This window comes from Synechocystis sp. LKSZ1 (assembly GCF_040436315.1).
Taxonomy (GTDB): domain Bacteria; phylum Cyanobacteriota; class Cyanobacteriia; order Cyanobacteriales; family Microcystaceae; genus Synechocystis.
Genome location: NZ_AP031572.1, coordinates 743,599 through 1,204,971 on the forward strand (window position 1 = coordinate 743,599; position 461,373 = coordinate 1,204,971).

Sequence of the window (461,373 nt, forward strand, 5' to 3'; positions counted from 1 at the left end):
CTCCCCGAATGGGACCGGAGACTCTTGGGTCTGAGCCGTTTGCCGATCCAGACCATCATTGATATTGGGGCCAATGAAGGGCAATTTGCCAAAAAGATCAAGAAGCATTTTCCCCAGGCCATGATTTATGCTTTTGAACCCCTACCCGTTCCCTTTCAACAATTGTCTCGCTGGGCCCAATCCTATCCTGATCAGGTGATCCCCTTTAATTTGGCCCTGGGAGAAACCACAACAACCATTGAAATGAAAAGTCATTTGTACTTTAATCCCTCGTCATCGGTGCTGGCAACGACGGCCCTGTGTGAAACCATCTATCCCATGGTTAAAAAACAGGAAAAAATCCGCCTGGCCCAATCGACTCTCGACCAGGTGATGCAGGGCCATGATCTAAGGCCAGATATTTTAATTAAACTCGATGTCCAGGGCTACGAAGACCGGGTTCTACGGGGTGGGATGGCGACGCTCCAGCGGGCCAAGGCCTGTATTATTGAAGTCTCCCTCGATCCCCTCTACGAAGCGCAAGCTCAATTTCGGGATATTTTTGTCCTCCTGGATGGCCTGGGCTACGTCTATGCCGGTAATCTAGACCAGATGCTGGCCAGGGATGGTCATGTTCGTTATTTTAATGCTGTCTTTATTAATTCCCGTCTCTAGGCCCGTTTATGCGTGTTGAAGCTTGCTGTCAGTCCCTCCTGACCCATTTTCTCCCCCTGGTAGACCCCCAACGTCAGGGCCTCTGTCTTGATGTCGGGGTGGGAACCTTTGCCTTTTACTGCGAACAGTTTGCGCGTCTTGGTTTTCCCACGGTGGCGGTGGAACCCCTGCCTGTTCCCCAGTTAAAGCGCCTGGCCAAAGCCCTATCCTTTCAGCTGATTGAGGCCTGTTTATCCGACACCAATGGCCAGCAGACCTTGTATCAGGGACGATTTGCAGGGTTTTTCAATAGCAACTTTAGTTCCCTCTCGCCGGACTGGTTTGGGGCCTCCCCCCGAGCCACCTTGGTGCCGACCCAGACCCTGCCTACCCTCATCCAGGCCCTACAACCGGGCCAGATCACCTGTTTAAAACTCGACATTGAAGGCTGGGAGTTTAATGTGCTAAAGCAACTGCCCCTCCTGCCAGCGGCCCTCCGCCCTAAGGTGATCCTGTTTGAATACGGCGGCGGGGCCAGTAAGCATCGGGACGAAAAAGGCTGGAGTCAACACTTTTTTGAGGGTACCCTCAACTGCCTGCGCGTCCTCCAGGCCTGTGGCTACCAGGACAGCCTATTAATTGATTTTGCTCCCCAGACCCAGGAAACCCGTTTTCACCTACCGACAATAGAAACAACAACGGACGAGTCTCTCCTAAATCTGTTTCCCGATCACTGCATTTACGGCAACATCATCAGTTTTTTAGACTATCCGCTGAATGCAGAATGGGTAGCTCAGCTCTGTCGTCCTTACTATCGCGTCAATCCCCTAGAGCGCTTGGTGAGCCAGCTTGTCTCCCGCTAGGCCTTAATCCGGGGCGTAGGTTTTGAGCAATTCGTTCATCTGCTCAAGTAAATCCTTGCGCACTGGTAAGTCGAGGGGGTTGCGGTCGGGCAGTTGGGGCCGATCCAGGAAGCGCTTAATGCCTTCTTGACTTTGTTTGTGAATGAGGGCATGGAGTTCATTTTGGGCCCGTTCTCGCTGGTAATGGGCCCCTTCCTCTGAGGTAGCGTAGAGGGGGGGAAGTCGATTTAAGGCGTAGGCCGCCACATCGGCAATGTCCAGGGCCTTACTCTGTTCGTCATCCAGCTCCGACACCTGGGTAATCACTTCCGTAACCACCAGTTCTTCCATCACGTTGATAAATTGTTTGTGGGGCATGGCCACCACCTGGCCCGCCAGTAGGGCCGCCATCAGTTGGTCGAGGGCCGTATATTCTTCCAAGGAAAGTTCCGAGGCACTTTCACAGATCCGCCCGACCTCTGCTTCCATGGTGGGGGTTAAATAGCCATCTTGCAGGGCCTGGTGAACGATCATTTGAATACTCATGGCAGAAATCATCCGAAAAGTAGAGAGATACGCGATGTGCAACTAAAAACGACAAAATCAGGGTTCCAGGCGATAATCTAACCTTCCTGATTTCTGAAAGCCTTGTAAATCAAGGCCTAAAAAATAGTTGCACACGGGGTGAGAGATAGTCCGTAATTTCTGGGCTTCACCAGTCTAGGGGCGGGGTTGAATATAGACAACAGCCTGCCACCAGACGAGGGTGGGTTCCTCGGCTTGGCTGTGTAGACAGAGGCAGTGGTCGTCCTGCCAACGAATTTTACCGACTAAGATATCATTCGTCGTTAGTTTGATTTCCACCGTCTGCTGGCCTTTGATCAGGGATTGGATTTGACGAACGCTGGGGAGGCCCGTATTAAACTCGGTCATGGCGAACAATTTAGGGGTTGACTCGTTTTCATTATTCCAGAGGGATGATGATTTCTTCGGTTTTCTGAGCGTAAATCTTCAGTCCACAGGGTAAAAATAACCCCTAGAAGTTTTCAGTCGTCAAAAACCAGCAGGGAAGTGGATATTTGTTATGATTTAACTAAAAGTTGTGAAGTTTTGTAAAGCTTGAGGACAAGCCCTTGAAGACCTCTGTTTCCGTTCCTCCTGCCACTGCTTGGTATCGAGTTCAACCCCTCTGGCAGGGAGATCAACAGATTGTGCAACAAGGCCTGCCTCATCCGCAGTTGGCCCCCGCTTGGCAGATGCTCATCCTCGGAGATGGTTCTCCCACCCGTCACCTCCAGTTACTCACTGGGGAAAAAACCGAGGTGGATGTTATTGATATGTCTTTAATTGGCCCGTCTCCGACCGAGGCCCCACCCCAAATTCATGTCATCCCCCAACCCTGGCTACAACGTCAAGTTTGGCTCCGCACCCGTTCCGGTAAACGCCTAGCCTACGCCGTTTCCTGGTGGGACGGCAATCAAGTGGACGATTATTTAGAAAACCGTAATCTACCCATTTGGGACAGTTTATCCCGTCTCCATACTGAGTTGTACCGAGAAGTGCTGGGAATTTTTCATGGCCCGTCTCCGGCCCTCGCGGCGGCGTTCCAAGAAACCGGGCCATTTTGGGGTCGCTACTACCTCTTTTGGCACCATGGCCAACCCCTCACCCTCATCTACGAAGTGTTTTCTCCCTATCTTCAGCGTTATCTAGGCCCGACGGCCCTCGTCAATGACAGCCTTTAGCCAAGGCCAAAAGGTGCCTCGTAGCCATTCTCCCAATTTTTGCACTGCGGCCTCCAACCCAAAGACCAGTTGATCGAGTCCTGCCAGAAGATACTCCAAAAAATGACGCTGATAACCAACGGGCCGGGCTTCCGTTTCAATCCAATCGAAGGCGGTTTCTAGTTCTGTTTGCCAAGGATTATGCCAGGCCAAAACGGCGGGGGCGGCCGGTAATTCTGGAGCCGCAGGAACCGCTTCGGCCCATAGATCTGGTAATTCCCAGGCTCGGGAGAGCTGGGGCGGATTGGCCATCGGTTTTTTGGGGTTGGCGCTAGGGGATGGGGCCAAGTCGCTTGGAGATGAGGGAGTCTGGGTTAACGAACCGCTGGTTTCTAGCAGAGGGACTGGGGGGGAAGATTCGACAAACAGATCGTCCCAGGCCAGCCAAGGTTCTGTAGATGCCGAGGATTCCGGGGTCAGGGCCGTGGGCCGTTGACCAGAACCAAAGAAGTAGTCGATAGCGGCCTGGAGAATCACGCGAATTTGAAACGGATCGACCTCGGTGGGAGTTAGGGCCGGGGAGGAAACCATCAGCCACTGCTGGGTTTGCTTGGCCAGGCCCTGCCATTGGCTTTGCAACTGCTGGGCCAGGGCCGGGGGATGGGGCCAGGCCATCGACAGGTTAGTCTGCACGGGCCGAACCAAGGGGGCCGACGAAATTGAGAACTTAGGGATAGGGGCAAGGGCGCTAGAACTGCTACTCAGACTTAAGGCCTGGCCCTGCCACCAACGAAGGCCCTGCCACAACCAATCCAGGGGAGGCAGGGGGGCCGTTCCCTGGGCAAAGGTGAGGGGAATGAGCCCAACACTTTTTTGGGCCAAGGCCCACTGGACACGACGTTGGTAGTAAAAATTAGCGAGTCTCTGGCGGATAGCAGTACTGAGGGCCTGTTGTTGGCTCGGGGAGAGGACATCCAGCACCTCATTATCGGTCGTGACCAAGACAAGCTGACGACTACGGTATTGACAGGCCAGGCCATGAATAACAATGCTTTCCGCCTGGCCCTGGCTCAAGGATTGTTTAAGGTGATTGCCCAGTCTGGCTAAGGGGCTAGCTGGCAGAGCCAAGGGAGGAGGAACTTCTCCTCGCTCCTCTGGGGTCAAGCTCGTATCGGCTAACTGTTGGCGGATATTTTCAAAAAAGTGACCCGGCAGAACAATTTGCGGTAATGGCAGGGCGTCGGGTTCGGTCGTAGACGGGGTTAGACCTAGCCAGGGTTCGATGGTGGTGAGGATTTCTTGCAGGGGTTGGTCTACCGGGGGCTCACTCAGATAGGGCAGAGCCACGGACGTTGTCGGCGGGCCAAGTTGGGGATCTAGCCATTCCTGGGGATGCATGAGCCAATAGAGGGGGGCCACCAGGGCCTGGACGCTCCATTCTGCGGCAATTTTCAACTGGCGAAAGGTAACCCCCAGTCGGTCACGCCATTTGAGGGACTGACGATTGATGAAGTTGAAGAGACGGCTTTGGTAGGGTTGGGAGGGGTTGGCCATGAAAACTCTCCAGCAGATCTAACAAACATTACGCTGTCTGGGTTTTGAGGGAATGGCTCGTCCTATTTATCCCAGTTGACCCAAACCAGCTACGCCAATGAAGGTAACTATCAGCCTATCATCAACGGGAAGAAGGGCGGTTTCTGGCCCCGAGGCCTGACGCAAAAAGAATCTCCAAAATTGCTACTCTAGATGAACCCAAATTGCTCGCGCCTATGACCCGTTCTCCTAGTTCCCAACCCCTCAGCCAAATGGTCACCCAAGCGGTACAAAAACTTGTTGGGCTAGAAAAGCGGATGATAGCCTTCAAGCCGGGCTCTCGGGTGGCCAAGATTGAAGTGCGGGAAAGCCCAGGAGAGCCGCCCCAAACCTATCCTCTACTGGGAGAGCGCCACATCCTGGGGCGGAGTTCGCGGCTGAGCGATATTCAGATTCAAAATCCCATCGTTAGCCAGGCCCATTGCTCCATCCACCGGGAGCCCAAGCATCCCCAGCAGTTTATTCTCCAGGATGAAGGTTCTACTAATGGCATCTATCGGGGCCGCCAGAAGTTAAAGACCTATCCCCTCTGCCACGGGGATGTGATTAGCCTCGGGCCGCCAGAACTCGAAGATGCGCCCCAATTTACTTTTTTGAATCCCCCGCCTCCTTGGGTCAAGGCCCTGCGCTATGGCATTTATGGTTGCGGTGCTCTGGGCCTACTGGGGATGGCTTGGCTCACTTGGGAGTGGGCCCAGTTGTCGGTTCGACCCTGGCCCAGCGGTGTGTCAGCCCCAGTGGTCATCTATGCCGGCGATGGCAAAACTCAGTTAAACCCAATTCGACGTGATATTCATCGAGAATTAGTGAGGATACAGGATTTTTCCCCCTACTTGCCCAAGGCTGTAATGGCCTCGGAGGATAGTCGTTTCTATTGGCATTTTGGGGTTGACCCCTACGGCATTGCTCGGGCTGTTGTGATTAACCTCGGCAAAGGCGGCCTACGCCAGGGAGCCAGTACCCTCACGCAACAAGTTGCCCGCAGTCTCTTTCCAGAGGTGGGCCGGGAAAATACTGCCCGTCGCAAAGTGCGGGAAATGCTGGTGGCCCTGAAGTTGGAAATGGTTTATAGCAAAGATGAAATCCTAAAAACCTATCTCAATCGCGTTTATCTTGGGGCTGGCAACTATGGTTTTGAAGATGCGGCGCGTTTTTATTTTGATAAATCCGCAAAAAACCTCAATATTAGTGAAGCGGCAACGCTGGTGGCCATGCTACCGGCTCCCAACCTCTACAATCCTATCCAGGACTACGACACCACCGTTTCCCTGCGTAATCGGGTAATTAAGCGCATGGCCAACCTGGGCATGATTAGTGCCACGGAAGCTCAACAGGCCCGACGCTCCCCGATCACCGTCAGTCCCAAGGCCCGCCAATCCCTCTCCAAGCTCCAGGCCCCCTATTTCTACAGCTATATTTTTACGGAATTGCAAAATTTGTTAGGAGAAGAGGTGGCCAAGGAAGGGAATTTCATTGTGGAGAGTACGGTGAATCTGGAGGCACAACGCCAGGCCGAAACTCAAGTAAAGCAATACATCGCCAACGAAGGACAACAATTTCGGTTTTCCCAAGGGGCCCTGGTGACCTTGGATAGCCACAATGGGGAAATTTTGGCCCTGGTGGGGGGAGCAGACTACAAAAGCACTCAGTTTAATCGTGCCACCCAGGCCCTACGTCAACCGGGTTCCACTTTTAAAATTTTTGCCTATGCCGCTGCCCTGGAAGCGGGTATTTCTGCTTATCAAACTTATTCCTGTGCTGGTATTCGTTGGCAGGGCCAGGCCTTTCGGCCCTGTGAACGCAGTAGTGGAAACATTACCCTAGCCCATGCCCTAGCTCAATCAGAAAACGCTGTGGCCCTGCGGGTGGCCCAGCAAGTTGGCCTAGACAGAATTGCGACCCTAGCAGAAGACCTGGGAATTCGTTCCCCACTCCACAAAAATCCTGGTTTAGTGCTGGGCCAGAGCGAGGTTCGGCTCTTAGAACTCACGGGGGCCTACGGCGTCATTGCCGACCAAGGCCAGTGGCATCTCCCCCATGCCATCCGTCGTATCCGAGACGGTAATGATTGCCAGGATAGTCGCCGTCACCAAACCTGTCGGGAAATTTATAGTGCCACCCAAATGGGCCAGGCCTCGGTGCCAGTTCTGAAAGCTAGCACGGCTTCGACCCTTGTTACGCTCCTCCAGAATGCAGTTAATGGCGGCACGGGCCAGGCCGCTAGCATTGGCTACGGGGCCGCTGGGAAGACGGGAACCACTAATCGGGGCGTTGATCTCCTTTTCGTGGGCTTTCTACCGCAACAGCACTTTGTCACGGGGATTTGGCTCGGCAACGACGATAATTCTCCCACCCGAGGCAGTAGTGCCCAGGCCGCACGTCTTTGGGGCCGTTACATGAAAACCCTGGTGCAGTAAACAAAATAATGGCTTTTCGGGCCTGGATAAACTACCCTTAATTTTGGCCCGCTAGGTTGGGCGGAGTTGCTAGATTTCCTTTGCTTGTCAGGTTTTTAAGTCATGAGTTGGCGACGCTTTGTTCTTTTTCTTGGCCTCGGTATTCTGTTAACCCTCGGTTTGGCCTGGGGATGCCAATCCCGTCCGGCCGCGCTGCCCACCGGCCAGAGTTCTTCTAACGAGACCCCTTCCTCCGCCATTAAACTGGACAGGATAATTTCTCTAAACGGATTTCACACAGAATCGACTGCCACCTTGCCATCCTTGCCCCCCCAAACCCAGGCCATTTTGGCCAGTGGCCCGCAGGGGCAGGTGTTTTCTCCCCCTCGACAAGCTATTCGCCTGGCTGTCATTAGTGATCTCAATAGTGCCTACGGCTCCACTACCTACGAACCCGAGGTCCGTAAAGCGATCCAACTCATGCCGTTTTGGCAACCAGATCTAGTTCTTTGCAGTGGTGACATGGTCGCGGGCCAGAGTCCGAGTCTTTCTAAACAGCAAATTGAAGCGATGTGGGCCGCCTTCGATCAACAGGTGGCAAAGCCCCTGCGGGATGCGAAATTACCCTACGGCTTTACCCTCGGCAATCATGATGCCTCCAGCGCCCTCGGTGCGAAGAAAACTTATTTGTTTCAGCAAGAGCGGGATCTAGCTGCCGCCTACTGGAATGACCCGGCCCACGATCCTGGGGTAGACTTCATTGACCGCCAGGACTTTCCCTTTTACTACTCCTTCAAATACAAAGATATTTTTTTCTTGGTCTGGGATGGCTCCTCCAATCACATTCCGCCGGAAAAATTGGCCTGGGTTGAAAAAACGCTGGCTAGTCCTGAGGCCCAAGGGGCCAAGATGCGTATTTTATTAGGCCATCTCCCTCTCTACGCTGTGGCCGTTAAGCGGAACAAACCGGGAGAAGTCATGGAAAATGCGGATCAACTCCGAGCCTTGCTCGAAAAATATCGTGTCCATACCTACATCAGTGGACACCAGCATGCCTACTACCCTGCCCATCGAGGTCAACTCCAACTCCTGCATACGGGACTTTTGGGGTCTGGCCCCCGTCAACTTCTAGACAGCCAATTGCCGCCCCGGAAAACGTTAACAATTCTCGATGTTAACTTCCAAAATCCCGATTTAACGACCTATACCACCTACGACATGAAAACCCTGGGCCTAATCGACTACGGGCAGTTACCCCGCTTTATCGTTGGTCATAACGGTATTGTCCTACGACGAGACATTGAGCCTGAAGAGCTAACTCCGCCAGAACGGGCTCGGTGCGAAACTCGCCTCGGCCAACGGCCCTGTCCTGTTTAGAGGCCTGGATTTGCCGTCGTCGCCCAGGAGAGAACTTGTTCTACTCTTCCCGTTATGGTTTGGCCCCACCACGGGGTATTGCGAGCCTGCGTTTTAAGGGTTTGGCTATTTACCGGCCAGGATTGCTGGGGATTAAAGAGAAGCCAATCAGAAAATACCGGGTTCAAGCCCAGACAACGGAGCGGATTAAGGCTGAGGGCCCGCCAGAGTTCCAGGGCCGTTAGGTGACCTGTCTCCACTAGACCCTGCCAGAGACAGGGTAGGGCAAATTCTAAACCAATGGCCCCCGCTGGGGATTCGGCAAAGGCTAGGGTTTTTTCTTCGTAGGTATAGGCTTGATGATCGACAGCAATAGCTGCAATGGTGCCGTCCTTTAGTCCCTGTATTAAGGCCAGACGATCTTCTGGGTTGCCGAGGGGTGGATCTAAATGAAGGTTGGGATCATAGCGATAGAGAGCCTGACTATCCAACAGGATATGCATCCAGGCGACACTGGCGGTGAGGGGAAGGCCCCGAGCCTGGGCCTGGGCAATAAGGGCCACGCCTCGCTGAGTTGAAACCCGCATCAAGTGGACAGGCGTTGGTAAATCCGCCATTATCTCAATTAGGGCCGAGATCGCTGTCGTTTCTGCCATAGCCGGTTCTCCAGGTAGGCCCAAAGCCAAGGAAATGGCCCCCTCTCGGGCAACGCCATTTCCCCGCAGGGCCAGATTCACTGGTACCAGGGCCAGCGTTTTTTTATAGGGGGCAAGATATTCCAAGGCCCGACGGATTAAGCTGGAATTCATTAACGCTTGGCCATCGCTAAAGCCCACTACACCGGCTTCCACCAAATCCGCCAATTCTGCTAACTGTTCTCCCCGCGCGTCCTGGGTTAAGCTCCCCCAAAAGTGGACATGGGGCAAAGACTGCGGAGCTAAGGCTAGGAGCTTTTGACGCCGTAGGCTCAAGACGGCGGGATTATCGGAGACGGGCTGGCCCTGGGGTAGAAGTACCAGTTGAGTAAAGCCCCCGGTGATGGCCGCTGCCGCTAATTGGGACAGAGTTTCCCGGTCTTCATGGCCTGGTTCGCCGCTGGTGCTGTAGAGATCCACTAGGCCGGGGGCCAAGATTAAATGTTCTCCATTGAGGGGAGCTAGATGGGCAGGAATGAGGGCTGGATCCGGATTAAGGGCCTGAATTTGTCCATCCTGGAGCCAGAGATCAATCTGGCAGTCTTGATCCTGCTGAGGCTCTAGCCAGCGAACCCCTCGCAAATACTGTGACTCCATCGGTGTGCTCCTAGCTTGGCCCATCGTCTATTTCCCAAATTGCCCTACAAATCCTAGCAGGAAACAGCCAAGGGTCTACAGCTTGAGGGTGGGATTTCTCCTCAACGGCCAATACTCCCAAAGGGACTTAATCTTCTCTTAAATTTTTTAACAATTACTTTACAACGGACAAAGGCTATCAGGGTAAGGCTTTGCAGAATTCTTGAAAAATGTAATCAAAAATACAGCACCACCCTATAATTTTCTTCCGCCAGGTTAGACTATATTGGACATTAAGCTTTGTTACTCGCTTAGGTATATTTTATGAGTACCAGTACTCTAACTCCCGTTTCGTCTACGACCTACTCCTTGAGTATGCTTCAAGATGAAGTCCGCCAACTGGTGGAAAAAGGGACGATTAGTCGTCATCAGCCCATCTACGTCCTGTGTAAATACATTCCAGCGCGGGAATGGGTTTGTGTGGAGTGTGAATTAGAGCGGAGTGATTTTCTTCTGCGGGATCAGATCGGGGATCTCATCGCCGCAGAGCGTTGGGATAACGACTAAGATAATGACCCTGAATCAGCGGTTGCCGGGGCCGCTGTCATCAAATTAGCGGATTGGCTGGCAATCATGGCCAATAAAAACCACCAAAGAGTACTAACTGGTGGCCGGTACCAGACTGTATCGACTAGGCCATGCACCAACAACCCCACCATGGCAGCCAAGGCCGCTATGGCCCAAAAACCCTGGGGATCGCTCTGGTGACGAAAGGCCTGAATCTGCCTTAGCCCCTGACTAAAAACAACTAAAAGTAACCAGAGCATGGTCGAAAAGCCCACTAGTCCCGTCTCTACCATGATCTCTAGGTAAATGGAATAGGCACTCAAGGCACTAAATTTGGGACGCATATAGAGGGGATAGATGTGATTAAAAGCACTATTTCCTGGGCCAATGCCTAACCACGGGCGGTCACGGATCATACTTTTAACTCCTTCCCAAACATTAATCCGAAAATTATTACTGCTATCGCCTCGGCCCGCAAAAATACTCAACACCCTTACCTGGAGAGGTTCCACTAGGAGTAGAGCCAGACCCAGACCCAAACCCCCCAATCCAATTACTAGGGGTAGTAGCCAGGTTTGCCAAAAAGGAGAGAGGAAGGGCCGCCACCAGAGGTAACTGAGGAAGATAAAAGCCCCTAGTACAGCTAGTCCTCCGAGCCATCCCCCTCGACTTTGGGTAAAGAAAAGACAGCCCAGATCAATGGCTAGTGTCATCATCGCCAGCAGTTTGGGCAAAATTCCCCGCCAGGTAAAAATAGCCCCGCAACTCAGGGCAATCATGGGCAGTAGGTAGGCTGCCAATAAATTCGGGTTACCTAGGTAGCTATAAACCCGAGTAGCCCCCGCAAGGTCGGAAGTCGGATCATTCCAGGTGGCCAACTGTTCAACGCCGTCTAGCTGCTGTTTGATGCCGTAGGCTCCGACCGTTAACCCCACGAGAATAATCACCGTTACTACCCGATTAAACCAAGGCCGGGAACGAAGAATACGAGCGGCTAAGAGAAACAAACATAAGTTAGCTGTAAGCTTTAAAAATCCACCCAGAGCAGCCATTTTCACGGGTGAAAAGCTGACAGCCAAGGCCGAAATCAGCCAGTAAAGAAAAACTAAAAGATGAATCGGGGTGAGTCCTGGTGATTGCTCATCCGCGAGGGTCAACACCAGCCAATACAGCCCACAAATCGTCAGCAAACCCCCCAGCATTGTGGTGGAGGTAAAGGGGGCCAGGCTAAAGATCAGGGCTATCAACAACGCCCCGATGGCGTCCCGAAAGGGCCAAAGATAACTAGAGGTGCTCCAGCCTTGGAAAAGCCCCACCAGACGATGGAGGTAACTGCCCTGCCGCCATTGGTAGGGGGAAAATCGAGACCAGGTAAGTTGTTGCCAAAAAAAGGCCATGGTGAAATCTCCACGGATTGCCGCGCCCTATTATACCGACTTTGCGGAGAGACCCCCTAGGATTGCAGAAGGATAAAGGCCAGACTGGCCAGGCCCCAGCCCAAGCAGAGTAAGTTTTTTAGCATCCCTGGCCTTGAATCTAGAGATATCATTGAGGGACGGAAACAGGGCAAGAGTAGAAATAACCAGTAGAGGTCTAGAAAGACTCGTGAATAGTTTAAATAATAGTTAAGAATATAAAAACTAGCGACGGCCCCTAGGCCCGCGTAGCTCCAAAAGGTTAGGGTCAGGGCATTAATCTGGGGGCGTGGGCAGAGGCTGTTACGCAGGCCCCAGGCCAGGGTTAACCCTAAGATTGAAAAGGAATAGGCCTCATAAAGATTGCCCAGTGTTAGCCCGTTTTGGAGTAGGGCTTCTCCCTTGGCCAATAGGCCCCCTACTGGCCAGGTAAAATTCCCCGTCCCACTAGCCCCCGGTAATGACAGATAGATAATCCAAGCATTCCAGAGCAGAAAGGGGAGCAGGGCCAGGCCGAGGGGCAAAAAGTGCTCTCGTCGTTGGGAACGCACACTAGCAATGACCAGAGCCAACCAGACCAGCAGTAAGGTCTCACGGGTCAACAGGCCCAAGGCCAAGGCCCATCCCATGCCCCAGGGACGACGGGACTGGAAAGACAGCAAGGCCGCCAGGGCCAAGACACTGGCCCAGAGATCCGCAGTAGAAAGAGATAGCACCATCCACACCCCAGGAATGGCCAGGCCCCATAGTCCATTCTCCGGCGACTGGTCTTGAATTTGCAGGGATCGGGTGAGTAAAAAGATAAAAGCAGTAATAGCCAAGATGTTTAGTCCAACCAACCCATAGGGAATCCAGCAGGGATTGCCCAGGCCCAGGAAATACCCCAGTAGAGGATAGAGAATACGGCGATAGCGGTAACTAGGCTGATCCAGGGCCGCTATTGTCCCCGGTTGCGTGAGGAAGGGGTCAAGACTAATGCTCAAAAATTGTTGGCCATCGTAGCCCAACTCGTCGGGCCAGATACGGGTGGTTTCCGGCTGGAGTAGGGGAGATAGGGGGAGGACAGAACCAATGCGGAAAAATCCCGTGATATTGCCCTCAAATTTACCGAAGTATAAAAAAAGACAGACCAGGCTCGCCAACAAAAAAGCAAGAACTGCGTTGGCCAAGGCCGCCTGTCTGCTCTTCCGGTAGTCATCCATAAAACGCATCAATGGCACCCCATACAATCAATATGACCTCTCAGTAAACAATTGATTGGCTCTAGTGAGTACTCTCCAGACTGGTCAGGGCCAACGGAGTACTGGTATGATGACTCAGTGTTTTTCTTCCCTCTGCTATGAGCCACGCCGATTGGCAAGTTGCCAAGGTTTACGAAGATATTCTGTACCACAAATGGGACGGTATCGCCAAAATTACCATCAATCGTCCCCATAAACGTAACGCCTTCCGCCCAAAAACCATTGTTGAATTGTACGATGCCTTTTGTAATGCGCGGGAAGATGGCCGCATCGGTGTAGTTTTGCTTACCGGAGCCGGCCCCCACAGTGATGGTAAATATGCCTTTTGCGCTGGGGGAGACCAATCGGTGCGGGGAGAAGGGGGCTACCTGGATGACCAAGGCGTTCCCCGTCTTAATGTTCTTGATCTCCAGCGCTTGATTCGCTCTATGCCCAAAGTGGTGATTGCCCTCGTGGCGGGTTATGCCATTGGCGGGGGCCAGGTTCTACACTTGGTCTGCGACCTGACATTGGCGGCGGATAATGCTATGTTTGGGCAAACAGGCCCGAAGGTGGGGAGTTTTGATGGTGGTTTTGGGGCCAGTTATTTGGCCCGTGTCGTGGGCCAAAAGAAAGCCCGAGAAATCTGGTTTCTCTGTCGTCAGTATTCTGCTCAGCAGGCCCTAGACATGGGATTAGTGAATGCAGTGGTGCCCGTCGATGATTTAGAAGGGGAAGGAATTCAATGGGCTAAGGAAATCTTGGCTAAAAGCCCCCTCGCGATTCGTTGTCTCAAGGCGGCCTTTAATGCGGACTGCGATGGTCAAGCGGGGCTTCAGGAACTGGCAGGAAACGCAACCCTTTTGTACTACATGACCGCAGAAGGCAATGAAGGAAAACAGGCCTTTCTAGAAAAACGACCACCGGATTTTCGTCAATACCCCTGGTTACCTTAGGGGTTTCATCGTATTGCTCGTGACAAGTTCTTTACCCGTGGGAAGCGCGGCTCCCGGTTTCCATGGTCAAACCACCAGCAGAAGCTGAAGTTGTTTCAGAACAGTCTAGCGCTAGGGAATTTTCCAGTCGCATGACATCTTCAATAGCATCCCAAGGGGTCGAGAAGGGATGAGAGGCAAGGACACAAGCCTTCCATTCGCCTTGGACGGGAACACCCAGTTGATCACACATTCCTCCCCGTCGTCCTTCGGACTGATAGTACCGGCAGTAGCGGCACGATGAAGTCATATAATTAGCAGTTTTCATCGGGGGCTCTCAAAAGATATTAAAAAAATGCTTGGTTAAGCAGGTTATTTATATATTTTGCCCTAGGCTCTATTGGCTAAAAATAAGTTCAAGCCAGGATTCCATAAGGATTCCAGTGATCCCCGCCAGACTGATCCCTTTAGTTTGTCTTAATAATCATTTTACAAATCGACATATTCTTTGAGCCTTCGACTCTTGTCTTAGATCGAGTTTGCACACAAAGAAGCAAGTCCTTAGCTGAAATCATTATGGGGATCAGGGCAAAAAGGCCTTCCATTGAGAGGATAGGGAACTTTCCGAACAGGATAGAGGCTTAAGCAGCAACAAAATTCAATCTAAAAAGCCAAGAATATTTCTCAAAAAATCTATTTTCTTTTTTCGTAAAAGTATCAAGGACTACAGAGGATTTTGGTCATTATTATCGTAACGGTGGGTTGATCCAGACCCGCCTCCATTATTCTAGTTAACGCTTGGACAGGGGATTAGGGGGGATCCCCTACCGAAGGAAGTACTTTCGCGGGGTAAAACCACTACAATGGGTTAAAGCTTAAAATTTCGTAACCCTTTCCCCTTGCTGGCCACCTATGACCGACGTTCCCGTTTCTCGGATTCGTAACTTTTCCATCATTGCCCACATCGACCACGGTAAATCGACGTTAGCCGACCGACTGTTGCAGGTGACCGGAACCGTCGAACAACGGCAGATGAAGGAGCAATTTCTCGACAACATGGATTTGGAGCGGGAACGGGGCATTACCATTAAACTCCAGGCAGCTCGTATGAATTATCGGGGCAAGGATGGCCAGGACTATGTTCTCAATTTGATCGATACCCCCGGCCACGTTGATTTTTCCTACGAAGTTTCGCGCTCTCTGGCCGCCTGTGAAGGGGCCTTGCTGGTGGTGGATGCCTCCCAGGGAGTAGAGGCTCAGACTCTAGCTAACGTCTATCTGGCCCTGGAAAATAACCTGGAAATTATTCCTGTGCTCAATAAAATTGACCTGCCCAGTGCTGAACCAGAACGGGTAGCCCGGGAAATTGAAGAGGTGGTGGGCCTCGATTGCAGTCAGGTGATTCAGGCTTCCGCCAAGGCTGGCCTGGGGATCGAGGATATTTTAGAATCCATTGTCCATTTGGTGCCCCCCCCCCAAGATACGGTGGCAGACCCATTACGGGCCTTGATTTTTGACAGCTATTACGATGCCTATCGCGGCGTAGTTGTTTATTTTCGGGTGATGGATGGCCGGGTTAAACGGGGGGATAAAGTCCGTTTGATGGCCTCAGGCAAGGAATATGTCATTGATGAACTGGGGGTCCTATCACCGACCCAAGTCCAGGTGGATGAACTGCATGCCGGGGAAGTTGGCTATTTTGCCGCCGCCATTAAAGCCGTAGGGGATGCGCGGGTCGGCGATACGATTACCTTAGCAATGACCCCCGCCCAGACGCCTCTGCCCGGCTATACCGAGGCCAATCCCATGGTTTTTTGTGGCCTCTTTCCCATTGATGCCGACCAATATCCCGATCTGCGGGATGCCCTAGAAAAACTCAAGCTTAACGATGCGGCCCTGTCCTACGAACCTGAAACCTCTAGTGCCATGGGCTTTGGTTTCCGCTGTGGCTTTTTAGGCCTGTTACACATGGAAATTGTCCAGGAGCGGTTAGAGCGGGAATATAATCTGGACTTAATCACGACGGCCCCCTCAGTTATCTATCGCGTGACCACCATGGACGGCGAAATCCTAGAGGTGGATAATCCCAGTCAACTCCCTGATGCCCAACACCGGAGCAAGATCGAAGAACCCTATATCAAGGTGGAAATGATCACCCCGGAAAACTATGTCGGGACGCTAATGGAACTGTGCCAGAGCCGGCGGGGAGTCTTTATTGACATGAAATATTTCACCCAAACCCGCACGGCCCTGATCTACGAGTTACCGTTGGCCGAAGTGGTAACGGACTTTTTTGATCAACTGAAATCTCGCACCAAGGGCTACGCCAGCATGGAGTATCAACTGATTGGCTATCGGGAAAATGCCCTGGTGAAATTAGACATTTTAGTCAATGGGGACGGGGTCGATGCCCTGGCCATGATCGTCCATCGGGATAAGGCTTACTATGTGGGCCGGGCCTTGGTCGAAAAACTGAAGGAATTGATCCCACGCCACCAGTTCAAAGTTCCCATTCAAGCGGCCATCGGCGCGAAGGTGATTGCCAGTGAGCATATTCCGGCCCTGCGCAAGGACGTATTAGCTAAGTGCTACGGTGGTGATATTTCCCGGAAGAAAAAGCTTTTACAGAAACAGGCCAAGGGTAAAAAACGAATGAAGGCCATTGGAACCGTTGATGTGCCCCAGGAAGCTTTTATGGCGGTACTTAAGTTAGACCAACAGGGTTAATCTAGTCCGAGAGCTTTGTACTAAATCACTAAAGTTTGACCCCACAACAGACCCCCAGTCCATAAAAAGCAGGGGTCTAAAATCCCGAAACCTCTTTATTAAAAGAGGGCTTGACTTGGGATAACTTGGCCACAATCTTGGGCTTTAGTTTTTCAAACTCTTGCTTGAGGAGTTGTTTGGATATCTGAGATTTACCCGCGGGAACATTCTGACTATTGCTGGCCCATTCCTGTAAAAGTTTGCTTTGATTGGGGGCAATGGTTGCCGTTAGCACTTGCTGGCATTGTTCTGGACGCTCTAGGGCAAAGAAGAGAATGGAATAGTTGCCTCTCTGTCCCAACAACATAGCGATGCGTTGACCGGCTGGGGTCTTCAGATCGATGTAACAGGGAAGCCAACGAGGGCCATACTGACGGTGAAAGAGTACCGTAATCCACAACACCATGGGATGGGGAGAATTGGTCATCAGGAATTGGTTGTAGCGGATACTCGTCATTCGAGCAGTAATATCTTCCTGCTCCAACATCACCCACAAGCTAGCCAGAGTCCCCTCCTCCGCCCGAATAATTTGGGGAAACACAATTTTCTGGACGGGTTTATCCTTTGGCCAGGTCATCTGCCGACAGGCCTCTGCCGCTGGTAGTAGCCGACTGGTCGCCATGGAGGTCGGCCGCGGGCCACGGGGTTTCATAACGACGGTCGGCTGGGAATCCTCCGGGTCAGGAATCGAGGGACGGTTAGCGACCTTGGGACGGGAAATTTCGATTTCAATGGCTTCCAGGGATTTAATCACTTCCTCTACCACCTGGGGCCGATTTTTAGGCGATTTGGCCATGCAGTCCATCACCAGGGCCTCTAGGGAAGGAGGAATCCGATAGCTGGGGTTCATTGGTTTAGGCTTGGTGTGATGGTGGGCCTCATACCAGCCCCCAAAGGAAGAGTTTTCCGGGAAAATTGGCATATCTCCAGTCAGCATTTCGTACATCATAATGCCCAAACTGTAGATGTCTGAGCGATTATCCAACTCCTTACCCTCCATTTGTTCTGGGGAGCAGTAGGCAAGAGTTCCCATAAAGGCCTGGGTCTGGGATTCCTCCGCTTGTACCAGCTTGGCAATACCAAAATCTAAGATTTTAACCAGTTCCCCCAGAGCCTGGTCTTGTACCAATAAAATATTGCTGGGTTTAATATCCCGATGGACAATGGGACAAATTTCCCCCTGATACAAAATGCCTCTGTGGGCACATTCCAAACCAAAACAAATTTGCCGGGTAATGCGCAAAAACCGATCAACAGGCAAGGGGCGGTACTTGATCAGGTCACTAATGCTTTCGCCCTGGAGAAATTCCATAACGTAAAAGGGAATTTCTTTCTCATCCAACCCGTAGTCCCGGACCCGGACAATGTGAATACTTTTTTCTCCCAGGAGGGCCGAAATGGTGGCTTCCCGCTCAAAGCGTTCCTTCATGCGTTGATTGAGCAGGGCCTGGGACAAGAATTTAACGGCGACAGTCACCCCCCCTAGGAGTTTATCTTCAGCCCGATAGACCTGACCCATGGCCCCACTCCCCACCAGTTCGACGAGTTGGTAGCGATTGGCGAGTAAGCGGCGATGGCGAGAATCTGGGGTCATAGAGAACAGGGCCTGGCGATAGCCACGGGAGAGGTTAAGGGGCAGAAAAATACGAATCCCAATTCCGTCTAGGGTTGGTGCTCAAAGGTTGCTTCGAGGGTACTGGTTAGATAGTGCCCAGCGAGGATGCCGCTCGCTAAATGATAGCGGTGCTCACTCAAACGGTGAAACGTTTCAAACCCACTGCGGCGTTGTCGGTCTCCCAGTACCCAGTAGCGTTGGATGATGGATTTCTCTAACACCCAGCCTTCTCCTTCCACCCGACCAAGTTGGCTATGTTGCAATACATAGGTATATTGCCGCTCTTCTTCGTTAAGGCGCCCCCGGTACTGAAAGGAGATTTCTTCGCGGTCACTATCTGGAAAAACCAACTTAGTCACCATAGTAAACCAATCTTCCTGTTGCCAGGCAATGATGGAGCGACCTTTGAGGGGTTGGGGAAGCTGATTCCGTTCAAACCAGTAACCTTCAATGTGCCAACGTCCAGCTTCTAAGAGAAATGTATGGGTCAAGTTACCCCTCCTTTATCCGGGCAGAGAACTTTACTTGTCCAATATCTAACATTTTGGCTAAAAATAGTCTGCAATCGCCCTCACTTTTCTACCCTATTTTAGGATGAATCTCCCCGAGCAAACAGGGCTGTTGAGCGCCAGTCACCTGGGGTAAATTACCGGGAAATGAATTATAGAATCGCCAGTAAGCCAGAATAGCGAAGGCGATGGCTTCTTTGTAGTCGCTGGCCAGGCCGTTCTCTGTTGTTGTGGCTAGGCGGGTTTGAGGCCCGAGGTGTTGGGCTAGCCGTTGCTGGAGGTACAGATTATGGCTACCGCCACCGCAGAGGAGGAGGGTATCGGGAAGACAGGGTAAAAAGGCCCGATAGTTTTCCACAATGGAGCGAGCGGTTAATTCTGTCAGAGTCGCTAAAAAGTCGGCTTCCCCGAGAGTATAGGCCTGGGCATCTTGCCAGCATTGTTGGAGATAATCCGGCCCAAATAATTCCCGGCCGGTGGACTTAGGCGGCGGTTGCTGGAAAAAATCCTGACGAAGCCACTGGTCAACGAGGGGTTGATAGGGTTGGCCCTGGGCTGCCCACTGGCCTTGATGATCGTAGGTTTGTTGTCCTTGGCTGAACCTTTGTACCGCCAGATCGATTAAGACATTGCCGGGCCCCGTATCCCAGCCTCGGATTTTGTCTTCCCAGTCAGGGGTCTGACGAGGGGGAAGATACGTGACATTGCCAATGCCACCAATATTCTGAATACAGCGGTGTTCTGTGTCATGGCCCAGCAGGCAGGCATCAATCTTGGAGACCAGAGGCGCACCCTGGCCTCCGGCAGCCAAGTCGGCCTGGCGAAAATGGCTGACCGTTGGGATAGCCGTAAGCTGGGCAATTACTTCTCCTCGTCCCAGTTGGCAACTATAGCCCAAGCGTTGACCCTGGGGCGGGCGGTGGAAAACTGTCTGGCCATGGGAACCAATCAGGTCAGCATGGGGATAGCCGGTTTGGATATTTTGGGCGGCCTGGGCAAAGGCGATGGCAATGGCCTCATCCAGATCGGCCCATTCGGCCATGGTCAAGGTCTGGCCAGCGCAGACCGCTAAAATTTGTCGTCGTAGGGCCGGAGAATAGGGATAGGTCGCCCCTTGGAGGAGTTCTACTCGGAGGTCTAGACGGGAACCGGAGATTTCCACTAAAGCTGCATCGATACCATCCACCGATGTCCCGCTCATCAAGCCAATACAATATGCCATCACATATTAATGAAGGTAGGAGGCCATGGTTAAAATGCCCTGCTGGCCGATCAAGATTTCCCGCAAGAAGGTACAAATCCCTACCCAAAGCACGGGGGTAATATCAACCCCTCCCAAGGGAGGAATCAGTTGTCGCAGGGGGACGAGTAACGGCTCTGTCGGCAGAGCTACCAAACGCCAAGGCATTCTAGCCATCTCGACTTGGGGATACCAGGTTAGAATAATCCGAAAAATAAAAAGAACCGTCATCAAGGCCAGAATAATGCCTAGGGCCTGACTCATTAGATTAACAAAGGTCATAGCAACATTAATAACACAGGGAACGATGAATATTGTAGCGAAGCTTTCACTCCGGCTTAGGCTGTTGCACTAATAACACTGAGCACCGGGCGTGGTGAACGACATAGTTGCTGACACTACCTAAAAATATTTCTGCTAGGCCTTGGAGGCCCCGTCGCCCCAGCACAATCAGGTCGGCCTCCCAGGTTTTGGCTAGATCACAGATATGACGACTCGGTTCCCCGATTTTCCAATCCCATTCTGTGCGGATGCCCTGCTGTTCAGCCCTAGACCCGTAATCAGCTAGCCATTGCTGAGTTTCCTCTGTCTGCTGTTGCAGGCGCTCGTGAATGACCCGAGAAAAATTGGCCATTTCTTCACTGTAGATGCTGGGATAGGGCGTCAAAACGGTCTGTTCTAGAGGAATACAGTGAAAGAGCATTAATTGGCCCTGATTGAGTTTTGCCATAGCCAAGGCCTGTTCAAACACATCACCCCTCAGGGCAGACTGGTCAAGGGCAGCAAGAATTTTTGAGTAAACCATAACGGTGTTGGATAGAGGAACCGGAGTCTAGAAGGGGGCGAGAATCGCAAGCGGTGGCCAAGGAAAGAGGCTAGCTGGCCCGCTTGTAGGCTTCATCAAGAATTTCTGACAGGGTTGGATGGGCATGGATATTGAAGGCCAGTTCCCGGACGGAACGGCGTTCTCCGATGGCATTGGCTGCTTCTTGGATTAGATCCGAAGCATGAATCCCAATGATATGAACCCCCAACAGTTCTCCAGTATCCTGACGATAGATAATTTTGGCTAGGCCTTCGGTTTCCTTTTCTGCCAGGGCCTTGGAATTGCCTTTGTAGTAGGTTTTGGCCGTGGCAATGGTGAAGCCTTCTGTTTCACCCAGGGCCTGGGCTTGAGCCTCCGTTAGACCCACATAGCTAATTTCCGGGTGGGTAAAGGCAGCAGCGGGAATGGCCCGGTAATCGATGGTTTTGGCCCGGCCACAGATATTTTCAACCGCGACCACTCCCTGCCCAGAGGCTGCGTGAGCCAGCATCATTTTGCCCGTGGCATCGCCAACAGCCCACAGATGGGGCACCGGTTCTCCGTCCTTGAGGACGGCCATCTGGTCATTGACCGCAATAAAACCCCGACGATCCACTTCGACGCCCACAGATTCTAGTCCCAGGTTTTTAGTGGCAGGAATTCGGCCCGTTGCGACAAGACAGGCATCCACTTCTAGGGTTTCTACTACTTCTTTAGTTTTGGCATCGGCCAACTCAATCACGACGGGATGACCCGGCTTCACGCTTTTCGCCAAGGTTCCTACATAGGTTTCAATATTGCGGGGTTTGATCAGTACCCGTTCCGCAATCTTGGCAATATCAGGGTCAAAACCGGGCATCAAGGTATCCAGGGCCTCAATCATAGTGACTTCACAGCCCAGGGCGGTGTAGACATCGGAAAATTCCAGCCCAATGTAGCCACTGCCAATGATGGCAATCCAGGGAGGAAGCTGTTCGAGTTGAATGGCCTCATCACTGGTGAAGACCGTTTTATGATCGATTTCAATCCCGGGAGGAACAAAGGGCACTGACCCCGGACAGAGCAAAATATCTCGAGTGGTGTAGGTCTTTTCACCGCTGTCTCCGATCACACTGACTTTTTGGGGCCCGACTACCTTGCCCCAACCCCGCAGGGTGTCTACTTTGAGGCGAGTCAAGCTATTGGTGAGGTCTTCTCGAATTTTGTGGACTAGATCCGTCGCATGGGCAGCAATGGCCTCCCGCTGGAACGCCACGCCTCCTACCTGAATTCCCAAGTGTTGTAGATGCTCGCTATCTTGCAGTTCTCTCACTCGGCCCGAGGCCGCCAGCAGGGCCTTGGAGGGAATGCAACCCCGGTTAACACAGGTTCCCCCCATCTCCTTGGCTTCGATGATGGCTGTTTTTAGGCCGCATTTGACAGCATGGAGCGCCGCACCATGGCCCCCAACACCCGCGCCAATAATGATCAAATCGTAATCAAAATCCTGACTCATGTTAACGATTGCGCCTCTGTTTCATCCGCTTCTTAGTGTACGAGCAAAGGGGTACCCAGGAAACCAGTCCTTACAGAAGCTCCGGTGGTACTCAATCTCACTCAGGCTTGGGGTCAGTCGGCAAGGCATGGGCGGAGGATTTTTGGGAAAAAAGAATCAAGATCCCGGAGATTAAGGTGATGGCCACAGCTTTCCAGAGTAGGGCCAGGGCGTCCTGATCTTCGGCCAGATCGCCAAAGAAGATCACAACCATATTTAACAGGATAACATTACCCAGGTTAGACTTTAGTTCATGAAAACTATGAACCCGGAGGGGACTAGCAATTTTCAAGGGCTGGATAAACAATTCGTAAAGGCCCATAGCCAAAATCAGGAGAGTAATGGCAGTTAAAAATCGCTCAATGACTTCAACAAACTGAAATTCAATCTTCTCAACAAACCAATTGTGGGTCAGGAGTTCCCACAGCAAATGGCCTGCGAGGACAGAGGCATAGATAAAAGCCGCAAAGGAGGTCAGTAAAATGAAGAAAACCGATAACAAAATAAGATATTTACTCTGACACAACAGCGATTTTATCAACAACATAAAAACAAAAAGTATAAGAATATTATTTGTCTTCCTGGGGGAACAAGTGCTTCCTCAGGAAGTCTTAGGGGTTAGTTATCCTAGTATCAACGTTTCTCAAAGCACTAGGAGGCCTCTAGCGCTGCAAAATAGGCTTTGGCCTTAATGGGGTCTGGAGTCATGGTTTGCTCTCCCTCCTGCCAGCCAACGGGACACACTTCATTGGGATGGGACTGGACGTGCTGAATAGCCTTCAGGGTTCTCAGAGTTTCGTCCACACTGCGGCCAAAGGAAAGATTATTGATGGTGGCATGCTGGATAATGCCGTCCCGGTCAATAATGAACAGGCCCCTTAGGGCAATACCAGCCTCTGGGTCAAGGACATTATAAGCCGTACTGATTTCTTTTTTGAGGTCGGCTACGAGTGGATAGGCAATATCCCCCAGACCCCCTTGCTTGCGCTCGGTTTGAATCCAGGCCAAATGGGAAAATTCGCTGTCCACAGAAACCCCTAAAATTTCAGTGTCCAGGGCCTTAAATTGATCATGCCGATTACTAAAAGCAATAATTTCCGTGGGACAAACAAACGTAAAATCGAGGGGATAGAAAAACAAAATAACGTATCTACCCCGATAGTCCGACAACTTCAGGGTTTGGAATTGTTGGTCAATAACCGCCGTTGCTGTAAAGTCCGGGGCAAGCATACCCACGCGCAAACACTCTGTCATAACTAGAGACACTCCAAAATTTAAGTAAACTGCTCCACTGCAGACTGATACTGACAATCCCGGTCAAACACGAAAAACTTGTTAAAACACTATCACAGTCGCCTTAATTTTGACTAACGGCCGCCGCCATGAAAGTTCCTTCCCTCCCCCGGCTCCCTAAGCGGTTTTCCCCCCTGACCGCCTCCCCCAAATCCAAAGCTCGACAAGTCAAAACCCTCCGCACTGCTATCCAGAGAAGTCAGCGCCCAGGACTCCAGTTCATCGTCCACCTAGATCTCTACCATTGGCTATTTGCCCTGTCCTGGCGTCATTTTTTACTTCTAGTGACGGCCTTTTATTTTGGGCTTAATCTGCTGTTCGCCATCGTTTTTTGGTACTTGGGGGGCGGCATTGGCAATGCCGAGGCCGGTTCCTTTAAGGATGCCTTTTTCTTTAGTATTCAAACCTTCTCTACCGTGGGCTACGGATCTATGTATCCCCAAAGTTTGGCAGTGCACATTCTGGTTACCATTGAAATCTTTGTGGGCCTGCTTTGTCTGGCGGTGTTGACCGGCCTGATGTTTGCCCGTTTTTCTCGGCCCACTGCCAAGATCCTATTTAGCCAAGTCGCTGTTATTTGTCCCTTTGAAGGGATTCCTACCTTGATGTTTCGGGCAGCCAACCAGCGGAATAATCGCATTCTAGAGGCTCAGGTGCGGGTCAGCCTGACGCGAGATGAGATGACACAGGAAGGTTATCTCCTCCGACGTTTCTACGACCTAGACTTGGTGCGTTCCCAGACGCCGATTTTCGGGTTAAGTTGGTTAATCATGCACCCAATTACCCCGACCAGTCCGTTGTACGGACAAACTATAGAAACCCTAACAGAGGTCGGTGTTGAATTATGGGTGAGTTTAACTGGCCTCGATGAAACCTTTTCCCAGACAATTCACAGTCGTTATGCCTACGCTATACCAGAACTACGCTGGCACCATCGCTTTGTCGATATTTTTTATCAAACTCCCGACGGCCGGTGGTGCTTAGAGCTGGGACGCTTTCACGATACCGTTTCATTGCGGGTTCCCCCGCCTCCTACAGCAGGGGAAACGCTATTAATGGTGGATTAACCTGGTGTAATACGGCCCTGAGCAATGCCCCGATTTTGATGCCGGAAAAGATGACTGGGGTTTTGCATCATTTTGACGGGTTTGTGTTCAGTAGCGGGATAGGTCAATTTGGGCTGTTTGGTGTTCATCGCTTAGACCCCACAACGAGAGACTACACCTTGATCCTGGCACAATTCCTATGGATCGACCATGACAAGCTGAGGGGCGATTTCGCCGGGGCAACATTATAAAATCAATAGCCTCTAACGAACGGTTTCTAGGGTTTCTAATTTCTTGGTAAATAGCTCCGTAAAGAGACTAATAACTGTCCGTTTTTCCCGTACCTTGATATTGGCAGTAATTGACATCCCTGACTGGAGGGGAATTGTTCGGCCCTGGGATTTCAATTGCTGGGATTCCATCTTGATTCGAACCGGAAAACGATAGTACTGATGAGCCTGATCTGGCGGGAGAGCGTCGGAACCAATGGAGCTTACTTCTCCCTTAATGTCCCCAAATTCACTGTAGGGAAAGGAATCAATCCGAACTTCGGACTTCATTCCTGTACGAACAAAACCAATGTCTTTATTGGTAACATTGACCTCCGCTACTAAATTATCCCTGGGCACAATTTTGAGGAGGGGTTCTGTCTGGTTGGGGGGAGTAACATAGCCCGGAGTGGCCTTTAAGTCAAAGACGGTGCCATTCACAGGAGATTTAATTTCTTGATATTTCAAGGTAACTTTGGATCGGCTAATTTGGCCATTAAGCTCATTAATTCGCTTGTTATTTTCAACAATAACTTTGGTGAATTGGCTATCAATTTCAGCAAGACGCTTATCATTATCGGCAATGCGGTCGGTAATATCTTTTTCTGTGATAGCGCTCGTGTTGGTCAAGCGAGCACTGGCTTGGTCAATGAGATTCTGGAGTCGTCTTTCTTCCTGCTGTAGGCGATCGATCTCCGCTAGACGGCTCCGTACCTGTTGTTTTTGCTTATCTAACTCGACACTGCCATTGACTCGCTGTTCAATGATTTGTTTGTAGCGGTCATTGACGGCCTGCTGTTGTTTTTCAACTTGCAGTTTAGCCAAGGCTCCTTCCTCTAGCAGGGGGGTGACATTGCCTAGAATCCGTTCTTCAATTTCTAAGCTTTTCTCTGCTTCTGAGATGGCTTTGCGATTACGACTTTCCAAATCCACCAGGATTTTTTGATCTTCCCGGAGTTGAGATTGGGCCGAAGCGAGCTGAACCTGGGCCTGATTCAGTTGTTTTTCCAGTTGTTGGATTTCCAAGCGAGCCGCCATCATCCGCGTTTCCAGTTCGTACTGTGTCCGTCGCAGTCGGGATTCCTGATCTGGGCTCAGACTGGTATTACCATTACCCAAGCCGAGGAGGGTCTGGTAAAGCGCATTCTCTTGTACCAGAGCCGCTCGGTTCTTAGCCAAAGAAACCACTTCCCAGGGCAAATTTAAACGACTCACTGCCGCATCAAATGCTGCCCCCGTTAAATTCTTTTCTAAAAGCGTCTGATAAAATTCATTTTCTTGCAGGAGAGATTGTTTAATTTTTTGGGCCGCCTTGAGATCCGATTCCGTGGCAGTTGAATCCATAATCACGAGAGTCTGGCCAGCCTTGACAGATTCATTGTCCTTAACGAGGACTTTTTGAACAACCCCATTGATCGGGGCCTGAACATCCTTAACGGTATCCTGGGGCTTTAACTGGCCGGTAGCGGGAATTACCTGCTCAATGGTAGCAATGGAAGCCCAAGTAATGGTAGCCACGGTGACGCCCATAATCCCCAGAGCAATGCCCCGTAACCATATAGGTGACTGACGCAAGATCAAGGATTGTTCTGGTTGAAAAAGAGAAGGTTGAGTTTGTACTTCGATGGTTTTTGCCGGACTCTCAGCCTGGGGTTCCGAGGCCAGGGTGCCGTTATCCATCGCGGCAGTTACTTTACCATTACCGTTACTGTTGGCCTGGCCGTTACGGGAAGATTCCTGGGTTAAAGGATTCATGATCGCTCCTATGGGGTCTATCAAGGAAGAAAAGTATGGGTTAATTCAGGTCTACAAACAGGACACTAGCCTAGAAACTGCCGCTCCCCTGTTGTTGGTAGAGGTAGTAATAACGGCCCTTTAATGCCATTAATTCTTCATGGCTCCCTTGTTCGACCACTGCTCCTCCGTCCATCATAACGATTACGTTTGCACTGCGAACGGAGCTTAAACGGTGAGTAATAAAAAAGACAGTATGCTCCCGAAAAGCCTCGCCTAAATTGATACATACTTGTTGCTCTGTAATGTAATCCAGAGCACTAGTAGCCTCATCTAATACTAAAATTCGGGGACGCTGGAGTACCGAGCGCGCAATAGCAATTCGTTGACGCTGGCCCCCAGAAAGGGAGGAACCTCGTTCTCCGACGCGGGTGTTGTAACCGTTGGGCAGGCTCATGATGAATTCATGGGCTGCGGCAACCTTCGCGGCATAGATAATTTGTTCTGTGCTCGCATCAGGGTTAGTGAGGGCAATATTGTCCTGTACCGTACCATCAAAGAGTAATGTCTCTTGAGGAACAACACCAATTTGACGTCGTAGAGAATAGAGTTCTACTTTGCCAATGTCGTAGCCATCGACAAGAATACGACCGCTCTCAGGTTCGTAGAGACGAGACAGTAATTTGGTGAGAGTACTTTTGCCGGCTCCACTCTGACCGACCAGGCCCACAAAGGTACCTTCAGGGAAGGACAAGCTAACATTGTTGAGTTGCAGAGGGCCATGGGGCTTAAAGCGAAAGCAAACATTCTCATACTTCACCGAGCCCTTGATTTCGGGCATGGGGATATTAAAGCGGTCTTGCTCCGATTCCTGGGGCGTATCCACAATATCCGCTAAACGTTCCAGGGACAGGGCCGTTTCTTGGAAATTCTGCCAAAGCTGAGTTAGGCGTAGAATGGGGGAGGTTACATAGCCACTAATGATCCGGAAAGCAATCAACTGCCCCAGAGTTAGTTCTCCTTTTAACACCAAGTAGGCTCCGACCCAGAGCACCAACAGACCGGAAAGCTGGTTAAGGAAGTGGCTAGTGGAACTGGCTAGGGTTGAAGTAATCACCGTATTGAAGCCGGCAGTCACGTAATTGGAGTATTTATCCTGCCATTGCCAGCGGGAACGTAATTCAATATTTTGGGCCTTGACCGTTTGAATACCGGACATGACCTCCACCAAGTAGGATTGGGTTTCCGCATTGCGCTCAGCCTTGGTACGGAGTTGTTTGCGAATCAAGGGGGAAAACACCAGGGTCATGACCACAAAAATCGGCACAATCCCCAGGGCCACCGCCGTCAAAATCGGGCTGTAAATAATCATGACGATGATGTAGACCACGGAAAACACCGAATCTAGCACCACCGTCAGGGCCGTCCCTGTCAGGAATTGCCGGATATTTTCTAGCTCATTGACGCGGGTGGAAATTTCTCCAACAGGTCGTTTTTCAAAATAGCGGAGAGGTAAGCGCAGCAGGTGGTCAATAATTTCTGACCCCAGCCTCATGTCAATCCGGTTAGTGGTATCCACAAACAGATAGGTGCGCAGGGTACTGAGAATGGCCTCAAAGAAGGCAATCCCCAGGAGGGCAATGCCCAAAACCTGGAGGGTATCTTGGCTATTTTGGACAATCACCTTATCGATGATGATTTGGATCATCAAGGGATTGGCCAGGCCAAATAGTTGGACAAAGAAGGAGGCCGCAAAGACCACCAGCAAAACGCCTTTATACTTATTGACTGCCGGTATAAACCAACTCAAACCAAAGCGTTCCTGGGGCGTTTCCTTGGATTTTTGCAGGAGGAGCACTTCCCCTTGGCCGCCCCAACTACTAAGAAATTCCTTCGGCTGACGACGGACTAGGCCGAGTTCAGGGACGGCCACAGTGATCTGACGGTCGTTGACCTCGTAGACCACCGCCATACTATCCTGCCAGCGGATAATGCAAGGAACAGGCAACTGAGTAAAGGAAGTACTGGGAATCCGAGCCAACTGACTGGTGAGGCCCATTAACTCCGTGATGGCGCCGGCTACGGGGAGAGAAATGGTTTGATTGCGGCGAATTTCCTCATCCACAATGCGTTGAATGACATCCCGGCGAAAAGGCATCCCAAAATACTGGCTTACCATGTGAAAACAGGCGACCGCACATTCCGCCGGCGTTTTGCCCCGCACCACAGGGAAATTAGTGCGGTCGCTAGTTACCTTGGGAGTAACGGATTTGCCAAGAAGATCAGCCTGGGCGTAGGGAACATCTGCAAAGGGAGATTCTTCGGGGGGAAGTACCGAGACATCGGCTAGGGGAATCGGAGCCGGGGCCTCAATACATTTCGTTGAACGGGGAATCCCGATCAGACGAACGTTCTCTGTTCCTGTTACCTCAACGATGGAGGAATTTTGCGTATCGAGCAAGTCCCCCACTTGAGTTTCCGGCACTTCACCGCTACTGACTAGCCAAAGGGTATGCTCCTCCTGGAGGGGGGGATGACTCGCCAAGCTATGGCGACCGGGAGGCAGGTGATAGACTTGAGTTTGGCCAATGGTATCAAGAGTAAGTTGCCGTAGATCGGCCTCTCCCTGGGCCTGTTTTTGCAGGTAAGTGCCCAGGAGTTCAAACAATTCCACCAGGGAGCAGTGCTCCCGAAAGGCCGAGCTTAATATGGGATATTTTTCTAGCAGGGCCAGAAAGGCCTCAAGGGGTAGACCGACACACACCGATTCCGTAGAGGCAATGGCGGTTTCACAGGGAAGGCCGCGAATTGGATTAATCCAGCCCAATACATCTCCCGGCTGGAGCAGTCTTAGGGTAACGGGCAAATTTGTGCGGGGGTCATAACCCAATAGTCGAGCCTGGCCACTCACAAGAAAATAAACTTGATTAGGGAGCTTGCCTCGCATCAGAATCACTTGTCCCATGCGATAACGCCAGGATTGGAGCTGGTTAGCAATATCGGCGATCGCTTCGGGGGGTAATTGACTGAAAGGGGGAATTTCCTGTAAGAGCGTTTGGTAATCGGTAAGGGTCAGACTCATGGTAATTGGTGTAGCACATCCCCATCCCAGGAGATGAAATTAATCAAGTTTCTTATCTTGGCGGTCAGAGTTTAAGCAAAATTTAAGGGATTAGGCTTCAGCCCCGACGACGACGTTAGGAGCCAATGGTTCCAAATCCCGACTCTGGGGAGGGAAAAATTTCACTTGCTGTTGAATTTGAGCCGCCAACCATTTTTGAAAGAGATCATTGCGTAGCCGTTGCCGTAGGGCATTGTCCAACTGACTGGCCAAATATTTTTCGAGACGGATCAAGACCCACCATTCGCCAATTTGCAGGGGAGGTGCCACTTGGCCGGCCGGTGTGGTTTTGAGAACCTGAACAATCTGGGGGTGGGGAGTATTCAGCTCCACGGGCCCAATCACCCCACCGGTTTGGGCTTCGCCGCCTTCAGAAAATTGTCGGGCCAGATCGGCGAAATCTCCTTCACCTTCCTGAATGCGGAAATAAAGCTCTTGGGCAATCCCTGCTTCCTTCGTCCGAATTAAAGAGTAAATCACGCGGTCTAGTTGGTCTTTACAAGCCAGAAAATGGCCTTCTAACTGGTCATCCCAGGTCTGTTGCTTGTATTTCTCTAACTTCAATTCCCGAATAATCGACTGCTCCAACTGGACTTGGGTCATACCGGCTTGAGTCAACCAAGCCTGGAACTGCTCATCCGTTTTAATTTGAGCCTGTTGACAAAAGGCTTCCAAGGCCTGTTTGTGCTCCTCGGCGGAGCAATCCACCGTGGCGATCGCCTGGTCAATCAGGAGTTCCCTCGCCAGACGAGGCAACAGCTGATATTGCGCTAGTAGGGGATACAGTTCATCCTCGGCAATGAGTTGGTCACCAACTTGCAATACCACTGGCATACGTCAAAACGCTCCTAGCCTAAACATCAGGATTGATAAATAATCGGTCATTGGTTTCCTTGCTCGCAGGAGATGGGTAACCAAATTCACCTATTGTACAGGCTTCTGGAAATTCCCCCACAAGAACGGCCTAATGACCTGGCTTACAGACATTGTAGTCTTCGTGGGAAATGACTTCTTCGGGGGTAACTTGATGGCCTTGATCCCGACAAAGTAAACGATAGTGACGAGTCACTGGGATACTGATAATAAAGCGATCGTGGCGCAGACGTTTACCATGGAACGTCCGATAATCTTGGTGATTGGCCAAGCCAGCGAGAATTTGTCGTGCTTTAAGGACGACATTTTTGGGGAGGTGGCGCAGATCGATGGGATCGGCGGTGAAGGTCAATTGCCAATCTTCCTTTTCTTGCTTGCGTTGTTCCTGCTGTTGCTCTTTTTGAGCACAAAGGTGGCACCTCTGCCCATAGCCTTTATGGCCACAGGGAAAAAGTTTTTTTCGTCTGGACATAGCTCGATAGATAGAAGGTGTGGGAGAAGTTATTTATCAGCAAAGGAGGGTAACCTGAATCCAGACCATTGCTCCTCTCAGGACGCAGGCCACTGACGCCTACCCGTTTCTAGATAAGTTTAAGGTTAGGATACTCTACTAGTAGATCATCTCGGCTAAGGGTATCTCTTTCCGCTTGAGGCGTCCAGAGGACTTCGACCGCCAGTAGTTGCTCTCCTCCAATTCCCCCCAACTTTTGCAAGGCCTGGCGTAGATCACTGGCATCATTGACCGTTGGGAGAGATAGCTTGCCCAGGGTAGCTACAAGAATCGTGACTAGGATGTAGTCGTCATTGACCAGGGGAAGGCCGTCTTCAATTCCATTTCCCGGTAATCGGCTCTGCTCTACCCGACGCAATTGGCTATTGACATTACTGAGGGTTTCCGCCGTAAATTTACTCCGCTCCCGCAAGCTCAATTGGTTAAACTGGGCCTCTGCTAGGGACAAGGGAGCATTTTCGACCTGAGTTGCGCTATAAACCCAGTACTCTGGATGCCTCAACAGGGCCAAACTTGCCTCTTGTAAAAGAGCGATTCTACCAGCAGGAGTACCTGTATCTGCGGTGACTCCCAACTGATCCAGATCCGTTTTTAAGACCTTGGCACTAGCCAGTAGGCCTACCTGCAGTTGAGCAATACTCACCAAGGGATTATCTTCTTCGATGAAATTCCCGTCGGCCCGGTTACTACCACCCCGCATCACATTAATAAATAGATTGGCAATAGCAATCACCACAAGAAGTCCGAGCAGACTGCCAAAGCCACCAAAACCGAAAAAGGGAAGTAGAAAGGGAAAGCCAATGCCCCCGCCGTAACTGCCTCCCGAGCGATAACTCCGACTAGGAGTACTGTAGCTTCGGCTCGGAGCCCGAAAGGAGCCCCCACCAATTCGTCCGCCACTCCTTGCGGCCCAAGCCTCTGCACTATGACCAAAGAGCAAAAATAAGCTTAAGCCTAGGGCTAAAGCTGGCTTCAACAGCGATCTAAAGCGAGGAATAGGAGAGTGGAGCATAACGAAACCTCAAAACCAAAGGCACAGGCGTTGGATTATTTCTAGGTTAACGGATCTTTCCTAGCGTGCCCTAGACAATTTCCGAGTGCTGGTGGCCACAGACTTAGAGCATCTGGTTACAAAAAAACATTGACTTTCGGGGAAGGAATGATATGATTGATAATCGTGAAACAAATGGGTCGATGCCCGAGTGGTTAATGGGGGCGGACTGTAAATCCGCTGGCTATGCCTACGCTGGTTCAAATCCAGCTCGGCCCACCACAATTGCCCTTGTAGCTCAGTGGTAGAGCACACCCTTGGTAAGGGTGAGGTCACGAGTTCAATCCTCGTCAAGGGCTTTATTGATATGCAGTTATTATTTATCGCCTGGAGAAGCACTATTTACAATGTGTAGTGTCGCCAGGCTAACCCGACTTAGTTGTAGCTGCAAAAAATGCAGAGAACCCAGGGACGTCCTGGGCCTGACTACGGGAAAACGAACCAACGGCCTAGCTGCTAGCTGCTCTTAAGCGTAACGAATTCCCGCCGTTTCTAGGCGTTGTAGGGCCTCGCCCAGACGGTCACACTCCGCAATCAAGCTAATGCGGACATAGCCTTCCCCCGCTTCTCCAAAGGCACTACCAGGTGTAAAGACGACCCCGGTATTTTCCAGCACTTGCAGAGCAAAGTCTGCGGAGGTTAGGCCAGGGGGACAGGGAACCCAAAGATACATGGTGGCCTGGGAGGGTTTAATCGGCCATCCCAACTTAGCCAGGCCCGATACCATAAAATCTCGACGTTGTTGGTAGCGCTGTTGGGCCTCCTGGATATAGCTTTCGGGTAGGCCCAGGGCCGTTTCCGCCGCCTTTTGGACGACTTGAAAGATACCGTAGTCAAAATTTGTTTTTAAGGTACGCAGGCCCTGAATAATATCGGAGTTGCCTACGACAAAGCCAACTCGCCACCCCGCCATGGTATAGGTCTTAGATAGAGTATGAAATTCAACTCCCAATTCCTTAGCTCGGGGGATTTCCAACAAACTAGTGGGTTGGTAGCCATCGAAAGCTAGTTCCGCGTAACACAGGTCATGAACTAGCAAAACTTGGTAGTGGTGGGCCCAATTCACAATTTCTTCAAAAAAGGCCCGGGGGGCCGTAGCGGTGGTGGGATTGTTGGGATAGTTAAAGTAAAGAATTTTGGCCCGCTGGGCAACATCCTCTGGAATCCGGCTTAGGTCAATGAGCCAATTTTGTTCAGCGGATAGCAGAAGAGGATAGATCTGGCCCCCAGCGATGGCAGGGCCACGAAAATGAACGGGATAGGAAGGACTGGGCACCAAAACCACATCCCCTGGATTGATGTAGGCTAGGGCCAAATGACCCAGGCCCTCTTTGGAGCCAATGAGGGGCAGGGCCTCACTGTTAGGGTCAAGCTCGACCCCGTAGCGCCGTTGATACCACTGGGTAATACTGTGGCGGAAGCTGGCTGTCCCTTCAAAGGGGGGATAGCCATGGGTTTGGGGAGCCGAAAAGGCCGCCATAGCCGCCTCAATTACCGGGAGGGGGGCCGAACCGTCTGGATTGCCCATCCCCAAATCGATGAGATCTAATCCTTGTTCCCGAGCCTTAGCTTTTAATTCATCGAGGCGAGCAAACACATAGGGAGGCAAAGACTTTAATCGATCCGCAGGGCTTATCCAGGTCAGACTCATCGCAAGTGCAATATCAATAGGTGCAATCGACTATTGTCGCATTTCTCTGGCCTCTCCGAAATAATCACCGAAAATGGGATGCAAAGGTTTTCTGTCGGCTCAGTTGCCACGGGATAGCTTAGATCAATTACTGAGGGAGTATTGGGGACTCTAGTAACCAGCCCCTTGGGGTTTGCGTCAGGCCCACGACGGTGGCAAAGGGAAAGGAGCCTATGGGCGGCTGGCCGAGCAGGGCCGTCAGTGCCCCCTGGAGGGTGATGCTATGGCCCACCCAAAGATGATTACCAGGAAAGTCAGCGAGCAATTGCTGACTGATAGTCGCAACACGGGCTAGGACAGCCGCTAGGGATTCGGGATAGGTAGGAATAAGCCGGGCTTGATAGCGGGTATCTATCTGGGGGTATTGGTGATAGAGGCTTTCCCAGGGTTCCAACTGGGGGGTCGCGGTCATCCAGTCAGGATTTAACCATTCTCCTAAACCTGCTTCGACCTTGAGCTGGAGGCCGAGTCCTTCTCCCAGGGGGGCCGCCGTCTGAATAGCCCGGAGGAAGGGAGAGCAGAAAAGATGATCGATGGGCTGGAGGGCCAGGTTTTGCGCTAGGGACTGGGCCTGGGATTGGCCCTGGATAGACAGGGGCGGATCGTAGCGCCGGGGGGCCGTATTAAACCATTCGGGCTGGGCAAAATCTAAGCGATGACCGTGGCGTACCAACCAGAGGCGGCGCTCCATAGTCAGGGAGTACGAGAAGAAAAGAAGGGGAGGGCACTCACCACTTCAACTTGCTGTTGCATCCGTTGGCCGATGCGGTTACAAACTAGTTCGCAGATGTAGAAAATAGAGGGATCGGCAATGGCGTAATAGGCGCTCACCCCTTGAGTTTGACGAGAGAGAATCCCAGCCTGGGTCAAGACTTTAAGGTGCTTAGAGAGATTGGCCTGACCTAATCCGGTGGCCTCTGTCAGTTCCGTGACATTTTTGGGGCCAGCCCGTAAACTACTCAAAATTTGCAAACGACTCACCTCGGACAAAACCTTGAAATACTCCGCTACCAAGGGAAGAATTTCGGGGACTGATTTCGTCGAGGAAATCTCAGGCATAGGGGGGAAATCACGCAAATAATCGTTCTCATCTTACCATGGCCCGAACTTGTCAGGTCTGAAGCCGAGGGGAGTCAACAGAAGGGTTGCAGGGGCTTCGAAAACAGAGAACCCCTCGCGCGGTAGGGTAAAATTCAAAAAACTTTATGGCGCAAAATAAATGCTCACCGATTGGATTCCCTTTGCAATCCCCATTAGCACGGTCATGATTGCGGGTAGTTGTCTTTGGTCGTTGGGGCTATATTTGGCCCTGGTATCCTGGAAAAATTGGCTCATTGCACAGTTACAACGATGGTTCAATTTTGCGGAGCGTTCCCTCTACACTTCAGAAGCTGAGTTTGAGCGGACGCGCCCGGCTCGGGAAGCCCAAAATCTTTTCTACGCTTCTTTGGTGAGCATTCTTCCCTTTTTGGTCTTCGGCAGTCTGTGCAATTGGGCCGTGGAATGGGGCCTGGGCAGTAGTTGGTCGATCAGCACCGGCCTCTTGGCTAGCATGATTGGGGCGGTCTATGCCCTGGGCCGTCAAAACTCCCATCAGCAAAACTAACATTCAGCAATTAACCATGGTTTGGCTTAGAAAAATTGGCTGTTGGTGGGCCCTTAGCTGTCTGCTCCTTATCACCAGTGCTTGCACCCCAACCCCGGTAACGGATCAAGCCGTTTTTTCGGTGTTGAGTGACCCCAAAACCTTCAATGCAGTGTTATCTGCGGAATCTCCCAATATTTTTGGTCTAACCTACGAGGGGCTGATTACGGAGAATCCCCTAACGGGACAAAAGGAACCGGCCCTGGCTAAGGCCTGGCAAATTTCCGCCGACAATAAAACCATTACCTTTCAACTGCGGGAAGGATTGCAGTGGTCTGATGGTCAGCCCCTGACAGTGGAGGATGTGCTCTTTAGCTACAATGACCTCTACCTCAATCCCAAAATCCCTAACAATTATCGCGATAGTCTCCGCATTGGTCAAAAAGGAGATTTTCCTCTAATTTCTTCCCCCCGACCAGGGGAAATTGAATTTCGCATTAGTGAACCCTTTGCTCCCTTCCTCGACAGTGCAGAAGTGCCAATTTTACCGGCCCATATTCTCCGCCAGACAGTGGAAAGCGTTGATGAGCAAGGCAATCTTAAGTTTTTAACTACCTGGGGAACTGATACGCCGCCCCAGGACATTGTGGTCAATGGCCCTTACCGGGTTAAGGAATACATCACTAGTCAACGCATTGTTTTTGAACGAAATCCCTATTTTTGGAAACGTAATGCCCAGGGCCAGCGTTTGCCTGCCATCTCCCGTGTGATCTGGGCCATTGTGGAATCAACGGATACGGCCCTCCTGCAATTTCGGTCGGGTAGCTTAGATGCGATTAGTGTCACCCCTGAATATTTTTCCTTGCTCAAAAAGGAAGAAGAACGGGGCAATTTTACCCTTTATAATGGCGGCCCTGCCTACGGCAGTACCTTTCTCTTTTTCAATTTGAATCAGGGCCAACGGAACGGCCAACCCCTCGTCGATCCGATCAAATCACGTTGGTTTAACGACGAGAACTTCCGCCAGGCTATCGCCTACGGCATCGACCGCCAACGGATGATTAACAATATTTTCCGGGGTCTAGGAGCCGCCCAAAATGCTTTAATTTCCATGCAATCGCCCTACTATAATCGTTCTCTCGCGGGCTATAACTATGACCCCCAACGGGCCAGGGCCTTACTACAAGCGGCTGGCTTTACCTACGATGCCCAGGGCCAGTTACTCGATGCGGATAATCATCCGGTTCGTTTTGTCCTTCATACCAATGCCGGCAATAAAATCCGGGAGGCCATGGGGGCCCAAATTCAAGAAGACCTGGGCAAATTGGGAATCCAGGTGGATTTTAGCCCCATGAGTTTTAGTGTTTTGGTAGATAAGTTAAGCAATAGCCTCACCTGGGATGCGGTTTTGTTAGGGCTGACTGGCGGCAATGATCCCCATATCCCCAACGTTTGGTACACTGACGGCAATTTGCACATGTTTAACCAAAAACCCCAACCTGGTAGTGCCCCCATTGACGGCTGGGTGATTGCCCCCTGGGAACAAAAACTGGCGGATCTGGCCCTTAAAGGTTCCCAGGTACTCGATTTCGACCAGCGCCGGGCTATTTACGCTGAGCAACAACAAGTGGCCCTGACCTATTTACCTTTTATTTATTTGGTTAATCCCTATTCTCTGGCCGCGGTGCGTAATCGCTTCTGTAGCATTCAATATTCGGCCCTGGGAGGGGCTTTCTGGAATTTAGACGAGATTACCCTTTGTCCGGCCCTCGGAGAAATATCCCGCAGAAATTATCACTAGTTTAATGGGGTCTTGACATCAAAATTTTCGTATTGAGATCAGTTTATTGGTTTGTATGAGTAAAAAAATTGACTATATCCTAGAAGTTCTCAAAGTCATTCGAGATGAATATTTATCTAACGATATGCAATCTATTGAGAATATAAGAATTAATGCAACGACAATCGTTGCACAAAAATATGGGCTTTGGCGTACAACGATTCTTGACAAGTATCAGCGTGGGTTAAGACCAGAGACATACGGAACAGAATCATTCGATAATTTAGTCAAAGACTGGCTTATTGATAGAACCCCGCTGTTGCAAGAAATTTTACTTAAGCATTCTACAGATGAAGCAGATAAACGTAAAGTTGCCAGATTTTTTCACGAACCAAATCTCACATCTTTCGATAAAGTAGATGATACTAATAATAGAAGTCTGTATGAAAAAATACGGGATCTTATAGAACTTATTGAAAACACAGAAGATAATGAAAATAATAGCTTTGATCCATCGAGCATAAAAGATGAGCGCACAAAAACAGCAGTAATGCTAGTCCAAAGACGAGGCCAGAAAAAATTCAGAGAAGAATTAATTAGTTTATATGATGGAAAGTGCGCAATTAGTGGAACAAATACAATTGAGGTATTGGAAGCATCTCATATAGTACCATACTTTGGCGATGAAACAAATCATCCTACGAATGGTATCTTATTAAGATCAGATATTCATAATTTGTTCGACTTTGGTTTAATTGCTATTAATGAGACTACATATTCAATAATGATTAGCGAAATGCTTCGTGGATCATATTATCAACAGTATGATGGTCGGCAGTTGTACCTTCCAAAAACTGCAGGTTTTAGACCAAGCCGAAAGGCTTTACAGCGTCATCGTGAAACCTCGCAATTTATTCTCGACAATCGCTATCATGCCTAACTATAGAGCTGTGATTGGAGAATCTTTAGACTTATCTTAAGTAAATTATAGAAATGATCACGCTTCTGTTTTTCTGTAGGTCTTTACGTTACTCAATGCTAGCGGGGGGATTAAAATAACGACCTCCGAGTTTGCGATGCAATTACCGCCTAACTCACTCGGTAATGTATCATCACTTAGGCTATTGAAACCCCCCTGACTTTTTCCAAGACTGGGGGATTGATTAAGCTGAGCATTTTTAGCTAATCCCGGCCCAGTAGAACCAGGCCAGGATAGTGAAGATTACTTCAGTTGAATCATTTTGGGCTGGTCAAGTAGGTGAACGGTATCCACAAAGCGGGCCGTTTTCGACTGGGTAGAAATGACCAAGCTTTGGGTACGGGCGCCACCGTGGAAGAAACGAACGCCTTCCATTAGGGTGCCGGGAGTAATACCACAGGCGGCAAAGAGAACCGTTTCGCCACTGGCCAATTCGTGGGTGTCGTAGACGCGGTCACCATCGGTGATGCCCATGGAACGGAGTCTTTCCAGGTTGCCTTCGCGGCTTTCTCCAATCAGGCCGGTTTTAACTACTTCGGGATCGTAGATGAGCTGTCCTTGGAAGTGGCCCCCTAGACAACGCATCGCTGCTGCCGAGATAACCCCTTCAGGGGCGGCCCCAATGCCCATTAAGGCATGGATGTTGGTTCCAGAAAAAGCACAGGAAATTGCGGCAGAGACGTCCCCATCGCTAATCAAGCGGACACGGGCTCCCGCTTGACGAATTTCTTGAATTAGTTCCTTGTGGCGGGGCCGGTCCATCACCACCACCACTAATTCCTCCACACTGCGATTGAGACAATCGGAAAGAATTTTTAGGTTTTCCGTTGCCGACTTATTGATATCCACATGGCCCTTAGCAACCGGGGGGGCCGCTAATTTTTTCATGTAGAAGTCGGGGGCCGCAAATAGGCCACCCTTCTCAGAAATGGCTAGAACGGCCATGGAGCCATTTTGGCCATAGGCTACGAGGTTAGTGCCTTCGCACGGGTCAACGGCGATATCAATTTCCACTAGCTCGTCGGGATTGCAGTACGCCTTAGCATCTTCTCGGGTGCAGATACCAACTTCTTCTCCGATGTAGAGCATGGGAGCTTCGTCCCGTTCCCCTTCCCCAATCACAATGCGACCCCGCATGTGAATTTTATTCATCCGCTCCCGCATCGCTTCTACAGCGACTTGGTCAGCGGTATTTTTTTCACCTTTCCCCATCCACTTGGCCGAGGCGATCGCCGCTTGCTCGACGACTTCAATGATTTCTAAACCGAGGGTACTTTCCACGCGATGATTCCTCCCAACTGCTAATAAATCTAAGTTGCCTTAGCGTAGTCTGATTTTGTTATCAGTCAAAGTCTATCAGAGTGGGGGATCACCGTAAAATCAGTCAGCAATGAAAAATCGTCGGTTAATGGGAACCAGGGATTGGGGTCTTGGGTTTACGGGGGCCGTCCTGGGGATAGCAGGCCTCTCCTGCATCAAACAATGCCTGGAGCTTTTCAACGTTATCGGGAGGAACAAAAACGTGGCCCTGCGCACGTAGTAGTATTTGATGCCCATAAAACGTCCGGTAATATTATGGGGAAAACCTCAGAGAGAAGGCTGGAGCAAAATAACCTTATCTTCATGGCTCCTTGTAACACATACTTTTTTACTTATTCTAAAATAGTACTCCAAGAAAAGGAAATCCCCCACCGTTTAGGCAGGGGATCTTGAGTCATCACTTATCTAGCAAGAGCCGGTGTTAGCCGAACTTACCAGCCGTCGAAGCAATGAGGAAGGCCGCGTAGGTCAGGATATAGCCAACAGTGAAGTGGGCCAAACCAACCAAACGAGCTTGAACAATGGAGAGAGCAACGGGTTTATCTTTCCAACGAACGAGGTTCGCCAGAGGAGTCCGTTCGTGGGCCCAAACGATGGTTTCGATCAGCTCTTGCCAGTAACCCCGCCAAGAGATGAGGAACATGAAGCCAGTCGCCCAGACCAGGTGTCCAAAGAGGAACATCCAGGCCCAAACTGAGAGGTTGTTCACACCGTAGGGATTGTAGCCGTTGATTAGCTGAGCGGAGTTGGCCCAGAGATAATCCCGGAACCAGCCCATCAGGTAGGTTGAGTTTTCGTTGAACTGAGCCACGTTCCCAGACCAAACACCGAGGTGTTTCCAGTGCCAGTAGAAGGTTAACCAGCCCAGGGTGTTCAGCATCCAGAACATAGCTAGGTAGAAGGCATCCCAAGCTGAGATGTCGCAAGTACCGCCACGGCCGGGTCCATCACAGGGGAAGGAATAACCAAAGTCTTTTTTGTCGGGCATCAGTTTAGAGCCACGAGCGTCCAAGGCCCCTTTGACCAGGATTAACACGGTAGTGTGTAAACCAAGGGCGATGGCATGGTGAACCAAGAAATCGCCAGGGCCAATGGGCAGGAAGAGGGAATTGGTACCGCTGTTGATAGCATCTAACCAACCAGGCAACCAAGCGGCGCCAGTGGTTGAAGCAATGCTGTCAGGATTGGAAAGCAGAACATCAAAGCCGTAGAGGGCCTTGCCTGAAGTTGCTTGAATCCATTGAGCGAAGACCGGTTCAATCAGGATTTGTTTCTCGGGGGTTCCAAAAGCAACGACAACATCGTTATGAACATAGAGGCCGAGGGTGTGGAAACCGAGGAAGAGGGAAACCCAACTGAGGTGGGAAATCAGAGCTTCTTTGTGCTCTAACATCCGTGCCAGCACATTATTTTTGTTGGCGACGGGGTCGTAGTCACGAACAAAGAAGATGGCACCGTGGGCGAAGGCTCCAACCATCAGGAAGCCAGCGATGTACTGGTGATGGGTATAAAGAGCTGCTTGGGTGGTGTAGTCCTTCGCGATAAACACGTAGGACGGCATGGAATACATGTGTTGGGCGACCAGAGAGGTCACAACTCCTAAGCAAGCCAAGGCCAAGCCGAGTTGGAAGTGTAGGGAGTTGTTAACGGTGTCGTAAAGGTTTTTGTGTCCTTCACCGGTTAAAGGGCCTTTGTGGGCATTGAGGATTTCCTTGATACTGTGACCAATCCCCCAATTGGTACGATACATGTGACCTGCAATGATGAAGATCACAGCAATCGCCAAGTGGTGGTGGGCAATATCCGTCAACCAAAGAGACTCGGTTTGGGGATGGAAGCCACCCAGGAAGGTCAGAATCGCAGACCCAGCGCCTTGAGCCGTGCCAAAGACATGGCCAGCGGTGTCAGGATCCGCCGCATATACGCCCCAGTTCCCCGTAAAGAAGGGCAGAAGCCCTGCGGGGTGGGGAGGCGTGGACAAGAAGTTATCCCAACCGACGTGTTGACCACGGGATTCAGGGATAGCAACGTGTACCAAGTGACCAGCCCAAGCCAAGGAGCTAACCCCAAATAAACCGGCCAGGTGGTGATTCAAACGGGATTCCGCATTTTTGAACCAAGCGAGGCTAGGACGGAACTTGGGTTGTAGGTGTAACCAACCAGCGAAGAGGAAAATAGAAGCCAGTAAAAGTAAAAATACTGCGCCTTGGTATAGCTCTTGGTTAGTGGTCATACCAATGGTATAAAACCAATGGTAAACACCGGAATAGGCGATGTTAACTGGGTTAGAAGCCCCCGCTTGGGTAAACGCATTGAGAGCGCCTTCCCCAAAGTGGGGATCCCAGATCGCATGGGCAATGGGACGAGTGTTTAAGGGATCTTTAATCCACTGTTCAAAATTACCTTGCCACGCAACGTGGAAAAGGGTGCCAGAAGTCCACAGGAAAATGATGGCGATATGACCAAAGTGGGAGGCAAAAATCTTTTGATAAAGATTTTCCTCAGTCATCCCATCGTGGGTTTCAAAGTCGTGGGCCGTTGCGATCCCATACCAAATACGCCGCGTAGTGGGGTCTTGGGCGAGATCCTGGCTAAACTTGGGAAATTTAGTTGCCATAGCTTTTTCGGAAATTCTCCTCGTTAAGCAAGCAAAATGAGGCGGATGCAGAAAGCACTGCTCATTTCCGGATTTGTTAAACCAGTCCTAGAATGACTGGGAGAGTACAAGCGCCTTTAAAGTCGCTGGAGGGTTTCCCAGGTTTGGTAACGAGGCAAAGACCCCTAATAACCAAACCTGAGGGCCAGTCTAACCAATGGATAGACTACGGGCGAGGAAGAACGCCCAGGTGGTGACAATACCACCCAAGAGGTAGTGGGCTACGCCAACCGCACGGCCTTGAATAATACTTAGGGCACGGGGTTGAATCGCCGGAGCTACCCGGAGTTTATTGTGAGCCCAAACGATAGACTCAATTAACTCTTGCCAGTAACCCCGTCCACTGAAGAGGAACATCAAGCTAAAGGCAAAGACAAAGTGACCCGCCAGGAACATGATGCCGTAGGCAGAGAGGGCAGAACCGTAGGAGTTAATCACGTTAGCGGCTTGAGCCCAGAGGAAGTCCCGGAGCCAACCATTAATGGTGATAGCACTTTGGGCAAAATTCCCTAGGGTGACATGGGTGACACTACCATCAGGAGCAACGGTTCCCCAGACATCCGACTGCATTTTCCAACTGAAGTGGAAGATGACAATGGACAGGGAGTTGTACATCCAGAACAGTCCAAGGAAAACGTGATCCCAACCAGAGACTTGGCAGGTACCACCACGACCGGGGCCATCGCAGGGGAAGCGGAAACCGAGGTTCGCTTTATCAGGAATCAAACGGGAGCTACGAGCGTAGAGTACCCCTTTGAGGAGAATCAGCACAGTAACGTGGATGGTGAAGGCATGGATGTGGTGAACCATGAAATCCGCCGTACCGAGGGGAATTGCCGAGATGGCAACTTTACCGGCCACTGCAACGGTTGCGCCGTCAAAGACGTTGCTAGCAGTTGCTAAGGCATGGGGAGCTGTATTACCAGGCGCCAGGGCATGGATGTGCTGTACCCATTGGGCAAAGATGGGCTGGAGTTGAATCGCCGTATCCGAGAACATGTCTTGGGGACGACCCAGGGCCCGCATCGTATCGTTATGGATGTAGAGACCAAAGCTATGAAAGCCGAGGAAAATACAAACCCAATTGAGATGGGAAATGATAGCGTCACGGTGGCGCAGCATCCGATCCAGCAAGTTATTAACGTTTTTCGCGGGATCATAATCACGCACCATGAAAATGGCCCCGTGGGCACCCGCACCGACGATCAAGAAACCGCCAATCCAAGTATGGTGAGTGAAAAGGGACAACTGCGTGGCGTAGTCGATGGCCTGGTAGGGATAGGGTGGCATGGAATACATGTGGTGAGCCACAATGATGCTCAAAGACCCTAACAGAGCCAGGTTGATCGCTAGCTGGGCATGCCAAGAGGTGGTCAGAATCTCGTAGAGACCTTTATGGCCTTCCCCGGTGAAGGGGCCTTTATGGGCTTCGAGAATCTCTTTCATGCTGTGACCGATGCCCCAGTTCGTGCGGTACATATGACCAGCAATAATGAACAGGACGGCAATCGCCACATGGTGGTGGGCCACATCACTGAGCCAGAGACTACCCGTAACTGGATTCAAACCGCCTTTAAAGGTGAGGAAATCAGAATAGACTCCCCAGTTAAGCGTAAAGAATGGTGTTAAACCTTGGGCGAAGCTGGGGAAGAACTCGGCCATCTTTGCCGCATCCAGAACGTATTCCTGGGGCAAGGGGATGTCCTTCGGCGCGACACCAGCATCTAGTAGTTTATTAACGGGTAAAGAAACGTGGATCAAGTGACCAGCCCAGGCCAGGGAGCCGAGGCCCAGTAAACCAGCCAAATGGTGGTTCATCATGGACTCTACATTCTGGAACCATTCCAGCTTGGGAGCCTTGACGTGGTAGTGGAACCAGCCGGCAAACAGCATTAGGGCAGCCATTACCAAACCGCCAATCGCGGTGCAATAGAGCTGATAGCTGTCGGTAAAGCCAGCGGCCCGCCAGAGATAAAACAAACCGGAGGTAATTTGAATACCATGGAAACCACCGCCCACATCGCCATTCAAAATGCCTTGACCCACGATGGGCCAAACCACTTGAGCACTAGGCTTAATGTGAGTGGGGTCTGCTAACCAGGCTTCGTAGTTAGAGAACTTCGCGCCGTGGAAGTACATTCCACTTAACCAAACAAAGACAACAGCGAGGTGACCAAAGTGGGCACTGAAGATTTTGCGCGAAACATCTTCGAGGTCGCTGGTCTGACTATCAAAATCGTGGGCATTGGCGTGGAGGTTCCAAATCCAAGTAGTGGTTTTGGGGCCTCTAGCCAGAGTCCGATCAAAATGGCCAGGCTTGCCCCATTTCTCGAAGGAGGTCGGGACAGGATTGGTATCAACCGTGACTTTGGCTTTCGCCTCTCTTTCGGGAGGACTAATTGTCATGAGGGTACTCCTCTCTCGACAATGAACTTTAAGGGTTTCCTATTGTGAATAGTGTAATAGAGGAGGGTCAAAAGCGAAATAATTTTGCCATCCTAGATGCGGTGTTGAATTTGCCAATTTATTAGCTTTCGGGTAGCACGCATCAATAGAAGATAATAAGTCTTCCCCTCTACCTATGCCTGGAGACTTAACAATAATTAAAAAATAGCTAAATTCTTATCGGGCAAGCCCTACACCATGACAACCCCCTTAAAAAGTCAAGCTAGACCTTGTTTTCTTTACAAAAAGTAACATCCTGGAGAGCTAAGATTTTGTACCCAGATTTAATTACAGACAAGGCATAGAAAAGAATCAATGATGTTGTCCTTGTGCGTCTAGATCCTGGGATCTTAAGAAATATTACAGATTTTCTTCAATTACTCATTATCTATCACGCTAGTTTCTCTCGGTAGAATACAGAGAAGCGTTGCCGATTGAGCTATATTGCTTTCTAGAGAATCTACGTGGAGGGCCTCCCTTGCTGAAATATCTAGCCCAAATGTTGTCTCCGTGGGGGAAACCCCTTAGCTGGGGGCTTCTCCTACTCGTTCTTTTTGTGAATACTGCCTGTCAGTCTCCTCCTCAGGCCTCCTCCCCACCGGCCCTCGTGCCGTCAGGGGTTCCCATTGTCAGTGGCCATTTGGCAGAAGTCGCCCCCCCCTCAGCGATCCAGGGCCTAGCCCCGATTTTTGACCAATATCAGCCCCAGGTTAAAATTCTTCACCCGACCCCGGATCAGGTGCTAACGGATACCACGGTGCCGGTGGAAATCGAAGTCCGGGATCTGCCTCTATTCCAAGATCCGGCCCTGGAAGTGGGGCCCCATTTACACGTAATTGTGGATAACGAACCCTATCGGGCCGTTTACAACGTCGATCAACCCGTCCTGTTAAAAGACCTAACGCCAGGTACCCACACCATCCGTGTTTTCCCCGTTCGCCCCTGGCACGAAAGCTTCAAAAACGACGGAGCCTTTGCCCAGGTTACGTTCCATGTGCTGACTAAAACCGATGATAATGTTCCAGATCCGCAGCAACCCCTTTTGACCTACAGTCGTCCCAAGGGAAGTTATGGTGCAGAGCCAATTCTACTAGACTTTTATCTCAGTCAGGCTCCCCTTTCTCTAGCCAGCTCCGATGCCGAGAATAATAGCTGGCGGATTCGGGTCACAATTAATGGGGAAAGCTTTTTGCTAGATCGATGGCAGTCACCTTACCTGACCGGCTTCACTGAAGGTAAAAATTGGATCAAGCTAGAGTTTATCGATGCTCAGGGTAATCTCGTTACCAATCACTTTAATAGCACGGTGCGGGTCATTGACTACCAACCCCAGGGCCAAGATACACTGTCGCGCCTGATACGCGGAGAACTGAAACCCGCAGAGCTCCAGGCAATTAGTCAGCCGCAGACACTCCTTTCTTCTCCGGATAAAGACTCGCTCTCTTCTCCATTAACTCTCCAGACTCCTGAATTAGACGTCCAGGAACTCCCGCCAGACAAGCCGTCCGTTGAGGCCGGCAGTATAGTTCCAGACGCTACACCTGAAGTGCCTTCCCCAAGTAATCTTGAACCAGATCCCGCAGTGGAAAAACCTACAGAGGACACGGCTGCCAATTCACCAGATCTTGATGCTACTGTTGCACCGCCACAGGAGAAGGGAGAAAGCCCAGGGGAATTTGCTCTTCCTCTAGAAGAATCTGTTGCTGTTCCAGATAATGAACCTGACGAGGGAGGGGCTGATTCCGTGCTTTCTAGCACAAAATTGTCGGGAAATTAACGAATCCTAAAGTTACTCAAGCGAATCTTTACCGAAACCTGGGAACCATACTATACTCTTGATCGTCAGCCAAACAATTTTAATAACTCACAAGCGAGGTTATCGTGTTAATTAAGTCTGCTTCCTCCATTGCTACGGCTATTCTAACGCTGTCTGTGGTCGGCATGACAGCGCTGTCAGCCCAAGCCAATCCCTTGCCCACGAAAGGAGAGACTCTCCTCAGCCAACTTCCCGGTCATGATGTGTACAAAAAAGAAGACCAGATGCAATTTAGTGACTATGGTATTGGTCGTGTCCGGGGTAAAGTTGGCAACATTGTTATGGTAGAACTCCTGAAATATGGTGCTTTCCCTGGCTATATTAGCCTTGATAATGGCCAAAGAATAACCCACGTAGATGTAGAAGCCGCCGCTGAACCCGGTGATGATGTTTTGATCGACCTTAAAACCCTTAGCGTCATGCAAGCCCACCCCGTCTGGTTGACGCGCCTTAAACTGAAAGAAGTCGCTGCAGTAGAACGTTCTGCCATTAACTTTGAATCTTCTGCTCCGGTCTCTTTGCCCCCAGTTCAGCCTTCTGCCCCCGTCGCTCCTGCTCCTGTTGCCCCCACTCCCGTCCGGGGTCTTTGGTAGGCAAGGGCACTCACCAGTCGTCTAAATCAAATATCTTTACATCTTTCAGCGTTACCAGGGCTTATAACCGCCAAGGAACGCTTTTTTTATCAAAACCTATAGACGAGACCTTAGTACAAATTCATAATCGCCCCCAGCCTCTAGTTGATAGTCATTGTGTTCTAAGAAGCGCCCCAGGGATTCATAAATCAAGGCCCGCCCAAGGGAAGGGGTAACCTGGAGAGAATCTTGACGAAAGAACCAGTAGAAAGACCACTGGTAGCCTGCAGCCTGAACCTCTCCACCCAGCACTCCCTCTTGCCAGGAGAGGGTGGTAATCCGGAGATAAGCAATCGTTTTGGGGAGATGGCGGCCGGTCACACAACGTTCCTAAACAATCGGCTAAATGTTAGTTTTGATCCCCATGGCTGCCAGAAACTCAGCTCCTGGGAAAATACAATTAAGATTACTTGCTGGATAGCTGACTGTTTCCTCCGCTTTGGGCAACCTGTTGGCGAAGAATTTCAAAGGCCTTAGCGTATTGGGGGTCAGCCATCGTACCAATTTTATCGCGGTTTTTTTGTAGCTCTTTCCGTTGTTGATCTGTTAATTCCACAACAACATCCGGTTGAATTCCGTGCTTATTAATATCCCGTCCATTGGGGGTTAAGTATTTAGCGATAGTCACCGCTAGGCCAGAACCATTGCCTACTTCTCGAACTGACTGAACAAGACCCTTACCAAAGGTTTTTGTTCCAACCAGAACAGCTCGTTTGTGGTCTTGAAGCGCCCCCGAGAGGATTTCGCTTGCACTAGCCGAGCCACCATCTACAAGAATTACCAGAGGTTTATTCGAGAGTTGCTGATTATTTGCACTTTGTTGCTCTACTTCACCTTGGCGGTCAACGGTGGAAACGATCTTCCCTTCTTTCAACCAGAAGCGAGCAATGTCAATACTGCTGTAGAGGAGGCCTCCAGGATTAGAACGTAAATCTAATATATAGCCCTTGACCTGCTGTTGCTCTAGACGCTCGATAGCCACCTTCATTTCTTCGCCAGCATGGGCGCTGAATTGATTGAGGCGAATATAACCGACTTTGCCAATAGGGGAGTTTTCAGCTTGCGCTCTGACGGGATGAATTTCGATGCGGGCACGAACCAGGGGATAGTTAAGTTCTTGACCCCCACGCTTAACAGTGAGAGTGACTCTTGTACCGGGTTTACCACGGATTAGCTTCACCGCATCATCAACCTCCATTCCCTGGGTCGATTTACCATCAATTTTAATAATTTCATCTTTAGCCAGGATACCGGCTTTGTAAGCCGGTGTATCTTCGATGGGAGAGATGACGACGAGTTTTTTCGTTTCTTGATCTTGAGCTAATTGAATACCCACCCCCGTCAACTCCCCAGAGGTGTCAATCCGCATCGACTGAAATTCTTCGGGATCCATAAAACGGGTATAGGGATCATTGAGCTTTCCCAGCATTTCCCGGATGGCTTTGTAGGCCTCTTCTGGCGTACTGTAACTTTTACTCAAATAATTTTTGCGAATGGCCCGCCAGTCTTCGCCATTAAAGGTTCCATCCACGTAGGTACGGTTGACGATCTGCCAAACCTCATCTACCAACTCCTTGGGATTATCTTGGAAAAACGCTTGGGAGCGAGCCAGACGGAGTCCCACCCCTGTTACGGCGACAGTTGCGAGTACGAGGGCTGTTGTTCCGAGAATTAGACTGCGTTTTTGCTTGACCATAGATATTTCATCATCACAATGATGAGGAGTGGGGATGATGGACATGAAATTGTATAGTGCTGTCCAGTTTAGTTATAACATTTCAGGATAAAGGGGATAGTTCTTCTATGACGGAAATGATTGTGTCCGATTCTCTCAAAAATCGACGTCGAACCCTTCACACTCAGCGCCGCTTAAAGGCCCTGCGTTCATTATGGCGCTTTTCCATACTCAGTGGCTTAGTTGGGGCTCTCATCTGGATTATGAGTTGGCCAGAATGGACAATTCGTGACCAATCTCAAATTGTCCTTCAGGGGAATCAACTGTTATCCGATCAACAAATTTACCAACTATTTCCGCTCAAGTTCCCCCAATCCATCTGGCAGATTTCTACGCGGCAAATTAGCCAGTCAATGGGTCAGAGTCCGGCTTTATCGCAGGTCGCTGTCTCACGGCAACTTTTTCCCGCCCAATTAGTCATCGCCGTAGTAGAACGCCAGCCCATTGCTGTGGCAACTACCGCCCAAGGGGCAGGATATCTCGACTTGAATGGCACTTTTATTCCGTCCAAGCTTTACCAGGGCGGAAAGACCCCTCGAGCCTTACCTACAACGCTGGCCTTTTTGGGCTATGGCCCTCAATATCAAAGCTTTTGGCAGAAGAACTATGCTTATTTGCGTTCGGCCCCTGTCACCGTCCACACCATCAATGGGACGAATCCCAGTAATATGATGCTATCGACCGATCTAGGACTAGTTTATTTGGGCGCCAATCTATCCCAATTTCCTCAGCAACTAGAAACTCTAGGGAAAATGAAGCGATTACCCGGTCGCGTTCCCCTCCAACGCATTAATTACATTGATTTAACCAATCCAGCTCAACCCCTACTTCAATTGAAACCGCCAGCCCCCAAGTCATCCCAGGATCCTAAAGTCAAGAAATCCTGACAGAGACTGGGTTCGTTCACGGAGATCCTGACCTTGTTGAGAGATGGCTATTGACAAACTCCGGCATTGTTTCTAGTCTAGGGACGGAAATGCTGTTTCTAGCTATATTTAGGGAAAAATTACGCAGGCCATCAGCGACAGATTGCCTATCTGATGGTAGCTTAGACTAACCACGACCCTCCTTGGGAGTGTTTTGGCTATTTTTAAGTCTCTAAAAACTTATACAAATACAGTTACGTTCGGGCCTCCCATAACAATGACTCTTGATAATGATTGGTTATTAGATGATCCTGGTCTCAATGGTGCGGAAAGCGATGATGCAACCGATAGCCTAGAAGACCTCTTTGCGGCCTCGGGAGAATCTGTAGGGCTTGGTTTCCCGGATGTACCACCAGCCCCATTGGATAACAAAAGTATTGAGATTCGGAATACTCAGTTTGATGTCAGGAGTACCCAGATTGTGCCCAGTAGTGTCGCAAAAATTAAGGTTATTGGTGTTGGTGGCGGTGGCTGTAATGCCGTCAATCGTATGATCGCCAGTGGGGTGACCGGCATTGAATTTTGGTCTATTAATACTGATTCCCAGTCCCTTGTCCAAGCGGCTGCCCCCCAGCGTTTGCAGATTGGACAAAAACTGACCCGAGGACTGGGGGCCGGCGGCAATCCGGCCATTGGTCAAAAAGCCGCTGAAGAATCCCGCGATGAAATTGCTCGGGCTTTGGAAAATACCGATTTGGTTTTTATTACTGCTGGCATGGGGGGAGGTACGGGTACTGGAGCGGCGCCGATTGTCGCAGAGGTAGCCAAGGAAATGGGGTGTTTAACAGTGGGAATTGTTACGCGCCCCTTTACCTTCGAAGGGCGTCGCCGGGCAAACCAAGCGGAGGAGGGGATCAATGCCCTTCAATCCCGAGTTGATACGCTCATTGTTATTCCTAATAATCAATTATTGTCCGTGATTCCGGCCGAAACGCCGCTCCAAGAAGCTTTTCGGGTTGCTGATGATATTCTGCGCCAGGGGGTACAGGGCATTTCTGACATTATCACGATCCCTGGTTTAGTCAATGTTGACTTTGCTGATGTCCGAGCTATTATGGCTGATGCTGGTTCTGCTCTGATGGGGATCGGCGTTGGATCTGGAAAATCCCGGGCCAAGGAAGCCGCCACAGCGGCAATTTCTTCCCCCTTGCTGGAATCCTCCATTGAGGGAGCGAAAGGGGTCGTCTTTAATGTAACTGGAGGCCACGACCTGACCCTCCATGAGGTCAATGTTGCCGCTGAAACCATCTACGATGTGGTTGATCCTAATGCCAATATTATTTTTGGAGCCGTCATTGATGAACGGATGCAGGGAGAAATGCGACTGACGGTTATTGCGACAGGGTTTAGTCAGGAAACCCGCTCCAGCAAAACCAATCCTGAGACCGCTGTTGCCCATCCGCCTACTTCAGTTTTCGAGACGACTCAAGACTCCCTAGAGCCGGCTAAACCGAGTCCAGCTAGTCTTGATATTCCCGAGTTTCTACAAAAACGTCGCTTGCCTAAACGCTAAGACCATGGTAAAGATTGTGGGCCATCGCTCTCTAGGACTGCGGCCAGTTTACGACCTAGGTCTAGGTCAAGATCATAATTTTATGGTGGCGCCGGGACTCATCGCCGCCAACTGTTTCAATAAATCTCACTCCACTGCCTACGCCTACGTTACCTACCAGACAGCCTACCTCAAGGCGAATTATCCGGTGGAATACATGGCGGCCCTCCTAACCGCTAGTAGTGATAGTCAAGATAAGGTTGAAAAATACCGAGAAAACTGTCAGAAGCTGGGAATTGAGGTTGAGCCACCGGATATTAATCGCTCCCAACGAGACTTTACCCCCCTAGGCCAGAGCATTCTTTTTGGCCTGTCAGCGGTGCGTAACTTAGGGGAAGGGGCTATTGATATGATCCTGGCTGCCCGAGAAGAAGCCGGAGGGCACTTTCAATCCTTGGCGGATTTTTGCTCCCAGGTTGATCTGCGGGTGGTTAACCGACGAGCTATTGAAACCCTAATCCTTGCCGGTGCCTTTGACCATCTCCAATCCAATCGCAATCAACTCCTCCAGGATCTGGAACTGGTCATGGCCTGGGTTCAAAAGCGGACAAAGGAAAAAGAAACCGGGCAAATGAACTTATTTGACCTGATGGAAGCCCCTAGTCCTCAGGCTGATAGCCAGGCTAACGAGTTTGAGCAGGCCCCCTCCGCTCCGCCAGTGCCAGATTTTTCCCTTCAGGAAAAATTAAAACTCGAAAAGGAACATCTTGGTTTTTATGTATCCGAGCATCCCCTCAAAGCTGTGCAGAAAGCAGCTAAATTACTATCGCCTATTAGTCTGGGGGAAATTGAAAACTATCGGGCCCGGCAACGGGTCAGTGCGGTAGCCATTATGGTGGCGGTGAAAAAAATTATCACAAGAAAGGGAACTCCCATGGCCTTTGTCACTCTAGAAGATGTGTCAGGGCAGGCAGAGGGGGTGGTTTTTCCTGACAACTACGAACGTCTCCTGCCGGCTTTAATTGAAGATCAACAGGTGATGATTTGGGGCAAAATTGACAAACGGGAGGAGCGCATTCAACTGATGATCGAAGATATCGAGGCCATTGAGGCAGTCAGAATGGTCATGATCAACCTCACACCCCAGCAAATTTTTAACAATAGCGCCCAGCAAACACTCAAGAATATCTTGCGCTCCTCTACAACGGATAACAAGGCGAAGGGCAAAGTCCCCGTCCTGGCAACGGTGACAGAAGGCATTCAAAAACACATTATCCGCTTTGGTGAGAACTATTGGGTTGAAGACCCCCATCAAGCCTTGGATTCTTTGCAACGGGCCGGTTTCCAGGCCAGTGCTAGGCCCTTGGTGGCTTCATCATAGTTTCTACCTGGCCTTTCATTTCCCAATTTTAGAAGTCAACCCTGTTTTAGGATAGATCTCCCTCTACAAACTGGAGGATTGTACCATCAGGATCGGGAAAACACACAAAGGTAAAATCCTTGGTACCCGGTAAAGTTATTGGTTCAGATAAGAATTGAACCCCTTGGCTCTTGAGGTTTTCATATAATTCTCTCAAATTATCTACTCTAATCGAGACTCGATTAATACCAGTGTGATAAAGATGAGGGTAAGGTTTTCCCTCCGTTACTGGATCTTGGAATTCAACCAGATCAATACGGGTTTTACCGGGATCACCATCCGCACTGAGATGTACCCCCCTCAACACAGCATGAGATAATCCCAACGCTTGAGCTAGTAGTGGACTACTCATCCCGTCTCTAAAATCAATGATGACCTTAAAGCCAATCATTTCGTAAAAAGGCAAGGAAACATCAAGGTTGGTGACATTTATATTGCAGTGAAAAAGACTTTTTAGCTGGCTCATCATTGTCCTTTAAAATTATTCACTAATCATGCTAACTGTCATTTGAGACGGTTCGCAAAAAATTCATTGAGGGCACCAAAACAAGCAGCGGATTTATTGAAGCCGGCATAGACACACATGAAAAGTAATAGCTCTTCAATTTCCTCGCGGGTGGCTCCTTGTTTTAGGGCCATATCAACATGGGCCCCAAAGGGATTCCCCGGCCCTGATTGATCTTGATTCACGACATCAACAGCAATCGTAATTAAAGCCTTGGTTTTTTGATCAATTAGAGGTAATCCCCAAGCTTCTCCGGCGACACGAGTAACAAAATCTCCAAACTTAGGATTGATGCCGGCTAGGCCAGCTTGAAGATCATGATCATCAAGAACAGCATTTTTATAGGTCATTTTTCTGACTACTCCTATGAGTAAAAATCTTGTTTAGAGTGTACCCAAAATTGATGCTTATTCGCGACAGGCTCCTTATCTTGGTCGCTGATTGAGATGCAAAATACTGCCACTCACCATGTAAGCTTCATCGGAAGCTAGCCAGGCCGTAAATTCACCAATTTCTGCGGGGGTAATCCATTCCGGACCACTATGCGCTTCCATTACCCGAGTTCTCACCATACCCTGAACGATGACCTCATTAATTCTGACCCCAGTCCCCTTGGTTTCTTCGATCAGGATGCGGACCATCATCAATTGCCCGGCGGCCGTAATTCCCACCGGACTCACTCTGGGGAGAGGGACTTCTGCGGCGGTTCCGCCAAGGAGAGTATAGGTTCCATTTTTTTGATTCGTTAGAACTGGCACAAAGGTGCGGGCCAACAAAAAATGAGATGTCAAGTTGCTATCTAAATATTGATTCCAGGTTTCTAGGGACACCTCAGTTAAGGGCTTATTTCCTGTCCACCAGCCTCCCAAGGAAGCTAGCACACCATCAAGACGACCAAAACGTTGAAGAATTTCATCTCGAACTTTTTCAACACCTTCAAGTTGGCCAATGTTGCCAATAATTCCAACAAAGCGTTCAGAGTTTAAAGTGCCTAGAAATTCTCGTAAGTTATCTAGGGCTTCCGCGCGACGAGAGGGCACAATAACAGTCGCTCCTTCTTTAAGAAAAGTGGCGACGAGGCCTTCTCCTACATTACCTGCGCCTCCAGCTATCAATAAAATTTTTCCGTCTAATTTACCCATAACAATTACCAAGATTTACTATAGAACGAAATATCAAAATATAAATAAGCATTTATCTATATTTTATTTAGATCGTAATCTTGATTGCTTGAGAAGTCAATAGTCTTCTGGCAAAAGAATTAAATTTAAATATTAAAAAATATAACTTTCTGAGAGTCTACTTATGAAGTTCCTGATAACCCTTATGAGAATCAATGCCAGCCCAAACGATGAGGATAACTAAAGCTTTACGTAATTTGAGTTTTGTAGACCTTGTCAATTGTAGAGGCCGACAACCTTTTGAAAAAAGGTGTTGCTTAACATACTTGTAAATTAATTACTTCCTAGATATTTAAGTTTTTCTTAAATCTTTTAATACTAGTGGCTAACTATGCTTCTCCCCCCAGTTGGGGGCTAGGGGGAAATCGGGTTAACCCTAGCCTTATCTGAAAGCGACCAGGTGTTTAAGCAAAAACAAAACTAGCGCTTGTGAGGGTATTTGTCTGGATTCCAGTTAGGGTTGCGAAGGTCACACCATTAAGGGAAATATTGTTCCCCGAGAAGGTAAGGTCGTCGAAGCCAACTAAATCCCCCTGGGCTGCAATCCCAATCACATCCGTACCAGGCGTGAAATCAGTAATCGTGTTGGCAGAGGTCAATAGAGTGGGACTATCCGTCAGCATCCAGAATTGGTCGGCCCCTGCTCCACCAGCGAGGACGTTCCCGCCTCCTGTTTGCACCCAGAACTGATCATTGCCGTCGCCACCGATGGCCCGACCGTTGCTTCCCAGGAAAAATTGATCATCGCCCGCACCCCCCGATAGACGATAACCAGAAGCATCCGTCGCATCTAGAATGTCATTCCCCGAATCACCAAACAGACGATCGCCATTGCTGGCATAGGCCACATCCTTACCACTACCGAGACTAATACGATTGTCGCGACGAGAAGCACCCCCACTAGGGACATCTACCTCATCGTCACCTGCCCCAGTAAAGACGGTGTCTTTGACACCGACAAAATCGAGCTTAGCAATCAAATCATCCGCACCTGGGGTGCCCACGACAAGCTCCCCGTCAGAAGTGGTGTTGAAACGAATCCCCCCTGGATTGTTTAATCCACCTACGCCACTCGCAATAAAGACTCCTCCGTTTATGGGTTCTCCTTGAGAATCATAGTGAACAATTTGACTGCCAGCAAAATCACTGACATACAAATTGCCTTGAGTATCGAATATCATGCGAGAAGCAGAATTCAATCCACCATTGTTAGAAGGCTCAACAAAGAAATCCAACGGTGCTCCAGTTTGTCCATTGTATTGGCTGATTCCAATCGGACTACCATCTACACTTACAAACGTGGCATTCAAGAATAAACTAGCGTCGGGAGTAAAGACTGAACCAGAAGGGATTGCTGGTGCAAACTCAGGTGAGATAAATTGCTCAAGCGAATCTGTATCAAGATCATAGCGAATAATGCTATTGTCATTGAGTACACTACTGATGTATAGATTGCCATCGGGTCCAAAATTCAATCCGGCGGCAATTAGATCTTTTCCGGTAAAAGGGTTTATCGTCGCAATTGTCTTGATATAGGCTCCGGTAGTGCCATTGAATATCTGAACTCCACCACCCCCTAATCCACTGATATAAAGATTGCCATCAGGGCCAAAAAGCAAGTCCTCGGGAAAATTTAGACCGTGGGCTGTTAACGATGTCCCGGAGATAAATTCCCCTAAAAAGTCTCCGGTTGCGGCATCAAATTTGAGAATACGTCCATAAAGACTATCGGCAGGGTTACTAACCCCTTGAGTGACTTGGTATCCTTGGTCGTTAGCATAAAGAATACCATCTTTAAAGGTGATGCCTGAGGAAAGGAATATCCCATCTTGATTTGCGTTTCCTTTTGGCACAAAATCATCGATAAACTCTCCGGTCAAGCCATCATACTCAAGGATGCTAGAGTAATAAACTCCTGGCTCAAAGTTGGGAGCCACAGAAGCAATATCACCATTAGCATCCAACGTAATGTTGACCACAGGGCCAGTGGCAAAAGTATTGTTAACACTACTGACGTACAGAGAGAAGTCAGTGAGAATAGAGCCAATATCAACAGTTACGATCTCAGAAGCCAGGTTGGTATCATTGTGTTCACCCAAAACGACCCCACTGGGAATCTTCAAGGAAACATCATTGTTGCCGTTGGGAGTTACCTTGACCCGGTAGGTATTACCGTCAATAGCAAACAAATCGCTAACGGTGCCATTCGTGACCACGATGTCATCCAAGGTAAAACCTGTCACATTTTCTGCAAATTCAATAGCGACGCTAAAGAATGAGTCGGGACTACTCACTTCCGGTGCTCCCTTTATTTCGACAGAAAAACCTTGATCAATAAAGACCAAACTACCAGGAAAAACTAATCCTCCTCCTTCTGAGACTGAATCACTAATAAAAGTCCCCACTAAACTTCCAGGACTGCTTCCTTCTGGCCCCTGGTATTCAAGGATTTTATTGTTAATAAAATCAGACACAAACAGGGAATCTACCCCATTCTTGTCGGGGTCTAAAATGTTAACGCGAGAACTAATCCCTAATTCTCCGCCCGCGTTGCTAACGTAGGTATTGGTAATTAAATTACCAGCGGTATCATATTGAGCGACGGTACTGGGGGGTAAACCCGGAAATGGGATATTCTGGCCGGAAAAGGTTCCGTTATAGAGATTGCCAGCCTCATCAAAAGCAATTCCCGAAGGAATGGGTTGGGCTGAACTTTGGGAAATAAACTCCTTGACCTGATTTGTGGCAGGATCATATTCCAGGATAGAGTTATCGCTGAAAACCGCTCCAATGTAGAGTTTCCCGTTAGGAGAAAAGTGTAGAACCGCCGCCGATAAAGGCACCGTACCATCGGGATTGCTCACCGCTACAGGGTTACTCGGTGTCAAGGCCTTCTGAATATGAAATAATTCTTCTCCTGTTGCCAAATCATAACGTTTCACTCCGTCGCCCGTTAAGCTAGTAATGTAAATGCTATATTTTCCATTGCCATCATAACCAATAGCAATTTCTTCGGGAACATCCACGCTTTGCCCTGGCTCCAGGAAGTAGCCCTTAAAATTGCCATTTAAATCAAACTTTTTGATGCTGTTATTACCAATGTCACCGATGTAGAGTAAGTTATCTGGGCCTAGCGCCATTCCCCCACCAACACTTAGATTGGACTCTCCTACTCCAGCAGAAATTAAAACCTTATCAAAAGTACCATCAGCTTTATATTCCAATACCCGACTGACTCCCAATTGATGAATCCGCTTAAATCCTAGCTCATCGTAACCATTGGTTCCTGCTTGAGTGGGTTGGTAATCGACAATAGGTGTACCTATACTCATAACCAAAAAAGTAGGACTTTCTTTGACAGGATTAGGAGGATTGGCAACCAACAAGCCATCATTTCTAAAAAAGCCAAAATCAGGACTTGGAGGAATCAGTAGTTCCTCAATTTCACCTGTTGATATATTAATTTCAACAACGTTAGCAGTATTGTAGCCCGTTACTAAAAAAGAAGTCTGGTCAGGTGTAATTTCGATTCCTGTAGGGCCATCAAATATTGAAGACTGGTTAGTATAATCTCCAAAAACCCCTAAATACTGACCGCCGGATCCATAGCGTAATATTTTGTTATTATCAAGGCTGGTGACATACCAGCTTCCATCCGGGCCCTCAATTAAATCTCCTGGTCCATCTAGACCGGTATTTAATGTTGCAAAGGGAGTAATAGTTTCTGACTGTAATTGGTAACGATAAACAGTGTCATGGAGCCTAGTAGCAATATACAGATTGCCATCAGAACCAAAGGCTAGTCCAATTGGCAGAGCTGCTTTTGTCGCCGTTCCTTGATAAGGCAGACCTTCTTGATTTCGCTTGGCAATAAAATCGGGAATAGTTCCTTCAAAATTAACATTACTAGCACCATCATAAGGAATTAAAATGGTTTTGATCAATGCTCCTGTTAAACCATCAAAAACCAAAATACTATCTTGGATGTCAAAATTAATAATAGGTTGTCCTAGTTGACTAATGCCTATCTTTGATTCGAAATTGCTGACATACAAATTCCCGTCTGGCCCCAAAACCATGCCAGTAGCTGTCCCCAGATCTACCCCAAAATCATTACTAGCTGCATCATAGAAAACTTTTTGAGAAACAAGTTCTCCTAAATATTCACCCGTAACAGGATTGAATTTTAAGATATTAGCTCCTACGACTGTGGCAACATAGAGATTGCCATCGTTACCAATTACTAAACCATCGGGGCCAGGAATGCCACCCTCTGGCCCGTTGACAGTACTCAACAACTTGCCATCAGACGAAACAATTTTAATTGAACTATCCGAAGGGCTACTAAGGTAGATATTGTAGGGTTCACTAGTCATGGTAAATTAATCCTGTTCGATGTGAATTAAGATAGTATAGCTAATACAAAATAAACTAAAGACTAGGCCTGGAGGAGGCGGGGAGCGAATTCCTCCCCAAAAAACTTCCGAGGATGCCTGAAAAGGGTCTGATGGAACGAGAGAATAGGGTTTTCATGCACTGTTCCTCTGCGCAGAATAAATACCTTAAAAATATATTTTGATCGATGGCTAGGGGGAAATCGGGTTAACCCTAGCCTTATCTGAAAGCGACCAGGTGTTTAAGCAAAAACAAAACTAGCGCTTGTGAGGGTATTTGTCTGGATTCCAGTTAGGGTTGCGAAGGTCACACCATTAAGGGAAATATTGTTCCCCGAGAAGGTAAGGTCGTCGAAGCCAACTAAATCCCCCTGGGCTGCAATCCCAATCACATCCGTACCAGGCGTGAAATCAGTAATCGTGTTGGCAGAGGTCAATAGAGTGGGACTATCCGTCAGCATCCAGAATTGGTCGGCCCCTGCTCCACCAGCGAGGACGTTCCCGCCTCCTGTTTGCACCCAGAACTGATCATTGCCGTCGCCACCGATGGCCCGACCGTTGCTTCCCAGGAAAAATTGATCATCGCCCGCACCCCCCGATAGACGATAACCAGAAGCATCCGTCGCATCTAGAATGTCATTCCCCGAATCACCAAACAGACGATCGCCATTGCTGGCATAGGCCACATCCTTACCACTACCGAGACTAATACGATTGTCGCGACGAGAAGCACCCCCACTAGGGACATCTACCTCATCGTCACCTGCCCCAGTAAAGACGGTGTCTTTGACACCGACAAAATCGAGCTTAGCAATCAAATCATCCGCACCTGGGGTGCCCACGACAAGCTCCCCGTCAGAAGTGGTGTTGAAACGAATCCCCCCTGGATTGTTTAATCCACCTACGCCACTCGCAATAAAGACTCCTCCGTTTATGGGTTCTCCTTGAGAATCATAGTGAACAATTTGACTGCCAGCAAAATCACTGACATACAAATTGCCTTGAGTATCGAATATCATGCGAGAAGCAGAATTCAATCCACCATTGTTAGAAGGCTCAACAAAGAAATCCAACGGTGCTCCAGTTTGTCCATTGTATTGGCTGATTCCAATCGGACTACCATCTACACTTACAAACGTGGCATTCAAGAATAAACTAGCGTCGGGAGTAAAGACTGAACCAGAAGGAATTGCTGGTGCAAACTCAGGTGAGATAAATTGCTCAAGCGAATCTGTATCAAGATCATAGCGAATAATGCTATTGTCATTGAGTACACTACTGATGTATAGATTGCCATCGGGTCCAAAATTCAATCCGGCAGCAATTAGATCTTTTCCGGTAAAAGGGTTTTCCGTCGCGATTGTCTTGATATAGGCTCCAGTAGTGCCATTGAAGATTTGGACTCCACCGCCCCCTAATCCACTGATATAAAGATTGCCATCGGGGCCAAAAAGCAAGTCCTCGGGAAAATTCAGACCGTGGGCTGTTAACGATGTCCCGGAGATAAATTCCCCTAAAAAGTCTCCGGTTGCGGCATCAAATTTGAGAATACGTCCATAAAGACTATCGGCAGGGTTACTAACCCCTTGAGTGACTTGGTATCCTTGGTCGTTAGCATAAAGAATACCATCTTTAAAGGTGATGCCTGAGGAAAGGAATATCCCATCTTGATTTGCGTTTCCTTTTGGCACAAAATCATCGATAAACTCTCCGGTCAAGCCATCATACTCAAGGATGCTAGAGTAATAAACTCCTGGCTCAAAGTTGGGAGCCACAGAAGCAATATCACCATTAGCATCCAACGTAATGTTGACCACAGGGCCAGTGGCAAAAGTATTGTTAACACTACTGACGTACAGAGAGAAGTCAGTGAGAATAGAACCAATATCAACAGTCACGCTCTCAGATGTCATTTTTACTCCTAAACCTTAAATAAGCCTAGCTAGTGCAAAAAGTTAATCCTAACTTAAAGTTATTATTACTGCAATAGCTTGTTTACATTTGTTGATTTTTTTCAGTAAGTCAATAATGGTGTTTGTTGCAAATATTGGGGGTGTTCTGCTTGATTAAGGATAAAATGAGCCACATCCGCTCTTGATATATTGCCGACCTTAATTCCTGTTAAATCAGTTAAAACTCGATATTTTCCTGTAACAAGACCATTGGTTAAAAATCCTGGTCGGACGATAATCCAATTAACATCACTTTTTTTAATTATCTCCTCGGAACGGTCTTTATCTTCATAGATGGTTTTGAGTAGCAACGGTTGAAGTAACTTATCGTACAAAAAACCACCATGACCTTTACTATCTCCTGCCCCAATACCAGTTACAGAGATAAAGAGATTGATTCCTGTTTTTTTCATAGCAGTTAAAATATTTTTTGTTCCTTCAGAAAAAATAGTGACGGGTTTTCTCGTGGGACCAATTCCAATACAAGAACAAACGACATCTTGTCCTTCCATTGCAGTATTTAAAGAGTTTTGATCTCGAATATCTCCCTTGACTATTTTTAGTCGCTCATTGGTTAATGATATTTGCTCTGGATTTCTGGCCAAAGCCGTTACTATGTGGCCTTGTTGAATAGCTGCCTCGAGCAATTTTAAGCCAATTCCCCTTGAAGCACCGATAATAAGAATTTTCATTTTTCCCTCTAGTGTTAATTACAAAGCTTAGCAATATTTTTGAGGTTGGCTAATAAATATTTTAGCTACTGTACCCTTTCTCCGACTCCGAGATGATAGTGGGACAGTTGACGAAGAAAATGAAAGCAGGGACAGCCTAGGAAAATCCAGGAAATTTTTCAAGAAGGAAACTTCAGAAAGTCTATTAATATAATCTAGACGGACTATCTACTCTAAGCATCGCAACATCTACCAAATTCACTAAAAAGCACATTCTACCTGTGCTCCTTTATGGACGACGACAAAGTTCAACTTTCTTTACATGTCGTCAACCAATTGATTAATTCGTTAATCGATTGTCTTTGGGCTAATTATCTTTTCTTAATTGTTTTGATGAGAATAATGATTTATCATCTATTGCCCCCTAATTGTTTTTTTGTTAGACAAGCCTAAGTGAGTTGTCAGACGGTCATGTCATCGGTTGTCTTACAGGCCAGAGGTGTGCAATATTTTGATAAATCTCTTATAATTTCGGACAAGTTTTAAGATAGTAGGAGCCCGTCAATGAGTTCAGAAAATGCACCGATAGAAACCCTGACCAATATCCAAGTGGTTCAGCAACTGTATGCCGCCCTGGGTAAAGGAGATATTCCTACGGTCTTGAGCCTGTTAGCCGAGGACGTGGTATGGGAAATGCCTCATCCCCGTGAGTTGGTTCCTTTTGGGGGCATCTGGAAAGGCGTAGAAGAAGTCAAGCAATTTTTTATTACCACCCACAATTCCGCCCAGTTTAAGCAAACGCAACTCCAAGACTATATTGCTCAAGCGGATAAGGTCGTCGTTGTTGGTCATAATAAGGTTGTGGCTAAGCCCACGGGCAAAGAGTACGAAAATGATTTCGTCGCGGTGTGGACCGTCCAAGATGGAAAAATTAAGGAAATGCGTGACTTTATGGATACAGTCCAGGCAGTGGCGGCTTTTCAACCAAATGCCTAGCGCCTTGTCCATTGACTTTTCTATTTCTTCAAAAAGTTAAGAGTTATGTCTGAACTGCCTTCTTTGACCGTTGCGGGTGATCTATCTCGGATTCATCAGGTAATTACAAGGGCTTTGCAAGTGGCAATCCAACAATGTCAGTTCTTCGAGACCAAGACATTAACTACGGATGGCGGTGGCCTGCAATGCTACATCACTGCGTTGTTGCAGTTGCTAGATTCTCACCACCAGATAGAGGATGATCTGATCTTTCCCTACTTTCAGCAAAAAATACCCACTTTACCTGTAGCAGAAATGGAGAGACAGCATCAAGCCCTTGTTCCCCTTTTGGAAAGGTTAGCGGGTCTTCTTCCTACGTTTGACCAGTCCCCTACTGCAACGATACCTTGGACTACTATTGCTGAAACCTTAATAGAGATTGAAGCACTATGGGAACCTCACTATCAATTAGAAGAAGCCCATTTGAATGAGGGCAATATCAGTCAAGTGATTGACTCCGCTGAACAGGAAAGACTTTGTCATCTATATGCGGAAGCCAGTAAGCATCACATTACTGCAGATTATCTAGTGTTGCCTTTTATACTCTACAATTTGCCTCTTCCGGAGCGACAAGTCATGGCCCAGGCTTTTCCTCCCCAGGTTACAGAGAAGCTTATTCCGGGAGAATGGTACTCGCAATGGCAAGTCATGTCTCCTTATCTATTAACTTAACCCATTAAGAGGTTTTCTATGCTCCTCATTTCAGAGGATTTCAATACCCATGAAGCAAGTCTCCGCCGTCTGGTTTCCCAGTTTGCTGATGCCGTCAATCGTCGCGATGCCGACTTATTCAAAACCCTCTGGCTAGAGGAGGGGGTTTGGGAAATTAAGCCCCCCATTGCTGTGATGGTGACTGGCCAGAACAATATTGTCGACATCTTTAGTAATCTATTGGCTCGATGGGATTTTTTTGTACAAATGATTCACAGTGGAGTAGTTAGCATCGCGGGAGAACAGGCTCAGGCCCGCTGGTGCATGGAAGAAATTGGCAGAAGTCATGATGGCCAGGGCTTTCACAACTATGGCTACTACGAAGATCAATTCGTACTTCGAGAGGGACGTTGGTATTTTGCCCGTCGTACCTATCATTTTTACTATCTAGAAGAACCCCAGCTGACGGGAACTACCTTTTCCCTAGCGGCCTCTAAGGCCCTAACCGAACTTACTTAAGCAACGTGATGGGGGAAAGTATGACAAGCTTTAAAAGTCCTTTTTTGTACTACCAGCTGTCACTTTCTCCCATCAAAATGACCTGGATATGGACGGAGCCTTTCCGACTCCCGTGCCGAGCCATGGGTCTCGGTGGACTCCTGTTGGTAATGGTGGTCACTCCAGTCTTCGGCGAGGCCTCTCTACTCCCTCTACAGGAGCAGGAGCCAACTATTCCTGTTGTATTGTCTTCTGACTCTTCTGAACTACCTAGGGAGACTTCTCCTGAAGTGATGCCATCTAATGTGATGGCGCAGGTCAATAATGTGTTTGAGTTGCGGGAAGTGACGCCTCAGGATTGGGCCTTTGAAGCCCTAAATGTGTTGGCACATAAATATCAATGCCTTCCCAGGGGCCTAGAGGCATTCTCCTCAGGGAATCATTCCCTCTCCCGCACCGAATTTGCCCTCAGCCTCCGGACATGTCTCCATTATTTAGAGCAGAGGTTTAGTCAAAATAGTCAGGAATCCCCATTATTGAGCTCGGAATTGTTAGCCCTGCAGCGTTTACAGGCAGATTTCAAGTCAGAATTACAGGCCTTGGAACAGAATCGTGAGCAGACGATAGCGAGCGTCGGGGAATTAGCCCAGCGAATTCAGCACCTGGAGGAGCAATCCTTTAGTCCGACTACAAAATTGTTTGGTCTGGTGCGTTTTTCTAATCAATTCTTTCTGTCAGGACAGGGAGAAACCGAGGCAACTATGCAACAGTCAACCTATTTAGCTCTCACAACTAGCTTTACGGGCCAGGATTTACTAACGACTTCTTTTTCCGCAACTAATACTAAAATTCCTGAGCTAGATTCGTTTAACAACGGTAATTTTGTTGGTTCCACTCGGGAAGGTTCACTCCTCACCGCCGGGGCTGGCAATACTAATAACTCCCTACTACTGACTGGATTGACCTATCAATTTCCAGTTACGAATAATTTATTTGTGACCTTAAAGGGATTTTCGTTTTTTAATTTTTCCGAAGTACTTATTCCGAATTTTTTACCTTATTATAATGTCGGAGATGGCCCTGTTTCCACCTTTGCCCAAGCCCCTCCTATCTTTCGTATTGGTTCTGGCTCTGGTATCACATTAAGCTATAGTTTCAATGATAGTCTTTCCCTAGATTTAACTTACCATGCTACTTACGGTGGCGATCCTAGTCTTCAGAAAGGATTATTTAATGGGGACTATATTACAGCTGCTCAACTAGTTTATAATCCTGAACAAAGTTTATTTATAGAATTTGTTTATGCTAATAGCTATTTTAACGCTGGTAATTTTGGCTTTGATAATGGCTTAGCAGATTTTAATTTTAATGGTTTTGTCGGTACAGCCTTAGCTAATCGCTTTGATCAAGCTGGGGTTTTATTTGATGAATCCTCTGCTGTTTCCAGTAATGCCTATATGCTTCTAGCTTATTATGCATTGTCTCCTAAATTATTAATTGGAGGCACAATTAATAAATTTGATAATCGTTTAATTGGCAAGGGTGATGCCGATCTCTGGACTTACTGGTTTGCGGTTACTATGCCCGATCTTTTTAAAGAAGGAAATATGGGAGGCTTAGTCATTGGTATGGAGCCTACCTTGACTATGTTGAATAGCACAATTCCCTTCCAAGCTTTTCGACGAGATACATCCTTGCATTTAGAAGTCTATTATCGCATTCAGATCAATGACAACTTATCCATCACGCCTGCTTTGATTTGGATTACAGCCCCTAACCAAGATAACAGTAATCCTGATATCATTACCGGCGCTATTCGCACAAGTTTTAAGTTTTAATGCCAGGATATCATTCATGTCTACAAGCCTAATACCTAATTTAACGGCTATTTATCCTCGAGAGGTAGCTTACTTACCAAGAAGACTGTTGTTCGTGTGAATAACATCGCTTTCTCCCTAGGGAAGTCTGTTAAATAGTATTATAAAAAGCAAGGCTTACCTTGATTTTAGGTATTCACGCTAACACTTGTTAGCTTTTTCCAAGTATGGCTGATTTGCTTGGTTCTGAGATAGTCACGGACGGACTAAGCCTTGCCAATCAAGGATCTCAGTCAAGTAAGCTGTATCATCCTCAACCTAAACAGCTATAACTATATTTCTAAGGAGTTAGCCGGTGATTCTGTGTGAGAGCCATCTTAGCAAATCTTGACAATTCTTTAGCTTTTTTAATCACCAATTCTTGGGAATCGGACTAATATGGGGGCAACTATGTAGAGATTACTGATCTCAGGTATAGTCAATCAACTAAACAGGTAATTTTGTCTACCAGAGAAGCCTTTATGTCAGAAGAAAAATCGCCTCAACGTCAGACTTGTGAGACCTTATTTGGTTCTATGCTCAAACAGGATTGGGCAACCTTTGAGACCTGCTTGGATGATGATATTTTTTATCGAGTGGGTTCCGGATCGCCGGTGCAAGGGAAGCAATCGGTTATGGATTTCCTAAAGTCTCTGTATACGCAAGTAACCATGCAACCCCCAGATGTCCGTCAGGTTTTAGATATGCCAGAGAAAGATCAAGTCATTTTTGAATTTGAGGCCCACTACCTTCGTTTGTCGGATAACAAAATTGTTAATTTTGCTTGTACCGATGTCTTACGAATGAATGGGGATAAAATCAAAGAATGGCGTGTTTATGTTGACATGTCTCCTCTCTATCAAGACTAAATAAGTCTTGTTGATTTTAAGAGGGATAATTTAGTAATTCTAGATTCTCCTTGTGATTGCTTTTTACCCTCTTTTTTGATTTTTTGAGTATCTGCGAGACTAAATCTATTTAGGTTTCTCGCAATTATAAATGCTACATCATTCTGTCAGTTTAACTAGATGACAACATGAAGAAACGCAGTAATTACTATAGGGAGTTATCAGCTGACTATTCGCGGCCTGGCTTGGTTGACCCTGAGAAAGCAAAACTGCTGATTCAAGAAGCAGAGAGAATCATTAGCTTAAAAGAGCCTGTTCTACCGACTCTAGATACCAGCTATACCTTACAGCAGATCGAGCAAGAAAATAAGGAGTGGTGGCCAACTCATTGCGAAGCTCTACGTCAAGGTCGGGGAGATATTTTGACTGGAGAATATAGAGATGACTTGATCTATCTCTGCCAAGATGGTCCTTACTTTGGTTTAAATGAACAAAGAGAACGAGAAAAACATTGGTGGGCATTAATAGCTCAGCCGGGTGTTACCATGTGCTGGCCGATTGTCATGTTTTCTGGGGAACACACCTTTTTTGAATGGAAGTGTATTGACACAGAAACAAATGAAACATTAGCGAAAGGTAATGTTACTTGGGTTCGTCGAGGTCATCGTGGAGCTTGTTATCTCAAGACAGAGCAGTTAACTTTCTATCGTGATGTTTTTGCACCACAAGAACTTCTCGGCTTGATTACTGTTTGCTAGACCCTCGCAGTATAGGATATTCACTTATTGATTTGATAGACGGTCTAGAGTCGGATTCTTATTAATGTGTTTGGATTACTCACCTCTCAACTTACTCACATCTTTACCTATGGAGAATGGTGATGACGACAGTTAACTACGCAACGCGTGACCGTTTAGGGGAAGTTGCATTTTACGTCTTACTTTGGAAAAAGAAAGGCATTGATTTGGCCCTTTTTGATGATTACTGGAAAGATGTACATGGTCCTGTCTGTGCCCGCTTACCAGGTCAATATCAATACTGGCAGTACCATGTAGCTCACAACGATGGTGGAATTTGGCCTCTACCAGGGGATGTTCTTAATGCGGCTTCAGATCTAGAACAATTTGACGGCATTGCCGAATTAACATTCCAGTCTGTAGCAGAACGCCAAGCCTGGTTTCAGTCCGCAGGGATTTTGATGGCTGACGAATACAACATCTTCAGTAAAGCCATCGGGTACAATACGAGCCCTGGTAACTCCATTACTTACGTTGATCAGGTTCTTGACGGCGCCCCCAATGGCCCCTCGGGACTCCAGAAATATCACTGTCTACTCCGTAAGGTAGATGGCGTTAGTGTCCAAGAGTTTCGTCACTTCGTACGGAATCGATTGGTGCCTGTGTTAACCCGTTCCCCCCAAGTATTGAAGTGTCGTCTTCACCTTTTCGATCAAGTTGATAACTCACGGCCAGACGCGGGGCCCGTTGCTCATTTAGAATTGCCTGAGCAACAGTACCATGGGGCTATTGAATTGGCTTTTGCCAATACCCTGCAATTAGCGTTACTCCTGGACTCTCCAGAGTATCAGGTTATTGCCCAGGATTTACCCCGGTACATCAAAAACTTTCGTCCTTTTCCTGAGCGTTCTGCCTACACTTTTGTCTATGAAGGACAACTGACCCTAGCCGGTCAACGCAGTGCTACAGTCGCCGACTTGATTACTCGAATTGGTGCAGCCAATCAACTTAAACCTGATGTCACTACCCTGATGTTGGGGCAACAGGCCTTGGCATCATCCCGCTCCTTGGGAGAAAAACTACCCGGTACCAATGCGGATGCGGTTAAACGTCTTTTTGCTCGTGGAGAGGCCTTTGACTCCCAGGGCTTTATTGACTTTTTTACCGATCACCCCGTTTATCAATTTGGTAATTTCCCCGTCTGTTTTGATAAGGCGGCGATTAAGGCCTCTGTGACGGCCTTTTTTGGAGCTGTATCGGCACTCTACCACGATATTAAAATGCTCTGGGAAGTGGGGGAGGTCGTTTTTGTAGAAATGGATGTCACCTACTGGCGCTTAGATGGTTCTGAAGTAACCCTGCCCTGCGCCGATATTTTCCGGTTCGAGGGGGATAAGGTTTCAGAGTTGCGGATTTTCATGGATGCGAATCCTGTGGGAGATGCCACTATTCCAGTCTCCCCAACGGCCTCAGTGATGACCCTGAGTGATCAGCGTCGTTATCAACCGGTGGACGTGATGCGACAGTTCTTTAGCGATCATCCTGATGGGAAACAACGAGTCACTAATGGCTTTATTCCCAAATGGGCCATTGCGGGTCCCCGCTGGCCGGTTAACTTTGAAACCTTGGCTAGTGCAAACTCAGCAGGCCGTAATGGGGCTATTCTGACTAACGAGAAATTACCGGGGGCCAACGCTGACCAAGTGAAACGGCTTTTTGCTCGGGGCGAGGCCTTTGACTCTCAGGGTTTTATAGACTTTTTTACTGATCATCCTGTTTATCAATTCGGTAATTTCCCCGTCTGTTTTGATAAAGGAGCGATCAAGGCCTCTGTAACGGCTTTTTTCGGCAGTGTCAATGCTCTCTATCATGATATTAAAACCCTCTGGGAATACGGAGAGGTCGTATTCGTAGAAATGGATGTCACCTACTGGCGCAAAGATGGCTCCCAAGTGACCCTCCCTTGCTTCGATATTTGCCGCTTTGAAGGAGATAAACTTGCCGAGTTACGGATCTTTATGGATGCAAATCCGGTAGGGAATGCGTCTATTTCTGTTGCCGATACAGCTTCGGTCATGGTGTTGCGCGATCAACAAAAGTTTCCATCCACTGACCTGATGCGAGTCTTTTTCCGTGAACACCCCGATGGCAAAGAGCGGGTAGCTACCGGCTTTTTACCTAAATGGGCTATTGCTGGCCCTCAATGGTCGATCAGCTCAGATGCCATCAGCCCCAGCAGTGGCTCAGACCTAGCAGTACAAGACAAATGGGAACAACTGAAAGGCTATCTCAAAACCTTGAGAGTTGATCAATTAGCGAGCTTATTGGTTACCGATAATGCCCGTTTAACCCCATTTCAATAATGGCCCTAGCGGCCCTAATCTCTAGGGTCGCCCGCCAACGGACTCTAACTGTACATGATGACTATTCTTTTTAACCAAGACAATGAAACTAAAAGATCAAGTTGCCATTATTACCGGTGCCTCTAAGGGAATCGGAAAGGGGGTTGCCGCCGTTTTTGCCCAAGAAGGGGCTAAGGTTGTCCTAGCGGCCAATGGCCTCAAGGACGGAGAGCAGGCAGCCGCAGACATTCGGGCAGCCGGTGGAGAAGCGCTCTTTGTCCAATGCGATGTTGCCAATGAAGAGCAGGTTAAGGCTTTAGTTCAGACAACAGTAGAAGCCTTTGGTCGGCTGGATATTCTGGTGAACAATGCGGGCATCGGTACTTACAAATCCATTCTTGACGTCACTAGTGAAGAATGGGATCGTTGTTTGGCGGTTAATTTAAAGGGGGTTTTTCTTTGTTCTAAATATTCAATTCCCCATATGCAGGCAATAGGGAAAGGTTCCATCATTAACATGTCCTCAGTTCATGCCCACGCGACAGCTAATGGTGTTGCTCCCTATTGTGCCTCCAAGGGAGCAATCACGGCCCTTACTCGTAACATGGCTATTGATTATGGGCCTGTGATTCGGGTTAATTCTATTGCTCCGGGCTGGATCTGGACCCCGCTTATCGAAGACCTTTTCAATGGTTACGATGATCCCGTAGCCGTTCGCAAACAAGTGGAAGATCGTCAAGTCATGAAGCGTATAGGCACCCCCGAGGATGTGGGTTATGCCTGTGCCTTTTTAGCCAGCGAAGAAGCCTCCTTTATTACAGGAACCCAGCTCTTCGTTGACGGTGGCCTAACTGCTGTACTGGAAGAATGGTAACCAAGGGTAGAAAGTATGTATACCTATGGGCGTAAACAGGGCTGTCGTCTGAGTTTAGATTACACCTACAAAGGAATGCGGGTGGCTTTCCTCGAAAATGAGCTAATTCGCGTGGGGGTTCTGCTGGATAAAGGAGCCGATATTTTTGAGTTCACCTATAAGCCTCAGGATCTTGATTTTCTCTGGCAATCGCCCATTCCGATGCGTTCGCCCTTCGTGGCGACAAGCGCTTTAGCAGAGGGGAACTTCCACGATTATTATTACGGAGGATGGCAGGAGGTTTTACCCTCGGCCGGCTGGGCTTCCGAGGCCTATAAAAGCTCTCACCAAGGGCTCCACGGCGAAGTCGCTCTACTCCCCTTTGAAGCCTACATTGTTGAGGATAGTCCAGAGCAAATCGTACTCAAAACTCACGTACGCCTATATCGTTCTCCTCTACGGTTGGAACGGTATATGACCCTCAAACGAGGCCAATCAGCCTTATTTTTACGGGAACGCCTAGAAAATGATGCTCCAGTGGATTTTGCAATTATGTGGGGCCATCATCCCGCCCTAGGAGAACCATTTCTAGATGATAGTTGCTGGGTACAAACCCCTGCTAGCAAAATCGAGGTAATGGATTTCCACACTAATGGACTTTGGGAAACGGGCCTTGAATTTGACTACCCCTTGGCCCAAAATCGGCGTACCGGCCAACTGGAAAACATTGCCCAGGTTCGTTCTCCAGCGATTAAATCCGTTGATGTAGTTTTTCTCAAGGAATTGAGTGAAGGCTGGTATGGTATTACCAATCAACGGCAAAAAGTTGGGTTTGGCATGGCCTGGGATCACCAACTCTTTAAGTATCTCTGGATGTGGCAAAACTACGGGGGCAATGATGATTATCCCTGGTACGGTCGAGCTTACACCTGTGCATTAGAACCCTTTACCAGTTATCCGCCGGCAGGAGTCACAACGGCCATTAAAAATGGTTCAGCCCTGCTCATGCAACCTGGTCAAGTCATTGAGACTGATTTGGTTGCAGTCGCCTATGGTGGCGAAGGAGTCAAGCGAATTGGACGTGATGGTCACGTGGAGCAATAGTTCACCGTGAGCGGCTGGCGCTAAATTCTAAGACTTTAGACAGTAAGTTTAATTTTTAAGGAGACCATTCATGACAATAACGAGCAAAGGCAAGATTGGTGTTCTCATTGAAGAGCACTTCGATGGTACCGAATTCCGCCGTTTTAATGAATATTTCCCCCAACAGGGATATGAAGTCGAATATCTCTCCCACCTTTGGGGAAATCCAGAACTGCGTTTTGGCTCGAATCCCGAAAACGATCAGATTGAGTATCACGTCACCGTCAAGACTGAAGTCAATAACGTTACACCGGGTGACTATAAAGGAATTATTTGTATCGGGGCCTATGCAATGGATCGCCTACGTTACCAAGTCAATGTCAGTAAAGGCCAGAAAAACCAGGCCCCTGCTGTTGTGTTTCTCCGAAATGCGATGGCCACTGAAGGGGTTAAATTAGGAACAATTTGCCATAGCTTATGGCTATTTTGTGCTGACCCCGATCTGCTCAAAAATCGAAAAGTGACCTGCGCCCACAATATTATCTGTGATGTGGAAAATGCCGGTGCAGAGATTGTTTATGAAGGAGAGGCAACGGCCGATTTGGTAGTTGATGGAAATTTAATCACCGGAAAACATCCTGGCATGGTCGATCAATTTATGGAAGTTTTTGTCAGGGAAATTGAACAGACTTAACGATATGAGTCTGGTGTATCTTCTACAATTTTTCATAATTTCCCCTACGCTTTCGTTCACTTACCCAATAGATAGGTTCTCCTATGGCAACATCTGTGAATTTCTCCTTTTCTGATTTACTCGCTGGTTATGTGACGGCCTTTGATACAGCGAGCGACACCTTTGGGTTAAAAACCTCCGATGGTAGAGAGTTTAAAGTTAAGCTCTCCCCCATGGCCTACGCCAAGCTGATCCAAAACTTCGACGAAGGCTATCCTGATGCTACGGGCAGTATGCGTTCGATGCTGTTGCCTGGCCGCTATCTTTTTGCCTATGGTGTTTTTTATCCTGATAGCGACCTGTTTGATGCGAAGCAGATCGTCTTTGCTGGGCGCAAACAAAATGAATACGTTTTTGAAAAACAGGACTGGTGGGTTAAACAAGTCAATGCTCTTGGTAAATTCTATATCAAGGCCCAATTTGGCGAAGGGGACTATGACTACCGTCGTTACCGCACCACCTTAAATCTTTCCGGCCTGCAATCCACTACTAACTACCGGCAGGAAACTGATACAATTTCCCGCTTAGTTTACGGATTTGCCACAGCGTTTATGATGACCGGCAATGATAGTTTCCTGAAGGCCGCTGAACGCGGCACGGAGTACCTACGGGAACATATGCGCTTTGTGGATTTAGATGAAGGCATTGTTTATTGGTATCACGGCATTGATGTTCAAGGAGAGCGGGAGACCAAAATCTTTGCATCAGAATTTGGGGATGACTACTATGCCATTCCGGCCTATGAGCAAATTTATGCTCTAGCAGGCCCCATTCAAACCTATCGCTGTACTGGTGATCCCCGCATTATGGAGGACACCGAAAAAACGATCAAACTCTTTAATGATTTCTTCCTCGACAAAAGCGAGTACGGGGGCTATTTTTCCCATCTCGATCCCCTAAGTCTTGATCCTCGCAGTGATGCTCTGGGGGCCAACAAGGCCAAGAAGAACTGGAACTCTGTGGGAGACCACGCCCCTGCCTATCTGATTAACCTCTGGTTAGCCACGGGTAAACAGGAATATGCGGATATGTTGGAATATACCTTCGATACCATCGAAAAGTATTTCCCCGACTATGACCATAGCCCCTTTGTACAGGAACGCTTCTATGAAGATTGGTCCCACGATACCACCTGGGGTTGGCAGCAGAACCGGGCCGTTGTGGGTCATAACCTAAAAATTTCCTGGAACCTGATGCGGATGCAGAGTCTGAAGGCAAAAGATAAGTACGTGGCCTTGGCCCAGAAAATTGCAGACCTTATGCCCGGTGTGGGTAGTGACCAACAGCGGGGTGGTTGGTACGATGTCGTGGAGCGTCTTTTAGCCGAAGGAGAGCAACAGTATCGCTTTGTCTGGCATGATCGCAAGGCTTGGTGGCAACAAGAGCAGTCCATTTTGGCTTACTTAATCCTGACGGGACTACTGAATAATTCAGAATATCACCGCCTGGCCCGAGAAGCGGCGGCCTTCTACAATGCCTGGTTCCTTGATTTAGAGGATGGCGGCATCTACTTCAACGTTTTAGCCAACGGCATCCCCTACCTGGCAGGGGGGAACGAACGGGGCAAGGGCAGTCACTCCATGAGTGGTTATCACTCCTTTGAGTTGTGCTACCTCGCGGCAGTTTACACCAATTTGTTAATTACCAAACAGCCGATGGACTTCTACTTTAAGCCCATTCCGGGTGGCTTCCCCGATAATATTTTGCGGGTTTCTCCCGATATTCTGCCGCCGGGGAGTGTCAAGATCGGCAGTTGTGAAATCGATGGGGAACCCTACAGCAATTTCGATGCCCAGGCCTTGACCGTTACGTTGCCCAAAACCCACGAACGCTTAAAGGTCAAAGTGCAGATTGTGCCAGCCTAGTTTTGCTGACTCCAATCAATCCCAGGGGGCCTTTGGCACCGGTTCCCTTTTTATCCCCCTATCCAGAGTAATCATGGAGATTAACCTCAAAACTGTTGAAGATGTTAAGATAGCTGTTTTGGTTGGTGACGTCGATGCCAGTACAGCCCCCACGGTCACCGAACAGATTCTTCCTTTAGTGGAGTCCCACGGCAAAATTTTGCTCGATATGACGGGAGTGGCCTATATGTCGAGTGCGGGACTGCGGATGCTGCTCTCGCTCTACCGTCAAGCCGCCGCCCAAGAGAGCCAACTGGTCTTAATCGGCCTCTCCGAAGATGTCAAAGATACGATGTCTGTGACGGGTTTTCTTGATTTTTTTCAAATTAGTGACACCGTGGAAGCCGGCCTAGCCTCGTTGACTTAGTCTGCAAATCCTTTGACTCGTAGGCAATGACTATGACAATGCAACGCATTGATATCCATCCCACTCACACCTACAACCAGTTTAAATTACGTTGTGGGAAACCCTTTCCCTTCGGAGCTACCCTGGTTCCAGGAGGAGTTAATTTCTCAATTTTTTCGAGCTATGCCACTGCTTGTACTCTGGTGTTATTTGAGAAGCACGCCAAGGCCCCCCTCGTTGAGATCCCTTTTCCGGACGAATTTCGGATTGGTAACGTCTACTGCATGACAGTTTTTGATCTTGACTATGAAAGTTTGGAATACGGCTACCGTATGGATGGCCCGAATAATTTTCAAGAGGGTCAATGGTTTGATTCTAGTAAAATCTTAATGGATCCCTATGCCAAGAATATTGGAGGACGGGACGTCTGGGGTGTTCATCCCGACTGGAATGATATTTACCATCACCGGGCCCGCATTGCCTTTGATGATTTTGACTGGGAGGATGACCGACCGCTGGAAATTCCACCGGAAGATCAGATCATCTACGAAATGCATGTACGGAGTTTCACCCAAGATCCTTCCTCTGGGGTTAAGGAAAAATACCGTGGCACCTTCGCAGGGATCCGTGAAAAAATTCCCTACCTGAAGGCCCTGGGGGTTAATGCCATTGAGTTAATGCCCATCTACGAATTTGATGAGTTTGAGAATAGTCGTCCGAATCCAGAAACGGGGGAATTATTACTCAACTACTGGGGCTATAGTACCGTTGGCTTTTTTGCGCCGAAGGCCGGTTACGCGGCTACCGGGAAATTCGGTATGCAGGTCGATGAGTTTAAAGCCTTAGTTAAGGAACTTCATAAAAATGGCATTGAAGTGATTCTGGATGTGGTCTTTAACCACACCGCCGAAGGCAATGAGCATGGCCCCACCATTTCCTTCCGGGGAATCGACAATAAAACCTACTATATGCTCACCCCTGAGGGCTATTACTTTAACTTTAGTGGCACCGGAAATACCCTCAATTGCAATAATCCAATTGTGCGGGGGATGGTACTGGATTGCTTACGCTACTGGGCGGCAGAATACCACATTGATGGGTTTCGGTTTGACTTGGCAGCGATTTTGGGCCGAGATCCCTCGGGCGCTCCCCTCGCCAATCCTCCCCTTCTGGAAAGCTTGGCCTTTGATCCGATTCTGGCAAAATGTAAACTGATCGCCGAGGCCTGGGATGCAGGCGGCCTCTATCAAGTGGGGTCATTCCCCGCCTACGGTCGTTGGGCTGAATGGAATGGGAAGTATCGGGATAGCCTGCGCAAATTCCTGAAAGGAGACGGTAATGTGGGGGACGTGGCCCAACGTCTCCAAGGTTCACCAGACCTCTACGCCCCTACCGGCCGGGCCCCGGCTACCTCCATCAACTTCATTACCTGTCACGATGGTTTCACCCTGATGGACTTGGTGTCCTACAACCATAAACACAATGAGGCTAACGGGGAAAATAACAACGACGGCAGTAATGACAATGACAGTTGGAATTGTGGCTGGGAAGGGTCGACGGATGACCCGGGGATTAACCGTCTTCGTCAGCGGCAAATTAAAAATGCCCTGGCCCTGCTGATGGTTAGTCAAGGTGTTCCCATGCTGTTGATGGGCGATGAAATGGGTCGCACTAAGTTAGGCAATAATAATACCTACTGTCACGATAATGCACTGAACTGGTTAGACTGGACGCTGGTAGAACGCCAGGCAAGTTTACTCCAGTTTTGTCAGCACTTGATTGCTTTTCGTCAGGCCCATCCGGTGTTACGCAATCCTGCCCATTTTCAGAATCGTGACTATGTTGGCAGTGGTTATCCTGATATTAGTTGGCATGGAACGAAGGCCTGGTATGTGGATTGGTCCTCTGCTCATATTTTGGCCTTTATGCTCTGTGGAAAACATGCTAAACAGGGACAAGTTACCGATGACTATCTCTACATTGGCATGAATCTCCACTGGCAGGCCCACGGCTTTGAGCTACCCCAGCTTCCGTCAGGAATGCAATGGCATGTTTTTGCCAACACCGGTGTTGAGCCGCCGGCCGACAGTTGTCATCCAGGCCAAGAGACCGTTCTAGAAGACCAAGCATCGATTTTACTGGGAGAACGCTCGGTCGTAATTCTTGTCGGCAGATAAATTCCCTCTTCATTTTGTTTACCCAAAGAGAAAACTACTATGGCTTTTGATGCAACCTTAACGATTACCAACGACCTTGGCACCATCACTCTAGTTGGTGAATTGGATGCGAGTACGGCTCCGCTTTTCCAAGAAAAAGTGAAGGAAGCTGCTACCTACGACCTCAAAAAACTCGTGTTACGGATGGAGGAGCTTGACTACATGGCCAGTGCCGGTCTGCGGGTTTTGATCTTCTCCAAGCAGCAAATGGGCACAGGCGTCACGATTTTTGTGGTTGGCCCCCAGGAAATGGTCAAAGATACTCTAGAGAAAACCGGCTTTCACCATAGTGTGGTCATGCTAGAGCAGTACGATTCGGAACAAATCGCTAACTACTGAGGTTGAAGTAATTACTGGAGTACAGGGTTTTGAGGAAGATTGAATGAATGAACCCGGGCCTTCCCATGAAGCGTTATTGGCGGAAATCTCTCAGCTAAAGCAGGAGGTTGCTGACCTTCGCCAAGAGAATGCCTTCATCAGAACTCAAAAACAACTGGTCGAGAATATTGTTTTCATGACCCGTGCTTCTTTGGAGGACGAGACTCGCCCGGACCATTCCAAGACGCACCACTTAATTGAGAATCTGATTAGAGCCGTCTATCAATCCTCTGAAGAAAGTGGTGTCCAGTCTTCCTTACAAAATGTACTCCATGCGACGGTAGAGCTAGCCAACGCCGATAAGGGGAGCTTATTCTTGTTGGATAATCAGGGCCAGGTCATTCATAGCATTCTCACTCGTGATGAATCGCGTCAATCGACGAGTTCTGAAGAACGCCGGCAACTGGTTCAGAGTATTTTTGATCAAGGTCTAGCTGGCTGGGTATATCAACATCAGCAAGTCGGTCTTATCCTTGACACCGAACAGGATAGCCGCTGGCTGACCCTACCGGATCAGCCTTACACAGTGCGCTCGGCCCTGGCAGTTCCGATTCTTCGAGGACAGAAAATCCTGGCGATTATTACCCTCCTGCATTCTCAACCCAGGCATTTTAATGAAGCGGTTGCCAATCTCCTGGAAATTATGGCCAATCAAATTGCCCTGAGCTTAGAAATGTTTGCCCTCAAGCGAGCCTTTCAACGGGAGCAGTCCGCCTCGGCCATGCAACGACAACTCTTAGAAAACCTGGTAGAACGGGGACAATGTTCCCGCGAAACTGAAATTCTAAAAACGACTCTGCAAAAAACAGTTGATCTTTCTGCGGAACTCACTGACGCAGAAACCAGCAGTCTTTTTTTATTAGACGGCAATGGCAAAGTGGTGGATGCCATTTTGTCCCGTCGAGAGGTTACCGCCCAACAACGGGCCAGTCTGATCGGAACTGTTTTGGATCGAGGCTTAGCGGGTTGGGTGATTCGTCATCAACAAATTGGTCTGATTACCGATACCGAGCAGGACGAACGCTGGCTCACCTTACCCGACCAACCCTACGCCGTCCGTTCGGCCTTCGCCATTCCCATCTTGCATGCCAATCAGCTTTTAGGCATTCTCACTCTGCTCCATTCCCAGCCGCGTCACTTTAGCTCGGAAGTGGTGGATCAGATGAAAATGACTGCAGATCAGATTGCCCTTGTCCTTGAAAATGCTCGGCTTTACTCCAAGTTAGATCAATATTCCAAGGCCCTGGATGCAGAACTCAAAAAAGGGCGACAAATTCAGATTGATTTTTTACCCTATCAACTCTGTAGCCCTCCCAACTGGGATATTGCCGCTTGTTTTTATCCAGCGAAACAGGTGGCTGGAGACTTTTATGATTGTTTTTACCTCGATGACGGAGAACATATTGGTCTAGTGATTGCCGATGTCTGTGATAAAGGCGTCGGAGCGGCCCTATTTATGGCCCTGTTTCGTAGTTTAATTCGTATTTTTTCCAGCCAATCTAACCTACGAGGGGATGTATCCCGTCTGATAGAGGAAGAAACGCCCTCCCAGGGCTGGTTGGGCAGTCCGAAGGCGAACCATGTCCATTGGAATGCCCTCCAAGCCGTCAAACTTACGAATGATTACGTGGCATTGATTCATCCTAATTTATGCATGTTTGCCACCCTCTTTTTCGGAATCCTGGATCCCCAGAGCGGCTTGTTGACTTACATCAATGGTGGCCATGAACCCTTATTTATTCTGGATCGAGACGGCATCAAGGCCACCTTGCAACCCACGAGTCCGGCGGTAGGCATGATGCCCAATACTCAATTTTCTCTAGAGCAAGTCATTTTAGAACCGGGTGATATCTTGCTGGGCTATACCGATGGTGTCCCTGAGGGAAAAAATGAAGCGGGGGAGCAGTTTAGAATGCAACGATTATTGCCTCTCTTGACGCCCGCTCCGGAGTCTGCAGCAGAACTGCTAGACCGTATAAAAAATGAGCTTTTTCATTACATGGGTCAAGCCCCCCAATTTGATGACATCACAATGTTGGCGGTACGCCGCTATCTCACTTAGTTTATTAAGGTCACTTCTCTATGGAACGATTAACTGTACCAGGAACCCTCACTTCCCTTCGTGAGATCGCCAACTATGTCATGACAGCAGCTAGCCAAGCTGGCCTGGATAAGAAAGCCGCCTATAAACTCCGCCTCGCCGTGGATGAAGTTGCAACCAATATTATTTTGCATGGTTATCAAGAAGCCGGCTTGGAAGGTGATTTAAGCATAGAAGCTGGTTTAGACCCCAAAAAACTAACGCTGGTGATTGAAGATCAGGCCCTGCCCTACGACCCCACTCAACATCAACTTCCTAGCGAACAGGATCTTACTCAATCCTTAAATGAACGGACTGAAGGTGGTCTGGGAATTTATTTAGTACTGGAGGGGGTAGATAAGTTTTTATACGAAAGATCAGGAAATTTGAATCGCAATATTTTTATCATGAATATACCAGTGGCTTAAGTTTTTTTGCACTAAATCACTTGACATATAGGACACTATTCCATGAATATCGCTTCTTCTCCCCCAGCTCAGGTAATGACCATCTCTAGTGAATCGGAATTTGAGTTCTTATTTACACGGTCTATTGAATTTCGTCAAGAGACGATTTATTTTATAATTGTTGATCGTTTTAATGATGGAGATCCCCGAAACAATCCAGGTGCTAATCCAAATCTTTTTGATTCCACAAGACAAAAATGGGGTAAATACTGGGGAGGAGATCTCCAGGGAATTATTGATAAATTGGATTATTTAAAAGGAATGGGAGTGACTGCCCTCTGGCTTTCTCCCCTATTTGAGCAAGTAGAGGAAATGCAGTTTGAAAGTGCGGCCATGCATGGTTACTGGACAAAAGATTTTAAACGAATCAACCCTCGTTTTCTGGATCCTGATGAAGAGAATTCTCTGTTAAAAAGTACGGTCTTTAACCAATTGATTGAAGAAATGCATCGGCGGGGCATGAAATTAATCTTGGATATTGTTTGTAACCATAGTAGTCCTGATGTCAACGGACATAAGGGAGAACTCTACGATGATGGTGTCTTAATTGCTGATTTTTATAATGATAGGAACCATTGGTATCATCATAATCCTGAAATTACTGATTGGGAAGATGAGTGGCAATTACTTTATGGAGAAATGGCTGGTCTGGCAACTTTTAATGAAAGTAATATTGATTACCGCAACTATATTAAATCCGCCATTAAGCTCTGGCTAGACCGTGGCGTCGATGCCTTAAGGATTGATACGGTCAAGCATATGCCTATCTGGTTTTGGCAGGAATTTATGACCGACATTCAAACTCATAAGCCTTCGGTTTTTGCCTTTGGAGAATGGGGGTTTAGTAAGCCATGGGATAAAGGTTCAGTCAATTTTGCTAATTATTCTGGAATGTCAATCCTAGACTTTGGTCTTTGTGAAGCCGTTCGAGGGGCCTTGGCCAAGGGAGATCCCCAAGGGTTTCAATTAGTCCAAAATATCTTCGACTTAGATCATTTATATAATCGAGCGACAGAGTTGATTACCTTTGTCGATAACCATGATATGCCTCGTTTTCAAAGCCTAAATTCCGATCCGGATTTATTGCGTTTGGCGGTGGGGCTGATCATGACCTCTCGGGGCATTCCCTGTATTTATTACGGTACGGAACAATATCTCCATAACGATACCAATGGTGGTAACGATCCCTATAACCGCCCCATGATGGAGCGTTGGGATACAAATTCTCCTCTTTATCAAGCTTTGCAACTCTTTTCTAAACTACGACGCGTTAATCCTGCCGTCTCTCTGGGGAGTCAATTACAAAAATATGTCTCTCCAGATGTCTATTGTTATACGCGGTGCTATCGAGATTATCGTTGTTTTGTAGCAATGAATCGAGGTTCCTACACCACCATTGATCTTCTGCATACAGATTTAGAGGATGGTGAGTATTCTTGTATGTTGACCCGTCGTCAATTTCAAGTTAACAATGGCCAATTGCACGGTCTTACCCTACATCCGAAGGAAATGATTGTCTTAAGTTATTTAGGCGATCGAGTGAAGGGTCAAACCATTGTCCGAGTGGAATTAAATGGCCTGACAACCCAGCTAGGGGAAACAGTAGTGGTAACGGGAGACTGCCCTGAATTAGGTAATTGGGATATTAGCCGTGCCTATGCACTGGAATACATTAGTGGCAACCTCTGGTTTGGCGAAATCCCCTTTAATGAAAGTGCCGGCAAGGCCATTGCTTACAAGTATGCTTTAGTCCGCTCTGGGGGCCAGTTGTCCCCGGCCTATGACCATTATCCCCGCTACGAAAGCACGGTATGCCGCCGCTGGATTCTAGCGAAGCAGGGAACTGTGAAGTGGAATGATCGCTGGTTCTCCCTTTAGGCCATGCTCGGATTTTGGATAGACGGTTGATCGGTCTAGGCAACATTAGAGTTTGTTAGGATCGTAGCGGCCTAGATCTCTGAAATTAACCCATGACCGTGCTTGCTCTCGATCCCTTCCAGCCCCCCCAATTCTGGTACTGGCAGGGCCATGCCATTGCCTACCAAGCCTGCGGTGACAGCGGGCCAGCGGTTGTTTTGGTTCATGGTTTTGGGGCCTCCTGGGGCCATTGGCGCAAAAATTTACCCATCCTTGGCCAGACCTGTCGTTGCTATGCCTTAGATTTAATTGGCTTTGGGGACTCGGCCAAACCATTACCGAAAAGCGAAATCGATTACACCTTTGAAACCTGGGCCACTTTAGTAGCGGATTTTTGCCGAGAAGTTGTTCAGGGCCCGGCTTTTTTAGTCGGCAATTCCATTGGTTGCGTGGTGGTGATGCAGTGCGCAGTGGATTTTCCAGAGCAGGTGTTAGGAATTGCTGCCCTCAATTGTTCCCTGCGTCTCCTCCATGAACGCAAGCGCAGTGCCCTTCCTTGGTATCGTCGAGTTGGCGCTCGTTTACTCCAGGCCTTGTTACAAAATCCCGCTGTTGGCCAGTTCTTTTTCCGTCAGGTGGCCCAGGCCAAGACCGTCCGCCAGGCTCTGCATCAGGCCTATGCTCGGCCGGAAGCCGTTACCGAGGAATTAGTGGAAATGCTCCTAAAGCCAGCCCGAGACCCCGGCGCCGCGGCGGTGTTTTTGGCTTTTACCAACTATTCCCAAGGCCCTTTACCGGAGGATCTGCTACCCCAACTTACCTGTCCCACGTTGATCCTGTGGGGAGCTGAAGACCCCTGGGAACCCCTGAGCTTGGGCCAGGCCCTGGCCGACTATCCGGCGGTCGAACAATTTATTCCCCTGCCGGGCTTAGGCCATTGTCCCCAGGATGAAGGGCCAGAAATCGTCAACCCCATTTTGCAAGCCTGGATTCAGGAAAAAGCCTCCCAGTCTAGTCCTCCGTCTCCTCTAGGGGCCCATCTACCTGTTGATTAAAACCGTAGATAACTCGCTGGCCCCCGAAGGCCACCAAGGGCACCTCTTTTTCGTCCCCCGGTTCAAAGCGAATGGCGGTGCCAGCCGGAATATCTAAGCGCATCCCCTTACTGGCCGCTCGCTCAAAAACCAGAGCACTGTTGACCTCATAGAAATGAAAATGGGAACCCACCTGAATAGGACGATCACCACTATTGGCCACGGTGAGTCGTCGGGTCGGCCGGCCGCTATTGAGTTTGATTACCCCCTGGGGCGTTCTGATTTCACCGGGAATCATAGTTTATTGCTTCCTAACGAATGGGTTGGTGGACGGTAACAAGTTTGGTGCCATCGAGGAAAGTCGCTTCGACTTGGACTTCATCAATCATTTCGGGCACTCCCTCCATCACATCGTCTCGTGTCAGGATTTGCTGGCCATCTCGCATCAGTTCCGCCACTGTCTTTCCTTCCCGGGCCCCTTCCAAAATCTGGGCTGTGAGGTAGGCGACAGCTTCAGGGTAGTTAAGCTTGAGGCCCTTAGCCCGACGACGTTCTGCCAAGAGAGCGGCGGTAAAAATCAGGAGTTTATCTTTTTCTTGGGGAGAGAGTTGCATAGGAGTTGCCTAGAGTTGCCAGATGCGAGGCGTGAGGGGGGAACGTCCGAGGTATTGGACGCGCAAAAAAGACCAAACCGCGATAAACCAGGCCTTAAGCTCTGCCATAGACGCACCTCGATAGCGACAGAGGAGTCCCTGGGGCAGTTGCGTGACCCCCGCTTCGCCTTGGCCCTGTTGAGCCTCCCATAGCTGGCGGATTTGGGTCATAACGGCTGGAGTTGCTACTTTTCCCACCCAGCATAGCGTGGCCGCTATAGGCTGTCCAGCTAGGCCATTGGCATGGTCACAGGCCCCCAGATCGGCTGGCAACCATTGGTGTTCAATCCAGAGGGGAGTCGGCCCCCGCCAAATTTCCGTACTGGCTTTCCAGTCGCCCTGCTGAAAGCGTTCTCCCCTGGCCGTGCGGCCAAAGCGCATCATTTCCCAACCGAGATAATGGGCATTTTCCGCCAATTCAATGCGAGTGTTTTGCCGGTACCGGGCCTGGTTATAGAGAATGGTTTCCTGGGGTAAGTATTCGAGACAGGCATTTTCCCCTAACCGAATGACCGTTGTTTGCTCTGATGCCTGTGAATGCCCATAAACCTTAGTCGCGGCGGGCGTGGTAATCAGACTCTGGCAATGGGCTTCCAAGTCGATCGTTTGCTGTAGGAAATCTCCCCCGACGAGGCCCCCCGCTGTATGCAGTACTACGGAATGACAAATCTCTGGCCCTTCAGGATAAAAGGCCCGTTGTAGTCGCAGAGGTGCCTGGGTATAGGCCGAGGCCACTTGGGTTGTTTGCTGGTGACGCTGGTAGGCCAAATCGAGACGGCCCTGCCAACGAGAAGATGGAAGGTTGGTCACGATGATGTTAGATAAGCTTCGATGAAATCTTTGACCTGGCCCAGGCCCTCTTGGGTTTTCAGGTTGGTAAAGACGAAGGGTTTCTGGGGACGCATGGTTTGACTATCACGGGCCATCACCTCCAGACTCGCCCCGACCTGGGGGGCCAGATCAATTTTGTTAATCACCAGTAGATCGGATTTGGTAATCCCCGGCCCGCCCTTGCGGGGAATTTTGTCGCCAGCGGCCACATCAATCACATAGATGGTTAAATCCACTAATTCCGGGCTAAAGGTCGCGGCCAAATTGTCGCCCCCACTCTCTACAAAAATCAACTGGAGGTCAGGAAAGCGGTTTTCCAGGTCTTCAATAGCCACTAAGTTAATCGATGCATCCTCCCGAATGGCGGTGTGGGGACAGCCGCCGGTTTCGACGCCAATAATCCGTTCCGGGGCCAGGGCCTGGGAGCGCACCAGGAATTGGGCATCCTCTTGGGTGTAGATGTCGTTGGTTACGACCCCAATCTGCCATTGTTCTCGCATCTGCTTGCAGAGGGCATCCACTAACGCCGTTTTCCCAGACCCCACGGGCCCGGCTACCCCGACCCTTAATGCCGTTATCGCCACTTCGTATCCTCCTTCAGGCCCTAACTCCGAAACAAGCGGCTGTATTGTTGTTCGTGCTTCATACTAGCTAATCCCAGCCCCAGGCTACAACTGTAGAGTTGGTCATCGGCCAGGGCCAGGATTGAAGGATAGACCGCTTGGATAACCGCATTCATCGCCAAGAGGATTCGTTGACCCGCTGTTTGGCCTAGGGGAATTAACTTCACCCCCGCGGTGATCTGATTACTGACCCAACTCTGGAGAAAGGCTTGCAAGGCAGATTCTGGGGGAATTTGCCAATGGGCGGCCCCCAGGCCAAAAGCCAGAGCGTAGTGACAGGGTTCGTTCAAAGCTGCTTGAAGATCGATGAAGTGGGGATGGGGAGCCAGATTAGTTAGCAAATTTAATAAACTTTTTCCCATCTGCCAACTTTGGGCCCGCAGTTCCTGGGTTTCTTTGTGGGCCGTTAACCAGGTATTCCAGACCAGGAATTGCTCTCGATCTTGATGATGACGATAGCCCCGCAACATCAAGGCCGCCTCAATGCGGATGGCCCCGTAGGTGAGTTCCTGGGTGAGCCATTGTTCTAACGCCTCGGCAGTTTGAATATCCTGCTGGGTTAAATATTCCAGACCCTCGGAATAGCAGTAGGCCCCCAGGGGAAGACTGGGACTAGCCAGTTGCAACAGGGCCAGTAGGGCCGAGTTAGTGGGCATGGGAGTTGCCATAGGCCCCGCTTTCGGGATAAAACGGACAAACTTCGGCCTTAACCTGGACTCCCAACTGCTCAAGCATCTTGGCTAAAACCGGGTCGGGGCTGAAGCGGAGATAGTGGGGGGCAATTTCCAGAGCAATGTGGCGATTACCCAAATGATAGGCGGCCCGCAGTAAATCTAAGGCATGGCTAGCGGTTACGGTCATCACGGGTTCTGGTTGAGCCGTGATTTTGACGACAACTTGCCCGTCTTCACTTTGGAGAATCTGACCTTCCTTTAGTACAGTTCCCCTAGGAAGCTGGAGGTCTAGCAGGGGTTGGCCTTGTACCTCAAGACGTTGGCGTGAACGGGTTCTTTCCTCAGCGGTCAGGGGCACAATCCAAGGAATAGGTCGGTTTGTATCGTCTGAACAGAACCGATTAAGAATTACCATATACTGAGCGAGTAACTGCGAAAAATTATAGAGGAACGGTAATGAGCTATCCCATGGATCGTCGGGCCTACGCAGAAACCTACGGCCCTACTGTTGGTGATCGCCTGCGCTTGGCTGATACAGAATTATGGATTGAAGTTGAGGCAGATTATACCACCTACGGCGAGGAAGTAAAGTTTGGCGGTGGCAAGGTGATTCGGGATGGCATGGGCCAGTCGCCAATTACGCGAGCTGATGGGGCCGTAGATCTCGTAATTACCAATGCCTTGATCCTCGATTGGTGGGGTATTGTCAAAGCCGATATTGGCATTAAAGACGGCAAAATTGCAGGCATCGGCAAGGCTGGTAATCCCTACGTGCAAGACAACGTCACCATCATTATTGGCCCAGGCACGGAGGCCATTGCTGGCGAAGGCCTGATCGTCACGGCGGGCGGCATTGATAGCCACATCCACTTCATCTGTCCCCAACAAATTGAAACCGCCATTGCGTCGGGCGTAACCACCATGATTGGCGGTGGTACGGGGCCAGCAACTGGGACAAATGCCACCACCTGTACCCCCGGAGCCTGGAATATTTTCCGGATGCTGGAAGCAGCAGAAGCTTTTCCCATGAATCTAGGTTTTTTGGGCAAGGGCAATAGCAGTCAGACCCCCGGCCTAGTGGAACAAATTCAAGCCGGCGCCATGGGTCTGAAGCTCCATGAGGATTGGGGCACGACCCCGGCCACCATTGATATTTGTCTCCAGGTAGCGGATGAGTATGATGTGCAGGTGGCCATCCACACCGATACCCTCAATGAAGCCGGTTTTGTGGAAACCACCATCGGGGCCTTTAAAAATCGAGTGATTCATACTTACCATACCGAAGGGGCCGGCGGCGGCCATGCCCCGGATATTATCAAGGTCTGTGGTCTGAGCAATGTCCTCCCTTCTTCGACCAATCCTACCCGGCCCTACACCCTCAATACCCTAGACGAACACCTAGATATGCTGATGCATTGTCATCACCTCGACCCCCATATTGCCGAGGATGTCGCCTTTGCTGAATCGCGCATTCGCCGGGAGACCATTGCCGCCGAGGATATTTTGCACGACCTCGGGGCCTTTAGTATGATCTCCTCCGATTCCCAGGCTATGGGCCGGGTCGGTGAGGTGATTATTCGTACTTGGCAGACGGCCCATAAAATGAAAGTGCAACGGGGACCTTTAGCCGAGGATTCAGCAGAAAAAGATAATTTTCGGGCCAAGCGCTACGTCGCCAAATACACTATTAATCCGGCCCTGACCCACGGCATTGCCGAGTATGTTGGTTCTATCGAAGTCGGAAAATTAGCGGATCTGTGTCTCTGGAAACCGGCGATGTTCGGCGTCAAACCAGACATGGTACTCAAGGGCGGCCTGATTGCCTGGGCCCAGATGGGGGATGCCAATGCCAGTATTCCCAGTCCCCAGCCCGTTTATATGCGGCCCATGTTTGGCAGTTTTGGCCTGGCCACAACCACGACGTCCCTAACCTTTATGTCCCAGGCTGGCCTGGAAGCGGAGGTCCCCCAACGCCTCGGTCTCCGCAAAGCCATCGTGCCTACCCGTAATAATCGTCGTCTGAGCAAGGCTGATTTAAAGCTCAATGATGCCCTACCCCGTATTGAGGTCAACCCCGAAACCTACGAAGTGCGAGCGGATGGCGAACTACTCACCTGTGAACCCGCTACTGTACTGCCCATGGCCCAACGTTATTTTTTATTCTGAGGCGAGTAGGGGTCAATTTTTTTGAGCGTGCGTTCATCAAAGGCATCAAATTTAGTTTCTTCTTTAACCTTTTCAAACACATTTTTCTTGTTGCTCTTAGGTTTTTCAACCAATCCAAGTAAAGTCTGGTTGATTTGTTCCCGAGTCTGGTAACTGTAGGCATTAAGGGGAGCGGGCAGAAAGCGGTCGCCAAAACCAATGAAAACACCCCCACTAATTAACGCTAAGGGTAGGAAAGTTTTAAAGAAACGCATTGTAGTCGCGACGGTGAAAAACGTTTATGCCGAAGACCTCCTGAGTCCAAGCTAGCATAGGGCTGTTCTGCCTGCAGAGACCAACCGAGAAGGGTAGAATAGGGGGCGGACAATACGCAACAAGGTCAGAGCAATGCAGATTTGTGGGACAGACCACTCCGTTCTAACTTGGTCAGGGGATGCCTTGGCCTTGGGTTTTTTTGAAAATGCCGTAGAACTGACGGAAGATTTACAACAACTGGATCACCGCTTAGAGGGAACCCTCCAGGAACTGATCACGGAAGCCGAGTTTAAGGGCAAAGCCGACCAAAAAGCCATTACACGGGTCGGTTCTAGAGGCCCTGTCCGCAAATTAATCCTTGTGGGCCTAGGCAAGATCGAAGCCTTTGGCCGGGATACCCTGGCGATGGCGGCAGCCAGCATTGCTCGTTTGGCAAAACAGGAAAAGGTGAAAACCCTAGGCATTAATCTCCCCCAAGTGGAACACCAGGCCAGTGAAACGGCGGCGGCTATTAGTGAAGGCCTGATCTTGGCCCTGCACCAAGACCACCGTTTTAAATCCGAGAAAGAAGAGAAGGAACTCAAGCTCACGACCATTGATCTACTGGGCCTTGGAGAGCAAACGGCCGCCATTACTCGCAGTGAACAGGTCTGCTCTGGGGTGATCCTGGCTCGGGAACTGGTGGCGGCCCCCGCTAATGCCGTCACTCCCATCACCTTTGCTGAAGTGGCCACGGAACTAGCCCAAACCTACGGCCTAGAGTTAACCATTCTGGAACAAGCGGACTGTGAAGCCCTGGGGATGGGGTCTTTCCTGGGGGTGGCCAAGGCCTCAGAACTACCACCAAAATTTATCCACCTCACCTACCGGCCGGCTAATCCCATCAAAAAAGTGGCCATTGTTGGTAAAAGCCTGACCTTTGATTCCGGCGGCTTAAACATTAAGGGGGCCGGCAGTGGCATCGAAACCATGAAAATGGATATGGGCGGCGGCGGGGCCACCCTGGGAGCAGCCAAGGCCATTGCTCAACTGAAACCGCCGGTAGAAGTGCATTTCATCTGTGCTGCAACGGAAAATATGATCAGCGGTAAGGCCATGCACCCCGGTGATATTCTGACGGCTTCCAACGGCAAAACCATTGAAGTGAATAACACCGATGCTGAGGGCCGCTTGACCCTGGCCGATGCCCTAGTCTTTGCAGAAAAATTAGGGGTGGATGCCATTGTGGACTTAGCAACCCTAACCGGGGCCTGTATTGTAGCCCTAGGAGACGACATTGCAGGCCTATGGGGTACTGATGACGGGCTGACTGAGCAACTACTGAAAGCCGCTAAGAGCGTCGGTGAAAAATTCTGGCCCATGCCCCTAGAGGACAAATATTTTGAAGGTCTGAAATCCAACATTGCCGACATGAAAAATACTGGCCCCCGCTCTGGTGGTTCAATTACAGCAGCCCTGTTCCTCAAACAGTTCGTTGAAAAAACCCCCTGGGTTCATTTGGATGTTGCGGGCCCTGTCTGGACAGAAAAAACCGCTGGGGTCAATAATGCTGGCGCCACGGGCTTTCCGGTACGGACCCTCGTCCAATGGGTTCTCCAGCAGGCTCAGTAGGCTCATATTCCCAGCGAGAAAAATGGCGAAACTGCGCGAACTGATCGTTCCCCCTCCCTTAAAAGACCGTCTAGCCCAGGGCCATCCCTGGCTCTATCGGGATAAGTTGCCTAAGGACAGTCACTTTGCCACGGGGGAATGGCTGAAACTTCGTTGTAGCAATTGGTCGGGCTTTGGCCTCTGGGAGAATAAAGGGCCCATTGCTGTCCGCATTTTTTCCCGACGTCAGTTGCCCGATCCTGTATGGTTCAAGGCCCAAGTTCGCCAGGCCTGGGAACTCCGGGGCCCCCTCCGCCAGCAGAATTGCACCGCCTATCGTTGGCTATTTGGAGAAGGAGATGGCCTACCGGGCCTAACGGTGGATCTTTATGGCCAATACGCTGTGGTTCAAACCTATATGGAAGGGGCTCAACGACTTCTGGATTGGCTTGTCCCGGCCCTGCGGGAGATTGCACCTCTGCAGGGAATTCTCTGGCGTACCAAACACCTGGAAAACCCCGACGACCGCCAGGCCCTAGACCAGAAAACGCAACGCCTCTGGGGCCAAGAACCGCCCCACGAGATCACCGTTAAAGAGCATGGCCTGGCCTTTCAAGTCAATTTACACACCGGGCAAAAAACCGGCCTTTTCCTGGATCATCGGGAAAATCGCCGCTTTATCGGCCCCCTTTGCCAGCAGAAAACCGTTCTCAATTGCTTTGCCTACACAGGGGCCTTTTCCCTCTATGCCCTGCGGGGAGGGGCCCGCCGAGTCACTAGCGTTGATATTGGTAAAAACCTGGCCGCCGTGGCCGAAGCGAATATTCATCTCAATCAGCTAGACCCCAGCCGCCATGATTTTGTGACAGCCGATTGCTTTGACTTGCTCCAGCGCTATCACCAAACCCAGCAAACCTTTGAAGTCGTGATTCTCGACCCCCCCAGTTTTGCCAAAAGTAAGCAAAATCGCTTTGCGGCCCTGCGAGCCTATACCAAACTCAATGCCTTGGCCCTCCAGTGCGTGGCCCCCAACGGTTTACTGGTTTCCGCGAGTTGCACCAGTCAGGTTGGCCCTGAAGCCTTCAAGGAAATGTTAGCCAGTGCAGCGGCCCAGAGCCAGCGGCGTCTGCAAATTCTCCACGAAGCCGGCCAACCATTGGATCATCCCGTTCCCGCTGGTTTTCCCGAAGGACGCTACCTCAAATTTATAGTCTGTAAAGTCAGCGACCTGGTTTAGGCTCCTGTTTTCCGTCAGACTCCGGTCAGCATCCACGATGCCGATATAGTTAAAATTGGCCGCTTCACTATTACTAATGCTATGACTGTTATTCCTCCCTCCACCCTCAGCACCAGTCTTCATCCCCTGATTAATGCCCTTGCCAGCGTGATTGTTGAGCATTGGCAAACCTTGAGCTTGGCCCCCTTTAGTTTGCCGGAGGATCTCGGCTACGTCGAGGGCCGTTTGGAGGGAGAACGCTTGGTCATCGAAAATCGTTGTTTTCAAACGCCTCAATTTCGTAAATTACACCTGGAATTAGCCAAAGTAGGCAAAAATCTGGATATTCTCCACTGTGTCATGTTTCCCCGGCCAGAATACGGCTTACCGCTCTTTGGTTGTGACATTGTCGCTGGCCCTGGGGGGGTGAGTGCAGCCATTGCCGATCTATCCCCTACGAGGGCTAATCGAAAACTCCCCAGTGCCTACGTTGCGGCCTTGACCGTTCTACCTTCCCTGATTTTTGGCGATAATCGGGCCTTACCCCCCTGGGGCCATATTTTTTCCGACTACTGCCTCTTTGTCCGGCCCCAAACTGAAACGGAAGAACAGCAGTTTGTGGCCCGTGTCGGGGATTTTCTTCAGATCCACTGCCACCAGGCCAACCAAGCCCAGGCCCTAGGGCCCGAAGAAGCCGCAGAACACCGAATGGGCCAGCAAACCTATTGCCGACAACAACAACAGAATGATAAAACCCGCCGAGTTCTGGAAAAGGCCTTTGGTGAAGCCTGGGCTGAACGCTATATGACCCAAGTCTTGTTTGACATTATTGATTAGAGCCGAGAAGAGAGATACTGGGGGCTCCCAAAATCGCCAATTAGCGAGGGACTGCAACAAAAAGTTACAATCAAAGTAACTTTTCCGTGATTCTGTTCTATGGGTAAACCTTCAGACCCTTCCAGTTCTCCCCTTCCGGCTACTAGTCTGCGTTGGATTATTGGCACGTTAGCGATTGGCTTACTGGTGACAGCGGGAACGATTGTCTATGCCCTACGCCCCCAGCGACCCGCCGCAGAAACGAACCCATCAACCCCGGTGCTCTCGGCCAAGGCCCAGGAATCACAAGCAATCTCAGCCCTAGGCCGTATTGCTCCCCTCGGAGAAATTTTTAAAGTTACCTCTTCCCCAACCCTCGGAGGGGCAAAGGTAGAACGGATCCTGGTCACGGAGGGAGCACGGGTCAAAACGGGGCAAGTCCTAGCGGTTTTAGATAACTACGACCAAAAAATGGCTGCCGTCCAAACAGCCCAAGAAAACGTGAAGGTCGCTCAGGCGAATCTCCAAATCGTCATGGCCGGAGCCAAAAAGGGAGAAATTCAAGCCCAGCAGGCCACGATTCAGCGAACCCAAGCTGAATTTCGTCAGGGCCTGGCCGTCAACAAGGCGGCTCTCGATAGCTTGATCAAACAGCTAGAGGGGGAAAAATTAGAACAACAGGCTAGTATTGACCGCCTCCAAGCCGAACTCCAACAGGCCGAACAGGATTATCGACGCTATCGACAATTGGCAGAGGATGGCGCGATTCCCTTGGCGGATCTAGAACAACGGGGCCTGGCTATGGTAGCAGCTAAAAAACGATTGACGGAATCCCAGGCCCGTCTCCTCAAAACCGAGGCCACTCTAGAAGAAAAAATTCGTGAACAGCGTTCCCAACTGGAGAAAGACGCTGAAACCGAACAACTCCAGGCCAAGGAAGCCCAGGCTACCCTGGCAAAAATTGCCGAAGTTCGTCCAGTGGAAATGGTCAAGGCAAAGGCGGAATTAGACCTGGCCCTAGCCCGCTTTAAAGAAGCTCAGGCTGACCTCAAAACAACTGTGATCCAGGCCCCCACCGATGCTCAGGTGCTCAAAATCTATACCCGACCGGGGGAAAAAATTAGTGAAACTAATGGACTGGCAGACCTGGGAAAAACAGACCAGATGTTTGTTATTGCTGAGGTTTATGAAACTGATGTCCGTAGAGTGCGTCCGGGCCAACTGGCCACCATCAAAAGTGAAAATAATAGTTTTCCGGGCGAACTAGGGGGCCAGGTACAATTTGTGGGCTTGAAGGTGGGCAAAAATGACATCCTAGGGACAGACCCCGCGGCCGACGTCGATGCCCGAGTGGTGGAAGTCAAAATCAAACTCAGTCCCGAGGCCAGTAAAACCGTCGCTGGACTTAGCAATGCTAATGTTCTTGTGAAAATTATCCCCTAAACCATGAGAATTCCCCTCGCCTGGCATCAATTAATCTACGGCAAGACGCGCTTACTCGTGGCCCTGGCGGGTATTGCCTTCGCCGATGTCTTAATGTTTATGCAGTTAGGCTTTAAAAATGCCCTGCTGGACAGCGCTGTACGTTTACCCAAGGGCCTAAAGGGAGATATTTTTCTGCTATCGAGCAAGACTGACACCCTGATTTTGCCCAAGAGCTTTTCCTCCCGCCGCCTCTACGAAGTGATGGGAGTCGAGGGGGTAGCCCAGGCCAGGCCGCTCTATCTTTTCATGAACGTCTGGAAAAATCCTGAAACCAAACAGACTCGACAAATTTTTGTGTTGGGCTTTAATCCCAGCGTTAACCTGCTTACCCTAGATGGGGTGGCGGAGAATCTAGAGCGGGTCAAACAACCGGATACTTTTCTGTTTGATACGAAATCCCGCAAGGAATTTGGCCCCATCAAGGAACAGGTCTTAGCCGGCAAGACCGTCAGCACGGAAGTCGGTAACCGCCGCATCACCATCGATGGCCTCTACACCATGGGGTCTTCCTTCGGGGCCGATGGCAGTCTGATTACCAGTGATGTCAACTTTTTCCGTCTGTTTTCGAGTCGCACGAAAGGCGCCATCGATATTGGCGTGATCCAGTTAGAACCGGGGGCTAATCGAGACCTTATCTACCAAAAAATCAAAAATCAATTGAATCAAGGGGATGTTCGGGTACTGACCAAGGAGGAATTGATTAATTTTGAGCGGAATTATTGGAGTAATCGCACAACCATTGGCTTTATCTTTGGCTTTGGAACCGTTATCGGCTTTATCGTCGGGATTGTGGTGGTCTATCAAATCCTTTACACCGATGTCACTGACCACCTACCGGAATACGCGACCCTTAAGGCCATGGGCTATGCCGACCGCTATTTTCTGGCCGTCGTTTTCCAAGAGGCCCTGATCCTAGCTATTATCGGCTTTATCCCCAGTTTTGGGCTGGGCCTGTTCCTCTACAGCAATACGGCCAGAGCCACGGGGCTTCCCATTTTAATGACCACTGCCCGAGCCACCACAGTTCTCCTGTTAACGGTCTTGATGTGTATTATTTCCGGGGCCATTGCCGTGGGGAAACTTCGAGCCGCCGATCCAGCGGATATTTTTTAACGGTTGTACCGAGGATATTACATGCAAACCCTGCCCTCCCCTAACCTAACCCCAACAAACACTCCGGCCGCAGCGGTGGTGATTAATCGGCTGAATCACTTCTACGGAACGGGTAATCTCCGCAAGCAAATTTTGTTTGACATTACCCTCACACTCCAAGCTGGGGAAGTGGTGATTCTCAAGGGCCCGTCGGGATCGGGGAAAACGACGCTCTTGACCCTGATGGGGGGCCTGCGGTCGGCTCAATCTGGCAGTCTCCAGGTCTTTGGCCAAGAATTGGTGGGGGCCAAAAAACGACAACTGATCCAGGTTCGTCGCCAAACCGGCTATATTTTCCAGGCCCACAACCTACTGGAATGCTTAACGGCCCGCCAAAATGTGCAAATGTCCGTTGAACTCCATGACCATATTTCTCCCGCCAATGCTAAACAACAGGCCCTCGCCATGCTCGAAGCCGTAGGCCTGGGCAGTCATATTGATTACTATCCCCACAACCTCTCCGGGGGCCAAAAACAGCGGGTGGCCATTGCCCGGGCCTTAGTCAGCCGCCCCAAAATGATCTTGGCTGATGAACCCACAGCAGCCCTAGATAGTAAATCAGGCCACGACGTGGTGGAATTGATGCAAAAACTGGCTCGGGAGCAGGGCTCAACTATTTTAATCGTGACCCACGATAACCGAATTTTGGACGTGGCGGATCGAATTATCGAACTAGAGGACGGCCGACTACTTTAAGGAAGCCCCTATTGATTGCCGTTTGTTGACAGTTGCCGAGGAAGTTAGAGCGACTTTTCCAAGTCTTTGTTAAGGTAGTGGACAGAGGATTTCCTCGAAGCTATTACCCCGTTTCAATTCAAACAAAAAAGTCCGCCATTTTTTTGTCATCGGGGCTACAATCGATAAGGTCTTTTTTTCTTGACGGCAGATGTGCTACTTGATTCAGTCAGCGTTTTGATAGAATCTTGAGCTGCAAGTCTTGGGTGTTTTGCATTTTCAAGTCTTGAGCGCGAATACTACGCCAGGGAAAAAGGCCCGTGGAACGACCCTCATCGGGACTAGTGAACCACAACATTGTTTATCCATATAAAGACTATCCAGTTTTGCAAGAAAGGAGCGAGAGGAAAACGGCATGACCCAAGCGTATGAGTTGATGGCACCGACTGAGCCCTCTATTGATGACCTCGTATTAATCAGCGAGGTAGATGAGATAGAGGAGGTGGATTTCGAGGAAGAAGACCTTGAAAAACTGTTAGGAGAAACAGAAGATAAAAAACTCCATTAGCACCGCCCTCGCCTTAAATTCCCTGTCAGAAAGAAGTTTTATACTGAGGATTCTGTCAGTCTTTATCTCCAGGAAATTGGTCGGATTCGCCTCCTGCGGGCTGAAGAAGAAATTGAGCTGGCCCGTCAAATTGCTGACTTGTTCCAGCTAGAAAGCATCCGGGAAAACCTCTGCAAACTCCTCAAGCGTGACCCCAACGATCCCCGCTGGGAAGTACGGCCTTGGAAAGTGGAATGGGCAAAACAAGTCTGGAAAGTTGAGCAAGCTAAACAAATTTTGGTTAAAAAAGGCAAAAAAGAGCCGAAAAAAGCTGACTTAGCCGCCTATCTATCCGATCCTGAGCATCAGGTGACGCTAGAAGAAGAATGGCAGGCTCAGCCCGAAAAGAACTTTAGAACCTTTAACCGTCGCCTTTTCCTCTGTCGTCGGGCCAAGGACAAAATGGTAGTGTCTAATCTGCGCTTAGTCGTTTCCGTTGCTAAAGGATACCAAGGTAGAGGACTTGATTTTCAGGATCTCATCCAAGAAGGAAACTGGGGGTTGATTCGAGCCGCTGAAAAATTTGACTACAAAAAGGGATTTAAGTTTTCCACCTACGCGACTTGGTGGATTCGCCAGGCTATTACTCGAGCGATCGCCGATCAATCTCGGACGATTCGCCTACCCGTTCACCTCTACGAAACGATTACTCGCATTAAAAAGACGACCCAAACCTTATCTCAGGAAATGCAGTGCAAACCTAACGAAGAAGAAATTGCTGATCGAATGGAAATGACTATTGAAAAACTACGTTTCATTGCCAAATCAACTCAACTGCCCATTTCCCTGGAAACCCCGATTGATGAAGATTCCTGTTTGGGGGATTTAATTGAGGCTGACAATATGAATCCTGAAGATATTGTCGAACTAGACCTCTTACGGGAAGATCTAGAAAATGTTTTAGATACCCTCAGTCCGCGAGAACGAGATGTTCTGCGTCTGCGCTACGGTTTAGATGACGGCCGGATGAAAATCCTCGAAGAAATTGGCCAAGTTTTTAACCTCACCCGCGAACGGATCCGACAAATCGAGTCTAAGGCTTTGCGAAAACTTCGTCATCCTAATCGTAGTAGTATCCTCAAAGAATATATCCGCTAGCCATGGCCAAAATCCTCCTCCTGGGAGCCGCTGGGCAGGTCGGTCAAGCCTTGCAATCTAGCCTTGCTTCCCTAGGAGAGGTACAGGGCCTGACTCGCCAAGACCTAGATCTAATCGATCTATCGGCCCTACGCCAACGGATTAACCAGATACAACCCACCGTCATCGTTAATGCCGCGGCCTACACTGCTGTCGATCAAGCGGAGGCGGAACCGGCCCTGGCTCACCGACTGAATGCTCAACTGCCTGGGGTTTTAGCCGAGCAGGCCCTGGCCCTGGGGGCCTACCTCGTCCATCTATCGACGGACTACGTTTTTGATGGCCGTAAAAATACCCCCTACCTCGAAAGGGATGTCACCCATCCCTTGGGGGTCTATGGCCAGAGCAAGTTAGCAGGGGAACGGCAGATTGAGGCTCTGGGGGGAGACTATCTAATCCTGAGGACAGCCTGGGTCTATGGGGCTGCTGGTAAAGGCAATTTTGTCAAAACGATGCTTCGTCTGGCTCAGGAACAAGACACCTTAAAAATCGTGGTGGATCAGGTAGGCAGTCCGACCTGGACTCAAGACCTAGCCCAGGCCCTAGCCATCCTCCTTCCTCAGCGGCCCCAGGGCATTTATCACTGTACAGATAGCGGTGTAGCCAGTTGGTACGACTTTGCGGTGGCTATTGTTGAAGAAGCTCAGACCCTGGGAATCCTGGCCCAGACGCCTCAAATCATTCCCATTACCACAGCGGAATATCCTACCCTAGCCCGTCGCCCTGCCTATTCTGTCCTATCGGGACAAAAAATAACGGCGGCCTTAAACTATTCCCTACCCCATTGGCGACAATCCCTACGGGCTATGCTCCGTAGTCTGATTTGACAAGGGCGGGTTAGCACTGGTGCCTTGAAGCTTTCTAGTGTATGAGCCTTCAGGCCTCAAGGGTCTCAAGCCTGCAATTCTTGCTGAACTTCACAACCTATCGTGGCTGATCATCCTTTCCTACGTCTCTTAAACTACGCTCAGGCCTATCGTTCCCAGATTAGCCAGGCGGTATTCTGCTCAATTCTCAACAAAGTCTTTGACTTGGCTCCCCCGGCCCTGATCGGCCTGGCGGTGAATGTAGTGGTTCAGCCCCAACATTCCCTACTGGCCCGTTGGGGTTTCGGCTCGGCCCAGACTCAACTACTGGCTTTAACACTCCTGTCGGCGGTGATTTGGGGCCTAGAATCAGTGTTTGAATACGCCTACGAACGCCTATGGCGCAATCTAGCCCAAAATATTCAGCATGACCTCCGCCTAGCGGCCTACGCCCATCTCCAATCCCTAGAGCTAGCCTATTTTGAAGAACGCAGTACCGGCGGGCTGCTCTCTATCCTGAATGATGATGTCAACCAATTGGAGCGATTTTTAGATGTCGGGGCCAACGAAATTCTACAGGTCTTGACGACGGTGGTCTTGATTGGTGGCGCGTTTTTTGTCCTGACTCCGTCTATTGCCTGGATGGCCATGCTGCCTATCCCCTTTATCCTTATGGGATCTGTGAGCTTCCAGTCTTTTCTGGCCCCGCGCTATAGCCGCGTCCGCGAGAAAGTTAGTCTTCTCAACAGTCGTCTGGCTAATAACCTTAGCGGCATCATGACGATTAAAAGCTTTGCTACGGAGGTGGAGGAAATCGAACGTCTGCGGCTCGATAGTAATGCTTATCGAGATAGCAATCAGCAGGCCATCAGCCTAAGTGCTGCTTTTGTACCTCTAATTCGGATCATTATTTTGGCTGGATTTACGGCCATTCTTTTCTTTGGGGGCCTGGATGTGGTGGCGGGTAAGCTGGACGTGGGTAGTTACAGTATGCTCGTCTTTCTGACCCAGCGTCTCCTTTGGCCCTTGACGGGGTTGGGAAAAACGCTTGATTTATATCAACGGGCCATGGCCTCAACACAGCGAGTGATGGGCCTGTTGGATACTCCCGTCTCGATCCCCAGTGGTCAAGTGGCCCTACCGTCCCAGGCCATTCGCGGCCAACTCGTGTTGGAGGATGTTAGCTTTGCCTACGAAAAGGATTACCCCGTACTTCAACATTTATCTTTGGTCATTCCCGCCGGCCAAACTACCGCCATTGTCGGTGCCACGGGATCCGGTAAGAGTACCCTTGTCAAACTCCTACTGAGGCTATACGACCTGACCAATGGCAAAATTTATCTCGATGGCATTGACCTAGAAACCATTCATTTGGGGAATCTACGCCGGGGCATTGGTTTAGTCAGCCAAGATGTTTTTCTTTTCCATGGAACCGTGCGGGACAATATTGCCTACGGTAGTCCCGATGCGACCCTAGCAGAAATTATCGAAGCCGCTAAAATTGCCGAGGCCCATGAATTTATTGAGCATCTTCCCTACGGTTACGACACCATTGTGGGGGAACGGGGCCAAAAATTATCCGGCGGCCAACGACAACGACTGGCCATTGCTCGAGTGATTCTAAAAAATCCCCCAGTTTTAATTCTGGATGAGGCCACGTCCGCCGTGGATAACGAAACCGAAGCGGCCATTGTCCGTTCCCTCGAACGCATTACCCAAAATCGGACGACCATTGCCATTGCCCATCGCCTTTCTACCATTCGCCATGCCCATCAGATCTGTGTAATTGAAAAGGGCCGACTGGTAGAGCAGGGTACCCACGAAGAACTCCTTCGCTTAGGAGGAATCTATACTGGCCTATGGCAAGTTCAGACTGGCGCTAAATCCCCATTGTCGTCAGAGAGCGTTTTCGAGCAACGATTAAGCTCAGGACGCCTGGGCCCTACAGACCGGTCAACGAGACTATAGAAAGGCTGTGAGGCACCATATTCAATACTTTTTGCAAGACGGCTGTTATGGATAGGAAGCCGTTTCCTATTGCTGTTGGGCCTGGTAGGTATAAAACTCTTTCATTACCCCTAGGGTTTGAAACTGGTAGGTTGGCGCTGGGGAAGGCAACGTCAGGGTTGTCTCGTAGATGCTAAACACCAAAAAGTTTTGTCGAGTGGTTGTATCGGCAATGATGTGCTTGATTTGGAGACGTCCGGTATCTACTAGGGTCTTACAGTAGCTCTGGAGGAATGGCCCTAAATTAGCAGGTGCTTTCGGACAAACTTCCTCTTTGAGGTATACCACTAAGCTTTCCGTCGCATAATGCTCGTAGTCCTTTGGCCCTGGATTATTACAAACCATTAAAATTCCACTCCCCACCAGCAGAATGCCCCCTGTCGTTGTGATTCCCTGCAATATGTTCATGGCCCTCCTCATCACTGCTCTAGCAAAATCATAGTCAATGTTGACCCTCAATCACAGTTGTTTTAGTCAGCGCCTTTATGTTATGCTAGGATACGCTTATGGCGAGCGTAGCCAAGGGGTTAAGGCAGAGGATTGTGGTTCCTCCATTCGTGGGTTCGAATCCCATCGTTCGCCCTTACAAAGTATGGTTTGTGAATGCATACCTAACATGGGATATATGCAAAAAGATTTAGGCATCTCTGAATCTGAAAACGTCTAGCTGCGATTTTTACACAACTTAATTACTATAGGTTCAATCAGTCTTGTAATTATTGAGCCTTGTTGACATAGTAGAAGATTTATATCGCTTTTATGCCTAGCCTAGGAGGGCCAGCCTAGCATGGGTATAGAATATTTTGACGAAGGTGATGGTCATGAACACTCCTCACATTGACCTAACAATCGTATGGGAACGCCTTGCTCACTTTGCGACCCTAGAGGATTTCTGGCAACGGTTTGAGACCATTTACGGAAAAGAATATAACGCAGATTTAGCAGCGTCCTTACGCGCCCAATGGGCCAGGGGGGATTTTAGCCAGTTACCGGCTATCCAAATGATTAATTCAGATATTCTCGGCCTGGCCTCAGGAGCCTACGCCAAGAATCTGAATACGATTTATTTGTCGGCTAGTTTTTGGGAGTCAGCGACCCCTAAGCAGAAAACGGCCGTGATGTTGGAAGAAATTGGCCATTTTGTCGATGGTCTGGTGAACGTTACCGATACAGCCGGAGATGAAGGGGCCATCTTTGCGGCCCTGGTGCTGGGTCAACCTCTATCGGATGCAACGCTACAGGCCTGGCAACAGGAAGATGATACTAAAACCATTGTCATTGGTGGCGAATTAGTCAGTATTGAACAGGCCCTGATTCCGGGCGGCACTCCTGGCAATGATGTCATTAATCTGGGCAACGGCAATAACGTTGATAATGGCGATACGGTTGATGGTGGAGCTGGTAATGATACCCTCATTGTCGATTTTACGAATGCGGATTTCTATGGTCTTGGCTTTAGTTCTTTAGGAATTTTTAACCATGGTGAAGGCATCAATAAATCCTACTATCCCGGCGAGCGTCTGCTAACTATTAGTAATATTGAAAATCTTAATATTACTGGCACTCGCTACCGAGATAATCTCCAGGGCTTTGCTGGAACAGATATTTTAAGCGGTGGAGCTGAGAATGACATTATTAGCGGCAGCGTTAATGACCAATTAGATGGAGGAGCGGACTATGACCTCCTCAATCTAGATCTGAGTAGTGCTACGACCCCAGTCACTATTAACTTCCTGCAAGTGAATAATCAGGTTAGCTATCAAGATACTCTGGTTAAAAACTTTGAGAATATCGGCACCTTAACCACCGGCAGTGGTAATGACGTGATTAATTTGGGTAACACCGATGTCTTGGTCAAGGGCGCTGTCATTAATGCCAATACGGGTAATGATACCGTTATTGCTGATTTTAGTAGTGTTGGCTTTTATGGTCTTAGTTTTGGTAATGGCTTAGGCATTTTTAACCATGGCGAAGGAATCAATAAATCCTACTATCCTGGAGAGCGCCTAATTACCCTCAATAATTTTGAAACTTTCAATCTAACCGGAACTCCCTACAACGATAACCTACAAGGCTTTGCTGGTAATGATACCCTCAGGGGCGGTGAAGGCCAGGATACGTTGAATGGTGGTGGCGGCAGTAACCTGCTTCTTGGTGGCCCTGGTAATGACGTGGTGAGTGGCCATGCGACAGATACGTTGGATGGCGGCGAAGGGTCTGATGTCCTAAATTTAGACCTCTCTGATGCAACGACAACGGTCACGCTTGATTTAACTAATATTGCTAATCAACTCAGTTACACCAATACTCAAGTTAAGAACTTCGAGGCTATCGGTACGATTAAAACAGGTAGTGGAAACGATGGAATTAACATCGGTAGTTCAATTACTGTGGATGATGGCGGTACTGTTGATACTGGGACAGGCATTGATACCCTCATTGTTAATTTTACTAATGCAGATTTCTATGGTCTTAGCTTTGGTTCTTTAGGCATTTTCAATCATGAGGAAGGGGTTAATAAATCCTACTATCCTGGCGAGCGTCTGCTTACCATCAGTAATGTCGAGAATCTAAATATTACGGGTACTCCTTACAAAGACAATCTCCAGGGATTTGCTGGAACAGATATTTTAAACGGTGGAGCTGAGAATGACATTATTAGCGGCAGCGTTAATGACCAATTAGATGGAGGAGCGGACTATGACCTCCTCAATCTAGATCTGAGTAGTGCTACGATCCCAGTCACTGTTAACTTCCTGCAAGTTAATAATCAGGTTAGCTATCAAGATACTCTGGTTAAAAACTTTGAGAATATCGGCACCTTAACCACCGGCAGTGGTAATGACGTGATTAATTTGGGTAACACCGATGTCTTGGTCAAGGGTGCTGTCATTAATGCCAATACGGGTAATGATACCGTTATTGCTGATTTTAGTAGTATCGGCTTTTATGGTCTTGGTTTTGGTAATGGCTTAGGCATTTTCAATCATGAGGAAGGGATCAATAAATCCTACTATCCTGGAGAGCGTTTAATTACCCTTAATAATTTTGAGTATCTGAATATAACGGGGACTTCCTACAACGATAATCTACAAGGCTTTGCGGGTAATGATACCCTCAGCGGTGGTGAAGGCCAGGATACCTTAAATGGTGGTGATGGTAGTAACCTGCTTCTTGGTGGCCCTGGTAATGACGTGGTGAGTGGCCATGCGACAGATACGTTGGATGGCGGCGAAGGGTCTGATGTCCTAAATTTAGACCTCTCTGATGCAACGACAACGGTCACGCTTGATTTAACTAATATTGCTAATCAACTCAGTTATACCAATACTCAAGCTAAGAACTTTGAGGCGATCGGCACCATTCAAACAGGGAGTGGCAATGATCAGATTAACTTAGGTAATTCAAAAACAGTTGATGATGGCGGTAGTGTTGATACTGGGATAGGCGTTGATACTCTCATTGTTGATTTTACGAATGCAGATTTCTATGGCCTTAGCTTTAGTGGTTTAGGTATTTTTAACCATGAGAAAGGGGTGAATAAATCCTACTATGTTGGTGAGCGTCTGCTAACTATCAGTAATGTCGAGAATTTAAATATTACGGCTACTCCCTACCGAGATACCCTCCAGGGCTTTGCCGGCAATGACACCTTAAATGGTGGTTTAGGTGATGATATTATTCATGGTGGCATGGGCAATGATCGTCTCTTGGGTGGTGGTGGAAAAGACTCACTGTATGGACAGGATGGTGATGACACTTATACCATTAATTCCAACAATACAGTAGGAACAATCATCCAGGATTCCTCGGGAAGTGACACCTTAATCATAGAAAATGGTCAACTCACGTTGGCTAAAGCCCAGGCTGGAAAAATGGGTTTTGGCCGTGCCAGTTTCAGCACAACCTTAATGATTGACCTAGATCAAAATGGTATTCTAGATCTAAGTAAAGATTTAAGTATTCTTGACTTTTACAACACGACTTCTTCCAATGCTGCTGGGAGTGGCTTTATCGAAAATATAGGTAGCTTTTCTGGAGCTGATATTCTGGCGTTGGAATTACCGAGTGGTTACCTAGGAACCCTGAACAAAGAATTAATTATTAATGATTCCGTCAGTACCGAAGATTGGTATGCATTTAAGTTAGACACGGAAACAAATTTAGATTTCTCTCTCACTAACTTAACGGGTAGTATTGGAGATGCTCGGATTTTTGATGCGTCTCGGACACCATTCCAACACCTCGGCACAGATTATAATCTCAATCTTGTTCCTGGGGTGTATTATATTGCCATCAATGGTGCTAGTAATTATACGCTTACCTTAGATCCCATTCCTCTGCTAGATTCTGCCGGTAATTCCATGGCGACAGCTCGAGATCTTGGCTTCTTAAATGGGAGTCAAACAGTGAGCGATTTTGTAGGCAATATTGATTCTGTTGATTTTTACCGTTTCTATCTCAGTAAAGCCGGCAGTTTTAATGTTACAGGCCAGCAAAATCTCACACTTTCCTTGCTCAATAGTCAAGGTAATATCGTTAATATTTCTAGTTGGAATAACTTAACGGCTGGTACTTACTATCTAAAAGTTCAGCCCCAAGGCAATACAGTTCCCTACAACCTAACCCTCACGGCTAATCTTTCCCAGACCGCTGTTCCCCTCGATGTTCTCCGTATTACTCCTCCGGCTGGTAGTAATTTAGGCACAATCACCATTGCCGTCACCGGAACCCAATTTAGCCCTGATAGTCGTCTGAGCTTGGTGGCCCCCAATGGCACTCCCTATCCAGCTCAAAACGTCACTTGGTATGATGCCAGCACCTTGGCCGGAACCTTTAACCTCCAGGGCCTGGGCACGGGCCTATACGATGTCCGTGTAGAATCCGGGGGCCTGACCGATAGCCTCAACGATGTCTTTACGGTTAACAATCAAGCAGTTAACAGCAATATTCTCTTCAATAACGACAACCTAGAAGTTTCCCTCGCGGCTCCCGATGGGGTGCGGCCCTGGTGGACAGGGGAAGTAGTGATTACCTACCGCAACAAAGGCCAAAGCGATATGGTGGCCCCACTCCTCAGCCTCAAGGCAGATAAGGCCCAACTCCGGTTTGATGGCCAGGATGAATTTACCGCCAATCCCTTGCAATTTTTGGCCGGTGGCTCTGATCCCGTTATGGGTATCCTCTCACCGGGAGAAAGCGGCTCGATCACGGCCCTGTTTCTCCCTAATCCCTCCCAGGTCAATACCCAGGTGAATTTCTCGGTGGATGTGGCCAAACTCTATACCGGTTCCAGTAGTGCCCCTGTTGCCACGACAATGGAATGGGCCACGATCAAACCGAATTTGAAACCCATCGATATCACTGACGAGGCCTGGAATCTGATCTGGAGTAATTTTACGCAGGAGGTCGGGGCCAACGTGGCCCAATATCAAGCTGTACTCGCTGAAAATGCGACCTATCTGAGCCAACTGGGTGAAAAAACCAATGAAGTCGGCCGACTCTTGGCCTTTGAACTTGCTCAGGCTAGCGCCTTTGGGGCCATTCCCCAACGCTTTGAAAAAGATGTCTTTGGCTACGGTTTCCGCTTTGCCTTCCGCTATGGCCTCAGTGTAGATGGGGATGGTAATGTCCGAATTAAATTACCAGACCGGACTCAATCTGGCCTGTTTATCAAACAACCCGATGGTATCAGTTACCTCACCCCGGATAATTGGGCGGCCGCGCTTGTTAAAGATGGCACCAATTACCGCTTAACCCAAAAAGACGGCTCGAAGCTCCTCTTCACCAGCACTGGCCAGGCCAGTTACCTAGAAGATAACAACGGCAATCGTCTCAGCTTTACCTACAGCGGCGACCGTCTCACCAAGGCCAGCTATGCCAACGGCGACAGTTTAACCTTTGAGTACAACGGTCAGGGCCGCGTCACCAAAGTCACCGACCAGGCCGGTCGGAGCACCACCTATGGCTACGATGGTACGGGGAATTATCTACTCAATGTCACGACGCCCGACGGCACTACCAGCTATGCCTACGTCACCAGTGGGGCCGCTAAAAATGCCTTGAGTTCCATTACTTACGCTGACGGTAGTCAAAATCTATTTACCTACGATGGCCAGGGCCGTCTGAGTGGCCAAACCAGCAACGGTGGGGCCCAGGCCGTCACTTACCGCTACGACAGCACCGGGGGCGTCACCATTACTGAGGCCAACGGGGCCGTTACCAAACAATTCCTCAATGACCGGGGTGACATGGGCCGCTTGGTGGATCCCCTCAACCGCTCGGTTCTCTATCGCTACGATGATCAAGGTAATTTAACGCAATTGATTGGCCCGGAACAAACCGTCAACAGCTTTAGCTACGACGCCCAGGATAATTTGCTCAGTGCCGTTAATCCTCTAGGCCAACGCTTAGAATTTACCTACGGAACCGCCTTTGATCGGTTAACGAAGGTACAAGATCCGAAGGGCAATCCTCTGCTCTACAACTACGATGCCAAGGGGAATCTGACGGCTATTACTTACACCGATGGCACCTTGGAAAGTTTTGGCTACGATGACAAGGGCAATCTCACCCTGTCGACCAACCGCAGTGGCCAGGCCATTAAATATACCTACGACGCCAAATTCCAACTCTTAAACAAAGAATACGCCGATGGTCCCAAGGCCACCTTTACCTACGACGCTCGGGGCAATCTCCTCACCGCCGTCGATAGCGACAGTAACCTCAGCTTCACCTACGATAGTGCTGACCGTTTAACCAAAGTCACCGATGGCGAGGGCCGTTTTGTGGCCTATACCTACGACACGGCGGGCCGGCGGACTCAGATCAGTGACCAGCTTGGCCATGTCACTAAATATAATTACGATACCCTCGGCCGTTTGGCCAGCGTCAAAGATGGCAGTAATGCTTTAATCGCTGCCTATGCCTACGATACGGTCGGCCGTCTGAGCCGCAGTGACAATGGCAATGGCACCTACACCACCTACAGTTACGATGCCGCAGGCCAACTGCTGAGCTTGGTCAACTACAAAGCCGATGCCAGTGTTAACTCCCGCTTTGGCTATGGTTATGATGCCCTCGGCCGTCGGGCCAGTATGACCACCCTAGAGGGCGTGACCAACTATAGCTACGACGCAGCTGGTCAATTGATCGCTGTCAGTCTTCCCAGTGGCCGCTTGATTCAATACCAATACGACGCGGCCGGCAACCGCACCAAAGTGATTGATAGTGGCGTGACTACCAACTACAGCAGTAATGCTCTCAATCAATACACTACCGTCGGGGCCGCCACCTATAGCTACGATGCCAATGGTAATTTGATCAGCAAAACCCAGGCCGGTAATAGCAGTAGCTACAGCTACGACAGCGAAAACCGTCTCATCAGCGTTACCACCGTCGATGGCAACTGGATTTACGAATACGATGCCCTCGGCAATCGCATTGCCAGTGTCCACAATGGCCAACGGACTGAATTCTTGCTCGATCCCACGGGCCTGGTGAATGTGATGGGGGAATATGACAGCAATGGCAACCTGGTGGCCAACTACACCTACGGCTTTGGACTGGAAAGCATGGCCCGGAATGGCAGTCAGAATTACTATGACTTTGATGCCATTGGTTCCGTAGCCGGCTTAACCAATAGCGCTGGGAGCTACATCAATCAATACCGCTACCTACCCTTTGGTGAAAATCTCGTCACCACCGAAGGCCTAGTCAATCCCTTTGAGTTCGTTGGCCAATGGGGCGTGATGGACGAAGGCAATGGCCTAGACTTTATGCGGGCCCGCTATTACAGCCCTGGCCTGGGATCTTTCTTAAGCCCTGATCCCTTAGGGATAGATAGCGGTGATGCCAATTTGTATCGCTATGTAGGAAACAATGCAACTAATCAGATAGATCCTCTTGGTCTAGATGCTTTCTTGACTTTTCTTATATACACCTATGGTGCAGCGGCGGTTGCATTGGTTGGTTATTCCCTTAAACCCAAAATAGAGTCGCTTTATAATTGGTTAGCGGCTGGCAAACCGGCTGAAGACGTGATAGAAAACTCTACGGCAATTAGAGCGATAGTGGTTCTAGCGGTCTTACAAGCAGCTGCATCAGTCGATCTAGGTCTTCCCCTAGTAGGTGTTTCCACGGCATTGGCGCCTTCATTGATCCCGGCGGCGCTTGTTGCTTTGTTTGCATGGGCAGGTGTTAAAGCGGTTAGGTATGTCGATGCAAAGATTGATTCTGCTTACCCAAATTCGATTCCAAATCTAATCAACTCGATCCTTGGCGAAGATATTTGGCTACCTGGAGGGCTTTTGGGCCCAGGCCCTAGTCAAACGATTGCCACCGACTCAACCGGTGTTGTTGTTTCCCGTGATCCCAACGATGTGGTTGGGCCAAAAGGATTTGGTGACCAGGGTTGGCTAATTCCAGACCAAGTTCTGCCCTACATGATCCGTTTTGAAAACGATAAAAAGGCAATCGCCCCGGCCGTCTTTGTCACCGTTACTCACCAAATCGACTCAGATCTCGATTGGACAAGCTTTGAATTGGGCGCCTTTGGCTTTGGTAATTTCCGCATTGATGTTCCCGAGGGCTTCCAAAACTACGAGGCACGGGTCGATGCCACGGCTACTATGCCCTACTACGTTGACTACAAAGCCACTTTCAATCCTAGCACAGGCCAAGTCACTTGGACGTTGACCACCATTGATCCCAAAACCGGGCAACTTCCCACCGGCCTATTGGATGGTTTCTTACCTCCCAATGACCCCGAAACCCACTCCGGCGAAGGCTTTGTGAGCTACAAAGTAGAAGCCAAACCCAACTTGGCCACGGGCACCCAACTCGATGCCAAGGCCCGGATTGTCTTCGATACCAACGACCCTATTGATACCCCGCTCCATCGCAATACCGTGGATATCAATGGCCCGAGTAGTAGCGTCCAGGCCCTGCCAGCCAATAGCCCCACAAGCTTTACCGTTACTTGGGGCGGCACTGACGCCCCCGGTAGTGGTATCGCCTCCTACGATATTTACGTTTCGACCGATAGTGGCCCCTTTGTCCTCTGGCAAGATGACATCACCGCTACCTCTGCCAGCCATACCGGCCAAATTGGCCATACCTATGCGTTTTATAGCGTGGCTACGGATCATGTCGGTCATACTGAGGCCCCACCGGCCCTGGCCGATACCTCGACCACTGTTACCAGTCAGGCCAATATCACTCTAAGTATAAGTGACCGCTCTCAACTGGAAGGGGATAGTAATAACTCAATGGTCTTTACCGTTGATCTCTCTGAACCTAGTACCCAAACTGTTATCGTTCAATACGCCACGGCCGATCACAACAATACAGCTAAGGCCGGTTCTGACTACATCGCCACCAGTGGCACCTTGACCATTCCAGCCGGCCAACTCAGCGGACAAATTCCCGTCACTATCATTGGTGATACTCTGGACGAAAATAGCGAAACCTTCGTAGTTAACCTGAGCAATCCTGTAGGGGCGACTTTACTTGATGGCCAGGCCATTGGCACCATTGAACAGGATGATCCTTCCACGGCCCCCTTGGTGCTGAAAGGTGGAACCATCCAGATCGCCTACGTGGCCTACTACGGCCGGCCTGGTGACCCTGGTGGCCTCGCCTTCTGGAACCAAAAATTTGAAGAGAGCAAAGTCGTCTTTGGCGGTGGCGATCCCCTCACCGGCGATGAAGAAAGTCTTTATAATTCCCTTGCCGCAGCTTTTGGAGAAAGTGCCGAAGCGAATCGACTCTTTGGTGGTAAAAGCAGTGCTCAGAAAGTGAATGAGGTTTATCGAATGGCCTTTAACCGGGATGCAGAACCCGCTGGTCGGGATTTCTGGGCCGGTCATTTAGATGCTGGCAACATCACCTTGGCTAATTTTGCTCTCTACGTGGCCCTTGGGGCAGCCAACGAGGATATTAGTACCCTCCGTAATAAGCTGGCCAGTGCTGATTTAATGAGCAAGGCCATTGACACTGAGCTAGAACGCCGAGCCACTTCTACTCCTGCTAATGAGGCCTTTGGTCGCAATTGGTTAGATCCCTTTGGAGATACCAGTGCGTCTCTCTATGCCGCTGAAACGGCCCTGGCTGGTTTTGTAGCAGATTCTGGCTTAGGCTAGATGACAACTTCCAATGCCGAATAATCAAGTTATAGCTGATTTGATTTATTATAGGACAATCACAGATGGACAAAGCCTTGCTAATCAAGAATCTCAGTCAAGTAATTTGTATCATTCTCAATCTAAACAGCTGTAACACTCGTTTTTCTGACGAGTCTTTTTCAGACACGACATTAGCCCTTGACCAGCTTTTTTCCGTCGCAAAATCAGTCAGAATATCAAGGTCAAAAAAGTCGGCGCTGATTTGAGTTCCTAGAACAATCTGACTGGCCCTGCAATCTCACTTCTAGGCCCGGTCGACACGCATAAAAAAACGACTTGGATTTTATTCTTCCGCAACTTGACCGTGAAAATAGCGCTGAAAAAAAAGAAGCCATTCAATCGTCAAAATTCAATAAAGTGAATCACTTTGACTTCCAAAGATAAGGACTCTCCCTGATACTGCTGTGCTTGATGGTTTATTTTGTCTAATTGGTTCAAAGCCAGACTACAAGGCATTCCATACTTTGCCTTCACCCGATCGCTGGCGATCATCAACGCGATGCGAGATCGGGTGACAAATTCATCCAGCGAATAGGATTGATTGGGCGTGAAGTAGTCCTTGACAACAAGAGAAGGAGAATAGCAGATTTCTTGAGTCCCATCAGGCCATTGAATCTGAAAGCGGATTTCTGGCATGGATGAATTGCTGATAGTGATCTAGATGCATTGTAGCGGATGCCTTCCAGGAATAGGTTTCAATCACTGAATGACTTTTTTGAATACAGGCCTGAGCCAAATCAGGTTGAACACTTTTCAGCATCGCCTGGGCAATGGCATCCGCATCGGAAGGATCCACCCAAAACGTTTGCTCAGACGCCAGAAATTCAGTGAAAGGAGCCTGATGCGAAAGAATTGTCGGTAAACCACTGGCGATCGCCTCAAGCACAACCAATCCCCAACCTTCTTTAACCGAGGGAAACACAAAACTATCAGCACAGCGATACAGGGCAGGCAGATCCTCATCTGCAATCACCCCAGGAAGGACGATCGCCGGCTCCACCCCCAGTTCCTTCACCTGTTGAAAAAACTGCTCCCGATAGGCCTGATAGTCAAACAGAGTCGCCCCCCCTGCAATCACAAGTTGCGCGTGAGGCAGGGCATAGCGTACCTGAGCAAACGCTTTGACTAATTGCAAAGTATTTTTTCGAGGTTCAATGCCACCAACCGTGAAAAACACCGGATTGCCTGTAATCCCTAATTGTTGTTTGAGAGAGGAGTCACGGTGAGAAGGTGTAGCAGTAAAGCGATCGGGATCAACGCCGTTGATTACTCTGGGGGCCTGAATTTGATACTGGTGAGCCAACTGCTGCTGCCAGTAGTCACTCACACAAAGGCAGAGATCCGGTTCATGGATCGATCGCTCCTGACATTGCTGGAGATACACACTCTGATACTCTTCAATGTGGTGAACCGTGCGGATAAAGTAAGGAATCTTTTCTCGTTGACGAAGAATTGCCAGAGCATTAGCACTAATGCAATCTTGTGCATGGAAAACCTCATGGCAAACGGTTTGCAAATGCTGATCTAAAAAATTGACAAATTCATTGATGCGCTGTTGAATCAGTTGATCAATACTCTGAGGAGCTACACTGGCAGGAACAAGTTGATAGGAGCAGTCCAGCGATCGTCCAAATCCCTGTCCATCTTTGTCTAAGGCATAAATGCAAACCGAGTGACCTGCATGATGCAATGCATTTGCTAGTTCTAGAGTATGGATAACGCTCCCTCTAGGCTTGGTGGAGTAGGTCAACAGAGCAATGCGCATAAAACCTACGTCGTTCCTTCAGGGTGAAATCCAGTCAGGGGACGGTGGTTAAAATCCCAAAAACTGATCGATTCCTGCTGAAGTTGCAACACCAATTCACTGCCAGAGTTGATTTCGCCAATCACCTCGCAGGTCAACTGACGATCGCGAAACAGCTTTTGTACCAGCGTTACCTGGGCCGTATCAACACTCAGCAGGAAACCGTAACTGGGAAAAACGGTCAGCCAGGTTTCTAACGGTGTGCTGGCTGGTCGAGGAATCGACTCCAGGTTCAAAACCGCACCCCTGCCAGAGGTTTCCAGCAACATGAGCGTCGTACCGATGATCCCTCCCATGCTGATATCTTTACCCGCCTTACAAAGCCCTATTTCTGCAAGATGAGGTAACAGCGCCAGGTTGGTTTGTAACCGGGTAGGTTCTGCTTTTGTTGCTGCATTCCAAAAGGGAAACGTGGGATGCATTGCGCCGTTGAGATCAACCACCATCAGCAATTGTTGACCGGGTTGGGCGTCAAAGCTGGTGATCAATCGCGTCGCTCGTCCCAGAATAGAGACTGACAGAGCATTGTAGGGACTATGGCAGTTGGTATGCCCACCGACGATCGGTAGGTTATAGGCCTGGGCAGCGGCCTGCATTCCAGCCCAAAGGGGTTGAGCCTGCTCAAGAGACTGGCTCCAAATTGTATCCACGACAGCGATCGCCCGTCCACCCATAGCACAGATATCACTGACATTCACCATCACCGCAGACCAGCCTGCAAACCAGGGATCTTGTTCTACGAAGAACGGCATCATCCCTTCACTGGCCAGCAACAAATACCCGTCGCCATCGGGAATAGCTGCACAGTCATCCCCGGGGCGTATATCCGCCAAAATCTGGAGCATTTCTGGCTTGAGGATACTCAGCGCCGTCTGGATGTCTTGTTTATGCAAAATTCCAATGGAGTTCTGCAACTGGGCAATCAGAGCAGCTAGCATCAGGAAGCTTCCCTGACTTGAAACGGTAAGGCAGGACGAACTTCGTTAGTAGCCGGGTAATAGTTTAAATCGGCCTGCATTAGGTGATGGGGGCGATCGCAAATGGTCATCTCATCCACGGATTGCCAGTGTAACCGTTGAAAGAAGCGGACATTTTGCAGTTGAACGGTAGCCAAAAATTGTTCACATCCCCAGGTATTAGCGGTTGTGACGGCTTTGTAGATTAAGCCTTTACCAATTTGCCAGCCCTTGCGGTAGTCTGGATGGGTGCCTAATCGTCCACCATACCAGAAGCCGGGCTTGGTTTCATAAATTCGTACAACCCCTACAATCTCATCTTTTGGCTTGCCAAAATTCGAGTGAATCATGTTTCTGGGGTGAACTGCAATGATGGGATAGGCAATGTTATCGATTTCATCCACATCACTGCCCTGAAAAAGCTGCTGTTCCTGTACAAAAATGGTTTTACGCAGAGCAAAGTACGTAGTGATTTCTTCCGGGGTGGTGGCTAGTTTGAATTGATAGTGAGTCATTGTTCTGGAAGTGTAATGAATACCTAAGCTGCTTCAAAACTTGAAAGAGCAGAACAGGCTCCGCACTTGGCACATCCAGCTTTCATATCGGTCGATCTCAGTCCGGATTGCTTCAGCATCGCCCCTACCCGCTCATAAATGGCCTGCATAAACTCACTGCTGGGTGCTGGGTGCTGAGCTAGAGGCGTACCACTGATCGGAACAAAGGGAACTACAAAGGGATAAACTCCCAGTTGAATCAGGCGATCGCACAGCTCCGTCAGCGTTTCTAGACTATCCCCTAGACCGGCTAAGAGGTAGGTGCTGACCTGTCCCCAACCAAATACCTTGACAGAAGCTTGAAACGCATCAAAGTAATGAGCTAACGGCACAGAGGCCTTTCCTGGCATAATTCTTGCCCTAACCGCTGGGTCGGCGGCTTCCAGATGCATCCCCAAATTCTCAATGCCTGCCGCTTTCATGCGCTCAAACCAGACAAAATCCTCTGGTGGTTCACATTGAGCCTGGATCGGCAAATCGACTCTGGCTTTGATAGCTCTGGCACATTCGGTTAAGTACGCAGCACCTCGATCATTAGTATTGGGTGTTCCAGTGGTCATCACCAGTTGCCGCACTCCATCCAACCGAACCGCAGCTGCAGCCACTTCCGCCAATTGGGCGGGCGTTTTGCGGGCAATCGTGCGCCCTGCCTCTAGCGACTGGCCAATGGCGCAAAACTGGCAAGAGGTGGCTTTGTCGTTGTAGCGCATACAGGTTTGCAGCACCGTTGTTGCCAACACATCACGGCTGTGCAGTAGGGCAATTTTCCAGTAGGGAATGCCGTCGGCGGTGCTGAGGTCATAAAACCGAGGCCGCTGGGGAAAGGAAATCTGGGCGATGTCTTGATCCTGAAACCGCAACTTGGCCTGACCGGGGGTGGAGTCGAGCATAGCGGCATAGGGCGATCGCGTCGCCGACTCCGTAAAGATCGGCACCATCACCGTGGTGTCATCAATGGTGATGGCTTTGTGATCCGACGGGCCCGCGCCCCCCTTGCGACCCATCACGGTCGATGTGGGTTCAATCCACTGCAAGCCATAGGTTTGCAGTTGGGCAATGAGTTCTTGCTTCGTCAAGTGTAGCTGACTGATCGATGGCTGATTCCGTTGCTGAGTCATGTGGGTTGCCGCTCCCAACGAAATTTGCGATCGGATTCTTGAATTGGGATATCGTTGATGCTGGCGAATCGGCGCATCATCAGCCCATTGTCAGCAAATTCCCAGTTCTCATTGCCGTAGGAGCGATACCAGAAACCGGAATCATCGTGCCATTCGTACTCAAACCGCACGGCAATGCGATTCTCCATAAAGCACCACAGTTCCTTTTTCAAGCGATAGTCCAACTCTTTCGCCCATTTTCGCTTTAGGAACTCGACAATCTGGGCGCGTCCAGCCAAAAACTCAGCCCGATTGCGCCATTCGGAATCTTCGGTATAGGCGAGGGCGACACGTTCTGGGTCACGGGTATTCCAGGCATCTTCAGCCGCTTGGACTTTGGCTTTGGCGGTTTCGAGGGTAAACGGGGGTAGGGGAGGTTTCATGGTGATTCATTCAGGGTGAACGCAGGTGAAACGGCATTCGCGTCTGGAACGGGCAAATCCAGTTGGGCTAAGTCTGAGACAGGGGTGGGGGCGATCAGGGGTTGAGCGGTCAGGTTGGTATGCAGTTGCAGTAAGTCGGGGCGGGAGTAATGACCAACGGAGTCCATCATCCTTTTGCGCTTGGTGATCAGGGAGAAGTCGAGGTCGGCGATCGCCATTCCTTCCCCGTCGATCACAGGCGGGCAGAGGTGATTGCCTTCTGGGCCAATAATGGCTGTGTTGCAGCCGCCGCTGAGGACTCGTTGCAGCTTTTCATCGGGGGTAATTTGCCCCACCTGTTCCGGTGACAGCCACGCGGTGGCATTGATCACAAAACAACCCGATTCCAGGGCGTGATGGCGAATGGTGACTTCGATTTGATCGGCAAAAATCTGCCCGACCATGGAACCGGGAAACTGGGCACAGTGGATTTGTTCGTGCTGCGTCATCAGGGCAAACCGAGCTAGGGGATTGTAATGTTCCCAACAGGCCAATGCTCCCAGCCGTCCCACTGTGGTGTCCACCGTTCGCAGTCCGGCTCCGTCGCCCTGCCCCCAGACCATGCGCTCATGGTAGGTCGGGGTGATCTTGCGCCGTTTCAGCAACAGGGTGCCATCGGCATCAAAGATCAGTTGGGTGTTGTAGAGGGAGCCATGATCGCGCTCATTGACTCCCAAGACAACGACAATATTGTAGGAACGGGCAGCTCGACTGACGGCATCGGTGGTTGGCCCTGGAATAGTCACCGCTTCTTCGTACAGCCGCATGTGTTCTTTGCCCATCAGCACAGGTGGTTGCACAAAGGAGAAGTAGGGATAGTAGGGCACAACGGTTTCGGGAAAAACTACCAGTTGCGCCCCTTCCCCTGCGGCTTTGGCAATTGCCTGCAAGACTTTCTCAGTGGTGCCCTCGCGACTAAACAGCACTGGACTGATTTGAACTGCCGCTGCACGAACAATGCGTGAATAATCCATAGGTGATTGGAAGGGTAAAAATCCTAGAGTGTCCAGGTATCGAGAATGAAGGCTCCATCCTTGCGATGCAGCAAGACCAAATCCAGCACATCCAGCGGATTAATCGGGCGAATGCCGGGAATCAACGAGGGTTCGCCGTGACCATACAGGGCTTGCAGCGCGAAGCGACAGGCATAGACTTTGCCACCTTCCGCCATAAACTTGGTCAATTGTTCATTGAAGTTTTGGTGTCCTGGAAAAGCGGCATCACCGAGTTTCGGAAATCCCCGTTGCACACCCAAGGTTACGCCGGGGCCATACAACAGCACTGAAGTTTCAAACCCCTTGCGCTGTAGTCGGGTGGCTTGCAGTAAATTGACAAAGCCGATCGAGCCTTCAAAGGCAACAGTGTGGAACGTCACCAGGGCTTTTTCGCCCGGTTCGGCTTTGACATCGGGAAAAACCTTTTCTTCGTAATCAACAAAGAAATCACCAGTTTGATGCGCTGGGGCAGTCACTTCAGCCATAATTGCTTCCTTTTGTTTTGCTGGATTTCCAGCCACATTACTGGGTTGCCAGGACGAGGATTTGTATCTCCAGTTACAGAGTCCAGAAGACTACCCATAGGGTCAGGTTAGCGATCGCCAATGGGCTGAGGCCGGGGCGATCGGCCTGTCATACCTGTTTAAATCGATAGGTGGTCGTGACTACGATCCCAGCAAAAATTCATTCACTACACTCCAGGCATTGTTGGTTGAAATCCGTCGCCGAGCCGCAAGATAATCGGCCAGATAGACTGCATCCCGCGCAATGCCGGAAAATCGCCCCGAACCCCAGGTATACAGCCAGGGCAACCCCAGGAAGTACAGCCCCCAGATAGGAGTTACGCCACGCTCATGGCTGGGATAGCCTTTGCCGTTAAACACAGGCACATCCATCCAGCTAAAGTCTGTTTGATACCCCGTACACCAAATCACGGTCTGGATGTTGGCGGCCCCAATATCGATCACAGGTTGCTCCTCGGTGGGTTGCCAAACGGGATGGTAAGGTGGTTCAGTGGGGGCATTCAGGTGGTTTTTGGCAATGAAAGCGTCGATGGTCTGTTTAATGCTTTCGGAGACGGCATCGGCCTGGTCTAAATTTTGCTTCAGGTCGGGATTGAACTGAAGTTCTGTCCCATGAATCCGCTGTAACCGTCCGTGCAGTTGCATCCCTTCCTTGGCAAACTGCCGCAGGTCAATCTCCCGCCCGCCATCGCGTCCAGTTAAGTAATGGTTGGCCTTGGCGCGGACTTTATCTTTTTGGGGATGCTCGTCAATCGGCAAGTCGTAGTATCCCATCTGATCCAACCAGTCCACTACATCTTTGCCCCGGTAACGACGGGGCGATCGCGGCGCACTGCCCATACTTAAATGCACGGTACGACCGGCCAGATGCAAATCTTCGGCGATCTGGCAGCCCGATTGGCCAGTGCCAACCACCAGCACGGCTCCCGGTGGTAATGCATCTGGATTTTTATACTCCGACGCATGGATTTGCTGGACTGTGGCGGGGAGTCGCTCCGCCATGCGAGGAATTTTGGGCTGGTGATAGCCGCCTGTCGCAATTACCACCTGATCTGCCGTGTAGGTGCCGATTGAGGTCTGGAGTTCGAACCGATTGTGCGTTTCGTCTTTCCACAACCGCAAGACTTCTACACCTTCTCGAATCGGTGGCTCAAAGGAGGCCGCAAAGGCTTGGATATACTGGACAATTTCATCTTTCACCATGAATCCCTGGGGGTCACTCCCCGGATAGGGAAATCCCGGTAACTGACATTGCCAGTTGGGTGTGACCAGACAGAAGCTATCCCAGCGCTTTTCTCGCCAGGCATACCCAATTTGATTTTTTTCAAAAATAAGATGGTCAATGCCGCGTTCTTTCAGGCAATAGCTTATGGAAAGCCCAGCCTGCCCGCCGCCAACGATAACCACCGAATAGTGATTTCTCATAGGGTGTAGATCAGTTGTTTGTTGTGGATAATGTTATGAATCAACTGACAGTCAGCCTAAAGTTGACCTTTGAAAGCCTTTGTATTTATAGATACGGAAATCCCAAGTCTAGCGATAGTGATAGGTTGTCGCTAAATCCACCCCTGTTGGATAGCCTGGTAAATTGCCTGGTAACGGGTGCGAGCTTTCAGCTTAGAGAGAACGTTGTTGAGATGAAATTTGACCGTGCTTTCACTAATGAGCAACGCTTCTGCAATGTTGCGATCTCGATGTCCTTGAGTCAGCAATGTGAGAATTTCCAATTCGCGCTCTGTCAACTCATTGGCTCGAACTCCCCAGGGATATCCCTGGGTCACCGCTTCAACCACCTGTCTCAGTTGAGCTGGCTGAATCGACAGGTCAATCCTGGATTGAATTCCCTGAGGGCAGGGGTAAGAGGTCGTTACCCAGATCACGTTGCGATCGCCCGCCACTGCGTTGGGATTGTCAGTCAATAAGGGAACTTCTGCATCTGTGCATAGGGTGAGACCTGCCCTGACGGCGACTTGAGTCAACGCCAATTGCAATACAGGAGAGACGCAGGTAATTTCTACCTTTAATTCGGATAGTTCCCAGACGTAGGGCAAATCTACTCTGATTTGTAAAGCGCGCTGATGGGAGATCGGCTGGGTTGTGAGTTGCCCCCCCAGAACTGACGCCAACAGTTTAATCTCTCCAAGCCTTGCCTGGATCTGAACAGTAGAATCTGTCGCCAAAGTCGAAATTGTAGCTTCCAGGGAAACAGACTCTTCCCGATAAACCAGTTGGGCATAGGAAGCACAATTTAAGGTTTCAGCCATTTTCAAGAGCAGAAAACTAATCGCCAGGGAGAGCGATTGTTCTGTACCAAGCATGGTTAGCCGAGCACTACTGAGAATCTTCGCAATTTGATCGGAGAGGGCCAATTGACTGGGGCTATTGTTTGCTGAAAGTTGCCAGTTTTGCTTTTCTTGCTGGTATTGAATGGCAGTATCCAAGGCAACGGTGGCGATCGTGCTGAGGGTTTGCAGCACTTCCAGAAACTCCGATTCCAGGGGCTGACAGCTAAACATGGCCAACACCCCAATAACTCGATGACCAATGGCAAGCGGATATCCCGCAAAGCCGCGAATTTGATTGGCGATCGCCCATTCTCGATTGCCCACCCAGGATTCTTCAGGCAGGTTGTTACTCAGAAAAGAAACGCGATTTTGGGCAATTTTGCCGACCTTATAGGCACCCATGGGCACCCGTCCAAAAAAGCCATCGGTGCGGGTATACATCCCCGATGAAGCGACCAAACGCAACATTGATTGATTTGGTTCTAGTAACCAGATCCGTACAAAGGCACAACGAAAGCGCTCTACCAATCCTTCTGTCACCGATCGAGCAATTAAATCCGGTTCCAGACACCCTGCAAACGACTGAGCAATTTCGTTAGCTTGCTGCAAATCAAAGAGGAGTTGGGCTGAGTTAAGCAGTCTACCCGGTAGGGCTGACATTGTTTACATAAGGACAACTTTCTTTCCATTGAGCCTTAGTTCCAGGGCTAGCTTTGTAGTTAAAGCTACGAACTTATCTTCATACTCGATTTGTTTGCTTACATTGAGGACACCTGGCTCACCTGCACATCTTGAGTTCAAACTGGCGAAGCGGTCATTGACGACTGACAGGGCTAAAATTTTGGTTACCGTACCGGAAAGTTCCGAGTAGCGAAAACCAATGCTCGAGAGAATGATGCTTGCTAACATCCTGGGATGTCCTTAGCCAGGATCCCTGAGGCGATCGCCAAACGGTTTGGTTGGGACATCATTCATCTTTGTCCGGGAGAATTCAATAGTGTTGCGCGATTTCTGCAGTGCCAGATGCTTTTCAGGAAGTCTATTCGGTATCTCATAGACTCAAGGCTATGAGTTTGGCAGAGTATCCTCTTCCATTAGATTAGGAAAGCCGACTTGAGTGAGAACCTCGAAAACCCCTGATTGCAAGCCTTTCAGATACAATTTCGAATCAATAATTAGATTGGTTCCTGTTGGTTTATAAAATGCCCTAAACGCTTATCCGGCAAGCTTTTCAATAGACTGAAAGCCTCCGAGAGTGACGCAAGAGGGATAAGCTCACAAAAGGGGAAAATCATAGGCCAAGGTATATCCGCAAGACATTCTACCGCTACGGATTTCGCTCTTGAATGACAGCGAAATCCAATCAAAAACCGAACAATGATTCAGTCCACATCTACTTGTAGGTTCGGCTGAATCGGAATTTGCTTCACTGTTTGAATCGCTCTGCGCCGGATCTCAAGAATTTGACCAATCTCACGGGCAAAGCTCGGTTGACGTTCAATCATCTGGTTCACAACGTTGGAAGAAATCATCATCACTTCCAGATCGTTAGCGGCCACCACCGACACAGGACTGGGTTCACCAGAAAAGAGCGCCATTTCGCCAAAGAACTCGCCCACCTTCAGGGGAAGCACTTCGTGTTCCCGGTTGAGATCATCTGCCACTGAGAGAATTGCCTGTCCCGAAACGATGATATACAGGGCATTTCCCGGATCTCCCTGGCACACGACTGTTTCACCAACACCAAAATGCTGAAGCACAATTCCCTGAGACAAGCTCTGCCCATTTTCCTGTTCTTTGTCTAAGGGAACAAAAGCTGGAATCGATTGCAAGCTCTCGGCAACTTTCTTGGAAAGTCCTTTCGCTTGGGACGAGGGACCATGAAAATGGTAAAGGGTTCGAATCGGAAAGGGAATTGACAGATTATTCCGTTGGGCCGCGTACCAAACGCGAGTCATGAAGCGATCACGAATTTCCTCCACATCCCCATAGTCCTGGATAAAAAATTTCACCTCATAGGTCACGGCAAAATCATCATAGGACAGGGTAAAAATTTGCGGCTCTGGATTGGTTAAGATTCCCTGGGTCGCCAGTGCTGTGCTTTTCAACACTTGTTTTGCCAGATTGGGCGGATCATTGTAGGAAAACCCAATCTGGATGCGTTCGGCATGGAGGCGTTGTGGTTGGCTGAAATTGCGGATCGTTTCGCCACCAATCACTTTGTGGGGAATGACCACCATTTCCCGTTCCAGGGTTTGCAGGCGAACTGCCCGCCAGTTGATATCTGTGACCTGACCTACGGTATCGCCAATGCGTAACCAATCCCCCACCGAGAAGGGACGCTCAAACAGCAGGGCAATACCGGATGTAACGCTACCCAGCGTATCCTGAAGTGCCAAACCAATTACGATCGAACTTACGCCCAAAGCCGTTGCCAGACCCGCAAGATCCGCATTCCAAACTGTTGCTAGCACGATCGCCGTTCCCAGCAGAATTAGAAACAGTCGAGCCAAGTCGATCAAGAGTTTTGGCACTCTGGAACGCCAAGTATCCGCTTCTGCTTGCTCAAACAAAATGACGTTGAGAAGGGAGAGTGCCGCATGAATTATACAGACCCAAAGTAAGGTTTCAATACTCTTCATCCATCTGCCATCGGTGTCCAGTTTGAGGACATGCTGTATGAACAGCAGAAAAACTAGAACGGGCAGAATCAGGTTCCGCACAAGCCGCAGCGTAGTTGCGAGGGGTTTGCCGCGCCGCTGTAAGCGATGAATCACCTCTCCCAGCACAATCACCAGCAGCGGAAAACCGATCACCAAGGCGATTGCCCAGCCCAGTAAGTTGTTTTGGAGTGTGATGCTATTCATGCAATTCCTAACCCCTCCGACTGCACCGACAACTGGGTAGTTTTCAGCCGCCACGCATTCAGCTTGGTCTTGCCGTTTGCCACCAGTTCTCCCATTGCCTCAAACTCGTAGAGATCATGCAGACGATGGTGAACCCCCTGTGCCACTAGGATGGAACCAGGCGGACAGACGGCTCTCAGGGCATTAGCAAGGTTAATAGTATCGCCCCAAACGTCATAAATGAATTTGTTTCTACCCACAATTCCGGCAACCACATCACCCGAATTAATACCAATCCGAATATTTAGTTGAAAATCTCGTTCGTGGTTGAAACGGCGAATGATGGCAAGCATTTCCAGGGCAAAGTCGATCGCTCGTTTGTCATGATCCAGATAGGGCACCGAAAGCCCACAAACTGCCAGATAGCTATCCCCAATTGTTTTAATTTTTTCCATCCCATAGCGTTCTGCTGCTTCATCAAAGGCGGTCACCAGATCATTTAAAATTGCAACGATTTCATAAGCCGTTAGTGAAGCGGATAACTTAGAAAATCCAGTTAGTTCTGAAAACAGAACCGCCACATTGGATACATCTTCGGCAATATCTTTTTCGCCGCGTTTGAGTCGTTTGGCAATCGCGGCTGGAAACACGCTCAATAATAATTGTTCGTTTTCCTGATTTTTCTGCTCGACCAAGTTCGTCTGAGTCCGCAAACTGCGAACCATGGCATTAAACGATTTTGCCAGTTCTCCAAATTCATCCTCGGTTTCCAGCGGGGCGATCGCGGTGAGTTCTCCGGCAGCAACTTTGCGAGCACTCTCAATCAGTCTATTAATTGGTTTGACAAACAGGTACGCCATTGCCATTGCAATCAGCGTGACTAGCAACATCAGCAAAGTAGCATAGACCAGGATCTGGTGCTGGAAAGAGTAAATCGGGTCATAGGCTTCCGAGAGATCCATTTCCGACAGAATCACCCAATCCAATCCATCAATCCGCAAGGGTGCGTAGGAGCTAAGAACGGGAATGCCCCGATAATCGTCAATAATTTGCGTTCCTTGTTTTCCCGCTAGGGACTCTTCCGCTGCTTCTGTGCGCACGGTTTGTTGTAGAATTGAGGTGTTGTACTGCTGGATGCGGTTGATGTCTGGTTCTTTAACACCCAGCGAGCGCAACGCCTGAGTGTAACCTTTTGGATCTTGCACTAGAAAACGAGACACCGATCGCATTAAAAAATCACGTCCAACCAGATAACTTTCTCCCGTTTTTCCCAGACCATCCCTTTCCCAATTGCGGTTGCCCGTCATGACATTGTTAATCTCATCCACTGGCAACTGAAACGCCAGAATGCCAATCAGTTCAGATTGATTGAAGATGGGGGCGGCAATGAAGGCAGCGGGTGCGCCATAGGACGGAGCATAGGCGGCAAAATCAACGATTTTTGAGAAATCCCTTTCCTTCGATTCCCGTACGATCGCACTCAGTTTTGCTAAGTTACTGTCTTTATAAGAACCAATCTCAAAGTTGCTGACAAAGTCGGTCTCTTTAAAGACGGTGTAAACAACTGTGCCCTGGGGATCAATCAAAAACATATCGTAGTAGCCAAACTTCTCAATGATTTTGCGGAAAATTGGGTGATAGCGGGCGTGGAGGCGACTGTATTGGCTGCCATCGTTGGCAGCGTTCAAGAGATGTTTTTTGCCAACAGGATTGGGATTTGCAGCAATGTAGTAATATTGCAGATAACGCGACGCTGTTGCTTTTGGCGTATAGGATTGGAGAATCGGTGAGCCCTCCTCTACCTTGGCTAAGCGGGGCAAAAATTCGTTGCGATAGTAAGTGGCAATCTTATTGTCAAATAAGTCAGGTACATTAGCAGATTGAAGCTGCCGATAAGCGACATCAAACTCTTGCATAGCAGCAACAATTGACGGATCTTCGCTTAAGGTTTGGGTGTGATTTTGAATATTTTTGAAGTAGGCTTCGATTTGATAGGCCTTAGAAGCTCGGACGCTGGTTAGCTGGTTAAAAACGCGACTAGTCAAGTTTGTTTTCCCACTGCGATAACCCAGATATGCCGTCACCAAAATAGAGCAACTACTGACTGCCAGAAGCATCATAATGAGCTTTGATTTAATGCTGAGATTGTTGAGCGATCGCATAAAAACATCGCTGCTAACCTTTAACAGCCACCTGAAAATACCCATGGAGATTTTAAATCTTGGTGGCCCATGATACTGTATCTATTCAGGCAGATTAAAATTTGGTCAGTTAATTGGGTTCAAAATCGACATTAGCTTGGTTTCAGTCCCTAGCTCGCTTCTCGCAAAGTATCTACTCAGTAATTTTTTCACCTAGAACAATTGACGAGCGCGATCGCTGATGTAGCCCTCGACAGGGCACCGTGAAGATATTGCATTGAAGTTATCTAACGTAGTCCCTGAGACCGACGGAGTCAATAGGGAGTATTGAAACCCTTTTAGTGATTTAGTTTCAGCCCGTTTCTAGCCAAGCGAAATGGCTCTGATGCGGAGCCTGCCAGTGAATCTGAAGTCTCTCTATCAAAATCCAGCTTGGGTTGGAGGGTGACGCAGTCAAGCCAATAGCCGATCCAGTCCGCTAACGCTCTTCTATGAGTCCTGGATTTTTGTTGAGTCTAGAAGAGGCTAGGATATTTGTATGGAAAGATGAATGGGAGTAAATACCTAATAGTTACTATTGACTTAGTGGTTTGAGCTATTTAAACAACAAAAATCCATAGCTAGACTGAGTTAGAGAGAATTGTCCTTAAAGAGAACTATACCTTCTCTGATAGAATAGCCAAACTTGGCGTGGCGGTGTTTAAACAGGTAGCCCCCTAATAAGCGGTGAGATGGGGGTTAGACTTTGTCATTTCAAAGCCGGGCAAAGCCAGGCGACACTTGAAGGCGATCGGCCGTAGGCGGGACGCAACGACTACCACTGAGCGAAGTGGAACCCGCCAAATCCCAGGCCGGAGCAACAGGAACCGAAGCGGCCCAGCCCTCAGGAACCCGACGAGCTGCAACAAACGGCAGACCCGGAACAACGAACCGAGAAGCAGAAATTATAACCGTATAATAGCATGGGTGACTATTTATTATGGTGATAATTAATATAAAGAGGGATAAATTAGGTGAAAAATCTGGTAGAGGAATAAACTAGAAATAGGAAGAACAGAGGAGTTATTCGGGGTCTTAAAGAGAAAAAACTGCGCTTGAGACAAGGAGATAGAGGATATGTCAGCACTAGCCTTATTGCCATTCAGTTTACTGCGTCATCGTGGTGAAGAATCATATCCAGGGATAGGAGAAGAAAAGGAATTCACAGAGCAGGCGTGGCAAGAAAAACGACAGGAAATGGTAGAAGAGCAAATAGTAGCGCGAGGAATAAAAGAGCCACTAGTACTAAAGGCGTTAGAGAAAGTGCCCCGTCATCAGTTTGTGCCACCAAGAGAGCGTTACCTGGCCTATATCGATTCAGCACTCTCCATCGGCTATCAGCAGACGATATCCCAGCCCTACATCGTTGCGTATATGACGGAAAAAGCTGAAATTAAAGCAGAAGATAAGGTGCTAGAAGTGGGGACGGGCTGTGGCTATCAGGCTGCAATTCTGGGAGAAATAGCGAAGGAAGTGTATAGCATAGAGATCATCCATCCGCTAGCAGAAGAAGCCCAAAAAATCCTGAGAAAGTTAGGTTATCAGAATATTCATATAAAAGTGGGAGATGGTTATCAAGGATGGTCAGAAAAAGGGCCCTACGATGCCATTATAGTAACAGCGGCACCAGACCATATCCCCCCGGCTCTAATAGAGCAATTAGCTGTAGGAGGGAAAATGATTATACCTGTGGGTGAGGAATATCAAGAAATAGTGATTGTAACGAAGAAAGTAGAGGGAATTAAGCAGCAAAGAACAATTCCAGTCAGGTTTGTACCCTTAACCCGGAAAATATCTTAGAATAAACTAGAAAAAAGGCAATTTTCTGGGGTTTCAACGCTCTTGTAACCATTGGAAAGAAACGACGTTTAGTAAGAATCCAACGATGAGTAGCATGACCATGAGCGTAATTTGATACCAGAGAATAGGATGGACATTGAGATCTGCTAAAAGATGGGAAAAGTTAAGCAAGCTATAGAGAATAGTGAGACTAAAGTGAAACCATCTAAAGAATTTAGCTTGGGTAAAAAGGATAGTAATTAATGCCAGTATAGGGAAAGAGAAAAAAGCTAGCATTAGCCACAGAATAGGAGTAATCTCATTTATATCCTTAGCTTTAAATTCAGCCACACTAAGATTATGAAAGAGTGGCATTAATCCTAGGTCTGTGTGAAATAGGAGCATTAACAAAAAGACTATCCAGAGGATGATAATTTGAGTTCTGGGATTCATAGTATGAGGCAAGGGATAAAATACTGAAATTCTCAATAATGGTAAAAAAATAGCATAAAAAAAGATCTCAACAGTAATCCGTCGAGGTGAGGATAGGAATTTATGTAGCCGCTTTAAAGCATTTGGCGTGGCTGGACTTACTCGGTTCAAGGGCCAGGGGTTCATCAAGGAGACCGAGGCATTGGGCTTCGTTATCCACCAGGCAGAATGACCCCCGGCACAAGGCGAGGAACAGGACGACGGAGAAGGCAAGAAACAAAACAGAACCAAACCTAAGGGAGACAAGGGCGAGCAGTCTGATAATCAAGGCCCCCACCATAGCCCCGCAGGGCCAAGAACAATGGTGGCAACGAAAGGTGAGTTGATGCCGGAGGCACCCTTGACCCCGTAGGTAGAATGGCCAAACTTGGCGTGGCGGTGCAGTGCTTTTACAATGGCGAAGCCATGGCCCTTGTTGGCGTCCGCTTGACTGCCCAGTTAGGCGATGGATTTTGGGCTTTGATGTTGCGCTTCATTGTTGAGTTCAAAATGCTTGAATCTAGGCTGGGGCGCGAAGAGGAATGCCCTTGCTTAAGTCTTGGCCCTGGAGCTGGAATTTTCACGACGAATTATCTTTCTGCAAGGATACGTTCAAGTACGTTTGCAGATCCTCCGCAGCGCATTCGGCTTGCCCACGAACATAGTCATGGGCATCGGTGAGCGCCCGAGAAATGACTGGGAGTGCTACTGGGAGGTTCAATGCTCGGCAAGTTCGAGCAATGTGACCTAAACCAAGTACAGCGTTTCCTCGAACATTGAAGTCTGGATGACTGGCTAGGCGGTAGCAGATTTCTTCTGCCCACTCGCGGTCACAGTCTGGCGCATTCATGCCAATGACTATTGGCACATAGAGAAGGTCTTCTGGCTTACCCTCAGCCAAGACCGCCTCCACATCAGCTTCCATCCACCCTTGCTTAAATGGTTCCATGTGATGGCCTAACGGTAAAATTGAGCGACAGCGAGTAGACCAGAACGTAGCGAGAAGACCCCCTACTGTCCGCTCCACTGCCTTGTTAGACTGCGTTGTTGAGCGATTGCCTATGAACAGGGCGAACTTAGCTTTCAATCAGTCTTGTGTTCTCCATGTAAGCACAAAGCCTCACCCAACCTAAATGAGTGAGATGCTTTAACTTATTTGGATAATATCATTTTGAGCGAGATCGCCATCAATAACCCGCCAAACACTTTCTCTAGCCAGAAGTTAGAAATTCCGGTCGCCAGTTTTGCCCCCAACAGTCCACCGATTAAGAACCCTATACAAATTAGTGCTGCAACCTGTAAGTTGACGTAGCCTTGCTTGTAGTAAGTCCAGGCAGCCAGCAACCCCACAGGAGGAACGAGTAGAGCTAAAGTTGTGCCCTGTGCCTCGTGTTGGGCAAACCCGAACCCAAAAACTAGTGCAGGAACAATAAATACACCACCACCAATGCCAATTAAGCCACTGAGAAAGCCAGCACCTACACCCAAAAGTAGATATAACAATCCAGGAATCATGTGTAAATACCCCTACGAGAATTAATGAAGGCAAATCCGCTAACAGGTGCTTTCATCGCCCAACCTTTATTGCGACAGAAAATTTTACCCTCTCTGATACTTCATCATAAGGAGCATGATTGATAGCCACAAACATTCTTTTCGCTACTATCAATCGGTAAAATCGATTAATTGGCTTCAACAATTCGCCTATGGCAAGGATGACACTGGATCAACTACGAATTTTCTTGGTAGTGGCAGAGCAACTGCATTTTACTCGCGCTGCAGAAATTCTATATATGACTCAATCCTCCGTCAGTGCAGCGGTTCAAAATCTAGAAGAGTCTTATGGAATTAAGCTTTTTAGTCGTGTAGGTCGCCGCATCGAAATCACTGAAGCTGGACGACTGCTATATCATGAGGCTCAAAAGATTTTAGAACAAGTTGATTTAACAGAACGGGGATTGCAAGAACTCAATAATCTGCAACGTGGTGAACTGAAGTTAGGCAGCAGCCTTACAATCGGTAATTACTGGTTGCCTCAAAAAATTAGTTTATTTAAGCAACGCTATCCAAGGATTGATATTTCTTGCACACTCGCGAACACAGCAGAGATTATCGCTGGAACAGCGCATGGCTTGTTTGACATGAGCTTTATTGAAGGGGAAGTAGATGAGAAATCTAAGAACTGTTTACAGCAGGAGGTTGTTGGAGGGGATCACCTACGGCTGTTAGTTGGACAACCCCATCCCTGGTTTGTAGTTGATTCAGTTCCCGTCTCGGCACTGTTAACAACCTCCTGGGTCATGCGGGAACAGGGTTCAGGCACTCGTGCAATCTTTGAACGCACCCTAAAAGCATGGGGTATTAATCCTGATGAACTCAACATTATTCTGGAAATGAACAGTGGTGAAATGGTCAAAGCAGTCGTTGAAAGTGGTGTTGGCGCTACCGTTCTCTCCGAACTGATGGTCAAAAAAGAGTTGCAAGTTCAAAGTTTGGCAGCGATCGCTATTCACAATTCAGCCACCGAGTCGCTTTCTATTTGTCGTTCGTTTAAGTTGCTCAGATCTCTTTGTCGTTTTCAAACTAAGGCAAGTCAGGTGTTTAGACTAATGTTAGTCGAATCAAGCGGGTTACTCGAACAGTGAACAAAGTGTCTTAAGACTATTAACAAAAAACATCTTTAGCGGTCTAACAGTCGCGACACCGGACACAGACTACTCCAGCTATCAATCAGCATACTCCAAAGTTCCGGTGCATCGCGGTTGTTAGCATTCTGTTCACCAGACATACATGCTCGACTTTTTATTCAGGATTGTGAGATTCAACTGTTCTGAAGTGGGACATTGAGCCACCCCATAACAGACATGCAGCGGTAAAAGATGCTCTTCTCTAGGATGGCAATATCTTGTACCCTGAGCTGCACTCCAATCAACTAGCATCTGGCTTCTTTTCTCCTCCGTATACTCATGGTTTGAACAAACGTCCATTAACCACTGCTCAAAAGAGTGATTGAGTTGACGAGACTCAGCGGTATCGGGTGAAAAAAATGCCTTTAAATTATGAAATGAAAACCCTGAGCCAATTACTAAGATATTTTGTTGGCTCAGTCCCTCAAGAGCACGCCCAATTCTGATGTGATGAAATGGATCTAGCGTATTTACGAGAGACATTTGAACGCATGGAATATTTGCCTCTGGATACATAATCTTGAGTGGTACAAAAACACCGTGATCAAACCCTCTGGTTGGATCTAGTTTTGCATCAATCCCTGAATTGCTTAGCATCCTCTGGATTTCACCCGCTAAAGACGGCTCACCAAGGCAGGGATATTGAATTTCGTAGGATTCGGCGGGAAACCCATAGTAGTCGTAGATCAAGGAGGGATTCTGTCCACTAGTGATAGTAGGAGTTAGTTCTTCCCAATGAGCACTGACTACTATAAGCGCGTCGGGTTGGGGGATAATTGCAGCGAGGCTTTGCAGACATGAAACCATTTCCTGATGATTTGGATCTCCTAGCAACGGTAGAGGCCCACCGCCGTGCGAGATAAATAGAGCTTTAGGTATATATTTCATCATAAATTTCATGCGAATGCTAACTAGAGATTAGGCAGGGTAAGCAAAAGAATCAATCAGGACTTACGCAAGAGTCATAGGAATATCGGGATGCTGAAGTTGTTGGCCCACCAATTAGAGAGGTGTTCAGAGTAGAGACGTTCGGCTCCCTCTGCATTGCGCTCCTTGAGGAAATTAATGAGTTGGGTATAGGACGGCAAAGACGTTGCCATTCAGCTTGGTCTTCGGGGGAGAGTGATTGTAAGGCTCTGTCAACGAGTCTGGGTCTGGATTTTTTCATGGTGTACTTGAGATTGCCGTTTCGATTAAGGTAAAAGCGGCCCAATCCACCGGCTGAGGGTAAGTTTTTCGCACGGTCAATATGGCCTGTCGCAGGGCCTCTGCTTTATCCATTTTTTGGCTGAGATTTCGATAAAATTCCGTCATCAGCGGTGTCGTTGGGACATCAGGGACAGCCCAGAGCGTTACTACCACACTAGCGGCGCCTGCGGAGAGAAAGGAACGAGAAAGGCCAATGACGCCATCCCCCGTAATACGGCCCTGGCCGGTTTCACAGGCACTGAGAACGACGAGTTGGGCCTTGAGTTGCAGGTTAAAAATTTCTGCTGCCGTCAAGAGGCCATCATTGGCTTGGCCGGTTCCCGTCGGGGCCAGGGCAATCCAACTCTGTAACCCTTGTTGGTCATCGGTCTTGCCGTGGGTGGCCAAGTGAATGATTGATGCTTGCTTCATCCGGGAGAGAACTAAATCTTTACTTGCTTGGTTGCCGATTAGGGGTGTCGTCTTCAATAAAGCGGCAATGGCCCTGGCCTCCTGTTCTGCACCAGGCAAGCTGGATAGGGATAGAGGCGACTGGCCGGGCCAGAGAGACACCTGAGGCATGGTAGGATTACCCACTACCAGCGGCTCCTGCTTCGGGTTAGGGCCTTGCGGCGGAGATGGCCGGCTAAGACTTAGGGCCTGAATAGAAGGGGCTGTCAATAGAGGGTACTGTTCAATCAGATATTGTCCTTGGGAATTCTGCAGGGCCCCAAAGGGAACTAGAAACAAACTGCCTTGGGGAATGATGATGACCTTGGTATTAGCTGGCAGGGCCGAGCGGATAGGCTGGATCAGTAATTGATAGAGTTGTTGCAGATGGGCATTGAAACGAGTGTTGGAGTTGGTTGATGGCCGACCAGGATTAAGAGCAGGATTAAAGGCTACCGTAACGCCTCGGGAAGCCAGGGATTTTTCGACGATGCCCCGCTCACAGGCAAAACTACCAAAACAACGGGCCTGGGCAATGACTTTACCGAGGGAAACTGAGGTTGGCCCTTGGGGTAAAGGAACGGCGTGAAATAATACTTCTCCCGTGGGTTTAACCACCCAGATTAATAGCTTTTCTTGGCGCAGAAGGGAGTATTCCACCAGCGTTGCTTTTCGGCTTTGGGCCACTTGCTGAATTTTGGTCAGGGAAAGGGGGGGGACTCGATGCGACTGAGCGTAGTTCGTTTCTCCACCACTGGCGAGTAATTCGACAAAGGCCCTGGCCCTCCCCCGTTCGGCAATTTCAAGGGCCTGAGCAATTTTAGCGGCACTGCCCTGCTCAATCAGAACTTCTTGCAAATTTTCATAGACGGATTGTTGGGTCTCAAAAATAGAAATCTTGTGGCGGTCAGCCAGATTCACCCGCAAGGACTCTAAAATTTCGATGGAGGAGCGGAGCTGGCTTTCTGCAAGCTCCAGTTGCCCTGTTTGTCGGAGGGAATACCCCAGTTGGTTACGGGCCAGAGCTTCTCCTCGACGATTGCCCAATTGTTGCCAGAGTTGTAAGGCCTGTTCAAAGCGCTTAATGGCTTCCTCAGCTTGACCCTGGCGGAGCAGAATCATCCCCAATTGAAACAGTGCTTCAGCTTGGCCATCTCGGTCATTGATGTGGGTCAGGATTTGATAGGCTTTTTGCTGGGCGTCGAGGGCCTCCACCAGTTTATTCTCTGCCAAATAGCACTGACTGAGGTGTAACAGGATCAGACTGCGGGTTCCTTGGTCTTCGTAGAAACGCTGATAAGCCTCCCACAAACGGCCCTGAGCCAGGGTATAATCCCCCTGGAGATAATCCACTTCTGCCAATTCAATTATGGCCCGGCTATAACCGTGGGCCAGTGCCCACTGTAGGTTTTCCTGGGCAAGGTCATACTGGCCCAGGGCCTGATAGATACGTCCTAAGAAATAACGGGCCCCTGGTAATTGGTTGGGGTTACTTTGCGCTTGTTGTTCGAGGCTGAGGGCCAAATCGAGGGCCTGTTGGTATTGAGCACTATCCAGCAGACTACTGAGACGTTGATAGGGATCGGCGGCCTGGGGATTCGGCAGTTTCCGCACCACAATGTCATCCAACCAGGCCGTGCCAGTATTCACGGACAGAATGCGGAAGTCTATGTAATCGTTATGCCCAATATTGATGGTGGTTTTAAACGGTTGCCAATCATAACTTCCCGGCGGTAGGGGCGGTAAACGCTTCGTCCAGGCAGCATCAATGGCAAAACCGACGGCTCCTCCACTCAGGTTGTCAGCTTTGGCATAGTAGGAAATTTCGTATAAACCATTGGGTTCCAGGCCGGAAATCCGTTGGGAAAGGGTAGTAAAGACATGGGGCGCACTCGGGGAGTAGTTAGTTACACGTAGAGAACTTTGCCCACTATGGAATTGAGCCCGGTCGCGTTTCATAAAGGCGCGGGCATTCAGACTATTCCACCAGGTTCCAAAGGCAAAGGGGCCTTCCTGGCGTTCGTAGTGGCCAGTGCCCCAGGGGAGAATCAACCCCTGCTCAAAACCACCGTTCTGGAGGAGGTTATGGGGGTCGGCAACCAGGGCTGGCCTCGGCGGCAACAAACTCTGTTCTTGATGTGCAGTCTGGAAATAGGTTTGGAATTGGGCTGGATTTCCTTGGGCCAAGGCCACAGCCGCTAGATTATTTAAGACTTCTACTCGTAGGGCCGAGGGAGTATTCTGAGCCCTGAGTTGCTGATAGGCCTGTTGATAGTATTGCTGGGCCTGCTCATAGTTTCCCTGGTCAAAGGCCTGGTCTCCCTGGTGCAAAAGGTCTTCAAGAGAAGAGGCGCGTTGGGGCCCCGCGAGGGCCGTTCCCGTCCATCCCAAGCAACTGAGTAGTACTAACCATGGCCAAAGAGTGTAGCCTTTCAACTCGCCAGGCCTCCCCTAGTTTGGGCGCTATCTCCACTTTAGCGCGAGGCCAGCATTCAGCGTTCTAATTCAGATAGCGACTGAAACTATTAAGACCAGACCTATGGAGCCGTCTTGCTGAACACTTTGAATTGAATCGGGATGACAGGATTTGAACCTGCGGCATCTTGCTCCCAAAGCAAGCGCGCTACCAAGCTGCGCTACATCCCGTAGTCATGCCTTCCCATTCTAGGCGAAAGGTTGGCGGATTGTCACCCCAAGGCTAGTCGGGGTACCAAAACATCCCCTTAATCCCCTCCGGATCAAGGACAAAGCCTAGGCGTCGATAGAAATCGACCACATGGGGGTCAGCAAAGAGGGTGATGTTACTAATATCGGCGGAGCGGAGTTTACGGATCGTATATTCCATCAAGGCTTTCCCCAGGCCTTTACTTTGCTGATTGGGATGGACAACCACATCCCACACCGTTGCATTGAAGGCATGGTCAGAGGTGGCCCGAGCAAAGCCTACAAGACGACGTCGTTTACCCCGTACTTCCCACAGGGTAACCACTAAGAAACTGCACTCAATGGCCTTTTTGACCTTCCGGATTGGCCGCCGAGCCCAACCCACCGCATCGCAGAGTTCTTCCAGCTCGTAGAGGTCAAGATCGCGCTCTGTACTAAAAAAGAGACGGGCCTCGCCACTGCCATTGCTGAAAAGTTCCACGGCTTCCCCGCCAAATTGCGGGTCCTGGGGGGGAGCAACGGGATCTGCGGTAAACAAACGTTTCCAAAAAACCATGCCGATGGGTTTTACTGAGCAGTAAAGAGGGAAAATTGGCTAACGATCCCTAGTATAGAAGCAATTAGAGCGTTAGGGATTGAGCATCCTTCTCAATCAAAGCGGCCAGATCCTGGAGAAAAGACGCCGCATGGGAACCATAAATTGTGCGGTGATCAGCGGTGAGATTGACACTCATTTGTCGTTGGACACCGATCAGGCCCTGGTCATTGGCCACCACCTGGGGTCGAGAGGCCCCTACGGCTAAAATTCCGCCCTGGCCCGGAGGCAAGATAGCATCAAACCGATCGACGCCAAACATCCCCAGGTTAGAGATCGTAAAGGTTCCAGTGCTGTACTCCTCTGGCTGTAATTGCTTGGCCCGGGCCCGTTCCACCAACTCTTTCCAGCGACGGGAGAGGGAGTAGATATCCCACTGGTCGGCATTTTGAAGAACCGGGGTAATTAAGCCCCCATCGGGCATGGCCACGGCTAGAGCAATGTTAATGGCCTTGTGGTAAACAATGCCCTGCTCGGTATAGCTGGAATTCAGAATCGGATGCTTCTTCAAAGTAGCCGCAACGGCCTTCGCCAGCAGGGCCGTCATGGTGACGCCTTTGGATTTAATTTGTTTGTAGAGATGGTCTAGACCATCGGTGGCGATCGTATAGCCGACCCGGAATACCGGCGCTTGCATAGCCGCCACCATATTTTGGACAACGGCTTTCTGGAAGGTTGTCAGGGGGACGGTTTCACCGCCAACCACAACGGGAACCGGGGCAGCCGGGGCAGGGCTTGGGGCCGAGACGGGAGCAATGACGGGAGGTGCGACCACGGGAGTTGTCACTTTTCCGACGGCCCGCTCAACATCTTCCGCCACAATACGACCGTAGGGGCCTGTGCCCTGGAGGGTTTGGATATCAACTTTTAACGCCTTCGCCAGTTTCTTGGCCCGAGGAGAGGCAATAATGCGATTAGAGCTATGTCCATTACTGCTCGGAGCTGGCGTACTCGCTAGGACAGGCTCAGGGGCGGCTGGGGCCACGGGCGTTGCGACGGGAGCACTACTGGGTGTCGGGGCCCCACCACGACTTTGGGCTTCGGCAATTTCTGCTTCTGTTTCGGCAATGAGGGCAATGGCAGCCCCCACTGGTGCCTCCTGGCCCGCTTCCACCAAAATAGTGGCCAGATAGCCTTCGTAGAACGATTCCACATCCATGTCGGCCTTGTCCGATTCCACGACAACCACCGTTTCCCCCTTCTCGACCTTGTCCCCTGGGGATTTCACCCAGGAAACGATCTTGCCCTCGGTCATGGTGGAACTCAGCGCCGGCATGAAAATATCGTGAATCATGGTGGAATTGTCTCGACAGTGCAAAGAAACAGGCCAGATTGAATTTTATCAGAATTTTAGGAGGGCCATCCCCTCAAACCACTGACCGTAGCCAGGATGAGGGGGCCAGGCGCATTCTTCCCCAGACTAGATCAGTTTGACGGCACGTAGACCATAGAGTAGGCCTAGGGTCAATCCCGTAAAGCCAACGATATAACCGATAAATAGAGCAACACCAGCGGCGGACATGGCAGTAAACCTCTTGTTAAATCAAAACGATTTGCAATTTTTTGTTATTCTACTTCTCAACGCCCCCCTGTGAATGCTTGAGTTATGCCCTCCGTTCTGTCTGTTCCTTTGCCCGATAACCCCTATACCGTGGTCAATGCACCGGGAGCTTTAACGGAGTTAGGCCAACAACTCCTGTCTCTGGGCCTGGGCCAAAAAATATTAGTGGTTTCCAATCCCGAAATCTTTGCTCACTATGGGCGTTTGGTGATAAACAGCTTAACCCAGGCCGGCTTTAGCGTCACGAGTCATTTGATCCCGGCCGGCGAAAATCACAAAACCCTGGATTCCATCACCGACCTCTACGATACCGCCTTTAAACACCGACTAGAGCGTTCCTCCACCCTGCTGGCCCTGGGGGGCGGCGTGATTGGAGATATGACGGGCTTTGCGGCGGCCACCTGGCTCCGGGGTATTAATTTTGTGCAGGTTCCCACCAGTCTCCTGGCCATGGTGGATGCTTCCATTGGGGGCAAAACGGGGGTCAACCATCCCCATGGCAAAAATTTGATTGGGGCCTTTTATCAACCCCGTCTAGTGTTTATTGATCCCTTCGTGTTGAAAACCTTGCCAGAGCGCGAATTCCGAGCCGGGATGGCGGAGGTGATTAAGTACGGCATTATTTGGGACAGGGAACTGTTTGAGCAACTAGAAGCGGCTCCCCGACTGGATAGTTTAGAGGGCCTATCTCCAGAACTACTGGAAACGATCATTACCCGTTCCTGTCAGGCCAAGGTAGCGGTAGTGAGTCAGGATGAAAAAGAAGCGGGTCTGCGGGCCATTTTGAACTATGGCCATACCGTTGGCCATGGCATTGAAAGTTTAACGGGCTATAGTTCCATCAATCACGGGGAAGCGGTGGCCCTGGGCATGGTAGTGGCGGGCCGTCTAGCGGTTAACCTAGGTCTCTGGTCAGCGGCAGAGGCCGAGCGCCAAGATGCCGTGATTCGCAAAGCCGGCCTACCAACTATCCTCCCTTCCCAGTTAACCGTGGAAGCGCTCTGGGACAGTCTCCAGATGGATAAAAAAGTCAAATCGGGCCAAGTGCGCTTTATTTTACCCACAGCGATTGGCCAGGTAGAAATGACCCAAGCCGTCACCCAGGCCATTCTGGCAGAGGCCCTAGCGGACATTCCATGAAAACCATACTTGCCCGTAGGTGGCCGGGCCTAATTCCCTATCTATTCCTCTTGCCGGCCTTGTTGATTTTAGGCCTAGCCGTTTTTTATCCGGCCATCCAGGCCTTTTCCCTCAGTTTTACCCAGTACGACCTGGATTTAAGCCAAGCCCCCCGTTGGGTTGGGCTAAAAAATTTCCAAAAATTGGCCGGGGATGCTGTCTTTTGGCAGGCCCTGCGTAATACCTTTTTCTATTGGTTGGGGGTTGTGCCCGTGCTAGTACTCGCGCCCCTCGGCCTAGCTATTTTGGTTAATCAAAAGCTGCGGGGTATGGCTTGGTTCCGCATGGCCTACTACACCCCGGTGATTATCTCCATGGTGGTGGCAGGTATTGCCTGGAAGGCCCTGTACACTTCCGACGGCATTTTTAACCAAATTTTGCGCTGGATTGGCCTGTCCCAAGGAATTCCTTGGCTGACAAGTCCCGACCTGGCCCTCTGGAGTGTGATGCTGGTGACTATCTGGAAGGGCCTGGGGTACTACATGGTTATCTACCTGGCCGGCCTCCAGGGCATTCCGGCAGACTTATATGAAGCAGCCGCCATTGACGGCTCCGACGGTTGGCAAAAACATTGGGATATTACCCTGCCCCTGATGCGGCCTTACTTGTTGTTGGTGGCGGTAATTTCCTCTATCTCGGCCATGAAGGTCTTTGAAGAAATCTACATCATGACCCAGGGGGGCCCTCTCAATCATTCCAAAACTGTTGTGTACTATGTCTATGAGCGGGCCTTTCGGGATTTGGAAATGAATTATGCATCAGCGATTGGCCTGGTGCTGTTTCTTTTCATTTTTGTTTTTTCTCTGCTCAATTTGTATCTATCCCGCCAAACGAATAGTTTGCCCTAAGCCAAGTCTGGCAGATAATTCTGAATTAACGATCCGTCTTAGAGATGCTTTTTTACAAAAAAGAAGATCATCAGCACCAATTCATGTCTTGGTTCAGCAACACTTTATTTTGCCTGGCTCGTTTGGCCTCGTACATGCGTTGGTCGGCAGTTTCCATTAGTGTTTCCGGTAGACTACCATCAGCTGGATAAGTGGCAGCTCCAACACTGGCGCCAATGTTGAGGGCCTTTCCTTCAAACCAAAAGGATTTTTGACACCGCTGGATGATTCGTGTGGCGACTTGCTGGGCACTACTAGAATCCTGGACTTTAGGGAGAATAACCGCAAATTCGTCACCACCTAATCGAGCAGCCGTATCCGATTCTCGAGCTTCTAGGGCGATACATTGGGCCATCTCTCGAATAGCGGCATCTCCAGCACTGTGACCATAGGTATCGTTAATGAACTTTAGACCGTCCATATCGATCATTAGAACCGTTAAACCACGACCTTCTCGCCGACATTCCGCCAATCCACAGCGCAAATGATCGAGAAAGAGGGCACGATTGGCCAAGCCCGTGAGATAATCGGTCGTCGCCTGGCGAAATAACTCGTCTCCACCGTACTTTGTGGCATAAAACATTGCCGCGGCAGTTAACTCAGACATGAGTCCCAAAAGGTAAACATCGGTCTGGCTAAAGGCAAAGGGCTCGGAGGCACAAACCTTGAGAACCCCCACAGCTTCTCCTTCGTGGAGTAGGGGAACCACCACCATGGAACGGAGACCCACGCGACGACAGGCCTCTCGATCCACTCGGTCATCTGTTTCACTGTCTTCACAACAGAGGGCCTTACCTGAGGCAATACAAAGCCCCGATAGACTAGTTTTGCGATCTAAACGAAAACCCAGCATCGGTGATAGGCTACCGGCTGTGGCCCTGTACACCATCTCTTCGCCTTCTACTAATTCAATAACGGCCCCCATACCTGGCGTAATGACTAGAGAACGCTCTGAGACCAAGGCCATAACTCGGTCAAGATAGAGGCCTAGTTTGACAATATCCGTTTGCGTTCGTATTATTGCTAAGAATTGAGCTGGCGTTGGTACAGGACAGGATTGGAATTTAGCCATTATTTAGCCATTCATTATTTAACTATTTAACTATCTCTCATGGCTTGGCGTCACAATTTACAAGTCGTGACTAATTATCAGCTTACTAGATTTTAAAACCTCGTAAAACTACAATCAAAGTTTAACAATGAAGAGTTAAAAGAAAGTGTCTACCAGTTCTCTTGCACAACATCTTAGAGGTTTCTGTGAAAGCAATTGTCATGACAACAACAGGAGGGCCAGACGTCTTGCATTGGCAAGAAATCCCTGCGCCGATCCTCACTCAGGCTACTCACGTTAAAGTTAAGCTCCAGGCCGCGGGCCTGAATCCCATTGATACCAAGCTCCGTCAGCGGGGAACGTTCTATCCAGAGCAGATGCCTGCTATCTTGGGTTGTGATGGGGCCGGCATTGTGACCGAAGTAGGGGCCGAGGTCACGCACCTTCAACCAGGCGATGAGGTATTTTTCTGTGCCGGGGGCCTGGGAGAGCGCCATACCGGCAATTATGCGGAATATGCTGTCGTCGATGCCAGCCTTGTTGTCCCCAAACCACCGTCCCTGTCCTTTATCGAAGCGGCGGCCGCCCCCTTAGTATTGATTACAGCCTGGGAGGCCCTCTACGACCGGGGACGCCTTGAAGCCGGGCAAACGGTGTTAATCCACGCTGGAGCTGGCGGCGTGGGCCATGTCGCGATTCAGTTGGCCAAGCGCCGGGGGGCCCGAGTTTTAACAACCGTGGGTACACCGGATAAGGCCCGTCTGGTCAGACAATTGGGGGCCGATGAGCCCATTCTCTACCGTCAAGTTAATCTTCGGGATACCGTACTGAGTTTGACCCAGGGCCAGGGCGTTGATCTGGCCTTGGATACCGTGGGAGGGTTAACCTTCTTTGAAACCATTCCCCTGGTCAAGGTGTATGGTGACTTGGTCACTATCCTAGAACCCAATTACGAGCTAGGTACGCTAAAGGAGGCCCGCAGCCGCAATCTCCGTCTGGGTTTTACGTTGATGCTTACTCCAGCTTTGTTAGGGCTACCGGTGGCCTTGGCCCAGCAACGGCAAATTCTAGAGCATTGTGCCGACTGGCTAGAACAGGGCCAGTTAAGCATTCATGTGGGCCAAACCTTTCCCCTTGCAGAAGCGGCGGCGGCCCATCGTGCCCTAGAAGCTGGCCACAGCACTGGCAAGATAGTGCTAGAAATCCCCGGCGAATCAGTCAGCTCTAGCTCAAGCTGAGGTCAGAAAATACGTCATCGAGCCATAATAGCAGAGCCTCTTTGCCTTTCTTCCTATGCTCAAAACAGCGCTCCTGCTAACGGTTTCCAATATTTTTATGACCTTTGCCTGGTACGGCCATCTCAAGGATCTCAAGACCGCTCCTCTCTGGATAGCGATTATCCTCAGTTGGCTGATTGCTCTACTGGAATATTGCTTTCAAGTGCCGGCGAATCGGCTGGGGATTCAGTATTTTAACCTTCCTCAACTGAAAGTTTTGCAGGAAGTCATCACCATGCTAGTTTTTGCCGGTTTTAGTACTCTATACATGAAAGTTCCTGTGACTCGCAACTATTTCCTGGCAGCAATGCTGTTAGCCGGCGCTGCCTACCTGATTTTCAGCGACCGCCGCTAATCTCACGAGCGGCCCTTGGACGATAGGCTCTCACAAAGTAAAATGATAATCATTATCTTTTTGGGTAAAAGCCTATGTTAATCCGTCATGGCTGGATGCTAGCTATTGTTCTGGTAAGTTGTCTGGCGGGAGCCGGGTGCCAAGGTTCTCGTCCTGCTCCAGAGACCTCCCGCCTGGATATAACGGTTAGTATTCCGCCCCAGCGTTACTTTGTTGAGAAAATCGGGGGAGACCGCGTCAAGGTGAATGTGATGGTGGAAGGGGCGAGGGATCCCCATACCTACGAACCCAAGCCCCAGCAACTTCAGGCCTTAAGTGAAGCAGAGGCCTACGTCAAAGTCGGCATTGGCCTAGAAGATGCCTGGCTCAATAAATTTAAAGCGGTGAATCCAGCTCTAAAGTTTATAGATTCCTCCACTGGTATTACGCCTTTGCAAACCGAGGCCCACGACCACAGCCATGATGACCACGGAACAAAAGCCGCTCTTGTCGCCGATCCTCATATTTGGTTATCGCCTAAATTAGCCAAAATTCAAGCCCAAAATATCTACCAGGGCCTGGCTCAGATTGATCCATCCCAGGCTGAGCAGTACAAAGCCAATCTCAATCAATTTTTGAAGGAGATTGACCAGCTCGATCAAAATATTCGTCAGACCTTAGCGCCAATTCAACAACGGCAGTTTATTGTTTTCCATCCCGCCTGGGCCTACTTTGCACGGGACTATAATCTGGAGCAAATTCCCATTGAAGTCGAGGGCCAAGAACCCAGTGCCCAGGAACTAGCCGCTGTCATTAAAACCGCCCAAAAAGAAGGCATTCAAGTCATTTTTGCCCAGCCCCAACTCAGTCCCAAAAGTGCAGAAACCATTGCCAAAGAAATTAATGGCCGGGTTGTCTTAATTGATGATTTGGCCCCTAACTGGTCAGAAAATCTACGTCAGGTGTCCGCAACCTTTGCCCAGGCCCTCAAAACGACTTCACGGTAGGGCCTTGCGCAGGCCTTCGCCGATGTAGTTAATACTTAATACTGTCAGAATAATCGCCAAGGCGGGGGTAAGAACTAGATGGGGAGCCGTCATCAGGTAATCCTTGGCGGTAAATAGCATCTGGCCCCAGGTGGGAATATCTGGAGGGAAACCCAACCCCAAAAAACTGAGGGTAGATTCTGTGACAATGGCATTGCCCACCGCTAGGGTCGCGGCCACAATAATCAGACTGGCGACGTTGGGAAGGAGATGACGCCAAATTAAGTCCCTCGGACGGGCCCCCAGGGCCGCTGCCGCCGTCATAAACTCCATTTCCCGTAATTTCAAGATATTGGCCCGCACCAAACGGGCCACTGTCATCCAATTTAATCCCCCAATCAACACCACCACCAGGCCAAAAATCCCTAGCTCCGGCGATAACCAGCGGGTGACGGCATCCCGAAACAGATAGACCACCAGCAATACCAGGGGCAGTTGGGGCAGGGCCAGAAAGAGTTCTGTCCAGCGCATTAAAATCAGATCCAACCAACCACCGTAGAAACCGGCTAAGGCCCCAACGACTGTTCCCAGGCCAATGGACAGGGCCATCGCCGTTACCCCCACCGCGAGGGAAATACGTCCTCCTACCAGTAGGCGGGCCAACTGGTCTTGGCCTAAATCATTAGTACCCAAAGGATGGCGCCAACTAGGCGGGGCTGTGGTCTGACTAAAATCAATCTGAGTCAGGCTTTGGCGATAGAAGACTGGGCCGAAGAGAACACTCAGCACCAGAATAAGCAGAAGACCAAGGCCCAGTAGGGCCAGGCGGTCTTGCCGAAAGCGTTGCCAGGCCGAAACCGGAGTCAGCCAGTCGGGAGAGGTATCAGCCGGTGGGAGGGAATTGGGGTTCAACAATCGCAAAACGTCGCCAGAAAGAAATCGGTTCTTGAATAAAATCCTTGCCAGAAAAGCATTCTAGCCCATATCTTTTTCTTTAACTGGCTATTAATGGCCCTGACTGCTCATTACGTCCCAGGAATGATTGCCCGATGCCAATGCCCACTATGCAAAACGTTTAATGATGACCCGATGGCTAGGCTTAGACCCCGGTTTGGCCCGGATCGGTTGGGCGGTACTGGAAGGAGAATCGGGCCAGGCCCCTCAACTGCTTGACTACGGCGTGATCGAAACCGAGAAAAACCTGACCACGCCGGCCCGATTGCTGGAAATTGAGCAAGACCTCAGCTATCTGTTGGCGGAATTTAAACCCGATGACATTGCTATTGAAATGCCGTTTTTTAATCGTCAAATCAAGGCAGCGGGTGGTGTGCTCCAGGCCCTGGGGGTAATTAATTTAGTCATCTATCGTGACCTGGGTAAAGTGCCTATTTTTCTACATCAAGCCAGTTGGAAATGCCACCTGGGCCATGGTCGAGCCAGTAAACAGGAAGTCGCGGCGATGCTACAGCAATTTTTTGTACTGGATACAGCTGCCATTGACGATAGTGTGGATGCCATTGGGATTGCCCTGGCGGGCTTTCAGGGCCTGCGCAATGACATTACTTAGCCCAACGTCGCCACAGGGGCAAGGAACCCGCGGCCAACCCCAACCAAGCAAGCCAGGCCAGGCAACTCACCCAATTCGCCCAAACCAGACCGACAAATTGAATCCGGATTTGATGGGGCCCCGGTGGTAACCGCAGGCCCACTAGACTAAAGTTACGGTGATAGACCGGCAGGGCCGGTGCTAACTGCCCATCTACCCAGACCTCCTGCATTTTGGGATAGTACAAAACCGGCAATTGGACAATTCCGGCCCTTGCGTCCAGGGTGACTTCACATTGAGTCACCGGGCCCTGTTGACGACAACCCCTCTGGGTTTCGAACACTGGTACAATGGCACTTTCTGTCCCCAGGCCCTCAAAATGAAAGGACTGGAGGCGGAGATAGGGCGGCCGGCCATCCAGGGTATGGCCGTCAAAATCAAAGCGCAGTTCAAACTGGCGTTTCTCAGGATCAATCCACTCTGGTTGTAGGGCCAAGCTTTGGTTTAAAACTGGTGTGTTGAGCGGCCAGCGGGCCACGGTTTTTTGATTCACCTGCACGATTAAATGGGCCTGGCCCTGGAGGGTTTCCGGGGGAACCGTGGCCTTGAGCTTCAGAATGGGGGCCGAGCCATTCGGCCAAGCCGGGTAGGGAATGTTAGCATCCTCTTGGATATCAAGTACTAGGGGATGATTAATAAAAATATCCCAACTGCCATAGCCGGGAATCCAATTGGGCTTGAGGGTGGGCAACTCTGCCCGGTTGTATAACTCGGTGATCGGGGCCGTATAGAGATAATCGAGGGCACCGGAATAACGAAACAGGGGTTCCTTTAAAAGTTCTTCAACGGTGACGGTTCCCCTGGGCACGGGCAGCCAAGGACGGCTGACCATAACGATCAGTAAAATTCCGACAATTAAATGGCGACGGTCTAAGCGTTCCCGGAAAATAAAAATGATGGCAAAGCCGGTGAGCAGGGCCCCACTCCACATGACATGGGTTAAAAAGCGAAAGGTGAACTGAGTCACCCAGAGTTGTTTAGGAACGATATTCCAGATGTCCACCGGACTCCAGGTCATCAAAAAAGCTAAAACAAAGACCCAGAGCAGGGCCACCATGGCGGAACGCCTAGGCTGGAGACGGGACGGTAAGGATTGGTCGCTAAAGAGGAAATAGGCGACACTCAATCCGGCCCCCAGCAAAATCCATCCCACGGCCGGATGCAGGCCATAGGTGGGGGAGAGGCCCAATTCCGTTGGGGCTGGTGGCAAAGAGGCAGGAGAAATGAGATTGGCCAGGGGCGTTAGCCAGCGAGTACTAAAGGGATTAACCACTTCAATTTGTCGCCGAATGGCTAGGATTTTGGACTCCAACACCACCGGGGCTAGGAAATAACAACCCAGGAGCCAGGCCCAGAGATAGGCTCCGGCCACCGCACCGTACTGAAGACGAGTCGGCTTAAAATGAGCATCATTAAGGATATAAATGGCTCCAAATAAGCCAATAAATAAAGTACCAAAAACAAAAGTGATAATGTGGGTTATTGCTAGAGCAAACCAGGCTAGACTACTGCCTAAAAACAGGGACTTCCCCGGCTGATGAAAGAGTTGAAAGGCATAAAAAAGAGCAATAGGTAAAAGCCCCTGAGCAATAGCTTCAGTAAAAGCACCACGGGCATGAATATTATTTAAGAAATAAGGGGCTGAAAGATAAGCAACTCCTGCCAAAATCGAGGCCACTGGAGAACGGGTTAGCCGGAGACTGAGGCGATAAATAAACAGGCCCCCTAACCACAGGGCCAGCCAGAGCAGAATCTTGTAGGCATCGTAGGGATTTAAGGGGGTTAGAAACTTATAAATCAAGGCCCCTAAAGTATAGGGAAATTGACTATAAAATTGGAAGCCTGGATAACGAAAACCAAAGTCCTCTAGGGGCGCAACTCGTAGGGGAAACTGACCTTCTTCTAGGGCCAAACGGGCCTGGACAATATAACCAATGTGGGATGTATGGTCATTGATGGAAAAAATTACTTGGGATGCAGCCATGGGGGCCATCAAGGCCACAGCGATCAGCATGAATAGAAAAGCAACGCCGTAGAGTGTCCGCTGGACTTGCCATTGTTGGCATAGCCATCGCCAAACTATTTTAATCGCGGGTAGTTGACTCCAATCCTGTCTTTTTTGAGCTAACTCTTGCCGAAAAATCCACCCGAATAAACCGAGACTAATCAAGCCTAAGTCAATCCGAAAAACTTGAACGGTTCCTCCGTCTAAAAGCTGGAGATAGCCCACTAATCCTAGCCCTAAACTAAGGCTTAGGCAAAGCACAGCTAACAAAAAGGGAATTTCTTGCCGATGGCGATTCAGCCAGCTTTGTTTTTTATAGAAAGGGATGCCCAATAAAAGTAAACCTAGATTTAAAAGCAAAACAAGAGCAAGAATAAAACCAACAAAGGGGAAAAACATTTATCACAATTAATGTATTTTAAGGCGAACTATCTCAGCGTATAGAGAAACATAATATCATTATGAGTATAGATTGGTCGATGCTCCTCTAGGAATTTTAGGTTACCAGTAATAGTTGCCATCTCTATACCTACTGGAGGATTAGCCTTGGCCGATTCCAGGGCCTGTAAAACGGTACTATCTACCAGCAGGTAATCATACTCTAAATTTTCAATCTTTTGTTCTAGCGGATTGAAACGAGGTTGATCATAGTAAGACTGCAAATCTAACCCTAAGGAATTATTTTTGTTTAAAATTTCAACATATTGATTGATGTTAATAGCTGCATTAAAGGTGCTATAAATTAAGGCTTTTTGGTTCCGTTTAGGTAAAAGGGAATTGTGATATAAATAGTTGACAACTTGCTGATTCTCTTGTCCCCAGTTAAGGGTAGAATCATTAGCCAGTAACCACTTTGGCATCGGCCATAGTGGACTTACATAACTTAAGCCTTGGGGTAGGCCCAGCAGGCCAAAAACCACGTACAGTGTCAGAGCACCGTAGAAAAAAAGAGAAGGATATAGCGGCCGCCAGCGTACTAGCACAACAGCAATCAGAAAATATAAAAAGAAAATGACAGGATAAAAATAGCGGTAGCCAATGACAAAACGACTCCCCTGGGCAAGATAAGTATAAGCCAAGGGATAGAGTGCAATAAAAATAGCTATTGAAATTAAATATAATCTAGAATGATTCAAATGTCCGAATTTCAGCCCTTGCTTAATCCATAACAGAAATGGGTTTGGGGTTTGAGAAAAGATGGTTTTGAGTTGAAGCAACAACACCCAGATAATCATAGCCAGCAATAATCCTAGACCAGGATTTTCCTTGAAAACAAGAATTTTGGTTAGGTATTGACCATAGGTAACAGGACGAAATTGGCCCCAGAGAAAAGGAACTTGTTCCCCCTTGGCGGTCACGAGGGTCATCTGCAATCCTTGCCAGTAATAACGCCCTAAATCAATTAAATGATTCTCTCCCATAGCTCGAAAAGCAAAACGATACATTGCCAGGGTGAGCAGGGGTTGTATGAGCAAGCAGAGACTACTACCAACAATCAATTGAAGGGCGGATCGACGGCAAATATAGTGCCATAGATAAAGGGCAGTGCTCCCTAGACCTATAAAAAGAATGGGGAGTAGGAGTAAGTTACTGAATTTTGTATTTAGGGCTAATCCCAAACTTAAGGTTAATATAGTAAACTGTATAAAAACTAACTTATGTTTCTTTTGCAGATAGCTGTAAATTAAAATAGTGGCACTTAAAATAGTGGTTAATGCGCTCCAGGAGACCGTCACATCAAAAGTGACTAAAGCACTATGACTCATTAAGCTTGGAGAAAATAACCAGAGCCCCCCCATGATCAAAGCAATAGCTGGGTCTAGTAGCCTTAAAACCACACTGTAGCCGTATAACCAAACTAAAAATAGTCCATTAATTGCCAGGTAAAGAAGCCGAGACCCCTGAATCACTGCCTCAAAGGCATCGGGATAATACATCAAAACTTGATAGCCGGCATCAAAGGCCGCTAAGCGAATTTGAACCGGATCTAAACGATTCAAATCCGGTAGAGAAACCTGAATCTGAGGAAATAAGCAACTAAATAGAAAACTATTAAGGATTTTTAAGAGCAGGGGATGTTCTGGATTGAGTCCAACACCTTGACTATAGGCATAGGCCGCGCCGATATAGGCTGTTTCATCCGCCGTCAGGCCATTGACTTGAATAAGATAGATGCCGACACCCGCATAAGCTAAGAGCAGGAGGGCAAAACCAACGGAATAGACGAAGGGACGACGAACTTCCATGGGACAATATTAACGCTCTGGCTCATTCCCTGTCCGTCCAACCTTCTATGTCCAGTATTTTAAAGCAGATTCGTCGCAAACTCTTTGGCCTAGATGAACAGGAAGCCGCCCTGCATCGGGCCATTGCCGATACCAATGAATTGATCGCAAATTTGCAAAAATCCTTTGATCATCTCCACCTCAACTACAGCCGTACCTTGGTGGAGGTCGTCAGCCAGAGTCATCCCCAGACTCAACTGAGTTGCCTGATTAACGAACTTCCTCTCCGGATGCCTGTCTCGGTGTTGCGAGCCTATGCGCACTGCTTGGAAACATCACAAAAAGATAGTTTTAACTACCGAGTCGAGAGTCATTGTGTGGATTGGTTGCGTCAGTATCTCCAACCCGGCGATGTTTTTGTGGATGTGGGGGCCGCCTACGGCGTGATTAGTCTGCCTTTAGCCGATTACCTGGGGCCCAACGGTCGGGTCTATGCCTTTGAACCGGCCCGCCAAACGCGTCAATTACTAGAACAGATTATCACCCAAAACAATATTGGTAATGTCACGCTGTTGCCCCAGGCCATTTCAGATAGCATCGGTAGCGCAGAGTTCATTGAATACTCCAGTGATAACCCCTTTGCTTGGGCCTCGGATACCTCGACCCTCGCAGCTAATGTCCAGCCGAGTCAACAGCACTACCAAACCTATATCGTTGAGATTACGACCCTCGACCACATCCTAGAACAACAATCCATTTGCCCCCAGGCCATCAAAATTGACATTGAGGGGTTTGAACTCTACGCCCTCCAAGGGGGACAAAAAACCCTGGACCAGTACCGTCCGGCCCTCTGTATTGATATCCACGAAGATGTGAGAACAAAAACCTCGGCCCTGCTAGGTGTCCGGCCTTTTCTGGAGTCCCTGGGCTATCGTTTACAACTCCAAGAGCATACTCTGTTTGCAGCTCCCTAATTCTGTCAGAATTTTTGAGCTAAAGACTTGCGATTCAATAAAATTATTGCTATCGTAGTTAAGCACTTACAAAAGCCGGGATAGCTCAGTTGGTAGAGCAGAGGACTGAAAATCCTCGTGTCGGCGGTTCAAGTCCGCCTCCTGGCATCTCTAAACACTAGACGTAGTAACGGTTACAGCATGTCTGCCCACTGATAGGCATACATGAAAAACTGACCTAGACCTAAATTGACCTAAAACTGACCTAAAATTTTCTAGGGTCATCCTCAAAATCGGCGCGTTTTTGCTGGTATTGATAGGCCGTTCCGGCCGCTGATGTCAACCCAGCGGCAAACCCCAGTCCGGCTTGGTTGCCCATTAAAATCGAAGGGACAGCAATGGCCACCGCGGCCAGCATCGCCAGTGTAGGGAAGTCGATCCACCGACTCACAGTCTTCTCCTCCAGGCCTTGGCCAATTCAGAAATCTCTTCTGCCTTGTCCAGTCCATTGATACAGCGTCGGGCCTGGTAAAAATCAGCCTTGTCCCCATTGATGTACTCGGTGATTTTCCGGCCAGTGAACGTACCGACCTTGAAGCCGTGGACCAAAGTAAAAAGCGCGATGTTCGGATCTAGCGCCTTGTCAGGGTTCCCCACCAAGTCAAAACCTAAAATTTCCCCGTACTTCTGGTAATTCCGCCGCCAAGTCAATTGAACGAAGCCGCGTCCGTAGTAAGGAAAATAGCGGAGATTCCGCCGGCGCCAATCCTCGCTATTCCAATAAGCCTCTTTGACTGGCTTAAAGGTTTTGTTCGTCTCATGTTCCGTCGTGGCAAGAACGTAGGCAATCTGATTAGCTGACCCAATCTTCTGTTGACGGCATTCGTAAATAATGGCCTCTACCGTACCGTCCTTGGTGGAAAAGTCATGGGTCTTTCCTGGGGTGGTCAGGGCCAAAACTTCCTCTTGAAGCAAGGCCCAAGAGTCTGGCCCAATCCATTCAGGCTCCGAGCGGTGGTTATCGGCTTTGAACTCGGCCCAGGCCGACCGGGTGCGAGGGCCAAACATCCCGTCAATGGGCCCAACCGGATAGCCCAGGGCCTTTAAGCCAGTTTGAACCTGCTTGAGGGTATCGAGGGGCAGGTCACTTAGTAGCGTCGCCGTTTGAATAGCGTTCATTGTTGTTATTTCTGGTCTGGGTTTGGCGGTACTCGTTGAGGTCTTCTCTCAAGGATTTGACCGTTTCTTCCAAGCGGATAAATCTCGCTTCCTGGGTAACGGCCGCATCGGTTAGGGTTTTGTTAACGCTGATTACGCCAACTCCGATGCTGAGCATCACGCCGATCATGGTGACGCTGATCCAAATGTCATTGGCCCTGGTGGGGTGAGGGGGAATCTCATTCATGGCGGGAAGACTAAGTAGTTGCAACACGGATTTCTAGGGTGGGGTTGAATTAGGAGCTTTCTGTCCAGACCTGGACGGTAACAAACCAAGAAAAGCCCAGTCGTGAATAGCGGTAATTAATCCCTTTCAGGGCCAGGGCCCGGTCATTGGCCCAGATAGGAGGAGCCACAAGCTGAATCACCTGTGGCTCTGGGGTTGGGTATAAACGCTGGACATCAAAAAGATTAGGCTTTTGCGTCAATGTCCGGCCCGCTTGGCCGATGTATCCCCAAAAACGAGAAGGAGGCAATATTCCAGCAGGAAGTTGAGCATGAACCCGAAACCACTCCCCCGCCGTTGGCACAGAAAATAACCAATCGTTGGTGAGGTTGGCCCCAAATAGGTTAGTCCAGGTCAAGCTCAAACTCCATTTCAATCATCTGCTCGTCGTAGGCTCCCCCCTCCAGATATTCGTTTAATTCCGCCATGGTTACAGGCCTGGGCAATAATTCACCTGGCATAACCACAAAGGCGTAGTTATCACCGTCCTTGGCCGCTACTTCCCCCCAGTCAGGACGGGGAGTTAATAGCGTTTCATCAAACAGCGGATCGCCGGGGAGGATCAAGGGGGAGTCACTCATTAGGGGTTAGGAATTAGGTCGTAGTCAACGCCAGAAATGGTAAATCCAGCCGCCGCCGCCGCATCCAGTACAGAAGCCTGAGGCTTGGCAAAGGTGGACTGAGTGCCCGCCGCCGTCTTGCGAGAAGCACGGGGGGGCTTAGGATCTTGAACCCCCCAAACGAGATCCGCCGCGTCAGCCCCTGATGCCTGAACGATTCCCAAAGTGCCGATGATATCTAATTCGCTAGTAGGCAGGTTCCAAGCGTATTTCCAGCCCCCCGGCATATCAACGTAAACCGTCCGGGTACGGCCAGAGGTTTTAACCCCCCGGCGGCCCGTTTTGTCGTTCACAGTCCAGCCTGCCGTTTTTTTAAGGGCGCTCACTTTGTTAGTAGAGCAAAAGCTGGAAAAGGTGTTTTCCGAGCCGTCGTAAGTCGCACGGGGGGGCTTGGGGGAGTTACAACCAAAGAAGACCCCAGCGGCTCCAGCATAAGCCGTGTGACCAAGGGCTGCCTTGTGTGTATTATGCCCTTCTTGCTGAGTTAAAAAACCGTACTTTTTGTCATTCAGCGTAACGTAAACTTTGACTCTCTCGCCTCGATTACGTGCCATAAATAGACTCCTTTAGGCTAATGCCTAGGTAAGGTTGACTTAAGCGTTAGTGCCGACCGTTTGGTCGAAGTTAACCGGCGCGACGTAACGCATTTGTTGGCTGAAAACAATCCCGCCTTGATCCGGGTTGTAGCCAGCATTGGTAGGAGTAAAGAAGCTGGTAAGCTCACTATCCTCAGGGGCTAGAGCGGCATTGGCGGCTTCCTGGGCAGTGTAACAAGCCGTCAGTAACTTGGACATTACTTCAACAACACCTTCATTGGTTAGGGCGGTATAAGTGTCGCCAGTAAGAGCAGATAAGGAAACAGTAATATCCCCAGCAGCATACTCAAGAACATCACCGCCAAGCGCGGTATCCAATTCTTGAAAGGTCAAATTTTTAAGAACAGCCATAAAAGCTCCTTTAGATATCAACAGTTTTGTTATAGCCCAAGATTTTGCTAAAAACATCAGCGATGACCAGGGCAGTGTACTGCTCACTAGCCCGAATTCTACTTTTTATTTGTGGTTCCAGATTGCCCCGACGACCCTTAGGGTGCTCGAAAATCCTGGGTAATCCAACACAGTCTTAGATAGGGGTGAGTACAAAATAACAATAAAGTTTTGTAAAGTATTTGACGGCATAAAAAAGTACCGCCTAAAAGTCCCCATTATTGATGGAAGCCGTTTTTGGCTGGGGCAATGGTCAGTGGGAATTTATTGGTGTAGAGGGGACTGAGAGCAGACTAACTGATCAGTGGGCTTTCAAAGTCACTTTCTTTCTCGGTATCAACGTAGATTTTGAAGCGCTTCTTGGCCCACTCTTTGTTCTTGGTGTGTAGATAGCTGGGGTCTGTGATGCCATTGGTAGAGCGCACAATGGTATAGGTTCCAAAGGCGGGATACATCAGGACACTGCGTTTTTTCTCTGCGGGGGGCAGAAGCGAGTCGTCTATTTCTGTATGGGCAGGAAATCCTACCATCTTGGCGTTAGATAAAGTTAGTAGTGACTTAATGAAAGACAATCCCTCGGTGGGAGTAGAAGCCCAGACCTGCATCTGTCGCCCATTGTCTAGACGAACTGTCGTCAAGACAGGGCCATAGGTGAAGCGAACGGCGGCTTGCTTGATTTTTTGCCAGGTAAGAGGCTTGGGGTCAGGAATGTTGAGAACGCTTCTTCTAATGCCTTCTACTTCAAAGGGGGGTTTCTCTTTGGAGTAATAACGAAGTTGAAGGTTAGCCCTTTTAGGGGTGGCTCGTTGCCATTCTTCGTAGGGGACAGCCAGAAATTCTCCAACATCACGAGGGCCTAAAATGCCCTGTTGGAGTAGGGCTGATTCTGCCTGCTGGATTACCTCTTCCTGGTCACCTTCTAGGTAAATAAAGGGGTCATCAGCACTGGGGACAGGTGGAGCCCCGTCGTCTCCCAGTTTGTTGCTGGGGTTCAGGTAAAGCCTAATGGCCCGTTCGGTGTCGGGTGGGGGCTGGTCGGCGTATTTGTTGTTTTGGAAAAAGTCATCTAACGAATAGGCCATGACATAGCCCATGTCGATAATTGAGTCTTCCACTGCATCCAAGAAAGCCCGCCAGTAGGCTCTGTCTTCAGGGTCTTTGATGGACTCAATTTTTTTGTCAATAGCATCGGCAATTGTCCAGGGTTTTTTGTTGTCTGAACTGTAGATCGACTTCTGCCCAAATAATTCATAACGTCTTGCCGATAACAAGGCTTTAATCCAGCCTTTGCTAACAGTAGATCTAAACCACGTCTGGAAAAACGCGCCTATTTTGGCGGCAATTTCACTGCTTCCCTCTTCTGCCACTTCCAAGGCCATATCAGCGGCAATAACTGGCCACTTAAACGCAACCCCAGCGGCTACAGCTGCGCCCACAGTCCACACAACACTTGTTCCTGCCAAAGACCCTTTGGCCGCTGCTATACCAATGTCCAGTTGCTTAATAGCTTCTTCTAGTTGCGCGTCGGTTTGATTCCAGTCAAAATTTTTAATCTCGAAGTAGCTTTCTACACAAAAATCCCAGATTCCAGAAATAGAAAAATCTGGAATCATCCAGCCAATGGTCTTTTCCCAGATAGCGCCCAAAAACTTAAGCGCCCCGCCGATAAAATTCAGGCTCCCCCCCAAGGCTCCAAAAATATCTTGAACAAGTTTTCCTAATCCTCCCAAGGGATGCTCTTTCTTCTGCTTGGCGAAAAAGTCAAAAACACGGGGGCCGAGGGTATTCCTAACTTTCTCACTGGTCAAAACATCAGGGATTTCGTAGCCAAAAAAGTTTTTGGCCGCCGTGCCGATTGCTTTAAACGAATTCCCCGATAGTGCAGGCATTAGATCGTTGTTCCTGTGATTTCATTAACATTAAGTGGAACCACGCCAGTTACAGAGCGGGTACTTTGGGCCGTTGGGCCACTATTGCTGAGACTCACTGACGAGAACGTACTAAAAAAGCTGTTTAATCGACTGCCGGTCGCCACTCCCGTATTGGCCGTGGTTTGGGCCGCCTCAGCCGCGCCGAGCAATTTAATGCAGAATTCAACGACACCACTGGCCGACAAGGCATCTATGGTGTCTCCGGTGAGCAGGGAAGCGGAAATTACGACATCATCACCACTCAGAGAAATGGCCCCGGCGGGGGCCGCGTTGGCCAATTGTTGAAAGGTTAGATCACTAGGCATCGTCTTGGTTATCTGAAACTGGGATGTTATCTATGATAGGTCGTGGCTTCTGGTCTAGTTTCTCGTAGCCCGTGGGGAGGTTATTTTCCTTGATCCATTTGTCCCATTGTTCGTCAGCTAATTTTTTAGCTTCTTCTCGTTTCTGTTTGATTTTTTCACCGGGTAAAGGTTCACCGGGTTTATACTTGCGCCAAACCGCGCTGGCCGCCTTGGCCGCATTCAGACCAACAGTAATTAGGTCTTCCTTCATGACGGCCTTATCTACATTTTTCCAGCGCAAAACGTTGTGTTTGCTAGGCTGTTGAAACTCCATTAAATCGTCGGCTTTGGGGTTAAAGGGAAGGGGAACTTCCTCAGAGTCAGTTTCGCCGTTATAGCCCAAGAATTTAGAGATGGCGACAACGTGATCATGGGTCAGCAAGTCTTGGTTAAACAGCTTGATTAACTCAGATAAGGCCTTGATTTGCATCTGGGTTTGATGTTCTGAGAGGAGGTTGATATTGAAAACCAAGTTGAACAACTCACCGATTGCTTCTGCCATATTGGGGAGATGAATTTCCTCCTCTTTTTTGCCATCGGGTGATTTAACCTTGATAGTCGTAGCCCATTCCCCAAAAAGGGCATCTAATTGGCGGTTCTGCCAGTCTTGAATTTCCAGCATATCGCCCAGCTTGATTAGTTTTGGCGGTGGCGGAGTTCCTCCTTTCTTGCCAGTAGTCAGGCCTGCTTTGTCTTTGACTAAATGCTCAGGATATTCCTGGGGTAAACGATGGTATCCGGCCCGGAAAAAGGCGGCGGCGGACATTAAAGCCATTAGGCGGGGGAGGGATTTAATTTGTAGTTTGTTGCCGTCTGTGGTTCCAGAGATGCCTTCAATAAACTGCTTGACGTTGCCACTTTCTAACGCCGCCTTTACTTGTTTACTGAATTCCTCGCTCTCACCATTTTTGGCAAATTGTAGTAGCCCGTATCCTTTCAGAATGTCTTCCGGGGAAGCGGTCAAGGCCCAGCTAAAATCATCCACTCCCAGGACTTTACGAATTTCGCCGTCTGTTGAAATTTGCAGTTTCTGATCGCCGAGGGTTGTAGGGGTACTGTCTGCAATGGGCTTATTGCCGACCGTCAGCTTAAGCGGTACATAGCCCGTGACCTCTTGGTAAGCATTGGCGCGGGACACATTGTAGGCACTGGCTAGCACGGCTAGGGGTTTCATTCCGTAGAGCAAACCGATTTCACCGGATAAACCAGGAATCGAAGCCGGGGCTACTAAGGCAAAGCTGTCCCAAAGGGTTAAGTCCTTGGCCAGCTCGTCATATTCCTTTTTCTCCTCCTGGTTTGCTGGCTGGGCCTGTTGTAAGGTCATCCAGTTCGCAAACTTTCTAACGGAGTCTTCTTTTGCCGCCGTTAACTGCTCTTTAAACTTACTGAGTTGCAGGTTATAGCGCTTGATCGGCTTGGTAGAAACTGGATGGGTGAGCAGGCCACCGTAGGGCTTTTCCGTCAGTTGTTGCTTAATGCTGATACTGCGTTTCTTGGGGGTCTTAGTGTCAGTTTGTCCGTCGGCTTCCTTAGGTAAACGCCGGTTAGGGACTTCGGGAGGATCCTTGATTTCAATGCTGACTTCTGGCCTGGCCCCATTCCCCGTTGGCACATAAACCACGCTGGGCGGCGGCGTTAGGCTAGGGGGATTGAAGTTGTAGGTGTTGTAATTGTTGACGTTGTGGGTATTGGTATTAGAAAAATCGAAGTTGTTATTAATATCCGGGGGGTCTGGCTCCTGGGGTTGCTGGGGGTCTTGAGATAAAGGCGGGTTGAGATATTCAATAATGGCCGCGGCGGCCACACTGGAAATAATTGCAACACCAAGGGCGGCGGCTGACATAAATCCTCCTAAAGTTTTTCGGTTTCGTCTTGTTTATAAGCCAACTGGGCCGAGACCACCGGGGCTAGGTTAGACAGTATCCAGAACATGAAATCCACCAGGCTGGGGGAGTCTGACGACAGGCCTGGATAGGGAATCTGAACGCTTTGACCCGCGACGGTCGCCGGCATCGTTTTCAATTCAACAGGTAGGCCCTGGCTAGCTAGCAGTTCTTGCAGGATGGCCACAGATTTCATGTTCAGAACCTCAGACCGGCTGATGTTGCCGCTCAAAGAACTGAGCATATAGGCAATCTCAATCAGCAGACTGTGCATTCCCTCATAGGCGATGTAGCCCGTCTTGTCGGCCCTGGGGATGACGTTGGCCCCGAGGTCTTGCAGGCCAAAAGCGCGGTCGTCGTCGTCATATTTGACTTCCAGCAGTTGGATTAGACTGTTCACCAAAACCCAGCCCCCCTCCTCAATGCTGGTATTGGCCCCGGTGAATTTATCCGTGCCAAAGCCATTGCTTCTGACTTCATAGGCATAGCCCACGCCATTGACTGCCACCTTCTGACCGTTAAATTTCTTGGCAATCCAATTGTTTTTTCCCCACTGGCCAATTTGCCACTGTTCTGGGATGACCTCGCCGTCCTTCTTATGCTCGGTGTCTCTGACCTTGAGCATTTCCCCATCGCTGGCAAAATGCAGGCCCAGAACGTTGGACATCTTGTCAATGAGCCAGCCCAGGTTGGCCACCCTGGCCTTTTGGGTGTCGAAGTCGTCGTTGGCGTACTTGTCAGCTTGAAGCGCGGCATGAATTTCTTTAACTCGAAGCGAATCGGGCATAATGTCACCTATCCATTCAGTGTTATTAGGGTTATTTGGCTGGGGGTCAATATTGCAGTTTTGGAGGGGGTCGGGGTCAGGGTCACAAATGAAAAAGCCTGGCTTTGGCTCAATCAGCTTTAGAAATTGGGCTTCCGTGGGAAATAAGGTCTGACTCCCCTGTTCAATGACGTAGAGGGGCTTGGTGAGGGGCTGAACTCGTAAAGTACGGGTTGCGCGTTGAGTAGAGCCAATTGTGCCGGTTAGCTGGCCCTCCGGCCTAAAAATTTCGTAATAGCCTTGGGGTAAAGGGCCAGAATCAGAAAACTTTAATTGACTGCCATTGCTCCCTGGCAAAGCAGTAATCGTTAGCGTATCGGTATTAAAACTGCTGGGGAAATTGATATTAATAGACAGTTGATTGACAACCTCATAAAAGGAGTATTCCTCTCTGCTAGTGCTTCCCCCGCCATAAGATTCGCCCCAAGTATCAGGCGCAGCCCCATAATTTCCATCCCCTTGCAATCTAGTGCGACGACGAAGTGTGTATTCTAAATCATGCCGAAACAGTAGGTTAGCGGTTCCACTACTAAATAATTCCACATGAGCAATAGATAAACAGTTTAAGTTAACAAATCTGGGACTAAAAGCATACTTAAAATATTCTTCATCAAGTTTTATTTCTCCTTTATTCAATTCTTCATTGTCTTTGCCAGAGTAAAAATAACCATTAAGCTGGGTTAATTCGCAACAATTTGTATAGTAAATGCTATATGGAAACGGACGGGTTTGTGCTTCATTAGGCTGATCGCCTTTAGGGGTTCCCTCTGGTACGTCTAATTCAAAGAAAAAAGTATTGCCCCGTTTCGCTCCAGAATTAGAGGCGGCAATACTAGCGCTATTGTCGGCGGCGGCGTACTGCCCAATGGGGAAACTAGCGGTATGTTCGGCTCGATACCACCATTTATTAGCTCCAGTATGGGGGATGACATCAAGCCCATTTAACAAGCTTTCGTCAGGTTCATTGTTTAAATACCGATAAAAACAGTCTGTTTCATAAACCCAAACTGAATTGTAACTAGCTTTGGTTGGTAACTCGGCAATCGTATCAACAACAGGACGATCACTAACAACGGTTAGCCTAGGCATCGCCAGGCTTGGATTGTGATTGCCGGTAAAGGTGCTTAAACTGCCATTGATGTCCGTATTGTTATTGGCTAAAGGGACAGTCAAAACAGGACTATGTGACCCGTTGGCTATATCCAAGCCCCACGGAACCTGAACGGCATTTTCCGGCAATAAGTTGTCAAGTTTTGACCAAGTTAACGACACAGAAAAAACGTAGGGAGGCTGGTCTGCCCCAGGATTTTCTGCAACGTTGGCGATGACGGTAACAGGCTTCCCTAAACTAGCCCTTTGGGATTTCTCAGCATAAATCAGGGCCGCGTAATAATACTGCGAGGGGAGCGCTTGAAATAGTGGACTACTGTAATTCAATGTGTGGGAAAGCCCGCCGGGGAAAGCATAGGAAGTGCTATAGGTGCTAATCAGGGTCACATCAAAAGCGGTTAACGCCTTGGGTTCGCTAATCCTAAATTGGCTGTAACAGTCTTCTAAAACATCATCTAGGTCAGCGTAACGAAATAGCCGTTTTTGCGCGTCGCTAAGGCCCTCCAGACTGGCATTTTGCACCACCACCGAGTTATGAAGCCAGAGCCGACAATCTAGCTCAGTTTCCAGGTCTTCTACAAAAGCGGTGATGACCTTGTGGCGGCGTGTCCATACCTGAATATCGTTGTTTACCTGGGGGCAATACTGTCCGGCATGGCATTCACTATGCGCCCGTTCCAGCCAGGAAATTAGGCCGGTCTGGCCTTTGGTTACTTTGACCTTGACTTTCTCTGGCCAGGCCGCTCCTAGGTTGAGCGATGAGGGCAAATTGGCCTGATATTCCGGCTCAAAACCATAGGCAGAACCATTGATTTCACCATCGGTGAGCAGATGAGTACGGCTCAGGGGCTTGAGAAATTCGTAATAGGTCGTCGTCCATTCACTGGCCCAGGGGATGCTGTCACCTCCAGGAATATAGCGGTCAACCAGCACCACCGGGAGACTAGAGGCATCAAGAGGCCCATGGTTTTGGAAAGAATTTGATAAGAGCGTGGCGATATTGCCGTCAATTCGCTCGGCCCAGAGGAGGTCATGGGTTTGGTCAGGGTCGAAAAGGTAAAGAGGAGGGGGGATGGTCATTAGGTTTCATCCAAGGGAACAATTTTGATATTTTTCCCCTTATTCGGTCGATTCATCGTAAATCATGATTTTTATTGAATGTAATTAACTTGAATCCAAAGGTCAGATACCCCTGTAACGCTAGCAATATCTAAATAAATATTGAATGCTTTAGGGTAATCAATACTAAAAGCCATACCATCAAACCACGTTATTGTGTCATTTCCGGTAAACGTGATTGATTGGTAGTCAGCAACATTAGAGCCGTTAGCCCATGGAGCACAGTTAATAGTCCCTTCTTTAGCTGTTATTGCCACTGACCTTAAAGTGCAACGTCTGTCTGGTATGGACAATAAATAACGACCTAAGGCAGGCGTTGGAATAAAGATGGTGTGAGATAGTATTGGTATTGTGTAGCGATAATTTATTTCGCCTTCCCAATTAGATAATTGAATGCCTTGCGTGAAATTAAAAAAATCTACAGGCGAAAAAAGTTTACAGTCTGGAGAGCCAGCTAAATCTAAAGTTATTTCTGTACTTCGACTATGAAAATAATCATAGGGGGCAAGAATAGAAACGCTTTTAAAGCATTCAATCCTCATTCCTGGGCCGCTAGTCCAGTTTATAGGATTATCCATACTTAAAATACAATCATCTAAGAAAAAAGTAATTGATTGATTGTTGGTTGTCTTAACCTCAATTGTTTTAAACCTTACCTCTGCACAATAACCAAAAAATACTTTTGCGCTATACAAACCCATTGCGTTAAAAGTGCAATACTGCAAACTTAGGTTTACTTTAGTAATTTCTAAAGTTCCTGCAATTTCAAAATCACAATACTTAACACTTACAGTTAAGCCAGTGTAATTACTGCATTTCCAAGTAGGCGTATAAATATAGCTATCATCCCCACTACCCCAAGCTGGAGTTAAATATTTCCAAGAAGTATCTCCAGGCCAAACAGTTAAGGTTAAAAGACCAGATACACCTTTACCGCAAATCCAAGACTGAATTTCAGTAAAATCCAATATGCCGGTTATCTCACCTTTTATATAGATGTAAACATAACCGCAATCATCAAGACATTTTCCAGAAAAATACCCTAAAGCTTTTTGCAAAGTTTTATAGGGAGTAGTATCTGTAAGACCGTCATTAGTATCTAAACCATCAACTGTATCAACATAAAGAGAAAATTCAGTCAAACACTCTTCAGCATAGTTAGTCTTGCTAATAAGTTTATTTATTCTGGCAACAATGGCGCTACCGTTACAACCAGCTAATTCAGTAGCTTCAACAGGTAAATCATTGATGCCAGGGAAAATTTGAATGGGGGTAATATTTGACATTATTTTGCTTAATTTACAAGATGGATTGAATTATTGAAAAGGAAATCATTTCCAACAAATGTTGGTATTTCAGGTTCATTTCCTGAAATTTGAGGAAGCACTGCTTTTAACAGATTTTGAGTTTGGAGATACGTTAAATAATCAAAAGGGATAGCGTATTCCAAAACTAAATTATTGGCTAGATAATTTGTGAACTTAACCAAGTTCAGTGTTGGACTGGTGAAATTTTGTTGCCAGAACAATGACAGCCAGACTAGATACTGCTCTAGCGTCTCTATTTCTGGCGGATCTTCAGGGATAGGGTAATAATTCCCTTCTGTAAGGGAAACTCCCAAGACGCTAACCTCTAAATCTGACAGCGGAAGCACTGACCCAGAAACTGAGCCGGCTGCCTGTAGATACAAGTTTTTGTCAAACGGAAGAACCACCTTTGCCGCCAGGGTGGCCCTATAGACCCCATCCACAATGGACACTGTATTAACAAGAGAAATGGCCTCTTTGTTGGGGTTGGTGTCAGGGAGGGCCAAGGTTGCCTGTTTGAGGGCCAGCAGAGCAAACACTATCCCCCTCTCTACAGAATCAATCCCAAGAGCAAGGCGAGACAGCCTGGCAGGTAACACAGTCATAGTCAAACCCTGACGAAACTGTCTTGATTATCCCCAATTTTCAATGGTTTTTCCACACAATTTCCACAAGTTTTCCACAAAGCAGAATGCCTAAAATTAGGGCAGTTTCGGAGATTGGCTTATGGGTTTTTGGATTCCGTCACCTCGGGCCTGGCTAAATGCGGTTATTGCTTTTGTCTTACTAATCCCCGTTTTGATTCTTCTACGAATGTTTGGGGAATCAATATACAATCTGTTGGAATTGCACCAGCCCGAACGCTGGAAAGTCATCACCTTTATTGTTCTGGTGGGAGTTATCTTTCCAGCCTGGCTTTGGGCCCATGTCCATCAGTTCCTCTGGGGTGAGCCCTCCCCGCGTTGGTCTAGATGGATTCCCAGCCGGGCCAGTTGGTTAGAGGGGGTTGTGTCTTGGGGGATTGTGTTGGCAGCCGTTGGCATTGGAGTGCTGGCCCTGCATGTCAAAGTTGAGATTGATCCGCCCAATGAGTTTAGCCAAAGCCAGAAAAAGGAATATGCCCAGGTGCTGGCTATTGCCTTCTTTATTGGGGCCGCCTATCTTTATCACTTCAAGATACTGACGGCCCGCTGGTGGCAGAATAATCGGCGGAAATGGTTCCGCTGGCCCAAAAAGAAAACCCCTAACCACTAGGGGCCAAGTAATAACTACATCTGGGAGGTGCTAAGACATTTCCCGGTGTACGCTTCTAGTCTAGGCTCTGGGGAAGAAGCCAAACCGGATGACGGCACTGACGACGGCGGTGAAGATGATGCCGATCAAGGCCCAGATTTGGGCAGAAGTACGCCCTTTTAAATCCCTGACATCTTCTTTAATGGTGCTCATCTCAACTTTGATGGTAGCCACGTCTATTTTGATAGTGGTCAGGTCTGTCTCAATGCGGTCTAGGCGTTGCTCCAGACGGTCAAAGCGCTGGTCAAACTTAGCCAGAATATCCTTAAGGTCGGTTTCGATGATGTTGCTCATGGTTATTTGGTAGAGGTCTAGGCTTTGGGGAAGAAGCTAAACCTAATCGTTGCAGTAATCAAGGCCCCGAGAATGGCCAGGATTAGGGCCCAAATTTGTTTGTTCTGATTGCCCTCTAAATTTCGGACTCGATCATCTAGGGAGTCTAGTTTCTCTTCCATCCTGGCCTGAGATATTTTGATGTCCGTCAGGTCTGTCTCAATACGCTCTAGGCGGCTATCAATCTTAGCTAGCACGTCCTTTAGCTCTGTCTCAACGATGGTGCTCATTAGGATTCCTTCACTTTTGAATAATCTTCAGGGTCTGGGAGAGACAGAAGTAAATCGTCAAAAGACAACTGTGCTTTTTGCAAGAGCCGATTCAACGTGACCGCCTTCATCAGCCAATCCGGAATTTTCTGCCCACGCTCCAGCCTACTGATGTCAGTCTGATCACTGCCAAGCAAGGAGCCAAGCTCAGCTTGGGACAAACCAAGTTCTTTTCTTAATTCTTTAATCACTTCGGCTTTCAGATGTTGACGGACGACTCTTTCCATTTTAGGATATTTATGGTCTGTGACCATGAATTCTCTTTTCTTAGACGGGGGATTCATTAGAGAGAACCTAGGCAGGGTAAGGGTTCCAATCTTCTCCCTGCCCAAGACTCTCTATCACAAAAGTGACGCTTATTTCTAAGCTCTGACAACTACATTTTAAAGCTTGACAACAAATAAGCGAAAGGGGCGAGTCACGCCGCCGATTAACTCCTAACTTGCAATTCTCGCCCCCCCTTAGCCGGGGGGTTTACTGCTTACTATGTCCAAGCTCGAACAATCGATAGAAGCGTTGGCGGCGGCGGCCCAAGCTTTTGATGAGGCGCTGACGGAAGAATACAAGGCCATGAAGCGCCATAACCGCCCGACAGCGCCAGGGGCCTCCCCTGAAGTCAGACTTTACGACCGGATAGAAAGCCTTTTGGGAGGCTCGGTTTATAGCAAAGTGCAATGGCGGGCCATCCATGGGGCCAGGGCCGGCTGGCATCCCCCACAGGTTCGCCCGGTGCAATCTCTACCCCTTACTGGTCGGTCTGGAGGTGTGGCGTGAGCGATATGCAATGGAAAATACCGGCCTCGCTTTTAAATACGCCAATGCTCACCAAGCGGGAATATTTTGCGGCCCTGGCCCATCAAGGTCTTTTGTCCAGGGGCTGTCATGGTCGGCTGGCCGCAGTGGAGGCAGTTAAAGCCGCTGACCTTCTGATTGAGGCCTTGAATCAGCAAGAGGAGGGCCAGCCGTGAATGAACACAATGACGCGCTTTTTCGCAGGAATTTGGCTAAGCGATTAGACAGGATGGACGCTGAGATGAAAGACCTCCGCGCTCGAATAGAGAGTCTAAATCAAATGGTCTTGCACTGCGTTGACACTCTAGAAACCGAATTTGGGGGCATTGACCATGAACAGTCGCTGTGAACGTTGCCGCTGTCTCCTAGACCGTTGCTATCCCGACGACGCGCCGGCAAAGCTCTGCCCTGAATGTACCCGTATTGGCTACTCAGGAATTGACCCCAAGGAAATTCTGAGCAGACGGGAATTAGTAAAGCGGAGTTTTAGCAAACTAGACCCCTATCGGTACTAACAAAAAAAAGAGGGAGAACCTTAGCTTCTCTCTCTTCTCTCCTCGACTAGGTTATTAGCTTTTGTCTCCACAAAATCCACTAAAAGAATTACAGAACAGAACCTGCAAAACTAGGTTAATTGTAGCATGAAAATAGACTTAAACCAACACGAAAAACAGCTTGATTTACTCGGTTATAGCAGAACAGAGCCGATTTTTTATCGTCAAATTCCCGGCAATGGATATAAGGGAACCACTACAAAACGTAAGCTCTCCAGATATAGGTTAAAACCCCTGGAAAACATACAGGGTGATATGGTTCGCGGTCTGTATTTCGTTGTCAATGGCGGCGGCGATACAGACGAGGAAGTAACAACTTGCCGCGCCTTTTTTTGCGAGTGGGACGACCGCCCCTTAGAGGAACAGGAAATACTTTGGAAAACCAAAGACTTTTTAGAGCCAACTTTCCAGGTTAAAACCCGTAAATCTATTCACTGCTACTGGGTATTAGCAGAACCAATGCCCTCTGAAGATTGGCGTATTTTGCAGGCCAATTTACTGAACGCCTTGGACGCTGACCGCACTCTTAAAAACCCCAGCAGAGTGCTACGAGTAGCAGGGTCATGGCACGTTAAAGCCAACGCCGACCCGGTACAGTGCGAGTTAATCAATGTCAGTGAAAAGAAATACAGTCAGGCGGAGATTGAAGAGGCCCTACAAAAGGCACAACCACCTAAACCGGAACAACCTAAACCAGATACCAGCAAGCCAGTCACCAATGGCCATATCCTGCCGATTCCCTTAGAGCGCTGTCTTCCCCACAAACAGCGTGATCTGATCACCAATGGGGCCAGAACTGGGGGGCGTAATGTCCAGGGCTTCGGCTTGGCAAAGGATTTGTTAGCTACTGAGGAATGGCTTCAGCGGAACAGCATCCCCTATCTAGATTCCGCTGAGAATTTGTTTTTGGCTTATTGTAGTCGGTGCGACTCGACGGACTGGACAGAGCGAGAATGGCAGTCTATTTGGCAACATGCGCTAAGAGACCCACGCATTGAGCCACCGCTTCCCCCTGAAGCTATTGAAAACTGTCGCAAGAAATGGGCAAGGGAGAACGGGGTTAAGTATCAGGTAGAAACCAGCCGACCATTAAGCCAGCCCCAAGCCGAGACTTCCCGAGTCTATGGCGGTCACAAAGACCTTAAGCTTCCTGAGCTAGTTGAGTTTGTCCAGAACGAAATAGCCGACGATCTGGAATTTGACGAGCTGCGGTCGGAATTGCTCCTAGAAGGGAAACGCCTCGCCCTGGGGTCAGATTGCAAAGTGTGGTTCTATCGTCGGTTCAAGGAGACCGCGCCGACAGAAGACATCTATAACACGCTGATCAACTTTGCCAAGGAGAAATCCTTTAACCCGGTGGAGCGCTACTTAGAGGGCGTAGCCGAAAAACCAGAGCGGGTCAGAATTGACAACTTGGCAGAGCGCTACTTCGGCCGGTCGGAGCCAATCTATAACCGTCTCGTTGAAATGTGGTTAATTTCCGCCGTGGCCAGGGCCTTAAACAAGGGAACGCCCGACAACCCAGGGACGCAAGTAGATCACACGCTGATTCTCCAGTCATCCCAGGGAAAATACAAATCAACATGGTTCAAGGTACTGGGGGGCGCGTGGTTCTCCGATAGCGTCAAGGACATCGAATCCAAGGACAGCCTAATGATCGTCCATAGCAACTGGATTATTGAGCTGTCAGAGTTAGACCGCATCACCTCCAAGAAAGCGGCCGGCATCCTGAAGCACTGGCTGACCCAGAAAACCGATTCTTTCCGCCGGCCCTATGCCAGGGAGATTGAACCTAACTTGCCCAGGCCTTGCGTGTTCTGTGGGACGGTCAACCCCAGCCGGTTTCTGGTTGATGACGAGAACCGTCGTTTCTGGATTATTCCCGTAGCTGAGCATCTCGCAGAAATTGACATTCCCATGGTGACTAGGGAGCGGGATGGTATTTGGGCCGCCGCTTACGATGCCTACCAGTCTGGGGCCAAGTGGTGGCCCAATGATGAAGAAAAGGCCGCCATCGCCTTGATTAATAGCGACTTCCGGGAGGTCGATGCTTGGCAGGATGAAATTGAGGCCTTCATTCAGGGGAAAGAGTGTATTTCCAGCTACCAGATCCTGACAGAGCTATTCAAAATCGAGCCGGGGCAAATCAAGCGGGCCGAGGACATGAGGGTCATGAAAATTTTGTCTAACCTGGGATGGACAAAAGACAGCAAGCGGCTAGTCCCAACAGAATTTGGGGAAACAAAACGCCGCAACGTAAGACTTAACCCTCTCTATAGCAAACTAGATGGACAGGTTGGGATGGTTGGGACAGAGTATACAGCACAAGGGTTTTATGCGTCCCAACCTAGTCCCGACCTCCTAGAAAATGGGGTTAAGGTTGGGACTCTACAGAATGGGCATCGTCCCAACGTCCCGACAGTCCCGACCACAAATCCCGACCTCGAAAACTCTGAAAGTCTTGCCCAGCAAGGAACGTCCCAACGTCCCGACCAATCCCGGCACTTTTCTAATAGCACTCCGAAAAACGGAAACGGCAAGCAAAATTTATTGCTGTATGAAGACAGCAAGGAAGCCGAAAAGAAACGGGCTGAAATGGTACTGTTTGAGCGTGACGCGCTTGAGTGGTCAGCGGAACGCTTGCGGGATTACTGTCGGGCTGAATTTGGCGCGGCAAGCTGGGAGGATTTAACCCCCGGCCAGCAATTGGACTTGGTTTACAAGCTCCGGGCCGTGTACGCAGAATTGCCCAATGGGGGGGATACAATGGCCAGCATGAATTGAATCGACTGGTAACTTAACCACACTGCAAAACGACAAACAAGCACCATGGTCACGAAACATCAGATTCAGGAAGTTCTAGAAAAATATCCAAGCCTCAATTATTTTGGCTTTGGAATCCCTATCAAGCCCTCTCGTTACCGAGAAGCTATTAAGTCTGGCGAGTTTGCAAGGGAGCTAAAGGAAAAACAGGAAGACCTCTTCAAAAATATTGGACAAATCGAGCGGGTCATTGATTGGCTAAAGGATGTTGAAAAAATCAAAACCTTTAACCGCAACCATTCAAGCTACGGGCTAAAGCACTGGGTAGAAGACACTCCACCCCGTTGCTACATTGCTAATGGCTCCTTCATCGTCGGGGCAGTCTTGGCGGGGTTTGACGTAAAAGTAGCTGAGTTTGGGTCGCCAAATGCGTACTTTAATATGTCCGAAAAATCATTAAAGGCTCTCAAGGATGGCAACGGGAAAAAGGTTAAGCAATTGCGCTAACGACAAGGCCATTCCCTCCACTATAACCGGGATTTTAAGCCCGTTTTCCCCCCAAGTATCGGCGGTAGATTGTCACTAACTGATTCCCGCAGTATTTAGCCACGTCGCTAGGGTTCTGCCCCACTAGAATCTGCTCTGTGATAAAGCTGTGCCTGGTCTGTTTGGGGTTGCGGTACTCAATCTCTGGGGCAAATCCCCCTCTCTCGGTATGAACTGCTGATGCTGGTCAAAGCTGGCCACCTCAAGCACGGCGTTCATTACCTGGACAAGCGCCGACCAGAGGCCCGTCGTGCTACCTATCTTTGGAATCCAGAGACAATAATGACTTGGTTATCCAATAATCCTGAAAACGTTACAAATAATTTGACCTAGTGGTCTTTTTCCGGTACATTTTTGGCAGTAGCAGATTGAGTATGAGCTTCTATGCTGTTTATCCTTACAAGTTAAGTAATAAATATGCATCAAAAGTTCCTATTGCAGTTTAATTACTGGTTAGATGTCTGATATCTCGATAGGAGAGCTAGTGCCTAAAGATAAGAAAACGCCAGAGATGGATGCTTTACTCTTTGTAGATACGAATATTCTTCTCGATTTTTATCGCATCCGAAAATCAGATATAAGCATGAAATATCTTGAGCGGCTAGAGGCGTGCAAAGAGCGTTTAATAATTGGCTCTCAAATTGAGATGGAGTATAAAAAGAATAGACAAAAAGTCATTATTGAGTCGCTGAAACAATTTTCAACTCCTGATTGGGGTAAGCTATCTACACCCGCTTTAGTTGCTGAACTTCAGGCATCAAAAATGATTGACAAAAAGCGCAAGGAGATAACAGAACAATCAAAGAAAGTTGATGCAAAAATCCAGAAAATTCTGACTAACCCATCACAAAATGATCCGGTATATCAATCCCTTCAGAGATTGTTCAAAGTTAGTTCTCAATACAATCTAAATCGTGAATCTAAAAGGCGATTCACAATTCGCCGTTTAGCTCGAAAGAGGTTTTGTTTAGGATATCCCCCTCGGAAATCCAATGATAATTCTATAGGAGATGCTATTAATTGGGAGTGGATTGTTCAATGTGCTATTGATAGTAATAAGGATATTGTGATTGTCAGTAGAGACAATGACTATGGGGTTATTTATGATGATCAGTCATACCTCAACGATTGGTTGAAACAGGAATTTAAACAAAGAGTAAGCGAGCGCCGAAAAATTCTTCTTACACATAAGTTGTCAGTTGGTTTGAAAATCGTTCATGCAGCAGTCACAGAGGAGATGGAGAAAGCAGAGCAACAGCTAATTCAGCGTCAAGGCGTCTCAGATGATTTTGTTCAAGATGATGGAGATTTTATAGAGTGAGTTCACATCTAACACTCGAAATGCACTGGAACCTTGAGATATTCCGTTTGTGGCATAGTTTGTTTGCGTCCGGTGATTGCGAACGTTCGGCAGATTTAAGTAAATAGGTAAAAAGAGATTTAATCAATGCTAGAAAACCTAATCTACTACCCTGGCTTTGAAGTGAACAGTGAAAATTGGTTAAAGTTTGCTCTTCTATATTTAGATAAATTAGTTCCGATAATTCCTAGTTCAGGTGACCAGCATCTCAATGAGATATATCATAAGCTTATGAACGAGACAGATTTAATTAATCCTCATCGACCTGAAAAGAATGAGGGACACTATGCTACTTTAGATGCGCTTGATAATGTTGAGCGCATACTTCAACATCCTGACCGTTATAAGCTTACCTTTGGGAAGAAGGATTTCGTAGATAATTGGAAGCAGAAAGACACTCAAAACTATACTCTTTTTCAAGAAAAATATACTGATTGCTGGGAAAACTTTTGCTTGCAAAATAAGTTAGGGCATAGGGATAACCATGGTATAGTTGTTCATCGTGATCTAGCACTTATTTATATGACGATTTTATCTCAAGCAATTTCTGACAAAAGAGGGATTTCTCCCATAACTGATCACGATTCAATGGATCGATTTTCCATTTTTACACGCTTTCAATCTCCTCATGAAGCTGAAATCATTCAAACTGCTCAAGGGGTAATTGAATTGGCACTCCCAGTTGATCTAAGTGAGATTAGCTTTCAAGCAATTATTCAACACCGCAATGGTGAGGATTTTCGCAAAATGCAGAAAGCATTTCATCAAGAACTAGAGGCATTTATTAAAAGTTCAGAAAATAAAGCAGAGTCAAATTTTCGCCCTTCTCTTGGAAATATTTGGGTCGATTTTAGAGATGAAATTCTTAAGCTTGGTGCTGGATCCGTATACTTTGGATTAGGTGTTTGGCTGCTGCTCGATTCGCAAAATGCTACAGTTTTACAAGATATAAGGCAGAGTGCAGCAGGTCTTACTCTTGCTGTTGGCTCTACAATAGCTATTAAAAGTACTTGGAAAAACATAAAAAGTAAGCGGTTTACAAGAAAGTTTTTATCTAATCTAAAAAAGCTTCAACCATTTAACCCACATGAGTAAATGCTGTATTCAAGTCATGCCTAACAACGCCCATGCACACAGGCCGTCAAGAGTCGCTCAGTGTTGTGCAGAGGTTATCTGCGGCGGGTGATGGGCAACCTTAGGCGGCCTGCTATCAATCGCATAGAGTGTATTTCTTGGATCTAATATTTACGTTGATCAAACTTGCTGTATGTACACCGATGGAGAATGTTTTTGTGATGGTGAGAATTGGTCTATTTGTACGATTCACCCTCTTTCTGAGATGTTTCGTAAGGCGGCACAAGACTCGGAAAACTTGGTGTGGGTGCATCCCAGTTAAGGTAGTACACACAGGCTAGGGGGAGAAAGAAGGTTGAAGTAGGCGCATCGAAAGCGTCAGACTAGGCTGAGTAGATATGCACTATGCCAAGTGGGATGCACCCCTTGGTGTGGCATTTTATGGAACGTTCGGCAGCTGGATGCACAGTAAGATATAAGCAGTGAGCGTAGGCTTAGTGGAGTATTACAGAATCTAGTGATAATTGAGTAACTATAAATAATTTGAAAATATAATGAACCGGTTATTCAGCAATCCTAAAAAACGTTAAGGGCGATCATCATGCAAGAATTAAGCAATTTCGATTCCTGGTTTCAGCTTATGAAGGAAAACTCCCATACCCCAAGCGGTCTAGTAGATACTGCGGTGTTTGTCAACGATACGCTTAGCCTGGCAAAACGAATCTATGACGACTTAGAGCTTACAATCGAATACCATAGTGGACACGACTTATTAGCTATAGCCTTTCTATTTATTGTGAATATTGATACAGCTTATGACGGGAAACTCCTTTTTCGATGAACAAAAAGAGCAGTCTTTGATCAAAGCCAGGATTGTTGAGAAGTATTTCTGGGCTTGGGCAAAAGTCATTATTTCAACCCTAAAGAAAAAACCTGTTTCAGAGCAAAGAATTGCGTATATTGACTTTTTTGCTGGGCCAGGACGATATAAAGATGGCTCACAATCAACACCAATAAAAGTTCTGGAAGCCGCTATCTCAGATCCAGATATGCCAAATATGTTGGTATCAATTTTTAACGATGCCGATGCTGAAAATGTTAATTCTCTTCAACAAGCTATAGATTCAATTCGAGGCATAGAAACACTAAAGTATCCTCCTCAAATACTCAATCATGAAATTGGAAATAACATAGTTCAAACCTTCCAGGAGCGCAAATTAGTTCCTACCTTATTTTTTGTTGACCCCTGGGGATACAAAGGATTATCACTTCAACTTATTAATTCAGTCGTTAAAGATTGGGGCTGTGATTGTATCTTTTTCTTCAATTACAACCGTATTAATATGGGCTTGAGCAATGATGCTGTTAAAGAGCATATGAACGCACTGTTTGGGCAAATACGAGCAGATCAAGTCCGCGAACAGTTGAAAGCACTTAGCCCACAAGAGCGTGAGTTAACCGTTGTAGAAGCTATTTGCGAAGCCCTAAAAGCAATGGGTGGTCAGTACGTTCTACCATTCCGATTTAGACATGAAATTGGAAATCGCACTAGTCATCACCTCATCTTCGTTAGCAAGCATGTCAAAGGATATGAAATCATGAAAGAAATAATGGCTAAAGAGAGTTCTGAGCAGACGCAGGGTGTGCCGTCTTTTGAGTATAACCCTGCAACTCTTCAACAACCGCTACTCTTCGAGCTTACTCGTCCTCTTGATGAACTGGAGGCTATGTTGCTGGATACGTTTTCAGGTAGAACTATGACAATGAAGGAGATTTATGACCAGCATCATGTTGGAAAACCGTACATTAGCAAAAATTACAAAACTGCTCTTGGTAATCTTGAAGCTCAAGGAAGAATTGCAGTGCATTTACCTGCTGGTAAAAAACGGCGGAAAGGAACGTTCGCAGATGATTTAAGGGTTACGTTTCCAGTTAAGCAGTAAGTTCTAATTTTCCTGAACGTCTCGCCGATTTAAGTGGGACAGTTCCCCATTTTTGAATATGCTGATTCCATGCATCGGGCATCTCATCCCAAATTTCATTATCAAGTAACCTACCTCCCGCTTTTGGTGTTCTTCCTCCAACTTGTTTAAAGAAAAATGCCACTCCTGCATTTTGGCACTGATCGCGGATGTCTTCTGCCCACTTAAGTTGCATTGATCGATGTTTTTGACCAGATTCCCCACCTACAATAACCCAATCAATACCAGTTAAATTTAGCTCTAGTGCTCCTAAAAGTGGTTCGCATGAGATAAAGCGCACTGAAACAGGAACCCTACGAAGATATTCAAGACGTTCAACATAGTTCTGATTCTCAACTGATACACCAAGCCACACATTCTGTGGAAACTCCAACTTAGATTTCAACTCATCTAAACGCTCATGCCGCTTTGTGAGAATTTGATATATGTGCCAAGGTGTTCGATCGATGACAGAAAAAACTTGTCTAATAAATTCCAGGGGAACATCTTTGTGAAAAAGATCGCTCATTGAGTTAACAAAAATGCGACTAGGAGTGCGCCAACGTAATGGTTCTTTCAATCTCTCTGGATGCAACGTCAAAGTAAACCCATTAGGAAAGTTCTTAGGAAAACGCTGGGTAAGAGCTTCCGCATAACAATGAAGACAACCTGGGCTAACCTTGTCACAGCCAGTTGTCGGGTTCCAAGTCTTATCAGTCCACTCAATACCAGTATGTGTGCTGGACATATTCAACTCCGCAAGCTACATCTATGGCAGATGCTACCTGCCTGGAATTTAAGATTTTTTCTATAAAATAGCATTTTTGTGCGTATACTTGTCGCGGAATCTCATCTTGCATATTACACGACGGCAAGTAAAGTGTATTTCTTATAAGATAATACGATTCTCAACAAAATCAGCAGTTGCTTACAGCATCTCAGTTGCTACTTATCAAAATAAGTGGCAATCGCCCCACAAACGATCTCTAACAGAATCTCACGCTCTCAAAATAGAAGGCTAACCAAGAGGCCAGCGGCCGTCTAACCCCCCTAACCTGTTCGCCTAGTGAGCCTAACTGGGCCTGAACTCCCGGTTTCCCCCCAGGTATCGGCGGTAGATTGTCACTGACCGATTCCCGCAGTATTTAGCCACGTCGCTAGGGTTTTGCCCCGCTAGAATCTGCTCTGTGATAAAGCTGTGCCTCGTCTGCTTCGGATTCCTGTATTCAATCTCTGGCAGGCTTTCCAACACGGCCCGCCAGGCCCGATTGGCGAAATTGTGCCAGTCAATGCGGCCCCCTTCCGGGGCCAGGAAAATAATCTCTGACTGCCTGGGCAAGCCTTCTAGGACTGCCTGGGCTTTCTCGCTAAGAGTGATCGTCCGTTGCTTCTGGTTTTTTAGTCCTGCCTTCATTGTTCCCTCCGCATAGGAACGCCTAAAAGTGAGCTTCCCCCCGCGAACATCCCGCCACTCCAGCCCTAGGGCCTCCGAGGGCCGGCATCCCGTGAAAAACAGGAACGCCACCAGGGGCGCGTAGTGGCGATAATACCGATTCGCTTCAAAGGCGCTGATGATCCGGTCACGTTCCTGCGTTGTGAAGGGGTTTATCTCCGCATCATCATCGGTCACGGTCTTAATCCGTCGCACGGCCCCAGCAAAGGGGTTTAGCTCAATCATTCCCGACTCTACGGCCCAGTCACAGCACGCGCTCAACTGGGTCAAAATCTTTTTGGCCTGATGCGGTGGTTTATTGGCCACGATCCAATCTCTGATGGCCACGGCCTCCGCTAATTTGGTCGTCGGCAATGACCCCAGGAAATTCATCCGCCGTCCAAAGTCAATCATTAAAGTTGTCGGGGCCAACTGGGGGCGCTTAAATTCTCGGTACTTATCCCAAAGCTCTCGGATATCTTGCTGGCTTTGCTTGGCCCTTAGTTCCTTGAGCCGCTCCTGGCTGGCATCTAGCCCGCTCTGAATCACCTTCAAATTCCCCCCATATTTCGCCAACGTCGGGTCAAAGTTCCCCGTCCTTACATCCCCCATGATGGTCAGGGCCACGGCCTGGGCCGCCTTGAAGTCGTCGGGGTCATCGTAGCGGCCGCCGGGAACCGGGTTAAACGAGTAGCGCTGGCCCTTGACCGAGAAGCGAAGCCTAAGTAGTCCATTGTTATTGATTGGAGTGATTTCGCGCATGGTTTAGGTCGTTGTGTCCACTGCTCTATGCTAGGGGAAAACTGACCTAAAACTGACCTAAAAATAACCCTCAAATTCTGGCCTACGCGCAAAGCCTTATAAATCAAGCCTTTTATAAAAGTAGGCACGAGTCCTGAAAATCCTCGTGTCGGCGGTTCAAGTCCGCCTCCTGGCATACTCAAACACTAGACGTAGTAAGGCTTTCGGCATCCATACTTATGGTGGTCACAGACAAAGTGGTTTAGTGGTCTAAAAGTGGCTTAAACTTGACATCCTTATGATTTAGATGATAAAGGGATTGCTCTAAATTTCCTGTGCCCTTAATCTGGGTCGTCCCTTTCCCAATACGGTTAGATCGAGCATTCCAAGTGTCGTAGTCCCTTTAACTTCCTCGTCAATTTAGCCTCAGGTCTGATTGTCTACACCTAACACCTTGACAAGCCCTCGTTAGGCATTACAGACTATGAACTTCCAGCCTTGCCATAAGCTACTTTTTAGCTGTCGAACTCAGGTCTGGTTAAGCCCCATAATGACGAAGATTCAGGCTAGGGTTTTCGTCAACGGCTTACTACTCCCCCCGAGCGCAAAACTGCTATAGTTAAGCTGACAAAAATCAAGCTAACCGCTAACGATCAAGGTTCTGAACGATGCGCATCCTAGCACTTGTCCCTGGGGGAATTGGCGAGCAACTCCTCTTCTTTCCCACTCTCGCCAGTCTAAAGGCCCAGTACCCTCATGCAGCCATTGATGTCATTGTTGAACCCCGTGCCAAGTCTGCCTATCGAGTCTGTGCCCACGTGAATGAAGTTCTGGTCTTTGATTTCAAGGATCGTAATGGTTTAGCTGATTATCTCAATTTACTCGGCATTATTCGAGACCGCGAGTATGAAGTGGCCCTGAACCTAAGTCGGCAGTGGCAACTCAATCTTTTACTCTGGCTCAATGGCATTCCCTTGCGGGTTGGCTATCAAGGTGAAGGGGCCTTGTTTTTGTCCCAGGCTATTCCTCTCCAAACTGACCAATACGCCGCCGTTACTTACCATGACTTGATTCAGGGGTTTGGCATCCAGTCCTCCTGTCCTCCCCTAACGATTAATGTGCCGAAGGAAGACATCCAGTGGGCTGAGGCGGAACAAAAACGTCTAGGTCTCTCAGAAAGTGGTTATGTTTTAATCCATGGTGGAGCGAGTCGTCTGGCCCGGTTAATGGGGGCCGATAACCTGTATCCCGTGGCCCAATGGCATACGGTCATTGACGATATTCAACGTAAACAACCCAACCTATCCCTCGTCCTGCTACAAGGGCCTGAGGATGAAGACTGGATTGCGGCCATGCGCCGAAATCATCCCCAATTAAGGACGACCCAGCCCAGTGACATCGGTAAATTAGCGGCGATGATAGCCGGGGCCAATTTAATGTTGTGTCCCGATAGTGCGCCCCTCCATCTCTCCGTCGCCGTTGGCACCTATACCATCGCCCTGTTTGGCCCGACCCAAGCGGCTCAACTCATTCCCCCTCATCAAGAACGTTGTCTCGGTCTGCAATCCAAAACCAACAAAATTGCCGACATCCTACCGGCGGAAATCCTGGCTAAGGTCTGGCGCGGTTAACGTTCAGGGGACGTTGACCAAAGTTGCTGGAGGGTTTGGGCAATTCTGTCTGCCGCACCGGGAGGCCCTAAGCGTCGAGGGCCATTGTGGGCGATGCGTTCTAGCTTGGCTGTATCTTTCAGTAATTGGGCCAGGGTCAGGGCAACCTGTGGCGGTTCCTCCACCAGGGTGACGGATTCTCCCAGTAGTCGAGTCTGGCGCAGGGCAAACTGACGGTTAAATTGTGGTCCAGTCCCCACAATACTCACCACGGGCTTGCCAAGACCAACGAATTGTTCCGTTGCCGTGCCGGCCATGGCGAGGGCAACTTGGGCCTGGTGGAGATAGGCCGCATAATCGTTTTGACTTAAATGTAAAAAAGCCTGATGGCGCTGAAAAATTTGGGGTTTAATTTCTTGCCACTGATGGACAATCAAGGCCTGGAGAAAAGAAGCGGGATCAAGGGCCGGTGCCAGAGCAGCCAAAACCTGGATGGGTTGGCCAACGAACAGGGTGAAAATTCCTTCCAGAGCCTGGAGCAGACATTGCCAATTGCGTTCTGCTTCTGGGGAGCGAGAACCGGGGAGTAGCAAGATACATAACCCTGGCCCTGGTGATGCAGCTAGCCCATCTGTGTTTACCGCTAGGCCATCCATCATCGGATTACCCAGGTCATAGCTCCTCACCCCTCTAGCTTGAAGGCACTGATGAGTAAGGCTATCCCGAGGAAAAACGGCCCGACAGCGGGGGGATTTCATCAACCCAATTTCCCAGGGATAATAGTCGGCGCCCAGCCAACACTCCCAGAATTTTGTACTGGGCAACCAGCCTTGTCCATCCTGCAGATAATATTCCGACTTAGCTGTGCCAATAAAAGCGTAATCGACTCCACTCAGCCAAGCCAACAACAAAGGGATCAGATCACCCACTGCTAGGATCTGGCCCCCCGACCGTCGCCATTGACGAATGGTGTGCCACTGAGCCAGGGTTAAGGGAATTAAACCAGCCTGTAGGTCTCGCCACAGTTGCCAACTATCCATATAGATAAAACCACCGGAGGGCAGCGTTTGAGCCGGCCCGATTAAGGAAATGTCCTTGGACTGGTAAGTATGGCCGGTTCCTACCAGCGGTAAGGCCTGAATCAAGCTATGGGGACTCAGGGATTGCAAGGCCTCGATGACTTTAACGGCGATGACATCTTCACCATGGCCATTGCTTAGTACCAGTAGTTTAGCCATACCTAGGCCCTAGTCGTGAATAGGGGGAGCTGTATCTTCCTGGGAATCCCCTAGAGGTTGAAGTGGATTAACATCTTGAGCAACGGAAGGAGGAATACCTTTGATGGCGATCAGTGATTCCATCACTTTTTTAACCACCGGCGCGGCTACCGTTCCCCCAAACGTATTTGGGCCTTTCGGTTCATCAAAAACAGCTACCACCACATAGCGAGGATTCTCCACCGGCAAAATAGAGACAAAACTGGTGATTTTAGCGTTAGGAAGATAACCACCCCGGGGAGCAGCCTTCTGGGCCGTACCAGTTTTGCCCCCAATGCGATAGCCCGGAATATAAGCCGCCTTACCGGTTCCGCCATCTACCACCGCTTCCATCATTTTGACAACGGCCTGGGTACTCTCGGGGCGGAAGACGGTTTTCATGGGATAATCGGGTTGCCAATGTAGCGTGTAGCGGGCATCTACTAGGCCCTTAACAACATGGGGAGTGACGAGTTTACCACCATTCGCCACGGCTGCCTGGAGTTGGACAAGTTTAATGGGAGTAATGGAAAGGCCTTGGCCAAAGGCAGCTGTAGCAGGTTCAATAGCCTGACTCACAAATTCGTCCTGAGTTTTTAGATAGCTGGGAACCTCCCCTGGTAGATCAATTCCTGTTTTCTGGTCTAATCCCACCGATTGCAGCAAATGGTAGTAACGTTCTGGCCTAAGCCGCCGCATAATGGCCACCATACCGACGTTACTGGAGGAACGGATCACTTCCGTAATGCTGATCAGGCCCCCGCCGGATTTACTGGCATTAAAAATAGTCCAGGGGCCAACTTTAACGGAGCCAGGATCAGACACATGGTCATCGGGGGAGATCACCTTTTCATCAAGGGCAAGGGCTATATTCACGGGCTTGAAGGTAGAGCCTGGCTCGTAGAGGTCACTCACCGTCCAATTTTTAAAATATTCAACTTTTGACTTGTAGTACTGATTCGGATTAAAGGTCGGTTCATTGACCATGGCCAAAATACCGCCATCCTGAGCATCCATAACTAGTACTGTAGCTCGCTTGGCCTTATATTTTTTAACTTGCTCACGTAGAATTTCCCGAGCGGCCCGCTGGAGTCGGAGGTCGAGGGTGAGTTGGAGTTGCCAATCATTGGACTGTAATAAATCCTGGGGCAGGGAAGCCGGCAGGATCGTTCCATTGCCCGCTCGACGAATGGAAAAACTGAGGGCATTGCGCTCTAGGATCGGCTTTTGACTTAGCTCTACCCCCGCTTGGCCTCGGTGATCCCCATCCACGTAGCCCACCACATCTGCCGCCATCTCATCCTGGGGATAAAAGCGGGCATACTGTTTTTCTAGCTCTAGTCCATCTAGACCCAGGGTCTGAATTTTGCTAGCTTGGGACTCGCTCAAACGGGTAGCCAATTTAATGCCGCTCTCTTGCTGTTGAAAGCGGGAGACCAAGGCCTGGGGAGTTGTATCCCCTAGGATCAAGGCTAACTGCTCCGCAATGTATTGTTTAGGGTCGGGGATCGTTGCACTAGCCTTAAAGAGTTTGGGATGAACGTAGAGAACATACATCAAACGATCTGTCGCCAACACATTACCCAGACTATCGATTACGGATCGACGGGGAATATAGGGTTGTAGGCTTGTTGTTTGTTGAGCCCTGGCCTGACGCTGCAACTTGTCTGCTTGAATGACCTGGAGCTGATAAAGTCGATAGGCTAGACCCAGCATCCCCAGTAACAGGATGCCCCAGACCAACAGTAGACGATAGGTCGGTAGTCCTACGGTCTTCAGTTTTGCAGATGTTCGGGGGGACTTTAGCGGTTTCTGGGGAGGGCGCTTCTTAGCTAAGGGCCTAGGCCCACGGCGAGGGACAGAAGTAGACTTGACACGGGAAGGAGTCATAGGGCAGGCCGAGGGAGAACGGAGAGGAGAAGACAAGGAAAGGCTCAGGCCAATTTTATGATTTTTGGCCCCCAAAATCACCCAGCCCAGGGACGGTGGTCTCGTCTCCTGAAGGGGTAAGGGGCCCAGGAAGGTAATACGTCAATAGGCAAGGGGTTTGTGGTTCAAGACCAAAGGGAGGGTGCTCACCGTGGCTACAGTGGTGCTCTCTCGAGTCAAAGGCTGGCTGGGAAGCGCACTAGTAGGGAGAAAAATATTCTGCTGAGGTGAGACTTTCACAAGGCCAGAATTGGGTTGTTCGGCCTGTTGGGCCAATTGGTTCTTGATTGATTCTGTATTAGCCAAAAGTTGTCGTTCTGTTTGCTGGAGGGTTTTGAGCCTGGCGTACTCTCGACTCCACTGCATTGGTGTATAGACCGTCGAGCCATAAATCCCTAGGGCCAGTGTCACCAGGCCCAGAGTCAGCACGGTGGTTGCCCGTTGAAAGTGGGATAACACTAGCAGAGCCGTCGGTAATTCCTGAACTTGTAGGGTTACGGGAGATGGCGGCCCCATTTCAGGCTTCTGTTCTGGTACCGCATGCACTGCATGGATTCGGGGTATTCGTTCTTGGCGACGACGACTCCTCGGTTGGGACTCAGCAGTGGTAGTGGGCAAAAAATCTTTGGGGAGTGCAGTCATAGCAGGCTCAATGGACAAGAAAAAAGTATTGCTGGTAACAAAATGAGAAAGTTTTCTCCTAGAGTCCCCCTTCTCTTAGGGTTAATGTCGATTTGAGCGAGGGACTTTGTTCCTTTTGAGAACTTTTTATTTTTACTGCCCTGCCCTACATGGTTGAGAAGGCGGCCTAGAAGGTTTCCCGATTGTAGATCAATTTGTAGGAATAATTAATTCCAGCAAGGGATATTTTTCCTAAAAAACCAAGGTGATCGTCACCAAAACTCTGGGGATCATGCTTCTGCTAGAATGACCAATAATGCAAAATAGCTGCGATTACCTGGTGGGTCACGGGAAGACTGTCAATGACCATCGCCAAGCATAACAGCATAAGGTAAAAAATGGAGAATTTAAATAGCCCCCGAGCCGCATCTTTGCTGGTGGGAGACTGTTTGAGGTGCCAGGTTTTTGCCAGGAATTTGATCCCCAAAAGGATGGCGGCTAGACCATAAAAATAACCCGCTTGATGGAGAGGATAAACCAAAAGAAAGCTAAAGGGAACGACCAGCCAGGTATAGATCCAAATTTGATGCACGGTAGCCTCAGTACCGGCCACAACGGGAAGCATCGGAACCTTAACCTGGGCATAGTCCTCCTGAATCATCAGGGCCAAGGCCCAGAAATGGGGAGGAGTCCACAGGAAGATTAGACCAAATAATACCCAAGGCGTCCAAGCTAGCTGATCGGTAACCGCAGCCCAGCCCACTAAGGGAGGAATGGCTCCGGCCGCTCCACCAATGACAATATTTTGGCTACTGTGGCGCTTAAGCCAGTGAGTATATACCAGCATGTAGAAAGCGATCCCGGCCAGGGCCAGACAACCGCTGAGCCAATTAATAAAAATAGCAAAGAGGGCAAAGGAAAGGAAACCCAGAATCATACCAAAGACCAGGGCATGGCGGGGTTGAACCCGGCCCGAGGGAATAGGGCGCTGGCGAGTCCGGAGCATCTCGTAGTCAATATCCTGGTCGTAGATGCAGTTGAAGGTTTGGGCAGAAGCTGCGGCTAAGGTTCCCCCCAGTAAGGTAATTAAGAGTTGACGCCAATCGACCTGTCCTTTGGCCGCAATCCACATGGAAGCAGCGGTCGTAATTAATAGGAGAGGGATGATACGGGGTTTGGTCAGTTGGTAGTAGCTTTTAACAACAGCAAGTAGGTTATCGTGGCGGCGGTCAAGCTGAGTGGTGGTAATCATTAGGCACTGATGAATGGAAGAATAAGGAGGCCGTTAGCGTTGAGCGGGAGTAGAGACTCCTGGGATTACATCCCGGATAGTCAGAATGGTAAAAACCACGAGTATTCCGAATAAACTGGCCCCAATACTGTGGTGGGTAATGGTGAGGAGTTCAATCTGCAGGTGTAGACGGAGAGTCGCGGTACCCACCAGAATTTGCAAGCCTAGTAGACCCAGGGCCATCCAGGCCAATTGCCGTAGACGAGGATTTAAAGCTGGAGTGCGGAGAGCCCAGACCATAGTAATGACAACCCCTAAGCTGGCCGGAATGACTCCCAGGAGATGACTATTCAAAATTCGACAGAGGGGAGTACCGGCAACGGCCAAGCATTGATGGGCGGCCCAACGGGAACCCACGAGCCCCCCCAGAAGGCATTGACCGTAGAGACAAAGGCTGGCTAAACCGCTACTCCAGCGTAGAGGGCCGGCGGTATGGTAGCTGGTGTAGGGCATGAGGAGGCTAGCCATCACCAACAGACTGGCCAAAAATAGCAGAGCGGTAGCCAGGTGGGCCGTCACAATATCAAAGCGTAGAAGTTGGGTCACGGTCAGGCCCCCCAGTAGGCCCTGGACTAAAATCAGTCCCAAGGCCCCCACCGTAGCCCAGGGGAGCCAGCGGGGTAAAATCGTCCGGAACCAGAAACTAAGGCCCACTAATAGGAGGGTGCTGACACCGATGAGGGCCGCATCAAAACGATGGAACCACTCCAGAAAAACCTGGAGATTCATCTGTTGTGTGGGTAGCCATTGACCATAGCAGAGGGGCCAATCTGGACAGGCTAGGCCCGCATTCATTACCCGCGTCGCACTGCCAACGGCCATGAGCAGGAGGGTTGCTAGGGCCAGCTTCCAAATCAGCCGTCGTATCCAAGTCTGAATTAGACTAGGGTTAAATTGTTCATCTCGTGCCAGGGTCGAATCTATCATTACCGTTGGGAAATAGTTGATATAAAAATTTATGACAAGTTGTCGGAGTAAACACTTGCGTCAGATTTTAACGAAGACTGGTAAAAGGCCGGTAGTTTAATCTGAACAACTCCAGGGATTCTTTAGATTTAATTCAGGATCACTCCCCCGCCGAATCCCCGTTACACTGAAAAAAATTTTGTTCCTTACAACCCCGTGTCTCTAACCTCTTCCCTGGCCCGTACTCCCCTCTATCCATTAATCACCGCCGCTGGCGCCAAAATGACTGCCTTTGCTGGCTGGGACATGCCGGTTCAATTCTCTGGACTGAAGCAAGAACATTTAGCCGTCCGTCAGCAGGTGGGCCTCTTTGATATTTCCCACATGGGTAAATTTCGTCTAGTTGGGCCAAAGGTTCTGTCCTTTCTCCAGGGCCTGGTGCCTTCTAACCTACATCGTCTGGCCACCAGTCGAGCCCAATACACGGTTCTCCTCAATGCCCAGGCGGGGATCATCGACGACATCATTATTTATAATCACGGTGGCCCCGCAGATAGAGAAGAAGTCACCCTGATTGTGAATGCGGCCACGACAGAGAAAGACAAGCAATGGCTTTTACCCCACTGTCAGCAAGCCGGAGTGGAATTGCAGGATCTTTCCCAGGAATTGGTTTTGCTGGCCCTGCAAGGCCCCCAGGCCCTGAGCACCCTGCAACGACTGTTCCCGCAGGATTTCAGTGAGCTACCGACCTTTGCCCATCAATCCATAAAGTTTAATGGGGAATCTATTTTTCTAGCTCGTACTGGTTACACCGGCGAAGATGGTTTTGAAATCATGGCCTCGGCAGAAACAGGTCAAAAACTATGGCAGACTTGGCTGGACTGGGGGGTGACGCCCTGCGGTTTGGGGGCCAGGGATACCCTCCGCCTTGAGGCTGGTTTAGGCCTCTACGGCCAGGATATGGATGAGCAAACCACGCCCCTAGAGGCGGGTCTGGGCTGGTTGGTGCACAGGGATAAGCCCGACCCTTTTATCGGTCAGGCCATTTTAGAACGGCAAAGACAGAACGGACTGGCCAAAAAACTAGTGGCCCTGGTGATGGAAGACCGTCACATTGCTCGTCCCGGCTATGCCATTGTCTGCGAAGGCCAACCCGTCGGCCGCGTCACCAGCGGTACGTTGTCCCCGTTTCTTGATCAAGCCATCGCCCTGGCCTACGTTCCTCCGGCCTGGAGCCAGCCAGGCCAAAGTCTGGGGGTCGAAATTCGGGGAAAAATCTATGCCGCTCGTGTTGTTAAACGGCCTTTCTATCGTCGTCCTTAGCGAGTCCCTGAATAGGGATAGGGGCCTTTTTTCCAAGGGAATCGGCTTTAAAGCAGACGGCTTTTTGATATTATGTAGGGTGTTCTAGGTCAATCAGACTCCGCCTGATATTGACCTGTGGCCCCAAAATCGCCCTGACAGCATACTGGTATTAAAAATAACGATAGGAGAACTACAAAATGTCCATTATCTTTCAAATCGCCCTAGCCGCCCTGGTTTTATTTTCCTTTGTCATGGTAGTTGGGGTTCCCGTTGCCTACGCTTCCCCCCAAAACTGGGATCAATCTAAACCGCTTCTCTATTTAGGCTCCGGTATCTGGGCCATTTTGGTCGTCGTCGTTGCTATTTTGAATTTCTTTGTTATCTAAACGGAATCCCTAGGGACGGTGATCCGCCGAGTCCACCCCATTTCGGTGTTTGATCACCGATATTTTTTAGAGTCACCATTTATGACCGTTTTTGAAGGAACGTTTGCTCCGGTTTCACCGCCCTATCGCTTTGCCATCGTCATTGCCCGTTTTAACGATTTGGTCACTGATAAGTTGGTCTCGGCTTGCCAAGATTGCCTAAAGCGCCACGGCATTGATACGGAACCTGACCATGACCAAGTAGATTACGTATGGGTTCCTGGCAGTTTTGAGGTTCCCTTGGTGGCCAGAAAGCTGGCCCTATCCGGTCGCTATGATGCCATTATTTGTCTGGGGGCCGTGATTCGGGGCCAGACTCCCCATTTTGACTTTGTGGCCTCAGAGGCGGCGAAGGGAATTGCCTCCATTGCGCTACAGACAGGAGTACCTGTTATTTTTGGGATCTTAACCACGGACACGATGGAACAGGCCCTAGAGCGGGCCGGCATTAAGAGTAATCACGGTTGGCACTACGCTCTTAATGCCTTGGAAATGGCCAGTCTAATGCGACAAATGCCATCGTCTTTTGCCTCGGGGCAAATCGTTTAGTCTCCGTATGGTGCCTGGAAATTCCCGAGGACGGGGAGTGGTGGTGCTGGGTTAATGTCCTGATTGTGTCACAATCAAGGAAAACCCGATTGGATCACCCTACTCTTCCATGATTCCTACCGTTATCGAAACCTCTGGGCGTGGGGAACGCGCCTTTGATATTTACTCCCGTCTACTCCGGGAACGCATCGTTTTCCTCGGTCAAGAAGTCCGGGACGAAAGCGCCAATCTTGTGGTGGCCCAACTTCTTTTTCTCGAAGCCGAAGACCCCGAAAAGGACATCTATCTCTACATCAACTCTCCAGGTGGGTCGGTTTCCGCCGGTCTGGGTATTTTTGATACCATGAACCAAATCCGCCCCGATGTTTGTACTATTTGCATAGGTTTGGCCGCGAGTATGGGGGCCTTTTTGCTGAGTGCAGGGGCCAAGGGCAAACGCATGAGTCTCCCCAATTCCCGTATTATGATCCACCAACCTCTAGGAGGCGCCCAGGGCCAGGCGACGGATATTGAAATCCAGGCCAAGGAAATTTTGTATCTCAAAGGGTTGCTCAATCAACACCTGGCTAATCACACCAGCCAACCCCTTGAGCGCATCGTCGAGGACACGGAGCGGGATTTCTTCATGTCTGCGGAAGATGCGAAGGAATACGGCTTGATTGACCAAGTGATTAATCGTCGGCCTTCTGCCGTCAATCCCCTCTAGAGCGCCACCTACCCGGCCCTTTCGTTTCTGGGTCGGGAGCGCAGAATATCGATCACGATCTGACCGCCAAAATCAGGAATGGGGGGGGCTTCTTTAGTGAGTCGCACCCGGACTTGGGTAACGCCGGTCAGCGTTAAAATGGCTTCGGCAATTGCCTCACTCAATCGTTCTACCAGGGCAAAGCGAGCCGAGCGTACCAACTGCTGAACTTTTTCAATGGCCTGGCGATAGTCAACCGTATCCTCTAAGCAGTCGCTCTGGCCCGCCTGTGACAGATCCACCCACAACGTCAAATCCACCTCAAACCATTGGCCCAATACCTGTTCCTCGGGTAGGAAACCGGTATAGCCATAGCAACGGATGTTTTGAACATGGATCGTATCACTCATGACAGGCCAGGCAAGTTCACTGAGACAAAATTAACCAAAAACCGTCATCGGCTGTTGTTGGGCCAGAAAACGGTCATAGATCATACTGCGGAAGGTCTGGAGGTCGGACTGCCAGGCCCCGAGGTACTGTTCTAGCACGGGAATCCGGTCAGCGGGGGTTTGGGCCTCTAGACGATAAGTAAAATTACCGCTGAAGAGCAGGGCCTGGAGAGTGGGTTGGTCAGGGATTTGCAGAAGAGCCTGATTGATATTGAGGGTCAATTGGCATCCCTCAAACTGATAGAGAAAGTTAACCCCGGCCTGGACGGGCGCTTTACCAAAATCCTGCCAAGGCCCTGGATTCAAAAGAGTTTGGGTGATATATTTACGGGCCCCATCGGCCTGGTCTGGAAAAGGAATCAAACATTTGGGACTAATGGTCAGACCCAGGTATTCTGCATTGGGGAGTTTTTGCACAAATTGCCGAGTTGTTGCCGCCACAGCCAGATCGTCTACGGCTTTATTCGTCATGGTTTCCATGAAATTGATAACTCGGGGCTGGGCCACAATTCCCAGGCCATTTTTGAACATCAATTGGGAACCATTGGGGCCGACCACGGCGGGACGAGCCAATTCCCACTCATTGGGAATGATGCCACTGAATTTTAAAAATTGCTCACTTAAAAGAGCCGGATCTAGTTCTTTGACCGCCAGCGTCAGGGTAATTTCTTGAATTTCCTTAGGCAGACTGCTGGCCTCGGTGCTAGGGGAAGAAGGCACTGTCGTCATAAAAATACTGAAAAAGTAAGCACAGTTTACACTTAACTCTATTAGGCTAGCATTGACTGTGCTTACCTCGATCGGTGGAATCCCTAGGAAACAAAAGCAGTAGAACGCTTACGTCGATAGGTTTTAGTAATGGCAGGGCTAGAAGACGGGATATCTTCTCGTCCTGGAACGGGCATGTTTCCGTTGCCTGTGGCGGCCTTGAGTACCGGCATAGCAACCGTCGAGGTAACTCGTCCACTAGGCGCCACACTATCCGTTTGCAGTAGGAGAAGCACAACGGGACTACTTTGCAGCTCTCGTTTGATCAAACGCTGGAGCACCGCTTCCAATTCCTGGCGCAGGGCCTCCCAACGCATCTGGGCCTTGCCATTACTTGTTTCGACAAATTCCTGCCATCGTTCTACTAAAAAGCGCTCTAAATTCCGCACAATTAACTGCTGAAAGAGGGGTCGTTCCACAATCATCACCACTCCTCGCAGATGGATTTCCGGTTGGGCCAGGAGCTTCCCGTTGCGATCCACAGCAGCCGCAATGGTAATCACCCCATCTTCGGCCAACTGCTGACGCTCAATCATGGTGTGTTCATGGACAATACCGGCCTGATCCACCAGTTCAATTCCCGACGGCACTTGCCCCCCAATGGCAATGCGCTCTGGCGAGACCTCGATGATGTCGCCATTATTCACAATCACCGTATTTTCTGCCGGGATCCCCATGGCCTGAGCCATTTGGGCATGTTTGACCAGCATTCGGTATTCCCCGTGAACCGGCACAAAGAATTTAGGCTTGGCCAGGGCCAGCAACATTTTGTGTTCTTCCTGGGAAGCGTGACCAGAGACATGGATGCCTTTATCTTTGCCGTAGATGACCTGGGCTCCCTGCATCATCAAACGATCAATGGTATTAACCACGGCAATGGTGTTACCGGGAATGGGATTGGCCGAGAAAATTACCGTATCGCCGGGGCGAATTTTGATTTGGGGATGTTCTCCCTTAGAAATACGGGTCATAGCCGCCAAAGGTTCTCCCTGGGAGCCAGTAGTCAGAATCAGAATTTGATTGTCGTTTAAATTACGGGCGGCCTTGAGGGGAATAAACAGGTCATCGGGGCACTTGATGTAGCCCAGTTTGCGGGCGTGGGCAATGACATTCAGCATAGAACGGCCCACCACCGCTACTTTACGGCGGTGGCGCAGGGCCAGACTGAGAATAATATTGACGCGATGGACGGAGGAGGCAAAGGTCGTCACCATCAAGCGGCCCGCTGCTTTAGCAAACTCCCGGTCTAGGTTAGGAACCACAAACTGTTCCGAGGGGGTAATGCCGGGGACTTCAGCATTGGTGGAATCACTCAGCAGGCAGAGAACGCCTTTTTCACCGTACTCAGCAATGCGATGTAAATCAAAGTGCTCGCCGTCCACGGGGGTATGGTCGATTTTGAAATCACCGCTGTGGATCACCACTCCCAAAGGGGTATGAATAGCCACACTAAAACTATCGGCAATGGAGTGGGTGTTACGAATAAATTCCACCACAAAGGATTTGCCGAGGCGGACAATTTCCCGAGGAAGGACACTCTGGAGTTTGGTTCGCTCTAGCAAACCGGCTTCTTCCAACTTATCCCGCAGGAGGGCCATAGCCAGACGGGGACCGTAGATGATGGGAATATTCAGTTGCTTGAGATGATAGGAAATGCCACCAATGTGGTCTTCGTGACCGTGGGTAACGATCATCCCCTTAATTTTGTCTCGATTTTCCCGCAGATAGGTCATATCCGGTAAAACAATATTAATGCCGTGCATTTCATCCGTGGGAAAGGCAATACCGGCATCTAACAAGATGATTTCGTTATCGTACTCAAAAACGCAGGTGTTTTTGCCAATTTCGTGGAGACCACCGAGGGGAATAATTTTCAGTTTGGGTTGGTTATTCAATGTAGCCATTGTCCTCCAGAGAGATAGGTAGAAAGGTAAGGATTTGAGGGAAAGGGAAAAAACTGGGAAGAGGCGAGGGGACCGGGAAATACCTGGAAAGCAATTGGGATCACGGCCCCATAAGTTAACGGGTTTTAATGCAAATCTTCAATGATGTAAAGGTTAGCTCTTGTACCAAAGACATCAGGGAATAAATTAACAATTCACCAAGGTATTTCAAGCTGATAGTCAATGTTTGTTGCGGGATACTTCTGAACGTGCTTCATGGTTTTTCTTTCGTATAAGCTTAACATAGGCCCTGAAAATTTTCTAAAGAAAAATTGCGAGGGACAGGATTTTAAAAAGCAGTAAATGGAGGGTAAACTCCCGCCTACTGAAGGGTCATCGCCTAACTTTGCGGGGACAGCAAATTAAAATCTTGGAGTACTTGGATTAAACCCCCTTGAAGAGAGTCTGGTAGTTCGCAGAGGGGGGGACGGAGCCCTCCGACGGGCCAGCCTTGGAGTCGCAGGGCCGCTTTGATGGGAATAGGATTTGTCGTACAAAATAGCACTTTGAATAGCGGGAGTAAGGTGAGGTGAATATCGATGGCTTGGGTAATTTGTCCCTGGAGAAAGGCCTGGATCATGGTTTGAATTTGTGGGCCGACCAAATGGCTAGCAACACTGACCACCCCAACCCCACCAGTACTCAGCAGGGGCAAAGTCAAGACGTCATCACCGGCATAGAGACTAAATTCCTTGGGGGTCAAGGCCCGAATCTGAGCGGCCTGCTCGAGACTACCTGTCGCATCTTTAATGGCAATAATGTTATCAATTTGAGCCAGCTTGGCAATGGTTTCTGGTTGGAGGGATTGTCCCGTCCGGCCAGGGATATTGTAAAGCATGATCGGCAGGTCTGGCGCACTGGCGGCAATAGCCTGGAAATGGGCGTAGAGGCCCTCCTGAGGAGGTTTATTGTAGTAGGGAACGACCTGCAAAGACCCATCTACTCCTAGCCGGGCAGCGGTTTGGGTAGCTTCAATCGCCTCTGCGGTGGCATTCGATCCAGTGCCGGCTAAGACCTTGACCCCCGCCCCGACGGCTCCCTTGATCACCTGAAATAGACGATGTTCTTCTTCCCAGGTCAGTGTTGGGGATTCTCCCGTCGTGCCACAAACCACAAGCCCATCACTACCGTGGTCAGCCAGGTGGATCGCCAACTTTTCTGCCGTCGCGTAGTCCACTTCACCAGCGGAGTTAAAGGGCGTCACCATGGCAGTCAAGACATGGCCAAAGAAGGGAGAAGGCATAGGCTAACGGTCAATCAGTAAAAGTAAGGATTAAGTTTAAGGGGAGGTGGATTAGGGCCTGAGCCAATCCTTCTCCAGAAGGAGTTCGGCAATTTGCACCGCATTCAGGGCCGCTCCCTTGCGAATTTGGTCGCCGCACAGCCACAATTCCAGTCCACAAGCATGGGAAATATCTTGGCGAATCCGACCCACCAGAACCTCATCCTGGCCTGTCGCATCCAAGGGCATCGGGAAATAGTTAGCCTGCCAATCTTCCACCAGTTTTACCCCAGGGGCCTGGGCCAGAATCTCCCGCGCCGTTTCTACAGCAAAGGGCTGGTCAAACTCCAGGTTAACGGCTTCTGAGTGGGCCCGCAAGACGGGAACCCGTACACAGGTGGCCGTCAGGCGCAGGTCAGAATCACCAAAAATTTTACGGGTTTCATGGACCATTTTCATCTCTTCCTCACAGTAGTGATTCTCCGTGATCGGGGAGTTGTGAGGAAACAGATTAAAGGCCAAGGGATAGGGCAAGACTTCGGCCGTCGGGGTCTGGCCAGCGAGGATGACCTGGCTTTGTTGTTTAACTTCAGCTATGGCCCGGGCCCCAGCTCCACTTGCGGACTGATAGGTCGAGACGACCAAACGACGTATGGGCTGGCGTTGATGTAAGGGATAAACCGCAACCCCAAGTAAAATTGTCGTGCAGTTGGGGTTGGCAATGATGCCTTGGTGTTGAGCGGCGGCCTGGGGATTAATTTCCGGAACCACCAGCGGCACCGTGGGCTCCATCCGAAAGGCACTGGAGTTATCGATCATCACGGCTCCTGCCTCCGTGATGGCCTTAGCCCACTGCTTGGAGGTACTCCCCCCCGCGGAGGCCAAGACAATGTCGACACCTTGAAAAGCTGAGGCGGTTACCGCTTCCACCGGTAGGGCTTCCCCCTTAAAGGTCAAGGTTGTTCCCGCAGAACGGGGAGAGGCCAAGAGCTTTAAATGGCTGAGAGGAAACTGACGACTCGCTAAAAGGTCTAAAAGTTCAGTCCCTACTGCTCCTGTTGCCCCCAAAATGGCAACTTGCACCGGTCTAGACAAGGGTTACGCCTCCGTAAGATTGAGTGGTTAGATGGCGAGGAATTGATTCCGTCACGAGAAAGACTACTGGCCCTGGGCAACTGGGGGGATTGGACTGAGGAGGTGTCGGCCCCACCCACTAAATTTTTCGCAGAAAACTCATTTTCTGTCCGCAAATATACTATTATCAGAAGGGCTAATTGGGAAAGGTTGCTTTCGCACAAAACAACGCTGATTTATCCTACTTAGAGGGCAAGCAGAACCCATTCGCTTCCTCAGCATACCATGGGCAGTCCGTTAAGTCAGGATTTGTCATTCAAGACAGCATCATTTTTCCCTTCCCTCCGAACGTTTAGTAATCGAGATCCACAGAGAATGAAAGTTACCCAGGAAAAACTCCCGGACAGTCGTATTGGCCTAGAAATTGAAATTCCGGGCGAAAAATCGCAAAACACCTATGATACTGTTGTTAAAAATCTGGCCCGTACCGCCAATATTCCTGGGTTTCGCAAGGGTAAGGTTCCCCGTCAAATCCTACTACAACGTCTTGGCAGTTCCTACGTGAAAGCTGCAACTCTAGAGGAACTCCTACAGACGAGTATTAAGGATGCGATCTCCCAAGAAAAGATTGAATCCCTAGGTAGCCCCAGCTTACGCTCTAATTTTGAGGAACTAGTTCAGTCCTTTATCCCTGGTGTTCCCCTCACTGTTTCTATCGCCGTGGATGTGCCGCCTACCGTTACCCTTGGAGAGCTCGAGAATCTTACGGTACAAGCGGAAGAAACGCTCTACGATCCTCAACAAGTGGAGGATTGGCTAGAAGAGCGCCGCGAGGCCCAGGCAACGTTGATTCCAGTGGAAGACCGCCCGGCCGCTCTAGGAGATGTGGCCATCGTGGACTATCAGGCCTATCGTCTTCTGGAGACGGGAGAACGGGGTGAGGCCATTGATGAAATCCATGGCACTGATTTCAAAGTGGAACTGGAGGAGGGCCGCTTTGTGACAGGTATTGTCGAGGGCATCACCGGTATGGCCTTGGATGAAAATAAAGATGTAGAAGCCAGTTTCCCCGAAGACTATCCCCTAGAAGCTGTTGCTGGGGACACGGTTATTTTTAACGTGACGCTTAAGGAAATTAAAGCCAAGGAATTACCGGAACTGGATGATGACTTTGCTGATGAGGTCAGTGATTACACAACGCTGGCAGAATTGCGAGAGAGTCTCGAAAAGCGATACCAGGAAGAAGCGGCCGATAAAACCAAAGCCAGCATCCACGACGCCATCCTGAAAGAATTAGTCAAGGTTTGTAGCGTAGACTTACCCGATACCCTGATTCAGGAAGAAACCGGCCGGGTGCTGACCCAAACGGCCATGCAAATGGAGCAGATGGGTCTGGATGTCCGTCGTCTCTTCACCGAAGAGATGATTCCCCAGCTACGGGAAAATGCTCGCCCCGAGGCCATTGAACGGCTCCAGCAGAGCCTCATTCTCTTAGAAATTGCCAAAATTCACGCGATCCAACCCGATCCAGAGGCTCTCCAGACCCGGATCGATGAAGTGCGGACTCAGTTCAAAGGCCAAGCCATTGACGAAACCAAGCTCCAAACCGTGATTACTGAAGAGATGACCCAAACCCAGGTGCTGGATTGGCTCCAGGAAAAAGTGACGGTAGAGTTAGTCCCCCTCGGCACCTTGACGGCGGCGGAAGCAGAAGAAGACGTGACGACTCTGGAAGCAGAGGTGACGGAGACCGCCGATGCGGCCCTGGCAACGGAAGCCGTCTAAAATCCGGCAGCTCACTGCAACGACTGGTTTAGGGGCGCTATCTGGACAGCAATTCCCCCTGAACCAGCAAACTATGTCAAAATTAAGGCACCCTTTCCAATCTGGAGCGTCCTGGCGATTCTTTTGCCAGAGCAATATTCCCACACTATTTTCTCTTTTTCTGGTTAGCAACCATGGTTCAATCCCGCTCTCCCCGCTATTCCTATCGCAGTTACTGCCAGCCTGATATCCACAATGTGGTGCCCATGGTGGTTGAACAATCTGGCCTCGGTGAGCGTGCCTTTGATATCTACTCCCGGCTCCTGCGAGAACGCATCATCTTCTTAGGAACCCCCGTGGATGACCAAGTGGCGGATTCCATCGTGGCTCAACTCCTCTTCCTCGATGCCGAAGACCCGGAAAAAGACATTCAGCTCTACATCAACTCCCCCGGTGGTGGGGTCTACGCAGGCCTAGCCATCTACGATACGATGCAACAGATTCGCCCGGATGTGGCCACCATCTGTTTTGGTCTAGCCGCGAGTATGGGGGCCTTTTTACTGTCTGGCGGTACCAAGGGTAAGCGTATGGCTCTGCCCAGTTCCCGCATTATGATCCACCAGCCCCTGGGCGGGGCCCAGGGCCAGGCCGTCGAGATTGAAATTCAAGCCCGAGAAATTCTTTACATCAAGGAACGTCTCAATACCATGCTGGCGGAGCACACGGGCCAGCCCATGGAACGGATTAGTGCGGATACTGAACGCGACTTTTTTATGTCTGCTCAAGAGGCCCAAGAGTATGGCTTGATTGACCGGGTGATTTCTCGCCCTGACCTGCCCGACCCCTCTATTCCCGTTACTTCCCTCGGTTAACGCCATGTCTAAATATGACTCCCATCTCAAGTGCTCCTTTTGTGGTAAATCCCAGGAACAAGTCCGCAAGCTGATTGCAGGCCCGGGAGTGTATATCTGTGATGAATGCGTAGAACTCTGTAACGAAATTTTAGATGAGGAATTACTGGAGGCCCAGGGGGCTGTTGGCCCTACTTCTCGTCCTCCAGAGAAACCTCCCCGTAAATCCCCCCCACGGGCACCCTTGACCCTAGAGCGCTTGCCCAAGCCCACGGAAATTAAGCAGTATCTAGATGAATACGTGATTGGTCAAGATGAGGCTAAAAAAGTCCTCTCCGTGGCGGTCTATAATCACTACAAGCGTCTGACCCTACTCCACGATGCCGGCGAAAAGACCCCGGCGGTAGAATTGCAAAAGTCTAATATTTTATTGGTTGGCCCCACTGGCTCCGGTAAAACCCTACTAGCCCAGACCCTCGCCAAAATTCTTGATGTTCCTTTTGCGGTAGCCGATGCGACCACCCTAACGGAAGCGGGTTACGTGGGGGAAGATGTGGAAAATATTCTCCTGCGCCTGTTACAGGTAGCCGATCTCGATGTGGAGGAGGCCCAGCGGGGGATTATTTATATCGATGAGATTGATAAAATTGCTCGCAAAAGTGAAAATCCCTCCATTACCCGCGATGTTTCTGGGGAAGGTGTTCAGCAGGCCCTGCTGAAAATGCTGGAGGGAACCCTAGCCAATGTCCCTCCCCAGGGCGGCCGCAAGCATCCCTACCAGGATTGCATTCAGATCGATACCAGTAACATTTTATTTATCTGTGGCGGGGCCTTTGTCGGTCTCGAAAAGGTGGTAGAGCAACGCCTGGGTAAAAAATCCATGGGCTTTATTCGTCCCGGCGATAGTCCTAGCAAGGAAAAGCGGGCGGCGGATCTGATGCGTCAGGTCGAACCCGATGATTTGGTGAAATTTGGCATGATTCCCGAATTTGTGGGGCGGATTCCAGTCATGACGGCCCTCAATCCTCTCGATGAAGCAGCCCTGGTGGCCATCCTCACCCAACCCCGCAATGCACTGGTCAAGCAGTACCAAACCCTCCTGGGTATGGACAAGGTTAATTTGGAGTTTAAACCCGATGCCGTTCAGGCCATCGCCAAGGAAGCCTACCGCCGCAAAACCGGAGCGAGGGCCCTGCGCGGCATTGTGGAAGAGTTAATGCTGGATGTGATGTATGAACTCCCCTCCCGCAAAGACCTCCACCACTGTCTGATTACGCGGGAAATGGTGGAAAAACGCTCCACTGCCGAACTGCTCTTACATCCCTCTTCCTTACCTAAACCGGAATCTGCTTAGCTTCAAAGATACTGGCCAAGGACTTCTCGCGGCCCAACTAAAGACAGATAGGGGTCTTGTAGATAGGTCTGGGCGACTCGCTGGGCATCTGCCGAGGTCACCTGACTAATCTGTTCTTGAAAAAGGCTATCGAAGGCAATTCCCAGGCCCAGGGCCTCGTACCAGCCAAAGAGGTGGGCAATTTCCCCATTAGTTTGTTTTCCCAGGGCATACTGGCCCAGAAGTTTATTTTTAGCCGTTGTTAGCTCAGCCTCGCTCAGGGGATGATCACATAAACGGTCGGCTTCGGCCCGTAGGCCCTCAATGGCCGTAGTCGTATTGTCCGGCGCTGTACCCATGTATAGAACAAACTGGGAGACGCCTAGACGGGTGGGATAAAAGGCTGACACATCGTAGGCCAGGCCGCGCTTTTCCCGGAGTTCTACAAAGAGACGACTGGACAGGCCGTTGCCCAGGTAGGTATTCAACAGCTTAAGGGCCGCATAATCCTCACTCGTCACCCCAGCGCCCAGATAGCCCAACATGATAATAGCCTGCTGAGTACTCTGGGGTGTGGTGCTACAGTAGGGCCGGGCCTTGAGAGGCGGCAGGGTCGGGGTTAGAACCGATTGGGACGGGATTGTCCAATCCCCGAAGGTATCTTCCAGTAACTGGAGCATCGGCTCGATCTCTAGACATCCCGCCAAGCTAATCACCAGGTTGTCGGGACGAAAATAGGCCTGGTGATAATCCACCAGATCCTGACGATGGAGGAGGGGAATGGTCTCTTCCTTGCCCAGCACCGAAAGGCCATAGGGGTGTTCGGGGTACATGGCCTGGCGCAGTTGCTGAAAGGCCACATTGAAGGGTTGTTCCCGTTGGGATTGTAGGGATTGCAGGGTCAAACGCTTTTCCAACTCAATTTCCATTTCGGGAAAGCTGGGATAGCGTAAAATTTCCGCCGCCAGGGCCAGAATGTCTGGAAAATCTGCCGTGACTGTTTTGAGGTTAATCAGCCAATAGTCGCTTGCCGCATCAGCCCCCAAACTGGCCCCCAGGGACTCCACTGCCTCCGCAATGTCTAGGGAGGATAAATGCTGGGTTCCCTTGGTGATCACGGTTGCCAACAGATGGGATAAGCCCGCCTTACTGGGGGAATCCCAGGAAGAACCGGCCTTTTTCAAAAAAATTCTGCCGGCAATCAACTCCGCCGCTGAGTTTTCAGCCAAAATCACGGTAATGCCGTTAGCCAGAACAACACGATGCAGAGATTGGTGATGCCGCATGGAAAGTTAAATTAAGGAAAAAGGAAATAAATATGATCTTACCCTAGTCTTCTGACCGCAGAATCGTCACGGCATAGTAATCTGGGGAAAGGTATTGCTGGGCTAGTTTCTGTAAAGTGGGAGCTGTCAGATTTTGAATAATTTGGGGATAGGCCAGGGCCGACTCGGCCGACGCCAGAGTATGGTAATAGCCGTAGAGCCCGGCCAGTTGACCAGGAGTTTCGGTGGAGAAAATATAGTCGTGGCACAGTAAACGTTGGGCGCGGGCCAACTCCTCGGCGGAAATCGGCGCTTGCTGGAGATGACGGATACTGTCTCGAATCCAGGCCTCGACCCGTTCTAAGTATTCTGGCCCTAACCAAGCTGTCAGGCTAAAGAGACTGGCTTCTTTTTGCAAAGAGAAACTACCGTGGATATCTGCCACCCACTGCCGTTCTTCCCGCAATTGACGGACTAAGCGTGCACAGCGGCCCCCCGTGAGTACGGCCGATAACAGATCCAGACCGATATTATCTTCTAAACGATTAATGCCAGGCCCTGTCCAGCCCATCATCAGTTGGGCTGCTCCCAGGTTGGGCCAGACGTGTTCTTGACGACGAATTTCCACCAAGGGGGGACTGGCCTCAAAGTGGGTGGGTGGGCATTCCGAGGGCACGAAAAATTGTTCAAAGGTGTTTTGAATTAACTGCAGGGCCTGGCTTTCCGGAACATCTCCCACCATTACTACTGTCATATTATCCGGCTGGTAGTGGGTGCGATGAAAACACCGCATTTGGTTGGGGGTGTAGCCCTGGAGTTGGGCGGCGGTGCCTAGCACCGAGCGTCCGTAGGGATGGTTGGGATACAAACTCTGGCACAGGCTTTGGAAGACGAGCCAATCCGGGTCATCCTCACTGCCCCGAATCTCTTCTAGTACCACATCCCGCTCGCAGTAAAATTCTTCCTCGGGAATTTCGGCCTGGAGTAGAATCTCGGCCAGGTAGGGTAAAGTTTGGGGTAGGTAGGCCGAGGCCGTGGTCAGAAAGAAATGGGCATAATCATGACTGGTGGCCGCATTGGTCATGCCTCCGTTGCATTCGATCACTTGGTCAAAAACGCCGGGGGGAATCCGCTTCGTCCCCTTAAAGATCATGTGCTCGAGGAAATGGGCCATACCAGGCCACACATTGGGTTCCACAATCGCTCCTGCCCGCACCCAAACATCCACCACTGCAACCGGAATAGTAGGCAAATACTGATGAATCAGGGTTAAGCCGTGGTCAAGGGTAAAGATACGAGCCGGAAAAGAAGCCTGGGGGGAATGTTCCTGTAACTGCACCAATCATCATGCCATTTGTTTAACTTAATGGTAGATTATCGGGCGCTTTACGCTTCATTAACCTTTTTGAATTGTCGGAGAATCTTGATAAGAAGCACCACTGCGCCGTTTTACCTCAGTTTATGACCTGGGTTCACCAGGGGGGTATCACTGGTTTCTGCTTTCGTTTCCGAGTCAAAGCTCGGTTTACTACCACGAAACTCGTTAAGGACACCCGTATTTTTCAAGCATAGATCAAAAAACTTTGTTGGCAGTCACCAACGCAGTCGTAAGCTTCTTCGCTATTGTAACGTAACTCTTAAGAAAATTTCTAGACAACATTTGCCCTATCCCTAGACCAAGCAATTTTATTTAGGGGAGACTGTCCTCTGTGACTTTATCCGCCCCGATGATGTGGCTCAGGGCCTGTAGTCGCTCCCAATCCAGAATAGTAATTTGGGCACCATTGACGGTAATGATTCCTTCATTGCTGAGACGATAGAAGGCCCTCGACAGGGTGGCGGGAACAGTACCCAGGGCAGCCGCTAGTTGCGTTTTCGTTAGATCTAAGGTAATGGTATTAGTTAACGGCACAGGGTCGCTGGTGCGGCCAGAGTTGGGATGGCTCAACTGGAGCAAATACTCTGCCAGTCGTTGGGGCACATCTTTAAAAGAGAGATTTTCAATGACGCCGACTAAATGGCGCAGGTGCTTGGATAAGCTAATTAGCATATGAATAGTAATACTGGGCTCAGCCTGCAAGAGGGCCAAGAAAGCCGGGCGTGGAAAGAAGAGCAGTTCAGTCCAATCCAAGGCAGAAGCACTGGCCGGGAATGGCTGGCCATCCAAGGCGGCGACTTCCGCAAAATTATCGCCTGCCTCAAAAATATTGAGAATTTGCTCCTTGCCCGTGGGGGATACTTTAAATAATTTAACACGCCCTGTTTTTACGACAAAAAAACCTGTTGCTGGCGTCTCTTGCTTAAAAATGAGTTCATTTTTTTGCCAGGTTTGAAATTGAGCAATTTGGAGTAAGTGGGACAATTGCGAAGAAGAAAGTTCACGAAAAATCATGGTGGTTTGCAGCCAATTTCCTAAATCCGTGTTTAAGCTATTCATCTTTGTCGCTAGGGTATCGCCTGGAATATGTCGTTTTTTTTAAAGTTTAATATCTCTTTACATTATTGCAAGAAAATCCTAAAACTTCAGGATGTCTTAAGCTCTATTTTGACTTAAGTCAAAGCAATGGCAGGGGAATTTGCCTAACCTGGAAAGTGCTCAACAATGGAAGATGCAACCATGGCAAATCCAACTTTTGATCTGGCTGACGCCCAGGGCCTTGAACGCCCTAGGCGATTTACTCTCCCGGCGTGGCTTGTACTCATCTGTCTGGTAACGTTTACGGTCTTGATTTCGGCCGGCGCTGCTATTTATAAAAATGCACCCCCGATCCCAGCAACGGTGGTCTCGCCTCAGCAGGAAATGATTCTGACTCAGGAGAATATTCAACACGGGCAGGAAACCTACCTCGCTCGCGGCGGCCAGCACATTGGCAGTATCTGGGGCCACGGCAGTTACCTGGCGCCGGACTGGACAGCGGATGTGTTGCACCGTTGGGGTTTGGCCACTGCTGGCGTCCTCTACAACGGCGATGCCACTTTCGATCAGGCGGATTGGGAAGCGTTGTCGGACAGTGAGCGGGCCTTGCTCCAGGTTGAAGTCCGTAATCAATTTAAGCCCAATCGCTACGACTCAGAGACTGACACTTTAACCTTAACAGCCGCCCAGACGGCAGGCCTGCAAGAGGTTTTCGCTGACTATCACACCCTATTAACCAACGGCTCGGCGGTGCATTCTATTCCTCGGGATTGGTTTACCGACGACACCCAAATTCGGGATGTGACGGCCTTTTTTAGCTGGACGGCTTGGACAGCGGCGGCAAATCGTCCCCATGCGCCCTTTTCCTACACAGCCAACTGGCCCCACGACGATCTGATCGGCAACCAGGCCCCCGGGCAGTTTTTGGTTTGGTCGATTGTTTCGGTGATTGTTTTGATTGCGGCCATTGCCCTCTTTCTATTTATCTATCTGACCCAGGAAGATGCCGAAGAAATCCAGAGCGTGGCGGAACGTCCGGCCCTGCGTCTGGCAACCCCCAGCCAGAAAGTGACGACCCTCTTTTTTGGAGTGGCGATGGCCCTATTTGGGGTTCAGTTACTGATGGGCATGGTCACGGCCCACTACGCCGTGGAAGGGGAAGGCTTCTATGGGGTTCCCCTTCAGCAGTACTTACCCTATGCCGCTTCTCGCACCTGGCATTTACAATTGGCAGTCTTTTGGATTGCCACCTGTTGGTTGGCCGCTGGTCTCTACTTTGGCCCTCGCTTTGGCAAACATGAACCGAAGTTCCAGGCCATTGGTAACGGCGTGCTGTTAGCCGCTTTAACCGTGGTCGTGGTCGGTTCCCTCGTCGGGGCCTGGGCTGGTGTCCAGGGTTATCTTGGCGATAAAAGCTTTTGGTTTGGTCATCAGGGCTACGAGTATGTGGAACTGGGCCGTCTCTGGCAGTTGTTGCTGATCGGTGGTATGGTCTTCTGGCTCTGGTTGATGTTCCGGGCCCTGCAACCGGCCCTGAAAGCCGAAGGCAGTAAAACTGGCCTGAACCACTTTTTCCTCTATAGCGCCATTACCATTCCCTTGTTCTATGCTTCAGGGTTAATGTATACCAATCATACTCCCCTCAGTATCGCAGAGTACTGGCGTTGGTGGGTGGTACACCTCTGGGTAGAAGGCTTTTTTGAAGTGTTTGCGACGGTAGCCATTGCTTATCTCTGTAGTGAACTGGGTTTCCTGAAACGTTCCTCGGCACTACGGGCCACCTACCTGACTACCATTCTTTATCTCGGCAGTGGGGTGATTGGCACCTTGCACCACCTCTACTTTGCGGGGACGCCGGTATTTATCACCGCCATGGGGGCCGTTGCCTCGGCCCTGGAAGTGGTGCCCCTGACCTTGATCGGTTTTGAAGTGGTGAAATCCCTCAAACTCTCCCAGGAGGCCCAGGGCTTTTACCGGATGCCCCTTAAGTTCTTTATTGCGACCTGTGTGTGGAATTTAATCGGGGCTGGGGTCTTTGGCTTCTTGATCAATCCCCCCATTGTTCTCTACTACTCCCAAGGTATTAACACCACGCCCATTCATGCCCACTCGGCCCTCTACGGAGTCTACGGCTCCCTGGCCATTGCCCTCATGCTCTTTGCCCTGCGGGAAATTACGCCGGATCGTTTTTGGGATGAGAAAAACTTCAATTTTGCCTTCTGGTGGATCAATGGCGGCCTGGTGCTGATGATGGTCACTGGCCTGATTCCCAACGGTTTCTATCAACTGATGCAATCGATTAACCACGGGACTTGGTACGCCCGTAGTGCGGAAGTCATTGCTTCTCCTTGGATGCAGGGGACGGTGTGGCTAAGGATTCCCGGTGATCTGGTCTTTACCGTCGGGGCCATGATGCTGATCTACTGTGTTGGTCAAGCGGTGTGGGGAATTTTCCAACAACCCACCCAGGCCCAACCCACAGAATCAAACGTGATTCCCTCTTCTACCAATTCATAGCCAATTACTAATCCATTGCTGAGGCCTGGGTTCGTCATTCTCAAGTCAACATCAATGGATGCTGGCCCGGCGATCCGGCTTCAACCTACTAAGCTCAAACTATTCAAGGAGAGAAGCCGTGGCAACTTTATTTGAAAAACTAGGTGGCGGTGCCGCCGTTGATCTAGCCGTTGATAAATTTTACGAGCGCGTCCTCGCCGATGACCGTATCAAACACTTTTTTGCCGATGTGGATATGGCCAAGCAACGAGCCCACCAAAAAGCCTTTTTGACCTATGCCTTTGGCGGTACAGATAAATACGATGGCCGCTATATGCGCGAGGCCCATTGGGAATTGGTCGCACATCACGGCCTGAACAGCGACCACTTTGACGCCGTGGCCGAGGACTTAATGACGACCCTTCAAGAAATGGGGGTTCCCGAAGACTTGATCGCAGAAGTGGCCGCCATTGCCGGCGCCCCAGCCCATAAACGGGATGTCCTTAATCAGTAGTTTTGTTCATTTACATCAGGATGCAAGTCTTATGATTCGTTTACTTGTTGGTGTTTTGGTCTTTGTGATCAATACCGTTTACGCTAACCGCCCCTATCCTCCCTAGAAAATCTGGCCCCTGGTGTGCTCCAGGGCCAGCTTCCGATCCCTCTACTTGTGGAGTTAAACCATGAATACTTTTCTAACCAGTTATATCGTTGGGGCCATTGTCCGCGACCACCCGGCCCTTGCTATAATCCTCGCTCGACCCGATTAGACGGCGCAACCCTATAATACGGCTGACGGAAAAAGAGCAACATTTTAATTCATTGTTTTGCTTCCTTAAACCAGGGCGATTTTAGCCATGTTTCTCCGGTTGACTTTGCCATCTTGGAATACAGATAAATGACTACCCTAGCGACTCTGCGGATTATTTTGGTGGAACCCGCTGGCCCCCTGAATGTGGGGTCAGTGGCCCGCGTGATGAAAAATATGGGCTTGCAAACCCTGATCCTCGTCAATCCCCAGTGTGACCCCCTGGGAGAACAGGCTCGACAGATGGCGGTGCATGGCCTGGATGTGCTGGAACAGGCCCGTTGTGTTCCTACCTTGGCCAAGGCCCTGCAGGGTTGTCAACGGGCTATGGCTACGACGGCCTTCAGTCGCAATCTCCATTCGCCCCTGGAGGCCCCCCGTCAGGCCCTCCCCTGGCTTCTGGAAGCAGAGGCGACCAGCGCCCTCATTTTTGGCCGGGAAGACCGGGGTCTGAGCAATGAAGAACTGAACTTGGCCCATCGTTTTGTCGGCATTCCTGCCAATCCGGCCTATGCGTCTTTAAACCTGGCCCAGGCCGTGGCTATCTGTGCCTACGAGCTATATCAACATAGCTTCCAGGCCAATGCTTTGCTCCCCCTTGCACCAGAGACGGGACAGGCTCCCCTAGAACATCTAGAGGCCTATTATCAACATCTCGAAACAATCCTGCTAGGAATTGGAGTACTTTATCCCCATACTGCCAAGGCTCGCATGGCTAAGTTAAGACGCATTTACCAAAGAGCCTGCCCGAGCACAGAAGAGGTGGCCCTCTTACGGGGAATTTTGCGTCAAATTGATTGGATTCAGCAACATTTGCCCCCAAAACCGGGTCAGGATGCTTAGTCGCTTAGCCTTTCTCTTGACCTGCCTCTTGTACCCACAGGAATTTTCTGGGGGTGTAAACGCCGGGTTATCTTGACAGTCCGGTGGTTAATGGTACGGTTATAGGCTAGGGTCATTCCCTCCTTTTTTGCTTCCTCCTCAAATACCCATGCCCCGTTCAAGACCCCGCCGCTCGGAGCGTCGCTCCCTTACCCTGGTTGCCTCTCCCTCAGAACAGGCCCCGGAAACAACCCCTGTTGTTAATCCTCGTCCTCGTAGTACAGCTCGCCAACCCAATGTCATTATCGCAACCGGTCTTTACGTTCTGCGCCTCGGTATTCTAGGGGCGGGTCTAGGAGTACTGGCGGGAACAGTATTAACGACCTTTGCCCCGACTCGTTTTCTCTCCCCTGAGGCCTTAGCCTCTAAAAAAATGTCGCTCTCAGCCACAGCTGAGGATTCCCGGCCGATTAAACCTCAACACCTGGTATCTAATCTGAATCAGTGGTTGCAAGAACCCAAGCCCGTCGCCTCAGCCGCTCCAACCGCATCCTCTGTGCCGGAACTGACTGCTCCCCAGCGGTCGATGCCGGCCCCCAGCCAAGAGATGACAGCTCTGACCCAAAAATTGCAGGCCCTGGCCAAGCCGCTCCAGCCGAAAATCAAACCCTACGCCTACTTCATTGATGTAGACAATGGGCAGTACGTTAACCTAGCGGGAACTCAAACCCTACCTGCAGCAAGTACAATTAAACTCCCCATTGTCATCGCCTTTTTTGAGGATGTGGATGCGGGAAAAGTGATGCTCCAGGAACAACTCCCCCTCTCCAAGGATGTGATTGGCAGTGGCTCAGGAGATATGCAGTACCAAGTCGGGAAAGTCAAGAGTTACAGCGCTCTGGAAACCGTCACCAAAATGATTGTAATTAGCGACAATACCGCAACGAATATGCTGATTAAACGTCTGGGGGGCAAACAGGCCTTAAATCAACGCTTCCAGGCCTGGGGGTTAACCCAAACGGTTATTAATAATCCCCTACCGGATCTCGAAGGCACCAACAAGACCAGTCCCCAGGATCTGGTCAAGGCCCTGATCAAGATTCACCAAGGGGATACGCTCTCGCTCAAGTCCCGCGACCGCCTGCTGAACATTATGCAGGGTACTAAAACCCGGACTCTCCTCCCCCAAGGCTTGGAAACAGATGCCAAGATTGCCCATAAAACGGGGGATATTGGTACCCTGTTGGGAGATGCGGGCATTATTGATATGCCCAATGGTAAGCGCTACATTGGTGCAGTGATGGCCACTCGGCCCTACAACGACCCTGCGGCTCGTACCCTGATTCAAAATATTTCCCGCACTGTTTACCAGCACTTTAAGGGCACAACCCCTCCGCCTCCAACAGTGGCCAGTAAACCCGTGAGTAAACCAGCCCCACTGGTAGCTAAGCCCAAGTCCTTGCCTTAGACCAATGCTCCTAATTAGGGCTATGGATCTCTACCCCTCCACCTCCGCTTTTTCTCCGTCACAAGGGGAGGACGAGCGAGGTCCAGTTGTATCGTCGGGTTTTAGAGATTGAGGATTAACCATAACGGCTCAATCCCAGAGGCGACGACGGGCCTGGCCCTGTAGGCGTTGGTGCGCATCCCGCAATAGATTGGGAATAGCCAATTGTTCAGGACAACGGGGCAAACAATCGCCACAGTCCGTACAATGGTGGCCTCGACGGCCAGGGAACCAATGACCCGCATTTTCGAGCATTTGGTAACGATATTGGCCAAAAGCTTGCATGTCGTAAGCCAGGGCCAAATTACGGAGCCGGAGAATTTCAGGAATATTGATGTCCTCTGGGCAGGGTAAACACGCATAGCATTGACGGCAATAGTCCGAGTCGAGGGCCTGTCGGGCCTGGACTTCTAGCCCCTGGAGTCGAGCTTGTTCCAGGGGAGTTAAGGGGCCAACTTGGTCGGCCCACTCTAGAGGTTCCTGTAATTCCTGGGCATTGGCTGGGCCAACGCTCAGCGTCGTAATGCGGGGATCACTGAGCAGAAAACGATAATTCAGGCCCAGGGGCGTGAGGGGATGACAGAGTTCCCTTAAGCGTTGGGGCGGGTTGTAAAGTTGGCCTCCCTTATCCGCAGGAGAAATAATAAAAATGCCTAGGTCGAGGGACTGGGCCAGCGCAATAGCAGGCGCTAGCCGTTGATAGAAGGTGTAGTAGTGGAGATTAACGAATTCAAATAAGCCGGTTTGGATCGTCGAGAGGACGAGTTCCAGGGGGCCATGGGTAGAAAAACCAATGTGTCGAATTTTGCCGGCCGCTTGGGCCTGTTGGAGAACCGAGAAACAACCCCCTGGTTGAGTAACCCAGGCTAGATGCTGGGGGGTATTAATGCCGTGGAGGGCCAAGCAATCCAAGTAATCCACCTGCAAGCGGGCCAGGGAGTCGTCCAACGCTTGGCTTAGACTGGCCGCATCCGGTGTGGGACAGAGTTTGCTGGTCAGGTAAATTTGGTCGCGGGGCAGTGAACGGAATACTCGTCCTAGGTACACTTCGCTGTTACCGTAACCCCGAGCCGTTTCCAGATGATTGATGCCAGCGGCCCAGGCCTGATGGACGGTTTCGGCCATGACGGCTTCTGAGGCCAGACAACGCATGGTTCCCAAGGAAAACACTGACAGGGCCAGGCCCGTTTTACCAAAACGACGATATTGCACTAGGACTGTTCACTTTCTTCTTCGGAGCTAAGGCCAGCCTGTTTGATCAGATCTTCGGGCCGCAGATTAGAAATAAAGTCCCGGAAGGCCTGGCGCTCCTCTTCGTCCGCATCCCGATCCACGGGAATGGAGGCATCGGCAATCACCTCTTCCATCACCCAGATGGGGGTATTTAAGCGCAGGGCGATGGCAATGGCATCACTGGGGCGGCAGTCAATTTCTTTTTTAATTTGGCCCTGTTCCAAGCAGAGAACGGCGTAGAAGGTATTGTCCTGGAGGGAATGGATAATAATGCGGTCAAGTACCAAATCCCAGGCCTGGAAGAGATTGACGATCAAGTCGTGGGTGAGGGGCCGGGTCGGCTTCTGGTTTTCTAGCGCCCCAATAATGGCCCGGGCTTGGTCTTGGCCAATGTAGATGGGGAGGGCCCGACGATCAGAACCGTCTTTCAGTAGAACAATAGGACTGCGAGTAACCGCATCCAGAGCAATTCCAGCAACTTTCATTTCAATCATCGGCCTGATCCTTGGGCTGTAAAGGGACGCGGTGAAGCGCCTTGACCACTCCTATTGTAGAGAATCTTGACCGGGGATTTTCTCCCTGGCCTTGGCCGCCTGCGGTCGGCGCCGCTGCTTGCCCCTTGCTAAAGGCCTCTCCTATGATGGGGGCATCCTCTTAAAAAAATCATGAGAACCATGGAAAATTCTAGAAAACGGCTTAAATCCCTTGGATTTTCGGCCCTATGGGGTCTGAGTATCAGTTTTCCCCTACTATTGCCCCTGGCTGTCCAGGCCCAACGGGTCGGCAATATCAATCCCAGCCAAGATAGCACCAATGTTCCCGGTGATACCACCATCTCGGGGGTTTTTCGGGGCCGGGAAGGGGGAGGCGTGGCCCTCAATAGTGTGAGGCTCTACCTCAATAACCAGGATGTAACCAACCAGAGTACGATTACCAAGGATTTTTTTAGTTATCGCCCCAGTCAACCCTTGGCCCCTGGCCCCCATCAAGTCCGGCTAGAGTTTCAGAATAATCAGGGCCAGCCTAAAAGTACGCAATGGCAATTCGTTGTGCAACAGCCCCAGGCCAGTCTAGTCATTGATGCCGTTACCCACAACGCCGCCAACCAACCCCTGGGCCCTGGTGCCACCTTTTTAGCCACGATCACGGGAACACCTCGGGCCCAGGCCACGATTCTGCTGATCGAAAATGGCCGGGGCATTCGCTCCCTCCCCGTCCAGGAAGTCTCGCCGGGGGTTTACGTCGGTACCCTCAATCTTACTGCTCAGGATCAAATCCAGGAAGGGATTGTGGTGGGGCGTCTGCAACGTAATAATCAACGGGTCTATGCCGCCGCGTCCCAGGGAGTTGTGTTTAGTCCCAATGCGGGCTCCGGCGACGTCCCTAGCGGTCACCCCTCACCCCCGGTTACCAATCCCACGGCCCTGCGGCCGGTATTTACCAACTATCAAAATGGTGACCGCATTACCAGCCGAGGCTTTCGTCTCCAGGGCCAGACCCGGCCCAATGCCCAGTTGACCATCCGTGTGACAACCTCCCTACCCGTCCTGGGGGGCTTTTTAGACTTGGCAAACAGTACGTTAGTGGATCAAACTGTGATTGCCGATAATCAAGGTAACTTTCAAATTCAGGTTCCCCCACCCGCCAATTTTTCTAGGGGCCTGCGTTATCTGATCCGAGCGACAGCTAGCCAGGGGAATCAGACGAGCCCGCCCGTGGAACTCACCCTGATTCAAGAATGATCATGGTCGCGGCAATAGACCCATTGGGCCGGTAGGTCTTGGTAATACTCTTTTTTCCAGATGGGCAGTCGGTGCTTAATCTGGTCGATGATGTAGCGAGCGGCTAAAAAGGCCTGTTCACGATGGCTGGCGGTGGTGCCGACCCAGACGGCGGCATCCCCCAGTTGCAGACTGCCGTAGCGATGGCAAGCAATGGCCCCGTGTAGGGAAAATTGGCCACAGGCTTCGGTTAGGATCCGTTCCCCTTCCTTTTGGGCCAGGGCCATGTAGATTTCGTAGTCTAGGGCCCTAACGGGGTGGCCCTGGTTATGGTTTCTCACCCAGCCTTCAAAGACTACCAGGGCCCCGGCTTGGGGATGTTTTAGCAATTGGTTTAGGGCCTCAGCCTGGATCGCGTCACCCGTCAAAAAAAACTGTTGCATGGCCTAACCTCCCGCCACGGGGGGAATGAAAACCACCGTCACACCAGACTTAAGATCATCATCCAAGTCCGCAAAGTCATCATCAATGGCCACCCGGATAGCATCTTCCGGCAGAGAAAAACCGTATTGAGTGGTCAATTCTCGGTAAAGGCCCCGATAGGTAGAAGCCTCAGTGTGGATCGTTTCTTCTGGGATCAAGGCCGCTTCTCGCAGGGCCGCAAAATATTTAACCGTTACGGAGGTCATGGATCGCTTGCTCGTAGGCTTGGGGAGTGTTGATGTTGGCAATGTCCTGGGGATGGTCGGGGGGCACCAACTGGCAGGGAACCCTTTGCAGGATTTTAACCGGACAGTATTGTTCCTGGGCCAGGGCCTGTTCAAACACCTCTAGGGCCTGGGGCGTATAGAGGGCGCAGAGGGCCTCTGGGAAGGCTTGTTCTGAATTCTGATAACAGGTGGCCACCTTGGTCGGGTCATGCTGGGCCAGCAGTTTTTCCAGCACCGGGGCCTGGACATAGGCCAGGTCGCAGGCCAATACCAACCAGTTGACTTCGGGATGGGTCTGTAACGCTTGATAAATGCCGGTAATTGGGCCCTGGCTCTCCGCTGGGTCTAGGAGCATCGGTAACGTTTCCAGCGCGGTTCCTTGCCATTGCTGGGGCCGGGCCGAGAGATAGACTTTTTCGCAGTATTGTTCCAACAGGTAATAGAGATAGCGAGCATGGGGCTGGCCCTGGTAGTTCAGCAGGGCCTTATCCCGTTGCATCCGCTTGCTCTGGCCGCCGGTGAGAACCAGTCCGTAGACGGGGCGCTGGTGGAGGTCGCTTTTGCCGCCGCTTTTTTCCAGCAGACGCACCTCGCCAATCACCATATCCGGGGAAACGGCCTTGCACATATCGTAAATAGTTAGGGCCGCGATGGTGGCCCCGTGGAGGGCCTCCATTTCAACGCCGGTTTTACCCGTGGTTTTGACCTCGCAGGTCACGGTGGCCAGGAGTTGGGGGTTTAAATGCACCGCTAGTCGGCAGGACTCAATGGGAATGGTGTGGCAAAAGGGAATGGCCTCGGCGGTTTTTTTGACGGCCATCGTCCCGGCAATGATGGCAGTTTGGAAGACGGGCCCTTTTTTCAGCCAGACTTCTTCCCCTTGGAGGTATGCCCGCAGGGCCTCGGGGAGTTGGATCTGGGCCTGGGCTTTGGCCCGGCGGGCCGTTGTGGATTTGGCGGAAACATCCACCATGGTGGGTTGGTTTTGAGCATTCAAGTGGGTCAGCATTCAGCCTCCGATGCGATTCATGGCATGGGATACCTCCGCCGGACGACGGTAGGGTTTCATGCCCAACAGGGATTGGTAGGTGGCTTGGCGTTGGGCCGCCGTTAGGCCCCGTAGGGAGAGGCCCTCGCTTTTCAGCAAACAGGCCCGCATAATGCCGTCCGCCGAGAGCCGCCAGCGGGAACAATAGCCGCAGAAGGGTTGGGATTCCGAGGCGATGAACCCCAAACGGGCTCCGCAAGGCGTCACAAAATTAAAAGAGGTGGAATCCAGGGGACTGGCCACGGGTTCCAGCGTGACCCAGGGCCGGAGCCGGTCGATTAATTCCTGAGCCGAAATAAAGCGCTCGGTTTGTTCCTGGCAAGCATAGCCAATGCGCATGAGTTCTAAAAACCTGACCTCGATTTGTAACTGTCGGGAATAGTTCACAAAGTTGAGTAATTCACGATCGTTTAGGCCCCGCATCATGACAGTATTAATTTTAATTTGAAAACCCCGTTCTTTAGCTTTTTGGATATTTTCTAAAACCCTTGCTAATTGATGGCCATGGGTCATTTGCTGGAAGGCATTGAGTTCTAAACTATCTAAACTAATATTGAGGGATTGAATGCGACAATCCTGGAGCACATCGAGGTAACGGTCGAGCAAAATACCATTAGTGGTCAGGCCAATTTTGCGTAGAGGCAGGCGGGCCAGACGGGTGGCAATCTCTGGGAAAGCCCCTCTCAGCAAGGGTTCTCCCCCGGTTAAGCGTAGTTCTTCCAGGCCGAAGTCAATGAGTTCCGCCACAATGTCTTCGTAGTCTTGGGGGGATAAATAATCCTGTTTATCCATAAAAACGGCATCGACGGGCATACAGTAGCGACAGCGAAGGTTACAGGTATCCGTCAGAGAAAGGCGCAATTTACGAATAATGCGACCGTAGGCATCGATTAAACGAGGTTCTACCATGGCCACCAGGAATAGAAGGGAAACGATTGACCGGCTTCAAAGTCAGAAAACTGCTGGGGCAATTCTAGAAAGCCATCACTCTGGGCCAGGGCCACAAATTCCCCTGAATTTTTCATGGGTAGGGGATAGGCGAGAATCTGGGACTGGGGACTGTACTCAATTTTGACGGGTAAAAAGTAAGTCAAATCCGGTTTAAACGTGATGGACTCTGTTAGTTGAGCATAGCGCCCTGGCCAGGGCAAAAAGTAGCGGTGCAGACAGATTAGGCTGGAAATGGGATTGCCCGGCAGGCCAAAAACCGCCGTGTTGTGGGTGGAATCAACTCCGAACCAGAGGGGTTTCCCCGGTCGTTGCGCCACTCCCTGGACGTAGGGCCTGACGCCCTGGCTTTGCCACACGGTTGGCAGATAATCAAACTTACCCTTAGAAACCCCGCCGGAATAGATCAATACATCATACTCAGTGGCCTGGGCCTGGTAATGCTCCGCCAAAATATCAGGGTCATCGGGCACCTGGTCAATGGCGACGACAGGATAACCCTGGAGCTGCAGGGAGGCCTGGAGGGCATAGACATTGGAACGACGCAATTGATAGACCTGGGGCTGGTCATCGGGGTCAAGCAATTCATTGCCGGTGGCGATCAGCTTAATTTTCGGCCGACGACGACAGCGCAGACGAGTTTGGCCAAAGGAGGCGGCAATCCCCCAACGAGGGCCATTCAGAACAAAGGGAGCCGGTAAAATCACTGCCCCGGCCGGGCAATCACTGTGGGCAAGATGAACATTGTCCCCCGGTTGGCGAGCTTGTTCGAGGGTAATCTGGGCCAGGCCCGCCTGAATCTTGAGATGTTCGTAGGGAATGACTAGATCCGTGCCCAGGGGTAAAACAGCCCCGGTCATCACTTCTAAACAGGCCTGGGGATCGGTGAGAGATAAAGGGGAATCACCGGCCGCAACGGTGCCGAGGATCAGAAACTGTCGTTGCCCTTTGGCATAACTGGCCCAGGAGAGGGCAATACCATCCATCATCACCCGGTCGGCTGGCGGATAAGCCCGGTCTGCGATCAAGGCCGCTAGGGCCATTTCGGGCTGGGGATCTTCCAGGGAAACAACGTCCTCTCCCCAATCGGGCAAGTGTTGGTGAATCAGTTGGCTAGCTTGGGCAACAGTCATCATAACGGCTAAGGTGAATAATCACGCTGAGACTTAAACCTTGACCCTTAATCTAAATTAAAAACCAAGAAGCAAGCGCTCCAGGATTGATATTCGATGTAAGAACTCCAATTAAAAATGCTTTTTCAGCATTTACAGTCAAACTTTGTTACAAATCATACAAATCTTTACATAGAAAAAGATAACGCTAAAGGGGTAATTCTTAAGCCTTGCAGTGCATCGTCCTTTCGGTTTCGACTTTGGCACAACTTGAGGGAAGATGTGTTCCTTTCTTCTCGACCGAATGATGAGCCCAGCGTGAACGGAGTCACCTCCCTTACTTTCCTAAATAAAATTTTTCTATGAGCATTTCTCGTCGCAAATTTCTGCTAACCACCGGGGCCGCCGCCGCGGGAAGCGTTATTCTCAACAGTGTGGGCGATACGATCACCCAAGCGCAAACGATTAGCCCTGAAGTCAAGAAAGCCAGATTAGGCTTTATCGCGCTAACGGATGCGGCTCCTTTAATTATCGCCCAGGAAAAAGGCTTTTTTGCTAAGTACGGCATGACAGAAGTGGAAGTCGTTAAACAAGCTTCTTGGCCCGTAACCCGCGACAACTTAGAACTGGGTTCTGGTGGTGGCGGCATTGACGGGGCCCATATCCTCAGCCCCATGCCCTATCTGATGTCCCTAGGAACCATCACCAAAACGAAGCGACCCGTCCCGATGTATATTCTTGCTCGCTTAAATACTAACGGACAGGGGATCTCGATCGACAATAAGTATAAAGCCCTTAAAGTGGGACTCGATAGCAAAGCCTTTAAAGTAGCTCTGGATAAAGCCAAAGCGTCAGGCAAAGAGGCGAAAATCGCGATGACGTTCCCCGGTGGAACCCATGATTTATGGATTCGCTATTGGTTAGCCGCCGGAGGGGTCGATCCGAATAAAGATGTTTCGGTGATTCCTGTTCCGCCCCCGCAGATGGTAGCCAATATGAAAGTCGGCAACATGGAAGCTTTTTGTGTTGGCGAACCTTGGAACGCCCAATTGGTAACGCAAAAAGAGGGGTATAGCGCCCTGATTACCGGGCAATTATGGAAAAATCACCCCGAAAAAGCCTTCTCGATGCGGAAAGATTGGGTGGATAAAAACCCGAAGGCCGCCCAGGCGATTTTGATGGCGATTCTTGAAGCCCAGCAATGGTGCGACAAGCCGGCCAATAAAGCGGAAATGGCAAAAATCATTGGCGGGCGTGAGTACTTAAAGGTAGCAGTCTCCGATATTCTCCCGCGTCTGCAGGGTAAGGTTGATTTCGGTGACGGTCGTACCTTGAATAACCCCGACTTGGCGATGAAATTTTGGGCGAATAACGCTTCCTACCCTTACAAGAGCCATGATCTCTGGTTCTTAACCGAAGATATTCGTTGGGGTTATCTCCCAGCTAGCACGAATACGAAGGCTATTATCGATAAAGTGAACAGGGAAGACCTCTGGAAGAAAGCCGCAAAAGCAATTAAAGTTCCTGCGAATCAAATTCCCTCGAGTACCTCTCGCGGTGTAGAAACCTTTTTTGATGGGACGAAATTTGACCCAAATAACCCGAAAGCCTACCTTAATAGCTTGAAAATTAAGGCCATTAAGTCCTAGCGCTCTTCAGTTCTCTTTGCATAGCCCAACCCAAGCCTAGGGCAAAGAAACCAAGGGCTCAGGCCCCTGAAACTAAAAAACAGGGGTCTTGTAAGCTGACCCACAACTAAAGTGACGAGGCGTCCAGTCTTATCCATGGTGAACTAACTGTAGAGCAAGGGTTAGGGTCTACTTGATTGAAAAACGGACGCTAAAATGCAAAAACTTAAACCAAAAATGCTTTTTCGGCATCAATATACAAACTTTGTTACAAATCATACAAATCTTTACATAGAAAAAGATGACTCTAAAGGGGTAATTCTTAAGCCTTGCAGTGCATCGTCCCTTCGGTTTCGACTTTGGCACAACTTGAGGGAAGAAGCGTTCCTTTCTTCTCGACCGAATGATGAGCCCAGTGTGAACTGAGTCACCTCCCTTAACTTCCTAGACAAAATCCCTCTATGAGTAGTCTTTCTCGTCGCAAATTTTTGCTAACCGCCGGAGCCACCGCAGTCGGAACCGCCATACTCCACGGATGCACCTCCGGTGGTAACGCTCCTCAAACCCCGGCTTCCCCCAGCACCAATGCCAGTCCAGCGGCGGGGGGAGAGGCTCCAGAAGTGACCAAGGCCAAGTTAGGTTTTATTGCGCTGACCGATGCGGCGCCCTTGATTGTCGCCAAGGAAAAAGGTCTCTTTGCCAAGTACGGCATGACGGAAGTAGAAGTCCTCAAACAGGCCTCTTGGCCCGTGACTCGCGACAACTTAGAACTGGGTTCTGGGGGCGGCGGCATTGATGGGGCCCATATTCTCACCCCGATGCCCTACCTGATGTCCCTGGGAACCATCACCAAAACGAAAAAACCCTTACCTATGTATATCCTGGCCCGCTTAAATACCCAGGGCCAAGGGATTTCTGTTGCCAATGTCTATAAAGAGTTAAAAGTGGCCCTGGACAGTAAGCCCCTGAAGGAGGCCTTTGCTAAGGCCAAGGCGGGAGGCAAGGAATTGAAGGTAGCTATGACTTTTCCCGGGGGAACCCACGACCTCTGGATGCGTTACTGGCTAGCGGCTGGCGGCATTGTTCCTGGTAAAGATGTTTCTGTAATTCCGGTGCCGCCTCCGCAGATGGTGGCCAACATGAAGGTCGGCAACATGGAATCCTTCTGTGTCGGTGAACCCTGGAATGCGCAACTAGTCAACCAAAAATTAGGCTATTCTGCCCTGATTACCGGCCAACTCTGGAAAAATCACCCGGAAAAGGCCTTTGGTATGCGCAAAGACTGGGTGGATCAAAATCCCAAGGCCGCCCAGGCCCTGCTCAAAGCGGTTCTGGAAGCTCAACAATGGTGTGACGACCCCGCCAATAAAGAAGAAATGGTCAAAATCATCTCTGACCGTCAATACCTGAAGGTGCCACCCAAGGATATTCTGGGCCGTCTCCAGGGCAAGGTCGATTTTGGCGATGGCCGGACGATTGATGACCCAGACCTAGCGATGAAATTCTGGCGTGATAATGCCTCCTATCCCTACAAGAGCCATGACCTCTGGTTCCTCACCGAAGATATCCGCTGGGGTTATCTGCCGGCTAGCACGGACACGAAAAAGATTATTGACGAAGTGAACCGAGAAGACCTCTGGAAACAGGCTGCCCAGGCCATCGGTGTTCCCGTCGAGCAAATCCCCACCAGTTCCTCACGGGGAGTCGAAACCTTCTTCGATGGCGTTAAATTTGACCCCGAAAATCCGAAGGCCTATCTCGATAGTTTGAAGATCAAAACGATTAAGGCCTAGGCTTCCCTGTGTTTCTCTCCTCCAGTCCTAGAGAGGAGAGACGATATCCCCACAAAAAGTTTCATTGTCCCCTATCCCCTTTCCAGTTAGTTTCTATGGCCAATATTGCATTAACTCCCCCGAAAGCCCGCCGCAATCCCTGGGGCTTTTTACTTACTTTTAAAAAAGTTTTGCGTCCCCTGGCCGCCCTGGCGGTGATCCTAGTGGTTTGGCAACTGCTCTGTTCTGGGCCAAACCCCAACCTTCCTAGTCCTTGGACAGTGCTCCAGGAAACTTGGGATCCGCTGATTATTAATCCCTTTTTTGATAATGGCGGTACGGATAAGGGCCTGGGCTTGCAAATCTTCGCCAGTTTAACGCGGGTGGCCGTTGGCTTTACCCTCGCAGCGATTGTCGGCATTGCCTTGGGTATTCTCATTGGTACTACAAGGGTCATGTACGATGCCCTTGACCCGATTTTTCAAGTCTTGAGAACCATTCCGCCCCTGGCCTGGTTGCCCATTGCCCTAGCGGCCCTGCGGGAAAGTGAGCCTTCGGCTATTTTCGTTATTTTCATTACCTCGATTTGGCCAATCATTATCAACACAACTGTTGGGGTTCAGCAAATTCCCCAGGATTATCGCAACGTTTCGCGGGTGCTTAAACTGTCGAAAACTGACTACTTTTTTAATATTCTTTTCCCGGCCTCCGTTCCCTATATTTTCACCGGCCTGCGCATTGGCATTGGCTTATCTTGGTTGGCGATTGTGGCGGCGGAAATGCTTGTCGGTGGTGTTGGTATCGGCTTCTTTATCTGGGATGCCTACAACAGTTCCCGCATGAGTGAAATTATTTTGGCCCTGATTTATGTCGGGATCGTGGGTTTGTTACTGGATCGCTTTATTGCCTTCCTCGCTAGCCTCTTTGTTCCGGCTGAACAAAAATAGCGCTGACCTGGCCCTTGGAGGGGAGTCAGCACCTCTCCTCCCCTTCTCCCCGTTTACCTTCGTTCTCCATCGCGCCTATGTCTACCTTTATTGAAATTGACCACGTTGACCGCATTTTTCCTCTGGCCAACGGTGACCGTTACATTGCCCTTAAAAATATTGAATTAAAAGTCCAAGCCGGGGAATTTGTTTCCCTAATCGGCCATTCCGGTTGTGGTAAATCCACCTTGCTAAATATGGTATCCGGCCTGGATAAACCTACCTTTGGCGGTGTCATTCTCGAGGGACGGGAAGTCACAGGGCCAGGGCCCGACCGCATGGTTGTCTTTCAAAACTACTCCCTCCTGCCCTGGTTGACGGTACGCAATAACATTGGCCTGGCGGTTCACCGCGTCCTGAGGGATTTACCCAAGGCAGAACGGGAAAAAATTATTGATGACCATATTAAACTGGTGGGCCTAGAACGGGCGGCCCATAAACGGCCGGGGGAACTGTCGGGAGGGATGAAACAACGGGTAGCCATTGCGCGGGCCCTGGCCATTCGCCCCAAGGTGCTCTTGCTCGATGAACCCTTCGGAGCCTTGGACGCCCTCACTCGGGGCAATCTCCAGGAAAAGCTGATGGAAATTGTCGAAGAGAGCCAGGTGACTTGCATTATGGTGACCCATGATGTGGATGAGGCCCTGTTGTTATCTGACCGGGTGGTGATGCTCACCACGGGCCCTGAGGCCCACATTGGCCAGATTTTAGAAGTCCCCATTCCCCGGCCCCGCCATCGTTTAGAGGTGGTCAACCATCCCAGCTACTACGCTCTACGCAGTGAGATGGTCTATTTCCTTAACCAGCAGAAACGGGTGAAAAAAGTCGGCTCCATTCAGGCCCCCATGGTCATGGCGGGCAATGGTCTCGAAAAGATCAATCTCAATCTGGGCTTTATTCCTCTCACCGACTGTGCTCCCCTGGTGATCGCCCAGGAAAAGGGTTTCTTTGCCGAACAGGGCCTGACCAATGTCAATCTGGTGCGGGAACCCAGTTGGCAATCCATCACCGAAGGTATTACTGATGGTCGCTTAGATGCCGCGCAAATGGTGGCGGGGATGCCCCTGGCCCTCACCTTGGGCCTCGGTGGCCGGGCCTCCTTGCCGATTATTAATGCCTTAGTGCTCAGCCGCAATGGTAACGCTATTACCCTCAGCCAAAGCTTTGCCAAAGCTGGCGTCAAGACCCTAGAGGATTTCAAACAATACCTCAGCCAAACCCCCGACAAGATCCATTCCCTGGGCATGGTTCACCCGGCCTCGATGCAAAATTTACTCCTGCGCTACTGGCTAGCCTCTGGGGGAATTGATCCGGATCAGGACGTTAATCTGGTTCGCATTCCGCCGGCCCAGATGGTGGCGAACCTGAAGGCCGGCAATATTGACGGTTACTGCGTCGGCGAACCCTGGAATTCGCGGGCCGTGCGCGAGGGCCTCGGCTACGTCATTGCCACGGATCTGAATATCTGGGATGGTCACCCCGAAAAAGTCTTAGGCGTTCGGGAAGACTGGGCCAATCAATACCCCAAAACCCATTTAGCCCTGGTTAAGGCCCTGCTCCAGGCCGGTGAATATTGTGATGACCGCCGTAATCGGGAAGAAGTGATGGGCTATCTCTGCCAACCCCAGTACGTGGGTTCCTTGGTGGACTACACTCGGCCCGGTTTTCTCGATCCCTACTGCTTCGGCAACGGTCGAGAACCGGAAATGCTCCTGCGCTACAACCAATTTTATGTCGATAAAGCCAACTACCCTGCTCGCAGTGAGGCCCTGTGGATTTTGACGCAATTGGCTCGCTGGGGCTATACGCCCTTCCCCAAAAACTGGTTGGAAATTATCGAACGAGTCCGTCGCCCCGACCTCTTTGGTGAGGCCTGTCGTCAACTGGGCTGGCCTGGTCTAGAAGCGGATCGTCGGCCCTTGACCCTCTTTGATGGCATGGTCTTCAACCCTGATGATCCCCTCGGCTATATCCGCCGCTTTAGCCTGCACCGAGACCTCCAGGTGGCAGAAATTGCTCTGGAGCCGGCACCTTCGCCCATCACGCCATGATCTTAAACCCATTTCTGACCCCTCTTCGCTATGTTTATGATGACCTCCCCTGACTCCAGCACGTTGCCAACAACCACAGATTTTCTGACCATTGAAAACCTCAGCAAGGTTTACCCGACCGCTCGGGGCCCCTACTGTGTCCTGGAAGATGTCAATCTGACGGTGCAGGAGGGAGAATTTATCTGCGTCATTGGTCATTCGGGCTGTGGTAAGTCCACGCTCTTAAATATGGTGTCGGGGTTTAATTCCCCCACAGAGGGGGCTGTCTTACTCCACGGCAAGCCCATTACTGGCCCTGGCCCTGACCGGATGATGGTCTTCCAAAACTATTGCCTCCTGCCCTGGAAAAGCGCCTACGACAACGTTTACCTTGGCCTTCATTCCGTCTATCCCGAAAAATCCAAAACGGAAAAGGACCAGATGGCTTGGCACTACCTGGAAATGGTGGGTCTGACGGAAGCGGCCCGCAAAAAACCGAACCAGTTGTCTGGTGGGATGAAACAGCGGGTGGCCATTGCCCGGGCCCTGGCCATTTCTCCCGAGATTTTAATCCTGGATGAACCCTTTGGCGCCCTCGATGCCATTACGAAGGAAGAACTCCAGGAGGAACTGCTCCAGATCTGGCGCAACAACAAGCTGACCGTATTGATGATCACCCACGACATCGATGAGGCCCTGTTTTTGGCGGATCGCTTGGTGATGATGACCAATGGCCCCAAGGCCAAGGTGGGCGAAATTTTGGACATTCCCTTCGAGCGGCCGCGGAATCGGGCCCAGATCGCTGACGATCCCCGTTACTATGAACTCCGCAACGAGGCCCTGGATTTTCTCTTCCATCGCTTTGCCCACGATGAAGATGAAACAGATGAAACCGACGTGCCCCGGGCCGCCCTCCTGCCTAAGATTGCTGGAGCCATCAGTTGTCTGGCAGCCTTGACCCTAGTTGGGATTGGCTTTTTCCAAACTTTTGCCCCTAAGGGAAATTCCAGTGCGACTCCTACGGCCGTAGAGGCCCCTGCTCAGCCCTAGCTAAATTTCCTTAAAATACTACTGGGGTTTCTGTCCTAACAGTTAGAATAAAGCCCTAGTATTATTTCCCCACCCGGTTGAGGCGTCCATGGCGACCATCGAAAACACGTCGGAACGAGAAAAGGCCCTGAGTGCGGTCTTGAGTCAAATTGAGCGTAATTTTGGCAAAGGCGCCATCATGCGTTTGGGAGATGCGGCCCAAATGCGGGTAGAAACCCTATCCACCGGCGCTTTGACCCTAGACCTAGCCCTCGGTGGGGGCCTGCCCAAGGGCCGGATCATTGAAATCTATGGCCCAGAAAGTTCCGGTAAAACCACCCTGGCTCTCCATGCTATTGCGGCTACTCAAAAGGCCGGCGGGGTCGCGGCCTTCGTTGATGCGGAACATGCCCTCGACCCGACCTACTCAGCGGCCCTGGGGGTGGATATCAATAATCTGTTGGTTGCTCAGCCCGATACAGGGGAATCGGCCCTGGAAATCGTCGATCAATTGGTGCGTTCTACCGCAGTCGATATCGTGGTGGTGGACTCCGTAGCAGCTCTGGTACCTCGCGCTGAAATTGAAGGGGAAATGGGAGATACCCAAGTCGGCCTCCAGGCCCGCTTGATGAGTAAGGCCCTGCGCAAAATTGCCGGTAACATCGGCCGCTCTGGTTGTGTGGTTATCTTCTTAAACCAACTGCGGCAAAAAATTGGGGTCAGCTACGGTAGCCCTGAGGTGACGACCGGAGGAACGGCCCTCAAATTCTACGCTTCCGTACGCCTTGATATTCGTCGTACCCAAACCCTGAAAAAAGGCAGTGAAGGGGAGTACGGTATCCGGGCCAAGGTAAAAGTGGCCAAAAACAAAGTGGCCCCGCCCTTTCGCATTGCGGAATTTGATATTATTTTTGGCTCCGGTATTTCCCAAATGGGGTGTACCATTGACCTAGCAGAAAAAACGGAGGTGATTACCCGTAAAGGGGCCTGGTACAGCTACAATGGCGAAAACATTGCCCAAGGCCGGGATAATGCCATCAAATACCTAGAAGACAATCCCGAAATTGCCCAACAGGTGGAGCAACAGGTGCGAGAAAAATTGGCCCTGGGTTCCTTAATTCTGCCGATTGAATCTGGCGACAGCGAAGACGGCAACCAGTTTGAAGACTAGACAGAAAAATGGGGCCGTTAGAAATTTCTGGCCCCCAACTCATCTTTGATTCAAATCCCCCAAAACGGGGGATTTGTGGGTATAAGTGTTGCCAGTAACCGTCCTAGAAGGGGATTTCATCCAAGTTTTCTGGCGCAATGGGTTCGTTGCCATGGGTTGGTTCGCTGATCGGGGCAGAGACGCTGGTGGCCAAAGTTGAAGCCACACCATCCAACTTCACCACGCGGGACGCTACCAATTCTGCTCGTTTTTCCTTAAAGCCTTCCGGTCGTTCTACCATCTGCATACTCAGACGGCCTTCGATGAGGAGTTGATCGCCTTCCTGGTAACGTTCCTGCATTTCTGTGGCCAGATTACCCCAGCCCACCACCTTGAGAGAAGAAGTTGGGTCATCGTCACGGTTACCGGGAAACTCGACCAAGAGCGTCGTGACAGGGGTTTGATTATCTTGAGTGTAGCGCAGTTCAGGGTTGCGAATTACTGTGGCCATTAATACACAACTATTCATAATAAGCAGATCAACCAAGATTATTTAGAAATTTCACCTCAATCTTAGAAGATGTTGGGAGTTTCGCCCTGGGTTTGGCTAATAAACTTTTGCACCTGGGCCCGATAGCTGGCTAATTGGTAATCGGCCCAGTCCGAGTCTTCACTATTGACATAAATATGCACAGAGGGTTCTCCAGCATCCGGCAAAATCAATACCCAGTTATCACTGTGAGGATAGAGCACCTTAACTCCGTCAATCAGTTCTAGATGGTGGTTACGATGAATTTCCACCAAGTAACGCATCAAGGCCCCCTTAATTTTCCAAGAACAGCGCACGGTACAGTACTTATTGTAAACCCGCGGTAGTTCAGAACGTACTTGCACCAGGGAACGTCCCTGCAAGGTTAACATTTCCACCACCTTGGCAATACTAAACATGGCATCAAAGCCCGGATGGAGACGGGGAAAAATAAAGCCCATTTCGCCCCCTCCCCCTAAAACCACGTGAGGATTAGCCTGGGATGCCGCCATCAGGGCCGTGGGATTCGCTTTTGTCCGTATCACCTGGCCCCGATGGCGACGGGCCAGCATTTCCACTGCACTAGAGGCCTGGACGGGGACAACAATCGTGCCTTCAGGATAGGCTGTTAGCACCATGTGTACCATTAAGGCGGTTAGAAGTTCCCCCCGAATTGGTAGGCCCGATTCATCCACCAGGATTAACTGCTCCCCGTTGGCAGATACCTGAACGCCTAAATTGGCCTTGAGGGCCGCCACCACTTGCCCCAGTTGGTGCAGGAGGGTTTCCCGTTCTTCGTTGGAGACGGCGGTTTGACGCAGACTGGCATTTAGTACTACTGCATCACAACTAAATTTACTCAGCAGGAGGGGCAAAATGGCCCCGGAAACCCCATAGGCATAGTCAATGACAATCTTGGTGCTGCCACTGCTGAAGGCCTCTACATCTAGGAGGGTTTCAAAACTATGGCGATAGGTTTCTAGCACCTGGGCCGGATAGGACATTTCACCAATTTCTGGGATACTGACCCGGCGTAGGTCTTCTTTAAAATAAGCCCCTTCGATCTTTTTCTCCGTACTTTTGGAGACGTTGATGCCCTGGCTATCCAGAAACTCGATTAACAGATACTCGGGCCGGTCGGGATGGATACGGACATGAATTCCCCCCACTACCTTGAGGCGGGGGATCATGGTGCGAGCAATGGGAATAGCGGTGGCCTCTAGGTTTTGGATATTAATCCCCACGGACATTAGGCCAGCAATCAGGGAACGGGTAACCATCCGGGAAACATTGCGCTGGTCTCGCGACACCACAATTTCGGCCCCTGGCCGGAGGGAGGAACCGTAGGCCGCGCCGAGCTTGACGGCAAATTCTGGGGTGATGTCGATGTTGACAATTCCTGATACGCCCCGTTGACCAAAGAGGTTGCGGTGGGCTGTATTGCCCCAGATCAGATTGAGGTTAACAATGGCCCCCGGTTCAACCCGCTTACTGGGCCAGATTTTGACATTGGCATTGACGTGGGCTTCCTCGCCAATAATACACAGCGGCCCTATCACGGCTCCTTCTAAGACCTGGGTGCGCCGCTCTAGACGACAGCCCCGACTGACCACACAGGCCGCTAGCGTCGCGTCGTCCCCGATCATCACCCCATTGCCGACAATAGCCCGTTTGATGTCGGCCCCGACGCCAACGGTGACGTTATCCCCCAGCACGGTTCCTCCTTCGATTACCGTTCCTGGGCCAATGCGGCAGTTATCCCCGATCAGTAAGGGAGGAGACAGTCGAGCGGTTGGGTCAATAATCGTATCTTCTCCGACCCAAATCCCTGGCTCCTGTTCAGCATAGCTAAAGTCCAGATCGACCTTGCCAGCCAGGGCATCGTACTGGGCTTCCCGGTAGGCATCCAAATGGCCCACATCACACCAGTAGCCATCGGCTATGTAGCCGTAGATAGGTTCTTGTTTTTCGAGCAGGAGAGGAAAGAGGTCTTGGGAAAAGTCACTTTCTTCGTTGGGGGGAAGATAGTCTAACAGTTCCGGTTCCAGGATATAAATGCCCGTGTTGATAGTGTCGGAGAAGACCTCACCCGTGGAAGGTTTTTCCAGAAAACGGCAAATGCGCTGGCCCTCATCCACAATCACCACCCCAAATTCCATGGGATTGGGTACCCGAGTTAAAACCAGGGTGGCCTTGGATTGCTTCTGACGATGGAAGGCCAGGGCCGCCGTCAGGTCAAAATCGGTAATGCTGTCACCGCTAACAACAAAAAAGGTCTCGTCTAACAATTCTTCGATGTTTTTAACACAGCCCGCCGTCCCTAGGGGTTGATCATCCTCGACAGCATAATTCATTTGAATACCAAAATCACTGCCATCCAGAAAGTAGTCCCGCAGGGCGTCGGGGAGGTAATGCAGGGTTGCAATAATTTCGGTAATGTTGTGGCGCTTCAGCAGATTGATAATATGGGCCGCAATCGGACGATTGAGTACGGGCACCATGGGCTTAGGCAGGTCGCAGGTCAACGGACGCAAACGGGTTCCAGCCCCCCCAGCCATCAACACTGCGCGCATAGTGACTCCTTCAATCTCTGCATGATCCCTTTCATCTTAGTCAAAGTTTCTAGCTCAAGTGGCTAATTTGTCGGCGCAGAGGGGGCCTGGAGGGTGGTTTTACTGGCCAGACGGGTTCTTTTCTGATCAGCGTCAGAAAGGGTTTCCCCAGCCTGGAGGCGGGTGGCACTACTTTGCAGTACGGTAGCACCGCTCTGATCCCCCAGTTGCAGGGCCGTTTTAGCCGCGGTTTGGAGCATGGTGGCGGCCCCGGCCCGGTCGCCTTGTTTGAGCTTGGTTTCCGCGATCTGAGTCTGGCGATACTTGGCCAGGGTCAACACGGCCCTCTGGACTTGAGGGTTAGCCTGGGGTTGGTATTGGGCCTGCACGGTTAGAGTCAAGGGAATCTGGGGCGAGAGGAGGCCCGTTTGGCCCAGGGCCGGGTCATCGTAGCGAATTTGGGCCTGGCCAATAATTTGTTCCCCGGCGGGTAAAGATCCTAAGTACAAGTTAATTAACAATACCTTGGCCGGTTCCGTCATGATGTCCCCTAGTCGGATTGCTAGGCGATTACCTTCTGTTTGAAAAGCGAGGTCTACGGTTTCCGGTTCTACCTGGGCAATGGGTTTCAGTTCCGCCAGACGCACCTGGGGCATTAACTCCAGGAGGAGGTGGGCATTGGTTAGACCCACGGTCTGTACCCGCTGGAAGAGTTGGCGAAAGCTATCAACGGCCTGGCTGGGGGTTTCAATGTAAGTCAAACTACCGTTAGCAGCATCGGCAATGGCCTCTAGGACATCTTGATTCCAATGGGCCCCAAAGCCCAGGCTATGCACAGTGATGTTATACTCCGAGGCTACTTGGGCCAATTTGAGGCACCGTTCGTTATCCCCATGTTCATTTTCGCCGTCGGTGAGCAAAAACAGTTGGGAAACTCGGTCTTGTTTGCCCACCGCTGTTTCCTTGATGCCCAGTTTTAAGCCTTCATCGATGGCAGTTCCCCCAGCGGCCTGGAGGGTCTGAATAGCCTGGGCAATGCGGCGGCCATCCCGGACAGATTGGTTGGGGACTAACACCTTGGCTTCGTGGTCAAAGGCAATAATACTGAGGCAGTCCTGGCCCTGGAGCAGATCGAGCAAGCCCAGGGCCGCATCCTTAACGGTCGCTAGAGGCGTGCCTCCCATGGAACCACTGTGGTCGAGGACTAGACACAAATTGACGGGCAGATGGGAATCGCGGGCCTCGGGGATAGCGCTGACAGCCAAGTAAAGTTGGCGCTGATTGGCGTCCTGCTGGGCGGGCAGATGGACATCACTAAATTGGGGCGTGAGTTGGATTTTCATAGGGATAGATTAACGACTAGGGCAAAGATAAACGTTAACTGCATCACCAGGAGGCCGAGGTAGAGGAGGGGACGCCAATGGAAGGCAATCAGGCCTAGGCCAAGGGTTTGTAAATTTAGGATAGATCCTAGGATCAGAAAAGCGAGCAGGGCCCCGCTCCAAAACTGCTCAAGCAAGGGCCCCACAAAGGCAGCATTAAAGATTGACCCGAAGGGAAAGCAAACGGCCCAGACCATCATCACCAGGATCTGACGCACGGGGGTGGCGGCCCACTCGATCCACTCAGCCTGGGGCAGAATACTTTGAATGACGGCGGCAAGGGCCGTCATTACGACCAAAACCCCGCCCCATTCCCGAAGTTCTTGGCTGGTGTTATCCAGAAACAAGCGCCATTTTAGTGACCAATCCCAGCGGTGGACAGGGTCAAAGCTGGATTCATAGACCAAATTACCGCTCCGTTGCAGGGGATCGGTCACACTATCTTGGGCCACCAAAGAACCCGCGTATAACAAGGGCACTTTTCCCAAGGGAGTTGCCTCCGCTGTTGCGGGCGTTGGCTCTCGATAGCTACTAAAAACCAGCGCGATCACCAGGGCCAGGAACCAGGTCAGGATTAATCGGAGAAAAATTAGACGGGGTTGACTGGCCAAGGGGCCAAACATTAGATAGATCGTCACCAGATTAATGGTGGGGGCCGCCAGACCAAAGCTAATCACCAAGGGCAGAGGGGCTCCCTGAATGAGGAAACGACGCACGATCGGTAAACAGCCCAATTGGCCCACGGGCAACAGCAGGCCCAGACCACTCCCCACTAGGCTCCCCAGTAAACGATTGCGGGGGAAACGAGCCACCCAGCGATGCTCGTCGGTAAAGGCCATCAGGGCACTGGAAATGAGAACCCCCAACAGGAGGAAGGGCCAGGCCAAACTTAAATAACTTAAAAAGAGTGTTATCGGGGTGGGAAGTGCGGAAATCATAGGATTGCTATTAGGGAAACTGGCCCCCCGCAGGATTGTGGCTGTTTCTAACGTCGGGAGGGAGGGAGTGTTTTCCTGACCACACTACACCGAATTGACCCACAAACAGAAAGAGAACCAACGACTTGCCGTGTTTCGTCTTGGTTCTCCGACTGGTTCGCTCCTCACACTTGCGTCCAGTATAAAGGAAGTTTGCCGATTTGTCAGAGTAGTCGCATCATTACTTAAAATTTGCCGCCAGTTATAGCCCCTAGAATAGGAGGCAGAGAACTGCGAATCCCCTGTCATGACGACTTTTTCCGACCTTTATCTCTACGACACGACCCTCCGGGATGGGGCCCAGCGCGAAGGAATCGCCCTTTCCCTCTCCGATAAGCTCAAAATCGCCCACCAACTAGATCAACTGGGTATTCCTTTCATTGAAGGAGGATGGCCCGGCGCTAACCCCAAGGATGCTCAATTTTTTCTCCATCTCCAAGAACATCCCCTCCAGCAGGCCCAAGTTGTAGCCTTTTGTTCTACCCGTCGGCCCCATCGCCTGGCGGCCGAAGACCCCCTGCTCCAGGCCCTGCTCTCCGCCGGAACTCGCTGGGTGGCAATTTTTGGTAAGTCCTGGGATCTCCACGTCACCACGGGCCTGCAAACCAGCTTGGCGGAAAATCTGGCCATGATTGACGACACCCTCACCTATCTGCGGAGCCAGGGCCGCCAGGTGATTTACGATGCAGAACATTGGTTTGATGGTTTTAAGGCTAATCCCGACTATGCTCTGGAAACGCTGCGCACGGCCCAGGCCGCCGGGGCCGAATGGTTAGTTCTCTGCGATACTAACGGCGGTACCCTGCCCCACGAAATCCAGGCGATTACCCAAACCGTTGTCCAGGCCCTCGGTCTTCAAGCCGAGAATAGTCCCCAACTGGGTATCCATGCCCACAATGACAGCGGAACGGCCGTGGCCAACTCCCTGGCCGCCGTGATGGCCGGAGCGAGGATGATCCAGGGAACCATCAATGGCTACGGGGAACGCTGTGGTAATGCCAATCTCTGTACCCTGATTCCCAACCTCCAGTTCAAACTCGGTTTTTCCTGTCTCGGCTCGGAACAACTCTCCCAACTGACTAATACCAGTCGCCTAGTCAGCGAAATTGTCAATTTGGCCCCCGATGACCATGCTCCCTTCGTTGGCCGCTCAGCCTTTGCCCATAAGGGCGGTATCCATGTTTCTGCCGTACAACGCAATCCCCTCACCTACGAACATATTTCCCCAGCGGCCATTGGCAATGAACGACGGATTGTGGTTTCAGAACAAGCGGGCCTGAGCAATGTCCTTTCCAAGGCCCATCTCTACGGCATCGACCTGGCCAAGGAAGACCCGGCCTGTCGGCAAATTCTGAGTCAACTCAAGGCCCTGGAACAAGAAGGCTACCAGTTTGAAGCGGCGGAGGCCAGTTTTGAATTGCTATTGCGGGAGGCTCTGGGTGACCGGCCGCCCCTGTTTGATGTCCGAGGCTTTCAGGTCCACTGCGACCTGCTTCGACGTCAGGGGATTATTACCAGCCATGCCCTGGCCACGATCAAGATGACCGTGAATGGCCAGGATATTCTGGAGGTGGCGGAGGGGAATGGCCCGGTTTCGGCCCTGGATAACGCCCTCCGTAAAGCCCTGATTAATTTCTATCCCCAAATTGCCGATTTCCACCTCACTGACTACAAAGTCAGAATTCTAGACAGCACCGCCGGAACCTCTGCCAAAACGCGGGTTTTAGTAGAATCCAGTAACGGGGAACGACGATGGACAACGGTCGGAGTCTCAGGCAATATCCTCGAGGCCTCCTACCAGGCCGTGGTAGAAGGCATTGAGTATGGTCTGCGCCTTGTTACCTGCGGCATCCTCAGTCCTGTTAGCATTGCCTAGAAGCCCAGTTGTTGATAAGGTTGAGCAGTGCCACAGCCTCTGCTCGGCAGAGATAGCCAGCGTTAACAACATCCAGGTACCCTGACCACCCAGTAGTGGGTAATGGGTGACATTAGCTAAAGTAATCAAAAACAAGAGGTTTCCCATGGGAGCTTGGGCCGAAGATGCATTCGGTAATGATGCAGCATGTGATTGGGCTGGAGATTTTTCGGAGAACCCAAGCTTGGATGCTGTGAGGGAAGCAATAGACCGTGTATTGGAAGCCAACGATTACCTGGAATCTGATACAGCCAGCGAATGTTTAGTTGCTTGCGAAGTATTGGCTCGACTAAAGGGCCAATGGGGATTGAAAAATGCTTACTCAGAGGCAATCGATCAATGGGTTGAATCTGTCAATATTGTTCCACCACCAGACCTGATTACTTTAGCGACAAAGGCAATTGCCAGAATATTGGGTGACAATTCGGAACTGCAAGCGCTTTGGGATGAGGATGGAAAAAATGAAAAATGGCATCTGGAAATGGACAATTTACTACGGCGAGTCAGCCGTTAGTACGTCATTCAAACACAAGTTCTGACGTGGTGGCGTCAAAAGTTATTTTGACCCGTGGGCAAGAAGAAATTGAACAAGCCGAGGTCGATATCCTGAATCGCTTAGCGATTAGGTGGAGACGATATCAATCACGCCCAATATTGGTAGAAGCCTTGCTATAGAGATCCGGGGCCTGGGAGTCGATGTTCAATGCCGATAGACTGGGAACGTTCAATTGGCTGAGGCGAGTATTTTGGTAGTAGTGGGCCAGGATTTGACTGTAGGCCACTCCCTGTTGCGCTAGACCGTAGGCCCCCCATTGACTCAAGCCGATGCCATGACCCGACCCCCAACCCAAGAGGGAGAAACTGCCATTGACCTGGGTAACGTCAAAACGAGTACTCCGCAGTTTTAGCACTTCCCGGACTTTTGCTCCACTCAGATTTTTACTACCTTGACTGCCAATAATCCGTAAAGTAATGACACGTCCCTGGGGAGTGCGTTGGAGCGGCTGGAGAGATTGGATCGTACCCACCCCTCCAAACTGCTGGCTTAATTCACTGGGAGTAAAGCTTCGATTCCATTGAAATACGGGGGAAGCCTGGTCATAATCTACCACTCCCCGCAGGTAGGGCAAGGGAGACATCCAAACATCCTCCACATTTTCTGTATGGCCTCCAGAGGCGGCATGGAAGGCAGCCAAAATCACCTTGCCTTGGTAGGTCATCACCTGGCCCTCGGTCTGCTGTACCGCCTCTACTGTACTCACATACTCATTATTCAGGCCTTTATAAACTTGGGTGGCTGTAGTCGTGTCCAAGTCAAAGAAGCGATTACCCCCTTTTTTACTTTGGTAGATGGCGTAGGTACGGGCCGCCACGGCCTGGGCCTTAAGCGCCTCTAAGGGCCAGGTAGGAATCGCTTCTGAACCCACCACGCTGTAAAGATATTCTTCAATATTGACTACATTGACCGCCGTGACGCCGTCACCTTGGCGTAGCAGACGGACTTTGCCGTGGTACCAACGGTCGCCAATCCAAACAACGCCACTGCCACTGGGTTCAATCACTAGTTGCGAGGCCCGCCAATTCCCTAAACTGACTTGATTGCCTTGAACCGTCGCATTGAGAGGCACCAAGGCCTCTAGATTGCCCAACACGCGGCCCCCGGCATCTTTAACTACGCCAGCCGTAGAACTCCCCACTTGGATCGTGTTGGCCCCCTTACGGATGGCAACCCGCAGGTCTAGGGCCTGGGCGGAAGATTCGGTGCTGACGGCTCCAACACTGGCTATTCCGATGGCCAATGCCAACCATCGCCATGATTGCAGTAATTGACGGAGGGAAGCCACAGAACGGAGCAGGCCAAGGGAGGGAGTCATCATTTTAGTTTCCTCACACACAACACGACACGATTCTACCCCAGGTTAAGCGACAGATTTTACCTTTGCCAAGGATGAAATAACAGGAGACTAGCTTTCTAGTGAGGGAGTTTCTTCTGGGTAGGCCCCGATCTCACTGCATACTTCGTAAAAGTCGGTGACGGGCGGCTGGGAAAAGAGGGGGGCCATTTGCTCAAGGATGGCCTGGGCGATTTCGCTTTGATTGGCCTCCATATCTTCAATTTTTTCCCACATAATTACGGCAATGCCCTCATCACTATTGGGTTTTTGTAAAAGAAAGGCTCCTTTAAAACCCTGTTTATAGGTAGAAACGGCCTTTTCGTAGAGGCGTTGGGCTTCAGCAAAGCGGCCGGGCTTAAATTCCCCAATGGCCACGTAGGCATATTTATGTTGTAGGCAATCCAGAAACTCGGCGGACATGGGTCAACTCCTTGCGGGACGAAAGTCACAAACTAATTAACTTATACTTCCGTCCACTAGGGCCGAGCAAGGGGGCCAAGGATTTTCCTCGCCCTAGGCCTTGAGGACACTACGTTCGTTAAACACCCGAATCAGCGTTCCTTCCTTGGGCAAATCGGCCGGCCGCAGGGCCCACTGGTTGCCCTTGAGAAAACCGACATTCATGCCCTTGACCAACTCCAGGAAACTGGTGATGGGGGCCAGGTCACAGGTGGTTTTATCCGCTGCCACGGTGGCGTACTGAGTTGGAATCATCACTCGCGGATTCAGGGCCAGCATGGCCGCCTTGGCTTCTTCAGGAGTATAGCTTTTGGCACTCCCACCGACTGGCATCAGGGCCAAATCCGGGGTACCCAACAAAATTTTCTGTTCCTCTCCCACGGGAGCCGCCGCGCCCCCCATATGGACAATACGAATACCGCCCTGAGTCCAGCGCCAAGCAATATTCAGCCCAAACCGTCGGCCCCCAACCCGGTCGTGGGGGGAGGCAATGCCTTGGATTTTTAGCCCATTAATTTCATAGACCCCCGGCTCAAACAAGATTTTGGGGTTGCCCGGCAGGCCCTCCGCCGCGCCTTCATCCCACAGTTGGGAACTAATCAGCACCAGATCCGCCTGAACCTTGGGTAAACGATAGCCTGCGGTACAGCCAACAGCCCGAAAAGGATTGACTAGAATTTTCAGACCGCCCCCTGTGAACAGAAACGCACTATGGCCCAGCCACTCAATACTCAGACCACTACCCGCAGACTGGGCCTGGAGGGGGTGCAACGCTGAAAGGGACTGGGAACCAAGGGTCGCAAGCAGACCGGCCCCAGTGTAGTGGATAAGCTGTCGGCGTTTCATAGACAAAAAGCGTAGTGGATACTGCTTGTGATAATACCAGTAGAATTCCCTGGCCTGGCGATTCTAGGCCAGGCCCTGCCAGTATTGGTAGGCGGCATAGGAGAGAGTTAGTACGCCAGTGACAATAGCTTTTTCATCCGCCTCGAATTGGGGATGGTGCAAGGGATGGTTGGCCCGCTCGCTAAAGCCCACCCCCAGGCGAAACATGGCGCCGGGGGCCTGTTCGAGATAGAGGGAAAAATCCTCGGCCCCAAGAGACGGTTCGGTAATAATTTGTACCCGTTCACTGCCCAGGGCCTCACGACTGGTTTCCTCCAATAACTTGGTCAATTGGGAGTCATTCTGCACCGAGGGAACGCCCCGCCGATAGTTCACTTCATACTTCGCGCCGTAGGTACGACAAACATGGCCGACAATGCCCTCAATCCAATCGGGGAGGTTGGCGTGGGTTTCGGGGTGCAGGGAACGAACGGTACCGGCCATGCGCACTTGGTCTGCAATCACATTGGGGGCCCGACCGCCACTGATCTGGCCAATGGTCAAGACAATGGGCCGGAGGGGATTTTGAGTACGGCTAATGGCCTGTTGGAGAGAGGTCACCACCTGAGAGGCAATCCAAATAGCATCAATGGCCTCGTGGGGCCTGGCTCCATGGCCCGATTCCCCCTGGATAAAAATTTCTAAGTCATCGGCGGCAGCTGTTAAAGCCCCGTAGCGGATACCCACGGTTTGGGCTGGAATAGATGGAAAAACATGAACCCCCAGGATATGATTCACGCCTCCCATGGCTCCGTCCTGAATCATCCAACTGGCCCCCTGGGCAATTTCTTCTGCTGGTTGAAACAAAAAACGGAGATTCCCTGGCAAGGGTTCAGACAGTTGGGATAACACCATTGCCGTTCCCAGGCCCAGAGTCGTGTGGATATCATGGCCGCAGGCGTGCATAATGCCGGGATGACGGGAGGCAAACTCTAGATGGGTACCTTCGGTAATGGGCAGAGCATCCATGTCGGTACGAATCGCTAAACAGCGGCTATCTTGGCCTTGGCCCTTGAGATCACCAACGACTCCCGTCTTGCCGACGGATTCCTGAACCTGCAGGCCACAGGATGACAAAACCCCCGCGACATAGGCCGCCGTTTGATATTCCTGGCCACTCAGTTCGGGATGGGCATGGAGGTGGCGACGAATTTCAATCAGTCGGGGGGCCAAATTTTCAACCAGGGCTTTGATCTCAGTCAGCATGGTGATGATGGGGCAGGAAAATGACTAAACCTGTATCCTAACCTAGGATTCCCGATGGCTCCTACCTTGGTTTCTACCCTGGACTGACTCTTCCTTAAATTTCCGCCACGGCCCGCTCAATCAGGCGATGGGCCAAGGTCTGAATGCCCGTATGTTCGTAGTAGTTGGTGGACATATCAATAAAGGCTGCGAGGTAATCCAGCTTATCCTCGGAGACTTCCATAAAACCCCGCAGTTGGCCCAGTAATTTTTGGGGCGTTAGATCCCGTTGGGCCACAAAATTCGTCATCCATCCTTTGACGGAATCAACGCTTTGGCCAATGAATTCTAATTGGCCGGCCACGCCTTGGCCAGGAATGAGGGGTTTGATTTTACTAAAGGTGCTGTTTTGTTCCAATTCCTTCGGTGATACCTGCTCGATAAAGTCCAGGGCCTTGAGGGCAAAATCGGGGCCGAGGGGAATCAGACCGTCCAAACAGACCAAAGCGGTCATCCGCATCAGGGATTCACCACTGTAATCCGCTAAAGAGGCGACAAAATCCCCAATGCTGTCTCCAGGAATGCCATTGATTTGACAAAAGGCAACCAGTTCCGCCACTAATTTAATCGACAGGTCGAGGGCCTGGGCTTTTTCCGGATTCGGGGTAATTTTATTCAAAAAACCCAGGAAAGAGACTTTTTCGCCCACTTTATTAGCCAGGGCGGCGGCCCCCAAGGCGCTGTCGGTGGCATCAACGGTTTGATAGAGCCAGAGGGCATTTTGGTAGCCTTGGGACTTGTCATTAAAGAGCCAGACGGCTCGGTCGCCAATTTGTTGAATTAGGCCCTGATCCGTTTCCCCCGTCACCTTGCGAATAGTTGCTTCAAACCCCACCGTATTTTCCCACTGGCCGGGGATGACAAAATCTAGCGCATTTAAAACCATGACCGTCAGGCCCCCCTGGGGCAACTGGTCAACTAATTCGTAGATAGACTTACTCACAATCAAGACTCCTAAAGATTGAATATGATTAATGCTGGATTGACGAAGCGGGTTCTCAAGCTATTGCAAAGCCGCAAGGCCCGCCAGATTAAACTTTTCTAGCCATTGTTTGCGGTCTTGGGCCGTAAAGCTAGCATCCCGGGAGAGTACCTTAACCTGATAACGACCCTCCACCAATAGGGCCGTGGCCATACTTCCCTGTTGAACGGCGGGATAACCGGCAATGGTCAGGGAACTGGTTTGAAATTTTTGGACGGCGGCGGGATTATTCAACACATCTGAAATCGCCAGAACCGCCACCTCCTTCCCGGCCCGCTTAAGCTTAGCTTCTGCAAAACCTTGTTTTTCCTGGGTGTAAATCCGTTTGTAATCTCCTTCGACCGGGGGAAAGAAAGCATTAAACTTAGCGCCTTGGCTGGACTCTTTGACGACCGCTGTGGCTCCCCGCTGGGTACTTTCTTGCTGGGCCTGTTCAAAACGAGAAGGGGGCTGGGGGGTACAAGCTGAGAGACTGACCCAGAGCACAAAAGGAACAAGGGCCAAGGTCAGTAATTTTTGAAATTTTTTAAGCATTGAACCTCCGCGAAACGCAAAACTGTGTTCAGTGTAGCTAATTTGGCCAGAAGCTTTGCATTCCTTCACAACGGCAAGGCCCTTGACAAAATAAAATGGTGATTTATACTTAAGTCAGGTGTGAGGAAAAGTTTTAGGTAAGCGCCCAGAGTCGAAACACGGAAAGACGTCTGGGCGTTTTCGCGTGCGGGGATAAGGTTAAAAACTACGACGGCAATTCTAAAGCCACGTCTAACTGAGTCAAAAGGGCCTGGCCGGTAGAACTCAGGGCCAGGGGCCGCCGACTTCGATCAAAGAGTAGGGAACCAACCTGAAGCGATTTTTCGGTGTGATTAAAAATGTAGGCTTGGGCCCGCTGGTCAATGGTCTCGGCAATGGCCTGATAAAGGGGTGTTGCCCACGTTTGGCCGTCGCTCTGTTCCCAGGTTCGGAGTTGTTGCAGGGCCGCCTCTGTCGTGCTAGAAGCCAGCAACGTTTGCAGATAGGACGTGGCCAGACCCAGTTTGGCCGCCTGGGCCGTCAAGATTTCCAGCCGGGCATCCGCCAGATGGTGGTGGGTATGGAAAATTCCCCCAGCGACTTTAATGAGTTTGCCATGGTAGCCGAGCAGTAAGAGTTGGGACACCCCCTCTAGAGCTGCTGTGACCAAAAGTGGCCCCAACCAGTTGGCCGTTTTAACCAGGTAACGAGACGCAATGCCCCACTCTTGGGCCAAAGCCAAGCCATTTTCCCCCAAACAAAAAACCAGAAGAGAACTTTCCCTGGCTTTACGAGCTAGATCCGCTTGAAAGGCCGTTAGTTGTTCCGGAGCGCTCAGGGCCTGGGCAATGCCACTGGTTCCCAAAAGAGAAAGGCCCTCAACAATGCCAAAGGCCGCATTAGACGTTCGCTCCGCCAAGGCCCGGCCCTCCGGCAGAATAATTTCCACCGTGAGGGTCTGGCCCACTTGATACCAGGGGGCTAGGTTGGTCTGGAAGAGCATCTGGGCATAGCGATAGATGGCCGCCTGCTCCGGTTTTTCCTGATGTTTCCCAATACCTTCGCCGCCGAGGAGTCGTAGGGGTTCTTCCCCTGGCCCAATGCTGACCTTGGCCCAAACAGGGGTATGGCGAGTCAGGTCAAGATTATCGCCGGGGTCACTGCGAGTAATGGCCAGGGCCGAAGATTCATCCAGGCAGGCCCCCTGTTCGATGGCAACGGTAGCCCGCTGATTTGGGGTGACTAAATCCAGCTCTACTGAATCTGGACAGCGACGGTCGCGCCAGCACTGCAAAGCCGCCAGGGCCGACGCACAGGCAAAGACGGGCAGGGTATAGCCTGAACGGGGAGCGGTCATTCTAGGCTTCTGGACTGGTTGTCTCGAGTTCTGCAATGGGTTCGCTATTGCCAAAGGCGATGCGCAGGAAGGGAGGGGCAAGGAAAGTCGTCAGAATCACCATAATGATGATGGAAACCTCCAGGGGTTTACTCAATACCCCACTGGCCGACCCAATCCCCGCAAAGACCAGGCCTACTTCCCCTCGGGGAATCATGCCTACACCGATGGCGGCCCGATTAATTGCGGGAATACCAAAGACCGTCCAGCCCGTCACTAATTTACCCGCGATGGCAACCACGATCAGGAAGATGGCAATCAGTAGACCAGCCCGGTTGTCCGGTACCGTTGGATTCAAAACCGTTAAGTCCGCCCGGGCCCCGACGGTCACAAAGAAAATTGGTACCAGAATATCAGCGACGGGCTTGATCAGTTCATCCAATTGTTCCCGAGCGTCGGTTTCATCGAGCACCAAGCCCGCGGCAAAGGCCCCTAGAATGGCTTCCAGGTGAATCGCGTTACCGATAAAGGCCATGACAAAGGCAAAAATAAAGGCCGGAATGATAATGTTGCCTCGGGTTTCTAGTTTCTCCACCACCGCTACAAAGGCCTTGTTAAAGAAGCCTCCTAGGAGAATAGCCCCAATCAGGAAAGCCGTGGCTCCAACGATCAAATAGACCACATTGAGGACATCGATTTCTCCCGTTTTGGCCAAGCTAGCGACGACCGCTAGAACGATAATCCCCAAAACATCATCAATAACCGCGGCTCCGACAATAATTTGGCCCTCCTTTGACTTCAGTTGTCCCAGTTCCGACAACACCTTGGAGGTAATGCCAATGCTCGTCGCGGTCAGGGCCGCCCCCGCAAAAATGGCCGGAATTGCCGCCACATGGAAAATCGTCATCAAACCGACGGTACCCGCCGCGAAGGGGACAGCGACCCCCACACAGGCCACCACCACTGCTTGAATACCGACTGCTTTGAGTTGTCGTAAATCCGATTCCAGGCCGATTTCAAAGAGTAGAATAATCACCCCTAGCTCAGCCAGTACGGAAATCACCTCACTCTGGGAAGCAAAAATACTGGTGACGGCTTCTGGGGTCAAGGCATTGAGGTTTTGCAGGACGGTCATCAACAGGGAATCCGCCGCTGTCAGGCCCCCTTCCGGGAAGATAATCAAGTGCAGGGCCGAAACGCCAACGATCACCCCTGCCACCAATTCCCCTAGCACTGGAGGAAAATCAAGACGCTTGGCTAGTTCAGAGCCGAGCTTACTGGCCAAATAAATGACGACTAAACTCAGCAGAACACCGCTGAGAATCACGGGGCCATTTTCCGCTTCCGTCGTGGCCAACAGGGGAAAAGAAGAAGGAAAAAAGAACCCGACAGAATTCAAAACATTCATAAATTTGCAGATAGGCTTGTGGGTCTGGATTTAAACTAACAGTGAACTCGGTCAAGGAAACCAGAAACAGTTAGCAGTGGACAGTAGAGAAAAGCTAGCCCACCGCTTATCCTAGTCACCGGCAATTGCCGGGGTTGTCTTATTTAGGCTGGGATAGACTGGTTCTGGACTGAGTAACGGACGCCCAAAAACTGAGCCATGACCCCGGCTTTTTGGGTTTACGTTGTCTAGATTCCACAGCCCTCCGGTCCACAGAAACTCTCCCCGTACAGAACCTCCGCGTCACAGAGATAGATCATGCCCGCATAATCGGTGAAAAACTCCCGTGCGACCCGATTCGCAATATTCTGGGCCATAAGCCGATCGGGGGTAAGTACCTCAAACTTGATATTCGCCGTGGTGTCAGAAACGCTGGGTTGTCCCGACGAGCGCACGTTGCGACTGCCTTTACCGCCAGTTTCTAGAACCGTATAACCGCTCGCCCCAGATTCTTCGATGATCTTGGCGATTTTTTTCAGTAAAATCTTTTCTGTAACGATGACAAGCTTTTTGGCTGGTTTGGCCATGTTGATTATCTCCTTAAATACGTACATGTATCTGCTTGGTCTGCCTGGTCAAGGGAGCGCCGACAGACCACAACCCGTCCGAGATTAGTTGCCGCTGAGCGCCTGGGCAAGACCAAGGAAAAACGGTATACATAAGCCGATTGCCACGGGTGTACCGATAGCAGTGGATGCACCAATATAGGCGGAGGGATTAGCCGAAGGGATACCAGCCCGCAAGGTAGGCGGCCCTGAGATGTCTGAACTAGATGAAGCAATAACGGCCAAGATGACAACACCGCCCCAGCTGAATCCCGTTGCGTAGTGGGCAATCATACCGAGACCGAAGGCAATGAGACCATGCACGAACGGTGCGATAACACTATAGACAACGTACCACTGGGCTACCTTCCGCAGTTCACCAATGCGAGACCAAGCCTCCATCCCCATGACCAGCATCAAGATCGAGAGCAAGCCACGAAAGAGGGGATCGTAGAAACTTTTATAGACAGTTTCCGGCTGGGCAAATATGCCCAGAGCGAGGCCTAACAACATGGCCGATAGGGCCGGCCCCCGGAGGCTTTCCTCAATAATGGGCCAGATCTTGACCCGATTATCCGTAGGCTGCTGCTGGCTGAGATACTCCTGCCGACTGCCGGGATAATCCTGCTGATCGGAATAATCCCCTGCCGCCACAGGCTGCTTGTTAAAGGACTCACTAGAGTAGGCCAATTCTTTACGCTTCTTCTTATTGAGATAAATGTTGGCGACAACAATGGCCGTTACCAGCGCCGGAATATCCATGAAAGGATAGAGTGCACCGGCCCAGGCTTCAAAGGGAATTTTTTCTTCTTCCAGTAACGTCAGACCAGCAGCCATGGTGGAGCCACTCACTGCACCAAACAACCCTCCAGTGGCGATCGCATCGACGACTTTAACCTTTGGCAGTTTGGCCAAGGTGTAGCGCGCGATGAAGACCACAAGAATCCCCACGATTACAGCAAAGATCATGGGTAACACCATCTCCGTCAGGTTGGAATTGCGGATGGCAATCCCACCGGTCAGACCGATTTTGGTGAGCAGCATGAAGACGATGATCGTACAAATTGACTCGGGAATGACCAATTCACTACCCAGAGCAGCAATGATCATCCCACCAATCAAAAAGGCCAGTGTTGGCGACTGTAACTGCTTAACAAAGTCCATTAAAAACAAGGACAAAAAGTCCATGAATTCCTCCTCCTCCTCTAATGAGGATTGTTGAAACAAACGAGCTATATGAGCTTTAAAGATTTACAGAGAATAAGCGTAATGTGCTTCTTCCCTGCAACACAGGCGCAGAATGAGAGCCTGTATACAAGGCTTATGGTTAGGAGTTACCATGGGGAACCCTATCAAAAGCAAAAGAACCTAAACGGAAAGTGTAAAGTGAGGCAATAAAGCATCCTCTAGATATCAGTATTTTTCATCGCTACTATTGAAGAAAAATATCTAAAAAGACTCCTCTCCAAGGTTTTTAAAGTTATCCTGGTTATGAAAGCCAGCTTACTTTGCCGGTATCGAGGTCATAGAAAGAACCCACGACTTTGAGTTGGTTTTTAGTGACCAATTCACCAATCACCGGAGATTGGTTAAGGCGAGCCACCTGGGCCAGGACATTGGTTTTAATGGCTTGATCAAGCCGAGCCGGATCCGTTTTTGAACCAGTGATAGAGCCTGTCTCAATACTTTGGATCAAACTGCCAATTTGGCCGGGCAATTCCCCCCCGGTAAGAGCGGCCTTAACCGCACCGCATCCCCCGTGGCCCATTACCACCAAGACCTTAGCCCCCAAAACCAGTGTGCCGAATTCGAGACTGCCAATCTCCTCCGACGTCGCAATATTGCCCGCCACCCGACAGACAAAAATATCTCCCAGGCCTTGGTCAAAAACGATCTCTACTGGGACACGGGAATCCGCACAACCCAGTACTGCTGCAAAGGGATTTTGCCCCTTGGCAACTTCCAGTAATCGCTCTCGGTTTTGATGACGGTTAGTTCGTTTTTCGGTTACAAAACGTTCATTACCCGCCATTAGTTTTGTTAGAGCTTCCTTCGGTGTTAGGGGCGAGCCCTGGGCATGGGCCACCAGGGGAGAACGGGGATTTCCCCCCAGAACCGTTGCCATAAGACTGGTACCGACCAGCCCACCACCGTACTGGAGGAGACGACGGCGACTGAAAGAAGAATGCGTCGGAAGATTGGACATGGTGTTCTCTTAGAAATGCTTGTAGGGTTTGTCCCCATTGCCCGACAAAAATCTTGATTAGGACGTTTGCCAGTGTTTTGAGGTTTCCTCAGCATACTTAAGGGAGGTTGCCATAGAAAGCAAGGCCCTGGATTAAACCCAGATCCTTAAACCCGTCTTTTTCCTCCGGTTTAGCCACTCCCCCGGAAAAACCGGTGATCGGCGGGAAATTGCGAGTAACAATTTCTTTATGCCATCGAGTGAAATCTATCGCGTGAGATAAATCATAGACTTAAACAAATCATTTTGCAAATACCATCTACTGGATTCCATATAAAAATTTTTAATCATTCATAAAAGCCTTGCTTTTTGGCAGGTTGGAACGGAGTCAAGAAGATCCCCACGCCCCCGAGGCATAATGCAAGGAAGATTGTTTGCGTAAAGACCATGGCCATCAAGCGGACGGGAAAATCAGGGGAAAAAAATGTTGGAGACACGGCACGGCCGGACTTGCTCACGCCCCAGATCACAGCGGCGGAGGCCCCCAATCCCGAGGGCAACGAAGAAGGGTTACGCCCCAAAACCCTGCAAGACTACATCGGTCAAAGTAGCCTCAAGGCAGTACTAGGCATTGCCATTGCTGCCGCTAAAAATCGCCAGGAGGCCATGGATCATTTGTTGTTGTATGGGCCACCAGGATTAGGAAAAACCACCCTTGCCTTGATTTTGGCCCAGGAAATGGGAGTCAGTTGCAAAATTACAGCGGCCCCGGCCCTGGAACGGCCCCGAGATATCACGGGCCTCCTGATCGGCCTACAACCCGGTGATATCCTCTTTATTGATGAAATTCACCGCCTCAATCGCCTGACGGAAGAATTGCTCTACCCGGCCATGGAGGACTATCGCCTGGACATCACTATGGGGAAAGGCAATAGTGCCAAAATTCGCAGTTTACCCTTGCCCCGTTTTACTCTAATCGGCGCCACCACCAAGGTCGGGGCCCTAACCTCCCCCCTCCGCGACCGCTTTGGCCTAATCCAGCGCCTCCAGTTCTACGACCTCGATGAGTTGCAACAGATTATTCTGCGGACGGCCCAACTCCTGAAGACGGCCATTACTCCCAACGGGGCCAGGGCCATTGCCAGCCGTTCACGAGGCACGCCCCGCATTGCCAACCGCCTGCTCAAGCGGGTGCGGGACTACGCTCAGGTCAAGCAACAAACCGAGATCGGCGCTGAATTGGCCGCTGAGGCATTAGATGTGTACCAAGTCGATCAACAGGGCCTGGATTGGACGGATCGCCTAGTACTCCAAACCTTGATTGATCAATTTCAGGGAGGCCCTGCCGGGCTAGAGGCCCTGGCCGCTGCCACTGGGGAGGATAGTAGAACCATTGAAGAGGTCTATGAACCCTACCTGCTACAAATTGGCTACTTGAGCCGGACACCTCGGGGTCGGATTGCGACACGAGCGGCCTACGAACACTTAGGCCTAGTGGCCCCCCAAAGAATGGAACAGTTACCCCTCTTTGAGACCGACCTGGGGTAGATCATCGCCAGGGCCAGAAATGCCGGGTTGGCCTGTCTCCAGGAAATTCAGCCCGATGTTGAATTTGTCCAGTTTGTTGATGGGGATTGTGAAACTGTGCCGGCATAACACGCTTATTGTGGTGTTATACGGAAAACTTCTCTCGATCACTTCATTTGAGAGTAATATACGGAAAATTTCTTGAAAAAATGCGTATTTAGAATGATATACGGAAACTTTCCGTATAATTCCTAGCTAGGCTGCACAAGACTTAGGTACAGGGCAACTCATGAAGAAAATCAGAAAATCTTGACAGATAGACTTTCCCAAGTATGCTAATTTTTAGCAAATAAGGCAACTTTTTATGTTAGGTAACTTAAAAATTCCAAAGGAACTTCGCAAAAAAATAGATAATGAGCTTCAGCCAGGAGAGTTTATAAGATGGGTCGAACAGCCCGTACCTCAGTTTTTCACAGCGGCTTCGATCGGAAGTGTTTTATTCGGTATTCCCTGGACTAGCTTCGCCATATTTTGGATGTGGGGTGCATCAGGGTTTAAACTTCCTGATCTAAGAGAAGGTTTACAACCTCAACATCTGTTTGCCCTTTTTGGTGTACCTTTTGTTCTTATTGGTTTTGGAATGCTGTCTAGTCCCATATGGGTATGGCAATCAGCACGAAAGACAGTTTACTTGGTGACAGATAAACGAGCTATCTCTATTCAAAGTGGTTGGTCTACTACAATCAGAAGCTACCTACCTGACCAATTAAAAGATGTATATCGGAAAGAAAGAGCTGACGGAACGGGTGATGTGATTATTGCAATCCGGCGATGGAAGGACAGTGATGGGGATCAAATGAGTGAGGAGATAGGTTTTTTGGGAGTTCGTAGCCCGCGAGAAGTTGAGAAAATGTTGAGGCAGTTGATTCAGAATAATGCCTAAAAAAGCTCATGCACCCCGACCGCTGAGAGATGTCGACTGTGATGCAAAGGCTATCTGCGGCGGGTGATAGGTAATGTTAAACCTCCAATCTCAACCGTGAATTCAATGCCAAAACTTTTTCTTGGATCATCTCTCTTGGCTTCTTCTGTGCTTTGTTTTGCCCAGTACTGCTTAAGTTCTATCAGCAAACTATAATATAGTCATTCGTCAAGGTTTCACTGTAAATAGGGTGACTCTTATTAATGGACTCCCCAATGATAGGCTTAATTCTTCCAGCTTCATACTATTAAATACTGCTTCTAACAAAACATGGACTGGTTCTTGTAACCAGAGAGGTATTGATGGTCAGATCAATGGTGGTTCAGGCATAATATTCGTGATTTGGTAATTTTCAGAGGTAATTCCATCATTTCGCTGAAAACTTGTAATCTTGCACAATCATCGTAGAGGACTGCATCGCCTGGATAGCCCTTATGTTAATCTATGAAGATAGGTGATGCTATTCTTTTTATAAAAGGTTTTGAAGGATGAAAAGTCGCAGTTTCACAGTCATTCTTCATAAAGAAGATGATATGTACATTGCTGAATGTCCAGAGGTTGGCACAGTTGATCAAGGAGAAACCATTGAAGAAGCAATCGCGGGGTTGAAAGAAGCAACGCGGCTCTACTTAGAGGAATTTCCCCTACCGGAAACATCTCCTAGACTTGTAACCAGCATCGAAGTCAACTATGCCTAAGATGCCACGGATCTCAAGCAGAGAAGCGATTCAGGCACTTGAGCGTTTAGGATTCGAGCAAGTTCGTCAAACAGGCAGTCATGTTGTGATGAAGAAAGAAACCGAAGCGGGCGAAATTGGCTGTGTTGTTCCTGTGCATCGGGAATTGAAGATTGGTACGTTGAGTAGCATTCTTAAGCAAGCGCAAGTCACGGTGGAAGCATTTATCGAGAGTCTGTGAAGCCGAACCATTCAAATGCAGTGGATGATCAAAGCCGCTGGTACTGAGTTTGAGGTTGCTTGCCGCCGCTGAAGTCTAAGCTGTTATCCCGCATGACTCTGATTAAGAAGTGAAGTGCTTCATTCACCACTTCGGCGCTAGGGAACATCTCTATGACATCAGGTTACAAATGTATAGTGATTCCACCAAAACGCTTTCTTTCTGATTCCAGTCTTCTAATCCTGAGGCTCTTCCAGTCATACTCTGCCCGGAGAACCTCTTCTATTGCTGAATTATCCTGGGTCATAAGCTTCTGGCTCAGTTCGCGTTACTCTTATTGTTTTAGGGCCTGGAAGGCAGGGATGTTTCTGATTCCGAGACGACGGTCTCTACTTCGGTACTATGGCCATTTTGGCTGGGGCCATTGCCGGGAGGAGTAGAACCACCTTTTTCGCCCTTCAAGAAGCGATGTTCCACCTCTTTGACCACGCTGTAGAGTACCGGGACGAGAAATAAACTCAGACAAGTAGAAATCAGATAGCCCCCAAAAATTGCGGTTCCCAAGGACCATCGACTCATGGCCCCTGCTCCCGAAGCAATCACCAAGGGCCAGAAACCCACCAGACCCGAAATTGCTGTCATCAAAATGGGCCGTAGTCGTTCCTTAGCTGCAAAGGCCGCCGCTTTGGTAATGCTCATGCCCAAGTCCATGGCCTGGTTGGCAAATTCTACGATCAGAATGGCATTTTTACTAGCCAACCCGATCAACATCACCAGGGCCACCTGGGCGTAGATGTTGTTATTCAAGCTGGGCCAAACCGCATTAGTGGCCACCATAAAGTTAGAGCGCAGAAGAATGGCCCCCATGGCTCCGAGGATGGCCAAGGGCACGGTCATCATAATGATGGTCGGATCAACGTAGCTTTCGTACTGGGCCGCTAACACTAGGAACACCATGATGAAAGCTAGACCAAAGATAATCGGTGCCGCTCCCCCCGATTGCTTTTCTTGATAGCCGGTGCCGTACCATTCGTAACCCATGGTTGAAGGGAGAATATCATTGGCCAATTTTTCCATGGCCGTCATTGCCTGACCCGTACTGAAGCCCTGGGCCGGTGAGGCTTGAACATCAATGGCAGTGTAAATGTTGAAGTGGGTCAGAATCGGTGGATAGGTAATTTCTTTGACCTGAAGCACATTGCTAAGCTGAACGAGTTTCCGGTCACGATTGCGCACATAGAGGCGCATAATATCTTCCGGGCTAGACCGATACTTGCCTTCAGCCTGGGCATAGACTTGATAGAGTCGGCCCCCTAGCACGAATTGGTTGACGTAGCTGGAGCCGAGGTAGGTACTCAGGGTCTGGAAAATTTCCGAGACATCCACATTCTGGGCATTGGCCTTTTCGCGATCAACGGAAAACTCAAACAGAGGCGAGGCAAAGGTAAATTGGGTGAAAACCGTGCGAGGATTGAGTTCCGGCAGTTTTCTGGCCTCCATCATATATTTTTGGACATTAGCTAAAAAGGCATCCATGGGAATACCGCCCCGGTTTTGGATGTAGAAATCGAGGCCCCCGGTGCTACTTAGTCCATCTACCGGCGGAGCATTAACTGCAATAATTTGGGCCTGGGGGATTTTGGCGGATAGCTCTCGGTTAATGTCCGTTAGCAGAGCAAACACCGATTTATCCGCGCCAGGTCGTTCATCCCAATTTTTAAGTTTGACGAAGTATAGAGACTTACTGCTATCGTTACCCAGAAAACTAAAGCCCCCCATGCCCAGGACATGCTCCACTTCCGGCCGCTTCTGCACAATTTGAATGGCCTGGTCAATAATGTCCTTGGTGTACTCAATGGAAACGCCTGCCGGTGCATTACCTAGCATGAAGAAATAGCCCTGATCTTCCTCCGGAATGAAACCTGTGGGTGTTGAACTATAGACCCAACCCGTGGCCACTAGGCCAGCAATAAAAACTGGAATGACTAACAATCTCACTCGGATCAAGAGTTCCACCAGACTGCCGTAGCCTTCCTTGAACCAGTCAAAGAAGCGGTTAAACCAACTAAAAAAGACCGCCAGAGGGCCACGTTTTTTCCCCGTGGGCCGCATCAAAATTGCCGACATACTGGGGGAAAAGCTCAAGGCATTGAAGGTGGAAATCGCTACGGAAAAGGCCATGATCAGGGCGAATTGCTTATAGACAATCCCGGTGGTACCTGGAAAAAAAGTAACCGGGATAAACACTGCCATCAACACAATCGAGGTGGCAATAACGGCCCCCGTTAATTCACTCATGGCATCCAGGGCCGCCTGGAGGGGCCGCATTCCCTGGGACAACTTGGTTTCAATGGCCTCTACCACCAGAATCCCGTCGTCCACCACCAACCCGGTGGCTAAGATTACTCCGAAGAGGGTCAACTGATTCAAGCTAAAGCCAAAGGCCAGGGCAAAAGCCATGGCCCCGATTAAGGAAACGGGAATCGCCAGGGCCGGAATAATCGTCGTGCGCCAGTTCTGCAGAAAAACGAAAATCACCAGAAACACCAGCAGAATCGCTTCCACCAGGGTTTTAAAAGCCTCGTCGAGAGAAGCCGTCACAAATAGGGTGTTATCGAGGGCCACCGCCGCTTCTAGGCCAGGGGGAAAGAGGGGCTTGAGGGCCGCGAATTTCTCCTTAACCAACTGGGCCGTATTCAGCGCGTTAGTTCCAGGTAATTGGTAAACAATGAAAGCCACGGCCGGCGCACCGTCAAACACCGACACCTGTTTGTAGTTTTGGGCCCCAACGGTAACTCGCCCCACGTCTTTGATCTTAATCAGCGTACCGTCATTGCCGACCTTCACCACAATCTCCGCCGCTTCTTCCGGGGTGACAAACCGGCCCACCGCCCGCGCATTGATCTGGAAGCGTTGGTCTTCGGCCACCGGCGGCAGGTTTAGGCCCCCAGCCCCCACTTGAATATTTTGCTTCTGGATCGCATCCACCACATCCCCAGAGGACAGGCCCCGGGCCGCCAGGGCATCGGGGTCTAACCAAAAGCGCATGGCGTATTGGCCAACCCCAATAATGGCAATACTACCAACCCCATCTAGCCGTTTAATTTCATCACTAATTACCCGGTCAACAAAGTTGCTGATAAAAATGTCGTCGTAAATATAATTTCCCTGGGCATCCTTGGCAGAATAAATCCCGTAGGCAATGGTCACAGAGGGCGACTGCTTCTGGGTCACGATCCCCTGACGATTAACAGATTCCGGGAGACTGGACTGGGCAATGGATACGTTGTTTTGAACTAATACCTGGGCAATGTTGCGGTCCATCTCCACCGGAAAATAGACGTTGAGGGTGCTGGTGCCAGTATTGTCTGTATAGGAGTTCATGTAGATCACCTGTTCAGTACCGTTGATCTGCCGCTCCAAGACGGTGGTGACGTTTTCCTCTGCCGTTCTGGCATCAGAACCCACAAAATTAGTGGTTACCGTTACCTGCTTCGGGGCCAAATCTGGCAACTTGGCGAGAGGAAGCAAGGGTAAAGCAATCATCCCGACCAAAACAATAACAATGGTACAGACAGTGGTTAGAACAGGCTTTTTAATAAAAACGTCAGCAATACTGAGCAACATGACGATATCTTCTAGGCAGGGGCTTGGGTCAACAGACGAAGGAACGGGGTTAAAGATTCCGCCCAACGCAGCAACTCCTCACCATCTTAGAAGCGATCCTCCCCGCCGCAAATCAAAATCAGCAACTTTCTTTACGTTTACCCGGGCCTCGTTTTCAAGACTAGGGTTGGCAATCAAGATTGCCAGCCACGCCATGCCAGAATAAAAGAAAAATTCTGTGCATCCTTCTCCAGTGAAATCTGCGTCATCCCAACGAATTCTAATCATCGACGGCCATCCCTACAGTCGCGTGACAGCAACTGATATTCTGCTATTAGAGAATTATTCTGTCCTAGAGTCGGATGGCCACGAGGATCTGCTCTCCCTCCTCTCCCGTACCCAACCCGATTTGATCCTGCTCGATGCGATGATGCCTAGCCAGGAGGGCCTAGGCCTGTGCCAAACCATCAAACAAACGGCCACAACAGCCATGATTCCCGTAATTTTGATGTCGGCCCTGGATGACCCCCTCCTGCGTCATCGGAGTCGAGAGGTTGGGGCGGATGCCTATCTCCTCAAACCCCTAGACCGAGTGGAATTGTTGGCCCGGATTGAGGTGCTGATCCAAAAAAAACAATTAGCGGAATGGGTCGAGCAGATTGAACAGGTTCTCTTCCGGGTCGCCCAGGCCATTGAGCACCGCTACCCTGAGACGAGTCCTCGTCCTTCCTTTAGTACCTTGGTCGAAGGCTTCGCTCGCTTTCTGCACCTACCTGAGTCGGCCTGCCAGGATCTCATTTTTGCCGCTCGCCTCCATGATCTAGGAACAGTGACGATCCCCGATGCCGTCATGCTCAAACAGGGAGGCTTAACCGCGGAGGAACGGGCCCTGGTTAAACAACACGTCCTCGTGGGCGAAAAAATTTTTGAACCCCTGGCCTATCGCCGGGAAGTCGGCCAAATTATGCGCCATCACCATGAACGCTGGGATGGCAGTGGCTATCCAGACCAACTCAAAGGGGCAGAAATTCCTTATCTAGCCCAGGTCTTCCAGGTGATCGATATTTTTAGTGCCCTCACCAGTGACCGCTCCTACAAGGCGGCCATCTCTACGGAGGCAGCCCTGAAAACCCTGGAGCAGGAAGCCCAATCCGGTTGGCGTAACCCTGACTTGGTAGAAAAATTTGCCCTTTTTATGCGTCAGGCCTGTCCACAAAACTAAGTTGATGAGTGATTCGTGGCAGCGGCCAAGGAGCCGTGGGCCGCAGGACAAATATGGCTGAGTTCACAGTCGGCACAACGGGGACTCCGGGCCTTACAGACGGCCCGGCCATGGTAAATAATGCGAATGGAATAATTTTCCCAATCGGCCTGGGGAATCAGTTTCATCAAGTCCCGCTCAATTTTGACAGGATCACTAGCCTGGGTTAAGCCCAGACGTTGACTGAGACGTTTGACATGAGTATCGACGGTAACGCCCTGGAGAATGCCAAAGGCGTGGGCCAAAACCACATTGGCAGTTTTGCGAGCGACGCCGGGGAGAGTCAGCAGTAACTCCATCTGTTGTGGGACTTCCCCACCAAAATCTTCCACAATCTTTCGGCAGGCCCCCTGGAGATTTTTGGCTTTGTTGCGATAGAAGCCCGTAGAACGGATCAGGGCCTCGATTTCAAGGCGATCCGCATAGGCTAGGGCCTCGGCGGTAGGATAGCGCTGGAACAGGGCCGGGGTAACGAGGTTGACTCGTTCATCTGTACACTGTGCCGATAGAATCGTGGCCACCAGCAACTGGACGGGGGTTTCGTGGGTCAGGCTACAGACCGCATCGGGGTAGAGGCGTTGCAGAATGGTCAAGACCTCCAGGGCCCGTTGTTTCTTGCTGGCCATTTTCCTCAGCAGACTTGCCATTAGCGGAAAAATTCCTGCACAATCGCCAAATTGACGGTGTCGCGCACGATCAACACGACGCCCAGGCCCAAGAGGAGTACCAGTCCTGTTTGCATAATCCCCTCTTGAATTTTGTTGGGCAGGGGTTTACCGAATAGGCCTTCAATCAACAAAAAGAGGAGTTGGCCCCCATCCAGGGCCGGCAAGGGCAAAATATTAATCACCGCGAGGTTAATGCTAATCAAGGCCCCAAACTGGAACAAATTACCTAAATTGCTTTGGGCAATACTGGCCCCGTACTCCACAATTTTGACGGGCCCAGCCACCTGGCCTGCACTTTCCGAAAAATTGCTAATTAACTGCCAAAATCCTTGCACCGTCAGCTTAACTACTCGTTCGTAGGCATTGGCCCCATCCTTCAGGGCCGACAGTAGATTACTGGCCCGCTGAACCTGGATATGGGGCACCAGGGCCACCCCAATTTTTCCTTCTCCTTGGGGGTCTTCCTGAGGCGTTAAGGTAGTACTGAGGATTTCTCCATTACGTTGCAATTGTACCGTGAGGGGGCGACCCGGTGAGGTGGTAACGGTCTGAATAAATTGTTCGGTGGCCTGGGGATAAATCGGGAGGGTTTGGCCATTCAGGGTCTGGATTAAATCCCCTACCTGAATCCCCGCCGCCATGGCCGCTGAGTTGGGTTGTACCTGGGAAATCACCAAGCCGGCTTGAATTTCTTGAAAACCGACGGTGGCCACCTGCCCAACCAACAGAAAATAAGCAAAAACTAGATTGGCGATCACTCCAGCGCTGATGACAATGGCCCGGTCTAACACGGGACGATTACGAAGCAAATTCGGGTCATTGGCCGGAATGTCGCTCTCGGGGTCATCGTCGGGAAAGCCAACATAACCCCCTAGGGGAAAAGCTCGCACGGCGTACTCGGTCATGGCCCCTTGGTACCTCAGGAGCACAGGGCCAAAGCCAAGGGAAAAGCGATTGACGTAAATTCCCTGGAGACGGGCCGCCGCAAAGTGTCCTAATTCATGGACTACGATGAGCAGGGCCAAAACTCCAATCGCCGCTAAAACTGACATAGTAACTGTAAAAAAAAGGAAGATACTTTATCTTATGGAATGCGAGAAAAATAAGCCACCAGGGACCGATGGCTCACTCAATCCAACAACTGGGCCTAACCTGCGCCCGCGCTTGACGCAAACACAGCAACGGTAATCAATCCACCGACGAGTAAAACTGCTAGAACTGCCAGAATCACATAATTGCGTTTTTCGGCTTGGGTTGGGGCCTTAGCCCGATAAACTTCCGGCTCAATAGCAAAGTTGTTGAGTCTTCCTCCCTCTTCTTTGGTGTAGGGCATGACCAATAAACCTCGTTGTTAATTAAAGACAAATGGTTGTATATAACGGCTTGGTTATTAAGTGAACTTTTGCCTAGGCTGTATCATACCCCAAAAATCGCAGGGGAACCTAACAACGTTAACTTTATTTTAATAACCAGGCCTTAACGCGCTGGAGACTGGCCCAGTTAGGTTTGCGAGCCAGGCCCTCTTCAATATTTTCGACTACCGTTTGGTAAATTTCTTTATCGATGGCCATGATTTGCCCGGCGATCTCAACGTGTTCCCGCACGCCACTCTTTTGGTTTTCCAGCAGGGCCAGGGCCAAATTAACCTGAGCCTGGGGATGATTAGCGTCGATTTTGACGCTTTTTTGCGCCGCCTTCAGGGCCGATTTGGGTTTATCGGCCAGGAGATAGAGCCAGGCGAGACAGGCCCACACCGTTGCATTTTTAGGGACTTGTTCACTGATCTCTTTAAACACTGGAATCAGTTGCTGGGGGTCTTCCCCGGCCTTGTAGCGTTCCATACCTTGCTCAAAGGCCTCGGCAGGGGAAAGAAGGGCATTGGTCATTGTTTTTTCTAAACTATCAGAGTAACAGTTAAGGGAAGCGCTGGGCAGCGTCTCCCTTTTTTACCATAGGCTGCGGCGGGCCGGATCAATGTCCCAGCTTAAACCCCAAAGGATTTGCCACAGCCGCAGGTTTGGTTAGCATTGGGATTCGTAAACTGGAAGCCACCACCGATCATGGCATTGCTGTAGTCCAGCATCAGACCGTAGAGGTAGAGGAGGCTTTTGCGGTCGCAGACAAGTTTAAAGCCGTCGTAGTCAAAAACTTCATCGTGCTCCGTAATTTTGCTGATTTCCTCAAAGTCCATCAGGTAGGACATGCCAGAGCAACCGCCCTGGCGAACACCAACCCGTAAACACAGGTCTTGGCCCTGTTGTTCCCGAAGCTTCAAAACATGCTGGAGAGCCGCCTCAGAAAGCTGAATTCCTTGAGTGGGAGTTAATGTGGCTTGAGTCATGGGTGATGAATACTCCTGATGTAGAGGGCGAAAAAAGAAGGTTAATGCTGATAAAGTCGTCCTTTTATGGTAGGTCATTGGCGTTGACCTTGTCGGCCTTCTCGGAGGAGTTTTTGGCTAGGGAGCGCTCCCAACTTATTGATACAATGGGATGCTATGGCCTGTCCGTATCTGTGTTACACCTTCCAATGAAACCCTACCTAGCCGCCGCCCTCCAGATGACCAGTCGCCCTGACCTCGAGAAAAATTTACTTGAGGCAGAGGAATTAATTGAACTGGCTGTGCGTCGAGGCGCAGAATTAATTGGTTTACCCGAGAATTTTGCTTTTTTGGGTAATGAATCCAGCAAATTAGCGCAGGCCGCAACCATTGCTGAAAAATCTGAGAAATTCATTAAAACCATGGCCCAGCGCTTTCAGGTGACCCTGTTAGCCGGGGGCTTTCCGGTTCCCTTCGCCGAAGACCCCAGCAAGGCCTACAACACAGCCCTGTTGGTTTCTCCCAATGGGGAAGAGTTAAGCCGTTACCATAAGGCCCATCTTTTTGATGTCAATTTGCCCGACGGTAATACCTACCAGGAATCCAGCACCGTTATGTCGGGGAAAGCTTATCCTCCCGTGGTTGCCTCGGACAAGTTGGGTAGGTTAGGCCTCTCCATTTGCTACGATGTCCGTTTTCCAGAACTGTATCGCTACCTGTCGGCCCAGGGCGCAGACGTTTTATTTGTGCCAGCGGCCTTCACCGCCTACACCGGCAAAGATCATTGGCAAATTCTGCTCCAGGCCAGGGCCATTGAAAATACTTGCTACGTCATTGCCCCCGCCCAAACGGGATGTCACTACGAGCGCCGCTATACCCACGGCCATGCCATGATTATCGATCCTTGGGGAGTGATTCTGAGCGATGCCGGGGAACGGCCCGGGATGGCCATTGCGGAAATTAACCCCCAACGCCTGGCTCAGGTGCGCCAGCAGATGCCCTCACTACAACACCGGGTTTTTGCTTGAATCTCTTGAAAAAAGGGACTATCCAGGCTTTGGAGCTACATTCCTGGCTGTAATACAAAATCGCGGAAGTATCACTACACAACCGACCCCACCCTTCCTCCCCTTAGCAAGGGGAGGTACCGCAGGCGGAGGGGTAAAAATCTATAGCCCTGATTTAGAGAATTGGTACAAGGGATTCATTCATGACCATATTCTGGGTATTGATTAATGGGGAATAGGGGGAACTTACCAATAACCGACAGGTTCCCCCTTGGTAAGCAAGGCCGCAAATAGTTTTAGCCCCGCGTCTTCTGGGCCCAAACTTTGGTGGGTAGGCCCCAAATATAGATGAACCCTTCCGCCGCTTTGTGGTCGAATTGGTCTTCCATCCCGTAGGTGGCTAGGTCGGCATCATAAATGGAATAAGGAGACTGACGGCCGACAATGGTAGCATTGCCTTTAAAGAACTTGACTCGTACTTGGCCCGTTACCCGTTCCTGGGTCTTGAGGATAAAGGCATCCAGGGCCTCTTTTAGGGGGCTGTACCACAGGCCTTGGTAAATCAAGTGACTGTAGGTTTCTTCCACATTGCGTTTGTAGTGGCTGACATCCGCCGTTAGGGTCAGGCTTTCGAGATCCCGGTGGGCATCGACTAAAACTAACAGGGCCGGCGCTTCGTAGATTTCCCGCGATTTGATACCAACAACCCGGTTTTCGATCATATCGAGACGACCAACGCCATGTTTACCGGCAATCTCGTTGAGTTGGGTAATCAGGGTAACGCCATCTAGGCCCTGGCCATTTAGAGCCACGGGAATACCCTTTTCAAAATCAATGGCCACGTACTCCGGTTCATCGGGGGTATCAGCCACTGCCTTGGTCAAGAGGTAAATTTCCTCGGGGGGTTCCGTCATTGGGTCTTCCAGCGGCCCGGCTTCGATGCTCCTGCCTAACAAATTGCGGTCAATACTAAACGGTGAGGACTTCTTAACGGGAGATTCCACGCCAAAGCGTTCCCCGTAGGCGATGGTTTGCTCGCGACTCATGCCCCATTCCCGCGCCGGGGCCAGTACCTTCAGATGGGGATTCAGGGCCATAATGCCCACATCAAAGCGGACTTGGTCATTACCTTTGCCCGTACAGCCATGGGCCACTGCATCCGCACCATACTTCTCCGCCGCTTCCACCAGCATTTTGGCGATCAGAGGACGGGCCAGGGCCGTTGAGAGGGGATAGCGATTTTCGTAGAGGGCGTTGGCCTGGATAGCCCGGAAGGCATAGTCTTGGACAAATTCAGCTTTGCCGTCAATCACCAGGGATTCCACGGCCCCACAGCGCAGGGCCTTAGCTTGAATCGGCCCTAGTTCATCCCCCTGACCTAAATCCGCCGCGAGGGTAATTACCTCTTTAACACCCCATTCATGCATCAGGTAGGGAATACAGACCGAGGTATCAACCCCACCAGAATAAGCAAGCACTACTTTATTGGCACGACCCATAAATGGTTTGACCTACAACAATAACTAAGGCGCTATTTTATCAGGTATCTCTACGAGCAACCGGTGCGCAATGAACAGAAAATCTAGACGCGCCCCTCCTGCCCGGCTGTGCTAGTATCTTAGGCAGGAAATTTTGAGTAACAAACCTTAACTTTTCCGTCAAGCCCTGCGGTCGTGTGTAGAGGAGTTAGGCGCCCATTATGACAACTGGTTATCTCAAAGGACAAAGAAGTTATCTCGAACCTATCCGCATCGGCGTGATCGGCGTGGGCAATATGGGTCAGCACCACACCCGCGTTTTGAGCTTGATGAAGGATGTTGAATTTGTCGGTATTGCCGATGTCAATGTCGAGCGAGGCCTAGACACGGCCAGTAAATACCGGGTTAAGTTTTTTGAACGTTACCAAGATATGTTGCCCTTTGTGGATGCCGTCTGCGTAGCGGTGCCCACCCGACTCCACCACAGCGTTGGCATGGCCTGTCTCCAGGCAGGGGTACATACGCTGATCGAAAAACCGATTGCCGCCAGTATTGCCGAAGCGGAATCCTTAGTGAATGCAGCGGCGGAATCCCACTGTATTCTGCAAGTGGGCCATATTGAGCGGTTTAACCCGGCCTTTCAAGAATTAAGCAAAGTCCTCAAAACGGAAGAACTTTTGGCCGTTGAGGCCCACCGCATGAGCCCTTATTCCCAACGGGCCAACGATGTATCTGTGGTGTTGGATCTGATGATTCATGACATTGACCTGCTCCAGGAATTGGTGGGGGCTCCCGTGGTGAAACTGACCGCCAGCGGCAGTCGGGCCTCCGGTTCAGGTTATCTGGATTACGTGACCGCCACCCTGGGCTTTGCCTCCGGCATTGTGGCCACCCTGACCGCTAGCAAAGTGACCCACCGCAAGATCCGTCGCATTGCGGCCCACTGTAAAAATTCCCTCACGGAGGCGGATTTCCTCAACAACGAGATCCTGATCCATCGTCAAACCACCGCCAACTGTACAACCGATTATGGCCAAGTCCTCTACCGCCAAGATGGCCTGATTGAGAAGGTTTACACCAGCAATATTGAACCCTTGCACGCCGAGCTAGAACACTTTGTCTATTGTGTCCGGGGCGGCGACCAGCCTTCCGTTGGCGGCGAACAGGCCCTCAAGGCCCTGCGCATTGCCAGTCTAATCGAACAAATGGCCCTCGATGGCCAGGTTTGGCATTCCTCCGAATTAGAATCCCTTAATCCAGTCTTGGCCCTTGGCCTGGGGGCCTAGACCAACTCAATTTGGGAATCGTCCCCCACCAGAAAGCGCAGGGCCCGGGGTTGACCTGGGGCCAAACTCAGGCGAGCCCGTTGACCGATCACGCTGTCCACGATCCGCTGTTGTACCCCGAGAATCTGGGCCCCCGGCAAAATAACGCTGTGCTCTAGATCCGCATCCTGGATAATGGCTTCATCGGCAATACTGCTGTAGGGGCCAATAAACGAATTTTCGATCCGACAGTTTTCGCCAATGATTACCGGCCCTCGCAGGGTACTGTTGATAATCTGGGCACTGGGAGCAATGGCAACCCGGCCAATAATTTTACTGGTTTCATCAATCTGGCCCTGTTTATCCTGGCGGAGTAGACTATCGAGAATGATGCGATTGGCCTCTAGAAGGTCGTCTTTTTTACCGGTATCCAGCCACCAGCCTTGCAACTCCAGGGCCTCAACGGTTTTGCCTTGGTTCAGCAAAGTCTGAATGGCATCGGTGATTTCCAATTCTCCTCGGGCCGAGGGTTGGATAGCGGCAATGGCCGCATGGATCGACGCGGCAAAGAAATATAACCCCACCAGGGCCAAATTAGAGGGGGGAGCCTGGGGTTTTTCCACTAGGGCCAGGACATGGCCCTGCTCATCAACGGTGGCCACCCCGAAGGCACTAGGATTCGACACCTGACGGAGGAGGATCAAGGCATCTAGGCTTTTTTGTTGAAAATGTTGTAAAAACTGACCCAAGCTATCTTGGATCAGGTTATCTCCGAGGTACATCACAAAGGGGGAGTCACCCAGGAAGGGCTGGGCGACCTTAACCGCGTGGGCCAGACCCAGAGGTTGTTCCTGCAAAATATAGGTGATTTTGACCCCAAAACGCTCTCCATTCCCGGTTTTCGCTTGGATTTCTGGCCCCGTTTCTGGGCTGATAATAATGCCAATTTCCTCAATGCCAGCGGCGGCAATGGCCTCCAGGCCATACCAAAGAATCGGCTTATTGGCCACGGGTACTAATTGTTTGGCCCCGGTATAGGTCAAGGGGCGCAGTCGAGTACCTTTGCCACCGGATAGAATTAAGGCTTTCATCGACTTACGGGGTTGCCACTAGCGCATCGGGATCGAGGAGAAACACCGTCAAGGACTGGCCCGGCTGGGGGATAACCATCACATGACTGGCACAATTAAGGGTATCATTTTGCCGGTAGGAATCCGGTAGAATCCGCATTTGTTCCACTGCCACATCAATCAGCGTCGGCGTTTCGGGTACCACCAGAGCAAATTCCTCGCCTAAGCGGTTTTTGGCCAGAATCAAAAATTGCTTGGTAACAGCCGAGGGAAGCTGAGAACGATGGAGGAGACGTTGGCCCAGATCAATCACCGTCACGGAACGATCTTCGAGGTGAATGATACCTGTTGCGGTTGTGCCACTGCCATGGACAGTTGCATAGTTCAAAATCCGTACCACCTGGTCGATGGGCAGGGCCAGGTGCAGTTTTCCCAGGGTGAAGAGCAGAAATTTTGCGGTTGAGCGAGTCGCTTTGGCGGGAGGTTCCTGATTAGGCAAGCTGGCCCTAGAGAGGTTAGCCGATGTGGGCTGGGGGAGCGTATTCATAAATGTTAGGTAGGCATTGAAGTTCAAAAAAGGATTCTGGCCAGCCCCAATAATGGCGACTCCGCGTTTTCCCTAGTTTATCGTTGATTCGGTTGGGACGCGGTTCCCAGGGCCTAGAAACCCGAAGTCCGCAGAATATAATTCATTTTTTCGACCACGATCTGGGTCTGCTCCAGCATGGCGAAATGACCACAGTCGGGAATTTCGATCACATTTTGGCCCATGGGATAAAACAGGGAATGAAAACTCGCCAAATAATTGACATATTTAGATTCCATCACCATATCTTTCTGGCCCGCCAAAAAATAAACCGGTTGACTCAGTTGGGCCACGAGTTGGGGCAATAAATGCACCTCTTCCTCGGTGGTACTTTCTAGTAGGGAACCCAGGGCCGCGGCGGCATCGGCCCGGACAAAATCCTGAATTCGTTGTCGGCCCCAGGGCCGGGCCAGGGTTTTTTCCACCATCAACCGAGCGAAAAGCAAGTCTAGCAGGGGTAATGTCGCCAACCAGGGGGGCCGAAAACTGACTAACCGCTGACCCATGGTGCGGAACCGCTCAAATTCTTCCTTGAGATAAATCCCCCCCCCGGCGTTGAGACAAACCACCCCCTGGACTCTCTCGGGACAGGCCTTGGCCGCCCAAAGCGCAATACTTCCCCCCAAGGAATGACCCACCAACCAGGCCTGGGTAATGTGGAGTTGCTCTAGCAGAAGGATGAGATCCCTCGCATAGGCCGCCAAACTGAAAGGACTCAGGGCCTGGTCAGCAGATGTTGCCAGGGTTTCAGTCTGAGAATCGCCAAACCCCCTGAGGTCGTAGGTCAAACAAGGGTAGTCCGTGGATAATTGCTGGACTAGGGGTTGCCAGTAATGACGACTGAGAAGCCAGCCATGGATGTAGATAAGGACTGGCCGCGAAGCCACGCACTCGGGGCCGGTTAATTCGTAGTGATGAGGCACTCCCAAAATATTAATTGAGGGCATAGTTATCCTGGACTGAAAACCGGGTTCACGGAACCATCCCCATTATCGCAAACCGACAACGCAGGTCTTGCCTCTATAAAGATAAATAAGATTTACATTACCAAGAGAGTATATAGATTAAGGTCTATGTGCCTTGGGTCATAGGTAAACGCAATCCGTCAGTGGAGCCTACCGTCTGACTGGCGATAGATGAGGCTTGCCGCGTTAGGGACTAGCACCGATAGGCAGAGACCGCCAAGGAAAAATGATGCACCCTTGCTGGCCCTGGGCGATCAGCCCGCAGGCCCGACCCAGGGGCGGAGCGGACGGGGAACGCTTAAAATAAGGAGCATTCAAGCTAGGCTGGCCCAATTCGGTAAGAGTAATGCTTGAGGCGGATAGTCTCGCGTACTATGTTTAGGCGTGTTCGGAGTGGCGTAGAGCCCATAAAAAAGGACACTAATCGGCATCATACGCTTTTTGGTGTATTGTACGAAAACTTTCTGTGTAATACCTAGTCGGGCAGCAAGATGCAGTTTGGGAGTTTACAATAGGTTCTAATATGGTTGAGCAGTATGAAATCACCGAAAGAAGTTGTACAGGATTGGGTTGCGGCATTTAACGCTTGCGACCCACACGCACTTATCAAGCTTTATCATGATGACGCCGAAAATCATCAAGTCGCTTTTGGCGATCCGCTTCATGGGCGCGAGGCTTTATTGGAGAGCTTCATCGCATTTTTCACCGCTTTTCCAGACAACTATACGCACCCGCTAAACATATTTGAGGATAGTGAGTGGGCTATAGTTGAGTGGAAAGGCGGCGGCACATTTTTAGGACAACTGGGCGATAATGCGCCAAATGGCAAGAGTTTTACACTACAAGGCTGCGGTTTCTTTCATGTTATCAACGAAAAAATCAAGTTCCAGCGTGGCTACATTGACAAGCACACATGGCTCTCGCAGCTTGGAATACCTGTTGTGTAAGTCGTAAACTGCTGCCTAACAAGTGCGTTGCAGCGGAATGAAAATTTTTAGTGTTTCTCTCAATGTTGCTTGTATCCGCTGAACATGGGCGTTATATCGCTTCGTTTCAAGTGTTAGGGCGTTCTTTCAAAGCTATCTGTAAGTCTTCCAAACTATTACAGTGCGTCAATTATCTGACACTGCATGTGGTGCTATAGTAGTGTCATGTCCCCTTTGCCGTTGCTTCGGATTGTTGTTGACACCAATGTTCTGTTTGAAGGTCTCACCAAACAAGGCGGGGCTTCAGGGTTGATTATTGATGCTTGGTTGACTGGGCTGATGGTGGTTTGTGTCTCCAATGCGCTTGCCTATGAATATGATGATGTGTTGTCTTGAAAACTCTCAGAAGCATGCTGGATTAAACTGCAGCCTGTGTTAGGGCAACTCCTCAGCTTGACTCAATACACGAATATTTATTTCTCATGGCGACCGACTTCCCCAGATGCAGGTGACGATTTAGTGATTGATTGTGCAATGAATGCAGGCGCAATTGTAGTTACGTCTAATATTCGAGATTTTCGGAGTGCGAAAGAGTCATTGGGGCTATGAGTAATGACACCTGTGCAATTCGTGAGCTTATTAGCATTAGGAGAAAAACCATGAGTCGATTAACCTTACGATTACCTGAAACGTTGCATCAACAGCTTGCTTATCTCGCTGAAGGCGAAGGTGTATCATTAAATCAGCACATTGTTTATGCATTGACTCGTCAGGCAGCCTTAGCTCATGCGATTCAGGTCGTCCCTGAAGCGGAAGTTGAACAGCAACAGCAGTCGTTCCAGTTATTGATCAAGCAGCTAGGGCAAGCTTTGTCTGCTGAGATTCAGTCTGTTTTAGCGACACGCGAGCAAACTGAGCCAGAAGCAGACCTGAGTTCAGATGTCGTTGCGCGTCTTCAAGAACGCATCCAAAAGCGGGCATGAGTATGGAAAACGGGAGTTAGCGCCAGTGAGATAACAAGTCGTTGCAGCGGCGAGCAAAGTCTTCTAGCTTCGTTTGTAGTTAATGGAGCGCCGCTCACTTTAGCCGTTATGCCGAAGCACGACAAAACCTTAGTGGATCAGCCCCTCTGATAGGAAAAACGGTCACTTCTTTTGAAACGAACCGCGCAGTAAAGTGTATAGACCCAGTAGAAAAAACACCCCACCAGCCATCCAGGCAAAAGGGATCACTTCACTGCTGATCGCCATTGCCAAAATGCTGGGAAGTACTAGAAAGCAGATAAGGGAACAAAGAAATAGGAAAGGCGGCAAAAATTTTGCCAGAAATTGTTTGAACTGATTATTTTGACGGGCCACCACGCCTCTCGATGAAAAACAATTTTTGAATTAATCCAAATTCTACTACGGTCTATTTTTTTGCCGATGATGGCCTGGGGAAGCAAGCCTTTAATCCCGCCGACACTGACCCGTGGCGCAGGCCTCACGACTGGTCTGGCGCAGGGCCAGCAGGGTTGCGAGAGAGGGGCGGCCGGTCAATGCTAGTCTTCTATCAGCCCAAAGACCGTAGAGCCAATCCACTAAGGGACGAAGCAGGGGCCAACCCGTGGGAGCATAGAGCCAACCCAGACCTAAAAGCGCGTAAATTCGCCGAAAAACCTCAACATTTTGCAGAATTTGACCATCGGCCGTAATGCCATGGATGCGGCCCATGGCCGTGGCGTAGTCGATGCCGGCATGGTCGTCGGGGTTATAGTCAGGGGCCGAAATATCCACAAAGGCCACCCGGCCCTGGCCCTTGTCCTGGAAACGCAGAAAGTTAACTTCTCGGAGGCAGAGGGGACAGTCTCCATCAAAAAGAAGCTTAATCTGCCAGGTGGGTTGCGTCTCAGATGCTGGATGAGCCATGGCCGATTGCGTTAAACATTACCCTTCAATTGTTGATATAAAGCCAGAATTTTTTCAATCACGGCCTCAATACTGAGAGTATCGGTGACGATCTCGATGGCATCGGCGGCCTGCTTCAGGGGAGCAATGGCACGGGTACTGTCGAGGTGATCCCGTTGGGCAATATCCTGTTCTAACTGGGCCAGGTCGAGGTCGGTTTTACCCTGCTGTTGAAAATCCCGTAGTCGTCGCCGGGCCCGTTCCTGCACCGAGGCCGTCAAAAAGATTTTCAGCTCCGCATCGGGAAAGACGTAGGTTCCCAAATCGCGCCCCTCTGCCACCAGGCCCCCTTGCTCACCGTAGTAGCGTTGGAGGCTAAGCAATTTATCCCGCACCGCTTTTTGGGCCGCAATCACCGAGACGATTCCGGTCACCTCAGGGGTGCGCAGGGCCTCGCTAACCTCCTGGCCATTCACCCAGGCCCCCGTGAGTTGGGGCGATGGCCGGGAAATTAATTCGATCTGGGCCGGGCTGATCAACTCGGCTACCGCGACTTCATCCTTGGGGTCAAGGTCGGCCTGGAGGACTAACCAGGCCAGGGCCCGATACAGGGCCCCAGTATCTAGGTACAAAAGGCCAAGACGGTCGGCCACTTGGCGGGTGACGGTGGATTTCCCGGCGCCAGCGGGGCCATCAATCACGATCATGGCCTGGCGACGGCGGAGCAGAAGGTTATCGATCAGGCGGGTTTGGCCCAAGTAGGCCGCCAGGGCCAAGAGTCCGGTGGTGGCGACAGTGGTTAAGGGTTGAAGCGTCTGGGGATCTACTAGGGCCAGGTACTGAAGCTGGAGATCTGGTTCCGTTTGTAATTCCTGGTTCACCGCCTCCAGGAGAAGGGCTGAATCCCGCTGGCCGGTCTGGAATAATTGCTCGGCTTTTTGGAGACTGCGATAAAGAACTGTGGCCTGTTGTTGTTCCTGTTCCCTCAGGTATTGATTGCGAGAACTCAGGGCCAGGCCGGAAGCCTCCCGAACCGTTGGACAACCCTTAATTTCGATGGGGAAATCCAGATCCGCCACTAAACGACGAATAATGGCTAATTGCTGAGCATCCTTTTCGCCGAAATAGGCCACATGGGGTTGTACTAACTGAAACAAGCGGCTGACGATGGTAGCCACGCCGGTAAAATGGCCCGGACGATAGGCCCCGCAGAGGGTTTCGGTTAAGGCGGCAGGAGGAACGACCAGGGTTTTAGCTGATGTCTCGTCTAGACCTAATTCCGCCACTGTGGGACAAAAAACGGCCCTGGCCCCCAAGCTGGCGGCTAGTTCACAGTCAGCTTCCAGGGAACGGGGATAGCGAGCCAAGTCTTCCTGGGGGCCAAACTGGAGGGGATTCACAAAAATCGAGACGACTGCATGATCGGTTTCGGCCACCGCCCGCCGAATCAGACTCGCGTGGCCCCTATGGAGGGCCCCCATCGTCGGCACCAGGCCAATGCATTGACCTTGAGCCGTGCGGAGATAGGTGCGGAGTCCAGCAATGGTCTGTAAACGATACACAGTCTTTATTCCTCAGCGTAACCCTCAAATTCTAGAGCAAGGCGGCCGGCTTTGCGCTCCGCTATAATAGGCACGGTTGTCCTATTTTCCCTGGCCTGGCCCTTGTCTGACCCCAGTTCTCCTCCTGTCTCACCGCCGATTTCCCTCCATCGAGAGGCAGTTTTGGCTTGGTTAGAGACCCAAGTGTCGCCCCAGCGACTGGCCCATATCCTGGGCGTAGAAGCAACGGCTAAGGCTCTGGCCCCTCTGCATGGTCTAGACCCCGAAGCCGCCGCTACTGCTGGCCTGTTGCACGATCTGGCTAAATTTTTCCCCCCGGCCCGTCTGCTGGCGATAGCCCAAGCGGAAGGCATTCCCCTCGATCCTGTTCTGGAGCAAGTCCCCCATCTGCTCCATGCGGAGATTAGTGCTGTGGTCGCTCGGCAGGAATTTCATGTTCACGACCCCGTTATCCTTAATGCCATTCGCCACCATACCCTGGGTTGTCCCGGCATGGCCCCCTTATCCTGTCTAATCTTTGTGGCCGATGCCATTGAACCCCAGCGGGGCGACGATCCAGCTCTCCTGGCCCTGCGGCGAGCGAGTCGTAAAAATCTTTATAAAGCCGTCCGCAAAACCTGTGACCTCGTTTTCGAGCATCTGTTGGCCCACCACAAAACCATCCATCCCCGTCTGATTGAGACCCGAAATTGGGCGTTACAATGGGAAAAATATGGAGAAAAATGAAGTATTCATGACCGAAATCCTGCGCCTTGACCCCGTTACCTCGACCCCTGTGCCCTCTCTCTCTCCGGTTTCAACGGAATCCCTCGTCTGGACGATTCTACAAGCGGCGGATGAACGCAAAGCCGACGATATCAATGTTTTAAAAGTCACCGATATTTCCTACTTGGCAGACTATTTTGTGATTGTGACGGGGTTTTCACGTACCCAGGTCAGGGCCATTGCCGACAGTATCGAAAAACAAGTTGAAACGTCCTATGCTCGTCTGCCCCTCCACACGGAAGGCAAGGCGGAAGGTAGTTGGATTTTGCAGGATTTTGGCGATGTGCTGGTGCATATTTTTATGCCAGAAGAACGGGAATTCTATAAACTAGAAGCCTTTTGGGGCCATGCCCAGGGCTATAATTTGGCTGATTTTGCCCAGGAATTTGGTTTTACCTACACGCCACCCACCCTGCCCTCCTTCCAATAATCCCTGGCTGTTATCGATTGCCTATGAGTTCTCCGCGAGAGTCATCGCCCCAATTTTGTCCGGTACCCCTGGAGCAACAGCCCGTCAATGAGTACGAGGCCCTCAAGGCCGCCTGGCCCTTTTCCTGGGCCGAGCTAAGCCCCCTGCCATTTATCAAAAAATTATTGTGGGTAGCCTTTTGGGGCAGTCTCTTGGCCAGTCCCATCGCCGCCGCCAGTTTTCCCCCCCAGAAAAAACCGATTTTCTTTGCCTTGGCCACGGCCCTGGGTATTTTTTTCTTGCTGGGTCTGTTCCTGATCCGTCTCTTACTGGGGTGGTTTTATATCAAAGACCGGCTCCAGTCCGAGGAGGTGATCTACGAAGAATCCGGATGGTACGACGGCCAACGCTGGCCCAAACCATTGGAAATTCTCACCCGCGACCGATTGATCATCCGCTACCAAGTCCAGCCTATTCTTCAGCGATTACAACAAACCCTGCTTATTCTCGGAGTCCTGATAGCCTTAGACGTTTGCCTCTGGAGCTTGCTCGGTTTTTATCAAGGCCTGGGACAGCCTGCCCTACAATGAACAGTTGACCCCCATTCCCAACAGCATGAGCAGAGGAAAACGTCCCTACGGCCCCCAGATTGAAGTCCACCTCCTGCGAGAAGGCATTGTTGAATCGATCCATCAAGTCGAGGCCACCGTTTGTGATGACCGCGGCCGGACATTGTTAGTCGCGGGCCATGCCGATAGTACGGCTTTTATTCGCTCGGCCCTCAAGCCCTTCCAGGCCCTGGCCGTCACCAGTACGGGAACCCTCGAGCGTTTTGGCCTAACCGACAAGGATTTAGCCATTATCTGTAGCTCCCACCACGGCACCACGGAGCAAGCACGGCAGGTCTTTAATATTCTCTGGCGGGCGGATATCGACCCCAGTGCTCTACAATGTCCCACTCCCGAAGGGGCCAAAACGGCCCTACAGCACAACTGTTCGGGAAAACATGCCGGTATGCTGGCGGTTTGTCAGCAACGCAATTGGCCCCTCAACACCTACCTGCGCGGTAGCAGTCCTGTCCAGCAACTAATCCTGGATAAAATTTCAGAACTCCTGGCCATGCCGGGGGCCGAGTTGATCGGGGCCCACGACGATTGCGGTGCTCCCACCTACTCCATGGAACTGGCCCAGATGGCCCATCTCTACGCCCTGCTGGCCTCGGGGGCCCAACTAGATCTAGAGCGCGTCGTTCGGGCTATGACCTACTATCCCCATCTAGTGGCTGCCGATGGTTCCTTTGATACGGAATTAATGCGACTCATGGAAGGGGAATTAGTGAGCAAGGCTGGGGCCGAAGGTATTCAATGTATCGCTCGGGTCGGGGAGGGCCTGGGCCTAGCGATTAAGGTTAAAGATGGAGCCCGACGGGCCAAGTACGCCGTGGCGATTCATCTCCTACAACAGATGGGCTGGATTCCTCCCCGCGTAGCAGAAGTCCTCTCGGATCAGTTTATGACCCTCAGCCAATATAAGCGTTTAGAAGTTGTGGGAGAATTAACAATGCTCTAGGGCCGATGGCGGTGCTTCTGGAGTTGGCCGAGTTGCCTCCGCATCTAATTTTTCCACCTTCCATTCGCCGGTGTGGGGATCCCGGTAGGTACGGAAGGGATTTGGCTGGAGAGGACGACTAGATAACTTGGCCATGATCGGCAGGATGGCAGAACCATTTTATCCATCATAGTGAAATCTCGGCTAAGGACAATGATCTCGGTCACTCTACAAGGTGATCTACATCACACCAAGAATCCTAATCCTCCAAATTAGGGCTACAGAGAGTTAGTTATTGTCAATTCACTCCCACTGTCCCAGTTGCTTACGTTAAACTTCTTACGCACTACGCAGTTGCACCCTGTTGGATTCCTCTATTGGGAGTAATATGCAGAAAAATTCTTGAGAAAACATGTATTTGGTGTGATCTGCGGAAACTTTCCGTATCATCAATTATATTTCTCGCGGAGCCATACCCACATGCCGTCAAAACCTCGAAAGTACTGGTTCCCTGCTAAACGCTACGGCTGGGGCTGGGGTCCTCCGTCAGCTTGGCAAGGGTGGATCATTCTTCTCATCTACCTTGCGCTGGTTCTCGGTGGCATCCCGTTTCTTCAATCTACCAAGGGGAACTTTGTGTACCTTGCTTTCGTGCTTCTCCTCACGGTGGTTCTCATCGCCATTTGCTGGCTCACGGGCGAACGTCCTCGTTGGCGTTGGGGTCAGCTCAAACGTTAGATGTCACTGTTTATCAATGGTTTCTTCGATAACTCAGTCGTCTTGAAGCTTTAATTTACATTGGACAAATAACGGCCCTGGCGGCTGTGGCTTTCAAGGGCCAGATTTGCCGCGGCTTTAGCAGAACTGTGGTTGGTATTTTTAAGAACATTGAGGTTGAAGCGATAGCCGACGTTCCGAACGGTTTGGATTAGATTAGGTTGACGCGGATCGGTTTCAATCTTTTTCCGCAAAGACAATACATGGGTGTCAATGGTGCGGGGGTTGTCAATGGCCTCGGGCCAGGCCCGGCGTAATAATTCCGTGCGGCTGAGGGGATTGCCTTCGGCTTGGGCCAAAATGTAGAGCAGACTAAATTCTTGGGGAGTCAGATCGATAAAATCGCCTTGGAATTGCACTCTTCTTTGAACCAGATCAATTTTGAGGTCGCCGTAGTCCAGGAGCAAGGGCGCTGTTGTCATCCGGCCCCGACGCACCAAGCATTCAATTCTGGCCATAAACTCTTGCATACCGAAGGGCTTCGTCAGATAATCGTCAGCCCCGGCCTTCAGGCCCTGGACAATATCCTGTTCTCCATTACGAGCCGACAGGATCAGAATCATCGACTGTCGTTGCTGAAAAAGCCAGCGACAGAGTTCGAGCCCATCCCCATCGGGTAAATCGGAGTCGATTACAGCAACGGTGGGCTGACGGCTAGTAAAGGCCTGACGGGCCTGCTGGAGGCCGGTGCATTGCTGTACTAAATACCCTGCCTGCTGGAGATGCCAACCCAGGAGTGACCTTAGGTGCGGATTGCCCTCGACGATAGAAAGATAGACTGGACTCACCTTCAACTATGCTCCGCTAATGGATAAGCTAAACACCTTTAACCCTAACAAAGTCAATGTCAAGAGATTGTAACAACTGTTACGCGACACTTCCAATAAATCTGAAAAAAAGCTAAAGATCGACTCAATTTATAGGCCCCCTGCCTACTAATTAACAATTTAAAAGCTATGTAAATAAGTTTTACTTTTGGATCACAAAAAGATACAAATTGCGCCAAGGTTGTCTTTATCGTTAAAGATAGAGACAGAGACGCTTTAGGATTATTTGTTTAGCTAATTTCATTATTTTGCTGTATCCATCAATGACTGGCTACCCTTTGCTCAAAACAATATTTTGATTGTTTTACTTCCCTTCAAAAAGCCGTACTTAGAGACAAGATCTGTTGGGAAGCGTCTCTATTTTAAACGTCATTGTGATGGTGAGCACTCCCAAAATCACCACTGGTTTGTTACTTTTTCTGATTCTTGAGGACTACCTATGAGACCGAAAACCTACGCCACCCTCGACGGGAATGAAGCTGTGGCCCGGGTTGCCTACCGCCTCAGTGAAGTCATTGCAATTTACCCCATTACGCCCTCCTCTCCCATGGGGGAATGGGCGGATGCCTGGGCCTCGGAACATCGTCCAAATCTATGGGGAACCATTCCTGCAGTGGTGGAAATGCAGAGTGAGGGCGGAGCTGCCGGGGCCATTCATGGGGCCTTACAATCGGGGTCTTTAACAACGACCTTCACCGCCTCCCAGGGCCTGATGCTGATGCTCCCCAATCTCTACAAAATTGCGGGGGAATTAACGGCGGCCGTGATCCATGTGGCGGCCCGTTCCTTGGCGGCCCAGGGCCTTTCGATTTTTGGTGACCACAGTGATGTCATGGCGGCGCGGCAGACGGGGTTTGCCCTCTTGGCCTCAGCTTCAGTGCAGGAAGCCCAGGATTTAGCGCTAATTGCGACAGCCACTAGCTTGCAAACTCGGATTCCGGCCCTGCATTTCTTTGATGGTTTTCGTACCTCCCACGAAGTGCAAAAAGTGGAATTACTCAACGATGATGACCTACGGGTCTTGATTCGAGATGAAGATGTTCTGGCCCACCGTCAACGGGCCCTGACCCCGGATCGTCCGGTCTTGCGGGGAACGGCTCAAAACCCGGATGTCTATTTCCAGGCCAGGGAAACCGTAAATCCTTTCTATGCCGAGTATCCAGCCGTTTTAGAGCGGGTGATGCAGGCCTTTGGCGACCTCACCGGACGCAAATACCGTCCCTTTGATTACTACGGCGATCCAGAAGCAGAGCGGGTGGTGATCCTGATGGGGTCTGGCTGTGAAACAGCCCAGGAAACCGTCGATGCGTTGATGGCCCAGGGGGAAAAAGTCGGCGTTTTGAAAGTGCGGCTCTATCGGCCCTTTGACGCCCAACGACTGCTGGCAGCTTTACCCCCAACAGTGCAAAAAATAGCGGTGCTAGACCGAACGAAGGAACCGGGGAGTCCCGGGGAACCGCTCTACCTAGATGTGGTTACAGCTTTTGCCGAACGGGGCGGGATTTTACCCAAAATTGTCGGGGGCCGCTATGGCCTGTCCTCGAAGGAATTTACACCAGCCATGGTCAAGGGCGTTTTGGACAATCTCCAGCAGTCGGCCCTGAAAAATCACTTTACCATTGGCATTAATGATGATGTCAGCCTGACCAGTCTGCCCTACGACCCGCAGTTTTCAACGGAACCGGCTTCGGTGGTACGGGCCATTTTCTTTGGCCTGGGTTCCGATGGCACCGTGGGGGCCAATAAAAACTCGATCAAGATCATTGGCGAAGATACCGACAACTACGCCCAGGGTTACTTTGTCTATGACTCGAAGAAATCCGGTTCAGTAACGGTATCTCACCTTCGCTTTGGCCCCAATCCAATCCACTCCACCTATTTAATTGATCGGGCCAATTTTGTTGCCTGTCACCAATGGGAATTTATTGACAAGTTTGACCTCGTTACCCCTGCGATGACCGGGGCCACGCTTCTGCTCAATAGTCCCTACTCTGTGGAGGAGGTCTGGTCGAAATTACCCCGTCCCCTCCAAGCCCAAATTATTACCAAACAGCTTAAGCTTTATACCATCAATGCCTACCAAGTGGCCCGCGAAGCCGGCATGGGCGGCCGCATTAATACGGTGATGCAGGTTTGTTTCTTTGCCCTTTCTGGGGTTTTACCCAAGGACGAAGCCATCGCGGCCATCAAAAAATCGATCCGCAAGAGCTACGGTAAGAAAGGGGAAGAGATTGTCCAGATGAATATTAAGGCTGTAGATGCCACTCTGGATCATTTGTATGAAGTCCCCGTTCCCGCTGAGGTGGATGCTGAGGCACCTGAACTCAAACCCCTGATTGCGGATACGGCCCCCGCCTTCGTTCGCGATGTACTGGGTAAAATGATGGCTCGCCAAGGGGATGATTTACCGGTGAGTGCCCTGCCCTGTGACGGCACCTATCCGACGGGGACGGCCAAATGGGAAAAACGCAACGTCACCCAGGAAATTCCCGTTTGGGACACCGATGTCTGTGTGCAGTGCGGCAAATGCGTCATTGTCTGTCCCCACGGGGTAATCCGCTCCAAAGCCTATGGGGAAGAACAACTCCAGCAAGCCCCGACTACCTTCAAAAGTACCGGCGCCAAAGATCACGATTGGCAGGGCCTCAAGTTCACCATCCAAGTAGCCGCCGAGGATTGTACCGGCTGTGGTATCTGCGTGGATGTTTGTCCTGCTAAAAACAAATCCCAGCCTCGTTTACGGGCCATCAACATGGCGCCCCAACTGCCCCTACGGGAAGCAGAGCGGGAGAATTGGGACTTCTTCCTACAATTACCGAATCCTGACCGCCGCCATCTCAATCTGAATAAAATCAGTCATCAACAGATGCAGGAACCCCTCTTTGAGTTCTCCGGGGCCTGTGCCGGTTGTGGGGAAACCCCCTACCTCAAGCTGGTTAGCCAATTGTTCGGTGACCGGATGTTAGTGGCCAATGCCACGGGCTGTTCTTCCATCTACGGCGGTAACCTCCCAACAACCCCCTGGACCCAGAATACCGAGGGCCGTGGCCCTGCTTGGTCTAACTCTCTCTTTGAAGATAATGCCGAATTTGGCCTAGGTTTCCGGGTTTCCATTGATAAACAAGCGGAATTTGCGGCGGAATTGCTCCAGGCCCTGGCTACCGAGATCGGAGAAAGCTTGGTCACAGAGATTTTGAGCAATGCCCAACAAACGGAAGCCGACATCTTCGAGCAACGGCAACGGGTTGAAACGCTGAAGCAACGCCTTGGTCAATTACTGGCCAGTACCGAAAGGGAGCAACGGGCCAAATTGGTCATGCTCCAATCCCTGGCCGATTACTTGGTGAAGAAAAGTGTCTGGATTGTCGGTGGCGATGGCTGGGCCTACGACATTGGCTACGGGGGCCTCGATCATGTCCTAGCCAGTGGCCGTAATGTCAATATCTTGGTCATGGATACGGAAGTCTATTCCAATACTGGGGGCCAGGCCTCGAAAGCAACCCCCCGAGGGGCCGTCGCTAAATTTGCGGCGGGAGGGAAACCCTCTCCCAAAAAAGACCTGGGGCTAATGGCCATGACCTACGGCAATGTCTATGTGGCTAGTATCGCCATGGGGGCCAAAAATGAGCAATCGATCCGGGCTTTCCTGGAAGCGGAGGCTTATCCAGGCGTGTCGCTGATTATTGCCTACTCCCACTGCATTGCCCACGGCATCAATATGACCACGGCTATGAACCATCAAAAAGAACTGGTGGAGAGTGGTCGCTGGTTGCTCTACCGCTACAATCCCAGTCTGAGCCAAAGCGGTAAAAATCCCCTGCAATTGGATATGCGCGCGCCGAAAGTGCCGGTGGATCGCACGATGTATCTGGAAAACCGTTTTTCGATGCTGGCCCGTAGTCAACCCGAGGCGGCCAAACAACTGCTGAAACTAGCTCAAGGGGATGTATCAACCCGTTGGGCCATGTACCAATACCTGGCCAATCGTCCCCTAGGCAATGGTCAGGGCAATGGGCACAGTCAATCGAGCGAGACCCCAAGGCCGGCGGAAATGGTTTAGCGAGAGGGTCACGATGGGGAGAGTATCCGCAACTTTCCCCTGTCTCGATAGTTAAGTAAACAGTTCATAAAATTGTGTTTAGAGAAATGGGTTTAGATATCCATACCTTTCCGGTTGATTTACTCTTTAGTATCGAAGATTTGCTTGATCCTGATTATTTACCTGAATAGCCCCCTGTATTCCGACTTCCTAGGAGAACGACGATGAATCTGACAACAACTTATCTCGGTATGGCCCTGAAATCTCCCTTGGTGGTGGGTTCCTGTGCCCCCCTAACAGAGGATTTAAATAATCTTAAAAAAATGGAAGATGCTGGGGCCGCAGCCATTGTTTTACATTCCTTTTTTGAAGAACAATTACGACAAGAGCGCTTAGAATTGCACCATCACTTTACCCACGGGACGGAAAGCTTTGCCGAGGCCCTGAACTACTTTCCTGAACCCCAAGTCTTTCATCTGGGTTCAGAAGAATACCTCAGTCATATTCGCCAAGCCAAGGAAAGTCTAGAGATTCCAATCATTGCTAGCTTAAACGGTTCGACCCTCGGCGGCTGGCTTGATTATGCTCAACAAATTGAACAGGCTGGTGCCGATGCCCTTGAATTGAATATTTACTATCTGCCTACGGATCCCGAAGTTTCTGGTACGGAAATTGAAGAGAATTATCTGGATATTTTGCGGGTCGTCCGAGCTGAAGTTAAAATTCCGATTGCCGTTAAAGTAGCGCCCTTTTTTAGCAATACGGCCAACATGGCTAAACGTTTAGCGGAAACGGGAGCTGACGGCTTAGTCTTGTTTAATCGTTTTTATCAGCCGGATTTTGACCTGGAAAATTTAGAGGTCTATCCCCACATTATCCTCAGTAGTCCCCAGGCCTTGCGGTTGCCGATGCATTGGATTGCACTTCTTTACGGCCGTATTCCCTGTGATCTAGCAGCTACCAGTGGCATTCACCACACCACCGATATCCTCAAAATGCTGATGGCTGGGGCCAAAATTACCCAGCTGGTGAGTGTTTTACTACGCTATGGCATTGATTACCTAGCCACCCTGGAAAGCAATTTGCGGGATTGGCTGGTAGAACACGACTATGAATCGGTGGCCCAGATGCAGGGCAGTCTTAGCCAACTCCATTGTCCTGACCCCACGGCCTTTGAACGGGTTCAGTACATCAAGGCCCTGCAAAGCTATCTGCCGGCCTGGCGAACCCTCGACAATAACGAAGCCGAAGAAGCATTGCACTAATCCCGTTAATTGAACCATAACTGTAATTCTTGATGGAGGAGATTCCCATGGCTAATCCCAAACGTATCGGTATTCTCACCAGTGGTGGGGACTGTCCTGGTCTGAATGCCGTTATCCGAGCCGTGGTTAAGGCCTCGGCCCTCAAGGGCTGGGAGGTCTTTGGTATTCCCTACGGGACTGATGGCTTTATTGAAGTAGCCCACGGCAAATATCAGGCCGAAGATTTGCTCTTAAGCAAACATGGCTACGCGCTCCCTGGTATGCTCAAGGGCCTGGATGTGTTGCAGTTCCTGAGTGGTAGCATTCTCGGTTCCCTGAGTAAAGGCCACCCGGAAAACCCGGAAATTGCCGCGGCGATTCTTCAGGGATACGCCTTGCTTAACCTGGATGCCCTGATCGTGATTGGTGGCGATGGCAGTCTTGATATTATCTACGATCTAGCCCAGAAAGGCCAGTGGAATATTATTGCCATTCCTAAAACCATTGATAATGATGTTCCCTTTACCGAGTGGGCCGTTGGTTTTACCACGGCGGTAGATATTGTGACCCAGGCCCTTTATGATCTGACCTTTACCGCCGCCAGTCATGAGCGCGTTATCATTGTCCAAGTCATGGGCCGGGATGCTGGCCACTTGGCGCTTCATGCGGGGATTGCAGGGGGAGCCGATATGATTTTGATTCCCGAATTAACGCCGGCCCTCACCGTCGAAATGATCGAGGGATGCTGTCAGCAACTGATGAAACTCCGCCACGCTGGTCGCCACTTCGCCCTGATTGTCATTTCCGAAGGCGTCCACGATCTAGAGGGCCGAAAGGAAAAATATATTGCCGATTACCTGGCCGACAAAATTAGTCAGGTCAGTCAACGCCTGTGTGACAGTCCGGATCCCCGCTATTGTGACCTCCAGGCCCTAGACATCCGCGCCACTACCCTCGGCCATATCCAGCGGAGCGGAACGCCCCTTTCCATTGACCGTCTCCTCGCTACTTTTTTTGGTATTAAAGCCGTCGAACTGATCGAAGAGGAGCACTTTGATGAAGTCGTCGTTTGGCAAAATGGCCAGGTACAGAGCATTCCCCTCAAACCGATTATTACCATCATCAAACAGTGCCACCAGGAGAAGCGTTGTGCCTTTCCCGTTGACCCCGAAGGTTTTATCGTTAAAACGGCCCGCTCCCTCGGCATTTACTTAGGCGAAACTTGACAGTCGGCCCTAGAAGTGCGATAGTGATAGTTTGTGTGAACTTTACTTTAATAAACGCTCTTGGCTAACGTTATCGTCATCGGCGCTCAATGGGGCGACGAAGGAAAAGGAAAAATCACGGATCTGTTGAGTCGCTCCGCCGACGTGGTCGTTCGTCCCCAGGGGGGAGTTAATGCCGGGCATACCATTGTCGTCCAAGACCAGACCTTTAAATTACATCTCATTCCCTCGGGGATTTTATACCCAGAAACGGAATGTATTATTGGCTCAGGCACGGTGATCGACCCTCGAGTTTTACTCCAGGAAGTTGATCAATTACAGGCTTTAAATGTTTCCGTTGAGCGTCTTTACATTTCCCAGACGGCTCACATCACCATGCCCTACCACCGTTTACTGGATGAGGCTTCGGAGGAAAAGCGGGGCAAACATAAAATTGGTACCACCGGGCGCGGGATTGGGCCGACCTACGCCGATAAATCCGAGCGCACTGGCATTCGGGTCATCGATTTGATGGATCCTGATATTCTACGCAAGAAATTAATCTGGACAATTAACTATAAAAACGTCATTTTAGAAAAGCTATACGAATTGCCGCCCCTAGATCCTGAGGCAGTGATTGAAGAGTACCTTGGCTATGCCGAACGTCTCCGTCCCCACGTTGTGGATAGCTCTCTTAAAATCTATGAAGCAATCCACCAGCGCAAAAATATTCTCTTTGAAGGGGCCCAGGGCACTCTCCTCGATTTAGACCATGGTACCTATCCCTACGTCACCTCTTCCAACCCAGTGGCTGGCGGGGCCTGTGTTGGGGCCGGCATTGGGCCGACCATGATTGACCGGGTGATTGGGGTAGCCAAGGCCTATACGACTCGGGTTGGAGAAGGCCCCTTTCCCACCGAACTTGAGGGCGACCTCAACCAACACCTCTGTGAGCGAGGGGCCGAATTTGGTACGACCACAGGCCGTCGTCGCCGCTGTGGTTGGTTTGATGGGGTCATTGGCCGCTATGCGGTGCGGATCAATGGTCTGGATTGCTTAGCGGTCACTAAGCTAGATGTCCTCGACCAACTGGAGGAAATTAAGGTCTGTGTGGCCTACGAACTGGATGGTAAAACCTGCGACCATTTTCCGGGTAACGCCGCTGAATTTGCTCGCTGTAAACCCATCTATGAAACTCTCCCCGGTTGGCAATGTTCCACCGAGCATTGCAAAACCCTGGAAGATCTCCCCTCCCAGGCCCTCAGCTACCTCAAGTTTCTCGCAGAATTGATGGAAGTTCCCATTGCCATTGTTTCCCTGGGCGCCAGCCGGGATCAGACCATTATCGTGGAAGACCCCATTCATGGCCCTAAACGAGCTTTGCTCTATGCCAATGGTACCTCCGTTGATCCGCAGAAAGTGTAGTTTGACTACTACCCCGATTTTTGTATCTAGATCCTTTTATTTAACTGTTGCTACCTATGTCTGTCTCCATTGAATGTCAAAAACGTCCTGAGAAAAGTAATCCCCGCGCCCTGCGTCGGGAAGGCCTGATTCCGGCCACCCTCTACGGCCACAATGGTGCTGAATCTATTTCTCTCACGGTCGATCATAAAGAGGCTACCACCCTGTTGCGCTACGCGAAGGTTAACGAAACCCTCGTTGATGTGAAAATTCCTGACCTCTCCTGGGAAGGTAAGGCCCTGATCCGTGAAGTCCAAGCCCACCCCTGGAAGCGGAATTTATACCACCTCAGCTTTTTCTATCAAGCCAATCCCACCGAGGCTTAAGGGTCTGTTTGACAAGCCACCCTGCCCCCCAAGATTGGGGAAAACTCAGGGCCAGTTCCCCAGATGAGGGGATTTAGAAGGCAAAATCAGACGTTACCAACAAGTTCTAAGACGCAGGTCTTACCGAATATCGAGCTGATTCTATACCTCCAAGCCTGGCTGGGGGTATTTTTTCTGGGGAAAATCCTTCTAGAAGCCGGGAGAAAACCGTTAAGATGGGGTCAACCGGTAATCTTCTCAGACCCATGACCATTGCAAATGAGGCTCCGACGGTGCTAATTCGCCCCGTTCAATACCGCGATTTGGAAAATCTCAATCCGCTCTTAGAGCGACCCGTGGAGTTAGGCCAATATCCGACGGATTTGAGCTTGCCAGAACAATTGGAGCAGGTACGCTTTTGGTATGGTCTGATCAAGTTTTTGCAATGTTTCCCCAATCCGCTCCAGCACCTTTTTTCCGGTTACGTCGCCGAAGAGGTTGCGTCTGGTCGCCTGGGGGGATTCGTCCAAATTGCCCCCTTCAACAGTAGCCGCAGTACCTGGCGGGTAGAACGGGTACTCCTTGACTCCTCTGCTATTCAGCCTGATTTGGTGACCGATCCCAAGGGCCTAGGCTCCCAATTATTGCGCTACTGCTTTGAGCGAGTCTGGGAGGCCAGAACTTGGTTACTGGAAGTAAATATCCAGGCCAAGAATAGTTTGGCCCTCTACCGTCAGAATGGTTTCCAACCCCTGGCCCAGATGACCTACTGGTCTTTGTCCCCCGACCGTCTGGCCCTGCTGGCCAATAATGACCCCGATTTACCGAATCTTTTGCCCGTGAGCAATGCGGATTCTTTCCTGCTCTACCAGTTAGATTGTGTTTCTATGCCGCCTCTCCTGCGTCAGGTCTTCGACCGTCATGGCCAGGATTTTAAAGTTCGTTTTCTCCCCTCCCTGGTAACGCGCCTGCAACATCGTCTTCACCAACGCCAGGAAGTCAGTGGTTATGTTTTTGAACCCCAGAGAAAAGCAGCCATTGCCTACTTCAAGCTCATTATTTCTAAAAAGGGTGTCCGTCCCCACCAGGCCGAATTAACGGTGCATCCAGCCTATACCTGGCTCTATCCCAAATTACTCGTTCACATGGCCCGCTTGGTGCATCATTTGCCGGAGCAGTCTTTGGAATTGATGTCTGCCGACTACCAACACGAACGGGAGGAATATTTAGAGCAATTGGGGGCCCAACGAGTGGAACATACCCTGCTGATGTCGCGTTCCGTCTGGCATAAGCTCAAAGAAACCAAACCCGAACGCCTGCAATTGTCGGAAGTGCTCCAGGGCCTGCACCCAGCTCCGCGTTCTGCGATTCCTAGCCGCATGTCCCTGCTCAATCTGGCCCTCAAAGCCAAACCAGAGGAGACGACTGGAGAGGTTCCAGATAGCCGGCCGCCCTCGGATACCCTGCCTAAAAATGGTCACCATGTCTAAGTTGCAAGCATGGAACGGATCTCGGCTCTGGGTTTAGATGTTGGCAAAAAGCGTATCGGCATTGCTGGCTGTGATGGTACGGGCCTGGTAGCGGCCGGATTGATGACCCTAGAGAGAACATCCTTTACCCAAGATTGTCAACAACTCCAGGCCCTTATTCAAGAACGGGAGATTACCCTTTTGGTCGTTGGCCTGCCCTACAACCTCGACGGGAGTCTGGGATTTCAGGCCAAACAGGTGCAAAAATTTGCTCGATGTTTGGCCGAGGCCCTGCAACTTCCTGTTGAATACGTTGACGAACGGCTTACCTCCGTAGAGGCAGAAAATCAACTCAAGGCCCAAAAACGTTTTTCCACCTATAACAAGGGCCTGATTGACCAACAGGCCGCCCAAATTATTTTGCAACAATGGCTCGACCAACGCCGTCACCGCCAGTTCCCTAGGGATTAGATTTTTCCTGGTTTGGTTGGGGACGATAGCGGTTTTCCTGCCAGGTATTACCAATGCCCTGGAGGACGCCTTTGACCACCAGACCTGCGGCCCGGCCAATAACCTGGGTCAAGAAGAAGACTAAACCATGGCCAAGAAAACGCACAATGGCCTGGAGTCGAGGGGAGGCTGCATCCCGGAGTTCGAGCAAAACCGTTACTAACCAGGGCAATCCTTGCAGTTGCTCGAGTTCGTTTTGACGAGGCGCGTAAACCGGCTGACACGTGATCCCCTGGGGGGTGAAATAAAGTAGGGTGTGCTGACTTTCAAAAATTTGCTTAGGCTCTAACCAATATTGACTCAATCGATAATACCAGGCCAGATTATTGCGAAAGCGAGCAATTTCCCGAGAGGATAACAGCTTAGAGACGTAGAGGGCCTTTTTGATCGTCTCGGATTCAGAAAAGTAATTTAGCGTAAAGGTCATGGCCCCGTTGGCGATCTGAATAATCAGATTCGCTTGGTACAGTTCCCAGGGCCAGGAGACGGTATCAGTAGGGCCAGGGCCTTCTGCAACAGGGGCTAAGAGGAATTGTTCTAAAACAGCCTGTGCTCGGGGAATCGTTCCTAGACTTTCCCGCTGAATAATCGGCTTATAGCTCTCCAAAAGGCCCTGGAGTTGGTCTAACTGCCAACCTTCTTGAGGGTTGAGGTGGGGACCTAAAAAACTGAGGGTCACCCCTTGCCAGATTTCGGCCAACAGACTGCTGGGCTCCTGGGGCAACTGCTCCGGCCGAATATTCAGACTCCGGAGTTGTTCTAAGGTGTCCTGGAATTTTTGCCAGGCCAGGGCCAAAAGCACTTGCCGCTGATTCGGATTGAGCGCATCAAGGGCCAGGGGAATTGGGGTCAAATTTTGGCCATTGAACTGGGGAATCAGCCGCTCGCCTTCTCCAAGCTTGGCAGAGAGGGGAATTAAAGCGATAGGGCCATAGGTGCCTAGAGAAGCAGGCCGGGTTTCACTGGGAGAGTCTCCCCACTGCGCTGCTTGAACCTGATGTAAACGCCGGAGCTTGGCAGGCATTAATGTTTCGACAATCTGTTGAGCTAGGCGTAATTCTCGCCGTCGTCCCTGGAGAAACAGAGCATCAAAAGCCGAAAGGCTTGGCTGTTGACTGGCCTGTTGTAGGGCCTGGCGTTGGGACTCAATTTGTTCTAATCCTCCCCTAAACCCGCGCCAGAGCCATTGTTGGGCCGGGGAAAGGGCCTGATAGGTGGGTAGGCCCTGGGGATTTGCCCAGCACAAGCCGCCTTGGTGAATTTCCGAAAAACCCGCCGTCAATTCCGCCATTGGGGTTCCTTTAGGAAAGTAGCCTTCAATGCCTAGGTTCCGGGCTCGTAGGAGTTGTTCGTATTCTAGACTGGCGGTCAATAAACAAATTTTTAGAGAGGGATAGGTTCGCCGCAAAAACCAGCATTGCTCCCAACCGGCGACTGGCTCCGTCAGTACTAACGGATCTAAGATTATCAAATCCGGGAGGGTTGATAACCAATTGGCTGCAGCCTCTGTCACCCGGGACATCTGGGCCAGAACCTGGAACTGGGGATAGTTTAGCAGGGCCGTCACCAAACCCAGACGAAAAACGGCATCTTCATCAATAACGAGAAGTGTTAGGGGACGGTCACTCACAACATAGCCTACACAACAGAAGAATTGCCCCCTATTTTAGGACAAGGATTTAACTTCTTTCCCGGAAGTCTCGAAATCCCCTAGCATGGGATCAGGCTTTCACTGAATTTTGTCATCTGTACTATGTTAAATCTCGCTCCTCCTTTCAAATCCCTTTGCCTATTACTTATTCTGGGGCTGAGTTTGGCCCTGACTGCCTGTGCAGGTATTGGCTTAGCCAGTCTCCAGCGCTACGCCGACACCAAAGATGGCTATGAATTTCTCTATCCCAACGGCTGGATTGCGGTGGATGTGAAAAATGCCTCGCCTGGAGTCGATGTAGTTTATCGAGATCTAATTGAGCGCAGTGAAAATTTAAGCGTAATTATCAGTGAGATTGCCAGCAATAAATCCCTCCAGGATCTTGGCTCCCCGACCGATGTCGGCTATCGCTTTTTGAAAAAAATTAACGGTGAGAGCAGTGACCGCCAAGCAGAATTAATTAGTGCTGAAGAACGGGAAAACCAGGGTAGAACCTACTACAACCTAGAGTACAGAGTCACTCTTGCCAATCAAGCCCAACGCCACGACCTGGCCAGTGTCACCACCAATCGCGGTAAGCTGATCACCTTTAATCTGTCCACCACTGAAGAACGCTGGCCCAAGGTTCACGACCTGTTTGAAACGGTAGCGAGTTCCTTTAGCGTCTACTAAACCTAAGTTCACGCTCAGAACTCCTTGCTGATCTCTAGAATAAAAAAAGAGGCGTCGAGCTATCTGAGCTTCAACAATTGCCTCAGTAAGATAAGGCTTTCAGCCTATTCTGAGCAAAGGAAAATGCTTCAGACGGAGGGGTAATCATCTATCGCCCTAATCTGGAGGATTGGGGCAATCCATGGCTAGGGATCTCATCTTAAACTGTACTCTTCAAAGATGTGTAATGAACTCATTGCAAAAATCAAGCAGGCTTTTGCCCATGTAAATTATCCTGGTGACGACAGCCTTACAGACAACCACAACGGTGACGAACCCACAGCTCTTATCAAAGCGTTCTTCAGGAAAACCGACTGGCAGAAGCTTGATGCCAAGTTTCTTGACCAAACTCCTGATGGTTGGGGAAGTGCTTTATCATTCTTTTCTAATGCTGCGTTTCAATTTTATCTTCCGGCTTACATGATTGCTGATATTCGTGGCGAATTGCTCCTCTCTGACCCATCTATTCGTCTGTGTTCGAGCTTGGTATCTATGGTGGAAAACAAGAAAATTGCCAAGGTTTGGGGGGGCGGCACGATGGGAGAACGGGCCCGTGAAGAATTTGCTCACTATGATGCCCAACAAGTATCCGCTATTGTTAGCTATCTTTGGTGGAAACTCGAAGCCAGCGACGATTACAACCCAATGATTGAGCAAGCTATGGAAAACTATTGGCTAAACCGTGATGCAGGTAGTTGCAGGTAGTTATTATTGAGGTTGACTTAAGAAACATGAGCAATGAACTCACTTTTGGGGAAGATACTGCTCGCTTCCTATACCTAGGTGCCAAGGGCCTGTAATTGTCGGATCTGTTGAATGACTTCCTTGGGCTCCGTTGCAATCTGTACCTGTTCTGGGTCTAGGGCCTGAAAGAAATAATTCCACTCTGCTCCAGTATCTAACAAAATGACGGGCTTTCCCGCCTTAAGGGCCAGGGCAATTTCCGAAACCGTTCCTGCTCCTCCAACCCCACAGGCCACCACAACGTGGCTAGATAGCACGTTAATATTGTTCCGTGCACTGTGTAGATCGGTAATCACTGCGATATCAAGGTCTGGGCTAGGGGAACTCTGAACGGTTGGTAAAATACCAATGGTGAGGCTATTAGGGATTTGTTTGGCCCCCTTATTCACTGCCCGCATCACACCGCAGTCACGGCCGCCACTGAGGACAACCCAACCCTCCAGGGCCAACAAACGTCCTAATTCTTCAGCCAAGGCCAGGTTATGGGGTGTCGCCTGTTCTCCTGCCCCCATCACGCCGACAACGAAACGCACCATACTTTTGAGCCAGTATCGAATACGTTCACTTTAGGGTAGATGGACTGCGTCCGTCACGCTGGAAAATTCCCTGCCAAAAGATTGCAATGAGTGTAACCGTTGTCAACCGCTGCTCCCTATGTCTGAGAGCGATGTTGCCAATGCTTTACCTGCCAGGATAGGCTAAAACTAATGAAGAAATAGATCAAGGCCGTAAAACTATACATTTCCAGTAGACGACCATCCCGCTGGGCAATTTTGGCTGCCGCCCCTAAAAAGTCCGTACCGGAAATAACATAAACCAGAGATGTATCTTGGAATAATACAATGGCTTGAGTTAGTAGAAGGGGCCACATATTCCGCCAGGCCTGGGGCAAAACCACATAGCGCATTTGCTGAGAATAGGTCAGACCCAGGGCCTGGGCCGCCGCGACTTGGCCACGGGGAACGGATTGAATACCCGCCCGGATAATCTCCCCGCAGTAGGCCATTTCAAAGAGGGTAAAGCTGATCAAAGCGGTTTGGTCGGGGCCAACCCGCAGAGGCTGAGGGGTTTGCAATATCCATTGGCCGAGAATTGGCACCAAAAAATAGAACCAAAAAATAACCAGTACCAGGGGAATGGCCCGCATGAGGTTAACGTACAGGGCCGCTGGCATACGGAGCCAGGGCCAGGCCGATAAACGAGCCAGGGCCAATCCCAGGCCCCCCAACAGGCCCCCAGCAAAGGCCACGAAGGTTAGGGTTAGCGTATACCGGAGTCCCGTCGCCAGATAGGGAAGGGAGGGCCAGATCACCGAAAAATCAAAGTTATTCACGGCCCTGTCCTAGCCCATAGCCCGGTAACGTTGTCAGTGCTTCAATCCAGGCCATGAGTCGATTAGCCATTAGTGCCAGTAGGGCATACAACACCGTGGCTAGCGTAAAGATCTCAAAGCTCTGAAACGTATATTCATTAATCTGACGAGTCACCGCGGTCAATTCCAACAGGCCAATGGTCAAGGCCACCGAGGAATTCTTGAAAATATTCATCAGTTCGCTGGTGAGGGGGGGGATAATCCAACGCAGGGCCACGGGTAGTAGAACATAACGGTAGGCCTGGGGCCAGGTGAGACCCAGGGCCAAGGCGGCCTGAGATTGGCCAGGGGGTAGGGCCAGTAAACCCGCCTTGACCTGTTCTGCAATACGGGCGGCGGTAAAAAAGGCGAGGCTGACCACCGCCGTCGTAAATTCCGGTAGGGGCATTTCCTGCTTGAGCCAATGGCCCCAAACCGGTGGTACTAGATCAGGAAGCACAAAGAACCAAAGGAACATTTGCACGATCAGGGGAATATTACGGAAAATCTCCACATAGATCTCCCCCAGCAGGGCCAGCCAACGCAGGGGGGTCGTGCGGATAATGCCAATCCCCAGACCCAGGATTAGGGCCAAGCACCAGGCCAACAGAGACGTTGCCACTGTCCAGCCCAGACCTGCCAACAACCACTGATAGTATCGTTCTCCTCCAGTGGCCACTTTCTCAAAAAAAATCAACCAATTCCAACGGTAGTCTGCCATGGCGATGACGGGAACTTTAATTAAATGCCCTGATCCGTGGGATGCTCAAAGGCCTTTTTCAGGTCTGGACTCAGGGGCAGATTGAGGTTGATCTGTTGGGGCGGAATGGGGGACATAAACCAGTGGTTATAGGTTTTTTCGATAGCCCCGGTGGCCATCAGCCTGGTCAGGGTTTTATCCACCAGAGCCTTAAAGGCCGGGTCATTCTTGCGGAACATTAGCCCATAGGGTTCTCGGGATAAAGTGGGGCCCACAATTTTAAAGGCCTGGGGATCTTTGGCCTGGGCAATCAAACCGGCCAGCAGGACATCATCCAGCACAAAGGCATCGGCTCGGCCCGAGGCCAACATCAGAAAGGATTCCGCATGATCCTTGCCTTGGAGTGTTTTGATGTCCAAGGATTTGGCTTGTTCATTTTGTTTGAGGTAACGCTCAGAGGTCGTGCCGCTGGTGGTAACGACGGCCTTACCCTGGAGGTCTTGGAGATCGGTAATCCCAGAATCTGCCTTGACGGCCATGCGAACAGCGGTGATGAAATGAGCCACGCTAAAGGCCACCTGTTTTTGGCGTTCTTGGCTATTGGTGGTTGAGCCGCATTCAAGATCAATGGTGCCGTTAGTGAGCAGAGGAATACGAGTCTGAGAGGTTACTGGATTAGTTTTAACCTGGAGATTGGGCAGATTTAGTTCCTGCTTGATGGCCTCGACGACTTTTTGGCAGAGATCGATGGAATAGCCCACGGATTTTTGCTGATTATCGAGATAGGAGAAGGGAATCGAGGATTCTCGTACTCCGAGTACAATTTCACCCGAATTTTTAATTTTTTCCAGGGTTCCGGTGGCTGAGGTGGCCGTCGGGGATGAACTGGGGGTTGGAGGTTGGGCACCACAGGCCGCTAGCACCAGTCCAAGGCCCGTTAGTACTGCCCCCAGGCAAAAGCGGTTTTTCATCATAGGTTTGCTGATTTTTTTACAGATACGGTACGTCAATCCGCCGTGAGGAATCGTAGCCTGTAGGCCCCAGTCCATTTAAGGGTGGGCGATAGGCAGATACAAATGGAAATGACTGCCCCGGTGGGGATGACTCTTCACCGTAATTAAACCACCCCACCGCTCCACCAGTTGTTTCACAATCGTGAGACCCAGGCCGGCCCCCGGCAGATGGCTAAGGGCATTCCGCCCCCGATAAAAGCCATTGAAGAGTTTGGGTAAATCGCTCATTTCAATGCCGACCCCCGTATCACTCACCACAATTTCCACCTGAGGGCCCTGACAACTGGCCCGGACATAGACTTTACCCTGTTCTGGCGTGAATTTTAAGCTGTTGTGGAGTAGGTGTTGCAGGATGGAGCGGAGGGCCGAGGCCGAGCAGGCCACTGCGGGTAAATCCGCCGGAATCGTATAGCCCAGGGAAATCCCTTTTTCCTCAGCAATAGGTTGATAAGTACTCACCACCCCCGGAACACAGTCCTCCAGGCGCACCTGTTCCCCGACGGGATGGGGGTCTTGGTGAATTTGAATCAGTTCTTGAATGCCCGTAATCAGGGAATTTTGACGGTCACACTCCCGTTTCAAGAGGTCGATGTAGCGCTGACGTTGCTCTCGCTTGTGCTGCATCGATTCCAGCAAGCGCAGGGCCGTTTTCATATTGGTTAAGGGCGTACTCATTTCCCGCGTCACCGTCACCAGAAAGGGAATTGCCGTATCCAAGAGTGCAAAGGCGCTGTGGTCTGGCCGGGGGGCCGGAACGGAGGGAGCCGGGGCCAACAGGCCCTGAAGTTGGTGCCGTAGAAGGGTAGTCATCACGGCCACCGCGGCCTGTTCCGGTAGGGGAAAGCTCAGGACAGCATCCGCCAATAATTCCTCGGGGGTTTGGTCGGTAATGGTTACTGCTTGGCGCAGGGCCTGCAAAACGGCATTGATCAGCCGGGGCTGACAACTGAGATAAAGCGTCAGGGGCGTTTCCGGTAACAGGGCCAGGGAGTCCTCACTAGCCTGGGCCAAAACCATGACGCAGAGTTGGGGCGATAGCAATAATAGAAAGTATTCCCGCTCCAGTTGACTATTGGCCTCTAACACAACGGCTTTAACCTCGTCTGGATTAGAGGATTCAGCCACCGCAAAACTATCGGTGGCTTTGCTAACGGTACAGTGGTAAAGCTGGCTGACCAAACCCGCCTGACGATAGGCTTCCAAGGCCTGAGTAAAGCCCGCAGTAGCGGGGAGCTTGGCCCACACCGTCGCCATCAGGCCCTGGACCCGAAAACTATCGAGCAGGGCCTGGGTCAGTCGCTCTAGGCTCGCGCTCGGTAACGGGAGTAACGTGTCCTGGGGTTCCAGGGCCTGTACGACTTGCAGTAAAGAGAATTCCGACGTGTGGGGCACATTCATAACAGGGCCAGAGGCTTTCTCCGTAAGCTTACCAAGAAATTTTGGAGACAACACAGATTCCCTGGCGGTGTCTCCCGGTAGCCGCTAACGCCTAGCCCCAGAGTCTAGGGCTGGAAAACCGAACCTTGAGGGACTTAGCACTCACCGACCAAGACTGCTAGAGTGCTATAGGAGTCGTACCTTAGACGGTAAGCGTAGATTGTAGAAAGATTAAACCTATGGCAAAAATTATTTCATTTAGAGATGAATCTCGTCGGGCCCTGGAAGGGGGTATTAACGCCCTCGCCGATGCCGTCAGAATCACCCTTGGCCCCAAGGGACGCAATGTTTTGCTAGAAAAACAATACGGTGCCCCCCAAATTGTGAACGATGGTATCACCGTTGCCAAGGAAATTGAACTTTCTGACCCCCAGGAAAATGCCGGGGCACGTCTGATTCAAGAGGTGGCCGCCAAGACCAAAGAAGTGGCTGGCGATGGTACCACCACGGCAACTATCCTCGCTCAGGCCCTGGTGCGGGAAGGTCTGCGGAATGTCACCGCTGGGGCCAATCCCGTTTCCCTGCGTCGGGGTATTGAAAAGGTCACAGCCTTCCTCGTCGAGGAAATCCAGGCCATTGCCAAGCCCGTTGAAGGGGATGCCATTGCCCAAGTGGCGACGGTCTCCTCCGGCAATGATGCAGAAGTGGGCCAAATGATTGCATCAGCCATGGACAAGGTCACCAAAGATGGGGTGATTACCGTTGAAGAATCCAAATCCCTGAATACGGAGTTGGAAGTCGTTGAAGGGATGCAGATCGACCGGGGTTATATTTCTCCCTACTTCATCACCAATACCGAGCGGCAGATTGTTGAATTTGACCATCCCCTAATTCTGATCACCGACAAAAAAATTAGCACCATTGCCGACCTCGTGCCGGTGCTCGAACAGGTGGCCCGTGCCGGTCGTCCCCTGCTGATCATTGCTGAAGATGTGGACGGAGAGGCCCTCGCCACTCTGGTGGTGAATAAGGCCCGTGGCGTCCTCAATGTTGCCGCCATCAAGGCCCCGGCCTTTGGTGACCGTCGCAAAGCCGTTCTCCAGGACATTGCCATCATTACCGGTGGAAGCCTGATTTCCGAAGAAGTGGGCCTGAGTCTGGATACCGTGAGTCTGGATCAACTGGGCCAAGCGGTCAAGGTAACCCTAGAAAAAGACAACACGATTCTCGTGGCCGGTGCCGACAAACGGGCCTCCACCGCTGTCCAGAAACGCATTACCCAACTGAAAAAAGAATTGGCCGAAACCGATTCCGAATACGATAGCGAAAAGCTACAGGAGCGGATTGCCAAACTGGCCGGTGGGGTTGCCGTGATTAAAGTGGGCGCGGCCACCGAAACCGAACTCAAGGATCGGAAGCTTCGCATCGAAGATGCCCTCAATGCTACCAAGGCCGCCGTGGAGGAAGGGATTGTACCCGGAGGCGGAACGACTCTGATCTACCTTGCGGGCAAGATTGCTGAATTCAAAGCCAGCCTCAGCAACGACGAAGAACGGATTGCCGCCGACCTGATCGCCAAGGCCCTGGAAGCCCCCTTGTTCCAACTGGCCAGCAACGCTGGCGTCGAAGGTGCTGTGATTGTGGAAAAAGTGAAAGAAACTAGCGCCAATCTGGGTTACAACGCCATCAGTGGTCAAATCGAAGACATGATCAACGCTGGCATTATTGACCCGGCCAAGGTTGTCCGTTCGGCGATCCAGAACGCTGCTTCCATCGCAGGGATGGTGTTAACCACTGAAGCCCTGGTGGTAGAAAAACCGCAACCAGCCGCGGCCGCTGCCCCCGATATGGGCGGTATGGGTGGCATGGGTGGTATGGGCGGTATGGGCGGTATGGGTGGCATGGGTGGTATGGGCATGATGTAGTCCCTCCCCTGGCCCCTGAGCCTTGATACTGAATCTCTGTCCGGCCTCGTTCTTGCTAGAGCGGGGTCTTTTTCTTGGGCAGGGCCCTGAGACAAATCCTCTCCGTTAGGGCTACAAATTTTACCCCTCCGCCTACAGCACCTCCCCTTCGTAAGGGGAGGATGGGTGGGGTCAGTTGGGTCGTTGAGCTTTAGTGATTGGGGATAAGACTTAACTCCAATCCTCTTCCTCACCTGTGCGCACTCGATAGACCCGTCCTGTGGCGTGGAGTTGACGAGTTTGGGCAAATAGGTCTGCTTCGCTGAGCTGCCATTGTTGCAGAATGCGATCCAAGTCACTTTGCAGGGCCCTGGCGCCAGGAAAGTTTTGATAACGAATCCGTAAACGGGCCAGATCCGCTAAATTTTGAGGGTCGGGAGCCCCCTGTAATAAACGATCAACAATCTCTTGATCCCGCTTTTCCTGGGGATGGGTTTGCTCACTCATATTCTTTTGGGGAAGATTTTTGACGAATACCCGCTAAATGGATAGCTCGGGCTTGTTCTTGACGCCGTCGTTCTTGGAGCCGACAGGGCCGACAGCGGATTGCCGTACTAAAAAAATAGCCTCCGGCTTCTTCGTACCACCATTTTTGTTGACGGGCTGTCCAGATTTCCAGTTTGCCGCAATCTCGGCAATAAAATTCCTTATTTTCGTAGGTAGTAGGGGGAATGCTGTAGCTGTTGCCCAAATTCAGTTTACTGGCATCCACCGGTAAACGCTGCGGCCAAAGGGCCTGACGAAGACGCGCCTCACGTTTGGCTTTGGACATAGCAACGGGCCTCAAAGCTGACTGGACTAGAATCTTATTCTAGATTTTAGTAGAGGCGACTGAGAACATAACTGGTTAATTCTGCGAGGGAATCCCGGGCCGCCGAGGGCTTGAGACAATCCAAGTGTTGCAGGGCCAAGCGGGCATGACAATTGGCCAATTCCCGGGCTCGTTCAATGCCATCACTGGTCTGCACCAGGGCCAGGGCCTGTTCTAAATCTCCTTCCTGGCTAAATTCCCGCTCGATCAAAGCCTGGAGCAGGGGTTGTTCCTCCAGGGCAAAGAGGGCCGGAGCGGTAATGTTGCCGCTAACTAGGTCAGAGCCAGCGGGTTTCCCCAGGGTTTCCGTGGGCGAGGTGAAATCTAAAATATCATCAACGACCTGAAAAGCCAGGCCCAAATCCCGTCCGTAGTCGTACATCGACTCTATCATTGTGCTGGGGGCATCACTCAAGACCGCCGCCGCCTTGGCACTATTGGCAATCAGGGAAGCCGTTTTGTAATAACTTTTATCCAGGTAGGCCGCCAGACTCAGACTCGTGTCAAAGCGACTGAGGCTCTGGATAATTTCTCCCTCGGCAAAGTCTCGAATCACCTCTGAGAGTAATTTAACCACCTGAAGGTTATCGAGGTTGGCCAGGTACCAGGAGGACTGGGCAAAGAGAAAATCTCCCGCCAGGACAGCAATGCGGTTATCAAACAGGTTATTTACCGTGGGTACGTTGCGGCGTAATTCTGCTTCATCCACCACATCATCGTGGACGAGGCTGGCGGTGTGGATCATTTCCGTAATTTCGGCTAGGCGACGATGGCGGGCCGTAATCTCCTGCTCTAGCATTGTGGCCCGAGCCACCAACAGCACAATGGCTGGGCGAATCCGCTTTCCCCCCGCCTCAAACAGGTGTTCTGCCGCGGCCCCCAAAATCGGGTGACGGGCGCTGATCAGCCGCTTGAGATTGTCCGTCAGGAGACGTAAATCCGAGTCAACGGGGGCAAAGAGAGAGGTACTGGAAATCATCGGCAAGCCAAACCCGGCAGATTTAGTTACGAAAGTTTACATATCTTGATACTCATTCTAAGATAAATTCTCCATGCCCGAAAATATCACGGTTGATTTTCTTCCGAGTCGCTCCCATTCCCCTCCATTTTTAGCCTAGAATTTTAGCCAAATTTTCCCAGAGATTAGACGGGCTATGTTAGGCTATAGGTAAGCATTTGAAGTCAACAGAATCACCCTAAAAAGCCTCGGTTTGTTCGCCCTAGGTACTAGTTAGGTGTGGGCAGGACAGGGTCAATGGTGGCCCGCTGCATTAAGTCTTCTAAATTCTGTCGGGCCGGGGGATAAGTTCAAAAGAATAGGCGTTCATCCTTTCTGGTAAGCATCCTCCCCTAGCGCAACCCTTGTACTATTGCGTTGGAAGTCTTGGGCTTTAGGCGCATTAATCATTCGGGTGGTCGGCATCGGCCAACCCCATTCCGGTGATTGTTCTCTGGAACTAATTTTTATTGCTGTTTTTTAGTTATCCATTACTCATGATTGGGAGGGTCAAGGGGCATCATGGCACTAAAAATCCTGTTATTAGCTTCGGTGTACTTACTGGCAATCTATACTGTCTTAGCTCTGGCTAAACGATTGCTAAAACTCAAAAATCCCCAGTGCTAGAACAGTCCTTAAAAAAAAACAAATATCCCTAGCGGCAGAGGAGAAGCGGTCTATAGTTGAGGTGTGTTTTATCCTCTCCGATTTTTTATGGCCCGAAACCTCCTCGAACAGCTCCGAGAAGTTACCGTCGTGGTAGCGGATACCGGTGATATCCAAGCCATTGAAACCTTTACCCCTCGGGATGCCACCACCAATCCATCCCTGATTACGGCGGCGGCCCAGATGCCCCAGTACCAGCCCATTGTGGATCAAACCCTATTGACTGCAAAGCAGGAATTGGGCCCCCAGGCCTCGGTGGCGGATATCGTGACCCTAGCCTTTGACCGTCTAGCGGTGGCCTTTGGCCTCAAGATTCTGGCCATTATTCCCGGCCGTGTTTCCACAGAAGTGGATGCCCGTCTTTCCTACGATACCGAGGCGACTCTGGCTAAGGCCCGTAACTTGATTGGGCAGTACGAAAAGGCTGGTATTTCCCGGGAACGAATTTTAATTAAAATTGCCTCGACCTGGGAAGGGATTCGTGCCGCTGAGATTCTAGAAAAAGAAGGGATTCACTGTAATCTGACCCTTTTGTTTGGCCTGCACCAGGCCATTGCCTGTGCAGAAGCGGGAGTGACGCTGATTTCCCCTTTTGTGGGTCGAATTTTAGATTGGTACGTGAAGGAAACTGGCCAAAGCTACGAAGGGGCCGAAGATCCTGGAGTTCAATCTGTCACCCAAATCTACAATTACTACAAAAAATTTGGCTATCGTACCGAAGTGATGGGGGCCAGCTTCCGCAACATCGGTGAAATTATGGAACTAGCGGGCTGTGACCTGTTGACCATCTCCCCCAAACTCTTGGATCAACTGCGTTCCACTGAAGGCGATTTACCCCGCAAGCTCGACCCGGCGAACTTAACCCAAGACCCCGAACGAATCACGATGGACCAGGCCACCTTCGAGGCCATGCATCAGGCCGACCGGATGGCCTCGGAAAAACTCGCCGAAGGCATTGCTGGCTTTACTAAGGCCCTAGAGGCCCTGGAACTCCTGCTCCAGGAACGATTGATTCGCTTGGAAGAGCAAGAGCATATCCAGCACGGGGCGGAAGAAATTTTCCATGCCTACGACCTGGATGGCGATGGCTTTATTACGCGGGAAGAATGGGCCGGCATTGATGCGGTGTTTGATGCTCTGGATGCCGACCACGACGGTAAAATCACAGCGGCGGAAATGGCGGCAGGACTAGGGGCCGCCTATCGCTTAACGGCGGTGGGTTAGACAACTCCCTGGTCGGATTTAATTTGGCCATCCTGGAAGCAAATAATCCGTTGCGTGTGCTGGGCAACATCAGCTTCGTGGGTCACAATCACAATGGTGATGCCAGTTTGATGGAGTTGATCAAAAATTCCCAGCACTTCCTCCGTAGTATGGGAATCCAGGGCTCCGGTGGGTTCATCTGCCAGGAGTAGCAGGGGCTGATTGACAATGGCCCGTGCAATGGCCACCCGCTGTTGTTGACCACCGGAAAGTTGGTTGGGGCGGTTCTGGAGCCGGTGTTCTAGGCCAACCCGCACTAGGGCCTCTGTCGCCCGTTGACGACGAGTTTCCAGGGGAATTCCCGCATAGACCATGGGCAACATGACATTTTCCAGGGCCGTCATCTGGGCCAACAAGTAGAATTGTTGGAACACAAAGCCAATTTTGCGGTTGCGGATTTTCGCCAGTTCCTCTTCCCCTAGGCCCGAGACATCGGCATTGTCAAAGTAGTAATGGCCCTCGCTGGGTCGGTCAAGACAGCCAATAATATTCATCAAGGTGGATTTACCGGAACCGGAGGCCCCCATAATGGCGCAGTAGGCCCCCTGCTCAATGGTCAGATCCACCTGCGAGAGTGCTCTCACAGTAGTTTCTCCTGTACCATAAATTTTGGATACCCCTGCGAGACGAATCAGGGCCGAAGATTTTGACACGGAAAAGGCAGGCAAGAGAGAAGGAGCATCCAGCATGGTATTGGCCCAACGACTGTCTCTAGTGTAAAACAGCTACTGCGACTCGGCCGGGGTGGGTAATTTCTGGCCCAGTTTGGGTTCAGTGCCTTGCCGTAGGCGCTGGATATTGCTTTGATGGCGCACAATCACGTAGGATCCCGCCCCTAGGCTAAATAAGAAGTACGGGAGGGGTTGATGCAGGAGCAATACTAAGACATTCACCGCCACGGCCCCCGTGATGGAACTGAGGGAAACGATCCGGGTCAGGGCCAACATCACTAAGAAACTGCCCAGGGTTCCCAGGGCTAACCAGGGATTCATCACCCACAACACCCCTAGACTGGTGGCGACCGATTTGCCCCCACTGAAATTGAGCAAAATGGATTTACTATGGCCCAGGACGGCCCCGGTCGCGGCCCCTACAATTAGCCAAGGTTGCCAGGCTAGAGGAATCCAATCTAGACCACTCCAGGTAAACCAGGCCCGCACCAGGGCCACGGCCAGCATTCCCTTGGCCATATCAATAGCTAAAACCGTAACAGCGGCAGGTTTTCCTAAGGTACGCAGAACATTGGTGGCCCCCGTCGAGCCGGAACCATGTTCCCGAATATCAATACCCTTGAGCCAGCGACCAGCCCAGTAGCCAGTGGGAATCGACCCCAGGAGATAGGCCATCAGCAAAAAAGCCAAGCTAAGACTCAGGGCAACCAGCATAGAGGGAGCACTCCAACCTAATAGAAATAACTAGAGCTTTGTTTGGGATCGGGGGCAAAGGCAAGCCAGAGGGGAAACTGGAGCAGGGCCAAGTCGATCTGTTCTTCGGTTTCATCAATGAGGACGAGGGGCATCTGTCGGTCTTCCACGAGCCGCTCAGCCTTTTGGATTAAAGCCTCTGGCGATTCAAACAAGACAATTCCCCGTTCCGGGCCAAAATCACTGCGGGAAATGCCGAGACAATCCTGCAGGCCCCGTCGCCATTCCCCTAGGCGCTCCGGGGTATTGGCCAGAATCAAGGCCCGGTGGCGTTCCCCGTAGAGATTCGCCAGGATGGAAATCACCGCCGAACCTAACAAAATATTCTGGAGACGACTGCCGAGGCTCCGCACCACTCCCCGGCCGCCTTGGGTCAGAAACCAGTTTTCCACACGCTCGGCTGGAACAGCCTCAAAGGTGCGCCGCAGTTGCCAGGGAGGGCCATAGTAATCGGGACGACTGCGGTACTGCTCAATCAGTCGTTGAATCTGGCGTTTTTGCTCGACAAAACTTTGGTTGGCAAAGCCCAGAGGCGCCTCTTCGGGCGGTACATTGGCCACGGGGGCCGGGGCCGGTTGATTCCAAGGGTCTCCCGTTCCGAGTTCTAGGTTATCGGCGGCGGCCACCAGGTCTTGCAAACTGCCCACGAGATAATCCTTAAAACCCTGTACCCGAATGGCCAACTCCTGGGAGGCCCCGGCAAAAGTCGTGCGCATTTCCTGTTGGATCCGCTCCTGGCGACGCTCCAGGCGTTCAATCTCTTTTTCTAGAGCCTGTTTGCGCTGTTCCAATTCCCGGCTTCCTTCCATAACCCACTGCTGGAGGGTGGTCTGGAGGCCGGTGAGTTGCTCGTTAACCAGGGTAGCTTTTTGGGCTTGTAGGTTAGCAATTTCTTGGAGCAGGGCCTGTTTTTGCTGTTCTAAAGCCCTTACTTCCGAGGCTTCTGAGAAAGCCATTTCCGTCTTGACTTCAAAGGCTTGTTCAAACTCTTGACTTAACTCAGCATTCTCTGCGGCCGTGGCTCCCATCAGCAACTGATCCAGAGGAGTCTGGGTTGGTAGGGTCGTAGAGGGATCGGAATCAGAAACTGTTACCGCAGGAGGGACTTCAGAATCAGAGGGAAAAAAATTCGGCGTATCAGCGTTCATGCCAAGGGAGGATAACAATAGCAAACCAAAATTGAAGCTAGGGCTGGCGAGGACAACGGTCTTCTAGACAAGCGCTCAGGCCTTGGGGGTCAAAAATAATCGGTAGAAAGTGAATGCTTTTGACCTCTTTAAAATAAAACAAAATGGGAACCGGTTGCCAAAAAATACGCCAATTTTGCCAGTCTTGGTAGGGAAAACAGCGAATTTCCTGACCAGCGCGTTCAACGACCAGGGCAGTCTCCATGAACTTTAAGCGCAGAATTTTGGCCTGGAGAAAGAGAAAACAGCCAAACAGGCTCACCCCTAATCCGACCCAAAGTTGCAGGGGCAGTAGAGCCACCCCTAGCAGAACAAAAGCTAGAGAAAGGCGGTAGTCCGGTGCCAATTCGACAATACTAGTACGAAGAGTTGAAGTCATGGTTAAGGGTAAAGTACGATCTACGATAAAAAATAGTATTAAACTTATTCTGACTTAGTAGGGAAAAAGAGCCAAGAGGATGAACAGCCCGAGGTGAGTCTCCGTATTTATCCGCAGGTTAGTCGTTGAACTCTCCCAGAAATCCGTGGATTATCGATAGTATACTTGATTGACCCAGGGCAGAATACAGGGCAGATTGTCTTTGTGGTGTTCAGTAATGCCTCGGCCCCTAGCGACTCCCTATTCTGCCGTTCGTTGTCTAGAACTGTTTCTGCGCTACCGCCGTAATCCTTCCCTCGGTCTACGCAATCAGATTGTTCATTTGAATATTGGCTTGGTAAGACAAGTTGTTCATCGCTTTCGAGGCCAAACCACAGAACCCTACGAAGATCTAGAGCAGGTTGGTTATCTCGGCCTCTTACGGGCCGTTGAGCGCTTTAATCCTCAGCAGGGGGCGGCTTTTAGTTCCTTTGCCGTTCCCTTCATCCGGGGTGAGATTTTGCACTATCTCCGGGATAAGGCCCTACCGTTGCGAATTCCCCGACGTTACCAAGAACTGTACACCAGGGCCAAAAAACTACGGGTTCCTTTAGGAGCCCAATTGGGACGATGCCCCTCAGACGCCGACCTGGCCCAGGCCCTGGGTATCTCGACCGCCGAGTGGCAGGATTGTATCCTGGCCTGTCAACACCGTTTTCCCCTGAGTTTAGATGCACCTTTGGCTAATTTGCCCGATGCCACTACTACCCTGGCAGATAGCTTACCAGATGTTAATGCCCAGTTTCGTCAGCAACAGGAAGAGGAACAGGCCTGTCTACGGGGAGCCGTGGAACAGCTAGAGGGACGAACCCAGGCGGCCATCCAGTCTGTTTTTCTGCGAGAACTCCCCCGCAAGGAAGCGGCTAAACAAATCGGCATCAGTCCCATGACAGTCACCCGCCATCTGCAGAAAGGGCTCGTTCAACTAGAGGCCCTCTTGGCCGCTCAGACTGCCTAAAGACAGAACCTTAGAGCTAAACAGTGTTGGATCAGGATGTCGTGGTATGTACTGGGGATACCCAACAAAAACCTAGGATTTAGGCGTCACTTTATCGATGATCTTGAGGGTACCGTCGGGCAATACTGTCCAAACATCGTAACTGCCGACCACATCACCGTTGGCATCAATATCGACATTGCCGCTAGCCCCTTGGTAGTTAACGGCTTTTCCTGCCCGTATTAAAGCTATGGCTTCACAGGCATCGCTGACTTCCTGACCTGGCCCAGCGGCTACTTCCCGAATTTTGCTCTTGATCGCTTCGCCGGTGTTGGCCTTGGCGGCCTCCGCTGCTAACATCATTAGAACTGTTGCATCGTAGGTATGGGGAACGTAGGCCGTCATCTCTTTGCCAGTTTTTTCCTTCCATTTTTGACTAAAAGCTGCAAGGGCCTGTCCATCGGCCCCAGGTACCGTTCCCAAGGCCCCAGCCAGAATGGATTTGCCACTCGCATCCTTCCCAACTTTGGTCACAAAGTCTTCGGTGTAAACGCCATCGGTCAGCAGGAGCGTCACCCCGTTGGTTAATCCTTGTTTGTAGGCAGCCTGAACTAGGACACTCCCCGTATCGGCGTAAAGCACGGCGGCCACTGCATTGGGTTTATTGGCAAAGGCTTGGCCTGCTTCAGTATCTAAGGTAGCGGCCTTGGGGTCGTAGCGTACAGGTTGGTCTTTATTCAGAATTTTAGCCCCGTCTTTTTCACTGGCTTCGACAAAAACCCGCTCAAACCCAACACCATAGTCATTATTAATGACCACCGTAGAGAGATTCTTGAAGCCCTTTTTATTGGCCAGGGCCGCCAAAGCCTTGGCCTGGTATGTATCTGGAGGGGCCGTCCGGGCCCAAAAGCCTTGAAAGTCGCCCTTCTGAGCCTGCTCTGTAAACACCGGACTGGTACTAGCCGGCGAAATCATCATTACTTTGTTTTTTACCGCAATCGGAATTGCCGCACTCGATACGCTACTGGCAAAGGAGCCTACTACCCCGGCAACTCGATCAGATTCCGTTAACTTGGTCATGGCGGTGGCCCCAGCAGCGGGATCCGTTTGATCATCTTCAATCACCGTCGTCACTGGCTTACCATTCACGCCCCCGCAGGCATTGACGGTGTCAACGGCCAACTTAAAGGCAATGGGCAGGTTTTGGCCAATAGCCGATAAATCCCCCGTCGTTGGCAGTAAAGCACCCAGCTTTAATCCGTCTCCTCCCCCTGCTTGGGGCGAATTAGTCTGCTCTCCCTGCTCCCCACAGGCCACTAAACTCCCTGCCAAACTCATCAAAGCCATGGCTAGGGCTAGTTTTCGAGAATTGTTGATGAACGGCTTGATCATAGTTCTAGGTCTCACTCCACACGGTAGGGCTCTGCTTGGCAATCAATATGCCACAAAACTAGCGCTAGAAAGCACCTTTCAGAAAAAACAATGGCTTACAAAAACGGAGAGAGAGGGATTCGAACCCTCGGTACGGCCTTACGTACCGTACAACAGCTTAGCAGGCTGCCGCTTTCAACCACTCAGCCATCTCTCCAGGCAGAACACTATATTAGCAAATAGGGGCCGGATTCTGTCAATTGATTTTTTAGGGCAGGCCCCTCGTTTACCCAGAGTCCAGAGGAATCGTCTGCCGCTGACACTACAAAGCAAGCATCCTTGGGGTAAACAATTCTGATTTTCTCGATGGCAATTCTGAAAAAATAATGAAACAAAAATGAGACAATAATTGTTTTATACGAGTTTGTTTTGGTCTTATAATCAGTAAGAAAAATAATCAGCAACAATGTTGATTAATGTTTCTAAGACTTTTCTTTTTAGATCGCTGGTATCGCTAAAATGTTAACAGGTTTCACCGCCGCACTACTATTGATCACCATCTCTGAGCTAGGTGATAAAACCTTCTTTATTGCCATGATTTTAGCGATGCGATATCCTCGCTCCTTGGTTCTGGCAGGAGTTGTAGGGGCCTTGGTGAGTATGACAATTTTGTCGGTGGCCATCGGACAAGTCTTTGCTTTTTTGCCGAAAGTTTATCTTTTCTACGCTGAAATTATTCTCTTTCTTCTATTTGGGACTAAGCTTCTATTTGAGGCCTGGAAAATGACTGACCATCCGGCGACCGAGGAGTTAGCTGAGGCCGAAGCAGTGGTCAATCAAAGTGAGAAGACCCTCCCTCCTTCTCGCCGTGCCTGGAGCATTGTGGTTGAAAGTTTTATTTTGACCTTTGTGGCAGAGTGGGGCGACCGGACGCAAATTGCCACCATTACCCTGGCAGCGGCCAATAGTCCTTTGGGCGTCACCCTTGGGGCCTCCCTCGGTCATCTCATCTGTGCCATTATTGCCGTCCTTGGGGGCCAATTAATCGCAGGCCGCATTTCAGAGCGGAAAATTACAGGGATAGGGGGAGGACTCTTCTACGTTTTTGCGCTGGTGGCCTGGTGGGAAGGGCCTTGAAGCAGAGCAAGCAGGGTACATTCCCAAACCAGCCGGGGTTGGACATAGGCCAGAAGTTGTTGCCGGGCCGCTTCAAAGAGACTGGCCTGACAGGGTTGGTGGTCACGATGCCAATACAGCCATTGCAGATAATCCACAAGCCATAATTGCAGGGGAAGATCCAGGCTTTGCTCTAGGGTTTTAGCTAGGGTCAAGGCCGCAAGGGCCGTTGATGGGGGATGTCGCAATTGTTCCTCCAAGCCAGGGGGCAGGGCCTGAGCTTGTTCCCAAGCCTGGAGCATTAACCCCGGACTGCCCTGGGCTAGGCCCACCAGTTCCGGTTGAGCCATCAAGGCCCCATGACCGAGGGATTCTAGAACCTGACTCAAGGCCGCTGGCCCAAGGCGATAGAAGGGAATACGTTGGCAACGGGAAACCAGGGTGGGAAGGAGAGCATCCAAGCTCGGTGCCAACAGAATCAAGGTAGCCCGTCCCGGTTCCTCTAGGGTTTTCAGTAGAGCATTGGCAGCCCCTTCATTCATGGCCTGGGCCGTTGAAATCACTACGACGGCCTGTTCTGCCTCCAAGGGAGGGCGGCTGAGGAAACGGCTAATTTCTCGAATCTGTTCAATGCGAATCAGGGGCGGAGCGCGTCGCTTAAGACCACTTTGTTCTGCCTCAGCGGCAGTTAACAATTTACCTTGGTGCTGATAAGTGGGTTCCAACCAAAGCAGATCGGGATGATTCCCCCCTAAAAAGCGTTGGGTAATGCTGGCCTGGCTCGTTGATACTTGGCCCCGACTGAGTAAAGCCGCCGTAAACAATTTAGCGGCTAACCCCTTGCCAACTCCCTCAGGCCCAACGAAGAGATAGGCTGGGGCAATGCGGTTCTGGACTAAGGCCCTTTGCAATAATTCCACCGCTTGGGGTTGGCCGATCAGGCCCTGAAATTGAGACATGGTTGCTTCCCAAGTTTGCTACTCTTAACGGTAGCGTCTGCAAGGGTCTTTCTAAAAGCTATGTTCGAGGTAGAGTCAGAAATACGGCGATTGACGGAATTAATGCCAGCATCGGGGCGAATGTTAACCAAGATTGTCTATAAGCCAAAGCAATCGCGCCTCATTGATAGTAATTTTCCCAAACCATGGGAACGCGGCGACCGGCTAGTCATGATCAACTTTGACCTGTGGCAAGACCTCTCCCAGGGCCAACGCGACCTCCTCCTGCTGAGTGTGGTCTGTCGTCTGGTGAATATCCGTTGGTTTAAACCCGACCTGTACCAAGGCCTGACCTTGGCCGGCGTAGCTGGAGTGGGCCTGCAACTGTGGCAGCAGGATGTATTAGGGGCCCTGGTGGCTGGGGGCTTAACCACGATTGCCGGGCGACAAATCTGGCAAAACTACCGCAGTAACGAACGAGAAGTGGAAGCGGATGCCAGTGCGATTAAAGTGGCGGTTCGGCGGGGCTATGATCAAGCCGACGCAGCCCACTACCTGCTAACGGCCCTGGAAAAGGCAGCCCAATTGGAAAACCGGGCCAGCCTCAGCTTTACAGAACTACTGCGTTGTCAAAATCTGCGTCTCCTCAAAAATAGCCAGCGCTCTAGTGTTAGTCCCTAGGGCGTGCTTTGTGGTTCCACTTGAGGCAGGGGAATTACCAGGCGGGGAGGAGTTTGCCGTTGTTTCTTCAGTTCCTGTTCTAACTTGTCCAGGCGTTCGGTGAGTTGCTGGGTCTGCTGACGCTGCTGCTCGATCAATTGTTGTTGACCTTGTTTGAGTTGATAGAGGTCACGGCTTAAGTTGTCTTGACGGATACGCAGGTTCAGGATTTCCTGTTGGCGCTTTTGTTCTAAGGCCTCTCGTTCCTGCACCATCCAGGGGAGGCCCCCCTGAGCCGCGATCATTCCCAAGCCGCCGAGAACCATGGCACCAATGAATAGGCCTAACTGCCAGCGTCGTTGTTGTCGGCGTTGTTGGCCCTGTTGCAGGGCCGCCAATAGATTTAGGGCTTCCTGAGAATCGGGTTGGAGGGCCAAACATTGCCGCACTCGTTGATGGAGTTGTTCCCGGTCTTCCGGCTGGTGGCTCTGTTGCCAACGGCCGAGATGGGCCTGGCCCAGAGCAATTAACAGTTCGGGTTGGCTGGGGTTAAAAGCGATAGCCTCCTGCAATTCCTCGATGGCATCCTGCCAATACTTGAGCTTGAGATAACCTTGGGCGCGGGTATAGTGGTCTTGGGCTTGTTGCTGGGCCGCCTGAATTTCTGCTGGATCAATACCCAATTCCGTCGCAATGCGCTCCAGTTCTGTGGCGGTGGGAATGCGCTGAGCGGATTGACTCAATTCTGTCACCCGTTGGATATAGGTTTCAATCACATGGTTAGGGACTAGGGTCATCGAAATATCGACGGTAGGCAGAGTGACATTCATCTTTCCTCGATGGGAAAGATAGCCAGGACAACTTGATCTTAACTCAATCGACTCTGGGCTCTAGGCCGGCTCCTGGGTGGGAACCACTAAAACACAACAGAGGGCATGGTGAAAGACATAGTTGCTGACACTCCCCATCAAAATCTCCGCTAGGCCCCAACGGCCCCGGTGGCCAATGACGATCACCTCCGCGCCTAAATCCTTGGCCACTTGACAGATGGTTTTGCCGGGACTGCCAACAATTTGCTGAAAATCCGTCGGTACTCCCACAGAAACGGCCTGGTCACAACGGTGCTGGAGGGACTCAATTCCTTGTTTTTCAAACTTATCCCATTGTTCCCGCCAGAGTTCTAGGGTTAACTCATTGCCCGTGGCAGGATAGACCTCATCCAAGTTCAAGGGAATGGGAACAGGGCTTGACTCCTCCTCGGCAGAGAGGACATGGAGTAGGTGCAAATGGGCCTGATACTTTTCAGCGAGGGATAGCCCTTGGGAGAAGACGACCTTCGCTGACTCTGACATATCTAGGGCGACTAAAACCTTGGTAAACATAGTGGCTCCCCGAATCACCCTGGGGCCTCCTGTTTCGATCTTGCCACAAAGTTGGCCTGGGTCTGAAGGGAATCCGATAGGATAGAACACAACAAACTAGTATGACTTGAGGATAGATTACGATGGGTGAATCAAAACGTCGTCAAGTGGCCCTGGGTGACCAGTACGGACAAGACAAACGGGTTGTTGCTTGGCTCCCGCTAACCCAGCGTCAGGCCAATGACTTTTATCGCTGGACGACGCGCGGGGCCTGGATTGGCATCGGGGCCATGGTTGTGATTTGGGTAACGGTTCGCTTTATTGGCCCGGCCCTGGGCTGGTGGACAGTACAACCCTAGAGGCCCTCAAACCTGGAGCTCCTCTGATATAATGATGGACTGCTTTCTAATCAACTTAGCAAGAGGTACATCTATGTCTCGCCGTTGTCAGCTAACCGGCAAACAAGCCAATAATGGGTTTGCAGTCTCCCACTCCCATCGTCGCACGAAAAAATTACAGGAAGCCAACCTGCAATGGAAGCGGGTTTGGTGGGCAGAGGGCAATCGTTGGGTAAAACTGCGTCTCTCGACCAAGGCGATTAAAACCCTCGAAAGTAAAGGACTCCAGGCCATGGCCAAGGAAGCCGGGATTAATCTTAATCATTACTAATGGCCGGGCAGGTAGGGCCTTGTCAAGACGGCTTGGGAAAGGTTGCATCGTCGGCGAATTAAGTTACGATGAATCTGCATTCCTCCTTTTCTGTGACCGTAACCTCGGGTCGATGAAATTAATTCCCTACGTTTTGACAACCCTCATTTTTTATGTCTTTAGTCTAGTCCGATTAAAGGCTAGGACAGAGCAAGAAAAGATTGGTTCGACACCCGTTGTTTTTAATGTCATCATTTTTTTTGCAATTTTTGAATTTTTCTTTATTGAATCTATTCTGACAAATCCTTTTTTTCATGTCCTAGGCTTTTTAGTGGCCCTGGGTTGTTCATTATCGATTTATTTTTATCTTAAAAATCTGAAAAAAGATTTTGAAAGCATTTTCTATAAACTAGTACAACAAAGCCAGGGTAAGGTCAGTATCTTGACCTTCATGCAGCGAACGGAACTCTCCCTAGAAGAAGCAACGGAATTTTTGGAAGACAAGCGACAGCAACTAGGGGGAGATTCCTACGAAACCTTGGGCAATATTTACTATGAATTTTATCGCTGGTAATTATTTAGTACAATACTGCCGGAGTAGACCCGAGACCAAATCTAGGCGGTTTTCTTGAGTTTGTACGGTGAAGGCCTCGCGCTCTAGATCTTTGCGATGAATATCCCCGTAGCGTAACCAAAAGGGCTGGGCATAGACGAGGGGTTCTAGGGTCAGGCCGAGAGGGGCGATGTTTCCCTTTCCCTTTCCCTTACAGGTTTGGGCCGCATGAACAGCTTCATGCACCAGTACCGGCACAGCAATACCCAGGTCAAAGGAGAGAGGATCAATCCAGATAGTACGGGTTTGGGGATTGAGGGCTCCGTAGGCTCCCCGTTGGGGTGGTGGCGCTAGGAGTACCTTGAATTGGGATTGCTCTAGCTGGTGCTTCAGGGCCTGGAATTGGGGGTCGGCTACAGGGGCTTGGGCCAGTAACCAGGAAGAACTTAGAATTAAGACAAATTTCACAGGACTGCTATTCCAAATTGGTGAGGGTTGCCTGGCCCTTGGGAGAAGTGGCGTAGCCGAGAAAGGCCTTGACCGCAGGAGATGGCGGACTTTTATAGATATAGTACAATTCCCGCTGGAGGGGATAAGCGCGGTCTCCCGGCAGACGGTCATCAATGGGGAGAATACGGGCGGTTTGTTGACGGGCGACTTGGACATAGGTGGCGTAGCTAATGCCGTGCTGGCCCAGCATTCTCAGGATCGGGGTTGTGGCATCCCGTTCTAGGGTTTGGATATTGGGGGTCGTGCCAAAATTTTGCTCTTGCAGGGCCAAGTGCTTAAAGATTTGATGAGTACCACTGATAGCCGGGCGGTTGATCACGGCAATGGTGGCATCAGGCCCCCCCACTTGTTGCCAATTGGTCAGCTTACCCTGGAAAATGCCCTGGACTTGGTTTAAGGTCAGGCCCTGCTGGAAAGGGTTATCCCGGCCAACCACAATGGCAATCTGGTCTTGGGTAATCGGGACGGCTACCAGGCCCTGGGCCTGTTCTTCCGGGCTGAGGGGTCGGGAGCTAGCGGCTAGGTCGATTTTTCCCGTCAAAAGTAAGAGAATCCCCTTGTCCGACCCCTGGGCATTGGTCTCAACGGCAGTACCGGCAAAGGCTTGTTGGAAGCTTTTTTTCAGGGCCTCATTGACGTTCACCATACTAGTGGAGCCATCAATCCTAACGGTGGTGCCGGGGGCAACCTGAGCCGGTTCTGGGAGGGCGGTCACGGCCATGGGAGAAGGAGGGGGAGAAAGCTTACCCGGACTTGGTAGCGGAGTAATATCGGAGACACTCGTCTTAGACTGTTGAAAAAACCACCAAATGCCGGCCCCCACCAAGCCCCCAGTCAGGGCAAAGGCCAGAATCAGAATGAGTGCTTCGTTGTTATTTTTTTGAGCCATGGTGCTTAACCCAAGAATTTAGCTGGAGAGGGAACCCCCACTCCCCAGGATAAAGAGACTGAGCAACGTGCCGCTGTTCCATAAACTGTGGAGCGTAATCGAAGCTAGGAGGTTACGGGAGCGGCTATAGACCAGACCCAGAATTGCCCCTAACACAGCCAAGGGTAACACCTCCGAAAGATTTAGATGGGCAATTGCAAAGACAAAACTGCTAACTACAATGGCCCCACTGACAGAGATATAGCGGGTTAAGGACGGCAGGAGAAAGCCCCGAAACATAATCTCCTCAAAGATGGGGGCCAGGATCGAAGCGGTGACAAAAAAGATAGCTAAGGCCCATTTATCCTGGGCCTGCAGGGCCAAGGTCAGGAGGGGATTACTGCCACCTTGACCCTGCCAGATCTGTTGATTGAGCAGGGAAACGAGCACGACCAAGGGTAAGGCCACACAGTAACCACCAAGACCCCAAAATAAGGCCCTCCCACTGCATTGCACAGTGAACCAATCCGCTGGCCAGGGCTGGTAGGGCCGCAGAGAAAAATACAATACCGCCAGACCCCCTAAGGCGAGGGCCAAATAACTGGCCAAGACGAACAGGGCCTTTTCCCGCAGGCCTAATCCCTGACTATTAAGGTGGAGAAAACTAAAACCCAGGGGCAGGGCCACTTGGCCGAGAAAGAGAAAACCCACCGCCAACACCTGCCAAATAATTTGCCAATCCCAGGGCGTTTCCCAGGCTTGATGGGCATTGTGGGCCAGAATGGCTTGATCTTTTTTAAGAAACCACTGTACCAGGAGGCCTAGGGCCAACAGAACCCCTAGAAGGCCACCGGCCAAGGGCAAGGCACTGAGCAGGGCTAATTTGAGCAGAGCCTGGCGGGCTGCCGCTTGTGTCTGTTGAGCAAGGGCCTGTTGCTTAGCCGGCTGTTGTTCTAGGCCATAGAGGCGTTGCAGGGCCTGCCGTTGGAACCAACCAGATAGTTGGCTCGTTAACAGGGTTTCAGCCTGGGAGACCACCTGAGGAGGATTACTCCAGAGTTGTTGCAGGACCTGGGCGGTTTGAGCAATGGGGGAACTCGGATCCTGGGTGATGACGGCTTGCCAATGGTCTTGAGCGGAGTCTCGCCGGCCCTGGACAGCTTCTAACAATCCCAGTCGTAGGTGGATCGATTGCTGATTTTTTTCATTTTGCTGGAGACTTTTCTGGCGCTGTTGGGCCTGGGCGACGTTCGTCGGGGTGGGGTCGGAGGGATTGGCCAGGGCCGCTAGTTGCCGATGGTAGGCCTGGAGTTCCGTCAAGCTTTTTTCGTACTGGGCCAGGGCCGATGGATAGGAGGTTTCGGTCAGCATCCAGGATGGCAACCGCTGTTCTAAGCTCGATTCCGCTGATCCGGCCATGGCCTCTAGTACCAGATTGGTTTGGGCCAGCTCTAGCTCCGGCTGGACTTGTAATTCCCCCAGGCTATGCACTAGGGAAAGCACAAAGGGAACCAGCGATAAGAGAGTGATAACGGTGAGAAGGGCGCGTTTCATGCAGGAGGAGAAGCGGATTTAATTAAAGTAAAGTTACCAGACCGTCCCAGGGATTGGGCTGATGGCAGAGAGAGTTCTTCCAGGGCCGCGTCATCCAGCAGGAAATAATGAGGAGATTGGGCCAATTCCCGAAGACGTTCACGGCTGACGGCCAACACCAGACGGTCACTATAAAAATCCAAGCTGGGCCGGCTGTAGGCAAAGGAAGTATAGATCGTCGTTTTTTGGGGCGTAAATTGGGCAATCAGGGCCGCCACCGGCTTAACGGCAAAGGCTTCATTTAATTCCCAATTCCAAAGGGGCGAGGCCATCAGAACTGCCAAGGTAAGGTACAAGCCCCCGATCAACACGGGAATGGCCTGGCGCTGGCTCCGCAGAAAGAGAGTGCTAGCCAGGGCCAAACTCAGAGTCAGGGTCAGACTTAAGCCGATTAGCCAGGGTTGAAAATCTAGCCAGGTAAAGTAGACTAAGGCCACTAGGACAAGGGCCGTCGCGAGGGACAATAGGGCGCCCAGGAATTTGGGATAGGCCTTGGGGGATTGCCAGAGTTGGGTGAGGTAGTACCCCGTTGCCAGAGCAAAACTAGGATAAACCGGCAGAACGTACCAAGGCAATTTGGTGGACATGCTGGAAATGATGCCACCAAAACCCAGACCAAAAATGAAAACAACCTTGGCCCAGCGTTCTCGCCGCTTCTGCAGGGCCCAGTACAGACCCGGCAGGGCAAAAAACAGCCAAGGGGCGGAATATTTAGCTATTTCAACCAAGTAGAACCAAGGCGGGCCACTATTGCCTTCAACGGCGGTAGCTAAACGATCTATAGTTTGGGCCTGGAAATGCACCTGAATAAATTCCTGCCCATAGGTCTGAATCTGCAGGCCATACCACAGCAGAATCGGGCTAAAGCCTAACAATAGGCCCAGCCATAATTCCCAGCGCCCCAGAATATGGCCCTGTTTTTCCCAAAGAATAAACAGAAGCATCAGGCTCGCAAAAACCAAAGCCAAAACGCCCTTGGAAAGGGCAATCAAGCCGAGACCGAGGCCCACCCCCAACAGCCAAGGAGGTTTCTGAAAACCCTTGAGTAAACACCACAGGGCTCCAACTAAGAAGGTGTTAATCATGCCATCGAACATAGCTAAACGGCCCAGACGCACTGCCGGCAGGAGTGTCAAATAGACCAGGGCCGAAAAGAGAGCCGTAATGGATTGGGAAAACAGTTCTCGCCCCAGGAGGTAGAGGAGGGGAACCGCCAAGGCCGATAGAAATGCCGAAGGGAACCGAGACGTCCATTCATGAATGCCGCCGAGGTGATAGCTGGCCTGTATCAGCCAAAAAAGCAGGGGGGGTTTGAGCAGAAAGGGCTGGTCTTGGTAGAGAGGAAACAACCATTCTCCCTGCTGGAACATATCCTGACTGACGGTGGCATAGTAGCCTTCATCCCAATCCCGCAGGGCCACTTGGCCTAGATTCAGCAAAAATAGGCCGAATGCCGCCAGGGTCAATAGGCCGAGATGTCGGTAATTGAGACTAGATTTAGAGAAGGTCACAAAAAATCAGTCCCCCATGGCCCCATGGCGATCCAGGTGCCATTGCAGGGGATTGTTGTGAATGTATCGATAATCCCAATGGGGCAAACGAATCGAGGTAATGCGGTACTTATTTTGATATTTATCGGTCATAAATCCTGTTGATTCCCCTGGGCTTTATTTTATCTTGAAGGTACCCAGGCCCTCGCCCCCTATGACTAACTGCCTCAATCAACCTTGCCCAGACATTATTGCCCTCGACTTCGATGGGGTTCTCTGTGATGGCCTAGCGGAATATTTCCAGGCCAGCCAGCGTTGTTACCATCAGCTTTGGCCCTCGATGCACCCCCAGGGCCTCGATGATTACGCCCAGGCCTTCTATCGACTCCGGCCGATCATTGAAACCGGCTGGGAAATGACGCTACTTTTACGGGCCTTAGTTCTGGGCCATTCCGAAGCCGAAATTCAAGGCCATTGGCCGGAACTGGTTTCCCAACTGTTGACCCAAGAGCAACTAGACCGTCAGCAGTTAATCCAAACCCTAGACCAGGTGCGTGACCAGTGGATTGCCGAAAATTTACCGGATTGGCTCGACCACCATCATTTCTATCCCGGCATTATTGGCCCCCTCAAAACTTGGTTGGCCCAGGGCCAGCCCCAGGTGTATGTGATTAGTACTAAGGAAGGACGGTTTATTCAGGCCCTTTTGGCTCAAAAAGGCATAAATTTGCCCTCCCAGCAGATCATTGGTAAAGAAATTAAGCAGGCCAAAGCCTTGACCCTAGGCCAAATTCTCCAGCGCCATGCCTGTCCCCCAGAAAAATTATGGTTTGTGGAAGACCGCTTACCGACTCTCCAGGCCATTACCCAACGCTCGGAGTTAAAGGGTCTGCAACTGTTCCTCGCTGACTGGGGCTACAACACCCCTCAGGAACACCAGCAGGCCCAGCGGGATGCCCGTCTGCATTTACTGACATTAGTCCAATGGCCAGAGCCTTGGACGAATTGGCTCTCTCCCACCATGGAACCGTAGATCATGCTCAATCTTGCCAAAATCGCTGGTGATCTTCCCGGAATGAGTCAACACTTTAAAGCCGAGGCCACCGCCAGCCGTCAACGTCTCGACCAAGCCCTAATCCTCTGGCAACAAGCCCAGGAACACCAGACTGAACTGGTTCGTACTGCCCAACAATTTTCTGACCGCCTTTTCTTTTCTGTGGCTCTACCGGTGGAACCCTTGGATACTCGTCCGGTGATTAGTACGCCGCCAGTCAGTCATAGCATTTTTGCCACCGATGGCTCCCAGATTGCGCCGTCCCACCATGAAATTGCCTACTGTTATTTGATCAACATTGGCCGTATCATGCTCCACTACGGCCAAAATCGCCATCCCCTAATTGATAGTATCCCAGAAGTGTACTATAGACCGGAAGACCTCTACGTTTCGCGGCAGTGGGGCATTCGCACGGAAGATTGGATGGGCTACCGCCGCACCGTCCTAGAGGCCCAATTTTTAGCCGAGATGGCCTGCCGTTGGGTTAATCCCCCTGGCCCCCACAGTGAACCCAACTTGGCCCTGGTGGACGGCTCCCTAATTTATTGGTTTCTAGAAGGCCTGCCCCTAGAGGCCCGTGACCAAATTTTGACCCCCATTCTGGCCGCCTGGGAATCTCTTCGCAAGGTCGGTGTGCCCCTGATTGGCTATCTGAGTGCTTCCCGCAGTAGCGAGGCCTTGAACCTATTACGACTCCAGGCCTGTTCCTACGACCAACCCCACTGTGCTCAGCACTGTCATCACTACCAAGAACGGGAGGAAAAAACCCCTTGCCAAGTATTTGACCCTCTGCGGGACAGTCAGTTTTGGCGACAGTTACTGGCCCCGGGCCAACGGAGTCCCCTCTGGCGCAGTTCCCTGCGCATTTTAGATCTCTACCCCGCCAGCCAACGCATTTACTTTTGCTATGTGAACGTGGGCGCCGAAATTGCTCGGGTAGAATTTCCGGCTTGGGTAGCGGAGGATCAAGACCTCCTAGGCCGCTCCTTGGCAATTCTCCTGGCCCAGGTGAATAAGGGATTTGGCTATCCTGTGGCCCTGGCGGAAGCTCACAACCAGGCCGTTGTCCGCAGTGGCGACCGGGCTCGCTTTTTTGCCCTGCTGGAACAGCAAATGATCAAAGCTGGCCTCCATAATGTTGGCATTTCCTACAAAGAGGCCCGCAAGCGGGGCAGTATCGTCTAGGCCAATTCCGGTAGGGCCGATTCCTCTAGGGGATTGACCGCTGAGGGCAAGATTTCCAGAATTTCGTCCACTTCCGGGGAGGTCGTCAACAGCATCGTCGTGGTGGGATTTTCTCGAAAACCAATGCGTTCGTAGAATTTTTGCTGGTGGGTGGTCATCAAATAAACCCGCTCAACGCGATTCAGGTGGGGATGGGCCAATACGGTTTGCACTAGCTTACGGCCGAGGCCGGCCCCTTGGTAGCGAGGATGAATCAACACATCCCAGAGCGTCGCCCGATAAACCCCATCGGAAATTGCCCGGGCAAAGCCAATCAAATGGGCCTGATCCCACACCGTAGCTACGGGGTCACTATGGCGAATAGCCAGGGCCAGGTCTTCTAGGCTACGGTCTTGGCCCCAAAAGGCAGTGATCTTAAATAGGTTTTGGAGTTGGTGGAGGTCAACTCGTTCTTTATCGAGGGAAAATTGAATGTGACGACAATCCATCAGCTTGGAGCAACAAAGGAATGAACCGAGGACAGGTAAAGGGCGTGGTTGAAGTTTGATTGTAAATAATTTTGCCCCACCCTAACCGAAGTCCAGGGCCCAAAATTGTAACGAAGATTACACTGATTTAACGGGGTGGCAAAGAGGAAATTTCTTCGCGAGCGGTTGCATAGGTCCCCACCTCCGACTCGCCCGATTTGGAGGGTTTAGGGCGCCAGACCCAGAGAAAGTTAGTCACCATGCTCAAACCAACGGAAACAACGGTAGCAATAATCGCTGCCACCATGTGATGAACTCCTAACTTGCTGCCCAGGGCGATCAGGATAAAGTTCCAAACAAAAAAGCTAGAGAAGTTTGCGACATGATATTCCCAACAGCGTTTCCAGGTCGGATAAGGATTACCAAAGACCCAGTAATCATTGGCAACGTAGCGGGTGATGGTACAAACTTCTGCCGATAAAACCGAGGCCCAACTCAAGGACATTCCCAGAGACTGTTTAAACCAATCTAGCAAGACAATATTAAGCACCATGAACACAATGCCCACAATCCACCAGCGGACGATAGTGTTGTTCATCAAGGCCTGGGGCGATAGTTTCATGGGACTTATCCTAGGGGGGCGTACAATTGACGGGTAACCTGAGCAATTAGACTGGCCTTCCACCGGAACGACGACAAGCCAGCGAAAATTATTTAACCATGACGGCAGTATCTACCATAACCTATCCCGTTGTCGAAACCTTTCATTCCCTCCAGGGAGAAGGCCGCTGGGCCGGATCCAATGCCTTTTTCATTCGCCTGGGAGGGTGTGATGTTCATTGCCCGTGGTGTGACCAAAAGGAAACCTGGCGGGCTGACCGCTATCCCCAGGTTGATGCTTCCGACCTAAACCGCTTGGCTGTAGAGCATCAACCGGCCATGGTGGTGATCACTGGAGGAGAACCCCTTCTTCATAATCTTCAACCGTTAACGACGGCCTTGAGAGAAACAAAGCTCCGACTCCATCTCGAAACCTCCGGGGCCTATCCTCTCACCGGCGAGTTTGACTGGATTACCCTCTCTCCAAAACCCTACAAGCCGCCCCATCCCAGCCTTTATCACCAGGCCCAAGAACTCAAGGTAGTGATTACCAATGCCCAAGACCTCGCTTGGGCTGAAGCACAGGCCAAACAGGTTTCAGCAGAAACTTTGAAATATCTCCAACCAGAGTGGAACAGCCCCGAGGGCCAAACCCTAATTGTTGACTACATTTTGGCCCATCCCCAGTGGCAACTTAGCCTCCAGACTCATAAATACCTAGGCGTCCGGTGAACGAGTGACCCGAGACAAGGCCAAGATTTGTGACAATTTGGCGACACAATACCTGAATAGCTGTTCAGATGTTAAGGTTAAAATAACCTTCATTGTTTAGGAGTCACGCTATGACTACCGTTACTCAAATGAAATGTGCCTGTGAGTCCTGCCTCTGCATCGTTGACTTGTCCAAGGCCGTGATGAAAGAGGGCAAACCCTACTGTAGTGAGGCCTGCGCCAATGGCCATATCAGTGGGGATGGTTGCGGCCATCATGGCTGTACCTGTCACCACTAGGGTCAGGAACATCGCTAGTGTTGATCCCGTCCGTCTATCCCAGAGATGAGCGGGGTCATTTCGTGGGCCAAGCGCCAAGGCCGTCTGCTCCCTGCGCTAAAATCTCCACGGATCGGATAAGCTAAAAGCTGATGTTTTCCTGACTCATCATGTGGTTCTTTTCTCCGCTTCGGCAGACCTCGACTCCTCCGGCTTCTTCTCCGTGTCGCCAGCGTCGGCCCTGGACCTTTCTGCTCTGGGGGGCCAGTTTAGGCTGTTTGTTCGTAGGCAGTTACGGCTGGCAACGGGCCATTGCCCAAGCGCCTGCCCCATCTAGCCCCATGACCGTCCGCTCGGATATCCAGGAGGCCAACTCCCAAACCGGCGTGGTTACCGCCAGAGGTAACGTCCAAGTTTACTATCCTGCCCGTAAAATGCAAGCAACGGCATCCCAGGCTCAGTACTATAGTCGAGAACGCCGTCTGGTCTTGAGTGGCAATGTCTATGTTCTCCAGGAGGGGAACAGCATGCGAGCGGAAACCATGACCTATCTGGTGGACGAGGGCCGTTTTGTGGCCAATCCCCAGGCCAATCAGCAGGTTGAATCGATCTACCTGGTCGAGGAAACCAAAGAAAACGGTAATTCAGGCAATAATCCAAATCCTGCGGTGGTACCCGATGATGGTCTGCCGGCCCTGCCTCCCCTCAATCCGGCCCCCTAGCCAAGATCTCTGTTCAGACCAATTAATACCATCGCGCCTACGCCGCTTTCCTTCCCTTTTTTCCTGAGCAAAGTAAACTGTGACCCTGGTTCTAGACAATATTCATAAACTCTATGGCAAGCGCTGTGTCGTCAATCGGGTCAATGTCCGGGTTGAACCAGGGGAAATTGTTGGCCTCTTAGGCCCCAACGGTGCGGGCAAAACCACGACCTTTTACATTGCGACTGGCCTCCTGAAACCGAATACGGGTCGGGTCTGGCTGAATCAACAAGATATTACTCATCTCCCCCTCAATGAGCGGGCCCATCTGGGTCTGGGCTATTTGACCCAACAGGCCAGTGTTTTTCGTCACCTCAATGTCCAGGACAACATCCTCCTGGCCCTAGAACAAACGGGGGTTTCCCCTCCCCAGCGGCGGCATCGACTGCAACAATTGCTTGCGGAATTCCGCCTTGAAAAAGTAGCCTATACCAAAGGGTCTCAGATCTCTGGGGGGGAACGGCGACGTACGGAATTGGCCAGGGCCTTGGCAGTGGGGATGAATGGCCCCCAGTTTTTATTGCTGGACGAACCCTTTGCCGGGGTTGATCCCATTGCGGTTGCGGAAATTCAGGCGATGATTGCCCAGCTAGGAGAACGCAATATGGGTATTTTAATCACCGATCATAATGTGCGAGAAACCCTCGCTATTACCCACCGGGGCTATATTATGCGGGATGGCCAAATCTTGGCTTCGGGTAGTGCGGAGGAACTTTATAGCAATCCTCTCGTGCGTCAGTATTATCTTGGTGAAAAGTTTCAGCTTTAACCCATTCCCTTCGTTGGTAGTCGTCCATGGCCCCTAGCGCACAAAAAGTCTCCATTGCCCTGCCGTCTGTTTCGGTGATGGATCGCTATATCTTCCTGGAGTTACTACTACCTTTTTTGTTTGGCATGGGCCTGTTTACGTCGTTGGCCCTGTCTATTGGTACCTTGTTTGACTTGGTGCGGCGGGTAACAGAGTCGGGCCTGCCCTTGACGATTGCGGTCAAGATCTTGTTTTTAAAGATGCCTGCTTTTATCGTGTTGGCCTTTCCCATGTCAATGCTCTTGGCCAGCTTAATGGCCTATAGCCGCCTATCGAGCGATAGTGAGGTGATCGCCCTCCGCAGTATTGGGGTCAGTATTTATCGTCTGGTGGTGCCAGCGGTGTTGTTTAGCCTGATGGTGACCGGTATTGCCTTTATTTTCAATGACCAAGTGACTCCGGCCGCCAATTACGAGGCCCTAGTAACCCTCGAAAAAGCAGTTAACCAAGACCGACCTCCGACTCAGCAGTTTAATATTATTTACCCTGAATATGGTAAGGTTCGCCTGCCTGATGGCAATGAACAAACCGTCTTAACGCGCCTCTTTTACGCTGAGGAATTCAACGGGGAAACGATGAAGGGCCTAACTATTCTCGACCGAACCCAAAGTGGAGTCAATCAAGTTCTAACAGCTCGCTCGGCCAACTGGAATATTGCCCAAAATACCTGGGATTTCTACGATGGCACGGTGTACTTAATCGCCCCCGATGGTTCCTACCGCAATATTGTGCGCTTTCGTCATCAACAGTTGGCCCTGCCCCGGGCCCCCCTCGACCTGGCCAATCAAGACCGTAAGGATGGCGAAATGAGTATTGCCCAGGCCAAGCGCTATCTAGAGATGTTGCGTCTCAGTGGCGATGAGAAGAAAATTCGCAAGCTAGAAGTGCGTATCCAGGCCAAATATGCCTTGCCCTTTGTCTGTTTTGTCTTTGGTCTGGTGGGGGCCTCCATTGGCATTCGTCCCCAAAATACCAGCAAGGCTACTAGCTTTGGTATCTGCGTGGGCCTGATTTTTTCCTACTATCTACTGTCATTTTTATGTGAGTCCATGGGCATCTGGGGCGTGCTCAGTCCCTTTATGGCGGCCTGGCTCCCCAATTTACTGGGTCTGGGAGCCGGGGGCCTGTTATTAATTCAATCCGCCAGTCTGCGCTAATCGTCGGTCTTAACGGCCCAGGGGCGGCCGGTAGTTGAGTTGAAAATAGATACCGTCATCCTGGAGATTATTGCCTCGATCCGCGAGGGAAACAACAGGAATCCCGTAATCAAGGCGCAAACTCAGGCCATCAACCCCCAGGGCCTGGTTCCAGATCAGCCCTAAACCCGGGCCAAACAGCACATTGTTGCTAGGTAATTGGGTGGGATTACCAGCACTATTCCAAACGGCTCCAAAATCCAGAAATGGGGCCAGTTCAAAAATCGATTCATTACGGTCGTTACGGGCCAAGGTAATTCTATCCTCGACGGATAAACGAAAACCATTATCAGCGGAGCGAGCATTTTGGCGATAACCCCGCACCGACTGGCCCCCACCAATGACGAAGAGGTAATCGGGCAACAAACTATCGGGGGTGAGTTGCAGATCGGCCTGGAGAATCAACAGATGGTCATTACCCAAGCGTTGAATGCGCTGGGCCTGGCCAAGCCAACTAAAGAATTGACCATCCGGTAGGGCCTCACCATTACTAGTGGCATTAAAGAGCCCCGTGCCAATATTGAACAGAGAACGTAGGTAAAAAATCCCCCCTGGGTCTCGGCGGAGGTAATCCTGGCCAAACTGGAAAACACTTGTCCGGCTACTGCCTAATAATTCCGGGCGGCCCAGGCCCAGGGTACGACCATCCTGATAACGAAACCCCACCGACAGGGCAAATTCCTCCTCTAGGGAGCGAATCAGCGGTTGGCGAAAACTAATTTCATAGACCGGATTGGTGCCAGTAATCTCAAGCACATCAAAGGGGGCCTGGGTAACGCGCGTCCAGGAGGGAATAGCCCGTAATTGTAGGGTTCCATCCATGGGATTAAGGGGGACACGGTAAATAAAATCCGCCAGATCCAAACCGCCGGTAGTGGAAACGTAGTAGGTGCCCGAGAGTTGATCTCCCAGGCCTGTCAAGTTGTTGACTCCCAGGCCGAGCCCCAGGCGTTCAGAACCGAGACTAACAGGAGAATAGTTGTCAAAACTCAGATTGGCCTCGAACCGAGGGGCCTCCTTCACCGTCACGGTCAAGATACTCCGGCCCACTTCCCCCGCATCGCTTAAATTGCCCCCCACTTCCGCAATGGTTTCATTCTGCTCCAACAGGCGCAGTTGGGATTCAATCTGGCCAATGTTTAGGGGGGGACTGGTGCCGAGGGCCACTCGTTGGCAGAGGTAACTGAGGCGGAGTCGTTCTCTACCAGCAATACGCAGGGAGCCCAATTGGCCCTCTTGGATGCGGAGGGTCGCTTTGCCCTCTGGGGGCAGGGCCTGGGGGGGGGCGGCCAAGGCCTGGGAAGTAATGTAGCCCAGGTTCAGGTAATGCTGAGTGATGGCTTCTGCTAGCCGACGGTAGAGACGTTGAAACTCGGCAAAACTCAGGGATTGGGTTCCTGGAGAGGGGAGCAGGGCCTGGATACTGGGCAGGGCCTGTAAATCCTCCGGTTTAAACACCGTTCCCCCTTGCAACTGGAGAGTCAGGGGGCGATTATCCACCACTAGGGTCAGCCAGGGTAGCGGCTCAGTTGCCGTGATCGAGGAGGAGATGGGAGCCGCCGGACAAACCTCAGGGGGAGCCGCCGGAACCTCAGGGGCTGGGGTATCCAGAACCGGCGGGGCTGGCTCTGTGGGGCCAATTTTTTCTAAGAGATGGGAATCATCTTGAGTGTCTAGGTCGGTAATCGATTGGGCCCGCAGGGAAAAGCTACTGGCACTTAACAGCAGAACGAAGGTGCTAACGAGGGTGAGTCCCTTGACGACGGGCCTTTGCATTGATGTACTCCTCACAATGGGTTGACAAATGACGATTACCAAGGATTACCAATCAGGGTAAAGGCACTCCAGTAGTAAGGATGCCGCAGGTCTTTTTGGGCAAACTCCTGACGAACTGAAGCAGGTAGGGTCTGGAGAGAAACGGTTTGTCCAGATTCTAGTTTTAATTGGCCGTCCGCCACCTGCACCGTTCCTCGCAGTAAACCGAGTTGGGCCTGACGCAGAGCCTCGGCTTTAATGGGAGCTTGACGCAGACGGTCATAGAAACTAGTCATTAGGGCCAAAGTTCCCGAATCGCTGACATACCATAGACTACCAATAGCCGTCCGCACCCCCGTTTTCACCGCCAGGCCCGCAAAACCCAGTTCAGCATTAAAATCCCCAAAGGCTGTCTTACACGCTGATAGGGTCAACAAATCAATGGGTTGGTCTAGGCCCAGTTGGGCAAATTCATCCAGGCTGAGATTGCGGTCACTAAAGACCACAAAGGAGTTGCGTTGGCTGGATTGGAACTCACCATGGGTGGCTAGGTGAACGAGGCGATAGCGTTGGCTAGCCAGGGCATCCTTCAGGTTTTGAACGGTAAAGGATTGGTCGAGATAAATTTGCCCTGGCCAGAGATTTTTCGCGATCTCTTGAATCTCGACGGAAGCGGATGGTAAAGGGGACTGCTTGGCAAAGCTCTGGGCCCCCATCGCCAAAACAGTTGCATTGCGAATATTTTCCCGCGTCACATTGGTCAAGGAAAGACTGGGCATAAGGTTGAGGCTATATTGCTCCACCAAATATTGTTGATTGGCATTGTCGTACAGGGCCGCCAGGGGTAGGGCACGCAGGCCTCGGTCTAGGATAAAGCTCAAGTGGGCCACGCCTTGGGAACGAATGGTGTCTTTGATGGGTTCGATGAGCCATTGGTAGAGGGCGCTGGCCTGAGATCGGTAGGTAGCCAGGGGCGCGAGAGCCACTAAATCTTGCTGGAATTGACTAATGACACGGGTTAGCTCACTGCGAGTGACATTAGGGACTTTGATCGGCGGTAGAATACCTTGGCTGGTCACTACAATCAGGGCTAAACGGTCATCAGCTCGGGGATTAAGGTTGGGAGGAATAAACTGGCCAGGGCCTTCCCCCAAATGCCAGAGGGCCTCGTTGTCCGGTGTATTGGCATAGAAGTAAACATAAACTAAAGCGGAGTTAACCCCAGTCTCGGCGCCAATGGTCTTCAGCAAGGCCTGGGGATCGACCTCAGAATAGGCTCTCAAAGAAGGATCATAGTCGGTAAAATCCTTCGTTAACTTGTTATCTAGGGCATGGTATAAATCTAGGGAGCTAAGCGCAAAATCACAGCAGGTGGGGGGCGGCGGTGGCTGAACCACTTGGCAGTTGGCATTAATCGCACATTCATTGGCCGTCAGAATAATTTCGTTGTCTTTGACTGGCCCTTCTACAGTGGGCGGCTCAGGACGGGGATTATTATTGGGGTTATCGGTTGGCGGATTCGGTATGACCGGCGGGCGGTTATCCGGGGGGATAGGGGCATTGGTGAGGATCGCAATATTGCCTTCGATTTTGCTGGGAAAATATTGGTTAGTTGGACTCAGGTTATTGCTACTGCTCACAATTCTGCTATCGGTTCCATTCAGTTGAGCATCCCCAACGGTAAAAGGCACGGTTCCATTACCACCGTGGCGAATTGTAATGCCGCCGCCACCTTCAGGGCCGATGGTAGACAGACTCGCCTCATTATCATCTTGAGCAATAAAGCGGCCTGTTGCTCGGAAAAAGCCCTCCGTTGTGATGTCTATACTTCCGCCTTGGTTAGCCCCCTGGGCATCGATAGAGACAACGGTAATATTCCCCGGCGCTTCTAAGACGACATTACCGCCATTAGCGTTTCTTCCGCTAGTGTCAATGGTTCCTGTTGTAATTGACGTGCTGCTACCACTACGAATCAGGAGATCGCCGCCGGTTTGACCCGACGTGTTAATAGCACCAGTGGTAATACTGCCCGGTGCGTTAAGCGTTATCGGCCCTCCTGCTGTACTCAAAGCCTGGGTAGTAATCGCTCCCGTGTTTGCTGTGAGATCAAGGCCACGGGGTTCTATCCCCGAAAGCGTAACCCCTTGCATCAGGATGTTGTTTTGAGCAATTGCTGTTAAATCAAATCGGCCACTAATGTCTCCCAAGATTTGAAGATTTGTGCCACTGCGAAGAATCGTTGGGCCACCTAAAGTCACATTGCCGTTAAAGATTTGGCCTGCTGTTGTGGTTAACGTTCCTGCGACTTGAGTAGGGCCCTGAATATCTAGGCTAGCCGCCGTCAGACCAGCATTGAATTGGGTTTGAGTAGTAGCGGTTACCGCCAGGCCCTGATTACTGCTAACCGAACTGTTAAAAATCAGATTATTGCCTTGCAAACGACGCTCCCCATTGAAAACCACGGCATCATTAAAGATCTGATTTCCTGAGGTTATAACATCTCCCTTGAGCACTGTTTTGCCTGCGGCATCGGTGGCTAAATTATCAATGGTAACTACGCGGTCAAATTCTGTGGTTCCCGAGGCATTAACCGTTAAATTCCCAGGGCCACTCACCGTATTTTGGAAAGTGACGTTATTACCCGCCAGAGTACGATTGCCTGCCAACGTCACCGCATCACCATAGGTCTGGTTATTAGTGGTTGTGACATTCGCTTTTAGATTGGTTTGACCGGGAGCATCCGTTGTCAGATTTTGGACAGCAACTGCACCACCAAATTCTGTGGTTCCCGAAGCGTTAACCGTTAAATCCCCAGGGCCACTCACCGTATTTTGGAAAGTCACATTCTGGCCACTAAGAGTACGATTGCCTTCTAACGTAACCGCATCGCCATAGGTCTGGTTATTAGTGGTTGTGACATTGGCTTTTAGATTAGTTTGACCAGGAGCATCCGTTGTCAGATTTTGGACAGCAACTGCACCACCAAATTCTGTGGTTCCCGAAGCGTTAACCGTTAAATCCCCAGGGCCACTCACCGTATTTTGGAAAGTCACATTCTGGCCACTAAGAGTACGATTGCCTTCTAACGTAACCGCATCGCCATAGGTCTGGTTATTAGTGGTTGTGACATTGGCTTTTAGATTAGTTTGACCAGGAGCATCCGTTGTCAGACTTTGGACAGCAACCGCGCCACCCAATTCTGTGGTTCCCGAAGCATTAACCGTTAAATCCCCGGGGCCACTCACCGTACTTTGGAAAGTGACGTTATTCCCCGTCAGAGTACGATTGCCTTCTAACGTAACCGCATCGCCGTAGGTCTGGTTGTTAGTGGTGGTTACATTGGCTTTTAGATTGGTTTGACCGGGAGCATCTGTTGTCAGACTTTGGACAGCAACCGCGCCACCCAATTCTGTGGTTCCCGAAGCGTTAACCGTTAAATCCCCAGGGCCACTCACCGTATTTTGGAAAGTAACGTTATTACCCGTCAGAGTACGATTGCCTTCTAACGTAACCGCATCGCCGTAGGTCTGGTTGTTAGTGGTTGTGACATTCGCTTTTAGATTGGTTTGACCGGGAGCATCTGTTGTCAGACTTTGGACAGCAACCGCGCCACCCAATTCTGTGGTTCCCGAAGCGTTAACCGTTAAATCCCCAGGGCCACTCACCGTATTTTGGAAAGTAACGTTATTACCCGTCAGAGTACGATTGCCTTCTAACGTAACCGCATCGCCGTAGGTCTGGTTGTTAGTGGTTGTGACATTCGCTTTTAGATTAGTTTGACCGGGAGCATCCGTTGTCAGACTTTGGACAGCAACCGCGCCACCCAATTCTGTGGTTCCCGAAGCGTTAACCGTTAAATCCCCAGGGCCACTCACCGTATTTTGGAAAGTGACGTTATTACCCGTCAGAGTGCGATTGCCTTCTAACGTAACCGCATCGCCGTAGGTCTGGTTATTAGTTGTTGTGATATTCGCTTTTAGATTGGTTTGACCGGGAGCATCCGTTGTCAGACTTTGGACAGCAACCGCACCTCCCAATTCTGTGGTTCCCGAAGCATTAACCGTTAAATCCCCAGGGCCACTCACCGTATTTTGGAAAGTGACGTTATTACCCGTCAGAGTGCGATTGCCTTCTAACGTAACCGCATCGCCGTAGGTCTGGTTATTAGTTGTTGTGATATTCGCTTTTAGATTGGTTTGACCGGGAGCATCCGTTGTCAGACTTTGGACAGCAACCGCACCTCCCAATTCTGTGCTTCCCGAAGCATTAACCGTTAAATCCCCAGGGCCACTCACCGTATTTTGGAAAGTGACGTTATTACCCGTCAGAGTGCGATTGCCTTCTAACGTAACCGCATCGCCGTAGGTCTGGTTATTAGTTGTTGTGATATTCGCTTTTAGATTAGTTTGACCGGGAGCATCCGTTGTCAGATTTTGAACAGAAACTACACCACCCAATTCTGTGGTTCCCGAAGCATTAACCGTTAAATCCCCGGGGCCACTCACCGTATTTTGGAAAGTGACGTTATTCCCCGTCAGAGTGCGATTGCCTGTCAACGTCACCGCATCACCATAGGTCTGGTTATTAGTGGTGGTGACATTGGCTTTTAGATTGGTTTGACCGGGAGCATCAGTTGTCAGATTTTGGACAGCAACCGCGCCACCAAATTCTGTGGTTCCTGAAGCATTAACCGTTAAATCCCCAGGGCCACTCACCGTATTTTGGAAAGTGACGTTATTCCCCGTCAGAGTACGATTGCCTTCTAACGTAACGGCATCGCCATAGGTCTGGTTGTTAGTGGTGGTTACATTCGCTTTTAGATTGGTTTGACCGGGAGCATCCGTTGTCAGACTTTGGACAGCAACCGCGCCACCAAATTCTGTGGTTCCTGAAGCATTAACCGTTAAATCACCAGGGCCACTCACCGTATTTTGGAAAGTGACGTTGTTCCCCGTCAGAGTACGATTGCCTTCTAACGTCACTGCATCGCCATAGGTTTGATTACTGGTTGTTGTTACGTTTGCTTTCAGATTGGTTTGGCCGGGAGCATCGGTTACCAGGTTATTGACAGAAACCGCACCTTGAAACTCTGTGGTTCCCAAAGCATTTACGGTTAAATCACCAAGGCCACTTACCGTATTTTGGAAAGTAACGTTATTACCCGTCAGAGTACGATTGCCTTCTAACGTAACTGCATCACCATAGGTCTGGTTATTAGTTGTGGTTACATTGGCTTTTAGATTGGTTTGACCGGGAGCATCAGTTGTGAGATTTTGGACAGCAACTGCACCAGCAAATTCTGTGGTTCCCGAAGCATTAACTGTTAAATTCCCAGGGCCACTCACCGTATTTTGGAAAGTGACGTTGTTCCCCGTCAGAGTACGATTGCCTTCTAACGTCACTGCATCGCCATAGGTTTGATTACTGGTTGTTGTTACGTTTGCTTTCAGATTGGTTTGGCCGGGAGCATCGGTTACCAGGTTATTGACAGAAACCGCACCTTGAAACTCTGTGGTTCCCAAAGCATTTACGGTTAAATCACCAAGGCCACTTACCGTATTTTGGAAAGTAACGTTATTACCCGTCAGAGTACGATTGCCTTCTAACGTAACTGCATCACCATAGGTCTGGTTATTAGTTGTGGTTACATTGGCTTTTAGATTGGTTTGACCGGGAGCATCAGTTGTGAGATTTTGGACAGCAACTGCACCAGCAAATTCTGTGGTTCCCGAAGCATTAACTGTTAAATTCCCAGGGCCACTCACCGTATTTTGGAAAGTCACATTCTGGCCACTGAGGGTGCGATTGCCTTCTAACGTAACTGCATCACCATAGGTCTGGTTATTAGTTGTGGTTACATTGGCTTTTAGATTGGTTTGACCGGGAGCATCCGTTGTCAGACTTTGGACAGCAACCGCGCCACCCAATTCTGTGGTTCCCGAAGCATTAACTGTTAAATTCCCAGGGCCACTCACCGTATTTTGGAAAGTCACATTCTGGCCACTGAGGGTGCGATTGCCTTCTAACGTAACTGCATCACCATAGGTCTGGTTATTAGTTGTGGTTACATTGGCTTTTAGATTGGTTTGACCGGGAGCATCCGTTGTCAGACTTTGGACAGCAACCGCGCCACCCAATTCTGTGGTTCCTGAAGCATTAACCGTCAAGTCCCCAGGGCCACTTACCGTATTTTGGAAAGTGACGTTATTCCCCGTTAGAGTACGATTGCCTTCTAAGGTAACTGCATCACCATAGGTCTGATTATTGGTTGTGGTTACATCCCCCTTCAGGTTGGTTTGTCCGATGGCATCTGTGTTTAATTCATTGACATTGATCGTCTGATCGAATTGCGTTAAACCACCACTATTTACTGTAACCAGACCGAGAGATTGTTGATCACCAATAGCTTCATTAGCTGTAATATTTCCAGTTCCGGTATTAATCGTAAGATTATAAAAAGAACTGCTACTATCTACCTGGCTATTAATAGTACCTCCAAAGCGAATATCAGTGTTATCCGTCGTAGTCAAAGTCAAGTCTTTAATTAAAACGACGGGGCCAGTAAAAGTTTGAGAACCTTGACTACGAATTAATCCGCCCAAATTGCTAGTTCCTGAGAAGGTCAAAGGGCTATCACTTTCAATATCTGTGCCAGTAAGGCTGGTTAGGCCTAAAAGACCGGGCTGTTCCTGAGGAGTGGTTAATTTTTGGTTATAGATGCCCGCACCAGTGTCAGCCAGGTTGCCCAGGATGGTTGTATTGTTGATATTAGTCAAGCCTCCTAAATTATAAATACCGCCTCCTTGGTTGGCCTGATTATTGAGAATCGTACTATCTGAAAGAGTTAGGGTTCCTGACAAGTTAAAGATGCCTCCCCCCGCTCCAGCGACATTATTCGCAAAAGAACTATTGGTAAGGGTGACAGTGCCACTGTTATTGTAAAGACCAGCACCGGCATCGGCTTTGTTACCAGATACGGTTATCGCACTCGCATTAATCTCACCCTTAAAGTTGTAAATTCCTCCTCCCTCTAGAGTCGCAACATTATCTGTAAAGGTGGTATTAGTGAGAGTGACTAATCCAGTTTCAGTAATAGGGATTTCAGTCGTATTAATGTTGTATAATCCCGCACCTTGGCTCGCTGAGTTACTGGAAAAACTACCGCCAGAAACCGTGAGAACCCCATCTAAATTAAAGAGTCCACCACCGATATCTGAAGCATTACGAGCAAAGTTTACGTTGGTGAGAGAAGCCGTGCCGGAATTGTTATAAAGACCTCCCCCAGAAGATTGGGCCTGATTATCGGAGAGAATACTGTCTGCAATAGTTAAGCTGCCATTATTATTAATGATTCCTCCGCCCTGAGTATTGGCAATATTATTGGCAAGAGTACCATTGGTGATATTAACCGTAGCTCCTAAACCGGTGTTGTTGATGCCACCGCCGGTTGAAGCCTCATTTCTTAAAAGACTACTGTTGATAATAGAAACTTGACCGGCAGTAACCAACTGATCAGTACTAACATAATTGCTGTTAAAAATTCCGCCGCCTTCTTCGCTAGCTGTATTACCTGTCAGTTGACTATTATCGGTAATGCTAATCAGGCCACCTTGGTTATAAATTCCTCCCCCTTGGCGAGCCGTATTATCTGCCAAAGAAGTACTAATAATTTTAATCTCAGAGAAATTAACAACTTGTCCATCTGTAAGAGACTGAACACTATTGTAAATTCCACCGCCTCGATCGGCAGTATTATTGCTTAGAATGCTATCCGTTAAGTTGACACTTCCTCCGAAATTTCGGAACCCGCCACCTGCATCACCTGCACGATTGTCTGATAACGTACTGAGACTGATATTGAGAATTGCACCCTCACCATTCCAAATTCCCCCTGCGATGGAGGTAGCATTGTTCTCGGAAATAAGGCTGTTGGTAATGGTAAAAACGGCATTCTGACCCCGATTATAAATCCCACCAGCACTAATAGCACTATTATTGACAATAGTGCTATCGCTCAGGCTGACAGTGCCACCATTGGTAATAGCGCCGCCCCCTGCTTCTCCCCCTTGGTTCCCTGTAAACGTGCTACGGGTAATTATTGCTGTTCCTCCATTGAGAAGTCCAGCAGCACCACCAGTGGCGCTCGTAGCGTTATTAGAGACAATGCCATTGTCTAGGGTGAGGAGTGCTACCCCCAAATTACTGATTCCTCCCCCTGCAGTCTCAGTGTAATTATTCTCCAGTTTGCTATTGATGATATTGGCCGTACCTTGGTTGGCGATCCCTCCTCCAAAAAAGCCGGCATAATTGTTGGCAATAGTACTATCACTGACGTTAAGGTTCCCCCCCGAAAGCACGTCAATCCCTCCACCGGTTGAAAGATTGGTTCGATTATTAACCACCACGCTATTGTTTAGATTGAGCGTGCTACCTGTTCCAACCAAAAGGCCACCACCCCCTGGATCACTGCCTTGACCGGGGGTATTGCCGCCAGTAATAGTCAGACCCTCAATGTTGGCAATAACTCCCTCGCCAAAGATGTTAAAAACCCGGTTAGCGCCATCGCCCTGCACCGCCAAATTTTCGGCTCCCAGGCCAGTAATGGTTAAATTTTTATCAATTTGCAGTTCTCCGAGGGCCAACAAGATGCTGTTACCACTTAGGGCCGGGTTAAATTGAACTGTTCCTCCTGTGTCCGTATAGGTAATGGCTTCGCGTAGGGTGACATTGCCGGGAGTGAGCACGTCATCAAAAATATCGCCTAGTTGATCCACCACCAGACTGGTATACAAGGTATTGGTTAAATCAAAGACGGTGTCATTTAGGCCTGGGGCGCTAGCAATGACGCTATAACTTCCCGCCACGGTGTTGGCGTTGGCCCCGGTACGAACAAAACCACTGCTGTCTAGGCTTAATGTTTGGCTCGGTAAGATGGCGCTCGGGCCTGATTCTGGCACCAGGAATGTCACCAGACCGCCCTCCACTGGCTCTCCAAAGGGACTAGTAACCTGGAGGCCTAAGGGATTGCTAAAACTTGAGCCCACAGGAGCTGACTGGGGAGTACTATCGGGCAGGACTGTAACCGTAAAACCTCTGGACTCAAAGGCCCCGATATCACGCGGGCCAACTGCAGTAATGCCTCGCTGATCCGTTGATTCGGCCCCAGAGCCCCCGGCATCAATGGCAGGACTACCGGGAAGTAGAGCCAGAGTTGGTGTACTGCCACCATAGTTACCCAAGGCCGAGAGCACGGGATTAAGGGGATTACTTTCCGTTCCCACCAGAGTGCTAAGGGAAAAGCCATTGCTCCCATTGTTATTGCCGATCAAATTATTGCCTTGGTCAATCACATCGCCCTGGACATCGGGAAAGGCTCCGCTATTGCCCGCGACAATGGTATTTTGCAGACTCACGACGCTATTCTCTCCGTAGAGACCGCCACCCGACTGGGCTGTGTTGCCAAAAATCGTACTGCTATTGATGTTGGTAATACTAGCTGTTGAACTTTCGCTCTTGTAGGAGATTGCTCCACCCAGTTGCCGAGCTGTATTGTTATAAAAAGTACTATTTTTGATAGTGACCTGGCCATCACTACTCAATAGACCACCACCCGTATCACCAGCCTGGTTATTGGCCAGAGTTGTATTACTGATATTCAACGTTGCTAGTACGTTTTTAATGCCTCCGCCAGCGCTTTCAGCTTTGTTATCAATTAGCGTACTATTGCTGAGGTTAACTATACCGAGATCATTGTAGATCCCCCCCCCAGATACGCTAGCCTGATTTTGAGACAGAGTACTATTATCGATCGAGGTTGTTCCAAGATAGTTATACAGGCCTGCACCATCTGAGCTTTGGTTAAAAGAGATAGTACTATTGCTTAGGGTGACAGTTCCGCCATCGTTGTAAATCCCACCGCCAGTGGTAGCCTGATTCAAAGACAAAGTACTACTATCGATAGTGGCAGTTCCACCAAGGTTATAAATTCCTCCCCCGAAACTGGCCTGATTACCAGACAGCAAAACACTGGTCAGATTAACAATGCCACCGTCGTTGTAAATCCCTCCCCCGGAACTAGCATTACCATTCTGAATCGTAAGATTCGCTAGTTTGACGTTGGCCGTAGGCAAAATTTCAAGAACACTAGCTACTCCCGCACCATCAAGAAAAGTCTGGCTTCCATTGCCGTTGATGCTGAGGGCCTTAGAGAAAACGAGGGGAGACCCCTTCTGATAAAAACCCAGGCCAGGGCCAAGATTAATCACCACAGTTCCGGCCACATCACCGATGGCATCATGGGCACTCTGTAAGGATTGGCCCAGTTCCTGGGGAAGACTGATATCGCCATTAACCGCATTTAAATCAAAAATCAAGCCACCCGTACTGGTTAAATTGATGGTCGGTACGATGTCAGCGTCCTGCACGAATAAGCGTCCCGTTAAGCGGAGAGTTGCGCTTCCGCCCCCGGATTGAAAGATCGAATTGAGTAGGTAAATATCTCCAGCTTCAGTACCAGAACCTGCTGTCGTAATCGTGATATTGGTGCCGCTATCGAGGGTATTTTCAATTTGGAACGGAGTAATCGTGCCATTACTACCAATAAAAACATTCTGGGGGTCGAGCAGCCACAGGCCATTGGCCCCCGCCGTAGCCCCGGCCAAAACCGTCGCTCCCCGAACATCTAATGCCCTTTTTCCGGAGGTTTCCACCTGGCCTCCATCTCCGCCAAGTGGCCCTCCCCTGGCAGTGGCTGTTCCCTGGAAGCGAGTATTCTGTTCTGACCAGACCACAATCTGACCGCCGTCTCCCTGTTGGCTAGCATCTACGTTTAGACGGGAGTTGGCATCCACAATCGTCTGCTGAGACGCAGGCAAACTGGGCAGGCCCTGGGCATCTCCCCCCAGACGAATCGTTCCACCGCCCTGACTTCCAGAGGCGTTGAGGGTGGCCCCCTGGAGTTGAACTTGATTACCAACAACAGTGATATTGCCGCCCTTTGTAGCCTGGGTATCCAGTGTTCCTCCTACCTGGGCCGTTGCACTGGGGACTAGGGCCTGATTAGCCAATTGCGGATCCAGTTTTTGGGCCCCCTGGGTCAGTAGAGTGGGTAGGTCGAGGGGATTAATCCCTTGGGTACTAATCGTGCTGGGGGATAGCTCTAGCTCCAAGCTGACTAAATTGCCTGGCCGGGATAGGCGGACGCGATTGGTGCCGGGAATAGCGGCAATGGTAATGTCACCGCCAGGAGCCTTCAGTGTTCCCGTATTGATCACAGAGCCCCCCACCAGCAAGAGGTGTTGGCCCTCGGCCACCGAGAGATTTCCCGTATTGATGATGGCCGCTGGATTGGCCAAGTCAAAGGCAAATTGATTGGGATTACCTGTTAACTGGGCGTAGTCAGGACGGCCTACAACATTAAACCACTTGTCCTGCTCAAAGCCGATGCCGGTGGCGGTGGTAACGGCAAAATCACCAGTAAGATTTAAACGAGCATTCGGCCCAAAAATAAATCCAGCCGGATTCATGATGAATAAATTCGAGTTGCCCCCCGAAACCTGGATCAGACCATTGATCAGGGAAGCATCCCCTCCTACCACGCGGGTCAAGATGTTACGAATTTGGGGATTGGTCAGAAAGTTAGCAATTTGTTCCTGGGTCAGGCCAAATTCTCGTAGGCTGTGAAATAAATTCTGCCCGGCTTGGGTTCCGCCGCTGATATCAAATTGGTTGTTATGTTGATTGACTACTGTCCCCGTACCATCGGGAGCGGCCGTAATCTGGGCCAGGGAGGGGAGGGATAGGCCGCTCCATCCGGCAAAAACCAGTAACCAGTAAATGCACCGACGGAAGGAAGAGAAAGGCATTGTGGACTTCGCTCCAGGCCAGGGAATAGTAGAAGGTTAACGCAGAAACAATGCTTGAGAGATCGTTTAATCGCTAGATAACTGCTCACCATCGCTGTTTTTCAAGATTTTTGCCAAGATATCCAGCTTTTTCCCTTTCGCCTGGCATTATAGTCAGAGAAAACTTTACAGCATTTTCTACTGTCTTGATTTTCACAAATATTTACAGTCAAGTATTATCCTACGGAGCCCCTCAATACAATCTGCTGTTAACGGCTATGTACTCAGTTTGTCGTCGTGGGTGGGCCGAGGGAAAGGGCCTTGGCTTACTCCCGCAATCGCTGACAGCAAAATCCATCCCAACAGATTAACCCGGAGGTCAAAGAGGGTGACATCAAATAGATTAAACAACGTCACACTGCCAAAGGCCAGGAGATAGGCAAATAGAAGCAAGTGGAGACGTTGACGGTGCTTGTGTTCTCTTCGCTGACCAAGGCGCCAACAGAGGCGAGTCGCCTGATATAAAACTGAGCCGACTAAACCAAGGAATAGTAGCGTTCCAGGAATGCCAATTTCTGCCAACAGCATCAGGGGCAAACTATGGGGATGGCCTAGCCAGACGTTCATGGCGGCCTGGTAGAGGGGCGTAAAATTCCGCAGGCCCCAACCTGTCAGGGGTCGTTGGCTCAGCATCTGCAGGGCAAAATCCCATTGGGTACTGCGAAAGGCCGTTTTGTAGCGGTCGGGATAGAGTTCGTCAGATAAACGGGCCCAAAAATAACGAGGAATGATCTGCCGTAGTGGTTCTCGCCCCCAAGGGCCAAAGGCCGACCAGAGAACCAGGCCGGCTCCTCCTGCGATCAGGGCCACTAGGCGGTACCAACTTAAATACAAAGCATAAGCCACCAGGATTAACGCCGTCAGGCCCCAGGCACTGCGAGAATCGGTCAAAAACAGAGCCACAATTTCAGCGAAGCAGATTAAACCTAAGCCGGCCAGTCCTCTCCAATGGGCCTTGTCGGACAGGGCCTGGCCAAAGCGCCATTGGTCTATCAGCAGGCCAAGACTGAGGGGCAAAACCATCAGCAAATGGGCTGAAAACAGGTTGGCGTACATCAGCAGAGACGACATGCGCCCTTCAGGACGGCCCTCAGCCACGAGATTTGTTCCTAGGACACTCAGCCAGGCCGGTGTGGCCCAGCCACCGTAGATTTGACCAAGCCCTAAAATCACCAGCACCAGCGCTGACAAACTGAGTATCCAAGCCAGATAACGGAGTTGAGAGAAATGACGAAAAACCAGACGATAAGCCAAAAAAAGCGCGAAATAGGGCAAAAAGTTGGCCAGACCGAGCAGGGCTTCCCCTTTGTGCTCTGCCATTAGCGTCGTTAGTACCAACCAAACACTGAGTAGTGCAAATCCCTTGGCCATGGGAGTTGCTACCAGAGGACGAAAGGCCTGTTTCCAAAGACTAAACAGCGCAAACAATAGCCCCAGTAAGGCCATGATTGGATTAAAGGGCAGCCAGAGGATACCCCATTGAATTGCCCGCCATTCCCGTGGGTAAGCTGGGGAAACAGGTGCCTGGGTGGTTAGGCTCAAAGTTATTGTCCTTTGCTAATCGTTAGGCTAATTGCCAGGCCTCGGCTCGGGTGAGGCGAATTTGGGCCAAGGAGACAATGACCGGGATGATGCGCCCGTAGTTGGTGGTAATGGCACGCCAACCGAGATCCGCCAAAAACCAACCCCAGAGGGCCGGGCCAAGAAACGAAAAGACCGTTTTGACGGCCCCGTAGCGAGCCGCTGTCATCGCCATGCCTTGACGGGCCGTTTGCAAGGTTAATTGACTTTGTACCTGGGACGCCGCAAGGGCCCCTCCCCGGACGAGAGCAAACTGGGCGGCTTGGTATTGAGCGAGGTGGAGGGTGAATTCTTGAAGAATCCGCTTGAGCAGGAGAGGCCTCAAAACAGCACTGACAGCAATGGCCCCACTGCCCTTGAGCAGTAAATCCACGGGATTGTGCTGGAGTTGAACAGGGAGCGCTTCCGGCAGAGGACAACGGTCTAGGGATTTCTGGATACGGATAATTAGGGACTTTTGCTCGGTCTTAGGCAGCTTTTTCCAGGCCTGATTGACCAAATGCAGAAAAATCTCCGCTTCAATCTCCGTGGTGGCCATCTGTTGGGCGTAGGGAATTTTCAGGTATTGGCAGACTCGAATCAAGGCCTGACGATAGCTAAACTCCTGGCTTTTCCCCTTAATCACCGTTAGACCATCAGCGGCTAGGTAGCGAAAACGCTCCTCCAACGAATCCAGCCAAGTCTGCCAGTCCTGGCTCTGGACTTCAATGGGCCGGGGCGTTTGTAGATAATCCAGGGGATTAAATTTTCGACAAAAAAGAATTTGGGTTAGCTGTTTGAGCTCATCTTCCGTGGCTAACTCCAGGGCTGACCGCAGTTCGTCCAAGACCGTAACCTCCACCACCAGGGCTAATCAGTTGCTTCGCCCCTCTCATTTTATAGCAGGATTTGGAGGACGGGAGAGACTCTGGGTTTCAATGGCCAGGGCCGGGGCCGGAAACCCAGGCGATTAGGGCGCTAGACTCCCCGTTCCACCGAGCGTTGGGCTTGGACAAATTCTTGTTTAAGGCGCTTCTTCAGTTTTTCTGGTACCGGTCGAGAACCATAGGCAGTGTAATAACCAGCGAGGGAGTTGAGGGCTGTTTGCATGGTCGTAAAGGAACGTAGCCCACCGGATTTCGTTTCGCGGCGATAGCGGGAAATATAATCATTGATCTGAGCACGGGCTAACTCCTGAACTTCAGCACGATTAGAGGCATCGCTGGATAAATCGAGGGCAGTGGTAAGGGTTTCAATCACCGTCAGGGTGTCTTGACTGTAGTTACCCGTGAGGCCGGTGCCACTAGAACAACCCATCAGGCCCATGACCACAACCAGGACAAGGGCCAAGAGGCGAGATAGGGAATTTTTAAAAAACATAATGGTGTGATCCTTAAACGCTGGAGTTATCCCAAATTTCCTTATCGTATCAAGAAACTCGCCCTGTCCTGCCATTGACCCCAGGGCCAAGGGCCTCTCTTAGTGACCATGGCCACCTTTCACGTATTGCGATAGATTAAGTAAAGTAACAAAACTTAAGATTGCCTTCCAGTCTATCTTTATAAACTAACGCTTTTTAACTTCGGTTTTTGTGATTCCCCTACTGACAACGGTTATTACCCAATACGCTCTCCGGTCTCGCTACGATAGCTTCCCTGTCGGCCGAGGGAGCCGCCTCTTTTCCCAGGTGCTGTTCCAAGTCCTCCTGGCGTCGGGCTTTCTGGTCTCGGTTCCCGTCTTTATCCAAGCCCCCCTGGTGCGAGAATGGCCCTGGCTAGGCCTGGGGCTGACCTTGGGCTGGGTCGGTTTAGCCGTTGTCCTTCTTCAATCCAGTAAAACCCAGCTCTGGGGCGATCTCCTGATCGGATTTAGTTGGAGTTGGCTGACCGGGGCCCTCTACTGGGGCTGGTTTCGTTGGGAACCCCTAGTGCATCTCCCCATTGAAGCGTTGGGTCTGCCCCTGGCCCTGTGGGGCATTGCTCGGGGCTGGGGCCGGGTGGGACATTTTTTCTACCTAGGTTCTTTACTGGGAACGGCGATTACCGATGTTTACTTCTACCTAACGGGCCTGATTCCGGCCTGGCGACAATTGATGGTCGCTTCCCCGGAGTTGATTAGTCCTATCTTGCACCAGGCCCTAGAACAAATTCAAACTTTCTGGGGGGTCAGTTGGGGGATTGCTTTGGTTGGTTTATTATTGGGTCTAGGTACCTGGGCCTTACAGAAAAACGAACCCCACTGGTGGGCCTTGGCGGGTGCTATCTTAAGCACCATCCTCGTTGATAGTCTTTTTTTGCTAGCCGCTATCCTGGCCTAGTTACTGTCTTCACTGTTTTGTGGAAAATACTAAAACCTCAGCTTCTCTCCTGTTAACCTCCCTGAACGGCAATCAACAGATTTCATTGTCGTCCAAAACCTACTGGACGGTTGGACGCTACCAAGATAATGACATTGTCATCGCCGACCATACGATTTCTCGCAACCATGCAATTCTTCAGGCCACAGAAACCGGAGAGTTTTTACTGATTGATCTGGGAAGTCGCAATGGCACCTTCGTCAATGGACGCCGAGTCAGTATTCCAGTCCTACTAAAAAACCGAGACCAAATCACCTTTGGCAAAACCGAAGCGAAATTCTACGCCTCAGAACACGAGGGCCCTCCAAGCGGTATTTTTCTCCGTTCTGCCCACGAAACCCAAACTAGTGCTCTCCACGAGCGTCGCTTGATGTCGGTGATGGTGGCGGATATGCGCAATTTTACGGGGCTAACGCGTCAATTAGATGAAACCATGCTTTCTATTTTGATTGGCAATTGGTTCCGCCAGGCCGGTGATATTTTGCGGGATGCGGGCAGTTGGGTGGATAAGTACATTGGAGATGCAGTCATGGCCATCTGGTTCCATGCTCAGGATGACGTTACTCCCGAGGATATTCTGCGGATTTTCCAGGCCATTAATCGCCTCAATCAGAGTACGACAAAGTTGAGTCAACAATATCCCGTGCCTTTCCCTCTCAGAATTGGGGTTGGGGTAAACACGGGCTACGCCATGGTGGGCAATACCGGCAGTGGCGACCATCCCGACTACACGGCCATTGGTGATACGGTTAACGCGGCCTTTCGTTTGGAGTCCATCACCAAAACCGCCGGCTTTGATGTGGCCATTGGGGAAAAAACCTACAGCTACTTGGCAAATTTCCAAGAACTAGCCCAATTTTTCCGGCCCTACGAAACGGAATTGAAGGGCTACGACAAACCGGCCCTGACCTACGGACTGAATTTTGAACAACTCGATCCCTTTATCCGTCGCAACCAGTCCATGACGACTCTAAGCTAGGCGCTACTGGCAAAGATAGCGCACGGCGTTTCCTGCCTCTGTTCTCCGACTTGGAGCGTCTTCAACGGTTAGGGATTCCAAGGGTGAGTTAAAATTTGTAAAGTTTAACCGTCACAGTCAGGATACAAGTAGCACCATGCGAGCGGCAATTGTTGGGGCCGGATTAGCGGGAATGGCCACCGCTATTGATTTAGTTGATGCCGGCTGGCAAGTCGAAATTTTTGAAGCCCGCCCCTTTGTTGGCGGTAAGGTCGGCAGTTGGGTCGATGGTGATGGCAACCATATTGAGATGGGCCTGCACGTTTTCTTTGGCTGTTACTACAATTTGTTTGCCTTGATGGAGAAAGTCGGGGCCTTGCAAAATTTACGTCTCAAAGAGCATACCCACACCTTTGTTAATCGGGGAGGCCGCTTGGGGGAACTGGATTTTCGCTTCATTACTGGTGCTCCCTTCAATGGCCTCAAGGCCTTTTTTACCACCTCCCAGTTGTCCACCGTGGATAAGTTAGCCAATTCCCTGGCCCTGGGGACGAGTCCGATTGTGCGAGGCCTGGTGGATTTTAACGGAGCCATGCGCGACATTCGAGCCCTAGACCGGATTAGTTTTGCCGATTGGTTTCGGAGCCATGGGGGCAATGACGGTAGTTTGAAAAAAATGTGGGACCCCATTGCCTATGCCCTGGGCTTTATTGATACCGAGGCCATCTCGGCCCGTTGTATGCTGACCATTTTTCAGTTTTTTGCGGCCAAAACGGAAGCCTCTGTCCTGCGTATGCTAGAAGGCTCTCCCCACGAATATCTTCACCAACCGATTCTGGATTACCTCGAACAACGGGGGGCCAAAATCCATACCCGTCGCCAAGTACGGGATATTTACACCGAAGAATTAGAGGGCCAAACCCACATCACTGGCCTGGCTATTGCCGATGGCGAAAAGGTTGAAACCATCACCGCCGATGCCTACGTTTGTGCCTGTGATGTGCCGGGCATCCAACGCCTACTCCCAGAAGCTTGGCGTCAACGCTGGCCCTTTTTCGACCATATTTACAAACTGGAAGCGGTACCGGTGGCCACGGTGCAATTGCGGTTTGATGGCTGGGTAACGGAACTCCACGACCCAGAAAAGCGCCACCAACTGCAACAGGCTGCGGGCCTAGATAATTTGCTCTATACCCCTGATGCCGAATTTTCCTGTTTTGCCGATCTGGCCCTGACCAGTCCCGCGGACTACTACCGCCAGGGCCAAGGGTCTCTAATGCAACTAGTATTGACCCCTGGTGATCCCTTTATCAAAGAAAATAACGAGGCCATTGCCTACCGGGTACTTAAACAGGTCAAGGCTCTTTTTCCCTCGGCCCAGGACTTAAACATGACGTGGTACAACGTCGTGAAATTGGCCCAATCCCTCTACCGGGAGGCCCCCGGCATGGATGCCTATCGGCCCAGTCAAGCCACCCCGATACCTAATTTCTACCTAGCGGGTAGTTACACCCAACAGGATTACATCGATAGTATGGAAGGCGCCACGATTTCGGGACGACAAGCGGCCCAGGCTATCCTACAGGCAAAGTAGTTCCCCCCATTCCCCACCCATCAAAACAATGGCTAACTGGTTAGAACATAGTGTGCAAGTGGAAGTCGAGGCCCCCATTGAGTTGGTGTGGAGTCTCTGGTCTGATCTGGAGCAGATGCCCCGCTGGATGAAGTGGATTGAGTCGGTGAAGGTGCTGGAGGAAAATCCTGACCTTTCCCGCTGGAAGCTCGCTAGTACGGGTTTTGAATTCACCTGGCTGTCTCGCATTCTCAAGTTAGTTCCCCAGCAAATTATCCAATGGGAATCGGTGGATGGCCTGCCTAATCGGGGGGCCGTGCGTTTCTATGACCGCCATGGTAAAAGCATTGTCCGTTTGACCGTGGCCTATGCCATTCCTGGCTGGCTGGGCCAAATTATGGATAATCTCTTTTTGGGCCGAGTGGTGGAATCAACGATCCAAGCGGATTTGGAACGGTTTCGGGTCTACATCATGGATTTACAGGCCCGATCAGTCTAATTCCCCATTTTTTTCATTGTCTCTGAACCCCTAACGTTCAACGAAGTTCTTGCATGAAGCACACTAAGCTAGCCGTGCCCACCTATGACTCGATGCTTTTACCCACGATTCAGGCCTTAGAGAGCTTGGGGGGATCGGGGACAACGGAAGAAATTTATGAAAAAGTGATAGAAATTTTAGCTATTCCAGATCTTATTTTGGAAATTACCCATGGCAACAGTTCACAAACAGAAGTTGAATATCGTCTAGCCTGGAGTCGCACCTACTTAAAAAAATTCGGCTTACTAGAAAATTCAGCTCGTGGCGTTTGGTCTTTGGTCTCGACATCCCTGGACTTGAGAAAATTACAGGCTAGAGACATTGTTGAATTTGTCCGAGATAGTGATAAAAGGGAGAAGATAAAGACTGATAAAAACAATAATAATGATTTAAGCAGTAACACCGAGTTGCCAGAAACCCTAGAAGAACTGGAGTGGCATCAACAATTACATCAAGCACTACTCAGTCTTAGTCCGGGCACGTTTGAAAGGCTGGTACAAAGATTGCTTCGGGAATCAGGCTTTGTACAAGTACAAGTTACAGGTAAATCTGGTGACGGTGGTATTGATGGCGTAGGAATTGCTCGAATCAATGGTTTCCTTAGTTTTCATGTTTTATTTCAATGCAAACGATATCAAGGTTCAGTAACTGCCAGCCAGATTCGAGATTTTCGCGGGGCCATGCAAGGACGGACTGATAAAGGTTTATTAATCACAACAGGAACTTTCACGAGAGATGCCATTAAAGAAGCCACCAGGGATGGGGCCCCACCGATTGATTTGATCGATGGAGAACAATTAGTCGCTCGATTAAAAGAATTAGGCTTAGGCGTCAAAATCAAGATGATTGAGTCTGTGGAAGTTGATTTAGACTGGTTCGCCAAAATATAGTTTTTAAAAAATCATGAGGGCCGGATGCAAAAAGAACTCTATGAGCAGGATTTTCAAGAATGGCTAAAACAAACCATTGAGAATCTTAAAGATCAACAATTTATCCAACTGGATCTGGAGCATTTAATCGAGGAGTTAAACGATTTGGGAAAATCCAACCAGCGGGCCCTCGAAAGTAATCTTTTGATTTTAATAGCCCATTTGCTTAAGCTCCGAGTTCAAAACAATGCACCGGAAACCATGAAAGTGAGTTGGCTCAATTCCGTTAGTGAAGATCGGCAACGCATTCTTTACGATTTAGCTGAAATCCCCTCTCTCCAATCCCATCTCGCAACGGCTATCGCAAAAGTCTATGGCAATGCCCGCAAATTGGCTATCCGAGAAGGAAAACGAGCCAGTTTTGGGGTACGGGTTCCCGCTGATGTCGAATATCCCGAAATCTGTCCCTTTAGCATTGCCCAACTTCTGGATGAAAATTTTGAAGGCCAGACGGAATAATCTATGGCACAAACCCTAGTCATTAAAATTGGTACCTCTAGTCTGACCCAAACGGCCAATGGTCAACTAGCCCTTTCCACCATCGCGGCCCTGGTCGAAACCCTCTGTCAATTGCGGCAAGCGGGCCATCATCCTGTTCTGGTGTCCTCTGGAGCAGTGGGGGTCGGTTGTGGTCGTCTGGGTATTAGCGAGCGTCCTAAACAGATGGCCATGAAACAGGCCATTGCTGCCGTGGGCCAGGGCCGATTGATGCGTATTTATGACGATTTATTTAGTAGTTTGGGCCAACCCATGGCCCAGATTCTGCTGACAAGACGGGAATTAATTGACCGCAGTTGTTACGTCAATGCCTACAACACTTTTCAGGCCCTGTTTGAACTGGGGGTGATTCCCATTGTTAATGAGAATGATACGGTGGCCATTGATGAACTTAAATTTGGCGATAATGACACCCTGTCGGCCCTGGTGGCCAGTTTAGTCGAAGCGGATTGGCTGTTTATTCTGACTGATGTGGATCGGCTCTATTCTGCAGACCCCCGCCTCGATCCCACGGCTCGGCCCATTCCCTTGGTCAGTGCCGGCGAATTATCCCAACTCCAGGTATCGGCCCATAGCACCGGCTCGGCCTGGGGAACGGGAGGGATGCAGACCAAACTGACTGCCGCCCGCATTGCCAGTGAATCCGGTGTCCGTACTGCCATTACCTACGGCCGTAATCCCCAAAATATCCTCAACATTTTGGCGGGAGAACCCCTAGGAACCCAATTTGAGGCCCAGCCCCGCCCGGAAAATGCTCGGAAACGCTGGATTGCCTTTGGCCTAGTACCGGGAGGGAAAGTCTTCATCGATGCGGGGGCCGTCCAGGCCCTGTGTCAGGGGGGGAAATCCCTCTTGGCGGCGGGGGTGGTACGAGTGGACGGCGACTTCCAGGCTGATGATGCAGTACAGATCTGCGACCTCCAGGGCCTGGAAATTGGCCGAGGCCTAAGCAATTATGCGAGTTCAGAACTCAGTCGTATTCAAGGTCGTCGTTCCGAGGAGATTGCCGTGATTTTGGGCTACCAAGGGCCAGAGACGGTGATCCATCGAGATAACCTCGTGCTTCAGAAATAAGGCCAGGTCGATTTACCGACAGAGACACTGTCAGTGGCTAGATGCATAAGCATTGATGGCATTGAGCGCATTGGTCAATCTTAAAGAAGGTACTGTTCCAGTTGATCGTAAGTTGGAATATCAGCCGCAAGGAAGGTTTTTAAGTCTTCCTTTGACGGCTTAGCTAATATTGCTATAGCCAATTCGATTAAGAGTGGGACAGTTGGTTATGAAATTCCGTTACAATGACTGCTGGACTCCTTTCGGAAAAAACTGATTATGGCTCACAGCCTTGATTCGCGACAAAAGGTCATTAACTTTATCGAAGCTGGTGGTAGTGTAACAAAAGCGGCGCAAATATTCAAGGTCGGCAGATCTAGCATTTATCGATGGCTTGATAGGGAAGACCTTGCTCCCACCAAGGTAGAGCATCGTAAGAAAAAAGTAGACATTAAAGAACTCGAAGAAGATGTAAAGAAAAATCCCGACATCCCCTTGAAGGAACGAGCCCAGAAATTCGGTGTTACTTCAAGTTCTCTGTGCTACAGATTTAAGAAGATGAAAATCACGCAAAAAAAAACAACTTCGCTATCAAGAAAGAAATCACGGTGAAAGAGCAAAATACTATAGAGAGCTAAGAGAGTTGGTGAAGATTTACGGTATTGCAAGCCTGGTGTTTATAGATGAAGCGGGGTTTGAGGAGTTTGTATCATCGATATATGGATGGTCAAAAAGAGGGAAAAGAATCTATGGAGAAAAGCAGGGTAGAAGAGGAAAGAAAGAAAATTTAGTGGCAGGAAGAAGAAAAGGAGTAAAAGACTTTATAGCGCCAATGTTATTTATGGGGAGTCTAAATGCAGAAGGGTTTGAGGGATGGTTAAAATATCATTTGTTACCAGATTTAAAAGGGCTATCAGTCTTAATAATGGATAATGCACCAATTCACCGAAAGAATACAATAAGACAGTTAGTAGAGGAAGCCGGGCACAAGGTATTATTTCTGCCGACATACTCACCTGATTTAAATGACATTGAACATGACTTTGGGGCGTTGAAGAGAGCAAGAATCAATGCCAATGGAGAGAAAAGTATTGACGAAATCATCCGTGAATATTGTGCCAGTTAGTGTCCCATTCTTATTTGAATTGGCTATAAACGATTACACTGAATAGCAACACAGAGATCAAAAATATTTTTTACAAATCTACCATTTCCAAGCTCTCCAATTTGAAATTCAAATCTTTGTATTAAATCTTGTATTTTTTCTAGAGTGTTATCCACTAATAAATATCCCTCTTCCATCAGATTAGGAAAGCCGACTTGAGTAAGAACCTCGAAAACCCCTGAGTGCAAGCCTTTCAGATACAATTTTGAATCAATAATCAGATTGGTCTCTGTTGGTTTACACAATACCCCAAACGCTTATCCAGCAAGCTTTTTAGTAGACTGAGTCCTCCGAAAGTGACGAAAGAGGGGTATTTGGTAGCTTCTGTTCCTTCACTGAAAGGTTGTCATACTCAGGCCAAAAGCCTAGATCAACTCATGGAAAGAATTCAGGAAGCGATTGAACTTTGTTTAGAGGTCGAACAAGAGCCCAATCCCCCTCTTGAGTTTGTTGGCGTTCAAAGAGTTGCCATCCGTCGATGAGTAACCTTTCAGCCTTTACGGGACAAAAATAGTTAAAACCTTGCAGAAAGCTGGTTTTGCAGTGATCCGCGTGAAGGGAAGCCACCATTTTCTGATTCATCCCGATGGACGCAGGACTGTTCTGTCCATGCCCAAGAAACGATAGGAAAAGGTCTATTCTTTCAAATCCTAAGAGACTGTGAGTTGACCATAGATGAATTTTTAAAGTTTATGTAAAAGTTGAGAGTTTCGAGGCAGTAAAGTCCGTCCCGGAAGACCGTTTTATAGAACAAAAGAATGTCAAACAAACCAGGGTGCATTCCCCTTCAGCTTAGCCCTCTTCCATCAGATTAGGAAAGCCGACTTGAGTAAGAACCTCGAAAACCCCTGAGTGCAAGCCTTTCAGATATAATTTTGAATCAATAATCAGATTGGTCTCTGTTGGTTTACACAATACCCCAAACGCTTATCCAGCAAGCTTTTTAGTAGACTGAGTCCTCCGAAAGTGACGAAAGAGGGTTAGTCAGGAATTTTTGAGGGACCGCAAACTTCGATCAAAAACTTAATTTTTACAAGAGGCCCCCTCGACTAAGATAGGTTCGACTGATTTGCCTTATTTGAAAAAAATTGCCATGGACATCAAAGCCGCCGTTGCCTGGGAAGCCGGTAAACCCCTCAGTATCGAAACGATTCAGCTAGAAGGGCCTCAAACGGGAGAAGTCCTGGTGGAGATCAAGGCCACTGGTGTTTGTCATACCGATGCCTATACCCTGTCGGGCAAAGATCCCGAAGGTCTATTTCCTGCCATCTTGGGCCACGAAGGGGCGGGCGTAGTGGTGGAAGTCGGCCCTGGCGTTACCAGTCTCAAGCCCGGCGATCACGTCATTCCCCTCTACGTGCCGGAATGTCGCCAGTGCGAGTATTGCCTGAGTTTTAAAACCAATCTTTGCCAAGCTATTCGTCTGACCCAGGGCCGGGGGGTGATGCCCAATGGCACCAGTCGTTTTTCCGTTGAGGGGAAACCGCTCTATCACTACATGGGCACTTCCACCTTTGCCAACTATACGGTGGTGCCGGAAATTGCCCTGGCTAAAATTCGGGAAGATGCTCCCTTCGATAAGGTCTGTTACATCGGTTGTGGTGTCACCACGGGCATTGGTGCGGTGATCAATACGGCAAAAGTCGAGCCAGGCTCACGGGTCGTCGTCTTTGGCCTGGGAGGCATCGGCCTGAATGTGATTCAAGGGGCCAGCATGGTGGGGGCAGACCAGATTGTGGGGGTGGATATTAACCCGGCTAAACAGGCCCTGGCAGAAAAATTTGGCATGACAGATTTTGTCAATCCGAAAGACGTGGAAGGGGATTTGGTGGTCTATTTAGTAGAACTAACCAAGGGCGGGGCAGATTATAGCTTCGAATGTGTGGGCAATGTGCAACTGATGCGTCAGGCCCTGGAATGTTGTCATAAGGGCTGGGGCGTTTCCACCATTGTTGGGGTGGCCGGCGCCGGGGAAGAAATTGCGACTCGGCCCTTTCAATTGGTCACTGGACGAGTCTGGAAGGGAACGGCCTTTGGCGGAGCCAGGGGCCGGACAGATGTGCCCAAAATTGTGGATTGGTACATGGACGGCAAGATTAATATTGATGATCTAATTACCTACACCCTGCCCCTGAGTGAGATTAACCAGGCCTTTGACCTGATGCACCAGGGGAAATCCATCCGCACCGTGATTACCTTTGACTAGATCGTCGTCCAGAGAGAGCAGAAACAATGTTGCTAGCTGATAGACCCTTGTGCAGACTAAACCAAGGTCAACAGTTATGAGTAATTCTGTCACAGTAGCGTTTTTGGGGATGGGAACGATGGGCGCTCCCATGGCCGCCAACCTGGCCCGTCACGGCCATGCCCTAACGGTTTGGAATCGCACCCCCGACCGTCCTGGCCTGACGCTGGCCCAGGCGGCTGGCGCTAAGGTAGCCAACAGTATAGCTGAGGCCGTTAGCCAGGCCCAGATTATTTTTACCTGCCTGGGAGACGTGCCGGATGTCACCGCTGTTCTGCTGGGGGAAGGAGGAGTTCTGGAGAATGCACCGCCCCATAGCTTAGTAGTGGATTTTAGTACTATTGGCCGCGAAACCGCTGTCTTTCTGGCTCAGCAACTCCAGGCACGTTCTCTTCGTTTTTTGGATGTCCCGGTTTCTGGGGGTGATGTAGGGGCCCAGCAAGGAACCCTAACCATGATGGTGGGGGGTGATCCCACTGATTTTGCCCAGGTACTGCCCTATCTCCAGGCCATGGGGAAAAATATTACCTACTGTGGCCCGGTGGGGAGTGGTCAGGCCGTTAAACTCTGTAACCAAGTCTTGGCGGCCCTGCATATGGTCGCATTATGCGAAGCCCTAACCTTAGCCGAAGCCCAGGGCCTAGACCCCCAACTGGTGGTGCAGGTTTGTGGGACGGGGGCCGCTGGTTCCTGGGCCTTGAGCCATTTGGGGCCGAAAATTTTAGACGGGAATCTGGAACCGGGCTTCATGGTGCAACATATCCTTAAGGACCTACGTTTAGTGCAGTCAACCATCCAGACCCAAGGCCTTAACTTACAGGGGGTGGCCCTGGCCGAACAACGCTTTCAACAAGTGGGAGATCTACCTCATGGCCTTGGCCAAGGAACCCAGGCCATGATTCGTACCTATCGAGAAAACCTATGACCTATTCTGCCTTGGCCGATCTACCCTTTTGGCCCTACCTCAACGATGCCGGGGATCTCAATCCTGACTGGCAGGGAAAAACCGGAGCCTATGCCATCTATGACCAACAACAGGCCCTCCAGTACATTGGCTATTCTCGGGATGTCCGGGCCAGCCTGCTCCAGCACCTCGTCCGTCAAGTAGAAAATTGTTATTGGGTCAAACTGCAATGGGTGGAACGCCCGAGCCGGACTGTGCTAGAGGACATTCGCCAGGCTTGGATTGCAGAAAACGGGGCCTTGCCAACCGGCAATGGAGAAGACCAAGCCCTCTGGTGTCAGCCGATCCCGGTTACACCGGCCCTGACCGAGGCGGAACGTCTGACCTTTGACCAGAGCGATGAATTGGGCCAGGCGAAGCTATTAAAAACGGTGGCGCGACGGCTAGAGGCGGAACGGCTGGCCCAACTCCAGGCCCGGGGGGCCAAGTTAGAGATTCGCTTCAATCCCAAGCTCAAGGAACAGGGGTTATTGGATGTCAAATAGTCTGCAATTCTGGCAGTCCGTCCAGGGAGTGGCCCAGCGGGTCTGGTGGGAGCTACTGCATCGTAAACGCAGTTTGCTGTTTTGGCTGGTGTTTCCCTTGGTGGTGTTACTGCTGAATGGCATCATCTTTGCTGACCGGGCCGAGTTGGAACTGTCGGAGGCCCTGCAATTTGCGGCTCCGGCGAGTCTGGTGGGGGCGGCCTTCTTTTTCAGTTGTCTGGGGGGAAGCGTGGCCATTATTGTGGCGGAACGAGAACAAAATACTCTCAAGCGCCTGCTGATCACCCCGCTTTCCGGTGGCGCCTATTTTGCGGGGATCTACCTGGCCCTGGGGGGCATTGCTCTCCTGCAAACCCTGGCGGTGTTAATACTGGTTTATCTATTGGGAGCCCCCTACCAAGGGAATTGGGGCCTGGGATTAGCGATCTTGGTGCTCAGTGTCGCCGCCTACGTTGGGGCCGGCTTTATCCTAGGCACGCAATTGGCCCGGCGGACAGAGGATGTTAATGCCCTGGTTGCAACCCTTGGCCTGCCGTTAATGATCCTCGGCGGGGCCTTTTTCCCCAGTTCTATTTTTCCAAAATCCCTGCTGGCCATCGCCCGCTACAATCCGGTTTACCATATGACCGAGGCCTTAACCCAAGTCTGGGCTGAAGGGAAAGATTGGCCGACCATTCAGGGCCACCTGCAATTTCTAGCTATCTTTACCGTCTTTATGATCCTGGGGGGTTGGTTGGCCTATCAGCGAGTCTTGGCCCAGGAGCGTCGTCGTTGACAAAGGGAAGACTTGTCTTCCGTGTCGTTAGGTTCTTCAGTCAAAACTTGCTACCATGTGTAGCGGTTTTGCTCCTGGAAAAAAGAATGTTTAACCTTGCCTTGCCCCTGGCCATTGCCGGGGAATTTCCTGTCTATTTTGTGGCGGTCTATGCCGTGGGATTAGTCGCGGCAGTCTCCCTTGGCTTGATTGCCTGGTACAACTCCAAGCGACCAGTGGGTTGGGAAAATAGCCAACGACCCGATTTTATTCCTGAGCTTAAGTTGGGCAATGAAGAAACAACCGCCCCAGACCTGTTCGATCCCAACCAGGAACCGGAAGCGGCCCCCAACCCGCCCGCAGACAATTCATAAGCAATAGCTTCCTGGCCTAACGTATTGCTCCATCTTCTAGGGCGTCTGGGCCAATTTCAAAATGTCGTAGACGATGGCCATACTCTCTCCGTAGAGGACATCCTGTCCCCAACGCTGGAGTTGTCGGCCCAGAAGTTGTTCAGTGCCTTGGTCTCCCAGGTCAGTCACTTGTTGAATGCGGTAATTTTGGGCCCCGCCGCCCGCTTCCATTCGCATACAGCCCATGGTGCCGGAGCAGAGGACAGTTCCACAATCCGCCTGGGCATTGGTGGAGCCAAGTTTCAAACTGATTAAATCTCCCAGCACTTTGCCGGTATCGGCTACGGGTAAACCAGCCAGTTCTGTTTCGACAATCCGCTGACTTGGACAAAGGAATTGCACCCGGCGAATATCGTAATCCCCCGGTTCATGGCGATACTGGATGGGTTGCCATTGCAGACGACTGGCAATCCACCCCAAAAACATCAGGGCCTGGGTATGATTACCTTTCTCGTAATCAATGGCGACCTGGTCAATTTCTCCCACCGCGCGACGACGCTCAGGAGAATCAAAGGCCTCGGCGGTGAGTTCCTGCCAGGGGGCCAAACGACCCCAATTGAGGTCAGCAATATTGGTCTGGTGCTGGAGCAGGCGACTGGTCTGCCACAGATCCAATTCGGGATTGGTGAAGGTACTGGAATCCACAATAATCGTATTAGCCAAGCTCGCTAGACGCTGGAACAAGCCATACTCGGTTTCGGGACTAGCCTTCCACCAGACAAATTTGGGCAGTTCCGGGATCATCAGTTCGGTGATAATGCCGCCAACGCGCTCAAGGGCATTGTAGGTGCCCTTGAGGGTGATGTACTCACAGCAGACTAGGGCATTGTGATGGCGTTTCTGGATGGGACAGTAGGCCGCCACCTGGGCCTGGACGCCTTCGTCGGCCTCCGGGGTGGGGCAGAGGGTAATAATCCGGCAGGGATTGGAAGCAGCAATGGCATCCGCCACGCCACTGCCCTCTAGATCGGGGGAGTAGGGTTGGGCCAGGCGTTGGGCCGCCGTAGTCAGGGTTCCCTGAGCCTGGGCTTGTTTAAATTCCTCTTGCACCCGTTGGACAAATTCAGGATTGGATTGGCCCGTCACGGGCAAGTCGTACTGTTTTTGGGCCGATTTAATAGCGGCGGTCATGCGGGGGCCGGCAATACCGTCAATGGGGCCCGTGTAAAAGCCAAGGGCCGCGAGTAGAGATTGAATGGCGTCGGGTTCATAGACCACAAAACTAAAGGTGGTGGCCCGTACTGCCGCTAGGCCATCTTCATTATTGCCGTAGGTGCTCCAAATCTGGGCCAGCTCTTTTTCGATAACGTCCAGAGAAACATCTTTAGGGTCTTGCAGAGAAACCAGGGGAGGGGCTGGGGGCGTACTTGGGGACATGATCTTCTGGGGGTCAGCAGATGAGATTGGCCCTATCTTAGACTTAGAAATTACTTTGCTGATCATTCCCACGGATTTTCTTCAGATGCTACTCTAGGCCAAATTCCTTGGCCTTGCCCTCCATGATCGAACGCAAGCTTTCGCCGGGCTGGATTCTCGGCGCGATTTGGCTGTTGAGTAACCTGAATGACCGTCTTTGGTTGGCCCTCGACCACTCCATACCCGCCTGGGACCAAAGCAATCACCTCAGCTATGCCCTGACCTATCTCCAGGCCCTGCAAAGCCCAGACTTTTTCAACGGTGATTGGTGGCGACAATTCTGGATGCTTTCCCCCAAGTATCCCCCCTTGACCTATCTGATGACGGTTCCCTTCCAGAGGATTTGGGGAACGGGCCAGGCGGCTCCTGTCTGGAACGGTGATGGTGTTGTCCTCTTAACGAATTGGCTATACAGCGGCTTGCTCATTGTGTCGGTGTACTTAATTGGCCAACAGTTGTTTAACCGCCGGATTGGCCTGTGGGCGGCGGCGATTACCGTCCTTTTGCCTCGCATTTATCAAACGCGGCTGTTGTACCTCCTCGACACGCCGTTGTTAACCTTTGCTGTAGCCAGCTTTGCCTGTTTGACCCTCTGGCAGGGCCAGAAAAGTCTGAGAAAACAATGGTTCTGGAGCCTGGCTTTTGGCCTCTGTCTAGGCCTCGGCCTCTTCACGAAACAAAGCATTTTATTTTATTTATTTTTTCCCATTTTGGGATTAAGTATTTATTATTTGTGGCACCGAGCCTGGCTCAGAATTCTGCAATTGGGGTGTGCTTTTTTGTTCTCGGCTCTGCTGTGGTTTCCCTGGTATCGCACTAATTGGATTTATCTCTTCAGTACGGCCCAAAATTCCAATGCCATCCCCGCTAGTTTGGAAGGAGATCCCCCCATTAACTCCTGGGCGGCCTGGGTCTATTACTGGAACGATTTACCCTTGGCAGTAACCTGGGTCTGGTTGATCGTGCCCCTAGTGGGCCTGTTGTTGCACCTGCTGGGCCGGTTTCCCCAGAAAACCAACGATTTATCCCTCAAACAAGTCTTACCCGGCCTGCTCTGGCTGGGTCTCTATGTGGGGGGTACCTACTTGGTTTGCTCGGCTCTCTACAACAAGGATAGTCGTTACATCCTGCCCTATTTACCCGGCCTAGCCCTGTTCCTGGCGGTTGGCCTGACGCGCTGGCGGGGCCGCTGGCGTTGGGTGCCTTGGGCCACCTTGGGAGTCGGCATCTTGGTGATGCAGACCAATCTCTTTGCCATTCCCGGCACAGAGGCCCTGAGTCGAACCCTCAATCCTGCCGTCTTTTTTCGGCCCCATTTGGCCCAGATCCCCCCCCAACCAAGCCTTTTGGTGGATATTGTCCATCAGGCCACCACGGCTAATCCCTACCAACGCATTAATCTAGGGGTGATTCCTAATACGGACAGTTTTAATCCCAACACCCTTAATTATTTTGGGGCCCTAGATTCTTTCCGACTCTTTGGACGGGAATTAGGAAGTCGCCCAGAGCAGATCCAACAGGATCAAGCCAATTTTGATTGGTTCTTAACCAAACAGGGGGATAACGGTTTTGCCCAAGCGGCCCAACTCGATGTGGCCCAGGCCCTGCCCCAAAATCCTTTTTTTAAAACCTTTCACCATTGGTCGAGTCCTGGTCGTGCGGATCTTACTCTAGATCTATATCAACGGGTTCATCCCTCTGTCGCCATTACTCCCCTAGCAGACCCTGTTCCGGCCCTGCGCCTAGAGCATCTAGAGATTTCCGCCGTTGCTCCCCCCGGCCAACCCCTGCCGGTAACCTACCAATGGGCCGGGGCCTGGCAAGACCTCAATCAAGGCCTGGTACTGATTACTTGGCAAAATATCACTGATCCTAGCCAAGCTTGGTTTGGCGATCATGCGGTGGGTCTGGGGCAACTACTTCCCCCCGAGCAACCGACCCAAGGCCTGCAAATTTTAGAGCATACTGCCATGCTTCCCCCGGCCACCTTACCGGCGGGTACCTATCGTCTGCGGGTGGAATACCTAGACCGTCGCACCGGCCAAGCGACCCCCATGGCGTTTCCGGCCACCACCGTCCGCCTAGACCCTGGGGCCAAGGCCCTGGCCGCTCCTCCCCTTGATTACGTCACTCAACTCCGTACCTTAGCTCCTGATTTAGCCAGGGGGATTCCGGGCCTCGACCCGATTTTTCAGCAAATTGACCGCCTGAACCTCTACGACCCGACTCAGGATTATTTAAAACAGGCGGATGCCAGTCTGAGCTATCGACTGAGTCAGAATCCCCCCGATCCCGTTGCCCTCACCTATGCTTTGGTTCTCTCCCGTGTCCTCCAGCAGAATCCCCCAACGGCCATTGCGGCCCTGCAATCCCTAGTGCAGTTAGATGGCCAGAATCCCTACGCTCACGCCTACCTGGCCTTTGTCTATCTCTACGATTGGCAAGGTCGTCCCGCAGAACAGGCCTTGGCCCCTGCCTTGGCCCTGGCTCCCAATAATCGAGAAATCAATCTCCTATTGGGTATTGCCAAATTAATGCAGGGTAATCTTTGGGGGGCCTGGCACACCCTTAAACCCTGGCTGTGACCCTAGGCCCGGAGTCGTTGCTGAAGAAAGAGAGTGACATCCTTGGCCTTGAGGGGAGGACTAAACCAATAGCCCTGGGCTTCCGGGCAATGGAGTTGTTGTAGGAGTTGTAACTGGGTTTCCCCTTCCAGGCCCTCCGCGATAACCCGACACTGAAAACCTTTGCCCAGGGCAACAATGGCCGCAATTAGGGCCTTTTCCTGGGGTAGGCCCCGCATATTGCGGATTAACTGTTGGTCTAGCTTGACGGTTTGCAAGTCGAACTGGGTAATAAAGCCCAGGCTAGAGGCCCCGGTGCCAAAATCATCCAGGGCAATGCGTACCCCTAGATTACGAAGATCCCGGAGGGTTTTCTTAGCGGAGGGGGGGTCATGGCGCAGAACGGCCTCGGTAATTTCAAGTTCTAACCAACGGGGGTCTAGGCCGGTTTGGTTCAGGATTTTGGCAACGACGGTGGCCAACTCTTGGCGGTAAAATTCTTGACGACAGAGGTTAACACTCACGGGCACCGGCGGCAGTCGATCCTTTTGCCAGGCCAGATTATGCTGACAGGCCTGACGCAAGACCCAATCGCTAATCTCAAAAATCAGGTTACTCTGGGCCGCCAGGGGAATAATTTTATTGGGAGCAATGTCGCCCACTTCCGGATGTTCCCAGCGCAGAAAGGCCTCCAGGCCGGTGACCGCTCCTGTCTGGAGGTCAAGCTGGGGTTGATAACGCAGGTGGAATTGCTTCTTAGCAATCGCTTGTTCTAAAAGTTGCTCTAGACGGATCTGGAAACGGGCCTCGGTGCTAAAGCGAGTATTATAAAACTGGTACTGATTATGTCCCTCTTGGCGGAGCTGGTGCAAGGCGATGTCCGCATGGTTGAACAGTTCCGGGACGGTGGTGCCATCGTCAGGATAGACGGCAATACCGATAGTACTACTAAGGAGGAAGTCTTGGCCGGCTACTGTTACCGGTTGACGAAAACGTTCCAGCAGCCGCTCGGCAAAGGTACTCAAGTCCTCGACCTGTTTAAGCTGGGGTAATAGAATACCAAAGGTAGCATCGCCCCAATAGCCCATAGTCTGTTCCCCGGCAAGGCCTTGTTGGAGGGCCTGGCCCACAGCTTTCAGCAATTCATCTCCTAGGCGATAACCATAACTCTGGCTCAGGCGGGCAAAGGCATTGAGGTGGATAAACAGAACCCCTAACGATTTTTCGGGGGACGGTTGGAGACGTTTTTCCAGTTGCTGTTCTAGGTAGAGACGATTGGGAAGGAGAGTCACCGGATCTGCTAGCCGCTGGTGTTGGAGTTGGTCTTCAATGGCCTGTTGCTCCCGCAGATCCCGCACAATGAAGCAGTAAACGAGATGGTCTCCCCAGGTTTGGCGATGGATTTTGGCCCCGACCCGGATAAAACTGCCATCCCGCCGTTGGTGTTGGGATTCTTCCAGCAGAATCATGTCTTGGCTTTGTAGGGGCCTGAGAATGGGATCCAATTGCTCAGGACTGGTTCCCATCAATTGATAAAGATTCAGATCCAGGATTTCTGTTTCGTTGTAACCCAGTAGATGCTGATAGGTGGGATTGGCCTCTAGAACTTGCTTGCTATGGGCATCCACGATGACAAAGCCATCAGTGGTTAACTGGCGGTAAAGATGATGACGTTGTTGCAGTTCCACATAGTTGTTTTCCAGGCGACGTTGGGCCGTAATTTCGCCACAATAACAGCGAATTAAATGTTTTTCGGGAAAGACATAAACTTGTTGACTAAAGGCCTGACCCCCGTAGTTCAGTTCCCGCTCCAGGGCCAGACCACTAATACCCGGAGTTAATTGAAACAGGCCCGCGAAAAAGGGATGATTTTCCTGTAGGGTCTGGAGATCCGGAAAGAAGCGATGGGTGGCGGGATTGGCATAGAGGAGATGCCCCTCCTGGGTAATTTCCACAATGGCCTGGGGACTGAGTTCTGCCAGGGTAAACAGGCGATTGTCCTGCTGGGTTGGTTGTTTCTGCTCTGCCAAAGCCTCTTCAATTTCTGAGGCAAACAGAATAGCTGTGGAAAAAACGGCCTCTTCGCTGAGGGGAACCTCGGGGTCAAAGTCTTCCCGGTCAAACTGTTCCGGGCGTTGGGCAAGGGGACTGGGGGAAAAGAGCGCCGGGGCCGGTGATAGGCTATCAGAGGGAGCGCCGCTGGATTCCGCATCAACTTCAACAATCTGGTAGTTGACCCGTGATTTACTGCCAAAGGTAATCTGGTCACCGTTTTTTAATTCGTGGGAGAGACAGTATTGGCCATTCACCATGACGCCGTTAGTACTGCGTTTTCCCTGGAGGTTGCCGTCGATAATGCGATAAGTATAGTGTTGGTTTTGGTAGTCGTTAATCCGCAGTAGGGTGGCGTGGTGACGGGAGACTTGACGGTCGTAGAGAATAATGGCGCTACTGGGATCTCGTCCAATATCGTAGGTATTTTCTTCCAGGGTAACGATACGACGAGACTTCTGGTCTTCAATTACCAAGATATGGCGGACGGTGGGCGTATTAGTCATTGGCAAGTAACCGTTAAGTATGGGCGCGCTTACTGTCGTGAAGGGTCTATACCAAACCATGCCCTCCCCTGTCCGTAAAGATAGCAGGTTCAGTTCCCCGGATTAGCTTAAAAATGAGGGCGGAGCACACAAGACAGGGTTAGGGAACAAAATCAAAGCGGGGCCAAGGGTTTTCGGCTATTTTGATTGTAGGTTACTCCTTCCCTTACTAAGTAATTGTATCCTGTCCAATTCTCGTCGTCGTTTCTCCCGACTGACGCCTGCCAATGACGGGAGATTCCGTAATGCTAGCTCCCTTAAACCCGCTAGAATGCTCCTAGTTGATTCACTTGAGGGAGATATAGTCTATGTCGGATACCACTACGACAAAAACCACCGGGGCCGATGCCATTGATGAAGCCATTGCCGCCGGCATTGACTTCGATGGTTCGCCGATTCCCGCCGCTAAATTGGAATTGTACCAGCGGGTTATGGCCCTGGAGGCCCAACGCCAACGGAGTGGCGTGAGTAATACTATGCGTTCCCGCATTGTGCGGATTGGTGCCAAGCATATTCCCCAAACTGAGCTCAACCAACAGTTGCTTGATGCGGGTTTTGCTCCCCTCAAAGATAAAGAAATTGCCTTTTTCTACGGTGGCAAATAGTCCAACTTTTCGTTCTTGATGCTCACCATGGCCCTGTCCCGCAATCCCGTTTTATTAGTACATGGCATCTATGATACGATGGCTAAGTTTAGGGCCATGGCCGTCTACCTCCAACAACGAGGTTGGGAAGTCCATCGCCTCAATTTAAGGCCCAATAATGGGACGGCGCCCCTCGATCAATTGGCTCATCAAGTTGCAGATTACGTCCAAGCAAACTTTTCCCACCAACAAAAAATCGATCTTCTGGGCTTTAGCATGGGAGGCCTGGTCACGCGCTATTACCTCCAACGTCTCCAGGGCCATCAACAAGTCCAACGCTACATTAGCATCTCGGCCCCTAATCAAGGCACCTGGTTGGGGTTTGGCCTCCCCCGGGCCGGTGTCTGGCAAATGCGGCCGGGCAGTCGATTTTTGCAAGACCTCAATCAGGATTCCCAACATAGCTTGGCTAATCTCGACGTTACCGTGTTGTGGACACCCTACGACCTGATGATCTTGCCGCCCGAAAGTTCCCGTCTCGGCCTAGGCCAGGAAATCCAGATTCCCGTTCCCATCCATAGTTGGATGGTGTCCGACTCCCGTGTGCTCCAGCACGTCGAGCAGGCCCTTGTTCGTTGATTATGACCCTAGAAAGGAATATCTTCATCATCGGTTGCGAGTGTCGGTGGCAGAGGGCGACCCGTAATCATAGGTTTATGCTCCTCGCTCGGAGGTGTCGGGTCTGAGTCTTCGGCCCGGATCCACTGGCCCTCAAAGTTTTTGGCTAACCGCTCCATGGCCTTATGAAGGTCTTGAGGCTGACTGACGGTTTCGGTCTCTGGAGAGGGGGACGAGGGAGGATTGACCGTTGGGGGGACAGGGGCTGGGGTAGAAACAGACGGCTTGGGAGTGGGCAGGGCCTGGACTTTAGGAGGGGGCGGTGGCGAGGGCACGGGAACCAGCTGGGGGGACTCTGGCTTCGCCACGGGTTGGGAAGGATTGACCGCCGGGGCCATTGCCATTTGGAGAATAAATTTAACCTGGAGTGGTCGTTGGCAAATCCGCCGCAGGGCCACTTCAACATCCGCTTGGTGCTGTTGGGCCATTCTCAAGAGCGGGTCGCTCCGCATACCGATCTGGGCCAGGGAGGTATCTAAGTGGACAAGACTGCCGTGTACCTTTAGGAGGGCCTGGGCCGCTGGGGACAAATAGGGCAAACAGTCTTGCCAAACTTGAGCCAGATCCGTGGTTGCTGGGGAAGGTAGTGGGGTTGGGGTTGAGGGCGATGGGACGGCGGCCACCGACTCCTCCGGGGAAGCGGGTTCTGGAATCACTGGAGGCGATGGTGGTGGACTCACTGGCATTGGCGAGGGGGCAACGGCAGAGGCGGTTGATACGGCAGGGGCATTGCCAACTGCGGAGGGAAGCAGGCCCAAAAGCGTTACCTCTAGCCAAAGCTGGGGTTGGGTGGTGTTGCGGAGTTGGACTTCGGCTTCTCGCAGGCATTGTTGGCCCTGAAGAATGGTGTTAATTGGCCAAGACTGGGCAAGCTGAACCAAGGCTTGCCAGGTCGAGGCCGTCACTGCTACGAGGTCTGTGCGCTGGGGGGCCGTGCGGGCAATCAGCAGGTTCAGGTAAAAGCTAGCTAGGTTTTGCAGGACGACCAAGGGTTCCCGGCCCCGGTTCAGGATCTGACGACCGATATCCAAAAGCTGTTCAGGATTATCAGCGGCAATGGCCTGGAGCAGTTTCAAGAGGTCTTGCTCTGGCACCGTTCCCACTAAATCCCAGACCTGTTCCGGGGTTACCGGGCCCGGCAGTAAACTAAGTTGGTCGAGGAGACTTTCTGCATCCCGCAGGCCCCCATTGGCCAACTGGGCCACCAGGGTCAGAGCTTCGGGTTTCAAGGCAATGGCCTCTGCCTGGGCAATATGGGTGAGGTGGGCCACCATAGACGCAAGGGGAATACGGCGATAGTCGAAGCGTTGACAGCGGGAAATAATTGTGGGTAGAACTCGCTGGGGATCGGTTGTGGCTAATACAAAGACTACTCGTTCTGGAGGTTCTTCTAGGGTCTTGAGTAGGGCATTGAACGCAGCCGCACTTAACATATGGCAGTTATGAACTAGAAGACCATTGGCAACAAAATTGTGATTATCTTCTACTTCAAGGTCATAAACAGCTTCAATGCCAGCGAGGGTTACAGACTCGACCGTTACCAAATTTGTAGTCCATGGTAGGGATTGAGTATTGTTTAAAATCGTTAAGGAATTTTCGGGTGCTTTTTGCTTTAAGGGATAAGTAGTAGTAAATTTTTTTAGTGTTAGACTTTTTATATTTTCTGACTTCAGCCAGGTATCCGTGGGAGGTAAGCCAATCGGCCAAAAGCTGATTTTCTGATTCGGAGTATCCTTCAGTATGAAATTGAATATGAGGACTTCCTTGAGGACTAAGGATAAGAGAACCATCATCCAAATACCACCAGGCGATTCCTTCACTGGTAACTTTTTCCAACCAGTTAGAAGAAATAGCTTTAGCCTGATGGTTAGGTCTAACGGTTTCAAAGATATCACATAGCTGGGGATGACAGATGGAGTGACATACGATGGAATAATTTCCGTATCCTTGATTGACTCGACGATTAATTTGGATTTGAAGTTCGGGTAGTTGCTTTGCTTTATATTCTGCCCATTCTCGCTGAGATTCACCGTGAGTCCATCCCAGACGGGGGAAGCGACTGTAGGGATTTGGTTTGGTAATGTGGGCATCCCCGAGCAGAGTTCCATAGATAAGTCCCAATTTTTCGGAGGATAGAGCTTCCAATGTTCCCAGGAGTTTTTGGGTTCGGAGATCCCATATTCCATGGCCTTTTTGGTAAGGATGCTTTTGCCAATAGGATTGGATCCCCTGAAGACCAAAGCCTTTTTTTTGCATGAATTCTGGGACTGCCAATTTCTGACCACAGCCGCAGGCACAGAATGGCCGGAGAGGTTCTGCTTGGACCAAAATGGAGGCAAGATCGTAATCTTTTTGTCCGAATTTATTCCCTTTGAATTGGTGTCCTCGTACAAAGCGGCGGCGGCGATGATCTGTTCCGTATTTTTTGATAAGGGTTCCGCATCCACACTCACAGGGGATAAGATCTTCATCCCGGCTGTTAGATTTTCTGCTGATATCCATCCTTTTTCTGTCCTAATAAGATGATTTGGTGTACATTGAATTGTCCCTTGTTTGGTGTGTATTAACAGTGTTTTTTTCTGCCCTCGCTCGAGCCAGCGAGTCACTTTTTTGTACTCCCATGAATTTGTTGTTTCGTTATAACTTAAGACTTTTTTGCCCAATAAATCAGGATTGTCAATACGCATTAAACCCCGCGATGTCTGGACGAGGCTACTACCAACTAAACATTCATCAATAACATAAATCTTATAGCGACACTGTACTGGTGCAAACTGGGCCCGTTCAATGATCTCCCGGATGTTATCTACGCCGGTGTTGCTGGCCGCATCAATTTCAATCACATCCAGCGCCGATCCCTTGATAATGGCCTGGCAAATTGCGCACTGGCCACAGGGACTGGGGGTGGGGTTTTCCCCGGCAATACAATTCAGGGATTTAGCTAAAATGCGAGCCGAAGAGGTTTTGCCCGTTCCCCGCGGCCCCGTAAAGAGGTAGGCGGGGGCGATGCGTTCCTGCACAATGGCATTGCTTAGCGTTGTGGCAATGGCTTCCTGCCCCACGAGGTCAGCGAAGGTCTGGGGGCGATATTTGTGGTGCATTGGTTCGTAACCCATCGCAGTAACTCCATCAGATACAGGGACAATGGACAATCCGAATACTTGGCCCCCGATCAAGTCTAGCTCAGGGGTGGAAAGATGCTGTCACCACCGGTCAGACCATCGGCCGAGCAACCTTTGCGCGTAAGATAGGGGAAAATTTGCAGGTTTATCTCCCCCCATGTCTGATTTACCAACGCCAGTCACTGACCCCACCGAAGCCCTGAGTCATCAATTGACTACTTTAATGGAACAGGTCACGGCCCTCAGCCAGCGCGTTACCCATCTAGAAAACAAACTTTTGCTAATTCCTGATATTGATCGTTACGGCAAACTGCAAGACCTACTCAAACAGGGACAATTGAAGGAAGCCGACCTGGAAACTACCCAGATTATTCTGGACACGGCGGCCATGGGCCGAGATGAACTCAGTCCCGAAATTATCGCCAAGTTTCCTTGTACTACTCTGACCGTGATTGACCGGCTCTGGCGTACCTATAGCGAAGAACGGTTTGGCTTCAGTATCCAGCTGGAAATCTATCAACAGGGCGGAGGCAGTATCGATACCCTGCGGACTCAAGACCGTAAGGTGATGGGGAAGTTTGCCCAGACCGTTGGCTGGCTGGTGGAAGGGGAACTGCAATTTCCCAACTACGATAACTGGGACTTTTCGCTCCAGGCCCCTAGGGGCTGCTTTCCCGCGATTTGGTGGCGATCTCCCTACGGCCTCAAGATGGTGACGTTCTTCTTTTCGCGTTTAATGGAATGCAATATCTAGGGCTGGAAGTTGGACGGTAGCAGGGCCTCCCTGAGATCGGCCTGGGCCAACAAGGTTCCCGTGAGGTCGGCCCCCCGTAGATCGGCGCCGGTGAGAATGGCGCCAGTGAAATCGGCATAACTGAGATCGGCATTCTGGAGATTGGCCCCGCTTAAGTCTGTGGGCCAAGTGGGCGGATTACCAGTCTGAAACGTTGCTCGACAGAGTTTGCTTCCCGCTAAATTAGCCTGTACTAGACAGGCCTGACCCAGGTTAGCGTAGCTCAAATCGGCCCCTTGCAAGTTCGCCTGGGCCAGATTGGTTCGTTGTTCCCCCGTGGGCCGCAGATCCGCGTCAATTAACAGGGCCTGTTCAAGATTGGCGCCCTGGAGATGGGCACCGCTCAAGGTGGCTTTGCAGAGATAGGCCTGACTCAAATTCGCCCCCTGCAGAAGCGCACCACTGAGATCGGCGTCGCGCAAACAGGCCAACATTAAGTTTGCCCCTCGTAAATCCGTTCCCCACAATAACGCCTCACTCAAATTGGCCCCCAATAACTGGGCCTGGTGCAGATCACTTTTGCCGAGACGAGCCTGGCGAAAATCAGCCTGCGTGAGATTAATGCCGGGTAAGACGACTTGAATGAGGTCACAACCCCGGAGATTCAGACCGGGAAAATCTCGCTCACCGAGGAGGTACCGACGCAAAAAATCTTCGACGAGGGGATGGGAGGAAACTGGAGACACGGTCACTCAGGATGAAGGGCTTTGTTGATCCTAGCAGAGGACTGGGAAGACCTTCACCAGCGGTGTTGACTGGGGAACTTTTTCGCAGGGCCAGTCCCAAAGCGTTGATAATAGAAAAGATTGAGAAGCACTACAGAAGGGAATCGATAGGTATGACGGTTAGTCAATCCCCCATCAACGTTGGTATTTTGGGTTTTGGTGGCCTGGGTCAAGCCGCCGCAAGAATTTTGGCCCCTAAACAGGAAATGACCTGGGTCGCCGCCGCAGACCACCAGGGTTTTCTCTACGACCCCCAGGGCCTCGACCCTAATCAAGCCATTGCCACCTACCACCAGCACGGCTCCGTGGGCCACGTTACCGGCCAAGGCCACCTCAGTGACACCAGCATTACTGACCTCGTTCAAAAAGCGCAGGTAGATGGTTATTTTTTGGCCCTGCCCAACCTACCCAATACCTTTATGGCAGATGTGGCTCGGGACTTTATCCGTTCCGGCTGGCGGGGGGTTCTCGTCGATGCCCTGAAACGAACCAGTGCCGTCGAACAACTCCTGGCCCTGCAATCGGAATTAGCGGAAGCGGGCATTACCTATCTGACGGGCTGTGGGGCAACCCCCGGACTGTTAACTGCCGCCGCCGCCCTCGCGGCCCAAAGTTACAGTGAAATTCATCAGGTCAAAATCACCTTTGGGGTCGGCATTGCTAACTGGGAGGCCTATCGAGCCACGATTCGGGAAGATATTGCCCACATGCCTGGCTTTGATGTGGAAAAGGCCAGGGCCATTAGTGATGAAGAGGTAGCCGCACTTTTAGATAAAACCAACGGCATTCTGTCCCTGGAAAATATGGAACATGCCGACGATATTATGCTGGAATTAGCCGGCATTTGTCATCGTGACCAAGTAACCGTTGGGGGCGTGGTGGATACCCGTAACCCCAAAAAGCCCTTGAGTACTAACGTGCAAATTACCGGACGCACCTTCGAGGGCAAAATTTCGACCCATACCTTCACCCTCGGGGATGAAACGAGCATGGCGGCCAACGTCTGTGGCCCGGCCTTCGGCTATCTCAAGGCTGGCCAACAACTCCACCGTCGCGGCATTTATGGCCTGTTCACCGCCGCCGAAATCATGCCGCTATTTGTCCGCTAATCTCCAGGGCCAATTGGCAAACGGCAGTAGCTGTTCCCCAGGGCCAGGGTGAGGGTCATTACCTGCTGGTCGATCAATTCTGCCTCGGCAGAGGACTTGCCCGTACCGGGATTAACGTCGTAGGCGGGAAAACTGGCCCCACCTATACTCAGGCGTAAGCAATGGCCGGAGGGAATGCAAGCGGCCAGGGCCTGGAGAGAAAAATGAACCCGTTGCTGGGGAATACGCTCAAAGCGTCCGTAACCTTGACTTAGGTTATAGACGCTGCCATCAGGTCGCACTTCCGCTAAAACTACGCTGAGGTCAAAGCTGGGGGTATCGCTAGTAACCTCAAGACAAACTTCGGGAATGCCGAGTAAAGCCAAAGGCTCACTGAGGGGGGCCGAAGTATAGGTCAAAACATCTGCCCGAGCATCCAAGGCTGAACGCTCCGCCTGGCCTGACGGAAAACCAGCATGGCCAGCCACAGAAGGCACGGGCCGCCAAGGGTCATGGACTAAAGTATCCACATTGGGTTGGAGCGGTGGCTCAGGGCCAAACTGGCCGGCGGTTTCCTGGATACTGGCCAACCCCGTACTGTTTAAATACCAATTTTCTCCCGTTGAAGTCGGAAAATCAGCTCGGGTTAGCCAGCGGTGACGGCCTAGTTCAAATACTTGAACCGGCGGTTCAGCCAAAAGGCCATTGTCCTGGCCCTTGAGGATGGCGTTAAACCAGGCAATTTGCAGTTCATCAATCTTGCTCACCGCCTGGGGGCCATAATCAATTCCCCCACTTTTTCGCCCCCAGGGGAGATGGCCCCAGGGGCCAATCACCAATCTTTGCGGTGAGGTTCTCTGACTCATGGCCTGGAAACAGGCCAGATTGCCCCGCAGATGGGGGTCAAACCAACCACCAATGTGGAGCATGGGCAAGTCAACGGATTCACAGAGAAATTCGGGTGATAGATTCCGCCAATAATCGTGGTCAGCTGGATAGCGTAGCCAATCGTGGTAAAAAGAGTCTGACGCTAAGCGATGAAACCATTCTGGGTTGGCCGGGCGGGCATCGGTAAAACTCAGTTGCCGCGACCGTTGATACAGTTCCTGAAAGGCAAAGACATCTCCCCGACGTTGGGCCGAAGCCGCCGCTAATTGTACGGCCCAGCCCAGGTTCATCTGTAAACAAAAGGCCCTATTTTCTGTAGCCCAGTCGCGGTAGAGATCCCAGGCGATCATGGCGGGACAGAGGGCCTTGAGGTTCGGCGCGAGACTGGCACTGGCGTAGAGTTGCGTCATGCCTTGGTAGGAAAAACCGTACATCCCCACTTCCCCGGTACTACCCGGTAGATTTGCCAGCCAGGCCAAGGTATCTTCCCCATCCTCAACTTCGTGGGCAAAAAGGCGAAAGTTCCCCTCAGAGGTTCCCCGGCCCCGGACGTCTTGAATCACCACAATATAGCCCTGGGAAGCATACCAGCGGGGATGGGCATAGACCACCGTGGAGGCAATTTTGCGGCCGTAGGGTTGGCGCATCAACAGGATCGGTAGTTTTTCGTCGCTGTCGGGCCGGTAAATATCAGCATCGAGCTTCACGCCATCACGGGTCAACAACGACAAGGTCTCTAACCGAATCATGGTTTTTTCTGGGAGTGATGCTCCGCAATGGCCTGATTAAAACCGAGAACAATCAAAATATTGGTCAGGGTCAGCAACGACTCGGCGCTACCATGGAGCCAGTCCACATTGGCCAGGGCCTCCCCGTACTGTACCTTGGCATAAATGCCCGCAGGAATGGTCACGGCCACAAAAACCAACAAAAAGTAAAAGCCGATCAGGGCCAAGCGGGGCGTCTGGCCAGAGCGATGGATAAACCACAAAAATCCCAAGTAGGGAAATAGAGAAAGGGCAAATAATGTATCTTTGGAAGGCATTAATTTTGGCGGCAATCGTTCAAAAATACCAGTAACATCGCGGACTTGGAGAGTTTGTTAATCTTCCTGGCTAATGGTCAAGCGGCGAGGACAGCAACGCTCGATTACAGAACGAATTCCCTGCGCTCCTTCCAGTTCTAGGTCATGGAGATAAACCGGAGAATGGGCCTCGGCTTCAACGCTAGAATCAAAGGGGCCAAAATAATAGATACAGGCCGGAGATTGGGTTTCGATGCGAACCCACCACTTCTGATTGACAAAAAAAGCAATACTAACAACCGAAAAATAGATTAAAAAGAGCAAAAGACCTAACATAAACCCTTATCCCGTCCCTAGACCCGAAAATCAAACATCTTGATTGTAGTTTGCTTCCCCTTGCTCAAACATCACCTCCCACCACCACATCCCGAATTCGCAGACTGGGGCCGCCACAGCCGACGGGCAGGCCACTCTGGCCCCCTTTGCCACAGCCCCCCGATTCATCCCAGTAAAAGTCATCCCCCAGGGCCTCGATGTTGGCGAGGGTCTTGAAGACATTGCCAGATAGGGTGACATCCTTGACCGGTTCCGCTAGTTGGCCGTTGCGAATCATCCAGGCCTCGCCGGCGGTAAAGGTAAACATTTCACCGTTGGTCATCCCCCCCAGCCAATTACGGGCATAGACCCCTTCTGGTATCCCCTGGAATAAATCCGGTACTGGGGTGGTTCCCCGCTCAATCCAGGTATTGGTCATGCGGACAATGGGAGGGTAATGGTAATTAAGACAGCGAGCATTGCCCGTCGGTTTTTCGCCTAATTTTCCGGCGGTTTCACGGGAATGAAGCCGGCCCACCAAAATTCCATCTTGGATCAGGGGGGTCGTCGTCGCAGGCACACCTTCATCATCGTAGGCGTAGCTACCCCGGTGGCCAGGGGGCGCCGCCCCGTCTAGGATCTGTAGCTCGGGGGGGCCAAAGCGTTTGCCGAGACTCATCACTTCCAACAGGTCAGGATTTTCGTAGAGCATATCTGCCTCGGACAAATGACCAAAGGCCTCATGGACAAACAATCCCGTCAAAATGGGGTCGATCACCACGGTATAGCTTTTACCCTTGACCGTCGGGAGACTGAGAGCCGTCACAGCCCGTTGGGCCGCTGATTGAACCGCTTTGTCGAGATTCAACAGATCGGCAAAGCCGCGGCGGGAGCCGGTGGTTTCTCGGCCCGTCTGTACCTGACTTCCCTCGCGGGCCGTGGCCGAAAAGCGCATTTCTAGATCGCACCAGGCCTGATCAATCCAGGTTCCTTCCGACGTTGCCAGGAGAATGCGCTGATGACTGTCGTTGTAGCGGACACTGGTGGTGGTAATTTTGTCACTAGTCTGGCGGAGGAGATCATTGTAGTGGTCACAGAGGGCCTTTTTTTCCACGAGAGCAATCTGGCGGGGATCACGCTCCGAGGAAACTTGATGGCAGACCGCTTGGATGGGGTCAACCGGAGCCAGTTGGGTTTCTTCTTCTCCCACCCACTTCGCACTGGTAATCGCCGCTTCCATTCGTTCCGACAATTGGCCCAGGTGATTAAAGGTGGCAAAGCCCCAGCCGCCCCGATGACAGGCCCGGATCTGGCCCCCGATGGCCAGGCTCTCACTCAAGGTTTCCAGGCGGTCGCCCCGGAGCAGAATCTGGGTACTGTCCGACTGTTCCAGCCGAATTGCCAGAAAATCCACCCGCTGACGATAGCGCTGAAGACAATGGTGGAGTTGCTCTTGAAATTGCTCAAAGCTAAACTGAGTCATGGTCTGGCCGGGGCTAGTACTAATTGTTCTTCATTATGCCTGAATCTGGTTGGGGGATGCTAGGCTAGGGGCGCAATGTTGCCATTCTCGCTGATGTAATTATGTATCGCGTGCTCAACGCCTTTCGGCATCTAAGGTTTGGACACACGTTTGCGCAGAAAACGCTCTACCGTCGCACCGAGTGCTCAACGCCTTTCGGCATCTAAGGTTTGGACACTTGACTACAAGCCCATCGTTCACGTTCAGGCTGTTAAACGTGCTCAACGCCTTGCGGCATCTAAGGTTTGGACACATTTAAGTCCGCCGCCGCGGCTGTTACCGCTGATTCGTGCTCAACGCCTTTCGGCATCTAAGGTTTGGACACTGCGCAGATGGCCAACACGCTCTAGAAGGTCGGAACGTGCTCAACGCCTTTCGGCATCTAAGGTTTGGACACGACGAAGTACAGGAAGCTATCGCCCTAGTACCAGGGCGGTGCTCAACGCCTTTCGGCATCTAAGGTTTGGACACATCGATAGCAAAGTTCAAGGCCCTGCTCATCTTTGTGCTCAACGCCTTTCGGCATCTAAGGTTTGGACACATTTACCGGGGAAGACCGCTGAGCCAGGAATAATCAGTGCTCAACGCCTTTCGGCATCTAAGGTTTGGACACTACCTGCTGACTGACGGGAGCCGCTACAAGATTGGGTGCTCAACGCCTTTCGGCATCTAAGGTTTGGACACCCACGGAAATGGGTTCACGGGTGCGTGGATTGTAGTGCTCAACGCCTTTCGGCATCTAAGGTTTGGACACATGAATTAGAGAACTCTAGGGTTAGGTGTCCCTTCGTGCTCAACGCCTTTCGGCATCTAAGGTTTGGACACCTTCTAGTATTGTATTGGTGGAAGGTTCCAATACACGTGCTCAACGCCTTTCGGCATCTAAGGTTTGGACACCTTCTAGTATTGTATTGGTGGAAGGTTCCAATACACGTGCTCAACGCCTTTCGGCATCTAAGGTTTGGACACCTGGTTCCTCGTCATAGCCTTGAGCAGATTCGCCCCGTGCTCAACGCCTTTCGGCATCTAAGGTTTGGACACTTTCTGGTAGCCCTGCAAAATCATTTCTACTTCAGCGTGCTCAACGCCTTTCGGCATCTAAGGTTTGGACACCCTCTTGGATGTCGTCTAGGGAATGCTTCAGCGAATGTGCTCAACGCCTTTCGGCATCTAAGGTTTGGACACATAGAGTCCATAGGCGGCAAGGTTGAGAGGGGTACGGTGCTCAACGCCTTTCGGCATCTAAGGTTTAGACACTCTCTACGGGCCCGAGCCGATTTATATCTTTCTATTTTGCTCAACACTTTACAGCATCAATGGTTTAATTATGATGTTCCGTCTAGCAATCGGAGGGTGACATTCCCTCTGTGCTTAACGCCTTACGGCATCTAAGGTTTGGACACCCTGTTCAATATCGAGACGGTCTAGCAGAATTTGCACGTGCTCAACGCCTGTCGGCATCTAAGGTTTGGACACCCACTTTTCTTTTTCCGTGTTTTCGCAGGTGAAGTGCTCAACGCCTTACGACATCTAAGGTTTGGATACCCAAGTCATCGAAAAGACAGAGTACCGTGACCGCATATGCTCAACGCCTTTCGGCATCTAAGGTTTGGATACATAACTGCCAAAATTCAGATTAATAACAACGTCAGGGTGCTCAACGCCTTGCGGCATCTAAGGTTTGGACACGTGGCGATAAATGCCTTGGCTTCCTCTAAGGTTTCGTGCTCAACACCTTTCGGCATCTAAGGTTTGGACACTCAACCAAGACAAGGGGGTCAATTTTTGTCTCCTTAGTGCTCAACGCCTTTCGGCATCTATGGTTTGGACATTGCAGGAAGGGCTACAGCAACAGCCGGAGCAGATTGGTGCTCAACGCCTTTCGGCATCAATGAATGGAGTATTAAGGATTATCGCAATTAGGATTTAAGCCTTTTAAGACAAGCACAGAATTAAGGGGTTTAGTGGGGTCAAGCTGGCCCCGGACATCCCCGTGAGCGCCATAGTAGTCCTCGGTATTGACATCAAATTGAATATCCAGGGTTTCCAAAATAGAGACATCGTTATAGCCACCTTCGTAGCCCTGGACGACGACAGGTAAAGACGGATCATATTGAGATAGAACTTCGATTAATGCGGCAATCGTCATCATCATTTAAAAGGGAATTGCTCTACTTTGATCGACACTAATAATTCGCTTTTATTGTAACCCAGGCCTCCTGACGAAATTCTCCCGTTTTCTCCAGGGTAAATCGCTGGAATGTCCCCTGGGTTGTTTTTCGATCAATCCAGACTGGCAAGGCAATCAAACCCCGGTTATCCACCACGAGCCAATGGATCGGCCCATCCGACTCACGATAGGGTCGAAATCCGTTCACCATGGCCCAAGATTCTCCCAAAGATAATCCACCAAAACGGCTAATTTGGTCGGGTGTAGAGACAGCAATCGCCACTCGTTCAGCCAACGTCACCTGAGCTTTTTCTCCTGAAGAATCAATGACAAGAGCAATTTTGAGATCAGTTAATAACTCTTGAAAATTGGGCTTAGAAAACTTACTACTAGGATAAGTTCCCAATCTCTGCTTACTAAACTTGTGATGGCGTTGTTTACGGACAATGCGGGAAATGGGAGGGTGATTACCAATTAAACCGATAGCAATTTTTACCCCTAAATGGGTTGTTAAGTCTTCTTCTCCCACTAAGGACAGGAGAAAGCCATAGACCGTTGAAGGAGGCGGATAAAGATAGGTTTCTTTGTAGTCTCTGGCAAAACTACGGGGAAAACTCGTACAGGGACAATCGAGATAAAACGTGTTCATAGTTTGTCTAGATCAAAATCACCAAATAATATCTAGATATCCCCACTTCTGAATCAGAGAATCCTTCGAGACTAAGGGAACTTGATAAAACAAACCCGTTGCAACGATTAATCTATCGGCTGGATCATTATGAAAATTGCCAGGAAGTCGAGTAGAAAGTACTGCAATTTCAGGGCCAATGGTCAAAAGCCGAACCTTAGGATGCTCAAGGGAGAGTCGCAACCAAACCTGAACGTCCATTGAGAGAGTTAGACGATTTTTTGCCACTAACATCGCCACTTCCCAGCAACAAATACTTGGTACGCCAATCGTCGAATGTTGCTCAATCGTTGCCAGGGCTTGGGGTGAAAGGGCCGTTGATTCTGTCATCCACCAGATCCAGGCATGGGTATCTAAGATAATCATTCTTGAGCATTCCAAGTAACATCGATTGGACTTAATAGATCGGTTTCATTGATAACGCTATTTTTTAGAGGATTACCACTAGACCAGGAGGAAATATTTGGATTCTCCGAGATCATAGAGGAGTTGATCGCATTATCCTTTTGTTGTGCCTGTTTGAGTCCTAACTGGAAATAATGAATCAGTTCATAAACTTGATTCAATTTTTCTTCTGGAATTTCGTTAAGTTCGTCAATGATTTTTTGAATTAGCATTTTTCACCTCTTGGGTTATGCAGAAAGTTTAATTTTTAAGGAGTCTTTTGCTTCGGCGATTGCCGCTTTAACCCCTCCTTGTACCTTAACTCCTAGTTTTTTTAATTGCTCACCGTAGGGAGTTCGTGTTATTTCTCCACCGACCATTAACTCAGAAGCAGAAATATCTCCGACCTCTACTAAATGCACTAAGCGAGAACATCCGACACCATCTCCAATCCGCTCGAAACAGCCCATAATCCAGGGACTCGGATCTTCGGTGATGCGTAACACGATGGATTCAGGACGAAATTCATAAAGGAATCGAGAATGATTACCCCCCACATGGCGAAGGCTAGCTATCGCTTCCAATAAATATTCAGCCCGCTCAATTTTTTTCAGGTGAAAAGGGGTAACAGCTAAAGTGTATTGATAAGCTGTGCAATGAACTTCTGTTTGGTGAATTGAGGTTTTACCCTTTGTCCCGCCCGTAGAACCAAAAGCTATATCACCCCAGTAGGGATCGAGACTGATCGCCCGACTAATTTCTAAAGCTCCCCGTCGTTTAGTGGTGGCATCTTTATTGTCGGAACCTTTTTTCGCGTCCATATAGCCAAATAGGTCGTCATCAATAAACTTTTCGGCATTGAAGACTTCGGTTTTAAATTCGTATTTGTCCTGGTCTGGATTGAAAGTGCGATTAGTTTCATCGCCATGATGCTGTTGAAAATATTCCCGATAGGCCCAACGAATAGCCTCAGCACTTACTGTTGTGTATTGGTCAATGCCACGGGTAATTTTTTGTAAAGTGGACAGGGTACTACCATCTCCTTCACCTCGATTATTAGCGGCAACAGCAGTCGGGGTCACGATAGTTGCAAAAAGATGTTGCGTCATGATGGGTAAATTCCTAAACGTTAAGTTGATGATTGGTGAGTGGATTACAATTAAGCAAGCTCAAGTTCAAAACCTGCGTCTGTTTCTGGCTCAGTGGTGACTTGGTCAAGGATTTCTTCCGGGACTTCCGTTTCTCCTTGCTTGTTCTTTCCTTCATAAGTGGCGATCGCCAATAAAGCTAAATCACGGGCTTTTCGCCAATTGTGGCCACGATGGAGCCATTGATAAATTTCTGGCCCAGACCCTCGGGCCGCTTTATTGGGATTACGGCTGAGAAAATCCACTACGGCGGTGGCAAACTCTTGCTGAGTATTGGGACGTTGTAACAGATAAAGAATTTTCTTCGTGACCTGTGGATAATCTAGTTGTCGTCCTTGTTTGTTAGCCTGTTCAATTTGACTTCGCAGATAAGTGCTAAATCCTCCTTTGATAGCATCAAAAAAAGTTTGTTCAAGCGGTTCAAGATAATGGGTCATTTGGTTCAATCCTTTACGTTCATAAATTTCGTTGGTTTTACGGAATTCAAAAAAGCCTTCATACCAACGTTTGTTGGCAATTAGGTTATCCGCAATCCAGGGCAAGACCTTAGACGGAGCCAACCAGGTTCTCTCACCATCTTTATCTTGAGTGGTACGAACAACTGAAGGAAATAATTGCCAAGCATTTTGATATAGCTCCAATACTTGCTCGGTTACATTGACTCGATAAACTTCCTGTTTTAAATAGGATTGATTACCATCCCAGGGTTGTTTCCCTAAGCGATACACTTCACAGTAGTTCACACGAAACGCTTGAGAGTCTTCAATCAGTTTCTCCTGTAGAAGAAATCGCAAGGCTGACTCTCCTGCTCCATTAGCCCGAAATTGTCCATAGGAAGTCAATTTTTGCACTGTTTTTCCTGTTGCTTGCTTGCGGCGCTTGACCCAAGCTGTAAGGTTAGTAACACTAGGAATAACTAATGCTGATAAAAAACTAGGCAATCGAAAATATTGACAAGCGATCGGCAAGAAGAGCAAAGCTATATAATTTTCTGGAGATTCTTGATATGCACCGTTCGCAAAATCTTCCACTAATCCGGGCAAATGATGGCCTTTTAAGGGAATACTTTTCTTAAATTTACCCTTATTATCAAAAGCCTCTTTAAAGTCACTGGTGTAGTAACAACTCAGTAAAGGGCGATAATTGATTAGAATTTCTGGTTGCCCCTCATCTACTCGAAAATTTAAGGGAATGGTTTGTTTCTCGAAACTCCTTTGTTTACTATGCTGTAAAAAAGTAGTGGTTACACCATCTGTAAAAATGTAGCGATTGGGTTCATCCAATTTGAGGGCTTTCACCTCTAGATAACCATTTTTAATTTGATAGGTCTGTTTTAATAACCATTCAATAGCTTCTTGATCAGTGCAATCCCAAGTTAGTTTTACTTCATTATCTGAAAAATCCCCTTTCAGCAACGCATCTGTTTTATCAATTCCCGATAAAGCTAATGCTAATCCTGCGACTCCTGCCCGATGGGGTAGTAAACTATTGGCATTAAAGAGTGAAAGCTTCATTGTTGTCATTACTGTTTACCTCCCTGTTTTTTTGCACCAACTTCCTCTGTATAAGACCAAATATCAGAGGGAGCAACGGGATAAAATTTATACTTTTCTTTTGGTTTCCATTTATTCATAGGAACGGGTATGGTGTATTTCAGAATATCTTTCGTAGGTAAGGTTTTAATCGTCGGTAAATCTTGCTCTAAAAGTACCGTGATGTTGTGACTTGCTGGGCGTAGGGATGCCGGGTAACTTCTCCAATAGCCATCTAACCAAACCAAATCTAGATCATCTTCAATAGCTGTTGGCTCTGGGGTAAACGCTTCTAGCCATTGGGCTAACTGAGCTTGATTAACGTCATCTGTAAAATTTTCAATCATGGCTTTTCCCTCTGCTAACATGGCGGCACTGTAGGGAAACCCCTCTTTGTCATCGGGATAAAACCAAGCATCTAGGGGATGACCACAATATCGACGGTTTAAGCGTCCTAGCCGTTGAATTAACCCCGCAGGATCGGCAATCTGAGAAACTAATAACGTAGCGGATAAATCCAACGACATTTCTGCTACTTGGGTACAGATAGCAATCACAGGCTTCTTCTGATTTGGCTTAAACGCATCCACAACGGCACGATGATGGTTTACCCTATCTTGATAACGATACCGACTGTGATAAAGCAGTGCCTCTAATCCTCGACGTTTGGCTTCCTGATAAACAGCGATCGCCGTATTGACCTGATTACAGACCCAGAGAACTTTTCCTCCCTCGGCTAATTCTTGCTCCACTCGCTCCCAGTTCGGTACTTCTTGGAGATAAAAGCGATAACGAGGTTGGATTTCTAGCTCCCTTGGCCCTTCAATAATTTCAATCGGTTCACCAACTGCCTCCTCAATTGCCCGTTTTTGCCAGGGCAATATCGAAGCTGACATTAATAAGATAGGCGCTTTGACAACCTGCAAAAATCGCAATAACGTCCCAAACAGTTTGGCATCATAGCAGTGAATTTCATCAAAGACAAAAGCCGCATTGGCGATCGCCGGAAAACAGTAAAGCGGACGACGATTACATTGAAATAAGCCCAGTACAGTGTCAACGGTACACACGACTGATTCAGCTCCCCAGGCCCGGAAGGATTCAAGTTTAATAGCTATCTCTGCTCCCGATTCTAGTTCCTCTTCTTCCCCAGTTTTCATCATCTCTAAATCCACTTGATAGCGGGAGTGGAATAGCTCGGCTTCTATTTTGCCGTGAACATAATCAATAAATCCCTCGGTACTGGTTCCCGTCGTGGGATAACAGAAAAAGAGCTTACGACCAATGGCATGGGTTTTTGCCCAGTTATAAGCCCCCAGTGTTTTTCCTGTACCACAACCGGCCCTGACGATGGCTACATGGCTTGTGATTTTGCCCAAATTTTCTTGAAATGGTAGTAATATATGTTTTCCTAGACGTTGTTTAATGACTTTATCGAGTTTGTCTTGATCCAGGGTTGTAGAAATTTCTTGCTCAATCCATTGTTTGTAAGTTAATGTCCGACCATCCTCGGTTTTTAAATCCACATTAGGAAATGCAGACGCAGAACAATCTCCTGCAATGAGCAACGCTTTGATGACAGCACATAGAACTAGATCAATAGATTGCTCTTCTAAGGCCTCTTTTATGGCTTGACGCTTTTGTTTGATCTCTGTAACCGTCCAATTTTGTTTAGGAGCCACTGAGAGTTTCAGCTTTTTAGGTAAACCTTCTAGACTTTTAATGCCATACCTCAGCAAGCCCCTAAAATTAGAATGCTGGAAATAGAGTAATATTTCGACTTCACCACTCTGCTTCAGTTCGCCAAACTCATCATTTTGTTTTCCTTCTTTTCCTCCTAGCTTAAGATGATGTCCACCTGCCGCCACTAAGGCCGTATAAAAATCTCCTTCGGCTTGTTGTAACCATTCTCGAAATTCCCAAGCTAAAAAAACAGAAATAATTTCATGGCGTAACATTTGTTGCTGATTTAGATCCCGTCGGGGAGAGGTACCGAGAATTTGGGAGCGCACCATACCTTGAAAATGATGGTTTGCCTTACCCCAATCGTGAAGATAGGCCGCGAGTCTTGCTGTATTTCTCAGATAGGCTAAATCATAGATTAAACCAAATTGCTTTAGTAGACGCTCACCTAAAACATCAACTAACGTCGTAACAGCATTAACTACATCTGCCGTATGGCCTACCAAGCTATAAGACCCCTTCCAATGCCCTGGCTGATAGGATTTAGCCAGCAAACAATCTGGTTTCAATTTAGGCAACATTTTCTACTTCCTCCTTTTTGGGATAGAACCAACCACAACCAAAATGTCCCCTACCACCTAAACCTAAACATTGCAATTTAATGGAATCCTCATTACTTAATCCTTCCACAGTTACACCGAAACCCATAATGTGCTTGCCATGAATACACAGCGATCGTCGAGCTAAATTACCGTCAGCACTACTCTCAATAAATGGTTGACCTTGAATTTCTAGTCTTTCTAACCCTTTTTGACAAGATTCAAGAAAATATTGAGGGGCAGTATGATCATCCCACTCCTCTAATTTAATTACTACGAGTCGAGACGTTAAAACAGACTGAGGTTGAATGATGGTTAAGCGCGGCTGAATTAAGCGAATTAAATTTCCCCGTAAATCTAGTACCTGATTTTGCAAGATACGGTACCATATTTGGGCTTGCTCTGCTGGACAACGTAATCGAAAGCGAGAACGACGATTCAAATAGATCATTCCTTGCTTATTACCAATACCAGGAATGCTAGAGATTAAAATCTCTGGAGAAATTTCAAGATCTTGAGCTTGGCAGATTTGTTTAATTGCGGAGTAAAGACTATAGCCATGATCGGCGGGAAGGGTTTTACCTCGCAGGGAAAATTGAACCTCTAAGAAATTCATTACTCGAAATCTCCTGTTTGGTTTTGTTGGGCCATCACCTGCGTCTCCTCCTGAAGTAGTTTGACCAACTCCGGTGGGGATTTCGCTAAGGCCTCTTTGCCATAACCCAAGACCCACCGCTTCACCTCCTGAAGCCCGCCCACTTCTATGTGCAGAGTCAAAGAACCATCCTCATGCTCGTCAATTACCTGGGAATGATGCCAGCGTCGTTCTCGGATATAGGGGGCTGCTTTCCGGGTAAATTCAATCGCAATCGGGTATAGGCGATCGCCTTTTTCCATCTGGAAGGCCCGGTTAAGATGTTCCTCAAGGTTAAAGTTGGAATCTGGCTCAAAATGGCTATCCAATAAACGATATTCCCGAATCCGGTCTAAACGAAAATCCAAAAATTTGTGGCGGTAATGACAAAAAGCCACCAGCAGGGGATTAGTCCCTCTGTAAATATTCAAATGATAGGGATCTACTACCCGCTCCGTTTCTGCATCACGATTGGCCGTGTAATAGTGTATCCACACTTGGCGCGATGACTGCCAAGCCTCCATCAAGACTTGATAAATTTCCGGGTCAAGGTTTAACAGCTCGGCCCCTGCCCGAAAGTGAATCCGCTCATCCGCCAATCGTTGTAAATCAACCCAAACCCGCTCTGGCAAACGCCCGGCAAGTCGTTGAATCGAAGATCTTAGCTCGGCTTCATAGGCACTACCGGAATAGGCTTCTAAGGCCTTGGCCCCCAAGGTCAGGGCAAAGAATTCTCCCTGACTTAAGGGAATGGTCGGTAAGCGCCAACTTGCATCGGTGTAGTAGTAGCCTCGCTTTAATTCAAATTGCAGGGGAGCATAAAAATAAACTTCTAAGCAATCTATATCACTCCGAATCGTGCGTTCAGATACTTCAAGGGTTTCTGCCATAGAGCCTGCCGTGTGACGGATACGAGAGCGAATCAAATCGTCAATCTTGATTAAACGCTCCAGTTTTTTGGGAGGTAAAGATTTTGCAACAGCCACTGAGTTGTACCTGAACTCTACTGAGTATCCTAAAACAGCTCCCCTGCAAAAAATATTCAGGGTATAAAATTATTGATTTTGAACAGGATAATAAATGTCTGGTTTCCCTTTTTTTCCCTTTTTTGCGATGTGGGCCAGCCCAAGCCAGCCAAGAAGATGGGACTGACATGCACCCGTGGAATCCCTAGGCTAAGGGTAGAGAGTTAACCTTAGCTCTCAATTGGTCTCGGTGTGTCAGGAAGTGATCAGGAGATGACCGATGAAACGCAACTTAGTCACCCCTCTGGCAATCGCCTTGCTCCTTGTCTTAGGTCTGGAAGCCACCGTTTGGGCTGCTTCCCCTCATCCCCAGGACAGTCAAGTCGTTTATAACGGCAAATGTCCGGGAGATAAGGACGACGATTGTAAAGATTAATCTCAGGTCAAGGCAGGACTCAGCATGGGACACCAGGACTGAGTATCTGTTGAGACCCGGAGGGGGCCGACTAAGTCAACCTGGATAGCATCTCCTTCACCTCCTTTTTGTGGTTTATGAGGCCTGAAGAGACGGGCCCGACTGGAATAATTCAAAGGCTTGACGAGTAAAGTGTCGCAATTTTTCTCGAATATCGGGGGCCGGTAAGGCTGGGCCTACCACCTGCCAACTTTCTACGGTGGAAAGACGCCAGGCCAGGCCCTGGTGGTTAATCCCAATGGTTTCAATGCCGATCAGGCGTTGGGTTTGGTCGCTGGGGTCGGGGTGGAAGCGAATTTGCACCAACATACTCCGGCTCTGGTAGCGGGGACTCCAGCCAGGCAAGTGAAAGGCAATGTCAATGGAATAGGGATCGACGCTATTGCGCGTATCTGGGTCATTGCGCCAAGGTCTGAGGTCGGCCCGGGCATCGGGGAACTGGGCCTTGAAGAGGTGGACAGCGGTGGTGATCTTACTGGTAATCTCCAGGCTGTGGGCTTTTTCTAAAGCGTTCATAACGACCCCTCTCAAAAACAGCAATACAATCGAAATTTCTTCAGTATCTCCCCAGGGCCTCGCGCAAGACTGTAGCCTGATAGCAATTCTTGCCCAAATTCCCGCGAGGTGTCGAGATGCCAGGTCTAACGCAATTCCCGGCCAAAGGGAAACAGGGCCAAGGGAATCAGCTTAAAGTGTTGCAAGGCGAAGGGGAAGCCAATAATCGTCACCGCCAAAATCAGGCCCGATGTCAGATGGGTGAGGGCAATCCCCCAACCCAGCACCAACAGCCAGACCAGGTTCAAAATCATATTTAGCAACGACCCAGCCTCAGGGGTTGGCACAATTTCTCGTCCAAAGGGAGTCATGGTGGCCACGCCTAATTTAATAGCCTGCTGGCCAAAGGGAATCCCTACAATAGTGAGACAGACGAGTATGCCGCCGAGGATATAACCGATTCCTGCTAAAAACCCTCCAAAAATTAACCAGATGAGATTTCCGAGTAAACTCATGGCCCAACTCCTTATCGGCTCGTGTCTTCATCCTAATCTAGGCGATAGATTGTATCCGCTACCATAACAAACCCCTTTTTTCTCTGCCACTCCCCATCCTGATTCGTCGCCCTTGCTACCTTTTCTATGATTGATAGTCATTCCCTCCCTCCCCAAAATATTGAAGCCGAAGAGTCGATTCTTGGGGGGATTCTCCTCGATCCAGAGGCCCTAGGGCGGGTGATGGATCTGATTACCGTTGAGGCCTTTTATGTCAAGGCCCACCGCCAGATCTACGAAGCCATGCTGAGTCTCCAGATTCAGGGCAAACCAACGGATTTAATGACTGTTAGTAGCTGGCTACAGGATCATCACCTCTTAGATAGCGTGGGGGGCGTTGCGACCCTGACCCATCTTCTTGACCGCACGGTATCCGCCGTCAATATTGACCGTTACGCCACCCTGGTGATGGACAAATACCTGCGGCGTCAATTAATTTCTGCAGGCCATGAAATTGTGGCCCTGGGCTACGATACCACCATCGAGCTAGACAAAATTCTGGATGAGGCGGAAAAAAAGATCTTTCGTCTAACCCAAAAACGACCCCAGGATGGCCTGGTTCCCCTGGCAGAAACCTTGGTTCAAACCTATAGCGAACTCGAAAAGCTTCACCAAAAAATTACCACACCGGGAGTTGTCACGGAATTCTACGATTTGGATGCCATGACCGGTGGTCTGCAACGGTCTGATTTAATCATTCTTGCCGGTCGTCCTTCCATGGGTAAAACTGCTTTTGGACTGAGTATTGCCGCTAATATTGCCAAAAAACACAATCTTCCTGTTGCCATTTTTAGCTTGGAAATGTCCAAGGAGCAATTGGCTATTCGTTTACTAGCCAGCGAGGCCCAAATTGATAGCAATCGCCTCCGGACAGGTCACTTTAGCCAGGCGGAATACGAACCGTTAACCATTGCTCTAGGGAATTTATCTAGTATTCCAATTTTTATTGATGACAGTGCCAATCTTACGGTAATGCAAATGCGCTCCCAGGTACGCAAACTTCAAAGTGATCACAAAGGCCAACTGGGTTTAGTATTAATTGATTATTTACAATTGATGGAAGGAGCTAGTGATAATCGTGTCCAAGAGTTATCTAAAATTACTCGCTCGTTAAAGGGGTTAGCGAGGGAAATCCATGCCCCAGTCATTGCTCTTTCTCAATTAAGCCGTGCGGTGGAATCTCGTACCAATAAACGTCCCATGATGTCTGATCTTAGAGAAAGTGGTTGTATTAGTGGTGATAGCTTGATTACCTTAGCAGATAGTGGCGAAAGAGTCCCCATTAAAGACCTACTAGATCATAAAAATTTTAAAGTAATTGCAATTAATGAAAAAACGCTAAAACTAGAAAGTGCTTGTGTTAGCAACGTTTTCTATACAGGGCAAAAAACCATTTTTCATTTGAAGACTCGCTTGGGCCGATGTATCAAGGCAACTGCTAATCATCAATTTTTTACAATGGATGGCTGGAAGCGCTTAGACCATTTAGAGGTCGGTGAACATATTGCCTTACCTCGAATTATCCCTCTAAATAACAACAATTCGTCTATAACTAAAGATCAATTAGCTCTATTAGGACATTTAATCGGTGATGGTTGCACCCTGCCTAGACATGCCATTCAGTATACGACAAAAGATTTAGACCTAGCGGAGATAGTCGTTGAACTAGCTGAGAAAGTTTTTGGAGATAAGATTGCTCCTAAAATCAAACAAGAACGACAATGGTATCAAGTCTATTTATCTGCAAATTACTCACTTGCCCCTGGTATCAGAAACCCTATTACTCAATGGCTAGAATCATTAACAATCTTTGGTCTACGCTCCTATCAAAAATTTATTCCCTCTATCGTATTCCAGCAATCATCAGTAGCAATCTCTATTTTTCTCCGGCATTTATGGAGTACAGACGGTTGCATAAACTTACTTCAAGGACAACGTCCAAGACCTGTTGCTTACTATGCAAGCAGTAGTGGACAATTAGCAAAAGATGTACAGTCTCTGCTGTTAAGACTAGGAATTAATGCACGATTATCTCGAATTTCTCAAAATGGGAAAGGAAGAGATAACTATCATGTTACGATTACTGGTCAAAGAGACTTGCAACTATTTATCGATCATATTGGTGCCATTGGCTCTAGCAAGCATAAGAGCTTACGACAAATTCAAGACTATATTCATACCCATGTAGCAAATCCTAATCGAGATATTATTCCCCAAAGTATTTGGAAGTACTATGCTGTTCCTGCAATGCAAGCTTCGCAAATGACGATTCGTAGTATGCAATCACAATTGGGAGTTGCCCACTGTGGAACCAGTTTATACAAGCAAAATGTGAGTCGTTATCGAGCCGCTCGATTAGCTGAAGTCGTTCAATCCCCTGAAATTGCTAATTTAGCGCATAGTGATATTTATTGGGATGCCATTACAGAAATAACAAGAGGAGAAACCGAGGCTGTTTTTGATTTAACCGTGCCAGAATTGCATAATTTTGTTGCTAATGACATCATTGTTCATAACTCTATTGAGCAAGATGCTGACTTGATCATGATGATTTATCGGGATGAATATTATAACCCTGACTCTCCAGATCAAGGCATAGCCGAACTTTTAATTACCAAACACCGCAATGGGCCAACCGGTGTGCTCAAGCTTATTTTTAAACCCGAATTTACCCAGTTTTTGAATCTCAAAGGTGGTCATGAATATTAGAGAAAACAATTTCCGATTTAGTGCTAAGAAACCAGCATCTAATTTCTGGCTAAAAACTTTAATTGTTAATCTGATTTTGCTTGGCATTATCTTCCGTATTTCTAACATCGAGCATAAAGTTTACTGGCATGATGAGGTTTATACGGTTCTTCGTTCAGGAGGATACTTTAGTGAAGACCTCACTCGCTCGTTATTTAACAATCAGGTCTTGACAGCTCAAGAATTACGCCAATATCTAGATATAAAACCCCAAAGTACTATTGTTGATACCCTACAGTCCTTGGCCCGAGAAGATCCCCAGCATCCCCCTCTCTATTTTTTGATTAATCGCTGGTGGATGCAAATCTGGGGAACCTCTTTAACCGCTTTGCGGAGCTTGCCGGTGCTGATTAGCTTACTATCCTTACCCGCTATTTATTATTTAACTCGAGAACTATTTCCCCAGAGTTTGGCTTCCCTACTGTCTATCCTGCTCTTGTCCCTGTCTCCATTAGATATTTTATTTGCTCCCGTTAGTCGTCAGAATAGTCTTTGGACGTTCCTGGTAATTATAAGCAGTTATTGCCTACTCAAGGCTTTACGTTCCCAAGAAAATAAATATAAGATGCAATGGTGGGGCCTTTATTGTCTGAGTTGTCTTGCTGGCTTTTATACGCATTTATATTTCATTTTGACCTATATTGCTCAAGTCCTAATTTTTCTAATTGCTATTGTTAGCTATCCCCATTTTCGTTATCACATCAAGGCCTGGATTATTTCTAACAGCTTGATCCTGCTAGGAATTTTTCCCTGGGTGATGGTCATGGTTCATAACTATTCCAGGGCCTTATCCGTTACCAGTTGGAGTCAAGGACGCTATAGTCTCGATACGGTTAAGCTTTGGTTTTTGAATGCGACGGCTTTGCTAGTGGATCTCGATCTTGGCTTTAATCATCCCCTGACGTATGTGGCTAGACTCCCCTTTCTATTGGTTCTACTAGTCTCCTGCTATTGGCTCGGACGTCAACAATCACGCTTTATTTGCTTATTTTTATTTAGCTTGGCCGGCCTACCTTGGCTCCTCTTAATTTGCTCCGATCTGGCCTCCGGTAGCCAGCGGTCAACGGTAGGGCGCTATTTAATTGCTTGTTATCCATTTTTACAAATTATCATGGCCTATGGCCTGGCTTATTTTCTAGCGACGGGCCAGAAATGGCGCTATGGCCTCATTGCCCTTTTACTGAGTTGCACCGTCATTTCCAATACCATTAATTCTTTTTCTTTAACAAGCTGGTCAAAAACGCCCAGTAACGGCAATATCGAAGCCAGTCAACTGATTCGTCAGGCTAAAACTCCGCTTATTGTGACAGACCGAGGCAATTATTTCACCAATTTAGGCAATATCTTGGCCTTGAGTTATACGTTACCCATTAACACGCCGATAGGTCTTCTGACTTATCCAACTCAGACCCCGATGCTGGCGGATGTTTTAGCCCAACACCAAGGGACAGTTTTTGTCTACGACCCTTCCGATCGACTCCTCGCTAGCTTAGCGGCCCTTGGTCACCAGGCCCTCCTCGTTCAGCCAGAGGGCCGTCTCTTTAAACTCAAGGTATCGGATTAATTTCCAGCAAATCCTGCACCACTGCATCCATGCCCATTAGCTCCACCGGCGGTAAATGAGGCCACTGAACGGCAATCACCGCTTGGGCTCCGGCCTTTTTGGCCATGGTAATGTCGCCCTGGGCATCTCCAATCATTACAGTGTAGCGAGGTTCGACGTCCATTTGCTCGCAGGCCCATTGGTAAAGGGCCGGGTCGGGTTTGCTGCGGCCCTGATCCGAGCCCAATAGTAGAGAAAAATGCGGGCCTAGTCCGTGGTCATGGACAAAACGCTCCACACTGGCTGTCCGGGCTGCTGAAACAATGGCCAATTTGACCCCCGTGGGGATGAGTTGCTCAATCAGGGCCCGGCCACTGGGAAAAATCGGACAGGTTTCTCGATTGGCTTGAACCTGCTGGTCAGCTCCCTGGAAACAAGTATCAGCCATCGTTAAGGCTTCAAACCAACTGCAACCCGTTTCAGCGATGTAAGCCGCGGCGGCAATCAGATTCTCGCGACGACTTCCCACAGCCATTAAACCCGCAGGGTCTAAGTGATTTGCCTTTAAGCCAAAGGCTCGCTGCAGGGCCTGGCCTTGCCCCGTGACTCGGGTTTCAATCTGTTCAATCCGGGCAAGGGTCAATTGCTGGAGATAGGGATGAGAATTTTCTAGGGTGCCATCCTTATCAAAAACAATGGCCTGAATATCCGACCAGATCTGACCGTTACAGTAGAGCGCGACCATGCTGTTTTGCCATTTCTATAGCCGGTCTAGCCAATCTAGGATGGAATCCAGTTGGGTGATATCGATAAAGCCATACTGCCAGAGAACCATGGGTAGTTCGGAAGGAAGCCCCTGGATTTGCCGCACTCCCAGTTGAATCTGCTCCGAGGAGAGTTGCAGATCGTCACGTAAAAAAGTAATGAGTTTCTCTAGCATCTTGGCCCTCTAGCACTTAACGACGACGGGAAATCAAGGGAGTTTCTTGAACCGGAACCGGAATAGCCTGGGTTTCTACCTGCGGCTGACGGAGAAGGGTCAGAGCAACAAAACCAACGACAACAGCACAAAGGGTAAGGACTAACATGGGCATTGCTAACACTTTGTAAATTTATGTAAACAATATTAGGACGATTGACGGAAATTGACAATGACGGGGATCACTACCCAGACTAACCGGGGGGCTAGCGCCTTGATTTTAGTCCAGAAAAATAAGCAATCCTTTATGGAGCAAGGGCTAGCGTCAATCATTAACGAAAAATTAAGAAATAATGCTGAGGCTAAGCAGCAAGGCACGAAAAATAGATCGGCTTTCAAAATTTTCCCCGACGAGGGTCCAGCGTTTGAAGTGGCCCTACCGTCCAGGCTCGGTTTGCCAGAGCCAGAAGAAGCGTTTATCAACGCCCCTCTATTTCTTTTTGCGGAAGCTGTAGTCCATGAGTTCAGTAGTGGACTGGAAAGCAGCCGATTCAGTAAGACTTTTAACCATGCCCACCTGATTCGCAAACCACTGAGTTCGTTTCATTTCGGTACCGGCCTGGATAACGGTGGTCTCGACCTTCATGGCTGAAAACTTGCCGGCGGGTACCACCACCTCTTCGGCCCCGACAACTTGGCTGGTCTCTTCAATGGCGACGCCCATCATCCCTGTCCCTTTCCAGTTCCAGCGGTCGCCCTTGGTCAGGGGATTTTTGAGGAATAGCTTCACCGGTTCATAGAGGTTAGTCAAATTGTTTTGGGGATAAAGAGTCTTGTGCTCTAGAACCTGGCCCTTGGGCTTGGAATACCAAACAAAAAATTGACTGCCCGATTGGACTTCTGTCTTAATCCAACTTGTACCATCATTTTGCTTTTCTGCCTGCAGGACTTTGACGGTAAATTCAGACTTTTGGCCTGCACTGGTTGTGCTTTGGTATTTCCACCAGGCCTCCAATGGCAAAGGATAGTAGTCCGGAGGCGGTGGCGTGGGGCGGCCCTCGACACGAGGAGGTAGAGCGATGGCCGTAAGGCTGGCAAGGGCACCAAGGGCCAGGAATTGAAATGTCTGACGGGTCAGCATGATGGTTCTCTGAACAAGGGGAAGATTAACTAGAGGCAATATACTTCATCTTTTGGAAATCCTGTCCAGTTTGATCACTCACCCCGTGTGTAACTCTTTTTAAGACTTTACCCCGTGTGCAACTATTTTTAAGACTTTACCCCGTGTGCAACTATTTTTTAGGTCTTGATTGACAAGGCTTTCAGAACTTAGGAATCTTAGAGTATTGCCTGGAACCCTTATTCTGTCGTTCTTAGTTGCACATCGCGTGACTTTGATTTACAACGTTTTCAGCAATTAGTAGGGTTAGACGATGGTCTAGATCCCTGATTCCGTCGTTTCCAGTCCACATTGGGTGGAGTATGTCAAAATTGCTATCAACAGAGTCGTTACCATAACCTAGAACAATCCAGCGGGGACAAATAAATGAGCACGCTCAAGGTCAAGGACGGGACGGAAATTTACTACAAGGACTGGGGTAGTGGTCAGCCCATTGTTTTTTCCCATGGGTGGCCGCTATCCGCGGATGATTGGGATACCCAAATGATGTTCTTCTTGAGTCGGGGCTATCGCGTTATTGCCCATGATCGACGCGGTCACGGACGTTCCAGTCAAACGAGTGAAGGGCATGATATGGACCACTATGCGGATGACCTCGCTACACTCACTGCACATCTTGATTTAAAGGATGCGATTCATATCGGCCACTCGACGGGCGGTGGAGAGGTCGTTCACTACATAGCACGACATGGTGAAAGTCGTGTGGCCAAGGCGGTCTTGATTAGCGCTGTCCCCCCTCTAATGGTGAAGACCCCCGATAATCCTGACGGCCTACCGAAAGAAGTATTTGACGATTTCCAAGTTCAAGTAGCGACCAACCGAGCTCAGTTCTATTGGGACATACCGGCTGGCCCTTTTTACGGCTACAATCGACCCGGCGCAAATGTCTCCCCAGGGGTAATTCAGAATTGGTGGCGGCAGGGCATGATGGGCGGAGCAAAGGCTCATTACGATGGGATTGTGGCGTTCTCCCAAACGGATTTTACCGAAGATCTAAAGAAAATATCAGTGCCAACCCTGGTCATGCATGGTGATGATGACCAAATTGTCCCCTATGCCACCTCTGGTCTGCTAAGCGCCAAGTTAGTAAAAGGGGCGGTCTTAAAAGTCTATAAAGGTTTTCCGCATGGTATGCCAACGACGAATGCGGCGCAGATCAATGCTGACCTTCTAGCATTCATTCAGTCATAAATACACACGGCTGGCCTTTCTCAGGCTGGCTTTGTATGAGGTCGGTTCAGGATAAACTAAAAGTCTGATTCCATTGTAAAGTATTCGTAATTGAGTACGTTTCTAGGAGAAACCGAGCCGCCGTGGTATCCCAATATAATCCCGCTGAGATCGAACAGAAATGGCAACAGGCCTGGAGCGCCGCGAACCTTGACCAAACCCCTCCGGTCTCAGATAAGCCCAAATTCTATGCGCTGTCGATGTTCCCCTATCCCTCGGGAACGCTTCACATGGGCCATGTCCGCAACTACACCATTACCGATGTGATTGCTCGGGTTAAGCGGATGCAGGGATACCAGGTTCTCCACCCCATGGGTTGGGATGCCTTTGGCCTACCGGCGGAAAATGCGGCCATTGCGCGGGGCATTCCACCAGCCCAGTGGACGTACCAGAATATTGCCCAGATGAAGCAACAACTCCAGCAATTGGGCCTTTCCCTGGACTGGGAACGGGAAGTAACTACCTGTTCACCGGACTACTATCGCTGGACCCAGTGGCTGTTTCTCAAATTTTTCCAAGCGGGCCTGGCCTACCAAAAAGAAGCGGCGGTGAACTGGGACCCCATTGACCAAACTGTCTTGGCCAATGAGCAGGTCGATAACGAGGGCCGTTCCTGGCGCTCTGGGGCCATGGTGGAACGCCAACTTTTACGGCAATGGTTTTTGAAGATCACGGACTATGCAGAGCGCCTACTGACGGATCTCGATCAACTCAGCGGCTGGCCGGAGCGGGTCAAATTAATGCAGGCCAATTGGATCGGTAAGTCCGTCGGGGCCTACCTGGAATTTCCCATTCAAGGGCGGGAGGAAAAAATTGCCGTTTTCACAACGCGCCCGGATACCGTCTATGGCGTGACCTACGTGGTACTGGCCCCAGAACATCCCCTAACGCCCTTGGTGACGACCCCCGAACAAAAAGAAGTGGTGGAGCAATTTATCCAACAGGTCTCGACGGAAAGCGAGATGGAACGGACGGCGGAGGACAAGCCCAAGCGGGGTATTCTGACCGGCGGCACAGCGATTAACCCCTTCAATGGCGAAACTATTCCGATTCTGATCGCCGATTATGTCCTCTATGAGTACGGCACTGGGGCTGTGATGGGGGTGCCGGCCCACGATAGCCGGGATTTCAAATTTGCCCAGGAAAAGGGCCTAGATATAAAAGTGGTAATTGTTCCTGGCCCTGAGACAGAAGCAACCAGCCTGAGCCAGGCCTACACCGAACCGGGAATTTTAATCAATTCCGAACAATTCAACTGTATCGACTCCCATCAGGCCAAAACCGAGATCATCCGCTACGCCGAAGACAACGGTTACGGCAAGGCCCGAGTGCAATACCGTCTGCGGGACTGGCTCATTTCTCGGCAACGCTATTGGGGCTGTCCGATTCCAGTGGTGCATTGTCCGAACTGTGGCATTGTGCCGGTGCCAGAGGCCGATTTGCCCGTTACTTTACCGGAACAAGTGGCCTTTAGCGGCCGTGGGCCCTCTCCCCTGGCCCAGCTTGGGGATTGGGTTAATGTTCCCTGTCCCAGTTGTGGCACGCCAGCTCGACGGGAAACGGACACCATGGATACTTTCATTGACTCATCCTGGTATTTCCTGCGTTATCCCGATGCTACTAATTCTGAACAGGCCTTTGCGCCGGAACGGGTCAATTATTGGATGGGCGTGGATCAGTACGTGGGGGGGATTGAACACGCCATCCTCCATTTGCTCTATTCTCGTTTCTTTACCAAAGTCCTCTACGACCAGGGCCTGGTCAAGGTGGAGGAACCCTTTAACCGTCTGCTCACCCAGGGGATGGTCCAGGGCCTGACCTTCAAAAATCCGAAAACCGGTAAATATATTCCCGCCGACCAAGTGCAAGTAGGGGAAGGGGATAATCTCTACATCGACCCGGAAACCGGTGAAAAACTGGAATTTTTCTTTGAGAAGATGTCGAAGTCAAAGTACAACGGCGTCGATCCCCAGCAGGTCTTGGCGAAGTACGGGGCTGATACCGCCCGCATGTTTATCCTGTTCAAGGCCCCTCCCGAAAAGGATCTGGAATGGGATGATGCCGATGTGGAAGGCCAATTCCGCTTTTTAAATCGGGTTTGGCGTCTGGTGACCGACTATATGGCCAAGGCCCCCCAGGCCCCCGCTGTCGTCGAGATGTTAAGTAAGCCGGAAAAAGACTTGCGCCGGGCTATCCACAGTGCGATTAAGGAGATTGCCGAAGATCTAGAGGGAGACTACCAATTCAATACGGCCATTTCGGAACTGATGAAACTGAGCAATGCCCTCAGTTCGGCAACTTGTCTGGAGTCTGCGGTTTACCGAGAAGGCATCGAAACCCTCCTGCGTCTGCTGGCCCCCTTTGCGCCCCATCTCAGTGAAGAACTCTGGCACCAACTGGGTCACAGCACCTCTATCCACCAACAGGCCTGGTTGGCCTATGACCCCGAGGCCTTGACAGTCGATGAAATTACCCTGGTGATCCAGGTATTGGGTAAAACCCGAGGGACTATCCAGGTGCCCGCAGGCGCGACTAAAGAAGAACTGGAGACCTATGCCCGCAATGCCGACATCGCCCAAAAGTACCTAGAAGGTAAGGAAATTAAGAAGGTAATTGTGGTACCGGGTAAGTTGGTTAATTTTGTGGTGAGCTAGGTTTAAGGGCCTTTAGAGGGCCTTTCTGTTGAGGACTATCCTCGATGGCACTCTTGGGCCAGGGCTTCCGATGGACTCTAGGCCCTAAACCGCCAAGAACTCCTGAATAATATCTTGGCTTAGGTCAGCGGTAAAACCGTTGGCTACAATCCCCCCCTTCTGCATGGCATAGTAACGGTCAGCCTGACGAACGAAGTGCAAGTGTTGCTCCACCAAAAGGACAGAAATGCCCGTTTCTCGGATAATGCGCTTCACGACGGCTTCGATTTCTAGCACAATCGAGGGTTGAATCCCTTCCGTGGGTTCATCCAACAGTAATAACTGGGGTTGTCCCACCAGGGCCCGGGCAATGGCCAATTGTTGTTGTTGCCCGCCGCTGAGATCGCCTCCCCGCCTTGTCAGCATGGTTTTGAGCACAGGAAATAGGTCAAAAATCTCTTCAGGAAGTCGTTCCTGGCCCTTGCGACCACCGGGCCGAGCCTCAAAACCCAGCAGTAAATTTTCCTCTACCGTGAGGCGGGGAATAATTTCACGGCCCTGGGGGACATAGCCAATCCCCAGCCGCACCCGTTGATTAGTGGGCCGCTTGGTGACAGACGCTCCTTGGTAGTAAACCTGACCAATGCGGGGTGACAGGAGGCCCATAATAGTTTTCAGTAAGGTTGTTTTACCGACTCCATTACGCCCGATCAGACAAACCATTTCCCCCGGCTGAACGCTCAAATCCACATCCCGCAGAATATGACTCTCACCGTAGTAAACATTAAGGTTATTCACCTGTAGCATTGCTTCAGTGCTCATGGTCGGGACTGGCTCCTAAATACACTTCAATAACGCGGGGGTCATTTTGCACTTCGTCCATACTGCCTTCACAGAGGACAGATCCTTGGTGTAGCACCGTAACTTGCCGGGCAATTTGCCTCACAAACTCCATGTCATGTTCGATCACAATAATGGAATGGCTCTCGGCCAGGGCCAGGAGTAAATTCCCTACATTTTCCGTTTCTTCATCGGTCAGGCCAGCAACAGGTTCATCCACCAACAACAGATCCGGGGATTGAATCACTAACATGCCAATTTCTAGCCGCTGCTTTTCGCCGTGGGAAAGAAACAGGGCCTGCATATCGGCTTTCGATACCAGGCCAATGGTTTCCAGCAAACTCGCCACACTCCGCTGTTCCGTGGCAGAGGGCTGTCCCAATAGAGTCGCAAAAACATTCTTATTACGGTTGGCCACCAGATCAAGGTTTTCCCGCACGGTGAGGTTGAGATAAACCCGCGGCGTTTGGAACTTCCGGCCAATGCCCAGGCGGGCAATTTTATACTCTGGGGTTTGGCGGAGATTTTTGCCCTTAAAAAGGACTTGGCCGAGGGTCGGCTGGACTTTGCCGGTGATTACGTCCAGAAAGGTGGTTTTACCGGCTCCATTTGGGCCAATAATCACCCGCAATTCCCCTGTATCCATGGAAAAATTCAACTGATTCAGGGCCTTGAAGCCATCAAAATCGACGGTGAGATTATTGATCTCCAGAATTTTACTGCTCATGCTCTAACAGCTCCCGTTCTTGCTGAATTTCGGGGTCGGCTTCAATCGCCGGATAGGTCGCTAATCGCGGACGCCAACCCAGGGCCGTCATCAATTGTCCCAGGCCCCCTAGGATGCCATTGGGCAGTACAGTAACCACCGTTAGGAACAGGGCCCCCTGGAAAAAGAGCCAAACGTCGGGAAACTGTTCGCTCAAAAAGCTCTGGGCTAGACGGACAAGCAGGGTTCCAATAATGGCTCCCACCAAAGTGGCCCGGCCCCCTACGGCGACCCAGATCACAATTTCGATGGAAAAGGCGACTTCCATACTACTGGGGGTGATAATCCCTGTCTGGACAGTGTAGAGGGCGCCCGCGACACCGGCAATGGCTCCGGAGATGGAGAAGACCAAGACCTTGAACCAAGTAGGGTCATAGCCAGAAAAGCGTACTCGCGTTTCATCATCCCGAATGGCAATCAGGAGTCGTCCGAAGCGGCCACTGGTCAACCAACGGCACAGTAGGTAGATCAGCAGGAGGGCCAGCACCGTAATTTCGTAGATCGTGAACTGAACCTTGGGGTCACTGACTAATAAACCAAAGATCGTTTGGGTATCAGTTTTCAGGCCATTGGTGCCATTGATCAGCTTTTGTTGGCCATTGAAAAAGTTATAAAAAACTAGCAGAGCAGCCTGGGTCAGAATCGAAAAATAAACGCCCTTAATGCGATTGCGAAAAATTAAATAGCCCAACAGGCCGGCTACCAAGCCCGGAATAATCACCAGGGCCAGAAGGGTGATTGGCAAAGAATGGAAGGGTTGCCACAGCAGGGGTAAACTCTTGACACCGTAGAGGGTAAAAAATTCCGGCAGTTGGCCGGGAGGGAGTTGTAAATTCAAGAACATGGCAATGGCATACCCCCCCAGGGCAAAGAAAATACCATGGCCCAGACTCAGCAGGCCGGTATAGCCCCAGATCAAATCAACCCCCAGGGCCACGACAGCCAGGGAAAGAAAGCGGCCCAATAGGCGCAAGCGAAAGGCCGGTAGGAACAGGGGCATCAGAGCGACGAGAATCACCAAAACGCCCAGAATCACTGCACCTTCTAGCATCCATTTGCGGCGTTGTTCTTGTTGGAGTTTATTCACTGGCTGATTTTTAACCTCCTCTGGATCGTTGGATGAATGATGGCTAATCTGTCTCTTACAGCTCCGCTGTGCGTCCCTTCTGGGGGAAGAGCCCCGCCGGTTTAATTTGCAAGAAAAGAATAATTAAGGCAAAAATAATCACCTTGGCCATGCTCGTGGTGGCAAAAAATTGAAAAAACTCGACGATATCGCTAGGGGCCTGGGCCGAAGCCAAGGACAGGGCAAACATGCTACTGCCGACAATAACGAGGTAGTTAATCACCCCAATGGCCAGGGCCGCCACAATGGTACCCAACAGGTTACCAACTCCGCCGACCACCACCACCATGAAGGTATCCACAATGTAGTTTTGACCCGTATTGGGCCCAACCGACCCCAGGAAACTAATGCCACAACCGGCGATACCTGCCAGGCCAGAGCCAAGGGCAAAGGTCAGGGCATCCACTTTCTCCGTAGGAATACCGAGACAAGCGCTCATGGTGCGGTTTTGGGTGACGGCTCGAATCCGTAGGCCCCAACTAGATTTATTCAAAAACCAATAGGTACCGAAGACACAAATAATGGTCAGGATAATGATGAAAATACGGGTATAGGGTAGCTGAAAATCACCGATGGGCAGGCCGCCGCGTAACCAGGCTGGTGCCGTGACATCCACATTCCGGGCGCTAAACCAGGGCTTGACCAGGGCTGGTTGCTGAGTTTGATAAAGTAAAATACCGATGACAGTGGCTAGGGCCAGGGAGAGGGGAATTAAAATTGTCCTAGCTTTATTTTTAACCGTCGGCCAATCGGAACGACGCTGAATAATCCAGAGGCCGCCAAAACAGAGGAGGCAAAAACTGAGGATAGCCAGCACCATCAGGCCATTCACACTGCGCACAAACTGTTGCAGGATTAAGCTCACACCCCAGGTCGCTAGCAGGGTTTCCAGGGGCCGGCCGTAAAGATAGCGAATAATCCCCTTTTCGAGGCCCAGGCCCACCAGGCCCGAGACTAAAAAAGCCAGGGGCAGGGCTACAAAAATATACAAACTAAACCAGGGTTCCCCCAGGGGCTTAAAGACATTTTGTACCACAAAAGTAGTATAGGCCCCCAGCATAATCAGTTCCCCGTGGGCCAGATTAATGACACCCATTAGGCCAAAAACCACTGCTAAGCCCAGGGCCGCAATCAGCAAAACAGAGCCAATACTTACCCCGTCAAAAATACCACTGAGTAGAATAGACATCGCAGATCCCAGATGACAACTAAAGGCCCGGAGAAGAGGGTTCTTCCCCGGGTGGGTCGGCCGATTAGACCCGATTAGGACGCTTTAAACTTACCGGGAGTATCCGGGGGTTTGATATCCGTGCGAGTCCAATCACAGGTATAGCCCTTAGTCTCCGGAACGTATTGGTTCCACGGAATTGGGGCAACGGGTTCTTTGGTAGCCCAGACAATATTGAATAGGCCATCATCCCTAACTTGGCCAATGCGAACCGTTTTAGAGATGTGGTGATTGGGATACATTTTAACCGGGCCTTCGGGGGCATCAAATTCCTGGCCAATAGCCGCTGTGCGGACTTTTTCCAGGTCATCGGCTGTACCCGCTTTTTCCACGGCCTGCTTCCAGAGGTAGACCATGATGTAAGCGGCTTCCATGGGGTCGTTGGTCACCCGGTCAGCCCCGTACTTAGCCCTGAAGGCATCAACAAACTTGGTATTGGCCGGGGAGTCAACGGTTTGGAAATAGTTCCAAGCCGCATAATGACCCACCAGATACTCCTTACCAATTTGTCGTACTTCTTCCTCCGCCACACTAACGGACATGACGGGATACTTGTCGGGCTTGAGGCCCGCCGCCTGGATTTGCTTGAAGAAGGCTACGTTACTGTCACCGTTCAAGCTATTGAAAATAACCCCCCCGTTGGGCAGGGCCTGCTTAATTTTGGTGATAATCGGCGTAACTTCCGTATTCCCTAGGGGGAGATAATCTTCTCCAACGGTTTTACCGCCTTTGGCCTTGAGTTGTTCTTTGATGATGGTGTTGGCTGTCCGGGGAAAGACGTAGTCGGAACCCACCAGGAAAAACTCCTTGCCTTTGTTCTCCAAGAGCCAATCCACCGCCGGTTCGATCTGTTGGTTAGGAGCCGCCCCGGTGTAGAAGATATTTTTAGAACATTCTTGGCCCTCGTACTGGACGGGATACCAGAGCATGTGATTCTTCTCTTCAAAGACTGGCAGTACTGCTTTACGGCTAGCAGAGGTCCAACAGCCAAAAATAGTGACGACTTTATCCTGGTCGATCAATTTACGGGCCTTTTCCGCAAAGGTGGGCCAATCGGAGGCTCCGTCTTCTTGAACGTATTCAATTTTTTTACCGAGAACACCGCCAGCAGCATTGATTTCATCAATGGCCAGTTTTTCTGCATCGACCACCGTGGTTTCACTGATGGCCATGGTGCCACTGAGGGAGTGCAGAATGCCAACTTTAATGGTTTCTCCACCGCCGGCTGCTGGGCTAGCGCCAGTAGTGGTTTCGGTGGGGGTGTTGTTTTGGCAGGCTTTGAGCAGAATACTCGTACCCAGCGCAGCGCCACCATACAGTAAAAATTTTCTTCTTCCTAATCCTTGTGTCATAGACTTGATAGTTGACCTCGATGTTACAGCGTTGGCAAATCGTAAGAAACGTAGAGCGTGAGGATATAGAAATGGCAATATCAAAGCCTCAATCCTAGAGCGATACTCCAGAATTAATTGTTATTAACGATACAGAAAATCTTGATGTCTCCGGCAAGGCGCCCAGTGACCATTGTGCCCAAACAAAAGCATTAAATCATTAGATTCCTTGCCTCGGAACTTTACTTACGGCGCAATTTGCCAAATCTGAATGGTTTTATCTTCACCTCCCCCGTAGAGATAACGACCATCAGGACTAAAGGCCACACCCAAGACCCATCCTCGTTGAACCTTTAGAGTATTAAGCAATTTACCGTTTTTAACATCGAACACCATAACAGTGCCCTCTTTATTCGCCGTTGCTACAAGCTTGCCATCGGGGGAAACCGCAATCATATTAATATCCAGGGCTGGGCCTTTCTTGCTCCATCGTTTTTTGCTAGTGGTGATATCCCAAGCCGTGACGTAGTTCTTAACTGCGGCCAATAGGGTCTGGCCCTGATGGGTGACCTGCAAGCCATAGATGTAGGGCTGTTGGGGATAGGTGGTGATCAGCATTAAACTGCTGGCATCCCACAATTTGATATAGCGGTTGTTGCCCACCGAGCCCGTTACCAAAAACTTGCCATCAGGACTAAACACAACTTCGGTTACCGGCCCAACATTATCTCCAATGGTTTTAACCAGTTCCCCATTATCCAAATTCCAGACTCTCAGGGTTTGGTCTTCACCGCTGGCGCTGACTAGAGTTGTGCCATCGGGGCTAAGGGCCAGGGCCGAAACTTTGCCGACATGGCCCGTTAAGGTTTGTCGGCGCTCACCACTACGCACATCAAAAACGCCAATAATCCGTTCCTGGGCCGCCATAAAGGTGGCTCCATCAGCACTGATCACTAAGTTAGAAAAGTTGTTGACATTAAAGGCTTTAGTGTAGAGTACCTCACGATTCCTCAGATCCAGGGCGGTTACAGTGCCATCTCCCGTTGCGGCAATTAGGGTATTGCCATCCGGGGTAAGGGCAAAGGTGACAATCACCCCATTAAAACCCCTCAAGGTGGTTATTGGTTTAGGCGATTTGAGACTCTGGGCAAGCTGTAGGGGAGCAATGGGTTGGGCTTGGGCGATAGTCGATTCAAGGGGAAGAATTTCGGCTATCCCCCAAATAGCAACGGAAACTAGGCAAGGAGCAACGATCTTTTTCATTGATTTGAGTTCTCAATCACAATTGTTCCCATTGTAGATTTGCCGATTTTATTAAGATATTGAAAAGCAAAAACTAAAAACGATATATTCAGTACTTTTCCTGTTTTCTCGGCTCAACTCAAGATTCTTCCCAGGCTGGGGGCAAGGGACAAGCCTGGGGGTCTGCATCGAGGTTCTGGGAGGTTAGGCGTTCCTGGACACGACGCAGATGACGCACTTCATTAATGGGTAAGCGCGGTAGAGGTAGATCTAGATTCGGCCAGCTTAGGAGGTCGCTACAGGGACAGAGACAAGAAGGCGGATACAGACGACTGGTCGGTATCGGCAAGGTGCAACGGGCACAGCAAATTAATTCCCATTGTTCTGTGAGGAGCTCGGCAATACTCTGCTCTGTACCCTGGAGATAGCAGTCTTTGTGGCTAGCGACAATTTTTTGCCAACAGGCCTCAAATTCTTTGGAATAGTGAGAACCCTCAAAAATCGGGGTGGGACAGAGTTGCTCTTGACTCTTGGGGAAAATTACCCCTTGGCCCAACTGAAACCAATAGGCAAGATATTCCTTTACTTCAGCAATGGTGGCCATGGTGATCCCCTGGGTAATGGGTAAAATCCCTCCCCGTTAGGGGACGACGACTGGGTAAATCCCCGCTCTGGGATTCTCCTATCCTAGCGATCCCCTCGGTAATTGCACCTAATTAATGAGATTTTTCGGTTTGAGGGGTTGTCCCCACTGACTTAAGGGTAGGGCATAGCCGCCGGTAACCAAGTAGACCTCATCGGCTAAGGCCCCCACTTGGCGAATCAAGACCCCCAGACGGTCTCGAAATTGCCGGCCCAAAGGGTAGGCGGGAATTACCCCCCAGCCGGTTTCTTCTGCTACCAAAATAACGGGGGTGGTACATTGGCCTAAAACGCTTAAAAATTCAGTTTGGACGCTTTGCCATTCCGCCTCGGACTGGTCTAACTGATTGGCCACCCAGGTTCCCAAGGAATCCACCAGAATACAGGCCGGCTGGTCTAGATCTTGTAAAGCCTGACTAATCTGGGTCGGAATGGCCCAGGTTTGCCAGTGGGACGGGCGGCGCTGGCGATGGGCGGCCAAACGGGCCTGCCAATCTGGATCTTGGGGATCTTCCTGAGCCGTAGCGAGATAGATGACCGGCAAGCTGCTTTCTGTCGCCAATTGTTCAGCCCATTCACTCTTGCCTGAACGGGCTGGCCCTGTCACTAAAGTGATCACGGTCTAAACCCCAAGATCCTGCAAAGCTAAGCGAATTTGCTCTAGGCGACGACGATTAACCCCTAGATCAGATTCCCCTAGACGGGCACTGGAACGGACTTGAATCACCCCTGAATCAGCAGGAAAGTAAAACTCTAGGTCGTCCACAAATCCCAATAATCGGCTCTGGGATTCGGCTCGGATATAGTTCTCTTGCTGTTCAATAATCTTCGTCCGAGGGACAACCCCCAGTACGCGAATTAAGGCCTGATAGGCTTCATGGGAAGAACCCTGGTAGGCCAGGGGGGCAATGGTGTGGGTAGAATCCGTCGCCTGGCTAGAAACACAGTTGGGGGTCTGGGGACAAGGGGCCAGGTGGCTATCCTGTATCCCTAAAGTGGGGGGAGACCCAGCAAAGAGTTTAGCCGTACCAGGCAAAGCCGCCACCGGGGAGTTCGTATCGAAGGCCAGGACATTGCCCAGAAAGAGCCCCCAGCCTAGGACGACAACAAGCGTGATAGAAACCAAAGAAGTCATAGCATCTTAAAATTAAGGCGAATCAAAGGACAAAAGCCTCCATAGCTTAGTTTGAGGGATACCAGGCTGCCAAGGTAGTCGACCGAGGGAGGCACCAATGGTCAGCTCCAAGAAACCATCAACTAACCTAGGCCAAGGCCAGGAGAAAGTGTTAGGGGAAGCACAAAATGAACTCCATAATTGTTTTAGCGTAGAAGCAGTCTAGCAAGTCAAATTACCGTCAAAGCTAAGCGGTGGCTCCCTCCTTGATGGTCATCTGTACTTAGAAATTTTGTTTCCTATCTTAAATTCTGACTTACCCAAGTCCACCATCGTCTAGGCTGAGAACCATGATCCAAGTTTAATGTATTAACCCAAGGTCTCTTTCCGCCTGACCCGTTGCCCCCGCTAATCTATTTTTTATGATGATAGACCCTAATCTAGAAGTTCAATTTTTTACGAAAGAAGATGGTGCTTCTGGAGAAATTTCTGTAACTCATCTCTACCCGATAATTGATAATCAGGGCCAGGATAAAGAACAACTGGAACTCCTAGAAAAGCTAACCCAAATTATCAGCCGCTCCAACGATTTTAATCAAGCCTTAACCGTTGTTTTAAAGCTCTTTTGCCAAAAAACAGGCTGGAATTTTGGAGAGGCCTGGCTTCCTAATCGTACTGAAGAATTTTTAGAGTATAGCCCAGCGTGGTTTTGTTACCATGATCAGGCTGACGTTGAAGCATCTCTGACCCAGTTTAGAAACGACAGTGAGCACTATACCTTCAAGCCCTTTGAGGGGCTTCCTGGTAAGGTTTGGCTACAACGGGAGGCAATTTGGGTCAGCGACGTGTCCCAAGATGCTAGCTTTTTACGTCATCATCTAGCCAGCCATTATGGTCTAAAATCCGCCGTTGGTGTTCCCATCCTCTGTCAGACTCAAGTGGTTGCTGTTCTCATCTTTTTTATGTGTCAATCTCGTCCTCGAGATGCCCAACTGATCAAGCTAATTTCCGCTGTATCAACCCAATTAGGAGATTTATTTCGGCGCAAGCAAATTGAAACTTCTTTGCTAGAAAGTCAACAACAACTCAATGGCCTAATTAATTCGATTCCAGGCACTTTTTTTCGGACTAGTAACCAGCCTAATTTTCCACTCATTTATGTTAGTGATGGCTTCCAACGTCTGACGGGCTATCGTCGAGAGGAATTACTTGTTCAGGATGCTATTGATTTCGCTCGATTGATGACTCCTGAAGATCGAAAAATGGTGTTGAATATACTAAATAATAGTATTGTTAATCAAGCGCCTTACATTGTAGAGTATCCTATCCAAACCAAGCAGAAAGAGGAAAAGTGGGTTTTAGAAAAAGGCCAGGGATTTTATAACCAAGAAGGTCAGTTTCTTGGGGTTATTGGCTATATTTCAGATATTAGTGAACGAAAGCAAATGGAAGAGGCTCTACGTTCTTCAGAAGCGGAATTAAGGGGTTTATTTGCTGGTATCAAAGATGTTATTTTAGTCCTCAATCGAGAAGGACGCTATTTGAAAATTGCACCAACCAATTGCAATCTACTTTATCAACCTGTTGATACCTTACTAGACCAGAAAATTAATGATATTTTTCCAGCGGAGCAAGCAACTCTTTTTTTACAGGCCATTCATCAGTCCCTGGATAACCAAAAAACAGTAAACCTAGAGTATAGTTTGGAAATCCAAGGTCAAATTCTCTGGTTTGATGCTTACATCTCGCCTACGGGCATCGATACTGTTATCTGGGTCGCCCGAGATATGACCCACCGGAAGTTAGCAGAGCAGGAGATTCGGGCAGCCGAAACAAAATATCGAAATATTTATGAAAATTCTCTCTGTGGAATTTTTCAGAGTACCCTTGAGGGCCAATATCTGAGCGCGAATCCAGCTCTCGCTAAAATTTATGGCTATGAATCTCCCGAAAAACTATTAGAATCTCTCACGGATATTAGTCACCAACTTTATGTTAATCCCCAACGTCGCCAGGAGTTTATTCAATATCTTCAAGCTCATGAAATTATCACGGACTTTGTTTCTCCGGTTTATCACCGCAGTGGTAAAGTTATCTGGATTTCTGAGAATGCGCGGGTAGTGAAGGATACTCAGGGCCAACTACTTTACTATGAAGGGATGGTTGAAGATGTTACCTATCGTTTGGAGACGGAGCAGGAACTGCATAATCGGGCCTATTTCGATCCGCTTACGGAGTTACCCAATCGTATTCTCTTTACTAACCGACTTAACGAGGCCTTAATTCGTTTTCAGCAAAATCCCCAACGGTATCACTTTGCAGTTCTATTTTTAGACCTAGACCGCTTCAAGGTTATCAATGACAGTTTAGGCCATTGGGCCGGTGATCAGTTACTCATTAAAATTGCACGCAAGCTCGAACATTGCATTCGTCCCAAAGATATCGTTGCTCGTATTGGTGGAGATGAGTTTATTATTTTATTAGAGCACCTTGATCACTTGAGTCAAGCTATTAAAATTGCTGAGCGTATCAAAAACGAATTAAAGATCCCTTTTACTATTGAAGGAAATGCCGTTTTTACTGGCGTGAGTATTGGCATTATTTGCAGTGAACAATATTATGAATTACTGAGTCAAACACGAGAGTCTTTAACAACGGAAATAATTCTACGTGATGCGGATATTGCTATGTATCAAGCTAAGGCTCAAGGTAAGGGAAATTACCAAATTTTTAGCTCAGAAATGCGTCAAAAAGCCCTGGCACTGATGGATTTAGAAACAAGTCTGCGTCAGGCCCTAGAAGCCCAAGAATTTCAAATTCATTATCAACCGATTCTTTCCCTAACCACAGGAGATATTCTTGGCTTCGAGTCTCTTCTCCGCTGGCAACATCCCCAGCAAGGCCTGATTTTTCCTGATAAATTTATTAGCTTGCTAGAGGATACTGGCATGATTATCCCTCTAGGAAGTTGGATCCTGCGGGAATCCTGTCGTCAGCTCAAAACCTGGCAAAGTCGCTATCCCCATTGCAAGCTCACCATTAATGTGAATCTATCCCTCAAACAATTGGCCCAACCCTCTTTTCTAGAGGAAATTGATCAAATTCTAGTAGAAACAGGCCTACATGCTCAGTATTTAAAGTTAGAAATTACGGAGAGTCATTATATTAACGATGAAGGTCATATTGTTAAAACCCTAGAAGCCTTGAGGAACCGTAATATCCAGCTGTGTATTGATGACTTTGGTACGGGCTATTCCAGCTTAAATTATTTACATCAACTACCTATTAACGTTGTCAAAATTGACCGCTCTTTTGTAAAAGAATTGGAATCCGAATCTGCTATTGCTAAAATTACGAAAACTATTTTCAGCCTAACCCAGTCCCTAGGCCTTGATGCCGTGGCGGAGGGGATTGAAACCCCTGCACAGTTGGAAAAACTACGGTTGATGGGTTGTCAATTCGGCCAGGGCTATCTGTTCTCTCGGCCCCTGTCGGCAGTGCAGATCGATCAACTCCTGCTCTCCACTTTTCAGCCATCTTTTTGTCCAGGCGCTCCTTGGGATGCTATCCTCGCCTATCGTGATGCGGATTGTTGTCTGGAGTCCCTAGCCGTTTATCATCCGTAACTCTAAGCCTGTTTGGTGTTAAAGTAGGTTGGAAAAACCCCCTCTAGTCTTTCCTATTTTGGAAGAAAATGAGTGTGATCTCCACTCAACGGGGATAATTTTGAGGGGTAACTTGACCCTCTATCAACACGTTTTTTGTTTTTTTTGATTTGCCTGATTAGTAATTATATAGCGCTATGATATCCGAGGCTCTATTAGAAAATTACATTACTATTATTGCTCAAAAAACGGGCATTAAAATTCGAGATCAAGACCAAGAACTATTAAAACAAAAACTAAATTACCGTTGTAAAGCCTTGGGCTTAAATGCCTCTGCCTATTATGATTTGCTTACCAGCTCGACTACCAATAAAACCCAACAGGAATGGCAGGCCCTAGCGGCTCTAATTACCACGGGAGAAAGCTACTTTTTTCGAGACCAGGGCCAACTCCAGGTCTTACGAGAAAACATTCTACCTGCCATTATTGAACACCAAAAAGCTAGTTCAAAAATCACAATTCTGAGTGCGGGCTGTTCCACTGGTGAGGAAGTATATACGCTAGCGATTTTACTCCGGGAATTATTACCCGATCCTGCCCGCTGGTCTATCCAGTTAATTGGTGTGGATATTAATCCCCAGGCTATCGAAAAAGCCCAACAGGGCCAGTATAGTGAGTGGTCTTTTCGAGGAGTTAGTCCTCAATTAAAAGCACAATATTTTGACCGTAACCAGGAGGGATGGCAGGTGATCGAGCCGATCAGGGCCATGGCCAATTTTTATTGCCATAACCTACTCCAGGGCCCTTTACCCAGCCTACTTCCCCAATCGGTTAATTTAATTCTCTGTCGCAATGTGTTTATTTACTTCGATGTCCCGAGCATTGCCGTGGTTCTAGAGCAGTTTGTGTCCCTGCTTCAACCAGGCGGGTATCTCGTCACCGGCCATACGGAATTACAGGAGCAACGCCTGGACTCCCTCACCGTGTTAAGTTTTGCGGAGTCCATTGTCTATCAACGGCCCTATCCCCTACCTGTGGCTCCTCCTATCCCGCTATTATCCCCAGCCCCGATCTCAGAACCCCTGAACTTCTGGGAGCTCGCCCAGGGGGCCTTTCGACGCGGGCAATATCCGGAAGCGATTACTCTGCTCCAGCAGTGGCTGGCCCTCAATCCCGTTGATGGAGCGGCTTTACACCTCATGGCCCAAGCCTACGCCAATCAAGGTCATTACGAGCGAGCGAACCAAACGTGCCAGCAAATCCTACGGCTGGATTCTAACTCCATTCCTGCCCTTAGCCTTTTGGCCCAGATCGTCGAGGCCCAGGGAGACATGCCCCAGGCCAAGGACTACCTACGCCGCATTTTATTTTTGGCTCCCCATGAGATTCCAGCCTACCTCGAATTGTTGGAACTGCACCGCCGTGATGGCGAGCAAGAACAAGCCCAGCGTTTACTAACGACCGTTAAGCCGTTGGTGATGGCCCTGCCGGCAACCCAAATGATCCCCTACGGTAACGGTATCCTTGCCACGGCGCTGTTGAAACACCTGCAATTTCTCGAAACTTCCCTATACTGATTAATCGCATGCCGGTCTCTTCGGCCCTCTTTGATTCCCTTCAACCTTATGACGCAACTTCGTATTGGTAACGGCTACGATATTCATCGCCTGGTTCCCGGTCGAGATTTAATCCTGGGAGGGGTCAAGATTCCCCATTCCCTCGGCCTGCTGGGCCATAGCGATGCCGATGTTTTAACCCACGCCCTGATGGATGCCCTGCTGGGGGCCCTGAGCCTAGGGGACATTGGTCATTACTTTCCCCCCAGCGATCCCCAGTGGGCCGGGGCCGATAGCCTCAAACTGCTAGAGCAAGTCTACTCATTGGTGCAGGAACGGGGCTGGCGCATTGGAAATGTGGATTCGGTGATCGTGGCAGAACAGCCCAAACTCAAACCCCACCTTGCGGCCATGAAAGCCAAGTTAGCTGGAGTACTGGGCCTGGAGCCGGACTGTATTGGCATTAAGGCCACCACGAACGAAAAATTAGGCCCTACCGGCCGGGAAGAGGGCATCGCCGCCTATACTGTTGCGCTTCTTTTAAAGGATTGATAGGCCTGCGACCTTATCGACCCCCCCAAAAAACCGTGATTATTTCACAATGTCAAGAAAACAACATAAATTCTAGCGAGCCTGGCCCTGGGACTCAATATTGAATCAAAATGTCATGAAAATTTAACACAAAGATCCCCGTAAACCCTGTAATTCGTCAAAAGCCTTGATTTATCAGGCTGATCCCCTTGACGTTTCTGGGGGGGATTCTGTTACATAAAGTTAAGCAAATGATCCCAGCAATGGTGATCGCCCACCTGCCCAACCCCAACCTGTTTATCGGACGAATATTGGGTTCTTAGTCCCTCGGCTAGGGTCATTCGTCCTCAGCTCGATTGGGATCTAAACGATTGGAGAGCTATCCCATGGCACAGGAACAACCCCCTTTAGAAGAGATGACACTGCGCCAACTCCGGAGAGTCGCGAGTGAATACAACATCTCCCGCTACAGCCGGATGCGGAAGTCTCAACTTCTGGCGGCCGTTGAACAAGCAATTCAAGACACCCTTTCTATCAATACTCCTTTAAAATCTATCAATCCAAACCCAGCCCAGGAGGAACAAATCGTGGAAGCATCAAAATTTGAACTTGGCCAAGACGATAAAATTGGCGGCCCCTTTACGGCTGTTGATGAAAACCTTGGTGATTTTCCCGGTGGTTACGGTGAAAGTCGTATTGTCCTCATGCCCCGTGACCCCCAGTGGGCCTATACCTATTGGGATGTCCCCAACGAACAAAAAGAAGCCCTCCGTCGCCAAGGGGGCCAACAGCTGGCCCTGCGTCTCTACGATGTGACGGATCTCGACCTTACCTATCAAAGTCCCCACAGTGTCCAGGAATACCTCTGCGATGAACTGGCTCGGGAATGGTATTTGCCGATCCCCGTCAGTGACCGGGATTATACTGTCGATATTGGTTACCGCACCTTTGATGGCCGCTGGTTGACCCTGGCCCGCTCGGCCCCGATTCGCATTCCTCCCGTCTATCCCTCCGATTGGGTAGAAGACGTTTTCGTTACCGTTAATTGGGATGAAGACCTGCGCGGCAAAACCGTTTATCAATTGGTTCCCCCCAGCAAGCGGTCTGTGGGTACACCTAACGCTATCTACGACCAAGTCTTTGAAATGGCTCAGGGGGCCGAAGCCCAGCGTATGGCCGGTTCTTTATTCGGTTCGATGCAGCATGTTCCCGCTTCCATGGCCCCGCAACAATCTCTCAGTTCCTACGTCTTCCCCTCTGGCATGGGCCTGTGGGCAGTGCCCAATGTTTCTGGCCTGAATATGTCTGGCATTGGCATGGGTCTAGGTCTCTCCAGTGCCGAGTTCATGGCCTCGGAGGCCCCGGTACGGCCCCGTCAATTCTGGCTGGTGGCGGATGCAGAACTGATTGTTTACGGTGCAACGGAACCCGATGCCACGGTTACTATTGGCGGCCAACCGATCAAGCTCAACGCGGATGGCACCTTCCGTTTCCAAATGTCCTTCCAGGATGGCCTGATCGACTATCCCATCATGGCGGTGGCGGCGGATGGAGAACAAACCCGTTCTATCCACATGAAGTTTGAGCGTGAAACCCCTTCCCGTAACACCAATACCAAGGAAGATGCGGTGCTCGAATGGCTGGCCTAGTTGCCAACCGAGGTTAGGGAGCAGAATCTAGCCACACTGTTCTCTAATCTTCACAAGTGTCAACCCAGTTTCCTCTGGCCATAGGGCCAGGGGATTTTTTCTATATCCTAGAGAGGCTAAGCTTCTGAAAAACTAAGCCCCATGCAAGAAGCCCGTTCAGAAAAGCTGTTATTCACCCCCGCCTCTCCCCAAGCCGACGCCGTCCCTCTCATTTTTGCCTTTCCCAATCAGTACAATGTTGGCATTACCAGCCTAGGTTACCAAGTGGTCTGGGCTACCCTGGCCCGTCGTTCCGACCTCCAGGTAAGTCGTCTGTTTACAGATACCCACGAGGCCCTGCCCCGTTCTCCCGAATTGGTGGGTTTTTCCTTTTCCTGGGAATTGGACTACGCCAATATTTTGAGTCTTCTAGAGGGCTTGGGCATTCCCGTTCTGGCCACGGAGCGGGGGGAAGACCATCCCCTTATTTTTGGTGGGGGCCCCGTCTTGAGTGCCAATCCCGAACCCTTTGCGCCTTTTTTTGACCTGATCCTCCTCGGCGATGGCGAAGTTCTGCTGAACCCATTTATTGACAGCTATCAGGCCCTGCGCCAGGCCCCTCGGGGGACAAAGCTCCAGCAGTTGGCCCAGGTACCCGGGGTCTATGTTCCTAGTCTCTACGAGGTGACCTACCACAGTCCCACGGCGGCCATTGCAACGATCCAACCCGTGAATGCAGATACTCCCGCCACCGTGAAAAAACAAACCTATCGGGGCAATGTCCTCTCGGCTTCAACGGTCGTCACCGAAAAAGCGGCCTGGGAAAACATTTTTATGGTGGAAGTGGTACGGAGTTGCCCGGAAATGTGTCGCTTTTGCCTGGCCAGTTATTTAACTCTGCCCTTTCGCCCCGCTGAGGTGGAGCAGTCCCTGATTCCGGCCATTAAACAGGGCCTGACCGTTACCCATCGCCTCGGTTTACTCGGGGCCTCCATCAGCCAACACCCAGAGTTTGAGCATTTACTGGATTATCTGGCCCGGCCCGAGTACGACCACGTGCGCCTCAGCATTGCCTCAGTACGCACTAATACGGTGAGTGAGAAATTGGCCCAGACCCTGGCCCGACGGGATACCAAATCGATCACCATTGCCATCGAAAGCGGCTCGGAGCGATTGCGCCAGATCGTCAACAAGAAACTCAGTAACGCGGAAATTTTACAGGCGGCGGCGGCGGCCAAGGCCGGTGGATTGAGTAGTCTGAAATTTTATGGCATGGCGGGTGTTCCGGGAGAAACCCTAGGGGATATCGAAGCTACGGTTGACCTTCTGTATCAGGTTAAAAAGACGGTGCCAGGCCTGCGCTTGACCCTGGGCTGTAGTACTTTTGTCCCCAAGGCTCATACACCCTTTCAGTGGTTTGGCGTTGAGCCCCAGGCCGAAAAGCGTCTGCAATTCCTGCAAAAACAACTGCGGCCCAAGGGCATTGATTTTCGCCCCGAAAGTTATCAATGGTCGCTCATTCAGGCCTTGTTATCGCGGGGCGACCGGCGTTTGGCTCCGTTGCTCCTGCTCACCCGTCATTACGGCGATACCCTGGGGAGTTTCAAACGGGCCTTTAAGGAACTGAAGGGCAGTCTGCCACCTCTAGCGTTCTACGTTCATGAACACTGGGATACGACCCAGATCCTGCCCTGGCAACACCTGGAGGGGCCCCTTCCCCAAAGTACCCTCGAAAAACATCGCGCTGAGGCCCTGGCCCTGTTCTAACCAGGGGAAATTGGTATCCGCCAGGGCCTTGGGTTATTATCAATTATTCCTTCTTTTCCCTAGGTGACGGGCATGTGCGGCATTGTTGGCTATATCGGGACACAAACAGCCATCGAGATTTTGGTGGATGGCCTGGAAAGACTAGAATATCGGGGCTACGATTCAGCGGGGGTTGCCACCGTCGTTGAAGGAAAAATTGAAGCTGTCCGGGCCCAAGGTAAACTCTTTAACCTCAAGGAAAAATTAGCCCGTGAGGTGAATGTCTCCCGCATTGGTATTGGCCATACTCGCTGGGCCACCCACGGCAAACCGGAGGAACGCAACGCCCACCCGCACCAAGACCCCAGCGGCCGCATCGCCGTGGTACAAAACGGCATTGTTGAAAATTACCAAGAATTACGAGAGGCCTTAAAAACCAAGGGCTATCCCTTTCTATCCGAAACCGATACGGAGGTGATTCCCCACCTGATCGCCGATATTCTTCAGGGCCTGGATCAGAGCGATCCCTCCCAAGCCTTTCTCGTTGCCGTTCAACAGGCCGTCCACCAACTGGAAGGGGCCTTTGCCATTGCTGTCCTCTGCGCCGATCTACCGGATGAGTTTATCGTGGCCCGTCAGCAGGCCCCCCTGATCCTCGGTTTTGGCCAAGGGGAATTTTTCTGTGCCTCCGATGTGACGGCCCTGGTGCCCCATACCCATACCGTCTTGTCTTTGGAAAATGGCGAATTGGCCCGCTTGACTCCCCTTGGTGTTGAGGTTTATGACTTTGACCTCAAGCGACTGCGGAAACTGCCCCGTACCCTGGAATGGAGTTCGAGCACCGTCGAAAAACAGGGCTTCCGCCACTTCATGCTCAAGGAGATCTACGAGCAACCCGCCGTCGTCCGCACTTGTCTGGAAACCTACCTCAATCCCCATTGGCACGCCACCGATCAGCCCCAGGAAAGTCCTATTCAACTGGGTTTGGCCCCGGAACTCCTCGACGACCTTCAACAAATCCAAATCCTGGCCTGTGGCACCAGTTGGCACGCGGGCCTGGTGGGCAAATATCTGCTGGAACAACTGGCTGGGATACCGACCCTGGTGCAGTACGCCTCGGAATTTCGCTATGCCCCCACTCCCCTCACACCCCACACCCTGACCATTGGTGTAACCCAATCCGGGGAAACCGCCGATACCCTGGCGGCCTTAGAAATGGAAAAACAACGCCGCTCGAACCTAGCTCCGCCCTACGAGGCCCGCATCCTAGGGATTACCAACCGGCCCGAAAGTACCCTGGCCACGATGGTGGATCAGATTATTAATACCCATGCCGGCATTGAAATTGGCGTTGCAGCGACTAAAACGTTTACGGCCCAAGTCCTTGGCTTCTATTTTTTAACTCTGGAATTGGCCTTCCGCCGGGGTCGTCTTTCCCTTGAGCGGCTTGAAAATTTGCTGAAGGGCCTACGACAATTACCGGCCCAAATTGAAACGATTCTGGAACAACAAGAAAAAGCAATTTCTGAACTGGCCCACGACTTTGCCGATACCCAGGACTTCATTTTCCTGGGCCGGGGCATTAATTTTCCCATTGCCCTAGAAGGGGCCTTAAAACTCAAGGAAATTAGCTATATCCACGCAGAGGGCTATCCCGCTGGGGAGATGAAACATGGCCCCATTGCTCTCTTGGATGCCAAAGTACCCGTCGTGGCTATTGCTATGCCAGGGCCTGTTCACGATAAGGTCATTTCCAACGCTCAGGAGGCCAAGGCCCGAGATGCCCGCCTGATTGGGGTTACGCCCATGGATGATAATCAGGCCCGCTCGGTGTTTGATGATCTTCTGCTAGTCCCAGAAGTGGAGGAACTCCTCTCCCCCATCGTTGCCGTCATTCCCCTACAGTTGTTGGCCTATCATATTGCCGCCCGACGTGGCCTGGATGTGGATCAACCCCGCAATTTGGCCAAGTCTGTCACGGTGGAATAGGGGGCGAGACCAGCCTGCACATCAGCTCATCTCTTCTTACCAGTTGCTTATACTAAATCTCTGAAACCTAGAGCGACACAAGCAACCCCTTAGTTACGCCGACAATTTCCCCTAGCCCATCCCCATTCTTCAGCCCCAACCGAGACCTGGGAACCCGGTTTGACATTGCCCCTAGAAAGATCCAGTAAGGTAATCATCGTCGCCGCCTGGAAACTCCCTCGATACAGAGGTTGCCCCTGGGCATTTTTGCCTTGACGGGTCAGGGTCGTAATTTGGGGCGGTTGACCCGGCCGTTCCCAGCGAATTTGGGTAAACCGTCTATCTGCATACTCGGCCGTATAGGCCCAGCCATTCTTCATTTGGCCCCGACAAGCGAACCGCTGGCCCCCTGGCGATGGAGACGGGGGGATATTTCCACTGCTGACAGTGCCACATTGGCCCTTAGACGTTCCCCACTCTTCCACCGACACCGAAATACTGGAGCCTGGCCGCACATCTCCTCCCGAGAGATCCACCAAGGTCACTTGGGTTGCCGCCTGAAAGGCACCAGTGTAAATCGGTTGTTGTTGGGCATTGGTTTTCACAAACTTCAGACTTGTTGTTTGGGGGGGCTGACCCGCCCGTTGCCAGCGAATTTGGGTAAAGCGTCCGTTGACAAACTCGGCTGTGTAGGCCCAGCCATTCTTCATTTGGCCCTGGCAGGAGAAGCTTTGAGTCGCTGTGGCCGGTGATTCAACCAGCATCCAGGCACCGAGGGCCATGACGATACCGGCCAAGATCTGCTGATAAACCCTGGAAAAGGGATTTTGTCCCCCAGCTTGTTGACAGGAATATTGGTTCATATTATTTGCTAAGCCACTTTTGTTTCAGTCACTAAAGTAGCATTGACCCAGGCCCCGGAAGCATCATAGTTACGGATGAGGCGTTGGCGTTCCGTTGGGGAAATTAACCAGCCCACTTCCACAAAAAAGGCCTGACGCAATTGCAGACTCAGCGGCGTATTACAGGACGTTCCATCGGGCAGGAGTAAAATTTGGCGGGGCTGGTCTTGAGGGCTAAAGAGCAGACGTTGTCCATCAATCTGGGCCGTAGCATGCAGGGCCTGGCCACCAAAACTCAGAGTCTGTTCTAGTCGATCGCCGCTTCGGGTAATGGTCAAGGTTGTAGACAGGATTTCTGGGGGTCGGAGGTCAGGATAGGCCGTACAAGCGGTTCCCTGCCAAGTGCCAAGCAACTGATCAACCGTCAACGGTGGCCGCTCCAGGGCCTGACTCCCCGCGCGAAATTCCCGAATCAGCGTCAGGCTGTTCAGTTTTAGATCCTTATTGAACAGTTGGACAAAGCGCAGGCGACGGTCTTGGTGGACAAAGCCAAACTCCGCACCAAATTCGGCAAAGGGGGCCAATTGGAGTGAACCCTTAGAAAAAGCCCCTGTGTCAAAAAAGATAATCTGGCGACCAAGGGAACGATACTCCTGGCTGTAGTCCTGGCTAGGGGGGTCTTGGTAGTCGGCGTTAGCGTAGCGACGAAGCCGAAAACGGACGAGTTGATTATTTTCTAGGCCCTCTAGATTCAAAATGGACGGTGTGGAACCGAGGATTTCGCCGCTGGGGGACAGTTGAGTAAAGGAACCCCGCCACTCTCCTAGGTTTTTCAGAAAGTTTTCCCAATTGCTACCCATAGAACTTCCTGCTAAGTACAGTAAGAATCGTTAGGCTTATCTTCCCATACATCAAGGTTCCCCAGCCTTGTTTCCCTCTGAATACTGGGGCCAGACGAGTGTCCGATAACGCAAGAAAAATCTCGACTTTCCCTAGGCCTGTAAGTGCTTCAGCGCGGCCCTGGCCTGGAGATGAAGGGCCGGTTCAGGACGATTGGCCCAGGTCTGGAGAATCGGTACAGCGGGAGTGTATTTAAGTTGGCCCCAACTGTAGGCAATAGCCTTGGCTAGGGCCTGGCCACTGTCCTCATGAAGGTCCATGGGAACCCAGGCCGTCAACATCTGAGCCGCAGTCCTTTGAAGTTCCACCTGTTTAATCCGGCCTAATAAACGCACTATCTCTAAGCGTTCTATCTCTTGGGCCTTGGGCCAAGCCTGGTGCAGATAGGTTAGGGCCAGGGGAGATTCCAACCAAACCAAACTTTGCAAAAGCGTTAAGCGTAGGGCCATGGGCGTTGCCGGGGCTTGCCAGGCTGACCAAAGGGCCGCCGCGACCGCTGGCCCAGAAAGACGACTGAGGGCCAAGGCGGCCTGTTGACAAACGCCTAAATCCAGATCGTATAGTCGAGGCTGGAGATAGGCCAGCAGGTCAACACTGTTTAGGCGGTCGGCCCAATTCCCCAGGGCGATCACAGCTTCCTTGCGAACCGTACTCACCGGGTCGGTGCAGGCCTGAAAGAGGGCCGGAAGAACGCGCTCCTCTGGAAAACTCCCCAGGGCCGTAATGGCCAAGGTTCTAACCTGACTATCGGCATCCTGAACAACCGTCAATAGGGGGTCGATCACGGCAGCGGCGGGAATCTGGGCCAGGGCCTTAGTGGCTAGGGCCCGATTTTCCGGGTATTGGAGCAAACTGGCGAGGGGCTTAATGGCTGTCGGCCCCATTTGGCCCAGGCTTTGGGCCGCAATGGTATGAAGTTCTTCGGCCCCTGGAAGCAAGAGGGTCTGGGCTAGGCTAGCGATCACGACCGGTTCGGGAAAAGCCGCTAACACCTTGCCGATAAACCAACGCTGTTCCATCTCCACGGTGGGATCTTCCCAGAGGGCCAAAAGGGTAGGAATGGCCCCAGGGCCCAACTGAACTAAAATTTTGCCGACTAGCCAACGCGCCTCAAAATCTCCATTCGCGAGAGCTTCTAGGGTTGGTGATAAAAGAGTTTCACAGGCCCTGTCTCTTGATTTCGGTTCGTTCTGGGCCAAGAAGCCGGTCAAGGCTTGGTTTGCGACGGCTAGCTGGTTATGCTGGAGGAGAGCTACAATTCCGGGCAAGTCAAGCTCATTGTCTGGGCAAGTGTTGGGGAAGTCTAGGGGCACCATTGCTGAACAAAAACCGGAAACACCGGCTGGTTTCTGGCTGTTCCTACGTTAACCTGTCAGTGGCCCGACTGGACATCCCCACAAATCTCGAAAGTCTCATGGCGGTATGTAGTTTCTGCAAATCGCGCAATACTTTGTAACAAAAAACACAAAAGATCCGGGGGGGACTGCGTACTTTGGTTGCAGAGCGGAAAAATCCTCGATGGCGCTTTGGACAAGAGGCAAGAGTTATGACGGCGATAGTTACCCCTAAGTTAAACAAGATTGAAAAAATAAAGGCTGAAAAACCTGGCCTGGCCGTCAAAGATGAGCTAGCCCAATTTGCGGCCCTCGGCTGGGAGGCCTTAGATAAAAGCGATCTAGAAGTCCGTCTCAAATGGCTAGGGATTTTCTTTCGCCCCGTAACCCCCGGTAAGTTTATGCTACGGCTCCGCATTCCCCACGGGATTCTCACCAGCCAGCAACTCACAACCCTAGCGGAAATTGTTCAGCGCTACGGCGAAGAAGGCAGTGCTGACATCACCACCCGCCAGAACCTGCAACTGCGGGGAATCCGCCTCGAAGACCTGCCCGCTATTTTTGAGCAACTCCAAGCGGTGAGCCTAACCAGTCTCCAGTCCGGTATGGACAATGTCCGTAATTTAACCGGCTCTCCCGTAGCGGGTATTGACCCGGAAGAGCTAATCGATACGCGGGAATTAGTCCAAAAGCTGCAGGATGCCATTACCAACCACGGCCAGGGTAATCCCGCCTTTACCAACCTACCCCGCAAGCTTAATATCGCGGTGGAAGGGGCCCGGGATAATTCTATCCATGCAGAAATTAACGATATTGCCTTTGTCCCGGCCTATCGAGAGGGCCAACTGGGCTTCAATGTCCTGATTGGCGGCTATCTGTCGGCCCAACGTTGTGCGGAATCGATCCCGATGGATGTTTGGGTACCGGCGGATGATACGGTGATTGACCTATCCTGTGCCATTTTGACGGTTTATTCAGAACAGGGCCTGGCCGAAGGCCTGCGGGAAAATCGGGCCAAGGCGCGGCTGATGTGGCTGGTGGATAAATGGGGCATGCCCAAATTCCGTCAAGAAATTGAAAAACAATTGGGCTACAGTCTGGCCCCGACGGCCCCCAGCGATGAAATTAGCCAAGATAAAAAAGACCACCTCGGCGTTCATCCCCAAAAACAAGCCGGCTATCATTATGTTGGCCTCCACGTCCCCATGGGCCGCTTTACCGCCGATACCATGTTTGAATTGGCCCGCTTGGCCGAGGTTTACGGCAACGGTGAACTGCGCTTGACCGTGGAACAGAATGTGATCCTGCCCTACATTGCCGACGCGAATGTAGACCCCCTCCTCGCAGAGCCTTTATTGGCAACCTTTTCACCGAATCCGACCCCCCTTAGTCGCTCGGTGATTTCCTGTACCGGGGCCCGCTATTGTAATTTTGCTCTGATTGAAACCAAACAACGGGCCTGGCAGTTGGCCCAGGAACTCGATGCTGAACTGGAGCTTCCCCAGCGGGTGCGACTGCACTGGACGGGTTGTCCCAACTCCTGTGGCCAGGCCCAGGCCGGGGACATTGGCCTGATGGGCACTAAAGTACGGAAAGATGGCCAAACGGTGGAAGGGGTCACTGTCTTTACCGGCGGCAAAGTCGGCCATGGCGCGAAGCTCGGCGACGTGATTGAAAAAGGTATTGCCTGTACTGATCTCAAGGACTATCTGCGGACATTACTCATTGAACAATTCGGGGCCCAACCGCGTTCCTAATGACGGCAACGACTGCACCAACCACCCAAACCCTCTGCCCCTACTGCGGGGTCGGCTGTGGCCTAGAAGCGGTTCCCCAGGGCGATAACTATAAAATTCGGGGCGACCGCAACCATCGTTCCAGCCAAGGGATGGTCTGTGTCAAGGGGGCTACGATCCTAGAATCCCTGGAGCAAGACCGCTTGGGCTATCCCCTCTGGCGGGAACGTTTAGACCAACCCTTTGAGCGCATTTCCTGGGAACAGGCCCTAACTTTGATTGTCGAGCGTTTACAGGCCCTGCCGGCCGATGCCGTTTGTATGTATGGTTCCGGCCAGATGCAAACAGAGGACTACTACGTTGCCCAAAAACTACTCAAGGGCTGTCTAGGCACCAATAATTTTGATACTAATTCCCGGCTTTGTATGTCTTCGGCGGTAGCGGCCTACAGTGCCAGTCTGGGTTCTGATGGGCCTCCCTGCTGTTATGAAGATTTGGAACAGACCGACTGTGCTTTTTTGATCGGTACCAATACCGCTGAATGTCATCCCATCGTTTTCAATCGTTTCCGCAAATACCATAAGCAAAACCCCCAGGTTAAGCTGATCGTTGTTGATCCCCGCTGTACCCCAACGGCGGAAGTGGCCGATCTGCATCTAGCCATTCGTCCGGGCACGGATATTGACCTGCTCCACGGCCTAGGCTATCTGCTTCTGCAAAGAGGCTATGTTGATCATGACTTTATCGCTGCCCATACGGAGGGATTTGAAGCCTACCGCGAAATTTTGAGCCACTATCCCCCGGACTGGGTGGCCCAGCGCTGTGGCATTTCGCAAGCGGATCTAGAGCAGGCGGCAACCTATTGGCAACAATCAGCCTCGGTACTTTCCCTCTGGTCGATGGGCATTAATCAATCCGCCGAAGGAACGGCTAAGGCCCGTAGTTTGATTAATTTACACTTGTTGACAGGCCAGATCGGCCGGGCGGGGGCTGGGCCCTTTTCCCTCACGGGCCAACCCAACGCGATGGGGGGCCGGGAAGCCGGGGGCCTATCCCATTTCCTACCGGGGTATCGCCTGATCAAAAATCCAGAACACCGCCAGGAAGTCGAGCAGTTCTGGCAACTGCCCGCCGGCCGTATTTCTCCGGTACCGGGGCGTTCTGCCTGGGATATGATCACAGGCCTAGAAAGCGGTGATGTGAAAATGCTCTGGATCGTGGCCACTAATCCCGCTGTTAGTCTGCCCAACCTTGAGCGAGTGAAGGCGGCCCTGAGCCAATCCCCCTTTACTATCTATCAAGACGCTTACTATCCGACGGAAACCAGCACCTACGCCCATCTCCTTCTGCCTGCGGCCCAGTGGAGTGAAAAAACAGGAGTGATGACCAATTCCGAGCGGCGGGTGACCCTCTGTCAGGCCTTTCGGTCGCCACCGGGGGAGGCTCGGGCCGATTGGCAAATTTTTGCCGAAGTCGGACGACGTTTGGGCTATCATCGTCAATTTCAATTCACCGATGCCGCCAGTGTTTACAGAGAATTCGTACAACTGACTCAAGGTCGTGTCTGTGACCAATCGGGGTTGAGTCATCAACGCCTGGCTCGCCTAGGGGCCCTGCAATGGCCCTGTCCAGAGGTCGAGAGTGATACCCAGGCCCAGGCCCCCAAGCGACTGTACCTAGACCAGCAATTTCCCAGCGTTAATGGCCGTGCCCAATTTCTGGCGGTCCATTCCCAGGGCCTGGTGGAACCCCTTTGTGCTGACTATCCCTTCCTACTCACCAATGGACGACTCTACGGCCACTGGCATACCCAAACCCGTACCGGCCGCATCGAAAAAATTACTCGTATGCACCCCTACCCAACCCTGGAAATTCATCCCCAGGATGCCGAGGCCTTAGGATTACAGTCGAATCAATGGGTAGAGGTCAAATCTCGACGGGGCCAGGCCCAACTACGAGTAACGGTGACGGAAGGAATTCGACCCGGTACGGTATTTATGCCCATGCACTGGGGGGAATACTGGCCCGATAGTGCGGAGGTTAATTGCTTGACCCATTCCCAGGCCTGTCCCATTTCCCTACAACCTGAACTCAAGGGCTGCGCAGTTCAACTAATTCCTCTAGCCTGAAAATTATATTTTTCAGGACAAAGTCTTTTATTTTTGCCCTGTATTTAAGACCATGTGTGCTACTATTTTTGTGACTATCAGTTATTCACAATCCATCAATGAAACAGGGCCTGGTATAATGCTTAGCTGTTCTGTTCATAGGCATTCTTCTAAATAGACTATGCAAATTTTTGCTGACGGCTTTACTAAAGTTTCTCTCTCCGGCGGTGTACTGCGTTTAACTCTCGTTCAAACCGTTAATAACAATCAAACTACTGAGGTTGGCCAACTCCTCATTCCAGCTGTTCAAGCTGAAGCTTTTCTTAACGGTATGGCCGGTGCTCTGAGGCAATTAGCAGAGCAAGCCAAACAAGCCCAAGCTGGGGAAGGAAAACCTTCTGAGCAGGGAGCTGAGCCATCGCAAGGCTAAACCGCATTGTTCTTTGAGTGTTTAAAATTTAGTACTCAAAATACACAAGCCCCCATTGCTCCTGTGAGTTAACTTCTAATGATTAGCATTGTATAGCTCAAGCAGGAGCAAAAAGTCAGATTGTTGTTCTGTGTATGGGGCCTCAGCTTCCTCAATGAATCGTGGTTATACGAAGTACAGATACTAAATCCGAAAGATTTGTTTGAGTACTTTTTGAGTACGACGCATTGGAGAGAATCGTATCTATGAGCCGTAAAAGTTCTCAAGGCCAGGATAGTGACTAGGCCAGCGCCAGTTCCCAACGCACTGATAATGGGAATAGCAGCGATATTTTTTATTGATCCATCACGACCAATGCTCTCTAAAATTTCTCTGGCCTCCGTAGGCCTGACCCTGGGTAGTCTATTAACGATTATGGGCTTTGTGGCCTATGCCCTGGACTACGCCACTCTCAATCTAGCGGGCTTTTTCTACGGTATTCCCCTGCTCCTGGGCGGCCTGGCCTTGAAGGCCGCGGAACTGAAACCGATTCCCTTTAGCCAGGAAACAGCCCCAGAGGTTCTGGCCCTGCGGGAGAAGCAAGCAACCCCGACCCAAAATCAAATCCGTAAGGATGTCACCCGCTACCGCTATGGCCAAGAGGCCCACCTGGATGATGCCCTGCAACGTCTAGGCCTGAGTCCCACCGATGAAGAACGGCCCGTCCTGACAACAATCCAAGAAACAACAGATGAGGGCCGCTATGCCCTCGTACTTGCCTTTGATTCGCCCCTAATTCCTTTCACCACCTGGCAGGAAAAGCGGGAAAAAATTGAGAAATTCTTTGGCCCTGGGATTATCGCCCGTTTAGAAAATCCTGAAGAGCATAAGGTAAATCTGGTTTTAACTGCCGTTGCTACCTAGCATCTTGATCAATTCCCAAACGATAAAGCTGTGTCGCCCTAAGGGAATTGCTTACAAAATTTTTACCAGTAAGTCCCCCAGACGAGGGGATTTACTGGGATTGAGAATAGTATTTTTGGCTTTAATGTGGAGAATTGGTTTTGGCCATGCTCAATCTTCCCAACCTCGTTACTCTGTCCCGTCTCCTGGGCCTGCCCTTGATCTTTTGGCTCTGGGGCCAACCCGATAACAATAGCCACTGGTGGGGCCTGGGGGTGTTTCTAGTAGCAGCGAGTACCGATTGGCTAGATGGCTACCTGGCCCGGCGCTTAAACCAAATCACGGAATTGGGTAAATTTTTAGATCCCTTAGTAGATAAGCTTTTAGTACTAGGGCCACTCCTAATCCTCGTTCAGGGCCAACGGGTTCCGGCCTGGGTGGTGTTCATTATTTTGGCCAGGGAATTGGCTATTGCTGGTTGGCGGGTCAATCCCCAACTGACGGGAGAAAGTGGAATTAGCGGGGCCAATCTGTGGGGAAAACTCAAAACCGTGGCCCAAATTATCGCCATTGCCTGGCTCTTGGCCCCCCTAGAAGATCCTTGGGCTCAGGCCGGCCCACCGCTATTGGGCCTGGCAGTGGTTTTGACAGTGCTCTCTGGCCTGATCTACGTTTGGCCGACTAGTCTTCAGGAAGACTCCTAAGGGGCCTAGCCCTGTCTCCCCCGTCCCGATTAATTCCGGTTAAGCTAAGAGAAGCATTTTGGCTATCTTCTGTCAGGCAGGATGGTGGGCCTATGGGCGATCTACTACGAATCATCACTCAGCCGGCCGAGGCCGTCCAGGAATTACATCGTTTCAGCACACGCTATCCGGCCAGTTTGAATCTGGCACAATTGAGTCGCGTCTCAGCCCTGATGGACGCAGTTTACCGTGAAGGAGACAGGGCCTTTCCTAACCCGCCGTTAAAGTTGAGTGGTTCCGAACTAGATGCCGCCTATCAACAGATTTCTCAAGGTCTACTCCAGGCCATCCGCAGGGCCAGCCAGGCCCTCGACCAGTTTTATCAGGGCCAATTGACCAAGGCCAAGGTGCGGTTTCCCGAAGCGGGCGGGGTCATGGCCCAACGCACCTATCCTGTCCAACGAGCCGCTATCTATCTTTCGCCGACGACAGGAGCTTTAGGCCAACTTCTGCGCCAGGCCAGAGCGGCCAAAGTGGCCAACGTCAAGGAACTCGTACTGGTGTTGGCCCATCCGGCTGCCCAAGCCGCACCCCCCGAAATCCTAGTTGCAGCCCAGGAAGCCGGCATTGAAGAAATGTATTATCTCGCCGGCCCTCTGGCCATTGCGGCCCTAGCAGTAGGAACACAAACCATTGCCAAGGTGGAGGTGATCACCGGGCCAGGAGATGCTGATGTTGGTCTAGCTAAACAACTGGTCAGCCCTTGGGTAAAAACTGACCAACCCCTTACTCAAACGGATACGGTTTGGCTGGTGGATCACAGCATTACCTCTGCCGACTTGGCCGAAGCGTTGATAGACCAGCTCGAGCAAGACCCCACAGCGGCCCAGATTGTGCTCACCGCAGAACTGGATATGGCCCTAGGCCTCCAACAGGAAATTCGTCGTTATCGAGACAGCCAAAGTCTGAGTCTAGCCGTGGAAAAGGCCCTGGTGCATTGGGGCCTGATGATTGTCCTGGACGAAGCAGAATGGCCAAGCTTACTCAATGTCTTTAGTCCCTATGCGTTACATGTGGCCCTAACGGATCCCTGGCCCGTGGTGGAAAAAGTACAGCGCGTGCGTCGTTTAATCCTCCATTCCTCAGTTCCCCTGGCCTGGGGTGATTACCAAGGCGCTTCTCCCTTGCTCAGAGGCCAGGGCCTGGCCAGTCATTTTGATTTGTCAGTGTTTTTGCAATCCTCCCTAGTGCTAGAAGCCTCCCCATTGGCCTATCAACAGGACCTGGCCGACTTCCAACAACTATGGGATAACGACCGCCAGCGTTAGAATTAGAAATGATCCTTTAGGCCCCGGAGTCGAGCAAAGACCCGTTCTGGCTCTTTCTGGGCCATGGCTTGCTGGATGGCAGGGCTATCCCAGCGCAAAAAAGGATTAGTGCGTTTTTCTGTACCTAACCAAGAAGGAACAGTGGCTTCATCCCGTTGCCGGGCCTGGTTGACTTGGGCGTAGCGTTCCTGGAGATCGGTATTATCGGGTTCGACGGTCAGGGCAAACTTCAAGTTACCCAAAGTGTACTCATGGGCGCACCAAACGCGGGTGTTGTCCGGCAGGGCCCGGAGACGGCCGATGGATTGCACCATTTGGGCCGGTGTTCCTTCAAATAAACGGCCACAGCCCCCAGCAAAAATGGTATCACCGCAAAAGAGTTCCCCTGGTTCCGTTGCGGTGCTAGGCGGAAAGTAGTAGGCAATATGGGCCCGGGTATGGCCAGGAACAAAAAAGACCTGCGCTTCACGGTCGGCAAAGGTGACTCGATCCCCGTCGGCTAAAAAGATCGATTGGCCGGGAATTCGGCCCTGGTCTTCGGCCCCGCCATAGATAGTCAGGCCGGAAAATTGCTTTAAAAGGGTATTATTGGCCCCGACGTGGTCGCCGTGGTGATGGGTATTAAAAATAGCCACCAGAGTAGCGCCGATTTGCTGGAGGGCTTCTAGGACAGGTTGGGGTTCAGCCGGGTCAACCACAGCGGCGGTCTGGCTAGTAGGGTCGTGGAGAAGAAAGATGTAGTTGTCGGAGAGGGCCGGTAAGCGCAGGATTTCCATAATGCCAAGGGATAAAACCAAACGTCCTGATTGTAGCCCAGGGGCCTGGCCTAGGGCCTTCTCACGGATCTTTGCTCAATGCTGACTAGCCAGGGCCTTCCGTATTTCCCGCAATTCCATGAATTTTTCTATCTTTTGGCTAATTTTGGTGAATGTGTGACTCCAATCACCTACTTTTGTGATTTAGATCGCCAATAATGGAAAGTGGAAATGGTGTTAAGCAAGTCCGGGAATAGCAATGAATTCAAGATTTTGGCTACAGTTTTTGACTCATCGCAAGGAACGAGGCTTCGTAATGCCCTTGGTGATCATGATTGGTTTGATCGTCATTATTGTGGGGGCTATTCTCCTTCAAAAAGGCCGACAAGACCAAATGACCGCCGTTAGTCAAAAACAATCGGCCCAGGCCCTGAGCGTGGCTGAAGCAGGTATTACCCGCATTCAAAATCTAGTCCTCGGAACCTATGCTCCCCTCTATCCCGACTGCGAGACCGTTGTTCCCTCAGATGCTCCTGCCGGGTGGGACAGTGCCAAGATGGGCCGTAACAGTAGTGGAGTGTGCCTGAATGATGGCGGCGGCACAACCAGCCCCGTCCTCAGTTGGGCCAACATGACTTCTACCAATTCAGTGGTGAAAAGTAATTTAAACGTTTGTAGTGGCAACCCCGGTACAGGGCCTGATTCCATAGACCGAAGTACCCTCATCAAAGCCGTTGCCCTCAATAATCAAACTTGGCAATCCCTCGATAGCACCAACCCTAGCAAAGGCCAATATCGCATCGTTAGCTATCGTTTTACCCCCCAAGCCAGCCCCTCCCCTAGCTATTTACCGAAACCGCCGGGAACAGGAATCTTAACCATTGAAGGCCGAGTCAACCAAAGTGATGGCAATAATGCGACGGCTCGCATCGAAGTTAGTATTCCCCTAACGCCTAATACCACCCCCTTTTCCGTGCCGGGGGTTTGGATCACGAATGGTGGAACCGGGAATAACACCATCAATGGTGATGTTTTACTTAATGATTGTAATGTGGCCTTGAACACCATTAACGTGGTTTCTGGAAATAAGGTTACTTATACTAATCAACAATTTCCTACTCGCCCAACGGTTACCTGCACTGGTTTTGGCAATAGCAGTAATAACTTTTCCTTTGCTGGGTCGGGAACTTCTCCAACATCTTTAAATTATTTAGAATCTCCCTCGGGAACTATTACGTTACCCAGGGGTACCGATCAGGATGATGTTCCGGGTTCAACAGAAGGAACTTATCACTACTGCGTTAATGAAGTTGCCTTTAACAGTGGAACCAACCGCATTACGATTACAGCCGGAAAAAAGGTTCAATTTTATCTAGGCAAAAGTATTAATGTTGGTGCCAATAGCGAAATTGTCCACAACTGCACTGGCTATAGTGGGAGTGGTAGCTGTGTCCCGACGGATTTCCAGATTTATGGCTATGACGATTCAACATCTCCCCAGCCTAGCATCTGCTTGACAGGGAATAACTACCTAGAAACCTTTATTCTGGCTCCGGCCTATAAAGTGGGCGTTGCAGGTTCTGGTGGTGGTGCTGGCGGTATCAAAGGTAGTGTTTGGGCCAAGCAGTGGTCAAATGGTGGCGGCTGTGGTTCAAATACTTCTAATATTGTGGTGGTTCAAACCGCAGAGTGGAATGAATTAGTGGATAATCTGGGTCTGCCCCAATACCGGCCTCCGGCCCTATCGCCCATTTCTAATTGGTCAAGGAGACAGGTGCAATAAACGTATGATCACCCTCAAATCGAAACTCAACCCGAAACTAGCTTGGTCTGTTTATCGGCTGGTACAACCTCAACCCCAGGCCAAAGGCCTGACGATGCTAGAAGTCCTCGTGGCCATGCTAATCGCCTTTGCGTTTTTGACTGCTACCCTCAATGCCATGGTTATTTCTGCCGCGATGCAAGTCAAAGCAGAACGCCAGGCCCAGGCCACCTACTGGATTCAAAAAGACTTGGAAAATATCCAAGCTAAGGCAGGTACTCAAGCTTCAGATTCAACAAAATGTACGTCTTCTTTTAGTACCTCCTATGCAGGTAGTCTAAATACATCTACAGGGATTCCTGCTGTTAAATACACAAGCACGGATGCCAGCCCTACATATACGACGGGAACCAATTCACTGGTAGCTACTGTTGTTGCCAGTTCTATACTAGGTCGAGCCTATACCATGACCAGAACAACTGGGGGTTCTGATACGAATCCACAGATCTTAACTGTTAATTACACCGTAAGAAATGCCAATGATCCCACAACCCTTGCCAGTCTTTATACTGAAGTTATCCCGCCCAAGGCCCTGGCCTGCTAAACAAAATCAGGGATGGACTTTAATTGAGATGATGGTTGTCGTCCTGATAGTCGGTATTCTAGCGGCTATTGGTACTCCTTCAATGATTCAAGCTAAGGCCAAAAGTGATCTTAAGGATGCTCTTGGCGCGGTTAAGGGCGCTATCCAAGAGGCCCAACGGATTGCAGTCAAAAAAGGTCAAACCTGTACACTAACTTTTAGTTCTACCTCTGTAACTGGAACGCCAACAGGATGTGTTCCTACTGCTGTAACACTAGCCAATGGTATTACCCTATCCCAAAACTTTTCTAGCAATAACCTTAGTTTTTCTTTTAAAGGAAATACAACCAGTGGTGGAACAATTATTTTAAGTTCTACTAATACCGGTGAGCAAAAGTGTTTAGTGATATCCAATGGATTAGGAATTTTTAGGACAGGATTTTATGCAAACAGTACTTGTACAACCTCTCTGAGGCGGTAAAACATGAATATCTTATTTAAATTATTACTTAAACAGCAGCCATTAAGTTCAACAAATGGCTTTACTTTAATTGAGCTAATTATTGCTTCGGTAATGAGTGTGTTTGTGCTTAGTGTTGCCGGCTTCGGCCTACTTTTTGCCTTACGAGAGCAAGCAGTTACCAGTGCATCTGGCGATCTACAATACAATCTCAATCGAGCAGTCGATTTTATTGCTGAGGAAGTGAAACAGGCCTCGGCTGTCACCACAACGGCAACTCTCCCCAGTGGCTGCGTCGGCACGGGAACAAATACTGTTGTCTTGGGATTAACCATTCCCCCTGATACAACAACGAATGTTATTTATTACACTAAAACGCCTCCAAATTCGACTTGGCTTGGCCCTAGTTCTATCTACCGATGCGGGCCGAGCTTTTCAGCGGCTGGTGTGGCAGATTACAGTTCCAGTTCTACAAAAAGTGCAGAAATTTTAATCGATCTCATTGCTAGCGATAGTAATACCAATACATGCCAAAATGGAGGAACCGCAAATCCCACGACTAACTCCGGCTTTTTTGTCTGTATTACAAATACAAAATTAGTAGAGATTCAAGCAAATGCTAATGCCATGGCCTCACTAGATACCATTGCAGGGACAAATGCTAGCTCTCGGTATGGCAATAAGCTGACCTATTCAGCAATAACTCAAGTCTATGCTCGCTCTGCACCATGATTTTCTTGAGCAGCAGACAGTGGCTAGCTTAATAGTGGTTCGCGGCTTTACCAAGGAGAATGTTCTGTTTCCAAAGCATCCCTCTAGATTTGTGAATCAACTTAATTGCCTGCAATGCTGATGATGTCATTGTCCATTCCCTCAAAAAGTAGGCCGACAAGCACGGAATTAGCACAAAAACAGAACGTCGAAGCCACGCACTACTTTAATACCAAAAGACTTTCTGTTTTGCTGCTTTCAAACTGAACAATTATGTTCCAATTATCCCTCAAAATTCGAGTGATTTTGGATGTTGAGCAATTACCAACTCGAAGATAAATAAACTTGGGTGGATGACCATAAAGTAAACTGCGCTGATGAAAGTCAGAATCTTTGGAAACAATCGCGAAACCATTCGCCTTTGCATATTCCCAGATTACGACATCATCTGTATTAATTAGTTTGAGCGTTTTAACATGCTCAGAATCAGGATACAAATCAATGATTTTGTAAATTATCCTGTCGGATAGATTTTCATCTAATAGCAGTTTCACAAGGATGCTACAAATAACTTTTTCTCACGATCAGCCGCAAAAGCAAGACAAGCTTTAATATCCTCTGCCGTGAGTTCAGAAAAATCTTCTAAAATCTCTGCTTCGCTCATCCCCCCTGCCAAATATTCTAAAATGTCGTACACGGTAATTCGCATTCCCCGAATACAGGGCTTGCCACTACGTTTTCCAGGTTCGATAGTAATAAGATTTTGGTAATCCATCATAATGGCAGGAATAATGATTTTACGGCAATGTTGTTAGCCTAATTTTGGGGTGAGTTTGACTAATAAATTTAACGCCAGAAACACCGAGAAGCTAAGAAGAGGGCCATACCATCTAGGCCAGGAGAATAATGAGAAGGAAGAAGCCCAGAATCGCGGCCGTAGATTGCAAGAAAAGGGGAAACGCAAAGGAAGTCATGGGGGATACCTAACCTTAATATTTTCTTTATAACTTTAGGCTAACAGAGTAATTTTCTTTAGGGCCTAGTAAAAGCACGGAAATTATCGAAATTTTATTACCATTTCAAGACAGATTCCCCGTGGGTTTGCTTAGCCTTAGCCTCCTGCTCGAACCAAGTAATAATCTGCTCTGGGGTTAAATCCGTTAGAGAAACTTCTGTTTTTGCTGAGATCAGCATTAGTAAACGCAGGGACGAGATGGTCAAGCGAGTTAGAAATTTCTCCGACTGATCCAACTGGGCCTGTTCTACGAGGGCGGATTCGGCAGGGGTCAAAAAGGAGGAATGATCGGCATCCAGCATAGAAAATTGCTCAAGGAAGTGGGGGATTCCCTCTGATCATACCCCGCCAGTTATAATACCCTTTGCTGAATAAACATCGATTTCACGGGGAAATAGGCATGGCGAAGGTGCGGGTTGGCTTATTGTTTGGTGGGCGTTCGGGGGAACATGAGGTCTCGATCAACTCTGCCCGCTCGATCTACCAGGCCTTAACCGAGGGCCATAATCCCGAAAAATATACGGTTACGCCGTTCTATATTCAACGCCAGGGCCTTTGGACTGACCCCGAGCAATCTCTGCAAGTGCTTCAGCAGGGCCAGTCCTTGGCGGAACAATCGATTCTCCCGGCCCAGCGCTGGCAATTTCCCGCTGCTGTTGCGGATATTCAGGTCTGGTTTCCGATTCTGCACGGCCCCAATGGAGAAGATGGCACTATCCAAGGCCTGTTGACTCTGATGCAGGTGCCCTTTGTTGGTAGTGGGGTTCTGGGCTCCGCCGTGGGCATGGATAAGATCGCCATGAAACAGATTTTTGAGCGCGTTGGTCTACCCCAAGTCCGCTACGTCGCGGTGGAACGAAGCCAAATCTGGTCGAATCCCTGCGTTTTCCCCAAACTCTGTGACGATATTGAAGCCGAACTGGGCTATCCCTGTTTTGTAAAACCGGCCAACCTGGGTTCTTCGGTGGGTATTGCCAAGGTGCGCAATCGTTCCGAACTAGAAACGGCCCTGGACAATGCTGCTAGCTACGACCGACGCATTATCGTGGAAGCCGCTTTGGCTGATATTCGTGAGATTGAGTGTGCAGTTTTAGGTAACGACAAACCCCAGGCCTCGGTGATTGGCGAGATTACCTATGACAGTGATTTCTACGACTACGAGACCAAATATACAGACGGGCGGGCCCAACTCCATATTCCGGCCCTGCTCCCCTCTGAGGTCACAGCCCAGGTGCAAAGCATGGCCCTGCAGGCCTTCCAGGCCATTGGGGCTTCCGGCCTGAGTCGCGTGGACTTTTTCTATCAAGAATCCAGCGGCACTCTGGTGATTAACGAAATCAATACCTTGCCGGGTTTTACGGCTTTTAGCATGTATCCCCAATTGTGGGCGGCGACAGGGGTGGCTTTCCCGGATTTAGTCGATCGCTTAATTCAGTTGGCCCTGGAGGAAAACACAACAGCGGCCTAGCCAGGGCGATTGTCGGATCAAACCAAGAGCCTCAAAAAAGTGAGCCGAGGGGAGATTGGCTAAACTGTTGGCCCAGTTCCCCACTGATGAGCAAGGGCCGTAAACGCAGAAGGTGGTAAATCAAAACAGTAAAGGCCCCGCCTAGCTGAACGGTCGCCGGCCAATGCCATGGGACCCACCGAAAAACCAGCGGCTTTTGGCTGAATAAACTCCAGAGAGATTGCACTAGAAGCAGGCCACAGGTCAGCCAGAGGAATGGGCCAAAGAGATGATAACTCAGGGCGCTGGGTAGATCCCCCAGGGCCAAGGCCGTAAAGGAGCGAGTCAGACCACAGCTAGGACAGGGAATGCCGGTCAGGGCCTTGAAGGGACAAAAAAGGGGTGAGGAGTAGGGGGTATAAGCACCCAAAACGGAACCCAGGAGAGGAATGGCCCCCAGGCCGGCCTGAAAGAGATATTGTTGCTGTTGGAGACGGGTTAAACAAGAAGCCATTGGGGATTTAAACCAAGTCGCGGCCGTCTTTATCCTTGAGGGAACCCACTAGAATCAAAATGAAGTCGATAATGGCCCAGATGCCGCAACCGCCGAGGGTAACGAGTTGGATCACGCCAATGGTGACGTAGCCGAGGTAAAAACGATGAACACCGAAGCCACCAAGGAAAAAGCAAAGCAGGGCCGCAACGATTTGGGATTTGGGAGGATTACTGGTCATAGGGATAGCCAAAAGCTGGAACACCCAGCATTATACTCAGCCCCAGCCTGGCCAGAACCATTCAGAAATAGGAATCTTCTAGAATGCGTTGGGGTTGAACGATAGCCATTTTTCCATGGCGTAGTTGAGGAAGATTTCCCCGCGACAGGCTACCGATTGAGCCACTAGGGTAACAAAGCCCATGCGTTCAAAGAAAGGTCGAGCGGTAATACTGGCCTCTACAAATAGGCGCTGGAGGGATGCTGTGCGGGCCTGATTTTCCAGGCCTTGATACAATTGACGACCTACTCCTTGCCCTTGATAGTCACGGTGACAATAGAAACAGTCGATATGGCCATTGGCCTCTAGTTCCCCAAAACCGGCAATTCGGCCCCCATCGTCGGCAACAAGGGTAAACCGACTGGCACAGACCGTTAACCAATCCCGAAAGTTGAGATCGGCTGGGGCCCAGGCCGCCAACTGGCGGGGGGTATAGTCCCGACGATTGACGGTATGGATAGTGTCGTGGAATAGCTGGGCAATTTGTCCTTCATCGCCGGGTTGGAAACGACGAATTTTCATCAGCAACTACAGGCCTAAGCGTCTGGGAATGGCCGCTTCCCAGAGGGCCATAGCTTCCCCCAAATCTAAGTCAATTAGGGGAGTTTGGTCATTGCCTAGAATCACTAACCGCTCGCTAGCATCAGTCACCTGGCCCAGCTGTTGCCACGGCAAGGAACCCTGATCTTGCAAATAGGCCTGCCAATCGTCTTTGTGGACCGGATCAACGGAGACAACAATGCGGCTGGCGGACTCCCCAAAGAGGGATTCATCTAGGCGTTGGGAACTCGCGTCGAGGACAATATGGGCTCCTTTTTGACCACCAATACACGCTTCCGCCAGGGCCAGGGCCAGGCCCCCTTCAGCGCAATCATGGGCAGAGCGGAGCCAACCTTGAGCGATGCCGTAACGGCAGGCCCCTTGCACTTGCTTTTCCAGGGCCAGATCAACTTGGGGTGGTTGGCCGGCAACGGTGTGATGAATCGTGGCTAAGTACTCCGAGCCCCCCAGAGTGTTATGGTCATTACTTCCCAGTAGATAAATCAGATCGCCGGTTTCCCGCCAGCCCTGGCCCACAACTCGACCCAGGTCTGCAATTAGGCCCACCATCCCAATGACTGGAGTGGGGTAGATGGCCTGGGGTTTGCCCTCGGCATCCAAGGTTTCGTTGTAGAGAGAAACATTACCGCCGGTGACCGGGGTGTTCAGTTCTCGACAGGCTTCGGCGATGCCCTCACAGGCCTTGGCTAATTGCCAATAACCCACGGGATTTTCGGGGCTACCGAAATTGAGGTTATCCGTCACAGCCAGGGGTTCGGCTCCGACACAGCTTAAATTGCGGGCCGCTTCCGCCACGGCGTATTTGGCCCCTTCGTAGGGATTGAGGTAAACATAGCGGGGATTGCAGTCCGTAGTGGCGGCGACACCAGTCGTACAATTTACTGGATCCGCATCCACAGGCCGGACTCGAATCACGGCTGCATCGGCTCCCCCCGGTAACAAAACCGTATTATTTTGTACCTGGTGGTCATACTGGCGATAGACCCAGCGTTTCGAGGCCAAGCTAGGGGTATTCAATAATCGCGTTAAGACTTCATTCCAGCTTAGAAACTGGCCCTGGGCCTCAATGCCTTGGGTCTGGGCAGAGGGGAGTTGGGCCGCTGTCCACTGCCAGGCCTGTTGAGCGTAGGCCGGTGCTTCTTTGAGCAATTCTCGATGATAAATCGGCGTATTATCCGCCAGGGCCGTTGCTGGAATTTCGGCGGCAATCTCGCCGTGAAAGAGGATGCGCACAATCGGTTCTTCAATCACCGTGCCCGCCACCACTGCCTGTAGGCCCCAACGCTGGAAAATATCAATCAGTTCCTGTTCCCGGCCCCGGTGGGCCACAAACAGCATCCGCTCCTGGGATTCCGACAGTAGATATTCGTAGGGAACCATGCCCGTTTCCCTTACCGGAATTTTATCCAGGTCTAGTTCAATGCCCACGCCTCCTTTAGCCGCCATTTCCGAGGTGGAGCAGGTAATGCCCGCAGCCCCCATATCCTGAGCCGCCACCACCGCGCCAGTTTTAAAGGCTTCTAAACAGGCCTCCACCAGGGATTTTTCCAGAAAAGGGTCTCCCACCTGCACGGCAGGCCGGTCATCCATCGACTGTTCCGTCAGTTCGGCGCTGGCAAAACTGGCCCCGCCCATACCATCCCGGCCCGTGGTTGATCCCACATACAAGACGGGATTACCAATCCCCGCCGCCCCGGATTTTACAATGGTTTCCGTTTCCATCAAGCCCAGGGCCATGGCGTTCACCAGGGGATTACCGGCATAGGCCGGATCAAAATAGATTTCACCCCCTACCGTCGGCACCCCAATACAATTGCCGTAGTGGGAAATACCATCTACCACCCCCATAAAAATACGGCGATTGCGAGGATCTTCGAGGGGGCCAAAGCGTAGGGAATTGAGAAGAGCAATGGGCCGGGCCCCCATGGTAAAAATATCGCGCAGAATACCCCCGACCCCCGTAGCGGCCCCCTGGAAGGGTTCAATGGCCGAGGGATGGTTATGGGATTCGATCTTAAACGCTAGTTGCAGGCCCTGGCCGAGATCAACTACCCCCGCGTTTTCCCCCGGCCCAACGAGGATCCGTTCCCCTGTTGTCGGAAAATTCTTGAGTAACGGACGGGAATTTTTATAGCAACAATGTTCTGACCACATGACCCCAAACATGCCTAACTCTGCTTTGTTGGGGTGACGGCCCAGCCGCTGAACAATCTCTTCGTATTCTTGGGGTTTGAGGCCTTCAGCGGCAATTTCGGCGGGAGAGAAGGGAGCGGTCATGGTAGTTGGAAACGATAGGCTAGGGCTTATTTTATCTTGAAGGCCACGCTTGGGGCGGTTTTCTGGCCAGCTCCCCGGATCTTCTAATCGTTGACCAAAACCGGCGTTTCCGGTTGATGTTCGCCGCCCGCCGATTGGATCAAGTAGGGCAAACAGGCTCCGGCAAGGCCCTTTTGAATATGGGGGGGAGTCTGCTCAAACAAAATAAACAGCGGACAAATCTCCTCTGCACTTTCACTGAACATGTGTTGCTCCTGGGGGGGCATGATCCATTCGTAGTCTTTGCCGAGGTAAATCTGACTCTGGCGCCAGCGGATCAGGAGGTCGGAAAAATCTTCATCGGGACGATGGATAAAGACTAAGATTTCAGCCCCCAGCTTGACCTGCCACTCGGGGTCACACATCAAAAGGGCCAAGTCGCAGGGGAGGAAGACGGTTTCCGGGGCCGGCCGTAGGGGTTCACCATTCTGTTGCGGTACCTTAGGATAGCGCAGGCGAATCAAGGGCAAGGGAATCGTGATAATGCTTTGTTCTGGACGACGGAGACTGGGGAGCTTTTCCAGGTAGGGACGATACTGCTTGAGTAGGGCAATGGCCCCCTCGCGGCTACAGTACTCGGCCAAAAGTATTTCGTAGTCCCATTGTTTCATGAATGACCCAGGCCCCCATGCTTGTAATCTGTGTTTACCTTCAGTTTACTGGCTGGAAATGAAATGGTCGGCTCCCTCGGCAAAAACGAGAACATTCCCCAGACAGAAAAAGGCCCTACTAGATAACACTAGGAGATACCATCGGCTCGGAGTCTCCCAGGCCATAGGCCCCTAACTCCGTCAAAGCCGTCAGGGATATTTCGTTACCTGCTAAATCCGTGGAGATCAAGGCCGAGCGACTGCCCACAATCCGAATTTCGTCAATGTTCCCATCTTCCGTCAGATCGCTCACCGTCGAGCGGAAGCGCAAATTAAAGTTGGCCCTTGGAGAAACAAATAGATTAACGTCTTGCCAGACATTTTCTGGATCGAGATCGCCACTGATGCGGGCCGCCTCTGTCCAAGTCTCGCCATCAAACAGATCCAGGGCCATGTATTCTCCCAAATCCCAATTACGTTCGATCAGCCAGGCAAAACTGAGTTGGACGTGGTCGTAGCCCGTTAAATCAATACTGTTGGCTAAGGTGAGGGTGGCATTATTAGCCCGGCCATCTACCTCCATCGAAACTTGGCCCTGGTAGGCCCGTTGGGTTGACGTCACCCAGGCCTGCTGATTATCGTTCTGCCATTGATTGCTTCCACCGACGGTTTCAAAACTATCGGCAAACAACTCTGTCTGGCGTAAAATCCGTTCTTCATTATCTTGGTTGGTGACCTGAACATCGCTGGGATCTAGGCCTTGGTATTGCGGATCGGCGGAGGCAACGGGGCCTAACTGAATAGCGTAGCTACAATCATCATCATCCAACGGATCGTCTACGCCCTGTACTGTGAGGGTTTGGGGCAGATTCCAATTCGCCGGCGTGAAGACTAAATTTTGGGCGTTTACTTGGCCCTCTAGAGGGTTACTGCTCGTCACCGGGATCACAACATCGCTGGTCGGTGCGTGGCTCAGAACAACAGTAAAATGATTAGCTTGACCCGTTTCCGTTGTGACTAGACCGGTCGTTGGTGTCACCACAATGCTGGTAACGGGAGAAGGGGCCATAATTGTCCCGGAAATATAGTACTGACCGAGGCTACCGTAATCGGAGTAACCGCTGGGTTCTGCTCCGTTCGGATCCCCCCAGCCCACACCATCCACTTGGATAAAGTATTGACCCGCAGTGAGAAAAATATCCTTAAAGCTGGCACTCAAGCCATCAGGATTACTCGTGGCGAGGAGCGTTTGATTCGCATCGAAGAGTTTGGCCTGAATATCCAGGTTACTCCCCTGATCATTGCTACTACCATCACCATCAAAAGGAGTGGGAACAAATTGCTGGGTGTAATGGCCCGTTCCATCGTCTATCCAGACGTTAGCATAGTACGAATTAAAGTTCAGGTTCAGCAGGCCAGACCCTGTGGAAAAGACAAAATAGTCTTGATCCGTTGAGCGTTCAATATAACCAAATTGGCTGACGGCGAGAACATCAGGGCCTAGTGGTTCAACGCTGAGGGTCGTTGCGGTTGTAAACAAATCACCGTGGTCATCGGGCCGGTAGCCCAAGCCGTTGTAGCTGGTAATAATCGCCAAGTCGTCCGGGCCCTTGCCGTAGTTGGCAGTAGAATCTCCATTATTGGTATTAAAGTAGGTGCCATTATCCCAGGTCGTCACGTTTTGGTAGTAGCCTGAGCCCATAATTGGCCCCCAACCGGTTTCTCCACTGCCGTGGCCAGCGTAGTAACTGGTTGTCGTCGTTCCATCGTGGGAAAGCCCCAAGCTATGGCCGACTTCATGGCTAATGGCGGCGGCAATTCCAATTTCTGATGAATTGTAAATCCAGACTGGCGTATCACTGTTCCAATTAAAACTATTGATGTAAGCTAATCCCCCAGCACCAGATTGTTCTGTATCCTTGGTAATGACGACACGAATTCCCCAACGATTATCGGCCGCATCGTCTTTTACCAGATCCCCAAGGACGGGTTCATCTGTTGTGACATTGACGTTAAAGGGTGAAAAATCTTCAGCGACTCGTAACCAGATCCGCTGAATCTGAGCCAGCTCTAGCTCGCTAAATGCAGCAGGATTACCGTCGGTATCGTAGGCTGGCGAAATAAGAACAGGGTTATTGAAATAATTATTCCAGGCGGTATTTTGGGTGGTATAGCCCGTAAAGTCGAGATAGATGGTGTGATTAGCACTCGGATTGCTATGGAGTTGGAAAGTCTGTTCAAGCGGTAGAAAGACCGCATTAAGAGACGTCGCAAGCGGTGTAATGGTTTGTTGGTCTAGCAGGGTGGCACAGTAAGGATCGTCCAATTGGTCTTGAGGATGAAGTAAAGCCTGCTCTTCATCTAGTTTTGAAACCTCTCCAAGTCGACCGTCACCCTGTAGCAAAGATATCCATTGCGTTGGAGGGGGCGTCATCTGGCCTGTCAGCAGACTGAAGGTGCTAAGGGAAAACAGATGGCGAGGTATTGCTTCAAAGTTTGTAATGGGAAACGTTACGTTAGATGTTGCAGATGGCTCGATCATCTGACTCAGCTTTATCGGTTGAGCGAGATTGCTGTCTCGTCTCCATTCAGGGTTATCTAAATAAGTATAAATCTCTGGTGTGGTTGCAACTTGGTCTACCGCAACAGTATCTAAATTTAGACCAGGATGAAGTTCCAGTAAGTTTTGAGGCCATGGGAAAGATAGAGGCATAGTACTATCCTCCTTTTGTGATTTGCTAATTTAATCACAAAATTTTTGTTGTTAGAGCTGACAATTAAATTCGCTCAAAAGTCCTCTATATCTACATTTATAAGAATTTATTAATCAATAAACAAGGGCAAAAATACGGATGTCTTACTAACAGTAAAAATACGGATGTTTTGTTGTCATTGTCAACCATCCCGAATTATTTACCGAGTCTCCGGAGTAGGGGGTTTCCCTCTCTTCAAGCTACTGGCGGGTTTGGGACAATCGTGTTACGGGGACTGGGGGATTATGGTGGCTTTTCATCTATCGCTAGTTATTCCGACAGGCTTTTTCCCTTACTCGTAAATATCCGTAAAATCTCCCTTGGGAGTTCATGGGGATAATCGCCATTATGGTAAGCATTAATTATTGTGGCCCCGAAGTCCCCATGCTTGAATCCCTGACAGCGGCCTCCCCTTCTTCCCCTCGAATGTTCTCTGCTCCCTCTCTTCTAACATCTGAGGTACGACAGTCTCGCCAACTAGAGCATGACCTCATCCAGTTACTGAACCAAAAATCCCCTGGCCCTGAACTCCTCCTCCAGATCGCCGAAAGTCTGGGCCAAGCGTTGGGGGCCGAGATTTGTCTATTGATTCTTGGCACCGTTGGTACTTCAGCCCGCTTAGTCTGCTGGACGCCTCAGGATTGTTCCCAACAGTTTTTGCCGCCGGTCTGGGGCCAGTCGGCTTGGGTGCAGGCGATTCTTCGCAGCATGGAGCCCGTGTTTTTTCTGTCTCAAGGCCCTGACGCTTCCGCTCTGGCCGAGGACGGTTGGGATCTACCTCTCCACTCTGGCCTGGGGCTGGCGATAACTTTTCAGGGGGATTGTAACGGCATGATTATCTTGGGTTCGTCCCAAATCCGAGACTGGAGTCTCGCGGATGCCCATTTGTTAGAGGAACTCAAGGATTGTCTGGGCCTGATTTACCACGTCCTACAAAGTCAAGGGGCCAGAACGACTTCCCTGCCCCGCTCCTTGGCAAGTGAAGATAATGCCATCGTTAAGCGCTGGTACGAAGCGACCCGTCAACAACTAGAGCAACAACGCCAATGGAACGAACAATTAATCCATAACATTGTCACTATCATGAGTGACCAAACCCGCAATCCCCTGGCCACTATCCGGGTGGGCCTGGAAATTCTGCGGCAAGGGACGACTAAGCCTGCGGCCCTCAGCAAACGTCTCGATATTATCGAGCAGGCCTGGCGTAAGCTCAATGAAATCAACGAAAAAATTCTGCAATTGCGGGCCTTAAAAAATCAACCTCTGGGCCATCCCCTCCAACCCTTGGCCCTGATACCCTGGTTGACGGATTTAGTCCAGACCACAGAACAGGCCTGGCGGGCAACCTCCAGCAAAAACCTGGCCCTGACTACTGATCTTCCTGCTGTGGAGGGGCAATGCTTGGTCGATCGTGACCACCTCCAACGAATTTTTGAGGAACTCCTCACCAATGCCGAAAAATTTGCGCCGCCCCATAGCCCAGTGCACCTAACGGCAGCCTGGGTAGAGCGTCAAGGTCAAAAATACTGGAAAATTCAGTGTATTAACCAGAGCCATTGCCTTACCTCCAAAAATTTAAGGTATTTATTTGACCCTTTCTATCGAGAGCAATGGGTGATTGATAATGCCATTCCTGGCCTGGGCCTGGGCTTAAGCATTGTTAAAACGTTAGTGGAGCAACTCAATGGTACGATAGAAGTCGCCTGTGAGCCGACGACCACTCCGGAGCTTTGTGCCGTTACCTTTTCGTTGATGATTCCCCAAGATAATGCGGTCAGCTAATGGGTCAAAATTACCATGCTAAGCCAGCCGACGGCTGGTCGGTTGTTCCCAGCACCGAAGTATCGCTTGATGCTAAACGCCTCGTTGACACCGGCTTGGCATCGGCAATTAGAAATTTTCAGCGTGTTGTCCGCTTTCCTTATCCTGGAACTCTGGGATAGCCTACGGGGCCAGCGTTTTCGCCGCCGCTCTCAACGGGCCCAGTGGCTGGTGGAACGCCTCTTGGAACTAGGTCCTACCTTTATCAAAATTGGCCAATCTTTATCCACTCGGGCTGACCTGATTCCTGCGGACTATATCCAGGCCTTGAGTCAACTACAGGATCGAGTGCCGCCCTTTGATTCTGCGATAGCGATGGCCCTGATCGAACAGGAACTGGGCCAATCCATTGAAGCTTTATTCCAATCCTTTGCGCCGATTCCCTTAGCCTCCGCCAGTCTAGGCCAGGTACACCGGGCCATTCTGCCAACGGGGGAAGACGTGGTGGTTAAGGTACAACGCCCTGGCCTAGAGGAGTGCCTCAATTTAGATTTTGAGGTTTTACACCACTGCTTTCGCTGGGGAAAGCGTTGGTTACCAGGCTTTAAACGGTTGGCCAAAAAATACGAATTTGAGGCCATTTATCACGAATTTTTTACGCTTTTATTTCAGGAAATTGACTATATCCATGAAGGCAAGAATGCCGAGCGTTTTCGCCAAAATTTCCAGGACGAACCCCAAGTTAAAATCCCCAATGTGTACTGGCAATATACAACCCACCGCGTTCTGACGCTAGAGTATCTACCGGGTATTAAAGTCGATGACCGCGAGGCCCTGCTAAAGGCGGGAATTAGTCTCGACTGTGTCATTGAAACGGGCATCTGTGCCTACCTTAAGCAATTGCTGATCGATGGTTTTTTTCAGTCCGATCCCCACCCCGGTAATATGGCCGTGAACGGGCAGGGCGAACTGATCTTTTATGACTTTGGCACCATGGCGGAGGTTAAAATCGTCGCCAAAGATCAAATGATTCAAACCTTTTTTGCCATTCTCCGCAAAGATGCCAACAAAATCCTAGAAACCCTTATTTATATGGGCCTGATTGAACCCGTGCAGGACATGGCCCCCGTTAAGCGCATTATTAACTTCCTTCTGGATAATTTTCGAGATAAACCGGTGGATATCAAGGCCTTTGAACAGGTGAGTGATGAAGTCTATGCCATGTTTCAACAACAACCTTTTCGTCTGCCTCCCCAGATGACTTTTATTTTAAAATCCCTCGCTACTCTAGATGGCCTGGCCCGGGCCCTCGACCCCCAGTATAATTTGATCGCCGCTAGTCAACCCTTCATTCAACGGGTGGCGGGAACCACCCCAGCGCCCTCTCTTCTAGCCATGGTATTGAAGCAAGTTCAAACTTTTCTCGCAGCGAAATTTCAGGGCTCCCCTCGCATGCCTCGCTTGATTCAAGACCTGGAGGAAAAAATTGAGCGGGGCGAATTACAATTTCGGACCCGTTCTCCAGAGGGCGACCGCCTACTCAAGCGCATCCACCTGGCCCTGAAAAGCCTGATCTATGCCTGTCTCACGGGTTTTACGCTTCTTTCTGCGGCTGTTCTTTTGCCAACCATGTATCACCAACTGGCCCTGGTGGGCTTTGGCCTCGCGGGCCTATTTAGTTTATTCCTACTCCGCTCCTTAATTCAATTAGCGATTCAGGAGCGCCTCGACCGTTGGGGGCCGTCCTAGACCAGATCAGGAAAGACGGACTGCACGGCCGAATGGACAAGCCGATGGGCCTGCACATTTACCCCTTTCACGAGGGGACTATCGGAGGGAAGACGCTCCAGGGCCTGCTGGGCCAGTTGCAGGACGTAGGGTAACGTACTATTATTCAACGCCTGGGTGGCCGTCCAGGGAACCGCTCCGGGCATATTGGGAATACCGACGTGAACAACTCCCTCTTCCAGGTAACTGGGTTGACTGTGGGAGGTGACTTTTAGGGTTTCAATACAGCCGCCTTGGTCTACCGCCACGTCAATGATCACGGAACCCGGCCGCATGGTTTTCACCTGGGCCCGAGAAACCAAAATAGGGGCCCGTTTCCCTAGCACCAGCACCGCACCAATCAGGAGATCGGTTTGGGGCAATAGATGATCCAGATGACTCCGGTTGCTATAAAGCAGTTGTACCCGAGAGCCAAACAGGGCCTCCAATTGATTGAGCCGGTCAACATTGATATCCAGAATTGTGACTTGGGCCCCCAGACCCAGGGCCATTTTCGCGGCCTCAGTGCCGACGACTCCACCGCCTAAAATTAAGACCCGGCCCGGTGCCACTCCAGGAATCCCTCCCAGTAAGACCCCCCGGCCCCCCTGTTGTTTTTCCAGATAGCGGGCCCCAAACTGAACGGCCAATCGACCAGCAATCTGGCTCATGGGGCCCAGCAAGGGCAGACGACCATCGGCTAATTCGACGGTTTCGTAAGCCAGGGCTGTCAGACCAGACTGGAGTAAGGCCTCGGTGAGAGGCCGGTCAGCAGCTAGGTGGAGGTAGGTAAATAACCATTTGGGCAGAGTTAACAAGGGATATTCCATCGGCAGGGGTTCTTTAACCTTCACCACGAGTTCCCGTTCCCAGGCGGCTCGGGCCGTACTAACGATGGTGGCTCCGGCCTGGATATATTCGACATCGGCAAAGCCAGAGCCTTGCCCTGCTTGACTTTCCACAAAGACCCCATGGCCCTGTTCAACAAGGGTTCTCACACTACTGGGGGTTAGACCAACGCGAAATTCCTGGTCTTTAATTTCCTTGGGGACGCCAATTTCCATGATCTCTATGCCTTTTATTCCTGGTTGCTTTGCATCTTACTATTCTGACCGCGCCGGCAGGGCCAGCCAAGCCTGGGAAATCAGGCCGCTCAGCCAATCACGTTGCACTGAATCCAGTAGGGGGTCTTCGGCTAAAATTTCCGCCGTGAGGTCTTCTAGGGATTGACCCTGATGTCGGGCCAGGTTGACGACTCCGGCAATGGCCACGGCAATCAATTCTTCATCAATGGGATAGTGACGCAGGGCCAATAATTCTGCCGTGTTGGTGGGAATGGCATAGTGCATGGGAGGAGGTAGAGGCTTGCTTAAGGGAAGGTTTAACGTTAATTAGTAGTAGGGGCAGTTTAACCCAAATGGCCGGCGTTCATTGTCCGTTTTTGCTGACATCTCTACTCTCTCATCCTCCATTCCCATGCAAGAATTCCTCTACTTGGAAGTACCGACCCCCGATACCGGAGCGGTGCTAACTTGGCTCCAGCAAACCTGGTCGGCCCCCGGTCTCAAGCGCCTCACGGCTGATGGCCTCGTCCTCAGTACTGCGGACGGGCAAGGGGAATTATCGATTTTTATTTGGTCTCTGCAACGGACAACCTATCTCAAGGTCTTTCGCTGGGGAAGTCGGCCCTTTCCCCAAGAAACAACCGTGGTCGCCCAGTTGAAACAGGCAATCGAAACGGCTTTTCCGCCCCAGTATCCCGCTTTACCCGACCTAGACCTCAGTCAAGGGGATATTTTTACGGCCCTGGCCCCCTACTACCCCCAAACTGTTCATTTTTTCCAGAAATTTCCCCAGGGAGCCTACGACCTCCAGCGCGTTTATTGGTGGGAAAAACGCTGGCGAGACAATGCCCAAAATCCCCAGCACCCCCCGACGGTTATTGTTGACCACACTCAACAGGCCGCCCCTAATCAGACCCCAGACTACGACTTAATCTATATTGGCGGGGCCCTGGGGGTGATCCACGCCGCCGTCATGGCCCAGCGGGGCTACCGGGTTTTGTTAATTGAACGGATGCCCTTTGGCCGCATGAACCGGGAGTGGAATATTTCCCGCGGGGAGTTTCAGCGATTGATCGATCTCGGCCTGTTTACACCGGAAGAATTCGAGGCCCTGATTGCACGGGAATATCAAGATGGTTTTAATAAATTTTTTGATGCCTATAATCCACCCCACCTCAAAGCAAAAGTGCTCCACACTCCCCGAGTGCTCAATATTGCCTTGAATTCGGCCCAACTCCTGCAACGCTGTGGCGAAAAATTGCGGGCCGCCGGTGGCGACATTTGGGATGAAACGGAGTTTCTGACGGCCGATGTTTACTCGAATGTTGTTACCCTCAGTCTGAAACATTTACCCACCGACACCCCAAAAACCGTCAGTGGTCGCCTCTTAATTGACGCAATGGGGACGGCTTCGCCCATTGCTTGGCAATTGAATGGCCGTCAGGCCTTTAGTAGTGTTTGCCCAACGGTGGGGGCCGTGGTAGAAGGATTGGCCCCAGAAGTCTGGGATGCCACCTACGGCGATGTTCTCAACTCCCATGGTGATATTTCTCGCGGCCGGCAGTTGATCTGGGAACTGTTTCCCGGGGCCGGCGATGAAATGACCATTTACCTGTTCCACTACCACCAAGTCCATCCCCAAAATCCTGGTTCTCTGCTGGAAATGTACGAGGACTTTTTCATGATTCTGCCAGAATATCGACGCTGTGACCCTAAGCAATTGACCTGGAAAAAGGCCACCTTTGGTTATATTCCCGGCCATTTTAGTACTAGCGACCAAGACCGTACCGTGGCCTACGACCGACTGCTGGCCATTGGTGATGCGGCCTCCCTGCAATCCCCCCTGGTTTTTACCGGCTTTGGTTCCTTGGTGCGAAATCTCGGCCGACTTACCGACCTCCTGGATGTGGCCCTGCGTCACGACCTCCTCAAAGCTGACCATTTGAATGGTATCCGGGCCTACCAAAGCAATATTGCCGTCACCTGGCTCTTTTCCAAGGGGATGATGGTGCCCACGGGTAAGACTCTACCGCCCCAGCGGATCAATGCCATGCTCAATACCTTCTTTGGCCTGCTGGCGGATTCCCCACCGGAGGTAGCCGATACCTTTATTAAAGACCGAACCACCTGGGGCCTGTTTACCCGGCTGGCCCTCAAGGCCGCGCGTCAAAATCCCCGCTTGTTGCTCTGGATTTGGCAGATGGCCGGCACGGAAGATCTTCTGCGATGGCTCCTCGTCTATGTTGACTTTAGCCGCGATGCCCTGGCCCAGGGACTGCTGTTCTGGTTACCCCAAGGCTTGAATCGGTCTCGGCCCTGGTTAGAAGCCAAATTTCCTGCTCTCTGGCTCCGACTCCTCAGTTTTCGCTACCGTTTGGCCCTGTGATCCCTCAGTAAAATCCCTCGATCTGGGCCCGTGAAACTCCCTTAAATCCTTGCTAAGCTAGGAGCAAGGGATATTAAGCGTTTATTCGAGAGATTTATTTTGAATAGCGGTCACTAATTATTTTTGTACGAAAAGCCGGGGAGACTAACCAGTGTTACATCTAATCTATATTTTGGCCTTTACCGTGATTGCTTTTTTAGCGGTCAGTAATCTAATTCGCAGTTTGATCACCGTTAGCATGGGCACCCAGCGTACGATGCCCCTCCATCGCGCTAATGCTGCACCGAAAAGTTACCATCCCGAAATGTTTGATGACCGGGGTAATCCCATCAATGAACCCCTGCTGGTCATGCGTTCCGTGAGTGTCGAAGATGCCCGCCAACAATTAGATGCCCTCTACAATGCCTCGCCCAGCGGTACGCTTCCTGAAAAAGAGGAAGAAAGCTAGGCCAAGGCTCAATGAAATATATTTACCTCCACGGTTTTGCCTCCAGTCCCCAATCGGCTAAGGCTCAGTTTTTCCGTCGTCAATTGACGGCTCTTAATCTTTCGCTCCTGACGCCTGATCTGAACCAAGACGACTTCACCCACCTCACCCTCAGTCGTCAAATGGCTCAAGTTGCCCCAGAAATAGAATCCGCGGCATCGGTTACGTTAATGGGGTCGAGTTTAGGGGGCTTAACGGCCGCCTGGCTAGGTGAACAGTATCCTCAAGTGGAGCGGCTTATCCTCTTGGCTCCCGCCTTTGGTTTTCTTCAGCATTGGCTCGCCCAGCTTGGCCCAGAAACGGTCAACACCTGGCAAAGTTCTGGCTATTTACCCGTTTTCCATCCCAGGGCACAAAGGGCCCTCCCCCTGGCCTATGGCTTTGTGACGGATGCTCAACAATACCCCGAAGAAAAGCTCCAGCGATCTATCCCAACCCTGATCTGCCATGGTCGCCAGGATGATGTCATTCCGCTACAGGCCAGTGAAATCTATGCCCAAGCAAGGCCCTGGGTTAGCCTGATTTCTTTGGATAGTGACCATGCCCTCACAGGGGCCCTGGATCAGATCTGGAGCCATGTCCAAACCGCCTGTGGCCTCTAGCTTCTTTACAATCGTTTACAATAGCGGTAAATATTTTCGGGAAATAACCATGCAATTAACCTGGTTTGACAGCAATTCTTGGCTGATAGAAATGGCAGGACAAACCATCCTGCTGGATCCCTGGCTGGTCGGCTCTCTGACCTTTGGTAATTTGCCCTGGTTATTTAAAGGAGAAAAGACGACGCAGTACGATCTCCCTGCCCCTATCGATTTACTTCTGCTCTCCCAGGGCCTGGAAGACCACGCCCACCCACCCACCCTCGCTAGCCTCGATCACCATTTGCCAGTGGTGGGTTCCCCTAATGCTGCTCGTGTTGTTACCGGCCTGGGCTACGACCAAGTAACGGCCCTCCAACCAGGGGAAAGCCTTACCCTGAAGGGACGCTTAGAGATTCGGGCCCTACCGGGTTCCCTTGTCGGGCCTAATTTGATTGAAAATGCCTACTTGTTAACGGATAAAGAAACTGGCCATCGCTTATACTATGAACCTCATGGTTTCCATGCTGCCGAACTGCAAGCCATGGGCCCGGTGGATGTCGTTTTGACCCCTGTCGTGGGGATTCGCCTTCTCGGCCTGGCCCCCGTGCTTAAAGGCCAAGAAACCACCCTAGAGCTATGCCGCTGGTTACAACCCCAGGTCTTGCTTCCCACTTCGGGGGCGGCGGCCATTACTTACGAGGGCCTACTGGCTAAGGTTTTGCGTTTAGAGGGATCCGTTGAGCGGTTCCAACAATTATTACAGGCCAATCATCTAACGACGGAAGTGCTCCTGCCTCAGCCGGGCGTTCCCCTGGCCCTGGCTCTAGATGTGCCTGCTAGAACCGCTATGGCTACCCAGTAGTTTTCCTGGAAGGGAAAAGACAGCAGTCGCCAGGGCCGACTATCCTCCGGGAGATGTTGATAGGCCTGAGCCGATGGATCTAGGATCACCCGGTTTAAGCCACCGCTCAGGCCCTGGCCAATGGTCTTTAAATAGGCTTCCTTCGCTGTCCACAGTTGAAAAAAATACTGGTGCTGTTCTACTTGAGGTAATTGGTAAAGGGCCTGTACCTCGCAGGGAGCAAAGAAGCGTCGGGCCAGGGCCTTTACCTTGGCAACCCTTGGTAAATATTCCAGATCAATGCCAATACCGGGATTCTCCGTCAGGGCAATCACGGCCCAATCCTGAGCATGGCTGAGGTTAAACTGCAGGGCTTGAGGATGGATTTGAGGGTCTAGACCCGGCTTGCCTTTTGGCCCATAACTCAAACAAACTTCTGGGGGAGAACAGCCAAGATGCTGAGCAAGGAGCAAGCGGAGGGTCCCCCGTACCCATCGATAACGTTGGCGTTGCTGAGGTGCGCTCAAGGCCTCGGCCCGTTGCTTTTCCAGGGGAGATAGATAGGTTTCTAGTTGCGCTAATCCCTCAGGATTGAGAGTTTGGGGTAGGGGTAGATACCAGAGGGAAATGGGGGCCAAATCCCTGGGAGTTAGCGAATGCTGATGGAGGCCCAGGGCCGGGAGTGCCTGCAAAATCGCTTGGCTCACGGGCTAGTTGTTGGGACTTCGCCCAATCCCATCGAGGCCGACTTGGAAATCTGTTTTTGATAGCGCTTCAGACCCAAAAAACCAGCGGCAGGCAAACCAAGGATAAAGATAAAACCCACCAGCAGGTAGGGGTTCCAATAGAGGTTGTCCATCACGCCAGCATTTTTTAATAAATAAAGGGCCCACAGGGCGAAGGGGATATGCAATAGACAAGCCGTTGCTAGGCCTGGGTTGTACCAGCGTCGGGTCGCCACGGACAAGACGATATGGACGACGGCTTGAAAGATAAAGAAATAGGGCATCCAGGCCGCGAAGCGCAGGTCTTGGGTCGCCAGCAGACCACAGAGGGGGAGAGGAAGCCAGATATACCCCATATTGATCCAGTAGACCAGGCTTTCATCGAGCATTCCCGTCTCTGGATTTTGTTTATATAGATCGCGGTTGGCAAATTCGACGAACCCGCCGGGAAATAGGTACTCCTCTGTTTCGTGCAACATGTACAAGGGAGCGCACAGGAGCATTGAGTAAAGGACGAGATTGTTGGGGGCCACCAAAACCGTGAGATAGACCAACAGAAAAATAGAGACCACGAGACCGGCCCTCATCCATTCACGGTGGAACCAATGGTAATAACCCAAAAGAGACATCGCGGTTGACATAATCGTTACCTCCGGTCGTTAGTGGTCAATCCCCTTCCCCTGCCCCCCTGAAGGCCTTCGGAACAGGAGCGAAAACGCTTTATGATTGAGGGGAAGAATCTCTATAGTTCTACTCCAATCCAAAATTTAGCCTACGCTTATGTCAATTTTCCGTTCCCTCTTTTCCCTGCTATTGGTCATTGTAGCAACGGTATTAGTGGCTTGCAGTGGCCCCCAAGTCCAGATTCCTACCACCTATTCCCCCGAAAAAATTGCTCAACTGGAGGTCTATGTGACCCCTATTGAGAGTGCCCGCGAGAAAATGGAAACCCTCAAAACTCTGATCTCTGACCAGAATTGGGTGAACATTCGCACCTATATCCATGGCCCTCTGGGGCAACTCCGCCAGGATATGCTGAATTTATCTCGTTCCCTACTGCCCAAAGACCAAGACCAAGCTACAGCCCTGGCTCGGGAAGTGTTTGGCCACCTAGAACGCTTGGATGTTGCCGCCAAAGACCGCAGTTTAACCCAGGCTGGTGTTCAGTATCGGGAGGCCCTAGAGGACTTTGATGCTTTCCTGAATTTAATTCCCAAGGCGAGCTAGTCTGTTAGCCTTCTTCTTTCCCAAGTGACCGTTGCGGCAAGAGTTTGCTTGTCCTTTTGGTCACTTTTTAACTATTGGGGAAGCGACTCGTGTTTTCCGGCGGTGCTTCTCGGTATTGTTGCGGCAGCTTCTCGGGTTCTAGGGCCTCGGGATAGGTGGAAAAAGGCGGCAAAATTTCCTTGATAAACGCTTCAGCGGCTTTAGAACGATAGCGGTTGGGGTTGATAATCACGTAGAGGGTGCGTCGGACTTCCACTTCCCGAATCGGGGCAATGTGTAAGACCTTCATTTCCAGTTCTTTTTCAATAGCGGTGGTAGAGACAAAGGCGGCCCCTAGACCCGCTTGAACGGCATTTTTAATTGCCTCGATAGAATTTAATTCCATCTCAATTTTTAAGCGTTTAGTGTCAATTTCCCCTTGGCTCAATACCTTATCAATCACCTTACGGATGGTGGATTGGGAGTCTAGGCTAATAAACTTGAGCTTATACAGGTCTTCTTTTTGGATGGTTTCTACCTTGGCCAAGGGATGAAAGACCGGCATAATCAGGGCCAACTCATCCTCAGCGTAGGGAATGACCTGGAGGGTATCCTGGAGTTCGCTGGGAACTTCGCCGCCAATGATGGCCAGATCGACTTGACCGTTGGCCACGCCCCAGGAGGTACGGCGAGTGGAATGCACCTGGAGTTGTACCGAAACATCAGGGTATTTTTGGCGAAAGAGGCCGATCATTCGCGGCAGAAGATAGGTTCCTGTGGTTTGCGAGGCCCCCACAATCAGAGTTCCCCCCTGGAGATTTTGCAGGTCTTCGATGGCTCGGCAGGTCTCTTGGCAGAGGGTCAGGATTTTTTCGCCGTAGTTGAGGAGCAGATAGCCCGCTTCCGTAAGCTGGGCTTTGCGGCCGCCCCGGTCAAAAAGGGGCACATTGAGTTGCTTTTCAAGATTTTGAACCTGAAGACTGACCGCTGGTTGGGAAACGTAGAGAGTGTCTGCGGCTCGCTTAAAACTGCCCTCAGCGGCTATGGCCTTGAGAATTCGCAGTTGATCTAACGTGAAGGGAATATCTGACATAGGCTAGCCAGCGGTGGAGGGAAAGATCCTGGAGTTAACAGTGTTACTGTTTTTCCCATTGAAGAGACATTAACACAATCAGGGGGGCAAATTCCTTTAGAATCCAGGAGTTATCCCCATGATCCCGTTAGTTTTTATTTCCATTTTCTGTAACGAACGCGAAACAATATGTTGAACCTGAGCTGGTTGACACCAAGTCATGGCATTATGGCTGCTCTTCTCCTCCTATTTGCCCTAGCTCACAGCGGTTTAGCGGCCCTGCGGCCCTGGGGAGAGGGCCAAATTGGCGCCCGGGCCTATCGGGTTGTCTTTGCCTTGGTTAGCCTTCCTCTAGCAACGGTATTGATCCTTTATTTTTTCAATCATCGCTACGATGGTCTGACCCTCTGGCATCTCCAGGGTTGGACTGGTACCAAAGCCCTTGTCTGGAGCCTATCGGCCCTTTCCTTCTTCTTCCTCTACCCTGCCACTTTTAACCTCCTAGAAATTGCCGCGCTTCAAAAACCCGAAATTCACCTCTACGAAACTGGGATCATTCGCATTTGCCGCCATCCCCAATTTGTCGGCCAGGTTATTTGGTGTGTAGCCCATTGTCTTTGGCTGGGTACAACCTTTACCCTGCTAACATCCCTGGGGTTGATTGCCCACCATGGCTTTGCCATTTGGCACGGGGATCGCCGTTGGTTTCGTAAATATGGTGAGGCCTTTCTCCAGGTCAAGGCCCGCACTTCTATCCTGCCGTTTAAGGCGATTTGGGAGGGCCGACAAACCCTGGTCTGGCAAGAATTTCTAACGCCGGCCTATGCTGGGGTGACAGGATTTATTGTTCTTCTTTGGTGGGGTCATCCTTGGTTAATGCAGATCACTAGTCGGGTGGCTTGGTAGGGCCAGTTGATTCAAGGGTGAAGTATAAAGGCTGAAGATAAGGCCAGATAGAGTTAGCCAACCACTTACCTCGTCAATTTTCCAGGGCTTCCTGGCAGATGATCCCCATTGGTTGTAGCATGGTTGAAACGTTGGCCCCCAGACCGCCCCATGCTGTCCGTTAATGAAAAAACCTTCCCCAGCATCGTTTTAGAGTCTCCCCAGCCAGTTTTAGTCTATTTCTGGGCCCCCTGGTGTGGGCTGTGTCGCTTTGTGAATCCTCTGCTGGGACGACTCCAAGCCGAAGTCGGCGATAGTTTACAGTTAGTGGATGTAAATGCGGATGCTAATTTTCGCCTGGCCAATGCCTATCGCCTCCGGAGTCTTCCCACCCTCCTACTCTTTCACCAGGGCCAGATTATCCAGCGTTTAGAAGATTTCCGCGTCCGGGAAGATTTGCAGAGTATTTGTGAGTTTGTACGTTCTTACTTTATGGCTAGGTCAGCTTAAGCCTAAGTCAGGCCTGGGACAAGTCAAAAACACCATGTAACTGCTCTAGCTCTAGCTCAGCGGCCTTCTGAGCCAAGCAGAGGGGATCAAGGGTCTCTTTTTCCTTGAGGTGGGGAATCACGCCTAACACAGGAATCTGGGTCAAGTGTTCAATCAAGGTCGGATCAGCCCAGGCTTGGAGTTGCTCCTCGGCGTGTTTTTTTCGACAACTTAAAACAATGCCCTTGAGGGGAACCTGACACTGGCGGGCCAGGGCCACGTGGGCAATGATTTGGCCAAGACAGCCTAGCTTGACGGGGGCAACGAGCAGGGTTGGCAAGCGCCATAGGCCAGCAATATCCGCCACCGTTAGTTCCGGGGTAACGGGAGAACCCAGACCGCCGAGGGCCTCCACCAATACGCGGGGATGTTTGGACTGTAACTGGGTCAAAGCCTGCCAGAGAAGGGCTAAATCAACAGTTTTTCCTTCCTGGGCGGCGGCAATGGGCGGGGCCAGGGGAGCCGTAAAGCGTAGGGGGGTCACTAGTTGCCAATGGCCCTGATCGCCAAACAGGGCCTGGTAATGCTCCTCATCCCCGATCCCCGTCTGTAGCAACTTCATTAAGCCGAGGGATTGTTGGGAATGGTACTGGCGCCAGTAGGCCGCCAGGGCTGAAGTTAATACCGTTTTACCGACTTCCGTATCTGTACCCGTAATCAACAGAGTTTGTTGGGAGGGGGAAGCAGAAAAATTGCCCATGGTTTTCCTAGAATCTACGGGCTTCAAGCCCAGGTGAATCGGTTATGATGTCTAGAGAACGATCGCCCGTCAGAATTGTGTTGAATGTCTGATGGAGATCCTACCTGCCATGCATTGAGGGTCAAGTATCTGCCGTGAGCCATCCCGTTACTTTAACACGTCAATCGACACTACCGTCATTGTCGGATAACAACCGTCTCCGTCTCTTTTCTGGATCGGCCAATCCCTCGCTTTCCCAAGAGGTTGCCCGTTATTTGGGGATGGATATTGGCCCCATGCTCCGCAAACGATTTGCCGATGGAGAACTCTATATTCAAATTCAGGAATCCATCCGGGGAGGAGACGTTTATCTGATCCAACCCTGTTGTCACCCGGTCAATGACAACCTGATGGAGTTGTTGATTATGGTTGATGCCTGCCGTCGGGCTTCAGCTCGTCAGATCACGGCGGTGCTTCCCTACTACGGCTATGCTCGGGCAGACCGGAAAACCGCTGGCCGGGAGTCCATTGCTGCTAAATTAGTGGCGAACCTGATCACCAGTGCTGGGGCCCAACGGGTCTTAGCGATGGATCTCCATTCTGCCCAAATTCAAGGCTATTTCGATATTCCCTTCGACCATGTCTACGGTTCTCCCGTCATCATCGATTATCTGCTGAGTAAAAATCTCAGTGATCTCGTGGTCGTTTCCCCCGATGTCGGTGGTGTAGCCAGGGCCAGGGCCTTTGCCAAAAAGCTCAATGAAGCCCCTCTAGCGATTATTGACAAACGTCGTCAATCCCACAACGTAGCCGAAGTGCTCAACCTCATTGGAGATGTGGAGGGTAAAACCGCTGTATTGGTTGATGACATGATAGACACCGCCGGCACAATCCAGGAAGGAGCTCGTTTGTTGCGAGAAAACGGTGCCCGCCAGGTCTATGCCTGTGCTACCCATGCGGTCTTTTCGGAACCGGCTATTAGCCGTCTTTCCAGCGGACTCCTGGAAGAGGTGATTGTCACCAATACGATCCCCATTCCCGATGACCATCATTTTCCCCAACTCACCATTCTTTCCGTGGCCAATTTATTGGGAGAGGCCATCTGGCGCATCCACGACGAAAGTTCCGTCAGTAGTATGTTCCGCTAATCCAGATAATCTAGAGCGGGAGAGACAATGCCGGTTGTAGTCAACCTGGAGCCACCTCTCTCGCCAACATGGGATGGGAGTTATGATGTTTAAAAATTAGCGCTACCTGGAGCGACGTTAGGGCATAGGCATCAGCAACTTCCTAGATTGTTATAAGCCGTTGGCGCCAGACTTCTGGTAGGTTAATCGCTTTTCGGCTCTGGGGATGAATGCAAACATGCTTAAGCTTAGCCCGAGCGACGAGAGTTTCCGGGGCCGCTAGCAAAAAGAGTTGGTAATCGGTCTCGAAGCTGCGCTGGCTGAGATGGGGAACTGTTACCTGAATCAGGAGGGTATCGCCACAGGCTAGGGGGGCCAAAAAATCAATTTCTGCATGGACAATGGGCAGGGCTCCGTCCGGGCTGGTAAGGATGCTGGAGAGGGGCAGGCCAACGGTGGCAAGACTAGCTTCGTAGGCTTCGTGACAAAGGGAAAGGAGAGTGGCGAAATAGACAACTCCCGCACTATCGGTATCGGCCAGATGGAGGGCGCGTTGGTAGGAAAACATGACAAGGGTAAAAAAAGCAGGGGCCTGATTGCAGGGGCGCAAAATCCGGCAAGATAGGGGAAGTTTAATCCCCGTATTGAAATTATTATGCAAAGCCTTTGGAATGACCAGGAAGCGGCCCGCTACGATAGTGACCTGGGCCAACGTGTCTACACCTCCCGACTGCTGGGCCGTGACCCCTCCTTGGTTCTCCACGGTGGCGGCAATACCTCGGTCAAAATTCAAGAAACCAATCTCGTCGGGGAAACGGAAGAAATTTTATACGTGAAAGGCAGTGGCTGGGATCTGGCTACTATTGAGGCGGCTGGTTTTGCCCCTGTGAGGATGTCCCATCTACTCAAACTAGCCCGTTTACCCGCTTTGTCGGATCCGGCAATGGTCAATGAACTGAAAACCCAAGTCACCCAGGCCAAGGCCCCGACCCCCTCGGTGGAGACGATTCTCCATGCCCTCTTACCCTACAAATATGTGGATCACACCCATGCGGATGCAGTGGTGGCCATCACCAATACGGCCCAGGGCCGAGAACGAATTGTTGACATCTACGGTGCCCAGGTGGTGGTGATTCCCTACGTGATGCCAGGCTTTGATCTAGCAAGAATTTGTGCTGAATGCTTTCCCCGGGAGGCCGGGCCCCAAACCATCGGCATGGTCTTGATGAATCACGGTATTTTTTCCTTTGGCCAGACGGCCCGGGAGGCCTACGAACGCATGATTTATCTGGTAGATTTGGCCGAGGCCTATCTCCAGCAAAAACAAGTTTGGGACTTGGCTCCCCCTCTTCCCCGGAATCCCCAGCCTAGTCAGGCCCTGGCCCTGGCTAAATTTCGGGCCGAATTGAGTGCCACGGCGGGTTTTTCCGTCATCCTACAGCGCCACCAGGATGACCGCAGTTGGGCCTTTAGTCAGCGAGGCGACCTGGCCACCGTTAGCCAACAGGGCCCGGCCACCCCCGACCATGTGATCCGCACCAAACGCTTGCCTCTCTTGGGACGGGATATCGAGGCTTATGCGGCGGCCTACCAGGCCTATTTCCAGGCTCAATCGAGTCAATCACCAGTACAAAAAACCGTGCTAGACCCAGCTCCTCGGGTGATCCTCGATCCAGAATGGGGTCTCTGTACCGTCGGCCGCACTGCCAAGGATGCCGTGATTGCCGGGGATATCTATCAGCACACCATGGCAATTATCGAATGGGCAACGGGCCTAGGGGGCTATCAGGCCCTGTCGGCAGCGGAGCTATTTGCGGTGGAGTATTGGGATCTCGAACAAGCGAAATTACAACAAGCCGGTCAGCCGCCAATGTTTCGAGGAGAAGTGGTGCTGATCACCGGAGCTGCCTCGGGCATCGGCAAGGCCTGTGTGGAATCCTTTCTTCAGCGGGGAGCGGCGGTGATTGCCCTCGATATTCAGGCTGGGATAGAGCGCTTACACCAACGCCCGGATTATTACGGCCTGCAGTGCGATTTAACCGATGAAACAGCCTTCCAATTGGCCCTGGAAAAGGCAATTAATCGCTTTGGGGGCCTGGACATGCTAGTGCTGAATGCAGGTATTTTTCCCCCAGCCCGAGCCATTGCCGACTTATCCGGGACGGAATGGCGGCGGGTACTGTCCATCAATCTGGATGCCAATCTGATGTTGTTGCGGGAATGCTATCCTTTTCTGGCCCTGGCCCACAACGGCGGACGGGTGGTGGTCATTGGCTCCAAAAATGTGCCGGCCCCTGGCCCTGGCGTGGCGGCCTATTCCGCTTCCAAGGCGGCCCTCAATCAATTAATCCGGGTGGCGGCCCTGGAATGGAGTCAGCAAGGAATCCGCCTCAATAGCATCCATCCCAATGCGGTGTTTGATACGGGCATTTGGACAGAGGAAGTCATCCAGGCCAGGGCCAAGCACTATGGCCTCAGTGTGGAGCAATACAAAACCAATAATTTGCTCCGGGTTGAAATTAATAGCCGCGATGTGGCAGAGATGGTGGCAGAGATGGCGGGCCCCCGCTTTGCCAAAACAACGGCGGCCCAGATTCCCCTCGATGGCGGCAATGAGCGGGTAATTTAGGGCCCCTAGGTCAAAATTTCTCGGCCCATCAGGCGTTGATGGCGGGCTGTTAACTCTGCTCGCAGTTCCGGCCAAGCCTGGAGTTCACTATCCCTCTGCATCAGGTGTTCAGCGGCCTCCCGAGCCAAAAACAACACCGCTTGATCCTCCGCCAAACTGGCCAGGGCCAAATCCGGCAGGCCCGACTGGCGTGTGCCCAAAACTTCTCCTGGCCCTCGTAGACGCAGATCCATTTCAGCAATGAAAAAGCCATCCTGGGACTGTTCCAACACTGCTAGACGTTGTCGTGAATCGGGGGTTTTGCTATTGGTCATTAAGAGACAGTAGGAGCGATGACTGCCCCGGCCTACCCGCCCCCGGAGTTGATGAAGCTGAGACAGGCCAAAGCGTTCGGCGTTTTCGATGAGCATCACCGTGGCATTGGGAACATCCACCCCTACCTCAATCACCGTGGTGGAGACAATAATTTGGGTTTGCTGTTCCCGAAAGGCCGTCAGGGCCGCATCCTTATCTGCCGCCGCCATGCGGCCATGTAACAGACCTAGACGAAAGTCAGGAAAGACCACTGCCGACAGACGCTGGTATTCCTCCACGGCGGCTTTGACATCTAATTTTTCCGACTCTTCAATCACCGGAAAAATGATATAAACCTGGCGGCCCTGGGCCACCTCTCGACGGATCAGGTCGTAAGCCTGGAGGCGTTCCTTAGACGTCAACACCATGGTGGTAATCGGTTGACGGCCGGGGGGCAGTTCATCAATTTGACTCACTTCCAGATCCCCGTGCAGGGTCAGGGCCAAGGTGCGGGGAATGGGAGTGGCGGTCATGGTTAAGACATGGGGCGTCTGGCCCTTGGCTAAGAGTCTGGCCCGTTGCTGAACGCCAAAGCGGTGTTGCTCATCAATCACCACCAGGCCGAGGCGATTGAAATTAACGGCATCCTGGATCAGGGCGTGGGTGCCAACCAGTAGGGGCAATTCCCCCGTGACCAACTGTTGGTGAATCTGTCGTCGTTTAGCAGTTTTGGTCGAGCCAGTGAGCAGTTCGACAGGCAGATAGAGAAGATTAAACCAGCCCACTAATTTACGGTAATGCTGTTCCGCCAACACTTCCGTCGGGGCCATCAGGGCCGCTTGATAGCCCGATTGAATCGCCGCGAGGATGGCAAAGACCCCCACCACGGTTTTTCCTGACCCTACATCTCCTTGTACTAGGCGATTCATGGGGGCCGGGGCTGTTAAATCCTGGAGAATCTCCTGCACCACCCGCTGTTGGGCCTGGGTTAACTGGAAAGGCAAAATCCCATGGAAGCGTTCCATCAACTCACCCTGGGGCGTTAGCACGACACTCTGTTCCGTCTGCTTTTGCTGGTAACGACGATGCAAAAAGCCCAATTGCAGGTAGAAAAATTCATCGAAAATCAGCCGCCGCCGGGCCGGTTCTAAATCCTCTCGGTTTTCAGGAAAGTGGATATTGGCAATGGCCGTGGGCAGATCAATCAGTTCGTATTTTTCTTGCAGTTCCGAGGGTAGGGGGTCGGTCAGTTGAGGCAAGGCCCCAAGACAAGTTAACACCGTCCAGCGCACCATGTCCGCCGTTACGCCTTCCGTGAGGGGGTAAACCGGTAGAACGCGGCCCACCTTGAGGGATTCAATGGGGGCATTACTGCTATCTAGGATTTCAATTTCTGGGGTATCGAGGGTAAGGCCATATTTATTGGCTTTGACCAGGCCAGAAGCCGCAATCACGACTCCCGGCGCGTAGAGCTTTTTCATGCGCTCCTGCCAGCCTTTATTGGCAAAGCGTTGCCCCGCATAGAAACGATTCAATTTAATGCGGCCCGTGGCATCCCGAATTTGGACTTCAAAGATATTCAGGTTTCTATTTTTAGGACTGGTAAAACAATTACTGCGAATTACCCGGCCGATCAGGGTAACAGTTTCGCCAGGAACGAGATCCACAATGGCTACCTGTTTGGCGTAGTCGATGTGGTCACGGGGAAAGTAAAACAACACGTCCCGCACGGTTCTCAGGCCGAGTAGGGCCAATAATTTAGCGCGATGCTGGCCAATTTCCTTCACCTGGATCAGAGGCGTGGTTAGAGCCAGGTCATAAACCGCCGGGGCCTGGAGGGCCAATGTTTTAGTCGGGGGCGGGGCGGGAGCTTCTAGGGTTTGTCGCAGGTCTTGTAAAAAACGACGAGTCTGGGCTACCAGGCTTTGGCGATGGGCCAGACTGAGGTGGGGATACTGCTGAAAACGTTGAAACAAGTCTTGCCAGCGTTGACAGGCCTCCGTTGGCGCTTCGGGGGGAGGGCCAACCTGGAGACTTAGAACTAAAAATTCACTAAAACGATGGCGATGGCCCTGGAGGTCGAGAAAACCCCGCTCAGCCTCAAGGGCCAGAGCCTTTTGCAGGCGGAGCCAATCGGGGGAAGCAAGGTCAGTCACGGAAGCGTCCTAGGGCGGAGAAGAGGGCCAAACCCAGTATAAATCCTGGTCTTAGAGAAAGGGGGGACGTTCGGCTTGGGTACGTTGGAGATACTGATACAGCACCGCCCAGTCCTCTTGCTGGAGCCATTGCACCACTTGGTCTAAGGCTTGACGATAGACCGTCAGGGACTGGAGTAAGGCCGTCCGATTAAACTGCGCCATCATCAGGCCCAGTTCTGGATTACCGCCCCCGACTCGACTGGTATCCCGAAAACCCGAACTGGCTAAGGTTTGGGCCAGGGCCAAGATCTGGGGGTCGGCTTCTTGCCCACAGGTGGCAATTAAACTCGCACTGACCATCACTGGCAGATGGGAAATCCAGGCAACGGCTTGGTCATGGGCCTCGGGAGAGCAAATATGCACCTGGGCCTGTAGGTCATTCACTAAATTAATTAGAGTGTCGAGGTCGGCGGCCAGGGTCTGCTCCGTGGGGGTGAGAACGTAGGGCGCACCGACGAATAAACCACGTTCGGCCGCTTCGATGCCCTGCTCGGCAGTACCAGCCATGGGATGCCCACCAATAAACCGGGGCCAATGGTCTTGACAGGGCAGAACGATGGCCGTTTTAACCGAACCCACATCCGTCACTAACGCCTGGGGAGAGAGGTGGGGCGTTAAGGCCTGGAGGACGGGGAAAATCTGGGCAATGGGGGGGCAGAGGACAATCACGTCCGCCGAAGCCAAAAGTCCTAAATCCTGGGAGGCCTGGTCTACGGCCCCGCGTTCTATAGCTCGCTGACAGGTACTAGTTTGGCGAGATACGCCTAAAACTTGATGGCCCTGAGCCCGCCAATCAAGGCCGAGGGAACCGCCAATTAAGCCTAAACCAACAATACCAATGATCATTTCTAACCCTGACAGGGATTAACTTTGGCTTCCTAACCTGTAACGTCTTTTTACAGCCGGCCATTCTCAGACGATCAGGGCCTTGAAGGTGTCTGATAATATGGGCAGAAGCAAAAGAGTGACCTATTCTTAAGGCAACGATTTGCTATTGTTGTTCAATCTTAACAGAAGGACTTGTGGAAGATGGAATCTAATGTTGAACAGAAAACGGTTTCCCCTGGCGTAAAAACCGACAAGGGCCCGTTGGCGATGGGAGGTAAATCTCCAATCACCGACCAAGCTTGGCAAGAATGGTTACAGCCGGTTTGGGAAACCCTGGGTAAAGTCCCTGAATACACAGGCCAGTTCTTTGCCGATAATAAACAACCCCTTATTTCTTTAGGCATTATTCTTTTAGGTATCGTTAGTGTGAAAATTTTGGTTGCCATCCTGGCGGCAATCGATGATATTCCACTCTTAGCACCCATGCTCCAGCTCATTGGCTTAGGCTACAGTGCTTGGTTCGTTTGGCGTTATCTTTGGAAAGCCTCCAATCGTCAGGAGCTGCTTTCTGAATTTGAGGCCCTTAAAAATCAAATTTTTGGCAGTTAGTATTGTCTGTGCTGTTTCTTAGCCTCCGGCTTGCTGAGTCGGGGGCTTTTTCCTGAGCTGGCGACCGTCTCCCCTTGAATTTTCAGACATCCCAGGCGTAAGATCGCAGTGTTCTTGTGCTTTCCAAACTTTATTGAGTGATTACGAGGCATTATGGCTTTAGCAATCGGCACGGTTGCCCCCAACTTTACGACCCTCGATGATGCAGGGAATAGCATCTCCCTCTCGGATTTTTTGGGCAAAACTGTTGTTCTCTACTTCTACCCCAAGGATGACACTCCTGGTTGTACCAAAGAGGCCCAGAGCTTTCGGGATAATTTTGCTGAATATCAAAGCAAAGAAATGGTGGTGCTCGGCGTGAGTCAAGATGATCAAGTGTCCCACCAACAATTCAAAGAAAAATATGGCTTGCCCTTCCAACTCCTGGTGGATACGGATGGGGCTATTACCCGCGCCTACGATGTCGATGGCGGCGGCTACTCTAAACGGGTAACCTATATCATCGATAGCACCGGCAAAATTACCTACGTCGATGACAAGGTTAACACTGGCACCCATGCTCAGGATCTGCTCGGAGTCGTCGGCTAGCTAGGCGATTGCTCACAAAGTTTATACCGGCAAGTCCCCCAGTATTGGGGGATTTGGGGGCCCACATAGACTTTTCAAACATCCTCTTACCCGGATTGCCCATTTAGCATCCAAGCCAAGGATGAAATTAATATCTCTACTCACCGTTTTGATCCTGGGTTGGGGTCTTTTTCCTAGTACAGTGGTAGCGGAGTCATTGGCAGTTATTCTGGCTACGGGCCACCTACGCATTGGCGTTAAGGATAATCTACCGCCCCTGGGATTCCGGGATAGTCAGGGCCAACTTCAAGGTCTAGAAATTGATCTGGCCCGCAAACTTACTCAAGAATTACTGGGTCTGGACGCTCAAGTCGAACTGATTCCCCTCCTCAACCAAGAGCGTCTGCCGGCCCTGCTGGAGGGGAAGGTTGATCTGGTCATTGCCCAAATGGGAGCCACTCCCAACCGAGCCCGTTTGGTTACGTTTAGCCCTTACTACTATTTAGATGGCACGGGCCTGCTGATGAAAACATCAACCCACGTCTCTGCTATCGCTCCTAGCAAAATTGCGGTCTTGCAGGGGTCTAGTGCTATTGCCGTTCTTCAGGCCTGGCGTCCTCAGGCCGAACTCATCGGTGTTGCTTCTTACCAAGCGGCCCTGACCTTATTGGAAAAAAATCAAGTAGATGCCATCGCGGCGGATAACACTGTCTTGGCAGGCCTGCATCAAACCCTTCCTGGTTATCAGTATCTCCCATTGCGATTGTCGGGAGAGCCCCTCGCGATTGCCATGCCCAAAGGTCTACAGTACCAAGACCTCCACCAGCGGATTTATCAAATTCTAGAACGGCTTCAGGAATCAGGGTGGTTAGCTGAGCGGATTCAATATTGGGGATTGCCCCACTTTTAAGGCCTAAAGCCTCAGCGCTCCCTTGCCGACGGCCGCCTTAGGGTAAAATTTTAAGTTGGCGATTGGCCCTTAAACTAAGCGCGGCTCCATGGTGGTGCATTAGGACTTTTAGTGCAGTGGATTTAATTCAGACCTTCCAAACTCGCAACCCGATTATTGGCGTTGTTCATTTACTCCCCTTGCCCACCTCTGCTCGTTGGGGAGGGAGCCTTAAGGCCGTGATTGAACGGGCCGAGCAGGAGGCAACGGCCCTTGCCGCTGGTGGCGTAGACGGTATTATTGTGGAAAATTTTTTTGATGCGCCTTTCACCAAGGGCCAGGTCAACCCAGCGGTGGTGAGTGCCATGACCTTGATCGTGGACCGGATTATGAACCTCGTCGTGGTTCCAGTTGGGATTAATCTCCTCCGTAATGATGCCACTAGTGCCATTGCCGTAGCGGCTTGTGTTGGGGCCCAATTCATTCGAGTCAATGTTTTAACGGGGATCATGGCCACAGACCAAGGGTTAATTGAGGGCCAGGCCCACGAACTGCTCCGTTTTCGCCGGGAACTAGGATCGGAGGTCGCTATTTTGGCGGATGTGCTGGTTAAACATGCCCGCCCCCTGGGAACGCCCAACCTCACTACCGCCGTGCAAGACACTATTGAACGGGGCCTAGCGGATGGCGTGATTCTTTCCGGCTGGGCCACGGGGAGTCCTCCTAGCCTAGAGGATTTGGAATTGGCCAAGGCCGCCGCCAAGGAAACGCCGGTTTTTATCGGTAGCGGGGCCAACTGGGACAATATTGGTCAACTGATGCAGGCCGCTGATGGGGCGATCGTCGCCAGTTCCCTCAAACGCAATGGGCAAATTAATGAACCCATTGACCCGATTCGAGTAGCTCAGTTTGTAGAGGCCCTGCGAGAAGCGACCCAGTTCAAACCTGGGCCCAATTCAACCTTGACCCCAGATTCTGCTAAAAGCCGGATTTTTTAAGATCTTGGAAACGATTTCCAAGACCTTCCCCTTGGTTTATCCCCATTAAAGAGACCGTATTTGGTATCTAAAGATACATTTTTGCAGAAAACAACTCTCTAGGATGGAGGACTTGGAGCGATATAAATCTTTTCCTAATTGCATAAGGAGTTACGATGTCTAAAACACCCCAAGATGTTTTACAGTGGATCAAAGATGAGCAGATCAAGATTATTGACTTAAAGTTTATTGATACGCCTGGTATTTGGCAGCATTGTTCCTTTTATTACAACCAGTTAGATGAAAGTTCTTTCGTAGATGGGGTTCCCTTCGATGGCTCCAGTATTCGGGGCTGGAAGGCGATCAATGAATCTGATATGTGTATGGTGCCCGATCCCAACACCGCCGTCATCGATCCCTTCTGTAAAGAGCCGACCTTGAGCATGATTTGCAGTATTAAGGAGCCTCGTACCGGTGAATGGTACAACCGGGATCCTCGCACGATTGCTGCTAAAGCGGCTGAATATCTCCGTAGTACAGGCATTGCCGACACGGTTTACTTTGGCCCTGAAGCTGAATTTTTCCTCTTCGATGACGTTCGCTTCGACCAAACGGAAAACTCCAGCTACTATTATGCCGACAGCATAGAAGGTCGTTGGAACACTGGCAAAGTCGAAGAAGGCGGCAACCTTGGCTACAAACCCGGCTACAAACAAGGATATTTTCCCGTTGCGCCGACCGATACAGCTCAGGACATCCGGACGGAAATGTTGCTGACGATGGCGGCCTTTGGAGTTCCCATCGAAAAGCATCACCATGAAGTGGCTACGGGCGGTCAAAACGAACTGGGCATCAAATTTGACAAACTGGTCAACTCCGCTGACAACTTGATGGTCTACAAGTACGTCATCAAAAATGTTGCTAAAAAATATGGCAAAACTGTCACGTTTATGCCCAAGCCGATCTTTAACGACAATGGTTCAGGGATGCACGTTCACCAATCTCTTTGGAAAGATGGTCAACCCCTCTTTGCCGGTGATAAGTATGCCGGTTTTAGCCAAATGGGTCTTTGGTACATCGGTGGTATCCTCAAGCACGCTCCCGCCCTGTTGGCCTTCACGAACCCCACCACCAATTCCTACAAGCGCCTCGTCCCTGGTTTCGAGGCTCCGGTGAACCTGGCCTACTCCCAAGGTAACCGCTCAGCTTCTGTGCGGATTCCCCTCTCCGGTGGCAACCCCAAAGCAAAGCGTCTGGAATTCCGTTGTCCTGATGCAACTTCTAATCCTTACCTAGCCTTTGCCGCTATGCTCTGTGCCGGTATTGATGGCATTAAAAACCAGATTGATCCCGGCGAACCTCTAGACGTTGATATCTACGACCTCAGCCCGGAAGAATTGGCCAAGGTTCCTTCGACTCCTGGTTCTTTGGAAGCCGCCCTGGAGGCCCTGGAAAAAGACCACGGCTTCTTGAGCGATACTGGCGTGTTTACTACCGATTTCATTGAAAGCTGGATTGAGTACAAACTCGATAATGAGGTGAATCCGATGCGTCTGCGTCCTCACCCCTACGAGTTTATGCTTTATTATGATTGCTAAGGTTTCGGCCCTGTCAGTCAGTTTTAACCACTCCTCCGGGGGTGGTTTTTTGTAGCCCAAAAAGTAAAAGAGCAGACAATCTACTCTTTTAGGATCTTATTCATGAGCTGATGAATCCTGTCGCGATTCTAGCTAAGGGAGGCATGGCTCCGGTCATAAGTGGTACAAAAGCTCGAATGGGGTTTTCCTTGAATGGTACTCCAATAATTTTCTTCAACTTCAACACCAATTTCTGCCGCCGCCCGATTGAGCATCGATTGCTGACGGTTTTTAATCATTTGATGGTGGCGCATCATTAAGGCCCGTGCTTGTTGTTGAGTAGACATTTCTTCTATCCTCCGATTGATTTTCGGTCGCTACGATTGCATTTGTTTTACCCTTGATATTATTTATAGCATAAAATTCTGTAGCAAAAATTACAAAATCGCTATTTTTACAAATCTTTACATATAGAATTGGTTAAAAAGGCCAAAATCGCTTCTGTAGTCTGCTGAGGTTTTTCGAGGTGAGGAACGTGGCCACAGTCATCTAGCCAAACCAAGCGACTATGGGGTAATTGCCGCTGGAATTGCTCGGCGCCTCGAGTCCCCAGGATGCGGTCTTGACGACCCCAGAGCAGGAGAACCTCCTGTTGAATCCTGGCTAATTGGGACGCAAAGGAACCGTAGCCGCCACTCTTGGTAAAATTGATCAGACTGTCGCTCCAATAGGTGCAGGTGAGGTGGAGGGCCGCACAGGCCTGGGCATCGTCACTTGCGAAATGTTTGTCATAGTAAGCGGCTTTGCTGATGTTTTGGCGCACTTGGGGGTTGGCTAAAAAGCGGGTGGCCCAGCGGTCGAGGGGAGGGAACATCCAACGACTAGTGGCTGGGGGATTGGTGAGGCCGGCGCTGTCTACCAAAACCAGTTTTTGCACAAGGTCAGGATAGCTGAGACAGAAGTCCAGGGCAGCAGCCCCTCCCATGGACACCCCGACTAAGACTGCGGGTGTTCTCACAAGAACCTGCCAGGCTTGCCAAAGATGGGCCTTGATCGTCTCGCTGGAAATGGGGACATCAGAAAAACGTTGGTTAAAACCAAAGCCCAGCAAATCAATAGCTAAGACACGACAATGGGGAACTAACTCAGGGATAAGACGCCGAAACTCTAGCAGGGAGCTATCAAAACCATGGAGAAGTACGAGGGTTGTTGGCCCCTGGCCCTGTTCCAGATAGGTGGTGGTGATGGGAATGGAAGTGAGGTCAGGCACCCTCAGCTCGCAGGTTTGAATCTGCTGGAGACAGGCCAAGGAGGTGGCTTCAGTAATCGTTGCAGGAGGGGTTAACCAAGGATGGCGTTGGCGATTAATTTGATCCATACCATCAATTATTACTGAGAAATGGAAGCTTAAACCCTTGCCTGGTTACAAGGTTAGCCCACTTGATAGGCTGCCCTAAGTCCAGCCTTCACCTCTAACCAGTCTTCTCTGAACTATTGATTTTTACCGTATGTTTAACAATAAAATTCACTTCGATCCAGTCTGATTTCCCCGTGGGAGGGCACCCAGGCCACCCAGGTATTGACGGACTCTTGGCATAGTAACTTCGCCTCGTCGCTAGCATATTCACTGGGCAGGGCCAATAACTTCACCCAAGTATCACGGGTGTAGGTCATGTGGCACACTGGAGTCCAGGGAGCGGAAACTCCTTGGTTGGTCATCATGTCCAGTTGTAGCGGCATATTAATGGTTCTCCATTTCCAACAAAGGTGATGAAGCGACTTCCCAAGTCAATCCCTTGGAAAAGCATCGCCAATTTCTGTATCCATTTTTACTAAAAATGGATTTGTTTTTATCAATTTTTTCAATAAGTTCACAAATCTTGACTAATACGATGAGGTTCTCCCCATGGTGCTCTCTAGCGAACAGGTCAAGGCCAAGGCCCTGGATATCGGTTTTCATCTGGTAGGTATTGCCAGCGCAGAGGCGGAACAGCAGGATGGCCTCGGCGCACACCTCCAGGCCTGGTTAGCCCTAGGCTACCAAGCGGATATGGCCTGGATGGCCAATCCCCGGCGACAGTCGCTCAAGGCCCTCATGCCCGAAGCTCGTTCGGTGATTGCCTTGGCCCTGAACTACTACACCCCCCACCAACGCCCAACGGGGCCAGAGTTCGGCAAAATTGCCCGCTATGGCTGGGGACGAGATTACCATAAGGTGATGACTAAACGCCTCAAAATCTTGGCCCACTGGTTAGAGTCCCAAGTTCCTGGTACCCAAACTCGCTACTACGTCGATACCGGCCCCATTTCTGACAAGGCCTGGGCCCAGCGAGCTGGCCTGGGATGGATTGCCAAAAATGGTAATTTAATCACGCGACAGTACGGAAGTTGGGTTTTTCTTGGAGAAATTGTCACTGATTTGGCCCTAGAACCGGATATTCCCCATACTCAACACTGCGGTACTTGTCGCCGTTGTCTAGAGGCCTGTCCGACCCAGGCTATACCACAACCTTTTTGGGTCGATGCCCGTCGCTGTATTGCCTACCATACCATTGAAAATCGAGCAGAACACCTCCCTCCAGCAGTGCAGGAAAACCTCCAGGGTTGGGTTGCTGGCTGTGATGTTTGCCAAGATGTATGCCCCTGGAATGAACGCTTTGCCCAAGAGACAACGATTGAAGACTTCCAGCCCTATCCCGAACAAGTGGCCCCCCGATTACAGGCCCTGGCCAATCTTTCCGATGAAGACTGGCAAATGCGCTTTCCGTCCTCTGCTTTACGACGCATTAAACCTGCCATGTGGCGACGTAATGCCCGTGCTAATCTGGAAAGAAGTCCGAGTCAGAAAGTCATCCCTCCAACCAATGACCATTAAAGCGGTTCTCTTCGATTTTGATGGCACCATCGCCGATACCCACGATGCCCTCCTAGAGATCGTTAATGACTTAGCGGATGAATTTGGTTATTCACCCATTGATGCAGTACAGCTTGAGTTTTTGAAAAATTTAGGCTCCATGGAAGTTGTTAAATATTCTCAAATTTCTCCCTTCAAAATTCCCTTTATTCTCAAACGCCTAAAGAAAGAACTCGCGAAAAAAATTGCACGTCTTAAACCCTACCAAAATATTGATGCTGTTTTGCATCAACTCAAACAGCAAGGCTATTTAGTCGGCATTGTTACCTCTAATCTCAAAGAGAATGTCTTGACTTTTTTGAGAAAAAATGACCTAGAAAAAACCTTTGATATCATCCATTCTGGAACAACTATTTTTGGTAAAAATAAGATGATTAATCGAGTCCTACGAGAACATCACCTTAAAGCGGAAGAAGTGATTTACGTTGGTGATGAAACCAGAGACATCATTGCCGCTAACAAAAGCCATATTTTAATGATTTCTGTGGCCTGGGGCTTTAATTCTCCCTCCGTTCTCGCCAAGTATCATCCTGATTTTCTAGTCCATTGTCCCCAGGAATTGCTAGAGGTCATTACGCGTCTAGACCCCATCCCCTCCCTAAAAAAGTAAAGGAGAAACCTCTGGATCTAGAGTTGGTTCTGGGGGAAAGTTGTCCACGGGTTGGGGGGCCGGTTTTATCGATGAAGCCCCGGTAGATGGTGCTGGAATGACGGGCACGGTCAGGGTTGGTTCAGGCGGAAAATTATCTCGGGGAGGTTGGGGCGAAACGACGGTGGGCCGAGGAGACTTAGTCGTCACTGGATTTTTGGGGGCTTGGGGAGATCTAGGGGCCGGCGTTGAGGACTTGTCCGTTGCTGAACTAGGGGCTAGGGGAATTGGGGGCAATTGGGGCACAAATTTTTGGGCAAGACTGCGGGGGGCCGGCGAACGAAAGAGGGCCTGGAATTGAGACAAACGCGACTGTTTATCCTCAGGAGCAATTTCCCAGAGGGTTTTGTAGTAAAAAAAGGCAATGCCCAGGCCTTGGTTCATGGCGGCCCTGACCTTTTCTGCCACCAATGCCATCGGGACTTGCTTGGTTTTCAGACCGGTCAAAACCCCGACGGCTGTGGGGACTCGCAATTTCGCTTCCTGGAATTCTGGCCGCTGTAGAGGCTCAATAAAACTGGCTAATTGAGTACGATAGACCTGGACAATGACCTCATCCACCAGGCCCTTTCTGACCCAATCCAACCAATCCTGAAGATAGGTTTGGTAGGCCAGATTATAGGTTGCTGGAGAGAGGGAAAATAGGATCTGGGGTTTACGAGCCTTGATCGCCTGATTGAGCTGGGCAATAAAGGCGGTCAATTTATCAGCTCGCCAGCGGATCCAAGCCGGATCCTTCGGGTTACTGGGCGGGGCCGTTTTCATTTCTTGCTGGTAGAGGGCCACCGTATAGGGATCGTAACCGAACTGATTGGGGAGGGCCGTATGATCATCAAACTGAATGCCATCCACATCGTATTGGGTCACCACCTCTAGCACTAGGTCGGTAATAAATTTTTGTACCTGGGGATGGAAAGGATTCATCCACATCACTTCCCCCGCCGCCGTCACCGAGGTTTTGCTGCCGTCCTGGCGTTGGGTAAACCATTGGGGGTGCTTTCTCACCAGCTCCGAAAACGGCGGAGCCATAAAACCAAATTCAAACCAGGGCAAAACTAAGAGGCCTTGGCGGTGAGCCCGTTGGATCAGATCAGCGAGGACATCCTGGCCCTGGTCTCCTCGGGGGCTAAAGGGCTGGAGGCCTTCCCGTTTAGCAATAGCACTTTCGTAGAGGATATAGCCTGAATTCCATACCACGGGATAGAGGGTATTGAAGTTGAGGCGAGCCAGTTGATTAATCGATTCCTGAGTACGGCCCTGATCCATAAAATGAATCGTATCGTTATTCGTAATCCAGACCCCCCGGATGGCGGGATAGGCCGATTGACTCAGGCCGGGTTGGTAACCCTGAAGGAACAGGATCAGCCCCAGGGTAAGGGGTAGAAGCAGAAGAGTCCATCGCTTTAGCAGGGTTTTATAGTGACGAAAGCTAGCCATGGTCTCGGCCTAACACAGGAATTCGACACCTTATAGTAACGGATTTTACGATGGCCCTCCTAGGGTTAGTTTTCTAGCGTTTCTGGTTCTGGGGTGGAGTGACCATGGAAGCGGATGCCCAGGAAAACATCGTAGAGAAAACTCCAAAAATTTTTGCCCTCTAGTAGGCCCAGGGACTGGTCACAGCCCTTTTCATCGAGCAGAGCCTTGGTGGCATAGTAGGTGGGTTGGTAGTGATACCAAGGAATAGAGGGCCAAAGGTGGTGGATGAGGTGATAATTTTGGCCCAGGATGAGTAGATTGAGAATGGGACTGGGATAAACCCGCGCATTCTTCCAACGGTTCCGTTCCTGGAAGGGCCGATGGGGCAGGTAGTCGAAAAAAAGGCCCAGGGCAACCCCCACGATCAGAGCTGGCACAAACCAAAAATTCATCACGAACCCAATAAAGCCGTAGTGAATACCTAGAAAAACAATGGTAAACAGGACTAAACGGCTCAGGAACCATTCCAACAGCTCAAACTTGCGCCAGAGTTTCCGCTTGAAGAAGAAAATTTCGTGGTAAAAAAAACGAGCAGCAATCAACCAAAGTGGCCCACCCGTGGAGACAAAGTGGTCAGGATCATTTTCCGGGTCATTGACGTGGGCATGGTGCTGTAAATGAACCCGAGTAAAAACGGGAAAGGCAAACCCCAGCATGAGGGCACTGCCATGGCCCAGGACGGCATTGAGGAAACGATTGCTGTGGGCGGCATTGTGGGAGGCATCATGGATTACCGTTCCCGACAGGTGCAGGGCCAAAACACTGGCACAAAAGCAGAGCCAATCCGGGAGTTTCCACTGCCAATAGCCCAGAATGGAAATTAAAATAAGAGTAATCGCCGCCAGGAACATGAGCACGTTGGGGTTAAAGCCACCGTCTGCTTTGAGAAATTCCTTGGGAACAGCTTGCAGCGTTGTCGTCGCCTGCATTACCGTGACTGACTCCTATGGCTTGCAAAACATATCTCTGGCTAGTTTATAGTATTGGGGAAATTTAGTGAAGATTTGTTACCAGCTTTCTGAGAAAGCGGCATGGGATTAGAGGCCATGGCTCTGCTTGTCATTATGATCCATGGCAGAGGACAGGGCGCAAAGGAGAGACAATGGGAGAGATTAACCTACAACGATCAACCTACTGCGGGGCTGACTTAGATTAGCTGACGGTGGTAGCAATGCAAGGGCCAGCGTTGGCCTAAAAAAACAAATAAGGAACTGGGAGCTGACGGTCTGCCCAATCCCCGCTGTAAATTCTAGGCCTTACGAGAGTAGTACTCAACCACGAGGAGTTCGTTGATCTGTAGGGCAACCCACTCCCGCTCGATCACACTATTGACTTTACCGACCATTGCATTTTTGTCAAATTCAAGGTGGGCCGGTAAGTTGGATAAACCCGGAAATTCCATGTTGGTTTGAACCAACTGACGGGAACGATCACGGTCTTTGACGCCGATAACATCCCCAGGACGGCACTGGTAGCTAGGAATATCCACCACGCGGCCATTGACGGTGATATGACCATGGTTAACCAATTGACGTGCGGCAGGAATGGTGCCGGCCATCTGTAACCGGAACACAGTGTTATCCAGGCGCATTTCTAGGAGTTCTAGGAGGGCTTGACCAGTAGAACCTGTGGCTCGCCGGGCCTTTTTCACATAGCGAACCAGTTGTTTTTCGGTAATACCGTAGTTGAGGCGGAGTTTTTGCTTTTCTTCTAGACGGATAGCATATTCAGACCGTTTTTTCCGGTTTTGACCGTGCTGACCGGGGGCGTAGGCACGACGGGGAGATTTCCGGCTCAGGCCAGGGAGTTCTCCAAGGCGGCGAACGATCCGCAGACGGGGTCCTCTATAACGAGACATATTGGATGTTATCTCCTGATAATTTTTGTGATCCCAAAACTATCATTATACGCTATTCGCCCAGATAGGCCTCTAGAACTCGGGGATTTTGCTGAATTTCCGCCGGTGACCCGTTGGCCAGATTTGAACCTTCAGCCATAACCCAGACTTGGTGACACAGGGACATAATCACATCCATATTGTGCTCAATAATTAAAAAGGAAATTCCCTGCCGATTCCACTGGAGAATGTGCTCACAAATTTGACCAATTAAAGTGGGGTTAACCCCGGCCGCAGGTTCATCGAGCAAAATAAGTTTGGGATGGGTCATCAGGGCCCGGGCCATTTCTAGGAGCTTGCGTTGCCCGCCGGAAAGCGCCCCGGCATAGTCCTGGGCCTTGGCGGCTAGGCCAACGGATTCCAATAATTCCATAGCCCGCTCGCGATTATGCTTTTCCTCCTGTCGAATCTGACCCTGCTGGGCCCAGAGTTTGAGAAAATGTTCACCGGTTTGGCCTTGGGTCGCCAGAAGCATGTTATCGAGTACCGTTAAGCGAGATAGCACCCGTGCAACTTGAAAGGTGCGGACGCAACCCTGCCGGGCAATGCGGTGGGGCGGTAGGCCGTGGATCGCTTCTCCATCCAGCAAAACCCGCCCCTGATCAGGTTTGATGAAATTAGAGAGCAAATTGAAAAGGGTCGTTTTACCCGCACCGTTGGGGCCAATCAGGCCAGTAATACTCCCTCGCTGAACGATGATATCAGCGTGGTTAACTGCTTTGAGACCGCCAAAATTCTTACAGAGACCTTGGGCCAACAACAGGGTAGGGTCGGGGGCAGACATAGGCGGCAAGGGAGGGGATGATAATGACGAGGCAGAAGCCGTTGTAGAGACCAGTTTGGCCCAAAAGACGACACTCATTCTAATTGATTTTGCCTAGGCCGGGAACAGCGGCGTACTCGACTGCCGAAAAACCCCAGAATTGAGCCAAGATTGACCTCTGTTCCGGGCTAAGATGGTAAACTTGCCTAAGTAGCTTGGCTTGAGGGCAATATTGACATGAAAGCCATGATTTTGGCTGCGGGAAAAGGAACTCGGGTACGACCGATTACCCACACCATTCCCAAACCCATGATCCCAATTTTGCAGAAACCGGTGATGGAGTTTCTGTTGGAACTTCTGCGCCAGCATGGCTTTGATCAAATTATGGTCAACGTCAGTCATCTCGCCGAAGAAATTGAGAGCTATTTTCGCGACGGCCAACGCTTTGGCGTACAAATCGCCTATTCTTTTGAGGGTAATATTGTCGATGGCAATTTAGTTGGCCAGGCCCTGGGCTCTGCCGGTGGTTTAAAACGTATTCAAGAATTTAATCCTTTCTTTGACGAAACCTTTGTCGTGCTGTGTGGCGATGCGCTGATTGACCTCGACCTCACCGCTGCTGTCCAGTTTCACCGCGAGAAAAAGGCCCTGGCCACCATTGTCACCAAATCCGTCCCTAAGGAAATTGTCTCCAGTTATGGGGTGGTGGTGACGGATGCCGATGGACGCATCCAGGCCTTCCAGGAGAAACCCCCCGTGGAGGAGGCCCTCAGTACCCAGATCAATACAGGGATCTACATTTTTGAGCCGGAAATCATTGACTATATTCCTCCCAACCAGCAATACGATCTAGGCGGCGACCTGTTTCCCCAGTTGGTGGCCAAAGGACTGCCCTTCTACGCCGTGGATATGGACTTTGAATGGGTAGATATTGGCAAAGTCCCCGACTACTGGCACGCGATCCGGGGGGTACTACGACGGGAAATTAAAAATGTGGCTATTCCGGGTACAGAGGTCAAGCCTGGGGTATTTACCGGCCTGAACGTGGCTGTCAATTGGGATAAGGTTCACATCGAAGGGCCAGTCTATATTGGCGGTATGACCCGTATCGAAGACGGAGCTCGTATTATTGGCCCTAGTATGATTGGGCCGAGTTGCTGGATTTGTAGTGGGGCCGTGGTGGACAATAGCGTTATTTTTGAATATTCTCGTCTTGGCCCTGGCGTGCGGTTGGTGGATAAATTAGTCTTTGGCCGCTACTGCGTGGATAAAACCGGCGCGGCCATTGATGTCCAGGCGGCGGCTCTGGATTGGCTGATTACCGATGCTCGCCAGATTCCTCTCTACGATGACAAGCCCACCCCCCAGGCCATTGCCGACCTTCTTAAAACCGATTAGGTAACGCTACCAAGCCAGTAGGGGTTGAAAACCATGTTTTACTGAGGCCTGGCCAATTTGCTCCATTTTGGCTACAGTAATTTGGTTACGGCCCCAAGAAAAGTTCGTATGCCACCCCTCAAACTCGAGGAGAATCGCCTCGGCAAAGCAGGCAAACATTTGGCGAGACGGAATGTCCATATTGACAATTTCCATAATCTGCCAATCAATATCGAGGGAATGCTCGACAATGCCGCCCTTGAGGACATGAACCCCCTGGGACTGAATTTTACTATCCAGGTTTTTGGGGTAGCCGCCATCAATAATCAAACAGGGTTTTTTCAAGGTCGCTGCCTCAATTTCTACCCCCTTGGGCATACTGGCTACCCAGACAATGATATCGGCCTGGGGCAGAGCCTCTTGTAACTCCATAATTTTGCCGCGCCCCAGTTCTGCCTGGAGATTTTCAAGACGCTCTCGATTGCGGGCAATGAGCAAAAGTTCTCCCACCTGATTTTTTTGGTCGAGCCAACGACAGACTGCGCTACCGATGTCCCCCGTGGCCCCGCAAACGGCCACCGTTGCTTGGCTAAGATCCAGCCCAAGGTGCTTGGCGCCAGCCTCTACCTGACGACAAATAATATAAGCAGTATGGGTATTACCCGTGGTAAAACGCTCAAACTCTAGCTCTACGTTTCGCACCTGGGCATTGTCCTTGAGGTTAAATTCCTCGAAAATAATGGAGGAGAAGCCTCCTAGGGCTGTAATTTGAATGTTGGACTTCTGGGCCAGGGCCATGGCGTTGAGAATTTTTCGGATCGCGGCCTTAATCCGTCGGTTAAGTAACATTTCCGGTAAAAAACAGGACTCAATATACTTGCCCTCAATGGTTTGCCCTGTCACACTGGTCACATGGAAGGAATCGACAATTTGGGGGGGCGCTGCGCACCAAAAATCCAGACCTTGATTGGCGTACTCGGGGTAGCCCAGGGCCTCCGCCACGGACTGAGCGTGTTCTAAGCTAGTAAGATGACCAATAAGTCCAAACATTGATGACAGCGAAAAAAATTTCAGCGACGGAAAAGTAGATTAATTATAGAGAGTAGGATAACATTTGCCAAATTTCCCTCCTTGGCTCTACCGGCGATAACCAGAAGCAGTCTGCAACCACAACCTGGAACTCACGACCAAGCCGTAGCCCGCTCCCGCTCTCCGGCTACTAGGAAATTTCTAGGCAATGCTCCGCCAAAAGCGAGTATAATCATTAGGCTATACTCTAGTCGTCTTCGGCCTTTTCCCTCCCTGACGCTCACGTAATCCTTCAGTCAATTAAGAATGGCATAATCTTTTTGTATCCTTGCCTCCCAGGCCTCTCCCAACGATTTGGTGAGGGGATAAAAGCACCTCGATATTTATTCATGACGACTATACGTCTCTCCTAAAAGCATCCCCAGCGGGTCAAGCTAAAATTCTTGGCTTTTCCTTGCTTCCCAATTCAGTCCTTGTCAAGGGCCCCCAATCCTTCTTCCTTCTACATTTTGTTGCATAATTCAGGCATGAAAGCATCCACAGAACCCCGGTTTGACTACGTCAAAATTGCTATCGCCTCACCGGAACGCATCCGGCAATGGGGAGAGCGCACGCTTCCCAATGGGACACTGGTTGGGGAAGTGACCAAACCCGAAACCATCAATTACCGTACCCTCAAGCCGGAAATGGATGGTCTGTTCTGTGAAAAAATCTTTGGCCCCTCGAAGGACTGGGAATGTTGGTGTGGCAAGTACAAACGAGTCCGCCACCGGGGCATTGTCTGTGAACGTTGTGGTGTAGAAGTCACTGAGTCCCGTGTGCGTCGCCACCGCATGGGCTACATCAAGTTAGCGGCCCCCGTCACCCATGTGTGGTACCTGAAGGGCATTCCCAGCTACCTGAGTATTCTTCTCGACATGCCCCTGCGGGATGTGGAGCAAATAGTCTATTTCAATGCCTACGTTGTCCTCAATCCGGGTAATGCCAGCAACTTGCAGTACAAGCAACTGCTGACGGAAGACCAATGGATCGAGATTGAAGATCAGATCTACGCCGAAGATTCGGAACTCTACGGCATTGAAGTAGGGATTGGGGCTGAAGCCATTCAACGCCTCCTCGAAGAACTCAACCTAGAGGAAGAAGCGGAAAAACTGCGGGAGGAAATTCTCAATAGTAAAGGGCAAAAACGGGCCAAGTTAATTAAGCGTCTGCGGGTAATTGATAACTTCATTGCCACCAATTCCCAGGCAGAATGGATGGTGCTGTCGGTGATTCCCGTCATTCCTCCTGATTTGCGTCCCATGGTGCAACTAGACGGGGGCCGTTTTGCTACCTCCGACCTTAATGATCTCTACCGTCGGGTAATTAACCGCAATAACCGTCTGGCCCGTTTGCAGGAAATTCTGGCCCCGGAAATTATTGTGCGTAATGAAAAACGGATGCTCCAGGAGGCAGTTGATGCCCTAATTGACAACGGCCGACGGGGCCGCACCGTGGTCGGGGCCAATAACCGCCCTCTCAAGTCTCTGTCTGACATCATTGAAGGGAAACAGGGCCGGTTCCGTCAAAACCTGCTGGGTAAACGGGTAGATTACTCCGGTCGTTCCGTCATCGTCGTTGGCCCTAACCTCAAAATCTACCAGTGTGGCCTACCCCGAGAAATGGCCATTGAATTATTCCAACCCTTTGTCATTCACCGACTGATTAAGCTCAACATCGTTAACAATATCAAGGCCGCCAAGAAAAAAATCCTGCGAGGGGAGCCCGAAGTCTGGACTGTCCTCGAAGAAGTGATTACGGGCCACCCCGTGATGCTAAACCGGGCACCGACCCTACACCGCTTAGGCATTCAGGCCTTTGAACCGATCCTGGTGGATGGTCGAGCCATTCAACTCCATCCCCTCGTCTGTCCGGCCTTTAATGCTGACTTTGATGGGGACCAAATGGCGGTTCACGTTCCCCTTTCCCTGGAATCCCAGGCGGAAGCGCGGCTGTTGATGCTGGCCTGCCACAACATTCTTTCGCCAGCAACGGGTAAACCAATCGTCGCCCCGTCCCAGGACATGGTGTTAGGTTGTTATTACCTCACGGCCGAAAATCCCAAGGCCCAGAAGGGCGCCGGCCGCTACTTCGCCAGTATTAATGATGCCCTCAAGGCCTACGACCAGGGCCAACTAGACCTCCATGCTTCGGTGTGGATTCGCTACAACGATCCTGATGTTGTTACCGAAAAACCCGATATTGAAGTACTCAAGCAAGAGGAACTCGAGGACGGTACCATCATGAAATACTATCGGGAACGGAAGGTACGGGAAACGGCCGGTGGAGAAATGTTGGCGCAATATATCCAAACGACCCCAGGCCGAATCATTTACAACAAAACCATCATGGATGCCTTGACGTTTTAGACTTAGCTGGATTCGGGGGGCTCTGGTGGAATGTTCCCCTCAATCGGCTAAAACTAGGGGTGTTATTAATCATTGCAAGGGCCTTTTTTCAGTCCATCAGCTCCCTAACCGCTAAAGATTCATGATTTCTACTGGAGCCAGGGCCTCGGCGGGTATAAAGCCAAAAATACGGCTATAGAAATAAAATTCCCCTTCCAAGGCCCGTTTGATATTGGCGGCGATGCGAAATCCGTGTTGTTCCTCTGCAAAGGGAACGTAGGCCACGGGAATGCCTTTTTCCCGCAAGGCCGCTACCATCGCCTCCGCTTGAGGGGGAGGAACGACCTTATCTTCCAGGCCCTGAAAGAAGATGACTGGACAATGCAAACGCTCTAGGGCATAGATTGGTGAGCGTTGTCGATAGCGGTCAATGGCTTCGGGGTAGGGGCCAACCAGACGGTCGAGGTAACGGGCCTCAAATTTGTGGGTGTCCTTAGCCAGGGCCTCCAGGTCGCTGACCCCATAGTAGCTAGCACCGGCCTTGAAGGTATCGTGGAAGGTCAGGGCCGCTAAGGTAGTATAGCCGCCAGCACTTCCCCCGGAAATGGCTAATTTATCGCTATCTACCCAACCTTGATCAACCAAATATTGAGCGGCGGCCACACAATCTGCAACATCAACGCAACCCCATTGGCCCTCTAGGCGCTGGCGGTAGGCTCGACCATAGCCCGTACTCCCTCCGTAGTTGACATCGAGGTAGGCAAAACCACGACTTGTCCAGTACTGTACCCGGAGGTTGAGGGCATTGCTGGCCTGGGCTGTTGGGCCTCCATGGCTTTTCACCAGCAGAGGCGGCCGCTCTCCAGCCAGGCCCTGATAATCCTTGTTTTGGGGGGGATAGTACCAAGCGTGGGCAATGTGGTGGTCACGGGTGGGGAAACTAATGGCCTGGGGCCTGGAGAGATAGCCCGGATCTAAGGTCACATCACTGGAGCGTTTTAGTACCTGCCAGGCCTGGCAGGATAGATCGGTGGTCACCACCCTCGCGGCTTCCGTGGGAGAACTGGCAATACAAACCAACGTTTGGCCGTTGCAGGCCAAGGAAGAAAAATTGCTGTTATCGGTTTTTAGGGCTGTTAGCGTTTGATGTTGTAGATCAAGGCAGGCTAGGTGCCAATATCCATCTTGGCTATAGGTACAAATAATCGTGTTGGCATCAGTAAAGCTGTAGGTAGATAGGCTAAAAACCCAGTGGGGATAGGCAAATTCTGCAGCCATGGGGTAAAGCGGTTGAATCTGGCCCTGATGGTAGCGATAGAGATTCCACCAGCCGGAACGGTCACTAGAAAAGTAGAGACCGCCATCGGGCCCCCACTTAGGTTCATGGATGGATTCCGCCAGCTCCAGCCCCGCTAGACAGTGAGGATTCACCAAATCCCCGTTATCCGCAATCTCGGCTAACCACAATTGGCTGTTGTCCCAGGGTAGATTGGGATGATCCCAACTCATCCAGGCCAAAGATTGACCATCGGGGCTAAGGCGGGGGGCCGCATAAAAATTACTTCCCTGGGCCAGCGGCGTGACTTTGCCTGTGACCAGATCTATCGCTACTAACAAATTTTCGGGTTCTTGTCCCGGCAGGGTATGGTCTTCACAGACGGCGATCAGACGTTGACGCGCAGAATCTAAGACAAAATCCGCATAGCGTTGAGTCGTCCCTTGGGTTAGGGCCTGGGGTTCCTGGCCAGGGCCTTGTCGATAGAGTTGATTATCGGCAAAGTGGCTAAAATAAACCGTTCCCCCTGAAACCAGAAAGGCCCCACCACCGTACTCATGCACCCGTGTTCGCACATTGAAGGGGGCCGGGGTGATATCCTCGGCCTGGCCCTGGCGATAGCGCACCAGCACATTGCGCCCCTTTTCCTGGGGCCGGCTTTCTAACCAATAGATGTCATCGCCATCCCAAACAACAGCCCCCAGGCCAATACTACTGGCCAAAATTGTATCGGCGGTGAGGGGGGAAGACCAACTACCGTAGGGCGCAAGAGTGGGATTTGTCATAGCGGCAGAAAAAAAAAAGAATGGGCCAGTGAGGTTGGCCCTAACCAGAAACGGGCCAGTTTCCCAGGAAGGGAGATATTCGAAGGCGAATGACAGGTCTAGTTACACCGATTACTCGTCGGCGCTTTCTTCCTCCCGTTCTCCCATGGGGGGCACCAGGGCCACAGCAGCAATGGCATCGTCCTCATCCAGACGCTGGACTCGAACCCCAGTGGCATTGCGGGACTGGGGTGAAATGTCGTTGATCGATTGCCGAATAATGATGCCTCGGTTGGTCACTAGCATCAGTTCATCATCGGGATTGACCACATGGATGGCCACCAGGCGGTCGGTTTTGGACTTGAAGCGGATGGCCTTGACCCCCATGCCGGCTCGGTGCTGGAGTCGGAATTGGGGAATGGGAACCCGCTTACCAAAGCCACCAGTGGTAATGGCCAGGAGCCAAGGGCCAGGATTATCGGCCTCTTCGATCAGTTCTTCGGTATCGAGGAGATCGGCACTGTCCTCTTCCTCTAGTTCCTCCTCGCTACTGCCAATATTGGCCACAATTTGACTGGGTAAGATATCCATGCTGATCAGTTCATCCCCTGGACGGAGTTTCATGGCCCTGACCCCCCGTGTGGCCCGGCCGAGGGGCCGCAATTCCTGAGCATCGGCCTTGAAATGAATGGCCATCCCTTGGCAGGAACCAATGATGACACTATCTTCTTCCTTGGCTAAGCGAACCCAGCGCAATTGATCGCCTTCAGTGAGGGAAATTGCAATCAGGCCATTGGAGCGAATATTACTAAAGGCTGAAAGGGCCGTTTTTTTGATAAAGCCCTGGCGCGTCAGCATGATGAAGTAGGTATCTTCGCTGAACTCAGACACCGTCACCAGGGAGGTAATTTTCTCATCCTTGGGAATGGGTAACATCTGCACGATGGGAACGCCACGAGCGGTGCGGGAGGCTACGGGAATTTGGTAGGCATTGAGGCTATAGACTACCCCCCGGTCGCCGAAGAAGAGGATTTTGTCGTGGTCACAGCAGGAAATAAAATGCTCGACCCCATCGTCTTCCTTAATTTTGGCGGCAGCTTTACCCCGCGTGGCCCGGCTCTGAGTCCCAAAGGTACTGGCGGGCATCCGCTTAATGTAACCCTGTTCCGTTAATAAAATAACAGCCTGCTCGTTGGCGATCAGGTCAATATCGCCAATTTCCCCATCCTCTTGGACGATGATGGTACGGCGGGGAGAGGCATGGAGGGCCTTGATTTGCCCCAGTTCCTCCTCGATCAGGGCATCGATCCGCTCGCGGCGGGCCAAAATATCCTGGAGATCGGCAATTTTAAGCTGGAGTTCCTCATGCTCTGCGGTGATTTTTTCCGCTTCCAGGGCCGTTAACCGACGCAATTGCATCTGAAGAATGGCATCGGCCTGGACTTCTGACAGGCCAAAATTCTCAACCAACTCGGTTTTAGCCGTAGCGGTATCGGCGGCCCCCCGGATCAGACGAATCACAGCATCGAGCTGGTCGAGGGCAATCAGTAGGCCCTGGAGCAGGTGGTCTCGTTCTTCGGCCTTGCGTAATTCGTAGCGCGTCCGGCGGGTCAGGGTTTCAACGCGAAAGTCAAGGAAAACCGTTAGAAAACGCTTGAGGTTGAGGGTCTGGGGTTCGCCGTTCACCAGGGCCAGGAGGTTGGCCCCAAAGTTACTCTGGAGGGGCGTTTGCTTGTAGAGGTTATTCAGCACCACGCGGGGATAGGCATCCCGTTTCAGTTCAATCACGATACGCATACCATCGCGGTCGCTTTCATCCCGAATATCGGAAATGCCCTCCAGTTTTTTCTCGTTCACCAATTCCGCAATCCGTTCAATCAGAGCGGCCTTATTGGTTTGGTAGGGGAGTTGGGTAATGATGATCGCTTCTTTGTCCTGGCGGCCCCGTTGTTCGAGAGTTTCAATCTCCGCCACGCCCCGCATAGTGATCGAACCCCGCCCAGTTAGATAGGCCTCGCGGATACCGGAACGCCCTAAAATCTGCCCCCCAGTGGGAAAGTCCGGCCCAGGAATATATTGCATTAGTCCCCGGTCATCGAGCTCAGGATTGTGGATCAGGGCAACGGTGGCATCGATCAATTCCCCTAGGTTGTGGGGCGGGATGTTGGTGGCCATACCCACGGCAATGCCGGAAGAGCCATTGAGGAGTAGTTGAGGAATGCGGGCCGGCAGAACGACGGGTTCCTGCTGGGAGCCGTCAAAGTTATCGATAAAATCAACGGTTTCGGCTTCGATGTCCCGCAGGAGGGCATTGGTGGTTAAGGTTTGCAGGCGACATTCGGTGTAACGCATGGCCGCTGGGGGGTCGTTATCCACAGAACCGAAATTGCCATGACCATTAATCAGCGGGTCTCGCATGGAAAAATCCTGGGCCATGCGGACGAGGGCGTCATAAACCGCCGTGTCACCGTGGGGATGATATTTCCCTAACACTTCCCCTACCACCCGCGCACATTTGCGGAAGGGCCGGTCGGGGGTTAGCCCTAGTTCATACATCGCAAACAAAATCCGCCGATGTACCGGCTTCAGACCGTCCCTGGCATCGGGGAGTGCGCGACCGACGATCACACTCATGGCGTATTCTAGGTAAGAACGCGACATTTCGTTTCTCAGATCGGTGGCGATAATACGGTCAGCAGAGGCAGTCATGCAGTCACTCCAGGGAAATGGTCAGGCCTTATT

Annotated in this window: 414 protein-coding genes, 6 tRNA genes, 1 other RNA gene, 4 pseudogenes and 1 CRISPR repeat array (1 of these 426 only partly in view); of the genes and pseudogenes, 192 read left to right on the forward strand and 233 right to left on the reverse strand. The window is 50.5% G+C overall.

Translation table 11 applies throughout. The features are described 5' to 3' along the window. Both ABXS88_RS03615 and ABXS88_RS03620 read left to right on the forward strand, forming a co-directional pair. Window positions 1–654, forward strand: the 3' portion of a protein-coding gene (locus tag ABXS88_RS03615) for an FkbM family methyltransferase (protein ID WP_353673826.1). 84 nt of this gene lie to the left of the window's left edge; 654 of the gene's 738 nt are visible here — the last part of the coding sequence; the start codon falls outside the window, past its left edge; its stop codon occupies window positions 652–654. Between the two features lie 8 nt (window positions 655–662). Next, on the forward strand, window positions 663–1,496 hold the full coding sequence (locus ABXS88_RS03620) for an FkbM family methyltransferase (RefSeq protein WP_353673827.1): 834 nt from the start codon (window positions 663–665) through the stop codon (window positions 1,494–1,496). A 3-nt stretch (window positions 1,497–1,499) separates the two neighbouring features. Here the strand turns inward: ABXS88_RS03620 and ABXS88_RS03625 are convergent, their stop codons facing one another. Both ABXS88_RS03625 and ABXS88_RS03630 read right to left on the reverse strand, forming a co-directional pair. Beyond that, a complete protein-coding gene (locus ABXS88_RS03625; protein ID WP_353673828.1) occupies window positions 1,500–2,021 on the reverse strand; it encodes a late competence development ComFB family protein in 522 nt (173 codons plus the stop codon). Between the two features lie 174 nt (window positions 2,022–2,195). Then, window positions 2,196–2,408 (reverse strand): RNA-binding protein hfq, encoded by a 213-nt coding sequence (locus ABXS88_RS03630; protein ID WP_353673829.1) that lies wholly within the window; start codon window positions 2,406–2,408, stop codon window positions 2,196–2,198. 200 nt (window positions 2,409–2,608) lie between these two features. Between ABXS88_RS03630 and ABXS88_RS03635 the strand changes: the two genes are divergently transcribed. Next, on the forward strand, window positions 2,609–3,220 hold the full coding sequence (locus ABXS88_RS03635) for a chorismate lyase (protein ID WP_353673830.1): 612 nt from the start codon (window positions 2,609–2,611) through the stop codon (window positions 3,218–3,220). Here ABXS88_RS03635 and ABXS88_RS03640 read toward each other — a convergent pair. After that, window positions 3,185–4,753, reverse strand: a complete 1,569-nt coding sequence (locus tag ABXS88_RS03640; RefSeq protein ID WP_353673831.1) for a hypothetical protein — start codon at window positions 4,751–4,753, stop codon at window positions 3,185–3,187. The two genes, ABXS88_RS03635 and ABXS88_RS03640, sit on opposite strands and share 36 nt — an antisense overlap. Before the next feature lie 215 nt (window positions 4,754–4,968). Here ABXS88_RS03640 and ABXS88_RS03645 point away from each other — a divergent pair, with 215 nt between their 5' ends. Both ABXS88_RS03645 and ABXS88_RS03650 read left to right on the forward strand, forming a co-directional pair. Next, entirely contained in the window at window positions 4,969–7,209 is a 2,241-nt protein-coding gene (locus tag ABXS88_RS03645) for a PBP1A family penicillin-binding protein (protein WP_353673832.1), read from the forward strand. Between the two features lie 102 nt (window positions 7,210–7,311). After that, window positions 7,312–8,565 carry a metallophosphoesterase gene (locus ABXS88_RS03650; RefSeq protein WP_353673833.1) on the forward strand — a complete coding sequence of 418 codons (1,254 nt, stop codon included), beginning with the start codon at window positions 7,312–7,314 and terminating at the stop codon, window positions 8,563–8,565. Here the strand turns inward: ABXS88_RS03650 and ABXS88_RS03655 are convergent. Further along, a complete protein-coding gene (locus tag ABXS88_RS03655; protein ID WP_353673834.1) occupies window positions 8,562–9,836 on the reverse strand; it encodes a dihydroorotase in 1,275 nt (424 codons plus the stop codon). The two genes, ABXS88_RS03650 and ABXS88_RS03655, sit on opposite strands and share 4 nt — an antisense overlap. 303 nt (window positions 9,837–10,139) lie before the next feature. Between ABXS88_RS03655 and ABXS88_RS03660 the strand changes: the two genes are divergently transcribed. Then, window positions 10,140–10,382, forward strand: a complete 243-nt coding sequence (locus ABXS88_RS03660) for a DUF4327 family protein (RefSeq protein ID WP_353673835.1) — start codon at window positions 10,140–10,142, stop codon at window positions 10,380–10,382. Here the strand turns inward: ABXS88_RS03660 and ABXS88_RS03665 are convergent. Beyond that, a complete protein-coding gene (locus ABXS88_RS03665) occupies window positions 10,379–11,779 on the reverse strand; it encodes an IctB family putative bicarbonate transporter (RefSeq protein ID WP_353673836.1) in 1,401 nt (466 codons plus the stop codon). The genes ABXS88_RS03660 and ABXS88_RS03665 overlap by 4 nt on opposite strands. 56 nt (window positions 11,780–11,835) lie before the next feature. Next, on the reverse strand, window positions 11,836–13,017 hold the full coding sequence (locus ABXS88_RS03670) for a hypothetical protein (RefSeq protein ID WP_353673837.1): 1,182 nt from the start codon (window positions 13,015–13,017) through the stop codon (window positions 11,836–11,838). Between the two features lie 119 nt (window positions 13,018–13,136). On the opposite strand from ABXS88_RS03670, the gene menB reads away from it, so the two are divergent. After that, complete coding sequence (gene menB / locus ABXS88_RS03675; RefSeq protein ID WP_353673838.1) at window positions 13,137–13,973, forward strand: 1,4-dihydroxy-2-naphthoyl-CoA synthase; 837 nt, start codon at window positions 13,137–13,139, stop codon at window positions 13,971–13,973. A 31-nt stretch (window positions 13,974–14,004) separates the two neighbouring features. Here menB and ABXS88_RS03680 read toward each other — a convergent pair whose 3' ends face one another. After that, window positions 14,005–14,280 carry a hypothetical protein gene (locus ABXS88_RS03680; protein WP_353673839.1) on the reverse strand — a complete coding sequence of 92 codons (276 nt, stop codon included), beginning with the start codon at window positions 14,278–14,280 and terminating at the stop codon, window positions 14,005–14,007. A 584-nt stretch (window positions 14,281–14,864) separates the two neighbouring features. On the opposite strand from ABXS88_RS03680, the gene lepA reads away from it, so the two are divergent. Beyond that, window positions 14,865–16,679, forward strand: a complete 1,815-nt coding sequence (gene lepA / locus ABXS88_RS03685; RefSeq protein ID WP_353673840.1) for a translation elongation factor 4 — start codon at window positions 14,865–14,867, stop codon at window positions 16,677–16,679. Between the two features lie 76 nt (window positions 16,680–16,755). On the opposite strand, the gene ABXS88_RS03690 is transcribed toward lepA, so the two are convergent. The 8 genes from ABXS88_RS03690 to ABXS88_RS03725 form a co-directional block, all read right to left on the reverse strand. Beyond that, the gene (locus tag ABXS88_RS03690) at window positions 16,756–18,312 is read right to left on the reverse strand and encodes a serine/threonine-protein kinase (protein ID WP_353673841.1); all 1,557 of its coding nucleotides are present in this window, start codon (window positions 18,310–18,312) and stop codon (window positions 16,756–16,758) included. A gap of 68 nt (window positions 18,313–18,380) precedes the next feature. Beyond that, complete coding sequence (locus tag ABXS88_RS03695; protein WP_353673842.1) at window positions 18,381–18,824, reverse strand: hypothetical protein; 444 nt, start codon at window positions 18,822–18,824, stop codon at window positions 18,381–18,383. Between the two features lie 88 nt (window positions 18,825–18,912). Continuing rightward, window positions 18,913–20,064: an anhydro-N-acetylmuramic acid kinase gene (locus ABXS88_RS03700; protein WP_353673843.1), complete on the reverse strand. Its 1,152-nt coding sequence runs from the start codon at window positions 20,062–20,064 to the stop codon at window positions 18,913–18,915. Window positions 20,065–20,070: 6 nt separating this feature from the next. Then, a complete protein-coding gene (locus ABXS88_RS03705; protein ID WP_353673844.1) occupies window positions 20,071–20,364 on the reverse strand; it encodes a YggT family protein in 294 nt (97 codons plus the stop codon). Between the two features lie 46 nt (window positions 20,365–20,410). Next, window positions 20,411–20,887, reverse strand: a complete 477-nt coding sequence (locus tag ABXS88_RS03710) for a universal stress protein (RefSeq protein WP_353673845.1) — start codon at window positions 20,885–20,887, stop codon at window positions 20,411–20,413. 70 nt (window positions 20,888–20,957) lie between these two features. Continuing rightward, window positions 20,958–22,382, reverse strand: coding sequence for a dihydrolipoyl dehydrogenase (gene lpdA, locus ABXS88_RS03715; protein WP_353673846.1), 1,425 nt, complete (start codon window positions 22,380–22,382; stop codon window positions 20,958–20,960). A 97-nt stretch (window positions 22,383–22,479) separates the two neighbouring features. After that, a complete protein-coding gene (locus tag ABXS88_RS03720) occupies window positions 22,480–22,968 on the reverse strand; it encodes a YqhA family protein (protein ID WP_353673847.1) in 489 nt (162 codons plus the stop codon). A 104-nt stretch (window positions 22,969–23,072) separates the two neighbouring features. Beyond that, window positions 23,073–23,675: a peroxiredoxin gene (locus ABXS88_RS03725; protein ID WP_353673848.1), complete on the reverse strand. Its 603-nt coding sequence runs from the start codon at window positions 23,673–23,675 to the stop codon at window positions 23,073–23,075. Window positions 23,676–23,803: 128 nt separating this feature from the next. On the opposite strand from ABXS88_RS03725, the gene ABXS88_RS03730 reads away from it, so the two are divergent. Then, the gene (locus ABXS88_RS03730) at window positions 23,804–24,781 is read left to right on the forward strand and encodes an ion channel (protein ID WP_353673849.1); all 978 of its coding nucleotides are present in this window, start codon (window positions 23,804–23,806) and stop codon (window positions 24,779–24,781) included. Here the strand turns inward: ABXS88_RS03730 and ABXS88_RS03735 are convergent. The 6 genes from ABXS88_RS03735 to ABXS88_RS03760 form a co-directional block, all read right to left on the reverse strand. Next, on the reverse strand, window positions 24,778–24,909 hold the full coding sequence (locus ABXS88_RS03735) for a hypothetical protein (RefSeq protein WP_353673850.1): 132 nt from the start codon (window positions 24,907–24,909) through the stop codon (window positions 24,778–24,780). The genes ABXS88_RS03730 and ABXS88_RS03735 overlap by 4 nt on opposite strands. Before the next feature lie 114 nt (window positions 24,910–25,023). Then, window positions 25,024–26,784 carry an HlyD family efflux transporter periplasmic adaptor subunit gene (locus ABXS88_RS03740; RefSeq protein ID WP_353673851.1) on the reverse strand — a complete coding sequence of 587 codons (1,761 nt, stop codon included), beginning with the start codon at window positions 26,782–26,784 and terminating at the stop codon, window positions 25,024–25,026. Window positions 26,785–26,854: 70 nt separating this feature from the next. After that, entirely contained in the window at window positions 26,855–29,845 is a 2,991-nt protein-coding gene (locus tag ABXS88_RS03745) for a peptidase domain-containing ABC transporter (protein WP_353673852.1), read from the reverse strand. 90 nt (window positions 29,846–29,935) lie between these two features. Further along, window positions 29,936–30,718 carry a peptidylprolyl isomerase gene (locus ABXS88_RS03750; RefSeq protein ID WP_353673853.1) on the reverse strand — a complete coding sequence of 261 codons (783 nt, stop codon included), beginning with the start codon at window positions 30,716–30,718 and terminating at the stop codon, window positions 29,936–29,938. 130 nt (window positions 30,719–30,848) lie between these two features. Further along, entirely contained in the window at window positions 30,849–31,229 is a 381-nt protein-coding gene (locus ABXS88_RS03755; protein WP_353673854.1) for a hypothetical protein, read from the reverse strand. A 109-nt stretch (window positions 31,230–31,338) separates the two neighbouring features. Then, entirely contained in the window at window positions 31,339–32,280 is a 942-nt protein-coding gene (locus ABXS88_RS03760) for a DUF1517 domain-containing protein (RefSeq protein WP_353673855.1), read from the reverse strand. 176 nt (window positions 32,281–32,456) lie between these two features. On the opposite strand from ABXS88_RS03760, the gene ABXS88_RS03765 reads away from it, so the two are divergent. Together ABXS88_RS03765 and ABXS88_RS03770 are read left to right on the forward strand one after the other, a co-directional pair. Then, window positions 32,457–32,541: transfer RNA gene (locus ABXS88_RS03765), tRNA-Tyr, on the forward strand. Window positions 32,542–32,546: 5 nt separating this feature from the next. After that, a tRNA-Thr gene (locus ABXS88_RS03770) sits at window positions 32,547–32,618 on the forward strand. A gap of 167 nt (window positions 32,619–32,785) precedes the next feature. Here ABXS88_RS03770 and ABXS88_RS03775 read toward each other — a convergent pair. The 3 genes from ABXS88_RS03775 to ABXS88_RS03785 all read right to left on the reverse strand — a co-directional run bounded on the left by ABXS88_RS03775 (window position 32,786) and on the right by ABXS88_RS03785 (window position 35,068). Beyond that, complete coding sequence (locus ABXS88_RS03775) at window positions 32,786–33,970, reverse strand: aspartate aminotransferase (protein WP_353673856.1); 1,185 nt, start codon at window positions 33,968–33,970, stop codon at window positions 32,786–32,788. Between the two features lie 127 nt (window positions 33,971–34,097). Further along, window positions 34,098–34,700: a histidine phosphatase family protein gene (locus ABXS88_RS03780; RefSeq protein WP_353673857.1), complete on the reverse strand. Its 603-nt coding sequence runs from the start codon at window positions 34,698–34,700 to the stop codon at window positions 34,098–34,100. A gap of 2 nt (window positions 34,701–34,702) precedes the next feature. Then, complete coding sequence (locus ABXS88_RS03785; protein ID WP_353673858.1) at window positions 34,703–35,068, reverse strand: metalloregulator ArsR/SmtB family transcription factor; 366 nt, start codon at window positions 35,066–35,068, stop codon at window positions 34,703–34,705. Between the two features lie 160 nt (window positions 35,069–35,228). Here ABXS88_RS03785 and ABXS88_RS03790 point away from each other — a divergent pair, with 160 nt between their 5' ends. From ABXS88_RS03790 to ABXS88_RS03800, 3 genes are read left to right on the forward strand one after another with little or no spacing between them, the layout of a single operon-like run. Continuing rightward, the gene (locus ABXS88_RS03790; protein ID WP_353673859.1) at window positions 35,229–35,615 is read left to right on the forward strand and encodes a hypothetical protein; all 387 of its coding nucleotides are present in this window, start codon (window positions 35,229–35,231) and stop codon (window positions 35,613–35,615) included. Between the two features lie 16 nt (window positions 35,616–35,631). Next, on the forward strand, window positions 35,632–37,395 hold the full coding sequence (locus ABXS88_RS03795; RefSeq protein WP_353673860.1) for an ABC transporter substrate-binding protein: 1,764 nt from the start codon (window positions 35,632–35,634) through the stop codon (window positions 37,393–37,395). A 55-nt stretch (window positions 37,396–37,450) separates the two neighbouring features. Further along, window positions 37,451–38,314 (forward strand): HNH endonuclease, encoded by an 864-nt coding sequence (locus ABXS88_RS03800; protein WP_353673861.1) that lies wholly within the window; start codon window positions 37,451–37,453, stop codon window positions 38,312–38,314. Between the two features lie 282 nt (window positions 38,315–38,596). Here ABXS88_RS03800 and glpX read toward each other — a convergent pair whose 3' ends face one another. The 3 genes from glpX to psaA all read right to left on the reverse strand — a co-directional run bounded on the left by glpX (window position 38,597) and on the right by psaA (window position 44,735). Beyond that, on the reverse strand, window positions 38,597–39,634 hold the full coding sequence (glpX, locus tag ABXS88_RS03805; protein ID WP_353673862.1) for a class II fructose-bisphosphatase: 1,038 nt from the start codon (window positions 39,632–39,634) through the stop codon (window positions 38,597–38,599). 460 nt (window positions 39,635–40,094) lie between these two features. Continuing rightward, a complete protein-coding gene (psaB, locus tag ABXS88_RS03810; RefSeq protein ID WP_353673863.1) occupies window positions 40,095–42,290 on the reverse strand; it encodes a photosystem I core protein PsaB in 2,196 nt (731 codons plus the stop codon). 189 nt (window positions 42,291–42,479) lie between these two features. Next, on the reverse strand, window positions 42,480–44,735 hold the full coding sequence (gene psaA, locus ABXS88_RS03815) for a photosystem I core protein PsaA (protein WP_353673864.1): 2,256 nt from the start codon (window positions 44,733–44,735) through the stop codon (window positions 42,480–42,482). A gap of 595 nt (window positions 44,736–45,330) precedes the next feature. Here psaA and ABXS88_RS03820 point away from each other — a divergent pair. Beyond that, on the forward strand, window positions 45,331–46,551 hold the full coding sequence (locus tag ABXS88_RS03820; protein WP_353673865.1) for a DUF6130 family protein: 1,221 nt from the start codon (window positions 45,331–45,333) through the stop codon (window positions 46,549–46,551). A 104-nt stretch (window positions 46,552–46,655) separates the two neighbouring features. After that, window positions 46,656–47,183 carry a hypothetical protein gene (locus ABXS88_RS03825; protein WP_353673866.1) on the forward strand — a complete coding sequence of 176 codons (528 nt, stop codon included), beginning with the start codon at window positions 46,656–46,658 and terminating at the stop codon, window positions 47,181–47,183. 96 nt (window positions 47,184–47,279) lie between these two features. Here the strand turns inward: ABXS88_RS03825 and ABXS88_RS03830 are convergent, their stop codons facing one another. Further along, complete coding sequence (locus tag ABXS88_RS03830) at window positions 47,280–47,543, reverse strand: DUF3146 family protein (RefSeq protein WP_353673867.1); 264 nt, start codon at window positions 47,541–47,543, stop codon at window positions 47,280–47,282. An 85-nt stretch (window positions 47,544–47,628) separates the two neighbouring features. Further along, on the reverse strand, window positions 47,629–48,918 hold the full coding sequence (gene ctpC, locus ABXS88_RS03835; protein ID WP_353673868.1) for a carboxyl-terminal processing protease CtpC: 1,290 nt from the start codon (window positions 48,916–48,918) through the stop codon (window positions 47,629–47,631). 107 nt (window positions 48,919–49,025) lie between these two features. Between ctpC and ABXS88_RS03840 the strand changes: the two genes are divergently transcribed. From ABXS88_RS03840 to ABXS88_RS03850, 3 genes are all read left to right on the forward strand, one after another. Beyond that, window positions 49,026–49,844 carry an FtsQ-type POTRA domain-containing protein gene (locus ABXS88_RS03840; RefSeq protein WP_353673869.1) on the forward strand — a complete coding sequence of 273 codons (819 nt, stop codon included), beginning with the start codon at window positions 49,026–49,028 and terminating at the stop codon, window positions 49,842–49,844. Between the two features lie 256 nt (window positions 49,845–50,100). Beyond that, window positions 50,101–51,396 (forward strand): cell division protein FtsZ, encoded by a 1,296-nt coding sequence (gene ftsZ, locus ABXS88_RS03845; RefSeq protein ID WP_353673870.1) that lies wholly within the window; start codon window positions 50,101–50,103, stop codon window positions 51,394–51,396. Window positions 51,397–51,400: 4 nt separating this feature from the next. Beyond that, window positions 51,401–52,756, forward strand: a complete 1,356-nt coding sequence (locus ABXS88_RS03850) for an OB-fold nucleic acid binding domain-containing protein (protein ID WP_353673871.1) — start codon at window positions 51,401–51,403, stop codon at window positions 52,754–52,756. Between the two features lie 46 nt (window positions 52,757–52,802). Here ABXS88_RS03850 and ABXS88_RS03855 read toward each other — a convergent pair whose 3' ends face one another. The 6 genes from ABXS88_RS03855 to ABXS88_RS03880 all read right to left on the reverse strand — a co-directional run bounded on the left by ABXS88_RS03855 (window position 52,803) and on the right by ABXS88_RS03880 (window position 61,519). Beyond that, complete coding sequence (locus ABXS88_RS03855; RefSeq protein ID WP_353673872.1) at window positions 52,803–53,264, reverse strand: VOC family protein; 462 nt, start codon at window positions 53,262–53,264, stop codon at window positions 52,803–52,805. Between the two features lie 35 nt (window positions 53,265–53,299). After that, window positions 53,300–53,650, reverse strand: coding sequence for a carboxymuconolactone decarboxylase family protein (locus ABXS88_RS03860; protein ID WP_353673873.1), 351 nt, complete (start codon window positions 53,648–53,650; stop codon window positions 53,300–53,302). Between the two features lie 75 nt (window positions 53,651–53,725). After that, entirely contained in the window at window positions 53,726–54,442 is a 717-nt protein-coding gene (locus ABXS88_RS03865) for an SDR family oxidoreductase (protein ID WP_353673874.1), read from the reverse strand. A 443-nt stretch (window positions 54,443–54,885) separates the two neighbouring features. Then, complete coding sequence (locus ABXS88_RS03870) at window positions 54,886–58,857, reverse strand: Ig-like domain-containing protein (protein ID WP_353673875.1); 3,972 nt, start codon at window positions 58,855–58,857, stop codon at window positions 54,886–54,888. A 260-nt stretch (window positions 58,858–59,117) separates the two neighbouring features. Then, window positions 59,118–60,788 (reverse strand): hypothetical protein, encoded by a 1,671-nt coding sequence (locus tag ABXS88_RS03875; protein ID WP_353673876.1) that lies wholly within the window; start codon window positions 60,786–60,788, stop codon window positions 59,118–59,120. Window positions 60,789–60,889: 101 nt separating this feature from the next. Next, window positions 60,890–61,519: an SDR family oxidoreductase gene (locus tag ABXS88_RS03880; protein ID WP_353673877.1), complete on the reverse strand. Its 630-nt coding sequence runs from the start codon at window positions 61,517–61,519 to the stop codon at window positions 60,890–60,892. 543 nt (window positions 61,520–62,062) lie between these two features. On the opposite strand from ABXS88_RS03880, the gene ABXS88_RS03885 reads away from it, so the two are divergent. The 18 genes from ABXS88_RS03885 (at window position 62,063) to ABXS88_RS03970 (ending at window position 82,437) form a co-directional block, all read left to right on the forward strand. After that, window positions 62,063–62,494 carry a nuclear transport factor 2 family protein gene (locus ABXS88_RS03885; protein ID WP_353673878.1) on the forward strand — a complete coding sequence of 144 codons (432 nt, stop codon included), beginning with the start codon at window positions 62,063–62,065 and terminating at the stop codon, window positions 62,492–62,494. Between the two features lie 45 nt (window positions 62,495–62,539). Continuing rightward, window positions 62,540–63,205 (forward strand): hemerythrin domain-containing protein, encoded by a 666-nt coding sequence (locus tag ABXS88_RS03890; protein ID WP_353673879.1) that lies wholly within the window; start codon window positions 62,540–62,542, stop codon window positions 63,203–63,205. A gap of 18 nt (window positions 63,206–63,223) precedes the next feature. Continuing rightward, window positions 63,224–63,703 carry a nuclear transport factor 2 family protein gene (locus tag ABXS88_RS03895; RefSeq protein WP_353673880.1) on the forward strand — a complete coding sequence of 160 codons (480 nt, stop codon included), beginning with the start codon at window positions 63,224–63,226 and terminating at the stop codon, window positions 63,701–63,703. A gap of 122 nt (window positions 63,704–63,825) precedes the next feature. Next, window positions 63,826–65,520 (forward strand): iron uptake porin, encoded by a 1,695-nt coding sequence (locus tag ABXS88_RS03900; protein ID WP_353673881.1) that lies wholly within the window; start codon window positions 63,826–63,828, stop codon window positions 65,518–65,520. 500 nt (window positions 65,521–66,020) lie between these two features. After that, entirely contained in the window at window positions 66,021–66,407 is a 387-nt protein-coding gene (locus tag ABXS88_RS03905) for a nuclear transport factor 2 family protein (protein WP_353673882.1), read from the forward strand. 167 nt (window positions 66,408–66,574) lie between these two features. Continuing rightward, on the forward strand, window positions 66,575–67,144 hold the full coding sequence (locus ABXS88_RS03910; protein WP_353673883.1) for a hypothetical protein: 570 nt from the start codon (window positions 66,575–66,577) through the stop codon (window positions 67,142–67,144). Window positions 67,145–67,266: 122 nt separating this feature from the next. Next, on the forward strand, window positions 67,267–69,486 hold the full coding sequence (locus tag ABXS88_RS03915; protein ID WP_353673884.1) for a nuclear transport factor 2 family protein: 2,220 nt from the start codon (window positions 67,267–67,269) through the stop codon (window positions 69,484–69,486). A gap of 82 nt (window positions 69,487–69,568) precedes the next feature. Continuing rightward, window positions 69,569–70,339 carry an SDR family NAD(P)-dependent oxidoreductase gene (locus ABXS88_RS03920; protein ID WP_353673885.1) on the forward strand — a complete coding sequence of 257 codons (771 nt, stop codon included), beginning with the start codon at window positions 69,569–69,571 and terminating at the stop codon, window positions 70,337–70,339. A gap of 15 nt (window positions 70,340–70,354) precedes the next feature. Further along, on the forward strand, window positions 70,355–71,422 hold the full coding sequence (locus ABXS88_RS03925; RefSeq protein ID WP_353673886.1) for an aldose 1-epimerase: 1,068 nt from the start codon (window positions 70,355–70,357) through the stop codon (window positions 71,420–71,422). 70 nt (window positions 71,423–71,492) lie between these two features. After that, a complete protein-coding gene (locus ABXS88_RS03930; RefSeq protein WP_353673887.1) occupies window positions 71,493–72,095 on the forward strand; it encodes a DJ-1/PfpI family protein in 603 nt (200 codons plus the stop codon). An 83-nt stretch (window positions 72,096–72,178) separates the two neighbouring features. Next, complete coding sequence (locus ABXS88_RS03935) at window positions 72,179–73,999, forward strand: AGE family epimerase/isomerase (RefSeq protein WP_353673888.1); 1,821 nt, start codon at window positions 72,179–72,181, stop codon at window positions 73,997–73,999. Window positions 74,000–74,072: 73 nt separating this feature from the next. After that, window positions 74,073–74,405: an STAS domain-containing protein gene (locus ABXS88_RS03940; RefSeq protein ID WP_353673889.1), complete on the forward strand. Its 333-nt coding sequence runs from the start codon at window positions 74,073–74,075 to the stop codon at window positions 74,403–74,405. Window positions 74,406–74,437: 32 nt separating this feature from the next. Next, complete coding sequence (gene glgX, locus ABXS88_RS03945; protein WP_353673890.1) at window positions 74,438–76,561, forward strand: glycogen debranching protein GlgX; 2,124 nt, start codon at window positions 74,438–74,440, stop codon at window positions 76,559–76,561. A 39-nt stretch (window positions 76,562–76,600) separates the two neighbouring features. After that, the gene (locus ABXS88_RS03950; protein ID WP_353673891.1) at window positions 76,601–76,939 is read left to right on the forward strand and encodes an anti-sigma factor antagonist; all 339 of its coding nucleotides are present in this window, start codon (window positions 76,601–76,603) and stop codon (window positions 76,937–76,939) included. 43 nt (window positions 76,940–76,982) lie between these two features. Beyond that, the gene (locus ABXS88_RS03955; protein ID WP_353673892.1) at window positions 76,983–79,040 is read left to right on the forward strand and encodes a SpoIIE family protein phosphatase; all 2,058 of its coding nucleotides are present in this window, start codon (window positions 76,983–76,985) and stop codon (window positions 79,038–79,040) included. Between the two features lie 20 nt (window positions 79,041–79,060). Next, window positions 79,061–79,486: an ATP-binding protein gene (locus ABXS88_RS03960; protein WP_353673893.1), complete on the forward strand. Its 426-nt coding sequence runs from the start codon at window positions 79,061–79,063 to the stop codon at window positions 79,484–79,486. Between the two features lie 42 nt (window positions 79,487–79,528). Next, on the forward strand, window positions 79,529–81,403 hold the full coding sequence (locus ABXS88_RS03965) for an alpha-amylase family glycosyl hydrolase (RefSeq protein WP_353673894.1): 1,875 nt from the start codon (window positions 79,529–79,531) through the stop codon (window positions 81,401–81,403). Between the two features lie 92 nt (window positions 81,404–81,495). After that, a complete protein-coding gene (locus ABXS88_RS03970) occupies window positions 81,496–82,437 on the forward strand; it encodes an alpha/beta fold hydrolase (protein ID WP_353673895.1) in 942 nt (313 codons plus the stop codon). Here ABXS88_RS03970 and ABXS88_RS03975 read toward each other — a convergent pair. From ABXS88_RS03975 to ureE, 6 genes are read right to left on the reverse strand one after another with little or no spacing between them, the layout of a single operon-like run. Continuing rightward, window positions 82,394–82,714 carry an urease subunit beta gene (locus ABXS88_RS03975; RefSeq protein WP_353673896.1) on the reverse strand — a complete coding sequence of 107 codons (321 nt, stop codon included), beginning with the start codon at window positions 82,712–82,714 and terminating at the stop codon, window positions 82,394–82,396. The genes ABXS88_RS03970 and ABXS88_RS03975 overlap by 44 nt on opposite strands. 13 nt (window positions 82,715–82,727) lie before the next feature. Continuing rightward, on the reverse strand, window positions 82,728–83,030 hold the full coding sequence (ureA, locus tag ABXS88_RS03980) for an urease subunit gamma (protein ID WP_353673897.1): 303 nt from the start codon (window positions 83,028–83,030) through the stop codon (window positions 82,728–82,730). Between the two features lie 9 nt (window positions 83,031–83,039). Then, a complete protein-coding gene (locus ABXS88_RS03985; protein ID WP_353673898.1) occupies window positions 83,040–83,879 on the reverse strand; it encodes an urease accessory protein UreD in 840 nt (279 codons plus the stop codon). Continuing rightward, entirely contained in the window at window positions 83,876–84,484 is a 609-nt protein-coding gene (gene ureG / locus ABXS88_RS03990) for an urease accessory protein UreG (RefSeq protein ID WP_353673899.1), read from the reverse strand. Before ureG ends, ABXS88_RS03985 begins: the two co-directional genes overlap by 4 nt. A 20-nt stretch (window positions 84,485–84,504) precedes the next feature. Continuing rightward, window positions 84,505–85,191 (reverse strand): urease accessory protein UreF, encoded by a 687-nt coding sequence (locus ABXS88_RS03995; RefSeq protein ID WP_353673900.1) that lies wholly within the window; start codon window positions 85,189–85,191, stop codon window positions 84,505–84,507. Beyond that, on the reverse strand, window positions 85,169–85,555 hold the full coding sequence (ureE, locus tag ABXS88_RS04000; protein ID WP_353673901.1) for an urease accessory protein UreE: 387 nt from the start codon (window positions 85,553–85,555) through the stop codon (window positions 85,169–85,171). The genes ABXS88_RS03995 and ureE overlap by 23 nt, the downstream gene beginning before the upstream one ends. Window positions 85,556–85,653: 98 nt before the next feature. Between ureE and ureC the strand changes: the two genes are divergently transcribed. Further along, window positions 85,654–87,363, forward strand: coding sequence for an urease subunit alpha (gene ureC / locus ABXS88_RS04005; RefSeq protein ID WP_353673902.1), 1,710 nt, complete (start codon window positions 85,654–85,656; stop codon window positions 87,361–87,363). Here the strand turns inward: ureC and ABXS88_RS04010 are convergent. Continuing rightward, window positions 87,348–87,617: a hypothetical protein gene (locus ABXS88_RS04010; protein ID WP_353673903.1), complete on the reverse strand. Its 270-nt coding sequence runs from the start codon at window positions 87,615–87,617 to the stop codon at window positions 87,348–87,350. The genes ureC and ABXS88_RS04010 overlap by 16 nt on opposite strands. A 133-nt stretch (window positions 87,618–87,750) precedes the next feature. Here ABXS88_RS04010 and ABXS88_RS04015 point away from each other — a divergent pair, with 133 nt between their 5' ends. From ABXS88_RS04015 to ABXS88_RS04060, 10 genes and pseudogenes are all read left to right on the forward strand, one after another. Continuing rightward, complete coding sequence (locus tag ABXS88_RS04015; RefSeq protein WP_353673904.1) at window positions 87,751–89,229, forward strand: leucyl aminopeptidase; 1,479 nt, start codon at window positions 87,751–87,753, stop codon at window positions 89,227–89,229. Window positions 89,230–89,251: 22 nt separating this feature from the next. Beyond that, window positions 89,252–90,445, forward strand: a complete 1,194-nt coding sequence (locus ABXS88_RS04020) for a class I SAM-dependent rRNA methyltransferase (protein ID WP_353673905.1) — start codon at window positions 89,252–89,254, stop codon at window positions 90,443–90,445. Between the two features lie 81 nt (window positions 90,446–90,526). After that, window positions 90,527–91,261, forward strand: a complete 735-nt coding sequence (locus ABXS88_RS04025) for a phycocyanobilin:ferredoxin oxidoreductase (protein ID WP_353673906.1) — start codon at window positions 90,527–90,529, stop codon at window positions 91,259–91,261. Window positions 91,262–91,360: 99 nt separating this feature from the next. Next, window positions 91,361–92,683, forward strand: coding sequence for a biotin/lipoyl-binding protein (locus ABXS88_RS04030; RefSeq protein ID WP_353673907.1), 1,323 nt, complete (start codon window positions 91,361–91,363; stop codon window positions 92,681–92,683). Window positions 92,684–92,686: 3 nt separating this feature from the next. Next, complete coding sequence (devC, locus tag ABXS88_RS04035; protein WP_353673908.1) at window positions 92,687–93,838, forward strand: ABC transporter permease DevC; 1,152 nt, start codon at window positions 92,687–92,689, stop codon at window positions 93,836–93,838. Window positions 93,839–93,859: 21 nt separating this feature from the next. Next, window positions 93,860–94,573 carry a DevA family ABC transporter ATP-binding protein gene (locus ABXS88_RS04040; protein ID WP_353673909.1) on the forward strand — a complete coding sequence of 238 codons (714 nt, stop codon included), beginning with the start codon at window positions 93,860–93,862 and terminating at the stop codon, window positions 94,571–94,573. Window positions 94,574–94,967: 394 nt separating this feature from the next. Continuing rightward, the gene (locus tag ABXS88_RS04045; RefSeq protein WP_353673910.1) at window positions 94,968–95,120 is read left to right on the forward strand and encodes a hypothetical protein; all 153 of its coding nucleotides are present in this window, start codon (window positions 94,968–94,970) and stop codon (window positions 95,118–95,120) included. 27 nt (window positions 95,121–95,147) lie between these two features. Then, window positions 95,148–96,257: pseudogene (rpoD, locus tag ABXS88_RS04050) on the forward strand (RNA polymerase sigma factor RpoD); the annotation flags it as partial. A 2-nt stretch (window positions 96,258–96,259) separates the two neighbouring features. Continuing rightward, window positions 96,260–97,123 carry a dTDP-4-dehydrorhamnose reductase gene (rfbD, locus tag ABXS88_RS04055; protein ID WP_353673911.1) on the forward strand — a complete coding sequence of 288 codons (864 nt, stop codon included), beginning with the start codon at window positions 96,260–96,262 and terminating at the stop codon, window positions 97,121–97,123. Window positions 97,124–97,225: 102 nt separating this feature from the next. Then, window positions 97,226–99,070 (forward strand): ABC transporter ATP-binding protein, encoded by a 1,845-nt coding sequence (locus ABXS88_RS04060; protein ID WP_353673912.1) that lies wholly within the window; start codon window positions 97,226–97,228, stop codon window positions 99,068–99,070. A 66-nt stretch (window positions 99,071–99,136) separates the two neighbouring features. On the opposite strand, the gene ABXS88_RS04065 is transcribed toward ABXS88_RS04060, so the two are convergent. After that, complete coding sequence (locus tag ABXS88_RS04065) at window positions 99,137–99,517, reverse strand: DUF4359 domain-containing protein (protein WP_353673913.1); 381 nt, start codon at window positions 99,515–99,517, stop codon at window positions 99,137–99,139. A 101-nt stretch (window positions 99,518–99,618) separates the two neighbouring features. Between ABXS88_RS04065 and ABXS88_RS04070 the strand changes: the two genes are divergently transcribed. After that, a tRNA-His gene (locus ABXS88_RS04070) sits at window positions 99,619–99,691 on the forward strand. A 239-nt stretch (window positions 99,692–99,930) separates the two neighbouring features. Further along, window positions 99,931–109,251, forward strand: a complete 9,321-nt coding sequence (locus tag ABXS88_RS04075; protein ID WP_353673914.1) for an RHS repeat-associated core domain-containing protein — start codon at window positions 99,931–99,933, stop codon at window positions 109,249–109,251. A 384-nt stretch (window positions 109,252–109,635) separates the two neighbouring features. On the opposite strand, the gene ABXS88_RS04080 is transcribed toward ABXS88_RS04075, so the two are convergent. The 13 genes from ABXS88_RS04080 to ABXS88_RS04140 all read right to left on the reverse strand — a co-directional run bounded on the left by ABXS88_RS04080 (window position 109,636) and on the right by ABXS88_RS04140 (window position 123,043). Then, entirely contained in the window at window positions 109,636–109,929 is a 294-nt protein-coding gene (locus ABXS88_RS04080; RefSeq protein WP_353673915.1) for an MSMEG_0570 family nitrogen starvation response protein, read from the reverse strand. Continuing rightward, window positions 109,895–111,058 carry an MSMEG_0565 family glycosyltransferase gene (locus tag ABXS88_RS04085; protein ID WP_353673916.1) on the reverse strand — a complete coding sequence of 388 codons (1,164 nt, stop codon included), beginning with the start codon at window positions 111,056–111,058 and terminating at the stop codon, window positions 109,895–109,897. Before ABXS88_RS04085 ends, ABXS88_RS04080 begins: the two co-directional genes overlap by 35 nt. Window positions 111,059–111,063: 5 nt before the next feature. After that, window positions 111,064–112,035, reverse strand: coding sequence for a sll0787 family AIR synthase-like protein (locus ABXS88_RS04090; RefSeq protein ID WP_353673917.1), 972 nt, complete (start codon window positions 112,033–112,035; stop codon window positions 111,064–111,066). After that, window positions 112,035–112,568: an MSMEG_0567/Sll0786 family nitrogen starvation N-acetyltransferase gene (locus tag ABXS88_RS04095; RefSeq protein ID WP_353673918.1), complete on the reverse strand. Its 534-nt coding sequence runs from the start codon at window positions 112,566–112,568 to the stop codon at window positions 112,035–112,037. The genes ABXS88_RS04090 and ABXS88_RS04095 overlap by 1 nt, the downstream gene beginning before the upstream one ends. Before the next feature lie 23 nt (window positions 112,569–112,591). Next, on the reverse strand, window positions 112,592–113,683 hold the full coding sequence (locus ABXS88_RS04100) for an MSMEG_0568 family radical SAM protein (RefSeq protein ID WP_353674773.1): 1,092 nt from the start codon (window positions 113,681–113,683) through the stop codon (window positions 112,592–112,594). A gap of 38 nt (window positions 113,684–113,721) precedes the next feature. After that, window positions 113,722–114,153: a nuclear transport factor 2 family protein gene (locus ABXS88_RS04105; protein WP_353674774.1), complete on the reverse strand. Its 432-nt coding sequence runs from the start codon at window positions 114,151–114,153 to the stop codon at window positions 113,722–113,724. After that, complete coding sequence (locus ABXS88_RS04110) at window positions 114,144–115,160, reverse strand: Nit6803 family nitrilase (protein WP_353673919.1); 1,017 nt, start codon at window positions 115,158–115,160, stop codon at window positions 114,144–114,146. The genes ABXS88_RS04105 and ABXS88_RS04110 overlap by 10 nt, the downstream gene beginning before the upstream one ends. 23 nt (window positions 115,161–115,183) lie before the next feature. Further along, window positions 115,184–115,666, reverse strand: coding sequence for an MSMEG_0572/Sll0783 family nitrogen starvation response protein (locus ABXS88_RS04115; RefSeq protein ID WP_190571457.1), 483 nt, complete (start codon window positions 115,664–115,666; stop codon window positions 115,184–115,186). Between the two features lie 180 nt (window positions 115,667–115,846). Further along, the gene (locus tag ABXS88_RS04120; protein ID WP_353673920.1) at window positions 115,847–117,130 is read right to left on the reverse strand and encodes an MSMEG_0569 family flavin-dependent oxidoreductase; all 1,284 of its coding nucleotides are present in this window, start codon (window positions 117,128–117,130) and stop codon (window positions 115,847–115,849) included. 131 nt (window positions 117,131–117,261) lie between these two features. Beyond that, the gene (locus ABXS88_RS04125; protein ID WP_353673921.1) at window positions 117,262–118,650 is read right to left on the reverse strand and encodes a LuxR C-terminal-related transcriptional regulator; all 1,389 of its coding nucleotides are present in this window, start codon (window positions 118,648–118,650) and stop codon (window positions 117,262–117,264) included. Window positions 118,651–118,653: 3 nt separating this feature from the next. Next, entirely contained in the window at window positions 118,654–118,899 is a 246-nt protein-coding gene (locus ABXS88_RS04130; RefSeq protein WP_353673922.1) for a hypothetical protein, read from the reverse strand. Between the two features lie 473 nt (window positions 118,900–119,372). Beyond that, window positions 119,373–120,857, reverse strand: a complete 1,485-nt coding sequence (locus ABXS88_RS04135; protein ID WP_353673923.1) for a mechanosensitive ion channel family protein — start codon at window positions 120,855–120,857, stop codon at window positions 119,373–119,375. Then, window positions 120,854–123,043 carry an adenylate/guanylate cyclase domain-containing protein gene (locus tag ABXS88_RS04140; RefSeq protein WP_353673924.1) on the reverse strand — a complete coding sequence of 730 codons (2,190 nt, stop codon included), beginning with the start codon at window positions 123,041–123,043 and terminating at the stop codon, window positions 120,854–120,856. The genes ABXS88_RS04135 and ABXS88_RS04140 overlap by 4 nt, the downstream gene beginning before the upstream one ends. A gap of 763 nt (window positions 123,044–123,806) precedes the next feature. On the opposite strand from ABXS88_RS04140, the gene ABXS88_RS04145 reads away from it, so the two are divergent. The 3 genes from ABXS88_RS04145 (at window position 123,807) to ABXS88_RS04155 (ending at window position 125,947) form a co-directional block, all read left to right on the forward strand. Next, complete coding sequence (locus ABXS88_RS04145) at window positions 123,807–123,935, forward strand: hypothetical protein (RefSeq protein WP_353673925.1); 129 nt, start codon at window positions 123,807–123,809, stop codon at window positions 123,933–123,935. A gap of 158 nt (window positions 123,936–124,093) precedes the next feature. Next, the gene (locus ABXS88_RS04150; protein WP_353673926.1) at window positions 124,094–124,816 is read left to right on the forward strand and encodes a protein-L-isoaspartate(D-aspartate) O-methyltransferase; all 723 of its coding nucleotides are present in this window, start codon (window positions 124,094–124,096) and stop codon (window positions 124,814–124,816) included. Between the two features lie 828 nt (window positions 124,817–125,644). Continuing rightward, window positions 125,645–125,947: a hypothetical protein gene (locus ABXS88_RS04155; protein WP_353673927.1), complete on the forward strand. Its 303-nt coding sequence runs from the start codon at window positions 125,645–125,647 to the stop codon at window positions 125,945–125,947. 471 nt (window positions 125,948–126,418) lie between these two features. On the opposite strand, the gene ABXS88_RS04160 is transcribed toward ABXS88_RS04155, so the two are convergent. Further along, window positions 126,419–126,781, reverse strand: coding sequence for a sulfite exporter TauE/SafE family protein (locus ABXS88_RS04160; RefSeq protein WP_353673928.1), 363 nt, complete (start codon window positions 126,779–126,781; stop codon window positions 126,419–126,421). A gap of 200 nt (window positions 126,782–126,981) precedes the next feature. On the opposite strand from ABXS88_RS04160, the gene ABXS88_RS04165 reads away from it, so the two are divergent. Next, window positions 126,982–127,911 carry a LysR substrate-binding domain-containing protein gene (locus ABXS88_RS04165; RefSeq protein ID WP_353673929.1) on the forward strand — a complete coding sequence of 310 codons (930 nt, stop codon included), beginning with the start codon at window positions 126,982–126,984 and terminating at the stop codon, window positions 127,909–127,911. Between the two features lie 132 nt (window positions 127,912–128,043). On the opposite strand, the gene ABXS88_RS04170 is transcribed toward ABXS88_RS04165, so the two are convergent. From ABXS88_RS04170 to ABXS88_RS04200, 7 genes are all read right to left on the reverse strand, one after another. Then, window positions 128,044–128,853 carry a class III extradiol ring-cleavage dioxygenase gene (locus ABXS88_RS04170; protein ID WP_353673930.1) on the reverse strand — a complete coding sequence of 270 codons (810 nt, stop codon included), beginning with the start codon at window positions 128,851–128,853 and terminating at the stop codon, window positions 128,044–128,046. Between the two features lie 62 nt (window positions 128,854–128,915). Next, on the reverse strand, window positions 128,916–129,053 hold the full coding sequence (locus ABXS88_RS04175; protein WP_353673931.1) for a hypothetical protein: 138 nt from the start codon (window positions 129,051–129,053) through the stop codon (window positions 128,916–128,918). Between the two features lie 64 nt (window positions 129,054–129,117). Next, a complete protein-coding gene (locus ABXS88_RS04180) occupies window positions 129,118–132,027 on the reverse strand; it encodes a CHAT domain-containing protein (protein ID WP_353673932.1) in 2,910 nt (969 codons plus the stop codon). A gap of 136 nt (window positions 132,028–132,163) precedes the next feature. Continuing rightward, a tRNA-Pro gene (locus tag ABXS88_RS04185) sits at window positions 132,164–132,237 on the reverse strand. A 52-nt stretch (window positions 132,238–132,289) separates the two neighbouring features. After that, window positions 132,290–132,811 carry a GNAT family N-acetyltransferase gene (locus tag ABXS88_RS04190; RefSeq protein WP_353673933.1) on the reverse strand — a complete coding sequence of 174 codons (522 nt, stop codon included), beginning with the start codon at window positions 132,809–132,811 and terminating at the stop codon, window positions 132,290–132,292. A gap of 64 nt (window positions 132,812–132,875) precedes the next feature. Then, window positions 132,876–134,144, reverse strand: a complete 1,269-nt coding sequence (locus ABXS88_RS04195; protein WP_353673934.1) for a dihydrolipoamide acetyltransferase family protein — start codon at window positions 134,142–134,144, stop codon at window positions 132,876–132,878. 126 nt (window positions 134,145–134,270) lie between these two features. Beyond that, window positions 134,271–134,372, reverse strand: coding sequence for a cytochrome B6 (locus tag ABXS88_RS04200; RefSeq protein ID WP_353673935.1), 102 nt, complete (start codon window positions 134,370–134,372; stop codon window positions 134,271–134,273). A gap of 84 nt (window positions 134,373–134,456) precedes the next feature. Here ABXS88_RS04200 and aroB point away from each other — a divergent pair, with 84 nt between their 5' ends. Both aroB and ABXS88_RS04210 read left to right on the forward strand, forming a co-directional pair. Further along, entirely contained in the window at window positions 134,457–135,551 is a 1,095-nt protein-coding gene (aroB, locus tag ABXS88_RS04205; RefSeq protein ID WP_353673936.1) for a 3-dehydroquinate synthase, read from the forward strand. Next, a complete protein-coding gene (locus tag ABXS88_RS04210; RefSeq protein ID WP_353673937.1) occupies window positions 135,548–136,438 on the forward strand; it encodes a sugar ABC transporter permease in 891 nt (296 codons plus the stop codon). The genes aroB and ABXS88_RS04210 overlap by 4 nt, the downstream gene beginning before the upstream one ends. Before the next feature lie 70 nt (window positions 136,439–136,508). Here the strand turns inward: ABXS88_RS04210 and ABXS88_RS04215 are convergent, their stop codons facing one another. After that, window positions 136,509–137,549: a sensor domain-containing diguanylate cyclase gene (locus ABXS88_RS04215; protein WP_353673938.1), complete on the reverse strand. Its 1,041-nt coding sequence runs from the start codon at window positions 137,547–137,549 to the stop codon at window positions 136,509–136,511. Window positions 137,550–137,734: 185 nt separating this feature from the next. Here ABXS88_RS04215 and ABXS88_RS04220 point away from each other — a divergent pair, with 185 nt between their 5' ends. The 3 genes from ABXS88_RS04220 to ABXS88_RS04230 all read left to right on the forward strand — a co-directional run bounded on the left by ABXS88_RS04220 (window position 137,735) and on the right by ABXS88_RS04230 (window position 140,146). Further along, complete coding sequence (locus tag ABXS88_RS04220) at window positions 137,735–138,766, forward strand: zinc-dependent alcohol dehydrogenase family protein (RefSeq protein ID WP_353673939.1); 1,032 nt, start codon at window positions 137,735–137,737, stop codon at window positions 138,764–138,766. A 55-nt stretch (window positions 138,767–138,821) separates the two neighbouring features. Then, window positions 138,822–139,160, forward strand: a complete 339-nt coding sequence (locus ABXS88_RS04225; protein WP_353673940.1) for a DMT family protein — start codon at window positions 138,822–138,824, stop codon at window positions 139,158–139,160. Window positions 139,161–139,234: 74 nt separating this feature from the next. Next, the gene (locus ABXS88_RS04230) at window positions 139,235–140,146 is read left to right on the forward strand and encodes a zinc ABC transporter substrate-binding protein (protein WP_353673941.1); all 912 of its coding nucleotides are present in this window, start codon (window positions 139,235–139,237) and stop codon (window positions 140,144–140,146) included. On the opposite strand, the gene ABXS88_RS04235 is transcribed toward ABXS88_RS04230, so the two are convergent. Further along, a complete protein-coding gene (locus tag ABXS88_RS04235; RefSeq protein ID WP_353673942.1) occupies window positions 140,138–141,040 on the reverse strand; it encodes an ABC transporter permease in 903 nt (300 codons plus the stop codon). The genes ABXS88_RS04230 and ABXS88_RS04235 overlap by 9 nt on opposite strands. Window positions 141,041–141,206: 166 nt before the next feature. Here ABXS88_RS04235 and ABXS88_RS04240 point away from each other — a divergent pair, with 166 nt between their 5' ends. Further along, entirely contained in the window at window positions 141,207–141,692 is a 486-nt protein-coding gene (locus ABXS88_RS04240) for a crossover junction endodeoxyribonuclease RuvC (protein ID WP_353674775.1), read from the forward strand. On the opposite strand, the gene ABXS88_RS04245 is transcribed toward ABXS88_RS04240, so the two are convergent. Then, window positions 141,685–144,135, reverse strand: a complete 2,451-nt coding sequence (locus ABXS88_RS04245) for a hypothetical protein (protein WP_353673943.1) — start codon at window positions 144,133–144,135, stop codon at window positions 141,685–141,687. The genes ABXS88_RS04240 and ABXS88_RS04245 overlap by 8 nt on opposite strands. A gap of 29 nt (window positions 144,136–144,164) precedes the next feature. Further along, window positions 144,165–145,982, reverse strand: coding sequence for a hypothetical protein (locus tag ABXS88_RS04250; protein ID WP_353673944.1), 1,818 nt, complete (start codon window positions 145,980–145,982; stop codon window positions 144,165–144,167). Window positions 145,983–146,029: 47 nt separating this feature from the next. On the opposite strand from ABXS88_RS04250, the gene ABXS88_RS04255 reads away from it, so the two are divergent. Beyond that, window positions 146,030–146,935 (forward strand): FkbM family methyltransferase, encoded by a 906-nt coding sequence (locus ABXS88_RS04255; RefSeq protein ID WP_353673945.1) that lies wholly within the window; start codon window positions 146,030–146,032, stop codon window positions 146,933–146,935. Between the two features lie 74 nt (window positions 146,936–147,009). After that, window positions 147,010–147,082 (forward strand) — tRNA-Phe (locus ABXS88_RS04260). Window positions 147,083–147,179: 97 nt separating this feature from the next. Here the strand turns inward: ABXS88_RS04260 and ABXS88_RS04265 are convergent. From ABXS88_RS04265 to ABXS88_RS04325, 13 genes are all read right to left on the reverse strand, one after another. After that, window positions 147,180–147,365 (reverse strand): hypothetical protein, encoded by a 186-nt coding sequence (locus tag ABXS88_RS04265; RefSeq protein ID WP_353673946.1) that lies wholly within the window; start codon window positions 147,363–147,365, stop codon window positions 147,180–147,182. Next, on the reverse strand, window positions 147,362–148,093 hold the full coding sequence (locus ABXS88_RS04270) for a glycoside hydrolase family 19 protein (RefSeq protein WP_353673947.1): 732 nt from the start codon (window positions 148,091–148,093) through the stop codon (window positions 147,362–147,364). The genes ABXS88_RS04265 and ABXS88_RS04270 overlap by 4 nt, the downstream gene beginning before the upstream one ends. After that, window positions 148,059–148,319: a hypothetical protein gene (locus ABXS88_RS04275; protein ID WP_353673948.1), complete on the reverse strand. Its 261-nt coding sequence runs from the start codon at window positions 148,317–148,319 to the stop codon at window positions 148,059–148,061. The genes ABXS88_RS04270 and ABXS88_RS04275 overlap by 35 nt, the downstream gene beginning before the upstream one ends. Before the next feature lie 49 nt (window positions 148,320–148,368). Continuing rightward, on the reverse strand, window positions 148,369–148,716 hold the full coding sequence (locus tag ABXS88_RS04280; RefSeq protein ID WP_353673949.1) for a hypothetical protein: 348 nt from the start codon (window positions 148,714–148,716) through the stop codon (window positions 148,369–148,371). Beyond that, window positions 148,703–148,939 carry a hypothetical protein gene (locus tag ABXS88_RS04285; protein WP_353673950.1) on the reverse strand — a complete coding sequence of 79 codons (237 nt, stop codon included), beginning with the start codon at window positions 148,937–148,939 and terminating at the stop codon, window positions 148,703–148,705. The genes ABXS88_RS04280 and ABXS88_RS04285 overlap by 14 nt, the downstream gene beginning before the upstream one ends. Beyond that, window positions 148,939–149,532, reverse strand: a complete 594-nt coding sequence (locus ABXS88_RS04290) for a hypothetical protein (protein ID WP_353673951.1) — start codon at window positions 149,530–149,532, stop codon at window positions 148,939–148,941. Before ABXS88_RS04290 ends, ABXS88_RS04285 begins: the two co-directional genes overlap by 1 nt. A 39-nt stretch (window positions 149,533–149,571) precedes the next feature. Further along, complete coding sequence (locus ABXS88_RS04295) at window positions 149,572–149,925, reverse strand: hypothetical protein (RefSeq protein ID WP_353672560.1); 354 nt, start codon at window positions 149,923–149,925, stop codon at window positions 149,572–149,574. Between the two features lie 332 nt (window positions 149,926–150,257). After that, window positions 150,258–151,853 (reverse strand): hypothetical protein, encoded by a 1,596-nt coding sequence (locus tag ABXS88_RS04300; protein WP_353672561.1) that lies wholly within the window; start codon window positions 151,851–151,853, stop codon window positions 150,258–150,260. After that, window positions 151,853–152,200, reverse strand: a complete 348-nt coding sequence (locus tag ABXS88_RS04305) for a hypothetical protein (protein ID WP_353672562.1) — start codon at window positions 152,198–152,200, stop codon at window positions 151,853–151,855. The genes ABXS88_RS04300 and ABXS88_RS04305 overlap by 1 nt, the downstream gene beginning before the upstream one ends. Then, entirely contained in the window at window positions 152,193–154,082 is a 1,890-nt protein-coding gene (locus tag ABXS88_RS04310) for a hypothetical protein (RefSeq protein WP_353673952.1), read from the reverse strand. Before ABXS88_RS04310 ends, ABXS88_RS04305 begins: the two co-directional genes overlap by 8 nt. An 8-nt stretch (window positions 154,083–154,090) precedes the next feature. Continuing rightward, the gene (locus ABXS88_RS04315; RefSeq protein WP_353673953.1) at window positions 154,091–157,138 is read right to left on the reverse strand and encodes a hypothetical protein; all 3,048 of its coding nucleotides are present in this window, start codon (window positions 157,136–157,138) and stop codon (window positions 154,091–154,093) included. A gap of 71 nt (window positions 157,139–157,209) precedes the next feature. Beyond that, on the reverse strand, window positions 157,210–158,463 hold the full coding sequence (locus ABXS88_RS04320; RefSeq protein WP_353673954.1) for a hypothetical protein: 1,254 nt from the start codon (window positions 158,461–158,463) through the stop codon (window positions 157,210–157,212). 8 nt (window positions 158,464–158,471) lie between these two features. Further along, on the reverse strand, window positions 158,472–159,089 hold the full coding sequence (locus ABXS88_RS04325; RefSeq protein WP_353673955.1) for a hypothetical protein: 618 nt from the start codon (window positions 159,087–159,089) through the stop codon (window positions 158,472–158,474). Window positions 159,090–159,210: 121 nt separating this feature from the next. Between ABXS88_RS04325 and ABXS88_RS04330 the strand changes: the two genes are divergently transcribed. Next, window positions 159,211–159,738 carry a hypothetical protein gene (locus ABXS88_RS04330; RefSeq protein WP_353673956.1) on the forward strand — a complete coding sequence of 176 codons (528 nt, stop codon included), beginning with the start codon at window positions 159,211–159,213 and terminating at the stop codon, window positions 159,736–159,738. A gap of 60 nt (window positions 159,739–159,798) precedes the next feature. On the opposite strand, the gene ABXS88_RS04335 is transcribed toward ABXS88_RS04330, so the two are convergent. The 3 genes from ABXS88_RS04335 to ABXS88_RS04345 are packed head-to-tail and all read right to left on the reverse strand — an operon-like array spanning window position 159,799 to window position 160,663. Continuing rightward, window positions 159,799–160,071 (reverse strand): hemolysin XhlA family protein, encoded by a 273-nt coding sequence (locus ABXS88_RS04335; protein ID WP_353673957.1) that lies wholly within the window; start codon window positions 160,069–160,071, stop codon window positions 159,799–159,801. A 17-nt stretch (window positions 160,072–160,088) separates the two neighbouring features. Continuing rightward, window positions 160,089–160,340 (reverse strand): hemolysin XhlA family protein, encoded by a 252-nt coding sequence (locus tag ABXS88_RS04340; protein WP_353673958.1) that lies wholly within the window; start codon window positions 160,338–160,340, stop codon window positions 160,089–160,091. Next, a complete protein-coding gene (locus ABXS88_RS04345) occupies window positions 160,340–160,663 on the reverse strand; it encodes a helix-turn-helix domain-containing protein (RefSeq protein WP_353673959.1) in 324 nt (107 codons plus the stop codon). The genes ABXS88_RS04340 and ABXS88_RS04345 overlap by 1 nt, the downstream gene beginning before the upstream one ends. Before the next feature lie 202 nt (window positions 160,664–160,865). Here ABXS88_RS04345 and ABXS88_RS04350 point away from each other — a divergent pair, with 202 nt between their 5' ends. From ABXS88_RS04350 to ABXS88_RS04390, 9 genes are all read left to right on the forward strand, one after another. Next, window positions 160,866–161,153, forward strand: coding sequence for a hypothetical protein (locus tag ABXS88_RS04350; RefSeq protein ID WP_353673960.1), 288 nt, complete (start codon window positions 160,866–160,868; stop codon window positions 161,151–161,153). A gap of 44 nt (window positions 161,154–161,197) precedes the next feature. After that, window positions 161,198–161,347: a hypothetical protein gene (locus ABXS88_RS04355; RefSeq protein WP_353673961.1), complete on the forward strand. Its 150-nt coding sequence runs from the start codon at window positions 161,198–161,200 to the stop codon at window positions 161,345–161,347. Between the two features lie 156 nt (window positions 161,348–161,503). Beyond that, window positions 161,504–161,686 carry a hypothetical protein gene (locus tag ABXS88_RS04360; protein ID WP_353673962.1) on the forward strand — a complete coding sequence of 61 codons (183 nt, stop codon included), beginning with the start codon at window positions 161,504–161,506 and terminating at the stop codon, window positions 161,684–161,686. Between the two features lie 294 nt (window positions 161,687–161,980). Next, a complete protein-coding gene (locus tag ABXS88_RS04365) occupies window positions 161,981–164,509 on the forward strand; it encodes a virulence-associated E family protein (protein ID WP_353673963.1) in 2,529 nt (842 codons plus the stop codon). 45 nt (window positions 164,510–164,554) lie between these two features. Further along, window positions 164,555–164,995 (forward strand): hypothetical protein, encoded by a 441-nt coding sequence (locus tag ABXS88_RS04370; RefSeq protein ID WP_353673964.1) that lies wholly within the window; start codon window positions 164,555–164,557, stop codon window positions 164,993–164,995. A 219-nt stretch (window positions 164,996–165,214) separates the two neighbouring features. Further along, window positions 165,215–165,367 carry a hypothetical protein gene (locus ABXS88_RS04375; protein ID WP_353673965.1) on the forward strand — a complete coding sequence of 51 codons (153 nt, stop codon included), beginning with the start codon at window positions 165,215–165,217 and terminating at the stop codon, window positions 165,365–165,367. Between the two features lie 151 nt (window positions 165,368–165,518). Next, window positions 165,519–166,355 carry a PIN domain-containing protein gene (locus tag ABXS88_RS04380; RefSeq protein WP_353673966.1) on the forward strand — a complete coding sequence of 279 codons (837 nt, stop codon included), beginning with the start codon at window positions 165,519–165,521 and terminating at the stop codon, window positions 166,353–166,355. Window positions 166,356–166,481: 126 nt separating this feature from the next. Then, a complete protein-coding gene (locus ABXS88_RS04385; protein ID WP_353673967.1) occupies window positions 166,482–167,489 on the forward strand; it encodes a hypothetical protein in 1,008 nt (335 codons plus the stop codon). 794 nt (window positions 167,490–168,283) lie between these two features. Beyond that, window positions 168,284–169,411 (forward strand): three-Cys-motif partner protein TcmP, encoded by a 1,128-nt coding sequence (locus tag ABXS88_RS04390; RefSeq protein WP_353673968.1) that lies wholly within the window; start codon window positions 168,284–168,286, stop codon window positions 169,409–169,411. On the opposite strand, the gene ABXS88_RS04395 is transcribed toward ABXS88_RS04390, so the two are convergent. Next, window positions 169,401–170,177 (reverse strand): phage Gp37/Gp68 family protein, encoded by a 777-nt coding sequence (locus tag ABXS88_RS04395; RefSeq protein WP_353673969.1) that lies wholly within the window; start codon window positions 170,175–170,177, stop codon window positions 169,401–169,403. The genes ABXS88_RS04390 and ABXS88_RS04395 overlap by 11 nt on opposite strands. A gap of 324 nt (window positions 170,178–170,501) precedes the next feature. After that, window positions 170,502–171,623 carry a site-specific integrase gene (locus ABXS88_RS04400; protein ID WP_353673970.1) on the reverse strand — a complete coding sequence of 374 codons (1,122 nt, stop codon included), beginning with the start codon at window positions 171,621–171,623 and terminating at the stop codon, window positions 170,502–170,504. Between the two features lie 647 nt (window positions 171,624–172,270). Here ABXS88_RS04400 and ABXS88_RS04405 point away from each other — a divergent pair. Beyond that, window positions 172,271–173,233, forward strand: a complete 963-nt coding sequence (locus ABXS88_RS04405; RefSeq protein ID WP_353673971.1) for a glycosyltransferase family 9 protein — start codon at window positions 172,271–172,273, stop codon at window positions 173,231–173,233. On the opposite strand, the gene ABXS88_RS04410 is transcribed toward ABXS88_RS04405, so the two are convergent. The 5 genes from ABXS88_RS04410 to ABXS88_RS04430 form a co-directional block, all read right to left on the reverse strand. Further along, window positions 173,230–174,450 (reverse strand): lipid-A-disaccharide synthase-related protein, encoded by a 1,221-nt coding sequence (locus tag ABXS88_RS04410; protein WP_353673972.1) that lies wholly within the window; start codon window positions 174,448–174,450, stop codon window positions 173,230–173,232. The two genes, ABXS88_RS04405 and ABXS88_RS04410, sit on opposite strands and share 4 nt — an antisense overlap. A 9-nt stretch (window positions 174,451–174,459) precedes the next feature. Beyond that, a complete protein-coding gene (locus ABXS88_RS04415; RefSeq protein WP_353673973.1) occupies window positions 174,460–176,358 on the reverse strand; it encodes a penicillin-binding protein 2 in 1,899 nt (632 codons plus the stop codon). Between the two features lie 141 nt (window positions 176,359–176,499). Further along, on the reverse strand, window positions 176,500–177,039 hold the full coding sequence (locus ABXS88_RS04420; RefSeq protein WP_353673974.1) for a hypothetical protein: 540 nt from the start codon (window positions 177,037–177,039) through the stop codon (window positions 176,500–176,502). Window positions 177,040–177,319: 280 nt separating this feature from the next. After that, window positions 177,320–178,270 carry a heme o synthase gene (locus ABXS88_RS04425; protein ID WP_353673975.1) on the reverse strand — a complete coding sequence of 317 codons (951 nt, stop codon included), beginning with the start codon at window positions 178,268–178,270 and terminating at the stop codon, window positions 177,320–177,322. Window positions 178,271–178,303: 33 nt separating this feature from the next. After that, window positions 178,304–179,236 (reverse strand): heme A synthase, encoded by a 933-nt coding sequence (locus ABXS88_RS04430; protein WP_353673976.1) that lies wholly within the window; start codon window positions 179,234–179,236, stop codon window positions 178,304–178,306. Between the two features lie 261 nt (window positions 179,237–179,497). On the opposite strand from ABXS88_RS04430, the gene gcvT reads away from it, so the two are divergent. From gcvT to clpP (ABXS88_RS04450), 4 genes are all read left to right on the forward strand, one after another. Beyond that, complete coding sequence (gene gcvT / locus ABXS88_RS04435) at window positions 179,498–180,538, forward strand: glycine cleavage system aminomethyltransferase GcvT (protein WP_353674776.1); 1,041 nt, start codon at window positions 179,498–179,500, stop codon at window positions 180,536–180,538. A gap of 179 nt (window positions 180,539–180,717) precedes the next feature. Beyond that, entirely contained in the window at window positions 180,718–180,906 is a 189-nt protein-coding gene (gene psbZ / locus ABXS88_RS04440) for a photosystem II reaction center protein PsbZ (protein WP_353673977.1), read from the forward strand. Between the two features lie 81 nt (window positions 180,907–180,987). After that, window positions 180,988–181,494 carry a 6,7-dimethyl-8-ribityllumazine synthase gene (ribH, locus tag ABXS88_RS04445; protein ID WP_353673978.1) on the forward strand — a complete coding sequence of 169 codons (507 nt, stop codon included), beginning with the start codon at window positions 180,988–180,990 and terminating at the stop codon, window positions 181,492–181,494. 109 nt (window positions 181,495–181,603) lie between these two features. Beyond that, window positions 181,604–182,200, forward strand: a complete 597-nt coding sequence (gene clpP / locus ABXS88_RS04450; protein WP_353673979.1) for an ATP-dependent Clp endopeptidase proteolytic subunit ClpP — start codon at window positions 181,604–181,606, stop codon at window positions 182,198–182,200. Between the two features lie 8 nt (window positions 182,201–182,208). Here the strand turns inward: clpP (ABXS88_RS04450) and folB are convergent, their stop codons facing one another. From folB to ABXS88_RS04475, 5 genes are all read right to left on the reverse strand, one after another. Then, window positions 182,209–182,589, reverse strand: a complete 381-nt coding sequence (gene folB / locus ABXS88_RS04455) for a dihydroneopterin aldolase (RefSeq protein WP_353673980.1) — start codon at window positions 182,587–182,589, stop codon at window positions 182,209–182,211. A 30-nt stretch (window positions 182,590–182,619) separates the two neighbouring features. Further along, the gene (locus ABXS88_RS04460; RefSeq protein ID WP_353673981.1) at window positions 182,620–183,357 is read right to left on the reverse strand and encodes a hypothetical protein; all 738 of its coding nucleotides are present in this window, start codon (window positions 183,355–183,357) and stop codon (window positions 182,620–182,622) included. An 83-nt stretch (window positions 183,358–183,440) separates the two neighbouring features. Further along, window positions 183,441–185,300, reverse strand: coding sequence for a ribonuclease J (locus ABXS88_RS04465; RefSeq protein WP_353673982.1), 1,860 nt, complete (start codon window positions 185,298–185,300; stop codon window positions 183,441–183,443). Between the two features lie 379 nt (window positions 185,301–185,679). Then, window positions 185,680–186,582, reverse strand: a complete 903-nt coding sequence (gene dapA, locus ABXS88_RS04470) for a 4-hydroxy-tetrahydrodipicolinate synthase (RefSeq protein ID WP_353673983.1) — start codon at window positions 186,580–186,582, stop codon at window positions 185,680–185,682. A 51-nt stretch (window positions 186,583–186,633) separates the two neighbouring features. Further along, entirely contained in the window at window positions 186,634–187,656 is a 1,023-nt protein-coding gene (locus ABXS88_RS04475; RefSeq protein ID WP_353673984.1) for an aspartate-semialdehyde dehydrogenase, read from the reverse strand. 354 nt (window positions 187,657–188,010) lie between these two features. Between ABXS88_RS04475 and tig the strand changes: the two genes are divergently transcribed. The 3 genes from tig to clpX all read left to right on the forward strand — a co-directional run bounded on the left by tig (window position 188,011) and on the right by clpX (window position 191,604). Then, window positions 188,011–189,420: a trigger factor gene (gene tig, locus ABXS88_RS04480; RefSeq protein WP_353673985.1), complete on the forward strand. Its 1,410-nt coding sequence runs from the start codon at window positions 188,011–188,013 to the stop codon at window positions 189,418–189,420. A gap of 173 nt (window positions 189,421–189,593) precedes the next feature. After that, on the forward strand, window positions 189,594–190,271 hold the full coding sequence (clpP, locus tag ABXS88_RS04485; protein ID WP_353673986.1) for an ATP-dependent Clp endopeptidase proteolytic subunit ClpP: 678 nt from the start codon (window positions 189,594–189,596) through the stop codon (window positions 190,269–190,271). Window positions 190,272–190,275: 4 nt separating this feature from the next. After that, window positions 190,276–191,604, forward strand: coding sequence for an ATP-dependent protease ATP-binding subunit ClpX (gene clpX, locus ABXS88_RS04490; protein WP_353673987.1), 1,329 nt, complete (start codon window positions 190,276–190,278; stop codon window positions 191,602–191,604). A 2-nt stretch (window positions 191,605–191,606) separates the two neighbouring features. On the opposite strand, the gene ABXS88_RS04495 is transcribed toward clpX, so the two are convergent. The 4 genes from ABXS88_RS04495 to ABXS88_RS04510 all read right to left on the reverse strand — a co-directional run bounded on the left by ABXS88_RS04495 (window position 191,607) and on the right by ABXS88_RS04510 (window position 195,240). Then, a complete protein-coding gene (locus tag ABXS88_RS04495; protein ID WP_353673988.1) occupies window positions 191,607–192,869 on the reverse strand; it encodes a pitrilysin family protein in 1,263 nt (420 codons plus the stop codon). Between the two features lie 43 nt (window positions 192,870–192,912). Further along, window positions 192,913–194,187, reverse strand: a complete 1,275-nt coding sequence (locus tag ABXS88_RS04500; RefSeq protein ID WP_353674777.1) for a pitrilysin family protein — start codon at window positions 194,185–194,187, stop codon at window positions 192,913–192,915. Between the two features lie 90 nt (window positions 194,188–194,277). Then, a non-coding RNA gene (ssrS, locus tag ABXS88_RS04505) (6S RNA) lies at window positions 194,278–194,462 on the reverse strand. 76 nt (window positions 194,463–194,538) lie between these two features. Then, entirely contained in the window at window positions 194,539–195,240 is a 702-nt protein-coding gene (locus ABXS88_RS04510) for a Crp/Fnr family transcriptional regulator (protein WP_353673989.1), read from the reverse strand. Between the two features lie 225 nt (window positions 195,241–195,465). Here ABXS88_RS04510 and ABXS88_RS04515 point away from each other — a divergent pair, with 225 nt between their 5' ends. From ABXS88_RS04515 to ABXS88_RS04530, 4 genes are all read left to right on the forward strand, one after another. Next, window positions 195,466–197,781: a nitric-oxide reductase large subunit gene (locus tag ABXS88_RS04515; RefSeq protein WP_353673990.1), complete on the forward strand. Its 2,316-nt coding sequence runs from the start codon at window positions 195,466–195,468 to the stop codon at window positions 197,779–197,781. Between the two features lie 118 nt (window positions 197,782–197,899). Continuing rightward, window positions 197,900–198,274 (forward strand): group 1 truncated hemoglobin, encoded by a 375-nt coding sequence (locus tag ABXS88_RS04520; RefSeq protein ID WP_353673991.1) that lies wholly within the window; start codon window positions 197,900–197,902, stop codon window positions 198,272–198,274. Window positions 198,275–198,658: 384 nt separating this feature from the next. After that, window positions 198,659–199,411, forward strand: a complete 753-nt coding sequence (locus ABXS88_RS04525; protein WP_353673992.1) for an RNA methyltransferase — start codon at window positions 198,659–198,661, stop codon at window positions 199,409–199,411. A gap of 148 nt (window positions 199,412–199,559) precedes the next feature. Further along, window positions 199,560–200,858: a serine hydrolase gene (locus tag ABXS88_RS04530; RefSeq protein WP_353673993.1), complete on the forward strand. Its 1,299-nt coding sequence runs from the start codon at window positions 199,560–199,562 to the stop codon at window positions 200,856–200,858. A 129-nt stretch (window positions 200,859–200,987) separates the two neighbouring features. On the opposite strand, the gene ABXS88_RS04535 is transcribed toward ABXS88_RS04530, so the two are convergent. Together ABXS88_RS04535 and ABXS88_RS04540 are read right to left on the reverse strand one after the other, a co-directional pair. Then, window positions 200,988–202,109, reverse strand: a complete 1,122-nt coding sequence (locus ABXS88_RS04535) for an aldo/keto reductase (protein ID WP_353673994.1) — start codon at window positions 202,107–202,109, stop codon at window positions 200,988–200,990. Further along, entirely contained in the window at window positions 202,109–202,624 is a 516-nt protein-coding gene (locus ABXS88_RS04540; RefSeq protein WP_353673995.1) for a bifunctional nuclease family protein, read from the reverse strand. Before ABXS88_RS04540 ends, ABXS88_RS04535 begins: the two co-directional genes overlap by 1 nt. Before the next feature lie 180 nt (window positions 202,625–202,804). On the opposite strand from ABXS88_RS04540, the gene ABXS88_RS04545 reads away from it, so the two are divergent. After that, entirely contained in the window at window positions 202,805–203,872 is a 1,068-nt protein-coding gene (locus tag ABXS88_RS04545) for a hypothetical protein (protein ID WP_353673996.1), read from the forward strand. On the opposite strand, the gene ABXS88_RS04550 is transcribed toward ABXS88_RS04545, so the two are convergent. The 5 genes from ABXS88_RS04550 to ABXS88_RS04570 are packed head-to-tail and all read right to left on the reverse strand — an operon-like array spanning window position 203,863 to window position 207,693. Next, window positions 203,863–204,294, reverse strand: a complete 432-nt coding sequence (locus ABXS88_RS04550) for a molybdenum cofactor biosynthesis protein MoaE (protein ID WP_353673997.1) — start codon at window positions 204,292–204,294, stop codon at window positions 203,863–203,865. The two genes, ABXS88_RS04545 and ABXS88_RS04550, sit on opposite strands and share 10 nt — an antisense overlap. Window positions 204,295–204,297: 3 nt before the next feature. Beyond that, the gene (locus ABXS88_RS04555) at window positions 204,298–204,540 is read right to left on the reverse strand and encodes a MoaD/ThiS family protein (RefSeq protein WP_353673998.1); all 243 of its coding nucleotides are present in this window, start codon (window positions 204,538–204,540) and stop codon (window positions 204,298–204,300) included. Beyond that, window positions 204,521–205,570 carry a cyclic pyranopterin monophosphate synthase MoaC gene (moaC, locus tag ABXS88_RS04560; RefSeq protein WP_353673999.1) on the reverse strand — a complete coding sequence of 350 codons (1,050 nt, stop codon included), beginning with the start codon at window positions 205,568–205,570 and terminating at the stop codon, window positions 204,521–204,523. Before moaC ends, ABXS88_RS04555 begins: the two co-directional genes overlap by 20 nt. Then, the gene (moaA, locus tag ABXS88_RS04565) at window positions 205,571–206,518 is read right to left on the reverse strand and encodes a GTP 3',8-cyclase MoaA (protein ID WP_353674000.1); all 948 of its coding nucleotides are present in this window, start codon (window positions 206,516–206,518) and stop codon (window positions 205,571–205,573) included. After that, window positions 206,512–207,693, reverse strand: coding sequence for a molybdopterin molybdotransferase MoeA (locus tag ABXS88_RS04570; protein ID WP_353674001.1), 1,182 nt, complete (start codon window positions 207,691–207,693; stop codon window positions 206,512–206,514). The genes moaA and ABXS88_RS04570 overlap by 7 nt, the downstream gene beginning before the upstream one ends. A gap of 338 nt (window positions 207,694–208,031) precedes the next feature. Between ABXS88_RS04570 and ABXS88_RS04575 the strand changes: the two genes are divergently transcribed. The 6 genes and pseudogenes from ABXS88_RS04575 to recA all read left to right on the forward strand — a co-directional run bounded on the left by ABXS88_RS04575 (window position 208,032) and on the right by recA (window position 216,285). Beyond that, window positions 208,032–209,318 (forward strand): CmpA/NrtA family ABC transporter substrate-binding protein, encoded by a 1,287-nt coding sequence (locus ABXS88_RS04575; protein WP_353674002.1) that lies wholly within the window; start codon window positions 208,032–208,034, stop codon window positions 209,316–209,318. A 440-nt stretch (window positions 209,319–209,758) separates the two neighbouring features. Then, on the forward strand, window positions 209,759–211,090 hold the full coding sequence (locus ABXS88_RS04580) for an ABC transporter substrate-binding protein (RefSeq protein WP_353674003.1): 1,332 nt from the start codon (window positions 209,759–209,761) through the stop codon (window positions 211,088–211,090). A gap of 95 nt (window positions 211,091–211,185) precedes the next feature. Beyond that, a complete protein-coding gene (gene ntrB / locus ABXS88_RS04585) occupies window positions 211,186–212,016 on the forward strand; it encodes a nitrate ABC transporter permease (RefSeq protein ID WP_353674004.1) in 831 nt (276 codons plus the stop codon). Window positions 212,017–212,093: 77 nt separating this feature from the next. Beyond that, entirely contained in the window at window positions 212,094–214,106 is a 2,013-nt protein-coding gene (locus ABXS88_RS04590) for a nitrate ABC transporter ATP-binding protein (RefSeq protein WP_353674005.1), read from the forward strand. Window positions 214,107–214,145: 39 nt separating this feature from the next. Next, window positions 214,146–214,964, forward strand: a pseudogene (locus ABXS88_RS04595) (nitrate ABC transporter ATP-binding protein); the annotation flags it as partial. 259 nt (window positions 214,965–215,223) lie between these two features. Beyond that, window positions 215,224–216,285 (forward strand): recombinase RecA, encoded by a 1,062-nt coding sequence (gene recA, locus ABXS88_RS04600; protein WP_353674006.1) that lies wholly within the window; start codon window positions 215,224–215,226, stop codon window positions 216,283–216,285. A 103-nt stretch (window positions 216,286–216,388) separates the two neighbouring features. On the opposite strand, the gene ABXS88_RS04605 is transcribed toward recA, so the two are convergent. The 4 genes from ABXS88_RS04605 to ABXS88_RS04620 all read right to left on the reverse strand — a co-directional run bounded on the left by ABXS88_RS04605 (window position 216,389) and on the right by ABXS88_RS04620 (window position 221,665). Next, window positions 216,389–216,793 carry a single-stranded DNA-binding protein gene (locus ABXS88_RS04605; RefSeq protein WP_353674778.1) on the reverse strand — a complete coding sequence of 135 codons (405 nt, stop codon included), beginning with the start codon at window positions 216,791–216,793 and terminating at the stop codon, window positions 216,389–216,391. A 44-nt stretch (window positions 216,794–216,837) separates the two neighbouring features. Further along, window positions 216,838–219,366 (reverse strand): mannose-1-phosphate guanyltransferase, encoded by a 2,529-nt coding sequence (locus tag ABXS88_RS04610; RefSeq protein WP_353674007.1) that lies wholly within the window; start codon window positions 219,364–219,366, stop codon window positions 216,838–216,840. A 62-nt stretch (window positions 219,367–219,428) separates the two neighbouring features. Further along, complete coding sequence (locus ABXS88_RS04615) at window positions 219,429–220,688, reverse strand: VWA domain-containing protein (protein ID WP_353674008.1); 1,260 nt, start codon at window positions 220,686–220,688, stop codon at window positions 219,429–219,431. Next, the gene (locus tag ABXS88_RS04620; protein ID WP_353674009.1) at window positions 220,685–221,665 is read right to left on the reverse strand and encodes a permease; all 981 of its coding nucleotides are present in this window, start codon (window positions 221,663–221,665) and stop codon (window positions 220,685–220,687) included. The genes ABXS88_RS04615 and ABXS88_RS04620 overlap by 4 nt, the downstream gene beginning before the upstream one ends. Window positions 221,666–221,951: 286 nt before the next feature. Between ABXS88_RS04620 and cimA the strand changes: the two genes are divergently transcribed. Further along, complete coding sequence (gene cimA / locus ABXS88_RS04625) at window positions 221,952–223,580, forward strand: citramalate synthase (RefSeq protein ID WP_353674010.1); 1,629 nt, start codon at window positions 221,952–221,954, stop codon at window positions 223,578–223,580. A gap of 145 nt (window positions 223,581–223,725) precedes the next feature. Continuing rightward, on the forward strand, window positions 223,726–224,133 hold the full coding sequence (locus tag ABXS88_RS04630; RefSeq protein WP_353674011.1) for a DUF4259 domain-containing protein: 408 nt from the start codon (window positions 223,726–223,728) through the stop codon (window positions 224,131–224,133). 124 nt (window positions 224,134–224,257) lie between these two features. Here the strand turns inward: ABXS88_RS04630 and ABXS88_RS04635 are convergent, their stop codons facing one another. The 11 genes from ABXS88_RS04635 to ABXS88_RS04685 all read right to left on the reverse strand — a co-directional run bounded on the left by ABXS88_RS04635 (window position 224,258) and on the right by ABXS88_RS04685 (window position 235,132). After that, the gene (locus tag ABXS88_RS04635) at window positions 224,258–225,496 is read right to left on the reverse strand and encodes a SpoIID/LytB domain-containing protein (RefSeq protein ID WP_353674012.1); all 1,239 of its coding nucleotides are present in this window, start codon (window positions 225,494–225,496) and stop codon (window positions 224,258–224,260) included. Between the two features lie 87 nt (window positions 225,497–225,583). After that, entirely contained in the window at window positions 225,584–225,934 is a 351-nt protein-coding gene (locus ABXS88_RS04640) for an antibiotic biosynthesis monooxygenase (RefSeq protein WP_353674013.1), read from the reverse strand. A 93-nt stretch (window positions 225,935–226,027) separates the two neighbouring features. Continuing rightward, the gene (locus ABXS88_RS04645; protein WP_353674014.1) at window positions 226,028–226,819 is read right to left on the reverse strand and encodes an MBL fold metallo-hydrolase; all 792 of its coding nucleotides are present in this window, start codon (window positions 226,817–226,819) and stop codon (window positions 226,028–226,030) included. A 63-nt stretch (window positions 226,820–226,882) separates the two neighbouring features. Next, window positions 226,883–228,064, reverse strand: a complete 1,182-nt coding sequence (locus ABXS88_RS04650) for a M20 family metallopeptidase (RefSeq protein WP_353674015.1) — start codon at window positions 228,062–228,064, stop codon at window positions 226,883–226,885. Window positions 228,065–228,158: 94 nt separating this feature from the next. Continuing rightward, entirely contained in the window at window positions 228,159–229,046 is an 888-nt protein-coding gene (locus tag ABXS88_RS04655; RefSeq protein WP_353674016.1) for a hypothetical protein, read from the reverse strand. Window positions 229,047–229,106: 60 nt separating this feature from the next. Then, window positions 229,107–229,619, reverse strand: a complete 513-nt coding sequence (locus ABXS88_RS04660) for a hypothetical protein (protein WP_353674017.1) — start codon at window positions 229,617–229,619, stop codon at window positions 229,107–229,109. A 205-nt stretch (window positions 229,620–229,824) separates the two neighbouring features. Then, a complete protein-coding gene (gene cbiD, locus ABXS88_RS04665) occupies window positions 229,825–230,955 on the reverse strand; it encodes a cobalt-precorrin-5B (C(1))-methyltransferase CbiD (protein ID WP_353674018.1) in 1,131 nt (376 codons plus the stop codon). 1 nt (window position 230,956) lies between these two features. Beyond that, the gene (locus ABXS88_RS04670; protein WP_353674019.1) at window positions 230,957–232,342 is read right to left on the reverse strand and encodes a cation:proton antiporter; all 1,386 of its coding nucleotides are present in this window, start codon (window positions 232,340–232,342) and stop codon (window positions 230,957–230,959) included. A 227-nt stretch (window positions 232,343–232,569) separates the two neighbouring features. After that, window positions 232,570–232,908, reverse strand: coding sequence for a hypothetical protein (locus tag ABXS88_RS04675; protein WP_353674020.1), 339 nt, complete (start codon window positions 232,906–232,908; stop codon window positions 232,570–232,572). Between the two features lie 84 nt (window positions 232,909–232,992). Then, the gene (locus ABXS88_RS04680; protein WP_353674021.1) at window positions 232,993–234,114 is read right to left on the reverse strand and encodes a sodium-dependent bicarbonate transport family permease; all 1,122 of its coding nucleotides are present in this window, start codon (window positions 234,112–234,114) and stop codon (window positions 232,993–232,995) included. A 301-nt stretch (window positions 234,115–234,415) separates the two neighbouring features. Further along, the gene (locus ABXS88_RS04685; RefSeq protein WP_353674022.1) at window positions 234,416–235,132 is read right to left on the reverse strand and encodes a carbonic anhydrase; all 717 of its coding nucleotides are present in this window, start codon (window positions 235,130–235,132) and stop codon (window positions 234,416–234,418) included. A 426-nt stretch (window positions 235,133–235,558) separates the two neighbouring features. Here ABXS88_RS04685 and ruvB point away from each other — a divergent pair, with 426 nt between their 5' ends. The 4 genes from ruvB to ABXS88_RS04705 all read left to right on the forward strand — a co-directional run bounded on the left by ruvB (window position 235,559) and on the right by ABXS88_RS04705 (window position 238,538). After that, entirely contained in the window at window positions 235,559–236,659 is a 1,101-nt protein-coding gene (gene ruvB / locus ABXS88_RS04690) for a Holliday junction branch migration DNA helicase RuvB (protein ID WP_353674023.1), read from the forward strand. A 343-nt stretch (window positions 236,660–237,002) separates the two neighbouring features. Next, window positions 237,003–237,581, forward strand: a complete 579-nt coding sequence (locus ABXS88_RS04695; RefSeq protein ID WP_353674024.1) for a hypothetical protein — start codon at window positions 237,003–237,005, stop codon at window positions 237,579–237,581. Window positions 237,582–238,108: 527 nt separating this feature from the next. After that, complete coding sequence (locus ABXS88_RS04700; protein ID WP_353674025.1) at window positions 238,109–238,318, forward strand: type II toxin-antitoxin system HicB family antitoxin; 210 nt, start codon at window positions 238,109–238,111, stop codon at window positions 238,316–238,318. Continuing rightward, entirely contained in the window at window positions 238,311–238,538 is a 228-nt protein-coding gene (locus tag ABXS88_RS04705) for a type II toxin-antitoxin system HicA family toxin (RefSeq protein ID WP_353674026.1), read from the forward strand. Before ABXS88_RS04700 ends, ABXS88_RS04705 begins: the two co-directional genes overlap by 8 nt. Window positions 238,539–238,859: 321 nt before the next feature. On the opposite strand, the gene ABXS88_RS04710 is transcribed toward ABXS88_RS04705, so the two are convergent. Beyond that, window positions 238,860–242,144 (reverse strand): efflux RND transporter permease subunit, encoded by a 3,285-nt coding sequence (locus ABXS88_RS04710; protein ID WP_353674027.1) that lies wholly within the window; start codon window positions 242,142–242,144, stop codon window positions 238,860–238,862. A gap of 232 nt (window positions 242,145–242,376) precedes the next feature. Here ABXS88_RS04710 and ABXS88_RS04715 point away from each other — a divergent pair, with 232 nt between their 5' ends. Continuing rightward, the gene (locus ABXS88_RS04715; protein ID WP_353674028.1) at window positions 242,377–243,345 is read left to right on the forward strand and encodes an HD domain-containing phosphohydrolase; all 969 of its coding nucleotides are present in this window, start codon (window positions 242,377–242,379) and stop codon (window positions 243,343–243,345) included. Here ABXS88_RS04715 and nth read toward each other — a convergent pair. The 5 genes from nth to ABXS88_RS04740 all read right to left on the reverse strand — a co-directional run bounded on the left by nth (window position 243,342) and on the right by ABXS88_RS04740 (window position 246,393). Then, window positions 243,342–244,031, reverse strand: a complete 690-nt coding sequence (nth, locus tag ABXS88_RS04720) for an endonuclease III (protein WP_353674029.1) — start codon at window positions 244,029–244,031, stop codon at window positions 243,342–243,344. The two genes, ABXS88_RS04715 and nth, sit on opposite strands and share 4 nt — an antisense overlap. Further along, window positions 244,031–245,104 (reverse strand): RIP metalloprotease RseP, encoded by a 1,074-nt coding sequence (gene rseP / locus ABXS88_RS04725; protein ID WP_353674030.1) that lies wholly within the window; start codon window positions 245,102–245,104, stop codon window positions 244,031–244,033. The genes nth and rseP overlap by 1 nt, the downstream gene beginning before the upstream one ends. A 95-nt stretch (window positions 245,105–245,199) precedes the next feature. Next, window positions 245,200–245,385: a ssl1498 family light-harvesting-like protein gene (locus tag ABXS88_RS04730; RefSeq protein WP_353674031.1), complete on the reverse strand. Its 186-nt coding sequence runs from the start codon at window positions 245,383–245,385 to the stop codon at window positions 245,200–245,202. 124 nt (window positions 245,386–245,509) lie between these two features. Then, the gene (locus ABXS88_RS04735; RefSeq protein WP_353674032.1) at window positions 245,510–245,938 is read right to left on the reverse strand and encodes a hypothetical protein; all 429 of its coding nucleotides are present in this window, start codon (window positions 245,936–245,938) and stop codon (window positions 245,510–245,512) included. 98 nt (window positions 245,939–246,036) lie between these two features. Beyond that, entirely contained in the window at window positions 246,037–246,393 is a 357-nt protein-coding gene (locus ABXS88_RS04740; protein ID WP_353674033.1) for an iron-sulfur cluster assembly accessory protein, read from the reverse strand. Between the two features lie 188 nt (window positions 246,394–246,581). Here ABXS88_RS04740 and ABXS88_RS04745 point away from each other — a divergent pair, with 188 nt between their 5' ends. After that, complete coding sequence (locus ABXS88_RS04745) at window positions 246,582–247,400, forward strand: carbon-nitrogen hydrolase family protein (RefSeq protein ID WP_353674034.1); 819 nt, start codon at window positions 246,582–246,584, stop codon at window positions 247,398–247,400. 275 nt (window positions 247,401–247,675) lie between these two features. Here ABXS88_RS04745 and argG read toward each other — a convergent pair whose 3' ends face one another. Then, window positions 247,676–248,878 (reverse strand): argininosuccinate synthase, encoded by a 1,203-nt coding sequence (gene argG / locus ABXS88_RS04750; protein ID WP_353674035.1) that lies wholly within the window; start codon window positions 248,876–248,878, stop codon window positions 247,676–247,678. A 200-nt stretch (window positions 248,879–249,078) separates the two neighbouring features. On the opposite strand from argG, the gene ABXS88_RS04755 reads away from it, so the two are divergent. Then, a complete protein-coding gene (locus tag ABXS88_RS04755) occupies window positions 249,079–250,143 on the forward strand; it encodes a Gfo/Idh/MocA family oxidoreductase (protein ID WP_353674036.1) in 1,065 nt (354 codons plus the stop codon). On the opposite strand, the gene ABXS88_RS04760 is transcribed toward ABXS88_RS04755, so the two are convergent. The 3 genes from ABXS88_RS04760 to ABXS88_RS04770 form a co-directional block, all read right to left on the reverse strand. Further along, on the reverse strand, window positions 250,140–251,213 hold the full coding sequence (locus tag ABXS88_RS04760) for a glucose-1-phosphate thymidylyltransferase (protein WP_353674037.1): 1,074 nt from the start codon (window positions 251,211–251,213) through the stop codon (window positions 250,140–250,142). The genes ABXS88_RS04755 and ABXS88_RS04760 overlap by 4 nt on opposite strands. Window positions 251,214–251,217: 4 nt before the next feature. Continuing rightward, entirely contained in the window at window positions 251,218–251,739 is a 522-nt protein-coding gene (locus ABXS88_RS04765) for a chemotaxis protein CheW (protein WP_353674038.1), read from the reverse strand. 113 nt (window positions 251,740–251,852) lie between these two features. Next, the gene (locus tag ABXS88_RS04770; RefSeq protein ID WP_353674039.1) at window positions 251,853–252,725 is read right to left on the reverse strand and encodes an alpha/beta hydrolase; all 873 of its coding nucleotides are present in this window, start codon (window positions 252,723–252,725) and stop codon (window positions 251,853–251,855) included. Between the two features lie 554 nt (window positions 252,726–253,279). On the opposite strand from ABXS88_RS04770, the gene ABXS88_RS04775 reads away from it, so the two are divergent. The 3 genes from ABXS88_RS04775 to ABXS88_RS04785 all read left to right on the forward strand — a co-directional run bounded on the left by ABXS88_RS04775 (window position 253,280) and on the right by ABXS88_RS04785 (window position 254,652). After that, a complete protein-coding gene (locus ABXS88_RS04775) occupies window positions 253,280–253,690 on the forward strand; it encodes an ester cyclase (protein WP_353674040.1) in 411 nt (136 codons plus the stop codon). 204 nt (window positions 253,691–253,894) lie between these two features. After that, on the forward strand, window positions 253,895–254,065 hold the full coding sequence (locus ABXS88_RS04780) for a PIN domain-containing protein (RefSeq protein WP_353674041.1): 171 nt from the start codon (window positions 253,895–253,897) through the stop codon (window positions 254,063–254,065). 263 nt (window positions 254,066–254,328) lie between these two features. Then, window positions 254,329–254,652: a toxin-antitoxin system HicB family antitoxin gene (locus ABXS88_RS04785; RefSeq protein WP_353674042.1), complete on the forward strand. Its 324-nt coding sequence runs from the start codon at window positions 254,329–254,331 to the stop codon at window positions 254,650–254,652. 162 nt (window positions 254,653–254,814) lie between these two features. On the opposite strand, the gene ABXS88_RS04790 is transcribed toward ABXS88_RS04785, so the two are convergent. The 3 genes from ABXS88_RS04790 to ABXS88_RS04800 all read right to left on the reverse strand — a co-directional run bounded on the left by ABXS88_RS04790 (window position 254,815) and on the right by ABXS88_RS04800 (window position 257,117). After that, the gene (locus tag ABXS88_RS04790) at window positions 254,815–255,027 is read right to left on the reverse strand and encodes a hypothetical protein (protein ID WP_353674043.1); all 213 of its coding nucleotides are present in this window, start codon (window positions 255,025–255,027) and stop codon (window positions 254,815–254,817) included. A gap of 90 nt (window positions 255,028–255,117) precedes the next feature. Beyond that, complete coding sequence (locus ABXS88_RS04795; protein ID WP_353674044.1) at window positions 255,118–255,576, reverse strand: DUF393 domain-containing protein; 459 nt, start codon at window positions 255,574–255,576, stop codon at window positions 255,118–255,120. Window positions 255,577–255,587: 11 nt separating this feature from the next. Further along, a complete protein-coding gene (locus ABXS88_RS04800; RefSeq protein ID WP_353674045.1) occupies window positions 255,588–257,117 on the reverse strand; it encodes a bifunctional pantoate--beta-alanine ligase/(d)CMP kinase in 1,530 nt (509 codons plus the stop codon). 102 nt (window positions 257,118–257,219) lie between these two features. Here ABXS88_RS04800 and yqeK point away from each other — a divergent pair, with 102 nt between their 5' ends. Genes yqeK through ABXS88_RS04820 form a run of 4 tightly spaced genes read left to right on the forward strand, consistent with a single transcriptional unit; the run spans window position 257,220 to window position 259,860 of the window. Then, complete coding sequence (gene yqeK, locus ABXS88_RS04805; RefSeq protein WP_353674046.1) at window positions 257,220–257,843, forward strand: bis(5'-nucleosyl)-tetraphosphatase (symmetrical) YqeK; 624 nt, start codon at window positions 257,220–257,222, stop codon at window positions 257,841–257,843. Between the two features lie 7 nt (window positions 257,844–257,850). After that, window positions 257,851–258,312, forward strand: a complete 462-nt coding sequence (gene rsfS, locus ABXS88_RS04810) for a ribosome silencing factor (RefSeq protein ID WP_353674047.1) — start codon at window positions 257,851–257,853, stop codon at window positions 258,310–258,312. Between the two features lie 23 nt (window positions 258,313–258,335). Further along, on the forward strand, window positions 258,336–258,881 hold the full coding sequence (locus ABXS88_RS04815) for a CGLD27 family protein (RefSeq protein ID WP_353674048.1): 546 nt from the start codon (window positions 258,336–258,338) through the stop codon (window positions 258,879–258,881). A gap of 25 nt (window positions 258,882–258,906) precedes the next feature. Continuing rightward, window positions 258,907–259,860 carry an asparaginase gene (locus ABXS88_RS04820; protein WP_353674049.1) on the forward strand — a complete coding sequence of 318 codons (954 nt, stop codon included), beginning with the start codon at window positions 258,907–258,909 and terminating at the stop codon, window positions 259,858–259,860. On the opposite strand, the gene ABXS88_RS04825 is transcribed toward ABXS88_RS04820, so the two are convergent. Beyond that, window positions 259,846–259,995, reverse strand: coding sequence for a hypothetical protein (locus ABXS88_RS04825; protein ID WP_353674050.1), 150 nt, complete (start codon window positions 259,993–259,995; stop codon window positions 259,846–259,848). The two genes, ABXS88_RS04820 and ABXS88_RS04825, sit on opposite strands and share 15 nt — an antisense overlap. 632 nt (window positions 259,996–260,627) lie before the next feature. After that, the gene (locus ABXS88_RS04830) at window positions 260,628–261,404 is read right to left on the reverse strand and encodes a response regulator transcription factor (protein ID WP_353674051.1); all 777 of its coding nucleotides are present in this window, start codon (window positions 261,402–261,404) and stop codon (window positions 260,628–260,630) included. Window positions 261,405–261,882: 478 nt separating this feature from the next. Here ABXS88_RS04830 and nifJ point away from each other — a divergent pair, with 478 nt between their 5' ends. The 7 genes from nifJ (at window position 261,883) to ruvX (ending at window position 271,640) form a co-directional block, all read left to right on the forward strand. Next, window positions 261,883–265,503, forward strand: a complete 3,621-nt coding sequence (gene nifJ, locus ABXS88_RS04835; protein ID WP_353674052.1) for a pyruvate:ferredoxin (flavodoxin) oxidoreductase — start codon at window positions 261,883–261,885, stop codon at window positions 265,501–265,503. Between the two features lie 203 nt (window positions 265,504–265,706). Next, window positions 265,707–266,747, forward strand: coding sequence for a dihydroorotate dehydrogenase-like protein (locus ABXS88_RS04840; RefSeq protein WP_353674053.1), 1,041 nt, complete (start codon window positions 265,707–265,709; stop codon window positions 266,745–266,747). A 47-nt stretch (window positions 266,748–266,794) separates the two neighbouring features. Beyond that, complete coding sequence (locus ABXS88_RS04845) at window positions 266,795–267,952, forward strand: ATP-dependent 6-phosphofructokinase (protein ID WP_353674054.1); 1,158 nt, start codon at window positions 266,795–266,797, stop codon at window positions 267,950–267,952. 60 nt (window positions 267,953–268,012) lie between these two features. After that, window positions 268,013–269,356, forward strand: a complete 1,344-nt coding sequence (locus tag ABXS88_RS04850) for an adenylosuccinate synthase (RefSeq protein WP_353674055.1) — start codon at window positions 268,013–268,015, stop codon at window positions 269,354–269,356. 56 nt (window positions 269,357–269,412) lie between these two features. Continuing rightward, window positions 269,413–269,721 (forward strand): 50S ribosomal protein L25, encoded by a 309-nt coding sequence (gene rplY / locus ABXS88_RS04855; RefSeq protein WP_353674056.1) that lies wholly within the window; start codon window positions 269,413–269,415, stop codon window positions 269,719–269,721. 245 nt (window positions 269,722–269,966) lie between these two features. Continuing rightward, a complete protein-coding gene (locus tag ABXS88_RS04860; RefSeq protein WP_353674057.1) occupies window positions 269,967–271,190 on the forward strand; it encodes a GNAT family N-acetyltransferase in 1,224 nt (407 codons plus the stop codon). Window positions 271,191–271,199: 9 nt separating this feature from the next. Then, window positions 271,200–271,640, forward strand: coding sequence for a Holliday junction resolvase RuvX (gene ruvX, locus ABXS88_RS04865; protein WP_353674058.1), 441 nt, complete (start codon window positions 271,200–271,202; stop codon window positions 271,638–271,640). Here the strand turns inward: ruvX and ABXS88_RS04870 are convergent. Beyond that, window positions 271,630–273,309, reverse strand: coding sequence for a DUF3685 domain-containing protein (locus ABXS88_RS04870; protein WP_353674059.1), 1,680 nt, complete (start codon window positions 273,307–273,309; stop codon window positions 271,630–271,632). The two genes, ruvX and ABXS88_RS04870, sit on opposite strands and share 11 nt — an antisense overlap. A gap of 123 nt (window positions 273,310–273,432) precedes the next feature. Between ABXS88_RS04870 and psbP the strand changes: the two genes are divergently transcribed. Next, on the forward strand, window positions 273,433–274,002 hold the full coding sequence (gene psbP, locus ABXS88_RS04875; RefSeq protein ID WP_353674060.1) for a photosystem II reaction center PsbP: 570 nt from the start codon (window positions 273,433–273,435) through the stop codon (window positions 274,000–274,002). A gap of 219 nt (window positions 274,003–274,221) precedes the next feature. After that, entirely contained in the window at window positions 274,222–274,746 is a 525-nt protein-coding gene (locus ABXS88_RS04880; RefSeq protein WP_353674061.1) for a DUF6714 family protein, read from the forward strand. Between the two features lie 74 nt (window positions 274,747–274,820). On the opposite strand, the gene ABXS88_RS04885 is transcribed toward ABXS88_RS04880, so the two are convergent. The 5 genes from ABXS88_RS04885 to ABXS88_RS04905 all read right to left on the reverse strand — a co-directional run bounded on the left by ABXS88_RS04885 (window position 274,821) and on the right by ABXS88_RS04905 (window position 279,247). Further along, complete coding sequence (locus ABXS88_RS04885; protein ID WP_353674062.1) at window positions 274,821–275,321, reverse strand: TIGR00725 family protein; 501 nt, start codon at window positions 275,319–275,321, stop codon at window positions 274,821–274,823. 116 nt (window positions 275,322–275,437) lie between these two features. Further along, window positions 275,438–276,118 carry an ABC transporter permease subunit gene (locus ABXS88_RS04890; protein ID WP_353674063.1) on the reverse strand — a complete coding sequence of 227 codons (681 nt, stop codon included), beginning with the start codon at window positions 276,116–276,118 and terminating at the stop codon, window positions 275,438–275,440. After that, window positions 276,111–276,857, reverse strand: a complete 747-nt coding sequence (locus tag ABXS88_RS04895) for an amino acid ABC transporter permease (RefSeq protein ID WP_353674064.1) — start codon at window positions 276,855–276,857, stop codon at window positions 276,111–276,113. Before ABXS88_RS04895 ends, ABXS88_RS04890 begins: the two co-directional genes overlap by 8 nt. A 20-nt stretch (window positions 276,858–276,877) precedes the next feature. Next, the gene (locus ABXS88_RS04900) at window positions 276,878–277,810 is read right to left on the reverse strand and encodes a transporter substrate-binding domain-containing protein (RefSeq protein ID WP_353674065.1); all 933 of its coding nucleotides are present in this window, start codon (window positions 277,808–277,810) and stop codon (window positions 276,878–276,880) included. Window positions 277,811–277,885: 75 nt separating this feature from the next. After that, window positions 277,886–279,247, reverse strand: a complete 1,362-nt coding sequence (locus ABXS88_RS04905; RefSeq protein WP_353674066.1) for an ATP-binding protein — start codon at window positions 279,245–279,247, stop codon at window positions 277,886–277,888. A 218-nt stretch (window positions 279,248–279,465) separates the two neighbouring features. Here ABXS88_RS04905 and groL point away from each other — a divergent pair, with 218 nt between their 5' ends. Next, window positions 279,466–281,151 (forward strand): chaperonin GroEL, encoded by a 1,686-nt coding sequence (groL, locus tag ABXS88_RS04910; protein WP_353674067.1) that lies wholly within the window; start codon window positions 279,466–279,468, stop codon window positions 281,149–281,151. A gap of 210 nt (window positions 281,152–281,361) precedes the next feature. Here groL and ABXS88_RS04915 read toward each other — a convergent pair whose 3' ends face one another. The 3 genes from ABXS88_RS04915 to sds are packed head-to-tail and all read right to left on the reverse strand — an operon-like array spanning window position 281,362 to window position 282,980. After that, entirely contained in the window at window positions 281,362–281,637 is a 276-nt protein-coding gene (locus ABXS88_RS04915; RefSeq protein ID WP_353674068.1) for a DUF3288 family protein, read from the reverse strand. Beyond that, window positions 281,630–281,962: a zinc-ribbon domain containing protein gene (locus ABXS88_RS04920; RefSeq protein WP_353674069.1), complete on the reverse strand. Its 333-nt coding sequence runs from the start codon at window positions 281,960–281,962 to the stop codon at window positions 281,630–281,632. The genes ABXS88_RS04915 and ABXS88_RS04920 overlap by 8 nt, the downstream gene beginning before the upstream one ends. A 46-nt stretch (window positions 281,963–282,008) precedes the next feature. Beyond that, the gene (gene sds, locus ABXS88_RS04925; RefSeq protein ID WP_353674070.1) at window positions 282,009–282,980 is read right to left on the reverse strand and encodes a solanesyl diphosphate synthase; all 972 of its coding nucleotides are present in this window, start codon (window positions 282,978–282,980) and stop codon (window positions 282,009–282,011) included. Between the two features lie 732 nt (window positions 282,981–283,712). On the opposite strand from sds, the gene ABXS88_RS04930 reads away from it, so the two are divergent. Beyond that, window positions 283,713–284,888, forward strand: a complete 1,176-nt coding sequence (locus ABXS88_RS04930) for a transaldolase (RefSeq protein WP_353674071.1) — start codon at window positions 283,713–283,715, stop codon at window positions 284,886–284,888. Here ABXS88_RS04930 and ABXS88_RS04935 read toward each other — a convergent pair. The 4 genes from ABXS88_RS04935 to ABXS88_RS04950 form a co-directional block, all read right to left on the reverse strand. Then, window positions 284,885–285,616: an ABC transporter ATP-binding protein gene (locus ABXS88_RS04935; RefSeq protein WP_353674072.1), complete on the reverse strand. Its 732-nt coding sequence runs from the start codon at window positions 285,614–285,616 to the stop codon at window positions 284,885–284,887. The genes ABXS88_RS04930 and ABXS88_RS04935 overlap by 4 nt on opposite strands. 36 nt (window positions 285,617–285,652) lie before the next feature. After that, window positions 285,653–286,312 carry a glycerol-3-phosphate 1-O-acyltransferase PlsY gene (gene plsY / locus ABXS88_RS04940; protein ID WP_353674073.1) on the reverse strand — a complete coding sequence of 220 codons (660 nt, stop codon included), beginning with the start codon at window positions 286,310–286,312 and terminating at the stop codon, window positions 285,653–285,655. Window positions 286,313–286,329: 17 nt separating this feature from the next. Continuing rightward, window positions 286,330–287,307: a DUF3086 domain-containing protein gene (locus ABXS88_RS04945; RefSeq protein ID WP_353674779.1), complete on the reverse strand. Its 978-nt coding sequence runs from the start codon at window positions 287,305–287,307 to the stop codon at window positions 286,330–286,332. Window positions 287,308–287,536: 229 nt separating this feature from the next. After that, a complete protein-coding gene (locus tag ABXS88_RS04950; protein ID WP_353674074.1) occupies window positions 287,537–287,917 on the reverse strand; it encodes a DUF3119 family protein in 381 nt (126 codons plus the stop codon). Window positions 287,918–288,134: 217 nt separating this feature from the next. Here ABXS88_RS04950 and ABXS88_RS04955 point away from each other — a divergent pair, with 217 nt between their 5' ends. Continuing rightward, complete coding sequence (locus ABXS88_RS04955) at window positions 288,135–288,914, forward strand: sigma-70 family RNA polymerase sigma factor (protein ID WP_353674075.1); 780 nt, start codon at window positions 288,135–288,137, stop codon at window positions 288,912–288,914. 72 nt (window positions 288,915–288,986) lie between these two features. On the opposite strand, the gene ABXS88_RS04960 is transcribed toward ABXS88_RS04955, so the two are convergent. Both ABXS88_RS04960 and ABXS88_RS04965 read right to left on the reverse strand, forming a co-directional pair. Further along, the gene (locus ABXS88_RS04960; protein ID WP_353674076.1) at window positions 288,987–290,285 is read right to left on the reverse strand and encodes an ABC transporter substrate-binding protein; all 1,299 of its coding nucleotides are present in this window, start codon (window positions 290,283–290,285) and stop codon (window positions 288,987–288,989) included. A gap of 104 nt (window positions 290,286–290,389) precedes the next feature. After that, window positions 290,390–290,481 (reverse strand) — tRNA-Ser (locus tag ABXS88_RS04965). A 302-nt stretch (window positions 290,482–290,783) separates the two neighbouring features. On the opposite strand from ABXS88_RS04965, the gene ABXS88_RS04970 reads away from it, so the two are divergent. Continuing rightward, window positions 290,784–291,401: a TMEM165/GDT1 family protein gene (locus ABXS88_RS04970; RefSeq protein ID WP_353674077.1), complete on the forward strand. Its 618-nt coding sequence runs from the start codon at window positions 290,784–290,786 to the stop codon at window positions 291,399–291,401. On the opposite strand, the gene ABXS88_RS04975 is transcribed toward ABXS88_RS04970, so the two are convergent. Next, entirely contained in the window at window positions 291,362–292,339 is a 978-nt protein-coding gene (locus ABXS88_RS04975) for a DNA polymerase III subunit delta' (protein WP_353674078.1), read from the reverse strand. The genes ABXS88_RS04970 and ABXS88_RS04975 overlap by 40 nt on opposite strands. A 60-nt stretch (window positions 292,340–292,399) precedes the next feature. Here ABXS88_RS04975 and ABXS88_RS04980 point away from each other — a divergent pair, with 60 nt between their 5' ends. Next, window positions 292,400–292,999 (forward strand): DUF3318 domain-containing protein, encoded by a 600-nt coding sequence (locus ABXS88_RS04980; RefSeq protein ID WP_353674079.1) that lies wholly within the window; start codon window positions 292,400–292,402, stop codon window positions 292,997–292,999. On the opposite strand, the gene ABXS88_RS04985 is transcribed toward ABXS88_RS04980, so the two are convergent. Both ABXS88_RS04985 and ABXS88_RS04990 read right to left on the reverse strand, forming a co-directional pair. Continuing rightward, window positions 292,996–293,808, reverse strand: a complete 813-nt coding sequence (locus ABXS88_RS04985; RefSeq protein ID WP_353674080.1) for a hypothetical protein — start codon at window positions 293,806–293,808, stop codon at window positions 292,996–292,998. The genes ABXS88_RS04980 and ABXS88_RS04985 overlap by 4 nt on opposite strands. 60 nt (window positions 293,809–293,868) lie before the next feature. After that, window positions 293,869–294,360, reverse strand: a complete 492-nt coding sequence (locus ABXS88_RS04990; protein ID WP_353674081.1) for a universal stress protein — start codon at window positions 294,358–294,360, stop codon at window positions 293,869–293,871. A gap of 122 nt (window positions 294,361–294,482) precedes the next feature. On the opposite strand from ABXS88_RS04990, the gene ABXS88_RS04995 reads away from it, so the two are divergent. From ABXS88_RS04995 to ABXS88_RS05005, 3 genes are all read left to right on the forward strand, one after another. Next, entirely contained in the window at window positions 294,483–294,698 is a 216-nt protein-coding gene (locus tag ABXS88_RS04995; RefSeq protein WP_353674082.1) for a DUF2839 domain-containing protein, read from the forward strand. A 73-nt stretch (window positions 294,699–294,771) separates the two neighbouring features. Beyond that, on the forward strand, window positions 294,772–295,008 hold the full coding sequence (gene rpmB / locus ABXS88_RS05000; RefSeq protein WP_353674083.1) for a 50S ribosomal protein L28: 237 nt from the start codon (window positions 294,772–294,774) through the stop codon (window positions 295,006–295,008). Between the two features lie 112 nt (window positions 295,009–295,120). Continuing rightward, a complete protein-coding gene (locus ABXS88_RS05005; protein ID WP_353674084.1) occupies window positions 295,121–295,561 on the forward strand; it encodes a hypothetical protein in 441 nt (146 codons plus the stop codon). Here the strand turns inward: ABXS88_RS05005 and ABXS88_RS05010 are convergent, their stop codons facing one another. Genes ABXS88_RS05010 through ABXS88_RS05030 form a run of 5 tightly spaced genes read right to left on the reverse strand, consistent with a single transcriptional unit; the run spans window position 295,562 to window position 300,154 of the window. Further along, window positions 295,562–296,008, reverse strand: a complete 447-nt coding sequence (locus ABXS88_RS05010) for a hypothetical protein (RefSeq protein WP_353674085.1) — start codon at window positions 296,006–296,008, stop codon at window positions 295,562–295,564. A gap of 7 nt (window positions 296,009–296,015) precedes the next feature. Continuing rightward, the gene (locus ABXS88_RS05015; protein ID WP_353674086.1) at window positions 296,016–296,939 is read right to left on the reverse strand and encodes a phosphate ABC transporter substrate-binding protein; all 924 of its coding nucleotides are present in this window, start codon (window positions 296,937–296,939) and stop codon (window positions 296,016–296,018) included. A gap of 18 nt (window positions 296,940–296,957) precedes the next feature. Further along, on the reverse strand, window positions 296,958–298,472 hold the full coding sequence (locus ABXS88_RS05020; RefSeq protein WP_353674087.1) for a type II CAAX endopeptidase family protein: 1,515 nt from the start codon (window positions 298,470–298,472) through the stop codon (window positions 296,958–296,960). Then, window positions 298,469–300,022, reverse strand: coding sequence for a glycosyltransferase family 39 protein (locus ABXS88_RS05025; protein WP_353674088.1), 1,554 nt, complete (start codon window positions 300,020–300,022; stop codon window positions 298,469–298,471). The genes ABXS88_RS05020 and ABXS88_RS05025 overlap by 4 nt, the downstream gene beginning before the upstream one ends. A 6-nt stretch (window positions 300,023–300,028) precedes the next feature. Beyond that, a complete protein-coding gene (locus ABXS88_RS05030; RefSeq protein ID WP_353674089.1) occupies window positions 300,029–300,154 on the reverse strand; it encodes a hypothetical protein in 126 nt (41 codons plus the stop codon). A gap of 61 nt (window positions 300,155–300,215) precedes the next feature. Here ABXS88_RS05030 and ABXS88_RS05035 point away from each other — a divergent pair, with 61 nt between their 5' ends. After that, on the forward strand, window positions 300,216–301,034 hold the full coding sequence (locus ABXS88_RS05035) for an HAD family hydrolase (RefSeq protein ID WP_353674090.1): 819 nt from the start codon (window positions 300,216–300,218) through the stop codon (window positions 301,032–301,034). Between the two features lie 3 nt (window positions 301,035–301,037). After that, entirely contained in the window at window positions 301,038–302,240 is a 1,203-nt protein-coding gene (locus ABXS88_RS05040) for a DNA double-strand break repair nuclease NurA (RefSeq protein WP_353674091.1), read from the forward strand. Here ABXS88_RS05040 and ABXS88_RS05045 read toward each other — a convergent pair. Together ABXS88_RS05045 and ABXS88_RS05050 are read right to left on the reverse strand one after the other, a co-directional pair. Then, the gene (locus tag ABXS88_RS05045) at window positions 302,237–302,728 is read right to left on the reverse strand and encodes a GNAT family N-acetyltransferase (RefSeq protein WP_353674092.1); all 492 of its coding nucleotides are present in this window, start codon (window positions 302,726–302,728) and stop codon (window positions 302,237–302,239) included. The genes ABXS88_RS05040 and ABXS88_RS05045 overlap by 4 nt on opposite strands. Before the next feature lie 127 nt (window positions 302,729–302,855). Continuing rightward, window positions 302,856–303,329, reverse strand: coding sequence for a GtrA family protein (locus ABXS88_RS05050; RefSeq protein WP_353674093.1), 474 nt, complete (start codon window positions 303,327–303,329; stop codon window positions 302,856–302,858). 98 nt (window positions 303,330–303,427) lie between these two features. On the opposite strand from ABXS88_RS05050, the gene ABXS88_RS05055 reads away from it, so the two are divergent. From ABXS88_RS05055 to ABXS88_RS05075, 5 genes are all read left to right on the forward strand, one after another. Continuing rightward, the gene (locus ABXS88_RS05055) at window positions 303,428–304,039 is read left to right on the forward strand and encodes a 7-carboxy-7-deazaguanine synthase QueE (protein WP_353674094.1); all 612 of its coding nucleotides are present in this window, start codon (window positions 303,428–303,430) and stop codon (window positions 304,037–304,039) included. 110 nt (window positions 304,040–304,149) lie between these two features. Then, the gene (locus ABXS88_RS05060; RefSeq protein ID WP_353674095.1) at window positions 304,150–304,317 is read left to right on the forward strand and encodes a metallothionein; all 168 of its coding nucleotides are present in this window, start codon (window positions 304,150–304,152) and stop codon (window positions 304,315–304,317) included. Window positions 304,318–304,466: 149 nt separating this feature from the next. Continuing rightward, on the forward strand, window positions 304,467–305,018 hold the full coding sequence (locus ABXS88_RS05065; protein ID WP_353674096.1) for an LptA/OstA family protein: 552 nt from the start codon (window positions 304,467–304,469) through the stop codon (window positions 305,016–305,018). Window positions 305,019–305,097: 79 nt separating this feature from the next. Next, window positions 305,098–305,826, forward strand: coding sequence for an LPS export ABC transporter ATP-binding protein (gene lptB / locus ABXS88_RS05070; protein ID WP_353674097.1), 729 nt, complete (start codon window positions 305,098–305,100; stop codon window positions 305,824–305,826). Between the two features lie 26 nt (window positions 305,827–305,852). Beyond that, on the forward strand, window positions 305,853–307,022 hold the full coding sequence (locus ABXS88_RS05075) for an LptF/LptG family permease (protein ID WP_353674098.1): 1,170 nt from the start codon (window positions 305,853–305,855) through the stop codon (window positions 307,020–307,022). Window positions 307,023–307,031: 9 nt separating this feature from the next. Here the strand turns inward: ABXS88_RS05075 and ABXS88_RS05080 are convergent, their stop codons facing one another. The 5 genes from ABXS88_RS05080 to psb27 form a co-directional block, all read right to left on the reverse strand. Further along, the gene (locus ABXS88_RS05080; RefSeq protein WP_353674099.1) at window positions 307,032–308,837 is read right to left on the reverse strand and encodes a ShlB/FhaC/HecB family hemolysin secretion/activation protein; all 1,806 of its coding nucleotides are present in this window, start codon (window positions 308,835–308,837) and stop codon (window positions 307,032–307,034) included. Window positions 308,838–308,872: 35 nt separating this feature from the next. Next, window positions 308,873–320,680, reverse strand: coding sequence for a CHAT domain-containing protein (locus ABXS88_RS05085; RefSeq protein WP_353674100.1), 11,808 nt, complete (start codon window positions 320,678–320,680; stop codon window positions 308,873–308,875). 255 nt (window positions 320,681–320,935) lie between these two features. Then, window positions 320,936–322,261, reverse strand: coding sequence for an O-antigen ligase family protein (locus ABXS88_RS05090; RefSeq protein WP_353674101.1), 1,326 nt, complete (start codon window positions 322,259–322,261; stop codon window positions 320,936–320,938). Between the two features lie 22 nt (window positions 322,262–322,283). After that, window positions 322,284–323,141, reverse strand: a complete 858-nt coding sequence (locus ABXS88_RS05095; RefSeq protein ID WP_353674780.1) for a YaaW family protein — start codon at window positions 323,139–323,141, stop codon at window positions 322,284–322,286. 116 nt (window positions 323,142–323,257) lie between these two features. Further along, the gene (psb27, locus tag ABXS88_RS05100; RefSeq protein ID WP_353674102.1) at window positions 323,258–323,659 is read right to left on the reverse strand and encodes a photosystem II protein Psb27; all 402 of its coding nucleotides are present in this window, start codon (window positions 323,657–323,659) and stop codon (window positions 323,258–323,260) included. Between the two features lie 211 nt (window positions 323,660–323,870). Here psb27 and ABXS88_RS05105 point away from each other — a divergent pair, with 211 nt between their 5' ends. The 8 genes and pseudogenes from ABXS88_RS05105 to ABXS88_RS05140 all read left to right on the forward strand — a co-directional run bounded on the left by ABXS88_RS05105 (window position 323,871) and on the right by ABXS88_RS05140 (window position 331,310). Beyond that, window positions 323,871–324,596 (forward strand): DUF3120 domain-containing protein, encoded by a 726-nt coding sequence (locus ABXS88_RS05105; RefSeq protein ID WP_353674103.1) that lies wholly within the window; start codon window positions 323,871–323,873, stop codon window positions 324,594–324,596. 19 nt (window positions 324,597–324,615) lie between these two features. Beyond that, window positions 324,616–325,614, forward strand: coding sequence for an adenylate/guanylate cyclase domain-containing protein (locus ABXS88_RS05110; protein WP_353674104.1), 999 nt, complete (start codon window positions 324,616–324,618; stop codon window positions 325,612–325,614). A 136-nt stretch (window positions 325,615–325,750) separates the two neighbouring features. Further along, window positions 325,751–327,187, forward strand: a complete 1,437-nt coding sequence (gene zds / locus ABXS88_RS05115; protein WP_353674105.1) for a 9,9'-di-cis-zeta-carotene desaturase — start codon at window positions 325,751–325,753, stop codon at window positions 327,185–327,187. Window positions 327,188–327,215: 28 nt separating this feature from the next. Beyond that, the gene (locus tag ABXS88_RS05120) at window positions 327,216–327,665 is read left to right on the forward strand and encodes an SRPBCC family protein (RefSeq protein ID WP_353674106.1); all 450 of its coding nucleotides are present in this window, start codon (window positions 327,216–327,218) and stop codon (window positions 327,663–327,665) included. Window positions 327,666–327,757: 92 nt separating this feature from the next. Next, on the forward strand, window positions 327,758–328,594 hold the full coding sequence (locus tag ABXS88_RS05125; protein ID WP_353674107.1) for a restriction endonuclease: 837 nt from the start codon (window positions 327,758–327,760) through the stop codon (window positions 328,592–328,594). 24 nt (window positions 328,595–328,618) lie between these two features. Next, window positions 328,619–329,092: a DUF29 domain-containing protein gene (locus ABXS88_RS05130; RefSeq protein ID WP_353674108.1), complete on the forward strand. Its 474-nt coding sequence runs from the start codon at window positions 328,619–328,621 to the stop codon at window positions 329,090–329,092. Window positions 329,093–329,095: 3 nt separating this feature from the next. After that, on the forward strand, window positions 329,096–330,205 hold the full coding sequence (gene proB, locus ABXS88_RS05135) for a glutamate 5-kinase (RefSeq protein WP_353674109.1): 1,110 nt from the start codon (window positions 329,096–329,098) through the stop codon (window positions 330,203–330,205). A gap of 258 nt (window positions 330,206–330,463) precedes the next feature. Next, window positions 330,464–331,310, forward strand: a pseudogene (locus ABXS88_RS05140) (IS630 family transposase). A gap of 23 nt (window positions 331,311–331,333) precedes the next feature. Here ABXS88_RS05140 and ABXS88_RS05145 read toward each other — a convergent pair. Continuing rightward, window positions 331,334–331,486, reverse strand: coding sequence for a hypothetical protein (locus tag ABXS88_RS05145; RefSeq protein WP_353674110.1), 153 nt, complete (start codon window positions 331,484–331,486; stop codon window positions 331,334–331,336). Between the two features lie 373 nt (window positions 331,487–331,859). Here ABXS88_RS05145 and ABXS88_RS05150 point away from each other — a divergent pair, with 373 nt between their 5' ends. The 6 genes from ABXS88_RS05150 (at window position 331,860) to ABXS88_RS05175 (ending at window position 336,171) form a co-directional block, all read left to right on the forward strand. Continuing rightward, a complete protein-coding gene (locus ABXS88_RS05150) occupies window positions 331,860–331,976 on the forward strand; it encodes a type II toxin-antitoxin system HicA family toxin (protein WP_353674781.1) in 117 nt (38 codons plus the stop codon). Between the two features lie 466 nt (window positions 331,977–332,442). After that, a complete protein-coding gene (locus tag ABXS88_RS05155) occupies window positions 332,443–333,555 on the forward strand; it encodes an S-(hydroxymethyl)glutathione dehydrogenase/class III alcohol dehydrogenase (protein WP_353674111.1) in 1,113 nt (370 codons plus the stop codon). 76 nt (window positions 333,556–333,631) lie between these two features. Next, the gene (locus tag ABXS88_RS05160; protein WP_353674112.1) at window positions 333,632–334,519 is read left to right on the forward strand and encodes an NAD(P)-dependent oxidoreductase; all 888 of its coding nucleotides are present in this window, start codon (window positions 333,632–333,634) and stop codon (window positions 334,517–334,519) included. Beyond that, window positions 334,516–335,043 carry a GIY-YIG nuclease family protein gene (locus tag ABXS88_RS05165; protein ID WP_353674113.1) on the forward strand — a complete coding sequence of 176 codons (528 nt, stop codon included), beginning with the start codon at window positions 334,516–334,518 and terminating at the stop codon, window positions 335,041–335,043. The genes ABXS88_RS05160 and ABXS88_RS05165 overlap by 4 nt, the downstream gene beginning before the upstream one ends. Beyond that, window positions 335,033–335,818: an ABC transporter permease gene (locus tag ABXS88_RS05170; RefSeq protein ID WP_353674114.1), complete on the forward strand. Its 786-nt coding sequence runs from the start codon at window positions 335,033–335,035 to the stop codon at window positions 335,816–335,818. The genes ABXS88_RS05165 and ABXS88_RS05170 overlap by 11 nt, the downstream gene beginning before the upstream one ends. Before the next feature lie 86 nt (window positions 335,819–335,904). After that, on the forward strand, window positions 335,905–336,171 hold the full coding sequence (locus tag ABXS88_RS05175; RefSeq protein WP_353674115.1) for a hypothetical protein: 267 nt from the start codon (window positions 335,905–335,907) through the stop codon (window positions 336,169–336,171). Window positions 336,172–336,207: 36 nt separating this feature from the next. Here ABXS88_RS05175 and opcA read toward each other — a convergent pair whose 3' ends face one another. Next, the gene (gene opcA, locus ABXS88_RS05180; RefSeq protein WP_353674116.1) at window positions 336,208–337,587 is read right to left on the reverse strand and encodes a glucose-6-phosphate dehydrogenase assembly protein OpcA; all 1,380 of its coding nucleotides are present in this window, start codon (window positions 337,585–337,587) and stop codon (window positions 336,208–336,210) included. Window positions 337,588–337,694: 107 nt separating this feature from the next. Here opcA and ABXS88_RS05185 point away from each other — a divergent pair, with 107 nt between their 5' ends. Further along, entirely contained in the window at window positions 337,695–340,211 is a 2,517-nt protein-coding gene (locus ABXS88_RS05185; RefSeq protein ID WP_353674117.1) for a phospholipid carrier-dependent glycosyltransferase, read from the forward strand. A 2-nt stretch (window positions 340,212–340,213) separates the two neighbouring features. Here the strand turns inward: ABXS88_RS05185 and ABXS88_RS05190 are convergent, their stop codons facing one another. Beyond that, a complete protein-coding gene (locus tag ABXS88_RS05190) occupies window positions 340,214–342,748 on the reverse strand; it encodes an EAL domain-containing protein (RefSeq protein WP_353674118.1) in 2,535 nt (844 codons plus the stop codon). 347 nt (window positions 342,749–343,095) lie between these two features. On the opposite strand from ABXS88_RS05190, the gene ABXS88_RS05195 reads away from it, so the two are divergent. Both ABXS88_RS05195 and ABXS88_RS05200 read left to right on the forward strand, forming a co-directional pair. Then, complete coding sequence (locus ABXS88_RS05195) at window positions 343,096–343,392, forward strand: DUF4090 family protein (RefSeq protein ID WP_353674119.1); 297 nt, start codon at window positions 343,096–343,098, stop codon at window positions 343,390–343,392. A gap of 27 nt (window positions 343,393–343,419) precedes the next feature. After that, window positions 343,420–344,010, forward strand: a complete 591-nt coding sequence (locus ABXS88_RS05200) for an alpha/beta fold hydrolase (RefSeq protein ID WP_353674120.1) — start codon at window positions 343,420–343,422, stop codon at window positions 344,008–344,010. An 8-nt stretch (window positions 344,011–344,018) separates the two neighbouring features. Here the strand turns inward: ABXS88_RS05200 and ABXS88_RS05205 are convergent, their stop codons facing one another. Together ABXS88_RS05205 and ABXS88_RS05210 are read right to left on the reverse strand one after the other, a co-directional pair. After that, window positions 344,019–345,560: a DNA polymerase III subunit gamma/tau gene (locus ABXS88_RS05205; protein ID WP_353674782.1), complete on the reverse strand. Its 1,542-nt coding sequence runs from the start codon at window positions 345,558–345,560 to the stop codon at window positions 344,019–344,021. Continuing rightward, window positions 345,549–347,165, reverse strand: a pseudogene (locus tag ABXS88_RS05210) (intein-containing DNA polymerase III subunit gamma/tau); the annotation flags it as partial. The pseudogene ABXS88_RS05210 and the gene ABXS88_RS05205, both read right to left, overlap by 12 nt. A 163-nt stretch (window positions 347,166–347,328) precedes the next feature. On the opposite strand from ABXS88_RS05210, the gene ABXS88_RS05215 reads away from it, so the two are divergent. Next, on the forward strand, window positions 347,329–347,925 hold the full coding sequence (locus tag ABXS88_RS05215; protein ID WP_353674121.1) for a GUN4 domain-containing protein: 597 nt from the start codon (window positions 347,329–347,331) through the stop codon (window positions 347,923–347,925). On the opposite strand, the gene ABXS88_RS05220 is transcribed toward ABXS88_RS05215, so the two are convergent. After that, window positions 347,922–348,650 (reverse strand): pentapeptide repeat-containing protein, encoded by a 729-nt coding sequence (locus ABXS88_RS05220; RefSeq protein ID WP_353674122.1) that lies wholly within the window; start codon window positions 348,648–348,650, stop codon window positions 347,922–347,924. The two genes, ABXS88_RS05215 and ABXS88_RS05220, sit on opposite strands and share 4 nt — an antisense overlap. Window positions 348,651–348,802: 152 nt before the next feature. Here ABXS88_RS05220 and ABXS88_RS05225 point away from each other — a divergent pair, with 152 nt between their 5' ends. Continuing rightward, window positions 348,803–349,798, forward strand: a complete 996-nt coding sequence (locus ABXS88_RS05225; RefSeq protein ID WP_353674123.1) for a saccharopine dehydrogenase-like oxidoreductase — start codon at window positions 348,803–348,805, stop codon at window positions 349,796–349,798. Here the strand turns inward: ABXS88_RS05225 and ABXS88_RS05230 are convergent. The 13 genes from ABXS88_RS05230 to ABXS88_RS05290 form a co-directional block, all read right to left on the reverse strand. Continuing rightward, window positions 349,795–351,414 carry a CocE/NonD family hydrolase gene (locus ABXS88_RS05230; RefSeq protein WP_353674124.1) on the reverse strand — a complete coding sequence of 540 codons (1,620 nt, stop codon included), beginning with the start codon at window positions 351,412–351,414 and terminating at the stop codon, window positions 349,795–349,797. The genes ABXS88_RS05225 and ABXS88_RS05230 overlap by 4 nt on opposite strands. Beyond that, complete coding sequence (locus ABXS88_RS05235) at window positions 351,411–351,710, reverse strand: DUF3593 domain-containing protein (RefSeq protein ID WP_353674125.1); 300 nt, start codon at window positions 351,708–351,710, stop codon at window positions 351,411–351,413. The genes ABXS88_RS05230 and ABXS88_RS05235 overlap by 4 nt, the downstream gene beginning before the upstream one ends. Before the next feature lie 57 nt (window positions 351,711–351,767). Beyond that, complete coding sequence (locus tag ABXS88_RS05240; protein WP_353674126.1) at window positions 351,768–352,025, reverse strand: DUF1816 domain-containing protein; 258 nt, start codon at window positions 352,023–352,025, stop codon at window positions 351,768–351,770. Between the two features lie 64 nt (window positions 352,026–352,089). Then, window positions 352,090–353,487, reverse strand: a complete 1,398-nt coding sequence (locus tag ABXS88_RS05245; protein WP_353674127.1) for a TldD/PmbA family protein — start codon at window positions 353,485–353,487, stop codon at window positions 352,090–352,092. Window positions 353,488–353,597: 110 nt separating this feature from the next. Then, window positions 353,598–354,855: direct repeats of the CRISPR family, unit length 36 nt; unit sequence GTGCTCAACGCCTTTCGGCATCTAAGGTTTGGACAC. A gap of 574 nt (window positions 354,856–355,429) precedes the next feature. Next, a complete protein-coding gene (locus ABXS88_RS05250; protein WP_353674128.1) occupies window positions 355,430–355,681 on the reverse strand; it encodes a hypothetical protein in 252 nt (83 codons plus the stop codon). 31 nt (window positions 355,682–355,712) lie between these two features. After that, window positions 355,713–356,345 (reverse strand): CRISPR-associated protein Cas5, encoded by a 633-nt coding sequence (gene cas5 / locus ABXS88_RS05255; protein WP_353674129.1) that lies wholly within the window; start codon window positions 356,343–356,345, stop codon window positions 355,713–355,715. An 18-nt stretch (window positions 356,346–356,363) separates the two neighbouring features. Then, window positions 356,364–356,750, reverse strand: coding sequence for a type II toxin-antitoxin system VapC family toxin (locus ABXS88_RS05260; protein WP_353674130.1), 387 nt, complete (start codon window positions 356,748–356,750; stop codon window positions 356,364–356,366). Beyond that, window positions 356,747–357,001: a hypothetical protein gene (locus ABXS88_RS05265; protein WP_353674131.1), complete on the reverse strand. Its 255-nt coding sequence runs from the start codon at window positions 356,999–357,001 to the stop codon at window positions 356,747–356,749. Before ABXS88_RS05265 ends, ABXS88_RS05260 begins: the two co-directional genes overlap by 4 nt. Window positions 357,002–357,016: 15 nt before the next feature. Beyond that, a complete protein-coding gene (gene cas7i / locus ABXS88_RS05270; protein ID WP_353674132.1) occupies window positions 357,017–357,877 on the reverse strand; it encodes a type I-B CRISPR-associated protein Cas7/Cst2/DevR in 861 nt (286 codons plus the stop codon). Window positions 357,878–357,927: 50 nt separating this feature from the next. Further along, complete coding sequence (gene cas8a1, locus ABXS88_RS05275) at window positions 357,928–359,439, reverse strand: type I-MYXAN CRISPR-associated Cas8a1/Cmx1 (protein WP_353674133.1); 1,512 nt, start codon at window positions 359,437–359,439, stop codon at window positions 357,928–357,930. Continuing rightward, window positions 359,439–361,712, reverse strand: a complete 2,274-nt coding sequence (cas3, locus tag ABXS88_RS05280; protein WP_353674134.1) for a CRISPR-associated helicase Cas3' — start codon at window positions 361,710–361,712, stop codon at window positions 359,439–359,441. The genes cas8a1 and cas3 overlap by 1 nt, the downstream gene beginning before the upstream one ends. After that, on the reverse strand, window positions 361,702–362,346 hold the full coding sequence (gene cas6 / locus ABXS88_RS05285; RefSeq protein WP_353674135.1) for a type I-MYXAN CRISPR-associated protein Cas6/Cmx6: 645 nt from the start codon (window positions 362,344–362,346) through the stop codon (window positions 361,702–361,704). Before cas6 ends, cas3 begins: the two co-directional genes overlap by 11 nt. After that, the gene (locus ABXS88_RS05290) at window positions 362,346–363,350 is read right to left on the reverse strand and encodes a WYL domain-containing transcriptional regulator (protein ID WP_353674136.1); all 1,005 of its coding nucleotides are present in this window, start codon (window positions 363,348–363,350) and stop codon (window positions 362,346–362,348) included. The genes cas6 and ABXS88_RS05290 overlap by 1 nt, the downstream gene beginning before the upstream one ends. Before the next feature lie 259 nt (window positions 363,351–363,609). On the opposite strand from ABXS88_RS05290, the gene ABXS88_RS05295 reads away from it, so the two are divergent. After that, the gene (locus ABXS88_RS05295) at window positions 363,610–363,765 is read left to right on the forward strand and encodes a hypothetical protein (protein ID WP_353674137.1); all 156 of its coding nucleotides are present in this window, start codon (window positions 363,610–363,612) and stop codon (window positions 363,763–363,765) included. Between the two features lie 114 nt (window positions 363,766–363,879). Here the strand turns inward: ABXS88_RS05295 and ABXS88_RS05300 are convergent, their stop codons facing one another. After that, entirely contained in the window at window positions 363,880–364,320 is a 441-nt protein-coding gene (locus ABXS88_RS05300) for a hypothetical protein (protein WP_353674138.1), read from the reverse strand. Between the two features lie 125 nt (window positions 364,321–364,445). Further along, entirely contained in the window at window positions 364,446–364,814 is a 369-nt protein-coding gene (locus ABXS88_RS05305) for a YccF domain-containing protein (protein ID WP_353674139.1), read from the reverse strand. A gap of 126 nt (window positions 364,815–364,940) precedes the next feature. On the opposite strand from ABXS88_RS05305, the gene ABXS88_RS05310 reads away from it, so the two are divergent. Both ABXS88_RS05310 and ABXS88_RS05315 read left to right on the forward strand, forming a co-directional pair. Beyond that, window positions 364,941–367,562 (forward strand): replicative DNA helicase, encoded by a 2,622-nt coding sequence (locus tag ABXS88_RS05310; protein ID WP_353674140.1) that lies wholly within the window; start codon window positions 364,941–364,943, stop codon window positions 367,560–367,562. Then, on the forward strand, window positions 367,552–369,165 hold the full coding sequence (locus tag ABXS88_RS05315; protein WP_353674141.1) for a glycosyltransferase family 39 protein: 1,614 nt from the start codon (window positions 367,552–367,554) through the stop codon (window positions 369,163–369,165). The genes ABXS88_RS05310 and ABXS88_RS05315 overlap by 11 nt, the downstream gene beginning before the upstream one ends. Here ABXS88_RS05315 and ABXS88_RS05320 read toward each other — a convergent pair. From ABXS88_RS05320 to ABXS88_RS05335, 4 genes are all read right to left on the reverse strand, one after another. After that, a complete protein-coding gene (locus tag ABXS88_RS05320; protein ID WP_353674142.1) occupies window positions 369,149–369,889 on the reverse strand; it encodes an HAD family hydrolase in 741 nt (246 codons plus the stop codon). The two genes, ABXS88_RS05315 and ABXS88_RS05320, sit on opposite strands and share 17 nt — an antisense overlap. A 15-nt stretch (window positions 369,890–369,904) precedes the next feature. Next, the gene (locus tag ABXS88_RS05325; protein ID WP_353674143.1) at window positions 369,905–370,084 is read right to left on the reverse strand and encodes a DUF2949 domain-containing protein; all 180 of its coding nucleotides are present in this window, start codon (window positions 370,082–370,084) and stop codon (window positions 369,905–369,907) included. 16 nt (window positions 370,085–370,100) lie between these two features. Then, window positions 370,101–370,232 carry a hypothetical protein gene (locus ABXS88_RS05330; protein WP_353674144.1) on the reverse strand — a complete coding sequence of 44 codons (132 nt, stop codon included), beginning with the start codon at window positions 370,230–370,232 and terminating at the stop codon, window positions 370,101–370,103. A 321-nt stretch (window positions 370,233–370,553) separates the two neighbouring features. Beyond that, entirely contained in the window at window positions 370,554–371,204 is a 651-nt protein-coding gene (locus tag ABXS88_RS05335; protein ID WP_353674145.1) for a hypothetical protein, read from the reverse strand. A gap of 405 nt (window positions 371,205–371,609) precedes the next feature. On the opposite strand from ABXS88_RS05335, the gene ABXS88_RS05340 reads away from it, so the two are divergent. Continuing rightward, window positions 371,610–372,434, forward strand: a complete 825-nt coding sequence (locus ABXS88_RS05340) for an alpha/beta hydrolase (RefSeq protein WP_353674146.1) — start codon at window positions 371,610–371,612, stop codon at window positions 372,432–372,434. Between the two features lie 122 nt (window positions 372,435–372,556). After that, a complete protein-coding gene (gene leuS / locus ABXS88_RS05345) occupies window positions 372,557–375,127 on the forward strand; it encodes a leucine--tRNA ligase (RefSeq protein WP_353674147.1) in 2,571 nt (856 codons plus the stop codon). Between the two features lie 84 nt (window positions 375,128–375,211). On the opposite strand, the gene urtE is transcribed toward leuS, so the two are convergent. The 9 genes from urtE to ABXS88_RS05390 all read right to left on the reverse strand — a co-directional run bounded on the left by urtE (window position 375,212) and on the right by ABXS88_RS05390 (window position 383,416). Next, window positions 375,212–375,928 (reverse strand): urea ABC transporter ATP-binding subunit UrtE, encoded by a 717-nt coding sequence (gene urtE, locus ABXS88_RS05350; RefSeq protein ID WP_353674148.1) that lies wholly within the window; start codon window positions 375,926–375,928, stop codon window positions 375,212–375,214. Further along, on the reverse strand, window positions 375,918–376,673 hold the full coding sequence (gene urtD / locus ABXS88_RS05355; protein WP_353674149.1) for an urea ABC transporter ATP-binding protein UrtD: 756 nt from the start codon (window positions 376,671–376,673) through the stop codon (window positions 375,918–375,920). The genes urtE and urtD overlap by 11 nt, the downstream gene beginning before the upstream one ends. Continuing rightward, window positions 376,663–377,712 carry an urea ABC transporter permease subunit UrtC gene (gene urtC / locus ABXS88_RS05360; protein ID WP_353674783.1) on the reverse strand — a complete coding sequence of 350 codons (1,050 nt, stop codon included), beginning with the start codon at window positions 377,710–377,712 and terminating at the stop codon, window positions 376,663–376,665. Before urtC ends, urtD begins: the two co-directional genes overlap by 11 nt. 142 nt (window positions 377,713–377,854) lie before the next feature. Next, window positions 377,855–379,027, reverse strand: coding sequence for a branched-chain amino acid ABC transporter permease (locus tag ABXS88_RS05365; protein ID WP_353674150.1), 1,173 nt, complete (start codon window positions 379,025–379,027; stop codon window positions 377,855–377,857). 74 nt (window positions 379,028–379,101) lie between these two features. Beyond that, window positions 379,102–380,418, reverse strand: a complete 1,317-nt coding sequence (urtA, locus tag ABXS88_RS05370; RefSeq protein WP_353674151.1) for an urea ABC transporter substrate-binding protein — start codon at window positions 380,416–380,418, stop codon at window positions 379,102–379,104. 225 nt (window positions 380,419–380,643) lie between these two features. Continuing rightward, window positions 380,644–381,660 carry a WD40 repeat domain-containing protein gene (locus ABXS88_RS05375; RefSeq protein ID WP_353674152.1) on the reverse strand — a complete coding sequence of 339 codons (1,017 nt, stop codon included), beginning with the start codon at window positions 381,658–381,660 and terminating at the stop codon, window positions 380,644–380,646. Window positions 381,661–381,778: 118 nt separating this feature from the next. Continuing rightward, window positions 381,779–382,243, reverse strand: a complete 465-nt coding sequence (locus ABXS88_RS05380; protein WP_353674153.1) for a hypothetical protein — start codon at window positions 382,241–382,243, stop codon at window positions 381,779–381,781. Window positions 382,244–382,351: 108 nt separating this feature from the next. Then, window positions 382,352–382,900: a bifunctional adenosylcobinamide kinase/adenosylcobinamide-phosphate guanylyltransferase gene (cobU, locus tag ABXS88_RS05385; protein WP_353674154.1), complete on the reverse strand. Its 549-nt coding sequence runs from the start codon at window positions 382,898–382,900 to the stop codon at window positions 382,352–382,354. A gap of 3 nt (window positions 382,901–382,903) precedes the next feature. Next, window positions 382,904–383,416, reverse strand: a complete 513-nt coding sequence (locus tag ABXS88_RS05390) for a DUF1499 domain-containing protein (protein ID WP_353674155.1) — start codon at window positions 383,414–383,416, stop codon at window positions 382,904–382,906. A gap of 401 nt (window positions 383,417–383,817) precedes the next feature. Between ABXS88_RS05390 and ABXS88_RS05395 the strand changes: the two genes are divergently transcribed. The 6 genes from ABXS88_RS05395 to glmS all read left to right on the forward strand — a co-directional run bounded on the left by ABXS88_RS05395 (window position 383,818) and on the right by glmS (window position 394,450). Then, entirely contained in the window at window positions 383,818–387,021 is a 3,204-nt protein-coding gene (locus tag ABXS88_RS05395) for an EAL domain-containing protein (RefSeq protein ID WP_353674156.1), read from the forward strand. A 176-nt stretch (window positions 387,022–387,197) separates the two neighbouring features. Then, window positions 387,198–388,577, forward strand: coding sequence for a CheR family methyltransferase (locus tag ABXS88_RS05400; protein ID WP_353674157.1), 1,380 nt, complete (start codon window positions 387,198–387,200; stop codon window positions 388,575–388,577). A 48-nt stretch (window positions 388,578–388,625) separates the two neighbouring features. Further along, window positions 388,626–389,108 (forward strand): 2-C-methyl-D-erythritol 2,4-cyclodiphosphate synthase, encoded by a 483-nt coding sequence (gene ispF / locus ABXS88_RS05405; protein WP_353674158.1) that lies wholly within the window; start codon window positions 388,626–388,628, stop codon window positions 389,106–389,108. Window positions 389,109–389,473: 365 nt separating this feature from the next. Continuing rightward, window positions 389,474–390,736: a DUF4912 domain-containing protein gene (locus ABXS88_RS05410; protein ID WP_353674159.1), complete on the forward strand. Its 1,263-nt coding sequence runs from the start codon at window positions 389,474–389,476 to the stop codon at window positions 390,734–390,736. Window positions 390,737–390,877: 141 nt separating this feature from the next. After that, window positions 390,878–392,482: a radical SAM protein gene (locus ABXS88_RS05415; protein WP_353674160.1), complete on the forward strand. Its 1,605-nt coding sequence runs from the start codon at window positions 390,878–390,880 to the stop codon at window positions 392,480–392,482. A gap of 72 nt (window positions 392,483–392,554) precedes the next feature. Next, window positions 392,555–394,450 (forward strand): glutamine--fructose-6-phosphate transaminase (isomerizing), encoded by a 1,896-nt coding sequence (gene glmS / locus ABXS88_RS05420; RefSeq protein ID WP_353674161.1) that lies wholly within the window; start codon window positions 392,555–392,557, stop codon window positions 394,448–394,450. 89 nt (window positions 394,451–394,539) lie between these two features. Here glmS and ABXS88_RS05425 read toward each other — a convergent pair whose 3' ends face one another. The 3 genes from ABXS88_RS05425 to ABXS88_RS05435 form a co-directional block, all read right to left on the reverse strand. Further along, window positions 394,540–395,292, reverse strand: a complete 753-nt coding sequence (locus ABXS88_RS05425; protein ID WP_353674162.1) for a hypothetical protein — start codon at window positions 395,290–395,292, stop codon at window positions 394,540–394,542. An 8-nt stretch (window positions 395,293–395,300) separates the two neighbouring features. After that, window positions 395,301–396,131, reverse strand: coding sequence for a DUF3598 family protein (locus tag ABXS88_RS05430; protein ID WP_353674163.1), 831 nt, complete (start codon window positions 396,129–396,131; stop codon window positions 395,301–395,303). Window positions 396,132–396,263: 132 nt separating this feature from the next. After that, complete coding sequence (locus tag ABXS88_RS05435) at window positions 396,264–397,487, reverse strand: HEAT repeat domain-containing protein (protein ID WP_353674164.1); 1,224 nt, start codon at window positions 397,485–397,487, stop codon at window positions 396,264–396,266. Window positions 397,488–397,717: 230 nt separating this feature from the next. On the opposite strand from ABXS88_RS05435, the gene ABXS88_RS05440 reads away from it, so the two are divergent. From ABXS88_RS05440 to ABXS88_RS05465, 6 genes are all read left to right on the forward strand, one after another. Next, window positions 397,718–399,262 (forward strand): ferredoxin--nitrite reductase, encoded by a 1,545-nt coding sequence (locus tag ABXS88_RS05440; protein WP_353674165.1) that lies wholly within the window; start codon window positions 397,718–397,720, stop codon window positions 399,260–399,262. Next, window positions 399,262–401,370 (forward strand): nitrate reductase, encoded by a 2,109-nt coding sequence (locus ABXS88_RS05445; RefSeq protein ID WP_353674166.1) that lies wholly within the window; start codon window positions 399,262–399,264, stop codon window positions 401,368–401,370. Before ABXS88_RS05440 ends, ABXS88_RS05445 begins: the two co-directional genes overlap by 1 nt. Window positions 401,371–401,530: 160 nt before the next feature. Beyond that, entirely contained in the window at window positions 401,531–401,779 is a 249-nt protein-coding gene (locus ABXS88_RS05450; protein ID WP_353674167.1) for a hypothetical protein, read from the forward strand. A gap of 354 nt (window positions 401,780–402,133) precedes the next feature. Continuing rightward, window positions 402,134–402,682 (forward strand): DUF2854 domain-containing protein, encoded by a 549-nt coding sequence (locus ABXS88_RS05455; RefSeq protein ID WP_353674168.1) that lies wholly within the window; start codon window positions 402,134–402,136, stop codon window positions 402,680–402,682. A gap of 146 nt (window positions 402,683–402,828) precedes the next feature. Then, complete coding sequence (pgsA, locus tag ABXS88_RS05460) at window positions 402,829–403,365, forward strand: CDP-diacylglycerol--glycerol-3-phosphate 3-phosphatidyltransferase (protein ID WP_353674169.1); 537 nt, start codon at window positions 402,829–402,831, stop codon at window positions 403,363–403,365. Between the two features lie 92 nt (window positions 403,366–403,457). After that, window positions 403,458–404,672: a histidinol dehydrogenase gene (locus ABXS88_RS05465; RefSeq protein WP_353674170.1), complete on the forward strand. Its 1,215-nt coding sequence runs from the start codon at window positions 403,458–403,460 to the stop codon at window positions 404,670–404,672. A 2-nt stretch (window positions 404,673–404,674) separates the two neighbouring features. Here ABXS88_RS05465 and gloB read toward each other — a convergent pair whose 3' ends face one another. Continuing rightward, the gene (gene gloB, locus ABXS88_RS05470; protein WP_353674171.1) at window positions 404,675–405,448 is read right to left on the reverse strand and encodes a hydroxyacylglutathione hydrolase; all 774 of its coding nucleotides are present in this window, start codon (window positions 405,446–405,448) and stop codon (window positions 404,675–404,677) included. Between the two features lie 238 nt (window positions 405,449–405,686). Here gloB and ABXS88_RS05475 point away from each other — a divergent pair, with 238 nt between their 5' ends. Genes ABXS88_RS05475 through ABXS88_RS05490 form a run of 4 tightly spaced genes read left to right on the forward strand, consistent with a single transcriptional unit; the run spans window position 405,687 to window position 408,964 of the window. Beyond that, window positions 405,687–407,210 carry a hypothetical protein gene (locus ABXS88_RS05475; protein WP_353674172.1) on the forward strand — a complete coding sequence of 508 codons (1,524 nt, stop codon included), beginning with the start codon at window positions 405,687–405,689 and terminating at the stop codon, window positions 407,208–407,210. 4 nt (window positions 407,211–407,214) lie between these two features. Beyond that, window positions 407,215–407,793, forward strand: a complete 579-nt coding sequence (locus tag ABXS88_RS05480) for a type II secretion system protein (RefSeq protein WP_353674173.1) — start codon at window positions 407,215–407,217, stop codon at window positions 407,791–407,793. Then, window positions 407,729–408,253 carry a type II secretion system protein gene (locus ABXS88_RS05485; RefSeq protein WP_353674174.1) on the forward strand — a complete coding sequence of 175 codons (525 nt, stop codon included), beginning with the start codon at window positions 407,729–407,731 and terminating at the stop codon, window positions 408,251–408,253. Before ABXS88_RS05480 ends, ABXS88_RS05485 begins: the two co-directional genes overlap by 65 nt. A gap of 3 nt (window positions 408,254–408,256) precedes the next feature. Further along, window positions 408,257–408,964 carry a type II secretion system protein gene (locus ABXS88_RS05490; RefSeq protein ID WP_353674175.1) on the forward strand — a complete coding sequence of 236 codons (708 nt, stop codon included), beginning with the start codon at window positions 408,257–408,259 and terminating at the stop codon, window positions 408,962–408,964. Between the two features lie 200 nt (window positions 408,965–409,164). Here the strand turns inward: ABXS88_RS05490 and ABXS88_RS05495 are convergent, their stop codons facing one another. The 3 genes from ABXS88_RS05495 to ABXS88_RS05505 form a co-directional block, all read right to left on the reverse strand. After that, window positions 409,165–409,497: a DUF5615 family PIN-like protein gene (locus tag ABXS88_RS05495; RefSeq protein ID WP_353674176.1), complete on the reverse strand. Its 333-nt coding sequence runs from the start codon at window positions 409,495–409,497 to the stop codon at window positions 409,165–409,167. After that, window positions 409,494–409,718 carry a DUF433 domain-containing protein gene (locus ABXS88_RS05500; protein WP_353674784.1) on the reverse strand — a complete coding sequence of 75 codons (225 nt, stop codon included), beginning with the start codon at window positions 409,716–409,718 and terminating at the stop codon, window positions 409,494–409,496. Before ABXS88_RS05500 ends, ABXS88_RS05495 begins: the two co-directional genes overlap by 4 nt. A 296-nt stretch (window positions 409,719–410,014) precedes the next feature. After that, window positions 410,015–410,260, reverse strand: a complete 246-nt coding sequence (locus tag ABXS88_RS05505) for a hypothetical protein (protein ID WP_353674177.1) — start codon at window positions 410,258–410,260, stop codon at window positions 410,015–410,017. Between the two features lie 98 nt (window positions 410,261–410,358). Between ABXS88_RS05505 and ABXS88_RS05510 the strand changes: the two genes are divergently transcribed. Then, complete coding sequence (locus tag ABXS88_RS05510; protein WP_353674178.1) at window positions 410,359–411,426, forward strand: D-alanine--D-alanine ligase family protein; 1,068 nt, start codon at window positions 410,359–410,361, stop codon at window positions 411,424–411,426. A gap of 31 nt (window positions 411,427–411,457) precedes the next feature. On the opposite strand, the gene ABXS88_RS05515 is transcribed toward ABXS88_RS05510, so the two are convergent. The 6 genes from ABXS88_RS05515 to ABXS88_RS05540 form a co-directional block, all read right to left on the reverse strand. Continuing rightward, the gene (locus ABXS88_RS05515; RefSeq protein WP_353674179.1) at window positions 411,458–411,919 is read right to left on the reverse strand and encodes a DUF2752 domain-containing protein; all 462 of its coding nucleotides are present in this window, start codon (window positions 411,917–411,919) and stop codon (window positions 411,458–411,460) included. A 7-nt stretch (window positions 411,920–411,926) separates the two neighbouring features. After that, entirely contained in the window at window positions 411,927–412,139 is a 213-nt protein-coding gene (locus ABXS88_RS05520) for a TM2 domain-containing protein (protein ID WP_353674180.1), read from the reverse strand. A gap of 78 nt (window positions 412,140–412,217) precedes the next feature. Beyond that, window positions 412,218–412,700 carry a GNAT family N-acetyltransferase gene (locus ABXS88_RS05525; protein ID WP_353674181.1) on the reverse strand — a complete coding sequence of 161 codons (483 nt, stop codon included), beginning with the start codon at window positions 412,698–412,700 and terminating at the stop codon, window positions 412,218–412,220. 6 nt (window positions 412,701–412,706) lie between these two features. After that, window positions 412,707–415,016, reverse strand: coding sequence for a phosphoribosylformylglycinamidine synthase subunit PurL (gene purL / locus ABXS88_RS05530; protein ID WP_353674182.1), 2,310 nt, complete (start codon window positions 415,014–415,016; stop codon window positions 412,707–412,709). 83 nt (window positions 415,017–415,099) lie between these two features. Beyond that, window positions 415,100–415,666 carry a hypothetical protein gene (locus ABXS88_RS05535; RefSeq protein WP_353674183.1) on the reverse strand — a complete coding sequence of 189 codons (567 nt, stop codon included), beginning with the start codon at window positions 415,664–415,666 and terminating at the stop codon, window positions 415,100–415,102. Between the two features lie 118 nt (window positions 415,667–415,784). Continuing rightward, window positions 415,785–418,358, reverse strand: coding sequence for a zinc-dependent metalloprotease family protein (locus ABXS88_RS05540; protein WP_353674184.1), 2,574 nt, complete (start codon window positions 418,356–418,358; stop codon window positions 415,785–415,787). A 388-nt stretch (window positions 418,359–418,746) separates the two neighbouring features. Here ABXS88_RS05540 and ABXS88_RS05545 point away from each other — a divergent pair, with 388 nt between their 5' ends. Continuing rightward, on the forward strand, window positions 418,747–420,180 hold the full coding sequence (locus ABXS88_RS05545; RefSeq protein ID WP_353674185.1) for a GAF domain-containing sensor histidine kinase: 1,434 nt from the start codon (window positions 418,747–418,749) through the stop codon (window positions 420,178–420,180). Between the two features lie 15 nt (window positions 420,181–420,195). Beyond that, complete coding sequence (locus ABXS88_RS05550; RefSeq protein WP_353674186.1) at window positions 420,196–421,908, forward strand: AarF/ABC1/UbiB kinase family protein; 1,713 nt, start codon at window positions 420,196–420,198, stop codon at window positions 421,906–421,908. On the opposite strand, the gene ald is transcribed toward ABXS88_RS05550, so the two are convergent. Then, window positions 421,905–422,990 (reverse strand): alanine dehydrogenase, encoded by a 1,086-nt coding sequence (gene ald, locus ABXS88_RS05555; RefSeq protein WP_353674187.1) that lies wholly within the window; start codon window positions 422,988–422,990, stop codon window positions 421,905–421,907. The two genes, ABXS88_RS05550 and ald, sit on opposite strands and share 4 nt — an antisense overlap. A 39-nt stretch (window positions 422,991–423,029) precedes the next feature. Continuing rightward, window positions 423,030–423,275 carry a hypothetical protein gene (locus ABXS88_RS05560; protein WP_353674188.1) on the reverse strand — a complete coding sequence of 82 codons (246 nt, stop codon included), beginning with the start codon at window positions 423,273–423,275 and terminating at the stop codon, window positions 423,030–423,032. Window positions 423,276–423,402: 127 nt separating this feature from the next. Between ABXS88_RS05560 and ABXS88_RS05565 the strand changes: the two genes are divergently transcribed. The 4 genes from ABXS88_RS05565 to ABXS88_RS05580 all read left to right on the forward strand — a co-directional run bounded on the left by ABXS88_RS05565 (window position 423,403) and on the right by ABXS88_RS05580 (window position 427,306). After that, on the forward strand, window positions 423,403–425,376 hold the full coding sequence (locus tag ABXS88_RS05565; RefSeq protein ID WP_353674189.1) for a flavin-dependent dehydrogenase: 1,974 nt from the start codon (window positions 423,403–423,405) through the stop codon (window positions 425,374–425,376). Between the two features lie 151 nt (window positions 425,377–425,527). Continuing rightward, on the forward strand, window positions 425,528–425,824 hold the full coding sequence (locus ABXS88_RS05570; RefSeq protein WP_353674190.1) for a DUF2973 domain-containing protein: 297 nt from the start codon (window positions 425,528–425,530) through the stop codon (window positions 425,822–425,824). An 11-nt stretch (window positions 425,825–425,835) separates the two neighbouring features. Beyond that, a complete protein-coding gene (locus tag ABXS88_RS05575; protein ID WP_353674191.1) occupies window positions 425,836–426,465 on the forward strand; it encodes a YqiA/YcfP family alpha/beta fold hydrolase in 630 nt (209 codons plus the stop codon). Window positions 426,466–426,514: 49 nt separating this feature from the next. Continuing rightward, entirely contained in the window at window positions 426,515–427,306 is a 792-nt protein-coding gene (locus ABXS88_RS05580) for an MBL fold metallo-hydrolase (protein WP_353674192.1), read from the forward strand. Here ABXS88_RS05580 and ABXS88_RS05585 read toward each other — a convergent pair. Continuing rightward, the gene (locus tag ABXS88_RS05585; RefSeq protein ID WP_353674193.1) at window positions 427,240–427,992 is read right to left on the reverse strand and encodes a 4'-phosphopantetheinyl transferase superfamily protein; all 753 of its coding nucleotides are present in this window, start codon (window positions 427,990–427,992) and stop codon (window positions 427,240–427,242) included. The two genes, ABXS88_RS05580 and ABXS88_RS05585, sit on opposite strands and share 67 nt — an antisense overlap. Next, window positions 427,989–428,651: an HXXEE domain-containing protein gene (locus tag ABXS88_RS05590; RefSeq protein WP_353674194.1), complete on the reverse strand. Its 663-nt coding sequence runs from the start codon at window positions 428,649–428,651 to the stop codon at window positions 427,989–427,991. The genes ABXS88_RS05585 and ABXS88_RS05590 overlap by 4 nt, the downstream gene beginning before the upstream one ends. A 139-nt stretch (window positions 428,652–428,790) precedes the next feature. Here ABXS88_RS05590 and psbQ point away from each other — a divergent pair, with 139 nt between their 5' ends. Then, window positions 428,791–429,237 (forward strand): photosystem II protein PsbQ, encoded by a 447-nt coding sequence (psbQ, locus tag ABXS88_RS05595; RefSeq protein WP_353674195.1) that lies wholly within the window; start codon window positions 428,791–428,793, stop codon window positions 429,235–429,237. A gap of 67 nt (window positions 429,238–429,304) precedes the next feature. Here the strand turns inward: psbQ and ABXS88_RS05600 are convergent, their stop codons facing one another. Beyond that, window positions 429,305–430,309 (reverse strand): LysR family transcriptional regulator, encoded by a 1,005-nt coding sequence (locus tag ABXS88_RS05600; protein WP_353674196.1) that lies wholly within the window; start codon window positions 430,307–430,309, stop codon window positions 429,305–429,307. A gap of 207 nt (window positions 430,310–430,516) precedes the next feature. Here ABXS88_RS05600 and ABXS88_RS05605 point away from each other — a divergent pair, with 207 nt between their 5' ends. Together ABXS88_RS05605 and ABXS88_RS05610 are read left to right on the forward strand one after the other, a co-directional pair. Further along, on the forward strand, window positions 430,517–431,194 hold the full coding sequence (locus ABXS88_RS05605; RefSeq protein WP_353674197.1) for an NnrU family protein: 678 nt from the start codon (window positions 430,517–430,519) through the stop codon (window positions 431,192–431,194). Between the two features lie 150 nt (window positions 431,195–431,344). Then, on the forward strand, window positions 431,345–431,683 hold the full coding sequence (locus ABXS88_RS05610) for a thioredoxin domain-containing protein (RefSeq protein WP_353674198.1): 339 nt from the start codon (window positions 431,345–431,347) through the stop codon (window positions 431,681–431,683). Between the two features lie 7 nt (window positions 431,684–431,690). On the opposite strand, the gene bioD is transcribed toward ABXS88_RS05610, so the two are convergent. Further along, on the reverse strand, window positions 431,691–432,422 hold the full coding sequence (bioD, locus tag ABXS88_RS05615) for a dethiobiotin synthase (RefSeq protein ID WP_353674199.1): 732 nt from the start codon (window positions 432,420–432,422) through the stop codon (window positions 431,691–431,693). 113 nt (window positions 432,423–432,535) lie between these two features. Here bioD and ABXS88_RS05620 point away from each other — a divergent pair, with 113 nt between their 5' ends. Further along, window positions 432,536–433,549 carry a ribose-phosphate pyrophosphokinase gene (locus ABXS88_RS05620; protein WP_353674785.1) on the forward strand — a complete coding sequence of 338 codons (1,014 nt, stop codon included), beginning with the start codon at window positions 432,536–432,538 and terminating at the stop codon, window positions 433,547–433,549. Between the two features lie 142 nt (window positions 433,550–433,691). On the opposite strand, the gene ABXS88_RS05625 is transcribed toward ABXS88_RS05620, so the two are convergent. Beyond that, the gene (locus ABXS88_RS05625) at window positions 433,692–434,096 is read right to left on the reverse strand and encodes a thioesterase family protein (RefSeq protein ID WP_353674200.1); all 405 of its coding nucleotides are present in this window, start codon (window positions 434,094–434,096) and stop codon (window positions 433,692–433,694) included. A gap of 87 nt (window positions 434,097–434,183) precedes the next feature. On the opposite strand from ABXS88_RS05625, the gene ABXS88_RS05630 reads away from it, so the two are divergent. Continuing rightward, complete coding sequence (locus tag ABXS88_RS05630; RefSeq protein ID WP_353674201.1) at window positions 434,184–436,157, forward strand: bifunctional aldolase/short-chain dehydrogenase; 1,974 nt, start codon at window positions 434,184–434,186, stop codon at window positions 436,155–436,157. A gap of 5 nt (window positions 436,158–436,162) precedes the next feature. Here the strand turns inward: ABXS88_RS05630 and recG are convergent, their stop codons facing one another. Further along, entirely contained in the window at window positions 436,163–438,607 is a 2,445-nt protein-coding gene (gene recG / locus ABXS88_RS05635; protein WP_353674202.1) for an ATP-dependent DNA helicase RecG, read from the reverse strand. A 51-nt stretch (window positions 438,608–438,658) separates the two neighbouring features. Further along, window positions 438,659–439,495, reverse strand: coding sequence for a prephenate/arogenate dehydrogenase (locus ABXS88_RS05640; protein WP_353674203.1), 837 nt, complete (start codon window positions 439,493–439,495; stop codon window positions 438,659–438,661). 183 nt (window positions 439,496–439,678) lie between these two features. On the opposite strand from ABXS88_RS05640, the gene ABXS88_RS05645 reads away from it, so the two are divergent. The 5 genes from ABXS88_RS05645 (at window position 439,679) to glnA (ending at window position 444,117) form a co-directional block, all read left to right on the forward strand. Then, window positions 439,679–440,086 carry a CAAD domain-containing protein gene (locus ABXS88_RS05645; RefSeq protein WP_353674204.1) on the forward strand — a complete coding sequence of 136 codons (408 nt, stop codon included), beginning with the start codon at window positions 439,679–439,681 and terminating at the stop codon, window positions 440,084–440,086. 153 nt (window positions 440,087–440,239) lie between these two features. Beyond that, a complete protein-coding gene (locus tag ABXS88_RS05650) occupies window positions 440,240–440,674 on the forward strand; it encodes a peroxiredoxin (protein ID WP_353674205.1) in 435 nt (144 codons plus the stop codon). A 121-nt stretch (window positions 440,675–440,795) separates the two neighbouring features. Next, window positions 440,796–441,563, forward strand: a complete 768-nt coding sequence (locus tag ABXS88_RS05655; RefSeq protein ID WP_353674206.1) for a transporter substrate-binding domain-containing protein — start codon at window positions 440,796–440,798, stop codon at window positions 441,561–441,563. 116 nt (window positions 441,564–441,679) lie between these two features. Beyond that, entirely contained in the window at window positions 441,680–442,540 is an 861-nt protein-coding gene (gene btpA, locus ABXS88_RS05660) for a photosystem I biogenesis protein BtpA (RefSeq protein ID WP_353674207.1), read from the forward strand. Window positions 442,541–442,695: 155 nt separating this feature from the next. Beyond that, the gene (gene glnA / locus ABXS88_RS05665; protein ID WP_353674208.1) at window positions 442,696–444,117 is read left to right on the forward strand and encodes a type I glutamate--ammonia ligase; all 1,422 of its coding nucleotides are present in this window, start codon (window positions 442,696–442,698) and stop codon (window positions 444,115–444,117) included. Window positions 444,118–444,245: 128 nt separating this feature from the next. On the opposite strand, the gene ABXS88_RS05670 is transcribed toward glnA, so the two are convergent. The 3 genes from ABXS88_RS05670 to ABXS88_RS05680 form a co-directional block, all read right to left on the reverse strand. Next, a complete protein-coding gene (locus tag ABXS88_RS05670) occupies window positions 444,246–444,443 on the reverse strand; it encodes a hypothetical protein (RefSeq protein WP_353674209.1) in 198 nt (65 codons plus the stop codon). Window positions 444,444–444,550: 107 nt separating this feature from the next. After that, entirely contained in the window at window positions 444,551–445,474 is a 924-nt protein-coding gene (locus ABXS88_RS05675) for an alpha/beta hydrolase (RefSeq protein WP_353674210.1), read from the reverse strand. A 134-nt stretch (window positions 445,475–445,608) separates the two neighbouring features. Next, window positions 445,609–445,836: a hypothetical protein gene (locus tag ABXS88_RS05680; protein ID WP_353674211.1), complete on the reverse strand. Its 228-nt coding sequence runs from the start codon at window positions 445,834–445,836 to the stop codon at window positions 445,609–445,611. Between the two features lie 166 nt (window positions 445,837–446,002). On the opposite strand from ABXS88_RS05680, the gene queG reads away from it, so the two are divergent. Both queG and ABXS88_RS05690 read left to right on the forward strand, forming a co-directional pair. Further along, window positions 446,003–446,971 (forward strand): tRNA epoxyqueuosine(34) reductase QueG, encoded by a 969-nt coding sequence (gene queG, locus ABXS88_RS05685; RefSeq protein WP_353674212.1) that lies wholly within the window; start codon window positions 446,003–446,005, stop codon window positions 446,969–446,971. Continuing rightward, window positions 446,961–447,620 (forward strand): HAD-IA family hydrolase, encoded by a 660-nt coding sequence (locus ABXS88_RS05690; protein WP_353674213.1) that lies wholly within the window; start codon window positions 446,961–446,963, stop codon window positions 447,618–447,620. Before queG ends, ABXS88_RS05690 begins: the two co-directional genes overlap by 11 nt. Here ABXS88_RS05690 and ABXS88_RS05695 read toward each other — a convergent pair. The 4 genes from ABXS88_RS05695 to ABXS88_RS05710 all read right to left on the reverse strand — a co-directional run bounded on the left by ABXS88_RS05695 (window position 447,609) and on the right by ABXS88_RS05710 (window position 451,819). Further along, window positions 447,609–449,096 (reverse strand): family 10 glycosylhydrolase, encoded by a 1,488-nt coding sequence (locus ABXS88_RS05695; RefSeq protein WP_353674214.1) that lies wholly within the window; start codon window positions 449,094–449,096, stop codon window positions 447,609–447,611. The two genes, ABXS88_RS05690 and ABXS88_RS05695, sit on opposite strands and share 12 nt — an antisense overlap. Before the next feature lie 65 nt (window positions 449,097–449,161). Next, window positions 449,162–450,067 (reverse strand): beta-carotene hydroxylase, encoded by a 906-nt coding sequence (crtR, locus tag ABXS88_RS05700; RefSeq protein WP_353674215.1) that lies wholly within the window; start codon window positions 450,065–450,067, stop codon window positions 449,162–449,164. A 320-nt stretch (window positions 450,068–450,387) separates the two neighbouring features. After that, entirely contained in the window at window positions 450,388–450,996 is a 609-nt protein-coding gene (rpsD, locus tag ABXS88_RS05705) for a 30S ribosomal protein S4 (protein ID WP_353674216.1), read from the reverse strand. 52 nt (window positions 450,997–451,048) lie between these two features. Continuing rightward, window positions 451,049–451,819, reverse strand: coding sequence for an ABC transporter ATP-binding protein (locus tag ABXS88_RS05710; RefSeq protein ID WP_353674217.1), 771 nt, complete (start codon window positions 451,817–451,819; stop codon window positions 451,049–451,051). Window positions 451,820–452,035: 216 nt separating this feature from the next. Here ABXS88_RS05710 and ABXS88_RS05715 point away from each other — a divergent pair, with 216 nt between their 5' ends. After that, a complete protein-coding gene (locus ABXS88_RS05715) occupies window positions 452,036–453,196 on the forward strand; it encodes an NDP-sugar synthase (protein WP_353674218.1) in 1,161 nt (386 codons plus the stop codon). Between the two features lie 6 nt (window positions 453,197–453,202). Here the strand turns inward: ABXS88_RS05715 and ABXS88_RS05720 are convergent, their stop codons facing one another. Continuing rightward, window positions 453,203–454,225: a long-chain acyl-[acyl-carrier-protein] reductase gene (locus ABXS88_RS05720; RefSeq protein ID WP_353674219.1), complete on the reverse strand. Its 1,023-nt coding sequence runs from the start codon at window positions 454,223–454,225 to the stop codon at window positions 453,203–453,205. A 506-nt stretch (window positions 454,226–454,731) separates the two neighbouring features. On the opposite strand from ABXS88_RS05720, the gene rpoC1 reads away from it, so the two are divergent. Then, window positions 454,732–456,612 carry a DNA-directed RNA polymerase subunit gamma gene (gene rpoC1, locus ABXS88_RS05725; protein ID WP_353674220.1) on the forward strand — a complete coding sequence of 627 codons (1,881 nt, stop codon included), beginning with the start codon at window positions 454,732–454,734 and terminating at the stop codon, window positions 456,610–456,612. 111 nt (window positions 456,613–456,723) lie between these two features. Here the strand turns inward: rpoC1 and ABXS88_RS05730 are convergent, their stop codons facing one another. Together ABXS88_RS05730 and gyrA are read right to left on the reverse strand one after the other, a co-directional pair. Further along, complete coding sequence (locus ABXS88_RS05730; RefSeq protein ID WP_353674221.1) at window positions 456,724–458,652, reverse strand: S9 family peptidase; 1,929 nt, start codon at window positions 458,650–458,652, stop codon at window positions 456,724–456,726. A gap of 111 nt (window positions 458,653–458,763) precedes the next feature. Further along, window positions 458,764–461,340: a DNA topoisomerase (ATP-hydrolyzing) subunit A gene (gene gyrA, locus ABXS88_RS05735; protein WP_353674222.1), complete on the reverse strand. Its 2,577-nt coding sequence runs from the start codon at window positions 461,338–461,340 to the stop codon at window positions 458,764–458,766. Window positions 461,341–461,373: the final 33 nt, after the last annotated feature.

Bases quoted from the DNA above. Each gene is read 5' to 3' on its own strand.
- ftsZ (WP_353673870.1), top strand. From the start codon at position 50,101: ATGACTCTTGATAATGATTGGTTATTAGATGATCCTGGTCTCAATGGT.
- ABXS88_RS05245 (WP_353674127.1), bottom strand. From the start codon at position 353,487: ATGACTCAGTTTAGCTTTGAGCAATTTCAAGAGCAACTCCACCATTGT.
- ABXS88_RS03885 (WP_353673878.1), top strand. From the start codon at position 62,063: ATGAGTTCAGAAAATGCACCGATAGAAACCCTGACCAATATCCAAGTG.
- ABXS88_RS04930 (WP_353674071.1), top strand. From the start codon at position 283,713: ATGGCCCGAAACCTCCTCGAACAGCTCCGAGAAGTTACCGTCGTGGTA.
- cas5 (WP_353674129.1), bottom strand. From the start codon at position 356,345: ATGAACACGTTTTATCTCGATTGTCCCTGTACGAGTTTTCCCCGTAGT.
- ABXS88_RS04215 (WP_353673938.1), bottom strand. From the start codon at position 137,549: ATGGCTAAATTCCAATCCTGTCCTGTACCAACGCCAGCTCAATTCTTA.
- ABXS88_RS04840 (WP_353674053.1), top strand. From the start codon at position 265,707: ATGAATCTGACAACAACTTATCTCGGTATGGCCCTGAAATCTCCCTTG.
- ABXS88_RS03860 (WP_353673873.1), bottom strand. From the start codon at position 53,650: ATGACCTATAAAAATGCTGTTCTTGATGATCATGATCTTCAAGCTGGC.
- ABXS88_RS04080 (WP_353673915.1), bottom strand. From the start codon at position 109,929: ATGCCAGAAATCCGCTTTCAGATTCAATGGCCTGATGGGACTCAAGAA.
- ABXS88_RS05415 (WP_353674160.1), top strand. From the start codon at position 390,878: ATGCAAGAAGCCCGTTCAGAAAAGCTGTTATTCACCCCCGCCTCTCCC.
- ABXS88_RS04780 (WP_353674041.1), top strand. From the start codon at position 253,895: ATGTCCCCTTTGCCGTTGCTTCGGATTGTTGTTGACACCAATGTTCTG.
- ABXS88_RS04980 (WP_353674079.1), top strand. From the start codon at position 292,400: ATGTTCGAGGTAGAGTCAGAAATACGGCGATTGACGGAATTAATGCCA.
- ABXS88_RS04580 (WP_353674003.1), top strand. From the start codon at position 209,759: ATGAGTAGTCTTTCTCGTCGCAAATTTTTGCTAACCGCCGGAGCCACC.
- ABXS88_RS04250 (WP_353673944.1), bottom strand. From the start codon at position 145,982: ATGGAAGTTCGTCGTCCCTTCGTCTATTCCGTTGGTTTTGCCCTCCTG.
- urtC (WP_353674783.1), bottom strand. From the start codon at position 377,712: ATGCCCCTGTTCCTACCGGCCTTTCGCTTGCGCCTATTGGGCCGCTTT.
- ABXS88_RS04815 (WP_353674048.1), top strand. From the start codon at position 258,336: ATGAGTTCTCCGCGAGAGTCATCGCCCCAATTTTGTCCGGTACCCCTG.
- ABXS88_RS05400 (WP_353674157.1), top strand. From the start codon at position 387,198: ATGATATCCGAGGCTCTATTAGAAAATTACATTACTATTATTGCTCAA.
- ABXS88_RS05490 (WP_353674175.1), top strand. From the start codon at position 408,257: ATGAATATCTTATTTAAATTATTACTTAAACAGCAGCCATTAAGTTCA.
- ABXS88_RS04410 (WP_353673972.1), bottom strand. From the start codon at position 174,450: ATGGCTAAACTACTGGTACTAAGCAATGGCCATGGTGAAGATGTCATC.
- ABXS88_RS05450 (WP_353674167.1), top strand. From the start codon at position 401,531: ATGCAAATTTTTGCTGACGGCTTTACTAAAGTTTCTCTCTCCGGCGGT.
- ABXS88_RS03725 (WP_353673848.1), bottom strand. From the start codon at position 23,675: ATGACAGAGTGTTTGCGCGTGGGTATGCTTGCCCCGGACTTTACAGCA.
- ABXS88_RS03620 (WP_353673827.1), top strand. From the start codon at position 663: ATGCGTGTTGAAGCTTGCTGTCAGTCCCTCCTGACCCATTTTCTCCCC.
- ABXS88_RS04345 (WP_353673959.1), bottom strand. From the start codon at position 160,663: ATGAATCCCCCGTCTAAGAAAAGAGAATTCATGGTCACAGACCATAAA.
- ureA (WP_353673897.1), bottom strand. From the start codon at position 83,030: ATGCAACTCTCTCCCCAAGAAAAAGATAAACTCCTGATTTTTACCGCC.
- ABXS88_RS05250 (WP_353674128.1), bottom strand. From the start codon at position 355,681: ATGATGATGACGATTGCCGCATTAATCGAAGTTCTATCTCAATATGAT.
- ABXS88_RS05335 (WP_353674145.1), bottom strand. From the start codon at position 371,204: ATGCTGACCCGTCAGACATTTCAATTCCTGGCCCTTGGTGCCCTTGCC.
- dapA (WP_353673983.1), bottom strand. From the start codon at position 186,582: ATGCCTTCTCCCTTCTTTGGCCATGTCTTGACTGCCATGGTGACGCCC.
- ABXS88_RS05145 (WP_353674110.1), bottom strand. From the start codon at position 331,486: ATGGAAGAGGGATATTTATTAGTGGATAACACTCTAGAAAAAATACAA.
- ABXS88_RS04305 (WP_353672562.1), bottom strand. From the start codon at position 152,200: ATGCCTAGTGATCTAACCTTTCAACAATTGGCCAACGCGGCCCCCGCC.
- ctpC (WP_353673868.1), bottom strand. From the start codon at position 48,918: ATGGTCAAGCAAAAACGCAGTCTAATTCTCGGAACAACAGCCCTCGTA.
- ABXS88_RS05515 (WP_353674179.1), bottom strand. From the start codon at position 411,919: ATGGCTTCTTGTTTAACCCGTCTCCAACAGCAACAATATCTCTTTCAG.
- ABXS88_RS04610 (WP_353674007.1), bottom strand. From the start codon at position 219,366: ATGCGCGCAGTGTTGATGGCTGGGGGGGCTGGAACCCGTTTGCGTCCG.
- moaA (WP_353674000.1), bottom strand. From the start codon at position 206,518: ATGGTAGAACCTCGTTTAATCGATGCCTACGGTCGCATTATTCGTAAA.
- ABXS88_RS04990 (WP_353674081.1), bottom strand. From the start codon at position 294,360: ATGTTTACCAAGGTTTTAGTCGCCCTAGATATGTCAGAGTCAGCGAAG.
- ABXS88_RS05610 (WP_353674198.1), top strand. From the start codon at position 431,345: ATGCTGTCCGTTAATGAAAAAACCTTCCCCAGCATCGTTTTAGAGTCT.
- rfbD (WP_353673911.1), top strand. From the start codon at position 96,260: ATGGCCAAAATCCTCCTCCTGGGAGCCGCTGGGCAGGTCGGTCAAGCC.
- clpP (WP_353673979.1), top strand. From the start codon at position 181,604: ATGATTCCTACCGTTATCGAAACCTCTGGGCGTGGGGAACGCGCCTTT.
- ABXS88_RS04085 (WP_353673916.1), bottom strand. From the start codon at position 111,058: ATGCGCATTGCTCTGTTGACCTACTCCACCAAGCCTAGAGGGAGCGTT.
- ABXS88_RS05525 (WP_353674181.1), bottom strand. From the start codon at position 412,700: ATGAAAATTCGTCGTTTCCAACCCGGCGATGAAGGACAAATTGCCCAG.
- ABXS88_RS04370 (WP_353673964.1), top strand. From the start codon at position 164,555: ATGGTCACGAAACATCAGATTCAGGAAGTTCTAGAAAAATATCCAAGC.
- ABXS88_RS05320 (WP_353674142.1), bottom strand. From the start codon at position 369,889: ATGGTCGCGCTCTACTGTAACGGTCAGATCTGGTCGGATATTCAGGCC.
- ABXS88_RS03850 (WP_353673871.1), top strand. From the start codon at position 51,401: ATGGTAAAGATTGTGGGCCATCGCTCTCTAGGACTGCGGCCAGTTTAC.
- bioD (WP_353674199.1), bottom strand. From the start codon at position 432,422: ATGGGCAATTTTTCTGCTTCCCCCTCCCAACAAACTCTGTTGATTACG.
- ABXS88_RS05120 (WP_353674106.1), top strand. From the start codon at position 327,216: ATGGCTAACTGGTTAGAACATAGTGTGCAAGTGGAAGTCGAGGCCCCC.
- ABXS88_RS05230 (WP_353674124.1), bottom strand. From the start codon at position 351,414: ATGATTCGGTTAGAGACCTTGTCGTTGTTGACCCGTGATGGCGTGAAG.
- ABXS88_RS03625 (WP_353673828.1), bottom strand. From the start codon at position 2,021: ATGAGTATTCAAATGATCGTTCACCAGGCCCTGCAAGATGGCTATTTA.
- ABXS88_RS05055 (WP_353674094.1), top strand. From the start codon at position 303,428: ATGACGGCAGTATCTACCATAACCTATCCCGTTGTCGAAACCTTTCAT.
- ABXS88_RS04430 (WP_353673976.1), bottom strand. From the start codon at position 179,236: ATGATAGATTCGACCCTGGCACGAGATGAACAATTTAACCCTAGTCTA.
- ABXS88_RS04290 (WP_353673951.1), bottom strand. From the start codon at position 149,532: ATGGCACGTAATCGAGGCGAGAGAGTCAAAGTTTACGTTACGCTGAAT.
- ABXS88_RS04730 (WP_353674031.1), bottom strand. From the start codon at position 245,385: ATGCCCTACACCAAAGAAGAGGGAGGAAGACTCAACAACTTTGCTATT.
- ABXS88_RS05310 (WP_353674140.1), top strand. From the start codon at position 364,941: ATGATTGATAGTCATTCCCTCCCTCCCCAAAATATTGAAGCCGAAGAG.
- devC (WP_353673908.1), top strand. From the start codon at position 92,687: ATGAGAATTCCCCTCGCCTGGCATCAATTAATCTACGGCAAGACGCGC.
- ABXS88_RS04090 (WP_353673917.1), bottom strand. From the start codon at position 112,035: ATGCTAGCTGCTCTGATTGCCCAGTTGCAGAACTCCATTGGAATTTTG.
- ABXS88_RS03795 (WP_353673860.1), top strand. From the start codon at position 35,632: ATGGTTTGGCTTAGAAAAATTGGCTGTTGGTGGGCCCTTAGCTGTCTG.
- glnA (WP_353674208.1), top strand. From the start codon at position 442,696: ATGTCTAAAACACCCCAAGATGTTTTACAGTGGATCAAAGATGAGCAG.
- ABXS88_RS04540 (WP_353673995.1), bottom strand. From the start codon at position 202,624: ATGATTGAAATGAAAGTTGCTGGAATTGCTCTGGATGCGGTTACTCGC.
- ABXS88_RS05625 (WP_353674200.1), bottom strand. From the start codon at position 434,096: ATGTTTTCCTACCAACGCGCCCTCCATCTGGCCGATACCGATAGTGCG.
- menB (WP_353673838.1), top strand. From the start codon at position 13,137: ATGAGCCACGCCGATTGGCAAGTTGCCAAGGTTTACGAAGATATTCTG.
- ABXS88_RS04530 (WP_353673993.1), top strand. From the start codon at position 199,560: ATGCCCCGTTCAAGACCCCGCCGCTCGGAGCGTCGCTCCCTTACCCTG.
- ABXS88_RS04635 (WP_353674012.1), bottom strand. From the start codon at position 225,496: ATGATGACTCCCTCCCTTGGCCTGCTCCGTTCTGTGGCTTCCCTCCGT.
- ABXS88_RS04425 (WP_353673975.1), bottom strand. From the start codon at position 178,270: ATGATTACCACCACTCAGCTTGACCGCCGCCACGATAACCTACTTGCT.
- ABXS88_RS04400 (WP_353673970.1), bottom strand. From the start codon at position 171,623: ATGCGCGAAATCACTCCAATCAATAACAATGGACTACTTAGGCTTCGC.
- ABXS88_RS05045 (WP_353674092.1), bottom strand. From the start codon at position 302,728: ATGGATTGTCGTCACATTCAATTTTCCCTCGATAAAGAACGAGTTGAC.
- ABXS88_RS04950 (WP_353674074.1), bottom strand. From the start codon at position 287,917: ATGACTTCAACTCTTCGTACTAGTATTGTCGAATTGGCACCGGACTAC.
- ABXS88_RS03750 (WP_353673853.1), bottom strand. From the start codon at position 30,718: ATGCCAGTGGTATTGCAAGTTGGTGACCAACTCATTGCCGAGGATGAA.
- ABXS88_RS04335 (WP_353673957.1), bottom strand. From the start codon at position 160,071: ATGAGCAACATCATCGAAACCGACCTTAAGGATATTCTGGCTAAGTTT.
- ABXS88_RS04945 (WP_353674779.1), bottom strand. From the start codon at position 287,307: ATGGCTTTCTCAGAAGCCTCGGAAGTAAGGGCTTTAGAACAGCAAAAA.
- ABXS88_RS03905 (WP_353673882.1), top strand. From the start codon at position 66,021: ATGTCAGAAGAAAAATCGCCTCAACGTCAGACTTGTGAGACCTTATTT.
- ABXS88_RS04605 (WP_353674778.1), bottom strand. From the start codon at position 216,793: ATGAATAGTTGTGTATTAATGGCCACAGTAATTCGCAACCCTGAACTG.
- ABXS88_RS05330 (WP_353674144.1), bottom strand. From the start codon at position 370,232: ATGTTAGTCCTTACCCTTTGTGCTGTTGTCGTTGGTTTTGTTGCTCTG.
- ABXS88_RS03875 (WP_353673876.1), bottom strand. From the start codon at position 60,788: ATGACATCTGAGAGCGTGACTGTTGATATTGGTTCTATTCTCACTGAC.
- ABXS88_RS04355 (WP_353673961.1), top strand. From the start codon at position 161,198: ATGCTCACCAAGCGGGAATATTTTGCGGCCCTGGCCCATCAAGGTCTT.
- ABXS88_RS04975 (WP_353674078.1), bottom strand. From the start codon at position 292,339: ATGTCTCAATTTCAGGGCCTGATCGGCCAACCCCAAGCGGTGGAATTA.
- ABXS88_RS03720 (WP_353673847.1), bottom strand. From the start codon at position 22,968: ATGTTGTTGATAAAATCGCTGTTGTGTCAGAGTAAATATCTTATTTTG.
- cas6 (WP_353674135.1), bottom strand. From the start codon at position 362,346: ATGAATTTCTTAGAGGTTCAATTTTCCCTGCGAGGTAAAACCCTTCCC.
- ABXS88_RS05445 (WP_353674166.1), top strand. From the start codon at position 399,262: ATGACGGCAACGACTGCACCAACCACCCAAACCCTCTGCCCCTACTGC.
- ABXS88_RS05580 (WP_353674192.1), top strand. From the start codon at position 426,515: ATGCAATTAACCTGGTTTGACAGCAATTCTTGGCTGATAGAAATGGCA.
- ABXS88_RS05560 (WP_353674188.1), bottom strand. From the start codon at position 423,275: ATGCACTATGCCATTCCCACCAACACGGCAGAATTATTGGCCCTGCGT.
- psbP (WP_353674060.1), top strand. From the start codon at position 273,433: ATGTTAAATCTCGCTCCTCCTTTCAAATCCCTTTGCCTATTACTTATT.
- ABXS88_RS04570 (WP_353674001.1), bottom strand. From the start codon at position 207,693: ATGATGACTGTTGCCCAAGCTAGCCAACTGATTCACCAACACTTGCCC.
- nth (WP_353674029.1), bottom strand. From the start codon at position 244,031: ATGGCAAGTCTGCTGAGGAAAATGGCCAGCAAGAAACAACGGGCCCTG.
- ABXS88_RS04905 (WP_353674066.1), bottom strand. From the start codon at position 279,247: ATGAATGTGCCCCACACGTCGGAATTCTCTTTACTGCAAGTCGTACAG.
- ABXS88_RS05060 (WP_353674095.1), top strand. From the start codon at position 304,150: ATGACTACCGTTACTCAAATGAAATGTGCCTGTGAGTCCTGCCTCTGC.
- ABXS88_RS04755 (WP_353674036.1), top strand. From the start codon at position 249,079: ATGACAACTGGTTATCTCAAAGGACAAAGAAGTTATCTCGAACCTATC.
- clpX (WP_353673987.1), top strand. From the start codon at position 190,276: ATGTCTAAATATGACTCCCATCTCAAGTGCTCCTTTTGTGGTAAATCC.
- ABXS88_RS04365 (WP_353673963.1), top strand. From the start codon at position 161,981: ATGGTTCGCGGTCTGTATTTCGTTGTCAATGGCGGCGGCGATACAGAC.
- ABXS88_RS05155 (WP_353674111.1), top strand. From the start codon at position 332,443: ATGGACATCAAAGCCGCCGTTGCCTGGGAAGCCGGTAAACCCCTCAGT.
- ABXS88_RS04045 (WP_353673910.1), top strand. From the start codon at position 94,968: ATGACCCAAGCGTATGAGTTGATGGCACCGACTGAGCCCTCTATTGAT.
- ABXS88_RS03640 (WP_353673831.1), bottom strand. From the start codon at position 4,753: ATGGCCAACCCCTCCCAACCCTACCAAAGCCGTCTCTTCAACTTCATC.
- ABXS88_RS03780 (WP_353673857.1), bottom strand. From the start codon at position 34,700: ATGGAGCGCCGCCTCTGGTTGGTACGCCACGGTCATCGCTTAGATTTT.
- ABXS88_RS05300 (WP_353674138.1), bottom strand. From the start codon at position 364,320: ATGAACGCTTTAGAAAAAGCCCACAGCCTGGAGATTACCAGTAAGATC.
- ABXS88_RS05510 (WP_353674178.1), top strand. From the start codon at position 410,359: ATGGCGAAGGTGCGGGTTGGCTTATTGTTTGGTGGGCGTTCGGGGGAA.
- ABXS88_RS04195 (WP_353673934.1), bottom strand. From the start codon at position 134,144: ATGATTCACGATATTTTCATGCCGGCGCTGAGTTCCACCATGACCGAG.
- ABXS88_RS04320 (WP_353673954.1), bottom strand. From the start codon at position 158,463: ATGTCAAATATTACCCCCATTCAAATTTTCCCTGGCATCAATGATTTA.
- ABXS88_RS04140 (WP_353673924.1), bottom strand. From the start codon at position 123,043: ATGGGTATTTTCAGGTGGCTGTTAAAGGTTAGCAGCGATGTTTTTATG.
- glgX (WP_353673890.1), top strand. From the start codon at position 74,438: ATGACAATGCAACGCATTGATATCCATCCCACTCACACCTACAACCAG.
- ABXS88_RS05440 (WP_353674165.1), top strand. From the start codon at position 397,718: ATGACGGCGATAGTTACCCCTAAGTTAAACAAGATTGAAAAAATAAAG.
- rpmB (WP_353674083.1), top strand. From the start codon at position 294,772: ATGTCTCGCCGTTGTCAGCTAACCGGCAAACAAGCCAATAATGGGTTT.
- ABXS88_RS04700 (WP_353674025.1), top strand. From the start codon at position 238,109: ATGAAAAGTCGCAGTTTCACAGTCATTCTTCATAAAGAAGATGATATG.
- ABXS88_RS05565 (WP_353674189.1), top strand. From the start codon at position 423,403: ATGCAAGAATTCCTCTACTTGGAAGTACCGACCCCCGATACCGGAGCG.
- ABXS88_RS05480 (WP_353674173.1), top strand. From the start codon at position 407,215: ATGATCACCCTCAAATCGAAACTCAACCCGAAACTAGCTTGGTCTGTT.
- ABXS88_RS05590 (WP_353674194.1), bottom strand. From the start codon at position 428,651: ATGTCAACCGCGATGTCTCTTTTGGGTTATTACCATTGGTTCCACCGT.
- ABXS88_RS03680 (WP_353673839.1), bottom strand. From the start codon at position 14,280: ATGAAAACTGCTAATTATATGACTTCATCGTGCCGCTACTGCCGGTAC.
- ABXS88_RS05240 (WP_353674126.1), bottom strand. From the start codon at position 352,025: ATGTTAGGTCTTTTGCTCTTTTTAATCTATTTTTCGGTTGTTAGTATT.
- ABXS88_RS04325 (WP_353673955.1), bottom strand. From the start codon at position 159,089: ATGACTGTGTTACCTGCCAGGCTGTCTCGCCTTGCTCTTGGGATTGAT.
- ABXS88_RS05655 (WP_353674206.1), top strand. From the start codon at position 440,796: ATGAAATTAATATCTCTACTCACCGTTTTGATCCTGGGTTGGGGTCTT.
- purL (WP_353674182.1), bottom strand. From the start codon at position 415,016: ATGACCGCTCCCTTCTCTCCCGCCGAAATTGCCGCTGAAGGCCTCAAA.
- ABXS88_RS04735 (WP_353674032.1), bottom strand. From the start codon at position 245,938: ATGACCAATGCCCTTCTTTCCCCTGCCGAGGCCTTTGAGCAAGGTATG.
- ABXS88_RS04095 (WP_353673918.1), bottom strand. From the start codon at position 112,568: ATGACTCACTATCAATTCAAACTAGCCACCACCCCGGAAGAAATCACT.
- ABXS88_RS05075 (WP_353674098.1), top strand. From the start codon at position 305,853: ATGGCCCCTAGCGCACAAAAAGTCTCCATTGCCCTGCCGTCTGTTTCG.
- sds (WP_353674070.1), bottom strand. From the start codon at position 282,980: ATGATTTCCAGTACCTCTCTCTTTGCCCCCGTTGACTCGGATTTACGT.
- ABXS88_RS04270 (WP_353673947.1), bottom strand. From the start codon at position 148,093: ATGAACGCTATTCAAACGGCGACGCTACTAAGTGACCTGCCCCTCGAT.
- ABXS88_RS04705 (WP_353674026.1), top strand. From the start codon at position 238,311: ATGCCTAAGATGCCACGGATCTCAAGCAGAGAAGCGATTCAGGCACTT.
- ABXS88_RS03745 (WP_353673852.1), bottom strand. From the start codon at position 29,845: ATGAGTCTGACCCTTACCGATTACCAAACGCTCTTACAGGAAATTCCC.
- ABXS88_RS04650 (WP_353674015.1), bottom strand. From the start codon at position 228,064: ATGCTGACTGAGATCAAAGCCCTGGTTGAAAATTTGGCCCCCCGACTG.
- ABXS88_RS04955 (WP_353674075.1), top strand. From the start codon at position 288,135: ATGCCTCGGCCCCTAGCGACTCCCTATTCTGCCGTTCGTTGTCTAGAA.
- rseP (WP_353674030.1), bottom strand. From the start codon at position 245,104: ATGTCAGTTTTAGCGGCGATTGGAGTTTTGGCCCTGCTCATCGTAGTC.
- ABXS88_RS04820 (WP_353674049.1), top strand. From the start codon at position 258,907: ATGAGCAGAGGAAAACGTCCCTACGGCCCCCAGATTGAAGTCCACCTC.
- ABXS88_RS04615 (WP_353674008.1), bottom strand. From the start codon at position 220,688: ATGAAAATCCAACTCACGCCCCAATTTAGTGATGTCCATCTGCCCGCC.
- ABXS88_RS04825 (WP_353674050.1), bottom strand. From the start codon at position 259,995: ATGGCCAAGTTATCTAGTCGTCCTCTCCAGCCAAATCCCTTCCGTACC.
- ABXS88_RS04670 (WP_353674019.1), bottom strand. From the start codon at position 232,342: ATGAATGTTTTGAATTCTGTCGGGTTCTTTTTTCCTTCTTCTTTTCCC.
- ruvB (WP_353674023.1), top strand. From the start codon at position 235,559: ATGGCCATCAAGCGGACGGGAAAATCAGGGGAAAAAAATGTTGGAGAC.
- ABXS88_RS04175 (WP_353673931.1), bottom strand. From the start codon at position 129,053: ATGGCAACGTCTTTGCCGTCCTATACCCAACTCATTAATTTCCTCAAG.
- folB (WP_353673980.1), bottom strand. From the start codon at position 182,589: ATGAGTGATACGATCCATGTTCAAAACATCCGTTGCTATGGCTATACC.
- ABXS88_RS04075 (WP_353673914.1), top strand. From the start codon at position 99,931: ATGAACACTCCTCACATTGACCTAACAATCGTATGGGAACGCCTTGCT.
- ABXS88_RS04245 (WP_353673943.1), bottom strand. From the start codon at position 144,135: ATGTTTTTCCCCTTTGTTGGTTTTATTCTTGCTCTTGTTTTGCTTTTA.
- ABXS88_RS04155 (WP_353673927.1), top strand. From the start codon at position 125,645: ATGGCCAAACTTGGCGTGGCGGTGCAGTGCTTTTACAATGGCGAAGCC.
- ABXS88_RS04515 (WP_353673990.1), top strand. From the start codon at position 195,466: ATGGCAAATCCAACTTTTGATCTGGCTGACGCCCAGGGCCTTGAACGC.
- ABXS88_RS05430 (WP_353674163.1), bottom strand. From the start codon at position 396,131: ATGGGTAGCAATTGGGAAAACTTTCTGAAAAACCTAGGAGAGTGGCGG.
- ABXS88_RS04640 (WP_353674013.1), bottom strand. From the start codon at position 225,934: ATGTCCGCCGAGTTTCTGGATTGCCTACAACATAAATATGCCTACGTG.
- ABXS88_RS05550 (WP_353674186.1), top strand. From the start codon at position 420,196: ATGCTAAGCCAGCCGACGGCTGGTCGGTTGTTCCCAGCACCGAAGTAT.
- ABXS88_RS05375 (WP_353674152.1), bottom strand. From the start codon at position 381,660: ATGAAAAAGATCGTTGCTCCTTGCCTAGTTTCCGTTGCTATTTGGGGG.
- ABXS88_RS04040 (WP_353673909.1), top strand. From the start codon at position 93,860: ATGCAAACCCTGCCCTCCCCTAACCTAACCCCAACAAACACTCCGGCC.
- ribH (WP_353673978.1), top strand. From the start codon at position 180,988: ATGACCGTTTTTGAAGGAACGTTTGCTCCGGTTTCACCGCCCTATCGC.
- zds (WP_353674105.1), top strand. From the start codon at position 325,751: ATGCGAGCGGCAATTGTTGGGGCCGGATTAGCGGGAATGGCCACCGCT.
- ABXS88_RS04895 (WP_353674064.1), bottom strand. From the start codon at position 276,857: ATGGCAGACTACCGTTGGAATTGGTTGATTTTTTTTGAGAAAGTGGCC.
- ABXS88_RS04525 (WP_353673992.1), top strand. From the start codon at position 198,659: ATGACTACCCTAGCGACTCTGCGGATTATTTTGGTGGAACCCGCTGGC.
- ABXS88_RS04300 (WP_353672561.1), bottom strand. From the start codon at position 151,853: ATGCCTGCACTATCGGGGAATTCGTTTAAAGCAATCGGCACGGCGGCC.
- ABXS88_RS05425 (WP_353674162.1), bottom strand. From the start codon at position 395,292: ATGAACCAATATTCCTGTCAACAAGCTGGGGGACAAAATCCCTTTTCC.
- ABXS88_RS03925 (WP_353673886.1), top strand. From the start codon at position 70,355: ATGTATACCTATGGGCGTAAACAGGGCTGTCGTCTGAGTTTAGATTAC.
- ABXS88_RS04645 (WP_353674014.1), bottom strand. From the start codon at position 226,819: ATGAAACGCCGACAGCTTATCCACTACACTGGGGCCGGTCTGCTTGCG.
- ABXS88_RS05650 (WP_353674205.1), top strand. From the start codon at position 440,240: ATGGCTTTAGCAATCGGCACGGTTGCCCCCAACTTTACGACCCTCGAT.
- ABXS88_RS04920 (WP_353674069.1), bottom strand. From the start codon at position 281,962: ATGTCCAAAGCCAAACGTGAGGCGCGTCTTCGTCAGGCCCTTTGGCCG.
- ABXS88_RS04150 (WP_353673926.1), top strand. From the start codon at position 124,094: ATGTCAGCACTAGCCTTATTGCCATTCAGTTTACTGCGTCATCGTGGT.
- ABXS88_RS05015 (WP_353674086.1), bottom strand. From the start codon at position 296,939: ATGGCTCAAAAAAATAACAACGAAGCACTCATTCTGATTCTGGCCTTT.
- cas8a1 (WP_353674133.1), bottom strand. From the start codon at position 359,439: ATGACAACAATGAAGCTTTCACTCTTTAATGCCAATAGTTTACTACCC.
- ABXS88_RS05215 (WP_353674121.1), top strand. From the start codon at position 347,329: ATGTCTGATTTACCAACGCCAGTCACTGACCCCACCGAAGCCCTGAGT.
- ABXS88_RS04120 (WP_353673920.1), bottom strand. From the start codon at position 117,130: ATGAGAAATCACTATTCGGTGGTTATCGTTGGCGGCGGGCAGGCTGGG.
- ABXS88_RS05170 (WP_353674114.1), top strand. From the start codon at position 335,033: ATGTCAAATAGTCTGCAATTCTGGCAGTCCGTCCAGGGAGTGGCCCAG.
- ABXS88_RS03935 (WP_353673888.1), top strand. From the start codon at position 72,179: ATGGCAACATCTGTGAATTTCTCCTTTTCTGATTTACTCGCTGGTTAT.
- ABXS88_RS05520 (WP_353674180.1), bottom strand. From the start codon at position 412,139: ATGACCAGTAATCCTCCCAAATCCCAAATCGTTGCGGCCCTGCTTTGC.
- ABXS88_RS04015 (WP_353673904.1), top strand. From the start codon at position 87,751: ATGCAGATTTGTGGGACAGACCACTCCGTTCTAACTTGGTCAGGGGAT.
- ABXS88_RS03700 (WP_353673843.1), bottom strand. From the start codon at position 20,064: ATGGCATATTGTATTGGCTTGATGAGCGGGACATCGGTGGATGGTATC.
- ABXS88_RS03940 (WP_353673889.1), top strand. From the start codon at position 74,073: ATGGAGATTAACCTCAAAACTGTTGAAGATGTTAAGATAGCTGTTTTG.
- ABXS88_RS05265 (WP_353674131.1), bottom strand. From the start codon at position 357,001: ATGCTAATTCAAAAAATCATTGACGAACTTAACGAAATTCCAGAAGAA.
- ABXS88_RS04710 (WP_353674027.1), bottom strand. From the start codon at position 242,144: ATGTTGCTCAGTATTGCTGACGTTTTTATTAAAAAGCCTGTTCTAACC.
- ABXS88_RS04550 (WP_353673997.1), bottom strand. From the start codon at position 204,294: ATGCAACAGTTTTTTTTGACGGGTGACGCGATCCAGGCTGAGGCCCTA.
- ABXS88_RS03995 (WP_353673900.1), bottom strand. From the start codon at position 85,191: ATGGCAACTCCCATGCCCACTAACTCGGCCCTACTGGCCCTGTTGCAA.
- cas3 (WP_353674134.1), bottom strand. From the start codon at position 361,712: ATGTTGCCTAAATTGAAACCAGATTGTTTGCTGGCTAAATCCTATCAG.
- ABXS88_RS03740 (WP_353673851.1), bottom strand. From the start codon at position 26,784: ATGAATCCTTTAACCCAGGAATCTTCCCGTAACGGCCAGGCCAACAGT.
- ABXS88_RS05165 (WP_353674113.1), top strand. From the start codon at position 334,516: ATGACCTATTCTGCCTTGGCCGATCTACCCTTTTGGCCCTACCTCAAC.
- ABXS88_RS03705 (WP_353673844.1), bottom strand. From the start codon at position 20,364: ATGACCTTTGTTAATCTAATGAGTCAGGCCCTAGGCATTATTCTGGCC.
- ABXS88_RS04960 (WP_353674076.1), bottom strand. From the start codon at position 290,285: ATGATCAAGCCGTTCATCAACAATTCTCGAAAACTAGCCCTAGCCATG.
- ABXS88_RS05720 (WP_353674219.1), bottom strand. From the start codon at position 454,225: ATGTTTGGACTTATTGGTCATCTTACTAGCTTAGAACACGCTCAGTCC.
- ABXS88_RS03950 (WP_353673891.1), top strand. From the start codon at position 76,601: ATGGCTTTTGATGCAACCTTAACGATTACCAACGACCTTGGCACCATC.
- ABXS88_RS05455 (WP_353674168.1), top strand. From the start codon at position 402,134: ATGCTCTCTAAAATTTCTCTGGCCTCCGTAGGCCTGACCCTGGGTAGT.
- ABXS88_RS04350 (WP_353673960.1), top strand. From the start codon at position 160,866: ATGTCCAAGCTCGAACAATCGATAGAAGCGTTGGCGGCGGCGGCCCAA.
- ABXS88_RS04630 (WP_353674011.1), top strand. From the start codon at position 223,726: ATGGGAGCTTGGGCCGAAGATGCATTCGGTAATGATGCAGCATGTGAT.
- ABXS88_RS03735 (WP_353673850.1), bottom strand. From the start codon at position 24,909: ATGAACACCAAACAGCCCAAATTGACCTATCCCGCTACTGAACACAAA.
- ABXS88_RS04900 (WP_353674065.1), bottom strand. From the start codon at position 277,810: ATGATGAAAAACCGCTTTTGCCTGGGGGCAGTACTAACGGGCCTTGGA.
- ABXS88_RS04620 (WP_353674009.1), bottom strand. From the start codon at position 221,665: ATGATTTCCGCACTTCCCACCCCGATAACACTCTTTTTAAGTTATTTA.
- ald (WP_353674187.1), bottom strand. From the start codon at position 422,990: ATGGAAATTGGCGTCCCCAAGGAAATTAAAGACCAGGAATTTCGCGTT.
- ABXS88_RS05545 (WP_353674185.1), top strand. From the start codon at position 418,747: ATGGTAAGCATTAATTATTGTGGCCCCGAAGTCCCCATGCTTGAATCC.
- ABXS88_RS05390 (WP_353674155.1), bottom strand. From the start codon at position 383,416: ATGACTTCTTTGGTTTCTATCACGCTTGTTGTCGTCCTAGGCTGGGGG.
- psaB (WP_353673863.1), bottom strand. From the start codon at position 42,290: ATGGCAACTAAATTTCCCAAGTTTAGCCAGGATCTCGCCCAAGACCCC.
- clpP (WP_353673986.1), top strand. From the start codon at position 189,594: ATGGTTCAATCCCGCTCTCCCCGCTATTCCTATCGCAGTTACTGCCAG.
- ABXS88_RS03915 (WP_353673884.1), top strand. From the start codon at position 67,267: ATGACGACAGTTAACTACGCAACGCGTGACCGTTTAGGGGAAGTTGCA.
- ABXS88_RS05080 (WP_353674099.1), bottom strand. From the start codon at position 308,837: ATGCAAAGGCCCGTCGTCAAGGGACTCACCCTCGTTAGCACCTTCGTT.
- queG (WP_353674212.1), top strand. From the start codon at position 446,003: ATGGTGCTCTCTAGCGAACAGGTCAAGGCCAAGGCCCTGGATATCGGT.
- ABXS88_RS03665 (WP_353673836.1), bottom strand. From the start codon at position 11,779: ATGGCCTTTTTTTGGCAACAACTTACCTGGTCTCGATTTTCCCCCTAC.
- ABXS88_RS03910 (WP_353673883.1), top strand. From the start codon at position 66,575: ATGAAGAAACGCAGTAATTACTATAGGGAGTTATCAGCTGACTATTCG.
- urtA (WP_353674151.1), bottom strand. From the start codon at position 380,418: ATGACACAAGGATTAGGAAGAAGAAAATTTTTACTGTATGGTGGCGCT.
- ruvX (WP_353674058.1), top strand. From the start codon at position 271,200: ATGGAACGGATCTCGGCTCTGGGTTTAGATGTTGGCAAAAAGCGTATC.
- ABXS88_RS04495 (WP_353673988.1), bottom strand. From the start codon at position 192,869: ATGCGGCATCACCAATCTCTGCATCGTGTTGTTCTGGCTAACGGCATT.
- nifJ (WP_353674052.1), top strand. From the start codon at position 261,883: ATGAGACCGAAAACCTACGCCACCCTCGACGGGAATGAAGCTGTGGCC.
- ABXS88_RS04315 (WP_353673953.1), bottom strand. From the start codon at position 157,138: ATGACCATCCCCCCTCCTCTTTACCTTTTCGACCCTGACCAAACCCAT.
- ABXS88_RS05030 (WP_353674089.1), bottom strand. From the start codon at position 300,154: ATGACCGATAAATATCAAAATAAGTACCGCATTACCTCGATTCGTTTG.
- ABXS88_RS05715 (WP_353674218.1), top strand. From the start codon at position 452,036: ATGAAAGCCATGATTTTGGCTGCGGGAAAAGGAACTCGGGTACGACCG.
- ABXS88_RS04340 (WP_353673958.1), bottom strand. From the start codon at position 160,340: ATGAGCACCATCGTTGAGACAGAGCTAAAGGACGTGCTAGCTAAGATT.
- ABXS88_RS04915 (WP_353674068.1), bottom strand. From the start codon at position 281,637: ATGAGTGAGCAAACCCATCCCCAGGAAAAGCGGGATCAAGAGATTGTT.
- ABXS88_RS05680 (WP_353674211.1), bottom strand. From the start codon at position 445,836: ATGCCGCTACAACTGGACATGATGACCAACCAAGGAGTTTCCGCTCCC.
- ABXS88_RS04740 (WP_353674033.1), bottom strand. From the start codon at position 246,393: ATGACTCAAGCCACATTAACTCCCACTCAAGGAATTCAGCTTTCTGAG.
- ABXS88_RS03895 (WP_353673880.1), top strand. From the start codon at position 63,224: ATGCTCCTCATTTCAGAGGATTTCAATACCCATGAAGCAAGTCTCCGC.
- ABXS88_RS03920 (WP_353673885.1), top strand. From the start codon at position 69,569: ATGAAACTAAAAGATCAAGTTGCCATTATTACCGGTGCCTCTAAGGGA.
- ABXS88_RS03930 (WP_353673887.1), top strand. From the start codon at position 71,493: ATGACAATAACGAGCAAAGGCAAGATTGGTGTTCTCATTGAAGAGCAC.
- ABXS88_RS04395 (WP_353673969.1), bottom strand. From the start codon at position 170,177: ATGTCCAGCACACATACTGGTATTGAGTGGACTGATAAGACTTGGAAC.
- rplY (WP_353674056.1), top strand. From the start codon at position 269,413: ATGTCTGTCTCCATTGAATGTCAAAAACGTCCTGAGAAAAGTAATCCC.
- ABXS88_RS04130 (WP_353673922.1), bottom strand. From the start codon at position 118,899: ATGTTAGCAAGCATCATTCTCTCGAGCATTGGTTTTCGCTACTCGGAA.
- ABXS88_RS05410 (WP_353674159.1), top strand. From the start codon at position 389,474: ATGGCACAGGAACAACCCCCTTTAGAAGAGATGACACTGCGCCAACTC.
- ABXS88_RS04390 (WP_353673968.1), top strand. From the start codon at position 168,284: ATGACGGGAAACTCCTTTTTCGATGAACAAAAAGAGCAGTCTTTGATC.
- ABXS88_RS03900 (WP_353673881.1), top strand. From the start codon at position 63,826: ATGGGTCTCGGTGGACTCCTGTTGGTAATGGTGGTCACTCCAGTCTTC.
- ABXS88_RS05575 (WP_353674191.1), top strand. From the start codon at position 425,836: ATGAAATATATTTACCTCCACGGTTTTGCCTCCAGTCCCCAATCGGCT.
- ABXS88_RS04970 (WP_353674077.1), top strand. From the start codon at position 290,784: ATGTTAACAGGTTTCACCGCCGCACTACTATTGATCACCATCTCTGAG.
- ABXS88_RS04190 (WP_353673933.1), bottom strand. From the start codon at position 132,811: ATGGTTTTTTGGAAACGTTTGTTTACCGCAGATCCCGTTGCTCCCCCC.
- rpoC1 (WP_353674220.1), top strand. From the start codon at position 454,732: ATGAAAGCATCCACAGAACCCCGGTTTGACTACGTCAAAATTGCTATC.
- rsfS (WP_353674047.1), top strand. From the start codon at position 257,851: ATGACCGAAATCCTGCGCCTTGACCCCGTTACCTCGACCCCTGTGCCC.
- ABXS88_RS03855 (WP_353673872.1), bottom strand. From the start codon at position 53,264: ATGATGAGCCAGCTAAAAAGTCTTTTTCACTGCAATATAAATGTCACC.
- ABXS88_RS05630 (WP_353674201.1), top strand. From the start codon at position 434,184: ATGCAAAGCCTTTGGAATGACCAGGAAGCGGCCCGCTACGATAGTGAC.
- ABXS88_RS03630 (WP_353673829.1), bottom strand. From the start codon at position 2,408: ATGACCGAGTTTAATACGGGCCTCCCCAGCGTTCGTCAAATCCAATCC.
- ABXS88_RS05225 (WP_353674123.1), top strand. From the start codon at position 348,803: ATGACGGTTAGTCAATCCCCCATCAACGTTGGTATTTTGGGTTTTGGT.
- ABXS88_RS04025 (WP_353673906.1), top strand. From the start codon at position 90,527: ATGACTGTTATTCCTCCCTCCACCCTCAGCACCAGTCTTCATCCCCTG.
- ABXS88_RS04785 (WP_353674042.1), top strand. From the start codon at position 254,329: ATGAGTCGATTAACCTTACGATTACCTGAAACGTTGCATCAACAGCTT.
- ABXS88_RS05540 (WP_353674184.1), bottom strand. From the start codon at position 418,358: ATGCCTCTATCTTTCCCATGGCCTCAAAACTTACTGGAACTTCATCCT.
- ABXS88_RS03730 (WP_353673849.1), top strand. From the start codon at position 23,804: ATGAAAGTTCCTTCCCTCCCCCGGCTCCCTAAGCGGTTTTCCCCCCTG.
- glmS (WP_353674161.1), top strand. From the start codon at position 392,555: ATGTGCGGCATTGTTGGCTATATCGGGACACAAACAGCCATCGAGATT.
- ABXS88_RS05675 (WP_353674210.1), bottom strand. From the start codon at position 445,474: ATGGATCAAATTAATCGCCAACGCCATCCTTGGTTAACCCCTCCTGCA.
- urtD (WP_353674149.1), bottom strand. From the start codon at position 376,673: ATGAGCAGTAAAATTCTGGAGATCAATAATCTCACCGTCGATTTTGAT.
- gloB (WP_353674171.1), bottom strand. From the start codon at position 405,448: ATGGAAATCCTGCGCTTACCGGCCCTCTCCGACAACTACATCTTTCTT.
- ABXS88_RS05500 (WP_353674784.1), bottom strand. From the start codon at position 409,718: ATGGATTACCAAAATCTTATTACTATCGAACCTGGAAAACGTAGTGGC.
- crtR (WP_353674215.1), bottom strand. From the start codon at position 450,067: ATGCAGGCGACGACAACGCTGCAAGCTGTTCCCAAGGAATTTCTCAAA.
- ABXS88_RS04375 (WP_353673965.1), top strand. From the start codon at position 165,215: ATGCTGGTCAAAGCTGGCCACCTCAAGCACGGCGTTCATTACCTGGAC.
- ntrB (WP_353674004.1), top strand. From the start codon at position 211,186: ATGGCCAATATTGCATTAACTCCCCCGAAAGCCCGCCGCAATCCCTGG.
- gcvT (WP_353674776.1), top strand. From the start codon at position 179,498: ATGACTGCCTTTGCTGGCTGGGACATGCCGGTTCAATTCTCTGGACTG.
- ABXS88_RS05690 (WP_353674213.1), top strand. From the start codon at position 446,961: ATGACCATTAAAGCGGTTCTCTTCGATTTTGATGGCACCATCGCCGAT.
- ABXS88_RS04510 (WP_353673989.1), bottom strand. From the start codon at position 195,240: ATGATTTTTCGTGAACTTTCTTCTTCGCAATTGTCCCACTTACTCCAA.
- ABXS88_RS05645 (WP_353674204.1), top strand. From the start codon at position 439,679: ATGGAATCTAATGTTGAACAGAAAACGGTTTCCCCTGGCGTAAAAACC.
- ABXS88_RS05505 (WP_353674177.1), bottom strand. From the start codon at position 410,260: ATGCTGGATGCCGATCATTCCTCCTTTTTGACCCCTGCCGAATCCGCC.
- ABXS88_RS04415 (WP_353673973.1), bottom strand. From the start codon at position 176,358: ATGACTCCTTCCCGTGTCAAGTCTACTTCTGTCCCTCGCCGTGGGCCT.
- ABXS88_RS03840 (WP_353673869.1), top strand. From the start codon at position 49,026: ATGACGGAAATGATTGTGTCCGATTCTCTCAAAAATCGACGTCGAACC.
- ABXS88_RS05125 (WP_353674107.1), top strand. From the start codon at position 327,758: ATGCTTTTACCCACGATTCAGGCCTTAGAGAGCTTGGGGGGATCGGGG.
- ABXS88_RS04010 (WP_353673903.1), bottom strand. From the start codon at position 87,617: ATGCGTTTCTTTAAAACTTTCCTACCCTTAGCGTTAATTAGTGGGGGT.
- ABXS88_RS05160 (WP_353674112.1), top strand. From the start codon at position 333,632: ATGAGTAATTCTGTCACAGTAGCGTTTTTGGGGATGGGAACGATGGGC.
- ABXS88_RS03800 (WP_353673861.1), top strand. From the start codon at position 37,451: ATGAGTAAAAAAATTGACTATATCCTAGAAGTTCTCAAAGTCATTCGA.
- proB (WP_353674109.1), top strand. From the start codon at position 329,096: ATGGCACAAACCCTAGTCATTAAAATTGGTACCTCTAGTCTGACCCAA.
- ABXS88_RS05710 (WP_353674217.1), bottom strand. From the start codon at position 451,819: ATGTCTGCCCCCGACCCTACCCTGTTGTTGGCCCAAGGTCTCTGTAAG.
- ABXS88_RS05325 (WP_353674143.1), bottom strand. From the start codon at position 370,084: ATGCTAGAGAAACTCATTACTTTTTTACGTGACGATCTGCAACTCTCC.
- cas7i (WP_353674132.1), bottom strand. From the start codon at position 357,877: ATGACGCAACATCTTTTTGCAACTATCGTGACCCCGACTGCTGTTGCC.
- psbQ (WP_353674195.1), top strand. From the start codon at position 428,791: ATGTCAATTTTCCGTTCCCTCTTTTCCCTGCTATTGGTCATTGTAGCA.
- ABXS88_RS04170 (WP_353673930.1), bottom strand. From the start codon at position 128,853: ATGAAATTTATGATGAAATATATACCTAAAGCTCTATTTATCTCGCAC.
- ABXS88_RS04160 (WP_353673928.1), bottom strand. From the start codon at position 126,781: ATGATTCCTGGATTGTTATATCTACTTTTGGGTGTAGGTGCTGGCTTT.
- cbiD (WP_353674018.1), bottom strand. From the start codon at position 230,955: ATGACCGCTCCCCGTTCAGGCTATACCCTGCCCGTCTTTGCCTGTGCG.
- ABXS88_RS04405 (WP_353673971.1), top strand. From the start codon at position 172,271: ATGCGCATCCTAGCACTTGTCCCTGGGGGAATTGGCGAGCAACTCCTC.
- ABXS88_RS05065 (WP_353674096.1), top strand. From the start codon at position 304,467: ATGTGGTTCTTTTCTCCGCTTCGGCAGACCTCGACTCCTCCGGCTTCT.
- ABXS88_RS04255 (WP_353673945.1), top strand. From the start codon at position 146,030: ATGTCCAGTATTTTAAAGCAGATTCGTCGCAAACTCTTTGGCCTAGAT.
- ABXS88_RS04125 (WP_353673921.1), bottom strand. From the start codon at position 118,650: ATGTCAGCCCTACCGGGTAGACTGCTTAACTCAGCCCAACTCCTCTTT.
- ABXS88_RS05475 (WP_353674172.1), top strand. From the start codon at position 405,687: ATGAATTCAAGATTTTGGCTACAGTTTTTGACTCATCGCAAGGAACGA.
- ABXS88_RS05465 (WP_353674170.1), top strand. From the start codon at position 403,458: ATGGGCGATCTACTACGAATCATCACTCAGCCGGCCGAGGCCGTCCAG.
- ABXS88_RS04110 (WP_353673919.1), bottom strand. From the start codon at position 115,160: ATGGATTATTCACGCATTGTTCGTGCAGCGGCAGTTCAAATCAGTCCA.
- ABXS88_RS04135 (WP_353673923.1), bottom strand. From the start codon at position 120,857: ATGAATAGCATCACACTCCAAAACAACTTACTGGGCTGGGCAATCGCC.
- ispF (WP_353674158.1), top strand. From the start codon at position 388,626: ATGACGCAACTTCGTATTGGTAACGGCTACGATATTCATCGCCTGGTT.
- ABXS88_RS05130 (WP_353674108.1), top strand. From the start codon at position 328,619: ATGCAAAAAGAACTCTATGAGCAGGATTTTCAAGAATGGCTAAAACAA.
- groL (WP_353674067.1), top strand. From the start codon at position 279,466: ATGGCAAAAATTATTTCATTTAGAGATGAATCTCGTCGGGCCCTGGAA.
- ABXS88_RS04030 (WP_353673907.1), top strand. From the start codon at position 91,361: ATGGGTAAACCTTCAGACCCTTCCAGTTCTCCCCTTCCGGCTACTAGT.
- ABXS88_RS04695 (WP_353674024.1), top strand. From the start codon at position 237,003: ATGTTAGGTAACTTAAAAATTCCAAAGGAACTTCGCAAAAAAATAGAT.
- ABXS88_RS04575 (WP_353674002.1), top strand. From the start codon at position 208,032: ATGAGCATTTCTCGTCGCAAATTTCTGCTAACCACCGGGGCCGCCGCC.
- ABXS88_RS04675 (WP_353674020.1), bottom strand. From the start codon at position 232,908: ATGGCCAAACCAGCCAAAAAGCTTGTCATCGTTACAGAAAAGATTTTA.
- argG (WP_353674035.1), bottom strand. From the start codon at position 248,878: ATGGGTCGTGCCAATAAAGTAGTGCTTGCTTATTCTGGTGGGGTTGAT.
- ABXS88_RS05295 (WP_353674137.1), top strand. From the start codon at position 363,610: ATGAAACGCAACTTAGTCACCCCTCTGGCAATCGCCTTGCTCCTTGTC.
- ABXS88_RS03970 (WP_353673895.1), top strand. From the start codon at position 81,496: ATGACCGTGCTTGCTCTCGATCCCTTCCAGCCCCCCCAATTCTGGTAC.
- ABXS88_RS03880 (WP_353673877.1), bottom strand. From the start codon at position 61,519: ATGAAAATTCTTATTATCGGTGCTTCAAGGGGAATTGGCTTAAAATTG.
- ABXS88_RS03760 (WP_353673855.1), bottom strand. From the start codon at position 32,280: ATGCTCCACTCTCCTATTCCTCGCTTTAGATCGCTGTTGAAGCCAGCT.
- ABXS88_RS04230 (WP_353673941.1), top strand. From the start codon at position 139,235: ATGTTAATCCGTCATGGCTGGATGCTAGCTATTGTTCTGGTAAGTTGT.
- ABXS88_RS04360 (WP_353673962.1), top strand. From the start codon at position 161,504: ATGAACAGTCGCTGTGAACGTTGCCGCTGTCTCCTAGACCGTTGCTAT.
- ABXS88_RS05640 (WP_353674203.1), bottom strand. From the start codon at position 439,495: ATGATCATTGGTATTGTTGGTTTAGGCTTAATTGGCGGTTCCCTCGGC.
- ABXS88_RS04310 (WP_353673952.1), bottom strand. From the start codon at position 154,082: ATGTCAGCCGCCGCCCTTGGTGTTGCAATTATTTCCAGTGTGGCCGCC.
- ABXS88_RS04065 (WP_353673913.1), bottom strand. From the start codon at position 99,517: ATGAACATATTGCAGGGAATCACAACGACAGGGGGCATTCTGCTGGTG.
- ABXS88_RS04885 (WP_353674062.1), bottom strand. From the start codon at position 275,321: ATGGTGCGTTTCGTTGTCGGCGTGATGGGGGCAGGAGAACAGGCGACA.
- ABXS88_RS04240 (WP_353674775.1), top strand. From the start codon at position 141,207: ATGACCCGATGGCTAGGCTTAGACCCCGGTTTGGCCCGGATCGGTTGG.
- aroB (WP_353673936.1), top strand. From the start codon at position 134,457: ATGCCCTCCGTTCTGTCTGTTCCTTTGCCCGATAACCCCTATACCGTG.
- ABXS88_RS04545 (WP_353673996.1), top strand. From the start codon at position 202,805: ATGGAAAATTCTAGAAAACGGCTTAAATCCCTTGGATTTTCGGCCCTA.
- ABXS88_RS03645 (WP_353673832.1), top strand. From the start codon at position 4,969: ATGACCCGTTCTCCTAGTTCCCAACCCCTCAGCCAAATGGTCACCCAA.
- ABXS88_RS03785 (WP_353673858.1), bottom strand. From the start codon at position 35,068: ATGCCTGAGATTTCCTCGACGAAATCAGTCCCCGAAATTCTTCCCTTG.
- ABXS88_RS05695 (WP_353674214.1), bottom strand. From the start codon at position 449,096: ATGGCTAGCTTTCGTCACTATAAAACCCTGCTAAAGCGATGGACTCTT.
- ABXS88_RS04165 (WP_353673929.1), top strand. From the start codon at position 126,982: ATGACACTGGATCAACTACGAATTTTCTTGGTAGTGGCAGAGCAACTG.
- ABXS88_RS05050 (WP_353674093.1), bottom strand. From the start codon at position 303,329: ATGAAACTATCGCCCCAGGCCTTGATGAACAACACTATCGTCCGCTGG.
- ABXS88_RS05600 (WP_353674196.1), bottom strand. From the start codon at position 430,309: ATGTCAGATATTCCCTTCACGTTAGATCAACTGCGAATTCTCAAGGCC.
- ABXS88_RS05305 (WP_353674139.1), bottom strand. From the start codon at position 364,814: ATGAGTTTACTCGGAAATCTCATCTGGTTAATTTTTGGAGGGTTTTTA.
- ABXS88_RS05395 (WP_353674156.1), top strand. From the start codon at position 383,818: ATGATGATAGACCCTAATCTAGAAGTTCAATTTTTTACGAAAGAAGAT.
- ABXS88_RS03960 (WP_353673893.1), top strand. From the start codon at position 79,061: ATGGAACGATTAACTGTACCAGGAACCCTCACTTCCCTTCGTGAGATC.
- moaC (WP_353673999.1), bottom strand. From the start codon at position 205,570: ATGCTGACCCACTTGAATGCTCAAAACCAACCCACCATGGTGGATGTT.
- ABXS88_RS05315 (WP_353674141.1), top strand. From the start codon at position 367,552: ATGAATATTAGAGAAAACAATTTCCGATTTAGTGCTAAGAAACCAGCA.
- ABXS88_RS03890 (WP_353673879.1), top strand. From the start codon at position 62,540: ATGTCTGAACTGCCTTCTTTGACCGTTGCGGGTGATCTATCTCGGATT.
- ABXS88_RS04660 (WP_353674017.1), bottom strand. From the start codon at position 229,619: ATGCTTAAAAAATTTCAAAAATTACTGACCTTGGCCCTTGTTCCTTTT.
- ABXS88_RS05365 (WP_353674150.1), bottom strand. From the start codon at position 379,027: ATGTCTATTCTACTCAGTGGTATTTTTGACGGGGTAAGTATTGGCTCT.
- ABXS88_RS04775 (WP_353674040.1), top strand. From the start codon at position 253,280: ATGAAATCACCGAAAGAAGTTGTACAGGATTGGGTTGCGGCATTTAAC.
- ABXS88_RS04115 (WP_190571457.1), bottom strand. From the start codon at position 115,666: ATGGCTGAAGTGACTGCCCCAGCGCATCAAACTGGTGATTTCTTTGTT.
- ABXS88_RS05435 (WP_353674164.1), bottom strand. From the start codon at position 397,487: ATGGTGCCCCTAGACTTCCCCAACACTTGCCCAGACAATGAGCTTGAC.
- ABXS88_RS03965 (WP_353673894.1), top strand. From the start codon at position 79,529: ATGAATATCGCTTCTTCTCCCCCAGCTCAGGTAATGACCATCTCTAGT.
- ABXS88_RS04590 (WP_353674005.1), top strand. From the start codon at position 212,094: ATGTCTACCTTTATTGAAATTGACCACGTTGACCGCATTTTTCCTCTG.
- ABXS88_RS03865 (WP_353673874.1), bottom strand. From the start codon at position 54,442: ATGGGTAAATTAGACGGAAAAATTTTATTGATAGCTGGAGGCGCAGGT.
- ABXS88_RS05040 (WP_353674091.1), top strand. From the start codon at position 301,038: ATGCTCAATCTTGCCAAAATCGCTGGTGATCTTCCCGGAATGAGTCAA.
- psaA (WP_353673864.1), bottom strand. From the start codon at position 44,735: ATGACAATTAGTCCTCCCGAAAGAGAGGCGAAAGCCAAAGTCACGGTT.
- ABXS88_RS04020 (WP_353673905.1), top strand. From the start codon at position 89,252: ATGGCGAAACTGCGCGAACTGATCGTTCCCCCTCCCTTAAAAGACCGT.
- ABXS88_RS05340 (WP_353674146.1), top strand. From the start codon at position 371,610: ATGAGCACGCTCAAGGTCAAGGACGGGACGGAAATTTACTACAAGGAC.
- opcA (WP_353674116.1), bottom strand. From the start codon at position 337,587: ATGTCCCCAAGTACGCCCCCAGCCCCTCCCCTGGTTTCTCTGCAAGAC.
- ABXS88_RS03655 (WP_353673834.1), bottom strand. From the start codon at position 9,836: ATGGAGTCACAGTATTTGCGAGGGGTTCGCTGGCTAGAGCCTCAGCAG.
- ABXS88_RS04985 (WP_353674080.1), bottom strand. From the start codon at position 293,808: ATGAATGTCACTCTGCCTACCGTCGATATTTCGATGACCCTAGTCCCT.
- ABXS88_RS05190 (WP_353674118.1), bottom strand. From the start codon at position 342,748: ATGACTAATACGCCCACCGTCCGCCATATCTTGGTAATTGAAGACCAG.
- ABXS88_RS03710 (WP_353673845.1), bottom strand. From the start codon at position 20,887: ATGGTTTACTCAAAAATTCTTGCTGCCCTTGACCAGTCTGCCCTGAGG.
- plsY (WP_353674073.1), bottom strand. From the start codon at position 286,312: ATGCTGGTTGCCCTGAGTCTTAGCTTGGCTTTTTTGCTGATGGCCTAT.
- ABXS88_RS03955 (WP_353673892.1), top strand. From the start codon at position 76,983: ATGAATGAACCCGGGCCTTCCCATGAAGCGTTATTGGCGGAAATCTCT.
- ABXS88_RS04795 (WP_353674044.1), bottom strand. From the start codon at position 255,576: ATGGCTCATCCAGCATCTGAGACGCAACCCACCTGGCAGATTAAGCTT.
- ABXS88_RS04860 (WP_353674057.1), top strand. From the start codon at position 269,967: ATGACCATTGCAAATGAGGCTCCGACGGTGCTAATTCGCCCCGTTCAA.
- ABXS88_RS05605 (WP_353674197.1), top strand. From the start codon at position 430,517: ATGGCTGCTCTTCTCCTCCTATTTGCCCTAGCTCACAGCGGTTTAGCG.
- ABXS88_RS04385 (WP_353673967.1), top strand. From the start codon at position 166,482: ATGCTAGAAAACCTAATCTACTACCCTGGCTTTGAAGTGAACAGTGAA.
- ABXS88_RS03775 (WP_353673856.1), bottom strand. From the start codon at position 33,970: ATGAGTCTGACCTGGATAAGCCCTGCGGATCGATTAAAGTCTTTGCCT.
- pgsA (WP_353674169.1), top strand. From the start codon at position 402,829: ATGCTCAATCTTCCCAACCTCGTTACTCTGTCCCGTCTCCTGGGCCTG.
- ABXS88_RS03975 (WP_353673896.1), bottom strand. From the start codon at position 82,714: ATGATTCCCGGTGAAATCAGAACGCCCCAGGGGGTAATCAAACTCAAT.
- ABXS88_RS04745 (WP_353674034.1), top strand. From the start codon at position 246,582: ATGAAACCCTACCTAGCCGCCGCCCTCCAGATGACCAGTCGCCCTGAC.
- ABXS88_RS04935 (WP_353674072.1), bottom strand. From the start codon at position 285,616: ATGCTGGATGCTCCTTCTCTCTTGCCTGCCTTTTCCGTGTCAAAATCT.
- ABXS88_RS04420 (WP_353673974.1), bottom strand. From the start codon at position 177,039: ATGACTGCACTCCCCAAAGATTTTTTGCCCACTACCACTGCTGAGTCC.
- ABXS88_RS03755 (WP_353673854.1), bottom strand. From the start codon at position 31,229: ATGTCCAGACGAAAAAAACTTTTTCCCTGTGGCCATAAAGGCTATGGG.
- ABXS88_RS04845 (WP_353674054.1), top strand. From the start codon at position 266,795: ATGGCTAATCCCAAACGTATCGGTATTCTCACCAGTGGTGGGGACTGT.
- ABXS88_RS04225 (WP_353673940.1), top strand. From the start codon at position 138,822: ATGCTCAAAACAGCGCTCCTGCTAACGGTTTCCAATATTTTTATGACC.
- cimA (WP_353674010.1), top strand. From the start codon at position 221,952: ATGACGACTTTTTCCGACCTTTATCTCTACGACACGACCCTCCGGGAT.
- ABXS88_RS03690 (WP_353673841.1), bottom strand. From the start codon at position 18,312: ATGACCCCAGATTCTCGCCATCGCCGCTTACTCGCCAATCGCTACCAA.
- ABXS88_RS04765 (WP_353674038.1), bottom strand. From the start codon at position 251,739: ATGAATACGCTCCCCCAGCCCACATCGGCTAACCTCTCTAGGGCCAGC.
- ABXS88_RS05730 (WP_353674221.1), bottom strand. From the start codon at position 458,652: ATGACAAATCCCACTCTTGCGCCCTACGGTAGTTGGTCTTCCCCCCTC.
- ABXS88_RS03660 (WP_353673835.1), top strand. From the start codon at position 10,140: ATGAGTACCAGTACTCTAACTCCCGTTTCGTCTACGACCTACTCCTTG.
- ABXS88_RS04880 (WP_353674061.1), top strand. From the start codon at position 274,222: ATGTGTAATGAACTCATTGCAAAAATCAAGCAGGCTTTTGCCCATGTA.
- tig (WP_353673985.1), top strand. From the start codon at position 188,011: ATGAAAGTTACCCAGGAAAAACTCCCGGACAGTCGTATTGGCCTAGAA.
- ABXS88_RS03870 (WP_353673875.1), bottom strand. From the start codon at position 58,857: ATGACTAGTGAACCCTACAATATCTACCTTAGTAGCCCTTCGGATAGT.
- ABXS88_RS04210 (WP_353673937.1), top strand. From the start codon at position 135,548: ATGAAAACCATACTTGCCCGTAGGTGGCCGGGCCTAATTCCCTATCTA.
- gyrA (WP_353674222.1), bottom strand. From the start codon at position 461,340: ATGACTGCCTCTGCTGACCGTATTATCGCCACCGATCTGAGAAACGAA.
- ABXS88_RS04685 (WP_353674022.1), bottom strand. From the start codon at position 235,132: ATGTCCAATCTTCCGACGCATTCTTCTTTCAGTCGCCGTCGTCTCCTC.
- rpsD (WP_353674216.1), bottom strand. From the start codon at position 450,996: ATGTCTCGTTATAGAGGACCCCGTCTGCGGATCGTTCGCCGCCTTGGA.
- ABXS88_RS05195 (WP_353674119.1), top strand. From the start codon at position 343,096: ATGTCGGATACCACTACGACAAAAACCACCGGGGCCGATGCCATTGAT.
- ABXS88_RS04275 (WP_353673948.1), bottom strand. From the start codon at position 148,319: ATGAATGAGATTCCCCCTCACCCCACCAGGGCCAATGACATTTGGATC.
- lpdA (WP_353673846.1), bottom strand. From the start codon at position 22,382: ATGAGTCAGGATTTTGATTACGATTTGATCATTATTGGCGCGGGTGTT.
- ABXS88_RS04200 (WP_353673935.1), bottom strand. From the start codon at position 134,372: ATGTCCGCCGCTGGTGTTGCTCTATTTATCGGTTATATCGTTGGCTTT.
- ABXS88_RS04680 (WP_353674021.1), bottom strand. From the start codon at position 234,114: ATGGACTTTTTGTCCTTGTTTTTAATGGACTTTGTTAAGCAGTTACAG.
- lepA (WP_353673840.1), top strand. From the start codon at position 14,865: ATGACCGACGTTCCCGTTTCTCGGATTCGTAACTTTTCCATCATTGCC.
- ABXS88_RS04285 (WP_353673950.1), bottom strand. From the start codon at position 148,939: ATGAGTGACTCCCCCTTGATCCTCCCCGGCGATCCGCTGTTTGATGAA.
- ABXS88_RS04760 (WP_353674037.1), bottom strand. From the start codon at position 251,213: ATGAAAGCCTTAATTCTATCCGGTGGCAAAGGTACTCGACTGCGCCCC.
- ABXS88_RS04555 (WP_353673998.1), bottom strand. From the start codon at position 204,540: ATGACCTCCGTAACGGTTAAATATTTTGCGGCCCTGCGAGAAGCGGCC.
- ABXS88_RS05485 (WP_353674174.1), top strand. From the start codon at position 407,729: ATGATCCCACAACCCTTGCCAGTCTTTATACTGAAGTTATCCCGCCCA.
- psb27 (WP_353674102.1), bottom strand. From the start codon at position 323,659: ATGTTTTTTAAAAATTCCCTATCTCGCCTCTTGGCCCTTGTCCTGGTT.
- ABXS88_RS04460 (WP_353673981.1), bottom strand. From the start codon at position 183,357: ATGACGACAGTGCCTTCTTCCCCTAGCACCGAGGCCAGCAGTCTGCCT.
- ABXS88_RS05035 (WP_353674090.1), top strand. From the start codon at position 300,216: ATGACTAACTGCCTCAATCAACCTTGCCCAGACATTATTGCCCTCGAC.
- ABXS88_RS05535 (WP_353674183.1), bottom strand. From the start codon at position 415,666: ATGAAACAATGGGACTACGAAATACTTTTGGCCGAGTACTGTAGCCGC.
- ABXS88_RS04465 (WP_353673982.1), bottom strand. From the start codon at position 185,300: ATGGCTACATTGAATAACCAACCCAAACTGAAAATTATTCCCCTCGGT.
- ABXS88_RS05005 (WP_353674084.1), top strand. From the start codon at position 295,121: ATGAAATTAATTCCCTACGTTTTGACAACCCTCATTTTTTATGTCTTT.
- ABXS88_RS04295 (WP_353672560.1), bottom strand. From the start codon at position 149,925: ATGGCTGTTCTTAAAAATTTGACCTTTCAAGAATTGGATACCGCGCTT.
- ABXS88_RS05020 (WP_353674087.1), bottom strand. From the start codon at position 298,472: ATGAAACGCGCCCTTCTCACCGTTATCACTCTCTTATCGCTGGTTCCC.
- ABXS88_RS05085 (WP_353674100.1), bottom strand. From the start codon at position 320,680: ATGCCTTTCTCTTCCTTCCGTCGGTGCATTTACTGGTTACTGGTTTTT.
- ABXS88_RS04770 (WP_353674039.1), bottom strand. From the start codon at position 252,725: ATGCCCTCAATTAATATTTTGGGAGTGCCTCATCACTACGAATTAACC.
- ABXS88_RS05260 (WP_353674130.1), bottom strand. From the start codon at position 356,750: ATGATTATCTTAGATACCCATGCCTGGATCTGGTGGATGACAGAATCA.
- ABXS88_RS05380 (WP_353674153.1), bottom strand. From the start codon at position 382,243: ATGGCCACCATTGCTGAAGTAAAGGAATATCTTGCCTATTGGTTTCAG.
- ABXS88_RS04995 (WP_353674082.1), top strand. From the start codon at position 294,483: ATGGGTGAATCAAAACGTCGTCAAGTGGCCCTGGGTGACCAGTACGGA.
- ABXS88_RS03790 (WP_353673859.1), top strand. From the start codon at position 35,229: ATGCTCACCGATTGGATTCCCTTTGCAATCCCCATTAGCACGGTCATG.
- ureC (WP_353673902.1), top strand. From the start codon at position 85,654: ATGAGCTATCCCATGGATCGTCGGGCCTACGCAGAAACCTACGGCCCT.
- ABXS88_RS05200 (WP_353674120.1), top strand. From the start codon at position 343,420: ATGGCCCTGTCCCGCAATCCCGTTTTATTAGTACATGGCATCTATGAT.
- psbZ (WP_353673977.1), top strand. From the start codon at position 180,718: ATGTCCATTATCTTTCAAATCGCCCTAGCCGCCCTGGTTTTATTTTCC.
- ABXS88_RS04330 (WP_353673956.1), top strand. From the start codon at position 159,211: ATGGGTTTTTGGATTCCGTCACCTCGGGCCTGGCTAAATGCGGTTATT.
- recA (WP_353674006.1), top strand. From the start codon at position 215,224: ATGGCGACCATCGAAAACACGTCGGAACGAGAAAAGGCCCTGAGTGCG.
- ABXS88_RS03650 (WP_353673833.1), top strand. From the start codon at position 7,312: ATGAGTTGGCGACGCTTTGTTCTTTTTCTTGGCCTCGGTATTCTGTTA.
- ABXS88_RS05235 (WP_353674125.1), bottom strand. From the start codon at position 351,710: ATGCCTTCCAAAGATACATTATTTGCCCTTTCTCTATTTCCCTACTTG.
- ABXS88_RS05175 (WP_353674115.1), top strand. From the start codon at position 335,905: ATGTTTAACCTTGCCTTGCCCCTGGCCATTGCCGGGGAATTTCCTGTC.
- ABXS88_RS05670 (WP_353674209.1), bottom strand. From the start codon at position 444,443: ATGTCTACTCAACAACAAGCACGGGCCTTAATGATGCGCCACCATCAA.
- urtE (WP_353674148.1), bottom strand. From the start codon at position 375,928: ATGAGCACTGAAGCAATGCTACAGGTGAATAACCTTAATGTTTACTAC.